Source organism: Isoptericola sp. F-RaC21 (assembly GCF_038593535.1).
Lineage (GTDB): Bacteria > Actinomycetota > Actinomycetes > Actinomycetales > Cellulomonadaceae > Isoptericola.
This window is the reverse complement of sequence record NZ_JBCFYX010000003.1, coordinates 450069-911441: the sequence shown is the minus strand read 5'-3', so window position 1 is coordinate 911441 and position 461373 is coordinate 450069. Positions and strand designations below refer to the sequence as shown.

388 protein-coding genes and 3 tRNA genes (2 of these 391 running past the window's edge) are annotated in these 461373 nt (G+C 74.3%); 152 read left to right on the top strand and 239 right to left on the bottom strand.

Going from position 1 to position 461373, the window contains the following annotated elements:
- The 9 genes from AAG589_RS14555 to AAG589_RS14515 all read left to right on the top strand — a co-directional run.
- A protein-coding gene (locus AAG589_RS14555) for a nitrate reductase subunit alpha (protein ID WP_430567950.1) crosses the window boundary here: on the top strand, positions 1-1898 show its end. Its footprint begins 1924 nt before the window's first position; 1898 of the gene's 3822 nt are visible here — the last part of the coding sequence; its start codon lies off the left edge, out of view; it ends in the stop codon at positions 1896-1898.
- Positions 1895-3574, top strand: a complete 1680-nt coding sequence (gene narH / locus AAG589_RS14550; RefSeq protein ID WP_430567949.1) for a nitrate reductase subunit beta — start codon at positions 1895-1897, stop codon at positions 3572-3574. The genes AAG589_RS14555 and narH overlap by 4 nt, the downstream gene beginning before the upstream one ends.
- On the top strand, positions 3571-4269 hold the full coding sequence (gene narJ / locus AAG589_RS14545; protein WP_430567948.1) for a nitrate reductase molybdenum cofactor assembly chaperone: 699 nt from the start codon (positions 3571-3573) through the stop codon (positions 4267-4269). Before narH ends, narJ begins: the two co-directional genes overlap by 4 nt.
- Positions 4260-5012, top strand: coding sequence for a respiratory nitrate reductase subunit gamma (narI, locus tag AAG589_RS14540; RefSeq protein WP_430567947.1), 753 nt, complete (start codon positions 4260-4262; stop codon positions 5010-5012). The genes narJ and narI overlap by 10 nt, the downstream gene beginning before the upstream one ends.
- A 39-nt stretch (positions 5013-5051) precedes the next feature.
- Entirely contained in the window at positions 5052-6281 is a 1230-nt protein-coding gene (locus AAG589_RS14535; protein ID WP_430567946.1) for an MFS transporter, read from the top strand.
- Between the two features lie 94 nt (positions 6282-6375).
- Positions 6376-7731, top strand: coding sequence for a molybdopterin molybdotransferase MoeA (locus AAG589_RS14530; RefSeq protein ID WP_430567945.1), 1356 nt, complete (start codon positions 6376-6378; stop codon positions 7729-7731).
- 1 nt (position 7732) lies between these two features.
- Entirely contained in the window at positions 7733-8776 is a 1044-nt protein-coding gene (locus AAG589_RS14525; protein WP_430567944.1) for a DUF6457 domain-containing protein, read from the top strand.
- Positions 8777-8780: 4 nt separating this feature from the next.
- Positions 8781-9887: a GTP 3',8-cyclase MoaA gene (gene moaA, locus AAG589_RS14520; RefSeq protein WP_430567943.1), complete on the top strand. Its 1107-nt coding sequence runs from the start codon at positions 8781-8783 to the stop codon at positions 9885-9887.
- Positions 9888-9889: 2 nt separating this feature from the next.
- Positions 9890-10162, top strand: a complete 273-nt coding sequence (locus AAG589_RS14515; RefSeq protein WP_430567942.1) for a MoaD/ThiS family protein — start codon at positions 9890-9892, stop codon at positions 10160-10162.
- A gap of 2 nt (positions 10163-10164) precedes the next feature.
- Here the strand turns inward: AAG589_RS14515 and AAG589_RS14510 are convergent, their stop codons facing one another.
- The 4 genes from AAG589_RS14510 to AAG589_RS14495 all read right to left on the bottom strand — a co-directional run bounded on the left by AAG589_RS14510 (position 10165) and on the right by AAG589_RS14495 (position 13439).
- Positions 10165-10743: a hypothetical protein gene (locus AAG589_RS14510; protein WP_430567941.1), complete on the bottom strand. Its 579-nt coding sequence runs from the start codon at positions 10741-10743 to the stop codon at positions 10165-10167.
- Between the two features lie 35 nt (positions 10744-10778).
- Positions 10779-11795, bottom strand: coding sequence for an electron transfer flavoprotein subunit alpha/FixB family protein (locus AAG589_RS14505; protein WP_430567940.1), 1017 nt, complete (start codon positions 11793-11795; stop codon positions 10779-10781).
- 11 nt (positions 11796-11806) lie between these two features.
- On the bottom strand, positions 11807-12613 hold the full coding sequence (locus AAG589_RS14500; RefSeq protein WP_430567939.1) for an electron transfer flavoprotein subunit beta/FixA family protein: 807 nt from the start codon (positions 12611-12613) through the stop codon (positions 11807-11809).
- 118 nt (positions 12614-12731) lie between these two features.
- Positions 12732-13439: a hypothetical protein gene (locus tag AAG589_RS14495; RefSeq protein WP_430567938.1), complete on the bottom strand. Its 708-nt coding sequence runs from the start codon at positions 13437-13439 to the stop codon at positions 12732-12734.
- Positions 13440-13515: 76 nt separating this feature from the next.
- On the opposite strand from AAG589_RS14495, the gene glgX reads away from it, so the two are divergent.
- The 5 genes from glgX (at position 13516) to AAG589_RS14470 (ending at position 22960) form a co-directional block, all read left to right on the top strand.
- Positions 13516-15744 (top strand): glycogen debranching protein GlgX, encoded by a 2229-nt coding sequence (gene glgX / locus AAG589_RS14490; protein ID WP_430567937.1) that lies wholly within the window; start codon positions 13516-13518, stop codon positions 15742-15744.
- Positions 15745-15798: 54 nt separating this feature from the next.
- Complete coding sequence (locus tag AAG589_RS14485; RefSeq protein ID WP_430567936.1) at positions 15799-17514, top strand: FAD-binding dehydrogenase; 1716 nt, start codon at positions 15799-15801, stop codon at positions 17512-17514.
- A gap of 108 nt (positions 17515-17622) precedes the next feature.
- Positions 17623-19713 (top strand): alpha-1,4-glucan--maltose-1-phosphate maltosyltransferase, encoded by a 2091-nt coding sequence (locus tag AAG589_RS14480; protein WP_430567935.1) that lies wholly within the window; start codon positions 17623-17625, stop codon positions 19711-19713.
- A gap of 38 nt (positions 19714-19751) precedes the next feature.
- Positions 19752-21545 carry a maltose alpha-D-glucosyltransferase gene (treS, locus tag AAG589_RS14475; RefSeq protein ID WP_430567934.1) on the top strand — a complete coding sequence of 598 codons (1794 nt, stop codon included), beginning with the start codon at positions 19752-19754 and terminating at the stop codon, positions 21543-21545.
- The gene (locus tag AAG589_RS14470) at positions 21542-22960 is read left to right on the top strand and encodes a phosphotransferase (protein ID WP_430567933.1); all 1419 of its coding nucleotides are present in this window, start codon (positions 21542-21544) and stop codon (positions 22958-22960) included. The genes treS and AAG589_RS14470 overlap by 4 nt, the downstream gene beginning before the upstream one ends.
- Positions 22961-22976: 16 nt before the next feature.
- Here the strand turns inward: AAG589_RS14470 and AAG589_RS14465 are convergent, their stop codons facing one another.
- From AAG589_RS14465 to AAG589_RS14425, 9 genes are read right to left on the bottom strand one after another with little or no spacing between them, the layout of a single operon-like run.
- Positions 22977-25064 (bottom strand): glycosyl hydrolase, encoded by a 2088-nt coding sequence (locus tag AAG589_RS14465; RefSeq protein WP_430567932.1) that lies wholly within the window; start codon positions 25062-25064, stop codon positions 22977-22979.
- 44 nt (positions 25065-25108) lie between these two features.
- On the bottom strand, positions 25109-27217 hold the full coding sequence (locus AAG589_RS14460; protein WP_430567931.1) for a glycoside hydrolase family 36 protein: 2109 nt from the start codon (positions 27215-27217) through the stop codon (positions 25109-25111).
- Between the two features lie 34 nt (positions 27218-27251).
- The gene (locus AAG589_RS14455) at positions 27252-29798 is read right to left on the bottom strand and encodes a glycoside hydrolase family 2 protein (protein WP_430567930.1); all 2547 of its coding nucleotides are present in this window, start codon (positions 29796-29798) and stop codon (positions 27252-27254) included.
- A gap of 52 nt (positions 29799-29850) precedes the next feature.
- Positions 29851-31878, bottom strand: a complete 2028-nt coding sequence (locus AAG589_RS14450; protein ID WP_430567929.1) for a beta-galactosidase — start codon at positions 31876-31878, stop codon at positions 29851-29853.
- The gene (locus AAG589_RS14445; RefSeq protein WP_430567928.1) at positions 31875-32801 is read right to left on the bottom strand and encodes an ABC transporter ATP-binding protein; all 927 of its coding nucleotides are present in this window, start codon (positions 32799-32801) and stop codon (positions 31875-31877) included. Before AAG589_RS14445 ends, AAG589_RS14450 begins: the two co-directional genes overlap by 4 nt.
- A complete protein-coding gene (locus AAG589_RS14440) occupies positions 32798-33736 on the bottom strand; it encodes an ABC transporter ATP-binding protein (protein ID WP_430567927.1) in 939 nt (312 codons plus the stop codon). Before AAG589_RS14440 ends, AAG589_RS14445 begins: the two co-directional genes overlap by 4 nt.
- Entirely contained in the window at positions 33733-34800 is a 1068-nt protein-coding gene (locus AAG589_RS14435) for an ABC transporter permease (protein ID WP_430567926.1), read from the bottom strand. Before AAG589_RS14435 ends, AAG589_RS14440 begins: the two co-directional genes overlap by 4 nt.
- A gap of 13 nt (positions 34801-34813) precedes the next feature.
- Positions 34814-35803 (bottom strand): ABC transporter permease, encoded by a 990-nt coding sequence (locus tag AAG589_RS14430; protein ID WP_430567925.1) that lies wholly within the window; start codon positions 35801-35803, stop codon positions 34814-34816.
- 39 nt (positions 35804-35842) lie between these two features.
- The gene (locus AAG589_RS14425; protein ID WP_430567924.1) at positions 35843-37537 is read right to left on the bottom strand and encodes an ABC transporter substrate-binding protein; all 1695 of its coding nucleotides are present in this window, start codon (positions 37535-37537) and stop codon (positions 35843-35845) included.
- A 130-nt stretch (positions 37538-37667) separates the two neighbouring features.
- Here AAG589_RS14425 and AAG589_RS14420 point away from each other — a divergent pair, with 130 nt between their 5' ends.
- On the top strand, positions 37668-38966 hold the full coding sequence (locus AAG589_RS14420) for an ROK family protein (RefSeq protein ID WP_430567923.1): 1299 nt from the start codon (positions 37668-37670) through the stop codon (positions 38964-38966).
- Positions 38963-41110 (top strand): alpha-galactosidase, encoded by a 2148-nt coding sequence (locus AAG589_RS14415; RefSeq protein WP_430567922.1) that lies wholly within the window; start codon positions 38963-38965, stop codon positions 41108-41110. The genes AAG589_RS14420 and AAG589_RS14415 overlap by 4 nt, the downstream gene beginning before the upstream one ends.
- Here AAG589_RS14415 and AAG589_RS14410 read toward each other — a convergent pair.
- The gene (locus tag AAG589_RS14410) at positions 41097-42119 is read right to left on the bottom strand and encodes a LacI family DNA-binding transcriptional regulator (RefSeq protein WP_430567921.1); all 1023 of its coding nucleotides are present in this window, start codon (positions 42117-42119) and stop codon (positions 41097-41099) included. The two genes, AAG589_RS14415 and AAG589_RS14410, sit on opposite strands and share 14 nt — an antisense overlap.
- Positions 42120-42230: 111 nt before the next feature.
- Here AAG589_RS14410 and glgB point away from each other — a divergent pair, with 111 nt between their 5' ends.
- On the top strand, positions 42231-44453 hold the full coding sequence (gene glgB / locus AAG589_RS14405; RefSeq protein WP_430567920.1) for a 1,4-alpha-glucan branching protein GlgB: 2223 nt from the start codon (positions 42231-42233) through the stop codon (positions 44451-44453).
- A gap of 44 nt (positions 44454-44497) precedes the next feature.
- Here glgB and AAG589_RS14400 read toward each other — a convergent pair whose 3' ends face one another.
- From AAG589_RS14400 to AAG589_RS14390, 3 genes are read right to left on the bottom strand one after another with little or no spacing between them, the layout of a single operon-like run.
- Positions 44498-45451 carry a tetratricopeptide repeat protein gene (locus tag AAG589_RS14400; protein WP_430567919.1) on the bottom strand — a complete coding sequence of 318 codons (954 nt, stop codon included), beginning with the start codon at positions 45449-45451 and terminating at the stop codon, positions 44498-44500.
- Positions 45452-45475: 24 nt separating this feature from the next.
- Positions 45476-46489, bottom strand: a complete 1014-nt coding sequence (locus AAG589_RS14395; RefSeq protein ID WP_430567918.1) for a hypothetical protein — start codon at positions 46487-46489, stop codon at positions 45476-45478.
- Positions 46486-47940 (bottom strand): hypothetical protein, encoded by a 1455-nt coding sequence (locus AAG589_RS14390; RefSeq protein WP_430567917.1) that lies wholly within the window; start codon positions 47938-47940, stop codon positions 46486-46488. The genes AAG589_RS14395 and AAG589_RS14390 overlap by 4 nt, the downstream gene beginning before the upstream one ends.
- 307 nt (positions 47941-48247) lie before the next feature.
- Here AAG589_RS14390 and AAG589_RS14385 point away from each other — a divergent pair, with 307 nt between their 5' ends.
- Complete coding sequence (locus tag AAG589_RS14385; RefSeq protein ID WP_430567916.1) at positions 48248-49729, top strand: hypothetical protein; 1482 nt, start codon at positions 48248-48250, stop codon at positions 49727-49729.
- 101 nt (positions 49730-49830) lie between these two features.
- Here the strand turns inward: AAG589_RS14385 and AAG589_RS14380 are convergent, their stop codons facing one another.
- The 3 genes from AAG589_RS14380 to AAG589_RS14370 are packed head-to-tail and all read right to left on the bottom strand — an operon-like array spanning position 49831 to position 51848.
- Positions 49831-50676 carry an alpha/beta fold hydrolase gene (locus AAG589_RS14380; protein WP_430567915.1) on the bottom strand — a complete coding sequence of 282 codons (846 nt, stop codon included), beginning with the start codon at positions 50674-50676 and terminating at the stop codon, positions 49831-49833.
- 59 nt (positions 50677-50735) lie between these two features.
- A complete protein-coding gene (locus tag AAG589_RS14375; RefSeq protein WP_430567914.1) occupies positions 50736-51497 on the bottom strand; it encodes an alpha/beta hydrolase in 762 nt (253 codons plus the stop codon).
- A 51-nt stretch (positions 51498-51548) separates the two neighbouring features.
- Entirely contained in the window at positions 51549-51848 is a 300-nt protein-coding gene (locus tag AAG589_RS14370; protein ID WP_430567913.1) for a hypothetical protein, read from the bottom strand.
- Positions 51849-51987: 139 nt separating this feature from the next.
- Here AAG589_RS14370 and AAG589_RS14365 point away from each other — a divergent pair, with 139 nt between their 5' ends.
- On the top strand, positions 51988-52956 hold the full coding sequence (locus AAG589_RS14365; protein ID WP_430567912.1) for an FKBP-type peptidyl-prolyl cis-trans isomerase: 969 nt from the start codon (positions 51988-51990) through the stop codon (positions 52954-52956).
- A gap of 68 nt (positions 52957-53024) precedes the next feature.
- Positions 53025-53546, top strand: coding sequence for a phosphoribosyltransferase (locus AAG589_RS14360; protein ID WP_430567911.1), 522 nt, complete (start codon positions 53025-53027; stop codon positions 53544-53546).
- A gap of 6 nt (positions 53547-53552) precedes the next feature.
- Here AAG589_RS14360 and AAG589_RS14355 read toward each other — a convergent pair whose 3' ends face one another.
- Complete coding sequence (locus tag AAG589_RS14355; RefSeq protein WP_430567910.1) at positions 53553-54482, bottom strand: alpha/beta fold hydrolase; 930 nt, start codon at positions 54480-54482, stop codon at positions 53553-53555.
- Between the two features lie 68 nt (positions 54483-54550).
- On the opposite strand from AAG589_RS14355, the gene AAG589_RS14350 reads away from it, so the two are divergent.
- Positions 54551-55111, top strand: coding sequence for a TetR/AcrR family transcriptional regulator (locus AAG589_RS14350; RefSeq protein WP_430567909.1), 561 nt, complete (start codon positions 54551-54553; stop codon positions 55109-55111).
- Between the two features lie 242 nt (positions 55112-55353).
- Here the strand turns inward: AAG589_RS14350 and AAG589_RS14345 are convergent, their stop codons facing one another.
- Together AAG589_RS14345 and AAG589_RS14340 are read right to left on the bottom strand one after the other, a co-directional pair.
- The gene (locus AAG589_RS14345) at positions 55354-55830 is read right to left on the bottom strand and encodes a carboxymuconolactone decarboxylase family protein (protein ID WP_430567908.1); all 477 of its coding nucleotides are present in this window, start codon (positions 55828-55830) and stop codon (positions 55354-55356) included.
- A gap of 10 nt (positions 55831-55840) precedes the next feature.
- Positions 55841-56683, bottom strand: a complete 843-nt coding sequence (locus tag AAG589_RS14340) for an NmrA/HSCARG family protein (RefSeq protein WP_430567907.1) — start codon at positions 56681-56683, stop codon at positions 55841-55843.
- A 100-nt stretch (positions 56684-56783) separates the two neighbouring features.
- On the opposite strand from AAG589_RS14340, the gene AAG589_RS14335 reads away from it, so the two are divergent.
- Positions 56784-57500 (top strand): TetR/AcrR family transcriptional regulator, encoded by a 717-nt coding sequence (locus tag AAG589_RS14335; RefSeq protein WP_430567906.1) that lies wholly within the window; start codon positions 56784-56786, stop codon positions 57498-57500.
- Between the two features lie 472 nt (positions 57501-57972).
- Here the strand turns inward: AAG589_RS14335 and AAG589_RS14330 are convergent, their stop codons facing one another.
- Entirely contained in the window at positions 57973-58398 is a 426-nt protein-coding gene (locus AAG589_RS14330) for a MerR family transcriptional regulator (protein ID WP_430567905.1), read from the bottom strand.
- Between the two features lie 47 nt (positions 58399-58445).
- On the opposite strand from AAG589_RS14330, the gene AAG589_RS14325 reads away from it, so the two are divergent.
- Together AAG589_RS14325 and AAG589_RS14320 are read left to right on the top strand one after the other, a co-directional pair.
- Positions 58446-59333, top strand: coding sequence for an NAD(P)-dependent oxidoreductase (locus AAG589_RS14325; RefSeq protein ID WP_430567904.1), 888 nt, complete (start codon positions 58446-58448; stop codon positions 59331-59333).
- Positions 59330-59689 (top strand): nuclear transport factor 2 family protein, encoded by a 360-nt coding sequence (locus tag AAG589_RS14320; RefSeq protein WP_430567903.1) that lies wholly within the window; start codon positions 59330-59332, stop codon positions 59687-59689. Before AAG589_RS14325 ends, AAG589_RS14320 begins: the two co-directional genes overlap by 4 nt.
- Positions 59690-60087: 398 nt before the next feature.
- Here the strand turns inward: AAG589_RS14320 and nrdF are convergent, their stop codons facing one another.
- From nrdF to AAG589_RS14265, 11 genes are all read right to left on the bottom strand, one after another.
- Positions 60088-61068, bottom strand: coding sequence for a class 1b ribonucleoside-diphosphate reductase subunit beta (gene nrdF, locus AAG589_RS14315; protein WP_430567902.1), 981 nt, complete (start codon positions 61066-61068; stop codon positions 60088-60090).
- A gap of 19 nt (positions 61069-61087) precedes the next feature.
- The gene (locus tag AAG589_RS14310; RefSeq protein ID WP_430567901.1) at positions 61088-61873 is read right to left on the bottom strand and encodes an NUMOD3 domain-containing DNA-binding protein; all 786 of its coding nucleotides are present in this window, start codon (positions 61871-61873) and stop codon (positions 61088-61090) included.
- 10 nt (positions 61874-61883) lie between these two features.
- A complete protein-coding gene (nrdE, locus tag AAG589_RS14305; RefSeq protein WP_430567900.1) occupies positions 61884-64049 on the bottom strand; it encodes a class 1b ribonucleoside-diphosphate reductase subunit alpha in 2166 nt (721 codons plus the stop codon).
- Positions 64046-64477, bottom strand: a complete 432-nt coding sequence (nrdI, locus tag AAG589_RS14300) for a class Ib ribonucleoside-diphosphate reductase assembly flavoprotein NrdI (protein ID WP_429735151.1) — start codon at positions 64475-64477, stop codon at positions 64046-64048. Before nrdI ends, nrdE begins: the two co-directional genes overlap by 4 nt.
- Before the next feature lie 162 nt (positions 64478-64639).
- Positions 64640-64882, bottom strand: a complete 243-nt coding sequence (gene nrdH, locus AAG589_RS14295) for a glutaredoxin-like protein NrdH (protein ID WP_430567899.1) — start codon at positions 64880-64882, stop codon at positions 64640-64642.
- 579 nt (positions 64883-65461) lie between these two features.
- Entirely contained in the window at positions 65462-66874 is a 1413-nt protein-coding gene (locus AAG589_RS14290; protein WP_430567898.1) for a serine hydrolase domain-containing protein, read from the bottom strand.
- A gap of 98 nt (positions 66875-66972) precedes the next feature.
- Positions 66973-68433, bottom strand: coding sequence for a GH1 family beta-glucosidase (locus AAG589_RS14285; protein WP_430567897.1), 1461 nt, complete (start codon positions 68431-68433; stop codon positions 66973-66975).
- A 182-nt stretch (positions 68434-68615) separates the two neighbouring features.
- Complete coding sequence (yicI, locus tag AAG589_RS14280) at positions 68616-70922, bottom strand: alpha-xylosidase (RefSeq protein WP_430567896.1); 2307 nt, start codon at positions 70920-70922, stop codon at positions 68616-68618.
- Positions 70923-71004: 82 nt separating this feature from the next.
- Positions 71005-71874, bottom strand: a complete 870-nt coding sequence (locus tag AAG589_RS14275; protein ID WP_430567895.1) for a carbohydrate ABC transporter permease — start codon at positions 71872-71874, stop codon at positions 71005-71007.
- The gene (locus AAG589_RS14270) at positions 71874-72761 is read right to left on the bottom strand and encodes a carbohydrate ABC transporter permease (RefSeq protein WP_430568044.1); all 888 of its coding nucleotides are present in this window, start codon (positions 72759-72761) and stop codon (positions 71874-71876) included. The genes AAG589_RS14275 and AAG589_RS14270 overlap by 1 nt, the downstream gene beginning before the upstream one ends.
- 82 nt (positions 72762-72843) lie before the next feature.
- Complete coding sequence (locus AAG589_RS14265; protein WP_430567894.1) at positions 72844-74169, bottom strand: ABC transporter substrate-binding protein; 1326 nt, start codon at positions 74167-74169, stop codon at positions 72844-72846.
- 206 nt (positions 74170-74375) lie between these two features.
- On the opposite strand from AAG589_RS14265, the gene AAG589_RS14260 reads away from it, so the two are divergent.
- Together AAG589_RS14260 and AAG589_RS14255 are read left to right on the top strand one after the other, a co-directional pair.
- Positions 74376-76904, top strand: coding sequence for a glycosyl hydrolase family 95 catalytic domain-containing protein (locus tag AAG589_RS14260; protein WP_430567893.1), 2529 nt, complete (start codon positions 74376-74378; stop codon positions 76902-76904).
- A gap of 2 nt (positions 76905-76906) precedes the next feature.
- On the top strand, positions 76907-77911 hold the full coding sequence (locus AAG589_RS14255) for a LacI family DNA-binding transcriptional regulator (RefSeq protein WP_430567892.1): 1005 nt from the start codon (positions 76907-76909) through the stop codon (positions 77909-77911).
- 19 nt (positions 77912-77930) lie between these two features.
- Here the strand turns inward: AAG589_RS14255 and AAG589_RS14250 are convergent, their stop codons facing one another.
- From AAG589_RS14250 to AAG589_RS14240, 3 genes are read right to left on the bottom strand one after another with little or no spacing between them, the layout of a single operon-like run.
- A complete protein-coding gene (locus AAG589_RS14250; RefSeq protein WP_430568043.1) occupies positions 77931-78881 on the bottom strand; it encodes a carbohydrate ABC transporter permease in 951 nt (316 codons plus the stop codon).
- Positions 78882-78925: 44 nt separating this feature from the next.
- Positions 78926-79948, bottom strand: a complete 1023-nt coding sequence (locus AAG589_RS14245) for an ABC transporter permease (RefSeq protein WP_446719743.1) — start codon at positions 79946-79948, stop codon at positions 78926-78928.
- The gene (locus AAG589_RS14240) at positions 79945-81606 is read right to left on the bottom strand and encodes an extracellular solute-binding protein (protein ID WP_430567891.1); all 1662 of its coding nucleotides are present in this window, start codon (positions 81604-81606) and stop codon (positions 79945-79947) included. Before AAG589_RS14240 ends, AAG589_RS14245 begins: the two co-directional genes overlap by 4 nt.
- 323 nt (positions 81607-81929) lie before the next feature.
- Here AAG589_RS14240 and AAG589_RS14235 point away from each other — a divergent pair, with 323 nt between their 5' ends.
- From AAG589_RS14235 to AAG589_RS14210, 6 genes are all read left to right on the top strand, one after another.
- The gene (locus tag AAG589_RS14235) at positions 81930-84914 is read left to right on the top strand and encodes a glycoside hydrolase family 3 C-terminal domain-containing protein (protein WP_430567890.1); all 2985 of its coding nucleotides are present in this window, start codon (positions 81930-81932) and stop codon (positions 84912-84914) included.
- A gap of 189 nt (positions 84915-85103) precedes the next feature.
- Positions 85104-86678 (top strand): glycoside hydrolase family 43 protein, encoded by a 1575-nt coding sequence (locus AAG589_RS14230; protein ID WP_430567889.1) that lies wholly within the window; start codon positions 85104-85106, stop codon positions 86676-86678.
- Between the two features lie 140 nt (positions 86679-86818).
- Positions 86819-88117, top strand: a complete 1299-nt coding sequence (locus AAG589_RS14225) for an ABC transporter substrate-binding protein (RefSeq protein ID WP_430567888.1) — start codon at positions 86819-86821, stop codon at positions 88115-88117.
- A 48-nt stretch (positions 88118-88165) separates the two neighbouring features.
- On the top strand, positions 88166-89152 hold the full coding sequence (locus AAG589_RS14220; RefSeq protein ID WP_430567887.1) for a carbohydrate ABC transporter permease: 987 nt from the start codon (positions 88166-88168) through the stop codon (positions 89150-89152).
- Positions 89152-90030, top strand: coding sequence for a carbohydrate ABC transporter permease (locus AAG589_RS14215; protein ID WP_430567886.1), 879 nt, complete (start codon positions 89152-89154; stop codon positions 90028-90030). Before AAG589_RS14220 ends, AAG589_RS14215 begins: the two co-directional genes overlap by 1 nt.
- Entirely contained in the window at positions 90027-92039 is a 2013-nt protein-coding gene (locus AAG589_RS14210) for a beta-galactosidase (protein WP_430567885.1), read from the top strand. Before AAG589_RS14215 ends, AAG589_RS14210 begins: the two co-directional genes overlap by 4 nt.
- An 18-nt stretch (positions 92040-92057) precedes the next feature.
- On the opposite strand, the gene AAG589_RS14205 is transcribed toward AAG589_RS14210, so the two are convergent.
- The 23 genes from AAG589_RS14205 to argS form a co-directional block, all read right to left on the bottom strand.
- Positions 92058-93347, bottom strand: coding sequence for an N-acetylglucosamine-6-phosphate deacetylase (locus AAG589_RS14205; RefSeq protein WP_430567884.1), 1290 nt, complete (start codon positions 93345-93347; stop codon positions 92058-92060).
- A 61-nt stretch (positions 93348-93408) separates the two neighbouring features.
- Complete coding sequence (gene nucS, locus AAG589_RS14200; RefSeq protein WP_430567883.1) at positions 93409-94104, bottom strand: endonuclease NucS; 696 nt, start codon at positions 94102-94104, stop codon at positions 93409-93411.
- A gap of 63 nt (positions 94105-94167) precedes the next feature.
- A complete protein-coding gene (locus AAG589_RS14195) occupies positions 94168-94587 on the bottom strand; it encodes a DUF2550 domain-containing protein (RefSeq protein ID WP_430567882.1) in 420 nt (139 codons plus the stop codon).
- A gap of 11 nt (positions 94588-94598) precedes the next feature.
- Positions 94599-94883 (bottom strand): F0F1 ATP synthase subunit epsilon, encoded by a 285-nt coding sequence (locus AAG589_RS14190; protein WP_079569637.1) that lies wholly within the window; start codon positions 94881-94883, stop codon positions 94599-94601.
- Positions 94884-94984: 101 nt separating this feature from the next.
- Positions 94985-96466 carry a F0F1 ATP synthase subunit beta gene (gene atpD / locus AAG589_RS14185; protein ID WP_430567881.1) on the bottom strand — a complete coding sequence of 494 codons (1482 nt, stop codon included), beginning with the start codon at positions 96464-96466 and terminating at the stop codon, positions 94985-94987.
- A gap of 58 nt (positions 96467-96524) precedes the next feature.
- Positions 96525-97424: a F0F1 ATP synthase subunit gamma gene (locus AAG589_RS14180; protein WP_430567880.1), complete on the bottom strand. Its 900-nt coding sequence runs from the start codon at positions 97422-97424 to the stop codon at positions 96525-96527.
- Between the two features lie 2 nt (positions 97425-97426).
- Entirely contained in the window at positions 97427-99055 is a 1629-nt protein-coding gene (atpA, locus tag AAG589_RS14175) for a F0F1 ATP synthase subunit alpha (protein ID WP_430567879.1), read from the bottom strand.
- An 81-nt stretch (positions 99056-99136) separates the two neighbouring features.
- Complete coding sequence (locus AAG589_RS14170) at positions 99137-99952, bottom strand: F0F1 ATP synthase subunit delta (protein WP_430567878.1); 816 nt, start codon at positions 99950-99952, stop codon at positions 99137-99139.
- A complete protein-coding gene (locus AAG589_RS14165; protein WP_430568041.1) occupies positions 99952-100563 on the bottom strand; it encodes a F0F1 ATP synthase subunit B in 612 nt (203 codons plus the stop codon). The genes AAG589_RS14170 and AAG589_RS14165 overlap by 1 nt, the downstream gene beginning before the upstream one ends.
- Positions 100564-100565: 2 nt before the next feature.
- The gene (locus AAG589_RS14160; RefSeq protein WP_430567877.1) at positions 100566-100796 is read right to left on the bottom strand and encodes an ATP synthase F0 subunit C; all 231 of its coding nucleotides are present in this window, start codon (positions 100794-100796) and stop codon (positions 100566-100568) included.
- A gap of 103 nt (positions 100797-100899) precedes the next feature.
- Entirely contained in the window at positions 100900-101769 is an 870-nt protein-coding gene (atpB, locus tag AAG589_RS14155; protein ID WP_430567876.1) for a F0F1 ATP synthase subunit A, read from the bottom strand.
- Positions 101770-101950: 181 nt separating this feature from the next.
- Complete coding sequence (locus AAG589_RS14150) at positions 101951-102442, bottom strand: hypothetical protein (RefSeq protein WP_430567875.1); 492 nt, start codon at positions 102440-102442, stop codon at positions 101951-101953.
- Positions 102439-103683, bottom strand: a complete 1245-nt coding sequence (locus AAG589_RS14145) for a glycosyltransferase family 4 protein (RefSeq protein ID WP_430567874.1) — start codon at positions 103681-103683, stop codon at positions 102439-102441. The genes AAG589_RS14150 and AAG589_RS14145 overlap by 4 nt, the downstream gene beginning before the upstream one ends.
- Entirely contained in the window at positions 103680-104453 is a 774-nt protein-coding gene (locus tag AAG589_RS14140) for an L-threonylcarbamoyladenylate synthase (protein WP_446719742.1), read from the bottom strand. Before AAG589_RS14140 ends, AAG589_RS14145 begins: the two co-directional genes overlap by 4 nt.
- Before the next feature lie 4 nt (positions 104454-104457).
- Positions 104458-105429 carry a peptide chain release factor N(5)-glutamine methyltransferase gene (gene prmC, locus AAG589_RS14135; RefSeq protein WP_430568039.1) on the bottom strand — a complete coding sequence of 324 codons (972 nt, stop codon included), beginning with the start codon at positions 105427-105429 and terminating at the stop codon, positions 104458-104460.
- A 1-nt stretch (position 105430) separates the two neighbouring features.
- Positions 105431-106525 (bottom strand): peptide chain release factor 1, encoded by a 1095-nt coding sequence (gene prfA, locus AAG589_RS14130; RefSeq protein WP_430567873.1) that lies wholly within the window; start codon positions 106523-106525, stop codon positions 105431-105433.
- A gap of 215 nt (positions 106526-106740) precedes the next feature.
- On the bottom strand, positions 106741-106950 hold the full coding sequence (rpmE, locus tag AAG589_RS14125; RefSeq protein WP_430567872.1) for a 50S ribosomal protein L31: 210 nt from the start codon (positions 106948-106950) through the stop codon (positions 106741-106743).
- 121 nt (positions 106951-107071) lie between these two features.
- The gene (gene rho / locus AAG589_RS14120; RefSeq protein ID WP_430567871.1) at positions 107072-109066 is read right to left on the bottom strand and encodes a transcription termination factor Rho; all 1995 of its coding nucleotides are present in this window, start codon (positions 109064-109066) and stop codon (positions 107072-107074) included.
- A 300-nt stretch (positions 109067-109366) separates the two neighbouring features.
- A complete protein-coding gene (gene thrB, locus AAG589_RS14115) occupies positions 109367-110329 on the bottom strand; it encodes a homoserine kinase (RefSeq protein WP_430567870.1) in 963 nt (320 codons plus the stop codon).
- Positions 110330-110379: 50 nt separating this feature from the next.
- Positions 110380-111486 carry a threonine synthase gene (gene thrC / locus AAG589_RS14110; protein ID WP_430567869.1) on the bottom strand — a complete coding sequence of 369 codons (1107 nt, stop codon included), beginning with the start codon at positions 111484-111486 and terminating at the stop codon, positions 110380-110382.
- A gap of 3 nt (positions 111487-111489) precedes the next feature.
- Positions 111490-112788, bottom strand: a complete 1299-nt coding sequence (locus AAG589_RS14105; protein ID WP_430568038.1) for a homoserine dehydrogenase — start codon at positions 112786-112788, stop codon at positions 111490-111492.
- A gap of 215 nt (positions 112789-113003) precedes the next feature.
- The gene (gene lysA, locus AAG589_RS14100) at positions 113004-114398 is read right to left on the bottom strand and encodes a diaminopimelate decarboxylase (RefSeq protein WP_430567868.1); all 1395 of its coding nucleotides are present in this window, start codon (positions 114396-114398) and stop codon (positions 113004-113006) included.
- Positions 114395-116062: an arginine--tRNA ligase gene (gene argS / locus AAG589_RS14095; protein ID WP_430567867.1), complete on the bottom strand. Its 1668-nt coding sequence runs from the start codon at positions 116060-116062 to the stop codon at positions 114395-114397. The genes lysA and argS overlap by 4 nt, the downstream gene beginning before the upstream one ends.
- A gap of 129 nt (positions 116063-116191) precedes the next feature.
- On the opposite strand from argS, the gene AAG589_RS14090 reads away from it, so the two are divergent.
- Positions 116192-116264, top strand: a tRNA-Arg gene (locus AAG589_RS14090).
- Positions 116265-116395: 131 nt separating this feature from the next.
- On the opposite strand, the gene AAG589_RS14085 is transcribed toward AAG589_RS14090, so the two are convergent.
- Positions 116396-117898 (bottom strand): MFS transporter, encoded by a 1503-nt coding sequence (locus tag AAG589_RS14085; RefSeq protein ID WP_430567866.1) that lies wholly within the window; start codon positions 117896-117898, stop codon positions 116396-116398.
- A 388-nt stretch (positions 117899-118286) separates the two neighbouring features.
- Between AAG589_RS14085 and AAG589_RS14080 the strand changes: the two genes are divergently transcribed.
- From AAG589_RS14080 to AAG589_RS14065, 4 genes are read left to right on the top strand one after another with little or no spacing between them, the layout of a single operon-like run.
- A complete protein-coding gene (locus AAG589_RS14080; RefSeq protein WP_430567865.1) occupies positions 118287-119804 on the top strand; it encodes an MmgE/PrpD family protein in 1518 nt (505 codons plus the stop codon).
- Positions 119805-119813: 9 nt separating this feature from the next.
- Positions 119814-120725, top strand: a complete 912-nt coding sequence (gene prpB, locus AAG589_RS14075) for a methylisocitrate lyase (protein WP_430567864.1) — start codon at positions 119814-119816, stop codon at positions 120723-120725.
- 54 nt (positions 120726-120779) lie between these two features.
- Positions 120780-121928 carry a bifunctional 2-methylcitrate synthase/citrate synthase gene (locus AAG589_RS14070; RefSeq protein WP_430567863.1) on the top strand — a complete coding sequence of 383 codons (1149 nt, stop codon included), beginning with the start codon at positions 120780-120782 and terminating at the stop codon, positions 121926-121928.
- Positions 121929-121957: 29 nt separating this feature from the next.
- The gene (locus AAG589_RS14065) at positions 121958-122584 is read left to right on the top strand and encodes a CYTH domain-containing protein (protein WP_430567862.1); all 627 of its coding nucleotides are present in this window, start codon (positions 121958-121960) and stop codon (positions 122582-122584) included.
- 330 nt (positions 122585-122914) lie between these two features.
- Here the strand turns inward: AAG589_RS14065 and AAG589_RS14060 are convergent, their stop codons facing one another.
- From AAG589_RS14060 to AAG589_RS14050, 3 genes are all read right to left on the bottom strand, one after another.
- The gene (locus AAG589_RS14060) at positions 122915-123769 is read right to left on the bottom strand and encodes a M15 family metallopeptidase (RefSeq protein WP_430567861.1); all 855 of its coding nucleotides are present in this window, start codon (positions 123767-123769) and stop codon (positions 122915-122917) included.
- Between the two features lie 224 nt (positions 123770-123993).
- The gene (locus AAG589_RS14055) at positions 123994-125031 is read right to left on the bottom strand and encodes a hemolysin family protein (protein ID WP_430567860.1); all 1038 of its coding nucleotides are present in this window, start codon (positions 125029-125031) and stop codon (positions 123994-123996) included.
- Positions 125028-126374: a hemolysin family protein gene (locus AAG589_RS14050; protein ID WP_446719741.1), complete on the bottom strand. Its 1347-nt coding sequence runs from the start codon at positions 126372-126374 to the stop codon at positions 125028-125030. The genes AAG589_RS14055 and AAG589_RS14050 overlap by 4 nt, the downstream gene beginning before the upstream one ends.
- Positions 126375-126635: 261 nt before the next feature.
- On the opposite strand from AAG589_RS14050, the gene AAG589_RS14045 reads away from it, so the two are divergent.
- The 3 genes from AAG589_RS14045 to AAG589_RS14035 all read left to right on the top strand — a co-directional run bounded on the left by AAG589_RS14045 (position 126636) and on the right by AAG589_RS14035 (position 132665).
- On the top strand, positions 126636-127382 hold the full coding sequence (locus AAG589_RS14045; RefSeq protein ID WP_430567858.1) for a response regulator transcription factor: 747 nt from the start codon (positions 126636-126638) through the stop codon (positions 127380-127382).
- On the top strand, positions 127382-128527 hold the full coding sequence (locus AAG589_RS14040) for a sensor histidine kinase (protein WP_430567857.1): 1146 nt from the start codon (positions 127382-127384) through the stop codon (positions 128525-128527). Before AAG589_RS14045 ends, AAG589_RS14040 begins: the two co-directional genes overlap by 1 nt.
- Before the next feature lie 343 nt (positions 128528-128870).
- Positions 128871-132665 (top strand): multifunctional oxoglutarate decarboxylase/oxoglutarate dehydrogenase thiamine pyrophosphate-binding subunit/dihydrolipoyllysine-residue succinyltransferase subunit, encoded by a 3795-nt coding sequence (locus AAG589_RS14035; RefSeq protein ID WP_430567856.1) that lies wholly within the window; start codon positions 128871-128873, stop codon positions 132663-132665.
- Between the two features lie 126 nt (positions 132666-132791).
- Here AAG589_RS14035 and AAG589_RS14030 read toward each other — a convergent pair whose 3' ends face one another.
- Complete coding sequence (locus AAG589_RS14030) at positions 132792-133787, bottom strand: aldo/keto reductase (RefSeq protein WP_430567855.1); 996 nt, start codon at positions 133785-133787, stop codon at positions 132792-132794.
- Between the two features lie 146 nt (positions 133788-133933).
- On the opposite strand from AAG589_RS14030, the gene AAG589_RS14025 reads away from it, so the two are divergent.
- Entirely contained in the window at positions 133934-134860 is a 927-nt protein-coding gene (locus tag AAG589_RS14025; protein ID WP_430567854.1) for an aldose 1-epimerase family protein, read from the top strand.
- A 141-nt stretch (positions 134861-135001) separates the two neighbouring features.
- Positions 135002-135604, top strand: coding sequence for a GDSL-type esterase/lipase family protein (locus AAG589_RS14020; protein WP_429735060.1), 603 nt, complete (start codon positions 135002-135004; stop codon positions 135602-135604).
- A 15-nt stretch (positions 135605-135619) separates the two neighbouring features.
- On the opposite strand, the gene AAG589_RS14015 is transcribed toward AAG589_RS14020, so the two are convergent.
- Together AAG589_RS14015 and AAG589_RS14010 are read right to left on the bottom strand one after the other, a co-directional pair.
- Positions 135620-136156: a mycothiol transferase gene (locus tag AAG589_RS14015; protein WP_430567853.1), complete on the bottom strand. Its 537-nt coding sequence runs from the start codon at positions 136154-136156 to the stop codon at positions 135620-135622.
- A 37-nt stretch (positions 136157-136193) separates the two neighbouring features.
- Positions 136194-136994, bottom strand: coding sequence for a DUF4097 family beta strand repeat-containing protein (locus tag AAG589_RS14010; RefSeq protein WP_430567852.1), 801 nt, complete (start codon positions 136992-136994; stop codon positions 136194-136196).
- Positions 136995-137150: 156 nt separating this feature from the next.
- Here AAG589_RS14010 and AAG589_RS21260 point away from each other — a divergent pair, with 156 nt between their 5' ends.
- Positions 137151-137225, top strand: a complete 75-nt coding sequence (locus tag AAG589_RS21260; protein ID WP_099052597.1) for a 50S ribosomal protein bL37 — start codon at positions 137151-137153, stop codon at positions 137223-137225.
- Positions 137226-137336: 111 nt separating this feature from the next.
- On the opposite strand, the gene rsrA is transcribed toward AAG589_RS21260, so the two are convergent.
- The 3 genes from rsrA to AAG589_RS13995 are packed head-to-tail and all read right to left on the bottom strand — an operon-like array spanning position 137337 to position 139458.
- On the bottom strand, positions 137337-137618 hold the full coding sequence (gene rsrA / locus AAG589_RS14005) for a mycothiol system anti-sigma-R factor (RefSeq protein WP_430567851.1): 282 nt from the start codon (positions 137616-137618) through the stop codon (positions 137337-137339).
- Complete coding sequence (locus AAG589_RS14000; RefSeq protein ID WP_430567850.1) at positions 137615-138472, bottom strand: sigma-70 family RNA polymerase sigma factor; 858 nt, start codon at positions 138470-138472, stop codon at positions 137615-137617. Before AAG589_RS14000 ends, rsrA begins: the two co-directional genes overlap by 4 nt.
- A gap of 26 nt (positions 138473-138498) precedes the next feature.
- On the bottom strand, positions 138499-139458 hold the full coding sequence (locus tag AAG589_RS13995; RefSeq protein ID WP_430567849.1) for a GlxA family transcriptional regulator: 960 nt from the start codon (positions 139456-139458) through the stop codon (positions 138499-138501).
- Positions 139459-139552: 94 nt separating this feature from the next.
- On the opposite strand from AAG589_RS13995, the gene AAG589_RS13990 reads away from it, so the two are divergent.
- The 8 genes from AAG589_RS13990 to hisN all read left to right on the top strand — a co-directional run bounded on the left by AAG589_RS13990 (position 139553) and on the right by hisN (position 146320).
- The gene (locus AAG589_RS13990; RefSeq protein ID WP_430567848.1) at positions 139553-139696 is read left to right on the top strand and encodes a hypothetical protein; all 144 of its coding nucleotides are present in this window, start codon (positions 139553-139555) and stop codon (positions 139694-139696) included.
- Positions 139697-139763: 67 nt separating this feature from the next.
- Entirely contained in the window at positions 139764-140351 is a 588-nt protein-coding gene (locus AAG589_RS13985) for a DoxX family membrane protein (protein ID WP_430567847.1), read from the top strand.
- Positions 140352-140423: 72 nt separating this feature from the next.
- On the top strand, positions 140424-141788 hold the full coding sequence (aroA, locus tag AAG589_RS13980) for a 3-phosphoshikimate 1-carboxyvinyltransferase (protein WP_430567846.1): 1365 nt from the start codon (positions 140424-140426) through the stop codon (positions 141786-141788).
- The gene (rsgA, locus tag AAG589_RS13975) at positions 141788-142831 is read left to right on the top strand and encodes a ribosome small subunit-dependent GTPase A (RefSeq protein ID WP_430567845.1); all 1044 of its coding nucleotides are present in this window, start codon (positions 141788-141790) and stop codon (positions 142829-142831) included. Before aroA ends, rsgA begins: the two co-directional genes overlap by 1 nt.
- A gap of 120 nt (positions 142832-142951) precedes the next feature.
- Positions 142952-143404 (top strand): MarR family winged helix-turn-helix transcriptional regulator, encoded by a 453-nt coding sequence (locus tag AAG589_RS13970; RefSeq protein ID WP_430567844.1) that lies wholly within the window; start codon positions 142952-142954, stop codon positions 143402-143404.
- Positions 143401-144864: an MFS transporter gene (locus AAG589_RS13965; protein WP_430567843.1), complete on the top strand. Its 1464-nt coding sequence runs from the start codon at positions 143401-143403 to the stop codon at positions 144862-144864. The genes AAG589_RS13970 and AAG589_RS13965 overlap by 4 nt, the downstream gene beginning before the upstream one ends.
- Positions 144861-145433, top strand: a complete 573-nt coding sequence (locus AAG589_RS13960; RefSeq protein ID WP_430567842.1) for a hydrolase — start codon at positions 144861-144863, stop codon at positions 145431-145433. The genes AAG589_RS13965 and AAG589_RS13960 overlap by 4 nt, the downstream gene beginning before the upstream one ends.
- A 65-nt stretch (positions 145434-145498) precedes the next feature.
- Positions 145499-146320 (top strand): histidinol-phosphatase, encoded by an 822-nt coding sequence (gene hisN, locus AAG589_RS13955; RefSeq protein ID WP_430567841.1) that lies wholly within the window; start codon positions 145499-145501, stop codon positions 146318-146320.
- Between the two features lie 79 nt (positions 146321-146399).
- Here hisN and AAG589_RS13950 read toward each other — a convergent pair whose 3' ends face one another.
- From AAG589_RS13950 to AAG589_RS13925, 6 genes are all read right to left on the bottom strand, one after another.
- Complete coding sequence (locus tag AAG589_RS13950) at positions 146400-148334, bottom strand: FtsX-like permease family protein (protein WP_430567840.1); 1935 nt, start codon at positions 148332-148334, stop codon at positions 146400-146402.
- Positions 148331-149038 (bottom strand): ABC transporter ATP-binding protein, encoded by a 708-nt coding sequence (locus tag AAG589_RS13945; protein ID WP_430567839.1) that lies wholly within the window; start codon positions 149036-149038, stop codon positions 148331-148333. Before AAG589_RS13945 ends, AAG589_RS13950 begins: the two co-directional genes overlap by 4 nt.
- Positions 149035-149565 (bottom strand): PadR family transcriptional regulator, encoded by a 531-nt coding sequence (locus AAG589_RS13940; protein ID WP_430567838.1) that lies wholly within the window; start codon positions 149563-149565, stop codon positions 149035-149037. The genes AAG589_RS13945 and AAG589_RS13940 overlap by 4 nt, the downstream gene beginning before the upstream one ends.
- A gap of 118 nt (positions 149566-149683) precedes the next feature.
- Positions 149684-150214 (bottom strand): DUF6912 family protein, encoded by a 531-nt coding sequence (locus AAG589_RS13935; RefSeq protein WP_430567837.1) that lies wholly within the window; start codon positions 150212-150214, stop codon positions 149684-149686.
- Between the two features lie 47 nt (positions 150215-150261).
- Positions 150262-151623 (bottom strand): AAA family ATPase, encoded by a 1362-nt coding sequence (locus AAG589_RS13930; protein WP_430567836.1) that lies wholly within the window; start codon positions 151621-151623, stop codon positions 150262-150264.
- The gene (locus tag AAG589_RS13925) at positions 151623-152276 is read right to left on the bottom strand and encodes a hypothetical protein (protein WP_430567835.1); all 654 of its coding nucleotides are present in this window, start codon (positions 152274-152276) and stop codon (positions 151623-151625) included. The genes AAG589_RS13930 and AAG589_RS13925 overlap by 1 nt, the downstream gene beginning before the upstream one ends.
- A 143-nt stretch (positions 152277-152419) precedes the next feature.
- Between AAG589_RS13925 and AAG589_RS13920 the strand changes: the two genes are divergently transcribed.
- The gene (locus AAG589_RS13920) at positions 152420-152629 is read left to right on the top strand and encodes a helix-turn-helix domain-containing protein (protein ID WP_429735024.1); all 210 of its coding nucleotides are present in this window, start codon (positions 152420-152422) and stop codon (positions 152627-152629) included.
- A gap of 30 nt (positions 152630-152659) precedes the next feature.
- Here AAG589_RS13920 and AAG589_RS13915 read toward each other — a convergent pair whose 3' ends face one another.
- On the bottom strand, positions 152660-153208 hold the full coding sequence (locus AAG589_RS13915; protein WP_430567834.1) for a hypothetical protein: 549 nt from the start codon (positions 153206-153208) through the stop codon (positions 152660-152662).
- 159 nt (positions 153209-153367) lie between these two features.
- Here AAG589_RS13915 and AAG589_RS13910 point away from each other — a divergent pair, with 159 nt between their 5' ends.
- Both AAG589_RS13910 and AAG589_RS13905 read left to right on the top strand, forming a co-directional pair.
- Positions 153368-154243 carry a LysM peptidoglycan-binding domain-containing protein gene (locus AAG589_RS13910; protein ID WP_430567833.1) on the top strand — a complete coding sequence of 292 codons (876 nt, stop codon included), beginning with the start codon at positions 153368-153370 and terminating at the stop codon, positions 154241-154243.
- Positions 154244-154288: 45 nt separating this feature from the next.
- Positions 154289-154987, top strand: a complete 699-nt coding sequence (locus AAG589_RS13905; RefSeq protein WP_430567832.1) for an Rv3235 family protein — start codon at positions 154289-154291, stop codon at positions 154985-154987.
- A gap of 96 nt (positions 154988-155083) precedes the next feature.
- Here AAG589_RS13905 and secA read toward each other — a convergent pair whose 3' ends face one another.
- From secA to mtrA, 8 genes are all read right to left on the bottom strand, one after another.
- Entirely contained in the window at positions 155084-158035 is a 2952-nt protein-coding gene (gene secA, locus AAG589_RS13900; RefSeq protein ID WP_430567831.1) for a preprotein translocase subunit SecA, read from the bottom strand.
- Positions 158036-158268: 233 nt separating this feature from the next.
- On the bottom strand, positions 158269-159873 hold the full coding sequence (locus tag AAG589_RS13895; protein ID WP_430567830.1) for a cation:proton antiporter family protein: 1605 nt from the start codon (positions 159871-159873) through the stop codon (positions 158269-158271).
- 96 nt (positions 159874-159969) lie between these two features.
- Positions 159970-161214: a winged helix-turn-helix domain-containing protein gene (locus AAG589_RS13890; protein ID WP_430567829.1), complete on the bottom strand. Its 1245-nt coding sequence runs from the start codon at positions 161212-161214 to the stop codon at positions 159970-159972.
- 326 nt (positions 161215-161540) lie between these two features.
- Positions 161541-162212: a ribosome hibernation-promoting factor, HPF/YfiA family gene (hpf, locus tag AAG589_RS13885; RefSeq protein ID WP_430567828.1), complete on the bottom strand. Its 672-nt coding sequence runs from the start codon at positions 162210-162212 to the stop codon at positions 161541-161543.
- A 190-nt stretch (positions 162213-162402) separates the two neighbouring features.
- Positions 162403-163266: a ComF family protein gene (locus tag AAG589_RS13880; protein WP_430567827.1), complete on the bottom strand. Its 864-nt coding sequence runs from the start codon at positions 163264-163266 to the stop codon at positions 162403-162405.
- 172 nt (positions 163267-163438) lie between these two features.
- Positions 163439-165184 carry an LpqB family beta-propeller domain-containing protein gene (locus AAG589_RS13875; protein ID WP_430567826.1) on the bottom strand — a complete coding sequence of 582 codons (1746 nt, stop codon included), beginning with the start codon at positions 165182-165184 and terminating at the stop codon, positions 163439-163441.
- Entirely contained in the window at positions 165181-166965 is a 1785-nt protein-coding gene (gene mtrB / locus AAG589_RS13870; RefSeq protein WP_430567825.1) for an MtrAB system histidine kinase MtrB, read from the bottom strand. The genes AAG589_RS13875 and mtrB overlap by 4 nt, the downstream gene beginning before the upstream one ends.
- Positions 166952-167632: an MtrAB system response regulator MtrA gene (gene mtrA, locus AAG589_RS13865; protein ID WP_430567824.1), complete on the bottom strand. Its 681-nt coding sequence runs from the start codon at positions 167630-167632 to the stop codon at positions 166952-166954. Before mtrA ends, mtrB begins: the two co-directional genes overlap by 14 nt.
- Before the next feature lie 216 nt (positions 167633-167848).
- Here mtrA and AAG589_RS13860 point away from each other — a divergent pair, with 216 nt between their 5' ends.
- From AAG589_RS13860 to AAG589_RS13840, 5 genes are read left to right on the top strand one after another with little or no spacing between them, the layout of a single operon-like run.
- Complete coding sequence (locus tag AAG589_RS13860; RefSeq protein WP_430567823.1) at positions 167849-169078, top strand: glycerophosphoryl diester phosphodiesterase membrane domain-containing protein; 1230 nt, start codon at positions 167849-167851, stop codon at positions 169076-169078.
- Complete coding sequence (locus AAG589_RS13855; protein ID WP_430567822.1) at positions 169075-169761, top strand: DUF4129 domain-containing protein; 687 nt, start codon at positions 169075-169077, stop codon at positions 169759-169761. Before AAG589_RS13860 ends, AAG589_RS13855 begins: the two co-directional genes overlap by 4 nt.
- Positions 169758-171044 (top strand): DUF4350 domain-containing protein, encoded by a 1287-nt coding sequence (locus AAG589_RS13850; RefSeq protein WP_430567821.1) that lies wholly within the window; start codon positions 169758-169760, stop codon positions 171042-171044. Before AAG589_RS13855 ends, AAG589_RS13850 begins: the two co-directional genes overlap by 4 nt.
- Complete coding sequence (locus AAG589_RS13845) at positions 171041-172171, top strand: AAA family ATPase (protein WP_430567820.1); 1131 nt, start codon at positions 171041-171043, stop codon at positions 172169-172171. The genes AAG589_RS13850 and AAG589_RS13845 overlap by 4 nt, the downstream gene beginning before the upstream one ends.
- Before the next feature lie 13 nt (positions 172172-172184).
- Positions 172185-173591 (top strand): DUF58 domain-containing protein, encoded by a 1407-nt coding sequence (locus AAG589_RS13840; protein ID WP_430567819.1) that lies wholly within the window; start codon positions 172185-172187, stop codon positions 173589-173591.
- Positions 173592-173727: 136 nt separating this feature from the next.
- Here AAG589_RS13840 and AAG589_RS13835 read toward each other — a convergent pair whose 3' ends face one another.
- Positions 173728-174717: a stage II sporulation protein M gene (locus AAG589_RS13835; protein WP_430567818.1), complete on the bottom strand. Its 990-nt coding sequence runs from the start codon at positions 174715-174717 to the stop codon at positions 173728-173730.
- 42 nt (positions 174718-174759) lie between these two features.
- On the opposite strand from AAG589_RS13835, the gene AAG589_RS13830 reads away from it, so the two are divergent.
- On the top strand, positions 174760-175608 hold the full coding sequence (locus AAG589_RS13830) for an RDD family protein (RefSeq protein ID WP_430567817.1): 849 nt from the start codon (positions 174760-174762) through the stop codon (positions 175606-175608).
- A 69-nt stretch (positions 175609-175677) separates the two neighbouring features.
- Here AAG589_RS13830 and AAG589_RS13825 read toward each other — a convergent pair whose 3' ends face one another.
- The 10 genes from AAG589_RS13825 to AAG589_RS13780 all read right to left on the bottom strand — a co-directional run bounded on the left by AAG589_RS13825 (position 175678) and on the right by AAG589_RS13780 (position 186808).
- Positions 175678-176931 (bottom strand): acyltransferase family protein, encoded by a 1254-nt coding sequence (locus AAG589_RS13825; RefSeq protein ID WP_430567816.1) that lies wholly within the window; start codon positions 176929-176931, stop codon positions 175678-175680.
- A 186-nt stretch (positions 176932-177117) separates the two neighbouring features.
- The gene (locus AAG589_RS13820) at positions 177118-177819 is read right to left on the bottom strand and encodes a response regulator (RefSeq protein ID WP_446719740.1); all 702 of its coding nucleotides are present in this window, start codon (positions 177817-177819) and stop codon (positions 177118-177120) included.
- Complete coding sequence (locus AAG589_RS13815) at positions 177816-179306, bottom strand: sensor histidine kinase (protein ID WP_430567815.1); 1491 nt, start codon at positions 179304-179306, stop codon at positions 177816-177818. Before AAG589_RS13815 ends, AAG589_RS13820 begins: the two co-directional genes overlap by 4 nt.
- A 93-nt stretch (positions 179307-179399) precedes the next feature.
- Complete coding sequence (gene ahcY, locus AAG589_RS13810; RefSeq protein ID WP_430567814.1) at positions 179400-180953, bottom strand: adenosylhomocysteinase; 1554 nt, start codon at positions 180951-180953, stop codon at positions 179400-179402.
- Positions 180954-181141: 188 nt separating this feature from the next.
- On the bottom strand, positions 181142-181759 hold the full coding sequence (locus tag AAG589_RS13805; protein WP_430567813.1) for a sunset domain-containing protein: 618 nt from the start codon (positions 181757-181759) through the stop codon (positions 181142-181144).
- Positions 181760-181920: 161 nt separating this feature from the next.
- On the bottom strand, positions 181921-182670 hold the full coding sequence (locus AAG589_RS13800; protein WP_430567812.1) for a hypothetical protein: 750 nt from the start codon (positions 182668-182670) through the stop codon (positions 181921-181923).
- A 269-nt stretch (positions 182671-182939) separates the two neighbouring features.
- Entirely contained in the window at positions 182940-183533 is a 594-nt protein-coding gene (locus AAG589_RS13795; protein ID WP_430567811.1) for a hypothetical protein, read from the bottom strand.
- A 181-nt stretch (positions 183534-183714) separates the two neighbouring features.
- On the bottom strand, positions 183715-184614 hold the full coding sequence (locus tag AAG589_RS13790) for a glycine betaine ABC transporter substrate-binding protein (RefSeq protein WP_430567810.1): 900 nt from the start codon (positions 184612-184614) through the stop codon (positions 183715-183717).
- A gap of 83 nt (positions 184615-184697) precedes the next feature.
- Positions 184698-185582 (bottom strand): ABC transporter permease, encoded by an 885-nt coding sequence (locus tag AAG589_RS13785; RefSeq protein WP_430567809.1) that lies wholly within the window; start codon positions 185580-185582, stop codon positions 184698-184700.
- The gene (locus tag AAG589_RS13780) at positions 185582-186808 is read right to left on the bottom strand and encodes a quaternary amine ABC transporter ATP-binding protein (protein ID WP_446719747.1); all 1227 of its coding nucleotides are present in this window, start codon (positions 186806-186808) and stop codon (positions 185582-185584) included. The genes AAG589_RS13785 and AAG589_RS13780 overlap by 1 nt, the downstream gene beginning before the upstream one ends.
- 318 nt (positions 186809-187126) lie before the next feature.
- On the opposite strand from AAG589_RS13780, the gene AAG589_RS13775 reads away from it, so the two are divergent.
- Both AAG589_RS13775 and AAG589_RS13770 read left to right on the top strand, forming a co-directional pair.
- Positions 187127-187816 (top strand): YoaK family protein, encoded by a 690-nt coding sequence (locus tag AAG589_RS13775; protein WP_430567807.1) that lies wholly within the window; start codon positions 187127-187129, stop codon positions 187814-187816.
- Positions 187813-189729, top strand: coding sequence for a gamma-glutamyltransferase family protein (locus tag AAG589_RS13770; protein WP_430567806.1), 1917 nt, complete (start codon positions 187813-187815; stop codon positions 189727-189729). Before AAG589_RS13775 ends, AAG589_RS13770 begins: the two co-directional genes overlap by 4 nt.
- A 60-nt stretch (positions 189730-189789) precedes the next feature.
- Here the strand turns inward: AAG589_RS13770 and AAG589_RS13765 are convergent, their stop codons facing one another.
- The 3 genes from AAG589_RS13765 to AAG589_RS13755 all read right to left on the bottom strand — a co-directional run bounded on the left by AAG589_RS13765 (position 189790) and on the right by AAG589_RS13755 (position 196019).
- A complete protein-coding gene (locus AAG589_RS13765) occupies positions 189790-191988 on the bottom strand; it encodes a hypothetical protein (protein WP_430567805.1) in 2199 nt (732 codons plus the stop codon).
- Positions 191989-192256: 268 nt separating this feature from the next.
- A complete protein-coding gene (locus AAG589_RS13760; RefSeq protein ID WP_430567804.1) occupies positions 192257-193768 on the bottom strand; it encodes a S8 family serine peptidase in 1512 nt (503 codons plus the stop codon).
- Between the two features lie 142 nt (positions 193769-193910).
- Complete coding sequence (locus AAG589_RS13755) at positions 193911-196019, bottom strand: acyltransferase family protein (RefSeq protein ID WP_430567803.1); 2109 nt, start codon at positions 196017-196019, stop codon at positions 193911-193913.
- Between the two features lie 136 nt (positions 196020-196155).
- Between AAG589_RS13755 and AAG589_RS13750 the strand changes: the two genes are divergently transcribed.
- Positions 196156-199116 carry a CDP-glycerol glycerophosphotransferase family protein gene (locus AAG589_RS13750; RefSeq protein ID WP_430567802.1) on the top strand — a complete coding sequence of 987 codons (2961 nt, stop codon included), beginning with the start codon at positions 196156-196158 and terminating at the stop codon, positions 199114-199116.
- Positions 199117-199221: 105 nt separating this feature from the next.
- The gene (locus AAG589_RS13745; RefSeq protein ID WP_430567801.1) at positions 199222-200058 is read left to right on the top strand and encodes a class I SAM-dependent methyltransferase; all 837 of its coding nucleotides are present in this window, start codon (positions 199222-199224) and stop codon (positions 200056-200058) included.
- Here the strand turns inward: AAG589_RS13745 and AAG589_RS13740 are convergent.
- The 9 genes from AAG589_RS13740 to AAG589_RS13700 form a co-directional block, all read right to left on the bottom strand.
- Positions 200033-201700 (bottom strand): glycosyltransferase family 61 protein, encoded by a 1668-nt coding sequence (locus tag AAG589_RS13740; RefSeq protein WP_430567800.1) that lies wholly within the window; start codon positions 201698-201700, stop codon positions 200033-200035. The two genes, AAG589_RS13745 and AAG589_RS13740, sit on opposite strands and share 26 nt — an antisense overlap.
- Before the next feature lie 75 nt (positions 201701-201775).
- Positions 201776-203053: a hypothetical protein gene (locus AAG589_RS13735; protein WP_430567799.1), complete on the bottom strand. Its 1278-nt coding sequence runs from the start codon at positions 203051-203053 to the stop codon at positions 201776-201778.
- A 72-nt stretch (positions 203054-203125) separates the two neighbouring features.
- The gene (locus tag AAG589_RS13730) at positions 203126-204391 is read right to left on the bottom strand and encodes a hypothetical protein (RefSeq protein ID WP_430567798.1); all 1266 of its coding nucleotides are present in this window, start codon (positions 204389-204391) and stop codon (positions 203126-203128) included.
- Positions 204384-206777 (bottom strand): polysaccharide pyruvyl transferase family protein, encoded by a 2394-nt coding sequence (locus tag AAG589_RS13725; RefSeq protein ID WP_430567797.1) that lies wholly within the window; start codon positions 206775-206777, stop codon positions 204384-204386. Before AAG589_RS13725 ends, AAG589_RS13730 begins: the two co-directional genes overlap by 8 nt.
- 29 nt (positions 206778-206806) lie before the next feature.
- A complete protein-coding gene (locus tag AAG589_RS13720; protein WP_430567796.1) occupies positions 206807-210292 on the bottom strand; it encodes a bifunctional glycosyltransferase/CDP-glycerol:glycerophosphate glycerophosphotransferase in 3486 nt (1161 codons plus the stop codon).
- A gap of 94 nt (positions 210293-210386) precedes the next feature.
- Positions 210387-211103: a sulfotransferase family 2 domain-containing protein gene (locus tag AAG589_RS13715; protein ID WP_430567795.1), complete on the bottom strand. Its 717-nt coding sequence runs from the start codon at positions 211101-211103 to the stop codon at positions 210387-210389.
- A 14-nt stretch (positions 211104-211117) separates the two neighbouring features.
- Positions 211118-212455 (bottom strand): sulfate adenylyltransferase subunit CysN, encoded by a 1338-nt coding sequence (gene cysN, locus AAG589_RS13710; RefSeq protein ID WP_430567794.1) that lies wholly within the window; start codon positions 212453-212455, stop codon positions 211118-211120.
- Positions 212456-212458: 3 nt separating this feature from the next.
- Positions 212459-213361, bottom strand: a complete 903-nt coding sequence (gene cysD, locus AAG589_RS13705) for a sulfate adenylyltransferase subunit CysD (RefSeq protein ID WP_430567793.1) — start codon at positions 213359-213361, stop codon at positions 212459-212461.
- Positions 213358-214278: an inositol monophosphatase family protein gene (locus AAG589_RS13700; protein ID WP_430567792.1), complete on the bottom strand. Its 921-nt coding sequence runs from the start codon at positions 214276-214278 to the stop codon at positions 213358-213360. The genes cysD and AAG589_RS13700 overlap by 4 nt, the downstream gene beginning before the upstream one ends.
- Positions 214279-214408: 130 nt before the next feature.
- On the opposite strand from AAG589_RS13700, the gene AAG589_RS13695 reads away from it, so the two are divergent.
- A complete protein-coding gene (locus AAG589_RS13695; RefSeq protein ID WP_430567791.1) occupies positions 214409-215389 on the top strand; it encodes a sulfite exporter TauE/SafE family protein in 981 nt (326 codons plus the stop codon).
- The gene (cysC, locus tag AAG589_RS13690; protein ID WP_430567790.1) at positions 215386-216681 is read left to right on the top strand and encodes an adenylyl-sulfate kinase; all 1296 of its coding nucleotides are present in this window, start codon (positions 215386-215388) and stop codon (positions 216679-216681) included. Before AAG589_RS13695 ends, cysC begins: the two co-directional genes overlap by 4 nt.
- Positions 216682-216775: 94 nt before the next feature.
- Here cysC and AAG589_RS13685 read toward each other — a convergent pair whose 3' ends face one another.
- On the bottom strand, positions 216776-217729 hold the full coding sequence (locus AAG589_RS13685) for an ABC transporter ATP-binding protein (protein ID WP_430567789.1): 954 nt from the start codon (positions 217727-217729) through the stop codon (positions 216776-216778).
- The gene (locus tag AAG589_RS13680) at positions 217722-218720 is read right to left on the bottom strand and encodes an ABC transporter permease (protein ID WP_430567788.1); all 999 of its coding nucleotides are present in this window, start codon (positions 218718-218720) and stop codon (positions 217722-217724) included. Before AAG589_RS13680 ends, AAG589_RS13685 begins: the two co-directional genes overlap by 8 nt.
- 163 nt (positions 218721-218883) lie before the next feature.
- Here AAG589_RS13680 and AAG589_RS13675 point away from each other — a divergent pair, with 163 nt between their 5' ends.
- Complete coding sequence (locus tag AAG589_RS13675; protein ID WP_430567787.1) at positions 218884-220158, top strand: CDP-glycerol glycerophosphotransferase family protein; 1275 nt, start codon at positions 218884-218886, stop codon at positions 220156-220158.
- A gap of 69 nt (positions 220159-220227) precedes the next feature.
- Here the strand turns inward: AAG589_RS13675 and AAG589_RS13670 are convergent, their stop codons facing one another.
- Genes AAG589_RS13670 through AAG589_RS13660 form a run of 3 tightly spaced genes read right to left on the bottom strand, consistent with a single transcriptional unit; the run spans position 220228 to position 223738 of the window.
- A complete protein-coding gene (locus tag AAG589_RS13670; protein ID WP_430567786.1) occupies positions 220228-220923 on the bottom strand; it encodes a phosphocholine cytidylyltransferase family protein in 696 nt (231 codons plus the stop codon).
- A 12-nt stretch (positions 220924-220935) separates the two neighbouring features.
- Positions 220936-222231, bottom strand: a complete 1296-nt coding sequence (locus tag AAG589_RS13665; RefSeq protein WP_430567785.1) for a CDP-glycerol glycerophosphotransferase family protein — start codon at positions 222229-222231, stop codon at positions 220936-220938.
- Positions 222232-222265: 34 nt separating this feature from the next.
- Positions 222266-223738: a glycosyltransferase gene (locus AAG589_RS13660; protein WP_430567784.1), complete on the bottom strand. Its 1473-nt coding sequence runs from the start codon at positions 223736-223738 to the stop codon at positions 222266-222268.
- 170 nt (positions 223739-223908) lie between these two features.
- Here AAG589_RS13660 and AAG589_RS13655 point away from each other — a divergent pair, with 170 nt between their 5' ends.
- Positions 223909-226389 (top strand): glycosyltransferase, encoded by a 2481-nt coding sequence (locus tag AAG589_RS13655; protein WP_430567783.1) that lies wholly within the window; start codon positions 223909-223911, stop codon positions 226387-226389.
- 55 nt (positions 226390-226444) lie between these two features.
- Positions 226445-227560 (top strand): acyltransferase family protein, encoded by a 1116-nt coding sequence (locus tag AAG589_RS13650; RefSeq protein ID WP_430567782.1) that lies wholly within the window; start codon positions 226445-226447, stop codon positions 227558-227560.
- Positions 227561-227603: 43 nt separating this feature from the next.
- Here the strand turns inward: AAG589_RS13650 and AAG589_RS13645 are convergent, their stop codons facing one another.
- Entirely contained in the window at positions 227604-229304 is a 1701-nt protein-coding gene (locus AAG589_RS13645) for a CDP-glycerol glycerophosphotransferase family protein (RefSeq protein WP_430567781.1), read from the bottom strand.
- Between the two features lie 569 nt (positions 229305-229873).
- On the opposite strand from AAG589_RS13645, the gene manA (AAG589_RS13640) reads away from it, so the two are divergent.
- From manA (AAG589_RS13640) to AAG589_RS13630, 3 genes are all read left to right on the top strand, one after another.
- Complete coding sequence (gene manA / locus AAG589_RS13640; RefSeq protein ID WP_430567780.1) at positions 229874-231037, top strand: mannose-6-phosphate isomerase, class I; 1164 nt, start codon at positions 229874-229876, stop codon at positions 231035-231037.
- 113 nt (positions 231038-231150) lie between these two features.
- Positions 231151-233262, top strand: a complete 2112-nt coding sequence (locus tag AAG589_RS13635) for an acyltransferase family protein (protein WP_430567779.1) — start codon at positions 231151-231153, stop codon at positions 233260-233262.
- A 559-nt stretch (positions 233263-233821) separates the two neighbouring features.
- The gene (locus tag AAG589_RS13630; RefSeq protein ID WP_430567778.1) at positions 233822-234544 is read left to right on the top strand and encodes a hypothetical protein; all 723 of its coding nucleotides are present in this window, start codon (positions 233822-233824) and stop codon (positions 234542-234544) included.
- Here the strand turns inward: AAG589_RS13630 and glf are convergent.
- The 5 genes from glf to AAG589_RS13605 all read right to left on the bottom strand — a co-directional run bounded on the left by glf (position 234534) and on the right by AAG589_RS13605 (position 242783).
- Positions 234534-235670, bottom strand: a complete 1137-nt coding sequence (glf, locus tag AAG589_RS13625; protein ID WP_430567777.1) for a UDP-galactopyranose mutase — start codon at positions 235668-235670, stop codon at positions 234534-234536. The genes AAG589_RS13630 and glf overlap by 11 nt on opposite strands.
- A 38-nt stretch (positions 235671-235708) precedes the next feature.
- Positions 235709-237568, bottom strand: coding sequence for a glycosyltransferase (locus AAG589_RS13620; protein ID WP_430567776.1), 1860 nt, complete (start codon positions 237566-237568; stop codon positions 235709-235711).
- Between the two features lie 10 nt (positions 237569-237578).
- Positions 237579-239465 (bottom strand): glycosyltransferase, encoded by a 1887-nt coding sequence (locus tag AAG589_RS13615; RefSeq protein ID WP_430567775.1) that lies wholly within the window; start codon positions 239463-239465, stop codon positions 237579-237581.
- 10 nt (positions 239466-239475) lie between these two features.
- Entirely contained in the window at positions 239476-240690 is a 1215-nt protein-coding gene (locus tag AAG589_RS13610; protein ID WP_430567774.1) for a hypothetical protein, read from the bottom strand.
- Between the two features lie 116 nt (positions 240691-240806).
- A complete protein-coding gene (locus AAG589_RS13605) occupies positions 240807-242783 on the bottom strand; it encodes a peptidoglycan recognition protein family protein (RefSeq protein ID WP_430567773.1) in 1977 nt (658 codons plus the stop codon).
- 196 nt (positions 242784-242979) lie between these two features.
- Between AAG589_RS13605 and AAG589_RS13600 the strand changes: the two genes are divergently transcribed.
- Positions 242980-244335 carry a SpoIID/LytB domain-containing protein gene (locus AAG589_RS13600; RefSeq protein WP_430567772.1) on the top strand — a complete coding sequence of 452 codons (1356 nt, stop codon included), beginning with the start codon at positions 242980-242982 and terminating at the stop codon, positions 244333-244335.
- 68 nt (positions 244336-244403) lie between these two features.
- Here AAG589_RS13600 and AAG589_RS13595 read toward each other — a convergent pair whose 3' ends face one another.
- Positions 244404-244598 (bottom strand): Trm112 family protein, encoded by a 195-nt coding sequence (locus AAG589_RS13595; protein WP_430567771.1) that lies wholly within the window; start codon positions 244596-244598, stop codon positions 244404-244406.
- The gene (locus tag AAG589_RS13590) at positions 244595-246079 is read right to left on the bottom strand and encodes a phosphomannomutase/phosphoglucomutase (protein ID WP_430567770.1); all 1485 of its coding nucleotides are present in this window, start codon (positions 246077-246079) and stop codon (positions 244595-244597) included. Before AAG589_RS13590 ends, AAG589_RS13595 begins: the two co-directional genes overlap by 4 nt.
- Before the next feature lie 105 nt (positions 246080-246184).
- Between AAG589_RS13590 and manA (AAG589_RS13585) the strand changes: the two genes are divergently transcribed.
- On the top strand, positions 246185-247393 hold the full coding sequence (gene manA, locus AAG589_RS13585) for a mannose-6-phosphate isomerase, class I (protein ID WP_430567769.1): 1209 nt from the start codon (positions 246185-246187) through the stop codon (positions 247391-247393).
- Between the two features lie 19 nt (positions 247394-247412).
- Here the strand turns inward: manA (AAG589_RS13585) and AAG589_RS13580 are convergent, their stop codons facing one another.
- On the bottom strand, positions 247413-247769 hold the full coding sequence (locus AAG589_RS13580) for a DUF3499 domain-containing protein (protein ID WP_429764601.1): 357 nt from the start codon (positions 247767-247769) through the stop codon (positions 247413-247415).
- A gap of 300 nt (positions 247770-248069) precedes the next feature.
- Here AAG589_RS13580 and AAG589_RS13575 point away from each other — a divergent pair, with 300 nt between their 5' ends.
- Positions 248070-248531 carry a metallopeptidase family protein gene (locus AAG589_RS13575; protein ID WP_430567768.1) on the top strand — a complete coding sequence of 154 codons (462 nt, stop codon included), beginning with the start codon at positions 248070-248072 and terminating at the stop codon, positions 248529-248531.
- 6 nt (positions 248532-248537) lie between these two features.
- Here the strand turns inward: AAG589_RS13575 and AAG589_RS13570 are convergent, their stop codons facing one another.
- The 3 genes from AAG589_RS13570 to AAG589_RS13560 all read right to left on the bottom strand — a co-directional run bounded on the left by AAG589_RS13570 (position 248538) and on the right by AAG589_RS13560 (position 254162).
- Positions 248538-250340 (bottom strand): DUF5719 family protein, encoded by a 1803-nt coding sequence (locus tag AAG589_RS13570; protein WP_430567767.1) that lies wholly within the window; start codon positions 250338-250340, stop codon positions 248538-248540.
- Positions 250337-253735 (bottom strand): glycosyltransferase, encoded by a 3399-nt coding sequence (locus tag AAG589_RS13565; protein ID WP_430567766.1) that lies wholly within the window; start codon positions 253733-253735, stop codon positions 250337-250339. Before AAG589_RS13565 ends, AAG589_RS13570 begins: the two co-directional genes overlap by 4 nt.
- A gap of 91 nt (positions 253736-253826) precedes the next feature.
- Positions 253827-254162 (bottom strand): WhiB family transcriptional regulator, encoded by a 336-nt coding sequence (locus AAG589_RS13560; protein WP_429733639.1) that lies wholly within the window; start codon positions 254160-254162, stop codon positions 253827-253829.
- Positions 254163-254324: 162 nt separating this feature from the next.
- Here AAG589_RS13560 and AAG589_RS13555 point away from each other — a divergent pair, with 162 nt between their 5' ends.
- Entirely contained in the window at positions 254325-255101 is a 777-nt protein-coding gene (locus AAG589_RS13555) for a TIGR03089 family protein (protein WP_430567765.1), read from the top strand.
- Between the two features lie 80 nt (positions 255102-255181).
- On the top strand, positions 255182-256045 hold the full coding sequence (gene rfbA / locus AAG589_RS13550; protein WP_430567764.1) for a glucose-1-phosphate thymidylyltransferase RfbA: 864 nt from the start codon (positions 255182-255184) through the stop codon (positions 256043-256045).
- Between the two features lie 65 nt (positions 256046-256110).
- Here rfbA and AAG589_RS13545 read toward each other — a convergent pair whose 3' ends face one another.
- The gene (locus AAG589_RS13545) at positions 256111-256872 is read right to left on the bottom strand and encodes a class I SAM-dependent methyltransferase (protein ID WP_430567763.1); all 762 of its coding nucleotides are present in this window, start codon (positions 256870-256872) and stop codon (positions 256111-256113) included.
- A 4-nt stretch (positions 256873-256876) separates the two neighbouring features.
- Positions 256877-257722 (bottom strand): dTDP-4-dehydrorhamnose reductase, encoded by an 846-nt coding sequence (rfbD, locus tag AAG589_RS13540; RefSeq protein ID WP_430568036.1) that lies wholly within the window; start codon positions 257720-257722, stop codon positions 256877-256879.
- A gap of 138 nt (positions 257723-257860) precedes the next feature.
- Between rfbD and AAG589_RS13535 the strand changes: the two genes are divergently transcribed.
- Positions 257861-258487: a dTDP-4-dehydrorhamnose 3,5-epimerase family protein gene (locus AAG589_RS13535; protein ID WP_430567762.1), complete on the top strand. Its 627-nt coding sequence runs from the start codon at positions 257861-257863 to the stop codon at positions 258485-258487.
- Positions 258488-258534: 47 nt separating this feature from the next.
- Here the strand turns inward: AAG589_RS13535 and AAG589_RS13530 are convergent, their stop codons facing one another.
- From AAG589_RS13530 to AAG589_RS13515, 4 genes are read right to left on the bottom strand one after another with little or no spacing between them, the layout of a single operon-like run.
- Entirely contained in the window at positions 258535-259524 is a 990-nt protein-coding gene (locus AAG589_RS13530) for a lysylphosphatidylglycerol synthase domain-containing protein (protein WP_430567761.1), read from the bottom strand.
- Entirely contained in the window at positions 259521-260678 is a 1158-nt protein-coding gene (locus AAG589_RS13525; RefSeq protein WP_430567760.1) for a glycosyltransferase, read from the bottom strand. Before AAG589_RS13525 ends, AAG589_RS13530 begins: the two co-directional genes overlap by 4 nt.
- Positions 260675-261745 carry a glycosyltransferase family 2 protein gene (locus AAG589_RS13520; protein WP_430567759.1) on the bottom strand — a complete coding sequence of 357 codons (1071 nt, stop codon included), beginning with the start codon at positions 261743-261745 and terminating at the stop codon, positions 260675-260677. Before AAG589_RS13520 ends, AAG589_RS13525 begins: the two co-directional genes overlap by 4 nt.
- Positions 261742-263433, bottom strand: coding sequence for a DUF2142 domain-containing protein (locus AAG589_RS13515; protein ID WP_430567758.1), 1692 nt, complete (start codon positions 263431-263433; stop codon positions 261742-261744). Before AAG589_RS13515 ends, AAG589_RS13520 begins: the two co-directional genes overlap by 4 nt.
- Positions 263434-263558: 125 nt before the next feature.
- Here AAG589_RS13515 and rfbB point away from each other — a divergent pair, with 125 nt between their 5' ends.
- The 4 genes from rfbB (at position 263559) to AAG589_RS13495 (ending at position 268686) form a co-directional block, all read left to right on the top strand.
- A complete protein-coding gene (gene rfbB / locus AAG589_RS13510; RefSeq protein WP_430567757.1) occupies positions 263559-264554 on the top strand; it encodes a dTDP-glucose 4,6-dehydratase in 996 nt (331 codons plus the stop codon).
- A gap of 127 nt (positions 264555-264681) precedes the next feature.
- Positions 264682-266037 carry an LCP family protein gene (locus AAG589_RS13505; protein ID WP_430567756.1) on the top strand — a complete coding sequence of 452 codons (1356 nt, stop codon included), beginning with the start codon at positions 264682-264684 and terminating at the stop codon, positions 266035-266037.
- Between the two features lie 13 nt (positions 266038-266050).
- The gene (locus tag AAG589_RS13500) at positions 266051-267439 is read left to right on the top strand and encodes an LCP family protein (protein WP_430567755.1); all 1389 of its coding nucleotides are present in this window, start codon (positions 266051-266053) and stop codon (positions 267437-267439) included.
- Between the two features lie 179 nt (positions 267440-267618).
- On the top strand, positions 267619-268686 hold the full coding sequence (locus AAG589_RS13495; protein WP_430567754.1) for a TIGR00341 family protein: 1068 nt from the start codon (positions 267619-267621) through the stop codon (positions 268684-268686).
- A gap of 16 nt (positions 268687-268702) precedes the next feature.
- Here the strand turns inward: AAG589_RS13495 and purE are convergent, their stop codons facing one another.
- From purE to AAG589_RS13475, 4 genes are read right to left on the bottom strand one after another with little or no spacing between them, the layout of a single operon-like run.
- A complete protein-coding gene (purE, locus tag AAG589_RS13490; protein ID WP_430567753.1) occupies positions 268703-269242 on the bottom strand; it encodes a 5-(carboxyamino)imidazole ribonucleotide mutase in 540 nt (179 codons plus the stop codon).
- A complete protein-coding gene (locus AAG589_RS13485; RefSeq protein WP_446719739.1) occupies positions 269239-270498 on the bottom strand; it encodes a 5-(carboxyamino)imidazole ribonucleotide synthase in 1260 nt (419 codons plus the stop codon). The genes purE and AAG589_RS13485 overlap by 4 nt, the downstream gene beginning before the upstream one ends.
- A 25-nt stretch (positions 270499-270523) precedes the next feature.
- Positions 270524-271867 carry an ATP-binding protein gene (locus AAG589_RS13480; protein WP_430567752.1) on the bottom strand — a complete coding sequence of 448 codons (1344 nt, stop codon included), beginning with the start codon at positions 271865-271867 and terminating at the stop codon, positions 270524-270526.
- A gap of 24 nt (positions 271868-271891) precedes the next feature.
- Complete coding sequence (locus AAG589_RS13475; protein ID WP_430567751.1) at positions 271892-272575, bottom strand: response regulator transcription factor; 684 nt, start codon at positions 272573-272575, stop codon at positions 271892-271894.
- Positions 272576-272796: 221 nt separating this feature from the next.
- On the opposite strand from AAG589_RS13475, the gene AAG589_RS13470 reads away from it, so the two are divergent.
- Together AAG589_RS13470 and AAG589_RS13465 are read left to right on the top strand one after the other, a co-directional pair.
- Complete coding sequence (locus AAG589_RS13470) at positions 272797-274188, top strand: sensor histidine kinase (RefSeq protein ID WP_430567750.1); 1392 nt, start codon at positions 272797-272799, stop codon at positions 274186-274188.
- A complete protein-coding gene (locus AAG589_RS13465; RefSeq protein WP_430567749.1) occupies positions 274185-274910 on the top strand; it encodes a response regulator transcription factor in 726 nt (241 codons plus the stop codon). The genes AAG589_RS13470 and AAG589_RS13465 overlap by 4 nt, the downstream gene beginning before the upstream one ends.
- A 114-nt stretch (positions 274911-275024) precedes the next feature.
- On the opposite strand, the gene AAG589_RS13460 is transcribed toward AAG589_RS13465, so the two are convergent.
- Entirely contained in the window at positions 275025-275957 is a 933-nt protein-coding gene (locus AAG589_RS13460) for a hypothetical protein (protein ID WP_430567748.1), read from the bottom strand.
- 405 nt (positions 275958-276362) lie between these two features.
- Here AAG589_RS13460 and AAG589_RS13455 point away from each other — a divergent pair, with 405 nt between their 5' ends.
- The 4 genes from AAG589_RS13455 (at position 276363) to AAG589_RS13440 (ending at position 285037) form a co-directional block, all read left to right on the top strand.
- Positions 276363-277157: an ABC transporter ATP-binding protein gene (locus AAG589_RS13455; protein ID WP_446719738.1), complete on the top strand. Its 795-nt coding sequence runs from the start codon at positions 276363-276365 to the stop codon at positions 277155-277157.
- The gene (locus AAG589_RS13450; RefSeq protein WP_430567747.1) at positions 277154-279790 is read left to right on the top strand and encodes an ABC transporter permease; all 2637 of its coding nucleotides are present in this window, start codon (positions 277154-277156) and stop codon (positions 279788-279790) included. The genes AAG589_RS13455 and AAG589_RS13450 overlap by 4 nt, the downstream gene beginning before the upstream one ends.
- A 57-nt stretch (positions 279791-279847) precedes the next feature.
- Positions 279848-284662 carry an FtsK/SpoIIIE domain-containing protein gene (locus AAG589_RS13445; protein ID WP_430567746.1) on the top strand — a complete coding sequence of 1605 codons (4815 nt, stop codon included), beginning with the start codon at positions 279848-279850 and terminating at the stop codon, positions 284660-284662.
- 126 nt (positions 284663-284788) lie between these two features.
- Complete coding sequence (locus tag AAG589_RS13440; protein WP_166849954.1) at positions 284789-285037, top strand: WhiB family transcriptional regulator; 249 nt, start codon at positions 284789-284791, stop codon at positions 285035-285037.
- A gap of 77 nt (positions 285038-285114) precedes the next feature.
- On the opposite strand, the gene AAG589_RS13435 is transcribed toward AAG589_RS13440, so the two are convergent.
- The gene (locus AAG589_RS13435; RefSeq protein ID WP_430568033.1) at positions 285115-286596 is read right to left on the bottom strand and encodes a sensor histidine kinase; all 1482 of its coding nucleotides are present in this window, start codon (positions 286594-286596) and stop codon (positions 285115-285117) included.
- A 63-nt stretch (positions 286597-286659) separates the two neighbouring features.
- Between AAG589_RS13435 and AAG589_RS13430 the strand changes: the two genes are divergently transcribed.
- The 7 genes from AAG589_RS13430 (at position 286660) to AAG589_RS13400 (ending at position 293668) form a co-directional block, all read left to right on the top strand.
- Positions 286660-287172, top strand: a complete 513-nt coding sequence (locus tag AAG589_RS13430; RefSeq protein WP_430567745.1) for a DUF2505 domain-containing protein — start codon at positions 286660-286662, stop codon at positions 287170-287172.
- Positions 287173-287356: 184 nt separating this feature from the next.
- Entirely contained in the window at positions 287357-288706 is a 1350-nt protein-coding gene (locus AAG589_RS13425; protein ID WP_430567744.1) for an ABC transporter substrate-binding protein, read from the top strand.
- Positions 288707-288847: 141 nt separating this feature from the next.
- Positions 288848-289918: a carbohydrate ABC transporter permease gene (locus AAG589_RS13420; protein WP_430567743.1), complete on the top strand. Its 1071-nt coding sequence runs from the start codon at positions 288848-288850 to the stop codon at positions 289916-289918.
- On the top strand, positions 289915-290832 hold the full coding sequence (locus AAG589_RS13415; RefSeq protein WP_430567742.1) for a carbohydrate ABC transporter permease: 918 nt from the start codon (positions 289915-289917) through the stop codon (positions 290830-290832). Before AAG589_RS13420 ends, AAG589_RS13415 begins: the two co-directional genes overlap by 4 nt.
- A gap of 90 nt (positions 290833-290922) precedes the next feature.
- Positions 290923-292497, top strand: coding sequence for a glycoside hydrolase family 1 protein (locus AAG589_RS13410; protein WP_430567741.1), 1575 nt, complete (start codon positions 290923-290925; stop codon positions 292495-292497).
- 9 nt (positions 292498-292506) lie between these two features.
- Positions 292507-293517 (top strand): LacI family DNA-binding transcriptional regulator, encoded by a 1011-nt coding sequence (locus AAG589_RS13405; RefSeq protein ID WP_430567740.1) that lies wholly within the window; start codon positions 292507-292509, stop codon positions 293515-293517.
- Between the two features lie 19 nt (positions 293518-293536).
- The gene (locus tag AAG589_RS13400) at positions 293537-293668 is read left to right on the top strand and encodes a hypothetical protein (protein WP_430567739.1); all 132 of its coding nucleotides are present in this window, start codon (positions 293537-293539) and stop codon (positions 293666-293668) included.
- Positions 293669-293749: 81 nt separating this feature from the next.
- On the opposite strand, the gene AAG589_RS13395 is transcribed toward AAG589_RS13400, so the two are convergent.
- The 8 genes from AAG589_RS13395 to AAG589_RS13360 all read right to left on the bottom strand — a co-directional run bounded on the left by AAG589_RS13395 (position 293750) and on the right by AAG589_RS13360 (position 304398).
- The gene (locus tag AAG589_RS13395) at positions 293750-295360 is read right to left on the bottom strand and encodes an APC family permease (RefSeq protein ID WP_430567738.1); all 1611 of its coding nucleotides are present in this window, start codon (positions 295358-295360) and stop codon (positions 293750-293752) included.
- A 100-nt stretch (positions 295361-295460) separates the two neighbouring features.
- Positions 295461-296522, bottom strand: coding sequence for a 1-acyl-sn-glycerol-3-phosphate acyltransferase (locus AAG589_RS13390; protein WP_430567737.1), 1062 nt, complete (start codon positions 296520-296522; stop codon positions 295461-295463).
- Positions 296519-297361 (bottom strand): patatin-like phospholipase family protein, encoded by an 843-nt coding sequence (locus AAG589_RS13385; protein ID WP_430567736.1) that lies wholly within the window; start codon positions 297359-297361, stop codon positions 296519-296521. Before AAG589_RS13385 ends, AAG589_RS13390 begins: the two co-directional genes overlap by 4 nt.
- A gap of 48 nt (positions 297362-297409) precedes the next feature.
- On the bottom strand, positions 297410-298426 hold the full coding sequence (locus AAG589_RS13380; RefSeq protein WP_430567735.1) for a hypothetical protein: 1017 nt from the start codon (positions 298424-298426) through the stop codon (positions 297410-297412).
- Positions 298420-299007: a hypothetical protein gene (locus tag AAG589_RS13375; RefSeq protein WP_430567734.1), complete on the bottom strand. Its 588-nt coding sequence runs from the start codon at positions 299005-299007 to the stop codon at positions 298420-298422. The genes AAG589_RS13380 and AAG589_RS13375 overlap by 7 nt, the downstream gene beginning before the upstream one ends.
- 98 nt (positions 299008-299105) lie before the next feature.
- Complete coding sequence (locus AAG589_RS13370; RefSeq protein WP_430567733.1) at positions 299106-300104, bottom strand: hypothetical protein; 999 nt, start codon at positions 300102-300104, stop codon at positions 299106-299108.
- Positions 300098-300685, bottom strand: coding sequence for a hypothetical protein (locus AAG589_RS13365; RefSeq protein WP_430567732.1), 588 nt, complete (start codon positions 300683-300685; stop codon positions 300098-300100). The genes AAG589_RS13370 and AAG589_RS13365 overlap by 7 nt, the downstream gene beginning before the upstream one ends.
- 134 nt (positions 300686-300819) lie before the next feature.
- The gene (locus tag AAG589_RS13360; RefSeq protein ID WP_430567731.1) at positions 300820-304398 is read right to left on the bottom strand and encodes a bifunctional proline dehydrogenase/L-glutamate gamma-semialdehyde dehydrogenase; all 3579 of its coding nucleotides are present in this window, start codon (positions 304396-304398) and stop codon (positions 300820-300822) included.
- A 53-nt stretch (positions 304399-304451) separates the two neighbouring features.
- On the opposite strand from AAG589_RS13360, the gene AAG589_RS13355 reads away from it, so the two are divergent.
- Both AAG589_RS13355 and AAG589_RS13350 read left to right on the top strand, forming a co-directional pair.
- Positions 304452-305288, top strand: coding sequence for a helix-turn-helix domain-containing protein (locus AAG589_RS13355; protein ID WP_430567730.1), 837 nt, complete (start codon positions 304452-304454; stop codon positions 305286-305288).
- Between the two features lie 12 nt (positions 305289-305300).
- On the top strand, positions 305301-305534 hold the full coding sequence (locus tag AAG589_RS13350) for a hypothetical protein (protein ID WP_430567729.1): 234 nt from the start codon (positions 305301-305303) through the stop codon (positions 305532-305534).
- Positions 305535-305541: 7 nt separating this feature from the next.
- Here AAG589_RS13350 and AAG589_RS13345 read toward each other — a convergent pair whose 3' ends face one another.
- Positions 305542-306834 carry an Nramp family divalent metal transporter gene (locus AAG589_RS13345; protein WP_430567728.1) on the bottom strand — a complete coding sequence of 431 codons (1293 nt, stop codon included), beginning with the start codon at positions 306832-306834 and terminating at the stop codon, positions 305542-305544.
- Positions 306835-307042: 208 nt separating this feature from the next.
- On the opposite strand from AAG589_RS13345, the gene AAG589_RS13340 reads away from it, so the two are divergent.
- From AAG589_RS13340 to AAG589_RS13330, 3 genes are all read left to right on the top strand, one after another.
- Positions 307043-307636: a biotin transporter BioY gene (locus tag AAG589_RS13340; RefSeq protein ID WP_430567727.1), complete on the top strand. Its 594-nt coding sequence runs from the start codon at positions 307043-307045 to the stop codon at positions 307634-307636.
- Positions 307637-307883: 247 nt separating this feature from the next.
- Entirely contained in the window at positions 307884-309179 is a 1296-nt protein-coding gene (locus AAG589_RS13335) for a Glu/Leu/Phe/Val family dehydrogenase (protein WP_430567726.1), read from the top strand.
- Positions 309176-310012: a putative protein N(5)-glutamine methyltransferase gene (locus AAG589_RS13330; RefSeq protein ID WP_430568032.1), complete on the top strand. Its 837-nt coding sequence runs from the start codon at positions 309176-309178 to the stop codon at positions 310010-310012. Before AAG589_RS13335 ends, AAG589_RS13330 begins: the two co-directional genes overlap by 4 nt.
- 59 nt (positions 310013-310071) lie before the next feature.
- Here the strand turns inward: AAG589_RS13330 and hemQ are convergent, their stop codons facing one another.
- The 7 genes from hemQ to AAG589_RS13295 form a co-directional block, all read right to left on the bottom strand.
- Positions 310072-310845: a hydrogen peroxide-dependent heme synthase gene (gene hemQ / locus AAG589_RS13325; RefSeq protein ID WP_430567725.1), complete on the bottom strand. Its 774-nt coding sequence runs from the start codon at positions 310843-310845 to the stop codon at positions 310072-310074.
- A complete protein-coding gene (locus AAG589_RS13320; RefSeq protein ID WP_430567724.1) occupies positions 310842-311987 on the bottom strand; it encodes a ferrochelatase in 1146 nt (381 codons plus the stop codon). Before AAG589_RS13320 ends, hemQ begins: the two co-directional genes overlap by 4 nt.
- A 113-nt stretch (positions 311988-312100) precedes the next feature.
- A complete protein-coding gene (locus tag AAG589_RS13315; RefSeq protein WP_430567723.1) occupies positions 312101-312601 on the bottom strand; it encodes a MarR family winged helix-turn-helix transcriptional regulator in 501 nt (166 codons plus the stop codon).
- Between the two features lie 106 nt (positions 312602-312707).
- Positions 312708-313394 (bottom strand): response regulator transcription factor, encoded by a 687-nt coding sequence (locus tag AAG589_RS13310; protein WP_430567722.1) that lies wholly within the window; start codon positions 313392-313394, stop codon positions 312708-312710.
- A complete protein-coding gene (locus AAG589_RS13305; protein ID WP_430567721.1) occupies positions 313391-314563 on the bottom strand; it encodes a sensor histidine kinase in 1173 nt (390 codons plus the stop codon). The genes AAG589_RS13310 and AAG589_RS13305 overlap by 4 nt, the downstream gene beginning before the upstream one ends.
- 27 nt (positions 314564-314590) lie before the next feature.
- Positions 314591-315379: a hypothetical protein gene (locus AAG589_RS13300; protein ID WP_430567720.1), complete on the bottom strand. Its 789-nt coding sequence runs from the start codon at positions 315377-315379 to the stop codon at positions 314591-314593.
- Positions 315380-315526: 147 nt separating this feature from the next.
- The gene (locus tag AAG589_RS13295; RefSeq protein ID WP_430567719.1) at positions 315527-316288 is read right to left on the bottom strand and encodes an isoprenyl transferase; all 762 of its coding nucleotides are present in this window, start codon (positions 316286-316288) and stop codon (positions 315527-315529) included.
- Between the two features lie 265 nt (positions 316289-316553).
- Between AAG589_RS13295 and trhA the strand changes: the two genes are divergently transcribed.
- Entirely contained in the window at positions 316554-317327 is a 774-nt protein-coding gene (gene trhA / locus AAG589_RS13290) for a PAQR family membrane homeostasis protein TrhA (RefSeq protein WP_446719737.1), read from the top strand.
- A 6-nt stretch (positions 317328-317333) separates the two neighbouring features.
- On the opposite strand, the gene AAG589_RS13285 is transcribed toward trhA, so the two are convergent.
- From AAG589_RS13285 to mca, 3 genes are read right to left on the bottom strand one after another with little or no spacing between them, the layout of a single operon-like run.
- Positions 317334-318299 carry a carbon-nitrogen hydrolase family protein gene (locus AAG589_RS13285; RefSeq protein WP_430567718.1) on the bottom strand — a complete coding sequence of 322 codons (966 nt, stop codon included), beginning with the start codon at positions 318297-318299 and terminating at the stop codon, positions 317334-317336.
- Positions 318296-318640: a hypothetical protein gene (locus AAG589_RS13280; RefSeq protein ID WP_430567717.1), complete on the bottom strand. Its 345-nt coding sequence runs from the start codon at positions 318638-318640 to the stop codon at positions 318296-318298. Before AAG589_RS13280 ends, AAG589_RS13285 begins: the two co-directional genes overlap by 4 nt.
- Positions 318637-319512, bottom strand: coding sequence for a mycothiol conjugate amidase Mca (gene mca, locus AAG589_RS13275; RefSeq protein WP_430568030.1), 876 nt, complete (start codon positions 319510-319512; stop codon positions 318637-318639). Before mca ends, AAG589_RS13280 begins: the two co-directional genes overlap by 4 nt.
- A gap of 107 nt (positions 319513-319619) precedes the next feature.
- Here mca and AAG589_RS13270 point away from each other — a divergent pair, with 107 nt between their 5' ends.
- The 5 genes from AAG589_RS13270 (at position 319620) to AAG589_RS13250 (ending at position 323520) form a co-directional block, all read left to right on the top strand.
- Positions 319620-320063, top strand: a complete 444-nt coding sequence (locus AAG589_RS13270; protein ID WP_430567716.1) for a DUF4307 domain-containing protein — start codon at positions 319620-319622, stop codon at positions 320061-320063.
- Between the two features lie 176 nt (positions 320064-320239).
- The gene (greA, locus tag AAG589_RS13265; protein WP_430567715.1) at positions 320240-320722 is read left to right on the top strand and encodes a transcription elongation factor GreA; all 483 of its coding nucleotides are present in this window, start codon (positions 320240-320242) and stop codon (positions 320720-320722) included.
- A 290-nt stretch (positions 320723-321012) separates the two neighbouring features.
- Positions 321013-321630, top strand: coding sequence for a diaminobutyrate acetyltransferase (ectA, locus tag AAG589_RS13260; RefSeq protein ID WP_430567714.1), 618 nt, complete (start codon positions 321013-321015; stop codon positions 321628-321630).
- A 120-nt stretch (positions 321631-321750) separates the two neighbouring features.
- Positions 321751-323061 carry a diaminobutyrate--2-oxoglutarate transaminase gene (gene ectB / locus AAG589_RS13255; protein WP_446719736.1) on the top strand — a complete coding sequence of 437 codons (1311 nt, stop codon included), beginning with the start codon at positions 321751-321753 and terminating at the stop codon, positions 323059-323061.
- Between the two features lie 54 nt (positions 323062-323115).
- Complete coding sequence (locus AAG589_RS13250; RefSeq protein ID WP_430567713.1) at positions 323116-323520, top strand: ectoine synthase; 405 nt, start codon at positions 323116-323118, stop codon at positions 323518-323520.
- A gap of 103 nt (positions 323521-323623) precedes the next feature.
- Here the strand turns inward: AAG589_RS13250 and AAG589_RS13245 are convergent, their stop codons facing one another.
- From AAG589_RS13245 to melA, 7 genes are all read right to left on the bottom strand, one after another.
- The gene (locus tag AAG589_RS13245) at positions 323624-324943 is read right to left on the bottom strand and encodes an RNA polymerase sigma factor (RefSeq protein ID WP_430567712.1); all 1320 of its coding nucleotides are present in this window, start codon (positions 324941-324943) and stop codon (positions 323624-323626) included.
- A complete protein-coding gene (locus AAG589_RS13240; protein ID WP_430568028.1) occupies positions 324940-325284 on the bottom strand; it encodes a YciI family protein in 345 nt (114 codons plus the stop codon). The genes AAG589_RS13245 and AAG589_RS13240 overlap by 4 nt, the downstream gene beginning before the upstream one ends.
- Positions 325284-325661, bottom strand: coding sequence for a YciI family protein (locus AAG589_RS13235; protein WP_430567711.1), 378 nt, complete (start codon positions 325659-325661; stop codon positions 325284-325286). Before AAG589_RS13235 ends, AAG589_RS13240 begins: the two co-directional genes overlap by 1 nt.
- 100 nt (positions 325662-325761) lie before the next feature.
- Positions 325762-326652 (bottom strand): carbohydrate ABC transporter permease, encoded by an 891-nt coding sequence (locus AAG589_RS13230; protein ID WP_430567710.1) that lies wholly within the window; start codon positions 326650-326652, stop codon positions 325762-325764.
- Entirely contained in the window at positions 326649-327623 is a 975-nt protein-coding gene (locus AAG589_RS13225; RefSeq protein WP_430567709.1) for a carbohydrate ABC transporter permease, read from the bottom strand. The genes AAG589_RS13230 and AAG589_RS13225 overlap by 4 nt, the downstream gene beginning before the upstream one ends.
- Positions 327607-328920: an ABC transporter substrate-binding protein gene (locus AAG589_RS13220; protein ID WP_430567708.1), complete on the bottom strand. Its 1314-nt coding sequence runs from the start codon at positions 328918-328920 to the stop codon at positions 327607-327609. Before AAG589_RS13220 ends, AAG589_RS13225 begins: the two co-directional genes overlap by 17 nt.
- 99 nt (positions 328921-329019) lie before the next feature.
- Positions 329020-330417, bottom strand: a complete 1398-nt coding sequence (melA, locus tag AAG589_RS13215; RefSeq protein WP_430567707.1) for an alpha-galactosidase — start codon at positions 330415-330417, stop codon at positions 329020-329022.
- Between the two features lie 90 nt (positions 330418-330507).
- On the opposite strand from melA, the gene AAG589_RS13210 reads away from it, so the two are divergent.
- The gene (locus AAG589_RS13210) at positions 330508-331365 is read left to right on the top strand and encodes a helix-turn-helix domain-containing protein (protein WP_430567706.1); all 858 of its coding nucleotides are present in this window, start codon (positions 330508-330510) and stop codon (positions 331363-331365) included.
- On the opposite strand, the gene AAG589_RS13205 is transcribed toward AAG589_RS13210, so the two are convergent.
- The 4 genes from AAG589_RS13205 to AAG589_RS13190 all read right to left on the bottom strand — a co-directional run bounded on the left by AAG589_RS13205 (position 331344) and on the right by AAG589_RS13190 (position 334951).
- Positions 331344-331751, bottom strand: a complete 408-nt coding sequence (locus tag AAG589_RS13205; protein WP_430567705.1) for a hypothetical protein — start codon at positions 331749-331751, stop codon at positions 331344-331346. The genes AAG589_RS13210 and AAG589_RS13205 overlap by 22 nt on opposite strands.
- Positions 331752-331755: 4 nt before the next feature.
- Positions 331756-332979 (bottom strand): threonine ammonia-lyase, encoded by a 1224-nt coding sequence (ilvA, locus tag AAG589_RS13200; protein ID WP_430567704.1) that lies wholly within the window; start codon positions 332977-332979, stop codon positions 331756-331758.
- Positions 332976-334232 carry an AI-2E family transporter gene (locus AAG589_RS13195; RefSeq protein WP_430567703.1) on the bottom strand — a complete coding sequence of 419 codons (1257 nt, stop codon included), beginning with the start codon at positions 334230-334232 and terminating at the stop codon, positions 332976-332978. The genes ilvA and AAG589_RS13195 overlap by 4 nt, the downstream gene beginning before the upstream one ends.
- 101 nt (positions 334233-334333) lie before the next feature.
- Positions 334334-334951, bottom strand: a complete 618-nt coding sequence (locus AAG589_RS13190; protein ID WP_430567702.1) for a YdeI/OmpD-associated family protein — start codon at positions 334949-334951, stop codon at positions 334334-334336.
- 114 nt (positions 334952-335065) lie between these two features.
- Here AAG589_RS13190 and msrA point away from each other — a divergent pair, with 114 nt between their 5' ends.
- From msrA to AAG589_RS13170, 4 genes are all read left to right on the top strand, one after another.
- Positions 335066-335746: a peptide-methionine (S)-S-oxide reductase MsrA gene (msrA, locus tag AAG589_RS13185; protein WP_430567701.1), complete on the top strand. Its 681-nt coding sequence runs from the start codon at positions 335066-335068 to the stop codon at positions 335744-335746.
- Complete coding sequence (locus AAG589_RS13180) at positions 335743-335943, top strand: DUF1737 domain-containing protein (RefSeq protein ID WP_430567700.1); 201 nt, start codon at positions 335743-335745, stop codon at positions 335941-335943. The genes msrA and AAG589_RS13180 overlap by 4 nt, the downstream gene beginning before the upstream one ends.
- Before the next feature lie 73 nt (positions 335944-336016).
- Entirely contained in the window at positions 336017-336874 is an 858-nt protein-coding gene (locus AAG589_RS13175) for an aldo/keto reductase (protein ID WP_430567699.1), read from the top strand.
- 39 nt (positions 336875-336913) lie between these two features.
- Positions 336914-338470: an ATP-dependent DNA ligase gene (locus AAG589_RS13170; protein WP_430567698.1), complete on the top strand. Its 1557-nt coding sequence runs from the start codon at positions 336914-336916 to the stop codon at positions 338468-338470.
- Between the two features lie 44 nt (positions 338471-338514).
- Here AAG589_RS13170 and AAG589_RS13165 read toward each other — a convergent pair whose 3' ends face one another.
- The gene (locus AAG589_RS13165) at positions 338515-339438 is read right to left on the bottom strand and encodes a LysR family substrate-binding domain-containing protein (RefSeq protein WP_430567697.1); all 924 of its coding nucleotides are present in this window, start codon (positions 339436-339438) and stop codon (positions 338515-338517) included.
- Between the two features lie 54 nt (positions 339439-339492).
- Here AAG589_RS13165 and AAG589_RS13160 point away from each other — a divergent pair, with 54 nt between their 5' ends.
- Entirely contained in the window at positions 339493-339900 is a 408-nt protein-coding gene (locus AAG589_RS13160; RefSeq protein WP_430567696.1) for a DUF5997 family protein, read from the top strand.
- Between the two features lie 82 nt (positions 339901-339982).
- Here AAG589_RS13160 and AAG589_RS13155 read toward each other — a convergent pair whose 3' ends face one another.
- Positions 339983-340321: a SelT/SelW/SelH family protein gene (locus tag AAG589_RS13155; protein WP_430567695.1), complete on the bottom strand. Its 339-nt coding sequence runs from the start codon at positions 340319-340321 to the stop codon at positions 339983-339985.
- Between the two features lie 56 nt (positions 340322-340377).
- On the opposite strand from AAG589_RS13155, the gene AAG589_RS13150 reads away from it, so the two are divergent.
- On the top strand, positions 340378-341658 hold the full coding sequence (locus AAG589_RS13150) for a class I SAM-dependent methyltransferase (protein WP_430567694.1): 1281 nt from the start codon (positions 340378-340380) through the stop codon (positions 341656-341658).
- Positions 341659-341688: 30 nt separating this feature from the next.
- Positions 341689-342051 (top strand): hypothetical protein, encoded by a 363-nt coding sequence (locus AAG589_RS13145; RefSeq protein ID WP_430567693.1) that lies wholly within the window; start codon positions 341689-341691, stop codon positions 342049-342051.
- 69 nt (positions 342052-342120) lie between these two features.
- Here the strand turns inward: AAG589_RS13145 and AAG589_RS13140 are convergent, their stop codons facing one another.
- Together AAG589_RS13140 and AAG589_RS13135 are read right to left on the bottom strand one after the other, a co-directional pair.
- Positions 342121-342522: an FKBP-type peptidyl-prolyl cis-trans isomerase gene (locus tag AAG589_RS13140; RefSeq protein ID WP_430567692.1), complete on the bottom strand. Its 402-nt coding sequence runs from the start codon at positions 342520-342522 to the stop codon at positions 342121-342123.
- Between the two features lie 76 nt (positions 342523-342598).
- Positions 342599-343507, bottom strand: coding sequence for a LysR family transcriptional regulator (locus AAG589_RS13135; protein WP_430567691.1), 909 nt, complete (start codon positions 343505-343507; stop codon positions 342599-342601).
- 84 nt (positions 343508-343591) lie between these two features.
- Between AAG589_RS13135 and AAG589_RS13130 the strand changes: the two genes are divergently transcribed.
- Entirely contained in the window at positions 343592-344536 is a 945-nt protein-coding gene (locus AAG589_RS13130) for a DMT family transporter (RefSeq protein ID WP_430567690.1), read from the top strand.
- A gap of 35 nt (positions 344537-344571) precedes the next feature.
- Here AAG589_RS13130 and AAG589_RS13125 read toward each other — a convergent pair whose 3' ends face one another.
- Together AAG589_RS13125 and AAG589_RS13120 are read right to left on the bottom strand one after the other, a co-directional pair.
- A complete protein-coding gene (locus AAG589_RS13125) occupies positions 344572-345885 on the bottom strand; it encodes an RNA polymerase sigma factor (RefSeq protein ID WP_430567689.1) in 1314 nt (437 codons plus the stop codon).
- Positions 345882-346310 carry a YciI family protein gene (locus AAG589_RS13120; RefSeq protein ID WP_430567688.1) on the bottom strand — a complete coding sequence of 143 codons (429 nt, stop codon included), beginning with the start codon at positions 346308-346310 and terminating at the stop codon, positions 345882-345884. Before AAG589_RS13120 ends, AAG589_RS13125 begins: the two co-directional genes overlap by 4 nt.
- Positions 346311-346458: 148 nt before the next feature.
- Here AAG589_RS13120 and AAG589_RS13115 point away from each other — a divergent pair, with 148 nt between their 5' ends.
- The 3 genes from AAG589_RS13115 to AAG589_RS13105 are packed head-to-tail and all read left to right on the top strand — an operon-like array spanning position 346459 to position 348705.
- On the top strand, positions 346459-347325 hold the full coding sequence (locus tag AAG589_RS13115; RefSeq protein ID WP_430567687.1) for an alpha/beta fold hydrolase: 867 nt from the start codon (positions 346459-346461) through the stop codon (positions 347323-347325).
- The gene (locus tag AAG589_RS13110) at positions 347318-347935 is read left to right on the top strand and encodes a TetR-like C-terminal domain-containing protein (RefSeq protein WP_430567686.1); all 618 of its coding nucleotides are present in this window, start codon (positions 347318-347320) and stop codon (positions 347933-347935) included. The genes AAG589_RS13115 and AAG589_RS13110 overlap by 8 nt, the downstream gene beginning before the upstream one ends.
- Complete coding sequence (locus AAG589_RS13105; protein ID WP_430567685.1) at positions 347932-348705, top strand: hypothetical protein; 774 nt, start codon at positions 347932-347934, stop codon at positions 348703-348705. The genes AAG589_RS13110 and AAG589_RS13105 overlap by 4 nt, the downstream gene beginning before the upstream one ends.
- Before the next feature lie 40 nt (positions 348706-348745).
- On the opposite strand, the gene AAG589_RS13100 is transcribed toward AAG589_RS13105, so the two are convergent.
- Complete coding sequence (locus AAG589_RS13100; RefSeq protein WP_430567684.1) at positions 348746-349600, bottom strand: Bax inhibitor-1/YccA family protein; 855 nt, start codon at positions 349598-349600, stop codon at positions 348746-348748.
- Between the two features lie 157 nt (positions 349601-349757).
- Positions 349758-350582: an inositol monophosphatase family protein gene (locus tag AAG589_RS13095; RefSeq protein WP_430567683.1), complete on the bottom strand. Its 825-nt coding sequence runs from the start codon at positions 350580-350582 to the stop codon at positions 349758-349760.
- Positions 350583-350709: 127 nt separating this feature from the next.
- On the opposite strand from AAG589_RS13095, the gene AAG589_RS13090 reads away from it, so the two are divergent.
- Positions 350710-351657 (top strand): ABC transporter ATP-binding protein, encoded by a 948-nt coding sequence (locus AAG589_RS13090; RefSeq protein WP_430567682.1) that lies wholly within the window; start codon positions 350710-350712, stop codon positions 351655-351657.
- Positions 351654-352523 (top strand): ABC transporter permease subunit, encoded by an 870-nt coding sequence (locus tag AAG589_RS13085; protein ID WP_430567681.1) that lies wholly within the window; start codon positions 351654-351656, stop codon positions 352521-352523. The genes AAG589_RS13090 and AAG589_RS13085 overlap by 4 nt, the downstream gene beginning before the upstream one ends.
- Before the next feature lie 109 nt (positions 352524-352632).
- Here AAG589_RS13085 and AAG589_RS13080 read toward each other — a convergent pair whose 3' ends face one another.
- Together AAG589_RS13080 and AAG589_RS13075 are read right to left on the bottom strand one after the other, a co-directional pair.
- Positions 352633-355992, bottom strand: a complete 3360-nt coding sequence (locus tag AAG589_RS13080; protein WP_430567680.1) for an efflux RND transporter permease subunit — start codon at positions 355990-355992, stop codon at positions 352633-352635.
- Positions 355993-356212: 220 nt separating this feature from the next.
- Positions 356213-357445 (bottom strand): MFS transporter, encoded by a 1233-nt coding sequence (locus AAG589_RS13075; protein ID WP_430567679.1) that lies wholly within the window; start codon positions 357443-357445, stop codon positions 356213-356215.
- 149 nt (positions 357446-357594) lie between these two features.
- On the opposite strand from AAG589_RS13075, the gene AAG589_RS13070 reads away from it, so the two are divergent.
- The 3 genes from AAG589_RS13070 (at position 357595) to AAG589_RS13060 (ending at position 359446) form a co-directional block, all read left to right on the top strand.
- Positions 357595-358113, top strand: a complete 519-nt coding sequence (locus tag AAG589_RS13070) for a MarR family winged helix-turn-helix transcriptional regulator (RefSeq protein WP_430567678.1) — start codon at positions 357595-357597, stop codon at positions 358111-358113.
- Positions 358114-358190: 77 nt separating this feature from the next.
- The gene (locus tag AAG589_RS13065) at positions 358191-358817 is read left to right on the top strand and encodes a ClpP family protease (protein ID WP_430567677.1); all 627 of its coding nucleotides are present in this window, start codon (positions 358191-358193) and stop codon (positions 358815-358817) included.
- Between the two features lie 8 nt (positions 358818-358825).
- Positions 358826-359446 carry a ClpP family protease gene (locus AAG589_RS13060; protein WP_446719746.1) on the top strand — a complete coding sequence of 207 codons (621 nt, stop codon included), beginning with the start codon at positions 358826-358828 and terminating at the stop codon, positions 359444-359446.
- Here AAG589_RS13060 and AAG589_RS13055 read toward each other — a convergent pair.
- Genes AAG589_RS13055 through AAG589_RS13045 form a run of 3 tightly spaced genes read right to left on the bottom strand, consistent with a single transcriptional unit; the run spans position 359443 to position 361380 of the window.
- Positions 359443-360003, bottom strand: a complete 561-nt coding sequence (locus AAG589_RS13055; protein ID WP_430567676.1) for a YciI family protein — start codon at positions 360001-360003, stop codon at positions 359443-359445. The genes AAG589_RS13060 and AAG589_RS13055 overlap by 4 nt on opposite strands.
- Positions 360004-360011: 8 nt before the next feature.
- Positions 360012-360431 (bottom strand): helix-turn-helix domain-containing protein, encoded by a 420-nt coding sequence (locus AAG589_RS13050; RefSeq protein ID WP_430567675.1) that lies wholly within the window; start codon positions 360429-360431, stop codon positions 360012-360014.
- A gap of 10 nt (positions 360432-360441) precedes the next feature.
- Positions 360442-361380, bottom strand: coding sequence for an EamA family transporter (locus tag AAG589_RS13045; protein WP_430567674.1), 939 nt, complete (start codon positions 361378-361380; stop codon positions 360442-360444).
- 71 nt (positions 361381-361451) lie between these two features.
- Between AAG589_RS13045 and AAG589_RS13040 the strand changes: the two genes are divergently transcribed.
- Positions 361452-362360, top strand: a complete 909-nt coding sequence (locus AAG589_RS13040; protein WP_430567673.1) for a LysR family transcriptional regulator — start codon at positions 361452-361454, stop codon at positions 362358-362360.
- 2 nt (positions 362361-362362) lie between these two features.
- On the opposite strand, the gene AAG589_RS13035 is transcribed toward AAG589_RS13040, so the two are convergent.
- The 7 genes from AAG589_RS13035 to AAG589_RS13005 all read right to left on the bottom strand — a co-directional run bounded on the left by AAG589_RS13035 (position 362363) and on the right by AAG589_RS13005 (position 368561).
- Positions 362363-362436, bottom strand: a tRNA-Leu gene (locus AAG589_RS13035).
- A gap of 70 nt (positions 362437-362506) precedes the next feature.
- Entirely contained in the window at positions 362507-363958 is a 1452-nt protein-coding gene (locus AAG589_RS13030; protein WP_430567672.1) for an NAD(P)/FAD-dependent oxidoreductase, read from the bottom strand.
- Positions 363959-364035: 77 nt separating this feature from the next.
- On the bottom strand, positions 364036-365010 hold the full coding sequence (locus tag AAG589_RS13025; RefSeq protein ID WP_430567671.1) for a Ppx/GppA phosphatase family protein: 975 nt from the start codon (positions 365008-365010) through the stop codon (positions 364036-364038).
- A gap of 105 nt (positions 365011-365115) precedes the next feature.
- Positions 365116-365643 (bottom strand): DUF501 domain-containing protein, encoded by a 528-nt coding sequence (locus AAG589_RS13020; RefSeq protein WP_430567670.1) that lies wholly within the window; start codon positions 365641-365643, stop codon positions 365116-365118.
- A 74-nt stretch (positions 365644-365717) separates the two neighbouring features.
- Positions 365718-366866: a galactonate dehydratase gene (gene dgoD, locus AAG589_RS13015; protein ID WP_430567669.1), complete on the bottom strand. Its 1149-nt coding sequence runs from the start codon at positions 366864-366866 to the stop codon at positions 365718-365720.
- 10 nt (positions 366867-366876) lie between these two features.
- A complete protein-coding gene (locus tag AAG589_RS13010) occupies positions 366877-367497 on the bottom strand; it encodes a 2-dehydro-3-deoxy-6-phosphogalactonate aldolase (protein WP_430567668.1) in 621 nt (206 codons plus the stop codon).
- On the bottom strand, positions 367494-368561 hold the full coding sequence (locus AAG589_RS13005) for a 2-dehydro-3-deoxygalactonokinase (RefSeq protein WP_430567667.1): 1068 nt from the start codon (positions 368559-368561) through the stop codon (positions 367494-367496). The genes AAG589_RS13010 and AAG589_RS13005 overlap by 4 nt, the downstream gene beginning before the upstream one ends.
- Before the next feature lie 69 nt (positions 368562-368630).
- Here AAG589_RS13005 and AAG589_RS13000 point away from each other — a divergent pair, with 69 nt between their 5' ends.
- The gene (locus tag AAG589_RS13000; RefSeq protein WP_430567666.1) at positions 368631-369503 is read left to right on the top strand and encodes an IclR family transcriptional regulator; all 873 of its coding nucleotides are present in this window, start codon (positions 368631-368633) and stop codon (positions 369501-369503) included.
- A 27-nt stretch (positions 369504-369530) separates the two neighbouring features.
- Here the strand turns inward: AAG589_RS13000 and AAG589_RS12995 are convergent, their stop codons facing one another.
- Together AAG589_RS12995 and eno are read right to left on the bottom strand one after the other, a co-directional pair.
- Positions 369531-370313, bottom strand: a complete 783-nt coding sequence (locus AAG589_RS12995; protein ID WP_430567665.1) for an FtsB family cell division protein — start codon at positions 370311-370313, stop codon at positions 369531-369533.
- A gap of 289 nt (positions 370314-370602) precedes the next feature.
- On the bottom strand, positions 370603-371886 hold the full coding sequence (gene eno / locus AAG589_RS12990; RefSeq protein ID WP_430567664.1) for a phosphopyruvate hydratase: 1284 nt from the start codon (positions 371884-371886) through the stop codon (positions 370603-370605).
- Between the two features lie 177 nt (positions 371887-372063).
- On the opposite strand from eno, the gene AAG589_RS12985 reads away from it, so the two are divergent.
- A complete protein-coding gene (locus AAG589_RS12985) occupies positions 372064-372810 on the top strand; it encodes a hypothetical protein (protein WP_430567663.1) in 747 nt (248 codons plus the stop codon).
- A gap of 24 nt (positions 372811-372834) precedes the next feature.
- On the opposite strand, the gene AAG589_RS12980 is transcribed toward AAG589_RS12985, so the two are convergent.
- The 3 genes from AAG589_RS12980 to AAG589_RS12970 all read right to left on the bottom strand — a co-directional run bounded on the left by AAG589_RS12980 (position 372835) and on the right by AAG589_RS12970 (position 375966).
- The gene (locus tag AAG589_RS12980; RefSeq protein WP_430567662.1) at positions 372835-373506 is read right to left on the bottom strand and encodes a DNA alkylation repair protein; all 672 of its coding nucleotides are present in this window, start codon (positions 373504-373506) and stop codon (positions 372835-372837) included.
- A gap of 47 nt (positions 373507-373553) precedes the next feature.
- Complete coding sequence (locus tag AAG589_RS12975; protein WP_430567661.1) at positions 373554-374465, bottom strand: aminoglycoside phosphotransferase family protein; 912 nt, start codon at positions 374463-374465, stop codon at positions 373554-373556.
- Positions 374466-374544: 79 nt separating this feature from the next.
- Entirely contained in the window at positions 374545-375966 is a 1422-nt protein-coding gene (locus AAG589_RS12970) for a hypothetical protein (RefSeq protein WP_430567660.1), read from the bottom strand.
- A 165-nt stretch (positions 375967-376131) separates the two neighbouring features.
- Here AAG589_RS12970 and AAG589_RS12965 point away from each other — a divergent pair, with 165 nt between their 5' ends.
- On the top strand, positions 376132-376560 hold the full coding sequence (locus tag AAG589_RS12965) for a PPOX class F420-dependent oxidoreductase (RefSeq protein WP_430567659.1): 429 nt from the start codon (positions 376132-376134) through the stop codon (positions 376558-376560).
- A 28-nt stretch (positions 376561-376588) separates the two neighbouring features.
- Here AAG589_RS12965 and mfd read toward each other — a convergent pair whose 3' ends face one another.
- The 3 genes from mfd to AAG589_RS12950 form a co-directional block, all read right to left on the bottom strand.
- The gene (gene mfd / locus AAG589_RS12960; protein WP_430567658.1) at positions 376589-380203 is read right to left on the bottom strand and encodes a transcription-repair coupling factor; all 3615 of its coding nucleotides are present in this window, start codon (positions 380201-380203) and stop codon (positions 376589-376591) included.
- A 364-nt stretch (positions 380204-380567) separates the two neighbouring features.
- The gene (locus AAG589_RS12955; RefSeq protein ID WP_430567657.1) at positions 380568-381710 is read right to left on the bottom strand and encodes a DUF4190 domain-containing protein; all 1143 of its coding nucleotides are present in this window, start codon (positions 381708-381710) and stop codon (positions 380568-380570) included.
- 161 nt (positions 381711-381871) lie between these two features.
- Positions 381872-382459 (bottom strand): DUF4190 domain-containing protein, encoded by a 588-nt coding sequence (locus AAG589_RS12950; protein ID WP_430567656.1) that lies wholly within the window; start codon positions 382457-382459, stop codon positions 381872-381874.
- Between the two features lie 192 nt (positions 382460-382651).
- Here AAG589_RS12950 and AAG589_RS12945 point away from each other — a divergent pair, with 192 nt between their 5' ends.
- Positions 382652-383356: a phosphatase PAP2 family protein gene (locus AAG589_RS12945; RefSeq protein ID WP_430567655.1), complete on the top strand. Its 705-nt coding sequence runs from the start codon at positions 382652-382654 to the stop codon at positions 383354-383356.
- Positions 383325-384629: an L-2-hydroxyglutarate oxidase gene (gene lhgO / locus AAG589_RS12940; RefSeq protein ID WP_430568026.1), complete on the top strand. Its 1305-nt coding sequence runs from the start codon at positions 383325-383327 to the stop codon at positions 384627-384629. Before AAG589_RS12945 ends, lhgO begins: the two co-directional genes overlap by 32 nt.
- On the opposite strand, the gene AAG589_RS12935 is transcribed toward lhgO, so the two are convergent.
- Positions 384619-385797: a nucleotidyltransferase family protein gene (locus AAG589_RS12935; RefSeq protein ID WP_430567654.1), complete on the bottom strand. Its 1179-nt coding sequence runs from the start codon at positions 385795-385797 to the stop codon at positions 384619-384621. The two genes, lhgO and AAG589_RS12935, sit on opposite strands and share 11 nt — an antisense overlap.
- Positions 385798-385943: 146 nt before the next feature.
- Here AAG589_RS12935 and AAG589_RS12930 point away from each other — a divergent pair, with 146 nt between their 5' ends.
- Positions 385944-387788 (top strand): ABC transporter ATP-binding protein, encoded by a 1845-nt coding sequence (locus AAG589_RS12930; RefSeq protein WP_430567653.1) that lies wholly within the window; start codon positions 385944-385946, stop codon positions 387786-387788.
- On the opposite strand, the gene AAG589_RS12925 is transcribed toward AAG589_RS12930, so the two are convergent.
- The 4 genes from AAG589_RS12925 to AAG589_RS12910 all read right to left on the bottom strand — a co-directional run bounded on the left by AAG589_RS12925 (position 387767) and on the right by AAG589_RS12910 (position 390696).
- Complete coding sequence (locus AAG589_RS12925) at positions 387767-388789, bottom strand: hypothetical protein (RefSeq protein ID WP_430567652.1); 1023 nt, start codon at positions 388787-388789, stop codon at positions 387767-387769. The genes AAG589_RS12930 and AAG589_RS12925 overlap by 22 nt on opposite strands.
- Positions 388786-389244 (bottom strand): lasso peptide biosynthesis B2 protein, encoded by a 459-nt coding sequence (locus AAG589_RS12920; protein WP_430567651.1) that lies wholly within the window; start codon positions 389242-389244, stop codon positions 388786-388788. The genes AAG589_RS12925 and AAG589_RS12920 overlap by 4 nt, the downstream gene beginning before the upstream one ends.
- On the bottom strand, positions 389241-390476 hold the full coding sequence (locus AAG589_RS12915; protein WP_430567650.1) for an asparagine synthase-related protein: 1236 nt from the start codon (positions 390474-390476) through the stop codon (positions 389241-389243). The genes AAG589_RS12920 and AAG589_RS12915 overlap by 4 nt, the downstream gene beginning before the upstream one ends.
- Before the next feature lie 91 nt (positions 390477-390567).
- Positions 390568-390696 carry a lasso RiPP family leader peptide-containing protein gene (locus AAG589_RS12910; protein WP_416344706.1) on the bottom strand — a complete coding sequence of 43 codons (129 nt, stop codon included), beginning with the start codon at positions 390694-390696 and terminating at the stop codon, positions 390568-390570.
- 229 nt (positions 390697-390925) lie between these two features.
- On the opposite strand from AAG589_RS12910, the gene AAG589_RS12905 reads away from it, so the two are divergent.
- Positions 390926-391183, top strand: coding sequence for a PqqD family protein (locus AAG589_RS12905; RefSeq protein WP_430567649.1), 258 nt, complete (start codon positions 390926-390928; stop codon positions 391181-391183).
- On the opposite strand, the gene AAG589_RS12900 is transcribed toward AAG589_RS12905, so the two are convergent.
- Positions 391184-394477: a hypothetical protein gene (locus AAG589_RS12900; RefSeq protein WP_430567648.1), complete on the bottom strand. Its 3294-nt coding sequence runs from the start codon at positions 394475-394477 to the stop codon at positions 391184-391186.
- Between the two features lie 205 nt (positions 394478-394682).
- Between AAG589_RS12900 and AAG589_RS12895 the strand changes: the two genes are divergently transcribed.
- Positions 394683-395390: a phosphatase PAP2 family protein gene (locus AAG589_RS12895; RefSeq protein WP_430567647.1), complete on the top strand. Its 708-nt coding sequence runs from the start codon at positions 394683-394685 to the stop codon at positions 395388-395390.
- Here AAG589_RS12895 and AAG589_RS12890 read toward each other — a convergent pair.
- Both AAG589_RS12890 and AAG589_RS12885 read right to left on the bottom strand, forming a co-directional pair.
- Complete coding sequence (locus tag AAG589_RS12890; protein WP_430567646.1) at positions 395305-396396, bottom strand: glycosyltransferase family 4 protein; 1092 nt, start codon at positions 396394-396396, stop codon at positions 395305-395307. The genes AAG589_RS12895 and AAG589_RS12890 overlap by 86 nt on opposite strands.
- An 8-nt stretch (positions 396397-396404) precedes the next feature.
- On the bottom strand, positions 396405-397532 hold the full coding sequence (locus AAG589_RS12885) for a glycosyltransferase WbsX family protein (RefSeq protein WP_430567645.1): 1128 nt from the start codon (positions 397530-397532) through the stop codon (positions 396405-396407).
- Between the two features lie 158 nt (positions 397533-397690).
- Here AAG589_RS12885 and AAG589_RS12880 point away from each other — a divergent pair, with 158 nt between their 5' ends.
- From AAG589_RS12880 to AAG589_RS12860, 5 genes are read left to right on the top strand one after another with little or no spacing between them, the layout of a single operon-like run.
- Complete coding sequence (locus tag AAG589_RS12880; RefSeq protein WP_430567644.1) at positions 397691-398590, top strand: hypothetical protein; 900 nt, start codon at positions 397691-397693, stop codon at positions 398588-398590.
- Positions 398583-399659, top strand: coding sequence for a glycosyltransferase family 2 protein (locus tag AAG589_RS12875; RefSeq protein WP_430567643.1), 1077 nt, complete (start codon positions 398583-398585; stop codon positions 399657-399659). The genes AAG589_RS12880 and AAG589_RS12875 overlap by 8 nt, the downstream gene beginning before the upstream one ends.
- A gap of 34 nt (positions 399660-399693) precedes the next feature.
- Positions 399694-400917, top strand: coding sequence for an ABC transporter ATP-binding protein (locus AAG589_RS12870; RefSeq protein ID WP_430567642.1), 1224 nt, complete (start codon positions 399694-399696; stop codon positions 400915-400917).
- Between the two features lie 5 nt (positions 400918-400922).
- Positions 400923-401771: an ABC transporter permease gene (locus tag AAG589_RS12865; RefSeq protein WP_430567641.1), complete on the top strand. Its 849-nt coding sequence runs from the start codon at positions 400923-400925 to the stop codon at positions 401769-401771.
- Positions 401771-402682: a glycosyltransferase family 2 protein gene (locus AAG589_RS12860; protein WP_430567640.1), complete on the top strand. Its 912-nt coding sequence runs from the start codon at positions 401771-401773 to the stop codon at positions 402680-402682. The genes AAG589_RS12865 and AAG589_RS12860 overlap by 1 nt, the downstream gene beginning before the upstream one ends.
- A 41-nt stretch (positions 402683-402723) precedes the next feature.
- On the opposite strand, the gene AAG589_RS12855 is transcribed toward AAG589_RS12860, so the two are convergent.
- The 7 genes from AAG589_RS12855 to AAG589_RS12825 are packed head-to-tail and all read right to left on the bottom strand — an operon-like array spanning position 402724 to position 410553.
- Entirely contained in the window at positions 402724-404160 is a 1437-nt protein-coding gene (locus AAG589_RS12855) for an apiosidase-like domain-containing protein (RefSeq protein WP_430567639.1), read from the bottom strand.
- A complete protein-coding gene (locus AAG589_RS12850; RefSeq protein ID WP_430567638.1) occupies positions 404157-405437 on the bottom strand; it encodes a polysaccharide pyruvyl transferase family protein in 1281 nt (426 codons plus the stop codon). The genes AAG589_RS12855 and AAG589_RS12850 overlap by 4 nt, the downstream gene beginning before the upstream one ends.
- Positions 405434-406351 (bottom strand): glycosyltransferase family 2 protein, encoded by a 918-nt coding sequence (locus tag AAG589_RS12845; protein ID WP_430567637.1) that lies wholly within the window; start codon positions 406349-406351, stop codon positions 405434-405436. The genes AAG589_RS12850 and AAG589_RS12845 overlap by 4 nt, the downstream gene beginning before the upstream one ends.
- A complete protein-coding gene (locus AAG589_RS12840; protein WP_430567636.1) occupies positions 406348-407547 on the bottom strand; it encodes a polysaccharide pyruvyl transferase family protein in 1200 nt (399 codons plus the stop codon). Before AAG589_RS12840 ends, AAG589_RS12845 begins: the two co-directional genes overlap by 4 nt.
- Positions 407544-408215, bottom strand: a complete 672-nt coding sequence (locus AAG589_RS12835) for a PIG-L deacetylase family protein (RefSeq protein ID WP_430567635.1) — start codon at positions 408213-408215, stop codon at positions 407544-407546. Before AAG589_RS12835 ends, AAG589_RS12840 begins: the two co-directional genes overlap by 4 nt.
- Complete coding sequence (locus AAG589_RS12830) at positions 408212-409099, bottom strand: glucose-1-phosphate cytidylyltransferase (protein ID WP_430567634.1); 888 nt, start codon at positions 409097-409099, stop codon at positions 408212-408214. Before AAG589_RS12830 ends, AAG589_RS12835 begins: the two co-directional genes overlap by 4 nt.
- Positions 409096-410553 (bottom strand): glutamate-1-semialdehyde 2,1-aminomutase, encoded by a 1458-nt coding sequence (locus AAG589_RS12825; RefSeq protein ID WP_430567633.1) that lies wholly within the window; start codon positions 410551-410553, stop codon positions 409096-409098. The genes AAG589_RS12830 and AAG589_RS12825 overlap by 4 nt, the downstream gene beginning before the upstream one ends.
- A 169-nt stretch (positions 410554-410722) precedes the next feature.
- Between AAG589_RS12825 and rfbC the strand changes: the two genes are divergently transcribed.
- Positions 410723-411271, top strand: a complete 549-nt coding sequence (gene rfbC, locus AAG589_RS12820) for a dTDP-4-dehydrorhamnose 3,5-epimerase (protein WP_430567632.1) — start codon at positions 410723-410725, stop codon at positions 411269-411271.
- A gap of 41 nt (positions 411272-411312) precedes the next feature.
- On the opposite strand, the gene AAG589_RS12815 is transcribed toward rfbC, so the two are convergent.
- On the bottom strand, positions 411313-412485 hold the full coding sequence (locus AAG589_RS12815) for a methyltransferase domain-containing protein (RefSeq protein ID WP_430567631.1): 1173 nt from the start codon (positions 412483-412485) through the stop codon (positions 411313-411315).
- Between the two features lie 24 nt (positions 412486-412509).
- On the bottom strand, positions 412510-413532 hold the full coding sequence (locus AAG589_RS12810) for an NAD-dependent epimerase/dehydratase family protein (protein ID WP_430567630.1): 1023 nt from the start codon (positions 413530-413532) through the stop codon (positions 412510-412512).
- 201 nt (positions 413533-413733) lie between these two features.
- On the opposite strand from AAG589_RS12810, the gene AAG589_RS12805 reads away from it, so the two are divergent.
- From AAG589_RS12805 to AAG589_RS12790, 4 genes are read left to right on the top strand one after another with little or no spacing between them, the layout of a single operon-like run.
- Entirely contained in the window at positions 413734-415791 is a 2058-nt protein-coding gene (locus tag AAG589_RS12805; protein WP_430567629.1) for a glycosyltransferase, read from the top strand.
- Entirely contained in the window at positions 415788-417152 is a 1365-nt protein-coding gene (locus tag AAG589_RS12800; protein ID WP_430567628.1) for an O-antigen ligase family protein, read from the top strand. The genes AAG589_RS12805 and AAG589_RS12800 overlap by 4 nt, the downstream gene beginning before the upstream one ends.
- On the top strand, positions 417149-418288 hold the full coding sequence (locus AAG589_RS12795; protein WP_430567627.1) for a glycosyltransferase family 4 protein: 1140 nt from the start codon (positions 417149-417151) through the stop codon (positions 418286-418288). Before AAG589_RS12800 ends, AAG589_RS12795 begins: the two co-directional genes overlap by 4 nt.
- Positions 418285-419514, top strand: coding sequence for a glycosyltransferase (locus AAG589_RS12790; protein WP_430567626.1), 1230 nt, complete (start codon positions 418285-418287; stop codon positions 419512-419514). Before AAG589_RS12795 ends, AAG589_RS12790 begins: the two co-directional genes overlap by 4 nt.
- On the opposite strand, the gene AAG589_RS12785 is transcribed toward AAG589_RS12790, so the two are convergent.
- From AAG589_RS12785 to AAG589_RS12735, 11 genes are all read right to left on the bottom strand, one after another.
- Positions 419432-420670 carry a glycosyltransferase gene (locus AAG589_RS12785; protein WP_430567625.1) on the bottom strand — a complete coding sequence of 413 codons (1239 nt, stop codon included), beginning with the start codon at positions 420668-420670 and terminating at the stop codon, positions 419432-419434. The genes AAG589_RS12790 and AAG589_RS12785 overlap by 83 nt on opposite strands.
- Entirely contained in the window at positions 420667-422400 is a 1734-nt protein-coding gene (locus AAG589_RS12780) for a CpsD/CapB family tyrosine-protein kinase (protein WP_430567624.1), read from the bottom strand. Before AAG589_RS12780 ends, AAG589_RS12785 begins: the two co-directional genes overlap by 4 nt.
- The gene (locus AAG589_RS12775) at positions 422397-423644 is read right to left on the bottom strand and encodes a glycosyltransferase (protein ID WP_430567623.1); all 1248 of its coding nucleotides are present in this window, start codon (positions 423642-423644) and stop codon (positions 422397-422399) included. Before AAG589_RS12775 ends, AAG589_RS12780 begins: the two co-directional genes overlap by 4 nt.
- 194 nt (positions 423645-423838) lie before the next feature.
- Positions 423839-424441, bottom strand: a complete 603-nt coding sequence (pth, locus tag AAG589_RS12770; protein ID WP_430567622.1) for an aminoacyl-tRNA hydrolase — start codon at positions 424439-424441, stop codon at positions 423839-423841.
- Between the two features lie 112 nt (positions 424442-424553).
- Positions 424554-425168, bottom strand: a complete 615-nt coding sequence (locus AAG589_RS12765) for a 50S ribosomal protein L25/general stress protein Ctc (protein ID WP_430567621.1) — start codon at positions 425166-425168, stop codon at positions 424554-424556.
- A 327-nt stretch (positions 425169-425495) separates the two neighbouring features.
- A complete protein-coding gene (locus AAG589_RS12760; protein WP_430567620.1) occupies positions 425496-426647 on the bottom strand; it encodes a glycosyltransferase family 2 protein in 1152 nt (383 codons plus the stop codon).
- A gap of 68 nt (positions 426648-426715) precedes the next feature.
- Positions 426716-427699, bottom strand: coding sequence for a ribose-phosphate diphosphokinase (locus tag AAG589_RS12755; protein WP_430567619.1), 984 nt, complete (start codon positions 427697-427699; stop codon positions 426716-426718).
- Positions 427696-429333 (bottom strand): bifunctional UDP-N-acetylglucosamine diphosphorylase/glucosamine-1-phosphate N-acetyltransferase GlmU, encoded by a 1638-nt coding sequence (glmU, locus tag AAG589_RS12750; protein WP_446719735.1) that lies wholly within the window; start codon positions 429331-429333, stop codon positions 427696-427698. The genes AAG589_RS12755 and glmU overlap by 4 nt, the downstream gene beginning before the upstream one ends.
- Positions 429334-429480: 147 nt before the next feature.
- Positions 429481-429552 (bottom strand) — tRNA-Gln (locus AAG589_RS12745).
- Between the two features lie 146 nt (positions 429553-429698).
- Positions 429699-430934: a sensor histidine kinase gene (locus AAG589_RS12740; protein WP_430567618.1), complete on the bottom strand. Its 1236-nt coding sequence runs from the start codon at positions 430932-430934 to the stop codon at positions 429699-429701.
- Positions 430931-431629: a response regulator transcription factor gene (locus AAG589_RS12735; RefSeq protein WP_430567617.1), complete on the bottom strand. Its 699-nt coding sequence runs from the start codon at positions 431627-431629 to the stop codon at positions 430931-430933. The genes AAG589_RS12740 and AAG589_RS12735 overlap by 4 nt, the downstream gene beginning before the upstream one ends.
- A gap of 153 nt (positions 431630-431782) precedes the next feature.
- Here AAG589_RS12735 and AAG589_RS12730 point away from each other — a divergent pair, with 153 nt between their 5' ends.
- From AAG589_RS12730 to AAG589_RS12720, 3 genes are read left to right on the top strand one after another with little or no spacing between them, the layout of a single operon-like run.
- Positions 431783-432289: a DM13 domain-containing protein gene (locus AAG589_RS12730; protein WP_430567616.1), complete on the top strand. Its 507-nt coding sequence runs from the start codon at positions 431783-431785 to the stop codon at positions 432287-432289.
- Positions 432290-432345: 56 nt separating this feature from the next.
- A complete protein-coding gene (locus AAG589_RS12725; protein ID WP_430567615.1) occupies positions 432346-432816 on the top strand; it encodes a hypothetical protein in 471 nt (156 codons plus the stop codon).
- Between the two features lie 49 nt (positions 432817-432865).
- Entirely contained in the window at positions 432866-433465 is a 600-nt protein-coding gene (locus tag AAG589_RS12720) for a TetR/AcrR family transcriptional regulator (protein WP_430568024.1), read from the top strand.
- 75 nt (positions 433466-433540) lie between these two features.
- Here the strand turns inward: AAG589_RS12720 and fdhA are convergent, their stop codons facing one another.
- Positions 433541-434764, bottom strand: coding sequence for a formaldehyde dehydrogenase, glutathione-independent (gene fdhA / locus AAG589_RS12715; RefSeq protein ID WP_430567614.1), 1224 nt, complete (start codon positions 434762-434764; stop codon positions 433541-433543).
- Between the two features lie 146 nt (positions 434765-434910).
- Between fdhA and fdhD the strand changes: the two genes are divergently transcribed.
- The 4 genes from fdhD (at position 434911) to AAG589_RS12695 (ending at position 440180) form a co-directional block, all read left to right on the top strand.
- Entirely contained in the window at positions 434911-435840 is a 930-nt protein-coding gene (gene fdhD, locus AAG589_RS12710) for a formate dehydrogenase accessory sulfurtransferase FdhD (protein WP_430567613.1), read from the top strand.
- Positions 435837-438173 (top strand): FdhF/YdeP family oxidoreductase, encoded by a 2337-nt coding sequence (locus AAG589_RS12705; RefSeq protein ID WP_430567612.1) that lies wholly within the window; start codon positions 435837-435839, stop codon positions 438171-438173. The genes fdhD and AAG589_RS12705 overlap by 4 nt, the downstream gene beginning before the upstream one ends.
- Positions 438174-438412: 239 nt before the next feature.
- Entirely contained in the window at positions 438413-438916 is a 504-nt protein-coding gene (locus AAG589_RS12700) for a MarR family winged helix-turn-helix transcriptional regulator (RefSeq protein ID WP_430567611.1), read from the top strand.
- 19 nt (positions 438917-438935) lie between these two features.
- Positions 438936-440180 (top strand): MFS transporter, encoded by a 1245-nt coding sequence (locus AAG589_RS12695; protein WP_430567610.1) that lies wholly within the window; start codon positions 438936-438938, stop codon positions 440178-440180.
- Here AAG589_RS12695 and AAG589_RS12690 read toward each other — a convergent pair.
- From AAG589_RS12690 to AAG589_RS12660, 7 genes are all read right to left on the bottom strand, one after another.
- Positions 440177-440974, bottom strand: a complete 798-nt coding sequence (locus tag AAG589_RS12690; RefSeq protein ID WP_430567609.1) for a serine hydrolase — start codon at positions 440972-440974, stop codon at positions 440177-440179. The two genes, AAG589_RS12695 and AAG589_RS12690, sit on opposite strands and share 4 nt — an antisense overlap.
- A complete protein-coding gene (locus tag AAG589_RS12685; protein ID WP_430567608.1) occupies positions 440974-441801 on the bottom strand; it encodes a type 1 glutamine amidotransferase in 828 nt (275 codons plus the stop codon). The genes AAG589_RS12690 and AAG589_RS12685 overlap by 1 nt, the downstream gene beginning before the upstream one ends.
- 2 nt (positions 441802-441803) lie before the next feature.
- On the bottom strand, positions 441804-443069 hold the full coding sequence (locus AAG589_RS12680; RefSeq protein WP_430567607.1) for an ABC transporter ATP-binding protein: 1266 nt from the start codon (positions 443067-443069) through the stop codon (positions 441804-441806).
- Positions 443062-444114 carry an ABC transporter ATP-binding protein gene (locus AAG589_RS12675; RefSeq protein ID WP_430567606.1) on the bottom strand — a complete coding sequence of 351 codons (1053 nt, stop codon included), beginning with the start codon at positions 444112-444114 and terminating at the stop codon, positions 443062-443064. Before AAG589_RS12675 ends, AAG589_RS12680 begins: the two co-directional genes overlap by 8 nt.
- Before the next feature lie 5 nt (positions 444115-444119).
- The gene (locus AAG589_RS12670) at positions 444120-445067 is read right to left on the bottom strand and encodes an ABC transporter permease (protein WP_430567605.1); all 948 of its coding nucleotides are present in this window, start codon (positions 445065-445067) and stop codon (positions 444120-444122) included.
- Positions 445060-446064, bottom strand: coding sequence for an ABC transporter permease (locus tag AAG589_RS12665; RefSeq protein ID WP_430567604.1), 1005 nt, complete (start codon positions 446062-446064; stop codon positions 445060-445062). Before AAG589_RS12665 ends, AAG589_RS12670 begins: the two co-directional genes overlap by 8 nt.
- Before the next feature lie 127 nt (positions 446065-446191).
- Positions 446192-447850 carry a peptide ABC transporter substrate-binding protein gene (locus tag AAG589_RS12660; RefSeq protein ID WP_430567603.1) on the bottom strand — a complete coding sequence of 553 codons (1659 nt, stop codon included), beginning with the start codon at positions 447848-447850 and terminating at the stop codon, positions 446192-446194.
- A gap of 303 nt (positions 447851-448153) precedes the next feature.
- Between AAG589_RS12660 and AAG589_RS12655 the strand changes: the two genes are divergently transcribed.
- The 3 genes from AAG589_RS12655 (at position 448154) to AAG589_RS12645 (ending at position 452332) form a co-directional block, all read left to right on the top strand.
- The gene (locus AAG589_RS12655; protein ID WP_430567602.1) at positions 448154-448780 is read left to right on the top strand and encodes a PadR family transcriptional regulator; all 627 of its coding nucleotides are present in this window, start codon (positions 448154-448156) and stop codon (positions 448778-448780) included.
- Positions 448777-449508 carry an ABC transporter ATP-binding protein gene (locus tag AAG589_RS12650; protein WP_430567601.1) on the top strand — a complete coding sequence of 244 codons (732 nt, stop codon included), beginning with the start codon at positions 448777-448779 and terminating at the stop codon, positions 449506-449508. Before AAG589_RS12655 ends, AAG589_RS12650 begins: the two co-directional genes overlap by 4 nt.
- An 85-nt stretch (positions 449509-449593) precedes the next feature.
- Positions 449594-452332 carry an ABC transporter permease gene (locus AAG589_RS12645; RefSeq protein WP_430567600.1) on the top strand — a complete coding sequence of 913 codons (2739 nt, stop codon included), beginning with the start codon at positions 449594-449596 and terminating at the stop codon, positions 452330-452332.
- A 118-nt stretch (positions 452333-452450) separates the two neighbouring features.
- Here the strand turns inward: AAG589_RS12645 and AAG589_RS12640 are convergent, their stop codons facing one another.
- The 7 genes from AAG589_RS12640 to AAG589_RS12610 all read right to left on the bottom strand — a co-directional run.
- Positions 452451-453032 carry a hypothetical protein gene (locus tag AAG589_RS12640; RefSeq protein ID WP_430567599.1) on the bottom strand — a complete coding sequence of 194 codons (582 nt, stop codon included), beginning with the start codon at positions 453030-453032 and terminating at the stop codon, positions 452451-452453.
- A gap of 235 nt (positions 453033-453267) precedes the next feature.
- Entirely contained in the window at positions 453268-454626 is a 1359-nt protein-coding gene (gene lat, locus AAG589_RS12635; RefSeq protein WP_430567598.1) for an L-lysine 6-transaminase, read from the bottom strand.
- Between the two features lie 58 nt (positions 454627-454684).
- Positions 454685-455140 (bottom strand): Lrp/AsnC family transcriptional regulator, encoded by a 456-nt coding sequence (locus tag AAG589_RS12630; RefSeq protein ID WP_430567597.1) that lies wholly within the window; start codon positions 455138-455140, stop codon positions 454685-454687.
- Positions 455141-455156: 16 nt separating this feature from the next.
- Positions 455157-457013, bottom strand: coding sequence for an ABC-F family ATP-binding cassette domain-containing protein (locus AAG589_RS12625; protein ID WP_430567596.1), 1857 nt, complete (start codon positions 457011-457013; stop codon positions 455157-455159).
- Between the two features lie 124 nt (positions 457014-457137).
- A complete protein-coding gene (locus AAG589_RS12620) occupies positions 457138-460206 on the bottom strand; it encodes an alpha-mannosidase (RefSeq protein ID WP_430567595.1) in 3069 nt (1022 codons plus the stop codon).
- 56 nt (positions 460207-460262) lie between these two features.
- Complete coding sequence (locus AAG589_RS12615; protein WP_430567594.1) at positions 460263-461177, bottom strand: carbohydrate ABC transporter permease; 915 nt, start codon at positions 461175-461177, stop codon at positions 460263-460265.
- A protein-coding gene (locus AAG589_RS12610) for a carbohydrate ABC transporter permease (RefSeq protein ID WP_430568023.1) crosses the window boundary here: on the bottom strand, positions 461177-461373 show its final stretch. It continues 640 nt past the right edge of the window; the window shows 197 of its 837 coding nt (coding positions 641-837); its start codon lies beyond the right edge, outside the window; the stop codon is at positions 461177-461179. Before AAG589_RS12610 ends, AAG589_RS12615 begins: the two co-directional genes overlap by 1 nt.

Here is a 461373-nt window from a genome sequence, read left to right as displayed (position 1 = left end):
CCGACCAGTGGCGGTACGACGGGATGCCGGCCGACGCGCTCGCCTCCCCGCTCGCGCCCGGCGTCCTGGCGGGCCGCACGACGGCGGACTCCCTCGTGGAGTCGGCGCAGCGCGGCTGGATGCCGAGCTACCCGACGTTCGACCGCAACCCGCTGGACCTCGTGGACGAGGCGCGCGCGGCGGGCCAGGAGCCCGAGGCGTACGTCGTGGACCAGCTGAAGACCGGGTCGCTGAAGTTCGCCTGCGAGGACCCTGACGACCCGGCGAACTTCCCCCGGGTGCTGACGATCTGGCGGGCGAACATCCTCGGTTCGTCCGGCAAGGGCAACGAGTACTTCCTCAAGCACCTGCTCGGCACGGACGCCTCCGTGCTGGCGGACGAAGCGCCGGAGGGCCGCCGCCCGTCCTCGATGGCCTGGCACGACGAGGCGCCGCGCGGCAAGCTCGACCTGCTGGTCACGATGGACTTCCGCATGACGAGCACCACCCTGTTCTCCGACGTCGTGCTCCCCGCGGCCACCTGGTACGAGAAGCACGACCTGTCCAGCACGGACATGCACCCGTTCGTGCACTCGTTCAACCCGGCGATCAGCCCGCCGTGGCAGACGAGGACCGACTTCGACACGTTCCACACGCTGGCGGGGCTGGTCTCGCAGATGTCGGTGGAGCACCTCGGCGTGCGCGACGACCTGGTCGCCACGCCGCTGCTGCACGACTCCCCCGACGAGCTCGCGGTGCCGCACGGCACGCTGACCGACGCGGGCGCGCCGGTGACCGAGCGCGAGCTGGTGCCGGGCGTGACCATGCCGCGCCTGCAGGTGGTGCAGCGCGACTACCCGGCGTTCGCGGCGCGCATGGCCGCGCTCGGGCCGCTGACGGACACCAAGGGCATGGCCACCAAGGGCGTCGCGTTCATGCCCGACGACGAGGTGCGCAAGCTCGGGCAGGTCAACGGGCTCGTCACCTCGGGCCCGGCGGCCGGGCGCCCCAGGCTGGACCGCGACACGCACGCGTGCGAGACGATCCTGGCCCTGTCCGGCACCACCAACGGGCGCCTCGCCGTGCAGGGGTTCGAGCACCTGGAGAAGCGCACCGGGCAGCGGCTGGCGGACCTCGCGGCCGACGACCAGGCCAAGCGCGTCACCTTCCCGGACGTGCAGTCGCGCCCGACGACGGTGATCACCTCGCCCGAGTGGTCCGGGTCGGAGCACGGCGGCCGCCGGTACACGGCGTTCGCGGTGAACGTGGAGCGGCTCAAGCCGTGGCACACGCTCACCGGCCGCCAGCACTTCTACCTCGACCACGACTGGATGATCGAGCTCGGCGAACAGCTCCCGGTGTACCGGCCGCCGCTGGACCTGCACCGCCTGTTCGGCGACTCGCCCACGCCCGGCACGTTCGACGACGGGAGCGCCGACGGCAGCGGCACCGGTCACGCCGCCGTCGCCGTGCGTTACCTGACCCCGCACTCCAAGTGGTCCATCCACTCGGAGTACCAGGACAACCTGTTCATGCTGTCCCTGTCGCGCGGCGGCCCCAACATCTGGATGAGCCCGGCCGACGCGGCGAAGATCGGCGTGGCCGACAACGAGTGGATCGAGGCGGTGAACCGCAACGGCGTCGTCGTCGCGCGGGCCGTCGTCTCCCACCGCATGCCCGAGGGCACCGTGTACATGCACCACGCCACGGACCGCACGGTGGACGTGCCCCTCGCCGAGACGTCGGGGCGCCGCGGCGGCATCCACAACTCGCTGACGCGCATCCTGCTCAAACCCACGCACCTCGCGGGCGGGTACGGGCAGCTCACCTACGCGTTCAACTACCTCGGCCCCACCGGCAACCAGCGCGACGAGGTCACCGTCATCCGACGCCGCTCGCAGGAGGTGCGTTACCAGTGAAGGTCATGGCGCAGATGTCGATGGTGATGAACCTCGACAAGTGCATCGGGTGCCACACCTGCTCGGTGACGTGCAAGCAGGCGTGGACGAACCGCACCGGCACGGAGTACGTGTGGTTCAACAACGTCGAGACCCGCCCCGGGCTGGGCTACCCGCGCACCTACGAGGACCAGGACACCTGGCAGGGCGGCTGGGTGCGCACCAAGCGCGGCAAGCTCAAGCTCCGCGCGGGCGGGCGGGCCAAGAAGCTCGCGTCGATCTTCGCCAACCCGAAGCTGCCGTCCATCCACGACTACTACGAGCCGTGGACGTACGAGTACGACATGCTGCTCAGCGCCCCGCAGGGCGAGCACACGCCCGTGGCCAAGCCCAAGTCGCTGCTCACCGGCGACGACATGTCCATCCAGTGGTCGGCCAACTGGGACGACGACCTCGGCGGGTCGACGGCGACGATGCAGGACGACCCGATCCTGCAGCACATGAGCGAGCACGTCGCCGAGGAGCTCGAGCAGACGTTCATGTTCTACCTGCCGCGCATCTGCGAGCACTGCCTCAACCCGTCGTGCGTCGCCTCCTGCCCGTCGGGCGCGATGTACAAGCGGGTCGAGGACGGCATCGTGCTCGTGGACCAGGACCAGTGCCGCGGCTGGCGCATGTGCGTCACCGGCTGCCCGTACAAGAAGGTCTACTTCAACCACAAGACCGGCAAGGCCGAGAAGTGCACGCTGTGCTACCCGCGCATCGAGGTCGGCCTGCCCACCGTGTGCTCCGAGACGTGCGTCGGCCGGCTGCGCTACCTCGGCCTCGTCCTGTACGACGCGGACAAGGTCGGCGCCGCGGCGGCCACGGAGGACGAGCACGACCTCCTGGCGGCGCAGCGCTCGGTGTTCCTGGACCCGAACGACCCGGAGGTCGTGGCGGCCGCGCGTCGCGAGGGCATCCCGGACGACTGGATCACCGCCGCGCAGCGCTCCCCGATCTGGAAGCTCATCTCCGACTACGAGGTGGCGCTGCCCCTGCACCCGGAGTACCGCACGCTGCCGATGGTCTGGTACATCCCGCCGCTGTCCCCCGTCGTCGACGTCGTGGCCAGCTCGGGGAACGACGGCGAGGACGGGCGCACCCTGTTCGCCGCGATCTCCCAGCTGCGCATCCCGCTGGAGTACCTCGCGGGGCTGTTCACCGCCGGGGACACCGGGCCCGTCGAGCGGGTACTGCGCCGGCTCGCCGCGATGCGGTCGGGCATGCGCGAGGTCAACCTCGGGCGCGAGTTCCCCGAGGAGAACGCCACCGCCGTCGGCATGACCGGCGACCAGGTGCAGGAGATGTACCGGCTGCTTGCCATCGCGAAGTACGAGGAGCGGTACGTCATCCCCACCGCGCACACCGAGGTGGCGCGCGAGCTGGAGGAGATGGCCTGCTCGCTCGACTTCGAGGGCGGGCCGGGCATGGGCGGCGCCGGCCCGTTCGGCTCGTCGTCCGGCCAGCCCACCCCCGTCGCGGTGGAGAACTTCCACGCCCTCGCCGCCCGGCAGACGGCCGACTCCCCCTACGGCCCGTCCACGCCGGGTCGCGTCAACCTGCTCAACTGGGACGGCAACGGCCGCCCGGACGGACTGTTCCCGCCGGGCGAGGACGGCGGCAGCCCCGGCAGCGGCGAGGGGGGCCGGTCATGAGCCTCGCGTTCCTGCCCCGCCCGGGCGTGCGGGCCAGGCGCCTCGACCCGCTCGCACCGGTGCCGCTGCGCGACGGCGAGCGCGCCGTCGCGCACATGGCCGCGTCGGTGCTGCTCGCCTACCCCGACGACGCGACGCTCGCCGCGGCGCCCACCGTGCGCGACGCCGTCGCTGGGCTGCCCGCGCCGGTGCGCGACCGCCTCGCCGGGCTCGCCACGACGCTGCTCGACGGCGACCCCGGCGCGCTGCAGGCCCGGTACGTCGCGACGTTCGACCTCAAGCGCCGCTGCGCCATGTACCTGTCGTACTACGCGGCCGGGGACACCCGGAAGCGCGGCGCCGCCCTGGTGCGGTTCGTCGAGGCGTACCGCGCGGCCGGGTTCGAGACCACCGGCGACGAGCTGCCCGACTACCTGCCCACCGTCCTGGAGCTGTCCGCCCGCGGCGGGCCCGACGGCGCCCGGATCGCCGGGGCGCTGCTGTCGGCCCACCGCGACGGGATCGAGGTGCTGCGCTCGGCCCTCGCCGCGCAGCGCTCGCCCTGGACGCCGGCCGTCGAGGCGGTGTGCCTCACCCTGCCGCCCGTCGACGCCGCCACCGCCGAGCGCGTCGCCGACCTGGTGGCCGCCGGGCCGCCCGCGGAGCTGGTGGGACTGAGCGGGTACGGGAACGAGGAGGCCCTGCCATGGGAGTGAGTGTCGACGGCATCATCCTCTGGGTCGTCGTGCCCTACGTGACGTTCGCCGTCCTGGTCGTGGGATCGATCTGGCGGTACCGGTACGACAAGTTCGGCTGGACCACCCGCTCCAGCGAGCTCTACGAGAAGCGCCTGCTGCGGTGGGGCTCGCCGCTGTTCCACTTCGGGCTGCTGTTCGTGGTGCTCGGGCACTTCCTGGGTCTCGTGATCCCGAAGTCGTGGACCGAGGCGGTGGGGGTCTCGGAGACGCAGTACCACTTCGTCGCGACCTGGATGGGGTCGCTCGCGGCGCTCGTCGCGGTCGCCGGGCTGCTGATCCTCATCTACCGCCGCCGCTCCACCGGCCCCGTCTTCCTCGCCACGACCAAGACGGACAAGCTCATGTACGTCTTCCTCGCCGGGTCGCTGCTGTCCGGCGCGTGGGCGACGGTGCAGACCCAGGTGATCGCCGCCGGGCACGGGTACGACTACCGGGAGACCATCTCCCCCTGGTTCAGGTCCCTGTGGTACCTGCAGCCGGAGCCCGCGCTCATGGCGGGAGTGCCCGCGGCGTTCCAGGTGCACGTCACCGTCGCGATGCTGCTGTTCGCGCTGTGGCCCTTCACCCGGCTGGTGCACGCGTTCTCCGCCCCCGTGCAGTACCCGTTCCGGCCCTACGTGGTCTACCGCTCCCGCGAGGCGTCCGTGACGTCGCGGGCGCCGCGGCCCGGGTGGGACCCGACGACCACGCCGCCCCGCTGACCATCCGCACGACTGCACCCGCACGACTGGAGGAACGCCATGACCTCGGCACCGACCCCCGGACCGACCGACGCCCCGGCCGCCCCGGCCGTGCAGGGCAACGGCACCCAGCTCGCCCTCGCGACGATCGGGTTCGCCATCTGCTTCTGGGCCTGGGCGCTGCTCAGCCCGCTGGGCAAGAGCTACGGCGAGCTGTACGACCTCAGCGACTTCGAGGTGTCCGTGCTGGTCGCGATCCCCGTCATCGTCGGGTCGCTCGGGCGCATCCCGATCGGCGCGCTCACCGACCGCTTCGGCGCCAAGGTGATGTTCCCGCTGTGCTCCGCGCTGACGATCCTGCCGGTGCTGTTCATCGGGTTCGTCGCGAACAGCCTGGTGTGGCTGCTGATCGGCGGGTTCTTCCTCGGCCTCGGCGGCACGACGTTCGCCATCGGCGTCCCCTTCGTGAACAACTGGTACCCGCCGGCCCGCCGCGGCACCGCGATCGGCATCTTCGGCGCCGGCATGGGCGGCACCGCCATCGCGTCGTTCTCCACCGTGCCGATCCGCGACGCGTGGGGCGACGGCGCCCCCTTCGTCATCGTCTCGGTGTTCCTGGCCGTCTTCGCCCTCGCCTCGCGGGCGCTGCTGCAGGACTCCCCCGCCTGGTCGCCCGGCGCCGGCGGCGGCATGTGGGCGCGCACCTGGGCCACGCTGAAGATCCCCGCCACCCTGCAGCTGTCGTGGCTGTACGCGATCGGGTTCGGCGGCTTCGTCGCGTTCTCCGTGTACCTGCCGACGTTCCTGCAGAACGCGTACGACCTGTCGGCCAGCGACGCGTCGTTCCGCACCGCCGGCTTCGTGGTGCTCGCCGTGGTCTGCCGGCCGATCGGCGGCACCCTGTCGGACAAGGTGGGCGGCGTCGCGGTGAACCTGGTGTGCTACGCGGTCGTGACCGTCGGGGCCGCCGTGATCATCTTCCAGCCCGCCCTGATCCCGGTGGCGACGATCGCGTTCCTCGCGATGGCGGCGGCCCTCGGCGGGTCGTCGGGCGCGACCTTCGCCCTCGTGGCGAAGATGGCCCCGCCCGGGACGGTGGGCGCCGTGACCGGCGTCGTCGGCGCCGCGGGCGGCCTGGGCGGCTTCATCCCGCCGCTGATCATGGGCGCCGTGTACGGCGCGCAGGGCGACTACGGCATCGGGTTCGGCCTGCTCGCCCTGACGGCGCTGCTCACCCTGCTGTTCACGCTCGGCCCCGTCCGCAAGCGCGTGCGGGCGAACGCCGGATGACGGCGCTCCCTCGCGGCGTCGCCTCACCGGCGTGCGAGGGCGGCCGTGAGGCGCCCGCCGCACGGGCGTCACGCCGGCGGCCTAGCGTGGCCCCATGAGCACCACGCGGTCGGTGACCGAGCACGTCGCGGCGGTGCTGGCGCGCGTCGCGCCGCTGCCGGCCGAGCAGGTCGGCCTGGACCTCCTGGCCGCCGAGCCGCCCGGCCGTGCGCTCGCCGCCGACGTGCACGCCGTCGCGCTCGTGCCGCCCTTCGACGCCGCCGCGATGGACGGCTACGCCGTGCGCCTGGCCGACCTGCCCGCCGACGGCTCCCCGGCGACGCTGCCCGTCGTCGGCGACCTCCGCCCCGGCTCGCCCCCGGACCGCTGTGAGCGGGAGACACGCCCTCGACACGCCGGTCGAGAGGGCCATTCGCCCGCCCACAACGAGGCCGGGGGCGCGGTGCGGATCATGACGGGCGCGCCGGTGCCGGCGTGGGCGGACGCCGTCGTGCCGGTGGAGCGCACCTCGACCGGCCGGTTCGTCGCGGGCGGACCGACGCCGGAGCGCGAGGTCACGCTCGCCCGCCAGGACCGGGCCCACGTGCGGCACCGCGGCGAGGACGTGCGGCCGGGCGACCTGCTCGGCCGGGCCGGCGACGTCGTCACCCCGGCGCTCGTCGCCGTCGCCGCCTCGGGGGGGCTGGCCGCGCTGCCGATGCGCCGCCGGCCCCGCGTGGCCGTGCTGTCCACGGGGTCGGAGCTCGTCACCGCCGGAGCCGTGGCGGGCGCGGGCCACATCCCCGACTCGAACTCGCTGCTGCTCGCGGCGCTCGCCCGGGCCGCCGGGGCCGACGTCGTGCGGCTCGGCGCCGTCCCGGACGACCCCGACGCGCTCCGCGCCGCCCTCGACTCCGTGGCGAGCGGGGCGGGCGCCGATCTGGTCGTCACGACCGGCGGCGTCTCGGCGGGGGCGTCGGACGTCGTGCGGGCGGTGGTCGACGGCGACGACGCGCGCCTGTCCGACGTCGAGGTCGCGGCGGTGGCCCTGCGGCCGGGCCGTCCGCAGGCGCTGGCCCGCTGGCGGGGCGTGCCCTGGCTGGCGCTGCCCGGCAACCCGGTGAGCGCGTTCGTGTCGTTCGCGCTCTTCGTGCGGCCGGCGGTCGCCGTCCTCGCGGGCCGGGAGCCCGCGCGCGCGGTCCGGCGCGCCGCCGCCGAGGCGTGGCCGAGCCCGCCGGGACGCACGCACGTCGTGCCGGTGCGGACGCTGCCGTCGGGCGCCGTCGTGCGGGCCACGCCGCCCGGCGCCGGCTCCGGACCGGGCTCCGGACACGGCGCCGCCGGGCACGCGACGTCCGCCCTGCTCGGGGCGGACGGGCTCGCCCTCGTGGCGCCCGACGTCGACAAGGTCGAGGTCGGCGACGAGGTCGACGTCCTGCCCCTCGACCTGCCGTTCGGCGCCGGGGCCTGACGTGGGCCCCGGGGCCGCCCCGCGCTTCCGGCACGACGCCGTCGTCCTGGCCGGCGGGCGCGCCACGCGGTTGGGCGGCGTGCCCAAGCCGACCGTCGTGCTCGACGGAGCCACCCTGCTCGACCGCGCGCTGGCCGCGACCCGCGGCGCCGACCGCACGGTCGTCGTCGGCCCTGAGATTGCCGTGCCGTCCGGCCGCGGCGTGCTCGTCGCGCGGGAGGACCCGCCGTTCGGCGGGCCCGTCGCGGGGCTCGACGCCGGGCTGCGGGCCCTCGACGCGTCCGTCGACGGTGATGTCGGCGGCGCGCCCGCGTGGGTGCTCGTGCTCGCCGTGGACGTGCCGCGCGCGGCCGAGGCGGTCGGGCCGCTGCGCGCCGCCGTCGCGCGGCGCGACCGGCCCGACGGCGCCTACCTCGTCCGCGACGGCCGCGCGCAGTGGCTGGTGGGCCTGTACCGCCGCGACGCGCTGCGCCGCGCGCTCGACGCCGTCGCAGCAGCGGACGGCGCCGGGCTCGCCGGGGTCCCGGTGAAGCGCCTGGTCGCGGTCCTGTCGTGCGCCGAGGTGCCCGACGACGGCGACGTCAGCGCGGACATCGACACCTGGGACGATCTGCGACGGCTTACGGTAGGACTTCACGCTGCCCCGACCGACGACGGACCACTGGGGAGGACCCCGATGACGGACCAGACGCCCGACGCCACCCCCCGCGGCGCGGAGCCCGGCTCCAGCGTGCTGGACCGGTGGGTGGACGCGCTCGAGGCCGAGCTCGGGCTGCCGCCGCGCAGCGTGGACGTCGGCGCGGTGCTCGACCTCGCCCGGGACGCCGCGCACCAGGTGGCGCGGCCCGCCGCGCCCGTCACGGCCTACGCCGTGGGGTACGCGGCCGGTCTGGCCGCGGCGCGCGGCGAGGGCACCGACGCGCTCGGTCGTGCGACGTCGGCCGCGCTGTCGTGGCAGGACCCGGGGCCCGGCGCCGCGCCGTCCGGAGCCGCGCCGACCGGAGCCGCGCCGACCGAGGCCTCGCCGACCGGGACGGGGAGCTGATCGGATGACGACCGTCTCGCTCGGGATGCCGCGCCTGCCCGCCGCGGGGGTGCCGGATGTCCGGCTGCCCGAGGACCGGCCCGCCACCGGCGGGCTGGTCGACCGGTTCGGCCGCGTCGCGACCGACCTGCGCGTGTCGCTCACGGACCGCTGCAACCTGCGCTGCACCTACTGCATGCCGGCCGAGGGGCTGCCGACCCTGCCGAAGGACTCGGTGATGACGCGCGAGGAGATCGTGCGGCTCGTCGGCATCGCGACGCGCGACCTGGGCGTGCGGCAGGTGCGGTTCACCGGCGGGGAGCCGCTGCTGCGCCGCGACCTCGTGGAGATCGTGGGCGAGTGCGCCGCCCTGGAGCACCGCCCGGAGCTGAGCCTCACGACCAACGCCGTCGGGCTCGACTCCCGCGCCGCGGCGCTGCGCGAGGCCGGGCTGGACCGCGTCAACGTCTCGCTCGACACGCTCGACCCGGACACGTTCGCCACGCTGGCCCGGCGGCCCTTCCTCGCCCGCACGCTGGCCGGGATCGACGCCGCCGCGCGCGAGTTCGACCTCGTGAAGATCAACGCCGTGCTGGTGCGCGGCGTGAACCTCGACCACGCGGCCGAGCTGCTGGCCTGGTGCCTGGAGCGCGGCTTCGAGCTGCGGTTCATCGAGCAGATGCCGCTGGACGCCGACCACGCCTGGGACCGCGCCGCGATGGTCACCGCGGCGGAGGTGCGCGACCAGCTCGGCACCCGCTTCTCCCTCGAGCCCGACGAGGAGCCGCGCGACGGCGCGCCCGCCGAGCGGTTCGTGGTGCGGGACCAGACCGGGGAGCGCCTCGGCCGCGTCGGCATCATCGCGTCGGTCACCGAGCCGTTCTGCGACGACTGCCGTCGCACCCGCCTCACCGCGGAGGGTGGCGTGCGCGACTGCCTGTTCGCGCACACGGAGACCGACCTGCTCGGCCCGCTGCGCGCGGGCGCAGACGACGCCGTCCTGGCCGACCTGTGGCGCACCGCCATGTGGGCCAAGCAGGCCGGGCACGGGATGGACGACACCGGGTCCGGCACGGACCTCGACGCCGGGTTCGAGCAGCCCGAGCGCACCATGAGCGCCATCGGAGGATGAGGATGACGGACCAGCTCACGGACACGACGCACGCGGTGGACCTGCGCTACTTCGCCGCCGCCCGCGCCGCGCTCGGGCGCTCCGAGGAGACGCTGAGCGTGCCCGCTAGCGCGACCGTGGCCGACGTCGTCGCCCGCCTCGCCGCCGCCACTCCCGCGGCCGAGCCCGTGCTCGCCCGCTGCAGCGTCCTGCTCGACGGCCGCCGGGCTGCGCCGTCCGACGTCGTGCCCGCCGGCGCGAACCTCGACCTGCTGCCGCCGTTCGCGGGCGGCTGAGGTCAGAAGTACGTCGGCTGCTCCGCCCGCGGGTCGGCCCGCACCGCGTCGAGCCGACGATCGCTCACCAGCGCGTCGACGGCGGCGCGGCTCGCGCCGATCCCGGCCCAGTGCGGGTCGACGTCGCAGGCCACGTACCAGGCACGGTCCGCGGGCCACACCATCGCGGGGAGCCGGCGGTCGTGCTCGGCGAGGGCCGAGCCCGCGACCCCCAGCTCGTCCGCGCCACCGACGAACAGGGCGCAGCCGTCGCGCCACGGCAGGTCGAACTCCGGGCCGCTCGGGACGTCGTCCGACATGCCGTCGCCGAGCCAGACGCCGTAGTAGACCTCGTCCGGTGTGGTCGTGAACCCGGCCAGCACCCGCAGCAGGTCCCGACTCTGCGCCGACTCCGTCGGGTAGCCCGGCGGCTCCTCGACGTCGCCCTCCTGCTGGCCCGGGGCCGTCGGGTCGGGGATCAGCCGCAGGCGGGCGGACGCCTCGAACACGTCCGGGCCGAAGGTCAGCAGCTGCCAGACCTCGGTCGAGGACCCCACGACCCAGTCGACGACGGACAGGTCGTCGCACCGGCGCAGCACCATCCGACTCCCCCTGTCGTCCCTCGGCAGCGGCGCCGTCAGCCCTCGCGGTGCTTCCGGATCACGGCGGCGGCCTGCGGCAGCACGTCCGTGAGGTCGCCGACGACGGCGAAGTCGCAGATCTCGAAGATCGGCGCCTCGGGGTCGGAGTTCACGGCCACGATCACCTGCGACGCCTGCATGCCGCCGCGGTGGTGCGGCGCGCCGGAGATGCCGGCGCCCACGTAGAGGCGGGGCGCGATGGTCACACCGGTCTGGCCGATGTAGCGGTCGAACCAGCCCTCGAAGACGGCGTCCCGGGACGCGCCGACCGCGGCGCCGACGGCGTCGGCGAACTCCTCGACGGGGCCGAAGTCGCCGCCGGTGCCGCGCCCGCCGGCGACGACCACGGCCGCCTCCTCGAGGGTCGGGCGGCCGGCGGCGCGCTCCTTGACCTCGCGGGACGTGACGACGACGCCGGAGGTGCCGGCCGCCGCGACGGGCAGCGGGTCGACCTCGGTCGCGACGGGCGCGTCGGCGGGCTCGGGCACGACGGCGTTGGCCCGCACCGTGAGCACGGCGACGTCGGCTCTGACCACGCACCGGGTGTCCCACGCGCCGGCGAAGACGCGCTTGCCGGCCACGACGCGCCCCTCGTCGTCCTCGCCGACCGCGGCGGCGTCGATGACGAGCCCGGCGCCGAGCGCGTGGGCGGTCAGGGCGGCGGCCTCCTTCGCGCCGAACGTGGCGGGGGCCAGGACGACGTCCGCGTCGGTGCGGCGCACGGCGGCGGCGAGCGTCGCGGCGACGACCGGCGGCAGGTGCCGTGCGGCGTCGCCGCCGGCCGCGGCGAGGGCGTCGGTCGGTACCTCGGCCTGGTGCACGGTCTCGACGCCGTACGCGCCGAGCTGGGCGAGCGCCTCGACGGTCGGCGCCTCGAGCGTCACGGCCTCGACGCGGCCCAGGCCGCGCGCGATGGTGAGCAGCTCGAGCGTGCCGGAGCGCACCTCGGAGGCGGGGTCGAGCAGGACGAGGACGGTGCGGTTGCGGGTGGGCACGCGGGTGGGCTCGGTCATCTCGCGTCCTCTCAGACCAGCTCGTTGCGGATGAGGTACTCGGCCAGGGCGGTGCCGCCCTCGCCCTTGTCGACCACCAGCTCGACCTCCGGCCGGGCGGGACGAGGGGCGGCGGAGATCGCCTCGGTGCGGGCGCCCGCGGCGCCGACGGCGGCGGGGTCGAGGCCGAGGTCGGTGGCCGACCATGCCTCGATCTGCTTGGTGCGCGCCGCCATGATCAGCTTGAAGTTCGGCATGCGGGGCGTGTTCGCGGTGTCCGCGACGGACAGCACGGCCGGCAGCGGCGCGGCGAGCGTCTCGGTGGCCTCGTCCGTCTCGCGCGTGACGGTCAGGGTGCCGCCCGCGACGTCGACCTTCTTCGCCAGCGTGAGCGCCGGGCGGCCGAGCTCGGCCGCGACCAGCGCCGGGACCACGGAGCCCAGCCCGTCGAGCGCGGCCATGCCCGTGATCACGAGGTCCACGGGCGCGCCGTCCTCCTCGAGCCGCCGCACCCCGGCCGCGAGCGCCGCGGCGGTGCCGAAGTAGTCCGAGCCGGCCAGCGCGTCGTCCGTGACGCGCACCGCGCGGTCCACGCCCATCTGGAACGACTTGCGCAGCGCCACGTCTCCCTCGGCCGGGGCCACGGTGAGCGCGACGACCTCGCTGGCCTCGCGCTCGTCCTCGGGCAGGGCGTCGAGGATCCGCAGCGCCGCCTCGAGCGCGTTCTCGTCCAGCTCGTTGAGGGTGCCGACGCCCGGGTCGCGGTCCACGCGACAGCCGGTGAAACGTCGGTCCGCGTTGATGTCCGGCACGTACTTCACGGCGACGACGATGCGCACGGGCGCGACCTCCAGCTCACGGTGGTGACGGCGGCCGCACGCGCTGCGGCCGACGTGCCGAGCCTACCCGCGGCGCGGGACCGGGAATCGCGGTGTCCGCGCACCGCGCACCGCGCACTCAGGCTCCGGCGGCGAGCTCGTCGATCCTTGCCACGACGTCGTCCACCAGGGATCGACACCGAGCAACCGCGTCGTCGGGCGCCTGACCCTTCACACCAACGATGCTGCACGAGACCCGGAGGTCCTCGTTGCCGAGCACGACCAGGCCCTGCGACTGCGGCGTGCTCCAGTCGTTCTCGCCCGGAAAGGACGACGTGGAGGTGCTGGACTGGACGTAGCCCGACCACTCGCCGACGGCAGCCTCCTCGACGTTTCCGGTGCCCTTCTCGTCGGGCGTGACTCCGGACTCCGTCTCCTCACCCTCGATCCGGAAGTCCCCGGCTCGTTCCTTCCTGGTGGCCTCGACCGTGACCTCCATGGGCACGTCGACGTCCGTCCTGATCCACACCTGGAGCCCCGGGCGGAAAAACATGCCCTCGTTCTCGCCGAGCATCGCGCTCAAGGACGCCTCCCGGTCCGGGTCGACCCCCGCGCACAGCTCCGCGCCGGCGTCGTCGGAGGCGGCCGGGCAGCGCTCGATCTCGCTGGCGGTGTCCGGCAGGTCGGCGTCGGCGGGCAGCGCAGTCCCGAGCTGGTCGATCGTGAGCGCTCCGACGTCCGGCGACGAGGACGGAGTCGGCTCGACGGGCGCCCCAGCACCGGCGCCGCAGCCGGGGAGCAGCAGGAGGGCGGCCGCAACGACGATCGGACGAAGGAGATGGCGCACCGCGGCATCGTAGTGCCCGGGGGAACCGAGTTCGTGCGCCCGCGCGCCTTGAGGCCGCGCCGGGCAGCATGTCCCCATGGAGTCCCGCCCGAAGGTCACGCCGCTGACCCGCCCGAGCGCCCGGCGCAGCCACGTGCCTCCGCTCGGGGTGCACCCGACGCCGGACGGCGGCGTGGACGTGGCGGTCGCGGCGTCGCACGCGGACGGCGTGGAGCTGTGCCTGATCGACGTCGTCGAGCCGCACCGCGACCCGCACGACCCGGCCCGGTACGCGGAGCGGCGGGTCCCGCTCGACGGGCCGGTGTACGGCGTCTGGCACGGGCACGTGCCGCACGTCCGGCCGGGGCAGCGCTACGGGTTCCGGACCTACGGCCCCTGGGACCCGGAGGCCGGGCAGCGGCACAACCCCGCCAAGCTGCTCGTCGACCCGTACGCCCGCGGCCTGGCCGGCGACCTGTCCTACGGGCCCGAGACGCGCGGGTCCGCCGAGCGCTACGGCGCGCCCGACGACCGCGACTCCCTCGCCTTCGTGCCGCACTCCGTCGTCGTGCCGTCGCACCCGGGGCCGCCGCCGCTGAGCCGCCCGCGCGTGCCGTGGGCGGACACGGTGGTCTACGAGGCGCACGTCCGCGGCCTGACGGCGCAGCACCCGGACGTGCCGCCGGAGCTGCGCGGCACGTACGCGGGCGTCGCGCACCCGGCGACGATCGCGCACCTCACGAGCCTGGGCGTCACGACGCTCGAGCTGCTGCCGATCCACGCGTTCGTCAGCGAGCCGCGCCTCGCGGAGCAGGGGCTCACCAACTACTGGGGCTACCAGACGCTCGGCTTCTTCACGCCGCACGCCGCGTACGCGACGCGGGCCGCGCGCGAGGCGGGCCCGGCGGCCGTGCTCGACGAGGTGCGCGGCATGGTGCACCTGCTGCACGAGGCGGGCATCGAGGTGCTGCTCGACGTCGTGTACAACCACACGTGCGAGGGCGGCGACGACGCGCTGCACGTGAGCTGGCGCGGCCTCGACAACGCCGGCTACTACCTGCACGACGGCGCCTCGCCGGCTGCCCTGGCCGACGTCACGGGCACGGGGAACTCGCTCGACTTCCGCCGCCCGCGGGTGGTGCAGCTCGCGCTGGACTCGCTGCGCTACTGGGCCGAGGTGGTGGGCGTGGACGGGTTCCGCTTCGACCTCGCGGTCACCCTCGGCCGCACGCACCACGGCTTCTCCCCCGACCACCCGTTCCTGGTGGCGCTGCAGACCGACCCGGTGCTCAACAACCTCAAGCTCGTGGCCGAGCCGTGGGACGTCGGGCCGGGCGGCTGGCAGACCGGCAACTTCCCGCCGCCCATGGCGGAGTGGAACGACCGGTTCCGCGACGCCGTGCGCGGGTTCTGGCTCGACGCGCCCCGCGAGGGCTCGCACGGCCGCGCCATGCACGGGCTCCGGGAGCTGACGACGCGGCTGGCCGGCTCGGCCGACCTGTTCGGGCGCTCGGACCCGCCGCTGATCCGCGGGCCGGTGGCGTCGGTCAACTACGTCACCGCGCACGACGGGTTCACGCTGGCCGACCTGGTCGCCTACGACCACAAGCACAACGAGGCCAACGGCGAGGAGAACTGCGACGGGTCGGACCACAACCTCTCGTGGAACCACGGCGTCGAGGGCCACGCGCCGGACGGCGCCGAGGGCGGGGGCGACGACACGGCGACCGAGCCGTGGTCCGCCGTCGTGCCGCTGCGCCGCCGATCCCAGCGCAACCTGTTGGCGATGCTGCTGCTGTCGGCCGGCACCCCGATGCTCACCGCGGGCGACGAGTTGGGCCGCTCGCAGGGCGGCAACAACAACGCCTACGCCCAGGACAACGCGATCTCGTGGGTGTCGTGGGACCTCGACGACGCCGCCCGCGACCTGCTCGACACGACCCGCTTCCTGCTGGGGCTGCGGCACGAGCACGCGGCCCTGCGCGCCGACTCGTTCTTCCTCGGCACCCCGCGCCCCGGCGAGGACGAGCCCGACCTGCTGTGGTTCGACGCCGAGGGCGCGGCGATGGACCACGAGCGGTGGGAGGAGGCCGGGCGGCGGGTCGTGCAGATGCTGCGGCCCGGGCCCGACGACGGCGACGTCGCCGTGCTGCTGGTGCTCAACGGCGGGCTGGACGACGCGGCGGTCACGCTGCCGACCGCGCCCGGCGGCGGCACCTGGGAGCGGGTGTGGAGCTCCGCGTGGGACCGCCCGGAGCCGCCCGACGACGACGCGGAGGACGTCGTGCTCGAGTCGCTCAGCGTCGAGGTCTTCCTCGGGGGGTGAGGCGGCCGCTCGCCGCCCGTTCTCCCCGGGCCGCTCCTCTGCCAGACTGCGCGCATGGATGCTGACGTCGTCGTCATCGGTGGGGGCCTGTCGGGGCTGGTCACGGCCACGGAGCTCACCGCCGCCGGCAAGCGGGTGGTGCTGCTCGACCAGGAGCCGGAGGCGTCGTTCGGGGGCCAGGCGTGGTGGTCGTTCGGCGGGCTGTTCCTCGTCGGCTCCCCGGAGCAGCGGGCGATGGGCGTGCACGACTCCGCCGACCTGGCCTGGTCCGACTGGCTCGGGTCGGCGCAGTTCGCCCCCGGCGCCGACCGCGGCGAGGGCCCCGACCGGCACGGCTACGCGTGGGCCCGGCGCTTCGTGGAGTTCGCGGCCGGCGACCTGCGGTCGTGGCTGCACGGCAAGGGCGTGCGGTGGTTCCCGCTGGTGCAGTGGGCCGAGCGCGGCGGGTACACGGTGGGGCACGGCGACGGTCGGACCGAGCACGGCAACTCCGTGCCCCGCTTCCACGTCACCTGGGGCACCGGGCCCGGCGTCGTCGCGCCGTTCGTCGCCGCGGCGCTGGCCGCGCGCGACGCCGGGCTGCTCGACCTGCGGTTCCGCCGGCGCGTCACGGAGCTGGTCACCACGGACGGCCGCGTCACGGGGGTGCGGGCCGAGGTGCTCGCGGACCAGCCGGTCGAGGGCATGCCGTTCGGCGGCCGCGGAGCGCCGTCGAACCGCGACGTGGAGGGCACCGAGGAGATCGCCGCGGGCGCCGTCGTCGTCGCGACCGGCGGCATCGGCGCCAACCACGACCTGGCCCGCGCGCACTGGGCCCCCGAGGCCGGCACGCTGCCCGAGCGCATGCTGTCCGGCGTCCCCGACTCGACCGACGGGCTCATGCTCGGCATCGCGGCCGACGCCGGCGCGGCGCTGGTGCACGAGGACCGGATGTGGCACTACCCGGAGGGCATCGCCAACCACTCGCCCGTCTGGACGAACCACGGCATCCGCATCCTGCCCGGGCCGTCGTCGCTGTGGCTCGACGCCGACGGCGGCCGCCTGCCGGCCCCCCTGTTCCCCGGTTTCGACGCGCTCGGCGCGCTCCAGCACGTGACGCGGCGCGGCGACGACCACTCCTGGTTCGTGCTCAACAAGGCGATCATGGAGTCCGAGTTCGCCCTGTCCGGGTCGGAGCAGAACCCCGACCTCACCGGCAAGGACGTGAAGCTGTTGGCCCAGCGGGTGCTGCCGCGCGCCGTCGGCCCGGTGGAGAGGTTCGCGAACGAGTCACCCGAGTTCCTCTGGGCCGACAGCACGGACGAGCTCGCCGCGAAGATGAACGCGCTGGTGGAGGCGACGCCGGGTTCGACGGGCCACGTGGACCCGGGCGCGCTGGCCGCCGTCGTCGCCGCCCGCGACGCCCAGGTGGCCTCCGGCCTGGGCAAGGACCCGCAGGTCGTCGCGACGCGCGCCGCCCGCGACTACCGCGTCGACAAGCTCATCCGGGTCGCCAAGCCCCGTCCGCTGACGACGCCGAAGGACGGCCCGCTGCTCGCCGTCCGGCTGTCCGTGCTGACCCGCAAGACCCTCGGCGGCCTGTGGTGCGACCCGTCCGGCCGCGTCCTGCGACCCGACGGCGAGGTGCTCGACGGGCTGTGGGCCGTCGGCGAGGCGGCCGGGTTCGGCGGAGGCGGCGTGCACGGCCACCGCGCCCTCGAGGGCACCTTCCTCGGCGGGTGCCTGCACACCGGCCGCACCACCGGCCGCGCCCTCGCCTCGGACGCCTGACGCCGGTCAGGTGAACTACCTCGCGGAGATCTGAACTACCTCGCGGGAACCTGAACTACCTCGGCGGGCTGGCGGGTCCGCGCGCGCCCGGGGGGACGGCTGACTAGCGTGGAGGCCGTGACGTCTCCGCAGCCCACGCCGCACGTGCCGATCGGACGGATCCCCGTCCTGGAGCTCTCCCCCGTGGTCGAGGGCGGGCGCTGGCCGGCGAAGGCGGCGGTGGGCGAGGTCGTGCCCGTCGAGGCCACGGTGTTCCGGGAGGGGCACGACGCCGTCGGCGCGACCGCCGTCCTGCTCGCGCCCGACGGGACCGTGCACTCCACGGCGCCGATGGTCGACGTCGCGCCGGGCCTGGACCGGTTCCGCGGCTTCCTGCAGCCCGACGCGCCCTCGGACGGGGCCGCCGACTGGTCCTTCCGCGTCGAGGCGTGGTCGGACCCGTACGGCACGTGGGCGCACGACGCGGTGATCAAGTTCGACGCCGGGCAGGACGTCGACCTGGTGCTCGCGGAGGGCCGGCAGCTCTTCGAGCGCATCGTGGCGCCGGAGCTGCAGGCGACCCGCGCCGCCGACGACGCCGCCGTGCTCGACGCGGCGGCCCGCGAGCTGGCGGACACCGCACGCCCGCCCGAGGCCCGCCTCGCGATGGCGACCACGACGGCGGTCAAGGACGCGCTGCGCCGGGCCCCGCTCCGCGACCTCGTCACCGCGAGCGCCACCTACCCGCTGCGCGTGAGCCGCCCGCTGGCGCTGGCCGCGAGCTGGTACGAGATGTTCCCCCGGTCCGAGGGCGCGACACGGGTCAACGGGAGAGCGGGCAAGGACGGCAGCTGGCGCTCCGGCACCTTCGCCACGGCGGCGAAGCGGCTGCCGGCGATCGCGGCGATGGGGTTCGACGTCGTCTACCTCACGCCCGTGCACCCGATCGGCACGACGTTCCGCAAGGGCCGCAACAACACCCTGGACCCGCAGCCGGGCGACCCGGGCAGCCCGTACGCCATCGGCTCGCCGGACGGCGGGCACGACGCGATCCATCCCGACCTCGGCACGGAGCAGGACTTCCGGGACTTCGTCGCGGCGGCCCGCGCCGAGGGCATGGAGGTGGCCCTCGACCTGGCGCTGCAGTGCTCCCCCGACCACCCGTGGGTGACCGAGCACCCGGAGTGGTTCTCCGTCCGCGCGGACGGCACCATCGCGTACGCGGAGAACCCGCCCAAGAAGTACCAGGACATCTACCCGCTGAACTTCGACCGCGACCCGGCGGGCCTGTCGGCGGAGATCCTCCGGATCGTGCGGCTGTGGATCGACCGCGGCGTCACGGCATTCCGCGTCGACAACCCGCACACCAAGCCGCTGGACTTCTGGGAGTGGCTGCTGGCGCAGGTGCACGCGGAGCGCCCGGACGTCATCTTCCTGTCGGAGGCGTTCACGCGCCCCGCGATGATGCAGACGCTCGCGCGGATCGGGTTCCACCAGTCGTACACGTACTTCACGTGGCGCACGACGAAGCCGGAGATCGAGGAGTACCTCCAGGAGGTCTCCGGGCCGCAGGGGTCGGTGCTGCGCCCGAGCTTCTGGCCCACGACGCACGACATCCTGCCCCCGTACCTGCAGCACGGCGGCGTCGCGGGCTTCGCCGTCCGCGCCGTGCTGGCCGCCACGGGCTCCCCGACCTGGGGGATCTACTCCGGCTACGAGCTCGTCGAGAACGTGCCCCGCCCCGGCGTCGAGGAGCAGATCGACAACGAGAAGTACGAGTACAAGCCGCGGGACTGGTCGCAGGCGGACGTCATCGGCGTATCGACGCTGCTGCGCCGGCTCAACGAGGTCCGGCGCGCGCACCCGGCGCTGCGGCAGCTGCGCGACCTGACCGTGCACCCGACGACGAACGACCAGGTCGTCGCGTTCTCGCGCCGGGTGCGGGCCGAGCACCTGGCGGGCGCGGGACGCCCGGGAGCCACGCAGGACGACGTCGTCCTGGTCGTGCTCAACCTGGATCCGTGGGCCACGCAGGAGGCCACGCTGTTCCTCGACCTGGAAGGGCTGGGGCTCACGCGGCCCGACGACGTGGAGGACCAGCCGTTCTTCGTCGCGCACGACGAGCTGTCGGGCGCCACGTACCCGTGGGGCGCCCACCCGTACGTCCGCCTCGACCCGCGCGATCAGGTGGCGCACGTCCTGACGATCGGGCCGGCGTGACGAGGCGCGCATGAGCAGGCCGACATGAGAAGGCCCCGATGACGCCGCCCCAGGTGCCGCGCCCGGTCACGCGCCAGGTGCCGGTGCAGGCGCTGCCGACGCGGCCGCAGCCGACGCCGCCGCCCCTGGACAAGCCGGGCCTGTCCGACGACCCGGAGTGGTACCGCACGGCCGTGTTCTACGAGGTCATCGTGCGGGCGTTCTCGGACACGGGCGGGGCGGGCACGGGCGACCTGCGCGGCATCACGGAGCGGCTCGACTACCTGCAGTGGCTGGGCGTGGACTGCCTGTGGCTGCCGCCGTTCTACCCGTCGCCGCTGCGGGACGGCGGGTACGACGTCGCGGACTACACGTCGATCGCGCCCCAGTTCGGCACGGTCGCGGACTTCACCGAGCTCGTCGAGGCGGCGCACGCGCGCGGCATCCGGGTGGTGGTGGACCTGGTGATGAACCACACCAGCGACCAGCACCCGTGGTTCCAGTCCTCGCGCGCCGACCCCGAGGGCCCGTACGGCGACTTCTACGTGTGGAGCGACGACGACACCCGGTACGAGGACGCGCGCATCATCTTCGTGGACACGGAGACGTCGAACTGGACGTTCGACCCGGTGCGGCGGCAGTACTTCTGGCACCGCTTCTTCAGCCACCAGCCGGACCTCAACTTCGAGAACCCACGGGTCGTGGACGCCATGCTCGACGTCGCGCGGTTCTGGCTCGGCCTCGGCGTGGACGGGTTCCGGCTCGACGCGGTGCCCTACCTGTTCGAGGCGGAGGGCACCAACTGCGAGAACCTGCCCGAGACGCACGCGTTCCTGCGCCGGGTGCGCCGCATGATCGACGACGAGTTCCCGGGCCGGATCATGCTGGCCGAGGCGAACCAGTGGCCGCAGGAGGTGGTGGACTACTTCGGCACCGCGGACGAGCCCGAGTGCCACATGTGCTTCCACTTCCCCGTGATGCCGCGCGTCTACTACGCGATGCGTGACCAGCGCGCCCGCCCGCTGCTCGACATCCTGGCCGACACCCCGGACATCCCCGCGCCCGGCGGCCAGTGGTCCACGTTCCTGCGCAACCACGACGAGCTCACGCTCGAGATGGTCTCGACCGAGGAGCGCGCGGCGATGTACGGGTGGTTCGCGCCCGACCCGCGCATGCGGGCCAACATCGGCATCCGCCGGCGCCTGTCCCCGCTGCTCGACAGCTCGCGCAAGGAGATCGAGCTGGCGCACGCGCTGCTGCTGAGCCTGCCCGGCAGCCCGTGCCTGTACTACGGCGACGAGATCGGCATGGGCGACAACATCTGGCTGCCCGACCGGGACGCGGTGCGCACCCCCATGCAGTGGACGCCGGACCGCAACGCCGGCTTCTCCACCGCCGACCCCGGCCAGCTCTACCTGCCGCTGGTGCAGTCGCTGGTGCACCACTACCAGCACACCAACGTCGAGGCGCAGCTGGCGCAGCCGTCCTCGCTGCTGCACTGGGTGCACGGCATGCTCGGGGTGCGGCGCCTGCACCCGGCGTTCGGCGCCGGCACGTTCACCGCCCTGGAGGCGCAGGACGACGCGGTCTTCGCCTTCCTCCGCACGACGCCGGACGAGACGCTCCTGGTGGCGGCGAACCTGTCCGCCACGGCGCGGTCGTCCCTCGTGCGCGTCCCCGGGCACGCGGGGTGGTCGCTCACCGACCTGTTCGGCGGCGCGCGGTTCCCCGACGTCGGCCCGGACGGCACCGTGTCCATGACCTGGGGCTCGCGCGACTTCTACTGGCTGCTGCTGACCCCGCCGCCCTCGCCGGGGCCTGGCGGCGACGCCCCCGGGGGCGAACCGGCATGACCGCGGTGCGGCCGGCCCTGGGCGTCCCCGACCCGAGCGTCGGCGACCTGCTCGCGGCCTGGCTGCCCGGCCGGCGGTGGTTCCCCGCGGGCGGCGCGAGCGCCGCCGGCGTGCGGGTGGAGCCGTGGCTCGCGGTGACCTTCGACGGCGACTCCCCGGGCGGCGGGCCCGCACGGGCGGGGCCCTCCGGCGCCGACGTCGTCGTGCTGCTCGTCCGCCTCCGCGGCGCCGGCGTGCCCGGCGGCGAGGTGGTCGCGCAGGTGCCGCTGGTGCTCACCGACCCGGCCGACCGTGGGCCGGGGTACGTCGACGACGTCCGGACCGCCGCGGGCGACGTCGCCGTCCACGACGGCGGCGCGCACCCCGCCGGCTGGCTCGCCCTGCTGCGGGCCGCCGGGGTGGGCGACGACGTCCCGGACGCCGAGCTCGTGGCCGGCGGGCACGTGGTGGCGGGCGAGCAGTCGAACACGAGCGTCGTCCTGCCGGGGGTGCCCTCGCCCGACGGCACCGGCGGGATGCTCAAGATCCTGCGGACCGTGACCCCCGGCCCGCACCCGGACGTCGTCGTCCCGCGCGCCCTGACGCGCGCCGGGTGGGAGGGCGTGCCGCGCTTCCTCGGCGCCGTCCAGGTGGCCACCTCCCCGGGCACGAGCACGGCCCTCGCCGTGCTCAGCGAGCTGGTGCCCCAGGCCCGCGACGGGTTCGAGCTGGCGTGCGAGCACGCGGGCCGCGGCGAGTCGTTCGCGCTCCTCGCGGCCGACCTGGGGCGCGTCGTGGCGGAGCTGCACTCGGTGCTGCGCCAGGCGATGCCGCCCGGCCCGCTGCTCGACCCGGCCGCGTTCGTCGCCGGGCTGCGCGACCGGGCCGCGCTCGCGGTCACCGAGGCGCCCGGGCTGGCCCCGCGTGCCCCGGCGATCGACGCCCTGCTCGACGACCTGCAGGGCCGGCTCCCGCGACTGCGGCTGCAGACCGTGCACGGCGACCTGCACCTCGGCCAGGCGCTGCACGGCGCGACCGGCTGGAAGCTGCTCGACTTCGAGGGCGAGCCGCAGCGGCCCGTCGAGCAGCGCACCGCCCCCGACCTCCCGCTGCGCGACGTCGCGGGCATGGTCCGCTCGTTCGCGTACGCCGCGGCCGTGGGCGGCGCCCCCGACCCGGCGTGGGAGGCGGAGGCCGTGCACGCCTTCCTCGGCCGGTACCGCCAGTCGGCGAACGCCTCCGCTGCGGTCAGCGGCCTGGCCACCCGCCGGCCGCCGGAGCTCGACCCGCCGACCGCCGACGCCGTCCTCGCCGCCCTCGTGCTCGACAAGGCGCTCTACGAGGTGGTCTACGAGACCCGCCAGCGGCCCATGTGGGTCGACATCCCGCTGTCGGCGGTCGACCGCGTGCTCGACCGCGCCCGCCACACCCGCTGAGCGGACACGGCGAACGTCAGGGTGCTGCCGGGACCGCCCGCAGCTCGTCGACCGCGACTGCGCCGTCCGTGGAGCCCCCGTCGGCGGCGTTCACGAAGACGCTGAACTGGGTCACCGCGGCCAGGGTCGCGGCGTCGAGGCGGCGGTCCGCGTGGGCCGTGTCCCACGACGCCGGCCGCCAGTCGGCGAACGGGATGCTCGCCAGGTACGGCGCGTCCCCCTCGAGCGACGGGTACGCCTCGAAGGCGACGCCGTCGGCGACGAGCTGGAGCACCAGGGTGTTGCCCGACGCGTCGGGGTCGATCCAGGCCTCGAGGCCCCCGAAGCCCGACCAGTCGGCGTCGAGCCGGCGGCCCACCCCGGTGTAGGTCTGGCTCGCGAACGAGTAGCCCATCCGCAGCGCGGCCGTGCCGCCGCCCACTGCCGCGTCCGGCGCGCGCACGAGCCCGAGCGTGTTCACGGTCTGCGGCACCCACGTGCGCCCCAGCGCGACGTCGTCGCCGTAGCTCTCGAAGTCGTCGACCACGCCGGGCGGGAGCTGCGGCTCCGGGCCGAGGAGCACCGACGACGCGGACGTGACGACCTCCCGGCCACGCGAGAGCACGTGCAGCGTCAGGCCCCGCGTCGTGTTGTCGAGCGCCTCCGCGGGCACGTCCCACTCCCCGGTCCACCACAGCTCACCGGCGCGCGGGGCCCGCAGCTCGATCTCCGCGGGTCCGCCCGGGCCGTCGTCGGTCGTGACGGTAACGCGGTCGGCACGGGTCCCGGTCACGGACGCGAGGATCGGCACCGGACCGGACACGACCCGCGCCCCGTCGGCGGGGCTCGCCAGGTGAGCCGCCGCCGACCGGACCGACCTGGTGCGCACGCGGTCCACGCCCTCCAGGTCGTCGGCGAAGAGTGTCGCGGGGTCGTCGTGGAACGCCAGGAAGTCGGGCAGCAGCTCGCCCTCGACCGGCGTGTACGGCGTGGAGTCGCCGCCGTAGTTGGCCCAGGTGAGCATGTAGGCGGTCCGCGCAGCCGAGGGGTCGGAGCGGATGGCGTCCAGCACGTCGGTGTACCACGTGGTGCTGGCGTTCTCCCCGTCCGGCCGCACGCCGCCGGAGATGCCGAGCTCGGTGAACGCGCTGATCTTGCCCCGCTGCTCGGCCAGGTCGCCGAGCATGCCGAGGTCGGAGACCAGGCCGTCCAGGAACGAGGCGGACGCGCCGGTGTCGTCGTAGGTGTCGTAGCCGAGCACGTCGACGAAGTCGTCGCCGGGGTAGGTGCGCAGGTACGCGTCGGCGTCCCCGCCGAACCCGCCGCCGGGCGAGAAGGCGTACAGCAGGTTGTGCACGCCCTTGACGTCCCGCAGGTACTCGACCGTGAAGCGGTAGAGCTCCGCGTACTCGCCAGGCGTGCCGAACGCCGCGCCCCACCAGAACCACGAGCCGGCGTTCTCGTGCCAGGGCCGGAAGACGATCGGGATGGGCCTGCCGTGGTCGTCCACCGCGTGCCTCGCCGTCGTCGCGAACCGGTCGAGGTAGGCCCGCAGCTCGTCGTGGTGCGAGCCGCCGGGCAGCACCGCCCGCAGCGGGTCGCCCGAGGTGTCGTAGAAGTCCCCGCCCGTGACCAGGTTCTCCAGGTGGACCGACATCGTGCTCACGGCGCCCACGTCGTGCGCCTGGCGGATGTTGCGCGCCAGCTGCAGCGCCTTCTCCTCGCGCTCGGCGAGAGGCATGCCGGCGGTCTCGAGCGTGTCGAACCCGATCATCGCCGGGTGGTCGCCGGTCGCGGTCAGCACGTCGGACGACGTGCCGTCCTGCTCGTCGAACGACTCGCCGAAGTACAGGTCCTCCTGGTGCCCGAACAGCACCCCGTCGCCGTCGAGGTCCCGCAGGAAGGCGAAGAGCGACCGGGTCTCGCGGGTGGCGTCCGGGTCGGCCAGGTCCACCGCGACGGGCTTGCCCGGCGCGGTGTGCGCGGTGTCGCCCCCGGAAGACGTCGGCGCGGCCGTCGCGGTCAGGGCGGTCGTGGCGGTCAGTGCAGTCACAGCGGTGACGGCGGCGAGGGCCGTCGCCGGCCACGCGCGCCGGGGGCGCGCTGCCGGTCGGACAATGCTCATCGTCGAACCTCTCGTGTCGTGCCCACGGGGCGGCCCCGGGGCGGTCAGCTGAGCCGGAAGACGCGCGCGGTCGGTGCCGTAGCCCCGGCCTCGAGGTGCAGGACGCCCTCCTCAGCCCGCCAGCCGGCGCTCCAGGTGCCGGTGCCCGGGGTGTCGGGAGCCGGGAAGAGCTGCTCGCACCGCAGGGGTCGCCCGCGCAGGGCGGGCAGCGGCAGCTCGACGTCGTCCGGGGCGCCGGGCAGTCGCCACGCGGTGACGACGGTGGCCTCGGGCGTGCTCAGGGCGAACGCCTGCCACGGACCGTCGTGCTCCAGCCCCAGCGGCCAGGAGGGCAGCGCCGCCTGGACGAACGGCAGCAGCTCCCGGTGCGCGGCGACGGCGTCCGCCACGAGGCGGAGCTGGTCGTCGTCCATCGTGGCGAGGTGGCCGCTGAGGTAGAGGCGGGCGGTGATCCCCGCCACCAGGGTGAACGCCGAGGTCTCGACGTCCATATCCGGCTGCGCGTACCCCCAGTGGCCCGCCTGCTCGGGCAGCACGGAGGCCGGCGTGGCCGCGGCGATCCGCGGGTACAGGAGCGGATCCTGCTGGTCGGAGGTCGACTGCAGGTGCACCCGGGCGAGCACCGCGTAGTCGGCGCGCATCCCGCCGGACGCACAGTTCTCGATCAGCAGGTCCGGGTGCCGGGCGAGCACGCCGTCGAGCCAGGACAGGTAGGCGCGGTTGTGCTCCAGCAGCCCCGCCCCCGGCGCCAGGCCCCCGACGTCGGTGCCCGGTCCGGGCATGATGTTGTAGTCCAGCTTGAAGAAGCCGACGCCCATCCCCACGAGCCGGTCCACGACGGCGTCCAGGTGCTCGCGCGCCGCGGGGTGCCGCAGGTCGAGGTGGTACCGGCCGTGCTCGACCACGCGCTCGCCGTGCCGCCGGAAGAAGGCGTCGTCGGGCAGCCGGTCGGCCAGCGCGGACCGGACGCCCACCACCTCCGGTTCCAGCCAGATGCCGGCGAACAGGCCGCGGTCGCGGATATGGTCGAGCACCTCCTCGAGCCCGCCGGGGAACCGCGTGGGGCTGGGCAGCCACTCCCCCACGGCGTCCCACCAGCCGCCGGAGTCCTCGTCGTACCAGCCGGCGTCGATGCAGTACCCGTCGGCGCCGACGCGGGCGGCGGCGTCCACCAGGGGCAGCACCTTCGCCGTCGTCGGGTCGCCCATGAGCGTGTTCATGTAGTCGTTGAAGACGATCGGCAGCGGCCGGTCGTGGCGGGCCGTGCCGGTGGCCGCGACCAGGGCGCGCCGGTGCCGCGTGAGCGCCGCGAGCGCCCCCGAGACCGGGTCGAGCCCGCCGCTCGCGACGGCCACGGCGACCGGCACCGAGGTGAACTCCTGCCCGGGGTCGAGCCGCACCGTCCACTGGTGCTCGGCGTCCGTGGGCCCCAGCAGCGCCAGCGAGGCTCCGTCGCGGTCCTCGCCCACCTCCCAGTGCCACGCGCCGTCGTGCTCGATCTGGAACGCGAGCCCGTAGCCGCCGCTGTCGTCACCGTCTCGGCGGGCGATGACGCCGGTCGGCAGGCGTTCGCCGGTGGACCACGAGCTGCGCGTCGTCACCGCCATGCGCGCCCGGTTGAGGTGGTGGTGGACGCCGGGGTCCATCCGCGGCAGGCCGACCTGCCGCAGCGGCGCCCGGTGCCAGCGGGACTCGGCCACCCAGTCGTTGTCGCCCCACAGCACGTCGAGGTCGTCGACGCCCGCGCCGCTGTCGGTGACGAACGTGCCGAGCACGAGGGAGGTGACGGCCTGCACCGTCACCGCCCTCGACCCGGCGCGGAGCACCGTCCAGGAACGCACCGCCCCGTCCGACGGCGCCAGGACGCTGGTCACCCGCAGGTCGGTGACGGCGTCGCGCTGGTGCACGTGCAGGGCGCCGCCGACCTCCTCGTGCCCGGCGTACCGCAGCCGGTCGCCCACGGCCGTGGCCGTGTACCGGTGGCTGCCGGGGAACCGCCCGTGGCCCAGCGCCTGCACCTCCACCAGGGGCGGGGTCGCGGTGGCCGTCGACGGCGCGGCGGCACCGACCGGGCGCAGGGAGCGGACCGTCACCGGTGCGTCGTCGGGCGTGTCCAGGTCGGCGGTCAGGCCGCCCGCGGTCCAGCGGAGCATCGTCGTCGTCCCTTCGCAGGTCGGGGCCGGTCGGTCAGCGCAGGTCGTTCGCGCTGCGGACGGCGGCGGCGAACGCCGCCGGGTCGCCGCCCGCGGGCGAGGTGATCCGCAGCGTGGCGCTCTGTCCGGCGCGGAGCGTGACGAGCCCGGCGTCGACGCGGGCGGCCGGGTCGACGACGTCGGCGTGGCAGAAGACGTCCCGGGCCAGCGACGTGGCGGTCACCCGCAGCTCGCAGCCGCCCTCGACCGCGGACGCCTCGATCCGCAGCGGCTCCGGGTAGAGCCGCTGGTCGACCACCTCGGCGCCGTGCCGCAGGGCCGGCGCGACGCCCGCGTCGGGGTCGTCGGCCGTCGCGACGAGCACCTCGCCGGAGGCGTCGGCGAAGACCGCGACGTCGGCGGGCACCACGACCGTGGCCGCGCCGCGCGCGGGCGCGTCGACCTCGAGCGTCGCCTTCGCGAGCACCGACCCGTCGAGCGCCTCCCGGGTCACGGTCCACGTGCCGGCCAGGCGCTCCGCGGTGTCGTTGACGACCACGAGCGCCAGGGTGTCGAGCTCCGGGTTCACGCCCTCCCAGGCTGCCGCGCGCGCCTCGTCGGACGCGCGCGGCTGGAACGTGGCCAGCCGCGGCGCGTACGCGGCGCGCAGCGCGTGCCACAGGGGCTTGCGGTGCTCGTCGTGGTCCACCGCCGCCCAGGACACCACGGGCCAGTTGTCGTTGAGCTGCCACATGATCGCGCCCGTGTTGTGGGGCGTGAGGGACCGCACGTGCTCGATGCCGAAGCGCACGGCGTGCGCCTGGTTGAGCTGCGTCGTCCAGTGCCAGTCCTCGATCGTGGCGGGGTCGGGCAGGTGCCCCTGCCAGCCGCGCTCGAGCTTGGCGTTGCCCTGGTGCGCCTTCTGGTGCACGAGCATCTGGTGGCCGAACGGGTCGAGCGGCTCGTCGTGCACGACGCGCGTGAGCGTCGACCAGGCGGGCGGGCCCTGGAAGCCGAACTCCGACAGGAACCGCGGCGCGTACCGGGCGTAGACGGCATAGTCCTCGCGGTTCCACACGTCCCAGATGTGCATGGTGCCGTAGCGCTCGTCGTTCGGGTGGCGGTAGTCGCCGAACGAGTAGGGGCTCGCCGGCGAGTAGGGGCGGGTGGGGTCCAGCTCCGCGAGGACGCCGGGGAGCAGCTCGCGGTAGTACAGGTCGCCCCAGGGGCGGCCGCCCAGCCGGCCGGCCCAGCCCCAGTCGACCGAGCCCCAGGTGTTCTCGTTGTTGCCGTTCCAGATCACCAGCGAGGGGTGCGGGCTCAGGCGCGTGACGTTCTCCCGGGCCTCGGCCTCCACCTCGGCGCGCATCGGCTCGTCCTCGCTGTACGCGGCGCAGGCGAACGGGAAGTCCTGCCACATGAGCAGCCCGCGCTCGTCGGCGAGGTCGTACAGGTCGTCGGACTCGTAGATGCCGCCGCCCCACACGCGCAGCAGGTTGACGTTCGCCTCGAGCGCGTCGTCCACGCGGCGGGCGTACCGGTCGCGGTCGATCTCGGTGAGGAACGCGTGGTCGGGGATCCAGTTCGCGCCCCGCACCAGGACCGTCTCGCCGTTGACCTTGAGCACGAACGGCGCCCCCGCCTCGTCGGGCGTCGTGTCGAGCTCGACCGTGCGGAAGCCGACCCGGCCCGCCCAGCGCGCGACGTCGGAGGCGGTGACCTCGACGTCGTACAGCGGCTGGTCGCCGTGACCGACGGGCCACCAGCGGCGCACGCCGGGCACCCGGACCGTCACGACGCCGCCGGCCTGCCCGGCCGGCACGACGCCGGCGGCCTCGTGCTCCTCGCCGCCCGGCCCGGTGACGCGCACGCGCACCGGCACGTCGACGTCCGCCGCCACGCCGTCGCGCTCGATCTCGACGTGCGCGCTGAGCACGCCGTCGTGCGCGCCGCCCTCCCCCGCGACGACGTCGACCAGCGGCCGCACGGACGCGATGCGCACGCCCGACCAGGAGTCGAGGCCGACGGGCTTCCAGATGCCGGCGCCGGCGACGTCGATGCCCCAGTCCCACCCGAACGAGCACGCCATCTTGCGCAGCTGGTTGTACTCGTGGTGGTTGGTCGAGGGCAGCTCGCCGTCCCGCTCCGCGCGGGCCAGCGCCTCGGGCACCGGGGCCGCGAACGTCACGACGAGGGAGTTGCTGCCCGCGCGCAGGGCGTCGCGGGCGTCCCACCGGTAGGACCGGTGCATGTTCTCGGTGCGGCCCAGCTCCACGCCGTTGAGCTGCACGGTCGCGACGGTGTCGAGGCCCAGGGCCACGAGGTCGTGGCGCGCGGCGTCGCCGGGCTGCCAGTCGAACGTCGTCGCGTACCGCCACGACGTGTCGCCGATCCACTGCTGCGCCGCCTCGTTGTCCCCGTCGAAGGGCTCGTCGATCAGGCCCTCGCGGTGCAGGTCGAGGTGCGCCTCGCCCGGCACCACGGCCGGGATCCCCGCCGCGAGCGCCGACGCCACGCCCTCGGGCGCGTCGGCCGCGGGCTCGGCGGCGGTCAGGCTCCACCCCTGGTGCAGGGCGCGGAAGGTCGAGGGCAGGTACGTCATGGGGAGGAGTCCTTCGTGGTTCGCAGGGAGGGCACGGGCGGGTCGGGTCGACTCAGTGTGTCGCCGGGCGGGGCGGTTCGCGCAGCACGCGCACCCCGCCCGGGGCCACCGCGGTCAGGGGCCCGACGTCGGTCCCGGACAGCAGGTCGTGGCCCGCGGCGGCGACCTTCTGCTCGTCGCCGGTGTGGTTGAGGAGGAAGAGGTAGGAGCGGTCGTCGCCGCGGCGGCGCACCGCCTCGAGCCCGGGCGCTGCCTCGAGCACGCGCGGCACGCCGGACTCGGCGACGAGCCGGTCGACGACGCGTCCGACACCCTCGGCGTCGAGCGCCGCGGAGACGTACCAGGCGGCTCCGTCACCGACCGGGCGCCGGGTCACCGCGGGCCCGCCCGCGAGCGAGCTCGAGGCGTACCGGACCACGGCGTCGGCGCCGTCGAGGTGGACGCGCTCGGACCATTCCTTCGCCTCGCCGCCGCCGTCCAGCGCCACGACCTGCCCCTCGGCGAGGGGATAGAACTCATCGCTCCAGGCGCCGAGGACGTCGGCGAACGCGCCGGGGAAGCCGCCGGTGCGCACCTGGCCGTGCGCGTCGCAGACCCCGGACAGGTAGGTCACCAGCAGCGTGCCCCCGCGCGCGGGGACGGCGGACAGGCGTGCCGCGGTGTCGTCGCCCGTGACCATCAGGGTCGGGACCACGACCAGGTCGTAGCCGTCGAGGTCGGCGCCGGGCGGCACGACGTCGCACACGACCTGCCGGTCCCACAGGGCGCGGTGCCACGCCCGCAGCTCGCGCCCGTAGGACAGCTCGCGGTGCGGCATCAGGCCGTGCTGGAGCGCCCAGCCGGCGGGGTCGTCGACGACCAGCGCGGCGCGCGCGGGCTCGACGGCGGTCCCGGCGACCTCGGCCAGGGCGCGCAGGTGGCCGCCGAGCTCGACGACCTCCCGCCACACCCGCGACCGGGTGCCCGAGTGCAGCACCATCGCGGAGTGGAACTGCTCCGCGCCGGCCCGCGACGCGCGCCACTGGAAGAACATCGCGCCGTCCGAGCCCCGGGCCACGTGGCCGAGCGAGTGCCGCACGATCTCCCCCGGGTCCTTGGCACGGTTGCGCCGCTGCCAGCTCGGTCCCCCGGTCGAGCTCTCCATGAGCAGCCATGGGCGGCCCGGGGACATCCCGCGCATCCGGTCGGCCGCGAAGGCGAGGTCGTGCTCGCGGTCGCCCGCGGGCAGGTCACCGACCAGGGTGTAGTGGTCGTTGGCCACGACGGCCGTGTGCGGCGCCCACGACGCGTAGTCGACGACCTGTGCCCCGGCGCCGACCATGAAGTTGGTCGTGACGGGCGCGTCGGAGTGCCGCTCGAGCACCTCCTTCTCCGCCAGGTAGTGCGCCCGCAGCGCGTCGGAGGAGTACCGCTCGAAGTCGAGGTACAGCCCGGGGTTCGGCGCCCCGTGCCGGCCGCGCGGCGGCATGATCTCGTCCCACGCCCCGTACCGGTGCCCCCACTGGGCGGTGCCCCAGGCCGCGTTGACGGCGTCGAGGCCGCCGTGCCGCTCCCGCAGCCAGCGCCGGAACCCGGCCGCCGAGTCGTCGCAGTAGCAGCGGGCGTTGCCGCCGCCCAGCTCGTTGCCCACGTGCCACAGGCGCACCGCGGGGTGGCCGCCGTAGCGGCGGGCCAGGGCCTCGACGTGGCGCAGCGCGTACCGGCGGTAGACGGCCGACTCCGGGCACCAGGCGTTGCGCCCGCCCGCCGGCTCGCGGTAGCCGTCGGCGAGCACGGGCGCGATGCCGGGGTGCGCCGTGAGCAGCCAGCTCGGGGGCGCGGCCGTCGGGGTCGCCAGGTCGACGGCGATCCCGTGGGCGTGCAGCAGCTCGATCGCGTCGTCGAGCCACGACCAGTCGCGCACGTCGTCGGCGACCTCGACGGTCCCCCAGGCGAAGACGCCGAGCGTCACGAGGTTGACCCCGGCCTCCGTCATGAGGCGCACGTCCTCGTCCCACACCTCCCGCGGCCACTGCTCGGGGTTGTAGTCGCCGCCGTACGACAGCCCGGCGGTCGGCCAGCGCAGGGACGCCGCCGTCACGACGCGCTCCGTGCGGCCGCCCCGCCCCGGGCCTGCGCCGCGGGCACGCCGGCCTCCTGCCACTCGCCCACGAAGTGGTCGAAGCACACGCTGTTGTCGATCGCGCCGCGGTCCGTGCCCTCCTGGGTGAGGGTCACCCGGTCCACCCGCTCCGGGTCCGGGGCCGCCATCGCCAGCAGCTTCGTGTAGTCGTGGTGCGGGTCGAGGATGACGGCGTCCGCGGGCCCGCGCTCCACCACCCGGCCCCGGTACAGCACGACGATCTCGTCGGAGAAGTGCCGGGCCGTGGCCAGGTCGTGCGTGATGTACAGGACCGCGAGGCGGTCCTCGCGCTGCAGGCGGCCGAGGAGGTTGAGGACGCCGAGCCGGATCGACACGTCGAGCATGGAGACGGGCTCGTCGGCGATGAGCACCTGCGCCCCCGGTGCCAGGGCGCGGGCGATCGCGACGCGCTGCCGCTGGCCGCCGGACAGCTCGTGCGGCCGGCGCGGAGCGATGGTCCCGGCCGGCGTGAGGTTGACCCGCTCGAGCATCTCGAGCACCCGCTCGTGCGTCTCGTCCGCGCTGTGCGTGCGCTGGTGGATGCGCAGCGGGCGGGCGATGTGGTGCTCGATCGAGTGGAACGGGTTGAGCGACGCGAACGGGTCCTGGAAGACCATCTGCACCTGGCGGCGGTACAGCGAGCCCTGCACCGGGGTGTCGTCGTCGAGGCGCACGTCGACCGTGCCCGACGTCGGCTTCTCCATGCGCGTGAGGATCTTGGCGATCGTCGACTTGCCGGAGCCCGACTCCCCCACCAGGGCGACGGTGCGCCCCGGGATCAGGTCGAGGCTCACGTGGTCGACGGCGCGCAGCCGCGACCGGCGCAGACCGGAGCGGATCGAGTAGTCCTTGACCAGGTCGGACACGTGGACGCGGGTCATGCTCGGTCCTCCTGACCGTTCGGCACGGTGGTGCCTGCGGGCTCGGCGAAGTCGTCGACGCCGCTGCGGATGAAGCCGCCCCGCTCCCCCGAGAGGCTCGGGAACGAGCCGAGGAGCTTGCGGGTGTACGGGTGGCGCGCCTCGCGGTACAGGCGCTGCGCGGTGTCGAGCTCGACGATCTCGCCCTCGAGCATGACCGCGATGCGGTCGCTGATCTCGAGCAGCAGCGGCAGGTCGTGGGTGATGAAGACGACCGCGAAGTCGAGCTCGTCGCGCAGGCGCACGATCTCGCGCAGGATGTCGCGCTGCACGACGACGTCGAGCGCCGTCGTCGGCTCGTCCATGATCATGATCTGCGGCTCCAGCAGCATCGCCATCGCGATCATGACGCGCTGGCGCATGCCGCCGGAGAGCTCGTGCGCGTACGACCCGAGCCGGCGGGGGTCCACCCCGACGCGGGTGAGCACCTCCTCCGAGCGGCGACGCACCTCCGCGCGGGACGTTCGCGGCCGGTGCGCCAGGAGCGTGTCGCGCAGCTGGGCCCGCACCGTGGTCACCGGGTTGAGGGCGTTCATCGCGCCCTGGAACACCATCGACAGCTTGTCCCAGCGGAACGCACGCAGCGCGGAGTCCTCCAGGGCGAGCACGTCGACGTCCGACCCGTCCCGGTCGTGGAACGTGATGCTGCCGGACGCGATGCGCGCCGGGGGCCGGTGCAGCCGGTTGACCGCGTACGCGAGCGTCGTCTTGCCGCAGCCGGACTCGCCCGCGAGGCCGAGGATCTCGCCGCGGTGCAGCGTGAGGCTCGCGTCCTTCACGGCGGTGACCGGCTGCTCCACCTCGTACACCACCGTGAGGTCGGAGACCGTGAGGACCGGCTCCGTCCGGCCGCCGACGGCGGCCGTCCCGCCGTCCTGCACCAGGGTCGTCGTCATCGCGCGGACACCTCCTTCGCGCCGTCCGCCTCGCGGACCGCCTCGGGCTCCTGCGGGCGCGACCGGCGGGACGCGCGGGCCAGCTCGCGCTCCAGGCGGGCGGCTTTGCGGGCCCGCCTGCGGTGCTGGCGCAGGTTCTTGAGCTTGGGGTTGATGATCTCGTCGATCGAGAAGTTGATGAGCGACAGGCCCATGCCGAACAGCGCGATCATCAGGCCCGGCGGCACGAACCACCACCACGCCCCGAGCGAGAGGGCGAACCCGTTCTGCGCGTAGAAGAGCATGGTGCCGAGCGTCGACGAGTTGGACGCCCCGAGGCCGATGAACGACAGCCCGGCCTCGCCGAGGATGGCCGCGATGACCGCGAACACGAACTGGGAGGCGATCACCGGCAGCAGGTTCGGCAGGATCTCCACGACGATGACGCGCCACGGCTTCTCGCCCGACACCTTCGACGCCGCCACGTAGTCGCGGTTGCGCACCGAGAGCGTCTGGGCCCGCAGGACGCGGGCGGACGCGGCCCAGCTCGTCACCGCCAGCACGACCGCGATCGTCCACAGTCCCCGGCTCTCCCGCGGCACGAAACCGGAGATCACGATGACGAGCGGCAGGCCCGGGATCACCAGGAACACGTTCGACAGCAGGGAGAACGCCTCGTCGGCGAAGCCGCCGCGGTAGGCCCCGTAGATGCCGAAGAAGGCCGACAGGGCGGTGGCCAGCACGCCGACCAGGAGGCCGATCTGCAACGACCCGCGCGTCGCGTAGGCGAGCTGCGCGAGCACGTCCTGGCCCGTCTGCGTGGTGCCCAGCAGGAAGTCGCCGGACGGCGACGTCAGGCCGATGTCGCGGATCTGGCGCGGGTCGCCCACCAGGTAGGGGCCGAAGATGCCGAAGAGCGTGATGACCCCCACCAGCACGAGGCCGATGGCCAGCCAGGGCGTCATCGTGGGCAGCAGCATGCGCCAGCCGGAGCGGGGCGCGTCGCCGGCCCGCTCGCGCTCGACCTCCGCGGCCTCGGTCTCGTCCACGAGGGACGGTTCGTTCGCAGGACTCAGGTTCGTCATGACGGGGCCTCCTTCAGGACCGGGCTCGGGTGCGCGGGTCGATCAGGCCGTACAGCAGGTCGACCACGAGGTTCGCGCCGAGCACGGCGAGCGTGATGACGAGGAACAGCCCCTGCATGAGGGCGTAGTCGTTGTTGGTCACGGCGCCCAGGAGCCGGCCGCCGATGCCGGGGTAGGAGAACACCTGCTCGGTGATCACCGAGCCCGAGACGACGAAGCCGAGCGAGATCGCGAAGCCGGCGACCGACGGCAGCACGGCGTTGCGCGAGGCGTACGAGCGCAGCACCTTGCGGGGCGACAGGCCCTTGGCCTCGGCGGTGAGCACGTAGTCCTCGGACAGGGTGGAGACCATCATGTTGCGCATCCCCAGCAGCCAGCCGCCGATGGACGCGAGCACGATCGTCAGGGCCGGCAGAGCCCCGTAGTGGATGGCGGAGCCGATGAACTCGGCGTTCCAGCCGGGGTCCAGGACGACGTCGTAGCCGCCCTGGAGCGGGAACCAGCCGAGCACCCGGGCGAGGAAGTACGCCAGGATCAGCGCCAGCCAGAAGTACGGCACGGCGGCCAGGAGGGTGGTCGCCGGGATCAGCGAGTCGAGCCAGGTGCCGGGCTTCCACCCGACGAACGCCCCGAGCGTCACGCCCAGGACGGCGGCCATCACCGTGGCGATGCCCACGAGCACCACCGTCCAGGGCAGCGACTGGGCGATGACGTCGGTGACCTGGGCCGGGTAGTAGCTGACCGACACGCCCAGGTCGCCGTGGACCAGGTTGTTCAGGTAGTCGACGTACTGGTTCCACAACGGTTGGGAGTCGTCGCCCCCGAGGAGGAGGGCGTACGCCTCCCGGGTCTCGGGCGTCACCGTCCCGCCGCGCTGCTGCAGCTTGGCGAGCAGGATGTCGACCGGGTTGCCCGGGAGGAGCCGGGGGATCGCGAAGTTCAACGTCAGCGCGGCCCACAGCGCCACGACGTAGAAGCCCATCTTGCGTAGGAAGTAGTTCACGGCAGGGTGCTTTCCTCGGGGACGACGTCTCGGGTCATGTCAGCCGGCCGGCTGGATCTTCTTGAAGATCTCGGCGGCGTCCATCGCCGACCAGACGGCCGGGAAGGCGTACAGGTCGTCGTCGGACGGCCAGCCGGTGAACTTCGTCGTGTTCCAGACGCTGGTGGTGCCGCCGGTGAGGATCGGCACGTACGGCATGTCCTCGAAGACGTGCTTCTGGATCGTGTCGAAGTACGGCTGGCGCGCCGCCGCGTCGTCGAGCGGCAGCTTGGCCAGCTCGTCGAGCGCCTTGTCGACCTCGGGGTTGGAGTACCGCGAGTAGTTGTTCCCCGCCGACTTGCCGACCTTCGCCCCGGAGCCGGAGTCGAAGAAGTAGTTGTAGAGGTAGAACGGGTCGGGCGCCGGGCCCTGCCACAGGGAGTCGATGGCGAGCTCGAACTTGCCCGAGCCCTTCTTCTCCGTCCACTCGTTCCACGACGACTGCGCGGTCTGCAGGTCGATGCCGGCCGCCTTGGCCTGGGACGCCATCGTGTCGAGGGCGGTGATGTAGTCCGTCCAGCCCGTCACGACCTCGACGGTCAGCGTGAGCTTCTCGCCGTCCTTGGCGTAGATGCCGTCCGCGCCCTTCTTCCAGCCGGCGGCCTCGAGCACCTGCGCGGCCTTGTCCGGCTCGGCGGTCATCGGGGCGGTCTTCTCGGTCACCGCGTCGGACAGGAACCCGTCCTGGCTGGGCGTCAGCGTGAAGACCGGCGAGATCTCGTTCGCGGTCTCCATGAAGGCCAGCTTGTTCAGCTGGGTGCGGTCCATCGCGTAGTACAGCGCCTTGCGGACGGCGGGGTCCGTCTGCGGCCCCTTGCAGCCCATCTCCTCGCTGGAGCAGGTCGACAGCACCATCTGGTTCTGCCACTGCGTGTACGCGTCGTAGTTCGGGAAGTTCTTGTGGGTGTTCTGGATGTCCGGGATCGGGCCGGTCTGCCAGTCGACGGTGCCGGCCGCGATCGCGTCGGCGCCCGCCTGGTTGCCCGACAGCGACAGGAAGCGGATGTGCTTGAGCTTCGGCTCGCCGCCCCAGTAGTCCGGGTTGGCCTTGTACGTGAACGCCTGCGGCTTGAAGTCGTCGAGCAGGTAGGCGCCCGTGCCCACCGGCTTCTCGATGACGTCCTCGACGGGGTTGACGTCCTTCCACAGGTGCTCGGGCACGATCGGCGTGTTCATCACGTCCGGCCCCTTGACGAACGCCGGCTGGTCGAAGGTGAACGTCACGTGCGTGTCGTCGACCGCCTTCGCCGTGCCGTCGAAGCCGCCGCTGTTGATCGACGGGTTGTCCTTGAGGAGGCCGAACGTGAACGCCACGTCCTTCGCCGTGAACGGCTCGCCGTCGCTCCAGGTGACGCCCTCGCGCAGGGTGACCGACAGCTCGGTGCCGTCGTCGTTCCACGACTGCTCCGTGCCGAGCAGGGGGACCGGGTCGCGCACCTCGGCCTTGTTGTAGAAGAACAGGGGCTCGTAGATCGGGCCCAGGCCGCCGATCTTCGACGGCGAGAACGGGTTGAAGTTGATCTGGTAGTCGCCGGCCTGGCCGGTGTAGGCGACGAGCGTGCTGTCCGCTCCCCCGTTCGAGCCGCCTGAGCTGCCGTTCGAGCCGCCCCCGGAGCACGCCGCGAGGGCGAGACCGAGGGCCGCGACACCGGCGAGCACCGTGGCGCGCCGACGGATTCCTGTCCTGAGGAACATCTGCGGTCCTTTCTCGTGCCGGCACCAGAGCCGGCTCCAGCGGCGCCGTCGTCGGCGCTCGTGTGTATTCTTGCCAGGCTTAACTTAAACGGTCAAGTGCCGTAGGTCACTCTTCGCTGGGAGGCGATGCATGCTGCTGGACGGCGTCACGCAGGTCGTCTCGTCGCGCCGTCTGCTCGACCTCGTGCGGACCCGCGGCACGATCAGCCGCGTCGAGCTCGCCCGGCTCTCGGGGCTCACGTCGCCGACGGTCACCCACGTCGTCCGCGGGCTCCTGGACCTCGGCCTGGTGCACGAGACCGGGGTCCAGCAGCGCGGCCGCGGCCAGCCGCGGCGCCTGCTGAGCGTCACCGCGGACGCCGGGTACGCCGTGGGGATCCAGGTCGACCTGACCACCACGACGGCGGTGGTCGTCGACTTCGCGGGCGCCACGGTCGCGAGCGCGGGGCTGCGGGGCTCCGGACGACGCTCGCCCGACCGCACCGTCGCGGCGCTCGTCGACCACGTGGACGACCTTCTGGCCAGCGCCGGCGTGCCGCGCGAGCGCGTGCTCGGGGTCGGCCTGGTGACGCACGGGCCCCAGGACCGCGAGCGGGGCATGCTCCTGACGGCACAGCCCACGCCCGCCTGGGAGAGGTACCCCCTGACGGCGCGACTGGCGGCCGGGCTGGGCCTGCCCGTGCTGCTGGAGAACGACGCGACCGCGGCGGCCGTCGGCGAGCTGTGGACGCGCGACCTCGACACCCAGACCTTCGGCCTGGTGTACATGGCGTCCGGGATCGGCGGCGCCGTCGTCGTGGACGGCGTCGCCTACCGCGGGCGGGCCTCGAACGCCGTCGAGATCGGGCACGTCCCGCTCCCGGACGCACGCGCGGGCTGCGTCTGCGGCAACCGCGGGTGCACGCAGGCCGAGGCCGGCCCCGCGGCCGTGGTCGCCCAGGCCCTCGCGCGTGCGGACGTCGCCGAGCGCTGGGACGTGCGGGGAGCGCCCGAGGACACGCTGGCCGACTTCGAGCGCGTGGCGCGCGCCGCCCGCGACGGCGACGCCGACGCGTCCCACCTGCTCACCCGCTCCGCCCGCCGGGTCGGCCAGGCGGCTACCGTGCTCGTCAACCTCTTCGACGTGGACACCGTGCTGCTGGCCGGTCCGGCGTTCGCGACGGCGGGGCCCCTGTACCGGCGGGTCGTCGGCGCCGCGCTGACCGAGCACGCGCTCAGCCGCACGCTCAGCCCGCCCCGGGTCGCGCTGTCCGGCCAGGTCGCCACGGTCGCCGCCGTCGGCGGCGCCCTGACCGTGCTCCGCGGCGCGCCCGACGCCACCCCGGCCCGGGGCGGGGCGGACGTAGCAGCCCGACCGCCCACCGACCACGTCCCCGACCGACCCGCCGACCACACCGCCGAGCACACCGCAACGATCGGAGCCCTGTGACCACCGACAACGTCGTCCTGCACCGCGACGGGACCGCCCTCGTCCTCCACGCCCCCGCCCACGCCCTCCCGGCCGTCGTGCACTGGGGAGCGGAGCTCGGCCCGCTCGACGGCGCCGACGCGGACGCCCTCCTCGGCGCGACCAGCCGCCAGACGCCGCCCGGCACGCTCGACGCGGCCTGGCGCCTCCCGCTCCTGCCGCAGGAGTCGGACGGCTGGTCGGGCCGCCCCGGCCTCCTCGTCACGCGCGCCGGCGTCCCCGTCTACCCCCGGTGGGAATCCGTCGTGGACCGCCCGGACGAGGCGACCGCCGTCGTCACCGCCACGGACGCGGCCGGCGGGCTGACCCTGCGCTCCCGCGTGGAGGTCGGAGCCGGCGGGCTCGTCGTGCTCGACCACGAGCTCGTCAACGACGGCGCCGACCCGCTCGAGGTCGCGTGGCTCGAGGCGACGCTCCCCGTGCCGAAGACCGCCGACCACCTCACCACGTTCGGGGGGCGGTGGACGCGCGAGAAGTCGCCGCTCACGACCCCGATGCCGCGCGGGACCACGGTGCGCGAGTCACGCCGGGGCCGCGGCGGCCACGACGCCCCGTGGGTGACGCTCGCCTCCGAGGGCGCCCCGCGCTCCGGGGAGGGCCGCGTGTGGGCCGCCCACCTGGGCTGGAGCGCCGACGTGCGCCACCGCGTCGACCGGGTCACCGAGCACGTGTCGCTGCTCGGGGCCGGCGAGCTCCTCCGGCCCGGCGAGCTCGTCCTCGCCCCCGGCGCGTCGTACCGGGCGCCGTCGACCTACTTCGCCTGGTCGGACGGCGGGCTCGACGGCGTCGCGGCCCGCTTCCACACGTGGCTCCGCGCCCGCCCGCAGCACCCGCGCACGCCGCGCCCGCTGGTGCTCAACACCTGGGAGGCCGTCTACTTCGACCACGACCCCGAGCGGCTGTACGCGCTCGCCCGGCGGGCCGCCGAGATCGGGGTCGAGCGGTTCGTCCTCGACGACGGCTGGTTCCCGGCCCGCCGCGACGACACGAAGGGCCTCGGCGACTGGGTCGTCGACACCACCGTGTGGCCCGACGGCCTCGAGCCGCTCGCCGACCTGGTGCACGGGCTGGGGATGCAGCTCGGCCTGTGGTTCGAGCCGGAGATGGTCAACCTCGACTCCGACCTCGCGCGGGCGCACCCCGAGTGGGTGCTGGGCAACCCCGCCTCCGTGCCCTCCCCCGACGGCCTCTCGTTCCGCACCCAGTACGTGCTCGACCTGGCGGACCCGGACGCGTGGGAGCACGTCCGGTCGCAGATGTCCGCCCTCGTCGCGGGCCTCGGGATCGACTTCATCAAGTGGGACCACAACCGCGACCTGGTCGAGCCGGTCCACCGCACCCCCGACGGCAAGGACGCGCCCGGCACGCACGCCCAGACGCAGGCCGCCTACCGGCTCCTGGACCGGCTCCGGGCCGACCACCCCGGGCTCGAGATCGAGTCGTGCTCCTCCGGTGGCGCGCGCACCGACCTCGGCATCCTCTCCCGCACCGACCGGGTGTGGGCGTCCGACTCGAACGACCCGGTCGAGCGGCAGGACATCCAGCGCTGGACGGAGCTCGTGCTGCCCCCGGAGCTGGTGGGCGCCCACGTCGGGCCGTCACCGGCGCACTCGTCCGGGCGCGCCACCGACCTGTCGTACCGGATCGCCACGTCGCTGCAGGGCTCCGCCGGGTTCGAGTGGGACATCCTCGGCTGCACGCCGGAGGAGACGGCGCGGATCGCCGCGTTCGGGGCGCTCTACAAGGAGCTGCGCGGGCTGCTGCACTCGGGCACCGTGCGGCACCCCGACACGGCCGACCCCGCCCTGCGGGTGCGCACCGTGGTGGCCCAGGACCGGTCGGAGGCCGTCGTCACGGTGGCGACCGTCGCGTCCCCCGAGGAGGCGCTCGCCGAGCGGCTGCGGATCGACGGGCTCGACCCGCAGCGCCGCTACACGGTGCGGCTGCGCGACGAGATCGGGGAGTCACGCTGGGGCTGGGTCACGCCCGGCTGGCTCGGCGACGGGCCGGTCACCCTCCCCGGCCGGGCGCTCGCCGAGGTCGGGCTGCAGCTGCCGACGCTGTGGCCCGTCCAGGCGCTCGTGCTGCACCTCACCGCGGCGTAGCCGGCGGGCCGGTGCTCCCGCGCACCGTGAGGGTGGGCGTCGAGTCGCGGTACGCCCGCGCCTCGGCCCCCGCCATCCGCTCGAAGAGCCGCCGGGCCACGTGCGCCCCGTAGCTCGTCACGTCGTGGCTCAGCGCGGTGAGCTGGGGGTACGCCGCCTGGCACAGGGGCGAGTCGTCCCAGGCCACGAGCGACACGTCCTCGGGCACGCGGGCGCCGAGCTCGTGGGCGACGCCGAGGCCGGCGAACGCCATGACGTCGTTGTCGTAGATCACGGCCGTCACCGGGTCCTCGGTGTCGAGCAGGGCCCGCGTCGCGGCGGCGCCGGAGTCGGGCGTGAAGTCCGCCCGGGCCACCCGGCCGACGACGCCCTCGCGCGCCACCTCGGCGTCGAACGCCTGGTCGCGGATGGTCGTGTGGCCGAAGCCCTCCGTGCCGGAGACGCGGCCGATCGTGCGGTGCCCCAGCCCGGCGAGGTAGCCCACGCACTCGCGCAGCGCCGTCGCGTCGTCGGTGAACACCGACGGCAGGTCGCCCGCGAACTCGGGGTCGCCGACGACGACGGCGGGCAGCGCGTCGCGCCCGGTCAGGGCCGCCAGGCGAGGGTCGTCCTTCCGGGGGTCCACGACGATCACGCCGTCCACCCGTCGGGCGGCGTGCCAGCGCCGGTGTGCCTGGACCTCCGCCTCGATGTCGGGCACCACCTGGAGCAGCAGGCCGTACGACCGCTCCGTGAGGACCTGCTCGATCCCGGCGATGAACTGCATGTAGAAGGACTCGAAGCCCAGCGTCTCCGGCGCGCGGGCCATGACCAGGCCGACGGTCTCCACCCGCGCGCCCGACAGCGCCCGGGCCGCCTGGCTCGGCACCCAGCCGAGCTCCGCGGCGACCCCCAGGATCCGCGCGCGCGTCGCGTCGGAGACCCCCGGCCGGTCGTTGAGGGCGTAGGACACCGCACCCGTGGACACGCCGGCCCGGCGGGCGATGTCCGCGATCGTGATCCGAGCCATCCGCTCTCCTTCCCGTGCAGGATGGTATGCCTCGCGGGCTCCCGCCGGGACGGCGGGCGGGGGCCGCGCGTCGGAACGGCGACGGGGAGACGTCCGTGGAATCGTGTGCGCATGACGCCGTCGCCGCCGCCCGTCGATCCCGAGGTGCTGACCGCCCTCGCGCAGGGCACCCTGCACGACCCGCACGCCGTGCTCGGCCCGCACCTGCTGGACGACGTCGAGCCCGCGGACGGCCGGGCGTGGGCGGTGGTGCGGGCGCTGCGGCCGCTGGCGGACGACGTGGTGGTCGTGACGCAGGACGCCGAGCACCCGGCGCGGCACGTGGCGGCCGGCGTGTGGGAGGCGGTGGTGCCGGCGGGCGTCGACGCCGCGGGCGGGCGCCACGCGCCCGACTACCGCGTCCGCACGCGGTACGACGACGACACGCAGACCGTCGACGACCCCTACCGCTTCCTGCCCACGCTGGGCGAGGTGGACCTGCACCTCATCGCCGAGGGCCGGCACGAGGAGCTGTGGCGGGTGCTCGGCGCCAACCCGCGGCGCTACCCGAGCGCCCTGGGTGACGTCGAGGGCACGGCGTTCGCCGTCTGGGCGCCGAACGCCCGCGGCGTGCGGCTCGTGGGCGACCACAACCGCTGGACCACGGTGCACCCGATGCGCTCGCTCGGCGCGAGCGGGGTCTGGGAGCTCTTCGTGCCCGGCGTGGGCGCGGGCACCCGGTACAAGTTCGAGGTCCTCGGCGCCGACCGCGTGTGGCGGGCCAAGGCCGACCCGCTCGCCAAGGGCACCGAGGTCCCGCCCGCGACGGCGTCCGTCGTCGTCGACTCCGCCTACGGCTGGGCCGACGGGGACTGGATGGCGCGCCGCGCGGCGTCGGACCCGCACGCCGGCCCGGTGAGCGTCTACGAGGTGCACCTCGGCTCCTGGAGGCCGGGGCTCGGGTACCGCGAGCTCGCGGAGGAGCTCACCGCGTACGTCGTCGAGCAGGGCTTCACGCACGTCGAGCTGCTGCCCGTGGCGGAGCACCCGTTCGGCGGGTCGTGGGGCTACCAGGTGACGGGCTACTACGCGCCCACGGCGCGGTTCGGCCACCCCGACGACTTCCGGTACCTCGTGGACCGGCTGCACCAGGCGGGCGTCGGCGTGATCCTCGACTGGGTGCCCGGCCACTTCCCGCGCGACGAGTTCGCCCTGGCCCGGTTCGACGGCGGCCCGCTGTACGAGCACCCCGACCCCCGCCGCGGGGAGCAGCCCGACTGGGGCACGCTCGTCTTCGACTTCGGCCGCCGCGAGGTGCGCAACTTCCTCGTCGCCAACGCGACGTACTGGTTCGAGGAGTTCCACGCCGACGGGCTGCGCGTGGACGCGGTCGCCTCGATGCTCTACCTCGACTACTCGCGCAAGCCCGGCGAGTGGGAGCCCAACTCCCGCGGCGGGCGGGAGAACCTCGAGGCGATCGCCTTCCTCCAGGAGGCGAACGCCACCGCCTACCGCCGCTCCCCCGGCGTCATGATGATCGCCGAGGAGTCCACGGCCTTCCCCGGCGTCACGCGACCCACCGACGCGGGCGGGCTCGGCTTCGGGCTCAAGTGGAACATGGGCTGGATGAACGACGGCCTGCGGTACGTGGCCCACGACCCGATGTACCGGCGCTATCACCACCACGAGCTGACGTTCTCGCTGGTCTACGCGTTCTCGGAGCAGTACGTGCTGCCGGTCAGCCACGACGAGGTGGTGCACGGCAAGGGGTCGCTGCTGCGCCGCATGCCGGGCGACCGGTGGAAGCAGCTCGCCGGGGTCCGCGCGTTCCTCGCCTACCAGTGGGCCCACCCGGGCAAGCAGCTGCTGTTCATGGGCCAGGAGTTCGCGCAGGACGCCGAGTGGGACGAGGGCTCCGGGCTCGACTGGTGGCAGCTCGAGACCCCCGGGCACGCCGGCGTGCAGCGCCTGGTGCGCGACCTCAACGCCCTCTACCGCGCCACGCCCGCCCTCTGGGAGCGGGACTTCGACGCCGCCGGGTTCGAGTGGCTCGACGCCGACGACGCCGACCACGACACGCTCTCGTGGGTGCGCCGGTCCGCCGACGGCGACCCGGTCGTCGTCGTCGTGAACTTCGCCGGCGTCCCGCACGAGGGCTACCGCCTCGCGCTGCCCGACGGCGGCGCGTGGGACGAGGCCCTCAACACGGACGCCGAGATCTACGGCGGCTCGGGCGTGGGCAACCTCGGCCGGGTGCAGGCCCAGGACGTGCCCTGGAAGGGGCGGCGGCACTCCGTCACGCTGCGGGTGCCGCCGCTCGGAGCGCTCGTGCTCCGTCCCGCCCCCGCTGGTTGAGCCTGTCGAGACCCCGGGTCTCGACAGGCTCGACCAGCGGAGAATCAGTAGAGGCTGATCGCCAGGCGCTGCCGGGCCTTGACCACGCGCGGGTCGGTGGGGCCGACGATCTCGAAGTACTCGACGAGCCGCACGCGCAGCGTCTCCTTGGTCTCGGCGTCGGCGCCGGGGAGCAGCTCGAGCAGGCGGGCGAACGCGTCCTCCACCTTGCCCCCGAGCATGTCCATGTCCGCCACGCCGAGCTGGGCGTCGACGTCGGCCGGGGCGTCGGCGGCCGCGGTCCGGGCCGCCTGCAGGTCGGCACCGCGGGTGCGCTGGAGCAGGCGCACCTGCGCGAGCCCGGCCACCGCGAGGGCGTCCTTCGGGTCCTGCTTGATCGCCTTCTCGTACGCGGCGACCGCGGTGTCCAGGTCGTCGCGCTCGATCGCGTCGTACGCCTCCTGGTGCAGCGGCGGCAGCGGCTCCTCGACGGGCTCCTGGTCGGCGGCCTCGGCGGGCTCCTCGCCCTCGCCGCCCTGGGCGGGCGCCCGGCCGGTGACGCCGTTCTGCTCCGCCGCGGCCAGCACCTGGTCGAGCACGCCGCGCACCTGCTCCTCGGGCGCCGCGCCCTGGAACAGCGGCAGCGGCTGGCCCTGCAGCACCGCGACGACGGTCGGCACGCCCTGCACCTGGAAGGCCGCCGCCACCTGCGGGTACGCCTGGGCGTCGAGCCGGCCGAGCAGGAACCGGCCGCCGTACTCCTGGGCGAGCCGGCCGAGCAGCTCACCGAGGTCGGCGTTCGCCTGGTCGGTGGGGATCCACAGCAGCATGACCACCGGGTACGTGGTCGAGTCCTGCACCACCTGCTGGAAGTTCGCGTCCGTGACGTCCAGCACGTAGCCGCCCGCCGACGGCGCGCCGCCGGGCTCCCCCGGGGGCGGCGACTGCGGGCGGTTCAGCGCCGACAGGTCGACGGCGCCACGCGTGCTGAAGGTCGGGTCGGGCGTGGGGTTGGTCATGGGCGTCATCCTATGAGGAGAGCGTCAGTTGGAGGCCGCCGTCGGGACGTGGGAGAAGCCGAGCGGCCGGATCTTCTCGTCGGAGTCCTTGGCCGGCACGTACAGAGCGACCATGTCGGTGTACTCGGTCTTCAGCTCGTTCGTCTCGTCGGCGTCGCCGAGCAGCGCCTTCTGCGACTCCCCGATCGCGGGGACCTTGGCGCCCTCCTCGGCCTTGACCGTGGTCTTGCCGTCGAGCACGCCCATGACGAGCGCCCCGCCGTCGGCGGTGCGGACGGCACGGACGTCGTCCTTGCGCGCCGTGTACTTCTGCGTGTACTTGGTGCCGGACTCCTCGAACCCGTCGACGTCCTTCCAGACCGACGCGTCGGCCTCGACGGCCGCCGTCAGGTCGCCGTCGGGCAGCTTGAACGCCTTCGCGAAGGACGACTTCTTGGCGCCGAGGCTGACGATGTCCGCGTACTGCGCGAGCGCGTCGACCGGGGTCGCGGCCAGGGAGTCGTCGTCCTTCGCGACCGCGGCCGACCCCACGGCGGAGTCGGCGAAGTACGGCATGCTCTGCCCCGGGATGAGCTGCACCCACGACCACATCTTGTAGTCGGCGCGCGGCGACGCCTGCTCGAAGGCGACGAGGCGCGGCGTCTCGAGGTCCTCCGTGCTGGTCGTGATGGAGTAGCTCGTGCGCGGCCACCCCTCGGTGGTCGGGATGATCATCTGCTGGGACTCGCTCGGGATGTCCGTGACGAACTCCGCGTTGTCCCGCTTCTTCGCGACCGACAGCTGGCTCGCGCGGACCTCGTAGGCCGGACCGGTCACGCGAGGCTTGAGCGCGGCACCCTTGAGGGCCTTGTCGGCCTTCGCGACCGTGTCCGCGACGGCGGTGAACACCTGGGTGTCCTGCTCCTCGGTCAGCACCGGCCCGCTGAAGGCCTCGCCGGGCACGGGCTGGGGCAGCTCGTCGGCGCAGCCGGCGAGCAGCGTCGTCGACACGACGACGGCGCTCGCCACGGCGAGTCCGCGGGTGGTACGGCGGTTCATCGGTTCTCCCCGTCGTTCTCGGTCGTCGGGTCGGCGGCCTGCCCGGTGCGGGAGGTGTCGCCGAAGCCCCAGGTCGCGCGCCAGGCGGCGGCGCGCCCGGCGGGCGTGGAGGTGTCGGGGCGGGCGGCGCCCTGGTCGGCCGCCTGCTCGGTCTGCTGCGGGCGCACCGCCGGGATCGAGCCCGTGATGGCGCGCAGCATGCGGGTCATCCCGCCCTGCTCCGCGGCCCGACGGGCCTCCTCCTGGGCGCGCAGCTCGCGCCGCGTCATGCGCAGGGCGCCGGTCGCGGTGGTCGGCTCGGCCGGCACGGGCTCGTGCCCGCTCGGCTCCGCGGGGACCGGCACCGCCGGGGCGGGCACGGGCATGCCCGCCAGCGGGGCGGGCGCCTCCGCGCCGGTGGGCGCCGGGCCGTCCGGCGAACCGGGCAGCGCGTCGGGTGCGGCGTCGGACGGGTCGGACGGCACGTCGGTGGCCTCCGCGCGCTGGCGGCGGCGCGACCGGCGCAGCAGCCGGCCGGCGAGCGGCACCTCGGCGGTGCCGGCGGCGTCGCGCGCGGTGCCATCGTCCTGCGCGCCGTCCTCGCCCGAGGCGTCGCCGGCGGGCTCCTCCGGCGTCGCGGGCGCTGCCGGGGCGTCGCCCTCGTGCGCGGCGTCCACGGCCGGGGACGCCGGGGCCCACGGTGCGGCCTCCGCCGCGCCCGGGCGCACCGGGGCGAAGGGTGCCCCGAGGCCGCTCGGGCCGTCGTCGTGGTGGTCCGCGGACTCGTCGGGCGACCCCGGCGCGGCGGAGTCGGTCGCCTCGGCCAGGTCGGCCCGCCGGGCGCGGGCCCGGCGTCCGCCGACCACGAGCAGCAGCACGCCGCCGAGCACCAGCACCGCGCCCACGCCGACACCGGGCCACAGGTACGGCGTGGTGACGGCGCGCGGCCAGCTCAGCTCCAGGGTCGGCGCCTGCGCGCCCTCGCCGACACCGGCGGCGAGCAGGGTCCAGCGGCCCGGGCGGTCGCTCCAGCGCAGCGTGACGCTGTTCTCGTCGGACGCCTCGGCGACCCACATGTCCGAACCGGCCGGGTCGGGCCCGGACTTCGGCGCCTCGTTCGTCTCGGCGTCGGCGTCGGCGGGCTCGCCCGCCGCGACGGCGAGGTTCTCCCAGTCGCTCAGGCCGGTCACGCGCGAGTACGGGTCGTTGCCGACCCACCCCGCGACGTCGACGTCCCGGCCGACGGCGAGCGTGACCTTCTGGCCCTCGGGGACCGTCGCGCTGACGGTGACGTCTCCCCCGACCAGACCGAGCACACCGGGGTCGGTGACGACGAACGTGCCGTCACCGGTCGGCTTGGCCGTGGCGACCACCGTGTCGGTGTCGCGCCAGACCGTGGCGGAGGCGACACCGAGCGCGGCGGCGGCCAGTCCGATCAGGACCAGGACACCGCCCAGAATGCGTTGCAGCACCGAGCTTTCCCTTCGACGTGGACAGTCCAGCATAGGGACGGCCGGGCGGGCTCCGTCCACGAGACCGCCCTGGCCGGGCGCGGTTCACGAACCCTTCACGACTCGCGTACGCCGGACGCGCCCTGGCTCCTGCGCGTCGTCACGACCCGTGGAACACTGCCGGGGCGGCGCCGTCGCGCCGCGCCGGCCCGGCGTGGGAGGATGTCCGACTCGTCCCCCGAGGGCAAGAATGTCCCGAGTATCGGCGGCCCGGGCCCGCCACTATCCTGGCGACGCCGGGGCACCCACCATGTACGGAGGTCTGCACGTGTCCGACGAGCGCACGCTCTTCCCGATCACCATGCGCGGTTACGACCGCGCCCAGGTGGACGGCCACATCGCCCGACTCGAGCAGGCGCTCGAGGAGGCCCGCCGGAACGTCGAGAGCACCGACGCGCGCGCCATGCAGATCTCCTCGGAGCTCGCGCTCGCGCAGCGGCAGCTGCGGGAGAACGAGAAGCCGTCCTACGCCGGGCTCGGTTCGCGCGTCGAACGGCTCCTGCGGTCCGCCGAGGAGCAGTCCACCGAGGTGCTCACCCAGGCCAACCAGCAGGCCGCCGACATCATGGCCCGGGCCAAGCTGTCCGCGGGCCAGGTGCGCGCCCGGGCGGAGTCCGAGGCCTCCGAGCTGCTGGGCAGCGCGCGCCGCGAGGCCGAGGAGATCCGGTCCACCACGGCCGCCGAGGCCGAGGGCACGCTGCTCGCCGCCCAGCGCCGCGCCGAGGAGCTGGTGGGCTCCGCCGAGCGCGAGGCCGCGCTCATCACGAGCACGCTGTCCGCGGAGGAGAGCGAGCGGCGCGCCACGCTCGAGCGCGAGATCGGCGTCCAGCGCTCCACCGCGGAGCGCGAGACCACGGAGCTGCGCGTCGCCGCCGAGCGCGACACCGCGCAGCAGCGGGCCCAGGCCGCCGCCGAGGCCGCGGCGCTGCGCGAGGAGGCCGACCGCGAGTCGACCGACCTCCTGGAGCGCACCCGGCGCGAGGCCGCCCGCATCATCGCCGAGGCCAAGCACCAGGCCGCCGAGGCGTCGGACGCCGTGACCACCGAGCTCGAGCAGCTGCGCGAGCAGGCCCGCGCGGCGCTCGCCGACGCCGAGCTGGAGATCGCGCAGCGCCGGGAGCAGGTGGAGCACGAGGCCGCCGCGCGGCACGAGACCGCCCGCCAGGAGACGGACCTGCTCGTGCGCGCCGCCGAGGAGCACGCGGCGGAGGCGGAGCAGCGGGTCGCCCTGGCCCTGCAGCAGGCCGAGAAGGTCCGCGCGGAGTCCGACGCGTACGTCAAGGCGCTCGTCGCGGACGCCCGCCGCACCGCGGACGGCATCGTCGCCGAGGCGCGCGAGTTCACCGAGCAGATGGTCAACGACGCGCGCGTCGAGGCGGAGAACCACCGCTCGACCGCCCAGCGTCAGCTCGAGGACCTCACCCGCCGGCACGACTCCATCAACTCCTACCTCGAGGAGCTGCGCGGCCTGCTCGGCGCCGAGAAGCCCGGCACCGAGACGCCGGCGGGTGCCGGCCAGCCCGTCGCCATCGTGCAGACCGCCGTCCCCGCTCCCCCGGCTGCGCCGGCCGAGGCCGACGTCGAGCCCACGGACATCGAGCCCGAGGACGCGGAGCCCGAGACCGAGCAGGCTGACGATCCGGCCGCCGAGCCCGTCGACGAGCGGACCGACGTCGCGAAGCCCCAGGACGCCGACACCACCGCGGAGTCCGACGCCGAGCAGGAGTCCCCGGCCCCGTCCAAGGCCTGAGCCCAAGCGCCGCGCCCGCACGACGAGACGCCGCGGGCCCGCCACCGATCGGTGGCGGGCCCGCGGCGTCTCGTCGTGCGGGGAGCGGTCTCGGGTCCCGGTCAGCTGGTCGGCGTCGGCTTGTACTGCCAGGGCCAGCGGGGCGGGTGGCTCTCCTCGGCCACGCGCCGGTGCAGCAGCCCGATGGCGGCGGCGACGGTGGCCGGGTCCTCGACGGCGCTCATGTGGCCGGCTGCCGGGACCACGGTCAGCGCGCCGTCGCGCGCCGCGTGCACCATGTGCTCGGCCTCGACCAGCGGGGTCACCTGGTCCTCGGCCCCGACCACCACCGAGACGGGCCCGTCGAACGCGCGCAGCACGTCCGTCCGGTCGGGCCGGGCCGCCATCGCGCGCTGCGCCCACGCGACGCCCGAGGGCGACTGCGCGCGGATCCAGGACTCGAGCAGCGGGAAGAGGTGGCGCCGCTTCTCGGCGCTGGTCGCGCCGAGCAGGGTCCCGGGCATGCTGAGCACGGGGTCGAGCGTCTGGCCCTCGGTGACCGCGTCCGCGATCCGCAGCCGGTTGGCGCGCGCCGCGTCGAGGTCCGCCGTCGACTTGGTGTCGACGAGCCCGAGCCCGACCACGAACCCCGGGTGCCGCTCCGCCAGCGCGAGCGCCACGTAGCCGCCCATCGACAGGCCGACCACGACCGCGTTGCCCTCGCCCTCCTCCCGCATGGTGTGGTGCACGGCGTCGGCGACGTCCTCCAGCCGCGGTGGGATGCCGCCGAGGTCGGAGTGGCCCTGGCCGGGCAGGTCCACGCCGATGGCCCGCACCCCCTCGGGCAGGGCCTGGGCCGCGGCCGCCCACATGCGGTGGTCGAGCGGGAAACCGTGCAGCAGCACGACCGGCGTACCCGCCCCGTCGTGCAGCGGGTAGGTCGCCAGGAGCGCAGAGGTCGTGGTCATCGTCGACTCCTCATCTCAGCGGTGTCCGTTCCGTGTCGTCGGCCCTGTCGTCGGCCCTGTCATCGCGGCGCCGTCTCGGCCTGCCGCACCTCGCCGTCGTAGTGCGTGGGCAGCGGGGCGTGGCCGGGCAGCACGTGCCCGACGATCTCGTCGAGGACCCGGCGCACGGCCGGCTCCCCGACCCACAGGTGCTTCGCGCCGTCGACGCCGATCACCTCGGCCTGCGGCACGCGCGCGAACCGGCGCCGTGCCTCGTCGGGGCGCAGGTAGTCGTCGTGCTCCGGGACCAGCACCACCAGAGGGCGGCCGAACTCCGCCCAGCGGTCCAGGTCGGCGTCCGTCGCACGGTGCAGCGGCGGCGACAGCAGGATCGCGCCCTCCACCGCCGGGTCCGCGCCGTGCTTGAGCACCAGCTCGGTGCCGAACGACCAGCCGACGAGCCACGGACGCGGCAGCTCGCGGAACTCCGCGAGCTCGATCGCGGCGGCGACGTCGTACCGCTCCGCCTCGCCGCCGTCGAACGCGCCGCCGGACGTGCCGCGGGGCGACGACGTCCCCCGGGTGTTGAACCGCAGGACGGCGAGATCTGCGAGCGCGGGGAGGCGCCACGCCGCCTTCCGGTACACGTGGGAGTCCATGTAGCCGCCGTGCGTGGGCAGCGGGTGGAACGTGAGGAGGGTCGCGGCCGGTTCCCGGTCGGCCGGGAGCGCGAGCTCGCCGACGAGCGTGAGCCCGTCGGCGGTGTGCAGCTCGACGTCCTCACGGCGGGCGGGGAGCATCGTGAGGGAGCGGATCTGGTGGCCGGTGGCGTCGTCGTTCATCGCCTCCAGCGTAGTTCGGCCGGGCGCTCCTGGCCGGTCCTGCCGCGGCGCTCAGCGCAGCCGCGCGCGCCGCTCCCAGCAGGAGCCGTGCCAGTGCCGGCGGTCCTCGAGCCCGGCGGCCTCTCCTCCGACGACGTCGCGCTGCCACGCGACCACGTGCGGCGTGCCCGCCGGGATCTCCTGCCGGCAGGCGGGGCAGCGGTACGCCTTGTCGCCGCCGCGCAGCCGGCGCACCGTCCACTCGCCGTCCTCGGCGCTCTCGCGCCGCACGCCGCCCAGGGCGCGGTCGAGGTCGAGCGGCGGGGGCGGCGCGCTCCAGGGGCGCTTGCGAGAGGGACGACGCGAGGGCATGGCACCCATTGTCGCGCGGCCGCGGCCGGCCGGTGCTCGACCGCACGGCGCCCGGTCCGGCGGCCAGGACGCTGGACGGCGCGATCAGGTGGGGCCGTTACAGTGGCCCGGTTCGTCCCCGCCGACCGAAGGACTCCCCGTGAAGCTCCGCACGTCCGCCGCCGCTGCCGCGCTGGCGCTGGCCGCGGCCCTGACCCTGACCGCCTGCGCCGACGACTCCTCCGGCGACGGCGCCACGCCGTCGGCCTCCGCGTCGTCGTCGCCGGCCACCGAGGCCCCTGAGCCGACCAAGGAGGACGTCGCCGCGCTCGACTCCGTGAAGGTCGAGGGCAAGGCAGGCGCGGAGCCCAAGGTGACCTTCAAGACGCCGCTCGAGGTCTCCACGCCCACGTCGCGCGTGATCGAGGAGGGCGACGGCGCCGAGCTCGCCGAGGGCATGAAGATCACCATGGACACCGCCGCGTTCCTCGGCACGGACGGCTCCACCCAGGGCTCCTCCTGGGAGCAGAAGGCCCCGCAGAGCTTCATCCTCGGGGACGCGAACTACGGTGTGCTCACCGAGCCGCTGACCGGGCAGAAGGTCGGTACCCGCCTCCTCGTGGCCAATCCCGTGCAGGGCCAGGACGGCTCGACGGCGACGATGGTCAACGTCGTCGAGATCACCGACGCGACGAAGATCCCGACCCGCGCGGAGGGCACGGCCGTCGAGCCCGAGAAGGGCCTGCCGACCGTCACGCTCGACGACTCCGGCAAGCCCTCGGTGAAGATCCCGGACGGCTACAAGGCGCCCAAGGACCTCGTCGCGCAGACGCTGATCAAGGGCGACGGCGCCAAGGTCAAGGAAGGCCAGACCATCACCGCGCACTACACGGGCTGGAAGCTCGACGGCGAGGTCTTCGACTCGTCCTGGGAGCGCGGCACGCCGGCCAGCTTCCCGATCGCGCAGGACCAGGTCATCGACGGGTGGGTGAAGGGCCTCGCCGGCCAGACGGTCGGCAGCCAGGTGCTCCTGGTCATCCCGCCGTCGCTCGCGTACGGCGATCAGGAGGGCCACGAGCTCCAGAAGGAGACGCTGGTCTTCGTCGTGGACATCCTCGACGCGCAGTAACCCTCCTGCCTCCCGACGGCGGGCTCCCGGTCTCCGGGGGCCCGCCGTCGCGCGTAGTCTCGGGTGCCATGAGCGCACAGCCCACCGAGCCCGACGCCGTCGCCCCTGAGCGCGAGGTCCTCACCTGGACGCTGCTGCCCGTCGCGATCCGCGAGCTCGCGCAGCAGGTCGTCGACAGCGGCTTCCTGCCCGACGTCGTGATCGCCGTCGCGCGCGGCGGCCTCGTGCCCGGCGGCGCGATGGCCTACGCGCTGGGCACCAAGGGCGTGGGCACGATGAACGTCGAGTTCTACACCGACATCGGCAAGACGCTCGACGACCCGCGCGTGCTGCCGCCCCTCATGGACACGTCCGAGCTACCCGGGTCCAAGGTGCTCGTGGTGGACGACGTCGCCGACTCCGGCCGCACGCTCGCGCTCGTCATGGACATGCTCGCGAAGCAGGGGGCGGACGCCCGGTCCGTCGTGCTGTACACGAAGCCCCGCACGATCATCCGGCCCGACTACTCCTGGCGGGACACCGATCTGTGGATCACGTTCCCCTGGTCCGCCGACCCGCCGGTGACGGGCGCGCACTCGGCCGACGTCTGAGGGCTCCTAGGCGGCGCGGGCGAACTGCTCCCGGGCGCGGTCGACGACGAGGTCCGGGCGCTCGTCGACCATGAAGTGCGACACCCCGGGGAGCACGTCGACGGTGAGGTCGTCGGCGTGCTCCTCGTGCCCGCCGAGCAGCGCGGGGTTGCTGAGGATGTCGTTCTCGCCGAGCAGCGCGACGGTCGTCGTGGTCAGGTGCTGGTCGCGGTAGGCGCCGCGCAGGACGGCTCGCAGCTCGCGCGTGACGAAGTCGCGGCAGAGCGCCGACCCGGCGCGCGCCCGCGCCGGCTGCCGCAGCGGCGCGACGTACGCCTCGACGTCGGCGTCGGTCATCACCGGCCGGTCGCTGCCGTACACCTGCAGCAGGTGGCGAGGGAGGCGCTGACGCCCGCGCGACAGCGCTCGCGGCCCCGTCAGCCGGGAGGCGATCACCGCCTGGAACCAGGTGTGGCGGAGCATGAGCAGCAGCCGCGGGTCGAACCGCAGCCACAGGTGCGGCACGCCCATGCTCAGCAGCGACGCGGCGCGGTCGGGGTGCTCGAGGCAGAGGTGGAAGCCGACGAGGGCGCCCCAGTCGTGGGCGACGACGTGCACCCGGTCGAGGCCCAGCGCGTCGAGCAGGCCGACGACGTCGGCCAGGAGCCGGTCGCGCGTGTAGCCGTCCGGCGGCGCGTCGGTCCACCCGGACCCGCGCAGGTCGGGGCACACGACGTGGTGGTCGGCGGCGAGCGGGCCGATGACGCCGCGCCACTCCCACCAGTGCTCCGGGAACCCGTGGAGCAGCAGCACCGGGTCGCCGGTCCCCTGCTCGACGACGTGCATCGCGAGCCCGTCGACGTCGACCCGGCGATGGGTGACTCCGGCCAGCTCCGGCATCGGCACCGCGGGCAGCGTCGTGGCGGGCCGCCCTCCGCTCACCGCGTTCTCGTCCATGCCGTCGACGCTACTACGTTCATAGTGAGAAGTCACTACATCCATAGTGGCCGGGTTAGGGTTCCGTCGTGACCACCACCGCCCCGCCCCGGCGACGCGCCCTCGACGCCGCGGTCGACCTGCTCGGCACCGAGGGGCTGCGCGCCCTCACCCACGGCCGCGTCGACGAGCGCGCCGGCCTCCCCCGCGGATCGACGTCGAACTACTTCCGCACCCGCGCCGCTCTGCTGGTCGGCGTGGCGGACGAGCTGGCCGCCCGCGACCTCGCCGCCCTCTCGGCCGCGCCCGAGCCCCGGAACCCGGACGAGCTCGTCGACGTGCTGTGCGCCGCCCTCCGGCAGGCCACGGGACCGGACCGCACCGCCACCGCCGCCCGCCTCGTCCTCTTCCTCGAGGCGAGCCACGACGCCGACCTGCGGGCCCGCGCCTCCCAGGGGCGCGACGCCCTGCTGGACTGGGGCGAGCGGATCGCGTCCCGCCTCGGCGCGCCCGCCCCCCGTGCCGCGATCGTCGCCGTCGCCGCCGCCTACGAGGGGCTGCTGCTCCACGCGATCGCGCGGCACGACCCGACCGAACCGCGCCCCACCCTCGCGCTCGTCGTCGACGCCGCGCTCGGTACCGCGAGATAGAGGTCCCGGTTCTTACCCGAGGACGCCTTTGGGGCGCGAGTCCCCGCGACTTCGCAGTCACGTGCCGCCTGCATGCCACTCACCGTTGATAGGCGCCTCGCCTTCGGACTGGCACATTCCCGCGGCGCAAAATACCTGAGCGGGCGTCGTCGTAGCGCGCCGGGCGACCGGCGTCACACACCGTACCGGCGACTTGACCTCTGGTGCGGTGGGTGGCGCCGAGTTCGCCGACCCGGGCCGGTTCAGCCGAACGGACCGGGTGCGTAGCCGCCCCCCGGGATGGCGGCGATGACACCGAGTCGGTTGCTGGCGTTGATCAGCGCGATCAGGCAGGTCAGGGCGGCCAGTTGATCCTCGTCGTAGTACGTCGCGGCGTTCGCCCACACCTCGTGCGGCACCCCGCCGGCGGTGTCGGCGATCCGGGTGCCCTGCTCGGCGAGGTCCAGGGCAGCCCGCTCCTCGTCTGTGAAGACCGTGGTCTCGCGCCAGGCGGAAACCAGGTTCACCCGGGTCGCGCTCTCCCCGGAGTGCGTCAGGTCCTTGCTGTGAATGTCGGTGCAGTATCCGCACCCGTTGATCTGGCTCGCCCGCAGCAGCACCAGGTCCATCGTGGTCTTGGGCAGCAGGCCGCTGGAGATCACCGCCATGCTCGCCGTGTTGATGCCTCTCATCGCTTTGCCCGCGATCGTGTTGTTCAGAAGGTTCAGGCGTGCAGACATGGGTCTCTCCTCATCGGGTGGCAGGGGCAGGAACGAGCGCGTCGTGCAGGAAGGCGTCGAAGCGCTGGAGCCAGGGGAAGTCGGCACGCAGGGCGGCGATGTCGGCCTGGTAGCCGTCCTCGGCGAACCACTCGTACATCCGCTCCTCGATCGGTGTGGCCACCAGACGGGTGGGGATGCCGGTGACCCGCTGGTAGATCGCCGCGACCTCGTCGAAGCTGACGGCGTCCCCGGCGATCGCCAGTCGGGCGCCGAGGTAGACCTCCGGATCAGCGAATGCCGCGGCGGCGATCCGGCCGATGTCCGCAGCGGCGATCATCTGCATCGGGCGGCCGGGGATCACCGGCAGCTCCAGGACGCGCTGGCCGGCGGCGTCGGCATACCCGAGCAGGTTGTCCATGAAGAACACCGGCCGCAGGATCGTCGCCGACGGGAAGGTGGCGGCGAGGTGCTGCTCGATGCGGGCCTTCGACTCGAAGTGGTCGACGCTGGTGCTGCGTTCGGCGCCGTCGACGGAGCTGTAGACCAGGTGCGCCACTCCTGCGGCCCTGGCGGCGTCCGCCACGGCGATCCCGCGCCGGACCTCGGTGGCCAGCTCCTCCTTGGTGACGGCCAGCGGCTGGACGCTGAACACACCGTCGGCGCCGTCGACCGCCCGTGCCAGCGACTCCGGGTCATCGAGGCTGCCTCGCACCAACGTCGCGCCGGCGCGGGCCAGGGCGTGGGCCGGTGCGACGTCCAGGTCGCGGACCAGTGCGCGCACATGCCAGCCGTCGGCGAGTAGGGCCCGGGCTGCACCGCCGCCCTGGCGGCCGGTGGCTCCGGTGACGAGCACGATCTTGCTCGGTCGCATAGGGGTCCTCGCTTCTCGCTCAAGTGCGGAGCGATTTGCTCCGGACAGTGGGGACACTACTGCGGAGCGATTCACTCCGCAAGGCCGTAGGATGACGGGCATGGGTGTCTCCAAGCAGCAAGAGGCCCGGCAGGCCGAAGTCGCCCGCAACGACGAGGCTCTACTGCGGGCGGCCCGGCGGGTGTTCTCCCGCGACGGGGAGCACGCCTCGGTCAACGCGATCGCCGAGGCGGCCGGGGTCGGCGTGGGCACGCTCTACCGGCGCTACAACGGCAAGGCCGCCCTGTACGAGCGGCTGCTCATCCTGTCGAACCAGCAGTGGATCGCGGCAACGCGCGCCGCCGCCGACCACCCGGACCCGTGGCAGGGCCTGCAGGACCTGATCGTGCAGAGCGTCGAGTACGGCCAGGGCACGCTGGCCCCGCTGCGGAAGCTGACCTCGGTGCCCGCGCAATCGGTGGAGCTGGTGGCTGCGGCGGACCGGGACTTCACGACGCTGGTGGACCGCGCGCACGAGTGCGGCGGGCTTCGGCGTGACGTGACCGCGACCGACATCGTCCTGCTCATCGAGCAGCTGGGCCGGTCACCGCTGGTCGAGCAGATCCAGGAGCTGGGAGACGATGCGCTCGACACGCAAGCGCGAGCCGCCCGTCGCCGCCTGATAGTGATAGCGCTGGACGGCCTCGCCGCCGTGCAGCGCGCCGATCTCCCCGGATCGCCGCCCTCGCCGCGCTTGCTGACGACGCGTTGGAAACGCCTGACCGCCCGGGGCCCCGGCGCCGGTCATGTGCGTGCATCACGTGCTGATGTGCTCTGACAGCACTCGGTCTCCAGGACGACGCGATGAGTGCCGGAGGTGGCGCGGTGACGGCGTATGGGCTGATGCACCGGGCCTGGCATGGTGACTGGTGGGCCCCCGACATCGGCCTGCGTACGCATCACCATGATGGCTGCCTGAGCGGGTCGCGACGGTGAGTCGCTGGCCGACCTGGCTCCTGGTTCTTCTTCCTCGAACGGATCGACCGTCGACGGCCTGGTCCCACCCGCCGCGGCGTCCAGCGACGGCGTGACCGAACCTGACCAGGTCGCCTGGCTGGAGTCCTAGCTGACGGCTCAAGCACGCCGAGCGTTCGTCGAACCGGCCCGGTTGTCCGGGGCCGTCGAGGCGATCCCATGCCGCGCGGTGCTGTGCGCACCCACCGGCGTTTCCGACGCCCCGCCTGCATGCGGCGATGTGGACAGGACCTCGATGACGTCGGACGGGGTCGATGGCGCGTCCGTCGGCCTGCTCAGGTGGGGCTTGGCACGTGCGTGGAACCTCCCACCTGCGTGGTCCCACCGAAGGGACCATAGGTCTCGCCGCCGATTCGTGCGGCTTCGTCGATGTAGTGGGCCAACGCTTGTCGGGAGCGCGTCAACGTGTGTATCTGGTCGTCCAGGTGCTGCAGCCGGGACCGCATCGCGGCCAGCAGGTCCGGGCAACCAGGGAGCTCGGGGGCTTCTCCGGTCGCGCACGGCAGCAGGTAGGCGATGTCCTCGGTCGACAGACCAGCGTCCAGCAGATGCCGGATCTGCTTCACCGTGACGACGTCCTCCCTGTCGTACACCCGGTACCCGGCCCCAGTGCGGTCCGGCTCCAACAGCCCTCGTGCTTCGTAGTACCTCAGCTGATGGGCGTTGACGTCAGTCCGGCGGCTCAACTCTCCAATGTGCACCGTTCCCCCTTGACCTTCACACGGGTATCAACGTTCACCATCCTGCTATGGCTCACCAGACAAATTCTGACGTGACACTCATCGGCCTCGGGCTCATGGGCAGGGCGCTGGCGGGCGCCTTGATCAAGGCGGGTCGCCAGGTCACCGTGTGGAACCGAACAGCCGCCAAGGCAGACTCGCTGCTCGCGCAGGGGGCGCTGACCGCCGACTTGGTCGGCACCGCGGTCGGCGCAAGCCCCGTGACGATCGCATGTGTCTCCGACTACGAATCACTCCAGCAAGCCTTCGCCCCGGTCGCCGGCGAGCTCGACGGGCGGCTCCTGGTCAACCTGACGTCGGGCGACTCGGCGCAGGCACGCGAGATGGCCCGCTGGGCCGAGCGACGAGCCGCCCACTATCTCGACGGCGCGATCATGGCCGTCCCCCCAGCCATCGGCACCGACGAGGCGGTGATCCTGCTGAGCGGCTCGAACACCGCCTTCACGACGAACCGACCCACCCTCGACGCACTCGGAACGGCCACCTACCTCGGGGAGGACCATGGCTTGTCCGCGCTGTACGACGTCGCGGGCCTGAGCATGATGTGGGGCGTCCTGAACGCCTGGCTTCACGGCGTCGCCCTGCTCCGCACCGCCGGCGTGGACGCGTCCACCTACTCGCCTTTCGCGGCGCAGATGGCGCAAGGTACGGCCGGGTGGCTGGCCGGCTATGCCGACCAGGTCGACAGCGGCACCTACCCACCCGACGACGCGACGCTCTCCACGCACGCCGGTGGCATGGCCCACCTCATCGAGGAAAGCGAGCGGCTGGGCATCAACGCGGACCTCCCGAAGCTCTTCAAGGCCCTCGTGGACCAGGCGATCGACGCCGGCCAGGCAGGACAGAGCTACCCCGTCCTGATCGAGCAGTTCACTCAGGGATCGCGAACCTCATGACGGGTGAGAAGCCCGACACTGTCACCGATCTGCTGAGGGCATACATCTCGGTGTGGAACGAGCGGACACCGCACACCAGACAGGCGATCGCCGGCGGCGTCTTCACGTCCGACGCGTACTACGTCGACCCTCACACCTCGGCCCAGGGCAGGTCAGCGATCGACACCTATGTCGCCGGCTGGCAGCAACAGTTTCCCCAATTCCACTTCGATCTCGGTGAGGTCCGCAGCCACCACGATGTCGCGCACTTCGCCTGGAGCTTCGGCCCCGCCGGCGGACCACCGGCGGCCTCGGGTCGGGACGTCGCGGTGATCGAGGAGGGCCGGATCAGCACGATCTACGGCTTCTTCGACTAGGTGCGGAGGACACCACCCAGGGAGACATGGCCACGGCCGCGGATCTGCAAGCCCCGATGGCCTCGTGCCACTGCGTGCCACGGCACGGGGCGGGCTGGTGCTGGCGGCCGGAACCCGTGGAATGTCGCGGATCGCAGGCCGTCGAGCGCCTGCCCTCTGGCACGCTGTGGCACGAACCTGGCGGCTCCGCGAACCGCAGCTCGGCTCGTCGGGCCGCCTCGCTCTCGTCTGGCGGGCGTGCGCGTGCCACCTGCGTGCCGCTGCGAATGGGTTCTCGGGTCCATCGTCGACCTCCGGTGTCCACGGCGAGTGGGCACGCAAAGAGGCCCGGACCTGCGGAACTCCGCGGGTCCGGGCCTCTGATCAGCCGGTTCGGCGACCTGGGTCTGAGACGGGTCTCAGAAGTCCCAGTCGTCGTCCTCCGTCGCCACGGCCTTGCCGATGACGTACGAGGAGCCCGACCCCGAGAAGAAGTCGTGGTTCTCGTCGGCGTTCGGCGACAGCGCCGCGAGGATCGCCGGGTTCACGGCCGTGTCCTCCTTGGGGAACAGCGCCTCGTAGCCCAGGTTCATGAGGGCCTTGTTGGCGTTGTACCGCAGGAACGCCTTGACGTCCTCGGTGAGACCCAGCTCGCCGTACAGCGCGTCGGTGTACTCGACCTCGTTCTCGTACAGCTCGAAGAGCAGCTCGAACGTGTAGGCCTTGAGCTCGTCCTGCTCGGTCTGGCTGACCTGCGCCAGGCCCTTCTGGTACTTGTAGCCGATGTAGTACCCGTGCACGGCCTCGTCGCGGATGATGAGGCGGATGAGGTCGGCCGTGTTCGTCAGCTTGGCGCGGCTGGACCAGTACATCGGCGCGTAGAAGCCGGAGTAGAACAGGAACGACTCGAGCATCGTCGAGGCGACCTTGCGCTTCAGCGGGTCGTCGCCGCGGTAGTAGTCGAGCACGATCTCGGCCTTGCGCTGCAGCTGAAGGCTCGCCTCCGACCAGGCGAACGCCTCGTCGATCTCCCGCGTCGAGATCAGCGTCGAGAAGATCGACGAGTAGCTCTTGGCGTGCACCGACTCCATGAACGCGATGTTGGTGTACACCGCCTCCTCGTGCGGGGTCAGCGCGTCGGGGATGAGCGACACGGCGCCGACCGTGCCCTGGATGGTGTCCAGCAGCGTGAGGCCGGTGAACACCCGGGTCGTCATGAGCCGCTCCGCGTCGCTGAGCGTGTGCCACGACTGGATGTCGTTCGAGACCGGCACCTTCTCCGGCAGCCAGAAGTTGCCGACCAGGCGGTCCCAGACCTCGAGGTCCTTCTCGTCCTGCAGACGGTTCCAGTTGATCGCGGTCACACGATCGATGAGCTTGAGCTTCCCCGTGGGCGACATGGCTCGATCTTCCTCTTCCTCAGGTGCCTTCCGGCGATTTCGCGTCCTCGGTGCAATACCTGCACTCCGGACTGAAGCGCCCTTGGTTGGTGTGGTAACGCGTGTGTGCACTCCGCGCGCTCGACGGCTTGGGTACGCCCTTCTGCGCAGCCGACATCTTCGCTCGGGTCTCTGCGCTCGCCTTCTTGCCGAAGTTGGGGTTGCGTTCACCCTTGCGCATCTCAGACAGCGCAGCCCGCGCCTCCGCTGTCATCGTGTGGCCGAAACTCGGGTGATCCTTGCCGAACTTGCCGTAGTTGGGATTGTCCGGGCCGACGAAAGTACCCTTCCTTTCTTCGGACCACTTCGCACGCTGCTGCACGGTATGACTCCGCCCGTAGAACGGGGCGAGCGGACCCGGACGGCTGACGCCCGTCCGACCGGTCGCTCGCTGCCGCGCCGCCTCGCGCATCTCCTCAGTCCACTCGACACCTGTCGGTCCGAGTCCGCCGTCCGCGAGGTTCAGAAGCCGGTGTCCCTCGTTGCGCAGCGAGGCGATCCAGATGATCTCCGACTCCCCCAGCGATTCAAGGCTCCCCCACTCAGTGTCCAGCTGGTCGACGACGACGTCCTCCGCGTGCTTCCGGAGCCAGTCGTAGAAGGCCGTCTTCCGACCCGAACGCGCGTTGCTCAGGTGACGTCGAAGGCGGACCGCTGGGCGCTTCGTCGTCAGGCCCACGTACCGGTACTCGTCCGACTCTCGCAGGCGCACGCCATAGACGACCCCGAATGCTTCTCGGGTGCTCGACTCCACGGAGATCATCATTCGTCAGTCCTCACAGCATGCAGCTGACGCAGCCCTCCACGGACGTCCCCTCAAGAGCCAGCTGCCGGAGACGGATGTAGTACAGCGTCTTGATCCCCTTGCGCCAGGCGTAGATCTGCGCGCGGTTGACGTCGCGCGTCGTCACCGTGTCGGGGAAGAACAGCGTCAGCGACAGGCCCTGGTCCACGTGCTGCGTCGCGGCGGCGTAGGTGTCGATGATCTTCTCGTAGCCGATCTCGTACGCGTCCTGGTAGTAGTCCAGGTTCTCGTTCGTCATGTACGGCGCCGGGTAGTACACGCGACCGAGCTTGCCCTCCTTGCGGATCTCGATCTTGGCGGGCACCGGGTGGATCGACGACGTCGAGTTGTTGATGTAGCTGATCGACCCGGTGGGCGGCACGGCCTGGAGGTTCTGGTTGTAGATGCCGTGCTCCATGACCGAGGCCTTGAGCGCGCGCCAGTCGTCCTGCGTCGGGATCGTCACGCCGGCCTCGGCGAACAGCCGGGCGACGCGCTCCGTCGCGGGCTTCCACTCGCCGTCGGTGTACTTGTCGAAGTACTCGCCGGTGGCGTACTTGGAGTCCTCGAACCCGCCGAACGCCTTGCCGCGCTCGATCGCGAGGCGGTTCGACGCGGCGATCGCGTGGTAGGCGACCGTGTAGAAGTACAGGTTCGTGAAGTCGACGCCCTCGTCGGAGCCGTAGTAGATCCGCTCGCGGGCGAGGTACCCGTGCAGGTTCATCTGCCCGAGGCCGATGGCGTGCCCGAGGTCGTTCGCGCGCCGGATCGAGGGGACCGACTCGATGCTCGTCTGGTCGGAGACGGCGGTGAGCGCGCGGATCGCGGTGTCGATCGTCTTGGCGAAGTCCGGCGAGTCCATCGTCTTGGCGATGTTGAGCGAGCCGAGGTTGCAGGAGATGTCCCGGCCGATGTGGTCGTAGGACAGGTCCTCGTTGAACGTCGACGGCGTCGAGACCTGGAGGATCTCCGAGCAGAGGTTCGAGTGCGTGATGCGGCCCTTGATCGGGTTCGCCTCGTTCACGGTGTCCTCGAACATCACGTACGGGTAGCCCGACTCGAACTGCAGCTCCGCGATGGTCTGGAAGAAGTCGCGGGCCTTGATCGTCGTCTTCGTGATGCGGTCGTCGGCCACGAGCTCGTCGTACTTCTCCGAGATGGAGATGTCGGCGAACGGCTTGCCGTAGACGCGCTCGACGTCGTACGGGCTGAACAGGTGCATGTCCGCGTTCTGCTTGGCGAGCTCGAACGTCACGTCCGGGATCACGACGCCGAGCGAGAGGGTCTTGATGCGGATCTTCTCGTCCGCGTTCTCCCGCTTGGTGTCGAGGAACCGCATGATGTCCGGGTGGTGCGCGTGCAGGTACACCGCGCCGGCACCCTGGCGGGCGCCGAGCTGGTTGGCGTACGAGAACGAGTCCTCGAGCAGCTTCATCACGGGGATGACGCCGGACGACTGGTTCTGGATGTGCTTGATCGGCGCGCCGTGCTCGCGGATGTTGCTCAGCAGCAGGGCCACGCCGCCGCCGCGCTTGGACAGCTGCAGGGCGGAGTTGATGCTGCGCGCGATGGACTCCATGTTGTCCTCGATGCGCAGCAGGAAGCAGGACACGGGCTCGCCGCGCTGCGCCTTGCCCACGTTGAGGAACGTCGGCGTCGCCGGCTGGAACCGGCCCGACACGACCTCCTCGACGATGTCGCGCGCCACCTGCTCGTCGCCGTCGGCCAGGCCGAGCGCGACCATCGAGACGCGGTCCTCGAAACGCTCGAGGTACTTCTTCCCGTCGAAGGTCTTCAGCGTGTACGACGTGTAGTACTTGAACGCGCCGAGGAACGACTCGAACCGGAAGTCCTTCGAGTACGCGAGCTGGAACAGCTCCTTGACGAAGGCGCGCGAGTACTTCTCGAGGACCGTCGGGTCGTAGTACTTGTTCTCGACGAGGTAGTCGAGCTTCTCGTCGAGCGTGGCGAACTGGATCGTGTTCGGCACCACGTGCTGCTCGAAGTAGGCCGTCGTGGCCTCGCGGTCCTTGTCGAACTGGATCTGGCCGTCCGGTCCGTACAGGTTCAGCATCGCGTTGAGGGCGTGGTAGTCGAGCTGCACGCCCTGCAGCGGCACGGGGGTGGCGCCGGGGACCTCCGGGGTCGTCGCGCTCACGCCGAGATCAGTGACTGTCGTTGCCAAAATCGTCCCAATCCGTCACGGACGCGCCGGGCGTCCTCAGCCGTCCCCAGGAGTTCGAAGGCGTACAGGTAGGGCACCTGGCACTTCGCGGAGATGATGTCGCCGGCGATGCAGTACGCAGCGCCGAAGTTGGTGTTCCCCGCGGCGATGACGCCGCGGACGAGCGACCGGTTGTGCGGGTCGTTGAGGAACTCACGCACGCGCCGTGGCACGGCGCCGCCCTCGTTCCCCCCGCCGTAGGTCGGGACCATGAGCACGTAGGGCTCGGTCACCGTGAGGAATCCGTCCGTCTTCCGCACCGGGATCCGGTGCACGGACATGCCGAGCTCGTCGAGCCCGAGGCGCTGCACGAACCGGTGGGTGTTCTCCGACACGCTGGAGAAGTAGACGAGAGAACCCATGATCAGCCTCCCCCCGGATGCTGCTGCCGACCGGCGTGCTGTCGCGCCGAAGACGCACGGCGCCCCGGGTCGGGATCGAAGCCCGGGGCGCCGGCCGTTCGTGGGGTGCGGGCCGCGACCGGCGGTCCCGCGTGTGTTGTCCTGCCTGTGTCGCGGTCCGCGTCAGGCAGAGACGGACTGCTGCGCCGCGACCGCGGCGATCTGGTCGGGGCGGAAGCCCGACCAGTGGGTGTCGCCGGCGACGACGACGGGGGCCTGCAGGTAGCCGAGCCCACGGACCATCTCGAGCGCCTCGGCGTCCTGGGTGATGTCGACCACCGTGTACTCGACCCCCTTGCGGTCGAGGGCGCGATAGGTCGCGTCGCACTGCACGCAGGCCGGCTTGCTGTAGACCGTGATGCTCATGTGTCTCTCCCTCTCTGCGCTCCCCGCCGGGGGGGCTTCGTCCGACCCGTGCCGATGCCCTGCGAGCGGTCCCTCGACGGGCCTCGAAAGGGCCCGGACCAGGGATGACGCCCGTGGAACTACGCCGGTGTGCTTTGTTCGAAGGGCTGTGCGCCCCGCGTGCTCCAAACACTACACCTAGTGGTCGGGGCGCGCGCGGGACCGACATCTTGTGGTTGACACCCGTGTCATTCGTCGAACACCCCTCGCGCCGCAACCCCACGAACAGCGTCCCACGGGGGTCCGACACGCCCCCGTCCACAGGTTCGGCGAGGCTCCGTCAACATCGTCCGCGGCGCTCTTCCGCGGCAATGTGCGCCTCGCGATCGGATGTCCACAGGCGGTGGGTGCCGGGCGTCCACAGCATGCGCGCGACGGCGGGACCGGCACGGCGGGGATGCCGACCCGCTCGAGCCCCGGCAGCGCGTCCGTCGAGGTCCGGGCAGATCGGACATTCCCGGCCTCGAGACGGCGGAAAAATTCGTCGAGGACATCGGCGTGTCGCGGTCGGTGGTGTGTCGCACACGCGCCGGGCGCGCGTCAGTCGGCGCCGCCCCGGGCCGGGGCCTCCCGCGGCACCGGACGCCAGCCCGCCGGGTCGACGCCGCCCGGCACCGGCGTCGCGGGGTCGTACGGCGTGCGGGTGAAGTGGAAGGTGCCGACGTCGAGCGCCCGTGCGGGCGTGCCCGACCCGGCCGGGCGCAACCGCTCGCCACGCCAGTACCCGCCCTCCGCACCGACCCAGCCGCCGTCGGACGACCGGGCGAACACGGTGTCCCGCCCTCCCGGGGAGCTCAGCTCCAGGCGGCCGTCGGCGCGCGGCGCGAGGGTGTACGGCGTCGGGCCCCAGTACCAGGTGCCGGCCAGGGCGAGGGCGTCGGGGTCCGCAGCACCCCCGGCGGCGGTGACGACGGGGCGCGGCTCGCCCAGGAGGTCGAGCAGGAAGGACACGTCGCCGAACCCGGCCGTCGAGCTGCCGCACACCGCGACGACGTCCCCCGTCGCGGCGTCGGCGCGCAGCGCTGCCGTGAACCCGGGCACGGAACCCCCGTGGCCCACGGTGCGCCGATCACCGCCTCCCGCCGGGTGCTGCACGGAGACCCCGAGCCCCCACGCGGTCGTGAACGGCGCGTCGTCGTCGACCACGGCCCGCGGAGCCGTCATCCGGCGCCGCCAGGCGAGCGGGAGCACGTCGTCCCCGGCCGCGCCGTCGCCGGCGCCGACCAGCCACGACCCGAACCGCACCAGGTCCGTCGGGGTCGACCACACCTCGCCCGCGGGGCCCATCGCGCCGTACGCCGCCACGGGCTCGATGAGGACCGCGGCGTCGAACGGGTGCACCGCGTACCCGACCGCCGCGTCCCCCGACGCCGTGCGCCCGGTGCGGGTCATGCCCAGCGGCGCCCAGACCTCGTCGTGCAGGACGGCGTCCCACGACCGGCCGTGCGCCTCCTCGAGCAGCCGGCCCAGGACGGCGTAGCCGAGGTTGGAGTAGTGGTGCCGCTCCCCCGGCTCCCACAGCGGCTCGACGCCCGACCCGACCAGCTCCTCCCAGGTGCCCGCGCCGTGCCGCTCCCACCACGGCCCCGGCGGCTCGGCCGGCAGGCCGGCGGTGTGCGTGAGCAGCTGCGCCACCGTGGCGTCGGGGGCCGGGGCGTCCGGGAGGTGCCGCCCGACCGGGTCGTTCAGGCCGAGCCGCCCCCCGGCCGCCAGGCGCAGCACGGCCACCGCCGTCATGGGCTTGGTGATCGACCCGATGCGGAACGCCGTGCCCGCGTCGGCCGACGCCCAGCCGGCGGCGCCGGCCCACGCCACCTCGCCGGCACGGCCCACCGCGGCGGACAGCGCCGGCACGCGCCGCTCCCGGCACCGCGCACGCAGCGCGTCGTCGAACCGAGCGGGGAGGCCGTCCGGGACGGGGACGGTCGGCGGAGCGGGGTGCGCGGCGGTCATGCCCCGCACGGTAGTGCCGAACAGGCGGTTGACACCGTGATCGACGGCTCGAGGCCGCGATCACGGTGCCGACCGCCTGGTCGGCGGAGCGCGGTCGGTCAGGGGGCGACGGCGGTGACCGGCGGCACCTCGCCGGAGGTGGCGAGGCGGCGGTACCAGTGCGCGGAGTCCTTCCAGGTGCGCTCGCCGGTCGGGTAGTCGACGTGCAGGATGCCGAAGCGCTTGGAGTAGCCGTAGCCCCACTCGAAGTTGTCCATGAGAGACCACGCGAAGTACCCGCGCACGTCCGCGCCCGCGTCTCGGGCCGCGGCCACGGCGGCGACGTGGTCGTGCAGGTACGCCACGCGGCGGTCGTCGTGCACGCGGCGCTCGCCGTCGTCCACCACGAGCTCGTCGTCGAAGGCGGCACCGTTCTCGGTAACGGCGAGCGGCAGGCCCGGGTACGTGCGGTGCAGGCGCAGCAGCAGGTCGGTGAGGCCGGACGGCTCGATGTTCCAGCCCATCGCCGTGTACGGGCCGGGCTGCTCGGCGAACTCGACGTCGGTGACGCCGATCCACGGGCTGTGGCTCGACGCGCCGTGGCCGTCGTTCTCCGACCGCTCCCCCTCGCCGGCGAACCGACGCACGGTGACCGTGGAGTAGTAGTTGACGCCGAGGACGTCGAGCGGCTGGCGGACCAGCTCGAGGTCGCCGTCCCGCACGAAGGCCCAGTCGGAGACGTGCGCCGTGTCGGCGAGCAGGTCCGCGGGGTACGCGCCGTCCAGGATCGGGCCGAGGAAGGCGCGGTTGGCGAGCGCGTCGATCTTCCGGACGGCGTCCGCGTCGCCCTCGGACGCCCCGTCGGCCGGGCGGATCGCGTGCAGGTTCAGCGTGATCGACACCTGCGCGGCCGGCAGGACCTCGCGGATCGCGCGGGCCGCCAGGCCGTGCGCCAGGTTGAGGTGGTGCACCGCGGCGAGCGCCGTCGCGGGCTCGGTGCGACCCGGGGCGTGCACGCCGGAGCCGTACCCGAGGTACGCCGAGCACCAGGGCTCGTTGAGGGTGGTCCACGCCTCCACCAGGTCGCCGAGCTCGGTCGCCATGTGCCGGGCGTACTCCGCGAAGGCGAACGACGTCTCCCGGTTCCCCCAGCCGCCGGCGTCCTCGAGCTCCTGCGGCAGGTCCCAGTGGTAGAGCGTGACGAACGGGCGGATGCCCCTGTCGCGGAGCGCCTCGAGGAGCGTCCGGTAGAAGCCGACGCCCTCCGGGTTGAGCGGGCCGCTGCCGCCGGGCTGGACCCGCGACCAGGAGATCGACAGGCGGTACGCGCCGACGCCGAGCCGGTCGAGATGGTCCACGTCCTCGGCCCACCGGTGGTAGTGGTCGCACGCGACGTCGCCGGTGTCGCCGTCCTTGGTGCGCCCCGGGGTGTGGGAGTACGTGTCCCAGATCGACGGCCCGCGGCCGCCCTCGGCGGCGGCCCCCTCGATCTGGTACGCCGCGGTCGCGGTGCCCCACAGGAAGTCGGCGGGGAAGGTGCGCGTGGCGGTCGCGTCGGTGACGGTGCTCGTCGTGGTCATGGAATTCGGTCCTCGATCGGGTCTCGGAATGGGTGGAAGCGCTCCCACCGGCTGTTCGGCAGTGTAGCCACCGACGCCCGGGTGCGCTGCTGCCGGGATGCCTTCGAGCATGCGATCCGTCGCGCCGTCGGGCCGGACGGCGCGACGGATCGCATGCTCGAAAGGTTTCAGAGGCGCAGGGTTCAGAGGTGCAGGGTCACGGTGCCGGGGCCGTCGCCGGCGGCGGCGCGGTCCCCCGCCCGGACGGTCCAGGCGCCGGGGGCGTCGTCGGTCGTGACGACGACGTCGTCCCCCGTGCGGCGGACACGGAAGGTCGCCGTCTCGCCCTCGGGCCCGCCCGTCGGCACGGCCGTGACGGCGTCGTAGCCGTCGGGCAGCTCGTAGCAGTGCAGGGTGACGCCGTCGGCCCACGCGTAGTCGGGCCGGTCGGTGCGCGCCCCGACCGGCAGCACCGTGCCCGGGCGCACCAGCACGGGCAGGGAGTCGAAGCCGTGGGTCTCGGTGACCCAGCGCGGGCCGGTCACGGTCTCCGCGTGCCCGCCGTCCGCGCCGTCGAGCAGCCGCGACCACGTGCCCTCGGGCACGTAGTACTCGACCGTGCCGTCGGCCCGGAAGACCGGAGCCACGAGCAGCGAGCCGCCCAGCATGTACTGCATGTCGACGCCGAAGGTGGCGCGGTCGGCGGGGAACTCCAGCACCATCGGCCGCATGATCGGCGTGCCCGCGGCGTGCGCCTCCTCTCCCGCCCGCGCGAGGTACGGCATCAGCGACATCTTCAGGTGCGTGAAGCGGCGCGCCACGTCGACCGCCTCCTCGTCGAAGGCCCACGGCACGCGGTAGGACGACGACCCGTGGAAGCGCGAATGGCTCGACAGCAGGCCGAACGCGAGCCAGCGCTTGAACACCCCGGCGTCGGGCGTGCCCTCGAAGCCGCCGATGTCGTGGCTCCAGTACCCGAAGCCCGACAGCGCGAGCGACAGCCCGCCGCGCAGCGACTCCCCCATGGACGCGTAGGTCGAGTCGCAGTCCCCGCCCCAGTGCACCGGGAACTGCTGCCCGCCCGCCGTCGCCGACCGCGCGAAGACGACGGCGTCACCGGTGCCGCGGCGACGCTCGAGCAGACGGAAGACCGCCTCGTTGTAGAGCTCGGCGTAGTAGTTGTGCATCTTGCGCGGGTCGGAGCCGTCGTGCCAGACCACGCCCTCGGTGGGCACGCGCTCGCCGAAGTCGGTCTTGAAGGCGTCCACGCCCTGGTCCAGCAGGCGTTCCAGGTGCCCGAGGTACCAGTCCGTGGCCTCCGGGTTGGTGAAGTCCACCAGCGCCATGCCCGCCTGCCACAGGTCCCACTGCCACACACCGCCGTCCGTGGTGCGCAGCAGGTAACCCTTCTCGCGGCCCTCGGCGAACAGCGGCGAGCGCTGCCCGATGTACGGGTTGATCCAGACGCTCACCTTCAGGCCGCGCTCGTGCAGGCGGGCGAGCATGCCCTCCGGGTCCGGGAAGACGCGCGGGTCCCACTCGAAGTCGCACCACTGGTACTCGCGCATCCAGAAGCAGTCGAAGTGGAACACGCTCAGCGGCAGGCCACGCTCGGCCATCCCGTCGACGAAGCTCGTGACCGTGGCCTCGTCGTAGTCCGTGGTGAACGACGTCGACAACCAGGTGCCGTACGACCAGGCGGGCACGCGCGCCGGCCGGCCGGTGAGGCCGGTGTACCGGCGCAGCACGTCCTTCGGCGTCGGCCCGGCGATGACGTGGTACTCGAGCGACTGGCCCTCGACGGAGAACTGGACGCGCGTGTTCACCTCGGACGCGACCTCGAGCGACACCCGCTCCGGGTGGGCCACGAAGACGCCGTACCCCTTGCTCGTCAGGTAGAGCGGCACGTTCTTGTACGCCTGCTCGCTGGAGGTGCCGCCGTCCTCGTTCCAGACGTCGACCGACTGCCCGTTCTTGACGAACGGCCCGAACCGCTCGCCGAGGCCGTACACGTGCTCCCCCGGGTCGAGGGTGAGCTGCTCGTGCACCCATGCCCCGCCCTCGAGCGGGCCCGACGTCGCGGTCATCGCGCCGACCGACTTGGGCAGGCTGGAGGTGAGCACGCGGCCGTCCTGCTCGAAGTCCACGTGCCAGCCGTCGCCGCGGTGCACCCGCACCGAGAGCCCGCCGGTCTCGAGCACGCCCTCCGTCTCGTCGACCTTCACGACCGGGAGGAAGCCCGGCTCGGGCGCGACGGCGAACTCCGGCCCGCGGCGCGCGGCGCCCGCGAAGTGCTCCACGCGCACCCGCACGACGCCCGGGGCGGGCGAGGAGTACGTGACCGTGAGCATCGGACGGTTGAGGGTGTCGCCCCGGTGGCGGATCCGGGCCGTCGGGGCGTAGACGGTCATCGTGCCCGCGGCCTCGTCGACGCGGACGTCGTCGACCTCCACCGCGTACAGCGGCTCGATGCCGCGGCGCGTCTGCCAGTAACCGTCGGTGAACTTCATCAGGTGCACCTACTCCGTGCTGTCGGGTCGATGATGGCGGAGTGCCCGGGGGCTCGCCGCGCGAGGGGTCGAGGGGGACGCGCTACTTCACCGCGCCGGCGGTGACGCCGCGGGTGAGGGTGCGCTGGAAGATCAGGAAGAAGACCAGGGCCGGGAGGAGGGACACCAGGGCGCCGGCGTTGGTCGTGGGGGCGTCCATCATCCGGTCGCCCTGCAGCGACGCCAGCGCGATGGGGATCGTCTGCGTGTCGTTGGTGGTGAGCATGACCAGCGGGATGAAGAACTCGTTCCAGGTCCAGATGAAGAAGAAGATCATCAGCACCATCAGCGTGGGACGCACGATGGGGAACACGACCTGCCACAGGATCCGCCAGCGACCCGCGCCGTCGAGCGCCGCGGCCTCGAGCAGCGCCGGCGGGAACGTGCCCAGCACCGACGCCAGCAGGTAGGTGCCGAAGGCCGACTGGATGACCGTGAAGATGATGATCACGGACCACTGCGAGTTCGACAGCCCCACCTGACGGGCCATGTCGAACAGGGGGTAGATCAGCGCCTCCTGCGGCAGCATGTTGGCGAGCAGGAACAGCAGCACCACCCACATGCGGCCCTTGATCCTGCCGATCCCGATCGCATAGGCGTTGAGGAGCGACAGGGCGCACCCCGCCAGCGCCACGACGGCCGAGATGAAGAACGAGTTCCACAGCTTCACCGGGAACTCGGTGCGCTGCCAGAAGTTCACGAGGCCGTCGAGGTACAGCCCCGTCGGGAGGCTGAGCGGCCCGTGCTGCGTGTAGTCGTCGGGCGACTTGAACGCGTTGAGCAGCATCACCAGCAGCGGCGCGACCACGAGCAGCGCGACGACGACGGCGCCCGCCAGCACGAACCAGCGCGCTGCGCCCCGGTGGTGGCGGTTCCCGCTGCGCGCCCGGACCGTCGCCAGGGTCGCGGCCATCAGCGCACCCCCTCCTCGGCCCGCTCGGCGCGCGTCTGCAGCGCGAGGATGACGACGGCGACGACGAGGATCACCACGGTGAGCACCGTCGCGACGGCGGCGCCGTAGCCCACCCGCGACTTGTCGAAGAAGTTGAGGTACGAGTAGTAGCTCGGCACGAGCGTGGAGCTCTCCGGACCGCCGCGGGTCAGCACGTAGATCGGGCCGAACACCTTGAGCGCCGCGACCGTGCAGGTCAGGGTCACGACGAACGTCTCGGGGCGGATCTGCGGGACCGTGATGGCGCGGAACCGCCGCCACCAGCCGGCGCCGTCCAGCTCCGCCGCCTCGTACAGCTCGGGGTCCACCCGCTGCAGCGCCGCCATGAAGATCACCACGGGGTACCCGATCTGCACCCAGATCAGCACGAGCATGACGCTCGGCAGCGCCGTGCTCGGGTCGCCCAGCCAGTTCGGCGGGTCTGAGACGCCCATGGCCCGCAGGACCTCGTTGAGCGCGCCGGTCTGCGCGTTGAGGATCCAGTTCCACAGGACGCCCGCGACCGCGACGGGGAGGATCTGCGGCAGGTAGTACGTGGCCCGCAGGACGGACGCGACCCGGCCCCCGAACCTCCGGCCCAGGTAGTCGAACAGCACGGCCGCGAGGAGCAGGCCGATCACGGTGGGCACGAGCACCATCGCGACGATCATCGCGATCGAGTTCTGGAACGACGTCCAGAAGGCCGCGTCGTGCCAGAGCTCCGCGTAGTTGTCGAGGCCCACCCAGGTCAGCGGGGCGAGCCCGCCGCGCCAGGAGAAGAGACTGATGTAGACGTTGGTCACCAGGGGGTACCCGATGACGAGCACGAAGAGCACCGCGCCGGGCAGCAGGTACACCAGGTAGGGCAGGGTGGCACGCCGCCGGCGTCGGCGCGTCCGGGCACGGGCCCGGGACGCTGTCGCGGGCGGGCTGAGAGTGGCGGTCACGTCGTCACTCGCCCAGCAGGTCGGCCTTGCCGTCCGTGTAGGCCGACTCGAGCCCGTCGAGCACCTGGTCGGGCGTCTTGGAGCGGTTGATCAGGGACTGCAGCTGGCTGACGACGGTGTCGTAGTAGCCCGGCACGGGCCAGTCGGGGTAGAACGCCAGGCCGTCGTCGTCGAGGATCGCCTGGAAGTTCTCGGTGAGCTCGCGCGTCTTGTCGTCGGTGATGGTGGACGCGTCGCCCGCGACCGGCAGGCCGCCCGTCTGCGCCAGCACGTCCTGCACCTCGGGACGCAGCGTGGTGTCGATGAACTCGGTGGCGAGCGACGGCGAGTCCGCGTTGGTCGGGACCACCCACAGGTTGCCGGACGACCCGGTGTGCAGCGCGTTGCCGGGGAAGTTGAACTGGCCCCAGTCGTCCTTCATCTCGGCCGTGACGCGGCCGAACCACCAGGAGCCGGAGACCATCATCGGGTAGTCGCCCTTCATGAACGCGACGCCCATGTCCTCGGCGGTGAGCCCGGCGGAGTCGGCCGCGACGTACCCCTTGTCGATCCAGTCGTCGAGCTGCTCGGTCGCCGCCGTCATCTCCGGGCCGTGGAAGTCGACGTCGCCGTCGAAGAGCTGGTACTGGTCGACGAAGTCCCGGTCGGCGTTCGCCAGCACGAGCTCGTACCAGAGCTGGCCCATCGGGTACTCGGCGCCGGCCTCGGCGAGCGGGGTGACCCCGTCGTCCTTGAAGGCCTTCATCACCTGCTCGAGCTCGTCGAGCGTGGTCGGCACCTCGAGGCCGGCGTCCTCGAACATCGCCTTGTTGTAGTAGACGCCCACGAACTCGCCGTAGTTGGGCACCCCGTACCAGTCGCCGGAGCCCATCAGCCCGTCCTCGTCGTACCGCGCGGTGGTCTGCAGGGAGCCGGAGAGCTTGTCGGCCCAGCCGTTCTTCTCGGCCGCGTCGGTCAGCGGGGCGATCAGGCCCTGCGCGGCGAGCTGGCCCGCCGTCGCGTTGCCCTTGTTGTACTCCATGACGTCGGGCACGTCGTCGCCGGTCAGCACGATCTTCGCGTTCTTCTGGATCTGCTCGAACGTCTGCTTCTCGACCTCGACGGTGACGTCCGGGTGCTCGCTCTCGAAGATGTCGATCGCCTTGGCCCAGGCCTGGCCCATCGCCGAGTCGTCGTTCTCGTAGTGCCAGATCGTGAGGGTCTTGTCGTCGGCGTCCCCGCCGCCGGCGCTCGTGCCTCCCCCTCCGCCGCCGCCCACGCAGGCGGTCAGCGTCAGGGCCGACGCGGCGATCAGGGCGGCCGCGGAGACGGCGCGCGCGCGGTGCAGCATGGGGTCCTCCTCGTCGAGTCCAGCGCCGCGGGGCACCGGGGATCCACCGCGGCCTCGGCGCGTTCGAACCTGTCGAAGCGCTTCGACGGGAGTATTGCCCTCTCCGCCTCGTCGCGTCAACCCCTTCCCGCCGGACCGGCCCGACCGCCGACCCGCGTGGCGAAACTCGCTGTCGAAGCGTTTCGCCGCCCAGTACGCTCCTGTCCATGGGCGACCTTCCAGCGACGACGCACGTCCTGCACACGGACCGCAGCGCGACCCGATGGGTCGAGGCCTACCCGGTGGGCAACGGCCGCCGCGGCGCGATGTCCGCCGGCCGCCCCGGCGTCGAGCACCTGTGGCTCAACGACGGCACCGCCTGGTCCGGGCCGCCCGAGGATCCCCTCGCCGGGGCCCGCGCACGCGGCCCCGAGCACCTGGCGCGCGTGCGCGCCGCCGTCGCGTCGGGCGACGTGCGGGGCGCCGAGGCCCTGCTCGCGGAGATGCAGACCCCGTGGGCGCAGGCCTATCTCCCGCTCGCGGAGGTCGACGTCGCGGTCGAGGCCCACGGCGCGGCCGACGCCGGTCGCGCCGAGCCCGCCGAGCACGACAAGCACGACGAGCACGACGTGCGGCGCGAGCTGGACCTACGCACCGCCGTCGCGACGCACGCGTGGGAGCATCCCGTCGCCGGACGCGTGGTGCAGGAGACGTGGGCGGACGCCCATGGCGGGGCCCTGGTGCACACCGTGCGCGCCGAGCGCCCGGTGCGCCTCACCATCCGGGTCGACAGCCTGCTGCGCGCGTCCGCCGCGGGGCCCGACCTCGGCGACGTGCCCGGCGCCGCCCTCGTGCACGTCGTCGAGCTGCCCGTCGACGTGCCACCGAGCCACCACCCCGAGGGGGAGCTGCGCTACGACACCCACCGCGGCCGCACCGGCGTCGTGGCCGTCGCCGCGCCGGCCGACCCCGGGGCCGCGGCGGCCGACGGTGCGCTGCGCACCGGGACCGCGCGCACCCACGTGCTGCTGCTCGCGACCGCCACCGCCGACCCGCCCGGCGACGCCGCCGGCCCGGTCGCCGAGCGACTCGCGGCCCAGCTCGCCCTCGCCCCCAGCGACGCCTCGCGCGACGGCGGGAACGACGCCGACGCCCTCCGCGAGCGCCTGCACGCCGCGCACGTCGCGGAGCACGCGCGGCGGTACGGGCGCGTGCACCTCGACCTCCCCGCGCCGACCGGGGCGGCCGACCTGCCCACCCCCCGGCGGGTCGCCGCCGCGGCCGACCGTCCCGACCCGGGCCTCGCGGCGCTCGCCTTCCACTACGGCCGCTACCTGCTGCTGTCGTCCTCCCGGCCCGGCGGCCTGCCCGCCACGCTGCAGGGCCTGTGGAACCCCTGGCTGCCGGGTCCCTGGAGCAGCGGGTACACGCTGAACATCAACCTGCAGATGGCGTACTGGGCCGCCGGCACCGCGGCCCTCGCCGAGTGCCAGGAGCCCCTCCTGCGCTACGTCCGCCGGACGGCCGCCGGCCTGGGCGCCGCCGTCGCGCGCGAGCTGTACGGCGCCGCGGGCTGGGTCGCGCACCACAACTCGGACGCGTGGGGGCACGCCGCCCCCGTCGGGAACGGCCGCGGCGAGGCCAAGTGGTCCGCGTGGGCCCTCGGCGGCGTGTGGCTGTCCCAGCACCTCGTGGAGCACCACCGGTTCACGGGCGACGACGCGGAGCTGCGCGCCGCGTGGCCCGCGCTGCGGGGGGCGGCCGAGTTCGCGCTCGACTGGGTGCAGTCCGAGCCGGGCCGGGCGGGCACCGGGCCCGCGCGCGCCTGGACCAGCCCGTCGACGTCGCCGGAGAACCAGTTCGTCGCCCCGGACGGCGCCCCCGCCGCCGTCACCACGAGCGCCACGATGGACGTGGCGCTGCTGCGCGCCCTCGCGGCGGGCTGCCGCGAGGCCGCCGGCACGCTCGGGCTCGACGACGCCGACGAGCCGTGGCTCGTCCGTCTCGAGGCCGTCGTCGCCGCCCTGCCCGACCCGGCGACCGGATCGCGTGGCGAGCTGCTGGAGTGGGGTGAGGAGGTCCCGGAGGCGGAGCCGGAGCACCGGCATCTGTCGCACCTGGTGGGGCTCTACCCGCTCGGCGACCTCGACCCGACGACCACCCCGGACCTGGCGCGCGCCGCCGCCCGCAGCCTGGAGCTGCGGGGCCGCGAGTCCACGGGCTGGTCGCTCGCCTGGCGGATCGCGCTGTGGGCGCGCCTCGGCGCGGGCGACCGCGCCCACGACCAGGTGCTGCTGTCGCTGCGCCCCGCCGACGACGCGGGCGCCCGGCAGCGCGGCGGCCTGTACCCGAACCTGTTCAGCGCGCACCCGCCGTTCCAGATCGACGGGAACCTGGGCCTCACGGCCGGGGTCGCCGAGATGCTGCTGCAGTCGCACCGCCGGGCGGACGGGCGGGTGCGGCTCGACCTCCTGCCCGCCCTGCCCGGCGCCTGGCCCGACGGCGAGGTCACCGGGCTGCGGGCCCGGGGCGGCGCGGAGGTGGACCTCGTCTGGCGCGACGGCGTCCTCGACCGCGTCCGGCTCCGCGCGCCGCTCGACCGGGCGCTCGACGTCGTCGTCCACCACGGCGCCCCGGACGCAGCGGGAGCCCACGGGAGCCCGGTGAAGGTGCCCGCGGGCGCTACCGTGATCCTCCACGTGCCGCGTGACCTCCCGGTCGCGGGCACCGCCGTCCCTCACGCCCCCAGGAGCTAGCCGTGGCCACCATCGAGGACGTCGCGAAGGCGGCGGGAGTCTCGGCGTCGACCGTCTCCTACGTGCTCTCCGGCAAGCGGTCCATCTCGGCGCCCACCCGCCGCCGCGTGGAGCAGGCGATCGCCACGCTGGGCTACCGCCCGCACGCCGGGGCGCGCGCGCTCGCGTCGAGCCGCACCAACGTCATCGGCCTGATGGCTCCCCTGCGCTCGGGGGTGGACGTCTCGGTCGTCATGCAGTTCGTCACCGGGGTGGTGACCCGGGCGCGCGACGTCGACCACGACGTGCTGCTCCTCACCCAGGACGACTCCGGCGGTCTCGAGCGGGTGGCCGCGGGGTCGATGGTCGACGCGATCATCGTCATGGACGTGGAGGCCGACGACCCCCGCCTGCCGGTGCTGCGGTCGCTGCGCCAGCCCACGGTGCTCATCGGGCTCCCGCACGACCCGGCCGGGCTCAGCTGCGTCGACCTCGACTTCGAGGCGGCGGGCCGGCTGGGTGCCGGGCGGCTCGCCCAGGACGGCCACCGGGAGGTGGCGCTGATCGGCTCGCCCCCGGAGGTGATGGACCGGCACACGTCGTACGCCGACCGGGTGGTGCGCGGGTTCCGTCAGGCGTGCGCCGACCAGGGGCTGCGCCACGACGTCGTCCACTGCGTCCCCACGCCCGACGGTGCTCGCGCCGCCGTGGACGCGGTGCTCGACGCGGCACCCGGGACCACCGGGCTGGTGGTGCACAACGAGCGGGCGCTCCCCCACGTGCTCGCCCGCCTGGCCGAGCGCGGGCACGACGTGCCCGCCGAGGTCGCCGTCGTCGCGATCTGCCCGACCGACGTCGCGCTCGCCCAGCGGATCCCGCTGACCAGCATCGACATCCCCGGCGAGCACATCGGCGGCGTCGCGGTCGACATGGTGATGGCACGGCTCGAGGGCGACCGGCCGGCCGAGACCCGGCTGATCGCCCCCGAGCTCACCCCGCGGGCCAGCACCGCCGCCCGCGGGGCCTGAGCCGGCCGCTCCGTGGCGGTCAGCCCTTGATCGCCCCGAAGATGACGCCCTTGGTGAAGTGCCGCTGAACCAGCGGGTACACCAGCAGGATCGGGATGATCGCGAGCACCATGACCGCCATCTTCACCGGCAGCCCGGTGACGGCGCCGGTCGCGACGTCCACCTGGCCGGTGCCGGAGCCCGGCAGCGTCACGCCCTGCAGCACGTAGGACTGCAGGACGAGCTGCAGCGGCCACTTGGCGTTGTCGTTGATGTAGAGCATCGCGTTGAAGAACGCGTTCCAGTACCCGACGCCGTAGAACAGGGCGACGACGGCGATCGCCGCCTTCGACATCGGCGCCACGATGCGGAACAGCACGCGCCAGTCGCCCGCCCCGTCGATCCGCGCGGCGTCCGTGATCGCCGGGTCGATGCCCATGAAGAACGCGCGCAGGATGAGCACGTTGAACGCGGACACCGCCGTCGGCAGGATGAGCGCCCAGTACGAGTTGATCAGGCCAAGGGCCGAGACCAGCAGGTACGTCGGGATCATGCCCGCGGTGAAGAACATCGTCAGCAGCAGCGTGAACAGCAGCGGGCGGTGCCCGAACGACCCCGGCCGGCTCAGGCCGTAGGCCGCCAGCAGCGACACCAGCGTGGAGATCACGGTGCCCACCGCGGTGATCCCGATCGACACCAGCGCGGCCCGGGTGACGATGCCGCCCGACAGGATCTGGTGGTACGCGGCCAGCGTGAGGTTGCCGGGCACGGTCACCAGGCCGCCGGCACGGGTGATGTCGTCCTGGCTGGACACGCTGGTCAGCACGATGGAGTACAGCGGGAACAGCACCGCCAGGCAGATGGCGGCCAGGACGACCACCTTGACGGTGAACCCCGCCGGGCCCGGCGCCTCCTCCCACACGGGGCGGTGCTTGGACCGCCACCGCCGGCGGGGCGCGGCCGCGCCCGGACTCGTGCTCGCCTCGGTCATGCTCGCCCCCGCCGTCGGGTCGCTCGTCGTACGTCTCGTCGTCGTCATGCCTTCTGGTACACCCCCGCCTCACCGAACAGATGCGCGACCTTGTTCGCCACGAGCACGAGGATCACGGCCACGACGCCCTTCACCAGGCCCGCGGCGGCCGCGAACGACCAGTCCCCGTTCACCACGCCCTGGTAGTAGACGAACGTGTCCAGCACCTCGGCCGCGTCGGCGCCGACGGCGCCGCGCTGCAGGATCAGCTGCTCGAAACCGACCGTCAGCGCGTCGCCGAGGCGCAGGATGAGCAGCAGGATGATGGTCGGGCGCAGGGCGGGCAGCGTGACGTGCCACATCCGCCGCCACTTGCTCGCGCCGTCCATCACGGACGCCTCGTAGAGCGCCGGGTCGACGGTCGACAGCGCCGCGAGGAAGATGATCATCCCCCAGCCCGCGTCCTTCCAGATCGCCTGGGAGGTGACGAGCAGCAGGAACGAGTCCGGGTTCGTCATGAGGTCGAACCCGGAGTACCCGTGGTCCGCGAGCCGCTGCGCGAGGAACCCGGCGCCGCCGAACATCTGCTGGAAGACCGTCACGACGATCACCCAGGAGAAGAAGTGCGGCAGGTACACGACCGACTGGATCGCGGTCCGGATGCGCGGCGTCATGACGCTGTTCAGCAGCAGCGCCATGATGATCGGGATCGGGAAGAAGAACACCAGCTGGAACCCGGTGATCAGCAGCGTGTTGCCGACGGCGTGCCAGAAGGCGGCGTCGGCGAACAGCCGCTGGAAGTTCCACCAGCCCACGAACGGGCTGCCGCTGATCCCGACGTACGGCGAGTAGTCCTGCCAGGCGATGACGTTGCCCGCCAGCGGCACGTACGCGAAGACGGCCAGCAGAGCGATCGCCGGCAGCGTCATGATGATCAGCGACCGGTCCCGCGCGAAACGGGTGCGCCAGGAGACCTTGCGGCGGGGCGGGGCGGCCGGCCGCACCCGCTCGGCGGGCGCGGTGGCGCCCGCCGAGCGGGTGACGACCTCGTCGTCCTGCGCGACGGAGGGTGCGGTGTCGCTGCTCACTGCTCGTCCAGGATCCCCTGGTAGAAGTCACGCAGCTCGTCGCCGCCCGAGGACTTCCAGGTCTCGATGGCCTTGTCCAGGTCGGCCATCGTCTTGCGACCGCGGACGATGTCCTTCTGCAGGTCGTCGAACGGCGTGGCGATGCCCGAGAACTGCGAGGGCTCCGTGATCTGCATGCCGAAGAACAGCGGCTCCTCGACGTACTGGGCGGCGTCCGCCATCCAGGTGCAGTACGCCTCGACGAAGCCGGGGTACTGCACGCGGGACTGCACGACGGCCGGGGAGTCCAGGAAGATGTAGGTGGGCTGCACCTCCGTGGCCGCCAGGTCGGTGGGGACGGGCAGGTTGTCCTTGTCGAGGGTGAAGTGCACGCCCTCGACCCCGTTGTTGATCAGCTGGAACTCCTGGGTGCCGAACGGCGCGGCGAGGAAGTCCGCGACCGCGAGCATCTCCTCGATCTTGGCCTTGTCCTCGTTCTTCTTCAGGAACGAGTACATGCCCGTCGGGTCGGCCTTGAAGAGCCGCGGCGTCCCGCCGTCGGCCGCGATGGGGGCGAACGGCTGCTGCTGGAAGTCGGGGTTGCTGGCGAGCTGGCGGCCGAGCGCCTCGGCCCACGCCCCGACGCCGTCGTTGCAGATGAGGGTCTGCCCGGCCTCGAAGCGCTGCTTGGAGTCCTCCACCTTGTCCGCGACGGCGTCGGGGTGGACGACGCCGGCGGCGTAGAGCTTGGTCAGCCACTCGAGCGCCGCCCGGTACTCGTCCGTCTCGACACGGTTGAGCAGCTTGTCGCCGTCCAGCTTCCACTTCGGCGGGACCGCGAACATGTAGGTCGCGCCGGTCCACAGGTCCTCCGCGGCCCACTGCTTCTTGGCGGGGGCCGTGATCTCCTTGGCCAGGTCCAGGAGCTCGTCGGCGCTCTTCGGCTGCGCGTCGATGCCGAGGTCGTCGAGGATGTCCTTGCGGTAGTAGATCGCGTTGGTCTGGAGCTCCGCGGGGAACGGCAGGCCGTAGAGCTTGTCGTTGAAGACGCACAGACGCCACAGGTCGGTGGGGATGTTCGCCAGGTTCTTGTACTTGCTGACCTTGTCCCCGGACAGGTACGGGCCCAGGTCCTCGAAGAGCGCCTCGACCGCCTGGCCGAACTTCGGCGGGATGTTCCACGACGGGATGGTCACCCAGTCGGGCACGTCCTTCTCGGACGCGAGGACCGCGGCGAGCTTGTCGCCGTAGGTGTTCCCGTCGGAGATCTGGAACTTGATCGAGGTGCCCATCGCCTTGTTGACGGCCTCGTAGTACTGGTTGCCCTTGCTCGGCGGGATCGTGCCCCACAGCGGCGTCATCGCCGTGTACGTGCCGCCGGACCCGGGCGGGCTGGAGAACGCCTGCACCAGCGTGTCGGGAATCTTCGCGAAGCCCGCGGTGGAGCCGTTGACGCTCGGGAAGTCGGGCTTCACGTACTCCACGGCCGTGTAGGTGGGCAGGACGCCGGTGCTGACGGTCCCCCCGCCGCCGGTGACGGACGCCGGGGCCCCGCTGCTGCACGACGTGAGCAGCGACGGCACCCCGACGGCCGCGACCCCGAGGCCCGCGAGACCGAGGAACGACCGTCGGTTGAGCCTGGTTGCCGCGATCCCTGACCCGGACGACTGCGTCTTCATGCGATGTCACTCCTTCGTGGACACCGGGCACGTCCACGTGCCGCGGTGGGGTGGCGCACCCCGTAGTCGAAGCGCTTCGACGTGGGAGCGTATCCATGTCACGAAGGTCTGGCAATACCCGACCGCGGATCGATATCCGGCGGTGATCCCAGTCCGCGCCGGGCGTTGTGGGCGCGGCCGGGCCTGTTGACGCCCGACCTCGATGACGTATCGTCACCCCGCAGAGCGCCGCCACTCGAGCGATCGATGTCGAACCGTTTCGAACCCGTGCGGAACCGCCGGACGACGGCGGACGGCTCGTTCCCGACGACGAGAGGAGCCCCGTGAGCCCGCAGCACCCGCCCGTGGCCGCGCCCCGCACGCCCCCCGCCACCGAGCGCGCCGACGCCGCCGTCCCCGCCTTCCGCGACCCTCGCCGGCCGGCGAGCGAGCGCGCCGCGGACCTGCTGTCGCGGCTCACCCGCGACGAGCGGCTGGCGATGCTGCACCAGGCCGCGCCCGCCGTCGACCGCCTCGGCCTGGCGGCCTTCCGCACCGGCACCGAGGGCCTGCACGGCGTGTCCTGGCTCGGCACCGCCACGGTGTTCCCGCAACCCGTCGGCCTGGCCGCCACCTGGGACGCCGATCTGCTGCGCCGCGTGGGCGACGCCGTCGCGACCGAGGTCCGGGCGAAGCACGCGGCCGACCCGACGGTGAGCCTCAACGTCTGGGCACCGGTCGTGAACCCGCTGCGCCACCCGGCGTGGGGCCGCACCGAGGAGGGGTACTCCGAGGACCCGCACCTGACCGGGCTGCTCGGCACCGCGTTCAGCCGCGGGCTGCGCGGCAGCCACCCGCGCGTCTGGAAGACGGTCCCCACGCTCAAGCACTTCCTCGCGTACGGCAACGAGACCGACCGCGCCGTGACGAGCTCGTCGCTGTCCCTGTGCACGCTGCACGAGCTGGAGCTGCCGGCCTACCGGGCCGCGATCGAGTCCGGCGCGGCGGGTGCCGTGATGCCGTCCTACAACCTCGTCAACGGGCGGCCCAACCACGTGGCCCGCGAGCTGCTCGACGAGCTGCGGAGCTGGGCACCGGGCTCCGTGGCCGTCGTCTCCGACGCCGGTGCGCCCACGAACCTCGTGGTCGGCGAGCGGTACTTCGCCGACCACGTCACCTCGCACGCGGCCGCGCTGCGCGCCGGTGTCGACTCGTTCACCGACAACGACGCGGACGCCGGCCCCACCACCGAGCGGTTGAGGGCCGCGCTGGAGCAGGGGCTGCTCACGGACGACGACGTCGACCGCGCCGTCCAGCGCCTGCTCGAGCTGCGGGTCCGCACCGGCGAGCTCGACGGCGACGCCGACCCGTACGGCGCCATCGGGCCGGACGCGATCGACCTGCCGGAGCACCGCGCCCTCGCGCGCGAGGCCTCGGCCCGCTCGGTCGTCCTCCTCGCGAACGACGGGCTACTCCCCCTCGCGCCCCCGCACCGCGTCGCCGTCCTGGGCGCGCTGGCCGACCGCGTGCTCACCGACTGGTACTCCGGCACGCCGCCCTACGCCGTCGGCCTCGCCTCGGCGCTCGCGGAGCGCTACCCGGACGCGCGTATCGACGCCGTGACCGGCGCGGACACCGTGGTCCTCCGCGCGCTGTCGACCGGTGCCTACGTGTCCGCCTCTCCCGACGGCGCGATCGTGGCCGCGACGGCTGCTCGCGGGGACGACCGCGCGTGGTTCGAGGTGACCGACTGGGGCGAGGGCGTGCTCACGCTGCGCTCGGCCGCCAGCGGGCGGCTGCTCACCGGGGCCGGATGGATGCTGCGCGCCGACGCGGACCGGGTGGGCGGCTGGGTGGCGCAGGAGACGTTCCGGCGCCACCACCACGCGGACGGCACGTGGTCGCTGCAGCACCTGGGCAGCGGGAGGTGGGTGCGCGTGCAGCACGGCACGGCGACGCTGGTGGCCGAGGCGCAGCGACCCGAGGACGCCGAGCGCTTCGCGTGGCGCACCGTCCGGTCCGGGCTCGCCGACGCGGCCGCGGCGGCCGGCTCGGCGGACGTCGTGCTCGTCGTGGCCGGCAACGACCCGCACGTCGCGGGGCGCGAGACGGAGGACCGCCCGCACCTGTGCCTGCCCGTCACGACGACGGAGCTGTGGCGCACCGCGCGCGAGGCCTGCGACCGCGCCGCGCTCGTCGTGACGTCGAGCTACCCCTACGTCCTCGGCCCCGAGACGGCCGACGCGGACGCCGTCGTCTGGTCGAGCCACGGCGGGCAGGAGCTCGGCCACGGGCTGGTCGACGTCCTGTCCGGCGACGTCGAGCCGTCCGGCCGCCTCGCCCAGTCCTGGCCGGCCGACGAGGACCAGCCCGGTGAGCTCCTCGACTACGACCAGGCCGCGCATGGCGCCACGTACCGGTACGCGGCCGGCGACGCGGGGTTCGCCTTCGGGCACGGCCTGAGCTACACGACGGTGGCCTACGAGCGCCTGGTCGTCGACCGGCCCACGGTCACGGCGCCGCCACCCACGCACGCGCACCCCGCGCTGGGCGCGCCCGTACCCGGAGCGCCCGGCGCCGTCGCCGCGCGGGTCACCGTCCGGAACACGGGCACGCGCCCGGTCGAGGAGCTCGTGCAGGTGTACGCGCTCGGGTCGGACCTGCCGATCCCGGCCCCGCGGCGGCTCCTGCTCGCGTTCCGACGCGTGTCGCTCGCCCCCGGCGAGGCGGCGGAGGTCGAGCTGTCGTTCGACGTCGCGCGGCTCGCGGTGTGGGACGTCGCCGCGCAGGTCTCGGACGCCCCCGACGACTGGGTGCACGCCGGCGCGCTGCGGGTGCAGCCCGGGGAGTACGTGATCGCGGCCGGGCCGTCGAGCGGCGACCTGCCGCTGCGTGCGGGGCTCGCCGTCACCGGCGACACCCCGTCGCCGCGCCGGGCCGCGGGCGCCCGGCTCCTGGCCGTGGCCACGTCGGCCACCGAGGCGCTGGTGCTCGGCGACCGGACCCCGGAGGCTGGCGCCGTCCTCGAGGTCGCGCCGGGACACCGGCGAGGCCGCGCCGAGTACGCGGGGCTCGACCTCGCGGGGGCGCGCACGATCACGCTCGAGCTCGCCACCACGGGCCCCGTCCGCGGGGACGTCCTCGTCGAGACCCGCGACGGCGCGACGTGGCGGCCGCAGGCCCTCGTGCCCGTGCCGCCGCACGCCGACGGCGGTCGCTACCGCTGGGCGGTGCGAACCGCGGAGCTCGCGCCATCGTCCGGCCCCACCGACCTGCGGGTCAGCCTGCCGGCGGGGGCCCGCCTCGCCTCGCTGTCGTTCGACCGGTGACGACGGTGGCGACAGCGACCGACCGCGTCGTTGCGTGCCCCGGCCCGCCCACCGTACTGTGAGTCGAAGCGCTTCGACGGCTTGGTGGCCGGCTCAGGCGCTGGTCAGTGGCGGGCGGCGGAGCCCGCCCGCGCAGATTGGAGCGACGCCGATGACGACGTTCGACACCCCGGACGGACCCGTGACCCCGTGACCGCGACCCGCTCGCACGTGACGCAGCCGGAGGCGTGGGCCGACGCGACCAACCCCGTGCTGCCCGGCTTCCACCCCGACCCGTCGGTGTGCCGCGTCGGCGACGGCGAGGACGCCTGGTTCTACCTCGTCACCTCGACCTTCGAGTATCTGCCCGGCATCCCGGTCCACCGCTCGCGCGACCTCGTGTCGTGGGAGCTGGTCGGACACGTCATCACCGACCAGCTGGACTACGCCCGCATCGCCGACTCGGACGGGCTCTACGCGCCGACCATCCGGCACGACGGCGAGCGGTTCCTCGTGGCGTGCAAGTTCGTCGGCGACCCGGAGGGGGCGAGCGGGAACTTCGTGGTCACCGCCGTCGACCCCGCCGGGCCGTGGTCGGCACCGGTGTGGTGGCACGACTCGACGGGGGGCGACACCTCGCTGTTCCTCGAGGACGGCAGGATCTGGGCGCACGGCGCGCGTCAGGCCCTCGAACCCCGATGGCACGCGCAGGGCGAGATCTGGGTGCGGGAGGTCGACCCCGTCACCCTCCGGCTGACCGGGCCCGAGACGGTCGTGTTCGAGAGCGCGGTCATCGGGGCGATCTGGACCGAGGGGCCGCACCTGTACCGGAACGGGTCGTCGATGCACCTCGTCGCGGCCGAGGGCGGGACGGGACGGGACCACGCGGTCGTGGCAGGGCGCAGCGCCGGCCCGACGGAGGTCTTCGAGGTCACCGCGAGAAACCCCGTGCTCACCCACCGCCACCTGGGCCCGGACGCCTGCGTCGTCAACGTCGGCCACGCCGACCTCGTCGAGGCGTCCGACGGCTCGTGGTGGGCGCTCGTCCTGGCGTCCCGTCTGGTCGACGGCGTCGACCTCCTCGGGCGCGAGACGTTCCTGACCCCCGTGGTCTGGGTGGACGACAGCCCCGTCCTCGCCCCTGGAGAGGGCACCCTGGTGCCCGAGCCGGGCGGGCCCGCCCGGCCCGACGGCCACGGGACGCAGGGTCCGCCGACGCGAGGTGCGGACGAACCCTGGATCGCCGTCCGCCGCCTCCCGGCCGAGATCGCCGAGCCCGCCGTCGACAGTGCCGGGACGACGGCTGCCCTCCGGCTCACCGCCGGCCGGCCGCTCGACGACCCGCTCCCCGCGTTCGTCGGCCGACGCCTGCTCGCACCGTCCTCCACCGTCACGCTCGACGTGCCCGTCGCGCCCGCCGACGGCGTCGAGGAGGTGGGCCTGGCGCTGCGGCAGTCCGGCCGGCAGTGGTTGACGGCGGGCCTGGCATCCCGGTCGACCGGACCGGAGGGCGGCCACGATCTCGTGGTCACGCGGTGCGTGCACGGCCGGCGCGAGGAGGCGGCCCGCTGCCCGGTCGCGGGGCCGGGGCAGGTGCGTGTCCGCGTGCACGGCCGCACCGCGGAGGTGTCGTGGTCGGCCCGCGACGAGACCACACCGGTCGTGACCGTGGACGTCGCCCATCTGTCCACGACGCACGCGGACGGCTTCGTCGGCGTCGTGGCCGGGCCGTACGCCGTCGGCACCGGTGCGATCGACGTGGGGCCGTTCATGCAGCAGCGGTGACGCGCCCCAGCAGCGCCCGGGCCGGATCCGGCGGCCCAGACATTTGACAGATATCGGTTGGAGCACGCATTCTGACCAGGCTTCGCTGTCGAAGCGTTTCGACCGAATGAAGGTCCTCACCCCTGTCGAAGGAGACGCGGATGCGCAAGGCGTGGCCCCTCGCGGCCGCCACCACCGTCCTGGCGGTCGGGCTCTGCGCCTGCTCGTCGGACGACCCTGCCGCCCCCACGGCGGACGACGGCCCCGTGGTGCTCGACTACTGGGGGTGGGGCACGGCGCAGAAGCCGATGATCGACGCCTGGAACGCGACGCACCCGGACATCCAGGTGCGCCACACCGACGCCGGCGGCGGCACGGACTCGTCCGCGAAGCTCGTGACCGCCACCCGGGCGGACAACGCCCCCGACGTCGCACTGGTCGAGTACAACACCCTGCCGGCGATGATGGTCGCGGGCGTCGTCGCGGACATCACGCAGTACACGGAAGGGCTCGACGACGAGTACGCCCCCGGCGTGTGGAACCAGGTCTCGTTCGAGGGCGCGACGTACGGCGTGCCCCAGGACGCCGGGCCCCAGGCGCTCACCTACAACAAGGCCCGCCTCGACGAGCTGGGCATCGACGTCCCGACGACGTGGGACGAGTTCGCCGACGCCGCGCAGAAGGTCCGCGAGGCGGACCCCGACGCCTACCTCACGACGTTCGCGCCGGCCGAGTTCGGCGGGTTCGCCGGCTACGCGCAGCAGGCAGGCGCGCAGTGGTGGCAGGTGGACGACGCGCGCTGGACCGTCGACTTCGACGACGACGCCTCGGTCGCCGTCGCCGACTACTGGCAGGACCTCATTCACCGCGACCTCGTCCTGGCCGAGCCGCTGCTCACCCCCGAGTGGAACGCGAAGGTCAACCAGGGCGACGTGCTCTCCTGGCCCACCGGGCTGTGGGCTGCCGGGGTCCTGTACGGCGTGGCCGAGGACACCGCCGGGGACTGGGCCATGGCACCCCTCCCCCAGTGGACGGAGGGCGACCCGGCGGTCGGGTTCCAGGGGGGCTCGGCGCTCGTCGTGACGACCTCCAGCGAGCACCCGAAGGAGGCCGCCGAGTTCGCCCGGTGGATGGGCACCGCCGACGAGGCCGCCGCCGCGCAGATCGAGCAGGGCCAGTACCCGGCCTCGTTGGCAGGCCAGGAGCTGACCCTGCACAGCGACCCGCCGCTGCTGATGCCGGAGCAGAAGGACTACTGGAAGATCGCCGCCGAGATCACCCGGACCACGATCCCCGAGATCAGCTGGGGTCCCAACGTCAACGTCGCCTCCAGCGCGTTCCAGGACGCGATGTCGAAGGCCGTCACCCAGGGCACACCGCTGCGGGACGCCCTCACCGAGACCGAGGCTGTGGTGGTCGACGACATGGAGACCACCGGCTTCGACGTCGCCCGGTCCTGACCCCCGGCGTGGCGACCGCCACGCCGCGCCTCCGAGGAGTGCACCACCATGAGCGCTGTCGCCGACACGCAGAGCCACGACCCCGCGGGCGCCGCCACGGCCCCGCGGCCCGACGCCGCACCCCAGCCGTACCGCCGCAGCCGGCGGCGGCTGGCCGCACCGCTGCTGTTCCTGCTCCCCGCGGCCGTCCTGTTCCTCGCCTTCCTGGCGATCCCGATGTGCTACGCCGTGTTCCTCAGCGTGCGCGGCATGCGGGTCACGCCGGGCGGAGGCCCGTTCGGCATCATCCGCGAGACGTGGGTGGGGCTCGACAACTACGCCGCGGGGCTCACCGACCCCGAGTTCCTGGCGGGCTTCGGCCGCCTGTTCGTCTACGGGATCATCGCCGTGCCCGTCACGCTCGGGCTCGCCCTCACGTTCGCGCTGCTGCTCGACCTGCCGCGCGTGCGCGGCACGCGGTTCTCGCGCACGGCGATCTTCGTGCCGTACGCCGTGCCCGGGGTCGTCGCCACGCTGCTGTGGGGGTTCCTCTACCTGCCGTCCACGAGCCCGCTGAACTGGATCCTCGAGCGGGTCGGGCTCAGCGGGATCGAGGTGCTCGAGGGCCCGATGCTGTTCCCTGCCGTCGCGAACATCGCGATCTGGAGCGGCGTCGGCTTCAACATGATCATCCTGTTCACGTCCCTGCGCGGGATCCCCGCCGAGATCTACGAGGCCGCGCGGCTCGACGGGGCCGGCGAGTGGGACATCGCCTATCGGATCAAGGTCCCGCTCGTCGGCCCCGCGCTGGTCCTCACCGGGCTGTTCGCCCTCATCGGCACGCTGCAGGTGTACGGCGAGCCCACCACGCTGCGGCCGATGACGAGCGCCATCTCCCAGACCTGGGTGCCGCTCATGACGATCTACCGCGACGCGTTCACCCGGGACGACCTGTCCCTCGCTGCCGCCTCGTCGGTCGTCCTGGCGCTGGGCACGCTCGTCGTGTCCGTCGTCCTGCTCCGGGTGACCCAGAAGCGATCGTTCGGAGAGAGCTGATGACCACCACCACCGCGTCTCGGGCCGTCCCGACCCGGACGGCCCCGCGCACCCGCGGGCGCGTCGTCCCGACGGTCGCGCTGATCCTCGGGGCCCTGTACTGCCTGGTCCCCGTCGCCTGGGTCGTCGTCGCCTCGACGAAGACCAGCTCCGAGCTCTTCACGAGCTTCACGTTCCTGCCCGGCACGGGGCTCTGGGAGAACCTGCAGGACCTCTTCGCGTACGGCGACGGACAGTACCTGCGATGGGCGCTGAACAGCCTGGTCTTCGCCGGGGTGGGCGCCCTGGCCAGCACCCTCGTCTCGACGATGGCGGGCTACGCCCTGGCGAAGTACGACTTCCCCGGCCGCCAGGTCGCGTTCTACGCCATCCTCGGCGGCGTGCTCCTGCCCGGCATCGTCCTGGCCGTGCCGCAGTACCTGCTCATGGCCAAGATCGGCCTGGCCGGAAGCTACTGGTCGGTGCTGCTGCCCTGCCTGATCTCGCCGTTCGGCATCTTCCTGGCGCGGGTCTTCGCCGCGTCCGCGGTGCCGTCGGACACGATCGAGGCCGCCCGGATCGACGGCGCCCACGACGCCCGGGTCTTCACCTCCATCGCCCTCCCGATGATGGTGCCCGGCATGGTGACCGTCTTCCTGCTGCAGTTCGTGGGCATCTGGAACAACTTCCTCCTGCCGTTCATCATGCTGTCGGACGAGTCGAAGTACCCGCTCACCGTCGGCCTCTACACCCTGCTGTCGAAGGGCTCGGGAACGCCGTCCCTCTACAGCCTCGCGATCGTCGGCGCCGCCGTGGCCATCGTGCCGCTCGTCGCGATGATCCTGTTCCTGCAGCGCTACTGGCGCCTCGATCTCATCAGCGGAGGACTCAAGGGATGACCGCGTTGCTCTACGGCGGGGACTACAACCCCGAGCAGTGGCCCCGGGAGGTGTGGGCCGAGGACATGGAGCTCATGCGCCGGGCGGGCGTGAACACCGTGACGATCGGGGTGTTCTCCTGGGCGCTCCTCGAGCCGCGCGAGGGCGAGTACGACGCGGGCTGGCTCGACGACGTGGTGGCGACGCTCGACGACGCGGGCATCGGCTTCTTCCTCGCGACCCCGACCGCGTCCCCGCCGCCGTGGTTCACCCGTGCGCACCCGGACGCGATGCCGGTCCGGCCCGACGGGACGCGGCTGACGCACGGCTCGCGCGACACGTACGCGATCAGCGCCCCCGCCTACCGCGCGGCCGCGCGGCGCGTCGCCCGGTTCCTCGCCGAGCGCTACGGCCGTCACCCCCGGCTGCGCGGCTGGCACGTGCACAACGAGTACGGGACGGTCGACCACGGGCCGCACGCCGAGGCCGCCTTCCAGCGCTGGCTGCACGACCGGTACGGCACCCTCGACGCGCTCAACGACGCCTGGACCACCGCGTTCTGGTCCCAGCGGTACGACGACTGGGCGGACATCACCCCGCCGCGGGTCACGCAGTACCTGCCCAACCCGGCGCACGTCGTCGCGTTCCGGCGGTTCTGCTCGGACGAGATGCTGGCGGCGTTCACGGAGCAGAAGGAGCAGATCCGGGCGGCCGGCTCCACCGCGCCCGTGACGACGAACTTCATGCTCCCCACGTGGAACCACCTCGACCAGTGGGTGTGGCGCGACGAGCTCGACCTCGTCTCCGTCGACCACTACCTCGACACGCCCGGCCCGGACGGCGAGGCTCACGTGGCCTACGGCGCCGACCTCACCCGCTCCTGGGCGGGCGGCCCGTGGTTGCTCATGGAGCAGAGCGCCAGCGGGATCCGCGAGGGGTCGCGGCTCGCGTTCAAGGAACCGGACCGGATGATCCGCAGCTCCCTCGGCTACGTAGCCCGCGGCTCGCAGGGCGCGCTGTTCTTCCAGTGGCGCGCTTCCGCGGGCGGGGCCGAGACCTGGCACAGCGGCATGGTGCCGCACGCCGGTCCCGACAGCCGGCAGTTCGACGGCGTCGTCGCCCTCGGCGAGCTGCTGGACCGGATCGCCGAGGTGGTCGAGCCGCCGGCCGAGGGGCCCGTCGTCGAGGCCGACGTCGCCGTGCTGTGGGACGCGCACGGCTGGTGGTCGCTCGAGACCCCGCACCTCCCCCACGACGGCCTCGACTACGCCACCGAGGTCCGGGCGACGCACCGCGCCCTGTGGCGCGCCGGCGTGGCCGTCGACTTCGTGGCGCCCGGCGGCGACCTCTCCCGGCACCGCGTGCTGTTCGTGCCGAGCCAGCTCGCCATGGACGACGCGACGGTGGAGTGGCTCACCCGCTACGTCGCCGACGGCGGCCACCTGGTCGTCTCCCGGTTCACCGGCGTCGCCGACGAGCACGAACGCGTGGTGACCGGCGGCTACCCGGGCCGCCTGCGCGACCTCCTCGGCATCCGCGTCGACGAGCTGCGGCCGCTGGCCGACGACGAGCGACTGCGGCTGAGCGACGGGTCCGTCGTCGACCAGTGGACCGAGCGCGTGCACCTGACCGGCGCCGACCCCCTCGCCACCTACGCCGACGGGGACCTCGCCGGGCTCCCGGCGATCACCCGCCGCGCCAGCGGGTCGGGGACCGCGACATACCTCTCGACGCGGCTCGTGCAGCACTCGCTCGACCGGTTCGTCGCCGACCTGCTCGCCGCGCACGACGTGCGCCCCGTGCTGCCCGGCGGCCTCGGCACCGGCATGGAGGCCGTCCGACGACGGGCCGCCGGCGGCACGTACCTGTTCCTGCTCCACCACGGCGACCGGCCGCTGCGCGTCACCGGACCGGGGGTCGACCTCGTCACCGGCACGTCCACGGCGGCGGGGATCGTCGTGCCGCCCGGCGGCGTCGCCGTGGTCCGCGAGGACGGGCCGGGCGCGGAATGGGCCGTGACGGCGTCCTGACCCGCCTCGCCGCGGCGGTCAGACCCGGACGACGTCCACGCCGCCGCGCAGCACGCGCCGCACGCGCAGGTCGCCGTCGGTGACGACGAGGTCCGCGCGGCGCCCGACGACGAGCCCGCCCACGTCGGTGAGTCCAAGCACGCGCGCGGGCACCCACGACGCGGAGCGCACCGCGTCGACGAGCGGGACGCCGGCGGCGACCGTCTCGCGCACGACGTCGAGCAGGTGCGCCGTGCCGCCCGCGATCGCGCCGCCCTCCGGGTCGTCGGTGTCGGTGAGGCGGGCGACGCCGTCGCGCACCGTCACGGCCATCGGGCCCAGCTCGTAGGAGCCGTCGGCCATGCCGGCGGCGGCCATCGCGTCGGTGACGAGCGCCACCCGGTCGGCCCCGACCGTCTCGACGACGGTGCGCACGGTGGCCGGCGCCAGGTGCACGCCGTCGGCCACCAGCTCGACGACCAGCGCGCCGCGGGCCGCGGCCGCGAGACAGGCCGCGACCGGCCCGGGCGAGCGGTGGTGGAGGGGGCGCATGCCGTTGAAGAGGTGCGTGGCGGTCATCTCGCGGGCGGGCGCCTCGCCGGCCTCGGCCGCCCCGGCCAGCGCAGCGGCCACCTGCGCGACGAGCACCTCCGCCTGCTCCGTCGTCGCGTCGGTGTGCCCGAGGGACGGCACGACGCCGGCCCCGACGAGCGCCTCGGCCACGCCCCCGGGCCCGACGACGCCGTCGACCTCCGGAGCCACGGTCATCGTGCGCAGGTGCCCCCGTGCCGCGTCGACGAGGTCCCGGACCAGGCCGGTGTCGCCCGGGAGGAGGTCGTCCGGGCTCTGCGCACCGCGCCGCTCGTGCGACAGGAACGGGCCCTCGGCGTGGATCCCGGCGATCTCGCCGGCGTCGGCGAGGTCGGCCAGCATCGCCGCCCGGGTGAGCAGCGTCTCGCGGTCGGCGGTGACGAGGGAGGCGAGCATCGTCGTCGTGCCGTGCCGCCGGTGCTCGAGCACGGCGACCAGCGCCTCGTCGGTGGTCGTGGCGTCCGGGAAGCCGACCCCGCCGCCGCCGTGGTCGTGCAGGTCCACGAGGCCGGGCAGCAGCGCGGTGCCGGGCTCGGGGGCGGCGGCGCGCGCCACCGCCGCGGCGACGTCCGGGTCGGCGTGCTCCGCCGCGGCCGTGGGCCCCACCCAGCGCACGAGGCCGTCGGCGACGACGACGGCGCCGTCCTCGACGTCGTCCTGCGGCGTCACCACGCGCCCACGCAGCGCGACCAGCGCGCCGGGCTCGGGGACGGGGGCCGTGGGGAGGGCAGCGCTCATGCGCCAATCCTGCCGCACGCCACCGGGATTGCGAAACCCTCCTGACAAACCCATCGAGGGGTCAGAAGAGGCGCGACTCCACGTCGTCCACGCCGCGCATCGCGTCGTAGTCGAGGACCAGGCACTCGATCCCCCGGTCGGTCGCGAGCACGCGCGCCTGCGGCTTGATCTCCTGGGCGGCGAAGACGCCGCGCACCGGCGCCAGCAGCGGGTCGCGGTTGAGCAGCTCCAGGTAGCGGGTCAGCTGCTCGACGCCGTCGATGTCGCCGCGGCGCTTGAGCTCCACCGCGACCGTGGCGCCCGAGGCGTCGCGGGCGAGGATGTCGACCGGGCCGATCGCCGTCATGTACTCGCGGCGCACCAGCGTGTGGCCCGCGCCGAGGCGGTGGATCTGGGCGGCCAGCAGCTCCTGCAGGTGGGCCTCGACGCCGTCCTTGACCAGCCCCGGGTCGACGCCGAGGTCATGGGCGGAGTCGTGCTCCACCTCGTGCAGCTCGATCTCCAGGCGGTCGTCCGACTTCTGGTGCTGCACCGTCCAGACCTGGGTGACGCCACGCTCGCGCGCCTCGTCGTCGGGCTCGCCGACCGACGTCGAGCAGGGCGGGCTCATCCAGTTGAGCGGCTTGTACGAGCCCCCGTCGGAGTGCAGCAGCACGCTGCCGTCGGCCTTGACGACGATGAGCCGCGTGGCGAGCGGCAGGTGGGCGGTGAGCCGGCCGGTGTACCGGGCCGAGCAGCGGGCGACGACGAGACGCACGGTCCCCCTCTTCGTTCGTGGCAGGAGCTGTGGGGTGGGCGCCACGGACGGCGCCACAGGACCCTACAGGACCAGGTCTCGGCGGCCCGGGGGCGCGGACTCGAGCCACGACGCCAGCCCGGCGTACGCGCCGGAGGACATCAGCAGCTCGAAGTCGGTGCCGTCGTATCGGCAGCGGACCAGCACCTGGTCGGGCTGGCCGGCCTGGTCGAGCGGGGCCCGGCCGGTGATCGAGAGCCCGTCGCGCAACCAGACCCGCGCGGGGCGCGGCGCGAGCGACCAGCCGCGCCACCAGTCGATGCGGCCCACCGCGTAGTGGGCGATCCCCACCATCCACGCGGCCTGCGGGTCGTCCGCGGGCCGGGCGTGGCAGGGGAAGGAGCCGACCCTCCGGGAGAGGGTCCGCAGGCGGGAGGCACCGGCGGCGAGCACCAGTCCGAGCGCGACGACGATCCCGATCGCGATCCAGACTGCGTACGCCACCGGCACCTGCCTCAGCGCAGCGCCGGCTCGCGGCCGGACAGCTCCGTGACCTCGTCGACGACGATGGTCACCAGGTTGCCGTCGACCGAGACGAACCCGCCGGTGACGTGCGCCTCGACCGCGGTCTCGTGGGCCGTCGACACCTTGACCGTGCCCGGCCGCAGCACCGCGAGGAGCGGGGCGTGGCCGGCGAGGATGCCGACCTGGCCGTCGACGGACGGGGCGCTGACCTCGCGCGCCGCGCCGGACCAGACCTTGCGGTCGGCCGCGACGAGGTCCACGTTCAGCTCTGCCATCTCCATGTCCTCTTTCCGATCGTGCGGGGTTCCTCAGGCGATCACGTCGCCCCGCCGGGAGGCGGTGCCTCCCGGCGGGGCGACGCGGCGGGACGAGACCGTCAGGCCCCGTACTCCTTCTGGATCCGGGCCCAGTTCTCCTCGAGCATCTCGAGGCCGCCGATGTTGTAGAACGCCTGCTCGGCGATGTGGTCGAACTCGCCCTCGGCGATCTTCTTGAACGCCTCGATGGTCTCGCTCAGCGGCACGGTGGAACCCTCCACGCCGGTGAACTTCTTCGCCATGTAGGTGTTCTGCGAGAGGAACTGCTGGATGCGGCGCGCACGCGCGACGACCGTCTTGTCCTCCTCCGAGAGCTCGTCCACACCGAGGATCGCGATGATGTCCTGCAGCTCCTTGTTGCGCTGCAGGATCGACTTCACCTGGGTGGCCACGTCGTAGTGCTCCTGGCCCACGTACCGCGGGTCGAGGATGCGCGACGTCGAGGTCAGCGGGTCGATCGCCGGGTACAGACCCTTCGACGCGATCTCTCGCGAGAGCTCGGTCGTCGCGTCCAGGTGGGCGAACGTCGTCGCCGGCGCCGGGTCGGTGTAGTCGTCCGCCGGCACGTAGATCGCCTGCAGCGAGGTGATCGAGTGACCGCGGGTCGACGTGATGCGCTCCTGCAGGACGCCCATCTCGTCGGCCAGGTTCGGCTGGTAGCCCACCGCGGACGGCATGCGGCCGAGCAGCGTGGAGACCTCGGAACCGGCCTGCGTGAACCGGAAGATGTTGTCGATGAAGAGCAGCACGTCCTGCTTGCGCACGTCGCGGAAGTACTCCGCCATCGTCAGCGCGGACAGGGCGACGCGCAGACGCGTGCCCGGCGGCTCGTCCATCTGGCCGAAGACCAGGGCGGTCTTGTCGAAGACGCCGGCCTCCTCCATCTCCGCGATGAGGTCGTTGCCCTCACGGGTGCGCTCGCCGACGCCGGCGAACACCGACACACCGCCGTGGTCCTGCGCGACGCGCTGGATCATCTCCTGGATGAGGACCGTCTTGCCGACGCCCGCACCGCCGAAGAGGCCGATCTTGCCACCCTGCACGTACGGCGTGAGGAGGTCGATCGACTTGATGCCGGTCTCGAACATCTGCGTCTTCGACTCGAGCTGGTCGAAGGCCGGGGGCTTGCGGTGGATGGACCACCGCTCGTTGATCTCGATCTTCTCGCCCGGCTCGGCGTTGAGCACGTCGCCGGTCACGTTGAAGACCTTGCCCTTGGTCACGTCGCCGACGGGCACGCTGATCGGCGCGCCGGTGTCGGTCACGACCGAGCCGCGCACCAGACCGTCGGTCGGCTTGAGCGCGATGGCGCGGACCAGCGAGTCACCCAGGTGCTGGGCGACCTCGAGCATGAGGGTGAAGGACTTCTCCCCCTCGCCCTGCGTCGACAGGTCGATCTCGACCGTCAGGGCGTTGTAGATGTCGGGGATCGCGTCCTCGGGGAACTCGATGTCGACGACGGGGCCGATCACGCGCGCGACACGGCCCACGCCGGGTCCGCTCTGGTGCTCGACCGGGGCTTCCACGGTGGTGGCGGTCATTGCTTGCCTCGCTTCGAAGGGGTCGTTCCGGGTGTCAGGGTCGTCCGCGGCATCAGGGTCATGATGCCGCGAGGGCGTCGGCACCCGAGACGATCTCGCTGATCTCCTGGGTGATGTCCGCCTGGCGGGCCTGGTTCGCCAGGCGCGTGTAGGTGCGGATCAGGTCCTCGGCGTTGTCCGTCGCCGTGTGCATCGCCCGCTGGCGCGCGGCCAGCTCGGACGCCGCTGCGTCGAGCATGAAGCTGAAGATCCGGCTGCGCACGTACCGCGGCAGGAGCGCGTCGAGGACGCTCTCCGGCGACGGCTCGAAGTCGTACAGCGGGAACGCCTCGTGCTCGCCGGGCACGGCCACGCCCTCGACGACCTCGAGCGGGAGCATCCGCACGACGCGCGGTCGCTGCGTGACCATGTTGACGAACTGCGTGTACACGACGTGCAGCTCGCCCACGCCGCCCTCGGCCGCGGGGGCGAGGAACGCCCCGAGCAGCGTCTGGGCGATCTCGCCGGCGACGTCCGAGTCCGGGCTGTCCGAGCCGTACGACCACTCCCCCGCGAGCTGGCGCCCGCGGTAGCTGTAGTACGAGACGGCACGGCGGCCGGTCGCGTAGAGGTCGACCTGCTTGCCCTCGGCCTTCAGCTGGGCGACCAGACGCTCGGCCTCGCGGATGATCGACGCCGAGTAGGCGCCGGCCATGCCGCGGTCCGACGCGATCACGAGGACCGCGACGCGGTCGGTGTCGTGCCGCTCGCTCGTCAGCGGGTGCTTGGTCGACGTGTGCGTCGCCACGGCGGACACCGCGCGGGTGATGGCCCGCTCGTACGGCGCCGCCGCGGCGGTGCGCGCCCGCGCCTTGCCGATGCGGGAGGCCGCGATCAGCTCCTGCGCGCGGAACATCTTCTTCAGCGACTGCGTCGACTTGATCCGCTGCTTGTAGATGCGCTGGGCTCCACCGGCCATGCTCAGGCCTTCTTCTGCACGACGAGCTGCTCCTGCTCGACGTCCGCGGCCTCGTCCTCGGCGTCACCGCCGACGAGCGGGGTGCCGTCGGCCTTGAGGAAGCCGTTGCGCACGTCCTCGACGGCCGCGGCCAGCGCGTCCTCGGTGTCCTGCTCGAGCTTGCCGGTCTCCGCGATCGTGGAGAGCACCGAGGTGTTCCGGCGCAGGTGGTCGAGCATCTCGGACTCGAACCGCTTGACGTCCTCGACGGGGACGTCGTCCAGCTTGCCCTTGGTGCCGGCCCACACGGACGCGACCTGGTCCTCGACCGGGTACGGCGTGTACTGCGGCTGCTTGAGCAGCTCCATCAGCACCGCACCGCGCGCCAGCTGGCCCCGCGACGCCGCGTCGAGGTCGGACGCGAACATCGCGAACGCCTCCAGCGAGCGGTACTGCGCCAGCTCGAGCTTCAGCGTGCCGGAGACCTTCTTCATCGCCTTGATCTGCGCGTCACCGCCGACTCGGGAGACGGAGATGCCGACGTCGACGGCCGGGCGCTGGTCGGCGTTGAAGAGGTCCGACTGCAGGAAGATCTGGCCGTCGGTGATCGAGATGACGTTGGTCGGGATGTACGCCGAGACGTCGTTCGCCTTGGTCTCGATGATCGGCAGGCCGGTCATCGAGCCCGCGCCCAGGTCGTCCGAGAGCTTGGCGCAGCGCTCGAGCAGCCGGGAGTGCAGGTAGAAGACGTCGCCGGGGTACGCCTCGCGGCCCGGCGGGCGGCGCAGCAGCAGCGACACGGCACGGTAGGCCTCGGCCTGCTTCGACAGGTCGTCGAAGATGACCAGCACGTGCTTGCCCTGGTACATCCAGTGCTGGCCGATGGCCGAGCCGGTGTACGGGGCGATGTACTTGAAGCCCGCCGGGTCGGAGGCCGGGGCCGCGACGATCGTCGTGTACTCCAGCGCGCCGGCCTCCTCGAGGGCGCCGCGCACGGAGGCGATCGTCGAGCCCTTCTGGCCGACGGCGACGTAGATGCAGCGGACCTGCTTGTTCGGGTCGCCCGACTCCCAGTTGGCCTTCTGGTTGATGATCGTGTCGATCGCGATCGCCGTCTTGCCGGTCTGGCGGTCGCCGATGATCAGCTGGCGCTGACCGCGACCGATCGGGATCATCGAGTCGATCGCCTTCATGCCGGTCTGCAGCGGCTCGTGCACGGACTTGCGCTGCATGACGCCGGGCGCCTGGAGCTCGAGGGCGCGGCGGCCCTCGCTCTCGATGTCGCCCAGACCGTCGATCGGGTTGCCCAGCGGGTCGACCACGCGGCCGAGGTAGCCCTCGCCCACGGGGACGGACAGGACCTCGCCGGTGCGGCGGACCTCCTGCCCCTCCTCGATGCCCGTGAACTCGCCGAGGACGACGACGCCGATCTCCCGGACGTCCAGGTTCAGGGCGAGGCCGAGCGTGCCGTCCTCGAAGCGCAGCAGCTCGTTCGCCATCGCGCCGGGGAGGCCCTCGACGTAGGCGATGCCGTCGGCGGCGACGGTGACGCGGCCGACCTCCTCGCTGACCGCGCCCTCGGGCTCGTACGACTTCACGAAGCTGTCCAGAGCGGCCCGGATCTCCTCCGGCCGGATCGTCAGCTCAGCCATTGCTCTCTCCTGTCGTGGCCGCGACTCGCGCGGCCTCACGTTCTGCGTAGCCGACCAGGGGCCGGCGCTGGGCCTAGGGGTTCAGCCGGCCAGCCGGCGACGGGCGTCGGCCAGGCGGGACAGCACGGTGGAGTCGACGACGTCCGCGCCGACCTGGATGCGCAGGCCACCGATCACGGCCGGGTCGACCGTGACGTTGAGCTGCACCGCGCGCCCGTAGGCGCGCTCGAGCAGCCCGGCGAGCCGGTCCTGCTGGGACTGGCTGAGGACGGCGCCGCTGGTGACCGTGGCCACGAGGCGACGGCGCCGCTCGGCGGCGATCTCCCCGTACCACAGCAGCGTCGCCACGAAGCGGCGGCCGCGGAGGTGCGTCGTGGCCCGGCGGGCGAGCGCCTGCGTGACGCCGTCCACCTTGCCGGTGAGCAGGGCGTCGACGAGCTGGGCCCGGCGCTCGGGGTCGGTCGCACCGTCCGAGAGCACCTGGCGCGCCTCGCGCTGACCGACGAGCGCCCGGGTCAGCCGGAACAGCTCGTCCTCGACGGTCTCGAGGGCGCCCCGCGACTCGGCCGACGCCAGCACGGCGTCCAGCCCGAGGCGCTCGACGGCGTCGGCGAGGTCCGCGTCGCCGGACCAGCGCGACCGCGCCAGCCCCGTGACCAGGTCCACGACCCGCTCGTCGAAGCCGCCGGCCAGCACGCGGCCGGCCAGGGCCGCCCGGTCCTCCGGGTCCCGCGACGGGTCGGCGAGCGACCGACGCAGCGGCCCGGAGGCGTCCAGGGCGGCGACGACGGCGAACAGCTGCTCGCCGAGCGTCTGCCCGTCGGCCCCGGCGGACCGCAGGACCGGCTCGAACCGCTCCTGCGCCGCGGCGAGGGAAGCTCCGCTGGTGCCCCGCATCAGCCCTCCTTGCCGGCCGAGCTGCCGGCCGACGCGGTCTGCGCCGAGCGCGACTCGTCACCCGCAGCCTCGAGCTCGTCGAGGAAGCGGTCGACGACGCGCGACTGACGCGCGGAGTCCTCCAGGGACTCGCCGACGATCTTCGACGCGAGCTCCGTGGCCAGCGTGCCGACCTCGGCGCGCAGGGAGACGGCCGCCGTCTGGCGCTCGGCCTCGATCTGGCGGTGCGCCGTCTCGACGATCCGGGAGGCCTCGTCCTGCGCCTTGCTGCGCAGCTCCGCGACGATGGCCGTGCCCTCGGCACGCGCCTCCTCGCGGGTCTTCGCGGCGTCGGCGCGGGCCTCGGCGAGCTGCTGGTGGTACTCCTTCAGCGCCTCGGCGGCCTCTTCCTGCGCCTTCTCCGCCTTGGCGATGCCGCCCTCGATCTTCGCGGTGCGCTCGTCGAGCACGGCCTGGAACTTCGGCAGGACGTACTTGTAGAACACGATCCCGACGATGACCACGATGACCAGCGACCAGATGATGTCCGGGGGGTGCGGCAGGAGGATGTTCTGCTCGGTCTCCTCGGCAGCGAGGACCGCTGGCGCGGAGACGTTCAGGGGGGAGACCATCATCACGGGACGATGAAGCCGGCCACCAGGCCGAGGAGCGCGAGCACCTCGACGAAGGCGATACCGATGAACATCGTGGTACGGAGCTGGCCGGAGACCTCGGGCTGGCGGGCCATGCCCTCGATCGTCTTGCCGATGAGGATGCCGAGGCCGATGCCCGGGCCGACCGCCGCGAGGCCGTAACCGATGGTGCCGATGTTCCCGCTGACCTCGGCGAGGGTGGTGACGTCCACTGGGTTTCCTTCCGGTTGGCGCCGGGCCTCGGTGGCCCGGCGTCGCTTTCGTGGGGTGCAGTTCTGGAGCTGGTCCGGCCTCAGGCCGGGTACCGCGAGACGGTCAGTGCTCCGCCTCGACGGACATGTTGAGGTAGACGGCGGTGAGGATCGCGAAGACGTACGCCTGGAGCGCCGCGACGAAGATCTCGAAGAAGAAGAACGCCGCGCCCGCCACGAACGTGCCCGCGCTGAACAGCTTCATCGCGCCGGCGGCGTCGAACAGGAAGTACGACGTGGCCGCGAAGCAGATCGCGAGCATCAGGTGACCCGCGACCATGTTGGCCAGGAGTCGGATGACGAGCGTCGCGGGCCGGAGGATGAAGACCTGGAGCGCCTCGATCGGCACGAGCAGCACGTAGAGCGGCTTCGGCACGCCCGGGGGGAACAGCGAGTTCTTGAGGTAGCCGCCCAGGCCGTGCGCCTTGACGCCCGCTCCCAGGTACATCACGTACGTCCAGGCCGCGAGCACGATCGGCAGGCCGATCACGGAGGTGCCCGCGATGTTGAGGAACGGGATCACGGCGGCGATGTTCATCACCAGGACCGTGCAGAAGATCGTCGCGAGCAGCTTGAAGTACTTGCGGCCGTTCTCCTGGCCGAGCACCTCGATCGCGATCGAGTTGCGCACGAAGTCGAGGACCATCTCGACCCCGTTCTGGAACCGGCCCGGCACCAGGCGCGCACGTCGCGCGGCGAGGCAGAAGACCAGCAGCAGGACGGCCGCCATGATGACGCGGACCAGGATGATCCGGTTGAACTCGAAGGGCGTGCCCTCGAAGAAGATGGCCGGCGGGAAGAAGTCCGCGATCGTGGGCGCATGGAACTCGCTGCCACCTTCGGCGGCGAGCAGCAGGGGGATCGCTGGCGTAGACAGGGGGTTCTCCCGGAGGTCGTACGGGCCGGGCGCGCTCCACCGCTGGGGGCACGCCATCGGACCTGGCCGTCATGGATTCGCGGACAGCCTACCGGATGTTCACAGGTGCTCCGTCATCCCGGAGCAGAATTTCCGGCCAGATCCCGCGGCTTGTGAAGAAGGGCACGATGTTGCCCCCGGCGACGGATCGTCGCCCGGCGCAAGCACCCTGGTCAGGCGGCTCGGCCCGACCACCCGGTCACGGCTGCACGTACGGGACGCGGCCGCGGTTGACCGCGCGGTAGTCGAGGAGCGCCGACCCGATCGCGCCGACCGCGAGCACCGCGAGCAGCACCCAGGGGTCGTAGAACGTCCTGCCCTGGAGCAGGGCCAGCACGACGATGAGGACGACGATCTTGGCCACCCAGGCGCCCATGACGAACGCCGCCATGCGCGCCGGGCTCGAGCCGACCGTGCGCATCATCGACCAGATCGTCGTCGCGCAGAAGAAGGCCGCGATCGCGGCGCCTACGAGCGCGCCCCACAGCCCGGGCAGGCCGGCGACCAGGAGTCCGATCCCGCCGCCCAGCACCACCAGCGCCCCGACGAGGAGCAGCGTGTCCCGCAGCGCCGTGCGCAGCACGCGACGCTCGGCGGCGGTCGCGTGCTCCGCCGCGGCGTCGGCGGCCCCGTCGGGCACGGGCCCCGGGGCGCGGTCGGGCGTCGGGCCGGGGGTGTCGGGCGTCGTCATCGCTGGCGTCCTTCGTGCGTGGTCAGGGTGGGAGCGGCCGGGGCGGCCGACGGCGGGGCGGTGCGGGACGTCGCGGGCGCGGGGTGCGCCGGCGCGACGGTGGGGTGGCTCCCCGTGGCGACGTCGTCGTCCAGGAAGCGGCCGCGGGTGCGCAGCGGGCCGAGGGTGAGCAGCAGCGCCACCACGACGGCGACGGCCAGCCCCGCGAGCACGGCCTTCCAGTCCCACAGCACGAGCGCCGCCACGCCGTAGGAGAAGACGGCGGCCCACACGTAGAGGATGAGCACGGCGCGCCGATGGGAGTGGCCGAGGGCCAGCATCCGGTGGTGCAGGTGCATGCGATCGGGGTGGAACGGCGACTTGCCGGCCGCGAGGCGGCGCACCACGGCCATCGCCATGTCGAGCAGCGGCAGCAGCACCACGGCGACCGGCAGCAGCAGCGGGATGAACAGGGGCACGCGCTGCGCCCCGGAGAGCGTGGCGCCCATCGAGACCGGGTCGACGTTCCCCGTGATGGTGATGGCCGAGCCGGCGAAGACCAGCCCGAGCACCATCGAGCCAGAGTCGCCCATGAAGATGTGCGACGGGAAGAAGTTGTGCGGGAGGAAGCCCAGGCACGCCCCGACCAGCACGGCCATCATGAGGGTCGCGAGGTTCGCGTAGTTCTCGGGCGTGGCCTGCTGGGTGAGCCCGTAGGTGTAGAGCAGGAACGCGGAGCCGCCGATCGCGATGAGGCCCGCGGCCAGCCCGTCCAGGCCGTCGACGAAGTTCACCGCGTTCATCGCCACGACGACCACCAGGATCGTCAGGAACAGCGAGATCCGCGACGAGGTGATGAACAGCCAGTCCGGCGTGGGCAGCGACGTCAGCTGCACCTGCTGCAGCGCCATGAACCCCGCCGCGAGCACCTGCCCGGCCAGCTTGGTCATCCAGTCCAGGTCCCACACGTCGTCCGCCCAGCCCAGCAGGCAGACGATCGCGGCGCCCCCGATGATGCCCCACGCCTGCGGCCCGCTCTCGAAGACGCCCGTGAGGAACGGCATCTGCGAGGAGAGCACCACCGCGACGACGATGCCGAGCAGCATGGCCAGGCCGCCGAGCCGCGGCGTCGGCTGCACGTGCACGTCGCGCGCCCGCACCGCGGTGATCGCGTTCGTGCGCCGCGCGACCCAGCGCGCGCCCGGCGTGGCGAGGTACGTGACCGCCGCCGCGACGAGCATCAGGAGCAGATAGGCCCTCACCCGGCGGACTCCTGGCCGGGGGCGGAGCTCTGCTCCTCGTTCGGCGCGTCCGAGGGCGCGCCGGCCGGCTCGTCCGGCGCGTCCGTGGTCTGGTCCCCGGGCTCGCCCGCGGTCTCCTCCGCGGGCTCGTCGACGCCGCGGACGGGCGCGACGTCGTTGAGCGCCTCGAGCGTGATCGCCCCCTGGCGGACGACCCGGAGCTGCGCCCCGGTGGCGTCCACGATGGTCGAGGCGACCCCGCCGGGCGCGTCCCCGCCGTCGAGGTAGACGGTCACCGCGTCGCCGAGCTGCTCCTGCGCGTCGGCGACCTCGAGGGCCGCCGGGTTGCCGGTGGCGTTGGCGCTCGACACCGCGAGCGGGCCGGTGCGGCGCAGCAGCGCCAGCGCGGCCGGGTGGTCGGGCATGCGCAGCGCGACCGTGCCGTGCGTCTCCCCCAGGTCCCACTGCAGCGACGGCTGGGCCTGCAGGATGATCGTGAGCCCGCCCGGCCAGAACGCCTCGGCGAGCTTGCGCGCGTCGTCGGGGACCTGGGTGGCCAGCCCGTCGAGCGTGCGCACGTCCGGGATCAGGACGGGCGGGGGCATCTGGCGCCCGCGGCCCTTGGCCGCGAGCAGGGCCGCGACGGCCTCCGCGTCGAAGGCGTCGGCGCCGATGCCGTAGACGGTGTCGGTCGGCAGCACCAGCAGGCCGCCGCGGGAGACCGTGTTCACCGCCTCGTCGATCGCAGGGCCCCAGGTGTTCGGGTCGGTGACGTCGTGCACGCTGCTCACGGGCTCAGTCTGTCACGGTTCGACCGGCCGCCGGCCGGGCGTCCGGGCCGGATCCCGCGCCGCCGGAGCGCCGCGCCACCACCATCCGCGGCCGACCGGCGAGGTCCTCCGCGGTGCTCGCCGCGTCGAACCCGCCGGCGTCCGCCACCATCGCGCGTGCCGCGGCGTCCTGGACCTCGGCGTGCTCCATGACGTACAGCCCGCCCGGGCGGAGCAGCCGCGCCGCGGCCGCGGTGACGCCGCGCGGCACCTCGAGCCCGTCGTCGCCCAGCCCGTAGAGCGCGACGGCCGGGTCGTGCTCGGCCACCTCCGGGTCGCGCGGCACGGCGCCCGGCGGCACGTACGGCGGGTTCGACACCACGACGTCGACCCTGCCGCCCAGCTCGCGCAGCGCCGTGCGCGCGTCGCCGCGGACCAGGTGGACGACCGCCGCCGGCGTCGCGGCGGCGACCGCCGCGACGTTGCGCCCGGCCCAGCCGTGGGCCGCGGCGTCGAGCTCCACCGCGTGCACCGTCGCGCCCGGCACCTCGGTCGCGACGGCGAGCGCGATGGCACCCGAGCCGGTGCACAGGTCGACCACCACCGCCGCGCCGGCGCGGGCCACCACCCGGGCCGCCTCGTCGATCGCGACCTGCGCCACCTGCTCCGTCTCCGGCCGCGGCACGAAGACGCCCGGCCCGACGGCGAGCTCCAGGTGCCGGAACGGGGCCACGCCGAGCAGGTGCTGCAGCGGCTCGCGCGCGGCGCGGCGCTCCACCAGCGCGACCAGCCGGGCGGCGGCCGCGCCGTCGCCCCCGTCGTCCGTGCGCAGCGGCGCGTCGAGCACCGCGAGCCGGCGCACCTCGCCGCGCTCGACTCCGAGCACGTGCGCGAGCAGCAGCTCGGCGTCCACGCGAGGGCTGGGCACGCCCGCCTCGGCGAGCCGCGCCGTCGCCCACCGCGCGGCCACCCCGGTCGTGGTGAGCGCGAGCTCCACGTCAGGCACCGGGGCCGCCCGCCGCCGCCAGCCGTGCCGCCTCGTCGGCGTCGACGGCCGAGCGCACCACCGGGTCGAGGTCGCCCGCGAGCACGTGGTCGAGGTTGTACGCCTTGTACCCGGTGCGGTGGTCGGCGATGCGGTTCTCGGGGAAGTTGTAGGTGCGGATCCGCTCGCTGCGGTCCACCGTGCGCACCTGGGACCGCCGCACGTCGGCGGCCGCGGCGGCGGCGGCCTCCTGCTGCGCGGCCAGCAGCCGCGCGCGCAGCACGCGCACCGCCTGCTCCTTGTTCTGCAGCTGCGACTTCTCGTTCTGCATGGACACGACGATCCCGGTGGGCACGTGCGTGATGCGCACCGCGGAGTCCGTCGTGTTCACCGACTGGCCGCCCGGGCCGGACGAGCGGTACACGTCGATGCGCAGGTCGTTCGGGTCGATCTCCACCTCGCCGGGGTCGTCCACCTCGGGCAGCACCAGCACCCCGGCGGCCGACGTGTGGATGCGCCCCTGGGACTCCGTGACCGGCACGCGCTGCACCCGGTGCACACCCCCCTCGTACTTGAGGCTCGCCCACACGCCCTCGGCGGGGTCGGAGACGCCGCGCGCCTTGATCGCGACCTGCACGTCCTTGTAGCCGCCGAGCTCGGTCTCCGTCGCGTCGAGCACCTGGGTGGCCCAGCCGCGCCGCTCGGCGTACCGCAGGTACATGCGCAGCAGGTCGCCGGCGAAGAGCGCCGACTCGTCGCCGCCCTCCCCCGCCTTGATCTCGAGGATGACGTCGCGCGCGTCGTCGGGGTCGCGCGGCACCAGCACGCGCCGCAGCCGCTCTGCCGCGGCGTCGGCCGCGGTGCGCAGGGCCGGGAGCTCGGCCGCGAAGGACTCGTCCTCGGCGGCGAGCTCGGCCGCCGCCTCCGCGTCGTCCTGCGCCTGCTCCCAGGCGCGGAAGGCGGCGGCGACCTGGTTCAGCTCCGCGTACCGGCGCCCGAGCGACCGTGCCCGGCCGGCGTCGGCGTGCACGGCCGGGTCGGCCAGAGCACGCTCGATCTCGGCGTGCTCGGCGAGCAGCGGCCGCGCGGCGGCGAACGAGTCGGTCATGGCGTCTCCCAGTCGAGCGCGAGGTAGTTCAGGGCCCCGCGAGGTAGTTCAGGACACCGCGAGGTAGTTCAGGGCTGCCGGGTGCGAACTACCGCGCCGAGGATCGACGACCTCGGCGGGACGCGAGCTCCCTGGGCACAGCAGAAGCGCCGGTGGTCCGTCGTCCGACTGCCCCTGGAGAGGTTGTCGGGCGGACCACCGGCGCTTGCAGGCAGCTACTTCTTCTTGCCGTAGCGAGCCTCGAAGCGGGCGACGCGGCCGCCGGTGTCGAGGATCTTCTGCTTGCCCGTGTAGAACGGGTGGCACGCGCTGCAGACCTCGACGTTGATCTTGCCGGAGGTCGCGGTGCTGCGGGTCGTGAACGTGTTACCGCAGGTGCAGGACACCTCGGTGGTGACGTACTCGGGGTGGATACCGGACTTCATGATGCTCCTTGGTGTGATGCCGCCGGGTCGCCCCGCAGGACAGCGGGCCGTGAACCGGAAGGCCGACGAACCATTGTGCCAGAACGCGGACGCGCCCCGGAAATTCCTCGGTGGCCGAGGATCAGACCGTCTCGCCCGGGTTGTCGTCGGACAGCCCGGCCGGCGTCGTCTTCTGCACGTGCAGCAGGAACTCGACGTTGGTCTTGGTCTTCTTGAGCTGGCCGAGCAGCAGCTCGATCGCCTGCTGCTGGTCGAGCGCACCCATGACGCGGCGCAGCTTGTAGACGATGCCGAGCTCGTCCTTCGCCATGAGGATCTCCTCGCGGCGCGTGCCGGACGCGTTGACGTCCACGGCCGGGAAGATCCGCTTGTCCGCGAGGTTGCGGGACAGGCGCAGCTCCATGTTGCCGGTGCCCTTGAACTCCTCGAAGATCACCTCGTCCATCTTCGAGCCCGTCTCCACGAGCGCCGAGGCGAGGATGGTCAGCGAGCCGCCGTTCTCGATGTTGCGCGCCGCGCCGAAGAACTTCTTCGGCGGGTAGAGCGCCGCGGCGTCCACACCACCGGAGAGGATGCGGCCCGACGCGGGCGCCGCGAGGTTGTAGGCGCGCGAGAGGCGGGTGAGCGAGTCGAGCAGCACGACGACGTCCTGACCCAGCTCGACCAGGCGCTTGGCGCGCTCGATCGCGAGCTCGGCGACGATCGTGTGGTCCGACGCGGGGCGGTCGAACGTCGAGGCGATGACCTCGCCCTTGACCGTCCGCTCCATGTCGGTGACCTCTTCGGGCCGCTCGTCCACGAGCACCACCATGAGGTGGACCTCGGGGTTGTTCGCGGTGATCGCGTTGGCGATCTGCTGCATGATGATCGTCTTGCCGGCCTTCGGGGGCGCGACGATGAGGCCGCGCTGGCCCTTGCCGATGGGGGCGACGATGTCGATCACGCGCGGCGTGAGGCGGGTGGCCTCCGGGTTCTCCAGGCGCAGCCGCTCCTGCGGGTACAGCGGCGTCAGCTTGGTGAACTCGGCGCGCTGCCGCGCCTCCTCCGGCGTCATGCCGTTGACGGAGTCCAGGCGCACCAGGGCGTTGAACTTGCTGCGCACGTTCTTGCCCGACGGCGGCTCCTCGCCCTCGCGGGGCTGGCGGATCGCGCCGACGATGGCGTCGCCACGGCGCAGGCCGGACTTCTTCACCTGGTTCAGCGACACGTAGACGTCGCCCGGGCCCGGCAGGTAGCCGCTCGTGCGCACGAACGCGTAGTTGTCGAGGATGTCCAGCACGCCGGCGACGGGCAGCAGGACGTCGTCCTCGCGCACCTCGACGTCGTCCAGACCGGCGACGTCCGGGGCGCCCGACCGGCCGCCGCGGTTGCGCTTGCGGTCCCGGCCGCGGTCGCGGCCCCGGCGACGGCGCGAACCGCCGCGCTCGTCGTCGTCGTCACGGCGCTGGCGCTCCTCGCGCTGCCCGCCCTGTCCCTGACCGCCCTGCCCCTGGCCACCCTGCGCGCCGGAGCGCTGCTGGCCGGAGCCGTCGTTCGCGCGGGCCTGGCCGGAGCGCTGGCCGTCGCCGTCGCCCTGGTTGCCGTTCTGTCCGTTGCCGGAGCGACGGCCGCCGCGCTCGCGCGGCGCCGCGACGGCCTCCGCGAGCTGGGCGAGCCGCGCCTCACGGTCGGGGTCGTTCTGCTGGCCGCCGCGCTGCTCGCCACCCCGGGCGGGCTGCTGCTCGGCGGGTGCCTCGCTCGCGCGCTGCTGCGGCGCGGCGTCGCCCTCGGCCGAGCCGGCGGAGCGCGTGGCGCGGCGCGAGCGGCGCGGGGCGTCGGCCCCCTCGGCACGCGCGGCGGGCGCGCTCTGCCCGGAGCTCTGCTCGGCCGGCGCCTGGGCCGGGGCGTCGCTGCGGACCGTGGGCGCCACGGCGGTCGCCGCGGCGACCGGGGCACCGGCGGTGCGCGCGCCCTGGCCGCGGGCGGCCCGGATCGCGTCCTGCAGGTCGCTCTTGCGCATCCGGGACGTGCCCTTGACGCCCATGCCGGAGGCCAGCGCCTGGAGCTCGGCCAGACGCATCGAGCTCAGGTTCCCGGATGCGGCGGTGCCGTTCCGGCTGTCGGTGGTGTTCGTCACGAAGGACCCTTCCCCCTCGTATGCGGCCCGCAGATCTCGGGGCCGGGGTGGTTGCCGTCCGGCGCGGGGAGCGCCGTGACGCGTGGAACCTCGCATCAGTGGTACGACGACGTCGGCTGGCGGGGTTGGTGTTTCACCCTCTCGCGGGACTGTCGCGGCGGATCCTGCACCGCATCACGACCACCACGCACCTGGCTCTGACCCGGCACGCGGACGCGCGGCGCGGTCAAGAGGGGCCGTGCGGTGGAGAGGGAGTGTGCCCTCGCGGTCGATCCCGAAGGCTCACCGCATCATATCACCTCACACACCGTCCCAGGCCGACGCGCCGGGCGCCGTGCCGCCTGCCACGCGGCGCGCCACCGCGCCGTCGTGGTCCACCCCCGGCCGCAGCGCGCGCCAGCCCGCCACGTCGTCGACGAGGTCCGCGAGCACGCCGTCGAGCCGGGCCGTGCCGTCGCCCGCGGTGAGCACGAGGACCGTGGGCCCGGCGCCCGAGATCGTGGCGGCGAGCCCCTCGGCGCGCAGCGCGCGCAGGAGCTCGGCCGAGCCCGCCATCACCCCGGCCCGGTAGTCCTGGTGCAGGCGGTCCTCGGTCGCGTCGAGCAGCAGCTCCGGACGCCGCGCGAGCGCCTCGACCAGCAGCCCGGCGCGACCGGCCGTGAACGCGGCGTCGCCGTGCGGCACCTCCGCCGGCAGCACGCCGCGCGCGCGACTCGTGGCCAGGCGCACGTCGGGCACCAGCACGGTGGCCTCGATGCGCTCGTCGACGTCGAGGTCCACCGCGCGCGCCCCGTCCGCGGAGTGCCAGGCGAGCGTCGCACCGCCCCGGATCGCGGGGGCCGCGTTGTCGGGGTGCCCCTCGAACTGGGTCGCGATCCGCAGCACCGCGGTCGCGTCGAGCACGTGCGGGTCCGCGAGCAGCGCGCGCGCCGCGACGACCCCCGCGACCACGGCCGCCGCCGACGACCCGAGGCCCCGGCCGTGCGGGATGCGGTTGAGGCAGCGCAGCCGCAGCCCGGTCCGCGGGGCGCCGGCCAGGTCGAGCGTGTGCCGCAGGGCGCGCACCACGAGGTGCTCCTCGCCGAGCGGCACCTCCCCCGCGCCCTGCCCCTCCACCTCGACCACGACGTCGTCGCTCGCGAGGAGCTCGACCTCCAGGTCGTCGTACAGGGCGAGGGCCAGGCCCATCGCGTCGAACCCCGGGCCCAGGTTGGCGCTGGTCGCGGGAACTCGGACCAGCACGTGGTCGGCGCCGAGCTGCATGCGCTACTCCCTCTCGGGGCTCGGTCGGAACGGTCTCGTGGGGTGCGGGCTCAGTCGAGGCCGAGCGCGTCCGCGATGGACACGACGTCGGCGCTCACGCGGGTCGGGGCCACCTCGCCGCCGTCGGGCGTGCGGAGCGCCCACTGCGGGTCCTTGAGCCCGTGGCCGGTGACGGTGACGACGACGCAGGCGCCGGCGGGGACCAGGCCGCGCTCGGCGCGCGCCAGCAGCCCGGCGACGCCGGACGCGGACGCGGGCTCGACGAACACCCCGACCTCGGCGGACAGGACGCGGTGCGCGGCGAGGATCTGCTCGTCGGTGACCGACTCGATGACGCCGCCCGACGTGTCGCGCGCGGCCTCGGCCTGCTCCCACGACGCCGGGTTGCCGATGCGGATCGCGGTGGCGATCGTCTCGGGCTCGTCGACGGGGTGCCCGAGGACGATCGGCGCGGCGCCGGCCGCCTGGAAGCCCCACATCTGCGGCGTGCGCGTCGCGACCGCGCCGTGGGCGGCACCGTCGTCGAGGCCCGCGTACTCGCGGTAGCCCTTCCAGTACGCGGTGATGTTGCCCGCGTTGCCCACCGGGAGGCAGTGGATGTCGGGGGCGTCGCCCAGGGCGTCGACGACCTCGAACGCCGCCGTCTTCTGGCCCTGGATGCGGTCCGGGTTGACGGAGTTGACCAGCTCGACCGGGTGCACCTCGGCGAGCTTGCGCGCCGCGATCAGGCAGTCGTCGAAGTTGCCGTCCACCTGGAGCAGGCGGGCGCCGTGCGCGATCGCCTGGCTGAGCTTGCCCATCGCGATCTTGCCGTCCGGCACGAGCACGGCGCAGGTCATGCCCGCGCGGGTCGCGTACGCCGCCGCCGAGGCGGACGTGTTGCCGGTCGACGCGCACACGACGGCCTTCGCCCCGCGGCCCGCGGCAGCGGAGATGGCCGTCGTCATGCCCCGGTCCTTGAACGACCCGGTCGGGTTCATGCCCTCGACCTTGACGTAGACGTCGGCGCCGGTACGGTCCGACAGCGCGGGGGCGGCCACGAGCGGGGTGCCGCCCTCGCCCAGCGTCACGATCCGCTCCGCCACGTGGGCGGGCAGCCGGTCGGCGTACTCGGTGATGACACCGCGCCACTGGTGGGCACGCTGGTCGATCGGCATGGGTCAGGCTCCCTCGACTCGCAGGACGGACGTGATCTCGTGCACCGGCTCGAGGCCGCGCACGGCCGCGACCGTCGCCGCGAGCGACGCCTCGCGCGCGGAGTGCGTGGTGAGCAGCAGCGCGGCGGTGCCCTCGGCGACGTCGACGGCGTACGGCTCGTCGGGCGCCTGGCGGACGGTGTCGATGGAGACGCCGTGGTCGGCGAGCACCTGCGCCACCTGGGCGAGCACGCCCGGGCGGTCCGCCACGACGAGGCGGACCTGGTACCGGGTCACGGCGGCGTCGTGCGGCAGCACCGGCAGCGACGCGTAGGCGGACTCGCGCGGGCCGCGACCCCCCACCATCCGGTCACGGGCGGCCGAGACCACGTCACCGAGCACCGCCGACGACGTGGGCCGCCCGCCCGCGCCCTGGCCGTAGAACATCAGCGGGCCGGCGTCGTCCGCCTCGACGAAGACGGCGTTGAACGCGCCGCGGACGGCCGCGAGCGGGTGCGCCGCCGGCACGAGCGCGGGGTGCACGCGCACGGACACGCCCTCGGCGGTCTGCTCGGCGATCGCCAGCAGCTTCACGACGTGCCCGGTCTGCTGCGCGGCGGCGACGTCGGCCGCGGTGACGCGGGTGATGCCCTCGCACGCCACCTGCGCCAGCGAGACCCGGGTGTGGAACGCGAGCGACGCGAGGATCGCGGCCTTCGCCGCGGCGTCGTGGCCCTCGACGTCGGCGGTGGGGTCGGCCTCCGCGTACCCGAGCGTCTGGGCCTCCTTGAGCGCCTCCTCGAGGTCCAGCCCGTGCGTCGCCATCTGGTCGAGCACGTAGTTCGTGGTGCCGTTGACGATGCCGAGCACGCGGCGCACCTGGTCGCCCGCGAGCGACTCGCGCACCGGCCGGACGATCGGGATCGCGCCCGCGACGGCGGCCTCGAAGGACAGGTCGACGCCCGCGGCGTCCGCGGCCTCGAACAGCTCCGGGCCGTGCGCGGCGAGCAGCGCCTTGTTCGCGGTGACGACGCTCGCGCCGCCCGCGATCGCGCGGTGGATCAGCCCGCGGGCCGGCTCGATGCCGCCCATGAGCTCGATGACCAGGTCGGCGCCGTCGACGAGCGACCCGGCGTCCTCGGTGAGCAGGTCGGCGGGCACGACCGTCCCGACGCCGTCGCGCGGGCGGCTCGCGTCGCGCACCGCGATGCCCACCAGCTCCAGGCGCGTGCCCGCGCGGGCGGCGAGGTCGTCCGCGTGCTCGATCAGCGTCCGCGCGACCTGGGAGCCGACGACGCCGCAGCCGAGCAGCGCGACGCGCAGCGTGGCCGTCGGCTCGGTGGCACGGGTCGGGTCGGCGACGGCCCCGGACGGGGGCCCGGGCGGAGGGGCTGCAGGCACGGGAGAACCTTCTGACGGGATGCCGGGACGGGGTCAGGATAGCCGCGGGGCGAGACCGGCCGGTCCGCCGTCCACGGGCTGCGACGGCGGGCCGGACGACCATGCGGCCGACGGGGACGGCGGCGCGGCGAGTGGCGTCAGCCCTGGTCGAGCGCGAGCAGGTCGTCGACCGTCTCGCGGCGCACCAGGACGCGCGACGCGCCGTCGGCGACGGCCACCACGGGCGGGCGGGTCAGGAGGTTGTAGTTCGACGCCATCGAGCGCCCGTAGGCGCCGGTCGCCGCGACGGCGAGCAGGTCCCCGGCGCGCACGTCGCCGGGCAGCCACGTCTCGTGCACGACGATGTCGCCGCTCTCGCAGTGCTTGCCCACGACCCGCGCGAGCACCGGCTGGGCCGCCGACGTCCGGCCGACGAGCTCCGCGTGGTACTGCGCCTCGTACAGCGCGGGGCGGATGTTGTCGCTCATGCCGCCGTCGACCGAGACGTAGGTACGCACCCGGCCGTCGTCGAGCGCGACGGGCTTGACCGTGCCGACCGTGTAGAGCGTCAGGCCCGCGGGGCCGACGATCGCGCGGCCCGGCTCGATGGAGATGCGCGGCAGCGGCGTCCCCAGCTCGGCGCAGACCGCGGCCACGGCGCTCGCGACGTCCTTCGCGATCCGGTCCGGGTCCAGCGGCACCTCCCCCGGCAGGTACGCGATGCCGTACCCGCCGCCGAGGTCCACCTCGTCGACCAGCACGCCCGTGCGCTCGGCCAGCTCCGCGCGCAGCCGCAGCACGACGCGCGCCGCCGCCTCGAAGCCCGCCGGGTCCAGGATCTGCGAACCGATGTGCGAGTGGATGCCCAGCAGGCGCAGCTCCGGGCGCGCGACCGCGGCGAGCAGCGCCCGCATGGCGGGCGGGTCGCCGCCGTCGCGACCCGGGTTCACCGAGAGGCCGAACTTCTGGTCCTCGTGCGCGGTGGAGATGTACTCGTGGCCGCCGGCGTGCACGCCGGTCGTGACGCGCACCATGACCGGCGCGACGACGCCGCGCGACGCGGCGAGGTCGGCGACCCGGTCGATCTCGACGAGCGAGTCGACGATGATGCGGCCGACGCCCGCGTCGAGGGCGGCCAGGACCTCGGCGTCCGACTTGTTGTTGCCGTGCAGGCCGATCTCCGCGCCGGGGACGCCCGCGCGCAGCGCGACGGCGAGCTCGCCGCCCGACGCCGTGTCGACGCGCAGCCCCTCCTCGCGCGCCCAGCGCGCCACGGCGACGGTGAGCAGCGCCTTGCCCGCGTAGTACACGTCGACGCCGGTGCCGACCTCGGCGAACGCCGTCGCGAACGCCGTCCGGTAGCCCCGGGCGCGGGCGCGGAAGTCGGCCTCGTCGAGCACGTACGCCGGGGTGCCGTGCTCGGCGGCGAACGCGTCCACGCCGACCCCGGCCACCTCGACGACGCCGTCCTCGCGCCGGCGCACGCCCGACGACCAGGGCACGCCGAGCACGCCCGTGACGCTGCCGGCCGCACCGGTGCCGGGCGCGGTCACATCCGCTCCGGCGCGGAGACGCCCAGCAGGTCCAGGCCGTTGGCCAGCACCTGGCGGACCGCGTCGTTCAGCCACAGGCGCGTGCGGTGCGTGTCCGTGACCTCCTCGTCCGGGTACGGCGTCACGCGGCACTCCTGGTACCACTTGTGGTAGTCCGCGGCGAGGGACTCGAGGTAGCGGGCGACGCGGTGCGGCTCGCGCAGCTCCGCCGCCTGGGTGACGATCCGCGGGAACTCGGTGAGGGCGCCGACGAGCGCGGCCTCGGTCTCGTGGGTGAGCAGCGCGGGGTCGAAGGCGTCGGAGCCGTCGGCGGCGGTGCGCGCGACGTCGCGGTCGGCCGCGTTCCGGTCGACGGCGCACGTGCGCGAGTGCGCGTACTGCACGTAGTAGACGGGGTTGTCGTTGCTCTGCTTGAGCATCTCCTCGCCCGACAGCGACAGCGGGGAGTCCGCCGGGTAGCGCGCGAGCGAGTAGCGCAGCGGGTCGGAGCCCAGCCACTCGATGAGGTCGTCCATGTACAGCGCGTTGCCGCGGCGCTTGCCCATCCGCTCGCCGCCGATGTTGACGAGCTGGCCGATGAGCACCTCGATGTTCGTCTCCGGGTCGTCGCCCGCGCACGCGGCGATCGCCTTGAGGCGGTTGATGTACCCGTGGTGGTCGGCGCCCAGCAGGTAGATCTTGCCCGGGAACCCGCGGTCCTTCTTGGACAGGTAGTACGCGGCGTCGGCGGCGAAGTACGTGGGCTCGCCGTTCGCGCGGATCATCACGCGGTCCTTGTCGTCGGCGAAGTCCGTGGTGCGCAGCCACACGGCGCCGTCGACGTCGAACACGTGGCCCTGCTCGCGCAGGCGGGCGACCGCCTGGTCCACGGCACCCGAGTCGTGCAGCGTGCGCTCGGAGAACCAGACGTCGAAGTGCACGCCGAACGCGTCGAGGGTGCGGCGGATCGCCTCGAGCTGGGCCTGGTAGCCGAGCTCGCGCGCGGTCGTGAGGGCCTCGTCCGCCGGGAGCGACAGCAGGTCGGGCTGCTGCTCGAGCACCTCGGCGGCGCGCTCGGCGACGTACTCGCCGGGGTAGCCGCCCTCGGGCACCTCCTCGCCCTTGGCGCGGGCCAGGATCGACGCGGCGAACTTGTCCATCTGCGCGCCGGCGTCGTTGATGTAGTACTCGGCCGTCACGTCGGCGCCCGCCGCGCGCATGATCCGCACCAGGGCGTCGCCGAGGGCGGCCCAGCGGGTGTGACCGATGTGCAGCGGGCCCGTCGGGTTGGCCGAGATGAACTCGAGGTTGTGCACCTGGCCCGCGAGCGCGTCGGTGCGGCCGTACGCGTCGCCGGCCGTGACGATCGTGCGGGCCAGCTCGCCGGCGGCGCCCGCCTCCAGCGTGATGTTGAGGAAGCCCGGCCCGGCGACGTCGGCCGCCTTGATCCCCGGCGTCGCCGCGAGGCGGGCCGCCAGGTCCTCCGCGAGCGCCCGCGGCGTCGTCCCGGCCTTCTTGGCGAGCTGCAGCGCCACGTTCGTGGCCCAGTCCCCGTGCTCGCGCTGCCGCGGTCGCTCCACGTGCACCGACGCCGGGACGGCGTCGGCGGGCAGGGCGAGGGTGCCGTCGGCCACGGCCGAGGCGAGGGCAGCGCTGAGTGCTCCGGAGAGCTCGTCGGGGGTCACCGGGCGATTCTACAAAGGCGGCGGGCCCCGGGGCGCTCGCCGTCGTCGTGCGGTCGCCGGCCGTGTGCCACCCGGGGCTCAGGTGCTGGTAGTCTCGTGCACCGTGCCGAACGGTTCCGTTCGGCGCCCGCGCCTGTAGCTCAGTGGATAGAGCGTCTGCCTCCGGAGCAGAAGGTCGGGGGTTCGAATCCCTTCAGGCGCACCGAAGAGAGCGGCCCGTCACCTGCTGAAGGTGGCGGGCCGCTCTCGTGCTGTCCTGCGACCTCTCCGGCGACATAGCGATCGCCCATGGATCCCGGCGGGGAACCATGGGCGATCGCTACGTCGACGCGGTCAGTGCGCGGGGACCAGGCCGGGCATCGCGTCGAGGTCGAGGTCCGGGTTCTTCTCCTGCGTCTTCACGAGCGCCTTGGCCTCGGCGTCGGTGTCGACCGACGGCATCGAACCGGGCAGCGGCTTGCCGGCGCTCTCCTTGACGAAGCCGACGGCGACCGCCCCGACGAGCGCGAAGGCCATGAGGTAGTAGGCCGGGGCCATGCTCGACCCGGTGGCCTGCGTCAGCGACTCCACGATGAGCGGCGTCGTGCCGCCGAAGATCGCGAGCGCCACGTTGTACGCCAGGCCCATCGACCGGTAGCGCACCGCGGTCGGGAACATCGCGGGCAGCGTCGCGGCCTGCACGCCGACCATGCACGCCACCGGGACGGCCATGAGCACGAGGCCCAGCAGCGTGGACCACACGTGGCCCATCGCCAGCAGCAGGAAGGCCGGGGCCGCGACGACCGCGAGCGAGCCGGCGCCGAACCACAGCAGCGGACGGCGGCCGACGCGGTCGCTGATCGGGCCGGCGACGAGGATCATCACCGCGAGCAGCACCAGCACGGGCACTGTCAGCAGGGTGCCGGACGTGGCGTCGTACCCGAGGGTGTCCGTCAGGTAGGTCGGCATGTAGCTGGTCAGGGCGTAGCCGGCGGTGTTCGCGACGGCGACCAGCACCATCGCGACGGCCAGGGGCCGCCACTGCGAGCGCAGGGTCACGTCGGTGGGAGCGGGCGCCGCGGCGCCCTGGTCCTTGGCCGCCTCGGCCGCGACCTGCTGCGCCTGGAACGCCGGCGACTCCTCGATCTTCAGGCGGAACCACACGGCGAACGCGCCGATGGGGCCCGCGACGAGGAACGGGATGCGCCAGCCGCCGTCGAGCATCGCCTGCTCGCCGAGCGTCACCTGCAGCACGGTCACGACGACGGCGCCGAGCGCGAAGCCGAGGTAGCTGCCGAAGTCGAGGAACGACGCCGCCCAGCCGCGTCGGCGGTCGGGGGCGTGCTCGGCGACGAAGGTCGTGACGCCGGCGTACTCGCCGCCGGTGGAGAAGCCCTGCGCGAGCTTGAGCAGCACGAGCAGCAGCGGTGCGGCGACGCCGAGGACGCCGTAGGTGGGCAGCAGGCCGATGAGGAAGGTCGAGCTCGCCATCATCACCAGCGTGAACGCGAGCACCTTCTGGCGGCCGATCCGGTCGCCGATGCGGCCGCAGACGATGCCGCCCAGCGGGCGCGCCACGTACGTGGCGGCGAACACGCCGAGCGAGAAGAGGATCTGCACGCCGGACGACGCCTGCGGCAGGAAGACGGCACCCATCGTCACGGCGAGGTAGCCGTAGACGCCCACGTCGTACCACTCCATGAGGTTGCCGACGGCCGTGCCGCCGATCGTCTTCTTCAGCATGGAGTTGTCGACGACGGTGACGTCGGAGACGCGGAGCCTGCGGCGCGCGGCCCGGGTGGCCGGGGCGTTCGCAGGGGTGGTGCCGGTCGGTTCCTGAGGGAGTACGGCGGTCATGTTTCCTTCCGTGGCCGGCGCGGCGTGCACGCGGTGTGACGCGGCGGCCCGGCCCGTGACAGGGAGCCGGCGACCGCTACGAGAGCGGACGCCGAGCCCGAACATGGGCGGCCACGTTACCGGCCCTTGACCCAGAATCAAGTTCGCCGGGGCAAACATGACCCTGCCGGCCGCCGGTCGCCGCACCTCTGACCTGCGACGACACCATTCCTTGACAGGCCGTTCGTGAAGCCCACCACACGGCTCATCACGCCTCCTCCACGGCGCCCGCAGCGGCCTCCGACCCGTCTCGCTCGCTGGACCGTGCGGACGTCGAGGGTTACGTTCTCGGGGCGGCCCGGGACCACGGGCGGCGACGGTGCCTGCACGAACCGGAGGACTCCCCCGCATGATCGACCACGAGGTCCGCGTCTACCGTTCCGACGAGCCGCTGCCGCGCGAGGGCCAGCTCGCGTGGAAGATCGCGGGGGTCGCCGCGGAGCAGCTCGAGCCGACGCCGGAGGTCACGGACATGGTGATCAACCGCGTCATCGACAACGCCGCGGTGGCGACGGCGTCGCTGGGCCGCGGCCCGATCCTCGCGGCGCGCTCCCAGGCCGAGGCGCACCCGGTCTCCCGCGGTGGCGCCGGGGCCACGGTGTTCGGCTCCCCCGCGCGCACCAGCCCCGAGTGGGCGGCGTGGGCGAACGGCGTCGCCGTGCGCGAGCTCGACTACCACGACACGTTCCTCGCCGCGGAGTACTCGCACCCGGGCGACAACATCCCGCCGCTGCTCGCCGTCGCGCAGCACCTGGGCCGCAGCGGCGCGGAGCTGCTGCGCGGGATCGTCACCGGGTACGAGATCCAGGTGGACCTCGTCAAGGGCATCAGCCTGCACGCGCACAAGATCGACCACGTGGCCCACCTCGGCCCCTCGGCGGCGGCGGGGCTCGGCACCCTGCTCGGCCTGCCCGCGGAGACCGTGTACCAGGCGGTCGGCCAGGCCCTGCACACGACCACCGCCACCCGGCAGTCGCGCAAGGGTGAGATCTCCACCTGGAAGGCGCACGCCCCCGCGTTCGCGGGGAAGATGGCGGTGGAGGCCGTGGACCGTGCGATGCGCGGGCAGACCTCCCCCAGCCCGATCTACGAGGGCGAGGACGGCGTGATCGCCTGGCTGCTCGACGGACCCGACGCCCGCTACACGGTGCCCCTGCCCGCGGCGGGCGAGCCCCGGCGCGCCATCCTCGACACGTACACCAAGGAGCACTCGGCGGAGTACCAGGCGCAGGCGTGGATCGACCTCGCCCGCCGCCTCGGCACCGAGCGCCCGGAGCTGCGCGACCCGGCCCGCGTGACGTCGGTCGTGCTGCACACCAGCCACCACACGCACTACGTCATCGGCTCCGGCTCCGGCGACCCGCAGAAGTACGACCCGACGGCGAGCCGCGAGACGCTGGACCACTCGATCCCCTACATCTTCACGGTCGCGCTGCAGGACGGCGCCTGGGACCACGTCCGCAGCTACGCCCCGGAGCGCGCCGGCCGGCCGGACACCGTGGAGCTGTGGCGCAAGGTCACCACCGCCGAGGACCCCGAGTGGACCCGCCGGTACCACTCGACCGACCCGGAGCTGAAGTCGTTCGGCGGCCGGGTGGAGATCGAGCTCGCCGACGGCTCGCGCGTCGTGGAGGAGATCGCCGTCGCCGACGCGCACCCGCTGGGGGCGCGCCCCTTCGCCCGGGCGCAGTACGTGGCGAAGTTCCGCGCGCTGGCCGCCGGGGTGCTGGCCGACGAGGAGACCGAGCGGTTCCTCGACGTCGCGCAGCGGCTGCCGGAGCTCACCGCCGACGAGCTGTCCGGCCTCACCGTCACGCCGCTCGACGACGCGCTCGTCGCGCACCCCGTCGCGCCCGGCATCTTCTGAGGAGTGCCCGTGCTCTACTCGACCGCCACCCCCGCCGCCAAGCGCGCGGCCTTCCGCGAGCGCCTGCGATCGGGCGAGCTGCTGCAGCTGCCCGGCGCGTTCAACCCGCTCGCGGCGCGGCTGATCCAGGACAGGGGGTTCGACGGCGTCTACGTCTCGGGCGCCGTGGTCGCGGCCGACCTGGGGCTGCCCGACGTCGGGCTGACCACCCTCACCGAGGTCGCGACGCGCGCCGGGCAGGTCGCCCGCATGACGGACCTGCCCACGCTCGTGGACGCCGACACCGGCTTCGGCGAGGCGATGAACGTGGCGCGGACCGTGCAGGCGCTGGAGGACGCGGGCGTCGCGGGCCTGCACGTCGAGGACCAGGTGAATCCCAAGCGCTGCGGGCACCTCGACGGCAAGCAGGTGGTGGACGAGCCGACCGCGCTGCAGCGGGTGCGCGCCGCCGTCGCCGCCCGCCGGGACGAGAACCTGCTGGTGATGGCCCGGACGGACGTGCGGGCCGTCGCCGGCCTCGCGACGGCGATCGACCGCGCCAAGGCGCTCGTCGACGCGGGCGCGGACGCGATCTTCCCGGAGGCCATGCGCGACCTGGCGGAGTTCGAGGCGGTCGCGAGCGCCGTCGACGTCCCCGTGCTGGCCAACATGACCGAGTTCGGCAAGTCCGAGCTGTTCACGACGACGCAGCTCGCCGACGCGGGCGTGGCCCTCGTCATCTACCCGGTCTCGCTGCTGCGGCTCGCGATGGGCGCCGCCGAGCGCGGGCTGGACGCGCTGCGCGCGGAGGGCTCGCTGGCCGGGCAGGTCGGGCACATGCAGACCCGGGCCCGGCTGTACGAGCTCGTGGACTACGCCGGCTACTCGACGTTCGACACGGGCGTCTTCGACTTCACCCTGGACGACAACCACGCGGGCTGACGAGCGCGGCGCCCCGGCGCCACCCGCCCGCCGCATCGCAGCGAAGGAGCATCGATGACACAGCACACCGGGTCCGAGCCGGAGATCCGCCGCGGGCTGGCGGGGGTGGTCGCCGACGAGACGGCCGTCTCCAAGGTGGACCCCGAGACCAACTCCCTGCTGTACCGCGGCTACCCGGTCCAGGACCTGGCGGCTACGCGCCCGTTCGAGGCGGTGGCGTGGCTGCTGTGGCACGGCGAGCTGCCGACCGACGGCGAGCTGGAGACGCTGCGCGCGACCGAGCGGGAGCACCGCTCCCTCGCCGACGACGTGCGCGCGGCGATCGACCTGCTGCCCGTCACCGCGCACCCGATGGACGAGGTGCGCACTGCGGTGAGCGTGATCGGCGCGCGCGAGGCCGCCGGACTCACCGCGCAGGAGGCCGCCGCCGACCGCACCGTGAACCTCGAGCGGAGCGTGCGGCTCTTCGCGGCCCTGCCCGCCGTCGTCGCGTACGGGCAGCGCCGGCGCCAGGGGCTCGAGCCGGTGGCGCCGCGCGACGACCTCGACTTCTCCGCGAACTTCCTGTGGACGACGTTCGAGGTGGAGCCGGACCCGGTCGTGGTCGACGCGTTCAACCGGTCGATGATCCTGTACGCCGAGCACTCGTTCAACGCCTCGACGTTCACGGCGCGGGTCATCACGTCCACGCTGAGCGACCTGCACTCGGCGGTGGTGGGCGCGATCGCGGCGCTCAAGGGCCCACTGCACGGCGGCGCCAACGAGGCCGTCATGGAGACCCTCGCGGAGATCGGCTCGGCCGAGCGCGCCGCGGGGTGGCTCGACGAGGCCCTCGCCGCGAAGCGCAAGATCATGGGCTTCGGGCACCGGGTGTACAAGCACGGCGACTCGCGCGTGCCGACCATGAAGGCCGCACTCGACACGCTCGTCGAGCACTACGACCGACCCGACCTGGCCGCGCTGTACGACGCGCTCGAGTCCGAGTTCGTCAGCCGCAAGGGCATCTACCCGAACCTCGACTACCCCTCGGGTCCGGCCTACCACCTCATGGGCTTCGACACGCCCACGTTCACGCCGCTGTTCGTCGCCGCCCGCGTCACCGGGTGGACCGCCCACATCATGGAGCAGCAGGCCTCCAACGCCCTCATCCGTCCCCTGTCGGCGTACGTGGGCCCGGAGCGGCGCGAGGTGCCGCGGCCGTAGGCGCACGCCCGGGCACTAGGCTCGGGCCCATGTCCGCCGACTACTCCGACTTCGAGTTCGAGCGCCGGTTCTTCGTCCGCGAGCTGCCGGACGCCCTGCGTGACGCGCCCGCCCTGATCGTGCAGTCCTACTTCCTGTCCGACGGCGGCTACGCGCTGCGCGTGCGCGTGCAGGCCACCGGAGTCGAGGCGCGCCTAGGCCCGGACAGCGACGCCCGCGACGTGCTGGAGCTGTACCGCTCCCGCGTCGACTTCGCCGCGGTCACGGTCAAGGGCCCGTCGGTGGGTGGCACCCGGTACGAGGCGGAGCGCCAGCTCGACCCGAAGGTCGGCGCGGAGCTGGTGCGCCGCGGCGGCGCCCAGGTCCTCAAGACGCGCTACGCGGCCTGGCTGGGCGCCGACGGCTGGTCGATCGACGTCTTCGGCGGCGCCAACGCCCCGCTCATCGTCGCCGAGTGCGAGCGCTCGGGCCCGGTCACGGACCTCCAGATCCCCGACTTCTGCGTCACCGAGCTCACCGACGACCGCCGCTTCTCCAACGAGTCCCTCGCCGTCGACCCGTTCCGCGGCTGGTCCGCCGCCTACGCGCAGGAGCTCGCCACCCAGGGCCCCCGCTTCCGCGACGACTTCGGCGGCAACACGACCCTCACCACCTGACGCGGCCCGCTCTCCGCCCCCGGCCTGTCGCGCACTCGGTGGAGGTCGCAGGCTGTGCACGTACGACGTCGGCCGCCTCGACGAGCGCCCGGCTCCGCCGCGCCGGGCGCGTGCAAGGGAGAGATCGAGACGACGCTCAGGGCGAGGGATCAGGAGAGCGGGAGGTGCAGGATCCTTCGCGCGGTCGTATCCCTCCCGAAGTGGAGCGCCCCCTGGGGCGCGTGAACGCGACCGCGCGAAGGATCCTGCACCTCCCGCGGCGGCGACCCGGGTTTCGACAGGCTCAACCGCCGGGTCCGCGAACCAGGTTTCGACAGGCTCAACCAGCGCTCAGTGCCAGGGCGTGATCTCCACGACGCCGGGCTTGTACTCGAAGTGCCAGGGCTCGTAGTTCCCCATGCCGCCCCGCTGCGCCCACGGCGGGTTCTCCCACCCGTACGCGGGCCCGTTCTCCCACAGCCACCCGTAGACGTCGCTGTTGCGGTACTCGTCGCCGCACAGGTCGATCGCGAGCCCCCAGCCGTGCATGGAGGTGCCGGGGGTGGCGGCGAGGTAGCCGCGGCTGGCCTTGACGGCGTACTGCGAGGAGATGGAGCGGTAGCTGTCGACGAGGCAGAGGTCGCGGCCGAAGCGGGCACGGAACGCCTCGTTGAGGCCGCTGAGCGCGACGGCGGCGTCGGCGCGGAGCTTCTCGCCGGGCTGCCAGATGTCGCAGAGGGAGTGGTCGGCCAGGGTGCCGTTGCCGCCGTCGATCGGGGCCCCGGCGTCGCAGCCGGGCAGCGGGCTGCGCTCGGCGGTGCGGCTGGCGGCGGCCGCCTCGACCCGGACGTCCTTGGGGGCGGCGGCGATGCCCTGGGAGGTGCGGGGGGTGTCGACGCCCTGCTCGAGGAGGGCCAGGGTGGACGGGCCCGTGGGCTGGGTGTCGAGGTCGAACGGGGTGCCGCCGTGGGCCTGGTCGTCGGTGACGAGCGGGGCGACGACGGTCGCGGCGGCGAGCGATCCGAGCACGGTCAGCCGGGTGACCCAGGCGTGCCCGGCGGGGGCGGCGTGGCGCCCGGAGGAGCGGTCGGTCCGGGACGACGACGCGCGCTTGCGGGGCTTCTTGCCGGCCCTGGCGAGCTCGGCCTCCCGCATCTCGCGGCGGGAGCGCGGCGCGGCTGCGTCACCCTGCGACGTCGCCTCCACGGCACCTCCGCGCTCGTGCCGGGCGGCCGCCGTGGCCGCCCGGGTTCTCCGGACCCGAACACGGACCGCCCGGCGCCGCGTGCCCTGCACGCGGCCGCACGACGCGATCCGTCACGGAACCATAACGGTGTCGGGCTCCCCCGCCAAGTCCCTGTCCACCGTCGCCCGGGCCGCAGCACGGGCCGCCCGGCGTGGGAGGGTGTCCACCCTGCTCACGGGCCTGCTCACGGGCGGCGCTGCATGGCGTCGCGCACCTCGCCGACGAGCTCCTCGAGGATGTCCTCGAGGAAGACGACGCCGAGCACGCCGTCGGGCCCCTCGACGCGGGCCAGGTGCGCACCGGAGCGCTGCATGGCTCGCAGCGCGTCCTCCACCTCGTCGCCGGGCCGCACGGACGCGAGCGCGCGGACGCGCCAGGCCGGGACGGGGTCGAAGCGGTCGCCGTTCGACGCGTACAGCACGTCCTTGAGGTGGAGGTAGCCGCGCAGGGCGCCGTCGTCGCCCCGCACGGGGAACCGGCTGAAGCCGGTGCGGGCGACCAGGTGCTCGACGTCGTCGGGCGTGGACCTCGGGCCGACGGTGACCAGCTCGTCCACGGCCACCATGACGTCGCCGGCCGTGCGCGACGAGAACTCGATCGCCCCGGCCAGCAGGCCCTGCTCGTCGCGCAGCACGCCCTCGGCCTGCGAGTGCTCGACGATCGACTGCACCTCCTGGGCCGTGAACGCCGAGGCGACCTCGTCCTTGGGCTCCACGCCCCCGAGGCGGACGGCGTGGTTGGCCACCCAGTTGAGCGCCGCGATGACGGGGCGCACGACGCGGCCCAGCAGGACGAGGGGCGGCGCGAACCAGAGGGCGGCCGTCTCCGGCCCGGCGACGGCGAGGTTCTTGGGCACCATCTCGCCGAGCACGACGTGCAGGTACACGACGATCGCCAGCGCGAGCACGAGCGAGACGGGGTGCAGCAGCGCCGCCGGGACGCCCAGCGCCTCGAACGGCACCTCGAGCAGGTGCGCCAGCGCGGGCTCGGCGACGATGCCCAGGCCGGTGGAGCACACGGTGACCCCGAGCTGCGCGCACGCGAGCATGAGGGAGACGTGCTCCATGGCCCACAGGGCGGTGCGCGCGCGCCGGTCGCCGGCCTCGGCCCGGGGCTCGATGGAGCTGCGGCGCGCGGAGATGACGGCGAACTCGGCGCCGACGAAGAAGGCGTTCCCGGCGAGCAGCAGCACGCCGACCAGCAGGGCGGTCCCGGTGGTCATCGGCCCGCCTCCCCGTGCTCGGGCTCGGCCGGGTCGACGGCGAGCACGCGCAGCCGCTCGACGCGCCGGGCGTCCATCGCCTCCACGCGCAGCAGCACGCCGTCGGTCTCGATCTCGTCGCCCACCTCGGGCACCCTCCCCAGCTCGGCCATGACCAGGCCGCCGAGCGTCTCGTAGGCGGGCCCCTCCGGGACCACCAGGCCGGTGCGCTCCTCCAGCTCGTCGGGGCGCAGCACGCCGGGCACGACCCACGACCCGTCGGCGCCGCGCACGACGCCCGCACGGCGCGGGTCGTGCTCGTCCGCGACGTCGCCCACGAGCTCCTCCACGACGTCCTCGAGCGTGACGATGCCCGACGTCCCGCCGTACTCGTCGACGACCACCGCCATCTGCAGCCCGAGGCCGCGCAGCTCGACGAGCAGCGGCCCGAGACGCACCGTCTCCGGCACGCGGGGCGCGTCGACCATGAGGGCGGCCGCCGGCACCTCCCCGCGCCGGTCGTGCGGGACGCCGACGGCGCGGCGCAGGTGCACCAGCCCGACGACGTCGTCCCGGTCCTCGCCGATCACCGGGAACCGCGAGTGGCCGGTACGCCGGGCGAGGGCCACGACCTCGGCGGCCGTGGTGTCGCGCTCGACGACGGCCATCCGCATGCGGTCGGTCATGACGTCGCGCGCGGACAGCTCGTCGAGCTCGAGGGAGTTGGTCAGCAGGGTCGCGACCGACTGGTCGAGCGTGCCCTCCTGGGCCGACCGCCGCACCAGCGACAGCAGCTCCGAGGACGACCGCGCCCCGGACAGCTCCTCGCGGGGCTCGACCCCCACGCGCCGCAGCAGCGCGTTGGCGGAGCCGTTGAGCACCACGATCAGCGGGCGGAACAGCATGGTGAACACGCGCTGCACGGGGACCACCAGGCGTGCGGTCGCGTGCGGGGCCGAGAGCGCGAAGTTCTTCGGGATCAGCTCGCCGAACAGCATTGAGAACGCGTTGACCACGACGAGCGCGAGGACGCCGGCCAGCACCCCCGCGACGCCTCGGCCCATCGCGGTGGCCGCGAACGCGTCGGAGAACAGGGACAGCAACGCGGGCTGCGCGGTGTAGCCGAGCAGGATCGTGGTGATGGTGATGCCGACCTGCGCGGAGCTGAGCTCCGTCGACAGGTGCTTGAGCCCGGCGCGGACGGCGCGGTCCCGTCGGTCCGACGGGCGCCTCCCGCCGGGCGGCGGACTGTCGCCCTCCTCGTCGTCGGCCGCCAGGACGGCCGGGTCGAGGGTGACGAGGGAGAACTCGCTCGCGACGAACACCGCGGTCCCTGCGGTGAGCACGACGCCGAGCACGATCATGAGGACGTCGCCTAGCACGGGCGGCCCCCGGTGGGGCGGCCGCACCGAGCGTGTGGAGCACGGCGGGCGTGGGGTGGCGGCGGGGCGGCCAGGCGGGACGGCGCGGTCGGCCGCGCGCGATATCGACTCTCGTCCATCGTGCTCCGATGCTATCGGCAGGCCGGGCTCCGGCGAGTCGGCGTCCACCGCCCCACCGCGCCGCGAGCGCCCCGGACAGCGTGTGCTCAGCGCTCCCGCAGGGAGCCGGTGCAAGATGGCACCATGACCACCGCGACCCCTCCGGGCACCCCGGGCACCTCGGGCACGTCCGGCCAGCAGAACGCCACCGTGCTCGTCGTCGAGGACGAGCCCGCGATCGCGGCCGCGATCGCGCAGCGCCTGTCCGCCGAGGGCTGGCGTGTCGAGGTGGCGCGCGACGGCCTCGCCGGCGTCGACGCCGCCTCCCGCCTGAACCCGGACGCCATCGTGCTGGACGTCATGCTGCCCGGCATCGACGGGCTCGAGGTCACCCGCCGCATCCAGGCGGAGAACCCGATCCCGATCCTCATGCTCACGGCGCGCGACGACGAGACCGACATGCTCGTCGGCCTCGGCGTCGGCGCCGACGACTACATGACCAAGCCGTTCTCGATGCGCGAGCTGGTGGCCCGCGTCAAGGCGCTGCTGCGGCGCGTGGAGCGCGCGCAGCAGGCGGCGGTGACGACCCCCGCCGACCCGCCGATGGTCATGGGCGACGTGACGATCGACCGGGCGCAGCGCCGCGTGCACCGCGCCGGCGACGAGGTGCACCTGACGCCGACGGAGTTCGAGCTGCTGGTCATGCTCGCGAGCTCGCCCAAGACCGTCCAGACCCGCGAGCGCCTGCTCGCCGAGGTGTGGGACTGGGCCGACGCCAGCGGCACCCGCACGGTCGACTCCCACATCAAGGCGCTGCGCCGCAAGCTCGGGCCGGACCTCATCCGCACCGTGCACGGCGTCGGCTACGCCTTCGAGCCGCCGGAGGCCTGATGGACCACGCCCCCGGCGACGACGACGCCGGGCCGGCAGCGCCGGTCGCACCGCGGCGCAAGGAGCACCACCGGCTGCCCGACGTCCGCCCGCTCGACCCGCTGCGGTCCCTGAAGACCAAGCTCGGCGTGCTGGTCGTGGCGACGGTGACGTTCGCCGTCCTCATCACGTGGATCGGCCTGCAGAACGAGCTCGGCCCCACCCGCACGCTGCCCCTGGCCATCTTCCTGTCCCTGGTGATCGTGCAGCTGCTCGCGCGCGGCATGACGTCGCCGCTGCGGGACATGACGGCGGCCGTGCAGGCGATGGCCGCCGGGGACTACTCCATCCGCGTGCGGGCGACGAGCCGCGACGAGGTGGGCCAGCTGGCCGAGGCGTTCAACGTCATGGCGGCCGACCTCGACGCCTCCGACCGCGTGCGGCGCGAGCTCATCGCCAACGTGTCGCACGAGCTGCGCACCCCGGTCGCGGCGCTGCAGGCCCAGCTCGAGAACATGGTCGACGGCGTCACCGAGCCCACGCCGTCCGCCCTGGAGCTCTCCCTGGAGCAGACGGAGCGGCTCACCCGCCTGGTCACGTACCTGCTCGACCTGTCGCGCGTGGAGGCGGGCGCGTCGGCGCTGGTGCTCAGCGAGTTCTCCGTGGGCGACTTCCTCGAGGAGTCCGCGCAGGCGATGTCGATGGTCGACGCCGCCAAGGGCCTCAGCTACGTCGTCGACGTCACCCCGCCGGACCTGGCGCTCGAGGCCGACGTCGAGCGGCTGCGCCAGGTGGTCACCAACCTGCTGCAGAACGCGATCCGGCACTCGCCGCACGGCGGCACGGTGCGCCTCGACGCCTACCCGGTGGACGACGACATCGTCCTCGAGGTGAGCGACGAGGGGCCCGGCATCGCGCCCGAGGACCGCGGCCGGATCTTCGAGCGGTTCGCGAGCGGGGCGGCGGCTGGCCGGCCGCACGCCGCGCCGCCGTCGGGCATGGCGAGCGGCGGCACCGGCATCGGCCTCGCCATCGTCCGCTGGGCGGTCGACCTGCACGGCGGGCACGTCGAGGTGGCCGACACCGACCGCGGCGCGACGATGCGCGTGACGCTCCCCGCCCAGGCCCGGCCCGCGCCCGGGGTCACGACCGAGCCCTCGGACTGATCCGGCGCCGCGCCGCGGCACGGGTGCCCCGGGTGACGTTGGTCACACTCGTTCGTCACAGGACGGCGCGCGTGGTCCGGACATGACGTCGGAACACGGAGTCATCGGGTCGACCCGAAGAGTCGTTGCCCACCGCATTACCGGACGGTCACGATGCCGCGCCGCGAGCCCGGGAACGGCCGTCTGACGCCGCTCGACCTCCCCGGTGGGACGTCTCGAAGGACGTAGGCTGGACCTGCGCACCGGCGCTGTCGGGCGCATTTCCGGTCGAACGAGTTGCAACTGTGTGAAAGTGGGCGATCCGCGCGTGGTGTCCCCGAAGGACGGGTCAGAGTCGATCAGCGTGGCGAGCGCGTTCGGAGCCAACGAATGGCTCGTCGACGAGCTCTACGAGCAGTACCTGAAGGACAAGAACGCGGTGGACCCCGCGTGGTGGGACTTCTTCGCCGACTACGAGCCGGGTGAGTCCAACGGCGCCGCGGCGGACGCCGCCCCGGCGGCACCGGCCGCCCCTGCGGCTCCCGCGCAGCCCGCGGCCACCGCCCAGCCGGCCGCCGCACCCGCTGCCCCGGCGCAGCCCGCGGCTCCCGCCACCCGGTCGGGCACCGCCGCCGCCGAGGCCGCGAAGTCCGAGCGGAAGGCCGCGAAGCCGGCCCCGGTCCCGGCCGACCCCGAGGTGAGCGCCGTCCGCCCGGTCGCCGAGGCCCTGCCCGCGACCGCCCCCTACGCCGAGGTCGCGAAGTCCTCGCCGAAGGCCACCGAGGACGAGGCCACCGACGACGTGCAGAAGTTGCGCGGCCCCGCCGCGCGCGTCGTCACCAACATGGAGGCCTCGATCGAGGTCCCGACCGCGACGTCGGTGCGCGCCGTGCCCGCCAAGCTCATGGTGGACAACCGGATCGTCATCAACAACCACCTGGCCCGCGGCCGCGGCGGCAAGATCTCGTTCACGCACCTCATCGGGTTCGCCCTCGTCGAGGCGCTGTCCGACATGCCGGTGATGAACGCGCACTACGAGAGCATCGACGGCAAGCCGCACGTCGTGCAGCCGGCCCACGTGGGCTTCGGCCTCGCGATCGACCTCGCCAAGCCGGACGGCTCGCGCCAGCTGCTGGTGCCCAGCGTCAAGAAGGCCGAGGAGCTCGACTTCGCGGGCTTCTGGGCGGCGTACGAGGACCTCGTGCGCAAGGCCCGCGGCGGCAAGCTCGGCATGGACGACTTCGCCGGCACCACGATCTCGCTGACCAACCCGGGCGGCATCGGCACCGTGCACTCGGTGCCGCGCCTCATGGCCGGGCAGGGCACGATCATCGGCGTCGGCGCCATGGACTACCCCGCGGAGTTCGCGGGCGCGTCCGAGGAGCAGCTCGCCCGCATGGGCATCTCGAAGGTCATGACGATCACGTCGACCTACGACCACCGCATCATCCAGGGCGCGCAGTCCGGCGAGTTCCTCAAGGTGCTCGCGAACAAGCTGCTCGGCCTGGACGGCTTCTACGACCGCGTCTTCGCGGCCCTGCGCGTGCCGTACGAGCCCGTGCGCTGGGTGCGCGACAACACGGTCGACGCCGACGTCGAGGCCGCGAAGCCGGCGCGCATCGCCGAGCTGGTGCACTCCTACCGCTCCCGCGGGCACCTCATGGCGGAGACCGACCCGCTCGCCTACCGCCAGCGCAAGCACCCCGACCTGGACATCCAGAACCACGGCCTCACGCTGTGGGACCTGGACCGCACGTTCCCCACGGGCGGCTTCGGCGGCAAGACCAAGGACACGCTGCGCGACATCCTTGGCCTGCTGCGCGACTCGTACTGCCGCACCATCGGCGTCGAGTACATGCACATCGCCGACCCGGCCCAGCGCAAGTGGCTCCAGGAGCGTCTCGAGTCGGGCTACGCCCGCACGCCGCGCGAGGACCAGCTGCGCATCCTGCGCCGCCTGAACTCCGCCGAGGCGTTCGAGACGTTCCTGCAGACCAAGTACGTCGGCCAGAAGCGCTTCTCGCTCGAGGGTGGCGAGTCGGTCATCCCGCTGCTCGACGCGATCCTGTCGCGGGCCGCCGAGGGCGGGCTCGACGAGGTCGGCATCGGCATGGCGCACCGCGGCCGCCTCAACGTGCTGGCGAACATCGCGGGCAAGAGCTACGGCCAGATCTTCAAGGAGTTCGAGGGCCAGCTCGACCCGAAGAGCGTGCAGGGCTCCGGCGACGTCAAGTACCACCTCGGCACCGAGGGCGTGTTCACGGCCGAGTCCGGCGCCACGACCAAGGTGTACCTGGCCGCCAACCCGTCCCACCTCGAGGCGGTCGACCCGGTGCTCGAGGGCATCGTGCGCGCCAAGCAGGACCGCATCGACCTGGGCGGCGACGGCTTCTCCGTGCTGCCGATCCTGCTGCACGGCGACGCCGCGTTCGCGGGCCAGGGCGTCGTGCCCGAGGTGCTCAACCTCGCGCAGCTGCGCGGGTACCGCACCGGCGGCACGATCCACGTGATCATCAACAACCAGGTGGGCTTCACCACCGGGCCGTCGTCGTCGCGCTCCACGACCTACGCGACCGACGTCGCCAAGGGCTACCAGATCCCCGTCTTCCACGTGAACGGGGACGACCCCGAGGCCTGCGTGCGCGTGGCCGAGCTCGCCTTCGCCTACCGCGAGCAGTTCGACCGCGACGTCATCATCGACATGGTCTGCTACCGCCGCCGCGGCCACAACGAGGGCGACGACCCGTCGATGACGCAGCCGCTGATGTACAACCTCATCGAGGCCAAGCAGTCGGTGCGCAAGCTGTACACGAAGAACCTCGTGGCACGCGGCGACATCACGGTCGAGGAGGCCGAGCAGGCGCTGCAGGACTACCAGGCGCAGCTCGAGCGGGTCTTCACCGAGACCAAGTCGGCCGGCAAGGCCACCACGCCCGACGGCGACGACGAGATCCTCGGCCTCGAGCGCCCGGAGGCGCAGCGCGAGGGCGCCGGCGACATGGTCGGCTGGCAGACCGCCGTCCCGCACGCCGTGCTCGAGCGCGTGGGCGCCGTGCAGGTGTCCGCGCCCGAGGGCTTCACGGTGCACCCGAAGCTCGCCCAGATGCTGGCCAAGCGGCAGCTCATGGCGAAGGAGGGCGGCATCGACTGGGGCTTCGGCGAGCTCGTGGCCTTCGGGTCGCTGCTCATGGAGGGCACCCCGGTGCGCCTCGCCGGCCAGGACTCCCGCCGCGGCACCTTCGTCCAGCGCCACGCCGTGCTGCACGACCGCAACACGGGCGCCGAGTGGACGCCGCTGCTGTACCTGTCGGGCGACCAGGCGAAGTTCTGGGTGTACGACTCCTCGCTCAGCGAGTACGCCGCCCTCGGCTTCGAGTACGGCTACTCCGTGGAGCGCCCGGACGCCCTCGTGCTCTGGGAGGCGCAGTTCGGCGACTTCGTCAACGGCGCGCAGACCGTCATCGACGAGTTCATCTCGTCGGCGGAGCAGAAGTGGGGCCAGCACTCGTCGCTGGTCATGCTGCTGCCGCACGGCTACGAGGGCCAGGGGCCGGACCACTCGTCCGCCCGCATCGAGCGCTTCCTGCAGCTCGCGGCCGAGAACAACATGACGGTGGCGCAGCCGTCCACGCCGGCGTCGTACTTCCACCTGCTGCGCCAGCAGGCGTACGCCCGCCCGCGCCGCCCGCTGGTCGTCTTCACGCCGAAGCAGCTGCTGCGCCTCAAGGCCGCCGCCTCGAGCGTGGAGGACTTCACCACGGGCACCTTCGAGCCGGTGCTGGCGGACGCCTCGGTGGACGCGGCGCAGGTCGACCGCGTGCTGCTGTGCACCGGCCGCCTGTACTACGACCTGCTCGCCGAGCGGACCAAGCGCCAGGACACCCGGACCGCCATCCTCCGCCTGGAGCAGCTCTACCCGTTCCCCCAGGAGCAGCTCCGCGCGCAGCTGGCGCAGTACCCGGGCGCCGACGTCGTGTGGGTCCAGGACGAGCCGGAGAACCAGGGCGCCTGGTCCTTCCTGCACCTGGCCCTCCCGGAGGACCTGCCGCGCGTGCGCGTCGCGTCGCGCCCCGCGTCTGCCTCCACCGCCGCCGGCACCGCCAAGCGGCACAAGGAGCAGCAGGAGATCCTGGTGGCGCAGGCCTTCGACCGGGAGTGACCTCGCCGAGGTAGTCCGAAAATCGCCGAGGTAGTTCGAGGGGCGGCCCGCATCTGATGCGGGCCGCCCCTCGAACTACCTCGGCGATTTTCGGACTACCTCGGCGAAAGACGAACTACCTCGGCGTCACCACTTCTCGTGCACGTGCTCCCGGATCGCGTCGTCGTAGATCTCGCGCACGCCGGAGGTGAAGAGCGGGCCGAGCACCCCGGCCTCGCCGGCGGCCGCGTTCAGCCGCGCCTGCTCGGGGCTGCGCGCGCCGGGGATGACGGTGGAGACGCCCGGCTGCTGCCACACCCAGGCGATGGCCGCCTGCGCCGGCGTGAGGTCCTGGTTGAGGGCCGAGCCGGCGAGCTCCGTGAAGCGGGCGGCCGCGTCGACGCCGACGTCGAACGGCACGCCGGAGAACGTCTCGCCGACGTCGAACGCCTTGCCCTCGCGGTTGAACGTGCGGTGGTCGTCCTCGGAGAACGTGGTCTCGTGGGTGTACCGGCCCGACAGCAGCCCGGAGGCGAGCGGCACCCGCGCGATGATGCCCACGCCGGCGTCCGAGGCCGCGGGCAGCACCTGCTCCAGGGGCTTGAGCCGGAACGCGTTGAGGATGATCTGCACGGTCGCGACGCCGGGCCGGGCGATGGCGGTGAGCGCCTCGTCGACCGTCTCCACGGAGACGCCGTACGCGGCCGTCACGCCCTCGGCCACGAGGGTGTCCAGCGCGTCGTACACCTCGTCGTCGGAGTAGACCGACGACGGCGGGCAGTGCAGCTGCACGAGGTCGAGCCTCTCGACGCCGAGGTTGCGGCGCGACCGGTCGGTCCACTCGCGGAAGTTCGACAGGACGTAGTTCTCCGGCACCTGGTCCATCCGGCGGCCCATCTTCGTGGCCACCGTGATCCCCTTGTCGCGGTGGTCGGCGAGGAAGGCCCCGAGGGCCTGCTCGCTCCGCCCGTCGCCGTAGACGTCCGCGGTGTCGAAGAAGGTCACGCCGGACTCGAACGCGGCATCGAGCACCGACCGGGCCTGGTCGTCGTCGACCGTGCCCCAGTCCGCCCCCAGCTGCCAGGTTCCCAGGCCGACGACCGACACCAGCCGACCGGTGCGTCCGAGCACCTGTTTCTCCATCGTTCCCCCGTTCGGTGGCGCCGCGCGTCCCCCTGGACCCGCGACCGCGGAACCCCTCGCGCGCGCGAGGGGACGTCTCGTCAGATATCTGGCTCCCCTACGCTACGTCGCCCGCACCGATCCGGCGTGCCGACTACGGTGTGAGCGTGAACACCGCTGATTCCTCCGCCGTCCCCGCCCCGTCGGGCCGGCAGTTCCGCATCTCCTCCGGCGAGCACCGGGCCACCGTCACCGAGGTCGGGGCGATGGTGCGCGAGTACACCGTCGCCGGCCGCGACGTGTTCGTCCCGTTCGCCGAGGACGAGGCGGCCCCCGTCTTCAACGCCGCCGTCCTCGCCCCCTGGCCGAACCGCCTGCGCGACGGCGCCTACACCGTCGACGGCGTGGTCCACCAGGTCGCCGTGAGCGAGCCCGACCGCGGTACGGCCCTGCACGGCCTCGTGTGCTGGTACCGGTGGACGCCGGTCGAGGTGGCCGACGACGCGGTGACGCTCGAGCTCGCCCTCCCGGCCCAGAAGGGCTGGCCGTTCCAGCTCGTGCTCCGGACGCGCTACGCGGTGTCGGACGCCGGCCTGGAGGTCGTGGTCAGCGCGCGCAACGTCGGCGCCGGGACCGCGCCGTACGGCGTCGGCTTCCACCCGTGGCTGTCCACCGGCGGCGCCGCGCTGGACGACTGCACCGTCAGCCTGGACGCCACGACGCACGTCGCCGTCGACGACCGGCTGCTGCCCACGGGCACCGAGCCCGTCGCCGGCCCGTACGACCTGCGCGCCACCCGGCCCCTCGCCGGCCTGGACCTCGACGACGCCTGGACGGGCGCCACACGCGACGACGCCGGGCTGTCGTGGGCCCGGCTCGGCCGCCCCGACGGGAGCACCGCCGCGATCTGGATGGACGACTCCATGGACTGCTGGCAGGTCTGCTCGGCCGACCACATCACCGGCTACGAGCGGTTCGGGCTCGCGGCCGAGCCGATGAGCTGCGTGGCCGACGCCTTCAACTCCGGCGAGCGCCTCGTCCGCCTCGCGCCCGGCGACGAGCACGTCGTGCGCTGGGGCGCCACCCTGCTCTGAGTTGTAGAACCAGCGCGGTGCATACCCCCCTGTGGCTCTGACAACTCGGGGTGCCGCGCGGCGTGGGATCCTGCGTCGCGGTCGGCGTGCGGCGACAATGGCCGCGCAACTGCGAGACAGGACTTGGACGGTGAAGGCTCAGTGACCCAGACCGAGGTGCGCATCTGCGTCGTGGGCGACGAGCTCAGTGTGGGCGTCGGGGACGCCCGCGCCCTGGGGTGGACGGGCCGCGTCATGGCCCGCACCCGCTTCGGGCGGCCGGCGATGGCGTTCACGCTCGCCGTGCCCGGGGAGACCAGCTCGGCGCTCGGCGCCCGCTGGCAGGCGGAGACGGAGTCGCGCTTCGGCCCGGAGGACACGTGCGAGAACCGTCTCGTCGTGGCGCTCGGCCGGCACGACGTCGACTCGTCGCTCTCGGTGGCACGGTCGCGGCTCAACCTCGCGAACATCCTCGACGTGGCGGAGACGAGCCGGATCCCGGCGTTCGTCGTCGGGCCGCCCCCGGGCCGGCCGGAGGACGGCGGCCGCATCGCGGAGCTCTCGGCCGCGTTCTCCGACGTCGCGAACCGCCGCCGCGTGCCGTACGTCGACACGTACACGCCGCTGGCCCAGCACGAGCAGTGGCTGGCCGACCTCGCGACCAACGGCTCGACCTACCCGGGCCAGGCGGGCTACGGCCTCATGGCCTGGCTCGTGCTGCACACCGGCTGGCACGCGTGGCTGGGGCTGCCCGCCGACGAGTGACCTGCCGGCGTCCCGTCAGACGCCTGCCCGCTCGGCCAGGCCGCGCACGTACGCGGCCTGGCCGACGTGCTGCAGGTCGTCCCCGACGACGCTGACGAGCCGCACGCCGAGCGTGACGGGCGGGTCCCAGCTGGTGTCCACCACCCGCTCCAGGTCCTCGGCCGTGACGGTCGCCAGGTACGCCGTCGTCGCGGCGTGGACGTCGTCGAGGTAGCCGCGCAGCAGGTCGGCGTCGGCACGGACGGCCGCGACCTGCTCGGGCGTGTGGCCGTAGCCCGTGTCCGCGACGTCGAACGGCAGGCCGAACTTGTCGGCCCAGCCGCCGGCCGTCCACCGCTGCTCGGTGCCGGCGACGTCCGCGACGTGGTCGTCCTGCACGCGCGCCAGGTGCCACACCAGCCACGCCACGGTGTTCGCCTCCGGGTCGGGGCGGTACGCCAGTCGTCCGGGCGTGATCCCGCGGAGCACGCGGTGCACCGACCCGGCGATCCGCCCGAAGGCGTCGGTCAGCAGCGCGACGTGAGGTACGGACGGTGTCGGCTGTGCGGTCATCGTGCTCCTCCTCCCCGACGCCCCGGGCGGGCGACGGTCAGCGACGGTCGACGGTGACGTGCGCGGACGTCACCGTCGTGGACAGGTAGGCGGCGCTGCGGCCGTCGGCCGGCGGTTCCGCGTGGTCGACGACGAGCGTCGCGCCGGCGCTCGGCAGCACCGAGCCGTCCAGGACCACCTGGCCCGACGCGCCGCGCACCTTGAGGTTCACCGGGGTGCCGGCCGGGAGGCGCAGGTCGATCGCGCCCGAGACCGTCTTGGCCGTGATCAGCGGGCTCGCCTGCGTCGCGGTGACGGTGGCCGCGCCCGACACCGTCGTGAGCGACACGCGGGCGAGCGCGCCGGCCAGGGCGATCGACCCCGCCGCGCTGTTCGCCGTCACGTCCCCGGTGTGGCCGTCGGCCGCCAGCGCGCCCGAGACGGTCTTGAGCGACATCGGGCCGGTGGTGCCGGTGGTGCGCACGTCGCCCGTCACCGTCTTCACCGCGACCTTGCGGCCCCCGGTGAGCTCGACGTCCGCGCCGAGCGTGCCGACGTCGACCGCCCCGTCCGCCGGGACGACGACGCGCACCACGGCGCGCTCGCTCTGGCGGGGGTTGCGCAGCTTCGCCATCACGGAGTCGAGCACGGAGCTCTCGTAGCCCACGCGCAGCCGGTCGCCGTCGCGCGTCACCTGCAGCGGCTTGGCGCCCACCTCGAGCAGCTCGATCCGCACGCCGGTCGCCGCCGCGTCGGCCACGACGTCGGCGCGCCCGTCCTGCAGGCGCAGCGTCACCCCCGTGGCCTGCTCGACGTCGATGGTCTGCGGGGCGGCGACCGCCCACGACTCCGTGCTCATGAGGCTCCCTGTGGTGCTCGGGTTGTGCTGGGGACGGGGACCACCCTGGCAGAGCCCGTGGACGGGCGGATCGGGGATCCCCCGGATTCCGACCCCGGCCCTCGGGTGTGGGACCATGGGGACCGACCCTCGTCCATCCTTCGTGAGGAGACCACCATGAGCAAGCGCGGTCGCAAGCGCCGTAGCCGCAAGGGCAACGCCGCCAACCACGGCAAGCGTCCCAACGCCTGACGCGCCGAGGTAGTACGACATTCGCCGAGGTAGTTCCGGTGGAGCAGTGGCCACGGGCCACGCCGCCGCCGGAACTACCTCGGCGAATGTCGTACTACCTCGGCGAGAGCGCTACTCGGCCGTGGACATCACCGTCAGCTGCGCGTGGATGCGCACCCGCAGGGTCTCCGGCGCACGCTCCGAGCAGGAGCGGCGGACCAGCTGCTTGACGAGCTCCTCGACACTCAGCTCCGCCAGGCACGGCGAGCAGTGCGCCACGTGGGCGCGCATCCGCTGCTCGTCCTCCGGGGTCATCTCGGAGTCCAGGTACTCGTTCAGGTGCACGAGGGCGTGCTCGCACTCGTTCTCCCCCTCGGCCCGGTCGTGCGGGATGGGGGTGATGGGGTCGGTCATGACGCTCCTCCACGAGCCGGGACCAGGCCACGCTGGGCGGCGTAGTCGGCGAGCAGCTCGCGCAGCTGCCGGCGCCCGCGGTGCAGCCGGGACATCACCGTCCCGATCGGCGTACCCATGATCTCGGCGATCTCCTTGTAGGGGAAGCCCTCGACGTCGGCGTAGTAGACGACCATCCGACGGTCCTCGGGCAGCTCCTGCAGCGCCCGCTTCACGTCCGAGTCCGGGAGCCGGTCGAGCGCCTCGGCCTCGGCCGAGCGCAGCCCCTGCGACGTGTGCGACGCGGCGCGCGCGATCTGCCAGTCCTCGACGTCCTCGGCCTGGGACTGCTGCGGCTCGCGCTGCTTCTTGCGGTAGCTGTTGATGAACGTGTTCGTGAGGATGCGGTACAGCCAGGCCTTGAGGTTGGTGCCCGGCTTGTACTGGTGGAACGCGGCGAACGCCTTGGCGAACGTCTCCTGCACCAGGTCCTCGGCGTCCGCGGGGTTGCGCGTCATGCGCAGCGCCGCCGAGTAGAGCTGGTCCAGGTACTGCAGGGCGTCGCGCTCGAAGCGCGCGGCACGCGCCGCGCTGCTCTCTCCCTCGGGGGCACGCTCGGTGTCCTCGGGGATCTCCTCGCTGTCCTGAGTCATCACCGTCGAGCCTAGTCCAGCCACTGGGTGGGGTCCTCCGATCCACGGGGCGTGCAGGTCTGTCGTGCCGCCGACCGCCGCGCCGTCCGCGCCCGCCGTCAGGGCGTCGGCCGGTACGGCGAACAACCGCACGGGCTTCGGTCCGGCTGCGGGGACGGCGGTCGCCGTCGGCGAGGTGGGGGTGCTCACGTCGGTGTGCAACCGCGAGGCGGGCCCCGACATTCCCGCCGGGGGCCTGCGCGGCCCCCTCAGGAGGCCACGGGCACGGCGAACCGTCGCCGGTACGCGACCGGGCTGGTGCCGAGCTGGCGGGCGAAGTGGTGCCGCAGCACCGGCGCGCTGCCGAAGCCGACCAGGCGCGCGATCTCGTCCACGGGCGCCTCGGTCGACTCGAGCAGCTCCTGCGCCCTCGCGACGCGCTGCCGCGCGAGCCAGGCCGCCGGCGTCGTGCCGGTCTCCTGCCGGAAGCGGCGGGCGAAGGTCCGCTCGGACAGCGCGGCCCGCCGCGCCAGCCGGGGCACGGTGTGCTCCTGCGCGAGGTGCTCGCGCATCCAGGCGAGCAGGCCCGCGAGGGACTCACCCTCCCGGGGCAGCGGGTCGACGACGAATTGCGCCTGCCCGCCCTCCCGCTGCGGCGGCACCACCATGCGCCGCGCGACGGAACGGGCGGCGTCGGCGCCGACCTCCGTCCGGACGAGGTGCAGCGCGGCGTCGATCCCGGCCGCCGTGCCGGCGCTGGTGAGCACGCGGCCGTCCTCGACGTAGAGCGCGTCGGGGTCGACGTCGGCGGTGGGGACCTCCGCCGCCAGCCGATCGGTGTACATCCAGTGCGTCGTGCAGCGCCGGCCGTCCAGCAGCCCGGCACGGGCGAGCGCGAACGCGCCGGAGCAGATGGCGAACAGCCAGGCCCCGCGCTCGTGGGCGCGTCGGAGCCCGTCGAGGTACGCGGGCGGCAGGGCGCCGCCGTCGTCGATGCCGTAGGCGACGGCGACGACGAGGTCGGCGTCGTCCAGCGCCTCGAGGCCGTGCTCCACGACCACCGGGAACCCGCCCTTGGTCATGACCGGTCCGGGCTCGGGCGCGCAGAGGGTGAAGTCGAACGACGGGCCGCCGGTGTCGCTGCGGTCGATGCCGAAGACCTCGTACGCCACGCCGAGCTCGAACGGCGCGACGCCGGGGACGACGACGGCGGCGACCTTGCGGATCATGCGGCCCATGGTGCCACGCGAATGGCGGGATGTCGATGGATGATGGCACTCCTGCCACTCGTGGCAGGAGTGCGACGCGCGAATCATTACTGCCATGAGCCTTTTCCTGCTGACCCTCGCCCTCCTCCTGCTGGCCGTCTACGGCGCGGGCCTCGTCCGCACGGTCCACCGCGACGGCCTCGGCACGCGCCGGCCGCCGCGCTCACACCCCGACTGGTGGGACGGCGCGCCCACCTGAGGCCCGGCCCCCGGGCGCGCCCGCAGGTCGCCGCGCAAGCCGCCGGACGCTCTGCCACAGTGGGCCCATGCTGTTGCGCCGTATCGCCCGCCCCCTCCTGGCCGCTCCGTTCGTCTACGACGGGATCCAGGCCGTGCTGCACCCGGCCGAGCACGTCGACGCCGCCCGCGAGGGCTCGACGCTGGTCACGGACGCCGTCGGCACCCGGCCGCTCAGCGACCGCCAGCTCGGCCTGCTGGTCCGCGCGCACGGCGCCGTGACCGCCGCCGCCGGCGTCCTGCTCGCCGTCGGGCGCACCCCCCGCACCGCGGCCCTCGCGCTGGCCGCGCTCACCGCGCCGCTCGCCGTCGCCCACCAGCCGTTCACCAGCAAGGGCGCCGAGCGCAGCCTGCGCACCGCGGCGTTCGTCAAGGACCTCGGCAAGGTCGGGGCCGCCGTCATCGCCGGCGTCGACCTCGAGGGCCGGCCCGGCGTCACCTATCGCGTGCAGCAGGCGCGCCAGCACGCGGCCCGTCTGGCGGAGGCCAAGGCCGGCACCGTCAAGGCCGCCACGAAGGGCGAGGCGGCCAAGGTCGCGGCCGCGGCGGACGCCGCGAAGGCCGCGACGAAGGCCGAGGCGGCGAAGCTGCGCGCGAAGGTCGCCGAGGCGGTCTGACGCGCCGCCGGGAGGACGTCGGGCCGCGAGACGCGCCGCCCCGCGGACGGCCCGTGAACTAGCCTCGGAGCCATGACCTCAGCCGTCCCGCCGCACTCCGCCCCGCCCGCCCCCGACGTCGTCGACGAGTGGGCGGCGCCGGTCGCGACAGGGCCGCTGGACGCGACGGTCGAGGTGCCCGGCAGCAAGTCGCTGACGAACCGCCTGCTCGTGCTCGCCGCGCTCGCCGACGGCCCGGGCACGCTGCGCGGGGCGCTGCGCTCGCGCGACGCCGACCTCATGATCGGGGCGCTGCGTGCCCTCGGCGCCCGCATCGACGAGGGCGACGACCCGAGCACCCTGCACGTGACCCCGGGCTCGCTGCGCGGCGACGTGGACGTCGCCACGGGCCTGGCGGGCACCGTGATGCGGTTCCTGCCCCCGGTCGCGGCCCTGGCCGACGGACCGGTCCGCTTCGACGGCGACCCCGAGGCCCGCGTCCGGCCCATGCTCCCGGTGCTGGCGGCGCTCGGCAGCCTGGGCGTCCGCGTCACCTCGCCCGACGGCGGCACCCCCACCCACCTGCCCTTCACCGTGCACGGCACAGGCCGGGTGGCGGGCGGCGCGGTCGACGTCGACGCGTCGGCGTCGTCGCAGTTCGTCTCCGCCCTGCTGCTCGCGGGGGCGCGCTTCGAGCGCGGCCTCACCCTGCGGCACATCGGCACGACGCTGCCGAGCCTGCCCCACATCGCGATGACGGTCGCCACGCTGCGCGACGTCGGCGTCGAGGTCGACGACTCACGCGACGGCATCTGGCAGGTCTCCCCCGGCCCGGTCGCCGCGCGCGACGTGCGGGTCGAGCCCGACCTGTCGAACGCGGCCCCGTTCCTGGCCGCGGCGCTGGTGGGCGGCGGCACGGTCCGGGTGCCGGGCTGGCCCGCGGAGACCACCCAGCCGGGCGCGCTGCTCCCCGACCTGTTCGCGCGGCTCGGGGCGGAGTCCCGCCTCGACGGCGGCGTGCTGACCGTCACCGGGACGGGCGAGGTCCGCGGCGCCGACCTGGACCTGCACGCGGCGGGCGAGCTCGCCCCGACCTTCGCCGTCCTCGCCGCGCTCGCCGACTCCCCCAGCCGCCTGCGCGGCATCGCGCACCTGCGGGGCCACGAGACCGACCGGCTCGCCGCGCTCGCCACCGAGATCACCCGGCTCGGCGGGCAGGCGGAGGAGACGCGCGACGGGCTCGTCATCACGCCCCGGCCGCTGCACGGCGGCCTGTTCCGCACGTACGCCGACCACCGCATGGCGACGTCGGCCGCGGTCCTCGGCCTGCGGGTGCCGGGCGTCCGGGTGGAGAACGTCGGCACCACGGCCAAGACCCTGCCCGGCTTCGACCAGATGTGGGAGCGGATGCTCGGCGCCGGTGCCACCACCAGCCCCATCAGCGAGGGCGGGGCCTGATGGCACGGCGCGCCGTCGACGAGCACGCGCAGTACGCGCGCCCCTCGAAGCGCGGCTCGCGCCCCCGCACCAAGCAGCGCCCCGAGCACGCCGACGCCGAGACCGGCATGGTCACCGGCGTCGACCGCGGCCGGTACACGCTCGTGGTCGACGACGGCACCGCCGACGAGCGGACCGTCCACGCGATGAAGGCCCGCGAGCTCACGCGGACGCGCGTCGTCGTGGGCGACCGCGTGGACGTCGTCGGCGACACGTCGGGCGACGAGGGCACCCTGGCGCGGATCGTGCGGATCCAGGACCGGTCGTCGGTGCTGCGGCGCACCGCGGACGACACCGACCCCTACGAGCGCATCGTCGTCGCGAACGCCGACCAGCTCGTGGTCGTGACCGCGCTCGCCCAGCCCGAGCCGCGCACCGGCATGATCGACCGCTGCGTCGTGGCGGCCTACGACGCCGGCATGGACGTGCTGCTGTGCCTCACCAAGGCCGACCTCGCGGACCCGGCGCCCCTGCGCGACCTGTACACGCCGATCGGCGTCGACGTCGTCGTCACGCGGCAGGACGACCCCGCGAGCGTCGAGTCGGTCCGCGAGCGCCTGGCCGGACGGACGTCCGTGCTGGTGGGGCACTCGGGCGTGGGCAAGTCGACGCTCATCAACGCTCTCGTCCCCGCGGCGGGCCGCGCGACCGGGATCGTCAACACCGTGACCGGACGCGGCCGCCACACGTCGACGTCGGCGGTGGCGCTGCGGCTGCCGGCCTCGCCCGAGCAGGGCGCCGCCCAGGACGGCTGGGTGGTCGACACCCCGGGCGTGCGGTCGTTCGGCCTGGCGCACGTCGAGACGGACCACCTGCTGCAGGCGTTCGAGGACCTCGCCGAGGTGGCGGCCGACTGCCCGCGAGGCTGCACGCACCTCGCGGACGCCCCCGACTGCGCCCTGGACGACTGGCTCGCCGCGTCGTCCGACGACGAACGCCCCGCGCGCGAGGCCCGCGTCGCGTCGTTCCGGCGGCTGCTCACCGCACGCCACGCCGCCGACTGACCGCCCCGCCGGCGCGCTCACGGTGACGAGCGCTGTGACGAACGCTGTGACGAGCGCTGTGACGAGCAACTCGTCAGGTGAAACTTGTCAGTCTGAACTGACGAGTTTTACCGTGAAGGGGTGCCCACCTCCCCCGAACCCCTGGCCGCCGAGGCCGCGCGCGAGCTGCGCTCGCTCGTGGGCCGGCTGCGTCGCCGCTTCCTCGAGCTGAGCGACAACCAGGAGCTCACACCGTCGCAGACGGCGCTGCTCTCGCGGCTCGCCAAGCACGGGCCCGCGTCGCCGGGCGCGCTGGCCGCCGCCGAGCGGGTGCGCCCGCAGTCGGTCGGCGCGACGCTGGCGGTCCTCGTCGAGCGCGGCCTCGTGCACCGCGCCGCCGACCCGACCGACGGCCGCCGCCAGGTGATCTCCCTCAGCGACGACGGCCGGGCGTTCCTCGACGGGCGGCGCGAGGCCGGTCACGGCTGGCTGACGCGCACGCTGCACGAGCGCCTCACCGCCGCCGAGCTCGCCGAGGTCACCGCGACCCTGCGGCTTCTCGACAGCACTCTGCTCGAGGACCACCGCCCATGACCCTGCTGCACCGCCACCGCGGCGCCACCGACGACGACACCCGCGAGGCCGCCGCGCCCGAGGGCTACGACACGCGCCTGACCGTCCCGCTGGCGCTGGGGTCGCTGCTCAACCCGATCAACTCGTCGATGATCTCGGTGGCGCTCGTGCCCATCGGGATCGCGTTCGGCGCCCCGGCCGCGCAGACGGTGTGGCTCGTCACCGCGCTCTACCTCGTCACCGCGGTGGCGCAGCCGGTGGTCGGCCGGGTGGTCGACCTCGTCGGGCCCCGCCGTCCGTACCTGGTGGGGACCGCGCTGGTCGGCCTCGCCGGCCTGCTCGGCGCGCTCGCACCCACCCTGGGCGTGCTGGTGCTGGCCCGGGCGCTACTCGGCCTCGGCACCTGTGCCGCCTACCCGGCGGCGATGTTCCTGGTGCGGCGTGCGACCGACCGGTCCGGAGAGGGTCGCAGCACCGCCGCCGTGCTCACCGCGCTGGCCGTGACCAACCAGGTCGTGATGATCGTGGGGCCGACGCTCGGCGGGCTCCTCGTCGGGCTGGGCGGCTGGCGGGCCATCTTCCTCGTCAACGTGCCGCTCGCGGTCGCGTGCCTCGTGCTCGGCGGGCTCCGCCTGCCCCGCGTCCCCGGGATCGCCCTGCGCCTCGGCGACGACGAGCCCCGGCCGTCGGTCGCGACCCGGCTGGACGTCCTCGGCGTCGCCCTCTTCGCCGCGGCGCTCACCGCGTTCATGCTGGTCCTCGTCGGCGCTACCGGAGGGTGGGTGCTCGCCGTGACCGTCGTGTGCGGGGCCTGGTTCGCCCGTCACGAGCTGCGCGCCGCCCACCCGTTCATCGACCTGCGCGTACTCGCGGGCAACCGGCCGCTGCTGCTCACGTACGCGCGGGCGCTGCTCACCGCCGTCGCCACCTACGCGTTCATGTTCGGCTACGTCCAGTGGCTCGAGCAGAGCCGCGGGATGGGCGAGGCCGCCGCCGGGATGCTCATGCTGCCCACGTCCGTCGTCGCGGTCGTGGTCGCGTCGGCCACGGGCCGACGGGCGCCGGTCCGTGCGGCCCTCGTCGTCGGCGCCTCCTGCCTGCTGCTCGGCGGCGCCACCCTCGCCGTCGTCCAGCCGGACAGCTCCACCTGGGTGCTGGTCGTCGCGGGCGTCGGCATCGGCGGGATGCAGGGCCTCGCCGGCCTCGCCAACCAGAAGGCGCTCGCACGGCAGGCGGACGCCGCGTCCGTCGGCGCCGCGTCCGGGCTGCTGCGCACCTTCATGTACATCGGCGCGCTGATCTCCACGGCGGCCATCGCCGCCCTGTACGCCGACGGCCCCACGACGGCGGGTCTGCACGACCTCGCCCTCGCGATGGCGGCCTGCGCCGCCCTCGTCCTCGTCCTCACGCTCGTCGACCGCTCCCTGCGCGGCCGGCGGCCCCTCGTTCCCCGCCCCGCTCCAGGAGAGAACCGCTCATGACCTTCACCGCCCTCGACCCCCGCACCGCGCTCGTCGTCGTCGACCTGCAGGCCGGCATCCTCGCCGCGCCGACCGCGCCGCACGCCGCAGACGCCGTCCTCGCCCGCAGCGTCGAGCTCGCCGACGCCTTCCGCGCCCGCGACCTGCCCGTCGTCCTCGTGCGGGTCACGGCCGCCCCCGACGGCGCCGACGCCGTACCCGGGCGCACCGACGCGCCGCGCGGCGCCGCCCGCCCCGAGGGCTGGGACGTGCTCGCGCCCGAGCTGCGCACCGCCGCCTCCGACATCGTCGTGACCAAGCGGAACTGGGGCGCCTTCTACGGCACCGACCTCGACCTCCAGCTGCGTCGCCGCGGCGTGACGCAGGTCGTGCTGACCGGCATCGCCACCAGCATCGGCGTCGAGTCCACCGCCCGCGCCGCGCACGAGCACGGCTACCACGTCTCCCTCGTCACCGACGCGATGGCCGACCGCGCCGCCGAGGACCACGACCACAGCGTCGGGCGCCTCTTCCCCCGGCTCGGCGAGTGCGGCACCACGGCCGAGCTGCTGACGCTGCTGGGCGCCTGACCTCTCCGTCTCACCCCCGCGCGGCGGGGCCCTGGGGGCGGCGGCGTACCGCTACCGTGTGAGGCGTGTCGTACACCCAGCCGTCTCCCAGCCCGACCAGCGGGCCAGCGCGCACGTACGAGGACGACCTGCGCCTGGCCCATGTGATCGCCGACCAGGTCGACGCGATCACGATGTCCCGCTTCAAGGCGCTCGACCTGCGCGTGGAGACGAAGCCCGACAACACCCCCGTGAGCGACGCCGACCGCTCCGCCGAGGAGTTCATCCGCGCCCAGCTCCACCGGGCGCGGACCCGCGACGCGATCGTCGGCGAGGAGTACGGCTCGGCGGGCAGCGGCGCGCGGCGCTGGATCATCGACCCGATCGACGGCACCAAGAACTTCGTGCGGGGCGTGCCGGTGTGGGCGACGCTCATCGCCCTGGCCGACGGCGAGGAGGTCGTCATGGGCCTCGTCTCGGCGCCGGCGATCGGCCGCCGCTGGTGGGCGGCGAAGGGCTCCGGCGCCTGGACCGGCAAGTCGCTCGCGTCGGCGTCACGCATGTCGGTGTCCGGCGTGGGCACGCTGGCCGACGCGTCGTTCGCCTACTCCTCCCTGTCCGGCTGGGAGGAGCACGGCAAGCTCAACGGCTTCCTCGACCTCACCCGCCAGGTGTGGCGCACCCGCGGGTACGGCGACTTCTGGTCGTACATGCTCGTCGCCGAGGGCGCCGCCGACATCGCCGCCGAGCCCGAGCTCGAGGTCTACGACATGGCCGCCCTCGTGCCCATCGTCACCGAGGCCGGCGGCCGCTTCACCGCGCTCGACGGCGCCCCCGGCCCGTGGCACGGCAACGCGCTGGCCACCAACGGCAAGCTCCACGACGAGACCCTCGTCTACCTCGGCTGAGCGTTGTGGGTGTATTCGTGGCCCCGTTCCACGCGTGAACGGGGCCACGTTCACACCCACAACCCCTCGGGTCGGCCGGCTACTCGCGGCGCAGGAGCTCCGGTGTGATGCGCGTGCGGATCAGCGGCACCGTCGCGAGCGCCACCAGCACCCCGCCCCCGACGACGAGCGCGACGGCGAGCCCCCACCGCCCGGGACCCAGCAGGTCGTCGATCCCGCCCATGCGCGCGTAGGCGCGCGCGAGCACGAGGCCGCAGCCCGCGCCCAGCGCCGCCGAGATCGTCACCGGCACCAGCACCTGGACCAGCTGCCCCGCGCGCAGCACCCCGCCCGGCACGCCGACCATCACCTGCCGCGCCACGGCACGACGGCGTTCCACCGCGCGGTCCGTCGCCGTCAGTGCCAGCACCAGCAGGCCGACTCCCAGCGCCAGCCCGGCCAGCGTGAGGACGGCCGCACGGACGCGGTCGACCTCCTCGACGTCGTCCACCGGGTAGGGCCATGCCGTGTAGCCCTGCGCCTCGGCCCACGCCGCGACCCGCTGCTGCACGTCCACCCCGCCCGCGGCCACGACGTCGGCCCGCGAGAAGGCCTGGAAGGCCTCCGGGGCCTGAGCCACCGGGACGAACGCGATGTCCCCCGATCCGTAGATCCAGCGGTCGGACTGCTCAGCCACGTCGACGACGACCGGCGGCCCGGAGGTCTGGATCGTCGCCTGCGGCGCATCCGGGTCGGCCTCGTCGGTGGTGAGGACGATCGGCGTCGACGGGTCCCGCCCGGCCGCGTAGCCCAGGTCGCCCACGTTCTCCACGTCCGTCCGGTCGGGGACGAGCCAGGCCGCACGCTGGTCCGAGCAACCCGTCTGCGCGGCGACGAGCGCCAGCTCGGCGCAGGTGCCGACGAAGACGCTGCCGCAGGCGCCCGTGTCCACCTCGGGGTCGCACGGCAGGGACGCACCGCGGCTCGGCACGACGCCCAGCACTCCGGGAACCCGCGTCAGGCCACGGAGCGCGCCCGGCTCCAGGGTCGCGTCCGGGTCCTCGTCGAGGTTCGTGGCGTCGAGCCAGATCTTCTGCGGGCCGTCCTCGACGCTCTGCAGCGCGTACCTGTACTGCGGGGTGTTCTCGAACGCCCCGATCACGGCGAGGGCGCCGATCGCGAGGAACGTCGCGGCGCCCAGCCCCGCGACCACCCGCGACGCGCCGGCCGCATCCACCTGCACGGACCTGCCTGCCAGCACCGCGACCACCCCGCGCGAGCGCACGAGGACGCGCGCCACCCATGATGTGACGAGCGGCGTGACCAGGGCGATGCCGACCACCGTGACGGCCGCGCCGCCCAGGAACAGGCCGGTGTCGTAGCCGGTGAGGCTGCCGGGCTCCGCGAGCGCGAGCAGCCCGAGCGACGACAGCCCCAGCGCGAGGACCACCAGACGCCACGGGCGCGGCACGCGGGCGGTGGCCTCCGACCGCGCCCGCCCGGGCAGCTCCCGGTTCCAGGTGGCGCCGGTCCCGACGACGACGGACAGGACGGCGACCGCCGCGACGGTCGCCGCGGCCGCCGGCCAGGAGACGTCGAGCGGCTGGGTCAACCATCCGGGCCCGTCGACGACGGCGCGACTCGCCGCGGGTGCCGCAAGCACCGTCGCGACCGCCCCCACGACAGCCCCCGCGAGCGCGAGCGCACCGTTCTCCACGGCGGCGACGGCACGCACCCGGCCGGGGGCGACGCCGATCATGCGCAGCGCCGCGAGCCGGCGGTCGCGGACCCCGGAGGAGAGTCGACCGACCGTGACGAGCAGGACGACGGCCGGCAGCAGCAGGAACAGGTCGATCCCCGCCAGCTGCACCCGGGCAAAGGCGCGCTCGACGGGGTCCGGGTAGATCGCCGCAGGCAGGGAGACCGCCACCAGCAGAAGCACGACGCCGACGGCGTTGCCGGCGGCGATCGACCACGCCCGCAGCGGCCCGCCCGCACGCACGAGTCGCAGGCCGAGGGCGAGGGTCGCGCTCACGCGCCGACCGCCGTCGTCCCGGCCACGGCTCGGGCGCCGGCGCCGCCGACCACGCGGCCGTCGCGGAGCAGCACGTCGCGGTCCGCCCACGACGCCACCCGCAGCTCGTGCGTCACGAGGAGGACGGCGGTCCCCTGGGCCGCGGCCGCGTCGACCAGAGCCTCCAGCACCAGCTCGCCGGTGGTGGTGTCCAGCGACCCGGTGGGCTCGTCGGCCAGCACCACGGGCGGCCGGTGCACGAGCGCCCGCGCGACCGCGCCCCGCTGGGCCTGGCCACCGGAGACCTCGCTGACGCGCTTGTGCGCGTGGTCCGCGACCCCGAGCCGATCGAGCATGGCGAGCGCCCGCGCCCGGGCCGCCGTCGCGCGCACGCCCGTGAGCCGTAGCGGAAGCTCCACGTTCTCGGCGATCGTCAGCTCGGGCACGAGGTCGCCGAGCTGGAAGACGAACCCCATCCGGCGCAGGCGCAGGTCGGAACGCCGGCGCTCGGACAGCGTGTCGAGCCGCTCCCCCGCGAGCCAGACCTGGCCCCCGTCCGGTCGGAGCAGCCCCGCGAGCAGGTGCAGCAGCGTCGACTTGCCCGAGCCCGACGGGCCGAGCAGCGCCACCACCTCGCCGGGCTCGAGCGCGAGATCCACGTCGTCGAGCACCGGGGTGGCTCCGTAGGCGTGCCGCAGGCCGCGCCCGGAGAGGACGGCGCTCACCGCCCGGACTCCCGCACCTGGTCGGCGATGGTCGCGAGCCGGGCCGACGCGAGCTCGATCCAGCGCAGGTCGGCCTCGAGGTGCGCGATCTCGTAGTCGCCGGCGAGCCTGTCGATCACGTCTCCTCCGCGACGGGCCGCGGTGAGCTCCCGCATCCGGTCGAGGTACACGCGGCGGTGCGCGTCGAGCACCTGGTCGGCGGGCCGGCCCGCGACCAGCGCGAGCACGACGCGGGTGAACAGCTCCGACGGCCGGCCGCCGGGCGGGTTCGGGGCCGCGAGCCACTCGTCGAGCTCGGTGACCCCGGCGGGCGTGATCGCGTAGACCTTCCGGTCCCCGCCCCCGCCTGCCTCCACGCCGACCCCGGACGCGAGCCCGTCGCGCTCGAGCCGCGCAAGGGTCGAGTACACCTGCCCGTACTTGAGCTCCCGGTCGTGGCCGAGCAGCGCGTCGTAACGCCGCTTGAGGTCGAAGCCGTGGGAGGGGCCGTCGTCGAGCAGCGCCAGCAGCGCCATCGGTACCGTCATGAGTCGAACCATACACCCGGTGTATACCCTGAGTGAGTACTCGCCCCCGGCAACGCTGTGAGCGGGCGTTTGGCCCTGTTCAGCGGCTCGAACGGGGCCAAACGTCCGCTCACAACACCTACGGGCGGGGAATCTGGGGGATCTCGGTCGGGTCGTACCAGAGCAGGTCGCGGTCGGTGACGCGCTGCAGCGCGGCGTCCAGCGCCGCCTCGGACGCGGCACCGACGTCGCCGGTGCGCTCGGCGTCGTTCTCCTCGTCCGCCGCGGCGAGCACGGCCCGCACGTCTGCTGCGGCCTCGGGCTCGTCGACGTGGACGGCGACCACCGCCACCCCGGCCAGGCCCGCCACGTCGACGGCGCTGGGCTCGTCGGCGCCGTCGGCCGCGGTGACCTCCCCGTCCGGCACGTCGAGCGAGACGACGACGCGCAGCGGCACGACGTCGCGGCGCGCGGCCACCAGGGCCAGCGAGTCGTCGGCGGCGGCGAGGAAGGCCTCGTACTCGCGACCCTCGTCGTCCTCGTCGGGCAGCTCACGGGCCAGGGCAGGCGTCACCGCGTGCGCGCGGCGGGCGGGAACGTCCCACCGCGCTCCGGCGGCGACGGTGGCGCCCTCGAGCTCGTCCAGCGTGGCGGGAACGTAGATGCGCATGGGCACAGTCTGCCGCGTTCCCGGCGTCGAGCTCGGTTGCGACAGGCTCACCCGGCGGCCGGGACGGGCGCCGGCGCCGAGACGGTCGCGCGCACGCGCCGGGCCAGCTCCTCGAACGCCGCGGTCGCGGGCGACCCGGGCGCGTCCTCCACCAGCGTGCGACCGGCCAGCAGCGCGGCGTCGAGGCCCGCGGCGTCCGACGGCACGAGGTGCACGTCGTCGACCCCGGCATAGCGCGCGAGCGCGTCCCGCACCGCCTGCTCGGGGCGGGAGCCCACGGCCGACGCACGCACCCGGTTCGCGACGACGAGGCGCTCGCCCGCCACGGGGACCGGCGCCTCGCGCAGGTCCTCCAGACCGCGCACCAGGCGCTGGATGCCGATCGGGTCGGCCGCGCCCACCACCACGACGACGTCCGCCGCCTGCAGCGCCGCGAGCGTCGCGCCGTTGCGCTGCGGGGCGTGCGTGTCGTACATCAGCAGCTCGTCGGCCTCCAGGAGCGGCCCGCAGTCCACGACCGTCCAGTCGGCGAGCTCGCGGGCCCGCTCGAGGACCACCTCGATCGCGCTCGCGGGCAGCTCGGGCCACCGCGCGGCGCGGGTGATCCCGGTCAGCACCCGCAGCCGGCCGCCGACCACCGGGCTGTGCCGGGCCAGCGTCGGCAGGTCGAGAGACCCGTGCGCCGCGGACCGCGCGACCGCGGCGAGCCCCGGGGCGTCGTCGAGCAGGCCCAGCCGCGCCGCCACGGACGCGCCGTAGGTGTCGGCGTCCACGACGAGCGCGCTCTCGGCTGCCGTCGACGTCTCGTCGCGCCGCCCGCGGCCGTGCCGGCGCCGCCCACGGGAGAGGCCGCCGAGGACGGCCGCGAGCTCCAGGGCCACGGTCGTGCGACCCGGGGCACCCACCGGGCCCCAGACCGCGACCACCGTCCCGCGGCGGGGCGCGGCGCCGTCCGCGACGACGTCCTCGAGCCCGAGCTCGTCCTGTCCGTCGAGCGGGTCGTCGACCTCCGGCCCGCCGTGGCCCAGCACCAGGTGGTCGGGTCCGCTCGCCGCGGGTCCCGGCGCGGCGTCCCGGACCGCGGCGAGCAGCAGGCCCTCGTCGTACCGCTCGGCGACCTCGTCCACGCCCAGTGCGTGCAGCCGGGCCGCCGGGGCGGCGTCGTCGCCCAGCGCGACCACGCGGACGCCCGCCGCGTGCAGCCGGCCCACCGCCTCCCTGTCCAGGCCGGGCAGGTCGCCGGAGACCAGCGCGACGGCCCCGGCGCCCGCCGCGGCCGCCGCGAGCAGCTCGGCCACGTCGCCGCAGCGCCGGGTGACGGTGGCGCCGGAGCCCGGGGCACCCAGGGCGAGGACGACGTCGGTCTCCGCCGCGCCCCGCACCGCGCACAGGACGGTGACGCTCGCCATCAGACGCCTGCCCCGGCCTGCGGCACCACGGTCACGCTGCCGGGGACCGCCAGCGCCTGGAGGACCACGGGCAGGTCGTCCGCGGGGACGAGCACGTGCAGCGTGGCGCCGTCCGAGACGACGAGCCCCGTGCCCGCCTCGTCGACCTGCTCCACGACGACGCCCTCCACGAGAGGCGCCGGCTCTCCGGCCGCGTCGGCTCCGGCCGGCGCCTCCGGCGTCGACCAGAGGTCGACGGCGGACCCGGGCTTCACCCGCGACGACATGGCCTGGTCGACGGGCACGGAGACGGAGCGCACGTCGACGTCGGCGGCGTCGCCGAGGGCCGACCGGGCGACGAGCTCGCCGTCGTCGACCACCCGCAGCGCGACGACCTCCTCCGGCAGCTCCTGGTCGGCGCGCAGGTAGAGCTCGGTGCCGGCGTCGATCCGGACGTCGACCGTGCGCAGCCGTGAGATGTCCACGGCCTCCCCCGGCGTCAGGGCGCCGTCGGCCGCGTACACCGGCACCGTGCGCCCCGCGGAGGAGACGGCCCACGAGCCGAGGGCCACGGACGCCGCGACGATGACGACGCCGACGACGAGGCGGGGGTCGCGCCAGGTGGGGCGGCGCAGGCGTGCAGCCACGGGTGCCGGCAAGGGGTCGGTGCTCACGGACGTCCTCCGGGGTTGTCTGGGGCGCAGCAACGGCGCAGCGTCGCGCCGGAACCTATCATCAGGCACCCCACGCGTGCTTTCGGCAACCACTGTGGACAACTGCCGTCATCGCTGGTGACCGGTGTGCCAGAATTGCCCGTATGGCCAGCCGGTTCCTCTCCCTCGCGGACGTGCAGGAGATGCTCAACATCTCCAGCACCCAGGCCTACTCGCTCGTGCGCTCGGGCGAGCTGCCCGCCATCCAGGTGGGCCCGAAGAAGGTGTGGCGGGTCGAGGCCAGCAAGCTCGAGGAGTACATCGAGCACCAGTACGCCCGCACGCGCGAGCGGATCGCGTCGGGCGACCTCTGACCGCCCTCGCGTCGAGCTCCCCCGGCGACGTCAGGCCTCGCTGACCCGCAGCACGGCGCCGAACGGCACCGTCCGCACGACCGGTCGCGCCCGCTCCGCCTCCTCGACGTCGAGGTGGTCGGCTCCCACGCGCCCGATCCGCCCGGTGACCGACCCGCCCGCCGTGCGGACCAGCACCCGGGCTCGGTCGCGCTGCAGCCCCCGGAGCACGTGACCCAGCCCGAGCCCGTCGGTCCGCGCCTGCGACGGCGTCGCGAGCCGGCCCAGGCCGACGACGGAGGCGAGCGCGGTCAGCGGCACCAGGTGCTGCACCCGCCCGCGGGCGCCGCGCGAGTCGAGGAGCACCCAGGCGTGCGCGACGCGGGCGAGCCGGCCCTCGATCCCCTCCCCGTCGAGGAGCTCGAGCCGCAGGACGGCGCCGGTCGCGGCCCGCAGCCGGTCCGCGAGCGGGATCGACGCCTGCTCGGCGCGCGTCAGCTCGGCGACCGTCCCTTCCCGCTCGGCGGCCTCCTCGGCGTCGAAGCGCGCCTCGAGGTCCGCGAAGAGCAGCTCCCACCTGGCCGGACCGGCGGCTGTCATGAAGCTCCTCTCGTCGTGGACCGGTGCCCACAGGATGCCCGGGTGGACAGACCCGGCACCAGTCCGCTTCAATATCGCCCATCAGAACACATCAACCGCTATCAACGAGCATCACCATGGATGATCAGAGGCGATGGCGGTAGGGCGAAGGAGACCTGGATGGCCGGCAGCACGGAGCACGAGCGGCTCGCACGACGAGACGGCACGCCAGCCCGCCCGGGCGGGCTCGGCCGGCTCGCCGTCCTCACGGTCGCGGCCGTCGCGGCCGGCACAGCCCTGCTGCTGCGCGCGGCCACCCTCGCCCCGCGGACCGGCGCCGCGGCGTCCGGCCTCACCGTCGACCGGTGGGTCGAGCTCGCCGTGCTCGCCGCCGGCCTCGCCGCCGCCGCCTGGCTGGCGCTGAGCGGGGCGCTCGCCCTCGCCTGCGTCGCCGCGTCGCGGGCCGGCCGCCGGTGGCGCGCGGGCGAGGCCGCCGTCGAGCGGATCGCCCCGGCCGCGGTCCGCCGCCTCGTCCGGTCCACGGTCGGTGTGGGCGTCGGCGCGGGCCTCGCGCTCGCCCCCACCGCGGCACTGGCGGCCGACGTCGCGCCCGCCGAGCCCACGACCGACGGCGCGTCGGTCGTGCTGGACCTCGGGTGGCAGCCCACCGCCGAGTCCCCCGACCAGGCCATGCCCGACCGCACGCCCGACCGCACGCCCGACCGCGGCGCGGGCGACACGGACGCCGCCGCCATCCCGCCCGCCGGCGACGACGTCGATGCCCTGGCGACGGTGGACGACACCCTCGCCGAGGAGGTCGCCGCCACGCCCGTCGTGCGCCGCGCCGCCGACCAGGTGGACGACGACGGCACGACGACGCGCGTGGTGCTCCGCGGCGACACCCTCTGGGACATCGCGGCCGCGTCGCTGGGCGGCTCGGCCACCGACGCGGAGATCCTCCGCGAGGTGACGCGCTGGCACGCCGAGAACCGCGACGTGATCGGCGCGGACCCCGACCGACTCCTGCCCGGCCAGGTCCTGCGCGTCCCGGCCTGACGCCACCGACGACCCCACCACTCCCCGCACCCACCGGAGGGCAGCATGACCGCGACGACGACAGCGCCGAGCGCCCCGGCACCGGACTCCCCGACCCCGGCGCCCACGGGCGGCGCCGCCCCGGCGGCCCCCGTCGCGCCCGACCAGGCGCCCGGGGCCGGCGACGGGGCGGGCCGCGCCCCGGATGCTTCGCCCGACGGCCTGTCGGACGGGACCGCCCCGCCGCCGCGCACGCTCCGGGTGTCCGCCCCGCCGCGGCCGGCCGGACCGGCCGGCTATCCCGCGGCGAGCACCCGGCCGGCGTCCCGCGCGCGGCGCGTGCGCGTCGGCGCACCGGGCGTACGCCGCGCTCCCGCCGAGGACGAGGACCTCTCGGCCCGGCCGGTGCGGGAGCCGGTCCCGGCCCCGCTGCCCGACCCGACGGCGCAGTGCTGCACCGTCGTGCGCGCCGCGGTCGAGGTGCTGCGCGGGGAGCGGCCCGCGTCCCAGCTCGCCCGCTGGGTCACCCCGCAGGTGCGCGACCAGCTGGCCGAGCGCGCCCGGATCGGCCTCGCGCACGACCTCCGGCGAGGCGAGGAGCACCACCGGCCCGTGCAGGTGCGGCGCGTGCGGCTGGTCCGGCTGGGCGAGGACGTGGCCGAGGCCACCGTCGTCCTGGACGACGACGGCCGCGTGCGCGCCGCGGCCGTCCGGCTGGAGGCCCGCCGGGGCGCGTGGCGGGTCGCCGTCCTCGAGGTGGGCTGACCGGCGCGGGCAGAGAACGACGGAGCCCCGGCCCGCACTCGCGGGTCGGGGCTCCGTCGTCGGGAGGCCGCTCAGGGCGCGCCGGTCAGCTCCCGGTCACTCCTCGTTGATCCCGTGGCACACCTTGTACTTCTTGCCCGACCCGCAGGGGCACTGGGCGTTGCGCGGCGTGCCGGGGAACGTCCGGCCGTCGCTGGTGGCCGCGGTGGCCTCCCCGTGCAGCTCGCGGCGCGAGCGTCGCGTGGGGGCGCCCGTCGTCGTGGTCGAGCCGTCCTCGCTGGGCGACGAGTAGGACAGGCGCTGCGGCGCCGGGGCGTCGAGCCCCTTGGCCAGGAGCACCGGCTCCTCCGCCGCGGTCTCCGCGGTCGGGGCGGCCGGGACCGGCTCGGGCTCGGCCGGCGCCGCGGGAGCCTCGGGCTCCGCGACGGGGGCGACGTCGGCGGCCGGGGCCGCGCCCGCCACCACCTGGCCGGCGTCCGACTGCGCGGCGGCCGCCGCGCTGGCCGTGGAGATCACCGGGGCGCCGGGGGCGCCCGGGGCGCCGGGCTGCTGCACCTGGACGTCGAGGTTGAACAGGAACCCGACCGACTCCTCCTTGATGGCCTCGGTCATCGCCTGGAAGAGCTGGAAGCCCTCGCGCTGGTACTCGACCAGGGGGTCGCGCTGCGCCATCGCGCGCAGGCCGATGCCCTCCTTGAGGTAGTCCATCTCGTAGAGGTGCTCGCGCCACTTGCGGTCCAGCACCGAGAGCACGACGCGGCGCTCGAGCTGCCGCATCGCGGGCTCGCCGAGGGACTCCTCGCGCGCCTCGTACGCCACGCGGGCGTCCGAGAGCAGCTCCTCGAGGATCATCTCGTGGCTCAGCCGGCCGACGCCGCCCGCCTCCTCGACCACGTCCTCGGGCGTGATCGAGACCGGGTACACCGACTTCAGCGCCGTCCACAGCGCGTCCAGGTCCCACGCCTCGGGGTTGCCCTGGGCGGTCGCGCCCTCGACGTACGCGGTGACGACGTCGGTGAGGAAGTGCTGCACCTGCTCCTGCAGGTCCTCGCCCTCGAGCACGCGCTTGCGCTCGGCGTAGATCACGGAGCGCTGCCGCGACAGGACGTCGTCGTACTTGAGGACGTTCTTGCGGATCTCGAAGTTGCGCGCCTCGACCTGCGACTGCGCGCTCTGGATGCCGCGCGTGACCATCTTCGACTCGAGCGGCATGTCGTCCGGGAACCCGGCGCGGTCCATCATCGACGACGCGAGGCCGGAGTTGAACAGGCGCATGAGGTCGTCCTGCATGGACAGGTAGAACCGCGACTCGCCGGGGTCGCCCTGACGGCCGGAGCGGCCGCGCAGCTGGTTGTCGATGCGGCGCGACTCGTGGCGCTCCGTGCCGAGCACGTACAGGCCGCCGAGCTCGGTGACCTCCTCGTGCTCCGAGGCGACGGCCTGCTTGGCCTTCTCGAGCACGTCGGGCCAGGCCGCCTCGTAGGCCTCCGGGTCCTCCGCGGCGTCGAGCCCGCGCTCGGCCATCTCCGCGACGGCGAGGAACTCGGCGTTGCCGCCGAGCATGATGTCGGTACCGCGGCCGGCCATGTTGGTCGCGACGGTGACGGCGCCCTTGCGGCCCGCCTGCGCGACGACGGACGCCTCGCGCTCGTGCTCCTTGGCGTTCAGCACGCTGTGCGGCACGCCGGCCCGCTTGAGCAGGCCCGAGAGCAGCTCGGACTTCTCGACGCTCGTGGTGCCGACCAGGACCGGCTGGCCCTTGGCGTGCCGCTCGACGATGTCGTCGACCACCGCGTTGAACTTGCCCTCCTCGTTCTTGTACACGAGGTCGGCCTGGTCCATGCGGATCATCGGCCGGTTGGTGGGGATCGGCACCACGCCCAGCTTGTAGGTGCCCTGGAACTCCGCCGCCTCGGTCTCGGCGGTACCGGTCATGCCGGCGAGCTTGTCGTAGAGGCGGAAGTAGTTCTGCAGCGTGATCGTGGCGAGCGTCTGGTTCTCCGCCTTGATCTGCACGCCCTCCTTGGCCTCGATGGCCTGGTGCATGCCCTCGTTGTAGCGGCGGCCGGCGAGGATACGGCCGGTGTGCTCGTCGACGATCATGACCTCGCCGTTGAGCACGACGTAGTCCTTGTCGCGCTTGAACAGCTCCTTGGCCTTGATGGCGTTGTTGAGGAAGCCGATCAGCGGCGTGTTGAGCGACTCGTACAGGTTGTCGATGCCGAGGTAGTCCTCGATCTTCTCGATGCCCGGCTCGAGCACGCCGACGGTCTTCTTCTTCTCGTCGACCTCGTAGTCCGTGTCGACGTTCAGGCGGCGCACGACCTTGGCGAACTCGGTGTACCAGCGGTTGGCGTCGCCGGACGCCGGCCCGGAGATGATGAGCGGCGTGCGGGCCTCGTCGATGAGGATCGAGTCCACCTCGTCGACGATGGCGAAGTGGTGGCCCCGCTGCACCAGGTCGTCGGGCGACCAGGCCATGTTGTCGCGCAGGTAGTCGAAGCCGAACTCGTTGTTCGTGCCGTACGTGATGTCGGCCGCGTACTGCTTGCGGCGCTCCTCCGGCGTCTGGCCCGACAGGATGACGCCCGTCGTCATGCCGAGGAAGCGGTACACGCGGCCCATGAGGTCGCCCTGGTACTTCGCGAGGAAGTCGTTGGTGGTGATGACGTGCACGCCCTTGCCCTCGAGGGCGTTGAGGTAGGCGGCGGTCGTGGCGACGAGCGTCTTGCCCTCACCGGTCTTCATCTCGGCGATGTTGCCGAGGTGCAGGGCGGCGCCGCCCATGAGCTGCACGTCGAAGTGCCGCTGCCCGAGGGTGCGACGCGCGGCCTCGCGCACCGCGGCGAACGCCTCGGGGAGCAGCTCGTCGAGCGTGGCGCCGTGCTCGAGGCGCTCCTTGAAGCGGTCGGTCTCCTCGTGCAGCTCGGCGTCGCTCAGCTCCTCGAAGCTGGGCTCGAGCCGGTTGACCTGCTGGGCCAGGCTGTTGAGCTTCTTGACAATCCGGCCCTCGCCAAGACGGAGGACCTTCTCGAGGATCGCAGGCACGCAGTACTCCAGGGTCGGTGGCGCCCCGGGGATGGCCGGGACCGTGCGGGGCGACGACGGGCGACGACGGGCGGTCGTCCGCGCCGTCGCCTGGGTCACACCCCCGCCATCCTAGGCCGATCGCCTGGGAGCCCGGCACGGGTTCGCGACGGACGAACGGCTCTGGACCCCGTCCGGACGCTGTGAGCGGGCGTTTGGCCCGGTCTCGCGTCGGGACCGGGCCAAACGCCCGCTCACAGCGTCTCGTGGTCGCGGCCCGCGCCGGGGGCGAGGTCCGCGGCCGCGCGGTCGGCGAGCTCGGCGCCCGCGGCGCCGTAGAGGTGGTAGACGGCGTCCGCGCCGTGGCGCCGCAGCTCCGCCGCGTCCTCGTCGTAGCGGGCGATCGCCGCGACCCGGCCCGCGAATCCCGCGGCGCGCAGCCGCGCCAGCGCGATGAGGTTCGCCTTGTGGAACGGCATCGCGAGCACGGCGAGACGTACCTGGCCGGCCCGCTTGACCCGCGCCCAGAACTCGGTGTCCGTGGCGTCCGCGGGCACGACGGCCACCCCCTCGGCCCGCAGCGTCGCGACCCGGGTGCGGTCGTGCTCGACGCCCATGACCGACAGGCCGTGCACGTCGCGCAGCCGCCGGTACGTCGCGGAGCCGACCCGCCCCAGGCCCAGCACGACGGCGTCGGCGCGGCCGATGTCGACCGGCCGGTCGTCGGGGTGCAGCCGAGCGACGTCCCGGCGCGGCAGGAGGCCGGTGAGGCGGGTCGCGAGCTCCACCCCGCGCCGGTTGACGATCGCGGAGACGACGAAGCTGGCGGCCACCGCCAGGGACACGACGACCGTCCACCCGTCGTCGAGCAGCCCCGCCGTCGCGCCGAACGCGACGACGATGATGCCGAACTCCGAGAAGTTGCCGAGCGCGAGGCCCGCGAGGAACGACGTGCGCCGGCGCAGCCGCATCAGCCACAGCAGCACCGCGTAGCCGGCCACCTGCAGCGGCAGCAGGAGGAGCAGCAGGCCCGCGAGCGCCAGCTCGCCCGGCGCAGGCATCCCGTGCAGCCCGATCTGCAGGAAGAACGCGACGAGCGCGAGGTCCTTGACGGTGAGCAGGGACCGCGACAGCTCGGTGGCCCGGGGGTGCCCGGCGAGCAGGGCGCCCATCACGAGCGCACCCAGGTCGCCCGACAGCCCGACGGACTCGAACAGCCAGAAGCCGGGCACGAGGGCGACGAACGCCCCGAACAGCGCCTGCAGCTCGCCGTGCCCGGCCCGGTCCCAGACCCGGCGCAGCACCCAGGCGCCGGGGACCAGGGCGACGACGGCGAGCGCCCACGGGCTGGGCGGCTCGCCGGTCGAGACCGCGAGGAACGCCACGGCGACGATGTCCTGGACCACGAGCACGCCCACGGCGATGCGTCCGTACAGCGCCGTCGCGTCCGAGCGGTCCTCGAGCACCTTGACCACGAAGACGGTCGAGGAGAACGACAGGGCCAGGCCGACCAGCGCCAGGGAGCCGAACGACTCGTCGGCGAGCAACCGGAGCCCGACGACGGCCAGCAGGCCGAGGAACCCGACGGCCACGGCGACGCTCAGCACCAGGTGGGCCACCGTGGTGAGCCACACCTCGGGGCGCAGCAGCGAGCGGACGTCGAGCTTCAGCCCGATCGCGAAGAGGAGCAGCGCCACGCCCAGCTCGGCGACGACCTCCAGGCCCGGCAGCTCGGGCGCGCCCGCGGCCCCGAGCGCGAACCCCGCGGCGAGGAAGCCGACCAGCGGCGGCAGCCGCAGCAGCGTCGCCGCCAGGCCGCCCGCCAGCGCCGCGGCGAGGTACAGCACGGCCGTGGCCATCGGCGCTCCCGCCCTTCCGGGTCTGACCGGCGCGGGACTCCCCGACACCGTGGCGCCGATCCTACGAGCGCGGCCTCCGCCCGGCGCCCTGTGCCCTCAGACGACCGCGCGCACGACCCCCGCCAGCGCCGGCGCGAGCTCGCCCACCGGCGCGACCGTCGTCGCGCCCAGCCCGAGCCAGCCGGCGAGGACGGAGAGCTCCGCGCCGAGCGCGGCCGCGGTGCCGGGCCCGGCGTGGGCGGTGGGGTGCGCCGCCTGGACGCGCAGCACGCCCGCCTGCCGGTCGGCCTTGAGGTCGACGAACGCCGTGATCGCGTCGCCCTCGAGGAACGGCAGCACGTAGTAGCCGAGCACCCGCTGCGGCGCGGGCACGTAGATCTCGATCCGGTAGAACACGTCGAAGAGCGCCTCGAGGCGGCGCCGCTCCCACACGAGGGGGTCGAACGGGCTGAGCAGGGTGCATCCCTCGGCCCGGCGCGGCACGCGCGCGTCCCGGTGCCGGTACGTGCGCTCGTCCCAGCCGCGCACCTCGACCGGCACCAGGACCCCGTCCTCGACCAGCTCGTCCCGGGCCCGGCGCACCGCCGGCCCGCGCAGGCGGAAGTAGTCCGCGAAGCACCGGATCGTGCCGACGCCGTGCGCCCGCGCGCCGAGCTCCAGCAGGCGCCGCACCGCCTCGTCGTCGGGCACGGGAGCCGCGGACCGCACGGCGGGCGGCAGCACCCGGTCGGGCAGGTCGTAGCAGCGCTCGAACGCGGTGTTGCGCCTCGCCGCCATCACCTCGCCCGTGAAGAACAGGAACTCCAGGCACCGCTTGGCCGTGGTCCAGTTCCAGCCCCACTCCTCGCGCGAGCGGGGCCCGGACCGCCCGGCGGCCACCAGCTCGTCGTGGATCTCGCGCGCGGTCACCGGCCCGCGCTCGGCGACCATCCGGCGCACCAGGTCGACCTCCGTCGCGTGCGCCATCGGCGTGCCGGCGATCGTGCCCCACGCCTCGTCGAGATAGTTGCGCCGCCGCCACTCGAGCAACGGGTACGTCGCGGCGGGCACGAACGACGCCACGTGCGCCCAGGTCTCCACGATCCGGCGCGGCGCCCGCCCCGACGCCCGGTCCAGCAGCCCGACGTCGTACGGCCCGAGCCGCGAGTACAGCGGCATCAGGTGCGCCCGCGCCAGCACGTTCACGGAGTCGATCTGCAGCAGGTTCAGCCGCTCGATCGTCGCCATCGCGCGGCGCATCGTCACGCCGCCGTCGGCGGCACCGGCGACGGGCCGCGGCCGGTGCAGCCCCTGGGCCCCGAGGGCGGCACGGCGGGCCTGCGCGAGCGAGAGGGAGTCCACCCGACGATCGTGCCGGTCGCCACCGACAGGACCCTGCCCCGCGCTGGTCGAGCCTGTCGAAACCCGTCCCCGGGTTTCGACAAGGGGTTCGACAAGGGGTTTCGACAAGAGGTTTCGACAAGCTCGACCGACGGAGACCGCGAGCAGACAGACAAGAGCCGGTCGAGGCCTTCGTCGCGGGGACGTATCCCTCCCGAAGTGGAGGGCGCCCTGGCGCCCGTGAACGCGTCCCCGCGACGAAGGCCTCGACCGGCTCGGACCGCAACCGTGGTTTCGACAGGCTCAACCGGCGAAGGTTTCGACAGGCTCAACCAGCGATCGGCGGATCACGTCAGCTCGGTCACCGGCTCCACGCCACCGACGGTCGAGTCGAGCTCGATGACGCCGTACGTCCAGCCCCGGCGGCGGTACACCGCGGACGGCCGGGCGGTCTCCTTCGAGATGAACAGGAAGAAGTCGTGGCCCACCATCTCCATCTGGTAGACGGCCTCGTCGACGGTCATCGGCTCCGCGTGGTGCAGCTTGCGACGGATCACCACCGGGGAGTCGCCGAGCTGCTCCTCGACGGCGTCGCCGGGCTCGGCGAGCGCGACGGGCGCGGACGGGCGGGCGGCGGCCTGGGCGGCCTCGGCGGCGGCGACCTCGTCGTAGGGGCGGACGTCCACGGACGGGAGGACGCCGTCGGCGCGCCGGCGGTGGTCCTTGCGGCGGTCGCGCGATCGGCGCAACCGCTCGCTGAGCTTGTCCAACGCGATGTCGAGGGCACCGAACCGGTCGTCCGCCGCGGCCTCCGCGCGGATCACGGGTCCCTTGTCGTGCACGGTGAGCTCTACCCGCTCGCGGACCTCGGAGAGGCGCGGGTTGTTCTCGCGCGTCACCTCCACGTCCACCCGGCGCGCGGCCGGTGCGAGCTGGGTGACCTTGCTCAGCTTGTCCTCCACGTGACGGCGGAACCGGTCCGCCACCTCCGTGTGCCTGCCGACGACGACGATCTCCATCGTGTTGCTCCACTTCGTCGTGAGGCCGCCCACTGCTCGAGCGACCCGAGTTGTCTCTCTGGGCACCCCGTGGGGCGCCGCGTGTGGCACCACCTCCCGGGTCGCCGGACGCGTGGTCCGGACCGCTCGTGGGTCGCACGGGCGAGCCTCCCGGACCGAGGTCTCGAGGCGGTTCGCCCGCGTGGGACCCTCAGGCTAACCCGCTCCCGCACACCAGCGATACCGCTGGCGCGAGGAGGTTCCGCGCGTCGTTCGTGACGGCCCCCGGAGGCGGGGTCGCGGCCAGCACGAGGGCCCCGAGGACGTCCGCCCCGGCGTCCTCGAGCGCCCGCTCCGCGGCCGCCAGGGTGGCGCCGGTCGTGAGCACGTCGTCGACGAGGAGGACGGCGGGCCGCGAGCCGCCGGCACGCGCGAGCACCCGGTCCCGGGTCACCACCGACCCGACGAGGTTGCGCCCACGGGCGCGGGCGCCGAGGCCCACCTGGTCGCGCCCGCGGCCCCGTCGGGCCAGCGCCGGGACGACGGCCGCCCGGGCGCCGGCGTCCCGCAGCCCGGCCTCGGCGGCGCGCGCGAGGACCCCCACGTGGTCGCGTCCGCGGGCCCGCCGGGACGACGCGGTGGACGGGGCGCCGACCACGAGCACGGGCCGTCCGGCGGCTGCTCGGCGCGTCGGCCCGGCGACCGCGTGCGCCGCGGAGCGCACGGGAGGGCCGACGAGCCGGTCCAGGTCGGCGCGCCCGCGGTCCTTCCACGCGACGACGAGCTCGCGCACCGGCCCGGTGTAGGCCGCGAGCGCCCACACCGGCAGGGCGGGGACGTCGTCGAGCCGGTCCAGGCGCGGGGCCGACGCCTCGACCCGGCGCGGGGGCCCGTCCAGCAGGGCCCGGCAGCCCGGGCACCAGCGCACGTCGGGGGTGCCGCAGCCGGGGCACGCCACGGGCACGACGAGGCGGGCCAGCTCCCGCGCCCAGCGCACGGGTGGGGCCGTGCTCGGCGGGTCGGGCGGCGGGTCGGGCAGAAGATCGGGCAGAGGATCGGGCGGGGGCGGGCTCATGCACCCAGCGTGGCGGACGGTCCGGCCGCGCGAGCTCGTGGCCCCGTGGCCTGGGGACGAGCGCCGACTGGGGGCAGCGTCCGTGCCGTCGGGCGTCGCGGCACCGTCCCCGGGTTTCGACAAGCTCAACCAGCGGGGACGCGGGGTTCGACAGGCTCGACCAGCGGGGGCGTCAGCCCGGGAAGGCGACGAGGTCCACGTCGTCGGACACCATCGACCACAGCGCGGAGCTCTGCCGCGAGTAGAGGGTGCCCCCGCCGTCGATCGCGAGCATCGCCCCGGTGCCGACCGACCCCGTCACCGACCGCGGGTCCGGGACGCCGGGCTGGGCGCGCGAGAGCCCGCCCTGGCCGGAGAGGCCGCCGACGCCGGAGAGGAACACGGCCTCGTCGCCGTCGGACTCCTGGCCGATCAGCGCCAGCGCCGTCTCGTCCTGCCACACCGCCTGCGTCACCTGGCGCACGGACGCGCCGACCTGCACGGGCGCCGAGAGGCCGGTCGGGACGTTCTCGGCGTCGCGCACGACGCCCGCCACGTGCACCAGCCGGCCGCTCGGGCCCGAGCTGACGATGGCCACGCGCGCGCCCTCCGGGGACACCCGCACCGACTGGATCGTGCGCGAGGAGAGCCAGTCGACGTCCAGCTTCCGCACCGCCCCCGACGGCATCGCCACGAGGAGCTGCGCGCCCTGCGCGCTCCACACGGCGCCGAACCGGTCGACGGACGGCGCGACCAGCTTCGCGCCGGACAGGAGGACGTCGGGCGCGCCGTCGCCCGTGACGCGCACGATGCGGCCCGCGCCGTCGCGGACGACGACCGGCTCGTCGCCGGGGCCCGAGGCGAGGGCGGTCGGGTCGAGCCCGTCGAGGGAGACCGGCTCGTCCGGCTCCCGCAGCTCGCGCCCGACGACCCGCAGGACCTTGCCGCCGGACAGGGCGAGCGCCTCGCCGGTCGTGCGCGGGGCGGAGATCGCGTCGGTGCCGGCCGTCGTGAGGGGCGTGTTCTGGTCGGAGAGCACGACGGTGCGCCCCTCCCCCTCGGCGAGCGACGCCTGCAGCTGCGCGACCGCGAGGGAGCGCTGCTCGGCGGTGGCCTGCGTGATCGTGGACGTGAGGCTCACGTCGATGGTGCCGTCGTCGGCCACCGTCACCGCGTCGATGGCCAGGGACGTGCCCTCCGGGATGACGGTCGTCGTGGAGTCCTGCAGCCACTCCGGGGGGCCGGCCAGGATCTCGCTGGTCGCGTCGGTCCGCCAGGTCTGGCGCGGGAACCAGCGCATGTCCGGCACCCACCAGGTGAGGTCCGGCGTCGGGAAGTAGAGGGTCGTCGGGTGGAACGCCTGGCCGAAGAACGCGGCCGGCAGCATGAGGCCGTCCTCGAGCTGCGAGATCCGCCACTCGCCGCCCGGGCCGCGGGAGAGGCCGAAGGGCACGGTGAACTCGTTGGCCCGGGCCTCCTCGGTGTACACGCCGCGCTCGTCGAGCGTCGCGACCACGCGCACGGTCGCGTCGACCGTCGCCTCCGTGGCGTCCGCGGGGATGTCCGTGACGTCCAGCTCGGGGTCCTCCTCCAGCACGAGCACGCGCGCGTACCGGTCCCAGCCCTCCCACGCCTCGTCCGTGACGTACTCCTGCGCGACGGCGAACGACGAGCTGGACGTGGGGCCGAGCTGCGCCACGCTCAGGAAGCCCTGCACCACCTGGTCCGGGCTGGCGCCGGCCGCCGGGCCGGACGCGATGTACCCGATCTCGCTGATGTTCTCCAGCTCGGTGTCGCCGTTGCGCACCGGCCCGTTCGTGGGGATGCGGGCGCACCCGACGGTCACGGCGAGCACGGCCAGGACCGTCAGCGCGGCGGCGACCGCCGACGCCCCGGGGCGGCGACGACGCTCCTGCTCGGGCGTGCGTGCGGTCGTCATCGGGCCTCCTCGTCGACGTCGGGGCGGACGGGCGGGACGGGCGCGTGGGCGATGTCCACGCCGTCGACGTCCACGACCCCGAGCTCGGGGATGGCGGTGGGCGTGGGCCCGGTCGGCGGGTTCACGACCGGCAGCTGACCGGTGGGCGGGGCCGCCACCCCCGTCGACGGGCCCTCGAGCGGCAGCGGCGACCCCCCGAGCCGGATGCCGGCGCGCCGCGGCAGCGTGAGCCGGAAGCTCGCGCCCTCGCCGAGACGCCCCCAGGCCTCGAGCCGGCCCGCGTGCAGGCGCGCGTCCTCGAGCGAGATCGCGAGGCCCAGCCCGGTGCCGCCGGTCGTGCGGGCGCGGGCCGGGTCCGCGCGCCAGAAGCGGTGGAAGACGCGGTCGATGTCGTCGGGCGCGAGCCCCACGCCGTGGTCGCGCACGACCACCGCGACGGCGTCGGCGTCGACGCCCACGGTCACCTCGACGGGCTTGCCCTCCGCGTGCTCGACGGCGTTGGCCACGAGGTTGCGCACGACGCGCTCGACGCGGCGCGGGTCGACGTCCGCCGTCGCCGGCTCGTCCGGGAGGGTGACGGAGAGGAAGACGTGCTTGGTCTCGGCGAGCGGCATCGACGCGTCGGTCACGGCCGCGACGATGTCGCGCAGGTCCCGCTGCTCGACGTCGAGCACCGCCGCGCCGGCGTCGAAGCGGCTGATCTCCAGCAGGTCGGTGAGCAGGATCTCGAAGCGGTCGAGCTGGGTGTACAGCAGCTCGGCGGAGCGGCGGGCGGCCGGGTCGAGATCGTCGCGGGAGGCGTGGATGACCTCGCCGGCCATCCGGATCGTGGTCAGGGGGGTGCGCAGCTCGTGCGACACGTCGGAGACGAAGCGGCGCTGGGCGGCGGAGAGCTCCTCCATCCGCGCGATCTGGTCCTCGAGGTTGCCCGCCATCTCGTTGAACGTGCGCGTGAGCGTGGCCATCTCGTCCTGCCCCTTGGCGTCCGGCAGGCGCTCGTCGAGGTGCCCGTCGGCCAGGCGCGACGCCACCGTCGCCGCCCGGCGCACGGGCGCGACCGTCTGCCGGGTCACGACCCACGTGAGCACGCCCAGCAGGGCGAGGATCGCCAGCGCGCCGATCGCGAGGGTGCGCTGCACGAACGACAGGGTCTCCTGCTCGGCCTGCAGGGAGTAGATCGCGTACAGCTCGTACGTGCCGATCGACGGCACCTCGACCGTCGACCCGACGACGACGCCCGGCTCCGGCGCCTCGGAGTCGGTGTACTCGGCCGGGATCTGCACCGACTGCAGCACCTGGCCGTCGGAGGCGCGCGTGGCCTCGCGCAGGTCCTCGCTGATGATCTCCTTGATCGCCGGCTGCGTGCCCGTGTCGGCGAGCTTGTCCGGCTGGTCCGGCGCGCTGAGCAGCAGGAAGTCCTGCGCGCTCGACGCGCTCGACGCGAGGGTCTGCACCATCTGCGTGAGCAGGAGCTGCTGGTCGGAGCGCGACGTGGCGGGCGAGATGGAGAACGAGGTGCGGACCTGCTCCGTCATGGACGCGCTCTCGCGCTCGATCCGGTCCACCCGCTGCTCGAAGAGCCCGTCGCGGATGGAGATCGACAGGTACAGGCCGAGCAGCGCGACCGCGACCACGCCCAGCGCGAGCGCCGACGTCACGACCCGCAGCTGCAGGGACGACCGCCACCGCCGGACCAGGTACCGCGACCGCGAGACGGTCCAGGCGCGCCACCGCCGCCACGTCCGCCGGACGCGGCGTGCGGCGGGCTCAGCGCGGGGCACCGGCCTTGTAGCCCACGCCCCGCACGGTCAGCACGACCGTCGGGTTCTCGGGGTCGCGCTCGACCTTGGAGCGCAGGCGCTGCACGTGCACGTTGACGAGGCGGGTGTCGGCGCTGTGCCGGTAGCCCCACACCTTCTCCAGCAGCACCTCGCGGGTGAAGACCTGCCACGGCTTGCGGGCCAGGGCCACGAGCAGGTCGAACTCCAGCGGGGTGAGGCTGATGCGCTCGCCGTCGCGCACCACGTTGTGGCCCGTGACGTCGATCTCGACGTCGCCGATGCGCAGCCGCTCGGGCCCGGGCTCGTCGGTGCGCCGCAGCCTGGTCCGGATGCGCGCGACGAGCTCCTTGGGCTTGAACGGCTTCGTCACGTAGTCGTCGGCGCCGGACTCGAGGCCGAGCACGACGTCGACCGTGTCCGTCTTCGCGGTGAGCATGATGATCGGGACGCCGGACTCGGCGCGGATCTCGCGGGCGACCTCGATGCCGTCCTTGCCGGGCAGCATGAGGTCGAGCAGGACGAGGTCGGGCTGCTCGTCCCGGAAGGCGACGATGGCGCCGTCGCCGTCGGCGCAGAACGTCGGTTCGAAGCCCTCGGACTTCAGGACGATACCGATCATCTCGGACAGCGCAGTGTCGTCGTCGACCACCAGGACACGGGACTTCATGGGGCCATGATGCCAGGCCTGGGCCGTGCTCCTGCGGAATCGGCCGGTGGAAAGCCGGGTGAGGGACCGACCGCGCCGTACTAGGGTCGGGGCGACCGGCGTCACAGCCGGTCCCGTCAGCACTCCACCCAGCACTCCACCGAGCACGACCCGACAGTCCCGTCCGCCGACGACACGTCGGCAAGACCCGACCGCCCTGCAGCCCGGGAGGCCGCGATGAGCACGCCCGACCAGCCCCAGCCGCCGTCCGGCTGGGGGGACGCCCCCGAGCCGCCCCGCTACGGCCAGCGCGCGCCCGAGGGTGCCCCGCAGCCGCCCGGCTACGGGCAGTACGGGCCGCAGTACGGACAGGGGCAGTACGGGCAGCAGTACGGTCAGGGCCAGTACGGCCAGCGCCCCCCGGGCGCGCCGGGGCCGGCGGGGCCGCCCGCGACGAAGCCCGGCGTGGTGCCGCTGCGCCCGCTGTCGCTGGGCGAGATCTACGACGGCGCGTTCACCGCCATCCGGCACAACCCGAAGGTCATGCTCGGCGCCGCCACCCTCGTGATCCTCGTGGCGACCGTCCTCGGCGTGCTGGTCGCGCAGCTCATCGTGCCGGCGCTCTCCTCCTCGTTCACGTCCCTCACCGAGGCCGACCCGGAGCTCGCCGACCTCGGGTTCGACAACCTCATCGCCCAGTCGCTCGCGTCGTCCCTCGGGATGAGCGTGACCCTGCTGCTCGCCCAGCCCGTGGTGGAGGGCATCCTCACGGTGTCGGTGAGCCAGTCGGTCATCGGCCGGAAGCTGAGCCTCGGCGAGGTCTGGGAGCGGCTGCGCGGCCGCGTGGGCCGCCTGATCGGCTGGTCCCTCCTGCGCGCGCTCGCCGGCGCGGTCGGGACGTTCGCCTGGTTCTTCGTCCTGGTCCTGCTCGTCGCCCTGGTGAGCGAGCAGTCCACCGGGGCGGCGGTGGGCCTCGGCCTGCTGCTCGGCGTCGGGTACGTCGTCCTGGTCGTCTGGCTCGGGGTGCGCGTGGGGCTCGTCGCGCCGGCGCTGGCGCTCGAGGGGCAGGGTCTGGGCCGCACGCTCGCGCGCGCCTGGCGGCTCACGCGGGGGTCGTTCTGGCGCCTGTTCGGCATCTACCTGCTCGCCATGATCATCGTCAGCGTGGCGTCGTACATCCTCACGATCCCGATCAGCGTGGTCGCCGGCGTGATCGGCGGCACCGGCGGGAGCACCGAGACGTTCACCACGGCCACGGTCGTCGCGAGCGTGCTGTCGTCGGTCATCTCGGCCGCGATCACCACGATCTTCGTGGCGTCGGTCGTCGCCCTGCTGTACATCGACGTGCGGATGCGCCGCGAGGGCCTGGACGTGCAGCTCGCGGCCGCGGCCCAGGCGCCCGACGCCGGCCGGACCGGCGGCGACCCCGGCGCCAGGCCCGGCCCCCCGCCCGGCATGCTCGCGTGAGCGGCGCGGCGGCGGTGGTGCACGGGTCCCTGTCTGGCCTGTTCGCCGGCGTGCCCGTCGACCCCGACCGGGAGACGGCGCACCGCTGGCTCCTGGAGGAGCTGTCCCGCCCGGAGTACTCCACCGAGCCGTCGCTGCTGGATCGCCTGCTGACCTGGCTCGGCGACCTGTTCGACGGGCTGACGCTCGGCGAGGGGCGGTTCCCGCTGGCGTTCGTGATCGTGGTGGTCGCGGTGCTCGTCGCCGCGATCGCCTGGTGGGTGGCCGGGCCCGTGCGCCTGGCGCGGCGCCGCCGGCGCTCCGTCGTCGTGCTCGACGGCGACGAGCGCACCGCCGCCGAGCTGCGGGCGTCCGCCGACGCCGCCGCCGCCCGCGGCGACTGGTCCGCGGCGGCGCTCGACCGGTTCCGCGCCCTGGTGCGCTCCCTGGAGGAGCGCGTCGTGCTGGACGAGCGCCCGGGACGCACGGCGCAGGAGGCCGCGCACGACGCCGCCGACCGGCTGCCCGCGGTCGACGCCGAGCTGCACGCCGCCGCCCGCCTGTTCGACGACGTCTGCTACGGCACCCTCCCCGCCGGCCCGGACGACGACCGTCGCCTGCGCGACCTCGACGAGCGGGTGCGCGGGCTGCGGCCCGCGCCCCTCGCCGGTGCGGCGGCGGCCGGCGGGGTGGGGGCGCCGTGACGACGAGCACCGGGACCGGCACCGTGGCCAGCACCGGGACCAGCGCCGTGAACACCCCCGCGGCCGCCGGGTCGCCGGACGCCGTGGTGTCGCCGGTCGTGACGGGCGACGGCACCACCGGGCGCGGCCGCGCGGGCCGGCGCTGGCGGCGGGCCCGGTGGACGCTGCTGGTGCTCGGCGTGCTCGCGCTGGTGGTGGCCGTCCTGGCCGTGCAGCGCCCGGTCACGTCCGGCACGCCGTACGCCCCCGACAACGCCCAGCCGAACGGGGCCCGCGCCGTCGCGCAGGTGCTGGGCCGCCAGGGAGTCCAGGTCCGGCACGTCACCCGCGTCGCGGACGCGGTCGCGGCGGCCGGCCCGGGCACGACGCTCGTCGTGACGCCCGGCAGCCTGCTGCTGCCCGAGCAGGTCGACGCCCTGGCCGGCGTCGAGGCGGACCTCGTGCTGCTCGGCGCCGACGACGAGCTCGTGCGCGCGGCCACCGGCGACGCCGTGAGCCGCACGCCCGGGGCCGCCCCGCCCGCGTCCGCCGTCGCGCCCGGGTGCGACCTCCCCCTCGCCGCGCGCGCTGGGGACCTGTCGCTCGTCCCCGGCCTGCAGGCCGAGCCCGGCGCCGCCGACGTGACGCTGTGCTGGCCCGCCGACGGGCCGTCGGCCCTCGCCCGGGTGAAGCTGCCGGGCGCCGACGGCGCGCGGCAGGTGACCGCGGTCGACGACGCGGCCGTCGTCACCAACGGCGCCGTGCTGGACGACGGCAACGCGACGCTCGCGCTGGGCCTGCTCGGCGCGCACGAGACGCTCGTGTGGCTCGTGCCCGACCCGCTGGACACCAGCTCGACCGGCGAGGGCGGCTCCCCGTCCGGCGGCGCCGGGATGCTGCCGCCCTGGGCGGGCGTCGTCGGGCTGTGGGCGCTGCTGGTCGTGCTCGTCGCCGCCGTGTGGCGGGCGCGCCGCCTGGGCCCGCTGGTCGCGGAGGAGCTGCCCGTCGTGGTCCGCGCCGCCGAGACCACCCGCGGCCGCGGCCGCCTCTACCGGCGGGCGGGTTCCCGCGGCCATGCCGCCGCGGGCCTGCGCGCCGCCACCGCCGAGACCGTGGCGCGCCGCCTGGGCGTGCCACGGTCCGCCGACGCCACGGCGCTGACCGACTCCGTCGCCCGCGCCACCGGGCGGCCCGCGCACGACGTGGCCGACCTGCTGTACGGCCCCCCACCCCACGACGACGACGCGCTGGCCGAGCTCGCGCGCCGGCTCGACACCCTGGAGAGCGAGGTCCACCGATCGTGACCACCCCCGACGAGAACCCGCAGGCTGCGCCCCCGGCAGCGCCCGCCGGCCCTCCCGCACCGCCGGCGGCTCCGCCGGCCCAGCCCGCCGAGACGCCGGCTCACCGGGCTCCGACGAGCTCGACCAGCGGTGACGGCGCCTCGACAAGCTCGACCAGCGGTGGCGGCGGCGCCCCGTCGCCCGAGCTGCGCGGCGCGCTCGCCGGCGTGCGCAGCGAGGTGGGCAAGGCGGTCGTGGGCCAGGACTCGGCGGTGACGAGCCTGCTCATCGCGCTGCTGTGCTCGGGCCACGTGCTGCTCGAGGGCGTGCCCGGCGTGGCGAAGACGCTGCTGGTGCGGGCGCTCGGCGCGTCGCTGGACCTGTCCACCAAGCGCGTCCAGTTCACCCCCGACCTCATGCCCGGCGACGTCACCGGGTCCCTGGTGTACGACGCGCGCACGGCCGAGTTCTCGTTCCGCGAGGGCCCGGTCTTCACGAACCTGCTGCTCGCGGACGAGATCAACCGCACGCCCCCGAAGACGCAGGCCTCGCTGCTCGAGGCGATGGAGGAGCGGCAGGTGTCCGTGGACGGCACCCCACGGCCGCTGCCGGACCCGTTCGTCGTCATCGCCACGCAGAACCCCGTGGAGCACGAGGGCACCTACCCGCTGCCGGAGGCCCAGCTCGACCGCTTCCTGCTCAAGGTGGTGCTGCCCGTCCCGGAGCGCGACCAGGAGATCGAGGTGCTGGCCCGGCACGCCGCCGGCTTCGACCCGCGCGACCTGGGCGCCGCGGGCGTCCGCGCGGTCGCCGGCCCCGGGCAGCTCGCGGCCGCGCGCGCGGAGGTGCGACACGTCCAGGTGTCGCCCGAGGTGCTCGGCTACGCCGTCGACCTGTGCCGCGCGACCCGGCGCTCCCCCTCGCTCTCCCTCGGCGTCTCGCCCCGCGGCGCCACCGCGCTGCTGGCGACGTCGCGCGCCTGGGCGTGGCTGTCGGGGCGCACGTACGTGACGCCCGACGACGTGAAGGCGCTCGCGCACCCCACGCTGCGGCACCGCGTCCAGCTGCGGCCGGAGGCGGAGCTCGAGGGCGTCACCGCCGAGAGCGTGCTGACCACCGTGCTCGCGACCGTCCCCGTCCCCCGCTGAGCGGGACGCGGACATGGCGCTGACGTGGCGCGCCGTCGTGCTGGCGGCGCTCGGGGTGGTCCCGGTGGTGCTGTTCCCCGTGCCCGGGACGGTCGTGGTGTGGGCGCTGGTCGTGGCGGCGGTGTGCGCCGTCGACGTCGCCCTCGCCGCGTCCCCGCGCGCCGTGGCGCTCCAGCGCCGGACGCCCCGCTCGGTGCGGCTGGGCACGACCGCCCGGTCGGAGCTCGTCGTCACCAACACGGCGCGGCGCCGGCTGCGGGCCGTCGTCCGCGACGCCTGGCCGCCGTCGCTCGTGCCGGACGCGGCCCTGCGCACGGACGGCGCGGCGGCCGGCGAGCCGCTCGAGGCGCGCTCGGCCCGGCACGACGTCGACCTGCCGCCGGGCGAGTCCGCCCGCGTGCGCACCCCGCTGCGGCCGACCCGGCGCGGCGACCGCGTGGCCGGCCCGGTGACGATCCGGTCCTTCGGGCCCCTGCGCGTCGCCGCCCGCCAGGCATCGGTCGCCGTGCCGGCGCGGCTGCGCGTGCTCCCCGAGTTCGCCAGCCGCCGCCACCTGCCGTCGCGGCTGGCGCGGCTGCGCGAGATGGACGGCCGGGCCGCCGTCCAGGTGCGCGGCGAGGGCACCGAGTTCGACTCGCTGCGCGAGTACGTCGTGGGCGACGACGTCCGCTCCATCGACTGGCGCGCCACGGCCCGCCGCGGCGACGTCGTCGTGCGCACGTGGCGGCCCGAGCGCGACCGGCGCGTGGTCGTCGTGCTCGACACCGGCCGCACCTCCGCGGCGCGGATCGGCACGGGCGCCGCGCCCGACGGGGCGGACGGCAACGGGCAGGACGGCGAGGCGGACTCGTCGCTCGGCGGCACCCGCCTGGAGGCGAGCATCGAGGCGGCGCTGCTGCTGGGGGCGCTCGCCGACCGCGCGGGCGACCGCGTCCAGGTGCTGGCCTACGACCGCGTGCTGCGGGCGCGGGTCGCGGGCGCCTCCGGCCCGCGGCTGCTGCCCGCGCTGGCCGAGTCGCTGGCGAACGTCGAGCCCGCGCTGCTGGAGACGGACTGGCCCGGCCTGGTCGGGCAGGTGCGCCAGCGCGTGTCGCAGCGTTCGCTCGTCGTGCTGCTCACGTCGCTCGACCCGGCGGCCGTCGAGACCGGGCTGCTGCCGGTGGTCGACCGGCTCTCGGGGACCCACCAGGTGGTCGTCGCCGCCGTCGCTGACGCGGACGCGGCCCGGCTGCGCGCCGACCGGTCGTCGGCGTCCGCCGTCTACGACGCGGCCGCGGCGGCCCGCGCCGACCTGGAGCGCGCCGCGGTGCAGGCCGTGCTGCGCCAGCACGGCGCCGAGGTGGTCGAGGCCCTCCCCGACGACCTCGCCCCCCGGCTCGCGGACACCTACCTCGCGCTCAAGGCCGCCGGCCGCCTCTGAGCCCTTCGTCGGTTGAGCGTGTCGAGACCCCATCCGCCGGCTGAGCTTGTCGAGACCCCATCCGCCGGTTGAGCTTGTCGAAACCCGGTGACCCAGCGAGGCGTCCGGGTTTCGACACGCTCAACCAGCGGCGGGATCAACCGACGGTCGGCACGACCTCGCCGGCCCGGTCGGCGTCGAGGTCGCCGGTGAGCCCGGCGGCGGTCGCGCGGCGGCCCAGCACGACGACGTAGGCCCAGAAGCCCGCGAGCGCGACCGCGCCGACGGCGATCTTGAGCCACCACGGCAGTGTGGAGCCCGTGACGAACCCCTCGATCAGCCCGGACACCGCGAGCGCGCCCGCGAGCCCGATCGCGACGGTCACGAGCGCGCGCCCCTCCTGCGCCAGCGCGACGGTGCGCGGCCGCGGACCGGGCGACACCGCCGTCCAGAACAGCTTCAGCCCGGCGGCGCCGGCGACGAACACCGCCGTGAGCTCGAGCAGCCCGTGCGGCGCGATGAGCTGCAGGAACACGTCCAGCTCGTCGTAGGCCGCCATCATGCCGCCCGTGGCGCCCACGCCCACCGCGTTCTGGATCAGCACGTACGCCGGCCAGACGCCGGTGATGCCCAGGCCCACGCACTGCGCGGCGATCCACGCGTTGTTCGTCCACACCATGGCGGCGAACGACGCACCCGGGTCGTAGTACGACGCGAACGCCTCGTTCACGTACGCCTCCCGCTGGGCGGGCGTCCCCATCTGCGCGAGGACGTCCGGGTCCGTCGCGACGCGGTACCCGGCGACGATCGCGAGCGCGAGGCACACCACGACGACCCCGAGCGTCCACCACCGCACCCGGTACAGGGCGGCGGGGACGGTCACCCCGACGAACCGCACGACGTCGGCCCACGCCGGCTCGTGGGTGCCCGCGACGCGCACCCGGGCCCGGCTGAGCAGGTCGGAGAGCCTCGTGACGAGCACCGGGTCGGGCGCGGCGGACCGCACCGTGGACAGGTGCGTGGCCACCGCCTGGTAGAGCCGCACCAGCTCGTCGGCCTCCGCCCCGTCCAGCCGGCGCTTGCGGGTGAGCACGCGGAGCCGCTCCCACTGCGGGCTGTGCACGGCGGTGAAGGCGTCGAGGTCCACGGCCGCTAGCCTTCCACACGGGAGACGTCGCACGAGCGGGGGATGCACATGGCAGGCGGGATCAACGGCGGGATCCACGACGGGATCGTCATCGGCGAGGGCGTGGTGCTCGACGCGCGCCCGGCCTCGTTCGTCAGCCGCGCCCTCGCGGCGCTGCTCGACCTCGCCGCGCTCGCCGTCGTCGGGATCGCGCTGCTCGTCGTGGTGGCCCTGCAGGACGTGTCGATCGACGAGCAGTGGGCCGCGGTGGCGGGCATCGTGGTGGCGGTGCTCGTGATGGTCGTGGTGCCGACGACGGTCGAGACGCTGAGCCGCGGCCGTTCCCTGGGCAAGCTCGTGACGGGGCTGCGCGTGGTGCGCGACGACGGCGGCCCGGTGCGCTTCCGCCACGCCTTCACCCGTGCGCTGGTTGGGGTGGGCGAGCTGTGGCTGACGGTCGGCAGCGTGGCGCTGGTCGCGTCGCTGTCCAACTCGCGCGGCAAGCGGCTCGGGGACCTGCTGGCCGGCACGTACGTCATCCGGGTCCGGGGCGGCCGGGGCCGGACCGTCCCGCTCGGCATGCCGCCCGAGCTGGCCGCCTGGGCCCGCACGGCCGACATCCGGCGCCTGCCGGACGGGCTCGCGCTCGCCGCCCGGCAGTTCCTCGACCGCGCGCCCCGTCTCGCGCCGGCGTCGCGCGCGGGACTGGCCGACGACCTCGCCGGCCGCGTGGAGCCGTTCGTCGCCCCCGGGCCGCCGCCGGGCACGCCGCCCGAGGCGTTCCTGCACGCCGTCCTGCACGAGCGCCGCGACCGCGAGCTCGAACGCGGGCAGGCCGAGCAGCAGCGGGCCGAGGCCCGGGCCGCGACGCTGCACCGCCTCCCCTACGCCGTCCCCGACCCGCCCCGCTGACGCCCCCACCCCCGTTGGTTGAGCTTGTCGAAACCCCGGATCCCTATCGCTCACCGGGTTTCGACAGGCTCAAGCAACGGCGAGGCGGGATCGGCGGCGGCCCTCGAAGCGGCCGAACACGCGCACCAGGCCGAGCAGCACGAGCAGGTACGCCGCGAACCAGACCGGGCGCGACGCCCACCAGTCCGCGCCCCAGGCCGCGGGCAGCTCCTGGCCGAGACCGAGCAGCGCGACGCCGACGACGGCGAACATCGCCGTCAGGTGCCACAGGTAGACCGTCATCGACCGGCGGGCCAGGGCGTCGACCGCCCGCTTCCCCGCGCCGTTCGCGGCACGACGCACCAGCGCGGCGCGGAACAGCAGCACCAGGCACACCTGGGCGACGGCGTGCGCGACGACCGGGGCCGTCGGCGGGCCGAGGTTGGAGATCTCGTCGCCGGGCATCCCGACGAGGCTCAGCGGGTACGGCCCGACCGCCACGAGCACCGCGGTCGCGGCGACGGCGGCCACGGCTCCCGCGGCGAGCAGCCACCGGGCCGTGCGGCCGGCCAGCGGCTCGTCGGCCCGGTCGGTGACCGGCCTCCGCGGGGCGCTGCGCTCGGTGGCGTACGCGATCCCGGCCAGGAACGGCGCGGCCCAGGCGAGCAGCACGTTGGCCCAGGCCAGCGTGCCGGTCAGCTCCCCGGGGAGCCCGAACCGCAGCGCGTCGAGCGCCAGCGGCAGCGCCACGGCGACGGCGAGGGCGCCCCACCGCCAGCGCTGCCAGGCCGCGCGGAGCACGGGGGCGAGCGCCATGAGGACCACCCACACCCCGAGGAACCACAGCAGCTGCGGCGCCATCCGCGCCATCCGCCACACGGCGTCGTCCGGCACGCCGAGCGCGAGGAGCGCGGCGACCGCGAGCGCCCACGCCCCGACGAACGCCCCGACGGGCCGTGCCGTCGCCCGCAGGCGGGCCAGCATCGTCCCGCCCCAGCCACGGCCGCCCGCGACGGTGGCCCCGCGCTGGTACCCGGCGGACGCGCCGGCCGCGAAGAACAGCAGCGCGAGCGGTTGCAGCCAGGTCACGAGCCAGCCGGCGCCGTGCCCGAGCGCGTTGCCCACCAGGAGGGTGTCGCCGTCCCAGGTGGCCTCGGCCATGAGCCAGTGCAGCAGCACCACCCCGAGGGTGCCGAGCGCCCGGACGACGTCGACGAACGGGTCGCGCGCCCGGCGCGGGCGGTCGGCGGGCGCGGTGACCCGCGCTGCTGCCGGGGCGAGGGGTCGCGATCGCGCGACCGGGGCTGCCGGGGCGGGTGGGGCGGGGGCGTCGAGGACGGCCACGATGGCTCCTGAGGCTGGGCGACGAGAACCCCTCCAGCCTCGTGACCTGCCACGTCACCCGGAATGGGCCTGACCTCCGTCGCCGCCCGCCGCCTCCCCCGGACCGCGCGGGGGACATCCCCCGCCGTCGGTCGAGTGTGTCGAGACCACGGCACGGGTTTCGACAGGCTCAACCAGCGGAGGGCCTCAGGCGTCGACGCCGAGGTAGCGCAGGACGGCGCGCACGCGCCGGTGGTCGGCGGAGTCCTGCGGCAGGTCGAGCTTGGTGAAGATGGACGCCACGTTCTTCTCCACCGCCCCGTACGACAGGTAGAGGTGCTCGGCGATGGCGCCGTTGGACCGGCCCTGGGCCATGAGCTCGAGCACCTCGTTCTCGCGCGGCGTCAGGCGGGCCACGCCGTCCTCCTGCGACCGGTGCGCGCCCATGAGCTGGCGCACCACCTCGGGGTCCAGCACGGTCTCCCCCGCCGCGACGCGGCCGAGCGCGGCGACGAAGTCCCCGACGTCGGCGACGCGGTCCTTGAGCAGGTAGCCGACGCCGCGCGGGTCTCCCTCGAGCAGGCGCGACGCGTAGCGCGTCTCCACCCACTGGGAGAACACCAGCACCGGCAGGCCGGGGTGCGCGGCCCGCAGGGCCTCGGCCGCCCGCAGCCCCTCGTCGGTGTGCGACGGGGGCATGCGGATGTCGGCGACGAGCACGTCGGGCAGCGCGTCGACCGCGGCGAGGGCCGTGACCTCGCGGACGAGGGCGTCGCCGTCGGGCACGGCCGCGACGACGTCGTACCCGCGGCGGGACAGCAGCGCGACGAGACCGTCGCGCAGGATGGCGGAGTCCTCGGCGACGACGACGCGCAGGCCGTGCGCGGGGGTCGAGGTGTCGGCCGTCATCGGCGGGACCCGGGGGCGGGCAGCGGGATGGTCACGGAGATCACCGTAGGCCCTCCCGCCGGGCTGACCACCCCGAGCGTCCCGTCCACGCCCGACAGCCGGTCGGTGAGCCCGGCCAGGCCGCTCCCCCGGCCGGACGCGTCGGGCGCGCGCACCGCGGCGCCGCCCACGCCGTCGTCGTGCACGCGCAGCACCAGGGCGCGCACGGCGGCGCCGGTCGCCGCGTCGGCGATCGGCTCGACGCCCGCGACGACGTCCACGCCGGTGGCCCGGGCGTGCTTGGTCGCGTTGGCGACGAGCTCCGCGACGGCGAAGTAGGAGATGGCGGTGACGCTGGGCGGCAGGTCGGCGCCGTCGAGGCCGACGGCGTGCACCCGCACGGGCAGCGCGGCCCGCGCGGCGAGCGTCTCGAGGGCGACGGCGAGGCCGGCGTCCAGCGCCGGCGGGCGGATGCCGCGGGCGAGCTCGCGCAGCTCGGCGAGCGTGTCCTTGGTGCTCGAGTGCGCCGTCTCCAGGACAGCGGCGAGCTCCGCGGTGTCGATGCCGTCCGCGCCGCGGGCGCCGTCGCGCAGCAGCTCGCGGGCCTCGCCGATCTGCATGGCGACGGCGACGAGGTGCGCCTGGGTGCCGTCGTGCAGGTCGCGCTCGATGCGCCGCAGGCGCTCGTCGGCGTCCTCGACGGTCACGGCGCGCGCCCGCTCGGCGTACGCGACGCGCTGGCTGGCGCGCGTCGGGCTGAGCAGGCCGGTCGCGAGCAGGCGGAACAGGCCGACGACCAGGGCCTGCACCTGCGGCCACAGGTACAGCAGGACCACGCCTACGGCGACCATCAGCAGCTGACGGGCCGGGGTGTCGGCGAACCAGTCGGTGCTGCTCGTGGAGATCGAGAAGCCGCGGTGCCACGTGCCGTCGTGCGCCTGCTGCAGCGGCAGCCAGCGCGACCAGAACCAGTGCGTCATCCCGCCGAGCGCCACGGCCAGGAACACGGTGCTCACGACGAACCCCGCGATGGCCAGCGGGAACGTCACCACCATGTACAGCAGCGCGCGCCACGCGGTCGCGTCGCCGAGCATCCCGCCGAGGCGCCGCCAGAACCCCTTGCGGGGCGTGCGCGGCGCGGGCTCCGCGATCTCCACGCCGAGGAACCGGACCGCCATGCGCCGGTACATCGACGCCCAGCCGCGCGCGCCGAGCAGCACGCCGCCCGCCACGAACAGGCCCACCACGGTCACGGCGACGCCCGCCATGAACGACACCGTGAACAGCGCGTAGGCGAGCGCGAACGGCGCCAGCAGCAGCGCGAGCCACAGGAAGCCGTAGGCCCGCCAGGTGCGGCCGTCGAACGGCGCGAGCAGGAAGGGCGGCGCGCCGTCGACCGACGGCCGCGGGGAGGCCGCCGGGCGGCCCGCCGTCCGCGGGGTCGACGACGTCGGCTGCGGGGTCTCGGACGCCGGAACGGTGCCGTCGGTGGACGTCATGGTGGTCATGGTTCCAGGCTGCCGCCCGCGGCGCCGACCCGATATCCGGCGGACCGCCCGCCGGCCCGGGGGACATCCCCCGGGCCGGTGGCGGGCGCGGCGTCAGTACCGGTAGTGCTCCGGCTTGTACGGGCCCTCCACCGGCACGCCGATGTACTCGGCCTGGTCCTTGCTAAGCTCGGTCAGCCGCACGCCGAGCGCGTCGAGGTGCAGGCGCGCGACCTTCTCGTCGAGCACCTTGGGCAGGCGGTACACCTGCCGCTCGTACTGCCGCTCCTCGGCCGGACGGGCCATGTCGGCGAACAGCTCCATCTGGCCGATGACCTGGTTGGCGAACGAGTTCGACATGACGAACGAGGGGTGCCCGGTCGCGTTGCCCAGGTTGAGCAGGCGGCCCTCGGACAGCACGATGATCGACCGCTCGGGCCGCTCCTCCCCGTCCGGCCCGACGCCGGCCGGCAGGGTCCACTCGTGCACCTGCGGCTTGATCTCGGTCTTCACGACGCCCGGCACGGCGGCGAGGCCGGCCATGTCGATCTCGTTGTCGAAGTGCCCGATGTTGCCGACGACGGCCTTGTCCTTGAGCGCGAGCATGTGCCGGGTCCGCACGACGTCCTTGTTGCCCGTCGTGGTGATGACGAAGTCGGCCTCGCCGATGGTCTCGTCGAGCCGGGCGACCTGGAAGCCGTCCATCGCCGCCTGCAGCGCGCAGATCGGGTCCACCTCGGACACGATGACGCGCGCGCCCTGGCCGCGGAACGCCTCGGCGGCGCCCTTGCCGACGTCGCCGTAGCCGCAGACGAACGCGACCTTGCCGCCGATGAGGATGTCGGTGGCACGGTTGATGCCGTCGGGCAGCGAGTGGCGGATGCCGTACTTGTTGTCGAACTTCGACTTGGTGACCGAGTCGTTGACGTTGATCGCCGGGAAGATCAGCTCCCCCGCCTCGGCCAGGTGGTAGAGCCGGTGCACGCCGGTGGTGGTCTCCTCGGTGACGCCGCCGATGCCCTGCGCGATCGTCGTCCAGCGCAGCGGGTCGGACTCCAGCGCGCGCCGGAGCACGCCGCGCACCACGTTCATCTCGTGCGTGTGGTCGGGCTCGCCCGGCAGCGTGTCGGGCGGCACCACGCCGGCGCGCTCGTACTGCAGGCCGAGGTGCACCAGCATCGTGGCGTCGCCGCCGTCGTCGAGGATGAGGTTGGGGCCGCCCTGGCCGTTCTCCGCCCCCGGCCACACGAGGATCTGCTCCGTGCAGTCCCAGTACTCCTCGAGGCTCTCGCCCTTCCACGCGAAGACGGGGACGCCCTGCGGGTCCTCGGGGGTCCCGTGCGGCCCGACGACGATCGCCGCGGCCGCCTCGTCCTGCGTGCTGAAGATGTTGCAGCTGGCCCAGCGCACCTCGGCGCCGAGCGCGACGAGCGTCTCGATGAGCACCGCCGTCTGGACCGTCATGTGCAGGGAGCCGGCGATGCGGGCGCCGGCGAGCGGCTGCGCCTCGCCGTACTCGGCGCGCAGCGCCATGAGGCCGGGCATCTCGTGCTCGGCGAGCCGGATCTGGTGCCGCCCGGCCTCCGCCAGCGCGAGCGAGCGCACCTTGTAGCGGCCGGGTGCCTCGTCGAAACCGGTCGTGCCGGGTGCCTCAGCGGTCGTGGACATGGTCGCCCTCCTGGGGTCTGCGATATGGCCGTGTGCGCTGGGGGCTCCCGTCTGCGCGCGGCCCGCCGTCGTCGGCGCGGGCCAGCACCCAGGGTAGACCGCGGCGCGTCCACGACGCAGCGAGGCCGGCACCCCGTCAGGGTGCCGGCCTCGTGCGGCGACGTCGGCGGTCGGACGACGGCGGCGCCTCAGCCGTTCTTCGACGCGCGGTAGCCCGCCTTGCGCGCGGCGGCCGCGGTCGTGAAGCACACCTCAGGGGTGGTCACCTTGTAGTACCGGCCCCCGGGCACGTGGTAGATCCCCGACTGGTTGCCCTTCACGGGAGCCCAGCTCGGGCAGTTGTACTTGCTCACCGGCGCCGTGCGCGACGGCCTCTTGCCCTGCTTGACGACGAGCTTCTGGGTGAGCTTCTTCGACTTGGTGGCCGACCAGACCTTCTTCTTGGCCGAGGTGAGCCGGTACGTCTTGTAGGTGACCTTCGTGGTCACGGTGTACGTGCCCGCCTTGAGCGCCACGGACTTCTTGTTCTTGGCGACGTACTTGCCGCGCTGCGCGACCGTGAGGGTCTTCGACTTCACCGAGACCTTGCCCTTGGCCGTGACGTTCGGCTTGATCGTCGCCTTCTTGGAGTAGGGCGCGGTCTTGGTGCCGATCTTCTTGACCGTCACGGACGTGGCGGTGGCGGCCGACGCCGACGGCGCAGCCAGGCTCGCGGGGACGACGGCGAGCGGCGCGGCCAGCAGCGTCACGGCGGTGACGAGGGCGACGAGGCGGCCGGGTCGGCGCGCGGGCAGCAAGGACTTCACAGTGCCTCCAGGTGGGTGGCCCCGTTCCCGGGGCGGGGATCCGCGACACGGCCCGCGGACGCGCCCCTCCTGGGCGGTGCGCCGGCGTCGCCGGACAAGTATGTCCAACGGCGCCCGCCGCTCAGCCCCGATCCGGCCCACGAGCGGCGGAATTCACCCGTTCACTGGGTCAGGACCTGCAGCTCCCCCACGGTGATCGTGGTGGTCGACGAGAAGTCGTTGGTGAGCTGCCCGGACTGGTTGCCGCCCGTCCAGTCCGCGACCCAGTAGGTCGTGGCCGTCACCTGGTACTCGCCCTGGCGCGTGTAGGTGTACCCGCAGTCCGGCGAGTCCTTCTTGCCGTAGGAGTCCTGGTACGGCGTGCCGGCGCCGTCGCACGTCACGGTGTTGCCGTCGCCCATGTTCCACACGACGCGGTCCACCCGCGCGTCCAGCGTGACGGTCAGCCCCTGGTCCGACGCCGACGTCTCCCGCGGCCCGATCTGGTTCGCCGTCGGGTTCTGCGCCCACATCCACGTGGGCATCCCCACCAGGCCCACCCGGCCGGGCTCGTCCTCCGGCACGATGCCGATGTCGACCGGCTCGATCGGCAGCGACGCGAACGCTTCGCGCGCCAGCTCCTCCGGGTCCACCGGCTCGACGCCGGGCAAGTTCTCCTGCCAAGAGGGCTGCGACTGGAGGCACGCGGCCGGGCCTGTGCCGTTCGGGATCGCGTACTCCATGCACCACTTCTCGGAGGGCTTGCAGAGAACGATGTAGCCCTCGTTGTTGCCCCTCCACACGTCGTCGCTCTTCGGGGGCTGAGGGTCCACAAGCTGCTCGTAGCAGTGGTCGGCGTCGTTCCAGATGCCGTCCTCGGTCACGCAGTCGACCACGACGTCCGGGAGGGTCCCGTCGGGTGTACCGGGCACCTTGCACACCCGCGGTCCGCTTGGCCCCCCGCCGTCGTCCTGATTCTGGTCGTCCTGATTCTGGTCGACCTGATCCTGCTCGTCCTTGGCACACGAATCGAATCCACCGGTGCCCGACCCACCGCCGGTTCCGCCCGGGCAGCCCGCGGAGAGCATCGACACCGCCGGTACAACCGCGGATGCCGACGCCGTCGGCACCCACAGGGCGGTAGCGACCAGGAGCGCCACCGCGGCCGCGCACACCGCGTACCGCCGCGCGTGACGCACGCTCAGCACGACTCCTCCTGAGGATCGGATTCCGTGACCCGCCATGACTTCCCCTCACCCTGGTGCTCGAGCCGATAGACGTTGACGTATCGGTCGTCGAGGTCGTCCGGGTTAGGGAGCACCTTGCCATCCTTCTCGTGCAGCTTCAGCGAGGACCGGTCGAGGCACGTGGTGAACTCCACCTGCTCGTACCCGGCGTCCTCGGCGACGTAGTCCGTGACCTCAGACGACACCAACTCTGGCTCTCCGGTCGTGAACCGCTTCTTCGCGGACATCTTCTGGAACATGGGAACAACGGCCTGCGCCAGGTCGCTGCCCCAGTACTCGTTCACCAGCCGAGGCCAGCCCGTGAAGCCCGACTGCATGGAGTCGACCTCTGCCTGGCGCATCTCTGCGAGGAAGTCCTCTGCCTCCTCGATGACCTGCTGCTTCTCCTGCTCCTCCGCGCTGAGGCTCGGGCTCGGGCTGGCACTCGCTGAGGCCTGCAGCTCTTCGAGCGACGGGCGCTCCGCCGCGTCGTTGGTGCTGCACGCGGCCAGCCCACCGGCGACCGCCAGGGCGAGCAGGGCGACGCCTGCCGTACGGGTCCTCGTCATCCGTGCGCTCTCCTCGTGAATGGTGCGGCGCGGTTCGCAGGCGAACGGGGTGCAGGTCAACCTAGCGCGACGGCCCCGGCCCGGGGCAAGCGTTCCGGACGCCGAGACGCCCGCCCGGTACGACCGGACGGGCGTCTCGACTCACGGAGCGCTCCGCGGGAAGTGCTCGGCGAGCGGGTGCTCAGCCCTCGAACGCCGGGATGACGTCCGGGTTCTCCTTGAGCCACGCCTCGACACCGGCCTGCGGGTCGTCGGCGTTGTCCTGGGCGACGGCCTTCTCCAGCGAGGAGTACTGCTGGTCGTCGAGCTTGATCTTGCCGAGCCAGTCGGCGACCTCGGGCTGCTCGTCGCCGAACCCGGCGGTGGCCTGGAACTCCAGGTTGTTCTCGATGTCGAACGCGCCCTTGGGGTCCTTGAGCTGCTTCAGCGGGTACACGGCGTTCGGCCAGTACGGCGTCCACATGGTCACGAGGATGTCTTCCTTGCTCTTGACCGCGTCGTCGAGAGCAGCCAGCATCGCCGCGCCGCTCGACGGCTTGAGCGTGTACCCCGCGTCGTCCAGCCCGTAGGCCTTGATGACCTCCCGGGTGTCGTCCATCACGCCGGCGTTCGGCTCGATACCGGTGATGACGCCGTCGAACTTGTCGACGTTGTCGGGCAGGTCCTCGATGGAGTCGACGTCCGTGTACTCCGGCACCCCGAGATACGTCGAGCCGCCCTCGTAGAAGGAGCCGAGGTTCTCGAGCTTGCCCTCGTACTTCTTGTAGTACGACTCGTGGAGCCCCGACCAGGCGGACGGGTAGATGTCGACGTCGCCCTCGGCGACCGCGGTGTACAGCACGCCCACGTCGTTGAGCTCCTCGAGCTCCACGTCGTACCCGGCGGCCGTCAGCTGGTGGTCCAGCAGGTTCGCCATGGTGACGCCGTCGGGCCAGCTGGGCACGTAGCCGAGCGTGACCTCCTTGTCGCCGCCCCCGCTACCGGCGTCGTCGCTGCTGCAGGCGGCCAGGGTGAGGCCGAGCGCGGCGGTGGCCACCACTGCGGCGCCCCGACGGGCGTGGGTGTTCAGACGAATACTCATTGCTCTTCTTTCCTTCCGTGCCGACGCGCACGTCGACGTGTCGAAGCTTGCGGTCCCGTGCCTCGGGACGAAGGGGCCGGCGCTCAGGCCGCGGGGGCCACGCGACGCCGGCGGCGCCGCAGGGCCGCGAGGAGAGACCGGTTCTCGGCCTGCCCGATGGCGCCGGTGAGGCGGTCCAGGTAGATCGCGATGACGACGACCGAGAGCCCGCCCTCGAAGCCGGTCGCGACGTCGAGCTGCGAGATCGCCCCGACGACGACCTGGCCGAGCCCGCCGGCTCCGACCATGCCCGCGACGACCGCCATCGACAGGGCCAGCATGATGACCTGGTTGACGCCGGCCATGATGGTCGGCAGGCCGAGGGGCAGCTGGATGCCGCGGAGGATCTGGCCGCCGGTGCCGCCGAACGACTCGCCGGCCTCGACCGTCTCCCGGTCCACCTGGCGGATCGCGAGCTCGGTGAGCCGGACCCCGGGCGGCAGCGCGAAGACGATCGTCGCGCACACGCCGGGCGCCACGCCGATGCCGAAGAAGATCACCACGGGCACGAGGTACACGAACGCCGGCATGGTCTGCATGAAGTCCATCACCGGCCGGACCACCGCGCTGAACCCGCTGCTGCGGGCGGCGAGGATGCCGAGCGGGACGGCGATGATCAGCGCGATCACGGTGGCGACGACCACCAGCGCGAGGGTCTCCATCGCCGGCTCCCACATCTCCATGCTCACGATGAGGAGCATGCCGACCAGGGTGACGACGGCGAACGACCACGAGCGCACGAGCAGCGCGAGCAGGGCGAAGACGACCACCATCACGAGCGGCAGCGGTGCGAGGAGCAGGTCGGAGATGCCGTCGACGAGGGCCCCGAGGCCGTCGCTGATCCCGTCGAGCAGGGGCTCGAAGGTCGCCTTGATCCAGTCGACGCCGTCCGCGACGTAAGCGCCCAGGTGCAGGTTGGGGATGGTCATCAGTTCGCTCCCGCGGTGTCGAGGACGGTGTCGCTGTCGCCGGCGGGGGTGGCCGCGGGCTCGTTGCCCGCCTCGCCGTTCTCGCTGTCGGGCATCGACAGGGCGCTCAGCAGCGTCACGCGGGGGATCACGCCCAGCAGGCGGTCGTTCTCGTCGAGGACGGCGAGGGGCGCACGGCTGGACGCCGCGTCGCCGAACAGCTCGATGAGCGGGGTGTCGGGGGTCACGCGGACGGCGCCCTCGGCGCTCAGCGGGAGCCGCTCGGCGCCCTGCTTGACCGCACTCGCGACGTCGTCCTCCCAGACCACGCCCACGAGCTTCCGGTTCTTGCCGGTCACCAGCAGCGCGGGCACCTGGTGCTCGCGCATCAGCTTGTGCGCGGCCTTGGGCCCGGACTCCGTCCCGATGACTGCCACGGGGCGCTCCATGACGGCGGACGCCGTGAGCACGCGGCTGCGGTCGACGTCCGCGACGAACTGCGCCACGTAGTCGTTGGCGGGCTCGTTGAGGATCTGCTCGGCCGTGCCGACCTGCTCGATGCGGCCGTCGCGCATCATGGCGATGCGGTCGCCGAGGCGCATGGCCTCGTTGAGGTCGTGGGTGATGAACAGGATGGTCTTGCCCAGGTCGGCCTGGAGCTCCAGCAGCTGGTCCTGCATCTCCTTGCGGATCAACGGGTCCAGGGCGCTGAACGCCTCGTCCATGAGCAGGACGTCGGTGCCCGCGGCGAGCGCGCGGGCGAGGCCGACGCGCTGGCGCATGCCACCCGACAGCTCGGACGGCAGCGAGCCGCCCCAGCCGGCCAGGCCGACCAGGCCGAGGGCCTCCTCGGCGCGCTGCTCGCGCTCGGCCTTGTTCACGCCCCGCAGCTGCAGCGGGTAGGCGGCGTTCTCGCCGACGGTGCGGTGCGGCAGCAGCGCGAAGTGCTGGAACACCATGCTCACCTTGGTGCGGCGGACCTCGCGGAGGCCGGCCTTGGACAGGTGCGTGACGTCCTGCCCGTCGATGCTGATGGATCCCGCGGTGGGCTCGAGGAGCCCGTTCACGGTGCGGATCAGGGTGGACTTGCCGGAGCCCGACAGTCCCATGACGACGAAGATCTCGCCGGGTGCGACGTCGAACGTGGCGTCGATGACCGCGGCGGTGAGGCCTTCCTTGCGCAGCGTGGCGCGATCGGCGCCCTCTTCCAGCAAGCGGACGCCGCGCTGCGGGCGGCGTCCGAAGATCTTCGTCAAACCACTGGCTTGGATGGCTGACACAACTCTCCCGAGGTCGGGGACATGGCCTGCCCGGTGCGACGGCGACGCTCGTCGGCCGGGCGTGGGCGGCGTCCGTACGGGATCAAACCGGCACGACGCGGCCACACACTGTTCACGACGTTAGGCCATCTCCGACACGGTCCTGTACGCGATCCTGGCGAATCGGCGGTGATCTTTATCATGCTGTGACCAACGGGGCAGGTTAGACACGGATCCGTCGCGTCGCCACCTGGATCTGTCCAGCGCCCCGGGCACCCACCTGCGGCCGCTCGATACGGTGGCCCGGTGCCCTCGCTCCTCGGACCGCTCCGGCGTGACCGCGACCGCCTCCACCTCGCGCTGATGCTCGCCCTGACGTTCTCGACGGGGATCGCCGACGCCGTCGGCTATCTCGGCCTGGACCGGGTGTTCACCGGCAACATGACGGGCAACGTCGTCATCCTCGGCATGGCGCTGGCAGGCGGCGACGACCTGCCCGTCGTCGGGCCGCTCCTCGCGCTCGGCACGTTCATGGCCGGGGCGGTGGTCGCGGGCGTGGTGCTGCGCCCCGTGCAGGTCGGGTGGACGACGCGCACCACCGCGATGTTCGCCACCGTCGGGGTGCTCCTCGGCGCGATCACGGTGCTGCTCGTGGTCGCCGACGACGACCTGTCGCACCCCGTGCAGCTCACCGTGACCGGCCTGCTGGCCCTCGCGATGGGCACGCAGGCGGCGACGGCGCGCCATCTGTCGGTCAAGGACGTCACGACGGTCGTCGTCACGTCGACCATCACCGGCCTGGCCGCCGACTCCCGCCTCGCGGGCGGGCACGGCACGAACTCCGGGCGGCGCATCGCCGCGATCGCCCTCATCTGCGCCGGCGCGGCCGCCGGCGCCCTGCTGCTGCAGGCCCACCTGGCGTGGGGCGTGGGCGTGAGCGCCGTGCTCACGCTCCTCGTCGCCGCCCTCGGACACACCACGGAGGACCCCGCATGACGTTCACTCCCCCGGGCCCCCACCCCACGCGCCCGGACCTGCGCGGCACGTTCGGGATGGCCGCCTCGACGCACTGGCTGGCCAGCGCCAGCGCCCAGTCGGTGCTGGAGCGCGGCGGCAACGCCTTCGACGCCGCCGTGGCGGGCGCGTTCGTGCTGCACGTCGTCGAGCCGCACCTCAACGGCCCGGGCGGCGACATGACGGCGGTCCTCGCGACGGCGGACGACCCGGCGCGGCCGCGGGTGCTCGTGGGGCAGGGCCCGGCGCCCGCCGGGGCGACGATCGCGCACTACCGGGACGTCGAGGGGCTGGACCTGGTGCCGGGCTCGGGCGCGCTGGCCGCCGCCGTGCCCGGCGCCGTCGACGCGTGGCTCCTGCTGCTGCGCGACCACGGCACCTGGACCGTGGCCGACGCCCTGGCCCCCGCCGTCGGGTACGCGCGCGACGGGCACCCCGTGCTGGCGGCGGTCGTCCGCACGATCGAGGGCGTCGCGGAGCTGTTCCGCGAGCACTGGCCCACGTCGGCGGAGCGCTGGCTGCCGGGCGGGCGCGCCCCGGAGCCCGGCGAGCTCGTCACGAACCCGGAGCTGGCGGCGATGCTCGAGCGGCTCGTCGCCGCCGAGGCCGACGCCGTCCGGGACGGTGCCGACCGGGCCGGCGCCGTCGACGCCGCCCGCGCCGCCTGGCGGGCCGTCGTCGGCGAGGCGGTCGAGGAGTTCGTGCGCACGCCGCACCGGCACGCCGACGGCCGCGACCACGCCGGCGTGCTCACCGCGGCGGACGTGGCCGGCTTCGAGGCGTCGTTCGAGGACGCCGTGACGGTCGACTTCCGCGGGTACACGGTCGCCAAGACCGGCGCCTGGGGCCAGGGGCCCGCGCTGCTCGAGGCGCTGCGCATCCTCGACGGCCTCGACGACGCCCGGCTCGACCCGTCGACCGAGCTCGGCGCGCACACCGTGCTCGAGGCGCTCAAGCTCGCGCTCGCCGACCGCGACACCTGGTACGGCGACGCCGTCGGAGACGACGGGCCCGACGGCGACGGCGTGCCGCTCGACGTCCTGCTGTCCGAGGAGTACGCCGCCGCCCGCCGCGCGCTGATCGGCGACCGCGCCTCCCACGAGGTGCGCCCGGGCGACGTGCCGGGCCGACGGACCCCGGCGGCCCCGCCCCTGCGCACGACCTACGCCACCGACGTGCCCGCCGCCGCCCTGCCCGGCGCCCCGGCCGGGGGCGCGGCCGCCGGCGTGGGCGAGCCGACCGTCGTCGTCGGGGCGAGCGCGCCCCTGAACGGCGACGGCCTCGAGACCGACGCCACCGGCGCCACGCGCGGCGACACGTGCCACCTGGACGTCGTGGACCGCTGGGGCAACATGATCAGCGCGACGCCGTCCGGCGGGTGGTTGCAGTCCTCCCCCACGGTGCCGGGGCTCGGCTTCGCGCTCGGCACGCGGCTGCAGATGACGTGGCTGGACGATTCCTCGCCGTCGGCGCTGACCCCGGGCCGCCGGCCGCGCACCACGCTCACCCCGACGCTCGTGCTGCGCGACGGCGAGCCGGTGCTCGCGTGCGGGTCACCGGGCGGCGACCAGCAGGACCAGTGGCAGCTCGCGTTCCTGCTGCGCGTGCTGGTGGGCGGGTACACCCCGCAGGAGGCGATCGACGCCCCCGCCCTGCACACCGCGTCGGCGCCCGGCTCGTTCTGGCCCCGCACGTGGACGCCGGGCGGCGCCGTCGTCGAGGACCGGCTCGGCGCCGACGTCCTCGCCGGGCTCGCCGAGCGCGGCCACGTGCTCACGCTCGCCGGGGACTGGGCGCTCGGCCGGCTCAGCGCCGTCACGCGCGACCCCGCCACCGGCATCCTCGGCGCGGCGGCGAACCCGCGCGGCGCGCAGGGCTACGCCGCCGGGCGCTGACGTCCATGGGTCGAGCCTGTCGAGACCCTTGCCGGCTCTCGACAGGCTCGACCAGCAGCGTCAGGCGCCGTCGACCCACTGGACGTAGGTCGGGTACGCCGACGAGTCCGTGAGGCGCCAGGTGCCTCCGCTGACCGCACCGTTCGAGACGACGGCGTACGCCGTGAACGACGTGCAGCCGCCCGCGTAGAGCTCGGTCGTGCCCCAGATGTCGTCGTCGAAGAACTCGTAGTTGTCGTCGTAGACGACGCCGTTGCTGCCCACGTACTCGATGTCGAGATCGAGCCACGGCAGCGCGCTGTCGTCGCCGTAGTAGCAGACAGCCATCGGCGCGGAGACCAGCTTTGTCGAGGTCGTCGAGCTCGTCGAACCGGTCTTGCCGATGACCGCGGACCAGTCCAGCGTCGAGAACGCGACGTTCGGTCGATACGGGTCGCTGCGCGTCGAGTCGACCCAGAGCATGGCCGCCTTGCTGGTGGCCGTGCCGGCGACGTTCTTCACCACGGCACGGACCCGCGACCCGTCACGGGACGCGCGCACCGAGAGCTTCAGGGTCGACGACGTCTTGCCGGACAGATTGCTCCACTTCGTGCCGTCCGGTGAGATCTGCCACTGGTACCGCAGGTGCCCCCCGGTGGCCTTGACCGAGAACGTCGCGGTCTGGCCGGACGTGACCCACTTCTGGGCCGGGTTGCCGGTCACCTTCGGTTTGCTGACCCCTACCGGCCAGGCCACCTTGGCCGTGGCCGAGCTGCTCCGCGACGCCGTCGCGTATCCCGACCGGACGCCCGAGACGGTGACCGTGATCCGCTTGCCGTGCTGGGCGGACGTGAGCTTGAACGACGACCTGGTGGCGCCCTTGATCGCGGTGCCGTTGGCCTTCCACTGGTACCTCCAGGTCTTCGGCGCCGGGCTCCAGGTCCCCTTGCTGCCGACCTTGAGAGTGGAGCCCACGCGGACGGTCCCCGAGATCCTGGGCGCCGACGTCTTCGCGTAGACGCGCAGCACGGTCGTGCTCGAGCTCGTCACGGTGCGCGTCGTGTAGCCGCTGCGGCTGCCCGTCACGGTCACGGTGAGCTTCTTGCCGGCGTACTTCGCCGGGATCGTGTACGTGGAGCGGGTGGCCCCCGGGATCGACCTGCCGCCGACCTTCCACTGGTACCGGTACGCGGTGGCTCCGGGCTTCCAGGTGCCGCGCGTGACGGAAACCGTGCTGCCCGCCTTGACGGTGCCCTTGATCTTCGGCTTCGGCGCGGACAGCACGCCTGCCGCCACCTTCGTGCCGAGGCTCGTCCGCGTGACGGTGGTGTAGCCGGTCTTCTTCCCCGTCACCTTCACGGTGAGGGTCCGCCCCTTCGTCCCCGACGTCGGCGTGTACGTCGACGTCGTCGCCCCCGAGATCTTCGCGCCCGACGCGTACCACTGGTAGTCCAGCGTGGTCCCGGAGGTCCAGGTGCCCGGCTTGGCCGTGACCTTCGACCCCACCCGCACCGTGCCGACGATCGTCGGCGTCCCTGTCGCGAGGCCGGCGGCGGCGACGGCGGACGTCGCCTGCGAGGTCAGCGTCAGGGCGGCGTATCCCTCGGCCGTGCCCGACACCTCGACGGAGATCGCCTTGCCCAGGTCGGCGGCGGTCACGGTGTACGTCGACTTCGTCGCGCCGCTGATCGCGGCGCCTGCCCGCAGCCACCGGTACGTCGGGTTGACGGCCGGCTCCCAGGTCCCGGCGTGCGCCGAGAGCGTCTGCCCGACCTGCGGGGTCCCGCTGATCGTCGGCGCAGTCGCCACGATCTCGCCGTCCGCCACCGTCCCCGATGCGGGGACCAGGACGGAGGCCGAGCGGGCTCCGTCGACGGCGCCCTCGGGCGCCGTCCCCGTGACCTCGACGCTGACCTGCACGCCCGCCGTCTCCGGTGCGAGCGTCAGCGTGGGCTCGGCGCCCTCGGCGATCACGGTGTCGCCGGCGATCCAGCGGTAGGTGAAGGCGAGCTCGACGTCAGCGGGCGCCCACAGCTCGGGCCGGGGGTCGATCGTGACGTCCTCGCCGACCTGCAGCACGCCGTCGACGAGAAGCTGGTCCGCCGCCGGGGCGACGACGTCGGTCGCGGCCGCCGACGGCTCGTCAGCGACCTCCGCCGCCACGGGGGCCGCCGAGGCGTTCGGCGCGACCACGAGCGGCGCGAGGAGCAACGAGAGGGTCGCGACGAGCGACGCCGCACGACCGCGGCGCCGGCGCGACGCCGGGGTGAGAGGTTCCACGGGTCCTCCGAGGATCAGCCGGCCGATGCTGCGGCCGCGGGGCGGAGCACGGCCGGCACGGCCACGACCGCTCAGGGCCGGTCGCCTCGTCGCGGGGGCGCGGTCCGGCGGTGCTGAGCCTCAGTATGGAGACGCGAGGAAGACTCATGACCCGGTATCGACGCAGGTCAGCCCATTTTCACCCGCTGACGTCGGGTGAATCCTGCGTCCAGGACGAAGGACGGCCCGCAGCACGCTGCGGGCCGCCCTCCCCGACCGTCGTTCTGGGTCAGCCCAGCGTCACCGCGTCGAGCGCGTCGACCAGACCGCCGCCGAAGAACGAGTTCTCCTGCGGCGTCCCGACGCACACCGGCCCGGCGGACGTGGTGCCGCAGGGGCGGTCGTCGGCCTGGTCACGGACCGCCTGCTCGAGCTGGGCGGGCGTCCAGTCCGGGTGCGTGGACGCCATGAGCGCGAGCACGCCCGCCACGTGCGGCGACGCCATGGACGTGCCGCTCTTGGTGTCCCACGTGCCGTTCAGCTCGGTCGAGACGATGGCGCTGCCCGGGGCGGCGACGTCGATCTTGCCGAGGCCGCGGTTGGAGAACGAGCTGAGCGCGCCCGTGCTCGTCACGGACGAGACCGTCACCACGCCGTCCGCCTCCGTCGGGATGTCCTCGCAGCCCGAGTTGATGGTGCGGTCCACCGGGGTGGAGTCGTTGGGGCTGGCGGTGTCGCGGGTGTTGGTCGCCAGGTCGGCCGCCGAGTTGCCGGCCGCGGCGGCGTGCACGGCGCCCCGGTCGGTGGAGAAGTCGATCGCGCGGCGCACGGCCTCCTTCACCGCCGCCTGGTCGGGCTGGTCGTCGCACCAGTACTCGAACGGGTCGATGTAGTAGGAGTTGTTCGTGACGTCCACGCCGTGCAGGCCGGCCCAGACGAAGCCGCAGACGGCGTACTCCGGGTAGATGAAGCCGTCGTCGTTGACGACCTTCACGGACGCCATCTTCACGCCCGGCGCGACGCCGACGATGCCGATGCCGTTGTCGGCGGCGGCGATCGTGCCGGCCACGTGCGTGCCGTGGTCGGACGTCGTGGGCAGCCAGCCGGTGGCCGAGGTGTCCGGGCGGCCCGCCGCCGTGCAGTTCACCGACGCGTCCCGGTCCACCTGCGTCGCGAGGTCGGGGTGCGTGACGTCGATGCCGGAGTCCAGGACGCCGACCAGCACGTCGGGCGAGCCCGGGTTGATCTCGATGGCCTGGTCGGCCTTGATCATCGCCATGTCCCACTGGGTGGCCTCGCCCGGGTCCGGGACGGCCGTCGTGCCGGCGTCGCCGTCGGCTCCCGCACCGGGCTTCTTGGTGACCGTGGCCTTCCAGCGGCCGCCCTTGGCCCCCGGCACGTCGTCGGCGGCCGCGGGCGTGCCCTCGCTCACCGGGACGGTGCGGGTGACCCCGACGGACTCGACCGCGTGCCCCTTCGCGAGGCGCACGACGTCGGCGCGGAAGTCCGCGCGCGCCGCGTGCGCGACGACGACGCCGACCTCGGGCCACGACTGGACGACCACGCCGCCCGCGGCCTCGACGGCCCGCTCGGCGAGGCGGGTCTGGCCCGGGTTGGCGTGCTTGGCGTTGACGACGTAGGAGAAGGTCTGGCCGTCGGGTGTGGCGACCGGGACCGGCGTGGACGGCGGCTCCGCCGCGGTGCCGCCGGCGACGGCGGCGCTGCCGGCCCCGGCAACCAGGAGGGCGGTGGCGGCCCCGACGGCGACCAGACGCGCGCGATGGGTGGTGCGCAGGCTCATGGTGTCCCCTTCGTGAGTGCGGCCGCGACGTTGCGGCCGTCACAGGTGAACGTAGGGCTCCCCGACCGATCGGGCGCGTCGAAACTCCGTCCGCCGCCGCTGGTTGAGCTTGTCGAAACCCGGTTCCTCGATTTCGACAGGCTCAATCACCGGGGGTGGCGACGGCGAGCGCGGCGCGGACGCCGTCGGCGACCTCGGGCGCGAGCGTGCGCGCGAACGACGCGGTGAGGTGCCCGTGGTCGAAGTACGCGGCGACGCCCCCGATCACCGGGTGGCAGACCTCGTCGTCGCACATGAGGTCGGTGACCTCGCGGACCGTGACGAGGCCCGACGTGTCGGCCCGGCCGGCCGCCGCGAGCGGGTCCGGCTCGAGCGCCTCGGCCGGCGGGGCGCCGCAGTCGTCCCAGGAGACCGGCCCGGTGGCCAGGCAGTCCGGCACGCTGTCCGGCATCGCGGGGGTGTCGCGCAGCACGAGCACCGGGATGCCGGCGTCGGTGAACGCCCGCAGCGTCTCGGCGTACGCGGCCTGGGCGGCGTCGGCCTGCTCGTCCTCCGGGACGTCCGCCAGGAGCTGGTTGGTGCGCGCCGACATGATCACGACGTCGTAGCCGCCGGAGACGACGGAGTCCACCGCCCAGCGCGTGGTGTCGAGGCAGCCCTGCGCGTCGTCGTCGGCCTCGTACTCGAGCAGCTGCTCGACGGGGTAGCACGACGACTGCAGGTAGGTGTCGACCTGCCAGTCCCCCGCCTCCTCGCCCGCCTCCAGCGCGGGGGTCCAGTGCCCGGCGTGCGAGTTGCCCAGGAGCGCCGCGCGCACCGGGGCGTCGTCGGGGCCGTAGGTGCAGCTGTTGCGGGAGGTGAACGGCGGGTCGTTCCAGCAGCCGTCGGCGTACACGTCGGGCTTGTCCTGCGCCGCCGCCTCGGGCGGGGTCAGCAGGCCGTCCACGTCGCAGGACGGGTCGCGCACGGAGCCCGCCCCGGCGCACTCCCCCGCCTCGGCCACCTTCGCCGGGGCGGACGCGACCGCCTCCCGGGTGCGCTCCTGCGCCGCCGACGCCGCCGTGACGCCCCAGACCGCCGTGACGCCGACGCACACCGCGAGCAGCCCGAACGTCGCCGCCCGGCGCCGCACCAGCACCGGCTGGCGGCGCAGCGGGTCCTCGACCCACCGCTTGGTCGCGGCCGCCAGCAGCAGCGAGGCCACGACGACGGCAACCAGCTCGAGGCCGCCCAGCGCGCGGCCGAGCGCGTACGGCACGACGACGATCAGCGGCCAGTGCCACAGGTAGACGCTGTACGAGACGTCGCCCAGCCACTGCACCGGGCGCAGGGCGAGCAGGCCGCCGGGCCCGCCGCGGGCGCCGTCCGCCGCCGCCGCGATGACCAGCGCCGTGCCCACCGTGGGCAGCGCCGCCGCGACGCCGGGGAACGGCGTCGACCCGTCGAACAGGACCACGGCCGCGACGACGGCCGCCAGCCCCGTCCACGCCGTCGCCGCCCGTGCCGGCGCGGACAGCCGCCACGGACGCGCCGTCACCGCCGCCGCGACGAGCCCGCCCAGCGCGAGCTCCCACAGGCGGGTCGTCGTCACGAAATAGGCGGCCGACGGGTTCGTCGCCGTCAGGTGCACCGACCACGCCAGCGACACGACGACGACCAGCCCCACCACCGCCGTCGGCAGCCACGTCGATAGCCGCGTGCCGCGCCCGCGCAGCCGCACCGCGAGCCACACCGTCAGGCCGACCAGCACCGGCCACAGCACGTAGAACTGCTCCTCCACCGACAGCGACCAGTAGTGCTGCACGGGGGACGCCAGCTCCTCGGCCGCCAGGTAGTCCGTCGCCGACCGTGCCAGGGCCCAGTTCTCCACGTACAGCGCCGCGGCCGCCACCTCCCGCGCCGCCCGCGCGTGCACCGTCGACGGCAGCCACAGCAGCGTCGCGCCCAGCGTCGCCAGCAGCACCACCGTCGCCGCGGGGATCAGACGGCGCACCCGCCGCGCCCAGAAGTCCAGCAGGTCCCGCACGCCGCGCACCGGCCGGCGCAGCAGGTGCGACGTGATGAGGAAGCCCGAGATGACGAAGAAGACGTCCACGCCGACGTAGCCACCCGTCACCGTGTCCGGCAGCAGGTGGTAGATCAGCACCGCGCTCACCGCCAGCGCCCGCAGTCCCTGGACGTCCGTGCGGACGTCGGTGCGCGCAGGCGCGACGGAGTCCGCGCGCTCGGACGTGCCGGCAGGTGCTGACAAGGGAGAGCTCCTCGGGGGTCGCTGGCCGGACCGGCGGGTGATGCTACCCGACACACGCGATGGGTTATGGCGCTTTGTCGTAATGCGGGTGCATGATCGGTCCATTCCTGCTGGCACACCGACCGATGGCGCACACGTGGCACAGATCAAGCGGATACTTCACCGTCTCGCCCCTTCGTCCCTCCTGGCCCGACTCACTCGTCCGCCCAGGCTCATCGCTTTCGAGGGAGACACGGCCGACGCACGGCTTGTCATCGAGTCGAGAGACTCACGACATGCGCTCGAACTCCTGCTCAAAGGCAGGACGAGCGGGCTCGGGGTCCGGCTCCCGCTGCGTGCGGAAGCGCGCGGACTGACCGTCGACGTGAGCGACGACGACCTGACGGTCCTCAACGGCGAGACCATCGACCTCTACACCGTCCATGCGGGAGCGGCGGACCGGTTTCGGCGTCGAGTCGCGTCGAGCGTGGACCTCGCCGCGTACGCCGAGCCTGGTGCACCGCGACGCTGGTACACCACAGTCCAGGGCAACGCCAGCCTCGGACGACGAACACCCGTGGAGATCATCGCCGCGTCCGGGACCTTCGACGTCGAGCACTACCTCGGGCAGCTCTTCGACATCGGGCTGGACGGTCTGCCCGACGGGATGGACCCCATCGAGCACTACGTGGCGAAGGGCGCGTCCCTCGGCCTCGACCCATCCCCGATGTTCCAGACGCGCTATTACCAGCGCATGAACCCGTTGGTGCGCCGCAACCCCCTCGCCCATTACTGCGAGTACGGCTGGCGCGAGCTGCGCAATCCTGCACCGGAGTTCGACACCTGGTGGTACTGGTCGACGCATCTCGACGCGGCCGACGACTGCGTCAACCCGCTCGCGCACTACCGCACGACCGGACGCCGAGAAGGCCTCTCGACCCGTCCCGACCCCTCACCGTCACGTCGTCTTGGCACTGGCCAACGGTTCGTCCCCGGACAGGAAGTGCGGCGCGTCTGCCTGTTCGCCGGATACGACCCGGACGGGCTCGTCGACGACTACGTGGTGGCCTACGTGCGGGAGCTGGCTCGTCACGCCGACGTGTACTACCTGGCCGACGCGGACATCGCCCCCGAGGAGCTCGACAAGCTGGCAGGACACACCAAGGGCGCCTGGGCCGAGCGCCACGGGGAGTACGACTTCGGCTCGTACGCCCGGTTGGCCGACCGTGTCGGCTGGTCGACGCTGGAACAGTACGACGAGATGCTGCTGGTCAACGACAGCGGATACCTGCTGCGACCGCTCGACGACGTCTTCGCCCGGATGGACGGCCGGGCGTGCGACTGGTGGGGGCTCCAGGCCACCAAGGGGATGCATCGCACCCGCAAGGTGCCGGTGAACCAGTTTTACGAGCCGATCCCGATGGAGTCGGTGCGAGGCCCGCTGCTGGACCGATTCGAGCAGGACTACACGTACGACTTTCATGTGGGCTCCTACTTCCTGGCGTACCGCCGACCGGTCATCGAGAACCCCGCGTTCCGCCGGTACCTCGCGTCCGTCACGAAGCAGGAGATCAAACGCTCCGTCGTGCAGAAGTACGAGATCGGGCTGACCCGATGGCTCGTGCACCAGGGGCACCCGTTCGACACCTACGTGTCGCACCTCTATCCGCTTCATCCCCTCTACACTCCCTGGTACTTCCGTCTCCTGGACGAGGGATTCCCCCTCTTCAAGAGGTACTTCCTGACCCGCAACCACTACGAGGTGGCCGGGCTCGCGAACTGGGCCGACCGGCTCCGCCAGAAGGTCCCCGGCGCGGACATCGAGATGTTCGAGCGCAACCTCGCCCGGGTCGCCGACCCGGAGAGCCTGCGGCGCAGCCTCTCGCTCGGCAGCGAGACGGGCGTCGAGGACCCTCCCGTACCCGCGAAGCTCCTCACCCGGCAGCAGTTCGCCGCGGCCGACCGGACGAGCCCCAAGCACGGGAGCTGGTGGGCCTTCCCGGTGTGCGCCTTCACGCACAACTTCACCGGCAACGAGCGGGCGATCTTCGAGCACGTGAAGGACGACCCGTCGATCCGCAAGATCGTCCTCACCCGGGAGAAGGAGATCGAGGTCGACGGTGTCAACGTCGAGGTCCTCCCGTTGCAGAGCCCGGAGGGACAGCACCGACTGCTGCGCTCAGGCACGATCTTCATCAAGCACAGCCGGTCCCGGAACCTCGTGCACCCCGTCTCGAGCTCGCTGCACAACCTCGTCCAGGTCTGGCACGGTATCCCGTTCAAACGGATCGGGTATGCGTCGGCCGACTTCCTTACCAAGCTCGACCGGGTCGAGGAAGATCAGGCCCAGTACCGTGCGGTGATCGCGTCGTCCAAGATCGACTCTCTCGCCATGACGGCCGCGTTCTACCCGTTGACCCTCCACCAGGTGTGGAATACCGGCCTCCCTCGCAACGACTTCATCGTGCGTGACGAGGGCCTTCTGCCTTCACATCTCCGCGGCCAGCTCCAGGCCCTGCGCGACCTCGTGGGGAGCCGTCGACTGCTTCTGTTCCTCCCGACCTTCCGGAACGCTGCGGACGGCGGTGCCTACCACTTCTCGGCGGACGAGCTCACCAAGCTCGACGCGTGGCTCACGGCGAACGGATGTGTGCTGGGGCTCCGTGAACACATGGCCGCACGAGATGGTGGATACGGCGCTCAGCTGGCCGGACTTCCTGTACTCAACCTGTCGGACGATGAGTTCCCCGACGTCGAGATGTTGTACCGCGTCTCGTCGGCGTTGATCACCGACTACTCCAGCGCGTTCATCGACTACATGATGACTGGCAAGCCCGCGGTCAGCTTTGCCTACGACTACGAGGCCTACCAGCTCGAGCGCGGCGGCTTCTACGACCTCGACCATGTCTTCCCCGGACCGATCTGCCAGACGTTCGACGCACTCCACGGCGCACTCGACGGCCTGCTCTCCCCCACAGCCGACGAACAGTACGAGTTTCGACGCCGGCTCTTCTTCGATCATGTGGACGACGGAGCCGCCGCCCGCGTCGTCGCGCGGTTGCGCAATCTCACCGAGGTGCGGGGCATCGGCAAGGCTCCCGCTGAACGCATCGCCTGAACGGAGCCGGTCGATTCCCAGGGAACGACATCCCGTGCCAGGCCCTTCCGGTCCGCGGGGCGCGGCGCCTTCCCTGTCCGCGTCAGGGTGGCCATGATGTGTCTCATGTCACAGAAGGCCCGCACCCCGCAGACCCGCCTCAGTCGGCACGCGCTGCTGACCGGCCTCCACCGACAGCTCCGTCCGCGCACCTACCTGGAGGTGGGCGTCGCCGACGGCTCGAGCCTGCGCCTGTCGTCGGTGCCGAGCGTCGCGATCGACCCGGCGTACGCGATCCGGAAGGAGCTCAGCGCCAAGGTACGGCTCGCGCGCACCACCAGCGACGAGTACTTCGCCACGACCGACCCGAAGAAGTGGCTCGGCGGCCCGATCGAGCTGGCGTTCATCGACGGGCTGCACCTGTTCGAGTACGCGCTGCGCGACTTCATCAACGTCGAGAAGCACTGTCGCTGGTCGAGCGTCGTCGTGCTCGACGACATGCTGCCGCGCAGCGTGGACGAGGCGGCACGCGACCGGCACACGCGCGCGTGGACCGGGGACGTGTTCCGGGTCGCGGACGTGCTGCGGGACTACCGCCCCGACCTGACGGTGCTGCCGGTCGATACCAGCCCGACCGGCGTGGTGGTCGTGCTCGGCCTGGACCCGACCAGCACGGTGCTCAGCGACGCCTACGACCGCATCGTCGAGGAGTACGTGCACGACGACCCGCAGCCGGTGCCGGCGTCGGTCCTCGACCGCACCGACGCGTGGGACGGCACCCGGCTCCTCAATCGCCCCGTGTGGGGGTTGCTGCACCGCGGGGACCGGCCGTGGCGGCGGCGGGACCGGGGCCTGGCGGAGCTCCGCGAGGCCCTCGAGCACCCCAAGGACTACCGGCGTCGTCGTCGGGCCGCGCGCGAGTGGGCGCAGGACAAGGTCAGAGCGATCGCACCAGCGCGTTGAGCTCCCGCTGGTGTCGGGGGAGGTCGAACGTCCAGTCGGACTTGTACGCCTCCTCCGTCCAGCCGCCGGGCGGGTGCGGGATCCGGGGTCGGTTCCAGAAGTAGTGCAGCCGCACGCCGAGCGGCAGCGCGATCAGCACCTCGTTGCGCGCCGTGTAGGCCTCCTGGGTGAGCACGATCATGTGCTCCAGGTTCTCCGCGAACACCGTGTTGAACATGGCCGAGCCGCCGAAGCCGGCGACCACGCGTGCGTGCGCGAAGATCGCCGCCTGCCTGCCCAGCGAGTGCTCCTCGGGGTAGATCACCTCGAACCCCGCCGCCGCGAAGTAGTCCTCCACGTCCGTCCGGTTGAGGCAGCGCCGGTTCCCGTACGTGTCCTTGCGCGACACGAAGACCCGGTCCCAGACGGGTCCGGGATCCGCCGGCAGCCCGTCGCGGATCCGACGCCACACCGCGCGGACGTCCGGATGCACGTAGTACGGCCGGGCGTTGTGGAACATGGGCGTCGCGGCGTACATCGACTCGAGGTACACCGGGTGGTCGACGGTCACGATGTCGTCGGCGTCGATGCCGAAGGCGGTGAGGATCGTGCGCTCGAGACGGGGATCCCGCTCGGCCGCGTGCCGCAGCCGGAAGATCGCCTTGAGCCCCGGGTCGTCCGCCTTGGCGGCGTCCCACCCCCACAGCCGCGAGATCACCTCGGTCATGAGGTGCCCGTAGTGACCCGAGTTCTCCGAGTCCAGCTGGTAGTAGGAGCCCGACAGCTCCTCCGTGGGCTGCACGTGCCGCGGGATCCGCGCGAAGTTCTCGTCGACCTGGATCAGCCGGCGGTTGCGGGAGTTGGACAGGTGGTGCCGGAACGAGTCCGGCAGGATCTCGTGCGACGTGAACGTCAGCGCGTTGCTGACCAGGCCGATCCGCCCGCGGTAGTGGCGCAGGTGGTGCGGCGGGACGGCCACCGTCGTCTCGAGCCCGTGGAGCGGTCGCGAGGAGCCGTGCGAGTCGATCGTCGTCGACGACGCGAACTCCTGCGCCGGGAGCAGCGCCAGCTCGTGCACGGTGGTCGACTCGCGGTTGCGCGTCGACAGCATGCGGTTCGCCCACCGGTCCGACAGCTTGAGGTAGTGCGTCCCGCTCTTACGGATCACGATCTCCTCGCGGTCGAGGCGCAGCTGGGCCACGGCGTGCGACAGCTCCGCGAAGTCGTCGTCGTCCGGCTCCCCGCCCGACATCGCCCGGGCGAAGTGCGCCAAGCGCACCTCGAGGGGGTTGCCCGGCTTGTATCCCGTGAGCGCAGACCGCGGGATCACGTACTCGCCGCCCGGCAGGAGGTGGAACAGCAGCCGCCGCAGCGTCGCCTCGTGCTCCTTCGGCCACCGCTGCCGGATGTCGACGATGCGGTCGACGGGTCCGTGGAGCTTGAGATACCACTGCAGGTTCGACTCCTTGACAAACCTCAGGTACCGCTGGTGCGGTTCGTCGAGCCCCCACTCCTCGTACGGGCTGGGCGCGATGACGAAGAGGTCGTCGTCACGGTAGGGCTCCACCGCGGCGCGCAGCACCGCCGGCACCACGTCGTCCGCGATGACGACGACGCGCCTGCGTGCCTCACCGTTCTGGTCCTGCGACCTGCCAAGTGCCACGACAGTCTCCTGCCTTCGCTCCTCGCGCAGGTCCCAGTATGCGTTCCTACCGGGGCCACGTCACGCGGGCGGCGACTACGCCCGGCGTCGCTCCCGGTCGCGTCCCACGGGACGGCGCGGCTCCGCACCGACGCGGCGTGCGATCCGGCGCGCCGAGTTCCACGCGCGCACCGTCGGCAGGCTCTCCAGGGCGGCGACCTGGGCGTTCGCCTCCTCGAGCTGGGCGCGGAGCCGGGCGACCTCCTGCTGCTCGCCGGACTCGGCGTGCGCCGTGCGCGCCGCCAGGTACGCCTCGACCGAGCCACCCAGGGCGTCGGCGATGTCGTCCCGCCCCTGCGCCCGCGCGAACTCCAGGTTCTCGCGGGCGAACGCGAGGTCGGTCTCGCTGTGCACGCCGAGCCTCCGCACGGCTTCGGGGTCGACCCCCTCGGCGAACGTCGTGAACGTTCCGAGCTGTCCCTCGAGCTCGAGGGCGATCTTGGTGCGCACGCACTTCTTGCACCGGTCGCAGTTGTAGTCGCCGGTCTTCTGGAAGCAGACGCGCAGGTGCTCCTGCGCCACCGGGTCGTGGGCGATGGCGCGGGTCTTCGCGACGCGGGTCGCGCCGGCCCCGTCGTGCCGGACCGTCAGGTACTCGGTCGACCACAACGGGTCGACGAGCGGGTGGCTGCCCCAGGGAAAGAGGTCGTTGTAGGAGTACGACGCCGGGAGGTAGAGCGTCCCGTGGGTGCCGGACAGGAGCAGGACGAAGCTGATGATGGCCGCACCGTGCGACATCGTCGACCACTTCATGTGCGGGTTGAGGAACCGCCGGAGGTTGGTGGCCCCCTCGATCAGCTCCTTGCCCGCCGCCGCGGCAGACGCCTGCAGGTGCTCCGAGGTGACCTTGCGGAACTCCTTGTGCGCCAGCGGGATGTCGAACCCGTGCACGAACAGCAGGCTCGAGATGGCGTCGGAGTTCCGGTGCAGCGTGTAGAACGAGTCGACGCCGCCGGTGAAGGTCGACAGCGCGCGCTCGCCCGTGGGGGGCGCGGAGCCCGTGCGCGGCGCGACCTCCAGCCGGGCCCGGGAGAACGTGCCCGGGTACCACGCGGCGAAGACGTCCTGGATCGTCTCGCTCTGGGCGAGGAGGGCCGGCGAGACCGGTGCGTCGAGCACCAGCTCGTGGTCGGTCGCCATCGCGAGCATCAGACCGATCGGGAAGAGCGCGTCGGCCATCGCCTCGGGGGTCGGCTCATAGGCGACCGGGAAGCGATAGCGGATCGTGCCCGCAGGACGGATGCCGGACAGCTCGGCGGTGACCACGGCGTCGTCGCCGTCGCGCGCCACCTCGGGCGTGCTGATTCGAACCATCCGGGAACACTAGTGCGCCGCCCCGGCGTGTCTGAAATCTGCAGATCGTGCCCGTGACGGGGCGGACCGGCGCTACTTCTTGGCCCCCTCCAGTGCGGCACGTGCCGCCAGGAGGCCCCGGCGCAGGGACGCGGCGCGCAGCGCGACGGGGCCGCGCGCCCGCAGCGCCCCACGGGACGGGGCGACGGCGCGCGCCGTCGTCGTCGCGACCGAGCCGAGGTCCGGCCGCAGCCCCGAGGACAGCACCCCGAGCAGGGAGATCATCGTCGGCAGCAGGTGCTTGAGCGTGCTGAAGTGGTCCGCGGCCCGGGGGGACGACGCCACGAGCACGTTGAGCGCGGTGAGCCGTGCCGCGACGGACGCGTGCTCGACGAGCCCGTCGAAGCAGTTGTCGTCCCCGGGGCTCGTCAGGACGTAGTAGTAGCCGTCCCGGTTCGTGGCCTCGGCCAGCGCACGCGGCACGACGCCGTCGAGCCAGGCGACGGCCTCGTCCGTCCGGGAACCCGCGATCGTCTCGAGGAACGGCTCGGAACGCCCCCGCAGGTAGGTGCCGATCGCGACCTGCGGCACCAGCGACACCACGGTCGCGCCCGGCAGCCGCGCCCCGACGATCAGGGCGGCGGCCCCACCCTTGGACATGCCCGTGAGGATCACCCGTTCGAGACCCACGCCGCGCCTCTCGGCCAGGTCGCGCACGAAGGCGGTCACGGCGCGCGCCACCTGGTCGTCCCGGTTCGTGCCGTAGTAGTAGCAGAACGCCGTGTCGTGGTCGTCGTGCACGAACACGAGCTCGGCGCGGTTGCTCGCGAGGTACTTGCCGTCCGGGCCGTCGAAGTCGAGATCGGTCGCGACGTTCCGGATCGACGTGAAGATCACGACGATCTGGTCGCAGTCCTCCTTGGGTGCGCGGCGCACGTAGTTGACCGAGACGCCGTCGTGCGTCCAGGTCGACTCCTCCACCGCGCCCGAGCGCGCGACCGAGGCGTCGAAGATCGCCCGGTGCGCACGCCGCATCGGACCCAGCAGGCTCTCGGCAGCCCCGTCGCCATCGAGGTCGGCCGTGCCGAGGCGCAGCTTGTGCGTTCCCGGCACCGGCTCGACGAACTCGGCGCAGGCGGCACGGATCGCCTCCCGCGACCGGTCGTCGCGACCCGCCACCGCGACGGTCGCGGTGGAACCGTCGACGGTGATGTCGAACGCGAACGCGGCGCCGTTCGGGCTGCGGTAGTCGGCCGCGAGGATCCGTCCCTTGTAGATCCAGACCTTGCTCAGCCCCTCGGGGATCGCGCCCCCGATGTCCAGCGTCGAACGGAGCCGGGTGAGGACGTCGTCAGTCACGCAGCCTCCACGGCCAGTCGTAGAACGGGTCGGGCGTGCCCCAGCCCTCGCCGTAGCGCTCCGCGAGGAACGCCTCGGGCTGGGCCGGCGCCAGCATCTCCTCGCCCAGGAACGTGATCGTGGACGGCGGCAGCACCACCGAGGTGGGGATCGCCCGGAGCTGCATCTTCTCCATGTGCAGCTGCGTGCTGTCCCCGTCCACCAGGAGCGGGAAGACGTCGATGTGCAGGCGCGTGTCCGGGTCGATCAGGTGGAAGTTCGTGTACGTGTTCGGCCGCGACACCCTCCACCCCTTGGCCCGCAGCTCCTCGTGGAGCCGGGCCAGGATCTCGTCCGCCTGCTCGCGCGTCGCCGCGTCGAGCGGGATCAGCATGTCGATGTCGTCGTCGTGCGCGAGGAAGTTCCCCTCCCGTACGGCGCCGAGCAGCGTGCCGTACGCGAGCATCGCCGAGTAGCCGCACTCCTCCAGCACCCGCGCGGCCTTGCCGATGAGCGCGACGTACTCGTCGGAACGGCGGCGCAGGCCCCCGACGTCGGTGAGCCCGTGCCGCGTGAGCACCGCCCGCGGGGTGCCGATCACCTCGCCGGCGCGGTTCACCTCCGACTCGAGCCGGCTGAGCGTGGCGTGCGAGTCGAGCACCCGGTGGTACGACCTCATCGACGTGCTGGTGGCGGGAAGCCGGTGGCGCTCGGCCGCGAGCAGGTGGCCGAGCAGCGCCCACTCGTCGTCGGTCAGGGTCTCGCCGTCCGCCAGGCGGTGCGTGCGGATGAGCGACGCCAGCAGTCTCTGCTCCTCGCGGTCCGCGGTCAGCAGCCCTTCACCCGCGCGCCGGGCGAGCTCCCCGAGCACCTCGGTGCGGGCCGCCGCGGCGGCCTCCTCCGAGGCGAGGACGGACGGCTCCAGCTCGCGGCCGGTGAGTCGCGACAGGAGCTCGAGGGTGGACGTCACGACGCGGTCCGAGTCCACGGAGCGCACGGTCGAGAACTTCCCGTCCTCGCCGGCGACCGCCACGGTGAGGTGGCGCGAGCGGGCGCCCCAACCGTCGAGCCGGTTGAAGACCCGGATCTCGTCCGCGACGACCGGGGAGTCGAACTCGACGGTCCACCAGGCCCCGACCTCCTTCCGCGACCGGATGCCGCCCAGGAGGAACGGGCTGCGCCCCTTGCCCTGGCGCCGACCGTCCGAGCTCTGGTCCACCGTCGTCTTCGCGTCGTCGACGGTGACCCGCTTGCCGGCCTGGTAGAGCTCGAGGCCGCGCAGGTCGAGCTCCCCCTCGATCTTCGGCAGGAAGAGCCGGATCCGCGAGACAGGGCCGTCGACCGGGACACGGAAGTAGTTCACGGCGTTGCCGCCGAAGTACCCCAGCGACGGCAGCAGCACCCCGCGTCCGGGCTGCCGCTGGAGCCGGGCGGGCTCCCGTGAGGGCAGCGCCTGCTTCTGCTGCGCCTGGGTGGGCCGCTTCCGGGCGCCCTTCTTGCGCCGCAGGAACGGCGACGCGTCGAGCAACGGGCGGTAGTCGTAACGGATCGCCTCGCCGCTGAACGTGAGCCCGTCACGCAGGCGCTCCTGCGTGACCGGGCCGTCCGTGAGGTCGAGGGTCTGCGGGTTGCGGAACTTCTCGACGGACGCGAAGTAGTCGTAGAACTTGTAGACGCCGCCCCGCGGCGAGTCGGAGGCCAGCCACGCGTTCGGGATGCCGTAGGCGTCGGCGACGATCAGCCCGTGCAGCGACGACGTGACGATCCGCTTGCACGAGAGCAGCTCGCGGACCACGGCCTCGACGTCGCTCCGGGCGAAGTCGATCATCTTCACGCCGGGGCCGAACGTGGCCTTCGCCCACTTCCGCTCGCTCCAGCGCACGACGACGCCGTACTCGTGCGTGATCGGCACCTCGGGCATGTAGTACAGGGGCAGCAGCAGCGCCGGGTCGCCGTAGACCTCCGGCACCTTGATGCCGAAGCCCTTGTGCGCACCGAGCTTGGCCCGGGTGAGAGGGCCGCGGACGGCGGTGTAGTGCGCGCGGGGCGAGACCTCGTCCTTGCCCTCCGTGCCGTAGGTGCCGCTGCCCCACACGACCGACTTGCTCGTCGCCTGGTTGATGATCGACCCGATCACCACATAGTGCGGCTTCTTGCGGTCCGCCACGACGACCTCGCGGCCGGTCATCTTCTCCACGAGCCACGGCGACAGCAGGTCGCCGAAGTTGGGCCGGTAGGTGAAGTAGTTCAGCGGGATCTTGCCGTCCACCTCGATGAGCGACGCCACCTCGTAGTCGTCGAGCAGGTGGCGGAAGCGCCGCATCCCGAAGCGGTCCGGGAACCGGCGGCCGAGGCGCGTCTTCGCCTCGCGCGCGAGCCCGTCCCGGGCAGAACGGTAGATCGACATGATGTGTGCTCCGGTGCTGGTGGGGTCGGTCAGGAGGTCAGGCCGGCGGCGTCGAGCACGCGGGCCGACGCGGCGCCGTCGTCGTGCGGTGCGAACTCCGCGACGAACCTATCGTGTGCCGCGCCCCAGCCGGACCAGTGGTCGGCGCCCAGCGCCGCCACCAGCTCGGACGTGTCGGCGCACAGCGGGCCGGGCGCGACGTCGACAAGGTCGCGGTAGAAGCCGCGCGTCGTCGACCCGTACAGCTCCAGGTCGGGCACCAGCAGGTAGATCGGGCGCCGCAGGACGCCGTAGTCGAACATGATCGACGAGTAGTCGGTGACCAGGGCGTCCGACGCGAGCATGAGCTCGTTCACGTCCGGGTGCTGCGTCACGTCGACCACGCCGTCGGGCAGGTCGCTCGTGGACGACGCCGTGTTGGAGTGCCCGCGGTAGAGCACGACGGTGCGCGGCCCGGCCGCCCGGGCGAGCTCGTCGAAGTCGAGGAACGCCACCCGGCCGTACCGGGCGCCTTCCTTGATGTTGTCCCGCCACGTCGGCGCGTAGAGCAGCACGCGGACGTCGTCGTCGAGCCCCAGCCGCTCCCGCACCGCGGCGCGGGTCGCGGCCGCCGTGGTGTCCACGAGGGAGTCGTTGCGCGGGTAGCCCTCGACGAGCACCTTGCCGTCGTAGCCGAACGCGCCCGGGAAGATCTCCGCGGAGTACGCGTTCTGCGCCAGCAGGTAGTCCCACGACTGCGCCTCGCGCTGCATGAGGCGGCGGTAGGTGATGGTGAGGTTCGCGCCCGGCACGTCGTTCCCGATGCGCTTGAGCGGCGTGCCGTGCCACGTCTGCAGGTAGGTCTGGTGCTCGCCCTTGCGGAAGTACCAGGGCCAGTTGTTGTTGTTCACGAGCAGGGTGGCCCGCTCGAGCAGGTCGTACCAGGCCGTCGAGAAGCGCAGCACCGGGGTGGCCCACTCCGGCACGGGCGTCGACAGGCACGCGACCGACCAGTACTGCGGCCGGCCGTCGCCCCGGCGGTGCAGCTCGCGGCTCAGCGCGAGCGGCGAGTCGCCCACGGACCGGCCGCCGAACGACTCGAGGAGCACCGCGTCCAGCGGCTCCTGCTCGGCCCGGTGGTACCGCTGCTGCAGGCGGTGCTGCGCCCGGCGGCTCCGCTCGCGGTCGTCCAGGACGGCCCGGAACCGCAGGCTCACGGACCCCGCCTTCGGGGTGGCCGACGCAGTCAGGGAGACAGCGCCGTTGGTGAGGTCGAGCGGGAGCGCGCGCACCAGGACCGACGCCGCGCGGGGCCGCACGAAGACGTCGCCCGCGGTCAGGGTCAGCACGAAGTTGACGGTCTTGGAGAGCGTGGTGCCGAGCGCGTCAGCCACGGGGACGACGACGTCGAACCCGCCGTCCGCGCCGAGCTCGAGCGGCACCGAACGGCCCGGGGCGACGTCGTGCGCCAGCGCGAGGCGCAGCGGCTCGGCGCGCAGCGCGTCGGAGACCGTGGCCCAGCCGCGCACCCGCAGGCCGTCGGTGCCGAGCTCGAGCCGCTCGACCTCGCCGAGCAGCGGACCGGTCTGGGCGGCCACGTTGCCGAACCGCGTGGAGCCGACCAGGACGCCTGAGCGGGTGGGCGGGTCGAGCGTCCGGCTCGGCTCCACCCAGGAGAACCGCCGCTCGCGCCCGCCCGCGGCGGGGCGGGCGGCGAACGCCCAGGTCCGGGGGCGCTCCCCGACGGACGCCTCCGGCAGCGTGAACGAGACGATCTCCCGACCGTGCGCCTCGCGCCGCACCCCGGGCACCGTGACCGTCCCCGCCCGGGCGACGCAGCCTCGCACCGGCGGCAGGCTCCCGGCCAGCACGAGGTCCACCCGGCGCCCGTCCACGCGGACGTCCGCCACGGGCACGCGGGCCGAGGTCATGCACCGCAGCTCCAGGACGTCGGACCCGGACGGCGCGTCGACGTACCAGCGACCCGTGGCGTCCAGGGCCCCGAACTTCGGCAGCCGCCCGAGCCCGCGCGGGTCCGGCAGCGGCAGGGGCGCGGTGCGCTCGACGCCGCCCACCCGCACGCCGACCTCGAAGCGGTACGGCGGCGAGACCAGCTCACCGAGGTCGAAGCGCGCCCGGTAGCCCGACGCCGCGTGGTCGTTCCACGGGTCGACCGCGCGCATGTCGACCGTCTCGTCGGCGAACCGCTCCACGCGTCCCGCGACGCGATGACCGAGCGGCGAGACCGCCTCCACGATGATCTCGCTCTCCGTGCCGTCGAGGTCGACGAACGACAGGAACGCGCTGCCCTCGATCGTGACCGCGGCGGGCTGGAGCACGACGTCGGCGACGCGCGCGACCACCTCGACGTCGTGCTCCAGGTCGTCGACCACACCGTCGCGCGCCAGCTCGAGGCCCTCGAGGTAGTCGTCCCCCAGGGTCACCCGGCCGTCCCGTGCGACGCCGTGCACCTTCCACGTCAGCGACTCGCGCCGCGCGACCAGCTCCACGACGTCGTCGCGCAGCCCGTGGTACGTCGCCGCGGCGAGCAGCCGGTCCGCGACCGGCACCTCCGCGAGACGCTCGTACCCCGCCATGTCCACGAAGCCACGGACCTCCCGCTGCAGGAAGCCCCAGTAGTCGTCCTCGGTGCGCGGCACCTGCTCGTAGTACGGCCGCATGTCGAAGCCGACGACCTTGGCCTCCCACGCCTGCCGCACCGGCCCCGGGGCGTCCCGCATCACCTCGTGCAGCTCGTCGAGCATCCGCCAGCGGCCCGTGAGGTCGCGCATCGTCGACTTCTGCTGGGTGATGGACGACTCGTCGTCGCGGATCCGCCAGTGGCACACGACGTCCTGGAGCACGTCGAACCGGCCGTGCAGGTACGCCTTGGCCGACGGCACCTGGTCCTCGTACAGCCCGTCGGGGAACGCGCCGACGACGCGCCGGAAGTAGTCCGTGCGGAACAGCTTCGTCCACGCGAAGACGTTCTTGAGCACGTCGGGCTCGTCGGCGATCGTCACGCCGGTCCGGGTGCGGTCGTGCAGCTTCCGCGCCCACGGCGGCATGTGCTTGCCGGCGGACGTGTCACGGACCAGCGAGCCGACGGCGAAGTCCGAGCCGCTGCGCGTCAACGAGGTCAGCATCACCTCGATCGCGTTCGGCGGCACCGTGTCGTCCGAGTCGACGAAGCACAGCATGGTCCCCCGGGCGTTCCGCACCCCGGTGTTGCGCGCGGCGCCCAGGCCGGCGTTCTCCTGCCGCACCACCCGCACGCGGCGGTCGCGCGCGGCGATGGCGTTCACGACGTCGATCGAACGGTCCGGCGAGCCGTCGTCGACGACGACGACCTCGAGGCGGCGGTGCGTCTGCGCGAGGATCGACTCCAGGCACTCCCCCACGTACCGCTCGACGTTGTACACCGGCACGACGACGGTCACGAGGGTCCGCCGGCCGGGCCGGCGCAGCTCGGCGACGCGCGCGCGCCAGGGCTCCGGCAGTCGGCGGTAGGTGGAGCGCAGGTAGTTCGTCAGCACGGAGACATCAACTCGCGTTCGGGCACGGACGGATTCACGGGTGCGCCCCGCCGCGTGGCGGCGGGGCATCAGCCAACTCTACGGGGCGGCTGCGTCAGAGCCGGTCCGCGAGGGTCGCCAGCTCGCGGGACGCCCGCGACGCCACCCGGGCGCCCAGGCTGCGGTGGGGCGGTGGCGGCAGGGGCACGTCCCGGTAGCCGAAGCGGCGGAAGTCGTCGCCGTAGAACTCCTCGAGCCGCCGCTCGAGCGACGCCGACACCTCGACGTCGGCGCTCGAGATGCCGCGCGTCCGCTCGCTCGTGCGCACGCGCGCGACCTCAGGAGGCAGGCCGAGGTCGAAGCGCTCGTCGAGGTCGGCGACCGCCGCGTCGAGGCCGTCCTCCAGGCGGTACACCTGCGCGTGCCGGACCAGGAACTCCACCTGCGGGCGGATGTGGTTGTCGTGCACGTAGGGGTTGGACGCGAACTTCTCGAACCGCTCCTCGGCCCACGCCTCGACGGCGTCCGCGCTGGTGGTGAGCTCCTGCTTGTGCCGCATCACGTACTCCGAGCGGAACCGCGCGACCGGGTCGCGCACGACCGCGAAGATCGCGTCGAAGCGGCGCAGGCGGAAGATCTCCCTCAGCAGCGCGCCGTGCATGTGCTGCGGCGTGCACCGGCGCAGGTAGTTCGGGTACCCCTTCGGCATGCGGCCGTCGTGGTACGACATCTCCCAGCCCGCGGCGACGAAGTGCTTCTCGATCGCCGAGCCGCCGGTCTTGGGCACGTGGATGAACAGGACGTTGCGCTCGCCCCGCGTGAAGACAGGCATGGTGGTCCGGCGCCTCAGGACGCGTGCGGCAGGGTGCCGACCATCCCCGCGGCCACCGTCTTGTTCGTGGCCTCGTCCACCAGGATGAACGCGCCCGTGCGGCGGTTCTGCCGGTACGGGTCGACGAACAGCGGCTGCGTGACGCGCAGCTGGATGCGGCCGATCTCGTTGAGCCGGATCTCGGTCGCCTCCTCGTCGCGGTGCAGCGTGTTGACGTCCACGCGGTAGTTGATGTCCTTGACCATGGCCCGCGCCCAGCGGGTGGTGTGCTTGATGGCGTACTTCTTGCCCTTGACCAGCGGGGCGGACTCGTCCATCCAGCAGATCTGGGCGTCGATGTCCTGCAGCGCCGCCGGCGAGTTGTTCGGGCGGCAGATCATGTCGCCGCGCGAGACGTCGATCTCGTCGGTCAGGCGCACCGTCACCGACATGGGCGGGTACGCCTCGTCCACCGGGCCGTCGGCCGTGTCGATCGACGCGATGGTGGTCTCGAGCCCGGACGGCAGCACGCGGACCGTGTCGCCCTTCTTCAGCACGCCGCCGGCCACGGTGCCCGCGTAGCCGCGGTAGTCGCGGGCCTCGTGCGACTGGGGCCGGATGACGTACTGCACCGGGAACCGCACGTCCTGCAGGTTGCGGTCGCTGGCCACGTGCAGCGACTCCAGGTGGCTGAGCAGCGGGCGCCCGTCGAACCACGGCATGTTCTCGCTGCGGTTCACCACGTTGTCGCCCACCAGCGCGGAGATCGGGATGAACGTCAGGTCCGGCACGCGCAGGCGCGACGCGAACGCCGTGAAGTCCCGGCGGATGTTCTCGAAGACCTCCTCGGAGTAGTCGACGAGGTCCATCTTGTTCACGCAGACCACGATGTGCGGCACGCCCAGCAGGGTGGCGAGGAACGTGTGCCGGCGGCTCTGCTCGATGACGCCCTTGCGCGCGTCCACGAGGATGATCGCGACGTCGGCCGTCGACGCCCCCGTGACCATGTTCCGCGTGTACTGGATGTGGCCGGGGGTGTCCGCGATGATGAACTTGCGCTTCGGCGTGGCGAAGTAGCGGTACGCGACGTCGATCGTGATGCCCTGCTCGCGCTCGGCCCGCAGGCCGTCGGTGAGCAGCGACAGGTCGGTGTAGTCGTTGCCGCGGTCCTTGCTGACCTGCGCCACCGACTCGAGCTGGTCGGCGAAGATCGTCTTGGAGTCGAACAGCAGGCGCCCGATGAGGGTGCTCTTGCCGTCGTCCACGGAGCCGGCGGTCGCGAAGCGCAGCAGGTCGGCCGACGTGTCGATCGCCTGCTGCGTCGCGCCGTCCTCGGTGGAGGTCACGGGGGTCTCGATGCTCTCGGTGCTCATGGCTTAGAAGTAGCCCTCTCGCTTACGGTCCTCCATCGCGGCCTCGCTCACCTTGTCGTCGCCCCGGGTGGCGCCGCGCTCGGTGAGGCGCACGGCGGCGACCTCCTCGACGATCTCGGCACGGGTCGCCGCCGTCGACGCGACGGCGGCGGTGAGGTTCGCGTCCCCCACCGTGCGGTAGCGCACGGACCGCACCTCGGCGGTCTCGCCGTCCTTGAGCGGCGTGAACTCGTTCACGGCGAACAGCATGCCGTTCCGGTCCACCACCTCGCGCTCGGCCGCGAAGTACAGGTCGGGGATGTCGATGTCCTCGGCCTCGATGTACGCCCAGATGTCCAGCTCGGTCCAGTTGGACAGCGGGAACACGCGGATCGACTCGCCCTGGTGGACGCGGCCGTTGTACAGGTCCCAGACCTCGGGGCGCTGGTTCTTGGGGTCCCACTGGCCGAAGTCGTCGCGGAAGGAGAACACGCGCTCCTTGGCGCGCGCCTTCTCCTCGTCGCGGCGCCCGCCGCCGAACAGCGCGTCGAAGCCGTTCTTCTCCGCGGCCTCGAGCAGCACCGGGGTCTGGATGCGGTTGCGCGAGCCGTTGGGCTCCTCCTGCACCAGCCCCCGCTCGATGGCCTCCGGCACGGACGCGACGACGAGCTGGATGCCCAGCCGCTCGACCCACCGGTCGCGCGTGGCGAGCACCGACGGGAAGTTGAGCCCCGTGTCCACGTGCATGATCGGGAACGGGATCCGCGCCGGCGCGAACGCCTTCGCGGCCAGGTGCAGCATGACGATCGAGTCCTTGCCGCCCGAGAAGAGCAGACAGGGACGCTGCATCTCCGCCACCACCTCACGGATGATGTGGATGCTCTCCGCTTCGAGGCTGCGGAGCTGGCTCAGGACGTGAGACGTCACGGCTGGGCACCTTCCTTGATGTCGACCCCGACCGTCGTCAGCGCCGCACGCAGGTGCGCCGCCACGGCCGGGTGGCAGACGAAGAGATCAGGGAGCCAGGGGTCCTGGCGGTTGTACTCGAGCGGCGTGCCGTCGAGGCGGGTGCACTCGAGGCCGGCGGCGAGCGCGACCGCGACCGGAGCCGCCGAGTCCCACTCGTACTGGCCGCCCGCGTGCACGTACGCGTCGACGGTGCCGTCCACCACGGACACGACCTTGACCCCGGCCGAGCCCATGGGCACGAGCTCGACGTCGTCGCGCGCGGCGAGGTCCTGCACGAACTGCGGCGGCCGGCTGCGGCTCGCCGCGATGCGCAGCGGCCGACGGCCGGCGAGGACCTCGTCGACGTCGTCGGCGGGGCGGGCGGGCCGCGAGACGGTGCTGAGGACGGCGTCGCGGGCGGGCAGCCCGACGGCGCCCGCGGTCAGGCCCGACCCGCGCTCCCACAGCGCGACGTGCACGGCGAAGTCGTCGCGCCACGCCCCACCGCTGGTTGAGCCTGTCGAAACCCCGTTGACCATCGGGAACTGGGTTTCGACAAGCTCAACCGACGGCGAGGTCCTTTCTGCGAACTCGCGGGTGCCGTCGAGCGGATCGACGATCCACACGCGGTCGGCCGTCAGCCGGGCCGCGGAGTCCGCGGCCTCCTCGGAGAGCACCGCGTCGCCCGGGCGGGCGTGCGCGAGGGCGGCCGCGAGCCAGGCCTGGCTCGCGGCGTCGCCCGCGTCCTTGAGCTCGCCGGCGACGAACCCGCCTCCGGCGGCGTCGACGTCGGCCCGCAGGCCGCTCAGCACCTCGCCGGCGCCGAGCGCCAGCGCGACGGCGAGGTCGCCGTCGGGCAGGCCCGGGTCCGGGAGGGACGGGGCGGGGCGGGGCATACGACTCCTCGGCGGGTGGCTCTGGACGGGGACCCGGGCGGGCCGCCGCCGACGCTACCATTCCGAATTGGACGATTCACTGAGAGTTCATATCGTTGAATTCTGTTTTTCCGATAGGAATGGTGCCCTTTTGAGCATCGACCTCCCCCTGGTCCTCGGCGGCCTCGTCGTCGGCTTCGTCGTGGGCCTGACGGGCATGGGCGGCGGCGCCCTCATGACGCCCATGCTCATCTTCGTCTTCCGCGTCGACCCGCTCACGGCGGTCTCCTCCGACGTCGTGGCCAGCCTGTTCATGAAGCCCGCGGGCGCGATCGTGCACCTGCGCCGCCGCACCGTGAATCTGCAGCTCGTGCTGTGGCTGTGCATCGGGTCGGTGCCCGCCGCGTTCTCCGGCGCGCTCCTCATCCGCTACCTGCCGTTCGGCGACGGCTTCGACGAGGTGCTCAAGAAGATCCTCGGCGTCGCCCTGCTCATCGCCTCGGCGGGGCTCGTCGTCCGGGCCGTGCTCGGCATGCTCCAGCGCCGTACCGCGCTCGGCGAGGGCCCCGCGGCGCCCAGCAGCCCCGACGTCGTCGTCCGCAAGGTGCCCACCCTGATCCTCGGCGCCGTCGCCGGCCTCATGGTCGGCCTCACGTCCGTCGGCGCCGGCTCCATCATCATCGTGGTGCTGCTGCTCCTCTACCCCGCGCTCAAGGCGTCGCAGCTCGTGGGCACCGACCTCGTGCAGGCCGTGCCGCTGGTGGCCGCCGCCTCGCTGGGCCACATCCTCTACGGTGACTTCGAGCTCGGCCTGACGACGTCGCTGCTCGTCGGCGCCATCCCGGGCGCCTGGTTCGGCGCCCACGTGTCGAGCCGTGCCCCGGGCGGCATCATCCGCCGCGCCCTCGCGATCCTCCTGCTGGCTTCCGGCCTCAAGCTGCTGGGCGCCTCGCTCGGCGTCGTGCTGGCGGCCGCCGTGGGCGCGCTCGTCGTCGGCAACCTGCTGTGGATCGTGGTGCGCGAGCGCATCAAGCGGCTCCCGCCCAGACCGATGCCGCTCGGCACCGTGACCGCCCCGGCACCCGACCCCGACCCCGATCCCGACCAGAAGGACACGACGACGCGATCATGACCGAGCCCACGCAACCCGCCGTGCCCGCCGACCCGAGCCTCCCCGTCGCCACCCACGTCCTGTCCCCCGACGGCCTCGACCTCCTTGAGCTTGCCCTCGGCGGCGGCGCCGACTGGCTCCCGCCCGCCGGGACGCCCGCGGGCCCCGTGACGCTCACGGACGCCGAGAACACGCCGCTCGCCGTCGCCGGCGTCCCCGGCGACGAGTCCCCGCGCGCGGTGCGGCCGTTCGCCCGGGCCGCCGGCCCGCACTGGGACCCCGCCCTGCGCCGCGGCGCCGCCGACGTGCGCGCGGGCCTGCCCGCCGACCCGGGCGGCACGGTCGTCGCCGTGGTCGTCGACGAGGCGCCCACCCGCTCCGAGATCGACGCGCTGCCCGGCATCGTCGGCGACACCGAGCACGTGCTGCTGCTCGTCCCCGCCGCGCGCCGGCACCCCGCCGCCGGGCAGGTCGGAGCACCCGGACTGGTCCGCGTGGCGCGCGACCTCGGGACCTCGCTGGTCGAGCGTGTCGAAACCCCGCCCGCCGCGCGCCGCGCGACCGTCGTCGTCGTGCCGTGGCCGGCCGACGCCCCCGACGGGCTGCGCTGGCCGGACGTCGGCGCGCGCTACGGCGCCGCGCGCACCGAGGTGCTCGCCGCGCACCGCTCCCCCGCCGCCCGCGACGCGGTCGCCCGGCTCGACACGTTGTGGTCCGACGCCGTCGCCGACCTCTACCCCGAGGCGGCGGCCGCCGAGGTCGTGCGCGCCGCGGACACGGCCCGCCCGCGCGGCGCCGTCGTCTTCTTCACCGGGCTCTCCGGCTCCGGGAAGTCGACCGTGGCCCGGGCCCTGGCTGCCGAGCTCGACGACGAGGGCCGGCACACCACGCTGCTCGACGGCGACGAGGTGCGCCACCACCTGTCCAAGGGCCTCGGCTTCGACAAGGCCTCCCGCGAGCTGAACGTGGAGCGCATCGGCTACGTCGCGTCGCTGGTCTCCTCGCACGGCGGCGTCGCGGTGGCCGCGCCCATCGCGCCGTTCGCGTCCGGCCGCGCCCGGGTGCGCGAGCTCGCCGAGGCCGCCGGGGCGTTCCTGCTGGTCCACGTCAGCACGCCGCTGGAGGTGTGCGAGGCCCGCGACCGCAAGGGCCTGTACGCCAAGGCACGGCGCGGTGAGATCCCCGAGTTCACCGGCATCTCCTCGCCGTACGAGGCGCCGACCGACGCCGACGTCGTCGTCGACACGTCGCAGGTGGACGTCGCCGACGCCGTCGCCCAGGTCCGCGCCGCGCTGGACGCCGTCGCCGGTTGAGGTCGCTGGTCGAGCCTGTCGAGACCCGCGGCCCCGCTGGTCGAGCCTGTCGAGACCCGGTGACTGGGTCTCGACAGGCTCGACCGGCGCGAGGTCAGTCCTGCTTCTTCTTGCGCCGCGCGCGCGGGCCGACGCCGCCGGCGCGGGCGGAGGAGTTCGCCGCGCGGTGGGCGCGGACGAACTTGCGGTACTCGCCGAGCACCTCGTCGGTGCTGCCGTCCATGACCAGCTGTCCCTGGTGCACCCACAGCACGCGGGTGCACATCGCCTCGACGGTGCTGATCGAGTGGCTGACGAGGAAGATCGTGCCGGCGTTCTTGCGCACCTCGTCGATGCGGACCTTCGAGCGCGCCTTGAACGCGGCGTCGCCCGTGGCCAGCGCCTCGTCGATCATGAGGATGTCCGGCGTCGCCGCGGACGAGATCGCGAAGCGAAGGCGCGCGCCCATGCCGGAGGAGTACGTCTTCATCGGCATGTAGACGAAGTCGCCGATGTCGGCGAACTCGACCACCTCGTCGAAGCGCTCCTCGACCTGCTTGGGCGTGAGCCCGAGCGCGAGCCCGCCGATCCAGATGTTCCGCTCGCCGGAGAGCTGCGGCATGAGGGCGGCGTTGACGCCTAGCAGCGCCGGCTCGCCCGCCACGTACACGCCGCCGGACTTCGGCGGGATGAGACCGGTGATCGCGCGCAGCAGGGTGCTCTTGCCGGAGCCGTTGATGCCGACGATGCCGATGGACTCGCCGTGCCGGGCGACGAACGAGATGCCGCGCACGGCGTGCACCTCGCTCACCGCGCCGACGTGCTGCGACGTCGAGCTCACCAGGCGGCGCAGGAACGACCGCTTCGGGGCCTGGGCCTCGCGCACGTTGTCGGCGCCCTTGGCGGCGATCTGCTTGGCCTTGCCGCCGAACACGCGGTAGACGACGTGCAGGTCGTCGACGACGAGCACCGGGTCGCCGACCGTCGCGACCGGCTTGGGCCCCTCGAGGTCCTCGGGCTCGAAGTCCTCGTCGAGGTCGACGTCGAGGTGGAGATCCGACTCAGTCACGGCCGTACCGCTCCTCTCCACGCCAGAAGATGATGAACCCGACGACGAACGCCACCACGGCCCAGCCGGCGGCCCACACCCACATCACCGGGTCCTGCGGGAAGCTCGGCTCCTGCGTGAGGATCGAGCGGGCCACGTAGAGGAACACGCCGATCGGCTGGTACTCCAGGATCGCGCCGACGACGCCCTGCACTCCCTCCGGAAGGTTGTCCACGTAGTGCGTCACCGGGAAGATCACGCCCGAGCCGTACATCACCAGGCGCAGGACGAAGCCGATGATGTTGTCCAGGTCTGGGGTGATGGCCACGGCACGGGCGACCATGAACGCCACGCCCGTGTTGAAGATCCACATCAGCGCCACGATGACGGGCAGCAGCAGCCAGCTCCAGGTGATGTGCTCCATCGGGTAGGCCGGCAGAAGACCGCTGAGCAGCACGATCGCGCACATGACCAGCAGCGCGGGGACCAGGGTGGTCAACAGGGACACGACCTGGGCGATGGGCAGCACGGCGCGCGGGAAGTGCAGCGACCGGATGAGGTTCGTCTTCTGCGCGATCGACCGCGACCCGGCGTGCACCGACTGCTCGAAGAAGCGGTAGAGGAACGTGCCGATCACGATGAACGAGATCGCGTTGTCCAGCCCGCGGGTCGTGCCCAGCAGGATGCCGAAGATGAGGATGTAGATGGCCGCGTTGAGGATCGGGTTGAGGACGGCCCACAGCTGACCCAGGTAGTTGTTCTGGTTCTTGGAGTAGGCCGTCGCGGTGCCGAGGACGCGGATGAACGCCCAGCGGGAGGCGACGTCGCGGATGTACCGGCCGAGCGGCGGGCGCACGCCCATCTGCTGCAGCCCGTACTGCTTCGCGATCGCCTGCCGCTCCTGCGAGGTGGTGCCCGGAACGATCGGCTCCGGCGGGCGGAGCGGGTCGCGGTCGGGCCCCGGCTTCCCGCGGTCACCCGATGCGGCGCCCGTGGTGGTGTCGGTGGTCACGTAACTTGCATACCCGTCTTGTGAGGTACGGCCAGCGGCTGACAGGCCCCGTCGATCCTACAGCGGCGGCCCACCCGGACATCGCCCGGTCCCCGAGGAATCGTGGAGGAGCCGTGGAATACTCAGGGCGGCCACGGGGAGCCCGCCCACCAGGAAGGCACGGATGTCGCACGTCAACCCTCAGCAGCCCACGCTCACGGACCGCGCGCGGAAGGTCGCCGCTCGGATTCTGCTGGGGGCGGGATCGCGCGTCAAGCGCCTCGTGACCACGACCATCGCCGGCGAGCCGCCCGAGTACTCCCCGCCGATCGACGAGCTGCCCCGGTACCCCGTCGTCGCCTACTTCGCGGACACCACGAACCAGGCGTACCAGCTGCGCCAGTGGCTGCCCGTGCTGGAGCGCGTCGCCGAGCGGCAGCCGCTCGCGATCGTCACGCGCAACTGGGAGCTCACGGAGCTGCTGCGCGAGGTCACGACGCTGCCCGTGCTGTTCACCCTCCGGCTCGACGGCCTGCGCCGGCTGTACGAGCGGATCGACGTGAAGACGGTGGTCTACGTCAACAACGGGTGGCGCAACTTCCAGTCGCTGATCTACCAGCGCGCCCTGCACGTGCACGTCAACCACGGCGAGTCGGACAAGATCTCCATGGTGTCCAACCAGGCCAAGGCGTACGACCACGTGGTGGTCGCCGGGCAGGCCGCGATCGAGCGGCACCGCCGCGCGCTGATCAACTTCGACCTGGACCGCCTCGTCGTCTGCGGGCGCCCGCAGCTCGACCTCGAGGTCTCCCCCGTCCTGGAGCCGGCCCCCGGCCGCCGCACCGTGCTGTACGCGCCCACGTGGTCCGGCGAGGACGACGCCAACAACTACACGTCGCTGGACCTGTACGGCGTGGCGATCGTCCGCGCGCTGCTGGGCCGCCCCGACGTCCGCGTCGTCTACAAGCCGCACCCCCGCGTGCTGACCGCCGAGGACCCCGCCATCACCGGCGCCCACGCCGAGATCGTGCGGCTGCTCACCGCGGCGCGCGCGGGCGGCGCCCCGCACGAGCTGCCGCTCGACGCCGACATCCTCGGCCTCTTCGAGGACGCCGACCTGCTCGTCACCGACATCTCGTCGGTCGGCCTCGACTTCCTCTACCTGCGTCCCGACGCCCCGATCGTCCTCACCGACCGGCGTACCGACCGCGCCCGGATCGTCGCCGAGGCCCCCATCGCGAGTGCGGTCGACATCGTCGACGGCGACACGGTGGGCGACGTCGCCGGGCTGCTGGGCGCGAACCTCGCCGCCGACCCGCACCACGACGCCCGCGCCGCGGCGCGCGACCACTACTTCGGCTTCGCCCGCGGCGAGAGCAGCCGTCGCTTCCTCGAGTTCGTGGCGGACTGCGTCGCGCGGCGTGACGCGTTGGTCGCCCCCGAGACGCCGGCGGCCTGACGGCCGGCCGACGGGCGACACGACGAAGGGGCGACGACCGTCCGGTCGTCGCCCCTTCGTCGTCGTGGGTCAGAGCTCCTGGTTCGCCCGCTCCAGGTCCTCGGCGAAGTCCACCTCGACCGCGTACAGGTCGGAGATGTCCACCGGCAGCACCTTCACGCCGTCGTGCGCGATGGCGAGCTCGAGGCCGCCCTCGAAGTACTCCTGGTCGTCCACCTCGTCGAGGCGCTGCAGCAGCTTCGCCTTGTCCTGGGCGGCGATGTAGTTGATGCCCACGGCCTCGCCGAGCGCGCCGGCGCCGACCTTCTTCGACAGCTCCTTGATGTGGCCGTCGTCGTCCACCGTGTACTTGACCTCCTCGTCACCGACCGAGGACGTGTTGACGCAGACGAACGACCGGCCCTCGTCGATGAGGGGCTGCACGCGGCGCAGCACGTCCGGGTGGAAGACCACGTCGCCGTTCAGCCAGAGCACGCCGCGGTCCCCGGTGACGCGCAGGGCGCGCAGGAGGCTCTTGGAGGTGTTCGTCTGGTCGTAGACCTCGTTGTAGGTGAACGCCACGTTCGGCGCGGCCTCGAGGATCATCTCCAGCTTGAACCCGACGACGATCAGCACCTCCGCCTCGCGGCCGTAGACCGAGCGCAGGTTGCCGAGCTGCTGGGCCAGGATCGTGCGGCCGTCGCGCAGCTCCGTCAGCGGCTTGGGGTGCGGCCGGCCCAGGCGGGTCCCCATGCCCGCCGCCAGGATCACGGTCTGGATGCTCATCGCGTACCTCTCTTACGGTGATGTCTGCTCGTGCGTCTGTCCGGCCCCTCGCGCGCGTTCGTGCGCGATCCGCTCGACCTCGCGGTCCCGGATCTCCATGAGACGTTCGCAGGCGTCGATGAATCGGCGCGTCGCCGCACCGGGCGTCGTGTCGCCAAGATAGTGGTCCCGCAGCCGCAGGCGCTCGTCGCGCGTCGGGTCGTCGCCCAGCTCCCGGTCGACGAGCGCCACCACGCCGTCGAGATCCTGGGCCGGCAGCGCGGGCGCCAGGTCGAGCAGGGGGCTGGTCGCGATGACGGCGTCCCCGGCCGGGCGCGTGACGACGAGCGGCTCCCCGGTGGCGAGCCAGTCCATCGCGACGCCGGAGACGTCGCAGACCAGCAGGTCGGCGGCCGCGAACGCGGGGCCGACGTCGCGGTGCGTGTCTGTGCGGTGCCCCGGGCCCTCGGACGGCGCGGGCGCCGCGGCCAGGTAGTCGCGGATCGCGGTGTCGGCGTCCCCGTACTCGGGCACCCGGACGCCGGTCAGCGGGTGCGGCCGGTACACGACGCGGTAGCGCCCCGACTCCACCAGCGCGCGCACGATCGCCGGCCCGTGCGTGGCCACCGTCCCGTACTCGGCGGACGGCTGCCCGCCCTCCCAGGTCGGCGCGTACAGCACCGTCGGCACCGGCCCGCGCGGGGTCGCGGAGCGCAGGCTCAGCTGGTCGTCGAGCTGCGGTCGCCCCACGGGCACGCAGCGTGCGTCCGCGTCGTACAGCGTGGCGAAGCGGCCCATCCGGTCGACGGCGGCCTGACCGGCCACGAACGAGAAGTCGTACGCCTTGGTCTGGTTGGACACCGTGACCAGCTTGTCGCTGTCGCCGTGCATGAGGGAGGCGTGCACGAGGTTGCCGAAGCGCAGGCAGCTGAAGTTCTCGGGGTTGTGGTTGACGTACAGCGCGAGCTTGGTGGGCGAGCGGCCCAGCACGTCGTCGAGCGTCGTGTAGTGCGCGACCGTGCGCACGTCCAGCCCGCTGTCGCGGCGGATCGCCCGGGTCGTGCGCGAGTCCTGGGTGACGACGACGACCCGGTGCTCGGCGTCCAGCGCCCGCAGCGTGTCGTACCACTGCTCGATCTGGTAGAGCGCCTCGGGGGTGTCCGCGAAGTACACGAGCACCTCGTACGGCCACGACGTGCCCAGCAGCGCGGCGTCCTCGCCCAGCTTGTCGGGCGTCCCGCCCGGCAGCACCCCCAGCCGGCGGATGACCTTGCCGCCCGCAGACCTGATGCGGCGGCGCAAGGTGGCGCCCCGAGGGGTGGCAGGCACGACATCTCCTGTACGTCGGCAATTCAGGTGGAGTTCACCACCAACGGACGCGTCGCAGCATACCGGCCAGGCGCGCCTGCCACGCCGGGCGGTCCCCTCGACGCCCGGGCCGCGGCCGGCGCACCTGGGGACGTCGCCGCGTCACGTCCTCGAGCACGTCCGCCCAGCGGGCGACGACGGCCGCGTCCGAGTAGCCCTGCGCGGTCGCGACGGCCGCCTCGCGCATGCGCCGCACGGCGTCGTCGTCCAACGTGACGAACCGCTCGATCGCCGCCGCCAGCGCGTCGACGTCGCCGTCCGGCACGAGGAACCCGTCCACCCCGTCCGTGATGATGTCGGCCGGCCCGTAGCGGATGTCGTAGGCGATGGGCACGCACCCGCGCGACATCGCCTCGGCGAACACGAGCGGCAGCCCCTCGGCGCGGCTCGTGAGCAGCAGGAACGAGGCGTCGGCGAGCCGGTCCGCCGCGCCCCGCACGTACCCGTGCAGCGTGACTCCCGGCACCTTCGCGGCCAGCCCCTCGACGCGGGCGCGCTCGGGGCCGTCGCCGTAGACGTCCAGGGTGAGCCCGAGCCCGGTGCGGTCCCGGGCGCGCTCGACCCCGGCGATCGCCTGCCCCACCCGCTTGCGCCCGTGCAGCGACGCCAGCACCGCGCCGCGATACCGCTCCTCGTGCGCGGGCAGCGGTCCCTCGGGCAGGTCGGTGCCGTTGGGCACCACGTAGGCGTGGGCGCGCTCGCCCACCCGGTCGACGACGTCGCGCCGCTGCCCTGCGGTGAGGAAGACCACCGCGTCGAAGTCGTCGAGGTGCTCCACGAGCGGGGTGCGCGCCACCGTGAGCGGCCCGTGCGCGTCGGTCGCCTTCGCGGACAGGTGGGCGCCGTGCACGAGGTGCGCCGTGTAGACGTCCGTGCCCCGCAGCGACGCGAAGAACTTGACCATCGTCTTGCTGTCGACGACGACGTAGGCCGGCCGCTCGGGCAGCACCCGGTCCAGCCAGTAGCGGTACAGCGCCCAGACGGAGCCCCACTGCCGCCCCGCCCGGCCGTCGCGGGTGTACAGCGTGACGCGACGCTCGTCGCCCCGGTCGTCGATCGCGGCGAGCGTGCCGTCCGCGCGGAAGTGCAGCTGGCGGCGCACGTCGCCGTCGGGCCCGGTCTCGGTCCGCACGAGCTCGCCGTCCGCGCCGCGCGGCAGGTCCGTGGCCCGGCTCCGCGTCGCGCCGACGGCGTCGTCGGGCAGGAGCCGCAGGTCCTCCCACACGTGGTGCAGGGTCACCCCGTCGGTCAGCTCGCCCCGCTCCTCGAGCGTGCGGCGCGCGGCCGCGGCGTCCAGGTCCGGGGAGAAGGTGAGGACCCGCACGGGGACGCCGGCCTCGCGCGCGAACGCCCGCGAGCGCCGCAGCAGCGCCGACGTCATGCCGCCGTAGTCCGCGGGGATGGTCCAGGTCGCGGCGGCGTGGCTCCCGGAGGGGAACCGGGTCGTCGGTCCGGGGCTGTGAGGCACCGGCCCATCGTAGGGTGCGGGCGGTTCCCCCGGTCCGTCCGCGCGCCGGCCCGGCACACCTCCGGTCCGCGCGTCGTCCCGGCCGCCGGACGGCGCGAGCCGGCCGCCGGGAATCCGACTCGTCCGATGTAGTATCGCCCGGCCCGTCGACCCCCGAATCGGGAGATCTGATGCCCCGTCGCCCGCTGCACCCCGCCACCTGGCTGCGAGGCGCCCGCCGCCTCGTGCGGTCCACGCTCGGCCCGCGCGCGAGCGCGCCGGGCCGGGACCCGCTCGCGCGCAGCCACCCGACGACGCACGCGGCGCTCGCGCTGCTCGCGGACCGTGACGTCAAGGGCGCGCAGTCGCTGGTCGACGAGGCCCTGGACCGCCCGTCCCCCGCCGCCGACGCCCTCCTGGCGGCCGGGGTGGTCGCGCACCGCCGGCACCTGCACGAGCGGGCGCTGTCCCTCTTCGACCGGGCGGGAGACGACGCCCTGGCCGCGACGCCCGTCCCGTTCATCGAGTCGCTCTTCCGCGTGGACGCTGAGCGCGGGCTCGCCCTCGTCCGCTCGTGGCTCGACGACGGCGCCGTCGCCCCGGACGCCCGCACCTGGCACACGGCGCTGCGCTACGTCTTCGCGCACGGCGACGACGCGCTGCGGCACGCCGTGCACGACCGGTTCGTCGCGGCGTACCGCGGGAACGAGAAGCGGTGGCCGGGCGGCGCGGCCGAGGTCGCGTGGCTCGAGCGGTGGCGCGGGGCCGAGCGGCACACCACCGCCCCCGCCCCCGGCGGCCGCGTGCCCTTCGCCGTCATGGACTACGTGCAGCCCGGCAAGGGGAAGTCGTCGCAGAACATCGGCGACCACGTGCAGACCCTGTCGTCGCTCGGCCACGTCGTGCGCCGCCAGAACCTGCGCTTCCACGGCCGCCCCGACCTGGTGGGCTTCGCGCAGGACATGCAGGAACGGGTGCGCCCCGAGCTGCGGCTCGACGGCGAGCAGACCGACGTCGAGCTCTACCGCGTGGACCGCGACGGGTCGTCGTTCCAGGCGTTCCCGGAGGGCACCTGGCTGCTGGAGTTCGGGTGGCACTCCCACGACCTGGCGGGCACGGGCGTCTGGGACTTCCCGATGCACGAGAACCTGCGGCCGATCTTCGTGTCGTTCCACTGCAACAAGCGCGGCCTGCTGACCCCCGAGGTGCTGGACTACCTGCGGGCGCACGGGCCCGTCGGCTGCCGCGACTGGACGACCGTCGACCTGCTGCTGTCCCTCGACGTGCCGGCGTTCTTCTCCGGCTGCCTCACGACCACCGTCAGCACCGTCTTCCCCGCGCTCGAGGAGCGGCCCGCGCCCGCCACCGTGTACGTGGACGCCGTGCGGGAGCCGGTGCCGGACGGGCACGACAACGTCAAGCAGAGCTACCGCGAGGTGAAGGACCGCACCTTCGTGGAGAACATGCGCGAGGCGGTGCGGCTGCTCGAGTGGTACCGCACCTCCTTCACGCACGTCGTGACGAAGCGGCTGCACTGCTACCTGCCCACGACGTCGCTCGGCCTGGACGTCGACTTCCAGCCCGCCAACTACGCCGACGTGCGGTTCGCCGGCCTGCACCCGCTGGACCACGACGGCTTCGAGGCCATCCGCACCGGCATGATCGCGCGGCTCGAGCCCGTCCTCACCGCCGTCTTCGAGGGGCGCGACGCCGACGAGGTGTACGCCCTGTGGCGGGAGACCGTCGCCCCCGAGGTCGAGGCCGCCCGGGCGCGGCACGTCGCCGCGGCACCGCTGCCCGAGCTGCCGGCCGACCCGGCGACGCTCGCCGCCCCCGCCGCGGTCGGCGCGTCCGCGGCCGACCGCCCCGCCGGCGCCGTCGACGTCGTCCTGCTGCCGAAGCGCGGCGAGCTGCCGCACCTGGGCGACGCGGTGCGTGCGCTCGACGCGGGCTCCACCGTGCCGCTGCGCGTCTGGCTCGTGGGGCCCGGCGTGGGCCGGGTCAGCCTGCCCGAGCTCTCCTCGCGCACCACCGTGCACCGCGTGCCGACCACGCGCCTCGACCTGGCCTCCCTCGGCCTGGTCGCGGCGCAGCGGGCGCACCACGCGCTGCTGCCGCACCTGCTGCCCGGCGTGGACCGGGCCCTCGTGCTGCCCGTGGACGCCGTCGTGCTCGGCGACGTCGCCGAGCTCGCGGCCGTCGACCTCGGCGACACGGCGGTGGCGGCCCGGCGCACGTCGCACGCCGACCCGAGCGGCTTCGGCCTCCTGTACAAGGCCGCCCGCCGCCTGGACGACGCGCCGGCGACGGCGTACGACTTCTACCGCCGCATCCACGCCCGGCACGTGTTCGACTTCAACGCGTTCGACGCCGACGTCATGGTGCTCGACCTCGCGCGGCTGCGGGCGGACGGCTACGCGGCGGAGTCGCTGGTCGCGATGCGGGAGTTCCGCATCGACGCGCGCGAGGCGCTGCACCTGTACGTCGGCCCGCACCGCACCGAGCTCGACCCGGCCTGGGACCACGTGCCGACGCGCGACCTGCCGGGCGCCCCGGCGCGGCTCGTGCACTGGGCCGACGCCGTCAAGCCCTGGCACGACGCGTACACCGCCCGGCAGGACCTCTGGCAGGCAGGGGCGTCGGAGCCGACCGAGACGCAGCCCGTCGGCTGACGCCGGCATCGCCGGTCGTCGCCCGAGGCGACGCCGTTCGGTATCCTCGCCGCCCATGACCTCCCAGCCGACCACGGCCAGCCCGCCCGCCGAGGGCACCGCCGCGGCCCGCGTGCGCCCCCGGCCGCGGCTGCGCGGGCTGGACGGGCTGCGCTTTCTCGCGGCGGCGGCCGTGCTCGGCTTCCACTACACCGGCATCGGCATCCCGCAGTGGGGCGCGCCGCCGCACGACGTGTTCCCGCTGCTGAACCAGGTCACCCGGTACGGGTTCCTCGGCGTCCAGCTGTTCTTCGTGATCAGCGGGTTCGTCATCATGATGACGGCGTACGGGCGGACGATCACCGGCTTCGCCGCCTCCCGCGTGGCGCGGCTGTACCCGGCGTACTGGGCCGCGGTGGCGCTGACCGTCGTGCTGCAGCTCGCGTGGGACGGCGGCCGCAACCCCACGCTGCTCGACTCCCTGGTGAACCTCACCATGCTGCAGGAGGCGTGGGACGTGCCGAACGTCCAGGGCGCCTTCTGGACCCTGTGGTTCGAGATGAAGTTCTACCTGCTCATCGGGGTCTTCATCCTGGTGGGCATCACGCGACGCCGCGTCATCGCGTTCGCGGTGCTCTGGCCGCTGGTCGCGGAGCTCGCGCGCGCCACCGACAGCGGCCTGCTGTCCTCGCTGCTCATCCCGTCGTACGCGCCGTACTTCGCCGTCGGCATGCTGCTCTTCCTCGTCTACCGCGACGGCGGCGACCTGGCCGTGTGGCTCGGGGTCGCGCTCACCACCGTCCTCGCCATGCGGCAGGCGTACCACTACGCCGGGACGGCGGCCGAGCACGTGGGCGCCGACGTCTCCCCCGCCGTCTGCGCCGCGGCGGTCGCGGCGCTCGTGGCGCTGGTGTGGGCGCTCAGCGCCGGGCCGCTACGCCACGTGGACTGGCGCGTGCTGTCCACCCTCGGCGCACTGACCTACCCGCTGTACCTCGTGCACGGCCAGTTCGGCTTCGCCGTCATCGACCTGCTGCACGACGACCTCTCGCGCTGGGTGGTGCTCGCCCTCGCCACGGCGCTGTCCGTCGCGATCGCGGCGATGCTGCACTACCTCGTGGAGAACCGCGTGCACGACCGGCTGCGCGACGGCGTCCGCACCGGCCTCGAGAAGACGCTGCCGGCCCGCTGACCCCGCCGCGCGTCGGACGGAACACGGCCCGGTACGCTCCGCGCTACGCGTCGTCCCGTACCCCCGACCCGTCCTCCACCGACGGACGCGGGTCCGCGAGCCTGCGGGCACGTCGCACGGAGCGGTAGGCCCGCTGCGAGCTCCTGCGGTCGTGGGCCGGGAACACCCGCAGCGCGCGCTCGCGGTACTCGTCCTCCATGACGAGACCGCCGTCATGGCTCTTCTCGACCGCGGCGGCGAGCGCTTCTTCGTCGAAGAGCACGGGCCCGGGCAGGTCGGTGTCCAGGTCGAGGTGGCTCGTGGCCGAGCCGAAGTAGGCGGCGCGATCGAACTGGAAGTAGAAGACCGGGCGTCCCTGGAGCGCGAAGTCGAACGCCACGGAGGAGTAGTCGGTCACGAGCGCGGCGTGCTCACGCAACAGGTCCTGGACGGCACTCTCGCCCTGGTGACGCACGTCCACGCCGGGCGCCTCGAGGCCGTCGGTGAACTTGCGCATGTTGGGATGCATGATGAACGTGACCTGCTCGCCCCGCGCGACGAGCTCGCGGATCACGCGATGGTTCAGGAACGCCTCCCAACGGGCGCGGAACTCGCTCGCCTCGAACTGCTGGCGGGTGCCGATGCGGCTGCGCCAGGTGGGAATCACGAGGATCCCTCGTGGCGGGCACTCCGGGGGCGCGAGGAGCCGGTCGAACCGCGGCAGGCCCGTCACCGGGACCTGGCTCGGCGCGTACCCGAGGTCGTCGACCACGATGGCACGCTCGCGCGGTGAGCTCACGTGAAAGACGTCGGCCGGCTGCGTCCGCCGGCTGCCCCGCCCGTACGTGCTGACCATGTTCTTGGTCCCGAGGACACCGTGCTGCAGCATGACCCGGACCCCGTCGGCCGCGCGGAGCATCCGGGGGTCGGCCGTCGGCAGGAGGTACTCGGTGTGGTGCGAACCCACGAGCCGGGCGGCGCACGCGGCCAGCAGGACGTGCTTGACCGAGCCACGTTCGACGACGTGTCCCAGGTGCTCGACGCGCTCGCGGTCGGGAGAGTCGGGGGCGATGACGTAGTACGCGAGCCGGAGAGGATGCCGCCTGCGCACCCACCGGAAGAAGTGGTACCCGTTGTCCTGCGCCTTGTACGGCACCTCCCCGACGAGCCAGATCCCGAGGGTCTTGCGAGCGACCGTCGTCCACCACGGACGACGCATCACGCGCTCCAACGCTGCATGCGCGGCGACGGTGAACCGGTCAGCGCCGAGATACAGGTTCCCGCCCAGGAACGTGAAGCGCGGCACCACGTGCGCCACCGTCGACCCGAGACGAACGGGCGCCGGGGCCAGCAGGCCGTGCGTCGCCGGCCGCTCGTGCACCTTCGACGTCTGGACCTTCCCTTCGGTGTCGGTCACCACGATCCGGGGGTCCAGAAGCGTGTCCGTGGGCGCCGCCGTCTCGAGGAGATCGCGCACGTCGAGGGAGCCCGAGATCCGGTGGACCACTGCCCCGTGCGCGGCCTCGGAGGCCTGGGACGCCGGTTCGACCGTGAGGAGGCAGGAGACGGTCGTCTCACTCTGGCGCGCCACGAGCCGCAGCTCGACCTGTGCGAGCTGCCGGTCGAACGCCGTCAGCTGCCCGGTGAAGGCAAGCACCCCGTCGGTGAAGTCGAGGCGGGTCGACTCGATCCCGAACGCCCGGGGCGGGACCCCGGCGCCGAGCAGCAGCACGAGGTTGCCGTGCACGTTGACGCGGAGCCTCATCGGGGTCCTGTTCACGGTCACCACCGTGACCGGGTCCTCACGGACCGTCCGGGGAAAGTTGCCGAGGCGGCGCGCCCGGCCGGGCGTTCCGTCCGTCGACCCCGCCACGTCCCGATACCACAGGTCGACCACCGCATCAGCCGGGTAGCGGGCGGCCACCGCCGCAAGGTCGATCTCCACCTCGGCGCCTGCCGCGGCCTGGTGACACCGAAACCACTGGTCGACCTGCTGGCCACGCTGCGCGGTCCCGACCTCCAGGTGCCGAGCGGTGGCTCCTCGTTCCACCCTCAACCTGAGCGCTCGCGGCCCCAGGCTGAGAACCAGTGTTCCACCGCGTCCTGCCCGACCTCGCGCCACCGCACTCCCCCGTCACACCACCGCTGTTCGCGCGCGATGCTATCTGACGGTCACGTCCTGGCAGCGAAGGGCCCTCCCGGGGAACAGTCGCAGAACGCCGGGAGGTCTTCGGGTGAACACTTCTCGACCTCGTCCAGGGACGCCCGGGCGCGCGTCCCTGGTGCATTTTCATAGGAGTGGTCACCAGCAGATTCCCTGGTCGAGGAGGTGGGATGGACGCCCTGGAGGTCCGCCCGTCCCCGTACTCCACCGTCTCCCCAGCGCACCTGCTCGGCACGGAGCCCGACGGCGCGCCGTCGCGCCTGCGCACGCCGGGCGGAGAGGGCGGCCGCCGCCTCGACGACCTGGTCGGCTCCGCACCGTACGACGCGCTCGGCCGTCGCGTCGCCGCCCGGTTCGGCCCTCGGCTCCCCTTCCGGCTCGGGCTGCTCGCGGCGGACCGCGCGTCCGCGCTCCAGGTCCGCCCCCGCCCGCACCTCGCGCGGGCGGGCTACCACCGGGAGGTCCGCGCCGGGCGGCCCGTGGGCCACCCGCGACGGTCGTTCCCGGACGACCGGCACGGGCCCCGGATGATCGTGGCGCTCGGCCGGTTCGAGGCCCTCGCGGGCTTCCGCGACCCGCGCTCGGCGCTCGGCCTGCTGGACGGTCTCGACGCCGTCCTCGTCGACGCCGTGCGCGCCGCGCTGGCCGAGCGACCGTCCGCCGCGGGGGTGCGTGCCGCCGTCGAGGCTCTCCTCGCGGCCCGGACGTCGCCGACGCGCGCCGCGGACGTTGCCGCCGCCGTCGGGGCCGTCGCGAGGCGACACCGTGCCGGGGACGCGGGGACCTCCCGCGCCGACGCCACCGTCCTCGCGCTGGCCGAGCAGCACCCCGGCGACCCCGGCGCGCTGGCTCCCCTGCTGCTCCACCACGTCACCCTGGAGCCCGGCGAGGCGCTCTACGTGCCGGCCGGCGAGCTGCACGCCTCCCTCGGCGGCTCCGGCGTCGAGGTCTCGGCGGCCTCCGGCACCGTGCTCCGCGGCGGGCTCACCACCGCGCACGTGGACGCCGCCGCGCTGCTCGAGTGCTCCTCGTTCGTCCCGCGCCCGCCCGCACGTCCCGCCACCGCCGTCACCGGCCGCCAGAGCGTCGTCGTGACGTACCGCGCCCCCGCCGAGGAGCTCGCGCTGACGTCCGCCCGCGTCGTCCCCGGCGAGCCCGTCGCCCTCGCCGCCGACGGCCCGCGCGTCGTCCGCGCCCTCGACGGCGACGCCCGCCTCCTCACCGCGGCCGGCGAGCTCGCGCTGGGCCGCGGCGAGTCCTGCTTCGTGCCCGACGCCGCCGGACCGCTCGCCGTCGACGGCGCCGCGCACGTCGTCTGCGCCTGGGTGCCCTGACCTCTCGCGCCACGCGGCCGGGTCCGGCTGGCGGGTCGGTTTGCCCGGGGCATCGGGTTCATGGTTAGCCTGACCGGCCCGCCCTGCCCCCGACCCCACGGTGACCCCTGCGCATGACGACGCCCGTCCGCGACCGCCCGGCCCGCACGTCCGCCGCCCCGGGCAGCGAACCCCGCCGCCCGCCGCGCACGTTCCGCCCGGAGATCCAGGCGCTGCGGGCGCTGGCCGTGGCCCTGGTCGTCCTCTACCACTTCTGGCCCGGCCGGCTGCCCGGCGGCTACGTGGGCGTCGACGTCTTCTTCGTCATCTCCGGCTTCCTCATCACCGGTCACCTGCTGCGCGAGGCCGAGTCGACCGGCGGGGTCCGGCTGGCTCGGTTCTGGGCGCGGCGGGCCCGCCGCCTGCTGCCCGCCGCGTACCTCGTCCTCGCCGCGACCCTGGTCGCGACGGTGCTCGTGGCCCCGCAGTCCCTGTGGCAGCAGTGGTTCCGCGAGACCCTCGGCGCCACCGTCTACGTCGAGAACTGGGTGCTCGCCGGCGACGCCGTCGACTACCTGGCCGCCGACGGCGACCCGTCGCCGGTGCAGCACTACTGGTCGCTGTCGACCGAGGAGCAGTTCTACCTCGTCTGGCCGCTGCTCGTCGTGCTCGGCACCGTCGTCGCGGCCCGGCGCGGGACCACGACCCGTCGCACGACGGCGCTGCTGCTCGGCGGCGCCACCGTCGCGTCGTTCGCGTACTCCCTGTGGCTGACGTCCGCGAACCCCGCCCCGGCCTACTTCGCCACGACGACGCGCGCCTGGCAGTTCGGCGCGGGCGCGCTGCTCGCCCTGTGGCTCGCCCGCCCGGGACGTCGCCCGGGCGCGAACGGCGGCCGCGCCGCGCTGGGCTGGGCCGGCCTGGCGACGCTCGCCGCCTGCGCCCTCGCGTACTCCGACGCGACGCCGTTCCCCGGCACGGCGGCGCTGGTGCCGGTGCTCGGCACCGTCGCCGTCATCGCCGCGGGCGCGCCGTCCGGACGCCTCGCCCCGACGCCCCTGTATGCCTGGGCCCCCGTGCAGCGCACGGGCGAGATCTCCTACGCGCTGTACCTGTGGCACTGGCCCGCGATCGTCCTCGCGCCGTTCGTGCTGGGGCACGAAGCCGGCCTGCTCGAGCGGGTGGTGCTGCTGGCCGGCGTCGTCGTCCTGGCCGCGGCCACCAAGCGCTGGGTGGAGGACCCGGCGCGCTTCACGGAGCGCTGGGGCCTGCACCGCACGCGCCGCGCCCTCGGCGTCACGGCGGCCGCGACCGTCGCGCTCTCCCTCGTCGCGGGCGGCGGCCTCGCCGTGGCGCAGCACCGGGTGCAGCAGCAGGAGGCGATCGCCGCCCGCATCGTGGCGGACCCGCCGCCCTGCTTCGGCGCCCAGGAGATGGACCCCGACAAGCCCTGCGACAACCCCGCCCTCGACGACGTCGTCGTCCCCGCGCCCGTCGCCGTCGCCGACGACATCGCCGGGCCCCGGGACTGCTTCGTCGACGTCGACGAGACCGCGCTGGCGGACTGCTCCTTCGGCCCCGTCGACGACCCCGACGTCCCGCACGTCGTGCTGGTGGGCGACTCGCACGCCCGGGCGCTGCTGCCGGCGTTCCGCGAGCTCGCCGCCGAGGGCCGGCTCAGCGTCACCACGCAGCTCAAGAACTCGTGCGCCTGGACGGCCGGGCCGGTCGACGCCGACGGGGAGCGGGCGCGCACCTGCGAGGAGTGGCGGGACCGCCTCGAGCCGTGGCTCGAGCAGCAGGCCGGGTCGGCCGACGCCGTCGTGACCACCGGGTACCTCGACTTCCTCACGGGCAGCCCGGACCGCCAGGCCGCGGACCTCGCCGCCGCGTGGCGGCCCGTGGCCGACCGGGGCGTGCCGGTCGTCGCGCTGTCGGACAACCCGCAGCACGACCAGGAACCTTCGCAGTGCCTCGACCGCGGCCTCGCCGCCGACCCCGACCGCTGCGACCTGCCCGAGCGGCAGGCCTTCCCCGACCCGCAGGTGTACGAGGAGGCCGCCGACGACGTCCCCGGAGCCTCGTTCGTCGACCTCACGTCGCTCTACTGCCGCGGCGGCACCTGCCCCGCCGTCATCGGCGGCGTCAACGTGTACCGCGACACCCACCATCTGACCGCCACCTACGCCAAGACGATGACGCCCTACCTGGAGCGCGAGCTCCGCGACGCCGGCCTCCCCGTCTGAGCCGACCTCCTCGCCGAACATGGGGTTTCTCGCGTTCTCAGCGCTGAGAACGCGAGAAACCCCATGTTCGGGGAGGTTGTCCACAGGGTCTGCCGCGGCTCCCTCGGACATTGCTGGGATGGGAGCGTGCGCCACCCGACCGAGCTGCCAGCCGCCCTCCTCGGCCTCGCCGCTGCTCAAGAGGGTCTCCTGACCACGCAGCAGTGTGCGCGCCACGGCGTGGACCGATCCCGCCAGTTCCGTTGGGTGCGCTCGGGGCGGTGGCAGGCGGTGACCAAGGGAGTCGTGGACACGATCGCCGTCACGCCCCGGCGACGGACCGTCGCCGTCGTCCCGCGCCATGCCCTCCCCCCGTTCGTCCGCCTCGATCGCGATGCCGCGAGCCGACGGTCGAGCCGCGCTACCGCGGCCGTGCACCGCGATCGGTCCAGCAGCGACCCTCCTGTTCGACCACCTCCGACGCCGGTCGGCGTGGATCGGCCTGCTCGCCTACGGGCCGGATGCCATCGCGGTGGGCCAGTGTGCCCTGGCTCTCCTCGGCGTCGAAGGCCTCCCGTCGGTGATCCGGCCGGAGGTCGCGTTGCCGCGGGCGTCGAACCGCCTGGACCGTCCGGGCATCCGTCTGCGGCAGTTCGACGACGGCATGACGACCGTCGCCCACGGCGACCGTCGCACCGGGACGCGGCAGCTCGCGTCCCCGGAGTGGGCGGTCGCCCAGGCCGTGCCCGAGCTGACCATGGAGAACGGGCTTGCCGTCCTGGACTCCGCGCTGCGCCTCGAGCTGCTGACCCCGGCCGGTGCCGCCCGCGCCCACGACCACGCGAGGGGCCGGCGCGGGATCGCCGTGCGGCACGAGCTGTGGGAGTGGACCGACCCGCGAGCCGAGTCCTGGCTCGAGTCGGCCGGGCGGTGGCTGTGCATCGAGGAGGGCGTGCCACCCGACACGCTCCAGCTACCGGTCGTGGGACGCGACGGGAAGGTGATCGGCCGTGCCGACATGGCGTGGCGTCTCGGGGAGCGCGAGTGGCTCGTCGGGGAGTTCGACGGCTACGACTGGCACGAGGGCGAGGCCCGCACGGAACGACGGGACCGCGACCGCGACAACGCCTTCTCCTCGGCACCCGGCATCCACCTGCTGCACTTCGACGCGCGGCACGTCAGCGAGCGGACCGTCGGCCGGCAGGTCCGCGAGTTCCTCGCCCGCACCCGCGCCGAACATGTGGTTTCTCGCGTTCTGAGCGATCAGAACGCGAGAAACCACATGTTCGGCGTCACGGGGTGAGCTTGTTGTCCACCATGGACAGGGCGGAGCCGATGGCCATGTGCATGTCGAGGTACTGGTACGTGCCTAGCCGGCCCCCGAAGTGCACCTGCGGCTCGTCGGCCATGAGCTCGCGGTACCGCTTGAGCCGCTCCCGGTCGGCAGGGGTGTTCACCGGGTAGTACGGCTCGTCACCACGCTCGGCGAACCGCGAGTACTCCCGCACGATGACGGTCTTGTCGCTCGCGTACTCCCGCTCGGGGTGGAAGTGCCGGAACTCCAGGATGCGCGTGTACGGCACCTCCGTGTCCGCGTAGTTCATCACCGGCGTGCCCTGGAAGTCGCCCACCGGCAGCACCTCGCGCTCGAAGTCCAGCGTCCGCCACGACAGCGACCCCTCGGCGTCCTCGAAGTACCGGTCCACCGGCCCCGTGTACACCACCGGCACCTGCCCCACCACGGCCCTCTTGCTCACCGGCTGCGCCTCGTCGAAGAAGTCCGTGGACAGCCGCACCTCGATGTTCGGGTGGTCCGCCATCCGCTCCAACCACGCCGTGTACCCGCCGGTCGGCAGGCCCTCGTGCGTGTCGTTGAAGTACCGGTTGTCGTACGTGTACCGCACCGGCAGCCGCGAGATGATCGACGCCGGCAGCTCCCGCGGGTCCGTCTGCCACTGCTTGGCCGTGTACCCCCGGATGAACGCCTCGTACAACGGCCGCCCGATCAGCGACACGCCCTGCTCGTCCAGGTTCGACGGCCGCCGCCCCTCCAGCTCCGCCGCCTGCTCGCGCACCAGCGCCCGCGCCGCGTCCGGCCCGTGCGCCGACCGGAAGAACTGGTTGATCGTGCCCAGGTTGATCGGCATCGGGAACACCTCGCCCCGATGCGTCGTGTACACCCGATGCACGTACGACGTGAACGCCGTGAACCGGTTGACGTACTCCCACACCCGCTCGTTCGACGTGTGGAACAGGTGCGCCCCGTACCGGTGCACCTCGATCCCCGTGTCCGGGTCCGTCTCCGAGTACGCGTTACCACCCAGATGGTCACGACGATCGATCATCAGCACCTTGCGGCCCTGCGCGGCCATCCGCTCCGCGACGGTCAGGCCGAACAGCCCGGTACCGACGACGACGAGGTCGGTCATGTCAGGTGTCTCCAGTTCGAACGGGGGTCTCGACAGGCTCAGCCGGCGGGGTCGTAGCCGCCGCGCAGGCGGGTGTACGCGCGGTACCCGGCCTTGCGCACCGACTCGGGAACCACGCGGTAGCCGGCGCGCACCACCACGTTGCGCACCATCTGCGGCCCGGTGAGGAAGCCCTCGGCGTGCAGCGTGCGCTGCAGCGCGAGCTCGGACGCCAGCAGGCGGCGGCCGCCACGACGGGCGTACGCCCCGGCACCGACGCGGTACAGCACCAGCGGCGTGGTGACGTTCTCCGCGTCCGCGCCGCCCGCGATCATGCGGGCGAAGAGGAGGTAGTCCTCCATGAGGTCCAGGTGCTCGTACCCGCCCGCGGCGGCGACGGCGGAGCGCCGGTACACGACCGACGGGTGGTTGAACGGGTCGCGGAACCGGGCGGTGGTGGCGATGTCCGCGCCGGTCGGCGGCACGCGCACCATGCCGGGCGCGTGCTCGTCGTCGTCGAACTCCTGGATCGCGGAGCCGACGATGTCGCACCCGGCGGCCACGAGCGGCACCTGCACGGCGAACCGCTCGGGCCGGGAGATGTCGTCGGCGTCGGCGCGCGCCACGATCTCGTGCTTGCACGCCTCCAGCCCCGCCTCGAGGGCGCGGGCGAGGCCCACGTTCCGCTCCAGCGGCACCAGCGTGACGGGCACGTCGGTGAGCTCGTGCAGACGGCCGAGCACCGCGGCGACGTCCTCGCCCACGGGCCCGTCGCGCACGACGACGACCTCGTCCGGCCGCAGCGTCTGGTCGCGCGTGACTGACAGGAAGCCGCGCTCCAGGTGCGCGGCGTCGTCGCCCGCGTACACGGGCAGGAGCACGGAGAACCGGCGGTCGTCGAGGGCGCCGCGGGCGACGGCCGGCGCGGTGGACGCCCTGGCCGCGTCGTCGGACGGTCGAGCGGGGGCGCCGCTTCGCCCCCGCTCGACGCGCGCGACGCTCGTCGCGGCGGGCCCGACGCCGGCGAGCACCTCGCTGTCGGCGCGCGGCCGGCGCACGAGACCGTGCCACAGCCCGCGGCCGCCGGCCTTGAGCAGGGTGCCGCGGTCGGACGAGCGCGCCACGGTGCGGGCCCAGCGCCGCAGGGTGGACCCGCCGTACAGCAGGCGCTCGGACGGCGCGAGGGCGGACGACCGCGTGAACGTCCACACCTTGTTGCGCACCTCGAAGTAGAAGCGCGGGCCCGGGTCGTGGTCGGTGCCGACCAGGCGGGCGGTGCGGTGCTCGACGACGCTGCCCGGCACGTACAGCCCGGTGCCGCGGCGCAGCAGGCGCGTGGAGTACTCGAAGTCGTCGTTCCAGATGAAGAAGTCGCTGACGGGCAGGCCCAGCGCCCTTACGGCGCGCGCGTCGACCAGCATCGACACGAACGACATCGACCGCACCGGCATCGCGCCGGCCGCGCGCGCCCGCGCCAGCTCGGCGGGCGAGGCCCCCGGGCGGCTGCGCGGCGTGTTCATCGGGTGGTCGCTGCCGTCGGTCCACACGACGCGGCTGGCCATCGCGGTGACGTCGCCGGCGTACGCGTCGCGCGCGCCGAGCAGCGCCTCGAGCGCCGTGTCGGTGGGCACGGTGTCGTCGTCCATGAGCCACACGAGGTCGGCGTCGAGGTCCGCGACGGCGGTGGCGAGGCCGACGGCGAAGCCGCCCGCGCCGCCGGTGTTGCGCTGGAGGGCCACGACCTCGGGGCCGCTCGGGTGGGTGCGCGCCACCTCGAGGGCGTCGTCGGTCGACGCGTTGTCGACGACGACCACGCGGTCGACGGGCCGGCTCTGGGCGGCCAGCGCGTCGAGGGCCGCGACGAGCAGCGCGGCCCTGTTGTACGACACGACGACCGCGACGACGGAGGGGGTGGACATCCGGACCATCCTAGTGGGGCGCTCGGGGTGCGAAGGTCGCCCGCCACGTCTCCGGGTCGACGAGCCCGGGGGCCGCGGCGCGCCACCGCGCGGACACCTGGCGCCACCGCAGCGCGAGCCGCAGGTGCGCCCCGACCGACGCCGCGGCCAGCCGCCAGAACTGCCGCGGGTCGCGGCGCAGCCAGACGCCGGAGCCCCCGTCGGCGTCCAGCACGAGCACCGAGTCGTGCCCGGGCACGTCCCACCAGGTGGCCTGCTCGCGGGTGAGGGTGGACCGCGGCACCGCCCCGTCCGGCGCGGGGCGCAGGTGGCGCAGCACGCCGCGCGCCACCAGGCCCGCGAGCGCCGCGGGCGACGTCGGCTTCGGGCGCGGCTCTCCCGCCCGGGGGCGCGGCGCGGCGTCGAAGGCCGCGTCGCCCTCGCGGCGCACGACCGTCTCCGGGTACGCGGCCCCCACGGCCCGGGCCGCGGGCACGACGCGCTCCAGGTCGGCGTGCAGGTCCCCCGGGCCGGCCAGCAGGTCCCGCAGGGCGCGCAGGTGCAGGTCGACGGCGTAGTACCGGTGCCCGAGCAGCAGCTTGAGGTCGTTCGCGAGCAGCAGGGGCAGCAGCAGCCCGGCGCGGGGTCGGCGGGCGTGCAGCAGCGCGGCCGCGACCCGGCCGCGCACGTGCAGGTACGCCTGCCACTCGACGGTGTCGTCCTTGTCGGTCCACGCGACGTGCCACAGCGCGGCGCCCGGGAACGAGACGGTGGCGTGCCCGGCGTCGCGGGCGCGCAGCCCGAACTCGGCGTCGTCCCACTTGAGGAACAGCGGCAGCGACAGCCCGACGTCGCGCAGGACGGCGGTCGGGATGAGGCACATCCACCAGCCGTTGAAGTCGCTCTCGCCCCGGGCGTGCAGCCAGGGCGTGTCGCGCAGCGGGCCGGCGGCCAGGTCGTGCCACTGCTGGTCCGCCTCGGGCGGCCCCCAGTTGAAGGTGCGCTCGTGCACCACCTCGCTGAAGGAGTTGAGCACCGTCGGGCGGTTCAGGTCGAGCATGTGCCCGCCCACGACCACGGGCGTGCCCGCGGCGCGGTGGAACCGGATCGCGCGGAGCAGGGACTCGGGCTCCACCTCGACGTCGTCGTCCAGGATGAGCACCGCGTCGGCGTCCGGGCGGTCCAGGGCCTCCAGCATCCCGCGCGAGAACCCGCCCGACCCGCCGAGGTTGCGCTGCTCGATCACGGTGAGCCGGTCGCCGAGCGCCGCAGCCACCTCGGCGTAGCCCGGGTGGTCGACGACGCGGCGCGAGCCCTGGTCGACCACCAGCACCGTGCCCACCGCCTCGGCGAGCGCCACCGACGCCGCGATCCGGCCCAGCGTGGCGACGCAGAACTCCGGCTTGTCCATCGTGGTGATCGACAGGCACACGTCTCCGGTGCGCCGCGGCGCGACGTCGACGAGCCAGCGCGCGTCGCTGACGACGACGTCCGTGTCACCCGCGTCCACGTCGAACCACAGCCAGCCGCCGTCGGCCATGCCGGACACGTCGACGTCGATCGACACCCTTCCCCCGCCGGTTGAGCTTGTCGAAACCCGGGTCTCGACAGGCTCGACCAGCGGATCTTGGGTCTCGACCGGCTCGACCGACACGGAAGTGGCGTGGCCGCGCGCGTCGGAGCGCACCAGCCGCACGGTGCCGGTGCCGGTGGCGTCGACCTCGAGCCGCGCGGTCGCGACGCCGGCCCAGCGCACCCAGTACGACGCCGGGAACGCGGAGAAATAGGTGGCGAACCCCTGGGAGGTGCCCGCCGGCACCCGCACGCCGCGCTCCTCGACGACGGCAGGCCCGTCCTCCGCGCCCAGGGCGCGGCGGTCGGCCGGGAGCGACAGGATCAGCTGTTGAGCGAGATGCACGCCGGCGAGCCTAGCCGCGCCGCAGCCGGCGCTTGACGCGCGAGCCGAGCGCGCGCACGAGCTCGCGGCCGCTGGCCTCGGACAGGGCGGGCCCCGCCTTGCGCCGGGCCCGCGCGGCCTCCTCGAGCTCCGCGATCTCGTCCCGGGCGGTGGCGAGGCGGTCCTCCTCGCGCCGCCCCTGCCGGATCACGCCGAGGATCGCCTCGACCGCGGCGTCCATCGGCACGACCTCGCTGTGCAGCGCCGGGTTCTCGGCGGACCGGACCTCGGCGCGCAGCAGCCCCAGGTCGCCGACGACCCGCACGCCCGACGCGGCGATCTGCTCGACGTGCTCGGCGGCCCGCGCCTCCGCGACCTGGGCGGCCCACGTCGGCAGCACGAGCTTGGTGTCGTGCTCGCCGGTGCGGCGCCACCGGAGCACCGCGGTGGACGCCGCGTCGCGCAGCCACTTGCAGTACTCGAGCCAGGTGAGCTGCGTGCGCAGCTTCAGGTTGAGCCGGCGCAGGAGCTCGGCCTCCTCGAGCGACATCCCGCGGTTCGACGCCTTGCCGTCCAGCTTCGCCGTCCGCAGGAGCCCCGGCTCCAGCGCGAGCATCGACTCGAACGCGTCGAACAGCAGCTCGGGCGTCGACTTGTCCACGACGACCACGGTGACGTTCTCCGGGCCGAACGCCTCCGCCCACCGCGTGACGACGCGTCCCTGGTCGATGCGGTCCCGGAACGACCGCAGCTCGTGGTCCGGGTCGTCGGAGAGCACGCCCCGCAGCCAGGGCTCGAACTCGGTCCGCTCCCCCTCCTTGGTCATCTGCTGCCACAGGGAGGGCAGGATCGAGCCGTAGTTGCGCAGCGTCACGACGACGTGCGCGCGCTCCCCGAGCTCGGTCCGCCACCGCGCGGCCGTCGCGTCGTCGGCGTTGGCGCCGAACTCGTGCCCGATCCAGATCCGGTGCTCGGTGTCGAGATCGATCTCGGCGCGCAGCCGGCGCCACGCCCCCTCGACCGGCGTGGTGTCCCAGCCCCAGGAGTGGCCCATGAAGTCGTTGACCGCGCTGCGGTGGTTGACCTGCGTGCCCGGGTACCGCACGCCCTGCGCCAGGAGCTGCGGCCGCAGCGCGGCGGCCGCGTTCTGCAGGCTCGTCGTCCCGGTCTTCATCAGTCCGATGTGCAGCAGCACGGATCTTTCGGGCAGCTGCAAGGACGCGGTCGGGGCCGTGCTGGTGGACATCCCATCTCCTCCGGGACCCGTCGTCGGGTCCCCTCGACGCCGGGGGGCTCGTGGCCAGCAGGCTACCGGCCGTCGCTCGGTGCCTGCTGAGAGCGCCCGGCGTCGGGCGTCGCGCGCTACCAGCGCGCGAGGGAGACCTGCGCGATCCTGACCTTCCTCCCGTCGCCGACCTTCCGCAGCGTGACGGTGCCGTCGTTGTGCCCGGACAGGGTGACGCTCATGACGCGGTCCCAGCTCGACGACCGGTTGAAGTCGAGGGTGCCGCGCACCTTGCCCCCGACGAGCACCTGGACCTTGCCGTCCCCCGGCGACGTGGCCCCGCGGACCACCACCCGGTGCACCTGGTCGGCGCTCTTGAAGCTGATCGTCTTTCCGCCCGTGGACGTCTGGTACGCGTAGTCGCCGTACAGCTTGGTGTGGTGGATCCTCTTCCACCCGCTGGAGATCGACCACGACTTGGGCAGGATCGTGGTGCTGGTGCGCACCAGCGTCGTCATCGGCCCGCGGTGGTACTTCGAGCTGATGGCGCGGACCGCGATCTCGCGCGACTTGCCGTGGTCGAGGTTCACGGTCACGGACGTCGCCGTCGTGGCCGACCTGAGCACCCGCCAGTAGTTGGTGCTGGGCATGTCGGAGTTCCAGTGCGCCTCGCGGTAGAGCACCTGGTAGTAGCGCGCGCCGGACACCTTCTTCCACCGGTAGGTGGCCTTCGTGGACCACTGCACCGGGGACTGGGACGACGTCGGCGCGTACCGCGTCGGCGCGCCCACGGCCCACCGGATCGCGCCGTACTTCTTGATCGCGGCGGCCTTGCGGGACGCCGCCCCGCTGCGCAGCGTGCTCATCTTCGCGGCGAGGTAGCGGCCCGGGCAGGCGGTCTCGTTGGTGGTGCGGTGCATGAGCACCGTGGGCACCTTCACCTTCGACCCCGGCTTGGCCCGGGTGCCGCTCCCGGTGGAGCCGCCCGTGACCAGCGTGGTCGTCCCCTTGGGGTTGATGCCGTACTGGTAGGACTTCCAGCCGATGACCTTCGCCATCCCCGTGAGGAGGGCGCTCGTCGGCTTCGCGGTGTCGAAGTTGCCCATGGCGGACACCCCGATCGTGCCCGTGTTGTACCCGCCGGCCTGGGCGCCGATCGGGTTGTCGACGCGCGCGTCCTTGCGGCCCTGGAAGATGTTGCCGTACTTGTCGACCAGGAACTGGTAGCCGATGTCCGGCCACCCGCGCGACTTCGTGTGGTACGCGTAGATGCCGCGCACCAGCGCCGCGGACTGGCTCTCCTTGTAGCCGTTCGTCCCGGCCGTGTGGTGCACGTAGATCGCCTTGAGGGACCTCGACGTCTCGGGCCAGCTCCCCGACAGCGACTCGTCCGCGCCCCACCCGGAGCGTGTGACGATCGACGGGCGGATCTCGAAGCCCGTGCCCGCGCTGGCCGACGACGCCGGGCCGGAGTCCTTCCCCACGGACGCGTCGGCGCGCGACGTGCCCGGGTCGACGACGTCAACCTGGAGCCCGCTCGGCGGCGTCCCGTCCGCCGTGCGCACGCGCGCCTGCACGCCGTCGGCGCCCGTCGACACGATCGGCTCCGTCCCCGCGCGGCCGCCGTCGACGGTGACGCCGTCCAGGCCCAGGGACTGCCAGTCGCTCCAGCGGCCGTCCTCGCGCACGCGCACGGCGACCTCGGTGACCTCGCTGCCCGTCGCCTCGTCCCACGTGACGCCCGCGACGAGGAAGTCCTGCGTCGCCGTGCGCTCGCTCAGCGCCGCGAGGTCGCCCTCGTCCGGCGCCTCCTGCGCCAGCGTCGTGGGGGCCCCGCCGTCGGGCGCGACCTCCGTCGCGAGCTCGGAGCTCGGCAGCTCGGACTTCTCCGTGTGCTCGTGCCCCACCGCCTCGTCGAGCGCCCCCTTCTGGTGGCGGGCGCCGGCGTCGATGCCGCGCACCGGCACGTGCTCCACGTCCGGGGCCACGGCGTGCGCCTCCGGGACGGGCAGCGAGACCGTCGGCAGCACGACCCCCGCGAGGGCCAGCGCCACGACCGTCGACGTCGTGACGGCGGTCCGCGCCGCCCGTCGAGCCATCCGTGTCGTCGTCATGCTCGTCTCCGCTCGTCTCCCGCTCGTCCAGCTCTGGTCGGGCTGAGGTCGATCCGTCGGTCGCGCGTCGTCGCGCCGGGCACCTGACCCGCACGACGATAGGGAGTGCGGGCCGCCTCGGCACGCCGAGCGGCCGGGTCGTTCCGGATGCTGGGCACGCGCGGCCAGGGGACAGTGGGTCCCGGGGGTGGTCACCATGGCCGAGGTCCGCACGCGCTCCGAGGGCGCCCGTTCGAGGTCCGGCGCGCGACGGCGGTGGCGCCGCGTCGTGGCGGCGGCGACGTCCGCGCTGGTCGCGGCGGCCGGCGGCGTGCTCACCGCGACGTCGGCCGAGGCGGCGGTGCCGAGCTCGTTCACGATCGCCGGCTCGGGCTACGGCCACGGGGTCGGGATGCCGCAGTACGGCGCCTACGAGATGGCGCGCCGCGGCAGCGCGAGCTGGGACGTGCTCGCGCACTACTACACGGGCGCGAGGGCGGCCTGGAAGACCACGACCGGGAACAACATCTTGGTCCAGGTGTACGGCAAGGACCCCGCGGGGCGGTCCGGCTACGGGGACACGAAGACGACGACCACGGTGACGGTGCGCGGCGGCGACTGGCGCCTGGCGAACGAGGACGGCACGACGCTGGCCACGGGCTCGGGCACCGAGACCTTCGCCGTCACCGTGACCGCCGGCGGGCGGTCGCGCATCACGGTGAACGGCACGAAGTACTACGACCAGCTGCTGCGCATCACCTGGTCGGGCACCCGGTACTACAAGCCCTCGGGCAAGACGGCGGTGGCGACCGTCGCGGGCGCGCACGGCTCCTACAAGCATGGCCGCCTCACCGCCACCGCCCGCGGCGGCGTCCCCAACCTCACCAACGACGTGCTGCTCAACACCGAGTACCTCTACGGCATCGCGGAGATGCCGTCGTCGTGGGGACTGAACGGCGGGCTGTCGGCCCTGGCCGCCCAGGCGATCACGGCGCGCTCGTACGTGATGACCAAGGCCGTGGACCCCGACTGCCGCTGCAACGTCGTCGACGACGTGCGCGACCAGTACTACTCGGGCTGGGCAAAGGAGTCCGAGGGCACGGGGGCCAAGTACGGCAAGGTCTGGAAGAAGGCGGTCGACGCCACCACCTCCAGCCGCACCCGGGCCCGCGTGCTCACCTACGGCGGCAAGGCCGTCGCCGCGCACTACTTCTCGTCCAGCGGCGGGCGCACGGCGCGTTCGCAGGACGTCTGGTCGTCGACGATCCCGTACGAGCAGTCGGTGTCCGACCCCTACAGCAAGGCCGCCCCCGGCAACTCGTACGCGTCCTGGACCCGCAAGCTCACGCAGGCCCAGGCGCGCGCGCTGTTCGGGCTGGCCGACGTCCAGTCGATCAAGGTCTCGGCCAAGTGGTCGAGCGGTCAGGCCCGCACGCTCACCGCGACGTCGTCGACGGGGAAGACGGCGACCGTGACGGGCAAGGCCGACGCGATCCGCTCGAAGGTCGGCGCGCGCACCACCGCGGGCTCGATGCCGGCGGCGTGGATCACCAAGATCACCGCCGCCGGTTGAGCCAGTCGAGACCCGTCACCGCTGGTTGAGCCTGTCGAAACCCGGTTCCTGGATCTCGACAGGCTCGATCACCGGACGGGGCGGGCGTCGATCTCCAGCAGCACGGGCACGCCGTCACGCACGGGGTACGCCAGCGGCCGCTCGGGGTCGGTCGAGCGCAGCTCGGGCTCGCCGTCCGGGCCGACGGCGTCGACCAGCTCCGCCCCCGTCACCGGGCAGCGCAGGATCGAGCGCACCCACGGGTCGATCGAGATGTCGCTCATGCCTCGTCCTCCTCCTGCCGCACGAGCGACAGGACGTCGTCGCGCACCTTGATCATGATGTCCTCGTCGGCCGCCTCGACGTTGAGCCGCAGCAGCGGCTCCGTGTTCGACGCGCGCAGGTTGAACCACCACTGCGGGTGGCCGTCCCAGTGCGCGACGGTGAGGCCGTCGAGCTCGTCCACGTCCGCCTGCGGGTAGGCGCTCGCGTACGCCTCGCGCACGCGCGCCGTGGCCGCCGCGGCGTCGGCGACGCGCGAGTTGAGCTCCCCCGACGCCACGTACGGCGAGTACATCTCCGCCAGCACCGACAGCGGGTGCGGCTGACCGCCCAGCGCGGCCAGCACGTGCAGCGCGGCGAGCATGCCGGTGTCGGCGAAGAAGAAATCGCGGAAGTAGTAGTGCGCGCTGTGCTCGCCGCCGAACACGGCGTCGTGCTGCGCCATCTGCGCCTTGATGAACGAGTGGCCCACCCGGGTGCGCACCGTCGTCGCGCCGGCCGCCTGCAGCAGGTCGGGCACAGCGCGGGAGGTGATGAGGTTGTGGATCACCGTGGGGGTGCGGCCCGCCTCGAGCTCCTTGGCCACCTCGCGCAGCCCCACCAGCGCCGTCACCGCCGAGGGCGAGACCGGGTCGCCGTGCTCGTCGACGACGAAGCAGCGGTCGGCGTCCCCGTCGAACGCGAGCCCGAGGTCGGCGTCGTGCTCGACGACGGCCGCCTGCAGGTCGCGCAGGTTGGCGGGCTCGAGCGGGTTGGCCTCGTGGTTCGGGAAGCTGCCGTCGAGCTCGAAGTACAGCGGCACGACGTCGAGCGGCAGGGCGGGCAGCCCCGCCGCCGTGCCGAGCACCGCCGGCACGGTGTGCCCGGCCATCCCGTTGCCGGCGTCCACCACGACCTTGAGCGGCCGGATCCCCGACACGTCGACCAGGCCGCGCAGGAACGCGGCGTAGTCGGCCAGGGTGTCCTGGTCGCTGGTCGAGCCGGTCGACGCCGCGCCACCGCTGGTCGAGCCTGTCGAAACCCGGTCCGAGGTTTCGACAGGCTCGACCAGCGGGGTCGTGCCGTCGAGCAGCTCCTGCGCGAGCTCGCGGACGTCCGCCAGGCCGGTGTCCTGCCCGACGGGGCGCGCGCCGGCGCGGCACAGCTTGATGCCGTTGTAGACGGCGGGGTTGTGCGACGCGGTGAACATCGCGCCGGGCGCGTCCAGCGCGCCCGACGCGTGGTACAGCCCGTCCGTGGAGCACAGCCCGATGCGCACGACGTCGACGCCGACCCCGGTGACGCCGGCGGTGAACGCGTCGACCAGCTCCGGGCCGGAGTCGCGCATGTCGTGCCCGACGACGACGCGCGTCGCGCCCTCCGGCACGGCCACCACCCGGGCGAACGCCGCGCCGATCGCGCGGGCCACCTCCGGCGACAGCTGGTCGGGCACGGTGCCGCGCACGTCGTACGCCTTGATGATGTCGGCCAGGTCGATCGTCACGACCCACAGCGTACGTGCCGGGCCGCGCCCGGGGCGGGTGGTTCTCCGGGCGGACTTGGCGCCGGGGCGGCTCCCGGCACGCGTCCGTGTGGAAGGCTGGTCCTCGTGCCCGAGCTCTACCCGCTGGAGAACACCGTCCAGCACGCCGACTGGGGCTCGCGCACGCGGATCCAGGGGCTGCTGGGCGTCGAGCCCGACGGCACCCCGGCCGCCGAGCTCTGGCTGGGCGCCCACCCCAGCGCGCCGTCGCGGGTGAACGGCGACGGGTCCCTGCTGGAGCTCGTCCGCTCGGCGCCCGACGCGATGCTGGGCCGCCGCGTCGCGGACGAGTACGGGCCCCGGCTGCCCTACCTGCTCAAGGTCCTCGCCGCCGAGCGGGCGCTGTCGCTGCAGGTGCACCCCAAGCCGCACGCGGCGCGGGCCGGGTTCAACCGGGAAAACCGCCAGGGCCTGCCACCGGGCGACCCGGGCCGCTCGTTCCACGACGACCAGCACAAGCCGGAGATGGTCGTCGCGCTCACGGAGTTCGAGGGGCTGGCCGGCTTCCGGGCGCCGCGCGCCGTCCTCGACCTGCTCGACGGGCTCGACGGCGACCTCGTGGGCGCGGTCCGCGAGGTCCTCGAGGCGGACCGGTCCCCGGCCGGCGTCAAGGCCGCGTTCTCCCGGCTCGTCGCTGCGCGGCGCGACCCGGGCGCCCCGGCCGACGTCGCCGCCACGGTCGCGTCCGTCGCCGCCCGCCTGGCCGCCGGCTCGCCGTCGTCGCGCGCCGACGCGACCGTGCTGCAGCTCGCCGAGCAGCATCCCGGGGACCCCGCCGCGCTCGCGTCGCTGCTGCTGAACCGGGTCACCCTCGACCCCGGCCAGGGCCTCTTCCTCCCGGCGGGCGAGGTGCACGCGTACCTGTCCGGGCTCGGGGTCGAGATCATGGCGTCGTCGGACAACGTGCTGCGGGCCGGCCTCACCTCGAAGCTGGTCGACGAGGCCGCCCTCGTCGAGTGCGCGTCGTTCGTGCCGCGCCCGCCCCAGCCGCCCCGCACGCGGTCCGCCGGCGGGCGGGGCCAGGTGACCACCTACCGGGCCCCGGTGCGGGAGTTCGCGCTCACGGTGGCCGACGTCGACCCGGCCGAGGACGTCGACCTGCCCGCCGAGGGCCCCCGCATCGTGCTGTGCCTCTCGGGCGACCTCAAGCTCACCGCCGAGGGCTGCCCCGCCCCGGCGACGCTGCACCGCGGCGGCTCCGTGTTCGTGCCGCACGACGCCGGGGAGCTGCGGCTGTCCGGCTCCGGCCACGCGGTGTGCGCGTGGGTGCCCTGACGCCGTCCCCCCGGGAGGGTCAGTCCGCCTCGCGCAGCACGCGCAGGTGGCCGCGGCGCGCGGTCTCGGTGACGGACGACGGCTCGCCCGCCGGCTCCTGCCGCACCCGCCCCGCCTCGCGGACGGCCTCCGCCAGCGCGGACAGGTCGTCGGGCGACGGCGCCGGCTCCTCGAACGCGGGGGTCAGACGCACGACCTCCCACCCGCGGGGCGCCGTCAGCCCCTCGGCGTGCTGGGCGCACAGGTCGTAGCTGTGCGGCTCGGCGTGCTGCGCGAGCGGACCCAGCACGGCCGTGGAGTCCGCGTACACGTACGTGAGCGTCGCGACGGCGGCATGCGTGCATGCCGTGCGCGAGCACTGCCTCACCGATCTCACGCGGGGAGACTACGCCCCCGGCCGGGGCGCGTGCGCGGGGCTCGCCGGTCGGACCCGCTGGTCGCGGCGGTCGGACCCGCTGGTCGAGCCTGTCGGCACGCTGCTCCCGCTGGTCGAGCCTGTCGAAACCACGCCGCCGCTGGTCGAGGCTGTCGAAACCCCGCCGCCGCTGGTCGAGCCTGTCGAAACCCGCTCACTGGATTTCGACGAGCTCAATCACCGGGGCGTGCTGGACGAGCCCGATCACCAGGGCGTGCTGGACGAGCCCGATCACCGGGGCGCGCTGGTTAGGCTCGACGGGTGCACCCCGACCCCAGCCTCACGCCCGACCGGACGCCCGGCTTCTCCGACGGGCCGGTGCGGCGCCGCGACCGCCGCGGGCGCGGGGTGCGCGGCCCGCTCCTGCCGCCGGGGCTGCCGGCGTACCGCACCCGCGCCGAGCAGTTCGACGACCTCGTGCTCGACGTCGTGGAGCTGCTGCAGCGCCGCTGGGGCCCGCAGCTCGCCGGCACGGAGTTCGCCGTCGAGGACGTGCCGCCGTCCGAGCCCGCGCCGTGGGAGTCCGACGGCGTCCCGCTGGGCCGGTGCTTCCCCGCCGAGTCCGGCCGGCCGGCGCGCGTCGTCGTGTACCGCCGCCCGGTCGAGTTCCGGGCCGCCGACGATACCGACCAGGCCGACCTGGTGCGCGACGTGGTCGTCGAGCAGGTGGCCCACCTGCTGGCCCGCACCCCGGAGGAGATCGACCCGGGCTACGACTCCTGATCGGCGTCAGCCGGCGTCGACGTCGCGCACCTCGACGGCGCCGGGGGTGGTGACGGGCGCGGTGGGCGCGACCGAGGCCAGGAGCGTCCCGGTGGCGGCGGTGCCGTCGTCGGCGCGCATCACCACGGCCCACGCGAGGCCCAGCCCGGCGTCGCCGCCGTCCGCGCGGTCCACGCTCACCCCGACGGGCTCGGTGCCCTCGGCCGCGACGGAGGCGAGCGAGAACGACGACGTCGCGCCCGCCGTGAGCTCGACGTCCTCGCTGCCGATCTCCGCGCCCGACGCGTCGTAGAGGCGCACGGTCACGGGCAGGGAGCCCTCGGGGTCCGTGTCGGGGTCGCGGTCCGCGGGCACGGCCGCGAGCGTGATGCCCGTCCGCACGCCCCCGGGGACGCCGAGCTGGCCGGCGGGGCCCGCGCCGTCCGCCCGGGCGACCGGCTGCGCCGCCGACCACGCCACGTCGTACGGGGTGCCGTCGACGACCGAGTCCTCGGGCTGCTGACCCGGCTGGTCCGTCCGCGCGGCGCCGACCACCGCCACGTCGGCGTCGACGACCACCGTGTAGGCGCCCTCGGGCAGCCCGCCGAGCGGGACGTCGGTCACGACGCCGGGCTCCAGCTCCACCTCGTCGGCGCCCCGCAGCACGACCGGCCCCGACGGCCCGTACACCGTGACGTGCGCCGTCCCGCCCTGCTCGCCCGGCGCGAGGAGCCGCAGCCGCGGGGCGTGCGGGTCGTCGACGGCCTCGCCCCGGCTCAGCACGCCGCCCACGGCGAGCGCCTTGCGGGGGGACGCCCCGGACGTCAGCAGGTCCACCCCGGCCGGCAGCAGGCCGTCGATGGCCTGGGTCTGCAGGCTCGCGTCGACCCGCGCCCCGGCGGCGCGCACGTTCACCGCGAGGCGGTCCTGCTCGGGCGCGACCGACTCGAGCCGCGTGGTGACCTGCTCGTGCGGGGCGACGGTGAACGTCCCCTGGCCGCCGAGGGCCACGGGCCCGCCCGGGCCGTACACGTCGAGGGCCACCGTGGCCGGCTGCTCGGACGGGTTCTGCACCGTGAGCGTCGCGGTGGAGCCCACCTCGGTGCTGCCGCCCACGAGCCACTGCGACGTGGACGGGGCGGTGCAGGCGCCCACCCCGAGCCCGCGCAGGTCGCCCTGGGTCGTCACGGAGCCCATCGCCCCGGCCGCGCGGAACGGCTCGTCGGCCACGGGCGTCGCCTGCAGCACGCGGGTGGTGCTCACGGCGCCCTGCCAGGCGGCCGCGGCGTCGCCCGCGGTGAGGTCCAGCGGGTCCTCGCCCCCGAGGGCGCTCGTGCGCGCGCCGTCCTCGGCGCCGCCCAGCACGAGGGCGCCGAGCCCGCTGGTCGTGGGCACGGGGGTGGCGTCGAACTGCTGGTCGCCGACGTCGGCCCCCTCCGGCAGCGCGACCGGCGTGGGGCAGACGAGCGTCGCCTCCGCCGGCTGCACGCCGACGGTGCGCGTCCCGGCCGCCGCGGCCTGCTGCTCCGCACCGGTCCACGACTGCGCCCACTGGTCGCCGAGCACGGCCACGGCGGCCAGCGCGCCGACCGCGGCCACCCCCGTGACCGCCGCCGCCGTCGCCCGCACGCCGCGCCGGACCCGGGTCCGGCGCGCGCCGGCCGCCGCCGCGCCGGTCGGCGCGGTGGTCTGCTCCGTGGTCGGTGGCGTGGTCGGTGGCGTGGTCGGTGGCGTGGTCGGTGGCGTGGCCTGGTCCTTCCGGTGCTTTCGGCCCTTCGGCTCCTTCGCCCGCTCCGTCTGGTCCTTCGACCGCTCCGTGCGTCCCGTCATCGTCCCCTCCGCCGTCCGACCGGCAGCGCCAGGAGCGCGTGCACCAGCAGCACCAGGCCCGCCGCGGCGAGCCACGCGGTGCGGTGCGGCGCCTCGAACGACACCCGCACGTGCCCCGGCTCGGCCCCGACCGCGAACGCCTGCGTGCCGCCCGCGTCCACGGCGGGGAGCCGGCGCCCGTCGAGCGTGGCGTGCCAGCCGGTGTCCGCCGTCTCCGCGAGCCGCAGCGTGCGGCCCTCCCCGCCCTCGGCCAGCCGACCGCCGGCGCCCGTGCCGTCGGACGGCACCGTCCGCACGGCGTCCTGCGGCGCGAAGAACGGGGTGGGCGTGCCGTCCTCGCCGGCGCCGTCGCCCTGGAGCACGGTCGCCCAGCCCGGCGCGGGGCCGTCGGTCGTGACGCGCCAGACCAGCGCGCCCTCCTCGGTCACGCGGGCGAGCCCGGGGACGAGGTCGAGCGTGGTCGCGAGCTCCGCGTCGCCGCCGGCGGGGACCTGCACGGCGCCGATGCCGAGCGCCGCGAGCCGGTCCACGACGTCCGTGGAGCGTCCCGTCGCCACCTCGGCCACGACCTGGTCGAGCAGCGCGGTGTCGGCGCGCTCGGCGCCGCCGACCAGGCCCGCGGCCCGCGCCCGCACCACGGTGGAGGAGTCCTCGAGCCGGGTGCCGTCCGCGTGCAGCAGCGCGTAGTCGACCACCCCGCCGCCCGACGCACCCTCCTCGCCGCCGGGCTGCACCCGGTCGATCTGCAGCACGCGCGCCGAGCGCGGCGGCGCCTGCATCTGGGTGCCGACGGCGGGCACCACGGACGTCTCGGCCGCGCGCAGGTCCCCCACGGCGCCGCCGCCGGTGGAGCCGAGCGCCCACGACGCGACCTGCGCCGCCGGCAGCGCGAGCGCGACGACGCCGACCGCGACCACGCCCGCCCTGATCACGGTCGCGCCGCGCCGCGGGGCGCGGTCCGGCCCGGCCGCCCTGACGACCGGCGCCGCCGTCGGCACCCGCCCCGTCGACGGCAGGGCGCAGATCGCGGCCGAGCCCAGCGCGAGCAGCAGCACCGAGAGCCCGACGCCGGGCCAGCCGGTCACGCTCGCGGCCGTGCCGTCGTCGGAGGCCCCGCTCGCCACGGCCGTCGCGACGGCCAGCACCGCCGTCGTCAGCCCCGCCGCGCCGGCGAGCCAGGCCAGCCGCACCCCGCGCACGGCGCGCGGCCGCACCAGCGCGACGGCGGCCAGCACCAGGACGGCCCCGCCCAGCAGCGCCGGGCCCACCACCGCCGCGCGGCCGAGCACGCCGTCCGCACCGAGCCAGGGCTCGAACCATGCCGTGTCCCCCGGCAGACCGAGGAGCAGCTCCACCGCCGTGGGCGCGCCGGACGCGACCAGCGGGGCGCCGGGCTCGGCCACGAGCAGCCGCCACCCGCCGTCCGACCAGGAGCCCAGCACCTCGCCCCAGAACGGCAGCGGCACCACCACCGCCGGCAGCAGGATCAGCAGCAGCGACCGCCACGCGCGACGCACCAGCAGCGCGCCGACCCCGACGACGACCACGGCGACCGGGAGCAGCACCGGCGCCGCGCAGACCGCGACGGCGAGCAGCAGCCCGGCGGCGCCGGCGGCGCCCAGGGAGCCCCGCCGGCGGCCCGGCGCGAGCGCGCGGTCCCGCGCGTGCGCGCCCACGGTGCGCAGCACGGCGACGAGCAGCCACGGCAGCGTGAGGTGCACGACGACCGCCCCGAGCCGACCCGAGCCGAGCGACGCGAGGAAGCCGGGCGCCGCCGCCCAGGCGAGCGCGGCCACCGCGCGCACCACGACCGACCGGGTCAGCGCGCCGGCGGCGAACCAGCCGCCCAGGGCGGCCAGCGGCAGCGCCACGAGGACCAGCGCGTTCACCGCCGTCTGCAGCCCGCCACCGGCCAGCACGGCGAACGCGCTGAGCGGCAGCAGCAGCGGGTCGGCGGGCGCGCGCACCCCGAGGCCGTCGCGCACCCAGCCCGACGTCGCCGCCTCCCACACGTCGCCCACGGTGCCGGGCGCCGGCAGCAGCCCGCCGCCCACGACCCGGCCGCCGTCGGCCAGCACGCCCTGCCACGGGCCGAACAGCGCGACGTCGAGCGCCACCACCGCGACCATCACGACGGCCAGCACCGTGCGCCGGGTGTGGCCGAGCCGGCGCAGGTCCGCCCTCTCGAGCTCGCTCGGCGCCCACCGGGCACGCTGCGCCTCGGCGCGGGCCAGGCGCGCGTCGCGGCGCTCGCCGGCCACCTGCCGCCAGGTGCCGCGCAGCGGCGCGAGCACGCGGCGCGGCAGACGCCGGCTGCGGGCGGCGCGCCGGCGGGCCCGGTACAGCGGCACCAGCCGCAGGGCGGTGACCACGGCCGCGACCAGCTCGTCCCGGGCGTGGGCCGGCCGCTTGAGCGCCAGCCGGTACATGGCGGCGAACGGGGCCCACAGGAGGGTCGCGAGCCACACGAACGGCAGCAGCGGCAGCGGCGCCTCGACCAGCCGCAGGTAGAGCTGGCTGCGCCGCCGGGCGTAGCGCGACGCCTCGAGGTCGGGCGTCGGGTTCTCGCGCCCGCGCAGGCCGAGCAGCGACGCCTGCGCGTGCTTCACGACGGCGTCGGGCACCACCACGACGCGGTGCCCCGCGAGCCGGGCGCGGCGGCACAGGTCGAGGCCGTCGCCGAACGGGCCGAGCTCAGGGTCGGTGCCGCCCAGCTCGGCCCAGACGTGCGCCCGCACCAGCGCACCCGCCAGGCCCACCGCGAGGACGTCCTCGCGCGCGTCGTGCTGGCCCTGGTCGATCTCGGTGTCGTCGATGCCGGTCATCCGGCGCCCGAGCGGCGACACGGTGCTGCCGACCCCGACCAGCATGCTCGCGTCCGCGGCGGGGGTGCCGTCCGCGGCCACCGGCCAGCGGCGCTGCTTGCAGCCGGCGACGGCCACCGCGCTCGAGTGCTCGACGGCGCGCAGGAGGCGGGACAGGGCGTCGGGCTCGGGCGCGGAGTCGTCGTGCAGGATCCAGAGCCACCCGGTCTCCGGGACGCCCACCACCTCCTGGGCGCGGTCCACCGCCTCCCCGAGGCTGCGGACGCCGGACGCCGCGACGAAACGGGCGCCGCCGAGACGCAGGTCGGGGTGCGCGGTCGACTCGGCCGCACCGACGTCGACCACCACGACCTCGTCGGCGGCGCGGTCCTGGCGCGCGAGCGCGTCGAGCGTGGCGTCGAGGAACCGGGTGCGGCCCCGGGTGACGACCACGGCCGTGACCGTGACGACCAGCGGGACGGCCCCGGTGCCGTCGAGCGAACGATCCCCGGCGGGCGCGACGGCGACGGTCGCGCCCGTGGGGGCGACCTCCCCGCCGGGGCGGGCTGGGATCGGGTGCGGAGCAGTCATCCTGCCCGCCATGATGCGACGGGCCCCGATCCGGTCGTGGGATATCCGGCCCGAGCGTGTCGGGCCGGATATCCCCTCGTCGGAAGACGAATCAGACGGCGCGGCGCTTCAGCTTGCGGCGCTCCCGCTCGGAGAGCCCGCCCCAGATACCGAAACGCTCGTCGTTCGCGAGCGCATAGTCCAGGCACTCGGCCCGGACCTCACAGGACGTGCAGACCTTCTTGGCCTCGCGCGTGGACCCGCCCTTCTCCGGGAAGAAGGCCTCCGGGTCCGTCTGGGCGCACAGGGCTCGTTCCTGCCACCCCAGGAGAGTCTCGTCGTCGGTCGTAGCGTCGCCGAACAGCGGAAGCACCGGCGCCACGCGCTCGGGCTCACGGCCGACGTCTGACGGGAAGACCCCCCGGTCCCCATCGAGCAAGTTCCACATGGCGTGCCCCTCCATGCCGTTCTCTAGGGAAACTGCATACCTGGAATTACACGCGTGTCCTTCGGAGGCGTCAAGTCGAAATGTGCTAGTGATTGCGATCTCCACTGCCCATTCACAAGCGCGGTGTCCTGTGCTAGGTCGGCCCCTCGTAGGCTGACCTGCGTGAATCCCCTCCCCGCCGCCGGCCGCACCCCCACGACGATCTCGCAGGTGATGGATCTCGTCGTGTCGGACCCGGGCCGCCCCCGCCTCACCTGGTACGGCGACGACGGCGAACACGTCGAGCTGTCGGGCGCCGTCCTGCAGAACTGGGTGAGCAAGACCGTGAACCTCCTCGTGGAGGAGTTCGACGCCGCGCCGGGGACGGTCGTGACGCTCGACCTGCCCGCCCACTGGCGCGGCGTCCTGTGGGCGCTGGCCGCGTGGCGCTGCGGCGCCACGGTCACGCTCACGGGCGACGACCCGACGGCGGGCGGCGACGTCGTCGTCACCTCCCGGCCCGCGGCCTGGGGCCCGGTGCTGGCCGGGCCGGGCGCCGCCGACCTGGTGGCCGTCGCGCTGCCCGCCCTCGCGCGGTCGTTCGACGGCGACCTGCCGCCCGGCGCGATCGACGCCGCGGGCGCCGTGATGACCTACGGCGACGTCATCGGCTGGGTCCCCGAGACCGACCCCGCCGCCGTCGCGCTCGACGCCCCGGCCGCCGGGCCGGGCGCCGCCCCCGTGGCCTTCGCCGACCTCGTGCCCGCCACCGGCGAGCCCGGTGCGCGCGTGCTCGTCGACGGCGCACGGCCCCTCGCCGGGCTGCTGCGCGACCTCCTCGCCGCCTGGGCCGCCGACGGCTCCGTGGTGCTCGCGTCCGCCGCCACCGCGGCACAGCTCGCCGCCGACCCGGCGCGCCTCGACCGCCTCCGCGCGTCGGAGCGGATCACCGCCGGCTGAGCCCGTCGAGACCCGGCGGCCCGGGGCACGCACGGAGTTCACCCTGCCCGCAGGACGCGACTGGGCCACAATGAACAGCCATGCGCGGCATCATCCTCGCCGGCGGTAGCGGCACCCGGCTGCACCCGATCACGATCGGCGTGAGCAAGCAGCTCGTGCCCGTCTACGACAAGCCGATGATCTACTACCCGCTGTCCACGCTGATCCTCGCGGGCATCCGGGACATCCTGGTCATCACCACCCCGCACGACGCCGACCAGTTCCGCCGCCTCCTCGGCGACGGCGCCCAGTTCGGCGTGTCGATCGAGTACACCGTGCAGGAGCGGCCGGACGGCCTGGCGCAGGCCTTCGTGCTGGGCGCGGAGTTCGTGGGAGCCGACGAGGTCGCCCTCGTGCTCGGCGACAACATCTTCTACGGCCCCGGCCTCGGCCGGCAGCTCACGCGCTTCCACGACCTGGTCGGCGGCGCCGTCTTCGCCTACCGGGTGGCCGACCCGACGGCCTACGGCGTCGTCGAGTTCGACGACGCCGGGCGGGCGCTCTCGCTCGAGGAGAAGCCCGCCCGCCCCCGGTCGTCGTACGCCGTGCCCGGCCTGTACTTCTACGACAACGACGTGGTGGAGATCGCCCGGTCGCTGGAGCCCTCCGCCCGGGGCGAGTACGAGATCACGGACGTCAACCGGGAGTACCTGCGGCGCGGCACCCTGCAGGTCGAGGTCCTGCCGCGCGGCACCGCCTGGCTCGACACCGGCACGTTCGACTCGCTGCTGGAGGCCTCCGACTACGTCCGGACGATCGAGCGCCGGCAGGGGCTCAAGATCGGCTCCCCGGAGGAGGTCGCGTGGCGCCGCGGCTTCCTGACCGACGACGACCTGCGGGTCCGCGCGGAGAAGCTCGTGAAGTCGGGCTACGGCGCCTACCTGCTGGGTCTCCTTGACTCCTGAGCATCTCCGCTGGTTGAGCCTGTCGAAACCCCTGTCGGCTCGATGCGGCCAGGGTTTCGACAAGCTCAACCAGCGTGGGCGGCGCGCCCCCAGGCGACGAGCCCGGTGCCCGTGCGGGGGAACGCCCGCTGCGCGACGCGGAACGGCCACGTCGCGGCGCCCACGAGCGAGCCCTGCACCGCCGTCGTCGGCTGGAACAGGCGTCCGCTGCGGGCGGTGCGGTCGGCGGTGCTGCCCTCCTCGCGCAGGCCGGGCCGACGGCGGGCGATCTGGTTGCGCGCGGCCTCGAGCGCGTAGCCGAGCGGCACGCCGTACAGGCGCAGCCCCACGTCGGTGAGGCCCGCCGCGGCGAGCAGGTCGCGCAGGGCGCGGGGGTCGTAGCGCCGGAAGTGGCCCACGGCCTCGTCCATGGGGCCGTACCGCCGCTGCCAGGCCGGCGTGGACAGCAGGAGCGTGCCCCCGGGGCGCAGCCGGGCGGCCCACTCGCGCAGCGCGGCGGCGTCGTCGTCGATGTGCTCGATCACCTCGAACGCGCAGACGAGGTCGAAGCGCTCCGCGGCGGGCAGGGAGTCGAGCGGGCCGTGCACGACGGTGCCCGGCACTCCCGCGTCGACGAGGCGCTGCTCGGCGGTGCGGGCGCTGTCGGCGTCGAGCTCGACGCCCGTGTACGCGGCCGCGCGGGCCGCGAGCCGGACGCCCACGGCGCCCTGGCCGCAGCCGACCTCGAGCACGCGGCCGGCGGCGCCGGGCAGCAGCGGTTCCACGACGTCCCACCGCAGGCTGCCGTAGAGGGTGAGCGGGGGCGGGGTGGTGGCGGTCTTCGGCACGGGGTCAGCCTGCCAGCACCTCGGCCGCGGCGGCGTCCCACCGCGCGGCCCAGTCGCCGATCGGGGCGACCCCGACCGCGCGCAGGGCGTCGTGACCGAGCACGGAGAACGCCGGACGCGGGGCGGGGCGCACGAACGCGTCGGACGTCGTGGGCTCCAGCGGCGTCGTCAGCCCCGCGGACGCGAGGATGCGGCGGGTGAACCCGAACCACGACGTCCGCCCCGACGCCGTGCCGTGATAGGTGCCCGCCGGGACCCCCGCCTCCACGAGACGCACGACCAGGTCGGCCAGGTCCCGCGTCCACGTCGGCTGACCGATCTGGTCGTCCACCACCGCGAGCCGCTCCTTCTCGGCTCCGAGGCGCGCCATCGTCCTCGGGAAGCAGTCCCCGTGCGCCCCGTACAGCCACGCCGTGCGCACGATCAGATGGTCCGGCGCCTGGGCCCGCACGGCCCACTCCCCCGCCGCCTTGGTGCGCCCGTACGCAGACACCGGCGCCAGCGGCGCGTCCTCCGCGTACGGCTCGGTCGCCGAGCCGTCGAACACGTAGTCCGTGGACACCTGCACCAGCCGCGCCCCCGCCGCGCTCGCCGCCCGCGCCAGGTGCGCCGCCCCCGTCGCGTTGACGTCGAACGCCCGCGCCTCGTGCGCCTCCGCGTCGTCCACCGCCGTCCACGCCGCGCAGTTCACCACGACGTCGGCGCCGGCCACGGCGGCCGTCGCGGCGTCCGGGTCGGTGACGTCGAGGTCGGCGCGCCGGAGCGGGACGACGTCCGCGCCCGCGGCGCGCAGCGCGGCGAGCAGGTCGTGGCCGAGCATCCCGCCCGCGCCGGTCACCACCCAGCGCAGGGCGGCGGCGGACGACGGGACGGAGGCGGCAGCAGCGATGCTCACGTCTGGGATCCTAGGCACGGGCGGCCGACGGCGGCCGCCCCGTCGGAACCCGACCGCCCCAGGACCCACCTGTCCCCGACCCGAGGAGCACCCGTGCAGATCCGCGAGCTGGCCGTGCCCGGCGCCTACGAGATCACTCCGCAGCAGCACGGCGACCCCCGCGGCGTCTTCCTCGAGTGGTTCAAGGCCGGCCCCTTCGCCGACGCCGTCGGCCACCCGCTCGACCTGCAGCAGGCCAACGCGTCGGTGTCGGCCGCCGGCGTCCTGCGCGGCATCCACTTCGCCGACGTCCCACCCGGCCAGGCCAAGTACGTCACCTGCGCCACCGGCGCCGTCCTCGACGTCGTCGTCGACCTCCGCACCGGCTCGCCCACCTTCGGACAGTGGGACTCCGTGCTGCTCGACGACGTCGACCGCCGCGCCATCTACCTCGGCGAAGGCCTGGGCCACGCATTCATGTCCCTGGAGGACGACTCCACCGTGCTCTACCTGTGCTCCACCGGCTACAACCCCGGCGCAGAGCACGGCATCCACCCCCTCGACCCCGACACCGGCATCCAGTGGCCCACCACCGCCCGCGACGGCTCACCCCTGGTGCCACAGCTGTCCGCCAAGGACACCGCCGCCCCCACCCTCGCCGAAGCCAAGGCCCAGGGCCTCCTGCCCACCCACGACGCGGTCGAGGCGTACCTGCGCACCCTCGCCGGCTTCGCTGGTTGAGCTTGTCGAAACCCTGCGACCTGCGAGGACACGGGGTTTCGACAAGCTCAACCAGCGGCGCGCGGCCGGGCCAGGGCGCCCAGTCCCGCGAGGGCGAGGTCGGCGAGGGTCACGAGCACCCGGCTGACGAGCACCAGCAGGAGCACGGCGGCGTGCGGCAGCGCCCCGGCCAGCACCGCGAGCAGCACCAGCTCGCGCGCCCCGGCGCCGGCGGGCACGACGACGACGAGGAAGCCCACCACCCAGGCCAGCGCGTAGCCGCCGACGGCGAGGGCCACGCCGCGGGCGTCGGCGGACATGCCCAGGCCGACGGCGAGCACCCACACCTGCCCGCCGGCGAGCAGCCATCCGGCCACGGACCAGAGCGTGGCGGCACCGAGGCCGCGCCACCCCAGCGGGCGGTCGAGCGGGGGGCGGCGCGCGACCCGCAGCGCCCATGCGACCAGCCGGTTCAGCACGGGCGGCAGCAGCACGACCGCGACGGCGGGCAGCGCCCACAGGACCGGCCCGGCGGCCCCCAGCGATCCGGTCGCGACGAAGGGCAGCGCGACCAGCCCGACGACCGCCCCGGAGACGACGCCGACCAGCGTCGCGACCGCCGTCGTCGTCACGGAGGTGCGGCGCGCGATGCCGTGGTCGACGCCGAGCTCGGCCGCCGCGACGACGTTCCACACCCCGCCCGGCACGTACTTGCCGAGCTGGCTCAGGCCGAACACCCGCAGCGCGACCCGCAGGGAGGTCGGGGCGCCGAGGTCGGCGAGCACGACCCGCCACGACGCGAAGGTGCACAGCACGAACGCGAGGGAGAGCACCAGCGCGACGGCGAGGCGCTGCCACGAGAGCGCGGCGGCGGCCCGGGCGAGGTCGTCTCCCGCCGCCACGACGGCGTACACGGCGAGGCCGAGGGCGACCACGAGGAAGCCCCAGCGCACCCACGGGGAGCGCAGCACCCCGAGCGCCCGCGTGAGCCGCCCGGGCGACGCGCCGGCCTCGTCCGTCGCCTTTCCCGCGGCCTCCCCCGTCGGCTCGCCCGTCATGGTCGGACCCCGCGCGCGGCGAGCAGCCGGACCAGCGGGGCGACGACGGCGGCGGGCCGCGCGAGGTCGCGACCGGTCGCCGCGCGGGCGCGGGCGGCGGCGAGGGCGGCGGGGTCGCGCAGGGCGAGCAGCCGGTCGGCCAGCGCTGCCGGGTCGGCGGGCGGGACGAGCTCCAGGTGGCCGCCCAGCAGGCGCCGCTGCGGCTCCGTGTCCGAGGTGACGACCACGCCGCCGGCGGCGAGGCCCTGGAAGACCTTGTTCGGCACGACGCGCAGGCCCTTCGGGGTGGCGGAGAAGATCCCGAGGCAGACGTCGTGGGCGGCGACGAGGGCGGGCAGGTCGGCCGGGGCCACCCAGTCGTGCCAGGTGACGCCGGGCGCGCCCCGCAGCCGGTCGCGGACGGCGGGCAGGTCCTGCCCCGAACCGACGAGGGTGACCTCGAGGCCCCGCCCGCCGTGCGCCGCGTCGTCGGCCGCCCGCGGCAGCGCGACGGCGAGCGCGTCCGCCAGCACGTCCGTGCCCTGGAGCGGGGTGAACAGCCCGAAGAAGACCGCGCGCAGGGGGCGGCCGTCGTCGTCCGGCGCGGACGGACCGGCGGGAGCCGGCGCCGCCTCGAACCAGGGCTCCGGTGCCCCGACGGGCACGACGAGCCCGCGGGCGGCACGCGCGGGCACGAGCTGCCCGAGCATCCGCAGGTGCTCGGGGGTGTCCAGCAGCACGACGTCGGCGCACGACGTGGCGACACGGTCCAGGCCGCGCAGCAGGGTCACCCGCGCGCCGCGCGCGCCCCGGTCGGCGGCCGTGTCGCCGGCGAAGACGAGGTGGTCCAGCAGCACGGGCGTGCGGCCGAACAGGAGGCGGGCCAGCACGACGTCGAAGTGGCCGAGGTAGCCGACGAGCACCGCGTCGGGACGGCCGTGCGCCCGCCGGTGCCGGAGCACGTCGCCCACGAGCAGCGCCCAGCAGCGCAGCAGGCGCACCAGCAGGCCGGGCAGGCGCCACGGCTGCCGCAGCATCCGCACGCGGGCGGCGGTGCTCAGGCCGAGCGGCCGGTCCAGCTCGTGCACCGTGTACCCGTGGGCGCGCAGGCCGGCCACGAGCACGCCCACGCGCGGGTGCCGGGCGGCGTCATACGTGCCGAACGCGAGGATCACGCGTGCGCGTCCTCGTCGTCGGGGGCGGCGGCCGCGCTGGGGACGGCGAGGTCGGGGGCGGTCAGGCCGGGGGCAGCCAGGTTGGCGGCGGCGGCCGGGGAGCCGTCGCGGCCGCCGTGGGCGCGCGGCGCGCCGTACTGGAGCTCCTTGACCCGTTCGAGGGTCTCCTCCACCAGCGTGCGGTTGGTGCGCTGCAGGTCGGCGATGACGAGCAGCGCCAGGCACAGCAGGGCGCCGACGAGCATCGCGCCCGCGAAGACCAGGGACTGCACGTGGCCGCCGGCGTCGCCCTGCGCGAGGAAGACGAGGAAGCGCACCGCGGGCACGGCCGCCGCGACGAAGAACACGGCGCCGAGCGTGAGGAACACCAGGTGCGGGCGGAACATGATCCACGAGCGCACGATGGCCCGGCCCGACCGGCCCATGTGCTGCCAGATGTTGGTGAACAGCCGGGACTCGCGCGTCTTCGCGTTGGTGGTGATCGGCAGGCTCGCGATGCGCAGGCGCTTGTTCCCCGCCTGGATGATCGTCTCCATCGTGTAGCTGAACTGGGTCACGACGTTCAGCCGCAGCAGCGCCGCCCGCGAGTACGCGCGGAACCCGCTCGCCGCGTCGGGCAGCGACGTCCCCGCCGCGGCGCTCACGACGCGGCTGCCGAACCGCTGCATCCGCTTCTTGAACGGGGAGAAGTGCTCGATCGTCGCGGTCTGCCGGTCGGCGACGACGATGTCCGCCTCCCCCGCGAGGATCGGCGCGACGAGGTCGCCGATGCGCTCCGAGGGGTACTGGTTGTCGCCGTCGGTGTTGACGACGACGTCGGCCCCGTGGGCGAGCGCGTAGTCGACGCCGTCCCGGAACGACCGGGCCAGGCCCATCGTGCTGCGGTGCCGCACCACGTGCCGCACGCCCAGGCGGCGGGCGACCTCCGCGGTGCCGTCCGTCGACCCGTCGTCGATCACGAGGACCTCGACGCTGTCGAACCCCTCGATCTCGCGCGGGATCGTCGCGAGCACGAGCGGGAGCGTCCCGGCCTCGTCGAGGCACGGGATCTGGACGAAGAGCTTCATCGCGCATCCTTCGGGGCGCCGGGGACCGCCGGCGACGGGGTGCCGGGGGCCGGGTCGATCGACGACGCCGCGAGTCTACGGGGCCAGGCGAGCCCGACGACCAGGCCGGTCAGCAGCACCGCGGCCGCGACCGCGAGCACGCCGAGCAGCGCGGGCTCGGGCAGCGGGCTCCAGGCCAGCCACCGCTCCACGGCGTCGCCGGACGTCTCCCCGGGGCCCCGGTAGAACGCGCCGAACGCCCACCACAGGCCGCCGACGGCGGCCGCGAGGGCGAGCGTCACGACGACGGGCACGCCCCGCGCGAGGCGCCGGTCGGACCGACGAGCGAGCTGCCAGCCGGCGATCGCCACGGCCGTCGCGAGCGCCGCGACGCCGCCGAACACGTACCGGCCCTGGATCGCGACGAGCCGGCCGGTCTCGGCGTGGAAGTCCCACGCGTTGTACGCGACCCCCAGCGCGAGGGCGGCGGGCAGGAGCAGCACGACGACGGCGGTCCGGCGCGCCCCCGGCAGCACGAGGGCCACGAGGCCCGCGGCCGCCAGGGCCACCGTGCCCCACACCACCCACGCGCCGGCGAGGTGCACCTCGAGCCACGACAGGTTGCCGAAGAAGGACTGCGCCAGGCGGCCCGCGATGATCGACGGCACGTCGGCGTCGGGCACGGTCGCGAGGATGGTCAGCTCGCGGGGCCGGCCGACGGGCTGCACGGCGCCGAGCGTCACGACGTTGCGCACCCACCACCACCCGCCGACGACGAGGGTCATGCCGCCGGCGGCGGCGAGGCGGCCGAGCCGGCCCGGCCAGCGGCGGCCCCGCGCCAGCGCGTACGCCGCGACGACCGTGGGCACGGCGAACGCGAGCATGACCTTGGTGAGCATCCCCAGGCCGAGCACGACGCCGATCGCCACGGCCACCCGCCACCGCAGGTCGCCCGTGACCACCCGCACCGCGAGGTAGGTGGCGGCGGCGCACGCGAGGACGACGAGGGCGTCGTTGTTCACGGCGCCCATGACGTGCCCGAGCTGCGGCAGGAGGAGGGGGAACGCCCCGGCCACGAGGCCCGCCGACGGCGACCCGGTGGCGCGGCGCGCCGACTCGGCGGCGAGCGGCACGACGAGCGCGAGGAGCAGCGCGTCCAGCAGCCGCAGCGCGAGCGTGACCTGGTCCCAGCGCGCGTCGGTCAGGCCGGTCGCGTGCAGCACGCCCGCGCCGAGCGCGTAGTAGAGGGGCGGGTGCTGCGTCATCTGGTCCACCTCGGTGCCCGACGACGCGTCCCCGACGGCGTTGCCGGCGTCGACCAGGGTGCGGTCCTCGCGCGGCACGGGGACGACGTCAACGAACTGCCGCGCGTCCTCGCGGTGCCGCCACCGGCCGGGCAGGTCGGCCGGGTAGGCGGCCTCGTCCACCGCGTCGGCGATCACCGGCGCGAAGTACGCGTCTCCCGGGGGCGGCCAGCCGCCGCCGTACGCGATCCGCAGCACGCTGTTGACGTGGTTCTGCTCGTCCGGGGAGCGGAACATCGGCGTGACGACGGCCCACACCACCGTCCACGCCGCGACGACGAGCGTGAGCACCGCGACGGCGCGCCGGTAGCGGCGGCCCGCCGAGGGGCGCGCGGTGGCCGTGCGAGGGAGGGTGGTGCCGGCCGCCGCGGGAACCGGGCGCGCGTGCGGCGTCGTGTCCGTCACGACCACAGTGTCCCCCAGCGCCCGTCCACGGGCCCCGCGGCGCCGGGGCCCGGACGAGGGTTTCGCCCGATCTTCACCTGCCGTCCCCCGCCGGGCCGCCGACGCCCGCCGGTAGGGTGCCGGGCATGCGCGTTCTCGTGACGGGTGGTGCGGGGTTCATCGGGGCGAACTTCGTCCAGCAGACGGTGGCGGAGCGTCCGGATGCCCGGGTGACGGTGCTGGACGCGTTGACGTATGCCGGGGACCGGTCGTCGCTGGCGCCGGTCGCGGACCGGGTGAGCTTCGTGCAGGGGTCGGTCACGGACGCGGACCTGGTCGACGGGCTCGTCGCGGATGCGGACGTGGTGGTGCACTTCGCCGCGGAGTCGCACAACGACAACTCGTTGACGGACCCGTCGCCGTTCGTGCAGACGAACGTGGTGGGCACGTTCACGCTGCTGGAGGCGGTGCGCCGCCACGGGGTGCGGTACCACCACGTCTCCACCGACGAGGTGTACGGCGACCTGCCGCTGGAGGGCGGTGAGAGGTTCACGCCGGCCACGCCGTACAACCCGTCCAGCCCGTACTCGTCGACGAAGGCCGCCTCGGACCTGCTGGTGCGCGCCTGGGTGCGGTCGTTCGGGATCGAGGCCACGATCTCGAACTGCTCGAACAACTACGGCCCGTACCAGCACGTGGAGAAGTTCATCCCTCGGCAGGTCACGAACCTGATCGACGGGGTGCGGCCGCGGGTGTACGGGGCGGGGGCGAACGTGCGCGACTGGATCCACGTGGCCGACCACAACACGGCGGTGTGGGCGATCATCGAGGCGGGCCGGGTCGGGGAGACGTACCTGATCGGCGCGGACGGCGAGACGTCCAACCTCGAGGTGGTGCGGACCCTGAACGAGCTGTTCGGGCGCGACGCGGACGACTTCGACCACGTCGCGGACCGGGCCGGTCACGACCTGCGGTACGCGATCGACGCCACGAAGCTGCGTACCGAGCTCGGCTGGGCGCCGCGGTTCACCGACTTCCGGTCCGGGCTGGCCGCGACGGTCGACTGGTACCGGGCGAACGAGGACTGGTGGCGACCCGCCAAGGCCGCCGTCGAGGCGAGGTACGCCAGGGGCGGCCAGTGATCCGCCGCACGGTCCGGCCGCCGACAGGCCGCGGAGCAGGGACGACGGCAGGCCCACACATTTCCTCTACCGTCCCGGTCCTCGGGCACCGCAGCCGCGTAACACCGACCCTCTATGCTCGCTTCCCGTGACCCGCACCACCCCACGCCACGTCGCCTCGCGCCCCGGCACCACCACGGGGCCCTCGCACGCCCGCGCGCTGCGCCGGCACACGGTCGCGCGCACCCTGGGGATGGTCCTGACCGCGGTCCTGGCGTTCGTCGCCGTCGGGGGCGCGACCGCGGCGGTGAAGCTCACGGGCAACATCACCGCCGTCGACTCCGACAAGCTGCTCGGTGAGGACCGGCCGGACAAGAAGCTGCCGGAGGACCCGAACGCGGACATGCCGCTGAACATCGTGCTCATGGGCTCCGACAGCCGCGGCGGGGACAACGCCGACATCGTCGGCGACGGCACCGAGGGCGCCCGCTCCGACACCACGATGATCATGCACATCTCGTCCGACCGGTCGCGCGTGGAGATGCTGTCCATCCCCCGCGACACGACCGTCGACATCCCGTCGTGCCCGACATCCTCCGGCGGCCAGACGGCGCCCGTGAACGGCTCGAAGTTCAACGCGGCCTTCGCGCAGGGCGTCATGACCGGCGGGGACGTCGAGTCCGGCGCGCTGTGCACCATGAAGACGATCGAAAGCATCACCGACGTGCAGATGGACGGGTTCGTGGTCGTCGACTTCGCCGGCTTCGAGAAGATGGTCGACGCGCTGGGCGGCGTGAAGATCTGCATCCCGGACGACATCGACGCCCCCAAGGCCGACCACCTCGTGCTGTCCGCGGGCATGCAGGAGCTCGACGGCGACACCGCGCTCAAGTACGCCCGGGCCCGCACCGGCAAGGGGCTGGGCGACGGCTCCGACCTCGGCCGCATCGGCCGGCAGCAGGAGCTGCTGGCCGCCGTCGCCCGCCAGGTGATGAGCGCCGGCACCCTGGCCGACCCGACCAAGTCGCTGAAGTTCCTCGGCGCGGTGACCGGCTCCATGACGATGAGCAGCAACTTCGCGTCCATCCAGGGACTCGCCGGGCTCGCGTACAGCGCGCGCAACGTCCGTCCTGACACCATCGCGTTCATGACCGCGCCGTACGCGTACGACCCGAACAACGCGGCGAACGTCCTGCTCACCGACGAGGCGGACGCGGTCTGGAAGAACCTGTACAACGACGAGCCGCTGAGCGACGCGATCGAGTCGGAGTCGTCCGACGGCGCCAAGGACGGCGCCGAGGACACCGGCAAGGACGACACCACGAAGGACGCCGGCACGCAGGACGCCGAGGCCGGCGACGATGTCGACGCCACCCCGGTGGCCGACGACGACACGGCCGAGGACGGTTCGGGCGACGCCGACAAGGACCCGTCGCCCAAGCGGACCCGCGACGCCGGCAAGGAGGCGTTCACGGGCGCCGACGTGACGTCGGTGTGCGGATGAGCGCGGGGGAACCATGAGCAACGACGAGCAGCGCATCCCGCCGAGCTTCACGCCGTCCGGCGGCCGGTCCGACCGGCCCCGCGGCGCGGGCGACGCCATCCCCGTGGGCGGCGGGTCCCGGCCCTCCGCCCCGCCGACCGGCGGCCGCGTGGGCCGGCGTGACGACGCCGCGCCGGTCGAGCCGCGCGTGCGCCGCCAGTCGTCGCGCGAGATCCCGACGACGCCTCCCGAGCGGCGCGGCAGCGCGCAGCAGAAGCCCCGGTCGTACGCGCCGCGCGGTTCCTCGGCGTCGGCCCCGGCGTCCCGCTCGCCGCAGTCCCGCGCGCCCCAGGCGCGTCAGGGGTCCGGCACCCGCGTCATGCCCGCGTCGACGCCCAGCCAGGCGCGCCGCACCCCTCCGCCCGGCGGCGGCGGGGGCGCCGCCGCGGCGACGGCCGGGGGCGGCGGGTTCCGGGTGCGCAAGGGTCGCGTCGCGGGCCTCGTCCTCGTGCTGCTCCTGGTGCTGCTCCTGGCGTGGCCGATCGGGCTCATGATCTGGGCCAACGGCAAGATCCAGCACATCGACGCCCTGTCGGACGCCAAGGGCACGCCCGGCACCACGTACCTGCTCGCCGGCTCGGACGCCCGCGGCTCGGGCAGCGTCGCCGACGACGGCACCGAGGGCGCCCGCACCGACACGATCATGGTGCTGCACAAGCCCCGCAGCGGGCCGGCCTCGCTCATCTCGATCCCGCGCGACACGTACACCGAGATCCCCGGGCACGACCCGAACAAGATCAACGCCGCGTACTCGTTCGGCGGCGCCCCCCTGCTCGTGCAGACCGTGGAGGGCCTGACGGGCCTGACGGTCGACCACTACGCGGAGGTCGGCTTCGGCAGCGTCGAGGAGCTCGTCGACGCGGTCGGCGGCGTGGAGCTCTGCTACGACGACGACGTCGACGACAAGAAGAGCGGGCTGACGTGGGAGGCCGGCTGCCACGTGGCCGACGGCGAGACCGCGCTCGCGTTCTCCCGCATGCGCTACTCCGACCCCAAGGGCGACATCGGCCGGGCCGAGCGGCAGCAGCAGGTCATCGCCGCCGTCGCCGCGAAGGTCGTCAAGCCGAGCGTGCTGCTGAACCCGGTCAACCAGGTCCAGCTCGTCAACGCCGGCACCGACGCGCTCACCGTGGACCAGAAGACGGGCATCGTCGACCTCGGCCGCCTCGGGCTGGCGTTCAAGGCCGCCACCGGGTCCGACGGCGTCACCGGCACGCCGCCGATCGCCGACCCCGGGTACGACCCCGGCACCGGCGTCGGCTCCACCGTGCTGCTCGACGAGGACAAGGCCGACCAGTTCTGGGCCGACGTCCGCGACGGCGACCTCAAGCCCGGCAGCACCGTCGGCGGCATGCCCGGCTGACCGCCGAGGTAGTCCCGGCCCTGCCGAGGTAGTTCCGACCCTGCCGAGGTAGTCCAGGCCGCGCCGAGGTAGTTCCGACCCTGCCGGACCAGACCGAGCGCGGCATACTGTCCTCGCCGCGGTGCACCGTGCCCGGGCTGCCCGGCCGCCAGCCGGGTACGTACCTGCCCGGAGGCGCCATGCCCGCGACCCCGCTCCCCGACGCCGCGCCCGCGGCAGGCGTCGTCCCCGACGCCGCCCGCGTCCGCTTCCTCGGCCTCGTGGTGCCCCCGGCGCAGCGTCGCGAGCTCGCCGAGCTCTCCGAGCGGCTCGACCTGTCCTCGGGCGACGTGCGCGCCAAGCGGTCCGCGTTCTGGGCGATGCTCGTGCTGTCCGGGATCATCGCGATCGCCGGCGTCGTCACCGACTCCACGGCCACCGTGATCGGGGCGATGATCATCGCTCCCCTGTCGACGCCGATCCTCGGCGTCGGCCTCGGGGTCGTCACCGGTCGGGCCCGTCTGGTGGGGCGTTCCGCGCTGTACGTGCTGGGCGGGATGGCCGCGGTGGTGCTGCTCGGCTGGCTCGTGGCCCTCGCGCTGCCGCAGACGTCCGACGTCGTGACGAACTCCCAGGTCACCGGGCGCACCTCCCCCGGCGTGGGCGACCTCGTCGCCGCGTTCGCCACCGGCTTCGCGGGCGCGATCGCCCTGGCCCGCCGCGACCTCGGCGACGTCCTGCCCGGCATCGCGATCGCCATCTCGCTGGTGCCGCCGCTGGGCGTCGTCGGGGTGTGCCTCGGCGCCGGCGAGCCCGCCCTGGCCGCCGGCGCGCTCCTGCTCTTCTGCTCCAACGTCGTCGCGCTCGTGGTGGCGTCCACGGTGGTGTTCACCGGTGCGGGCTACGCCTCCGACGCCGCGCAGGAGCGCGAAGACGCCGGCCGACGCCGACGCCCGCGCCGCGCCGTCGTGCTCGGCGCGGTCGCGGTGGTCGCGGTGGCCGTGCCGATGGTCGCGAACACCGTGCAGGCGGCGCTCGCCGAGGTCTGGGCGGCGCAGGTGCGCGCGGCGGCCGAGGCGTGGCTGGCCGGTACTCCGGCCGCCGTCGTCGAGGACGTCACCTGGCAGGGCACGAGCCTCGTCGTCGACGTCCGCGGGCCGGCGGAGCTGCCCGACGTCGACCCGCTGCAGCGCGCGGTCGACGAGCTGGTCCCGTGGGACCCCGAGGTGACGGTGGTGCACACCGTCGGGGAGCGCGTCGAGGGCTGAGCCCCGCGCGCCGCCGTCAGGCGGAGAAGCCGGTGCGGCGCGCGCCCTCGCGGGCGGCGCGCAGCGTGTCCCCCTTGGCGCGGGCGACGGCGCCGAGCTCGGCCTGGAACGCCACCATCCGCTCGCGCAGGGCGAGCGACTCGGCGTCCGTGCCCGCGGCGAGGATCCGGGCGGCGAGCAGGCCCGCGTTGCGCGCGCCGCCGATGGACACGGTCGCGACGGGCACGCCGGCCGGCATCTGCACGATCGACAGCAGCGAGTCCATGCCGTCCAGGTACCGCAGCGGCACCGGGACCCCGATCACCGGCAGCGGCGTGACGGCGGCGAGCATCCCGGGCAGGTGCGCGGCGCCGCCGGCGCCCGCGACGATCGCGCGCAGCCCGCGCTCCGAGGCGGACCGGCCGTAGTCGATCATCTCGGTGGGCATGCGGTGCGCGGAGACGACGTCGACCTCGACCTCGACGCCGAGCTCGGCGAGGGCGTCCGCGGCGGCCTCCATCACCGGCCAGTCGGAGTCCGACCCCATGACGATCCCGACGGCGGGCTGCGTGCTCATGCGTGCTCCTCGTTCCCGGTGGTTGAGCCCGTCGAATCCCCACGCAGCAGCGCGGCGGCCTCGAGGGCGCGACGGCGGACCTCGTCGAGGTCGGCGCCGCTGACGTTGACGTGCCCGAGCTTGCGGCCGGGCCGGATGCCCTTGCCGTACAGGTTGACGCGCGCCTCGGGGAACCGCGCGAGCACCTCGGGCAGGGCGTCGGTGAGGGAGTCGAGGCTCGAGCCGAGCACGTTCGCCATCACGGTCCAGGGCGCCCGGGCGCCGGTGTCGCCGAGCGGCAGGTCGAGCACCGCCCGCAGGTGCTGCTCGAACTGGCTCGTCACCGCGCCGTCGATCGTCCAGTGGCCCGAGTTGTGCGGGCGCATCGCGAGCTCGTTGACCCACACCGCGGCGGAGCCGTCGGACTCCCGGGTCTCGAACAGCTCGACGGCGAGGACGCCCGTGACGCCGAGCCCCTCCGCGACCTCGACGGCGATCCTGCGCGCCTCCGCGTCGACCGCCGGGTCGAGGTCGGGCGCGGGGGCCACGACCTCCGCGCACACGCCGTCGCGCTGGACCGACTCGACGACCGGCCAGGTGCGCACCTCGCCGGACGGGCGGCGGGCGACCAGCGCCGCGAGCTCGCGCACGAACGGCACCTTCCGCTCCACGAGCAGCGGCGGGGCGCCGTCGGCGGCGGCCTGCAGCCAGTCCGCGACGTCGTCGGGCGACGACACGACACGCACGCCCTTGCCGTCGTAGCCCCCGCGGGAGGTCTTCACCACGGCCTCGTGGCCGGCCTCGTCGGCCAGGAAGGCGGCCAGCTCCTCGCGGGCCGCGGCGGGGTCGGTCGGCAGCGCGGCCCAGCGCGGGCACGGCAGGCCCAGGTCGGTCAGCCGGCGCCGCATGACGATCTTGTCCTGCGCCTGGACCAGGGCGTCGGGGCCGGGGCGCACGGGCGTGCCGTGGTCGATGAGGTCCTGCAGCAGCGCGTTCGGCACGTGCTCGTGCTCGAAGGTGAGCACCGCGGCGGGCGCGCGCCCGTCGTCCGGGGCGATGAGGGCACGGATCGCGGCGTCGTCGCTCGCCACCCCGACCGGTGCGTCGGCGACGACCTGCGCGGCGGAGGACGCCGGGTCCTCGACCAGCACCCGCAGGCTCACCCCCAGCTCGGCGGCGGCGGGAGCCATCATGCGGGCGAGCTGGCCACCCCCCACGACGGCGACGACAGGGGCTGCGCTGGCGGGGCTGGCTGAGGTGGGTCCGGTCACGGGCATCGAGGATACCGGCCGCCGACCCGGCTCAGTCGCCGTGGTGGTGCAGCCAGCCGCGCCGGCGGCCGCGCGACGAGATGGTGGTGCCGGGCGGCAGCACCATGTGCGGGTCGAGGGTGCGCGGGACGCCCGCGAGGAAGAGCGCGAAGACCGGCGGCCGGCGCTGCACGAGGTCGAGCCGCCCGCCGTCGGCGGCCGCCAGGTCCCGCGCCAGCGCGAGGCCCAGCCCCGTGCTGCCGCCCGTCGTCGTGCCCCGCTCGAAGATCCGCGTCGCGACGTCGTCGGCCACGCCCTCGCCCTCGTCCGCGACCTCGATCGCGACCGCCCCCGTCGTGCCCGACGGCCGCGACCGCACCGTCGTCGTGCCGTCGCCGTACTTAAGCGAGTTCTCCAGCAGGGTGGCGATGATCTGCGCCAGGGCGCCCGGCGTCGCGAGCACCTGCATCCCGTCCGGGACCTCGATGACGAGCCGGCGCCCGGCCCGCTCGAACGTCGGCGCCCACTCCTCCTCCTGCTGGTGCACGACGTCGGCCAGCACCACGGCCTCGGTCGTGCCGCCCTGCGACCGGCGCGACGCGGCCAGCAGGTCGTCGACCACGGTGACCAGCCGCTCCACCTGCTCCAGCGAGATGCGGGCCTCCTCGACGACCTCGGGGTCGTCGGAGGCGAGGGTGATCTCCTCGAGGCGCATGGTGAGCGCCGTCAGCGGCGTGCGCAGCTGGTGCGACGCGTCCTGCGTGAACTGCCGCTCGGCCGCCAGCCGCCCGGCGAGCCGGTCGGCGGACCTGGCCAGCTCGGCGGCGACCAGGTCGATCTCCTCCACCCCCGAGGGCTCCAGGCGCGGGCGCACCTGGCCCGACCCCAGCTGCTCCGCGGACGCCGCGAGGTAGACCAGCGGGGCGGACAGCCGGTTCGCCTGCCACACCGCGACCGCGATGCCGGCCGCGATCGCGACGATGCCCGCGATGATGACGAGCACCACGGTCTGCGCGGACTTCACGTACGCGCTGATGGCCGACACCGTCATCGACACGCCCACGTTCTGGTCCGTGAGCTTGGCCTTGTCGATCGTCGGCGGGGAGACCGGCTCGCCGGCCGTGAGCTGGGTGCCGTCCGGCAGCGTCACGACGACGTACGCCGGCAGGTCGCCGTCGCTGCCCTCGGCGGCGCGCTGCACCGTCGCGTCGCCGACGACATCGCCCCGCTCGAGGGAGTTGTCGACGCTCCGCGCGAGGGTGTCCACCCGGTTGGTGACCCGCTGCTCCTCGTTGGCCAGGACGTACCGGGCCCCGAAGATGCCGAGGGGGACGCCGAGCAGGAGCACGGCGACGGCGACCGCGGAGATGGTCGCCAGCAGGACGCGGCGACGCACGAGGTCAGCCCTGGCCCGCCGGCGTCAGCTCGCGCCGAGCTCGAAGCGGAACCCGAGCCCTCGCACGGTGGAGACGTAGCGCGGGGCGTTGGCGTCGTCGCCGAGCTTGCGACGCAGCCACGACACGTGCATGTCGAGCGTCTTGGTGGACCCCACCGGGTCCGAACCCCAGACGTCGCGCATCAGCGTGTCGCGCACCACGACCGACCCAGCGTTCGCGACCAGCACCTTGAGCAGGTCGAACTCCTTGGTGGTCAGGTGCAGCTCGCGGTCGCCCTGGAACGCGCGGTGCGCCGAGACGTCGACCCGCACGTCCTGCGCGCGCAGCTCCTCGTCCTCGCCCGTCTCGCCGTGCGTGCGGCGCAGCAGCGCCCGGACGCGGGCGAGCAGCTCCGCGAGGCGGAACGGCTTCGTGACGTAGTCGTCGGCGCCGGCGTCGAGCCCGACGACCAGGTCCACCTCGTCGGCGCGGGCGGTGAGGACCAGCACCGGCACCGTCAGCCCGGAGCCGCGGATCTCGCGCGCCACGTCCAGGCCGTCCATGTCGGGAAGGCCCAGGTCGAGGACGACGATGTCCGCGGTCCCGGCGTTGTCGACGGCTCCTTGACCAGTTCCTTGCACGATGACGTCGTAACCCTCACGCGTGAGAGCCCGCGCCAAAGGCTCGGCAATAGCCGGGTCGTCCTCGGCCAGCAGTACGTGGGTCATTCCCTCATGCTAGCGGCAACGTCGCTGGTCCTGGACCCCTCCGCACGCCGCGTCGGCACGTGGCGCGTGTGACATCGAGATGACGTGCCGCCGCAACGAGCCAGGCCCGCGGCCGGCCGGCCGGCGTGGTCCCACCGTCGTCCCGCAGGACGACGCCCCCGCAGGCGCCGTCCGACCCCGGGGGGACGCGGCCGCCGGGGCGCCCACCTACCCTGACGGACATGAGCTGGATCGAGAGGATGGCGCGCTGGTTCGAGGCGCACCGCTTCGGCGTCGACCTGACGACGACCGTGCTGCTCGCCGCGTTCATGCTCACGTCGGCCACCGACCTGTACTCGACCGAGCCCTACCTCACGCGCACCGGGTCCATCGCCTGGACCTTCGCCATGCTCGCGCCGCTCCCGTGGCGGCGCACCCGGCCGGTGCCGTCCGCGGTGGCGATCTTCGCCGTCGCGCTCGCGCACATCCTCGCCGGCTTCCCGATGATCATGCCCGGCGACCTGCTGATCCTCGTCGCGCTGTTCTCCGTCACCGTCTACGGCCCCACGTGGGCGCACGTCACCGCGATCTGCTCGACGGCCGTCGGGAGCGTCGTCGTCCTGCCGGTCGCCGTCGGGGTCCGCACGGGCCAGAGCGCGTCCGCCGCCCTCGAGATGGTCCCCGTCGGGATCTTCTGCCTGGTCACGGCCCTGGCCGTGTGGGCCTTCGCGCTCGTGCGGCGGTCCCGCCGCGTCACCATGGACGCGCTGCGCGACCGCGCCCACCGCCTCGAGATCGAGCGCGACCAGCAGGCGCAGATCGCCGCGGCCGCCGAGCGAGCCCGCATCGCCCGCGAGATGCACGACATCGTCGCGCACTCCCTGTCCATCGTCGTCGCGCAGGCCGACGGCGGCCGGTACGCCGCGGCATCGGCCCCCGAGGCCGCCGTGCGCGCCCTGGGCACCATCAGCGAGACCGGCCGCACGGCACTCACCGACATGCGCCGACTGCTCGGCGTGCTGCGCTCGCAGGACGACGAGGACGAGGCGCAGGCCGGCGGGCGCGGCGACGCGCCCGCCGGCGGCGCGCCCGCCCGGGGACTGCCGGCCGCTGCCGCGCCGTCGTCGTCCCGCGACGAGCCGCGCTCCGCCCGCCCCGCGCCCCAGCCGGGCGTCGAGGAGATCGAGGACCTCGTCGCCCAGGCGCGCGACGGCGGGCAGCGCGTGTCGCTGGTGCGCGTCGGCGAGCCGCGCACCCTGCCGGCGGGCATGGGCCTGACGCTGTACCGCGTGTGCCAGGAGTCGCTGACCAACGTGCGCAAGCACGCCGGGCCCGACCCGGCCGTCACCGTCGCCGTGCGCTGGACGCCGTCGACCGTCGAGCTCGAGGTGCTCGACGACGGCCGCGGCGCCGCCGCGACCGAGCACGACCCCGGCTTCGGGCTGCGCGGCATGCGCGAGCGGGCCAACCTGTACGGCGGCACGCTCGAGACCGGGCCCCGCCGCGGCGGCGGCTTCCGCGTGCACCTCGAGCTGCCGCTGCCCGGCGCGCCCGTGCCCGCCGGTCCGCCCGCCCCGTCCAGCAGCCCGCCGACCACCACCGCCTCGCCGACAGCCACCCAGGAGGACGCATGACCCCGCCCGCCGACGTCGCGCCCCCCGCGCCCGGACCCTTGCCCGGCCCCGCGGGCGGCGTCGTGCGCGTCGCGCTGGTCGACGACCAGCAGCTCGTGCGCGCCGGGTTCCGCATGGTCATCGACTCGCAGCCCGACCTGGAGGTCGCGCTCGAGGCCGGGGACGGCGCCCAGGCGCTGCGGCTGCTGGCCGACCACCGCGTCGACGTCGTGCTCATGGACGTGCGCATGCCGCACCTCGACGGACTCACCGCCACGGCCCGCCTCACCGCCGCGCCCGACGCGCCACGCGTCATCGTGCTCACCACGTTCGACCTGGACGAGTACGTGCTCGAGGCGATCCGCAGCGGCGCGTCGGGGTTCCTGCTCAAGGACGCCCCGCCCGAGGAGATGCTCGCCGCCATCCGCACCGTGCACGCCGGGGACGCCGTCATCGCGCCGTCGTCCACCCGTCGTCTGCTGGAGCACCTGGTCACCGCGCTGCCCGCCGACCAGGCGGCGCCCCAGCACGACGCGCTCGCCGGCCTCACCGACCGCGAGCGCGAGGTGCTGGTGCTCATGGCCCGCGGGCGCTCGAACACCGAGATCGCCGCCGACCTGTTCGTCGCCGAGGCCACCGTGAAGACGCACGTCGGGCGCATCCTCGCCAAGCTCGACGCGCGTGACCGCGTGCAGGCCGTCGTGACCGCCTACGAGACCGGCCTCGTCCGCCCGGGCTCCTGACCCGCGACCTGTCAGGACCACACGCACGTTCCTGTGGTCCTGGCCCTGACAACCGCCGGGCGCGCCGAGTTGTCAGGGCCACGCGCGCGTTCTGGTGCTCCTGGCCCTGACACGTCACCAGCCGAGATGGTGGCGCACGACGGCGAGCACCCGCTCCGGCTCGTAGCGCGCGGCCATCGCGGGCAGGCGGACCCGCACGGTGGCGGCGTCGGCGCCGATCTCGGCGTCGCGCAGCAGGTCGTCGTACCAACGGTCGCGCTCCAGGTGCCCGACGCCGTCGATCTCGACGACGAACCGCCGCCCGCCCGGCAACCGCCACTCGACGTCGAGGAAGCGCCGTCGACCGCGTGCGTCGACGCGGACCGCCTGTCTGCTGGGCTCCGGAAGCCCGCCGTCCCGACACAGCCGGGCGAAGTCGATCTCGGCGAGCGAGTCCGCGCCGCCGACGACGTCCGCGAGCGCCAGGCGCATGACCTTGCGGTGCCGCACCTTGCCCACCGCGTCGAGCATGGCGAACAGGTCGTCGGTGGTGGCGAGGCGCTGCTGCACGACGGCGGCCATCAGCCCGGCGGCGGTGCGCCACGAGCGCTGCCACGCCGCGGCGTCGACGGCGGCTCGGGCGACGCCGTGCACCGGTAGCCCGCCGGCATCGACAACGTCCTCGTCGCGCAGCCGCCGTGACTCGTGCACCACGAGCCACGGGTGCCGGTCGGGGTACGCGCCGCGCGGGACGACGAGGTGGATCGGCTCGCGGTGCCACCCCTGCAGCCCGTCGACCTCCAGCGCGCTCCACGAGCCGATCACGCTGCCCCGCGGTGCGCCGAGCACGGCCGCCCAGCGTCGTCCAGCCCGGTGCAGCGGCCCTCGGTGGGTGACGAGCACCTGCTCGCTCAGCGCCCGCCACCGCAGCGCTGCCAGGTGGCAGGCCACCTCGTGGTGCCCGACGCCGAGGGCGCCGAGCTGCGTGCGAGTGACGACGCCGTGCTGTCGACGGATGATCTCCCGCAGCACGGGGACCTTCATGTACACGTCGCGTGATCCGGTCATGGCGGCGAGCGTGGCAAGGGCGGGCGTCGGACGTCGTCCTGTGGGCCGCCCGTTGTGGACGTCGCCCTCCCCGCCCGGTCTGTGTGCAGCCTCTCCCCCGCGAGCTGTCAGGGCCACGACCACCGGAACACGCTCCTGGCCCTGACAGCCGCTCGGGCCGGCGAGCTGTCAGGGCCAGGAGCACCGCAACCCGCGCGTGGTCCTGACAAGTCGCAGGCGCGCAGGTCAGGGACGGTTCAGGGTGCCGGTCAGGGTCGGTGTCATACCTGGGGATGACCTGGGAGCGCGCGAGGACCCACCCTCGGGCCGATGTCGGCGGCCCGGGCGCTCCGTAGCGTCGGTGGTGTCCTGGTCGGAGGCTCCACGGAGCTCCCGGCCACCACCCCGAGACACCGGAGAGCTTCCGTGGACACGACCGTGTACGTCCCGATCCCCGACGAGGGCACCGCCGCCCGTCCGACCGTCACCCCGGCCGTGCGGGCCCGCGCCCTGACCAAGACGTACGGCCGCGGCGAGGCGCAGGTGCGCGCGCTGGACGGCGTCGACGTCGACTTCACGGCCGGCCGCTTCACCGCGATCATGGGCCCGTCCGGCTCGGGCAAGTCGACCCTCATGCACCTGCTCGCCGGCCTCGACAGCGCGACGAGCGGCCAGTCGTTCATCGGCTCCACCGAGGTGACCGGCCTGAACGACAAGGCGCTCACCGCGCTGCGCCGCACCCGCGTCGGCTTCGTGTTTCAGCAGTTCAACCTGCTGCCGATGTTCACCGCCGAGCAGAACATCACGCTGCCCGTGGAGCTCGCGGGCGGCACGGTCGACAAGGAGTGGCTCGGCACCCTCGTCGACACGCTCGGCCTGGGCAAGCGGCTCACGCACCGCCCGAGCGAGCTGTCCGGCGGCCAGCAGCAGCGCGTCGCCATCGCGCGTGCCCTCATCGCCCAGCCCGACGTCGTCTTCGCGGACGAGCCGACCGGCAACCTCGACTCGCGCTCCGGCGCGGAGGTGCTGAGCTTCCTGCGCCGCTCGGTGCGCGAGCTCGGCCGCACGATCATCATGGTCACCCACGACCCGGCGGCCGCCGCGTACGCGGACCGCGTCGTCCTCATCGCCGACGGCAAGATCGCCGGCGACATCACCGACCCGACGCCGGAGTCCGCCCTGGCCGGCCTCGACGCGCTGCGGACGGTGGCCTCGCGATGATCCGCCTCACCCTGTCGCAGATGCGGCGCAGCGCCGGCCGGCTCGCCGCCGCCGGCATCGCGATCGTCATCGGCACCGCGTTCGTCGCGATCACCCTCCTCGCGGGCAACGTCATCACCCGCACCACCTACGACTCGATCGCCGCCCAGTTCACGGGCGCCGACCTCGTGGTCCGCGGCGTCCCCGCGGACGACGCCGCCCTCGACGCCGTGCGCGACGCCGACGGCGTCGCCACCGCCGACCCGCAGCTCGTGTCCTACCAGCAGCTCGAGTCGGGCGGCCGCACCATCTTCCAGGCCGTGCTGGCCGAGCCCACCGACACGAGCGTGCTGCCGCTCGAGGTCGCCGACGGCACCCTGCCGGAGAAGTCGGGCGAGATCGCCCTGCCGGTCGACGTGGCCGAGCGCCTCGACGCGACGCCGGGCGATCAGGTCACCCTCGTGCGCAACGTCCTCGAGGGCGACCAGGAGACCGACGAGGACCCGTGGACCGAGGTCCGCGAGAAGCTCACCGTCTCCGGCACGCTCACCGACCCGTACGGCGCGTACTCGATGCAGGGCGGCGCGGCCGTCGCCCCGGCGGCGGACGTCACCGGCTGGGAGGACGACCTGCGCGCCCCCGGCGAGGAGCCGGTCGACCCGGCCACGGTGCTCGTCACGCTCGACGACCCCGCCGACGTCGAGGCGGCCCGCACGGCCATCACCGGCGCGCTCACGAACGCCGCCGCGGCCGCGGGCACCGACACGTCGGACCTCAAGGTCGTGACCCCGGAGGAGCACGCCGAGTCCGTGGCGAACGAGATGACCGGCGGCGACAACGTCATCTTCACGACGTTCGTGCTGGTCTTCGCCGCCGTCGCGCTGCTGGTCGCCGCGCTCGTCATCGCGAACACCTTCCAGGTGCTGGTCGCCCAGCGCACCCGCACCCTCGCCCTGCTGCGCTGCGTCGGCGCGGACAAGGGCCAGCTGCGCCGGTCGGTGCTGTTCGAGGCCGCCGTGCTCGGCCTGGTCTCGTCCGTGGTCGGCCTCGCGGCCGGCGTCGGACTGGGCCAGCTGGCGCTCGTGATCGGCCGCGGCATGGACCTCGGCGTCCCGCTCCCGGCGACGGTGAGCGTCACCCCGGCGGTCGTGCTCATCCCGCTCGTGGTCGGCACGCTGGTGACGCTCGTCGCGGCGCTCTCCCCCGCCCGGGCCGCGACCCGCGTCGCCCCGCTCGAGGCGCTCCGCCCCGCCGACGCACCGTCGGCCGCCCGCGGCGCCGGCCGCGTGCGCCTGGTCCTGTCGATCCTCGTCTCCGTGATCGGGTTCGCCCTCCTGGGCGGCGGCGTCGCGGTGAGCACGGTCGGCGAGGAGCCCAGCATGGGCCTCCTGGTCGCCGTCGCGGGCGGCGTGCTGTCGTTCCTCGGCGTCCTCGTGGGGGCCGTGTTCTGGCTGCCGCGCGTGGTGGCGCTCGCCGGGCGCCTGGTCGGCATGTCCGGCCCGACGGCGAAGCTCGCCGCGGCGAACACCCTGCGCAACCCGCGGCGCACCGCGGCGACGTCCACGGCGCTGCTCATCGGCGTCACGCTCGTCGGGATGATGTCGACGGGCGCCGCGAGCGCCCGGGTGACGATGGACTCCGAGCTGGACTCCCGCTACCCGGTGGACGTCACCGTCTCGACCGACCTGTCGAGCGACCCCGCGGCGGTCGCGGCGGGCGACGGCTCCGTGCCCGCGGTGCCGGACACGCTGGCCGACACGGTCCGCGACGTCGCCGGCGTGTCGACCGTCCTCGAGTCTCCCGCGACGGCCGCCACGGTGGCCGGGGACGGCGTCGACGACGGGCTCGCGCTCACCGTGCGCGCCCTCGACCCCGCCGACGCCGCGTCGGTGCTGCGCAGCACCGAGACGGTCGAGCCGCTCGCGGCGGGCACCGCCGTCGTGCCGGAGGACGTCGCCGACGTCTGGGGCATCAGCGACGGTCAGGCCCTCACCCTCACCGGCCCCGACGGGACCCTGAAGGTCACGGCGGCGGTCACCGAGCTCGCCGACGGCGGGATGGTCGTGGTCCCGGGCGACCTGGCCGCCCTCGACGCCGACGCCCCCGTGACGAGCCTGTGGGTGGGTCTCGACGACCCGGGCGACGCGGCGGACGTCGTGCCCACGATCCAGGACGCGGTGGCCGACACCGAGGCGCCGGCCGACGTCATGGGCGCGGCGGTGGAGCGCGCCGGCTTCCAGCAGGTGATCGACACCGCGCTGGGGATCGTCGTGGGGCTGCTCGCGGCCGCCGTCGTGATCGCGCTGATCGGCGTGGCGAACACGCTGTCGCTGTCGGTCATCGAGCGGCGCCGGGAGTCCGCGACCCTGCGGGCGATCGGGCTGTCGAAGGGACAGCTGCGCGGCATGCTCGCGGTCGAGGGCCTGCTCATCGCGCTCGTCGGCGCGGTGCTCGGCGTGCTGCTCGGGCTGGTCTACGGCTGGGCCGGCGCGGCGGCGGCGCTCGGCTGGGCGGGCACCCCCGTCATCGTGGTCCCGTGGCGCGACGTGCTGGTGATGCTCGTCGTGGCCGCCGTCGCGGGGCTGGTGGCGTCCGTCGCCCCCGCCCGCGCCGCGGTGAAGACCTCCCCCGTGGAGGCCCTGGCCAGCGAGTAGCGGGAGTTGTCCACAGGCCGTCCCCGACGGCCGCCCCGGGCGGGCACCCTGGAGGTCATGTCGACCTCCTCGGTGCCCGCCCTCGCCGTCTCCGCGCCCGGGGTCGCTCGTGCCTCGGGCGGCGACGTCCGGGTCACCGTGCGCCCCGGCGAGGACGTGCTCCTGCCGGCGGGCCTGCCGTTCGGCGCGTGCCGGGCCGGGCTCGCCGACCTCCTGCGCCGGCCCGAGCTGCGGCACGCCCCGCTGTGCGCCGACGGCGTCGCCCTGTCCGACGACGACGTCGTCGGGGACCGCCCGCTCCTGCGCGGCGCGGTGCTCGGCCTGCGCGACGACCCCCCGCGCGCCGCGCCCGTGCGCCCCGAGGACGCCGTCCTGGACGGGCCGTGGCTCGCCGCCGGTGCCGACAGCGCCCGAGCGGGGACCACCGTCGCGCTCTGGCCCGGCACCCCGGCGACGCTGCCCGACGCCGCGGGCGCGGCGTCGGACGACGGCCTCGTGGTGCGCGTGGACCCGCGCCGCCCGGACCGGGTCACCGTCCGTGCCGCCGGCGTCCGCAGGCGACGGCGCCCGAGGGCGTTGCTCGTGCGCGACGACGGGGCCCGGCGCCGGTCGCGCGCCGTCGGGCGGCTGCCGCGTCGCTGGCACCCGGACCGCCGGCTGGAGGTCCCCGGCCGCACGGGGGCGCGCTCGTGGACCCTGCACCGCTCGGGGACGGTCGCGACCTGGCTCGACGCCGGTCCGGGCCCCGCCGGTGCGGGCGCGCCGTCCGAGGCGTCGGGCCCCGGGGCGGGGATGCTCGCCACCGCCGCCCTGCCCGTCGTCGGCTCGCTCGTGCTGGCGGCGGTGCTGCGGCAGCCGGCGTACGCGTTGTTCTCCCTGCTCGGCGTCGCGACGCTCGTGCCGCAGCTGGTCGCCGCCCGGCGCCGCCGGCGCGCGGGGGCCGGGCCAGCGGCCGCCGGCGAGGCGACCACCGCCGGCCCGGTGCCGCGCAGCACGCCGGCACGCGTGGTGGGCGACTCGCCGGGCCCCCTCCTCGCGCGGCTGGCGGCGGCGCACCGGGCGTCGGACGGGGCGTGGGACGCCGCGTGCGCGCGGGCCGCGGCCCGGGGCCGCACCGCCGGGCGCTCCGCGGGGCTCCCGGCCGCCGGACCGAGCGTCGTGGCCGGCACGGGCGCGGGCTCCGCGGCGGCTCGGGCGGTCGCGGCACTTGTCCCCGACGGCGCGATCGCCGTGGTGGGCTCGCGCGCGGACGTGCTCGCGGCCGCGCGGTCGGTGGTGGTGGACCTCGCGGCGGCCGGGGCGTCCGTCGAGGTCGTCGGGGCGCTCGACGCCTGGTCGTGGTGCCGCTGGCTGCCGGACGAGGGGCCGCCCGTGCTCGTCGTCGACGCGACCGACGCGACCGACCTCGTCACGGCCACGAGCCGACGCGAGGACGTGCTGGCGCGCGCCGGCGCCGTCCTGCTGTGCCTGCCCGAGGGCGCCGCTGTGCCGTCGTGGTGCCGCACCACGTGGCGGCTGCGCGGGGACAAGGTCCGGCGGGCCGCCCCCGACGGCTCCGCGGAGACCGGTCCGCTCGTCGGCGTCGACGCCGGCTGGGCGGAGGGGGCCGCGCGCCTCGTCGCGGGGCTGGCCGGGTTGCGGCGCTCCCTGGGCACGCTCGACCTCGCGGACGCGGCCGCCTCGCCCGGCCCGGGCGGCGCGCCCGACGGTGACGACGACCCGACGGACCCGCGGCTCCCGGCCGCCCTCCCGCTGGTCGACCTGCTCGACGACCCGTCGGACCCCGGCCCGGCGTGGGAGGCCGCCGACGGCTGGGCGGTGCCGCTCGGGCGCGACGCCCGCGGCCGGGCCGTCGTCTTCGACCTGGTGGCGGACGGGCCGCACCTGCTCGTGGCGGGCACCACCGGCGCGGGCAAGTCCGAGCTGCTGCAGTCCCTCGTGCTGGGGCTCGCCGCACGCCGGTCCCCGCGCGACCTCGCGCTCGCGCTCGTCGACTTCAAGGGCGGTGCGTCGTTCGGCGCGTGCGGGGGCCTGCCGCACGTCGTCGGCCAGGTGACCGACCTCGACCCCGGGCTCGCGGGGCGCGCCCTGGCGGGGCTGCGGGCGGAGCTGCGGCGGCGCGAGCACGTCCTCGCCCGGCACGGGGTGGCGGACCTCGCGGCCCTCCCCCCGGGGCTTCCCGACGCCCCGCCCCGGCTCGTCGTGGTCGTGGACGAGTTCCGGGCCCTGGCCGACGACCTGCCGGACTTCCTGCCCGGCCTGCTGCGCGTGGCGGCGCAGGGGCGCTCGCTGGGCGTGCACCTCGTCCTCGCGACGCAGCGGCCCGCGGGGGCGGTGAGCGCCGACGTCCGGGCCAACGTGTCGGCCCGGCTCGCACTGCGGGTCGTGGACGCCGCGGACTCGCTCGACGTGGTCGAGACCGCGGCGGCGGCGCGGATCCCTCCGGGCGCGCCGGGGCGCGCCGTCCTGCGCTGCGGCGCCGCACCCCCGGTGGCGCTCCAGTGCGCGCACGCCGCGGGACGCCCCTCGACGACGGAGGACCGGGTGCGGCGCGCCCCGGCCTGGGGCGTGCCGCCCGCCGTCGCGGGGCCGCTGCCCCGCGCGCACGAGGGCCCGACGGACGGGGGCTCCCTCCCGAGCGTCGTCGACGCGCTCGTCGCCGCCTGCGCGGACGCCGCCACCGAGCGCGGCCTGCGGCCCGGCTCCGCGCCGTGGCTGCCCCCGCTGCCCGAGCGGGTCCACGTCCATGACGTCGACGAGATCGACGGCCTCGGCCCTGCTGACGGATCCCTCGACCTCGCCGCCGGGGACGACGGCGCCGAAGCCCGTCCCGACGACGGGGCGTCGCGGACCCGGCACGACGCGACCGCGCCGGCCGCGAGCCTCCCGCTCGCGCTCGGGGACGACCCCGACCGCCAGCGGCGCGTCGTCGTGGGGTGGGACCCGCGGGCGGGGCACCTGGGCGTCGTGGGTCGAGCCCGCTCCGGCCGGACGACGGCGCTGCTGACGCTGGCGGGCGCGGCGCTGGAGCGCGGCTGGCACGTGCACGTCCTGGCGCCGGCCGCCGCGCTCTCCCGGTTCGCGCCGCTGGAGCGGCACCCCGGTCTGGGCACGGTGGCCGGCCCCGGGTCTCCGAGGCGGGCCGCGCGGCTGCTCCGCCTGCTGGCGGCGGCCCCCGCGCCGGCGCCGACGCTCGTCGTGGTCGACGGCGTCGAGGAGCTGCGGGCGGCGCTCGCCGGTCCGGACCCGTGGGACCCGCTGGTGCGCGCGCTGGCGGCGCCGGGCGTGGCGTTCGCGCTCGCGTCCGACGGGGCGACGCTCGGCGGGCTCGCCGCCCGGGTCGGGCCCCGGCTCGTGCTGCTCGGGCGAGAGGCGCACGCGGACGTGATCCTCGGGTCCCCGTCCGAGCTGGCGGGCCGCGGCGGCCCACCGGGCCGGGCCGCGTGGCTCGCCCAGGAGCAGGTGCTGTGCCAGGTCCTGCTCCCGGGCGGGCCGCCCCGTCCCGGCGCCGGAAGACGTTCCGCGCCGCCCACCGCTCCCCCGGTGACCGTCCGCCCGCTGCCCGAGACCGTCGACGAGCGCGAGCTCGGCGGCTCGCCACGAGGCCGCGCGCGCCATCTCGTCACCGTCTCCGCGGGCGGCGAGACCGCAGGGGGCGACGCCCCGGGCATCGACAGCACCGGCATCGAGAGCGACGGAGCCGACGACGGGCCGCTGCTCGTCCCGGTCGGCATCGGGGGCGACGCGGCGAGGCCGGTCGCGCTCGACGTCGCGGGCGGCGCCCTGGTCACCGGGCCGCGCGCCAGCGGCCGCACCACGGTGCTGCGCCTCGTCGCCCGCCGGCTGGCGGCGGCGGGCCGGCTGGCCGCGGTGGTCTCGCGCGACGCCGCGCTGCGGCAGGAGGCCGGCGACGTGCCGGCGGTGCAGCCCTCGCCGTCGGCCCTGGGCGCGATGCTGTCGGGCCTGTCGTCGCCGTCGGCGGGACCGGTCGCCGATCGCCCCCGGGTGCTCGTCGTGGACGACCTGGACGGCCTGGCCCAGCAGCACCCGCTCGAGGCCGACCGGATCGCGGCGCTCACCGACGAGCCCGACCTCGTGCTCGTGGCGTCGGCGACGTCGACGGGGACGGTGCTGGCGCACCGGGGCGCTCTCGCCGAGCTGCGCGCACGGCGCACCGGGGTGGTGCTGCACCCGGGCGAGCGCGGGGCCGACGACCTGCTGGGCGTGCCCCTGGCGGACGCGGTCGACCCGGGGCCGGCGCGGGAGGGGCGCGGCGCGCTCGTGCAGGACGGGCGCGTGGTGGCGGTGCAGGTGGCGCAGCCCGCGGCGGGCGGCGGCGCGGGCCCGGCCGGCGCGGTGTCAGCCGGAGGTCGACTCGACGACCCGACGCGTCATGACCGCGACGAGCACCGCCGCCGCCACGACCAGCAGGCCGAGTCCGGCGAGCACCGCCCAGGCCACCCCGGCGGTCAGCAGGCTGACGCCGACGAGGCCCTGCATGATCTGCCACACCACGATCGGCGCGCGCCCGCTGCGGCGGCCCGCCCACAGGGCCCGGCAGGACCCCACGAGCAGCCAGGCGAGCCCGAGGAAGAAGAGCACGAGGAAGACGCTCACGGCTACGCTGTTGGAGGCGCCGCGGACAAGCTCGACCCCGACCATCCCGGCCGCGCCCACGAGGAGCACGGCCTCGACCACCACTCCCGCGGCGACGACCGTCAGACCCGGCGGGCGGGACCCCTCCGGACCGTCGTCGGTACCGGACGAGGGGGTGACAGGAGCGCGCATGACACGTCAGAATACGTGCGACCTGCGGTTTCACGACAGTGTGATGAAGCACTCACGCTTCATGCCCGAGAAACTTTCACGTAACCCCTTGTGCGGCGCTTCACGAGGTGTGACGCTGGACGGCAGATCAACCCCCACCCACCGGACCCGGTTTGGCGCGCCCGCGCGCGCCCCTTCGACGGACCAGGTCCCCCTGACCGAGGAGATGACATGGACTGGCGCCACAAGGCCGCCTGCCTCGACGAGGACCCTGAGCTCTTCTTCCCCATCGGCAACACCGGCCCCGCGCTCCTGCAGATCGAGGAGGCCAAGGCCGTCTGCCGTCGCTGCGACGTCGTCGACACGTGCCTCAAGTGGGCCATCGAGTCCGGCCAGGACGCCGGCGTCTGGGGCGGCATGAGCGAGGACGAGCGCCGGGCGCTCAAGCGCCGCACCGCGCGCGCCCGCCGCGCCGGCTGACGCCTCCGCCGCGAGAGAAGGGGACGGTCCGCACCTGGTGCGGACCGTCCCCTTCTCTGTCTGGGCGAGTCGCCCCTCTACTTCGGCACGGACTGGCCGTCGCGCAGCTCCAGCTCGAGCACGACCTGCGTGCCTCCGCCGTCGCGCGCCTCCCAGTCGATGGTGCCGCCCAGCTCGTTCGTCACGAGGGTCTGCACGATCTGCGACCCCAGGCCGCTGCGCGACGCGCGCCCCAGCGTGGCGATGCCCTCCGGCATCCCCACGCCGTCGTCGGCCACGACCACGCGCATCGACGCCCCGTCGCGCTGCACGTCGATCTCGACGTTGCCCGACTCGCGCCCGGGGAAGCCGTGCTCGACGGCGTTCGTCACCAGCTCGGTGAGGACCAGCGCGAGCGGCGTGGCGTCCTGCGCCGGCACCATGCCGAACGACCCGGTCTGCCGGGTGCGCACCTGCGTGCGCGTCGAGGCGACGTCGGCGGCGAGCCGCAGCGCGCGGCTCAGCATGTCGTCGAGCTCGACGTGCTCGTCCAGGGTCTGCGAGAGGGACTCGTGCACCATCGAGATGGTCGCGACCCGCCGCATCGCCTCCTCCAGCGCCGCCCGCGCCTCGGGCACGTCCATCCGGCGCGCCTGCAGGCGCAGCAGCGCGGCCACGGTGGCGAGGTTGTTCTTCACGCGGTGGTGGATCTCGCGGATCGTCGCGTCCTTGGTCATGAGCTCGCGCTCGCGCCGGCGCAGCTCCGACACGTCGCGGCACAGGAGCACGGCGCCGATGCGCTGCCCGTGGTCCGTGAGCGGCAGCGCGCGCAGGGACAGGGCCACCCCCTTGGCCTCGATGTCGGTGCGCCACGGCGCGCGCCCCATGACGACGAGGGGCAGCGACTCGTCGACCGTGTCCTGGTGCTGCACGATGTCGGCGGTCACCTCGACGAGCGACTGCCCGACCAGCGGCCCGATGACGCCGAGCCGGTGGAAGCACGACAGCGCGTTCGGGCTGGCGTACAGCACCTCGCCCTCGGAGTTGAGCCGGATCAGCCCGTCGCCGACGCGCGGGGCGCCGCGGCGGGGCCCGGTGGCGGCGTTGGTGGCGGGGTACTCGCCGCGCGCGATCATCGCGAGGATGTCGTCGGCGGACTCGACGTAGTTCAGCTCGAGGCGGCTGGGCGTGCGCCCGGAGCCGAGGTTGGTCTGGCGGGCGACGACGGCGATCGGACGGCCCTCGTGCACCACGGGCACGGCCTCCTCGCGCACGGCGTAGGCGCCGAACCAGCGCGGCTCGCGGGAGCGCTGCGCCCGTACCTCCGTCATGGCCGCCGCGAGCTGCGGGCGCTGCCCGTCGGGGGCGAACGACCCGACGATGTCGTCGTAGTGCACGGTGGCACCCGTGGACGGCCGGCACTGGGCGAGCGCGACGAAGCCACCGTCGGACGTCGGGAGCCACAGCACCAGGTCGGCGAAGGCGAGGTCTGACACGAGCTGCCAGTCGCCCACGAGGAGGTGCAACCACTCGGCGTCTCCCTCGGAGAGGTCGGTGTTCTGGGCGATGAGGTCACTCATGGCGGACACGCCCACCAGCCTACGGGCGCTTCCGCTCCCGGCCGGCGTCGGTAGGGTGACCTCGTGCACCTGACCGTGGAGCTGACGTACGCGGCGGACGCCGACGCCGTCGTGGCGATGCTCGCCGACGAGGCGTTCATCCGCTGGCGTGCGCTGCGCGGCCCGGGCGGCCGCGTCGAGCAGGCCGACGTGACCGGCAGCCCGGCCGACGGCTTCACCATCGCCGTGCGGCGCACGCTGCCCACCGACCTCATCCCCGCCCAGGTGCGGCCGTTCGTCGGCGACCACCTGGAGGTGCGGCAGGCGGAGGTGTGGGAAGCGCCCTCGGGCGGCCGGCGCACCGGCACCATCGCGGTCGAGATCGCCGGTGCGCCGGTGCGCGTGACCGGGACGGTCCGGCTGGAGCCGACGCCCGACGGCGGCACCCGGCAGGTCTACGACGGCGAGGTCCGCGCCACGGTGCCGCTCTTCGGCGCCGCGGTGGCGGAGGCGGCCGCGCGAGCGGTCCGGTCGACCCTCGAGGCGGAGGGCGCGGCCGGCCAGGAGTGGCTCGCCACACCGGGTGAAGACCGGTAACGATCCGGACACGCGTCTGCGGCTCAGCTCGCTGACCTGCGACGACGCCACCGCATTCATCACGGAACGGCATCGGCGCCCGCGACGGGCTTGACTTTCGTCACCATCGACGGCGAGCATCATGACCTGGCTGTGGGAGCGCTACCACCATGGAGGTGGGAGCGCTACCAACCCTCCATCTCGCATGCCCGACCCAGACAAGGGAGTCACCGTGCTCAGCAGCACTCGACCCACCCGCCGGACCCGCCGCGTCGTCGCGGCGACCGCCGGCGTCGCGACCCTCGCCCTCGCCCTGACCGCCTGCGGCGGCTCGGACGGCGACGACACCGCCTCCGGCGACGAGAAGATCACCCTGACCGTCGCCACGTTCAACCAGTTCGGCTACACCGACGAGCTCCTCGCGAGGTACACCGAGGACCACCCGAACATCACCGTCAAGCAGGTCAAGGCCGCCACCGCCGACGACGCGCTCGCCAACCTGCAGACCAAGCTCGCCGCGGGCGGCGCGGGCCTGGCGGACGTCGAGGCCGTCGACGTCGACTGGTTCCCCAAGATGGTGCTGCAGTACCCCGACCTCTTCGAGGACCTCAGCGACCCGGAGCTCGACGGCCGCTGGCTCGACTGGAAGGTCGAGCAGGCCACGACACCCGACGGCAAGCTCCTCGGCTACGGCACCGACATCGGCCCCTCGGCGATCTGCTACCGCGCCGACCTGTTCGAGAAGGCCGGCCTGCCCAGCGACCCCGACAAGGTCGCCGAGCTGCTCGGCGGCGACGACGCCACCTGGGACGACTACCTCGAGGTGGGCAAGAAGTTCACGGCCAAGTCGGACGCGGCGTGGTACGACAGCTCGCAGCCCTTGTTCCAGTCGATGATCAACCAGCTCGAGGCCCCGTACGAGGACCCCGAGTCGGGTGAGCCGAAGGACCTGAAGTCCAACAAGGAGGTCCGGGACGTCTACGACACGGTCACCCAGGCCTCGGCCGACGGCCTGTCCGCCGGCTTCAAGCAGTGGGAGGAGGACTGGAACGCGAGCTTCCAGAAGGACGCCTTCGCCACCCAGATCTGCCCGCCGTGGATGACCGGCCCGATCGAGGGCAACTCCGGAGGGGTCGACGGCTGGAACGTCGCCGACGTCCTCCCCGGCGGCGGGAGCAACTGGGGCGGCTCGTTCCTCACCGTGCCGGCCTCGGGCGAGCACACCGCGGAGGCCAAGGAGCTCGCGGCCTGGCTGACGAACCCCGAGAACCAGACCGCAGCCTTCGAGGAGGCCGGGACCTTCCCGTCGCAGGTCGACGCGCAGGCCTCTGACGCCGTGCAGTCCTACACCAACTCGTTCTTCAACGACGCTCCGGTCGGCAAGATCTTCACCAAGCGCGCCGAGCAGCTGAAGACGATGCCGTTCAAGGGCACGCACTTCTTCGACTTCCAGGACGCCCTCATGGACGCCACCCTGAACGTCGACCGTGGTGAGGACCCGCAGGCGGCCTGGGACAAGGCCGTCCAGACGGCCAACGCCTCCGCCGGGTCGTGACCCCGCTGACCTGCAGGTGACCAGTTCCGGGGGCGCGGCCGCCGCGCCCCCGGAACCGGTCACGTCCGGCCGGTGCCCCCGCATCGGTCTCCCGCCCCTACCGGTCATCCCCCCGTGCCCGGCGACCTCCAGGAAGAGCTGATGGCAGTCTTGTCACCCCCACAGTCCGCGGCCCGCCACGGCGGGAGACCGCAGCGTCCCCCCCGACGGCTGGGATTCTCCCGGCGCCTGAGCCGGTGGGACGTCAAGCTCTCCCCCTACCTGTACATCTCCCCGTTCTTCGTGATCTTCGCGATCACTGGACTCGTCCCGCTCCTGTACACGGCGTACGTGTCGCTGTACGACTGGAGCCTGCTGGGCGGGCAGGGCGACTTCGTCGGGCTGGCGAACTTCACCACCGTGCTGGGCGAGGAGAACTTCTGGAAGTCGCTCGTCAACACGTTCTCGATCTTCGTCCTCTCGTCCGTGCCGCAGGTGATCCTCGCGATCACCATCGCCGCGCTCCTCGACCAGAACCTGCGGGCCGCGACCTTCTGGCGGATGGGCGTGCTCGTCCCGTACGTCGTCGCTCCCGTCGCGGTGTCGATGATCTTCGGTCGCATGTTCGCCGACCAGTACGGGCTCATCAACACGATGCTGGGATCGCTGGGCATCGACCCGATCGCCTGGCACAGCGACCGGCTCGCCAGCCACGTCGCGATCGCCACGATGGTGAACTTCCGCTGGGTCGGCTATAATGCGCTGATCTTCCTGGCCGCGATGCAGGCCGTCCCGCGTGAGCTCTACGAGGCCGCCGTCCTCGACGGCGCCGGTCGGTTCCGCCAGTTCTTCTCCGTCACCGTCCCGCAGATCCGCGCCACGATCATCTTCGTCGTCATCACCTCCACGATCGGCGGCCTGCAGATCTTCGACGAGGTCCGGATGTTCGACTCCGACGGCCTCGGGGGCCCGAACCGCGACTGGATGACCACCGTCGTCTACCTGTACGACATCGCCTGGGGCAACCAGGGCAGCCTCGGAAAGGCGTCCGCGGTCGCCTGGCTGCTGTTCCTCATCATCGTGTGCATCGGCTTCGTCAACTTCGTCGTCACCCGGCGGATCTCGACCTCGGACGGGCACAAGACCAAGCTCGACCGTCGCGAACGCCGGGCAGCCCTCGCCCGCGCCAAGGCTGCCGGCGCGCGGACCAACACCTCGGGAGTGAACCGATGACCTCCGTCGCCGTCACCGCTCAGACCGCGGGCAAGCGCGCCGCCGTCCAGGCCGCGAGACGCCGGACCCGGCGCAGCGCCGGTGGCCTCCAGCGCCGCCCGGGATGGGTCACCTACACCCTGCTCGGCATCGCGCTGCTGATCTCGATCTTCCCGCTGTACTTCACCCTGCTCCTGGGGTCGTCCGACTCCGTGACGATCTCGAAGAGCGCGATACCGCAGTGGCTGCCCGATGCGAGCATCTTCGAGCGCTTCCGCGACGTCATCGAGTCGACGTCGGTCAACTTCTGGACCGCGCTGGCGAACTCGCTCGTCATCTCGGTCGTGACGTCGCTGTCGGTGGTGCTGTTCTCCACGCTGGCCGGCTACTCCTTCGCCAAGCTGCGCTTCCGGGGCCGCGGCCCGCTGCTGGTGTTCACCATCGCGACGATGGCCGTGCCCACGCAGCTCGGCGTCATCCCGCTGTACATCCTCATGTCGGACATCGGCTGGGTCGGCAAGATCCAGGCCGTGATCCTGCCCGCGATGATCGCGGCGTTCGGCGTCTTCTGGATGACGCAGTACCTCTCCGAGGCGCTGCCCTACGAGCTCATCGAGGCGGCCCGCGTCGACGGGGCGTCGATGATCCGCACCTTCTGGTCGGTCGCGCTGCCCGCCGCACGCCCGGCGGCGTTCATGCTCGGCCTGTTCTGGTTCGTGCAGCAGTGGACGATGTACTTCTGGCCCTCCATCGTCCTGAACAACACCAACCCGACGCTCACCCTGGCCGTGAAGGCGCTGCAGTCCAACTACTTCGTCGACTACTCGCTCGTGATGGGCGGCATCTTCCTCGTGACGCTGCCCCTCCTGCTGCTGTTCGTGGTCGTCGGCAAGCAGCTCGTCGCAGGAATCATGTCCGGCGCCGTCAAGGGCTGAGCGCGAGCCTGCCTCGCACGTCGACACGCCTACGCAGCCGCCTGACCGTGCGGCTGCGAGGCCCGAAACCTGATGGAAAGATCCGAATCCATGACCCTCCCCACCCCCGGCGCGCGCCGGGCGGCCCCCGGCACGGCTGTGCCGTTCACGCCCACCGCACCCCTCACGAGCTCCCCGCACGCCACCGGGGCGGTCACGTTCCCCGACGGCTTCCTCTGGGGCACCGCCACGGCCGCCTTCCAGATCGAGGGCGCGTCGACCGAGGGCGGCCGCGAGGACTCGATCTGGGACGCCTTCTGCCGCATCCCGGGCGCCGTGGTGAACGGCGACGACGGGTCCGTCGCCGACGACCACTACCACCGCTACCGCGAGGACGTGGCGCTCATGCGGCGCCTGAACCTCGACGCGTACCGGTTCTCGACGTCGTGGGCCCGGGTGGTGCCCGACGGCAAGACCGTGAACCAGGAGGGCCTGGACTTCTACTCGCGCCTGGTCGACGAGCTCCTCGCCGCCGACGTGCTGCCCTGGCTGACGCTGTACCACTGGGACCTGCCGCAGGCGCTCGAGGAGCTCGGCGGGTGGCCCAACCGCGACACCGCGGCGCGATTCGTCGACTACGCCGTGACGATGCACGAGGCGCTCGGCGACCGGGTCAAGGTGTGGACCACGCTCAACGAGCCGTGGTGCTCCGCGTTCCTCGGCTACACGGCCGGCGCGCACGCCCCCGGCCGGAAGTCCCCGGCCGACGGGCTCACCGCCGCCCACCACCTCATGCTCGCCCACGGCGAGGCGGTGCGGGCGCTGCGCGATCGGGACCCCGAGGCGGTGCTCGGCCTCACGCTCAACTTCACGGTCTCCGACCCGGTCGACCCGACGGACCCGGCGGACGTCGACGCCGCGCGCCGCGACGACGGCATGTTCAACCGCTTCTTCCTCGACCCGATCCTGCGCGGCGCGTACCCGCAGGACCTGCTCGACGACGTCGCGCACCTCGGGTTCGCCGACGTCGTGCGCGACGGGGACCTCGAGGCCATCTCCACGCCGATCGACGTGCTCGGCGTCAACTACTACAACGGCGGCGCGGTCTCCGCCACGCCGCAGGGCCCGGCCGGAGAGGCGCCCGCGGGCACGGCCGACCCGGGCGGCGAGCGCGCCGACGCCGCCGTGTGGGAGACCCGCTCCCCCAACCCGGTGCCGGACGGCATCCACCACCACAACCGCGGCCTCCCGCTCACGGACATGGGCTGGGAGGTGCAGCCCGAGGGCCTGACCCGCCTGCTGACCCGGCTGCAGCGCGACTACACCGGACCCCGCGGCACGTCGATGTTCGTCACCGAGAACGGCGCCGCGTACCCGGACGTCGTGCAGGCCGACGGCAGCGTCGACGACCCGGACCGTCTCGCGTTCGTCGACGCGCACCTGCGCGCCGTCCGCGACGCGATCGATGCCGGCGCGGACGTGCGCGGCTACTTCGCGTGGTCGCTCATGGACAACTTCGAGTGGGCCCTCGGCTACTCCAAGCGCTTCGGCCTGGTCCGGGTGGACTACGAGACGCAAGCGCGCACCGTGAAGTCCTCCGGCCGCTGGTACGCCGAGGTCGCCCGCACGGGCGTCGTGCCGGCGCGCGGCGCCGGGACCGGCGGCTCGGCCGCGGACGCAGAGTAGTCTCCGCACGTGGTCATCGAGCACGCCAGCCCCACGCTGGACGACGTCGCCCGGGCCGCGGGGGTCTCGCGGTCCACGGCCTCGCGCGCCATCAACGGCGGCGACCGGGTGTCGCCCGAGGCCCAGACCGCGGTGGACGACGCCGTCGCCCGCCTCGGGTACGCGCCGAACCGGGCGGCCCGCTCGCTGGTCACCCGCCGCACCGACTCGATCGCCCTCGTGGTGCCCGAGCCCGACGCCCGCATCCTCACCGACCCGTTCCTCGCGGGCGTGCTGCGCGGCGTGAGCGAGGGGCTGACGGGCACGGAGCTGCAGCTCGTGCTGCTGCTCGCCCGCCCCGGCGAGCCGCCGGGCCACATCGCGCGCTACCTGCGGTCCGGGCACGTGGACGGCGTCATCGTGGCGTCGCACCACAAGGAGGACCAGCTCGAGTCCGAGCTGACCCACTCGCACCTGCCCGCCGTGTTCGTCGGCCGCCCGTTCGACACGGAGTCGCTGCACTTCGTCGACGTGGACAACGCCGCGGGCGGGCGCACGGCCACCCAGCGCCTCGTGGACCGCGGCTGCACCCGCGTCGCCACCATCACCGGCCCGCCCGACATGACCGCGGCCGTCGACCGTCAGGACGCCTGGCGGCACACGCTCGAGGATGCCGGGCTGCCGGCCGTCGCCGTGGAGAACGGCGACTTCACGGTGGCCGGCGGGGCCGACGCGATGGCACGCATCCTCGCGCGGCACCCCGACGTCGACGGCGTCTTCGCGGCGTCGGACCTCATGGCCACGGGCGCGCTGCAGGTGCTGCGCGAGTCCGGCCGGCGGGTGCCCGACGACGTCGCGGTGGTCGGCTTCGACGCCCTCGGCGCGGAGCGGACGACGCCGCGGCTGACGACCGTGCTGCAGCCCGTCGTCGAGATGGTCACGGCCGCGACGGCGACGCTGCTCGACGTCCTCGCCGGCGACGACGTGCCCGTCAGGCCGCAGATCTTCGTGCCACGGCTCGTCGAGGGCGAGTCGGCCTGACGCTCGCTACGGTCGCCCCATGAGCGAGGCGCCCACGGTCCAGACCTTCACCACGACCCTGCTCGCGACCGGCGGCAACAACGTCGGCCTGCCCGTGCCGGACGACGTCGTCGCGGCGTTCGGGCGCGGCCGGCGGGTTCCCGTCGGCTGACCGCCGTCCCGCCCCGGGACGCGCGACGGCGGCCCGTCAGAGTGTCCTGACGGGCCGCCGTGGCGTGTCGGGCGTGCGCGGTCAGTCGCGACGCGGGGTGTCGTCGTCGACGCCGACGGCCGTCTGCAGGGCCTCGCGGTAGTCGACGGCGAGCTGGTCGGGGTTCTTGCCCAGCTGCGAGTTGCGGTAGCTGTAGCCGAAGTAGATCGCGAACCCGAGCGCGAGCCACACGAGGAACCGCAGCCAGGTCTCGACGTCCAGCTGGAGCATCAGCCACAGGCACAGGACGCCCGAGACGATCGGCAGCACGGGCGACCACGGCACCTTGAAGTGGTCGGCGCTGGCCTCGCCGCCGCCGGCCTTGAGCTGACGACGGCGCAGGATCGGGACGCCGAAGCTCACCAGCACGAACGCCGACAGGGTGCCGATGTTCACCATGTTGCCGAGCACGTCGACGGAGAAGAAGCAGGTCACGATCACGAGCAGCACGGCGGTGCCGACCTGGATCGTCACCGGGGTGCCGCGCTTCTCGGACGTCTTGGACATGCCGCGCGGCAGCAGGCCGTCACGGCTCATCGCGAACACGATGCGGGTCAGGCCGAGCATGAGCACCATGACCACGGTGGTCAGGCCCACGAGGATGCCGACCGTGATCACCTGGGTGGCCCACGCCGGGGCGTTCGGCTGCAGCTGGAACGCGGTGATGATCGTCGCGGACGCGCCGCCGTCGGGCGTGGCGTCGCGCAGCTGCTGCGGGGTGGCCATGCCAGACAGCGCGATCGAGACGGCGATGTAGAGGCCGGTGCAGATCGCGAGGCCGCCCAGGATGCCGCGCGGCACGTTCCGGCGGGGGTTCTTGGTCTCCTCCGCCGCGGTGGCGACGACGTCGAACCCGATGAAGGCGAAGAACACCGTGCCGGCGCCCGCGAGGATGCCCATGACGCCGCCCACGGAGAGCTCGGCGCCGGCCATCCACGAGAAGAGGGTCTGGGTCATCGTGGTGCCGTGCGTCGTGGACTCGCCGAACGACTCCGGGCTCGGCACGAACGGGCTCAGGTTCGACGCGCTGAAGAACGCGAAGCCCACCACGATGATGAGCAGCACGATGGCGACCTTGATGGCCGTGAGGACGCCCGTGACGCGGGTCGAGAGCTTGGTGCCGACCGCGAGGAGGGTGGCGAGCACGGCGATGAGGATCGCGGTGCCCCAGTCGAAGGAGACGCCCCCGAGGTGCACGGTGTTGTGGATGCCGGACGCGACGCCCTCGGCGTCCACGCCGCCCAGACCGAACACGTTGAGGAAGTTGTCGAAGTACAGCCCCCACGCCTTCGCGACGACGGACGCGGCGAAGAACATCTCGAGGATGAGGTCCCAGCCGATGATCCAGGCGAGCAGCTCGCCCATCGACGCGTACGAGAACGTGTACGCGGAGCCGGCCACCGGCATGTACGAGGCGAACTCGGCGTAGCACAGCGCCGCCAGCGCGCAGACGACGCCGGCGATGACGAACGAGATCACGACGGACGGCCCCGTCTGGGTCGCCGAGACCTGGGCGGCCTTGGAGAAGATGCCGGCGCCGATGACGACGGAGATGCCCAGGACCACGAGGTCCCAGGCTCCGAGGGTGCGCTTGAGCTGGCGCTGGGGCTCGTCGGACACCGCGATCGTCGCTTCGATCGAGCGTCTCCGCATGAGCTGCATCGTTGAGGCTCCTTACTGGAGTGGTCTGTACCACCGGGTCTCGGCGGCTGGGAGACCCTACACGACGCTACGACATCGGTGAACGGGGCGTTCAGCGGGGCCGATCCGAGCGGGACCGCACCGCCGGTCGGTCCGCGTCGTGCGCCGAGATCCAGGCGTCCACGCGCTCCCACTGGTCGAAGAGCCACAGCTCGCGCCCCTCGACGTCCGGGGGCAGGTCCGCGACCCGCGTGAGTTCCCCGCCCAGGACGATCTCCTTGTCCATGGGCAGCTCGCGCCAGATGTCCCGCACGGTGACGAGCCGGTCCAGCCCGGTGTGCGCGACGACCAGCACCGCGGCATCGGCCGGCACGGCGCCGAGCGCGGACAGGAACCCGCCGGCGTGCGGCACCATGACGTGCGGCATCCGTTCGGCGCGGGCCGCCAGCGCGTCCTTGCCGCGGGCCCGCAGCGTCGCGATCCGGTGCGCGCGGCGCTTCGGCGTCACGTTGCCGCCCTCGGGGAACAACACGAGCGCCCCGTCGGGGCCCAGGTCGGCGGAGATCCGCGCGATGGTCTCGGCCGCACCGGGCTGACCCGGCCGCCGCCGCGACAGCGGGGTGACGAACGCCGCGGGCAGCCGGTTCAGGAGGACGTCGACCGCCGGGTCCCACTGCAGGGTGTCCTTGAGGACGATGGCGGGCGTACGGCGCGCGCGGCCGAGCAGGGTGTCGACCAGGATGAACGAGTCCCCCGGCCCGGCGTGCCGGCTGAGCACGAGGACGGGCGCGTCGGGCAGCGTCGCGCCGGTCGGGACGTCCACGACGATCCGCAGCCGCAGCGTCCAGCGCACCTGCCAGAACAGGACCGCCAGCGCCCACCGCGCGACGGCGACGTGCGACCGCTGCACCCACGGCCGGTCCATCGCCAGCCCGAACCCGGACGCCACCCAGAGCGCGAACAGCACCACCAGGGCGGCCGCGTCCCACAGCACGTAGAACGACGCCATCCACAGCAGGCGCAGCACCCGCAGCCGCCCCGGCAGCAGCCAGGTCAGCGCGGCCCCGACGACCAGGGCGAGCATGATCGACGTGGGCACCAGCAGCACCGCCGCCAGCACCACGAGGGGCGCCAGCACGACCCGCCGGACCCACCGCGGCGGGGGCGCGATCACGGCCGTCCCGCCTCGTGGGGCGGCAGGGCGGCGAGGTAGTCCCGCGCGGCGGTGTACGACTGCTCGATGCGTGCCGCGGTGGAGTCCATGCGCCGGAACGCGCCGAGCTTCTCGTCCCCCGGCAGCGCGCCGCCGGAGGGCAGCACGTGCACGGTCGCGACCTGGCGCGCCTCCTCCAGCTCCCGGAAGTAGCGGTGCCGCCGGGCGATCTCGAAGCTCACGCGCGCGACGTCGGACGGCTTGGCGGGCACCGCGAGCGGCTCCTCGACCCGGCCCACCTGCAGCACGTACACGGTGGTCGCGCCGCGGCGGACGGCCTCGCCGAGCGGGATGGAGTTCACCATGCCGCCGTCCACGAAGTGCTCGCCCCCGATCTCGGTCGGCGGCAGCGCGCCCGGCACCGACGCCGAGGCGAGCACCGCCTCGACCAGCGGCCCGGAGTCGAACCAGTGCTCCGACGCCCGCTCGATGCTCGCCGCGACGACGACGAGGGGCACCTCGAGGTCCTCGAAGGTGGTGTGCTCGCCCAGCGTGCCGGCGATGAGCCGCCGCAGCGCGGCGGGGTCGTACAGGTGCGTGCGCGAGCGGGCGAGCCGCGTGAGCTGGCGGTACCACGGCTCGCCGTAGACCTCGTCCGCCGTCGACGACGCCCAGGCCGCGCCCAGCGTGTCGACGACGGCGATGCTCGGGTCCGCGGCCACCGCCGCGCCGTTGATCGCCCCGATCGACGTCCCGACCACGAGGTCGGGCGTGACGCCCGACTCGAACAGCGCCTGCAGCATGCCCACCTCGACCGCGCCGCGCACACCGCCGCCGCCGAGCACGAACGCCACCGTCATGGCCGCGATCGTGCCACGCCGGCGTACGGGCGGCACGGCGACACCGGGCTACTGCACGAGGACCTGAGCCTCACCGATCGCGAGCGTCGACTCACGCGTCTGCGGCGGCACGTCGATGGTGCCGTTCTCCCCGCCGCCTTCCCACTCCACCGTCCAGTACGCCGTGCCCGTCACCGTGATGTTCCCGGCACGACGGTTCTCCGCCCCGTCGAACCCGCAGGTCGGGGACGGGCTGGCGTCGTCGCTGACGGCCTCCGACCACGGGGTCCCCGGCGCACGGTCGCCCGCGCACGTCGTCGTGGCGTACACCTTGCCCGTGTCGTCATCGGTCAGGGACCACTCGATCCGGTCGACCGTCGCCGTGGCCGTCACCGCCAGGCCGCCGTCCGACTCCGACCGTGTGATCGGCCCGGTCGTGCTTTCCCCCGGGTTCGACACCCACAGCCAGACGGGCATCCCCACGATCCCGATCGCGTCACCGTCCACCTCCGTCGACGGCGGCGTCGAGCCGATCTCCCCCATCGACATCTGCATGCGCGCCACCGCGCGCTCCGCCAGCTCCAGCGCCGACGGCCCTGTCACGCCGGGCGGTCGGAGCGACCAGTACGACTGCACCTGGCAGCGCCACTCGCCCACGCCGCCGGTCTCAGGGCAGTTCCAGTAGAGGACGCAGCTGATGATGTACCCCTCGTCGTGCCCCTCCCAGATGGGCGAGCCCTTCGGCGGCGGGTCCTCGTTCACGCTCGCGTAGCACTGCCGCCCCTGGTCCCACCGGCCCTTATCGGTCGAGCACGGGATGACCTTGCCGCTGTCCAGCGTGCACTCGGGCGAGGCGCCGCCCGAGGTGTCGCCGGAGGTGTCATCGTCCGGGTCGCGCGGCGGGGGACCCCCCGGGTCCACGGGCCTCTGACAGTCGACGACATAGGTGGTGCCGTCGGGCATCTGCTGCGTGACCGGCACCTCGCCCGCCCGGCACGTGACCTCGGCCGCCGCCCCGGGGGCAGCCACCGCGGTGGCAAGGACCGCCAGCGCCAGCACGAGCAGCGCCCGAACCTTGCTCAGCACGACCGGTCCGTCCCTTCGAACTCCGCGATGAGCCAGGCCTCGTCCGGGCCCTGATGCTGCATCGTGTAGTGCGCGACGAACCGCGGCGGTGCGTCACCCCGGGGCACCGGCGAGCCGTCGGCGTCCAATGGCGTCGACCCGGAGGCGTCCACGCACAGGTCGACCACCATGCGCTCGTACCCCGGCTCCCCGTCCCCGGCCTCGTACGACGCGACGGTCATCCCGTCCACGAGGGTCGTCCCCTCGGTGGACAGGCCGTCCTTCTCGGATCCCTGGTAGGCGACGCTGAGCGACTCCCACTGGTCGCTGCTCCAGAACTGCCGCAGCTCCTCCCAGCCGTCGTAGCCGTCGTTCGCGACCTGCGACGCGAGCGCGTAGTACTCGTCGAGCGCCGTGCGCACGTCCTGGACGTTCTGCTGCTCGAGCTGCTCGGACTCGGACAGGCTGGGCGACGGGCTCGGAGCGGGCTCCGACGACGCCGGCGGCGGGCCGGCAGCGGCACCCTCACCGCAGCCGGCGACCGCGCCGACGAGCGCTAGGCCGAACGTCGCTGCGGCCAGAGCACGAGGGGGCGTGGTCATCGGCGGTCGCTCCTCATCGTCGGGGCGGGGACCTCAAGGTGCCGGAGGCTAACGTCCCTGCCGCGGAACGCGCCACCGCGTCCCACCAGACGGGCGCCTCACTGCACGAGGACCTGGGCCTCACCGATCGCGAGGGACGCCTCGCGCGTCTGGGGCGGCACGTCGATGGTGCCGTCCACTCCGCCGCCTTCCCACTCCACCGTCCAGTACGCCGTGCCCGTCACCGTGATGTTCCCGGCGCGGCGGTTCTCCGCCCCGTCGAACCCGCACGTCGGCGACGGGCGGGCGTCGTTGCTGACCGCCTCCGACCACGGGGTCCCCGGCGCACGCGAGCCTGCGCACGTCGTGGTGGCGTACACGGCTCCCGTGTCGTCGTCGGTCAGCGTCCACACGATCCGGTCCAGCGTCCCGTCGACGGTCACGGTGAGCCCGCCGTCCGTCTCGGACTCCGTGATCGGTCCGGTCGTGTTGTCCGCCGGGTTGGACACCCACAGCCAGACGGGCATCCCCACGATCCCGATGGCGTTCCCGTCCACCTCCGACGTCGGCGGGGTCGAGCCGATCTCGCCCATCGTCAGCTGCATCCGCGCCACCGCGCGGTCCGCCAGCTCCGCGGGTGACGGGCCCACCTCTGTGGGCGGCGGCTCCGGCTGCCAGATCGGCCCACCCCTGCACACGTACATGTGTTCCGTCGGCATGTCGTCGGTGCACTGCTCGTAGGGCGGTACGCACGAGACGATGTACCCCTCGTCCTTGCCGTGCCAAATGCCCTCGTCCTTGGGCGGCTGCGGGTCCATCAGCTTGCGGTAGCAGCCGTCGACGAAGACCCCCTGGTCGGTCTTGCAGGGGATCTCTTCGCCGTCGTACTCGCATACCCGAGACCCGCCACCGGGTCCGGAGCTCTCGCCATGCGAGCCGTCGTCGCCGTCCTCCCCCGGGCAGGTCACATCGCCGCTGACGTTGCCGTCGTTGTCGGCGCCGCCCTGGCCGGTGCAGGGTCCGGCCACGGCGGGCGCCGGGGTCGCGACCGACGGCGCGACGGCCACCCCGGTGAACAGCATCAGCACGGCCACGACACGCGCGACCCGCCTCAGCACGCCTGCTCCGTGTCGGCCTCGCGGCTGTCGATGCCCCATCGGCCCTCGTCGCGCGCGCTCATCGTGTAGACGACGATGAACCGTTCCGGCACGCCCTCGGCCCGGGGAACCTTCGCGCCCTCCTTGTCGAGGGTCGTGACGCCGGAGGCGTCGTTGCACACCTCGAGGGTCACCCGCTCGTCCCCGGGCTCCTCGTCGCCGGTATCGACGTCGGTGGCCTTCACGTCCGTGAAGGTGGCGGCGCCCTCGGTCGTCCACCCGTCCGCGACGCGCTGCTCGTAGGTGGCCCGCTGGGCCTGCCACTGCTCGTCGTCGGTCCAGAAGCCCTGCATGACCTGCCAGTTGGCGAAGCCGGAGTTGCTGACCTTCGCGCCCAGCTCGTAGAAGTCCTGCAGCGTCTGCTCGGCGGCCTCCACGCTCTCGCGCTCGACCGCGTCCACGGTGGGCGACGGCGAAGGGCTCGGGCTGGCGGGCGGCGCGGCAGCGGGATCGTCCGCGCCGGCCGAGCAGGCCGCGAGTGCCCCGACGGCCGCGACGAGCGCGCCGGCCATCAGGGCAGGGCGCGTCCGGGTCTGGTGCATGAGGGTCCTCTGCGTCGGGTGCCGCTCGATGCACGCGGGCACGTCATGGGGTCGGATCGGGGCCAAGGATACCGGGCGCGCCCCGCCGCAGGGCCGTGAGGGCCGTCCCGCGGCGGGGCGTGCGGCGGGTGCCGTCAGGCGTGCACGTGCCCGTACCGGTGCCGGGTGCGGCTGACGGCCTGCTCCCGCACGACGGCGAGCAGCTCGCGGCGGCCGCTGGCGACCACCGGGGCGTCGAGCACCGTCACCGTGCCCAGGCGCGTCGCCGCGGCCTCGCGCAGGCCCGGCGCGGCGCCGATCACGCGGACGCGGCCGGTGACCCGGCCCGCGGCGACGGCGGCGGCGAAGTCCGCGTGGGACACGGGCGCCTCGTGGGGCACGCCCCACCCGCTGTCGGTGTCCGGGACGACGACGGCGGGCACGCCGGCCCGCTTCGCCGCCGCGAGCACGCGCCGCACCTCGATCGGCAGCGCGCCGTCGCCGACGCGCACCGTGAGGCGGTCGATCGGCCGGTAGCGGAAGGTGTTCTCCTCCACCGTCAGGCCCGACTTGTCGTGCCCGACGCCGATCTCGGCGGCCCAGGCCGCGTCGTCCGACGCCTGCGCCGCGGCGAGCCAGCCCTCGGGGTCGTTCGTGCGCGACGGCACGCCGTCGGCGTCCGCCCACGCGCCCAGCTCGGCGACGTAGTTGGGGCCGCCGGCCTTCGCGCCCGGGCCCACGGCCGAGGCCTTCCAGCCGCCGAACGACTGCCGCTGCACGATGGCGCCCGTGATGTGCCGGTTGACGTACACGTTGCCGGCCTCGACGCGGTCGAGCCAGGTGGCGATCTCGTCGTCGTCGAGGGAGTGGATGCCCGCGGTGAGGCCGAAGTCCACCTGGTTCTGGAGGCGGATCGCCTCGTCCAGGTCCTTGGCGGTCATGATGCCGAGCACGGGGCCGAACACCTCGGTGAGGTGGAAGAACGACCCGGGGGCGACACCGTCGCGCAGGCCCGGCGACCAGAGCCGGTCCGCCTCGATCCCGGCCGCCGCCGCCGCGTCGTCCAGTCGGCGCGGGCGCACCAGCCACGACTCCCCCGGCTCGAGCGTCGTGAGGGCGCGCAGCAGCTTGCCCTGCGCGGGCTCGGTGAGCGGGCCCATGACGGTGGACAGCTCGGTGGGCGAGCCGACCGCGAGCGACTGCACCGCGTCGACGAGCTGGCGGCGGAACCGCTTGCCCGTCTCGGTGGACGGGTCGCCCACGGAGCCGACCAGGATGACCAGCGACGCGGCCGAGCACTTCTGCCCCGCGTGGCCGAAGGCGCTCTTGACCAGGTCGGACACGGCGAGGTCGAGGTCCGCCGAGGGCGTCACGACCAGCGCGTTCTTGCCCGACGTCTCCGCGAGGACGGGGCGCTCCGGCCGCCAGGAGGCGAACAGCTCCGCCGTCTCGATGGAGCCGGTGAGGATCACGCGGGCCACGTCCGGGTGCGTCACGAGGTGCTGGCCGAGGTCGCCGTCGGGCACCCGCAGGAACTGCACGACGTCTCGCGCCACGCTCGGGTCGAGCCCGATCTCCGGAGCGACCTCGTCGAGACCGGCGTGGACGGCCTCGATCGCCAGCTCGTAGCAGCGCGGCGTCGTCGGCGCCGGCTTGGCGAGCACGGTCGACCCGGCCGCGAGCGCCGCGAGCGCGCCGCCCGTGGGGATGGCGACGGGGAAGTTCCACGGCGGCGTGACCAGGGTGACGCCGTCCGGCGTGAAGGTGGCGCCGTCCACCTGCTCCAGGGCCTCGGCCATCGCGGCGTAGTAGTTGGCGAAGTCGATCGCCTCGCTGACCTCCGGGTCGGCCTCGGCGACGGTCTTGCCCGGCTCGTGCACCATCGCGGCCACGAGGTCCGTGCGGCGGGCCTCGAGCTCGCGGGCGGCGGCACGCAGCACGCGGGCGCGGTCGGCGGGCGCCACGGAACCCCAGGCGCGCTGGGCGGCGACGGCGCGCGCGACGGCGTCGTCGATCGCCGCGGTCGAGGTGACCTCGGGGGCCTGGACGGGCACGAACCCGGAGTCCGGCCCGACGACGCTGCGCGCCCACGCACGGTGGGCGGCCACGGCCGGGTCGGTGTCGACGGCGTTGCGGAACTCCCCCTCACCGTTGGTCGAGCGTGTCGAATCCGCCCCGGTGGTTGAGCCTGTCGAAACCCGGGTTTCGACAGGCTCAACCAGCGACGTGGGCGCGAACCGGTCGCGGCGCCGGGGCGCGACGTCTACCGGCTGGTAGTGCACGCCGTGCGTCACGGACGCGCGGAAGGCGAGCTCCTGGCGCTCCATCGGGGTGGCCTCGACCCCGCCCGTCCCGGACGCGGGCGCGAACGCGGCGTGCAGGAAGTTCTGCTCGGCGGCGTTCTCCTCGAGCCGGCGCACGAGGTAGGAGATGGCGACGTCGAAGTCCTCGTCGCGCACCACCGGCGTGTACAGCACGACGTGGCCGCCGTCCTTGGCGACCTCGTCGCGCACGAGGCGCGCCTCGATGGGCGCCATGCCCTGCAGCATCTCGATGTCGAGGCCCTCGGAGACCCCGCGAGCCCGCCCGAGCAGGATCGCGAGCGCCACGTGGAACAGGTTGTGCGACGCGACGCCCAGCCGGACGGCGGCGGTGCGGTCGGCGCGCAGGTGATGGTCGAGGATGCGCACGTAGTTGGCGTCCACGTCCGGCTTGGTGGGGTACGGCGCCTGCGCCCAGTCGTGCAGCTCGGCCTCGACGTGCTCCATCGCCAGGTTGGCGCCCTTGACGAGGCGCACCTTGATGCGGGCGCCGCCGTCGGCCACGCGCTTCTGCGCGAACTCGGTGAGCTCGTCGAGCGCGCCCATCGCGTCGGGCAGGTAGGCCTGCAGCACGATGCCGGCCTCGAGGTCGCGGAGCTCGTCGCGGTCGAGCACCTGCCGGAAGACGGCGGTGGTCAGCGCGAGGTCCTTGTACTCCTCCATGTCGAGGTTGAGGAAGACGCCGTGGTCGCGGGCGGCCCGGTACAGGGGCAGCAGGTGCTCGACGACGCGCTCGCGCGAGCCGTCCAGGTCCCAGGCGACGAGCTGCGCCGCCACGGAGGACACCTTGACGGAGACGTAGTCGACGTCGGGCCGGCGCACCAGGTCGATGGTGCGCTGCAGGCGGGCGGCGGCCTCGTCGTCGCCGAGCACCGCCTCGCCGAGCAGGTTGACGTTGAGCGTGTAGCCCTCGGCCCGGGTGCGGGCGAGGTGCGCGGTGAGGCCCTTGCCGGCGTCGGCGACGAGGTGGCCGACGAGCTGGCGCAGGCGCACGCGCGCGGCCGGTACCACCACGGACGGCAGTACCGGCGCGACGGCGGCGCCGACCTTGAACAGGGTGCGGTCGACCGGGCCGAGGAACGTGGCCGAGCCGGCGTCCTGGCCGAGGCGAGCGAGCGCGGTGGCGGCGACGCCGACGTCCTGGGGGCGCGCGACGTCGTCGACGAACCCGACGGCGAGCTCCAGGCCGGCCGGGTCGGAGACGAGCGAGCCGAGCCGCTCCGCGGTGGCCCGGGTCTTCCGGTCGGCACGGGTGGTCGACCCGGCCCGCCCGGACGAGCCGGAGGCGACGGCGATCCAGTGGTGGGCGAGGGCGACGGCGTCCTCGACCAGGGCTTCGGCGCCCGCGTCGGTGGGGGCGCTCTGCACGGCGGAAGGGGTGGCGCCGCCGCGCGCCGGAACGGAGGTACTCATGCCCCCAGGGTGCGCCCTCGGCCCGGGGCCCGTCTTGTACGATCGGGCGCGCGATGGGCGCAGATTCCGACAACACCACCGGCACGCCGGGAGACGTCGCGGGCGAGCCCGCGCAGGCGTCCGCGGGCGTGCCCGGCACCGCCGCCCTCATGGCCGCGCTGTCGCCCGTGATGGTGGACCTGATGGACGAGCTGTCCGACGTCATGTTCTGCGCGAAGGACGCCGACGGCCGCTACCTCGCGGTCAACCAGGTGTTCGTGCGCCGCACCAACGAGCGCTCCCGCCGCCAGGTGCTGGGGCGCCGCGCCGTCGACCTCTTCGTGCCCGAGCTGGCCGAGCGCTACGAGGCGCAGGACGCCGAGGTGCTGCGCACGGGCCGTCCGCTGCGCAACGAGCTCGAGCTGATCCGCCGCGTGGGCGGCACGCCCGGCTGGTTCCTCACCGCCAAGCTGCCCGTGCGCGACGCCGCCGGCCGCGTCGTCGGGCTGGTCTCGGTGTCCCAGGACCTGCGCTCGGGCGACGCCGACGACGCGACGATGGACGCGATGGCCCGCCTGGTCGCCGCCGTCGAGCGGCACCTCGACACCTCCCCCGGCCGGCCGCTGTCCGTGGCCGACCTCGCGCGGCTGTCGGGCAGCACCCCGGCGGTGCTGGACCGGCGGGTGCGCAAGGTGTTCGGGCTCTCGCCGCGCCAGCTCGTCCTGCGCACCCGCGTGGACCGCGCGGCGCACCTGCTGACATCCACGACGACGCCGCTCGCCGACGTCGCCGCGGCCGCCGGGTTCTACGACCAGCCGTCGTTCACCCGCACCTTCGCCCGCCTCACGGGCGAGACGCCGTCGTCGTTCCGCCGCCGCGCCCGCACCGCGGCGGGCCCGCGGCCCGACTGAAAGGAGCAGTGCGTGCAGTTCCTCAAGAGGCTCGCGACGAGTGCGCCCGGGGTGGTCCTCGTTGCGGCGCTGGCCCTCAGCGGTGCGGGGCTCGTCGTGTCGATCCCCGTCCTGTTCGAGCCGCACGGGCAGCGCCACGAGCTCACCACCCTGCTGCTCGCCGCCCTCGTCCTCGTGCTGGCGGTCGTCGCGCTGCGGACGAGGCGGAACGGCACCTGGCCCGGGCGCCGGGCCGGAGACGACTGACGGCGGCTCAGCCCAGCACCGGCGCCAGCGCCTCGACGAGCTGCTGCACGCCGAGCACCACGAACATCAGCGCCACGAGGGCCAGGATCACGTTGGTGAGCGGCTTGTTGCGCCACCGCTGCGGCACGCGCGAGGAGTTCATGAGGATGAGCAGCGTGATCGCCAGGAACGGCATGAACAGCGAGCCGAGCGCGCCGTACGCGACCACGAGGGCGATCGGCTTGTCGAGCAGGAGCAACAGCATCGGCGGGAAGGTGAGCCACAGGATGTACGCCCTGTAGTAGCTGCCGCCGGACCTGCGCCGCGGGTCGTCCTCGGCCAGGCCCCGGACGGTCGCGACGAAGTCGGCGAACATCAGCGACACGCCGTTCCACACGCCGAGCACGGACGAGAACGACGACGCCCAGAACCCGATCAGGAACAGCGGCGCCATGAACGACCCGTACCGCTCGGCGAGCACGTCGGCCAGGTCGACCAGGCCGCCCTCGCCGTCGGCGACGGTGATGCCGGAGGAGTACAGGAGCTCGGCGCCCACGATGAGCATCGAGATGACGAAGACGCCGGAGATCACGTAGGCCATGGCGTTGTCGATCCGCATGACCTTCATCCAGCGGGGCGTGTGCCAGCCCTTCTCCTTGAGCCAGTACCCGTACGCCGCCAGCGTGATGGTGCCGCCGACGCCGCCCGCGAGGCTGAGGGTGTAGAGGATGGAGCCTTCGGGGATGCGCGGCACGAGGCCGCCGACGATCTCGCCCAGGTTCGGCACGGTGAGCACCGCGGAGCCCACGATCGTCACGAACATGACGCCCACGAGCACGGCGATGACGTACTCGAACATCTTGTACTTCCCGAGCCAGACGATCGCCGCCCCGATGAGCCCCATGGCGATCGCGAACCAGATCAGGTCGACCTGCGGGAACAGCGCGACCAGCGGCAGCGCCGAGCTCGACATCGCCGCCGCGCCGTAGCTGAAGCCCCACACCACGATGTAGACGCCGAAGTAGATGCTGGCCCACGCCCCGAGCGACTTCCAGCCGTCGAAGATCGTGCGGTTCGTGGCGAGCGACCAGCGGCCCGCGCCCTCCACCAGCACGATCTTGATGATCACGCCGAGCACGGCCGCCCACAGCAGCTCGTAGCCGAACTTGCTGCCCGCGACGAGCGTGGCGACCAGGTCCCCGGCGCCGATGCCGGTCGCCGCGACGACGAGCCCGGGCCCCACCAGGCGCCAGCGGGGCCGTTCCACGTCGGAGCCGTGGTCGAGGTCGCGGTCGAGTGATGTGACGTCCTTGTCAGCCATGTCGCCGGAGGCTACCGGTTCATCGCTGCTCCCCAACTGCGACATGCCGGACAAGCCGCCGCGCCCGGCCTGCACGATTCCCACAACTTCCGGACCCGTGCACACCGCGATCGACCCGCCATGTGTACGACCTGCACAAACGTGGCGCCCGGACTCGGGAGGCCGCCGCCCGTGACCCGCCGCGGCGGCCCGCCCTAGCGTCGTCGTCATGACCGCAGCCGCCCTCCCTCTCTCCCCTGCCCGCCCGCGCCGCGTCCTCGCGGACCTCCTGCCCGGGGCCCTGGCCCGCGACGCCGTGCTCGTCGTCGCCGTGGCCGCCCTCACCGCGCTGGCGGCCCAGGTCGTCGTGCCGGTGCCCGGGCTGCCGGTGCCGCTCACCGGCCAGACGTTCGTCGTCCTGCTTGGCGCCGCCGCGCTCGGTCCGTGGCGCGGCGCCTCCGCCCAGGTCGTGTACCTCGCCGCGGGGATCGCGGGGCTGCCCGTGTTCGCCGGCGCGACGTCGGGCTGGGAGTCCGTCGCCGGCGCGTCGGGCGGCTACCTCGTCGGGTTCCTCCTGGCGGGCGTGGTCGTGGGGGCGCTCGCGCGCCGCGGCGCCGACCGCCGCGTGCTGTCCACCGTCGGCACGTACGCCCTCGGCACCCTCGCCGTGTACGCCGTCGGCGTGCCGTGGCTCGCGGTGAGCACCGGGATGCCCGCCGGCGCGGCGCTGCTCGGCGGCGCGGTCGTCTTCCTGCCCGGCGACGCGCTCAAGGCCGCGCTCGCCGCCGCCGTGCTGCCGACCGTCTGGCGGTTCGTGCGCTGACCCCGGCGGGGTTGCGACAGGCTCGACCACCGGGATCGTGGTCTCGGCGGGCTCGACCGACGACCATGGTCCGGTCAACGGTCGGGAACGGCTCCGCAACCCCGCGAGTTTCGCCCGCCGGGGTGGCCGCGGGAGGGGCTACCGTGGGCGCCGAGGCCCACCATCCCGGGCCGCGCCACCCCTGCCGGGCCCTCACCCGGGGTCACCGGCACCGTGTCCTGGAGGACCCGTGACGACGACGACGTCGATGACCTCGACACCCCTGTCCGACACCCCGGCGGCAGCCGCTCCCGCTCCGCGGTCGAGCTCTCCGCTCACCACCGCGCACAGCCAGCTCGCCAGCGCCGTGGCCGTGCTCGGCTACGACGAGGGCCAGCACCAGATGCTCGCCACCCCCCGCCGCGAGATCCACGTGGCCGTGCCCCTGCGGCGCGACGACGGCGAGAGCGTCCTGTTCCACGGCTTCCGCGTGCAGCACAACATCTCCCGCGGCCCCGGCAAGGGCGGCCTGCGGTACGCGCCCGGCGTCGACATCGACGAGGTGCGCGCGCTGGCCATGTGGATGACGTGGAAGTGCGGCATCGTCGACCTGCCCTACGGCGGCGCCAAGGGCGGCATCGCCATCGACCCGCGCGACCACTCGACCGCCGAGCTCGAGCGCGTCACCCGCCGGTACACGTCCGAGATCATGCCGATGATCGGCCCGGACACCGACGTCATGGCCCCCGACATGGGCACGGACGAGCAGACCATGGCCTGGGTGATGGACACCTACTCGGTGAACCGCGGCTACACGATCCCCGCTGTCGTGACCGGCAAGCCGCTCGCCGTGGGCGGGTCCCGCGGCCGCGGCACCGCCACCAGCGCGGGCATCGTGCACGTCACGGCGGCCGCCCTCGCCGAGGAGGGCGTCCCGCTGAGCGACGTCACCGTCGCCGTGCAGGGCTTCGGCAAGGTGGGCTCGCACGCCGCCGCGATCTTCGCGGCGCGCGGCGCGACCGTCGTCGCCGTCAGCGACCAGTACGGCGGCCTGCGCAACGACGCGGGCCTGGACGTGCCCCGCCTCCTCGCGCACGTCGCCGCCACGGGCTCGGTCGTCGGCTTCGACGGCGCCGACCCCCTGTCGAACGCCGAGCTGCTGGGCCTCGACGTCGACGTCCTGGTGCCCGCCGCGGTCGAGGGCGTGCTCACGGGCGGCACCGCCGCCACCGTGCGGGCGCGCTGGGTGGTGGAGGGCGCCAACGGGCCGACCACCACCGAGGGCGACCGGGTGCTCGCGCAGCGCGGCGTCACCGTGGTGCCCGACGTGCTCGCCAACGCCGGCGGCGTCGTCGTCTCCTACTTCGAGTGGGTGCAGGCCAACCAGACGTACTGGTGGTCGGAGCAGGAGATCGCGGACCGGCTGGAGCACCGCATGACGTCCGCGTACGGCGACGTCTCCGCGCTGGCGAGGCGCGAGGGCCTGTCCCTGCGCGACGCGGCGCTCGTCATCGGCGTCCAGCGCACGGCCGAGGCGCACCGCATCCGAGGGCTGTACCCCTGAGCACGACCGACGCCCCGAGCCCGCGGCCCGCGGCCGACGACCTCCTGGTCGCGCGGCTGCGGGCCGCGGGCTGCGTGTTCGCGGAGGAGGAGGCCGCGCTGCTCACGGAGGCCGCTGCGTCCGACGCCGTCCGCCTCGAGGAGCTGGTCGCGCGGCGCGTGGCCGGCGAGCCGCTGGAGCACCTGCTCGGCTGGGTGGAGTTCGCCGGCCGACGCTGGTCGGTGGGGCCCGGCGTCTTCGTCCCGCGGCGCCGCACGGAGCTGATGGTCGCCGCCGCGCTCGCGCTGCCTGCGCCGTCGACCGTCCTCGACCTGTGCTGCGGCTGCGGCGCGGTGGGCGGCGCCGTGCTGCTCGGCCTGCGGGCCGCGGGCGCCGCGCCCGTGCTGCACGCGAGCGACGTCGAGCCCGCCGCCGTCCGGCACGCCCGCCGCAACCTGGAGCCGCTCGGCGCCGCCGTGCACGAGGGGGACCTGCTGGCCGTCGTCCCCGCCGTCCTGCGCGGCCGCGTCGACCTGCTGCTGTGCAACGCGCCCTACGTCCCCACCGACGCGATCGCGACCATGCCGCCGGAGGCGCGCGACCACGAGCCGGCGGTCGCGCTCGACGGCGGCGCCGACGGGCTCGGCGTCCTGCGCCGCGTCGTGGAGGCCGCCCCGGGCTGGCTCGCACCCGGCGGGTCGCTGCTCTTCGAGGTCGGCACCGACCAGGTGCCCGGCGCGACGGCGCTGGTCGAGGCGCACGGCCTGCGCCCGACCGTCGTCACCGACGACGACCCCGACGCGGACGACGCCACCGGCGGCACCGTCGTCGTGGCCACCCTGAAGGTGTTGTGAGCGGGCGTTTGGCCCACTTTCGAGTCTGAAAGTGGGCCAAACGCCCGCTCACAACACGTTCAGGCGCGGGGCTGCTTGTCCGCCCAGTCGGCGAGCGTCACGCGCGGGCCGGTGAAGAACGGCACCTCCTCGCGCACGTGGCGGCGGGCCTCGGTGGCGCGCAGGTCGCGCATGAGGTCGACGATGCGGTGCAGCTCGTCGGCCTCGAACGCCAGCAGCCACTCGTAGTCGCTCAGCGCGAACGTGCTCATCGTGTTGGCGCGCACGTCCTTGTAGCCCGCCGCGGCCATGCCGTGGTCGCGCAGCATCGTGCGGCGCTCGTCGTCGGGCAGCAGGTACCAGTCGTAGGAGCGCACGAACGGGTACACCGACAGGTAGTCGCGCGGGCGCTCGCCGGCGAGGAACGCGGGCACGTGGCCCTTGTTGAACTCGGCGGCGCGGTGCAGCGCCACGACCGACCACTCCGGCGCGAGGGCCGAGCCCAGGCGCGACGCGCGCAGCCGCTGGTAGGCGCCCTGCACCGCCTCGACGGACGGCCCGTGCACCCACACCATGAGGTCGGCGTCGGCGCGCAGGCCGGCGACGTCGTACACGCCGCGCACGACGACGTCGCCGTCGGCGCGGGCGGGGTCGCGGGCGTCGTCGGGCTGGCCGTCCCACAGCGCGGCCTCGGCCTCCGCGGCGATCTCCGCGCGCTCGGCGGCGCCCGCGGGCAGCGGCTCCGCGGTGGAGAAGACCGCGATCATGGCGTACCGGATGGACTCGTTGATCGCCGCGGCGTCGACGGCCTCGCCGGTGTCGCCGTGCACGTGGGACTGGCTGTGCTCGCTCATCGGTGCATGTCCTCGCTGCAGAGTGCCGGGATGCCGCTGGGCTCCTCGTGGCGCCGCAGGCAGCAGTCGTCCGGCGTGACGGACGGGAACGCGGGCAGGGAGCCCACGGTGGCCTGCTCGACGTCCTCGCCACGGGCCAGGGCGGCGCGCTCGAGGAGGAGGTCGACCAGGCCGGAGACGAACACGGGCCGCGTGCCGACCGTGCCGGCGCGCACCGCGGTCATGCCCAGCTCCGCGGCGGTGGCCATGGCCTCGGTGTCGAGGTCGTAGGCCACCTCCATGTGGTCGGAGACGAAGCCGATCGGCGACAGGACCACGTTCTTCAGGCCCTCGCCCGCCCGCTCGGTGAGCAGGTCGTTGACGTCCGGCTCGAGCCACGGCTGGCTCGGCGGGCCGGAGCGCGAGCAGTACGCGAGCTCCCACTCGACGGCGTGCCCGCGCACCTCGGAGACGACGGCCGCGACGACGGCGGCGACGTCGAGGTGCTGCGCGGAGTAGGTGGCGTGCCCGACGCCGGACGCCTCCTCCATCGTGGTGGGGATGGAGTGGGTCACGAAGACGACCTTGGCGGCGGCCGGGTCGCCGCCCTTGGCCTCGAGCGCCTCGAACGCCTCGAGCACGGCCTCGGCGTTGGCCGCCACGAAGCCCGGGTGGTTGAAGTAGGAGCGGATCTTGTCGAACTGCACGCCGGTGGAGCCGTCGGGGCCGAGCTGGCCGCGCTTCTCCAGCGTCACGGCGAGGTCCTCGCGGTACTGGCGGCAGCCGGAGTACGACGAGTACGCGGACGTCACCAGCGCGACGGCGCGCTTCGCGCCCAGACGCTCCAGCTCGTCGATCGCGTCGGTGGTGTACGGCTCCCAGTTGCGGTTGCCCCACACGACGGGCAGGTCGATCCCGCGCTCGGCGAGCTCGGCCTCGAGCGCCGCCTTCAGCGCGAGGTTCTGCTCGTTGATGGGGCTCTTGCCGCCGAAGCCGTAGTAGTGCTCGCCGACCTCCTCGAGCCGCTCGTCGGGGATCCCCTTGCCGGCGGTCACGTTGCGGAGGAACGGCACCACGTCCTCCGGCTTGTTCGGGCCACCGAAGGAGTACAGGAGCAGGGCGTCGTACGGGCCGGCATCGGCCGACTGGGGGGTCAGCGACATGACTGCCATCATGGCATCGGCTCGGGGCCCGGCCCGCCGAGAACGCCCGCTGCCGGACGTGACGTTGAAGGCACGCGTTGTCATCTCGCCGCCGAGACTTCGCCGCCGTGCGGTCAGCCCGACGCCGGGCGGTCGGGGATGTCGGCCTGAGCCAGCCGTAGCCGGTCCAGCACGTCGCGCAGCGCCTCGAGCTCGTCCGGCGGCAGCGCCTGGCCGACGTACTCGGCGATGGTGCGCACGTGGGCGAGCCCCGTCTCGCGCTGGAGCCGCGCCCCCTCGGCGGTGAGCCGCACCAGGGTGCCGCGGGCGTCGTCGGCCGGCACCGACCGCGCCACGAGGCCACGCCCCTCGAGCCTCTCGACCATCCGCGACAGCGACGACTGGGCGATCAGCATCCCCTCGTTGAGGTCCCGCAGCCGCAGCTCGCCCCGCGGCGCGCGCGACAGCGTGAACAGCACGTCGTACTCCCGCATCGACACCTCGTGCCAGATGGGGTCGGCCTGGAACCGGCGCATCAGCGTGACCTGCGCCCGGAACAGCGACTCCCAGGTCTCCGCGGCCAGGCGGACGTCGGTCGTGATGCGGGGCTCGGGCGGCGGGCTGGGCGGGCTCACCGTCGCAGTGTGCCGCACCCGCCCCCGGACCCGCTGGTCGAGCCTGTGGAAACCCGGCCCCCGCCGGTCGATCCCGTCGAAACCCGGTGACCGGACTTCGACGGGCTCAATCACCGGTTCCACGGCTCGCGACGACGCCGGTCTCGTAGGCCACGATGACGAGCTGCGCACGGTCCCGCGCGTGAAGCTTGGCGAGCAGGTGGCCGACGTGGGTCTTGACGGTGGCGAGGCTCACGCGGAGGTGCTCGGCGATCTCCACGTTCGACAGCCCCCGCGCGACCAGGCCCAGCACCTCGATCTCCCGGTCGGTGACGCCGTCGAGGACCCGCGAGGGTGGCCTGCCGGGTTCGGGACGTCGGGCGAACTCCGCGACGAGCCGTGCGGTCACCGACGGGGCGAGGAGAGCCTGCCCCGCGGCCACGACGTCGATGGCCGCCAGGACGTCCGCCGGGCGCGCGTCCTTGAGGAGGAAGCCGGCCGCCCCCGCACGCAGCGCCGCGTACACGTACTCGTCCAGGTCGAAGGTCGTGAGGATCAGCACACGGACACCGTCCAGGTCGGGGTCGGCGGTGATGCGGCGCGTCGCCTCGATGCCGTCGAGCTCCGGCATCCGCACGTCCATGAGGACGACGTCGGGCCGCTCGCGCCGCGCGAGGTCGACGGCCTCCGCCCCGGTCGCGGCTTCCCCGACCGCCGTCGTCCCGGGCGCGTGCGAGACGAGGAGGCGGAAGCTCCCCCGCACCATCGCCTGGTCGTCCGCCACCAGCACCCGGACCTGCGCAGCGCCGGTCATGCGAGCCGCCCCTCGCCGACCGGCCACCGGGCGGAGAGCGCGAAGCCTCCGCCGGGTCGCGGCCCCGCGGCGAAGGTCCCGCCGAGGAGCCCGACCCGCTCCTCGACGCCGACCAGCCCGTGCCCTCCCGGCAGCGCCCGGCGGCCGGGTCGTCGCCCGAGGGGTGGGCCGTCGTCGACGACGTCCACGCGCACCTCCGCGGTGCCGGCGTCGGTCGCGGCGACCGTGACCGCGCAGCGCGTCGGGGCGGCGTGCCGCACCACGTTCGTGAGCGCCTCCTGGACGATCCGGTGCACGGTGGCCTGCACCCCCGCCGGGAGCCGGGACGCACCGTCGGTCGAGAGGACGACGTCGACCCCCGCGCGCCGCGCGTCGGCCGCCAGCGCGTCCAGGCCGCCGAGGCTCGGGGCGGGGCGGCGCGCGTCCCCGTCACCGCGCAGCACCCCGAGCGTGCGGCGCATCTCGTCGAGCGCGCTCCTGCTGGTCTCCTCGATGTCGTGCAGGGCCGCGCGCGCCTCGGCGGGCTCCTCGTCCGCGACGTGGCCGGCCACACCCGCCCGGACCGCGATGAGGCTCAGGTGGTGGGAGACGATGTCGTGCAGCTCGCGGGCGATCGTCAGCCGCTCTTCCTCGAGGGCCCGCTCGGACTCGTCCCGGCGTCGCCGCTCGGCCTCGGCGCGTCTGCCGCGCACCACGAAGCCCGCCGTCCAGGCTCCGCCGAGCACCAGCACCACCAGCCCGACCAGGCCGAACGCCCCCTGCGGGTCCTCGGTCGGGGTGACGACGGCCCCGCCGACGTAGACGGCGGCCCCCGCCGCCGGGAGGACGACTGCGAGGGCCGCCGTCGAGCGCCGCGTCGGTTCGGCGAGCGCGACCAGATAGGCGGCCAGTCCCGCCGCGGCATAGGGCTCGCGGACGATGTCGAGCATCGTCGCGACCACCAGGGCGGCGACGACCGTCGCCAGGACGGGGATCGGCCACAGCCGGCGGGCCGCGACGGGCAGCCCGGCCGCCGCGGCGACCAGGTAGCCCAGCCAGAGCGGACCTGCGTAGCTGGCCTGGCCGTCGTCCGGGCCCATCCGGACGAACACGACGTAGACCGCGGTCAGCGCGAGCGCCGCGACGACATCGGCCAGCAGGAGGGAGCGGCTGCCCGCGTCGGGCCTCATGGGACGACCGTAGCCGGGCGTGTCCACTCAGCCGGCCTGTCCGAGCAGCGTCAGGGCGCCGACGACCAGCGCCGTGACGGCGATCCACCGCAGCGCGGTCGCGGGCCGGGGACGAGGCCGGGATCGCAGGAGGGACAGGCCCAGGGGGACCAGCGCCGCGCACAGCCCGACCAGGGCCACCACGGACAGCGGCGTGGTGCCCTTCAGCACGCCCAGGGGCAGCGCGGCCGCCAGCCCGAGCGCGACCGCCCGCCAGGGGCGTAGCACCCCGGCCCGCCAGGCCCCGACGGCGAGCACCGTCCACCCCGCGAGGATCGCGAGGTTCAGGACGGAGAACACGTGGAAGGCGCCGTAACCGGACGAGACGATCGCCGTCGCGGCGTCTGCCCCCTCGGCGTGCACGACCTGGAAGGCCAGGTGGTCCACCCCGGCGTGGAAGGCTCGGGCGAACAACCCGAAGACGGCGAGCACCCCGCCCCAGAGGGCCCACCCCGGGCGCCGCTCACCGATGCGCGACGCGAGGGTCACGACGGCCGGCCACAGCAGAACGTTCCCCGCGGCGAACAGGCCGTACGCGGTGGACATCAGCACCGGGCGTTCCTGGACCGCCGCGAGCTGGTCGGGGTAGAAGAAGTGGACGCGGGCCCGCAGCAACGCCCCGGCGAGCATCAGGACCGGGCCGAGAACCATGGCGGCGCCTCCCACCCAGCGGCCGGGGAACCCGAGCGCGCCCCACCGCTCGGCGGGAAGGAGGGAGCGCAGGCGGGCGCCGAGCGACGTGGTCGGCTCGCCCGAGGGAGCTGTCTGTGCGGTCATGCCACGACCTTGGCCCGTGGCGCGCCCCCGGACATCGGACCAGGGCACGGTTCTCGGCGTCATCCCCAGGGATGAGCCCCGGCCCCGCTGGTCGAGCCTGTCGACGCCCGGTGACTGGACCTCGACGAGCCCAGTCACCGCATCCGCTCAGCGGCCGAGCCGCCGCTCCCGGCGGGAGAAGTCGCGCAGGGCGCGCAGGAAGTCCACGCGGCGGAAGTCGGGCCAGTACGCCTCGCAGAAGTACAGCTCGGAGTGCGCGCTCTGCCACATGAGGAATCCGCCCACGCGCAGCTCGCCCGACGTGCGGATGACGAGCTCCGGGTCCGGCTGGCCCTTGGTGTACAGGTGGGCGGCGATGTCGTCGACGTCGATCCGCTCGGCGAGCTCCTCCAGCGACGCCCCGCTGGCCGACTCCTGCTTGAGGTAGGACCGGACGGCGTCGGCGATCTCGTGCCGGCCGCCGTAGCCGACGGCGACGTTGACCTGCAGCCCCTGCACGTCCTTCGTGGCCTCCGCCGCCGAGCGCACCGCGCCCGCGAGCCCGTCGGGCAGCAGGTCGAGGCGGCCCACGACGCGCAGCCGCCAGCGGCCGGACTCCGCCAGGTCCTGGACGGCGTCGCGGATGATGTCGAGCAGGTCGGCGAGCTCGGACGCGGGGCGCGCGAGGTTGTCGGTGGACAGCATCCAGAGGGTGACGACCTCGACGCCGAGCTCCTCCGCCCAGCCCAGGAACTCCGCGATCTTGTCGGCCCCGCGCCGGTGCCCCGTGGCCGCGGTCTCGCCGAACGACCGGGCCCACCGCCGGTTCCCGTCGAGGATGACGCCGACGTGCCGGGGCGTCTGCGCCGTCGGCAGCGAGGCGGCCAGGCGCCGCTCGTACAGGCCGTAGAGCAGGTGGGGCATGCGCACGCGGGACCTCGGAGGTTCGGGCCGGCCGCGGGCGCGCGACGGCGCGGGCACCCGGCGGGCGGGGACGGACGGAGAGCGGGACAACGGTACCGCTCCCGCGACCCCGCAGGTCCCGGCCGCGGGCGGCCCCCACGGGACGCCTCGCAACCCCTGCGCACGATCTTCACCGGGATTCACCGAGAGGGAGTCGCCGCGCCCGCCCCGCGTCCCCTACGCTGGCGTAACCTACGGAACCGTAGGTGATGCCTCGAGCAAGGAGTCCTCCGTGGCAGCAGCCGCCCAGCCGAACGGCCGCCCGCGCGACCGGCTCGACGTGCCCGACGTCAAGGGCGCCGCCCGCGGAGCGAAGGACGCCGTGGGCGACGTCGTGCAGACGGTCTCCGCCGCGGCCGCCGAGACGGCGGCCCGCATCAAGCCCCACCTGCGCGGCTGGATCCACGCCGTCACCACGCCGCTGGCCCTCGCGGCCGCGATCGTCCTCGTCGTGCTGGCCGAGACCCCGGCCGACAAGGTCGCCTGCGCGATCTTCGGCGTCACCGCCGTGATGCTCTTCGGCACCAGCGCGGTCTACCACCTCGGCACCGGCCGCTGGTCGCCCCGCACGGCCGCCGTCCTGCGGCGCCTGGACCACGCGAACATCTTCCTCATCATCGCCGGCACGTACACGCCCCTGGCCGTGATGCTGCTGCCGCGCGGCACCGCCACCGTGCTGCTCTCCGTCGTCTGGGGCGGCGCGATCCTCGGCCTGGTCGGGCGCGTGCTGTGGATGAGCGCGCCCCGCTGGCTCTACGTCCCCGTGTACGTGGCCCTGGGCTGCGTCGCCGTCGGCTACATCCCGCAGTTCGCCGCCGCGGGCGGCGCGGCCGTCGCGTGGCTGGTCGCGTCCGGCGGCATCGCGTACATCCTCGGCGCCGTCGTCTACGGCACCAAGTTCCCGAACCCGTCGCCCCGCTGGTTCGGCTTCCACGAGATCTTCCACGCGCTCACGGTGGTCGGCTTCACCTGCCACACCGTGGCGATCTACCTCGCGGCGCTGTAGCCCACCTCAACCAGCGGGCACCACCAGGTAGCGCCGGTTCGCCAGCGACGGGTTCTGCCGGCGCACCTGCGCCAGCGGCTCCGGGTCGAGGTCCACCGTGCGGACCTGCGGGGTCTCGTCCAGCTCGAGCCCGACGACGCCGTCCGGCCCGGCCAGGAGCGAGCGGCCCACCAGCCCGGGGCCGGACATCCCGACGCCGATCACCACCGCCGTGTTCTCGATCGCCCGCGCGCGCAGCAGCGTGCGCCAGTGGTCCGCCTTGAGCGGGCCGTCCACCCACGCCGCCGGGACGACAATGACGTCCGCGCCCGCGTCCACGAGGCGGCGCGCCGACTCCGGGAAGCGCAGGTCGTAGCAGGTGACGACGCCGAACGTGAGGTCTCCCAGCCGGAGCACCAGCGGCGGCACGCCCGCCGGCCCCGGCTCGAGCCGGTCGGACTCGCGGGTGCCGAAGGCGTCGTAGAGGTGCACCTTGCGGTACGCGCCGACGACCGCCCCCGTCGCGTCGACCGCGACGACCGTGTTGAACGCGCGCGTCGGCGGCTCGGGCGCCGAGCCCACCGTCGGCGTCGTGCCCGTGATCGCGGGCAGCGACCCGGTGACCGCCGGGAACGAACCGGTCACGGCCGGGAACGCGCCGCTGACGGCGGGGAACGTGCCGCTCACCGCGGGGTGCTGGCCGGTGGTCGTCGACGGCGCGCCGTACGCGGGCAGCGTCGTGCCGGCCACCACCGCGATGCGGTACCGCGCGGCGTGCTGCCGCAGGGCCGTGACGAACGGGCCGTCGAGCGGCTCGGCGTGCTCGACGCCGACGCCGTGCGGGTCGTAGCCCGAGGAGTACTCCGGCAGCACCAGCAGGTCCGCGCCGACGCGGCCGGCGGCGAGGAACGCCTCGGCGACCGCCTCGCGGTTGGCGTCGTGGTCGGCCGTGATCGCGAGCTGGCCGACCGTGACGCGCACGCTCGTGCTCATCGGCCGGGCTCGCCGTCCGTCTCGTCGCCGGCACCGTCGCCCGCGCCGCCGTCGCGCGGCGCGTCGCCGTCGGGGGCGTCGGGCCCGGCGGCGCGGCCCGGACCGTTCAGCCCGAAGTGCTTGGGCTCCTCGAGCGGGATCCCCTGGTCCTCGGCGTTGCGCTGCGCCCGGCGCAGGTGCCGGGTGAGGGACAGGAAGAGCAGCACGCAGGCCACGGCCACCGCGAAGGTCGCCACGAAGCCCGCCAGCCCCGGCGTCACCTGGAGCTCGGTCGGCCCCTGGCTGGGGCTGGGGCTCGGGCTGGGCGCGGCGGCGAGCACGGCCGCCCACGCGGCGCTCATCGGTCGCCCTCCCGCACCCCGGCGAACAGGTCGTCCTCGGGCAGCGACGTCGGAACCCGCGAGTCCGCGAGCTCGTACTCCTCGGTGGGCCAGACGTCGGCCTCGATGTCGCGCGGGACGGCGAAGAAGAACCCGTCCGGGTCGATCTGCGAGGCGTGCGCCACCAGGGCGGCGTCCCGCTGCGGGAAGTAGTCCGCCACCGCGACGTGGGTGGTGGCCTCGCGCTCGGGGATCTCGCGCGCCGCGCGCGACTCGATCCAGTCGCCGAACGGCGACTCCAGGCCCGCGCCCTGCATCGCCTCGTGCACGGCGCGCATCCGCGCCATCGAGAAGCCGTGGTTGTAGTAGAGCTTGAGCGGCTCCCAGGGCTCGGCGCCGCCCTCGACGACGTACCGGGTGCCGTCGCCCGCGGCCTGGTAGGCCTCGAACGCCACCTCGTGGCACTTGATGTGGTCGGGGTGCGGGTATCCGCCGGACGGGTCGTAGGTCGTCATGACGTGCGGCCGGAACTCGCGCACGAGCTCGACCAGCGGCGCGGCGGCCTCGTCGAGCGGCAGGAGGCCGAACGAGCCCTCGGGCAGCGGCGGGAGCGGGTCGCCCTCCGGCAGGCCGGAGTCGACGAACCCGAGCCACGTCTGGCGCACCCCGAGCGCCTCGGCCGCGGCCGCCATCTCCAGGCGGCGCACCGCCCGCCGGCCCTCGATCGTGTCGAACTCGTGGCCCGCGGGGACCTCGAAGCTCGGGTTGAGCACGTCGCCCCGCTCGCCACCGGTGCAGGTCACGACGAGCACCTCCACCCCCTCGGCGGCGTACCGCGCGGTGGTCGCGGCCCCCTTGCTGGACTCGTCGTCCGGGTGCGCGTGCACCGCCATGAGACGGAGGGGCTCGGGCCGCGTCGTGGGCGGCACGGAGGAGGCGGAGGACAAGGTCCCTCCCGGGGTGACGGGTCGGCTGCAGGGGTCAGGGACAATGGTGCACCATGAGCGACCCCGTCAGCCCCACGCCCCCCGCCGACCGGTACGGCACGCGCCCTGGTCGCGGGGAGGGCCGACCGGACGGTCGACGCGGTCTCGGCACGGGGGCCAAGGTGGCGATCGGCGTCGTCCTCGCGGCCGCCGTCGGCGTCGCCGCCTGGTTCTCCGTCGAGCAGAACCGTCGGGACCCGGTCACGGTGGACGTGGTCGGCTTCGACGTGCGCGACGCCGAGCAGGTGGAGGTCACCTTCCAGGTGCACATGCCGCCCGGCACGACGGCCGTGTGCGACGTCGAGGCGCTCGCGCAGAGCTACGCCCAGGTGGGCACGCTCGAGGTGCCGGTGGGCCCCAGCACGACGCAGACCTCCACCTACACGGTGACGGTCCGGACGTCCGAGGAGGCCACGACAGCAGTGGTCGAGTCCTGCGACGTGCCCGACCCCTCCTGACGCCCGCGCACGACATCACCCGTTCGCCCAGGGCGCAGGCCTGGGATCTGGCGCCTCCCCGGGCTATCCTGAGGGATTCACACGCAGTCCTGCCCAGCCGACGCGCGTGCCGACGCCCGTCGGTCGCCCGCGCACGGCCGAAACAGGCCATCGAGCATCACGAAAGGAGAGCCCTCGTGACCGAGAGCACTGTCACCTGGCTCACCCAGGAGGCTCACGACCGGCTGCAGGCCGAGCTGGAGCACCTCTCCGGCCCCGCCCGCACCGAGATCGCCGAGCGCATCGCCGCCGCCCGCGACGAGGGCGACCTCAAGGAGAACGGCGGCTACCACGCCGCCCGCGAGGAGCAGGCGAAGAACGAGGCCCGCATCCGCGAGCTCACCGAGAAGCTGCGGCACGTGCAGATCGGCACGCCCGCGGACGACGGCGTCGTGGAGGCCGGCATGGTCGTCACCGCGGTCGTCGCCGGGGACGAGATGACGTTCCTGCTCGGCTCCCGCGAGATCGCCGACACCACCGACCTCGACGTGTACTCGCCGACGTCGCCGCTCGGCGCCGCGATCGACGGGCACCGCATCGGCGAGAAGGTGGCTTACACCGCGCCGAACGGGCGCGAGATCCCCGTCGAGATCCTCAAGGCGACGCCCTTCGCGGGCTGACCTCCCCCGGGCGAGGCCCGGAACCGACGCACGCCATGGGCGTGCCCGTCCCGACGGGCACGCCCATCGTCGTCCCCGGACCCCCTGCCCCCGGTCGACGATTCACCCCGCCCGTCTCAGAGTTCGAGACAAATGGCGATCCATAGAACCGTCGATGATCCGTCGATGGTCATCGGGACCTTTCGCTGTCCTACCAACGATCGTCGGCCCGTCCGGGGGGCCCGCCGGTCGCGGAATGGTCATGACAGAGGTGAACTTTCCCCCGTGATGCGTCTATGGTCGATGGCGGTATGGACACGACGGACACCGCAACGACCAACCATTCGACCGACGACAGCTCGACCGACAGCCTGGACGACGACATGGCGTCCCGCGCCGCGGAGCCCCTCCCGGGCCTCACGGTGCGCCCTCCGACGACCGAGGACGGCGCCGCGATGTGGCGCCTGGCCCGCGACTCGGGCTCGCTCGACCTCAACTCCTCCTACGCCTACCTGCTGCTCGCGGACCACTTCGCCGCGACCTGCCGCGTCGCGTTCCTCGCGGAACCCGGCACCGACGGCGAGGGCGGGCCCGTGGGCTTCGTCTCGGCGTACCGGCTGCCGGCCGACCCCGCCACGTTGTTCGTGTGGCAGGTGGCCGTCGACCCCGCCGCACGCGGACGACGGGTCGCGGGCCGGCTCCTGGACGCCGTCGTCGACGCGACGGCGGAGGGCGACGGCCCCGCCGTCTCCCGCCTGCACACGACCGTGACCACGGACAACGCGTCGTCGCGGCGCGTGTTCGCACGCTGGGCCGCCGAGCGCGGCGCGACGCTGCGCGAGACGTCGGGCTACGAGGCCGCGCACTTCCCGGACGGCCACGAGGCCGAGCCGCTGCTGGTGATCGAGGGCATCCGCCCTCCCCGTTGACCGTCTCCACCACTCAGGTCCTCAGACCTCGGGCTGCGCCGGTTCGGCGCGCAGGTGACGACGCAGCCCCCTTCATCACAAACACCGCACCGGCGCGCACCACCTCAAGGAGTGTCCTTCGTGACAACCCCGACCGTCCCCACCACCGAAGCGTCCGCCGCCGACGACCCGCTGGGCTTCACCGCCCTCGAGTCGGAGGTCCGCAGCTACTCGCGCTCCTGGCCCGTCGTGTTCGACCGGGCCTCCGGGGCGACGGTGCACGCCGAGGACGGCACCGAGTACCTGGACTTCTTCGCGGGCGCCGGCACGCTCAACTACGGGCACAACAACCCGCTGCTCAAGCAGGTGCTGCTGGACTACCTCACCGACGACCGCATGGTGCACACGCTCGACATGTTCACCTCGGCGCGCCGCGAGTTCCTCGAGACCTTCAACGAGGTGATCCTCGAGCCGCGCGGGCTGGACCACAAGGTCGTGTTCCCCGGCCCGGGCGGCGCCAACGCCGTGGAGGCCGCGCTGAAGCTGGCGCGCAAGGTGACGGGCCGCGAGTCGGTCATCAACTTCACCAACGCGTTCCACGGCATGACGCTCGGCGCGCTCTCGGTGACCGGCAACTCGATGAAGCGCGGCGGCGCCGGCATCCCCCTGGTGCACGCCACCCCGATGCCGTACGACGACTACTTCGACGGCGACGTGCCGGACTTCGTCTACCTGGAGCGTCTGCTCGAGGACAGCGGCTCGGGCCTCAACGCGCCGGCCGCCGTCATCGTCGAGACGGTGCAGGGCGAGGGCGGGATCAACGCCGCGCGCGCCGAGTGGCTGCGCGGCCTGGCCGACCTGTGCAAGCGCCACGACATCCTGCTGATCCTCGACGACATCCAGATGGGCTGCGGCCGCACCGGCAAGTTCTTCTCGTTCGAGGAGGCCGGCATCGTGCCGGACATCATCTGCCTGTCGAAGTCGATCTCCGGCTACGGACTGCCGATGGCGCTCACCCTCGTGCGCCCGGAGCTGGACATCTGGGAGCCGGGCGAGCACAACGGCACGTTCCGCGGCTTCGCGCCGGCCTTCGCGACGGCGGCGGAGGCGCTGCGCACCTACTGGTCGGACGACACGCTCGAGAACTCCACGATCGACAAGGGCGCGCTCGTCGAGGCGCACTTCAACTCCCTGGTCGCCCGGTACGGCGACGACGTGCTGGTGGCCAAGGGCCGCGGCCTCGCGCGCGGCCTGCAGACGCCGGACGGCGAGACCGCGAGCCGGATCTGCGACGAGGCGTTCTCGCGCGGGCTGCTCATGGAGACCTCCGGCCCCGACGGCGAGGTCGTCAAGCTGCTGCCGCCGCTGACGATCACGTACGACGAGCTGCAGCGCGGCCTGCGGATCATCAGCGAGTCCGTCGCCGCCGTCCTGCCCGCGCCGACGGCCTGACCGGCCGCTCCCGACCAGTCCCGACCACCACACCCGAACTCCGGAGGTACCCCCATGCTCGTCCGCACCCTCGACGAGGTCACCGACACCGACGCCGACGTCAAGTCCGAGAACTGGCGCTCGAAGCGGATCATCCTGGCCAAGGAGGGCGTCGGCTTCTCCGTGCACGAGACCACGCTGTACGCCGGCACCGAGAGCTTCTTCTGGTACGCCAACCACATCGAGGCCGTCTTCATCACGTCCGGCGAGGGCGAGATCGAGGACCTCGCCACCGGCGAGGTGCACCAGCTGAAGCCCGGCTCGCTGTACCTGCTCAACGACCACGACAAGCACAAGGTGCGCCCCCGCACCGAGATCACGTGCGTCTGCGTGTTCAACCCGCCGGTCACCGGCCGCGAGGTGCACGACGAGAACGGCGTCTACCCGCTCGTCACCGAGCCGGAGACCGCCGCCGTCTGATCCTGTCCTCGCCGAGGTAGTCCGAAAATTGCCGAGGTAGTCCGAGGTCCGCGAGGTGGTCCGCCACCTCAGCCGGTCTCGGACTACCTCGGCAATTTTCGGACTACCTCGGCGTGAGGGCGGCCAGGCGGGCGCGCAGGAGGCGGCGGTCGCCCTCGCGGTCGACCTGGTCGAGCGCGCGGCGCAGCTCGACGACGGCGTCGGCGGGGCGGCCGGAGCGGGTCAGCAGGTCGGCGCGCAGGGCCGGCAGCAGGTGGTAGCCCGCCAGCGCGGGATCCTGCGCGACGGCGTCGACGGCGACCAGCCCGGCGTCGACGCCCTGCGCCTCCGCCACCGCGACGGCGCGGTTGAGCGCGACGACGGGCGTGGGCGTCATCTCGAGCAGCACGTCGTAGAGGGCCAGCACCTCCGCCCAGTCCGTCTCCCCCGCGGTCGCAGCCCGGCAGTGCAGCGCCGCGATCGCCGCCTGCACCTGGTACGGCCCCGGCCGGCGGGCGGCCAGCGCGTCGTCGAGCACGGCCAGCCCCTCGTCGAGCTCGTCGCGGTGCCAGCGCGCGCGGTCCTGGTCCGCGAGCGTGCGCACGACGCCGTCCGCCCCCGTCCGCGCGTCGCGGCGCGCGTGCTGCAGCAGCAGGAGCGCGAGCAGGCCGCGGGCCTCGGGCTCGTCCGGCAGGAGCCGGACGGCGAGCCGCGCCAGGCGCACCGCGTCGGCGGCCAGCGCCCTCCGCTCCGCGCAGCCCTCGACGTCGTCGGCGGGCTCCGCCCAGGCGTCGTACCCCTCGGTGAACAGCACGTACAGGACCGCCAGCACGGACGACGTGCGCTCGGCCAGCAGCCCCGGCGGCGGCACCCGGAACGCGATGCCCGTCGCCCGGATGCGGCGCTTGGCGCGCACCAGGCGCTGCGACATCGTCGCCTCCGGGACGAGGAAGGCCCGCGCCACCTGGGCGGTCGTCATGCCGGTCAGCGCCCGCAGCGTGAGCGCGACGCGCCCCTCGAGCGGCAGCGCCGGGTGGCAGCACGTGAACAGCAGGCGCAGCAGGTCGCCGTCGGGGTCGTCGGGCGCCCAGCCTTCCTCGTCCAGGCCGCGCTCGACCGCGTCGTGCACGCCGTCGCGCGAGGCGTCGGCCGCCCGGCCCGGCCCGTCGACGCGGTCGCCCCGCCGCGCGGCGGTCTCGCTCTTCTCCGCCTCCACCCGCCGTCGGCGCAGCACGTCCAGGGCGTGCCGCCGCGCCGTCGTCGTGAGCCACGCCCCCGGCCGGTCGGGGACGCCGTCGCGCGACCAGGTGCGCAGCGCCTGCACGAACGCCTCCTGCGCGGACTCCTCCGCGAGGTCGAGGTCGCCGGTGGCGCGTGCCACCGCGCCGAGGACGCGCCCCCACTCGCTGCGGAACGCGTCCTCGACGGCGGAGGTGGTGGTCACGCCGGCTCGGAGCCGTCGGTCGGCCAGAACGGGTGCACCTCGACCGTGCCGCCGTCCCGGCTGCCCGGGTGCTCGGCCGCGATCGCGAGCGCGGCCTCGAGGTCGGGCGCCTCGACGATGTCGAACCCGCCGATCACGTCCTTGGTCTCGGTGAACGGCCCGTCGGTCACCAGGGGGCGGCCGTCGGTCACCCGCACGCGCCGCACGTCGGCGGCCGGCCGCAGCCGCTCGCCGAGGATCCGGGAGCCGTCGGCGTCGTGCCGGCGCACCCAGTCCTCGATGGCGTCGTCGGGGCCGCGGTCGGGCACGTCGGGCTCGATGACCAGCATGAGGTACCGCATCACGCGCCCCCGTCCGTCGCGCCGGCGCCCTCGAGGTCCAGCGGCCAGAAGGGCCGCAGCTCGATGGCGCCCTCGTGGGCCATGGGGTGCTCTCCGGCGATCGTGATCGCCGTGTCGAGGTCCGGCGCGTCGATGACGTCGAACCCGCCGATCGCCTCCTTCGTCTCGGAGAACGGGCCGTCGGTGACGAGCGTGCGCCCGCCCCGCACCCGCACCCCGACGGCGTCGGCCGGCGGACGCAGCCGGTCGCCGAGCACGGCCGCCCCGCTCCCGTAGTGCTTCTCGACCCACCCCTCGATGGGCGGCGCGCCCGCGGCGTCCTCCGGCCGCAGCTCCGGGTCCTCGGGGGTGGACAGCACCAGCATCAGATAGCGCACGACGGTCTCCTTCGGGTCGGTCCTCATCCTGCACGGCCGCGGTGGCCGTGTACATGAGCACGACGAACGGGAACCCTCGGGACAGACACCTCGCCGACGACTACTTGATCCCCGTGCTCGCGATGCCCTGGACGAAGGTGCGCTGGAAGACGAGGAACACCACCAGCAGCGGCACGACGGCCACGGTCGCGACAGCCATGACGGCGCCCCACGGCGAGGCGAACGCCGGGTTGCTGGTCAGCGTGGACAGCCCGACCGGCACGGTGAGGCTCTCGTTGCCCTGCAGCACCACGAGCGGCCACAGGAAGTCGTTCCACCGGTTCATGAACCCGAGGATCACGAGCACCCCGACCAGCGGGCCGCACGACGGCAGCACCACGCGGAAGAAGGTGCGCAGCTCCCCCGCGCCGTCGAGCCGCGCGGCCTCGATGAGCGCGTCGGGCACGCCCAGCATGAACTGGCGGGCGATGAAGATCCCGACGACGTCGAACAGGGTCGGCAGGATCACCGCCCACGGCGAGTCGACGAGGCCGAGCCGCGCGACCACCAGGAACGCGGGGACGAGCGTCACCTGGATCGGGATCATGATCGTCACGAGGAACAGCGCGTACAGCAGGCCACGGCCGCGGAACCGGTACTTCGCGAGCGCGTACCCGGCGCCGAGCGAGACGCACACGGACAGCGCGGTGCCGACGCTCGCGACGAGGAGCGAGTTGCCGAGCCAGCGCCAGACCGGCTGCGTGGCGAAGACCTCGGTGAAGTTCCCGACGGTCGGCGCGTCCGGCCACAGGTAGAACTCGCTGCTCTGCGACTGCCCGCCCGGGGTGAGGGCCGAGACCACCATCCAGTACAGCGGGAAGACGACGAGGATCGCGACGGCGGTGAGGCCGGCGGTGAGCAGCCAGCGGCGGCGGTGGGAGCGCCGCTCGCGGGACGAGCGGCCGGGCCGCGGGAGCGTGACGGGCGCGGGGCGCACGGCGGTGGCGGTCACAGGAGCTCCTCGGCTTTCTTCGTCGCGCGCTGCCGCAGCAGCGTGAAGACCAGCAGGATCAGCACGAGCAGCAGCCCGAGCGCCGCCGCGTACCCCATGCGGGCGTCGGCGAACGCGGACCGGAACACGTACTGGATGAGGACGGTCGTGGAGAAGCCCGGCCCGCCGCCCGTCATCACGTAGATGACGTCGAAGGCCTGCAGCGAGAACACGACGTTGAGGATGAGCAGGATCGAGGTCGTCGGGGCGAGCATCGGCACGGTCAGCCGGCGGAACCGCTGCCAGCGGCTCGCGCCGTCGATCGCGGCGGCCTCGCGCAGCTCGGACGGGATCGACTGCAGGGCGCCGAGGTAGATCACCATGCAGAAGCCGATGCGCGTCCACACGACGACGAGCACCAGCGTGAGCATCGCCGTTCGGGGCGACGTCAGCCACGGCAGCCCCTCGAGCCCGACGGCCCGGAGCGCGTTGTTCGCGACGCCGTAGTCGGGGTTGAAGATCCACGACATGATCACGCCGACCACGACGCCGGCCGCGACCATCGGCACGAAGAACAGCGCCCGCAGCAGGCCTCGCCCGGGCAGCGGGCGGTTGAGCGCGACGGCGAGCGCGAGCCCGATCGCCATCGCCGTCGGCACCGTGCCGACGGTGAAGACCAGGGTGTTGAGCAGGGCCGTGCGCAGCAGCGGGTCGGACAGCATGGTGCGGTAGTTGTCCGCGCCCACCCAGCTGCCCTCGCCCAGGGTGGCGGTGTCCTGGAACGACAGCGCGACCGCGATGACGATCGGCACCAGCGAGAACGCGAGGAACAGCAGGCCCGCGGGGCCGACGAAGAGGTAGGGCGCCCACCGCGCGCGCCGGCGCCGCGTCGTCGCGCCCGCGGACGCCGGCCCGGCGACGGACGCGGAGCCCGCCGCCGTCGCGACCGCCGGGGTGCCGGGCACCGTGAGGGTCTCACCGTGTGGTGACACTGCGCATCGCCTCCGTCATCTGGGTGCCGCACTCGGCCGGGCTGAGCTCGCCGAGGAAGCACAGGTCGAGGTAGTCCGCGAAGACCGAGTTGAGCGAGCTGAAGTACGGCCCGGACTGGGCGCGCACCATGGACAGCGGGATGGTCGTGGCCTGGTCGATGAACTGCTGCATCGTGGCCTCGTGCCGCTCGTAGCCGATGTCGGCGGCGTCGAGCGAGGACCGGGCGGGCAGCCAGTTGCCGCGCCGGCAGAACTCCGCGACGTTGGCGCGGCTGGTGAGGAACGCGACCAGCTCGGCCGCGAGCTCGGGATGCTTGCTGGACCGGGTGACGGCGAGCGCGTTGCCGCCGAGGTCCGACGCCTCGCCCTCGTTGCGGATCATGTAGGTGGTGCCCCACTCGTCGGGGCGCGCCTCGTCGAGGGCCGCGATCGCCTCGGGGTTGTCGAGCAGCAGCCCGGTCTGGCCGGTGGCGAAGAGGTCGCGCCCGACGGCGCCGCCGCCGGACTTGCTCATGTTCGCCGGCGACACCAGCCCGTCCGCGTACCAGCGGCGGCCGAAGTCCAGCGCCCCGACGGCGGCGTCGGTGTCCATGCTCGGCGTCTCGCCGTCCTCGCCGAGGAACGCGCCGCCGTTCTGGTAGACGAGCGGCATCCAGCGGTACGCCGTCTCGGGGCCGCCCCAGCCGTAGCCGAAGCCGTACCGGCCGGTGATCCGCTGCGCCTCGCGCGCGATCTCGAGGAACTCGTCCCAGCGCCACGCCTCGTCGAGGCTCTGCGGCACGTCCACGCCGATCTGCTCGATCACCCGCCTGTCGTAGTAGGTGATGAAGTTGTCGGTGTGCTGGAAGACGCCGAACAGGCCGTCGGCCTTGGCGCCGATCGCCCAGAACGGCTTCGACCAGTCGTCCTGGTACTCCGGCGGCACCGCGCCCGTGAGGTCCACGAGGCTGCCGTTGGCGGCGTAGCGCCCGATCTGCTGCGGGGTGATGCGGATGATGTCGGGCGCGAGGTCCGCCGCCAGCCGCGTGATGAACCACTGGTGGAACTGCCCGGTCGTGACCTCCACCGCGACGCTGGTGCCGGGGTGGGCCGCCACGAACTCGTCGGCGAGCGCCTGGTACGACTCCAGGTCCAGCGGGATGTTCCACGAGGACAGCCGCAGGTGCTTCGTGCCCGTCGGGGCGCCGGAGCAGGCCGCGAGCGCCCCCGCCACGCTGATCCCGGCCACCGCCAGGAAGCTGCGCCGGGACAGCCGCCGCGCGGCCGTGCCCCTGCCGGGCACCGCATGGGTCGGCATGTCGTCTCCTCTTCGTCGAGGGATCGTCGAGGGTCGTCGGGGTCCGCTGGTTGAGCCTGTCGAAACCCGGTCGGGGTTTCGACAGGCTCAACCACCGGCTCACCCGGCGAGCAGGGCGGACGCGGCCGGGCGCAACGCCGCCGGCAGCAGGGCGGCGTGCGCCTCGAGCAGCTCGTCGGTCATCGCCCGGACCTGCTCGAGCGTGCAGTGCGCCGACGTCAGCGGGTCCAGGGCGACGGCGTGGTGGACGTGCTCGACGTCGCCGGTGAGGGCGGCGCGGACGGCGAGGGTCTGCACGTTGACGTTGGTGCGGTTGATCGCCGCGAGCTGCGGCGGGAGCTCCCCGAACGACGTCGGCTGCACGCCGTTCGCGTCCACCAGGCAGGCGACCTCGACGCACGCGTCGTCGGGCAGGTTCGTGATCACCCGGCCCGCGTTCGGCACGTTGCCGTAGACGACGGCGGGCACCCCGGTCACGACCGCGTTGACGATCGACGCTCCGTACTCGACCGACGGGCTGAGGTCGGCCTTGAGCCGCTCGAGCTGCTCGTCCACGTCGCCCTGCTCGTCGTGCGCGGAGCAGATCTCGTAGTAGTCCCAGCGCTCCGGGATGTACTCGAGGACCGTGTCGGCGTCCTTGCGGAACCACGGCACGTACTCCGACGCGTGGTGGCTCGACTCCGTCTCGAAGTAGCCGAAGTGGTTCATCAGCGCGGTGCGCACCTGCTCGTTGCCGCCCTCGTACGTGCTGGCCGCGAGCGCCGCGTCGGAGTGGTCGCCGTCGTCGGTGAGCAGGTCGGCGGCCGCGCGCCCGGGCACGTGGCGCTCGCGCATGACCTCCCGCAGGCGCGGGTACAGGTCCTCGGTGCCGCGGCGGAACTCGAGGATCCACGCCTGGTGGTTGATGCCCGCGCAGCGGTAGGAGACCTCGTCGTACGGGACGCCGAGCGTGCGGGCGAGCATCCGCGTGGTGCCCTGCACGCTGTGGCACAGGCCCACGGTCCGCAGGCCGAGGGCGTTGAGGTACGCGGTGGCCATCGCCATCGGGTTCGCGTAGTTGATGAACTGGGCGTCCGGGCAGACCTCCAGCGCGTCGGCCGCGATGTCCTGGTACGCCCGCACCGAGCGCAGGAAGCGGAACACGCCGCCCGGGCCGACGGTGTCGCCCACGGTCTGGTCGACGCCGTACCGGCGCGGGATCTCGACGTCGTGCCGGTAGGACTCCACGCCGCCCACCTGGAACGTGATGATGACGAAGTCGGCCCCGTCGAGGGCGGCGCGGCGGTCGGTGGTCTGCTCGACGACGGTGGGCAGGCCGTGGTGGTCCACGAGCTCGCGCGCGGCGGTCGCCACCCGGTCCAGCCGGCCGGCGTCGAGGTCCATGAGGCTGAGCGTGGCCCCGCGCAGCGCGGGGAAGCTGAGCAGGTCGCCGATGAGGCGGAACGGGAACACGAAGCCGCCGGCGCCGATGATGGTGATCTTCGGGGAATGAGCCATGCAGCGACGCTAGGCCCGAGGATGGCGGTCGATCCTCCGGATCGGTCGCCCCGCTTTCCGGGATCCTTCGATCGCCCTAGGCTCCCCGGCATGACGCTGACGGTCGACGACGTCCGCCTGGAGGAGGCCGCCCTGTGGGTGCGCCACGGCGCGCCCCCGGTGATGGAGCACCCGCACCGGCACGACGACCTCGAGCTCAACCTCGTGCACTCGGGCCGGCTCGAGTACCTGTTCGGCGGGTCGACGCTGCGGGTCGAGGCGGGCCAGGTCGCGCTCTTCTGGGGCGGCACGCCGCACCAGCTGGTCGACCCCGAGGCGGTGGAGTCCGCCGTGTCGTGGGTGCACGTGCCGCTCACCGAGGTGCTGGGCTGGGCGCTGCCGACCGAGCAGATCGCGGTGCTGCTGCGCGCCCGGCCCGTGGTGGTGCCCGCCGTCGCGCTCGCCCGCGACGTCGACGCCCTCTTCGCCACGTGGCACCGCGACGTCGTCGCGGGCGGCGACAGCACGGTCGTCATGCTCGAGGCGCAGGCCTTCGTGCGCCGGGCGCTCGCGGCCGCCGAGGCCCCGGCGACGGCCGGCGGGCCCAGCGGCACGACGGACGGCGCGACGGCGCCGGGCCCCTCCGGCGCGACGGCGCGCGCCACCGCGATGGCCCAGTTCGTCGCGGAGCACTACCGCTCCCCCATCGCGCCGTCGGACGTCGCGCGCGCCGTGCACCTCAGCCCCAGCCACGCGATGACGCTGTTCAAGCGGGTGGTGGGCACCACCCTCGGCACCTACATCGCCCGGTGCCGGGTGGCGGAGGCGCAGCGGCTGCTCATCACCACGGACGCCACCACGGTCGAGGTGGGGCACGCGGCGGGGTTCACGTCGCAGAGCAGCTTCTACGACACGTTCCGGCACATCTGCGGGTGCGCGCCCGGCGACTACCGCCGCGCGCTGCGCTGAGCCGGGCGCCGCAGCGCCACCTGGGCGAGCGCCACCGCCGTGAGGGCCCCGCCGACCCAGAGCAGCACGCCCCGGTGCCCGGACATCAGCGCCCCGAGCGAGACGCCGAGCAGGCCGACGCCCACGACCAGCCACGTGGGCCCGCCGGGCCTCGCCACCGTGCCGCTCCGCCGCGTCTCGGCCGCCACCTGCCGCGCGACGACGCGGTGCGCCCACGGCCCGGCGACGAGCGCGCCGACCACTCCGACGCCGACGGCGATCAGCCGGCCGCGCGTCGCGCCGTCGTCGAGCAGCAGCGCGCCGCCGTACCCGGCGGAGAAGCCCAGCGCGAGGACCAGCAGCGGGGCGTCGATCCAGCGGACGCCCGACCCGACGGTCGAGATCATGCGGTCACGCGACGGCGAACCCCGCGGCGCGCAGCCGCTCCACGACCACCTCGCAGTGCTCGTGCCCCTTGGTCTCGAGCTGCAGGTTCACGAGCACCTGCGCCACGGTGAGCGAGGTGTCGGTGCGGGTGTGCTCCACCTGCGCGATGCTCGCGCCCGCGTGCGCGACGACGTCGAGCACCTCGGCGAGCGAGCCGGGCTTGTCGTCGATGCACACGCGCAGCTGCAGGTACCGGCCGGCGGCCACCAGGCCGTGCTGCACGACGCGCAGCAGCAGCAGCGGGTCGATGTTGCCACCGGTGAGCACGGGGACGACGGTGCCCGGCAGCGAGCCCGGCTCGGCGGCGAGCACGGCCGCCACGCCGGCGGCGCCGGACGGCTCGACGATCAGCTTGCCCCGCTCGGCCACGAGCAGCAGCGCGCGCGACATCTCCTCCTCGGAGACCGTGCGCACCTCGACGCCGAGCCGCGCCAGCACCTCGAACGGCACGTCGCCGGGGGTGCCGATCGCGATGCCGTCCGCCATCGTCGCGCCCAGCGGGCGCGGCACCGGGCGGCCCGCGGCGAGCGACTCCGGGTACGCGGCGGCGGTCTCGGCCTGCACGCCGACGACCTTGACGTGCGGGGCCGCCTCGGCGAGCACGGTCGCGATGCCGGCGACCAGGCCGCCGCCGCCGAGCGGCACGACGACCGTGCCCACGTCGGGCACCTGCTCCAGGATCTCGAGGGCCACCGTGCCCTGCCCCGTCACGACGTCCAGGTGGTCGAACGGGTGGATGAGCGTGCGCCCGGAGCGGGCCGCCTCCGCGCGGGCGGCGACGAGCGACTCGTCGACGCTCGCGCCCACCTGGCGCACCTCGGCCCCGTAGCCGCGGGTCGCGGCCAGCTTGGGCACGGACGCGTCCACCGGCATGTAGACGATGGCGTGGATGCCGAGCATCTGGGCGGCGAGCGCCACGCCCTGCGCGTGGTTGCCCGCGCTGGCGGCGACCACGCCGCGCGCCTTCTCCTCGGCCGACATCCGGCTCAGGCGGGTGTACGCCCCGCGGATCTTGAACGACCCGGCGCGCTGCAGGTTCTCGCACTTGAGGACGACGGGCGCGCCCGCGGCCTCCGACATGGCGCGGAACGCCTGCACCGGGGTGCGGGTGATGACGCCGTCGAGGAGCTGCGCCGCGGCGCGGACGTCGTCGAGGGTGACGCGTTCGATCGGGGGGTGTGCTGTCACTGACCTGTCTCTCGGTGCGGACTCGTGTCCGGACCCGGGTCGGGCGAGGCAGGGCCGTCGGTCGTGGTGCCCGTGGTCCCGCCCGTCGTCGTCTGCGACGACCCGCGTCCCGACCAGAGCAGGGTACCGGGCAGCTGAGGTCGTCGGCGCAGCAGCGGGAGATGGTCCTCGGTGCCGAGCTCGGGGAACTTGTCGTGCCCGTGGAAGTACAGCAGCACCGTGTTGAGCACGGCCGCGAGCGGCACGGCGAACAGGGCGCCGACGATGCCGGCGGCGAGGCTGCCGGCCGCCACCACGAGCACCACGGCCACCGGGTGCAGGGACACGGCGTGCCCCATGAGGAACGGCTGGAGGATGTGGCTCTCGGCCTGCTGCACCAGCAGCACGATGCCGAGCATGATGAGGGCGGCGATCCACCCGTTGGCCACGAGCACGACGGCGGTGGCGATGGCTCCCGTGACGATCGCACCGATGATCGGCACGAACGAGCCGATGAACACCAGGATGCCGATCGGCAGCGCGAGGGCGGGCACGAAGAACGCCGACCCGATGCCGATGCCCACCGCGTCGACGAACGCCACGAGAATCTGGGTGCGCACGTAGGCCGACAGCGTGACGAGCCCGCGGCGGCCGGCCTGGTGGACGGGCTCGCGGGCCCGCATCGGCAGCAGGTTGACCAGCCAGGTCCAGATGGTGCGGCCGTCGAGCAGGAAGAAGATCGTGCAGAACAGGGCGATCAGCGCGCCGACGAAGACGTGCCCCACGGTGGTGGCCGCGCCGAGCGCGCCCGAGACCAGCCCCGAGCTCTCCACGACCGTGTCCTGCAGCTGCTGCCCGTACTCGGACAGCTGCTTCGAGTCGAGGCTCAGCGGGCCGTCGGCGAGCCAGGTCGTGAACTGCTTGAAGCCCGCGACGGCCTGGTCGGCCAGGTCCTGGAAGCCCGCGACGATCGAGCGGCCGGCCAGCGTGACCAGCGCGCCGACCAGGACGATCAGGCCGATGATCGACAGCGCGGTCGCGAGGCCGCGGCGCACGTGCCAGCGCTCGAGGGTGCGGCGCACGGGCGCCAGCAGGATCGTCACCAGCAGCGCGATCGCGACGGGCACGACGATCGTCTTGAGGGCCGCCAGCAGCCACAGCAGGCCGGCGACGGCCGCGGCGATCAGCAGGAGGCGCCACGACCACGAGGCCGCGGCGCGGATGCTCAGCGGGACGGCGTCCGCGCCGGAGGGGGAGGTTCGGTCCGAGCTCACGGGCAAAACCCTATGCGGAGGGTGGTCCCGACGCGCGAGGCCACGCCCTGTGCCGCCCGCTGGTTGAGCCTGTCGAAACCCGGTGCGCGGTCTCGACAGGCTCAACCAGCGGCCGGGCGCCGCTTCTGCGGGTACGGCGTCTCGCCACGCTCCAGCATCGCGACGAACTTCGCCACGTTGCGCTCGCGCGCCGCCGCCGACTTGACGGCGCCGATGCGGTGCAGGATCGCGAACCGGTTCTGCGACGTGAGGACGTCGAACATCGCCGACGCCGCGGGGCTGGCCGCGAGCGCCGACGCCAGGTCCGGCGGCACCTGCGCCCGCGCCGGCCCTTCGTAGGCGTCCTCCCAGCGGCCGTCCGCCTTGGCCGCGTCGATCTCCGCCTGCCCCCGGGGGCGCATCCGCCCCTCCGCGGTCAGCCGCGCCACGATCTCCTGGTTGCGCACCGACCACCGGCTGCGCGGCCGGCGCGGGCAGAACCGCTGCAGCATCGAGTCCGCGCCCAGGGAGCGCATCTGCGCGTCGATCCACCCGCTGCACAACGCCTCCTCGAGCGCCGTCGCGTGCGTGAGCGTCGTCGGCGCCGGCCGGCCCTTCTTCGCGAGCACCAGCCACGCGCCGTCGGGCGTGTCCGCCTCGTGCTCGTCGAGCCACGCGCGCCACGCCGCGGGGTCGGGGAGCACGAGCTGGTCGGGCAGGTCAGGACGGTCGTCGGCCATGACGGGACCGTAGCGCCACCCCGCCGGCGCGGCGCGGGAACACGTGCCGGCGCGGTGTCGTTGCCGCTACCGGGACGGTTGCGTCCCGGCCATGAAGGCAATGGAGGTAACGCGATGAACTCGATCTTCGACCAGCTGCTCGGCCGCTCCGGCAAGCAGGCGATGGTCGCGCCGGAGGACGCGCTGCCCGGGCGCGAGTCGCCGGTGCTGCCGGCCGCCCGGCCCCACACGGTGCTCGGCACGTCGATCGTAGGGCCCTGGCCCGAGGGCACTCGGGTGCTGTACCTGGCGATGGGCTGCTTCTGGGGCGCCGAGGAGATCTACTGGCAGGTGCCGGGCGTCGTGAGCACCGCCGTCGGCTACATGGGCGGCACGACGCCGAACCCGACGTACGAGGAGGTGTGCACGGCGCGCACCGGGCACACCGAGACCGCGCTGGTGGCCTACGACCCGGCGCAGGTCTCCGAGGCCGAGCTGCTCAAGATCTTCTGGGAGCGGCACGACCCGACGCAGGGGTTCCGGCAGGGCAACGACGTCGGCACCCAGTACCGGTCCGCCGTCTACTGGACCACGCCGGAGCAGGAGCAGGCGGTGCGCGAGACCGCGGAGACGTACTCCGGGGTGCTCGCGGCGAAGGGCTACGACCCCATCACCACCGAGCTGCGCCCGGCCGCGGAGGCTGGCCCGTTCTTCTACGCCGAGGACTACCACCAGCAGTACCTGTCCGACGCGAAGAACCCGCACGGCTACCGCTGCCACGCGACCACGGGGGTCCCGTACCCCGACGCCGCATGACGGACGCCGGCCGGACGCCGGGCCCACCGCCCGACGGCCTCCCGGTGTACCGCGTGCTCACCGGGCCCGACGACGCCACGTTCTGCCACCGCGTGAGCGAGGCCCTGGGCCTGGGGTATCGCCTGCACGAGGGCCCGGCCGTGACGTTCGACGGCGAGCGCGTCGTCGTCGCCCAGGCGGTGGTCTGGCCGGGCTGACCACCCCGTGCCAGCTCGCCGGTCCGGCGGCGAGGATGGCGGCGGGGACGGCGGCGGGTGTGGGATGGAGGGCATGAGCGACCAGAACGCCACCCCCGACGTCCCCACCCGCACCGCCGCCGACGGCACCGCGATCCCCGCCGTCGGCTTCGGCACGTACAAGCTCAAGGGCTCCGGCGGCGCCGACGCGATCGCCCGGGCGATCGACGCCGGCTACCGGCTGATCGACTCCGCCTTCAGCTACGAGAACGAGGGCACCGTCGGACGCGCCGTCCGCGCGTCGTCCGTGCCGCGCGAGGAGCTGCTGATCACGTCGAAGCTGCCCGGCCGCCGCCAGGCCTACGACGACGCGGTCGCGACCGTCGAGGAGTCCGTCTACCGCAGCGGGCTCGACCACCTCGACCTGTACCTCATCCACTGGCCGAACCCGCGGATCGGCAGGTACGTCGAGGCGTACCAGGCCCTGGTCGACTGCCGCGAGCGCGGCCTGATCCGCCACGTCGGCGTCTCCAACTTCCTGCCCGAGCACCTCGACGCCGTCATCGAGGCCACGGGCGTGACGCCGGTCGTCAACCAGGTCGAGCTGCACCCGTACTTCCCGCAGGCCGACCAGCGCGCCGCCGACGCCGAGCGCGGCATCGTCACCGAGGCGTGGAGCCCCATCGGCCGCGCCAACGCGATGCTGACCGACCCGGTGGTGGCCGAGGTCGCGGCCGCGCACGGCGTCTCCCCCGCCCGCGCCATCCTGCGCTGGCACGTGCAGCTCGGCGTGGTGCCGATCCCCAAGGCGTCCAGCCCCGAGCGGCAGGCCGACAACCTCGACCTGTTCTCCTTCGAGCTCAGCGACGACGAGATGGCCCGCATCACCGGCCTCGGCCGCCCCGACGGGCGCACCGCCGACCAGGACCCGGCGGTCTACGAGGAGCTCTGACACCGGGCCGGCGTCGGAGGCTGGTGCGACGATCGACGGGTGCTGCTCACGGAGCTGGTCACCACGCACGCCGCCGTCGCCGCGACGCGCTCGCGGCTGCGCAAGCGGGAGCTGCTCGCGGACGCGCTGCGCTCCGCGGAACCGGGCGACGAGGTCGAGGTCGTCGCGGCGTTCCTCTCGGGCAGGCCGCGGCAGCGTCGCACCGGCCTCGGCTGGCGCACCCTCGGCAGCCTGCCGGAGCCGGCCGCCGAGCCGACGTTGAGCCCGGCCGACGTCGACGCCGCCCTCGGCCGGTTCGAGCGGCTCGCGGGCGCGGGGTCGCAGGCCGCCCGGCGCGCCGCCGTCCACGAACTGTTCGGGCGCGCCACCGCCGACGAGCAGGACTTCGTGCGGCGCCTCGTGCTGGGCGAGCTGCGGCAGGGCGCGTTGGACTCCCTGCTGCTCGACGCGATCGCGGCAGCGGCCGACGTCCCGCTGCCGGTCGTGCGCCGGGCGGCGATGTTCAGCGCGCTCACCGGCCCCATCGCGCGGGCCGCGCTCGACGGCGGCGCGCCCGCGCTGGAGGCGTTCCGGCTCGAGCCCGGACGGCCGGTGCGGCCCATGCTCGCGGCGTCGGCCCCCGACGTCGCGGCCGCGATGGAGCGCTTCGAGGGCGCCGCCGTCGCCGCCGACACCAAGCTCGACGGCATCCGCGTGCAGGTGCACCGCCGCGGCGACGACGTCGTGGTCTTCACCCGCTCGCTCGACGACGTCACGGAGCGGCTGCCCGAGGTGGTGGCCGTGGCGCGCTCGCTCGACGTGCGATCGGTGGTGCTCGACGGCGAGGCGATCGCCCTCGACGACGCCGGCCGCCCGCGCCCCTTCCAGGAGACCGCGGCCCGCACGGGCAGCCACGACGCGGAGGCGGGCAGCGCCACGGTGCCGCTCAGCGTCCGGTTCTTCGACGTGCTGCACCACGACGGCGCCGACCTCATCGACGCGCCCGCCGCCGAGCGCCTCCAGGTGCTGGACCGCGTGCTGCCGCCCGAGGTCGTCGTGCCGCGGCTCGTCTCCGCCGAGGCCGCCGAGGTGGAGCGGTTCTTCGCCGACACCGTCGCCGCCGGGCAGGAGGGCCTGGTCCTCAAGGCCCTCGACGCGCCGTACGCGGCCGGCCGCCGGGGCGCCGGCTGGGTCAAGGTCAAGCCCCGGCACACCCTCGACCTCGTGGTGCTCGCCGTCGAGTGGGGCTCGGGCCGCCGCCAGGGCTGGCTGTCCAACATCCACCTCGGCGCGCGCGATCCCGACACCGGCGGCTTCGTCATGCTGGGCAAGACGTTCAAGGGCATGACCGACCAGATGCTCGCCTGGCAGACCGAGCGCTTCACCGAGCTGGCGACGTCGCCCGCCGACGGGTCGTCGTACGTCGTGCAGGTGCGCCCCGAGCAGGTGGTCGAGATCGCGTTCGACGGCGTGCAGCGCTCCACCCGCTATCCCGGCGGGATGGCGCTGCGGTTCGCACGGGTGGTGCGCTATCGGGACGACAAGACCGCCGCCGAGGCCGACACGGTCGACACCGTGCGGACCCTCGCGGCGGGCTCCGGGAGCTTCTCCGGCTGAACCGGCCTGGTCGTCAGCTCGTGCCGCCGACGGGTCCGATCGCGTCAGCGGCGCCCGCGCCCGCCACGGGGCCGGCCACGGCCCGGCTTGCCGCCGCCGCCGCGCGGCCGCGGCGCCCTCCCCTCGGCCCGGCCAGCGTCCCGCCGTCCGGATCCGCGCCTCCCGTCGGCCGCCCCGCGCGCGGGCTCTGCCGCCTCGGCGCGCTCGCGCCCGGCGCGCCCGCGAGAGCTGTTCACGGTGCGGCCGCGCACGATGCCGATCATCTCCTCCACCAGCTCGCGGACGTCGTCGGGCAGCCCGTCGACGAGCCACGCGAGGCCCACCGGCGCCCCGGGCCCGCCGTCCAGCACCCGGTAGGTGACGTCCTTGCGGTGGTGCAGCCGCGCCAGCGACATCGGGACGATCGTGACCCCGACACCCGTCGCCACCAGCGCGATCGCGTCGGCCGCCGTGACCGGGCGTTCCGGCTCGACGACGCCGCCCGCGCCGTCGTCGTACGCCTCGGGCGCTCGTCCGGGCACGGGCTCGCCCGCCGGGTAGAGGACGTCGTCCGCGGGCAGCCACACGACGTCGTCCGCGACGTCGGCGGCGGTGACGACCTCCTCGTCGGTGGTCGCGGCGAGCAGGTGGTCCCGGGAGACCGCCACGACCGGCAGCTCCGTGTACAGCGGGATGGCGTGCAGGACGTCGCCGTCCACGGGCAGTCGCAGGATCGCAGCGTCCACGCGCCGGTCGGCCAGCGCGGCGGGCGCGTCGGCGGCGTCGACCTGCACCAGGTCGAGCCGGACGTCCGGGAGCCGCTCGCGCCACGTGCGCGCCCACCGACCCGGGGTCGCGCCCGGCACGTACCCGAGCCGGAAGGTGGGACGCCCGTCGTCGACGGTCGCGCCGGGGGCCTCGTCGAAGGTGTCGTCGAGGTCGCCGCCGTCAACGGTGTCGTCGCGGGCCTCGCCCGGCTGGTCGGTCACGGCACCAGGCTACGTGGGCGCGCCGCTCCGCCTGCCGCGACTACCCTGGTGCCCATGGCCGGAACCCCCTTCTCCCAGCAGGTCCTCAAGCCGACGAACGCGGCGAAGAAGCTCGGGGTGTACCTGCCCGCCACCCCGCCCGAGTTCCAGGAGCACGGCGTCACGCGCGCCGAGCTGGAGCAGCTCGAGACCAACCCGCCCGAGTGGCTCGCGGAGCTGCGCCGCAACGGCCCGCACCCGCGGCCCGTGGTCGCCGGCCGCCTCGGCATCTCCATCGCCGGGCTGGCGCGCGGCGGCATCACCGAGCCCCTCACCACCGAGCAGATCGACGAGCTGCGGCAGGACCCGCCCGCGTGGCTCGTCACCGAGCGGGAGACCGCCGCCAAGGTGCGCGAGGAGGAGGACCGCGTCAAGGCCAAGGCCGCGGAGCAGGCGGCCCGCCAGGCGCGCCGCTCCCGCTGAGCCACAGCACCGCCTGAGATCGGTCATGCGGTTCGAGATCGGTCCGTACGTCGACCGATCTCGAACCGGATGACCGATCTCGTCACTCGCGGGCGGCGGCCCGGTCCGTGTGACCCAGCGAGAGGTCGGGCGCGACGGCGTCCCGGATCGCCTTCTTGAGCGGCGGGATCTCCGGGAACCCGCCCTCGGCGCTGCGGTCCCACAACAGCACGACGGGGCGGCCGTCACCGGGATCGAGCTCGACGCGGAAGACGCCGCCCGTGCCCGGCACCAGCGCCACCTCGCCGAGCCGGGTGCGGAACGTCTGCAGCAGCTCCTGCGCCACCCAGGCGGCGCGCATCAACCACCGGCACTGCGTGCAGTAGGTGATCGACACGCGTGCGGTGGATGCGGGCTCCGGCGCGGCGGGGGCTTCGCTCATGGCGCCAGGGTAGGGCGCGGTCGGGCAGGACCGTCCGCGTCGGGGAGACTGGTCGGGTGCACCTCTCCCCCGAGCCCGACGCCACGCCCGATCCCGCGGCTCCCGACGACCCGGCCGCCCGGCTGGCGGCCGTCCTCGCCGAGCTGACCCCCTGGCCCGAGGACGGCTCCCGCGCGGACGGACCCGTCGCCGTCGACGCCACCGACCGGCTGCTGCTCGACGAGGCCGCTCCCCTGCTGGCCGGCGCCGGCCCGGACGACGTCGTGGTGCTGGGCGACCGCTTCGGCGCCCTCACGCTCGGCGCGCTGACGCTCGGCCCCGCGCGCGTGCGCACCTTCACCGACGCCACCACCGCCGAGGCGGCCCTCGACCACCATCTCGCCGCGGACGTCATGGACCTCGTCCGCGGGGGCCGGCGCGTCGACATCGTCGGCGCGGACCTGTACACGGAGGCGTCCCAGCTGCTCGCGGGCGCCCGTCTGGTGCTGCTGCAGCTGCCGCCGTCGCTCGCGGAGCTCACCGAGATCGCGGAGGCGATCGCGCGGCACGCCGCGGACGACGTCACGGTCCTCGCGGGCGGCCGCGTCAAGCACATGACGCGCTCGATGAACGAGGGGCTGGCCGCGTCGTTCACCGACGTGCGCGCCAGCCTGGCGCGGCAGAAGTCACGGGTGCTGATCGCGCGCGGCGTCCGGCCGGAGGCGCGCGAGGCCGCGCCGTCCTTCCCCGCGCGCGCCGTCCTGCGCGACGCCGAGCTGCTGACCGCCGCGGCCGCCGCGGGCGGGCCGGCGCCGGAGGGCGTCGCCGTCGTCGCGCACGGCGGTACCTTCGCCGGCCCGGCCCTGGACCTCGGCACGCGCTTCCTGCTCACCACCGCGGCCAAGTGGCCCGACGCCGAGCGCGTGCACGACGCGCTGGACCTCGGCAGCGGCACCGGCCTGCTCGCCGCCGTCCTCGCGCTGCGCTACCCGGACGCCCGGGTGATCGGCACGGACCGGTCGGCCGCGGCCGTCGCCTCGACCCGCGCGACGGCGGAGGCGAACGGCGTCGGCGAGCGCGTCGCCGTCCTGCGCGACGACGCCGGCGAGGGCCTCGAGCCGCAGAGCGTGGACCTGATCCTGCTCAACCCGCCGTTCCACGACCGCGCCGCCGTGCGCACCGACGCCGCGCACCGCATGTTCGCCGCGGCGGGCCGCGCGCTGCGGCAGGGCGGCGAGCTGTGGTGCGTGTTCAACACGGCCCTGCACTACAAGCAGGCGCTCACCCGCTCGGTCGGGCCCACCGTGCACATCGAGCAGAACCCGAAGTTCACGGTCACGCGGTCCCGCCGCCGCTGAGCCCCGGCGGCGCGCCCCTAGGGTGTGGCCATGCCGCGCACCGTCGCCCTCAACTACCCCGCCCCGATCCCCGTCGGGCACACCGTCGAGATCACGGAGTTCGCCGACACCCGGCCCGAGAAGAAGCGCAAGGGGTCGGACCGGTTCGAGGCGTTCCGGCTGCCGGTCGTCGTCGACCTGGACACGGGCATCCGGTACATGAACCACGTGCACGCGTCGGCCGGCGGTAACGGCGGCAACAGCTTCACGCCGAACCGCTACCCCCTGGAGCCGCGCCCGGACCTGGAGGTCGCGGCGACCTGGCGGGGACGGGTCACCGGCTGCACGGTCGTCATGATCGAGGGCCTGGAGAACCAGCACACGACCCTGGCCGTCGAGCCCCTCGAGGGCTGAACGACGGCTGAAACGACGCGGGGCCGGCACCCGTCGGGTGCCGGCCCCGCGTCACGCCCGGGCGTCGGTTCAGCGCACGCCGACGACGTCGACGACGAAGACGAGCGTCGCGCCACCGGGGATGCCGGCCTGCGGCACGCCGCGCTGGCCGTAGCCGTGCTCGGACGGGATGGACAGCAGCACGCGGTCGCCGACGTTGCGGCCGACCAGACCCTTGTCCCAGCCGCCGATGACGGCGCCGACGCCGATCGGGAAGTCGATCGTCTGGCCGCGGTCGTACGAGTTGTCGAACACACCGCCGCCCCACGTCTGGCCGAGGTAGTTGACGACGATGGTGCGGCCGGCGTCGACCACCGGGCCGGTGCCCTCCTCGAGCACCTGCACCTGCAGGCCGCCGGGGGCGTCGCCGTCCGGGAACGTGATCTCGGGCTTGTCGCCGAAGCCGCCGGTGGCGGTGGGGAGCGTGGTCACAGGGGTACCTCGTCTTCGTCGTCGTCATCCAGGGGAACCGCCGGGCAGCAGCCCGGGCGGAGATGCGCCGTCCAGCCTACGCGGCGACCCCGGCCCGTGACCTGGCGACGTCGCGCAGCGCGCCGAGCGCGGCCCGCACCGGCGGGGTGTCGGCGACGGCGTCGCGCACCACGGCATGGATGGACCGGACGGGGGTGGGCCGGACGGCGGGCACGGCGACGGTGCCGGGCGGCAGGTGGGCGGCGCCGAGCGTCGGGAGCACGGTGATGCCGATGCCCGCGCCGACGAACGCGAGCGCGGTCGGGTAGTCGTGCGCCTCGACCGCGAAGGCCGGGCTGAACCCCGCGGCGCGGCAGGCCTCCAGGAGGTTGCGGCGGCACCACCCGCGGGAGAAGTCGTTGTCGATCCACCGGTCGCCGGCCAGCTCGGCGAGCTCGATCTCGTCGCGCCCGGCCAGCGAGTGGTCGTGCGGGACGACGGCCACGTACGGGTCGTCGAGCAGGTGGTGGGCGCTGAACCCCGCGGCGCCGGGCGTGTCGCCCCACTGCGCGACGACGAGCTGCAGGTCGGCGCGCTCCGCGGCGTCGCTCGGGACGTCCTCGCGCAGCTCGAGGTCCAGCCGGACCCCGGGGAACTGGGTCGTCAGCGTGTGCACCACGGCCGGCATCCAGGCCGCTCCGACCGACGCGAAGTAGGCGAGCTGCACGGCGCCGGTGCGGCCGGCGCGCAGGTCGGCGACGAACGTCTCCGCCTCCCCCAGCCGGGCGAGCACGCCGTCGGCCTGCGCCGCGAGCGCCAGCCCGGCCGCCGTCGGCCGGACGCCCCGGCCGTGCCGGTCGAGCAGCCGCAGCCCGGTCTCACGCTGGAGCGCCGCCACGTGCTGGCTGACCGCGGACGGCGTGTAGCCGAGGTTGGCGGCCGCCGCGGCGACGGACCCGCTCGCGACGACGGAGCGGAAGACCCGAAGGCGGTGGACGTCGAGCATGCTGGCGACGATACAGCGTGGCTGAAGTGTTCGGTAGATATCTGAACTGGTGCTGACGGGACGCGCGGGGGCACGATCGTGCCCATGACGACTCCGACCCGTGCCGCCGCCCCTCCCGCCGCCGCGGCCCCGACCGGTCGCGGCGCGCTCACCGTGGCCGCGATGGCGGTCACCGCGGTGCTGTGGGCGTCGGCGTTCGTGGGAGTCCGCGCCGTCGGGCACGATCTGGACGCCGGGGCCCTCACCCTGGGCCGCGTCGCCGTCGGCACCGCGGCCCTGTCCGTGATCCTGCTGGTCGCGCGGCTGCGCCGCGGCACCCCGGTGCGGCTGCCGCGAGGCCGGACACTCCTGCTCGTGCTCGTCTGGGGCGTGGCCTGGTTCGGCGCCTACAACCTCACCCTCAACGCCGCGGAGCAGCACCTCGACGCCGGCACGACGGCGCTGCTCGTCAACATCGCGCCGATGCTGGTGGCAGTCCTCGCCGGGTTCCTGCTGGGCGAGGGGTTCCCCCGGCGCCTGCTGGTCGGGATCGCGATCGCGTTCACCGGCGTCGTCGTGATCGCGGTCGCCACGACGACGGGCCGGTTCGACGCCGTCGGCGTCCTCCTCGGCCTGGTCACCGCGGTGCTGTACGCGGGGGCCGCGACGCTGCAGAAGCGGCTCCTGCCCCACGTCGACGCGCTCACCATGACGTGGCTCGGCTGCCTGGCCGGCACCGTCGCGGCGCTGCCGTTCCTGCCTGCGCTCGTGACGCAGGCCGCCGCCGCGCCGCCGTCGTCCCTGCTCGGCGTCGTCTATCTCGGCGTCTTCCCGACCGCGATCGCGTTCAGCACCTGGGCCTACGTGCTGCGCCGCGTGAGCGCCGGCCGCGCGGCCGCGTCGACCTACTCGGTGCCCGCGCTCGTGGTGCTCATGTCCTGGCTGCTCCTCGACGAGGTCCCGGCGCCCGTCGTCCTGGTCGGCGGCGTGCTGGCCCTGGCCGGCGTCGCCGTCGCCACCCTCCCCCGCCGGCCTGTCAGAACCAGGTAGGGGTATGGCCCGCCCTGGCTCTGACAAGTCGCGGGTCAGAGGGCGGCGGCCTTCGCCTCCAGCACGCCGCGCTCGCGGGCGTTGCCGCACAGGCGGGCGGCGAGCCGGAGCTCCCCGCGCGCCTCGTCGTTCCGCCCCAGCCGGGCCAGCAGCTCGCCACGCACCGACGGCATCAGGTACGACCCGGACAGCACCTCGCGCGCGACGAGGTCGTCCACCAGCGCGAGCCCCGCGGCCGGCCCGGACGCCATCGCCACCGCGACGGCGCGGTTGAGCTCGACGACGGGCGACGGCGCCACGCGGCCCAGCGCCTCGTACAGCACGACGATCCGCTCCCAGTCGGTCCCGGCGACCGACGGCGCGACGTCGTGCTGCTCGGCGATGGCGGCCTGCAGCCCGTACGGGCCGAGGCCCCGCCCGACGGCGACCGCGCGGGCGAGGGCCTCGCGGCCCCGCCGGATCGCGGACCGGTCCCAGCGCCGCCGGTCCTGGTCCTCCAGCAGCACGGGCTCGCCGTCCGGCCCGGTGCGGGCGGGGAAGCGGGCCGCGGTGAGCTCGAGCAGCGCGAGCAGGCCGAACGTCTCCGGCTCCGGCGCGAGCCGGGTCAGCACGCGGGCGAGGCGGACCGCCTCGTACGCCAGGTCGGGGCGCATCCAGTCGTCACCGCCCGACGCCGTCGACCCCTCCGAGAAGATGAGGTAGACGACGTTCAGCACGGAGCCGAGCCGCTCGGCCCGGTCGTCGGCGGCCGGCACCTCGAACGGCACCCGCGCGGCCGTCAGCGTCTTCTTCGCCCGCGTGATGCGCGCCTGCACCGTGGGCACGGGCACGAGGAACGCCCGCGCGATCTCCTCGCTGCTCAGGCCGGCCACGACGCGCAGGGTGAGCGCGACCCGCGCCTCCTTCGCCAGCACGGGGTGGCACGCCACGAACAGCAGCGCGAGCCGGTCGTCCTCGATCTTGTCCGGGTCCCACAGCAGGTCGTCGCCCGTCTCGGGCACGGAGCCCGGCCCGCCCGTCACGGCGCCGCCCTCGCCGAGGTCGCGGGCCAGCGCCGCGTACCGTTCGTCGCGCCCGGCACGGCGCCGGAACGCGTCGATCGCGCGACGCCGCCCGGTCGCGAGCAGCCACGCCACCGGGTCGCGCGGGACGCCGTCGCGCGGCCAGGTGACGAGGGCCTCCGCCAGCGCCTCGGACGCGACGTCCTCCGCGAGCGCGAAGTCGTTCGTGTACCGCGCGAGCGCGCCGACGATGCGGCTCGACTCGATGCGCCACACCGCCTCGACGACGCGACGCGAGGCCGCGCCGTCGTCGGCGCGGCCTCCGTCGTGGAGCACGGCGTCGGTCACTGGGCCCGCTGGGCCTGCTCCTCGCGCCACCCCTGCTCCTTCTGCACCCACTCGTTGTCCTGCGGGAAGTCCTCCGGCCCGGTCACCCGGCGCACCTCGAGCTTGTTCCCGGGGCCGGCCAGAGGCGCGCGCTTCGCCCACTCGATGGCCTCCTCCTTCGAGGCCACGTCGACGATCCAGAAGCCGTTGAACAGCTCCTTGGTCTCGCCGTAGGGACCGTCGGTGACGACGGGCGTGTCGGTGGAGAAGTCGACGACGGCGCCCTCGGACGCGTCGGACAGCCCCTCGCCCGCGGCGAGGACGCCGGCGTTCATCATCGACTCGTTGTACCGCCCCATCGCGGCGATGACCTCGGTGAAGTCCATCTCCTCGTAGGTGGCCGTGCCCTCGTCGGTCCCCCGCATGATCAGCATGTACTTGGCCATCGTCCTGCTCCTTGTCGTGATCCGGGTCACCCTCGTGGCGACCTTCTCATCCCGAGGTCGAACGGGGAACCGCGGGATCGACATCGCGCCCGAACTTTTTTCTGAGCACCTCTTGCGAGCACTGGCTAATAGGTTTAGCTTTATGGCTATGGACACCACACGGACGCAGCTCCGGTACCTCGCCCGCCCCGAGGGGCGCCTCGCCTACACCGACGAGGGCACCGGTCCGCTCGTCGTCGCGGTCCCCGGCATGGGCGACCTGCGCTCCACTTACGACGACGTCGTCCCCGCGCTCGTCGCCGCCGGCCACCGCGTCGTCGTCGCCGACCTGCGCGGTCACGGCGACTCCGACACCACGTTCACCACCCACGGCGACGTCGCCACCGGCACCGACCTGGTGGCGCTGGTCGAGCACCTCGACGCCGGACCCGCCGTGCTGGTCGGCAGCTCGATGGGCGGGTCCGCGGCCGTGTGGGCCGCCGCGGAGCGCCCCGACCTGGTGCGCGGGCTCGTGCTGCTCGCGCCCCACCTGCGAGAGCTCGGCTCTCCCACCCAGCTGCGCGTCAACCGCCTGCTGTACCGCGCGCTGTTCGTCCGCCCGTGGGGCGCGGCGGCGTGGGCCTCGCTCTACACCTCGATGTTCGCCAAGGGGCGCAAGTCCCCCCGGCACGCGGAGCACGTCGCGCGGATCCGGCGCAGCATGGCCGACCCGGCGCACCTGCGGTCGTTCAAGGACCTGGCGGTCGCCCTCGACCACTCGGTGATCGAGCCGCTCGTCGCGAAGGTGCAGGCGCCGTCGCTCGTCGTCGTCGGCGAGCTCGACCCCGACTACCAGGACGCCGGCGCGGAGCTGGCCCGGATGCGCGGCGCGCTCGGCGGCGAGGAGCTCCTGGTGCCCGGCGTCGGCCACTACCCGCAGCACCAGGCACCCGACGCCCTCGTCCCGGCCGCCCTCGACTTCCTCGCGGGTCTCGAGCGGCTCGACCAGCGAGGCGAGCGGGGCGCCCGTGCCTAGGGCCGGGCTGTCGCGGGACGCCGTGGTCCGCCTCGCCCTCGAGCAGGTGGACGCCGGTGGGCCCACGGGCCTCGCCGACCTCACCCTCGCCAAGGTGGCCGCGGCCGCCGGGGTCGCCACGCCCAGCCTCTACAAGCACGTCGGATCGCTGGCGGCGCTGCGTCGCGAGGTCGCGCTGGTCGCCCTCGACGAGCTGACGACGGCGAGCGCGGCGGCGACCGTCGGGCGCGCCGGCCCCGACGCCCTGCGCGCCCTCGCCCACGCGTGGCGGGCCTACGCCCTGGTGCACCCTGGCCGGTACGCGGCCGTCCAGCTCGCCCCCGACCCCGAGGCTCCCGACGAGGCCGACCACCGCGCCGCCGGCGCCCGCGTCGTCGCCCTGGTCGCGGCGGTGCTGCGCGGCTTCGGCCTCCCCGATGACCGCACGGTCGACGCCGTGCGCGTGGTGCGGGCGGGCGTGCACGGGTTCGTCGCCCTCGAGCTCGGCGGCGGGTTCCGCCTGCCGGAGGACCTCGACCGCAGCTTCGACGCCCTCGTCGACATGCTCGTCGCGGGCGTCCTCGCCCTGGCCGACGCGCCGGTGTCGCCCGACTCCCAGGAGCAGCCATGACCCGCACGACCCCCTCCCCCGCAGCCCGCCCGACGACGCCGCCCACGGCTCCTGCCCCGGCACCCGGCACGACGCACGCCCCCGCACGGGCCACCGTGGCCTGGACCGCCACCGCTGCCGTCGCGGCAGGCATGCTCCTGCTGCTCTTCCCCGTGCTGCGGCCGTGGCCGGACGAGTCCGTGCCGAGCCTGGCGCTCGCCCAGGCATTCGCGTCGGACCGCTGGGTGCTGGCGCACCTGTGCGGGATCGCCGGGCTCGGCCTGCTCGCGCCGACGTTCCTCGGCCTGCGGTCGGTGCTGCACCGCACGCCGCCGGCCGCCGGCGGTCCGGGCTCCCGCGCCGCCACCGCCGCCGTCGTGACGTCGTGGTCGGGTGCGGGCCTGTGCGCCCTGTACTTCGGCGCCGAGATCTTCGGCATCCGCACGATCGCGCAGGCCGCGCTCCGCGACGGCGACCCGGCGCTCCTCGCCGACGTCGACGTGCTGCGGGAGCAGCCCGCCGCGATGGCCCTGTTCGGTCTGGGCCTCGCCCTCGTCGCGGCGGCCGGCATCCTCGCGGCCGTCGCGGCATGGCGCGGCGGGCTCCGCCCGCGGTGGTCCGTGGTGCCGCTGGCCGCCGGCCTGCTGCTCTACCTGCCGCAGTTCTTCGGCACCCCGGCGCTGCGCGTCGGGCACGGCGTGCTCGTCGCCGTCGGGCTGCTGCTGGTCGCCTGGGCGGTGCGACGCGCACCCGCTCCGGGAACGACGACGGCCGGCCACCCCGTGGGGTGACCGGCCGCCGGGCCGTGCGTAGCGGGGACGAGCCGGAGCGTCAGTCGCCGCTCTGGAAGATCGCCAGCAGGCGCAGGAACTCCAGGTACAGCCAGATCAGCGTGACCAGCAGGCCGAACGCCGCCGACCAGGCGAACTTGGCCGGGACGCCCTGCTCCACGCCGCGCTTGATCGAGTCGAAGTCGACGATGAGCGAGGCCGCGGCCAGGCCGACCGCGACGAGGCCGATGATGATGCCGAGCGTGCCGCCGCGCATGCCCCAGCCGTCGAGCACGTTCGTCCACACGAGGACGACGTTGACGAGCGAGAAGACCAGGTAGCCCACCATGGCGATGAGCAGCCAGCGGGTGAACTTCGGGGTCACGCGGACCTTGCCGGAGCGGAAGAGCAGCAGCGCCGCGCCGAAGGTGCAGATCGTGGCGAGCACCGCCTGGCCGACCACGCCGTCGTAGAACGACTCGTAGTACTTCGAGATGCCGCCGAGGAAGACGCCCTGCGCCACCGTGTACAGCATGATCAGGACGGGGCTGGGGTTGCGCTTGAACGCGTTCACCAGGCCCAGCACGAGCCCGACGACCATGCCGACCGGCCAGATGCCCGGCGCCATCGTCCACGTGGCGGCCGCCACGACGACGAGCAGCGCGAGCAGCCCGCCCGTCTTGATGACGACGTCGTCGTAGGTGAGGCGCTTGGTGTCGGCGGTGGTGGCCGACGGCGCCTGGTACATGGCGTCGAGGCTCGCGGCGTCCGCGGCCTGCACGCCCGTGGTCCCGGCGCCGTACGCACCGTACTGCGGCTGCGCCGTCGCGGTGCCGCCGGGGCGGCCCGCCTGGCGCGCGCCGGTACGGCGGGGCTCGCCGAAGACGTCGCTGTTCGAGAAGACGGGGTTGCTCATGAACTCCTCCTGGTCGCGGCTGCCGGGTGCCCGACGACGGGTCGTCGCGCGCGCAGTGCCGGGTCGCTGGCCGTGCGATCCATCGTAGGGAACGCATCGCGGCCCCGAGAGGTTCCCGGCGCACGATGGGGCGATCGAGACGCAGCCGTGACCCGCCCTACGCCTCGGGCCGGGGCGCGAGCGCCGCACGGGCCCGCTCCGCCGTGCGCGCGTCGCAGGCGAACACCCCGGTGCCCGTCACGGGGTGCGGCCGCCCGTCGTCCCCGCCGAACACACCGCCCGCCTCGGCGACGATCAGCGCCAGCGGCGCGTAGTCCCACACCTTGCCGCCCACCTGGACGGCGAGGTCGAGCTCGCCGGCGGCGACGAGCAGGGCGCCGTGCACGCGCCAGTCGGCCACGTCGGCCGCCCCGACGAGCCGGTCCACCTCCGCCCGGTACCGCCCGGGCACCATGGCCACCGGCGGCAGCACCGCCGTCCGGGCAGCCCGGAGAGACTCCGGCGGGCCGCCGACCCGCAGCCGCCGGGCACCGGTCACGCACCCCTCCACGACGTCCGCGACGAACGCGCCCCGCCCGCGCGCGGCGTACCAGACCTGACCCTGCGCGGGCACGATCGCGACGCCGACCGTCACCGCGCCGTCCTCCTCGAGCGCAATCAGCGTCTGCCACCGGTCGTCGCCCTCGACGAAGACGAGCGTCCCGTCGATGCCGTCGATGCCGTCGAGGATCCACCGGCGTCGGCCCGCGCCCAGCTCCCCGGTCTCCTCGCCGAGGAACGCGTCGTCGGGGCGCGCGGCGCGCAGCACGGCGCGCACCTGCTCCTCGACCGCGAGGTCGGCCGCGGTCACGACGGAGCCGTCGAGCTTGTGCTCGCGCGCGAGCTCCTGCACGCGGTGGAAGTACCGCAGGCCCAGCTCGGCGCCGGAGAGCGCCGCCGCCAGGGCGAGGTCGAGGTCGTGGTGCCGGTCACCGGTGCGCATGAGGGCAGCATGCCCGGTCGGCGTAGATCACCCGGTCCCTGCCCATGACGCGGCGTCGTCGCACACGTAGGCTCGGAACGACCCGTGCTCCCGCGACGACGGCACCCGAGATGACGCCAGGGGCGACATGATCGAAGCACACGGACTCACCAAGCGATACGGACCGCAGCTCGCGGTGGACGACGTGACGTTCACCGTGCGGCCCGGCACGGTCACGGGCTTCCTCGGCCCGAACGGCGCCGGCAAGTCCACCACGATGCGCATGATCATGGGCCTCGACCGCCCGACGGCCGGGGACGTCACGGTCAACGGCCGGCCCTACGCCCAGCACGCCCGGCCGCTGGCCGAGGTGGGCGCGCTGCTGGAGGCGAAGGCGGTGCACCCCGGGCGTACGGCGCGCCAGCACCTGCTGGCCCTGGCCGCGACCCACGGGATCGCGCCGACGCGGGTGGACGAGGTCGTCGAGCTCACCGGGCTGGCGGCCGTGGCGCGCAAGCGGGTGGGCGGGTTCTCCCTCGGCATGGGTCAGCGGCTCGGCATCGCCGTCGCGCTGCTGGGCGACCCGCGCACCCTCATCCTCGACGAACCCGTCAACGGCCTCGACCCCGAGGGCGTGCTGTGGGTGCGCAACCTGGCGCGCTACCTGGCGGCCGAGGGCCGCACCGTCTTCCTGTCCAGCCACCTGATGAGCGAGGTGGCGCTCACCGCCGACCATGTCATCGTCATCGGGCGCGGCCGCATCCTCGCGGACATGCCGGTGCAGCAGCTCGTCGACGGCGCCTCGCGCCACGTCGTGCGGGTGCGCTCACCGCAGGCCGCGGACCTCGCCGACGCGCTGCGGCGCGAGGGCGGCACCGTCGCGCCGGGCGACGACGGCGCCCTCGAGGTCACCGGCGTCGACGCGGCCCGGGTGGGCGAGCTCGCCGCCGCGGGCGGCGTCGTCCTGCACGAGCTGACCCCCGTCGCCTCGACGCTCGAGGAGGCCTACCTCGAGCTCACGGCCGACGCGGTGGAGTACCAGGCCGAGGCGCTCGACGACGCCGCCGGCCCGACCCCGGACGGAGCGCCCCGATGACCACGACCGCACCCGCCCGCGGCGCCACGCAGGCCGTCGCCGTCCAGCGCGTCACGTTCGGCCGCGTGCTGCGCGGCGAGTGGATCAAGTTCCGCACGCTGCGCTCCACCGTGTGGACGGTGGCGATCACCGCCGTCGTCATGGTGGGCCTGGCGCTCATGATGGCCGCGATCATGCAGGTGGCCGCCGACACCCCGGAGATGTCCGAGGGCATGTCGCAGGACCCGGGGCTGCAGGCGATCGGCCTCACCGGCACCACGATCGTGACCTTCGGCTACTCGTTCGGCGCGCTCGCCGTGGGCGTGCTGGCCACGCTGATCGTCACCAGCGAGTACTCGACGGGCACCGTGCGGTCCACGTTCGCCGCCGTGCCTCGGCGACTCCCCGTGCTGTGGGCCAAGCTCGTCGTCATCGTGCTCACCACCGCGGTGGTGGTCGCCGTCGCGCTCGCCATCGCCTACGTCGCGACGGCGCCGCTGCTCGACCGGGCCGGCCTGAGCGTCGACCTCTCCGACGCCGAGCAGGTGCGCGCCCTGGCCGGCTGCGTGCTCTACCTCGCGACCGTGGCGGCGTTCGCCCTGGCCGTGGGCACCCTGATGCGGCACAGCGCGGGCGCGATCTTCACGGTCGTCGCGATCTTCTTCGTCGTGCCGCTCATCTTCAGCATCGTCGTCCAGGCGACGGACGCCGCGTGGACCGACTGGGTCAACAAGCTGCTGCCCAGCGTGGCCGGCGAGCGCGTCATCTCGCGCGGCGCCGAGACCGACGCCCTGCTCGACCCGTGGGTCGGCTACGCCGTCCTCGCCGGGTACACGGTGGTGCTGCTCGTCGTCGCGGCCGTCACCCTGAGGCGCCGCGACGCCTGACGCACCGCCACCCCGAGCGTTGTGGGTGGGCTCGTGGCCCTGTTTCGCGACGAAACGGGGCCACGAGCCCACCCACAACGCTCGGGCGGTGACGCTCAGGGAGTGACGCTCACGCGGGGTCGGTGCCCGACGCCCGGCGGGCGACGGCGGCGGCCTCCTCGGCCTTCTCGGCCTTGGCCGCGGCGCGGGCCGCGGCACGCTCCGCCTTCTCCGCCCGACGCTGCGCACGGATGTCCCGGCCACCGCGGCGACGCTCCTTGCGGCGCTCGATGAGCTCGTAGAGCACGGGAACCACGAACAGCGTGAGCAGCGTCGAGGAGATGAGGCCGCCGATGACGACCAGCGCCAGCGGCTGGCTGATGAACGACCCGCCCCCGGTGAGGCCGATCGCCATCGGCGTCAGCGCGAAGATCGTCGCCAGCGCCGTCATGACGATGGGGCGCAGCCGCTTCCGGGCACCCTCGCGCACCGCCTCGTCCAGCCCGCGTCCCCGCTCGCGGTACTGGTTGATGAGGTCGATGAGCACGATGGCGTTCGACACCACGATGCCCACCAGCATCAGGACGCCGATCAGCGCCGGGACGCCCAGCGGGGTGTCCGTGGCGAGCAGCGCCAGCAGCGCGCCGGTGGCCGAGAACGGCACGGACACCAGCAGGATCAGCGGCTGCACCAGCGACCCGAAGGTCGCCACCATCACCAGGTAGACGATGGCGACCGCGGCCACGAGCGCCAGCCCGAGGTCGGAGAACGCGTCCGCCTGGTCGGCCGCGACGCCGCCGATCTCCACCGTGGCGCCGGCGGGCAGGTCGAGGTCGTCGGTCGCGGTGGTGATGTCGGCGCTCAGCGTGCCGACGTCCTGCGTCTCGGGCGTCACCGAGACCGTGGCGGAGCGCGCGCCGTCGGTGCGGGAGATCGACGTGGGCACGTCGACCTTCTCGACGGTCGCGACGTCGGTGAGCGGGACCGCGCCCGCGGCGGTGGGCACCTCGAGGTCCTCGATATCGGCCTGCGTCGCCGGGGCGTCGCCGGTCTTCACGACGACGTCGATCGGCCCGTCGCCGAGGTCCACCTCGCCGGCGGTCTGCTCCGGGTCCATCGCGCCCGACACGATGCCGGACACCTGCGTCTCGGTCAGCCCCGCCTCGGCGGCCTTCTCGCGGTCGACGGTCACCTGCACCACCTGCTGGGCGGCGGAGAGGTCGTTGGTCACCTCGGCCACGCCGTCCAGGTCGGACACCGCGTCGGTGACCTGCTGGGCCGCGGTCTCGAGGTCGTCGCTGTCGTTGGCCTGCACGACGAGGTCCACGGTGCTGGAGCCGAAGCCGGAGTCCCCGCCGGAGACGCTGACCTCGGACGTCACGCCGGTGTCGGCCAGCGGCTCGACGGCGTCGCGGATGTCCCCCTGCGCGGCGACGCCGTCGGCGTCGGGGTCGAGGGTGATCGCGAAGGTGGCCTGCGGCGCGGAGCCGCCGCCCATGAACGCGGCCGTCGCGGCGTCGCCGGAGCCGACCGTGGTCTGCACGCTCTCGACCGCGTCCACGCCGGCCAGGGCGTCCTCGACGTCGGCGGCCGCGGCGTCCTGCGCTTCGAGGGACGCGCCGGTCTCGAAGGTCTGCGTCACGGTGACGGTGTCCTGGCCGGAGTCCCCGATGAAGTTCGTCTCCAGGCGCGGCACGAGCGCGAGGGTGCCGCCGAGGACGGCGACCGCGACGACGAGCGTGACCCACGGGTGGCGCAGCGCGGCGCCGAGGCTCGGCACGTAGGCGCGCTGCCACAGGCCGCGGCGCTCCTTGGCCTCGGCGGCCTCGCGGACGCGCTCCGCCTCGGCCGGGTCCAGGGCCGTGGTGGGCGCCTTGACGAACCAGTACGCGAGCACCGGCACGATGGTGAGGGCCACGACCAGCGACGCGAGCATCGCGATCGCCACGGTCATCGCGAACGGCCGGAACAGCTCGCCTACCATGCCGCCGACCAGCGCGATCGGTAGGAAGACGGCGACCGTGCTGATGGTCGACGCCGTGATGGCGCCGCCCACCTCGCGCACGGCGGTGAGGATGGCGGCCTTCTTGTCCTCGCCGTACGACAGGTGTCTCTTGATGTTCTCGATGACCACGATGGCGTCGTCGACGACGCGGCCGATCGAGATCGTGAGGGCCCCGAGCGTGAGGATGTTCAGCGTGTACCCGGTGGCGTTCATGACCACGAAGGTCACGGCCAGCGAGAGCGGGATCGACACCGCCGACACGAGGGTCGAGCGCAGCGACACGAGGAACACGAGGATGACGATCACGGCGAACAGCAGGCCGAGCCCGCCCTCGGTGGCGAGGCCCTCGATCGACTGCTCGATGAACGGCGCCTGGTCGAACACGACCGCGGTGGTGACGCCGGCGTCGTCCAGCTCGGGCTTCAGGTCGTCCATCGCGTCCTGGACGGCGTGGGAGACGTCGACGGTGTTGCCGTCGGGGGTCTTGGTGATGGCGACGCCCAGCGAGGACTCGCCGTCGAGCCGGGAGTGCGACGTCGCCTCGACCGGCACGACCTTGACGGAGGCCACGTCGGAGAGCGTCACGGGCTCGGGGGCGGCCGGGGTCTGCGGGGTGGTGCCCTGCGCGGAGCCGTCGGCGGGCGGAGCGCCCGTGCCGTCGCCGATCTGGCCGGTGGTGCCGCCGGTGGCGTCGCCCGCGCCCGTGGTCGCGCCCGCGCCCGCGGCGGGGTCCGGGACGATCGGGAGGGCCTTGAGCTCCTTGACGCTGTCGATGCTGGAGCCGGCCTGGACGGAGTAGGTGACGTCGTCGTCCGTAACGGTGCCGGCGGGCAGCACGACGCCGTTGTCCTTGAGCACGTCGGCCACGTCCTGCGTGGTGAGGCCGGCCGCGGCGAGCTTCTTCGCGTTGACGTCGACCAGCACCTGGTCGGTCTCGCCGCCCGTGACGGCGACGGAGCGCACGCCGTCGAGGTCCTCGAGCGCGGGCACGACGACGGTGTCGACGGTGTCGGCGAGCGCCGCGGCGTCGACGTCCTCGCCCGAGTCGGCCGCGGCCGCCGCGAGCTGGATGACGGGCAGGTCGTCGAGCGACCCGGTGACGACCTGCGGCTCGACGTCCTCGGGGAGCTGGGACTGGGTGCGCGTGACGGCGGTCTGGAGCCGCTGCGTGGCCGCGTCCATGTCGGTGCCGTACTCGAACTGCACGGTGGTGACCGAGCTGCCGGTGGACGCCGTCGACCCGATCGACTCGATGCCCTCCACCGACTGGGCGGCGGCCTCGAGCGGCTCCGTGACGCGCTGCTCCACCACCTCCGGGGACGCGCCCGGGTAGGTCGCGACGACCGCGCCCGCCGGAAGCTCCAGCGACGGGATGAGCTCCTGCTTGAGGGAGCCCAGGCTCATCGCCCCGAAGACGAAGATCGCGATCGTCGCCAGGGCGACGACGGCGCGGTTCGCCAGGGACAGGCGGGCAAGTCGGAACACGCTCACTCCATACGGACGGTCGGCAGGACGGGCACGACTCCGCTGTCGTGACGCAAGGGCGCAACGGACGATACGCCCCCGGAGTTCCCCGGCACATCGTCCGAAGGACTGACGGACGCGGCCGCGGGCCGCCCCGGTGCAGGCACGCAGACGGACGGGCGCCGGGCGGTGTCCCGCCCGGCGCCCGTCGCGGTGCCGCGCCCCGTGGGCACGACGCGGGTCACAGCTCGGACATGGCCTCCTCGGGCGTGCCTTCCACGGCGCGCGCGGCGCGGTTCCAACGCGACCACAGGACCTTCTCGCCCAGCTGGCCGGCCATCCTGTGCGCGGTCAGGAGGAAGACGATCACGCCGACGGCGAGCACGCCGACGCCCACCCAGTACGGGGCGGAGGCGCCCACCGGGTGCAGCAGGCCCGCGATGACCGGGGCGGGGGCGGCGAAGCCCCAGCGCACCAGGTTGAACGCGCCGGTCGTGACGCGACGGTCGGGGTCGCCGAGCGCCAGCGACAGGTCGGTGAGGATCGCGTTGGCGATGCCCATGAACACACCGGCGACGACGAGCACGACGATCGAGGCCGGCGTCGGCAGGCCGAGGGCGAGCAGCAGCGTCATGACGAGCACGCCGGCGACGGCGACGCCGAGGGTCTGCACGGCGCCGATCGTGTGCGCCAGCTTGTGGCCGACGACGAGGATGCCGAACGCGAGGCCGAGGCCCCAGGCGGTGAAGACGAGGCCCAGCGGGACGACGTCGAGCCCCAGGAAGATCGGCGTGTAGCCGAGGATGATGAAGAAGACGAAGTTGTACGTGGCGGTCACGACGGCGAGCGCCAGGAACGCCGGCTTGCGGAACAGCGAGAACACCTGGCCCACGCGCAGCGGGGACGGCTTCTCGGCCGGGTCCTTGAGCTTGGTGATCGACATCGCGAGCGCGATGATCATGAAGAGGCCGCAGGCGAAGAACGGCACGCGCCAGCTGAAGCTGCCGAGCAGGCCGCCGATGAGCGGGCCGACGGCGAACCCGAGGCCGACGCAGGTCTCGAAGATGCCGACCACCCACTCACGGTCGTTGGCGAGCGAGACGAGCAGCACCATGGCGGTGGCGAAGAACATCGCGTTGCCGAGGCCCCACAGGCCGCGCAGGGCGGCGAGCTGGCCGATGGAGGTGCTCAGCGCCGCGAGGATCGCGGCGATCGCGACGACGGTGACGCCCGTCCCGAGGATCTTCTTGTAGCCGAACTTCCCCGTCGCGAGCACCGCCGGGATCATGCCCACCGCCATGACGGCGATGTACGCGGTGAACAGCAGCTCGATCTGCCAGGTGGTCGCGCCGATCTCCTCGCCGATGATCGGCAGGATCGGGTCGACGACGGCGATGCCGGCGATCGCGAAGAACGCCGTCAGCGCGGTGGCGTAGATGGCTGTCTTGTTCGGTTCGTTGCGTGTGCCTGCCACGGACTCCTCACTCCTGCCCCACGGGTCACCGCGGGCTTCGTCTGCTGCTGGTCTGCTGATGCGTTCGCGCCGTCGTCGTCGCCGGCCACGGGCCGGTCGGGGCGCCGAGATGCCTGCATCGTGCAGGTAATTACCTGTAGGATACACCTATGACCGCTTCCCGGGGAAACAGTGTGCAGAACGACCGTCCCGACCAGGACGCCGAGGCGTCCGCGGCAACCCCGGAGGTCATCGCCCGCGTCGAGCTCGGGCTCGCCCAGCTGCTGCGTCGCGCCGAGCGCACCACCGCGGCGACCACCGCCCGCACCGGCGGGCACGACCTCGACCGCTCCGGCTACCTGCTGCTGCACGCCCTGCGCGACGACGGGCCGCAGCGCGTGCAGGCGCTCGCCGACCGGCTCGGGATCGACGCCTCGACCGTGACGCGCCAGGTCGTCGCCCTCGAGCGCGCCGGCCACGTGCAGCGGTCCCGCGACCCGCTCGACGGCCGCGCCGTGCTCGTCTCCGCCACGGCCGAGGGCCGGGAGGCACTGGGCGCGCAGCGGGCCCGCCGCGCCACCACGTACTCCACGGTGCTCGCCGACTGGAGCGACGAGGACCGCACCCTCCTGGCCGAGCTCGTCGAGCGCCTCAACGCCGACCTCGACGCCTACAAGCGATCGACGTAGGCGCCGTCTGCCGTGGGCAGATGCGCTGCGGGCAGAGAAGCCTCCCGAAGGAGCCGCCGGCGGCGGACGGTGGGGTCATGAGCACACCCACCCTGAGCGCACCGACCCTGCCCACCCCACCCGCCTTCGACGACCAGCTCACCGCGCGGCTGCTGCACCAGCGCATCGTGGTCATCGGCACCGAGATCGACGACGCGGTCGCGAACCGCGTCGTCGCGCAGCTGCTGCTCCTGTCGGCCGAGGACCCGCGGTCCGACGTCGCCCTGTACGTCAACTCCCCCGGCGGTTCCGTCACCGCGGGGCTCGGCATCTACGACACGATGCGGCTGCTGCCGAACGACGTCGTGACGGTCGGGTTCGGCTTCGCCGCGAGCATGGGGCAGTTTCTCCTCACCACCGGCACGAAGGGCAAGCGCTACGTGCTGCCGCACACGCGGGTGATGATGCACCAGCCGTCGGCCGGCATCGGCGGCACCGCCGTCGACATCGCCATCCAGGCGGAGAACCTGGAGCACACCAAGCGCGTGATGCACGAGCTCATCGCGCAGCACACCGGCCGCACCGTGGAGCAGATCGCCACGGACAGCGACCGCGACCGCTGGTTCACCGCCACCGAGGCGGTGGAGTACGGCATGGTCGACCGGATCGTCGAGAGCGTCGAGGACGTGCGGCCGTCGGCCGCCGGCCGGAAGGCGGGGCTGTGATAACCGTGATGGACGAGCGGATGAGCTACACGATCCCGAACGTCGTCGAGCGCACCCCGCTGGGCGAGCGCTACTCCGACGTCTTCTCCCGCCTGCTGCGCGACCGCATCATCTTCCTCGGCACCGAGATCGACGACGGCGTGGCGAACGTCGTGATGGCGCAGCTGCTGCACCTGGAGTCGGAGGCGCCGGAGCAGGAGATCGGGCTGTACATCAACTCCCCCGGCGGCTCGGCCACGGCCATGACCGCCATCTACGACACGATGCAGTACGTGCGCAGCGACGTCGCGACCACCTGCATGGGCCAGGCCGCGTCGGCCGCCGCGGTGCTGCTCGCCGCGGGAACGCCGGGCAAGCGCACGGTGCTGGAGCACTCCCGCGTGCTGCTGCACCAGCCGTCCACCCAGGGGCAGGGCACCGTCTCGGACCTCGCCATCCAGGCGCGCGAGGTGCTGCGCCTGCGAGCCGAGACCGAGCAGCTCCTGGCGCGGCACACGGGGCAGACCGTGGAACGGCTGCGGACCGACACCGACCGCGACCTCATCCTGTCGGCGCAGGACGCGGTCGACTACGGGGTGGCGGACGCGGTCGTCTCCTCGCGCAAGCTGTCCGACCGCGCGGCGGCCTAGGAGCCCGCCGGCCGCCCGCCGACGTGCCAGTCGTGGACCTCGACGTCCGCGTAGTCGTCCGCGACCAGCACCCGGCGGGCGTCCGCGGCGCCGGGGGCCTCGACCAGCACGGCGGCGCCGAGGACGGCGGCGCCGTCGTCGGACAGGAGCGGCCCCGCCGCGACGAGGCCGACGCCTGCGCCCGCGGCGACGAGCGGCTCGCCGCTCCCCCGCCACCCGAGCCCGAGGACGAGGTACCGGGGGCCTCCGTCGGGCCCGGCGGGGTAGTCCCACATCGTGCGCCCGAGGGTGTTGCGCCACCGGCGCAGCAGCACGTCGCGGTACGCGCCGGCCTGGTAGTTGGGCTCGTCGAACGCGAACGCGCGGGCTGCCTCGGGCCCGGGCAGGTCGAGGACGTGCACGCTGCCGGTCAGCGTCTCGCCGCCGTCCGTCGTCGTCGGACCGCGCGCGATCATCCCGTCCGCGAATCGGTCCATGTACGCAAGGTGCTCGTCGTTGAGCGCCTCGCGCAGCGGTCGCGAGCCGGCGCGGTCACGGTGGTAGCAGAAGAACTCCATGCCCCGGCTCAGGCCGCGAGGGCGACGACGTCCGACGTCGTCGTCGAGCGCACGTGCCGCGCGGACGACGAGGCGCGGTCGCGCACCGAGGTGAGCACCCGGACGCGCTGCTGCTGCTCGACGCTCGCCGCCAGCGCGTCGTGGGCCTGGGCCACGAGGTCGACGAGGCGGATCCCGAGGGCCGCGCACACGGCGGCCAGCACCTCCGACGACGCCTCCTTGCGGCCGCGCTCCACCTCGGACAGGTAGGCGGTGGACATGCGCGCGGCGCCCGCCACCTCCTGCAGCGTGCGCCGCTGGCGCAGCCGGGCACGGCGCAGGATGGCGCCGACCAGGTGCCGCAGCAGCGGCTCGCGCACGTGCTCCGTCTCGGCCGCACCGCCGATCGCGCCGTGGACCATGGTGTCGACCCGTGTGTCCGCTGTCATGCCGACGACGCTACCCGCGACCGGCGCCCGACGGCTCCGCCAGCGCCTGCGCGGGCGGCCGTTCTGCTGACGGCAGAAGGCGGCGCGCGGCCCGGCTGCTCCCGTAGAGCACGCCGCCGACGACGAAGACGGCGCCCACGCCCTCGAGGGCGGTCACCCGCTCGCCGAGCAGCACCCACGCCGCCGACATCCCGACCACCGGCACGAGCATGGAGAACGGCGCCACCACGCCCGCCGGGTGGCGGGCCATGAGCCACGTCCACACCCCGGAACCCACCACGGTGGCGACCACCACGGTGTAGAGCAGGCCCACGACGGCGGGCACGGCGTCCGGGTCTCCCCACGACGTGAGCGAGCGGCCGATCTCGCCGGGCCCCTCGACCAGCAGCGACAGCGCGAGCATGGGCAGCGGCGGCACCACCGACATCCACAGGGTGAGGCGCAACGGGCTCTGCGGCTTCGCCTGCCGGTTGCAGACGTTGCCGATCGCCCAGCCGAACGCGCCGGCGAGGGTGAGCAGGAACGGCACGACGGTGGCGGTCGCGGCCTGCTGCCACGCCACCAGGGTGAGCCCGCCGACGGCCACGAGGATGCCGAGCACCTGCCGCCCGCTCACCCGCTCGCGCAGGAACGTGGCGCCCAGCAGCACGGTGAACGGCCCGGACATCTGCAGCACCAGCGACGCGAGCCCGGCGGGCATCCCGGCCGCCATCCCCCAGTACAGGAAGAGGAACTGCAGGGCGCCGAAGCCGAGCCCGTAGCCCACCACCCAGCGCACCGGGACGTCCGGCCAGGGCACCAGGAACACGGTGGGCAGCGCGATGAGCGCGAACCGCAGCGCGACGAGGAACATCGGCGGGAAGTGCTGCAGGGACGCGTCGATGGCGATGAAGTTCAGCCCCCACATCAGGGCGACGAGGACGGCGAGCAGGCGGTGGCGGGCGGGCATGCGCCCAGCCTCGCCGGGACAACCGTGAAGGACAAGCGAATCCTGCTTCATCTGATCTGTAGGCTGCCTTCATGGACGTCCGGCACCTCGAGCTCCTGCGCGAGCTCGCCGACCGCGGCAGCGTCACCGCCGTCGCCCGCGCCACCCACCGCACGCCGTCGGCCGTGTCCCAGCAGCTGCGCACCGCCCAGCGCGAGCTGCGCACCCCGCTGGTCGAGCCCTCCGGCCGCGGGCTGCGGCTCACGGACGCCGGACGTCTGCTCGCCGAGGGCGGGGCCTCCGTCGCGGCCGCCCTCGCGCAGGTGCAGGCGCGGTGGGACGCGTTCACCGGCGAGCCGTCGGGCACGGTCACCGTCGCGGCGCTGGCCAGCGCCGCCACGTTCCTGCTCCCCCGCGTCATGGCCGACCTCGCCGACACGGCGATCAGCCTGCGTTGCGCCGACGTCGACATCGCCGAGGCCGAGTACGGCCCGCTCACGGCCGACCACGACGTCGTCGTCGCGCACTCGCTGACCAGCGTGCGCCCCGCCGGCGCCGAGGGCCTCACGGTCGTGCCGCTCGCCCGCGAGCCCCTCGACGTCGCGATGGCCGCCGACCACCCGCTCGCCCGCCTGCCGCGGGTGCGGCCGGCGGACCTGGTCGACGTCGAGTGGATCGGCGTCCCCCTCGGCTACCCCTTCGACTCCGTCCGCCTCGCCGTCGAGCAGGCCACCGGGGCCGAGCTGCGCGTCACGCAGCGGCTGCGCGACAACCGCCTCATCGAGGCGCTCGTCGCCGCCGGCGACGAGGTCGCCGTCCTACCGCGCTTCACCACGCCCACCGGCGACCGGCTCGTGCTGCGCGAGCTGGCCGACGTCGCGTCGGCGCGGCACGTCTCCGCCGTCCTGCGCCCCGACCGCGCCGAGCGGCTCGCCGTGCGCCGCGTCGTCGACGCCTTCCGGCGGGCGGGCGCCGACGTCGCGGCCGAGATGACGCGCTGAGGTGCCCCCGCCCGGGTTCGAACCGGGACTGGGCCGGGTTTAAGCCGGCTGCCTCTGCCAGTTGGGCTACGGGGGCGGAACGACGGAGCGGGCGCCCGGCCGACCACGAAGGTCGGCCCGGCGCCCGCTCACGGTACCGGGGAAGGTCAGCCCTTCTCGGCGCGCGCGGCCGACGACTCGGCCTTCTGCTCCACCTTCTGGCCGGGCTGCTTCGGCGGCACGGACGCCTTGCGGAACTCGTCGCGCGGGTCGTGCAGCGAGCCGAGGGACACGATCTCGCGGCCCATGAGGAACTGGCCGATCCAGCCGATGAGGATGCGCACCTTGCGGTTGCCGGTCGGCATCGCCATGACGTGGTAGCCGCGGTGCGCGAGCCACGCGAGCGGGCCGCGCAGCTTGAGGAAGCCGAACAGCTCCGCGACGCCCTTGTACAGGCCGAGGGACGCGACGACGCCGACGCTCTTGTGGCTGTAGTCCTCGGGCTGCTCGCCCTTGAGGACGGCGACCATGTTGTCGGCCAGCTTGGTGGCCTCGCGGATCGCGTGCTGCGCGTTCGGCGGGCAGAACTGGCCTGGGTTGAGCACGTCCGGCACGGCGGCGCAGTCGCCCGCGGCCCAGGCGTCGGGGACGATCTCGCCGTCCTCCGTCGCGACCTGCAGCGTCGGCTTGACGATGACGCGGCCGAGCTTGTCGAACGGGAGGTCCGACTCCTCCTTGATGACCGGGTTCGCCTTGACGCCCGCGGTCCACACGATGGTCTCGGTGTCGAACTCGACGCCGGTCGAGGTCACCACGTGGCCGTCCACGCAGGACGACAGGAACGTGTTGAGGTGGAACTCGATGCCGCGCTTCTTCATCTCGTCGAGCGCCCACAGGCCCATGGGCTCGGAGACCTCGGGGAGGATGCGGCCGGCGCCCTCGATCATCACGAAGCGCAGGTCCTCGGCGTCGATCGTCGGGTAGTTGCGCGTGGCGTACCGCGCCATGTCCTCGATCTCGGCCAGCGCCTCGATGCCGGCGAAGCCGCCGCCGACGAACGTGAACGTCAGCATGCGCTTGCGCGCCTCGGCGTCCCACGTGGACGAGGCGACGTCCATGCGGTTGAGCACGTGGTTGCGGACCGCGATGGCCTCCTCCACGTTCTTGAAGCCGATCGCGTTCTCGGCGAGGCCCGGGATGGGCAGCGTGCGGGAGACCGACCCGAGGCCGATGACGAGCTGGTCGTAGGAGACCTCGTAGTCCGGCCCCTCCTCGGGGTGGATCGTGATCTTGTGCCCGGCGTGGTCGATGTGGTTGACCTTGCCCTGCAGCACGTCGATGCCCTTGAGCGCCTTGCGGTGCGGGGCGACGACGTCGCGGGCGTCGATCGAGCCCGCGCCGGCCTCGGGCAGGAACGGCGCGTACGTCATGTACGGCCGGGGGTCGACGACGACGATCGCCGCGTCCTGCTTGCCGAGCTTGCGGCGCAGGCGGCGCGCCGCGTAGAGGCCGACGGAACCACCGCCGAGGACGACGATGCGAGGCACCTTGCGGGGCCGCGGGGCCGCTGCGGGCGCGTCCTGGACAGAGGTGTCCGACGACAGAACGTTCTGAGGCATGGTGCCCATTCTACGACCGCCCGGGACCCCCGCAGTCGGGGCGTCCACGGTGCGACCCTCCCGCGCCGGCGCGGGGGTCACGCCAGGGAGAGCGCGATGCCGTCGAGGATGTCGCTCTCGCTGGTCACGACGTCGGCGAGCGTGCCGCCCGCCGCGGCGACGTCGTCCCGCACGCGGCGCACGACCTCCGCCCAGACGAGGGCGCCCGCGCCGATGACGTCCGCGCGGCCGGGGTGCATGAACCCCAGGGCGAGCCGCTGCTCGCGGCTGCGGTGCAGCAGGTCGTCGCACGCGGCGAGGACCCGGTCCATGTCGAGGACCGCGCCGTGCACGGCGTCGCGCCGGTACTCGGTCAGCCCGAGGGCGTGGGCGGTCACCGACGTCACCGAGCCGGCGAGCCCGACGAGCGTCGCGGCCCGCCCGAACGGGACGGTCCGGGAGGCCTCGTCGAGCGCGGCGCGCACGTCCGCGCGCGCGGCCTCCACCTCGGCCGGCGCCGGCGGGTCGGAGTGCAGGTGCCGCTCGGTCAGGCGCACCGAGCCGACGTCGAGGGACAGGGCCGCCTCCGGCGTGGTGGTGCCGAGCACCAGCTCGGTCGAGCCGCCGCCGAGGTCCACCACGAGGTACGGCGCCGTGTGCTGGGCGGCGACGCCCGCCGTCGCGCCGCGGAACGACAGCTCCGCCTCCTCGCGGCCGGAGACCACCTCGGGGTCGACGCCCACGGCCGCGCGGACGCCGTCGGCGAACTCCTGCCGGTTGCGGGCGTCGCGCGTGGCCGACGTCGCGACGAACCGCACGCGCGTGGCCCCCGCCTCCGCGATCACCTTCGCGTAGTCGCGCGACGCCTCGAGCGTGCGCGCCAGGGCCTCCGGGGCGAGCTCGCCCGTGCGGTCCACGCCCTGCCCGAGCCGCACGATGCGCAGCTGGCGGTCGACCTCGGTGAGCGTGCCGTCGGGGCCGACGTCGGCGACCAGGAGGCGGATGGAGTTGGTGCCGCAGTCGATCGCCGCGACGCGGGTACCGGCGGTGGAGGGGGTGGGGCGTTCGGTCACGGGCGACACCTTCTCATTCACCTCCGACGTTCCGCTGGTCGAGCTTGTCGAGACCCGTGCGAGATCTCGGCGGGCTTGGTTTCGACAGGCTCAACCAGCGGTGGGTCAGCAGGAGCAGCGGTCGGGCCGCCACTGGTCGCGCACCAGCGCGAGTGCCTCGTCGCCGAGCGGGTTGACCCCGGGCCCGGCGGCCAGGGCGTGCCCCATGAGCACGTGGAGGCACTTGACGCGCGTGGGCATCCCGCCGGCGGAGATGCCGTCGATCTCCTCGACCTGCCCGAGCTCCGCGCGCCGGGCGAGGTAGTGCTCGTGCGCCCGGCGGTAGGCGGCCGCGAGCTCCTCGTCCTCGCCGAGCCGCGCCGTCATCTCCTTCATCACGCCGTCCGCCTCCAGCCGCGACGCCGCGGCGACGGCGCCCGGGTGCGTGAGGTAGTAGGTCGTGGGGAACGGCGTGCCGTCCGGCAGCCGCGGCGCCGTGCGCACCACGAGCGGGCGGCCGCACACGCAGCGCGCGGCGATGCCGACGACGCCGCGCGGCTCGCGACCGAGCTGCTCGGCGAGCACCTCGAGGTCGCGGTCGGTGACGGCGGCGGGGTCGGCGCCGTCGACGGGGGCGGAGGTCTGGTCGGTCACGGAGTGGTCCTCGGGAGGTCGCGGGCGGGGCAGCCCTCATTCTCCCCCGGACCGGCGGGTGCCGCGGCGCTCCCTCACCACTCGGCGAAGGAACCGTCCGCGTGCCGCCAGACGGGGTTGCGCCACCGGTGCCCGACGGCGGCCCGCTCGCGGACGTAGTCCTCGTCCACCTCGATCCCGAGCCCGGGTCCGCGCGGGATGTCGACCATCCCGGCACAGTAGGCGAACACGCCAGGGTCGACGACGTAGTCGAGCAGGTCGTTCGCGGTGTTGTAGTGGATGCCGAGGCTCTGCTCCTGGATCACCGCGTTGTACGCGACGGCGTCGAGCTGCAGGCAGGCGGCCAGCGCGATCGGCCCCAGCGGGCAGTGCGGCGCGACCGCGACGTCGTACGCCTCCGCCATCGCGGCGACCTTGCGCACCTCGGTGATGCCGCCCGCGTGCGAGAGGTCGGGCTGGATCACGTCGACGACGCCGGACTCGAGGACGTGCCGGAAGTCCCAGCGCGAGTACAGCCGCTCCCCCAGCGCGATCGGCGTGCTCGAGGCGCGCAGGACGTCGGCGATGCCGTCGACGTGCTCGGACAGCACCGGCTCCTCGACGAACATCAGGTGGTACGGCTCGAGCGCGTCGAGCAGCACCCGCGCCATGGGGCGGTGCACGCGGCCGTGGAAGTCGACGCCGATGCCGACGTCGGGCCCGACCGCGTCGCGGACGGCGGCGACGTTCGCGACGACCTTCTCCACCTTGTCGCGCGTGTCCAGGTACTGCAGCTCCTCCGGGCCGTTCATCTTCACGGCGGTGAAGCCGCGGGCGACGGCCTCCCGCGCGGCGGCCGCGGTCTCCGCCGGGCGGTCGCCGCCGATCCACGAGTACACCTTGATGCGGTCGCGGACGCGCCCGCCGAGCAGGTCGTGCACGGGCGCGCCGAGCGCCTTGCCCTTGATGTCCCAGAGCGCCTGGTCGATGCCGGCGAGCGCGCTCATGTGGACCCCGCCGCCCCGGTAGAACCCCGACCGGTACAGCACGGTCCAGTGGTCCTCGATCTGCCGGGGGTCCTTGCCCACCAGGTAGTCGGCCAGCTCCTCGACGGCGGCCGCCACGGTGGCGGCGCGCCCTTCCAGGACGGGCTCGCCCCAGCCGACGATGCCCGCGTCGGTCTCGATCTTGAGGAACAGCCAGCGGGGCGGGACGACGAACGTCGTCAGCGACGTGATCTTCACGAGGGTCCTCTCAGGGTCGTGTCTCAGGGGCTGCCCAGGCCCGCGCGAGGGCGGCGGCGCGCGCCCGGACGTCGGCGGCGGCGTCCCCGGGGCGGTAGAGCGACGTGCCGAGCCCCGCGCCGTCCGCGCCCGCGCGCGCCCACTCGCCGAGGGTGGACGCGTCGACGCCGCCCACGGGGACGAGGCGCGTGCCGGCGGGCAGCACGCTCGCCCACGCCCGCATCCCGGCGACCCCGATGGTCGAGGCGGGGAAGAGCTTCACCGCCGTCGCCCCGGCGTCCAGGGCGGCGAACGCCTCCGTGGGCGTCGCGGCCCCCGGGTAGCTCTCGAGCCCGAGCCGCACCGTCTCCGCGACGACGTCGGGCCGCGTGTTCGGGGAGACGACGAGCGAGGCGCCGGCGTCGGCGGCCCGGCGCACGTCGTCGGGGGTCAGCACGGTGCCCGCGCCCACCCGCGCGTCCGGGCCGAGGGCCGCGCGGATCCGGCGCACCGACTCCAGGGGGTCCGGCGAGTTGAGCGGGACCTCGACGGCGTCGAGGCCGCCGTCGAGCGCGGCGGTCGCGACGGCGACGCCGTCCGCGGGCGTGACGCCGCGCAGGATGGCGACGAGCCCCGTGGCGTGCTGGTTCATGGGCGGTCCTCCGGTGGCTGGCGGGTCGTCTGGCGGGGTGCCGGTCGGGATCTCGACGGGGCGGCCACGAGCCCGGCGTCGGCCGCGACGCGCCACAGGCCGCGGGCGGCGACGTCCTCGGCGACGGTGCGGACCGTCGCCCCGCGGCGCTCGAGCGCGAGGCGGTAGCGGGGGGTCGTCGTGCCCGAGCCGCAGACCGCGACCGGGCCCGCCGGGACGGAGCGCAGCGCGTGCCGCACGTCGGAGCCCACGAGCAGCCCGGAGGCGTAGTCGGCGACCTCCTCGGGGGCCAGCCGCCCGGCCAGCACGAGCGTGCGCGCGGTGAACAGCAGCGCCAGGACGCCCCGCTCCTCGCCGTGCTCGGCGTCGACGTCGAGGCCGCGGACGAACGCGGTCGACGGCTCCGCCGCCGGGACGCCGTCCGCGAGCCGCGCCAGGATGCTGTCGCGCAGCAGCAGGTCGTAGACCTCGCCCGTCATGGCGGTGGAGAACCCCGTGACCCGCGCGCCGTCGAGCCGCACCCACTTCGTGTGCGTGCCCGGCAGCACGACGGCGGCGGGCGGGCCGGCGGCATCGTCCGAGGCGTCGTCGGGGGTGCCGTCGAGGGAGCCCTCGAGCGCACCGCGCAGCTGCACCTCCTCGCCGCGCATGACGTCCGGCAGGTCGCCCGGCGCGCGCAGCCCGGGGACGAGCCGCACGTCCCGCCCGGCCACGCCGCCGGGCACCGTCGTGAGGTGCCGGGCGAGGTCCTCCAGCCCGACGGGGACGTCGAGGTAGCCGGCCTCGGCCCAGCCGAGCTGGGAGCCGGCCATCCCCGCGCACAGCACCGTCGCCGCCGGGTGGGCGGCCAGCCAGGCGCCGCACACCCGCGCGACGGTGCGCTCGAAGGCGGCCGCCCGCTCGCCCGCCGTCCCCGTCCCGGCCGACGTGCGCAGCGTGCCGTCGTCCGTGCGCACGCGGTCCAGCTCGCGGCCGTCGGCGTCGAGGAGCCAGCCGCGGAAGGTCGTGGTGCCCCAGTCGAGGGCGACCAGCGCCGCCTCGCGGCCGGGTGCGTCGTCGGGCATGGACGGGAACCTAGGCAGGCGGTCCCGATAGCGAGAACAGCGTCCCGATTATCGGGATACCGTTCGAGCGTGAGCATCACCCCTGCGGGGCCGCCCGAGACACCTCCCGAGGCACCTCAGAGCATGGACGGCACCGCGGCCCGCGCCACCACGAACCCCCGGCCGGAACCGCCGCCCGGCACGCAGACGCTGGCGCGCGGGATCGCCGTCGTCGACGCCGTCGCCCGCGGGCACGCGCGCCTGCGGGACATCGCCGCCGAGACGGGCGTCGGCCGCAGCACCACCCACCGCCTGCTGCAGCTGCTGCTCGCGACGGGGTACGTCCGCCGGCTCGACGACGGCCGGTACGCGCTCGGCCCGGCGCTCATCGAGCTCGGCTACCAGGCGCTGCAGGAGAACCCCGTGGCCGACGTCGCGGCCCGGCCGCTCCGGGCGCTCGCCGCCCGCGTCGCGGACACCGTGCACCTCGCCATCGAGGACCGCGGCCAGGTGCTGTACCTCGACAAGATCCCCGGCACGCGCGGCGCCGAGATGCGCTCACGGGTCGGGCACCGGATGCCGCTCACGCGCACGGGGGTGGGCAAGGCCCTGCTGCTCGACCACCCGGAGCGGTGGCGCGAGCAGTTCGTCGCCGAACGCCGCGTCGGCGGGGACGCCCCCGACGGCCCCGCGGCCGACGTGCTCACGCCGGACGAGTTCGTCGCCGTCATGGAGGCGTCGGCCCGTCGCGGGGTCGCGTTCGACCTCGAGGAGAACGAGCCCGGCATCCTCTGCGTCGCCGCCCCCGTGCGCGACGCGTCCGGCGCGATCGCCGCCGCCGTGAGCGTGTCGGCGACCCGCCCGTACATGCCGCCCGCGCGGGTGGAGGCGCTCGTGCCCGTCGTGCTCGACGCCGCCGCGGACATCGCCGCGGGGCTCGGCCACCGCCCGGGCGGGCGCTGAGGGCGCGCCAGGATCAGACGGCCAGGGTCAGTCGTCCGGCGTCGGGCTGGGCGACCCGCCGGGCTCCGTGACGTCGTCGGACGCACCGTCGGCATCGTCGTCGTCCGCTGCGGCGGGGCCGTCCGCGACCTGCACCGACTCCCAGACCGACTGGTACCAGGGCACGCTCGGGCCCGTGGACGTGCCGACCGGGCCGGCGCCGACCGCCTCGCCGGTCACGGGGTCGACGTCGTCGTCCCCCGCCGCACCCGGGTCGACCACCCGCCACACCTTGTCTTCCGGCATGACGAAGCTGAGGCGCGACCGCGCCTGCTCCTCGACGTACGACCGGTCCTCCCAGCGCCCGAGCTCCACCTCCAGGCGGTCGCGCTCCGCCTGGTTCTGCGCCAGCTCGGTCCGCAGCCGGTCCAGCTCGTGCGACTGCTGGACGGCGCCGCGCACCGTGGGCAGCAGCAGCACCACCGCCAGCAGCACCACCACGGACAGCACGATGAGCCGGACGGTGAGCACCTCCGGCAGCACCAGGCCGTAGCGGCTGCGACGCCGCTCCTCGCGCGCCGGCCCCGCCGGGCGCCGCGACCCGCGGCGCGTGCTCGCCGCACCCTTGCCCTTGGTGGTGCCCTTGGTCGTGCCCTTCGCGGTGCCGGAGCCCTTGCCCGTGCTCTTGCTCGGGCCCTTCGCGGGGGCCTTGGGCTTCGTGCCCACCGACCCGTTCGCCGTCGTCGTGGGCCGCGCGGAGCCGCCGCGCGCCCCCGAGGGCCGCGACGCCGGGCGGCGGGCGGCGGGCGAGGTCGGGCGACGAGCAGGCACGCCCCGATTCTGCCGAGCCGCACCGCCCGCGCCGGGGACCGTCGTCGGCGCGCCCGCCAGGACACCCCGCGAGGTAGTTCAGATCTCCGCGAGGTAGTTCAGGAGTCCGCGAGGTAGTTCACATCTCCGCGAGGTAGTTCGAACTACCTCGCGGAGATCTGAACTACCTCGGCAGGCTTCGAACTACCTCGCGGGACGACGACGGCCGGCCGCCCCCGGAGGGAGCGACCGGCCGTCGGTGCGCCGGCGAGCCGTCGAGGGTTTCGACACGCTCATCCAGCGGTGGGACTCAGCCCTGGAAGCGCGGGAACGCGGAACGACCGGCGTAGCGGCCGGCGTCGTCCAGCGCCTCCTCGATGCGCAGGAGCTGGTTGTACTTGTTGATGCGCTCGCCGCGGGCGGTCGCACCGGTCTTGATCTGGCCGGCGTTGGTCGCGACGGACAGGTCGGCGATCGTGGTGTCCTCGGTCTCGCCGGAGCGGTGCGAGGTCATCGTGGTGAAGCCGTTGCGCTGCGCGAGCGTGACGGCGTCGAGCGTCTCGGTGAGCGTGCCGATCTGGTTGAGCTTGACCAGCAGCGAGTTGGCGGACTTGAGCTCGATGCCCTTGGCGAGGCGCTCGGGGTTGGTGACGAACAGGTCGTCGCCGACGACCTGGACCTTGTCGCCGACCTCGGAGACGAACTGCGACCAGGCGCCCCACTCGTCCTCGGACAGCGGGTCCTCGATGGAGACGATCGGGTAGCTCGAGATCAGGCCCTCGTAGAGCTTGATCATGTCCTCGGTCGAGTGCACCTCGCCGTTCTTGAAGTGGTACGCCCCGTCCTTGAAGAACTCGGTCGCGGCGACGTCCATCGCGATCGCGACGTCGGAGCCCGGCGTGAAGCCCGCCTTCTCGATCGCCTCGACGATGAGGTCCAGGGCGGCGGCGTTCGACGGCAGGTCGGGGGCGAAGCCGCCCTCGTCGCCGAGGCCCGTGGAGAAGCCCTTGCCCTTCAGCACGCTCTTGAGGGCGTGGTAGACCTCGGTGCCCGTGCGCAGGGCCTCCTTGAACGTGGGCGCGCCGATCGGCGCGATCATGAACTCCTGGAAGTCCACCGTCGAGTCGGCGTGCGACCCGCCGTTGATGATGTTCATCATCGGCACGGGCAGCACGTGCGCGTTCGGGCCGCCGACGTAGCGGAACAGGTCGAGGCCGGCCGACTTCGCGGCGGCCTTCGCGACGGCGAGCGAGACGCCCAGGATCGCGTTGGCGCCCAGCTTGCCCTTGTTCGGGGTGCCGTCCAGCTCGATGAGGGTCTGGTCGATGATGCGCTGCTCCTCGGCGTCGTAGCCGATGAGCTCGGGGGCGATGTCGTCGATGACGGCGTTGACCGCGCCCTCGACGCCCTTGCCCAGGTAGCGCCCCTTGTCGCCGTCACGACGCTCGACGGCCTCGAACGCGCCGGTCGAGGCGCCCGACGGGACCGCCGCGCGGGCGAACGTGCCGTCGTCCAGCGCGATCTCCACCTCGACGGTGGGGTTGCCGCGCGAGTCGAGGATCTCGCGTGCTCCAACGGCTTCGATGCTTGCCACGGGTGCTCCTTCAGACGGGGAACCGCGGGCGACCGCACGGCAAGGCCCAGGCGAAGGTGCCCGGGGCCGCTGACGCCCGCGACGGTGCTGGGTTGACGCCCCCAGCCTAGACCGGCGCCTCCGGCTGGGCGCCCGCGACCACCCAGCGGTCACGCCCGCGCCGATAGCGTGGACCCCGTGGACAGCGTCTGGGACTTCCTCGGCTCGTACTGGTGGCTGATCTTCTTCGTCGGCCCCGCGATCGGGGGCGCGGCCCGGAGCATCTCGAGCTGGGACCGCCAGCGGCGCCAGGACAAGCTCGAGATGTACCGCATCAAGCACGGCGCCGAGCAGCCCGCCACCTCGTCCGCGACGTCGGCCGCGAAGGCCGACGACGAGGCCCTGACCAGCGAGATCGAGCGCACCGTGGCCGCGCACGACGAGACCCAGCGGCGCTGGCTCGCCTACGAGCTGGACGCGGTGAAGTCGCTCGAGTACCCGCTGATGTCGGACATGCGCGAGCAGGTGACGGTCGACTTCCACCGCGCCCGCCGGGCGGCCGAGGAGCTGCGCCCCGACGACCTCGACGAGCTGCGCGACCGCCGCCGTCTCGACCGCTACCGCGACGCGGTGCGCGAGATGCAGGTGCGGTTCGACGTCGCCGAGCGGGAGGCAAAGCGCCGTCGCGCGTCGGACTTCTCCCCCACCGAGCGGCAGGCCCTCGACCGGGCGAAGAAGCTGCTGGCGATGGCCGACGACGAGGGTTCGTCGCACGCGGAGCGGCAGTCCGCGTACCGCCGGGCCCTCAAGGAGCTCGAGGGGATCGTCGCGCTGCCGGACGGCGCCGCCGACGCGCTGGAGCAGCGCATCGCCGGCCTGCTGGGGCCGGTGGGCCGGGACGGTGCCCCGGACGACGACGGCACCGGGCGGCGGCCTGGCGCCTGACCACGACGACGGCCGCCGAGCGGGTCAGGGCTCGACCGGCAGCTTCTGCCGCGCCTCCCGCCGGAGCGGCGCTGCGAGCGTGTCGCCCATCCGGTCCAGGAACCCGCGCACGGCCGCGGGGTCGGCGCCTCCCGCATGCTTGAGGGCGATGCCGACGGGCTTGCGGACCACCGGATTGGGGTCGGCGTGCAGCAGCTCGACGAGGCGCAGCAGGTCGGCGATCCCCGCCGCGTGCGGCGGGCGGGTGTACGCCAGCGGCGCGGTGAGGGCCGTGCGCCGGCGCAGCGGGTCGTCCGACCTGGCCAGCTCGAACAGCGGCTCGCGCGAACGATCGCGCAGGTACCGCCCCACGACGCGCGGCGCCGCCCGGTCCACCATGTCCCACGTGTCGATGCGGTCGTGCCGGTCGAGGTACGTGCGGTACCGCGCCTCCCGCTCGGCCTCCGTGACCCGGGGCCCGCGGACCCCGAAGTCCAGCACGCAGAACGCGGCGAGCCGCGGCTCGTAGGCGGGCTCGTCGAGCAGGCGGTGCACCTCGTCCAGCGGCATCGCGGCGTACCGCTTCGCGACGTCGAACAGCGTGCCCATCCGCACCCCGAGCACCTCGCCCGACCCGGCGTAGTGCCGGTTCGGGTGGGCCGCCGGGTCCGCGACCGCGCGCAGGTCCGCCACCAGGGCGTCTGCGGTGAGCTCCACGGGACCACGGTAGGGACCTGGGCCGGCACCCGCCCGGCGCACGCCGCTCAGGGGGCCGTGGCCACCAGACGCTCGAGCGTCGCGCGGGCGGGCGGGCCCCACGAGGACTTCCCGCCCGGTCGGCCGTGGTCGCCGGCGTCGCCGACGAGCAGCCCGCCGATTGCGGTGGCCGCCGCCCAGCCCCGGGCGCGGCGGCGGGTGGCGTCGTCCGCACCCGGCCGGTAGCCGGCGTAGAAGCGGTCGACGGCGCCGTCGGGCAGCAGCCGCCACGCGCCGGCGAGGTCGTAGGCCGGGTCGCCCGCGCACAGGTCGCCGAAGTCGATGACGCCGCTCAGGGCGCCGTCGGCGGTGACGACGTTGGCCGGGTGCAGGTCGGCGTGCAGCCACAGGGGCGGGCCGTCCCAGGCCGGGGCGGCGACGGCGTCGTGCCAGACGGCGCGCACGGCGTCGGGGTCCGGGACGAGCCCGCGCTCGACCACCTCGGCGAGGCCGTGCTCGAAGCCCTCCGTGTGGTCGGCGAGCGGGCCGCCGCGGCCGCGGCCGGCGGGCGCGGCGTCCGGGGCCGCGCGGTGCAGGGCGGACAGGAACGCCGCGAGGACGTCGGCCGACCCCGGCCGCGTGACGGGCGCGCGGTCGGCGGGCTCGCCGGGCACCCAGGTGGTGACGATCCACGGCCGCCCGAACAGCGCGCCGGGCTCACCCAGCCGCTGCGGCACGGGCACCGGCAGCGGCAGGCGCGGTGCGAGCCCGGGGAGCCAGGCGTGCTCCTTGCGCAGCAGCGCGTCGGCGGACTCGGTGGCCCACGGCAGCCGCACGGCGAGGTCGTCGCCGAGCCGCCAGAGCTGGTTGTCCCAGCCGCGCGCGCCGAGGCGCAGCGGCAGGTGCGCGAGGTCCGGGTGCTGCTCGCGCAGCAGGTCTCGGACGAGGTCGGCGGTGATCTCGACGTCGGTGGTGGTCACGACGCGCCACCGTAGCCTTCGACCAAGCGATCTCTCGCGCCATCGACCCGGATGGCGCGAGAGATCGCGTGCTCGAAGGTCAGGGGATGGGGGCGGTGCCCTCGGGGAGGTCGGGTGGACCGGGCGCCGCGGCGACGTCGTCGGGCCGGGGCGGACGGGCCGCGATCTCCAGCAGCACGATGAGGACGCCGGCCACGAGCGCGGTACCGATGACGAGCCCCGCCGTCGGGCTGCCCGCCAGCAGCAGCACCAGGGCGGCGACGGCGATGATCGCCACGCGGACGACCGTGCGGTAGCGGCCCAGCCACTCGCCGACCGGGCCGGTGGAGACGCCGCGCCGGTCGCCGTACTCGCGCAGCCAGGTGAACCCGCGTCCCGCGCCCGCGCGCAGGGAGCGTGCGGACGCGCTGCCGCCGCCCAGGTACGCGACGAGCGCGACGACCAGCCCGAGCACGCCGACCGTGCGCAGCGTGACGCGCAGGAACGACACGGTCTGGTCGAACAGCACCTCGGCCGCGTCGAGCCGCAGCACCACGTCCCGCAGCGCGTCGAGGTAGACGCCGCGCCCGATCGCCAGCCCGACGGCGAGCAGCACCATCCCCGCCGCGAGCGCCAGGCCCGCGACCACGAGCGCCCGCGACCGGTGCCGCGCCACCAGCACCCCGGCGGCGAGCAGGCCGAGCGAGATCCACGGCAGCCACGTCCCCAGCGCCACGACCTGCGCGTACCGGTTCTGCACCTGCACCAGCTGCGACGTCTGCATCAGGGTGAACGTGGCGTTCACCTCCGGGATCCGCGCCGCGACCCCGAGGCCCCGGTCGACGAGCCGCTGCTTGACCAGGTCGATGATGCCGGAGAGCTGGATGGTGAGCTGGCCGTCCTTGCCGATCTGCAGCAGCTCGCCGCCCTCGCCCCGCATCGTCGCGACGAGCTGCTCGTGCGCCACCCGGTTGGCCTGCACCCAGGCGTCGTGGAACGCGTCGCTGCCGACCACGTCGTCCGCGGTCCGGCGCACGAAGGACTCGACCCCACTGGACAGGGGGCCGGACAGCTGGGTGAGGGCGTCGGTGGCGCGCGGCCCGACACCCCGCTGCTCCAGCCCGTCGACCACGGTGCCGAGGATCGCGTCCACGTCGATCTGCTCCATCACGACGTCGGTGAGCCGGCCGGCGACGGCCCCCTGGACCGCGGGGTCGGCGGCAAGCGGCCCGACCGTGGCGACGTACCGGTCCGTGTCGGTGAGCGTCCGCTCCGCCCAGGCCGAGACCGCCGCGAGCGGAGCCAGCAGCGCCCCCAGCACGATGAGCACGACGGCGGCCGCGGCCCGCCCGCGGTGTCGCTCCCGGGGCGCGGCAGACGCCGGGGCCACGGCCCGCTGTCCCTCGCCCGCCGCGAGCCGTGCGCGCAGCTCGGCGTTCTCGCGCTCCAGCGCGGCCAGGCGTGCCGTCGCATCGTCCGGCAGGCCCGCGCCGTCCGACCCGCCGCCGTTCGTGCCGCTCATCGCACCCTCCGTCGTCGCGCGCCGCGAGCCACGCCGACGGACGGCGCGGCCGGTCCCGTCGGGGGCCGTCCCCGGCCATGCTAGGGACGCCCGACCGTCCCCACCTGCCGAGACGGGGATTTCCCCCGGCCGCTCAGTCCGGGCGGGAGGCGGAGTCCTCCCTGCATGACCTCTGCACCGGCCCCCGCACCGAGCCCCGGGCCCGACCACCTGCCCGAGCTGGCCCGCACCCTCGTCGCGGAGCCCCACGTGGCCCACCTGGCAACGCTGCTGCCCGACGGCTCACCGCACAGCGTGCCGGTGTGGGTGGCGTGGGAGGGCGACCTGCTCGCCTTCCTCACGGGCCCGCGCTCGCAGAAGGCGCGCAACGTCGACCGCGACCCCCGCGTCGCGATCTCCGTGACGCACACGGAGCGGCCGTGGGAGATGGCGCTGCTGCGCGGGCGCGTGGACCGCGTGCTCCTGGGCGACGCCGGCTGGGCCGTCGTCGACCGGATCGCCCACGTCTACACGGGCGCCGACTACCCGCGCGGCGAGGACCGCATCGCGTTCCTCGTCGACGTCGAGCACGCGACGGCGCAGTCCTTCGGCTGACGGTCGGCTGACGTCGGCGCCGTGGCGGTCAGCGACCGCCGGTACCGACGCTCGCCGCGGCGGAGACCTCCCCGAGCACGACCGCGTCGATGAGCTGGCGCGCCCAGGCGAGCACCTCGGCGCCCCGCAGCGGGCGGCCGCCGATGCGCGCCGTCGTCGGGAAGGGCACGAGGAACGCCCGGATGGCGGGCTTGAGGATCGTGCCCGGGTACAGCCGCTTGAGCCGCAACTGCGCCGACTCCGCCAGGTCCACGGGCGCGAACCGGACGAACTTGCCCTGTGCCGTGACGTCGGTGAGGCCGGCGCGGCGGGCGTGGTTGCGGAAGTCCGCGACGTCGAACAGCGCGGACGCGACGTCGGGCAGCGTGCCGTAGCGGTCCACCAGCTCGGCACGCACCTCCGCGAGCTCGGTCGCGTCCTGGGCGGCGGCGATCTTCTTGTACGCCTCGAGGCGCAGCCGCTCGGTGGCGATGTACGACTCCGGCAGGTGCGCGTCGACGGGCAGCTCGATGGTGACCTCGGGCTGCTCCTCCTCGCGCTCGCCGCGGAACGTCGCCACGGCCTCGCCCACCATGCGCACGTACAGGTCGAAGCCGACGCCCGCGATGTGGCCGGACTGCTCGCCGCCGAGCAGGTTGCCCGCGCCGCGGATCTCGAGGTCCTTCATCGCGATCTGCATGCCGGCGCCGAGGTCGGTGTGCGCGGCCATCGTCGCGAGGCGGTCGTGCGCGGTGTCGGTGAGCGGCCGCTCCGGCGGGTACAGGAAGTACGCGTACGCGCGCTCCCGGCCGCGGCCGACGCGGCCGCGCAGCTGGTGCAGCTGCGACAGGCCCAGCACGTCCGCGCGCTCCAGGATCAGGGTGTTGGCGTTGGAGATGTCCAGGCCGGTCTCGATGATCGTGGTGCAGACCAGCACGTCCAGCTCCTTCTCCCAGAAGGCGCGGATCACCTGGTCCAGCTGGTGCTCGCTCATCTTGCCGTGGGCCACGCCGATGCGGGCCTCGGGGACGAGCTCCGCGAGGCGCGACGCCGTCTTCTGGATCGTCTCCACCTTGTTGTGCACGTAGAAGACCTGGCCCTCGCGCAGCAGCTCGCGCCGCAGGGCCGCGGCGATCTGCTTCTCCTCGTACGCGCCGACGTACGTGAGCACGGGGTGGCGCTCCTCAGGCGGGGTGGCGAGGGTGGACATCTCGCGGATGCCGGTGACGGCCATCTCGAGCGTGCGCGGGATCGGCGTCGCGGACATGGCCAGCACGTCCACGTTGGTGCGCAGCTGCTTGAGCGTCTCCTTGTGCTCGACGCCGAACCGCTGCTCCTCGTCCACGATCACCAGGCCGAGGTCCTTGAACCGCACCGACCCGGTGAGCAGGCGGTGCGTGCCGATGACGATGTCGACGGTGCCCTTCGCGAGTCCCTCGACCGTCTCGGCCGACTCCTTCTCCGACTGGAACCGGGACAGGGCGCGGACCGTCACGGGGAAGCCCGCGTACCGCTCGGAGAACGTGTCGAAGTGCTGCTGCACCAGCAGCGTCGTCGGGACCAGGACGGCCACCTGCTTGCCGTCCTGCACCGCCTTGAACGCGGCACGGATGGCGATCTCCGTCTTGCCGTAGCCGACGTCGCCGCACACCAGGCGGTCCATCGGCACGGCCTTCTCCATGTCGGCCTTGACCTCGTCGATCGTCACGAGCTGGTCGGGCGTCTCGACGTACGCGAACGCGTCCTCCAGCTCGCGCTGCCACGGGGTGTCCGGGCCGAACGCGTGCCCCTGCGTCGCCATGCGCGCCGAGTACAGGCGGATCAGCTCGCCCGCGATCTCCTTGACGTGCTTGCGGGCGCGCGCCTTCGTGTTCTTCCAGTCCGCGCCGCCCATCTTCGACAGCGACGGCGCCTCGCCGCCCGTGTACTTCGTGACCTGGTCGAGCTGATCCATCGGCACGAACAGCCGGTCGCCCGGCTGGCCGCGCTTCGACGACGCGTACTCGATCACCAGGTACTCGCGCGTCGCGGCGTTCGCGCCCGCGCCGAGCGTGCGCTGCACCATCTCGACGAACCGGCCCACGCCGTGCTGCTCGTGCACCACGTAGTCGCCGCCGCGCAGCTGCAGCGGGTCGACGACGTTGCGCCGGCGGCTCGGCATCTTGCGCATGTCGCGGGTCGTGGAGCCCTGGCGGCCCGTGAGGTCGGACTCGCTGAACACCGCGAGCCTCAGGTCCGGGGCGACGAAGCCCTTGCCCACCAGCGCGGGGGCGACCAGCACCACGCCGCCCTCGGGCTCCTCCCCCAGCTCGGCGACGAGGCGGGCCGCGGTGTCCGCGGCGCCCAGCTGCTCGACCATGCGCTTGGCGGGGCCGTGCCCCTCGGTGGTGAGCACCAGCCGCCAGCCGGCCTTCTGCAGCGTCTGCACGTCGTCCAACGCGCGCTGCACGTCGCCGCGGTACGACTCGACGTCGCGCGCGCCCACGGTGAACGTCGTGACGCCGTCCGCCTCGGACGTCGGCGCGATCGCCGCCTCGTCGTCGCCCTCCGCCGGGGCGTCGAGGGCGAAGGAGGACAGCGTCCACCAGCCCAGGCCGCGGCGGGCGGCGACGTCGCGCACCTCGGCGAACGTCTCGAACGACGCCGCGGACAGGTCGATCGGGGCCGCGCCGCCGGCGACGGCGCCCGTCCAGGCCGCGGCGAGGAACTCCTCGGTCGTGGCGACCAGGTCGTGCGCGCGGCGGCGCACGCGCTCGGGCTCGTCGATGACGAGCAGCGCGTCGTCGGGCACGAGCTCCAGCACCGGCACCATACGGTCCACGAGGACGGGGGCGAGCGACTCCATGCCCTCGACGGCGACGCCCGCGGCGAGCCTGTCGAGCATCTCGATCGCGCCCAGGAGCCGCTCGACCAGGCCCGCGGCGCGCTGCCGCACCGCGTCGGTGAGCAGGATCTCGCGGCACGGCGGCGCCCACAGCCCGTGCTCGGCGATCTCCAGCGAACGCTGGTCGGCGACGGCGAACCAGCGGATCTCCGTGACCTCGTCGCCCCAGAACTCGATGCGCAGCGGGTGGTCCTCGGTGGGCGGGAAGACGTCGAGGATGCCGCCGCGGACGGCGAACTCGCCGCGGCGCTCCACCATGTCCACGCGCGTGTACGCGGCGGCGACCAGGCGGTCGGCCACGTCGGTGAGGTCCGCCGTCGTGCCGGTGTGCAGCTCGACCGGCACCAGCTCGCCCAGGCCGTCGACCACCGGCTGCAGCAGCGCGCGGGCCGGCATGACGAGCAGCCGGACCGGGCCCGTCTGGCCCGGCTCGGGATCCGGGTGCGCGAGCCGGCGGAACACCGCGAGCCGCTTCGCCACCGTGTCGGCGCGCGGCGACAGCCGCTCGTGGGGCAGCGTCTCCCACGCGGGCAGCACGGCGACGTCGTCGGCCCGGTCGTCGGGCAGGTACGCGCGCACGGACGCGGCGAGCTCGTCGGCCTCGCGGCCCGTCGCGGTCACGACGACGAGCGGGCGCCGCTGGGCCGCGGCCGCCAGCAGCGGGGCGCGCACGCCGACGGGCCCGACGACGTCGGCGAACCCGCGGGCCGGGACGTGCTCGAGCGCGGCGGCGGCGCCGGGGTCGGCGAGGAGGGCGGGGACGATGCCGGTGAGGTTCATGCGGGTCCTTCGGGCGGGTCTGCGGCGCGGTGCGATCGGGTCGGGACGCGGGTGCGGGCACGACGACAGGCCCAGCTCTCCCCGGGACGCACCGGGCTCCGTGGGCCGCGACGTCGTGCTGACGTCGTGCTGCGTCGTGACCGGGAGCCGTGCGACCGGCGGAGTGCCGGGCGTGCCGCACCAGACTACGCCGACCCTCCGACGTCGCCCCGCGAGGTAGTCCCACCCCTGCCGAGGTAGTTCAAGACTCCGCGAGGTAGTTCACGACTCCGCGAGGTAGTTCAAGGTCTGAACTACCTCGGCACGGTCTGGACTACCTCGCGGAGATTCGAACTACCTCGCGGAGATGTGGACTACCTCGGCGTCAGCCGGCGGCGGGGATCCGGTCGCGCAGGTCCTCGGGGAGCTGGTCGCGGATGCCGTCCGGGAGGCGGTCCAGGAGGTCCTCGCAGGAGACCGGGTCGCCCGCCTGGCACTGGCCGCCGAGCTCCTGGAGCTGGTCGGCGTCGCCCAGCGTGCCGGCGAGGTCCTGCAGGTCGCCGAAGGAGAGGTCGCCCGTGAGGCCGCCGAGCAGCAGGTCCGGCACGGACAGGTCGGTCTGGGTGAGCTGCTCCGCCTCGTCCAGGGCCTGCTGGATGTCGTCGCCGTAGGAGTTCCAGAGCCACAGCCCGGCGATGACGACGATGGCCGTGAAGACGACCTGGATCGACCCGAACGCGATGCCGGTCTTGGCCATGCCGCGTCCGCCCGACCGGCGCCGGCGCGTCCGGTCCAGGCCGATGCCGCCCAGGATGATCGCGAGCACGCCCAGCAGCGGCACGACGAACCCGAGGATGCCGGTGATCAGCGCCGCCACCGCCGTCGGCTCCGTGCCGCGACGCGCGGGCTCCGGCGCGGCCCGGCCCGGGCCCGCCGGGCCGCCGTGCGCGGGGGCCGCCGCGGGCGCGGTTCCCCACGGCGACGGCGCCGGCTGGGGCGCCGGCCGAGGTGTCGGCTGCGGCGCGGGCCGCGGCGCCGACGTCGCCGCCGGAGCCCCGGAGCGGGCGGCCGGGGCGTGCGGGGCGGGCGTCGCGGCCGGCGCCGACAGCGACGCGACCGGCCGCGAGGACGTGCGCCGCGGCGGGGCGGCGTTCGGCAGCACCGCCGTGCCGTCGTCGTACGCGCCGCCCGCCTGCGCCGACGGCAGCACCTGGGTGCCGTCGGCGTACCCGCCCAGCGCCTGCGTCGGCGGCAGCGCCGCCGTGCCGTCGACGTACCCGCCGAACTCCTGCGCGGACGGCAGCACCGTCGTGCTCTCCTCGTAGCCCGCGCCGGCCTGCGGCGACAGCACGGCCGTGCCGTCGTCGTACCCGCCGCGCCCCTGCGCGGCCGGCAGCACCGTCGTGCTCTCCCCGCCGCGCGGCGGGACCGCCTGGGTCGGGGGCAGCACGGTGGTGCCGTCCTCCCGCGGCGGGATCGCCTGGGTGGGCGGCGCGTCGTGGGGGTCGTACCCGCGCGGGTGGCTCATGGTCCTCCTGGTCGTGGTCGGCCTCGGCGTCTCGGACGGTCCGGCGCTCCGTCCGAGCCGCGATGCTACCCACCTGCCGCGACGCGACGACCCTCCTCACCGGCGTCTTCGCCGGACCCCCACACGACCGGCAGCGGGCGACCGCACCCGGGGTGCGCGGGTCAGCGCGCGAGGAGCAGCGCCGCCGAGGAGTCGAACGTGGTCTCGAAGTCGCTCGGGTCGAGCTGCGACACCAGCGCCACGGCGAAGATGAAGAACACGACCCACGCCACGACGCCGACCGCGCCCAGGACGATGCCGGCGATCGCCATGCCCTTGCCCTGCTGGCCCGTGCGGTTGATCCGTGACAGGCCGATGATCCCGAGCACGATCGGCACGACGGCCAGGCCGAGGATCCCCGTGACCAGCGCGGCGATCGACCAGCCGTCGGTGCCCGCCGACGGGGCGTAGGGCTGCGCGTACTGCGGGGCGTACTGGCCCTGCGGGTACGGCTGGGGGTAGGGCTGCTGAGGGTAGGGCTGCTCGGGGTACGGCTGCTGCGGGTACCCCGGCGGCTGCTGCGCCTGCTGCCCCGGGTCGCCGGGCTGCGGGGCGCCGGGCGGGTACCCGGGCTCCTGGTAGGGGCCCGGGGGCGGCGGCTCCGGCGCGCCCGGCGGCGTCTCCGGCGTGCTCGGTCCCGGCACGTCGGGGCGCGGGACGTCGGGACGCGGCTCGTCCGGGTTCGGCTGCGTGCCGTCGTCGTGACTCATGGCCGTTCCTCCTCGTCGGCAGGCGCGACGGCCGGGCCGGCCGCTCCGCCCCTTCCACTATGCCGGAGGACGCCGCGCCGGGCGGGCCACGGCGCGTCCCGCGGGCCCCCCGGGCGCGGCTCCGCAGGATTTCACCCCGCGAGGACGCCGGTGTGCCGCGCCGGCGCGGCCCCGCGGAGTCACGATCGGACGATGAGGATCGACCGGTGGTGGGACGCCGTGCGCCGGTACGACGCGGGGACGCTCATGGTGACGTCCGTGGTGCTCGCCCTCGCCCTGCTGGCCGACTACGCGCTCGCCGTGCGCACGGCCTCGGGCCAGCGGCTGGACGTCGCGGCGTCCGGCGACGCGAGCCTGCTGCGCGACCTCGTCGGCGCCCCGGCAGCCCTGCTGCGGGACGCCGCTCCCCCGCTGCTCGCCGTCGTCGTCGCCGTCCTCGGCGGGCTCGCGGTGCTGCGCGGGCGGTGGCGGCCAGCCCTCGCCGCCGCGCTCGCCGCCGCGGGCGCCGCGGCGCTCGCCACCGTGCTGCGCGACGTCGTCCTGGACCGCCCGATGCTCGGCGGGCACGGGGACGTGCAGAACACCCTGCCCAGCGGGCACGTCGCGGTGGTCACCGCGCTCCTCGCCGCGCTGCTGCTCCTGTGGCCGGCGGCCCGGGCCGTGCCGCCGCGGTGGGCGGTGCTGGCCGCGTGCGGGTGCGCCGTGGTGGTCGGGGTCGCCGCCGTCGTCGCCGACGCGCACCGGCCGAGCGACGTCGTCGCGGGCCTCCTGGTCGGGCTCCTCGCCTCGACGCTGGCGTGCTGGCTCGTGCGACCGAGCCTCGCGGCGCCGCGCGTTCTCACCCGGCCGTTCACCCCCGGCCCCCCTGCCCGCCAGGGTCGTCCTGCGGCATCCTGAGGACGGCGCACCGGGCCGGCCGACCCGCACCCGCGCCCGCGAGCTTCGGGAGGCAACCGTGCGCGTCATCGTGGTCGGAGGCGGCATCATCGGGCTCGCCACGGCGGCACGCCTCGCGCGCCGCGGGGACGACGTCACCGTGCTGGAGAAGGAGCACGAGCTCGCCCGCCACCAGACGGGTCGCAACTCCGGCGTCATCCACTCCGGCCTCTACTACGCGCCCGGCAGCCTCAAGGCCCGGCTCGGCACCGCGGGGGCCGCGTCCATGACGCGGTTCGCCGCCGAGCACGGCGTGCCCGTCGCCACCACCGGCAAGCTCGTCGTGGCCACCGACGCCGGCGAGCGCGACCGGCTGCGCACGCTCGCCGAGCGCGGCGCCGCCAACGGGGTGCCCGTGCGCGAGCTCGGCCCCGTCGAGGCGCGCGAGCACGAGCCGGAGATCGCCTGCGTGGCCGCGCTCCGCGTGGAGACCACCGGGGTCGTCGACTACCGCGGCGTGTGCGCGGTCCTCGCCCGGCAGGTGCGCGACGCCGGCGGGACGGTGCTGCTCGGCCGCACGCTGCGCGCCGCGCGCGTCGTCGGGACGGAGGTCCGGGTCTCGACGCGCTCGTTCAGCGAGGGGGACCACCAGCTCGCCGCCGACGCCCTGGTCGTGTGCGGCGGGCTGCACGCCGACCGGCTGGCGCTGGCGTGCGGCGTCGACCCCGGCGCGCGGATCGTGCCGTTCCGGGGCGAGTACTTCGACCTCGCGCCCCGCGCCGCCGACCGCGTGCGCGGCCTGGTCTACCCCGTGCCCGACCCGCGGTTCCCCTTCCTCGGCGTGCACCTGACGCGCGGCGTGCACGGCGAGGTGCACGCCGGGCCCAACGCCGTCCTGGCCCTCGCCCGCGAGGGCTACCGGCGGCGCGACGTCGCCTGGCGCGACGTCGTCGACGCCGCGTCGTGGCCCGGCCTGTGGCGGCTGGCCGGCCGCAACCTGGTCCCCGGGGCGGAGGAGGTGGTGCGCTCGCTCTCCCGCACCCTGTTCGCCGCGTCCGTGTCGCGGCTGCTGCCCGGCACCACCGCCGACGACCTGCACCCCGCCCCCGCCGGCGTGCGCGCGCAGGCCCTGCACCGCGACGGGTCGCTCGTCGACGACTTCCTGATCCGCACCGCGCCGCGCCAGGTGCACGTCATCAACGCGCCGTCGCCCGCCGCCACCGCGTCGCTGGAGATCGCGCGGCACGTCGAGGCGGAGCTGGACGCCGCGATGGGGTCCGCCGTCACGCGCTGACGCTGCGCCGCAGGTACTCGCTCTTGGCGGCGGCGTCCGGCACGTCGCGGCGCAGCTCCTTCTGCGCGGCCTCGGGCGTCCGCCGGACCCGGCGCTCCACGGCCCGCGTCCGCACGACGTTCGCGACCAGGACGCCCGCCGTGGTCGCGAGCCGCGGCCGCGCCGCCGCGTAGAGGGCCCCGCCCTGGTGCGGGTCGCCGGGCAGGCCCGGGAAGGGCACCCGCGCCTCGCGCGCCTCGGCCGCGCGACCGAGCAGGCCGGCGCTGCGCAGCAGGGGCGACAGCCGCGCGACGGTGTCCGCGGGCAGCCCCAGCACCCGCGCGACGCGGGCGATCACCATGGCGACCGGCCGCCCGACGCGGCACGCGGACGCGCGCACGACGAGCTCCTCGAGGCCGCCCGGGACGTCGTGCAGCGCGGCGAGCGCGAACCGGACGTCCGCGAGCCAGACGAGCCGGTTGGCGCCGGCCTGGGCCGCGTGGAACGCGAGCAGGAGCACCGTGTCGACGGGGTCCGGGCCCCACAGGGCGCGCCCGCCCCCGACGTCCACCCGCTGCCGGCGCGCGATCATGCCGTCCATGTCGGTGCGGAACCTCCGCCGCAGGGCGGGAGGCACCGCGTAGTCCCAGTGCAGGTCGACGGCGGTGCCCTGCGGGGCGCGGACCGCGTACTCCGCGCACATCTCGGCGAGCATCAGCGGCCAGTTGCGGTCCACGGCCACGCAGCCCGCCCCCTCGAGCGCCGCGACGGCGTCGGCGAAGCACGCCCGCGGGACGTACAGGTCGAGGTCGTAGTACTGCCGCAGGTCCGGCGCCGGCCACAGGAGCGCCGCGGCGACCGGCCCCTTGGCGACCAGCCACGGCACGCCGGCGGCGTCCAGCACGCCGCCCAGGTCCGCCGCCTCGGCGACGACGCCGAGGTGCCGCACGGCCTGCTCCTGCCGGGCCCGGCGCAGCGCGGGGCGCCAGGCGTCCGGGGTGGCCTCGACGCCGCCGAGCAGCCGCGCCAGCGCCGGGAGCACCCGGTGGTCGTGCGCGGCCCGCGCCACGAAGTCGACGTCGACGGCCCCGACCAGTCGGGCGGTCGCGTCCCCGTCCGGGCGCGTCGCGGGGGCGACCGCCTCCACGAGGAGCCGTGCCGCGGGGCGCAGCCGCTCGGGTCGTCCCATGCCGCCGATGCTAGGCAGCGGGGCGGGACCGGGCCGAGCCGGCCGCCGGGTGAAACCGTGCCGCGGAGGCGAGATCACCCTGCCCTGCGGCACCGGCCCGGTGGCACGATGAACGCGGTGACGGAGGCCGGCGTCAGGAGGACCGGGTGGCCGAAGATTTCGTCGACCCGCTCGACCTGCGCGTCGAGGCACGAGCCGCGCGCCGGTCGCCCCGCCGGCTCCTCGCGCTGTGCCGCCGCTCGACCCGCCTCGTCCGCGAGGCGGCCCCGCGCTCGTTCACCGCCTCGGTCGTGCTCCAGGTGGCGGCGGCCCTGCTCCTGGCCGGCCAGGTCTGGTCGGTCAAGCTGCTGCTCGACGCGATCCTCGCCGCCTCCGACGGCGGGGCGTCGGTGCCGTCCCTGGTCTGGCCCGTGGCGCTGCTCGCCGCGCTCACGGCGCTCACCGCGCTGACCGGCTCCGTGCAGTCGTACCTCTCGCGGTACCTCGGCGAGCGGGTCGCCCGGTCGATGTGGCGACGTGTGCTCGGGGCCGCGACCGCGGTCCCGCTGCGCAGCTTCGAGTCCTCCGCGTTCTACGACCGGCTCCGCCGCGTCCAGACGAACGCGCTCAGCCGCCCGTACCAGGTGACGCGCGGCATCCTCACCACCCTCGGGGCGGCGGTGTCCGCGGTGGCGGTCGGCGCGACCCTCGTCGGGATCGCCCCCGTCCTGCTCCCGCTGCTCCTGCTCGGCGGGGTCCCGCTGCTGCTCACGAGCCGGCGGGAGAGCCACCTCGAGTTCGAGTTCGACGTCGCGCAGACGCCGAACCAGCGCCTGCGCGCCTACCTGACCCACGTGCTGACCGACCGGGACGCCGCCAAGGAGATCCGGGCGTTCGAGCTCGGGGAGCCGCTGGGCCGGCGCATGGACGACGCGTACGGGACGTTCCTGCACGACCTGGGCCGGCACCTGCGCCGCCGCACGCTGCTGTCGTCGGCCGGCACGCTCGGCACCGCCCTCGTGCTCGCCGCCACCCTCGGCGCGCTGGTGGTCCTCATCTCGCGGGGCGAGCTCGGCGTGGCCGACGCCGGCGCGGCCGTGGTCGCGGTGCGGATGCTCCAGGGCCAGATCCAGGGCATGTTCGGCGGGGTCCAGGCCGTCTTCGAGTCCGGCCTGTTCCTGGACGACGTCGAGACGTTCCTGGCCACGGGGGCCGCGGCGGGCGTGGAGGCCCAGGGCTTCCCGGCGCCGGAGCGCTTCGACCGGCTCGACGTGGACGACGTCTCCTTCACCTACCCCGGCGCGACGACGCCCGCCCTCGACGGCGTCTCCCTGGCGATGGCCGCCGGCGAGGTCGTCGCGATCGTCGGGGAGAACGGGTCGGGCAAGACCACGCTCGCCAAGGTGCTCGCCGGCCTGTACGAGCCGGACGAGGGCGTCGTGCGGTGGGACGGCGTCGACCAGGCGGGCATGGACCGGCGCAGCCTGCGCTCGCGGGTCGCCGTGATCTTCCAGGACTTCGTGCGGTACGCGCTCCCCGCGTCGGAGAACATCTCGGCGGGCAGCGCTCACGACGACGCCCGCGTGCGGGCGGCGGCGCGCGCTACCGGCGCCGACCGCGCCCTGGAGGGGCTGCCCCAGGGTTACGCGACCGTCCTGTCGCGCCTCTTCCGCGGCGGGCGCGAGCTCTCCGGCGGCCAGTGGCAGCGGGTCGCGCTGGCCCGCGCCTACTACCGCGACGCGCCGCTGGTGATCCTCGACGAGCCGACGTCGGCGCTCGACCCCCGCGCCGAGCACGACCTGTTCGCCTCGCTGCGCGACGTGCTGGCCGGCCGGACGGCGGTGTTCATCTCGCACCGCTTCTCGACCGTGCGCTCCGCGGACCGCATCGTCGTGATGGACGCCGGCCGCGTGGTCGAGTCGGGCGACCACGACACCCTGATGGCGCTCGGCGGGCTGTACGCCGAGCTGTTCACGATCCAGGCCGCGGCCTACTCCGAGCCGACGGCCTGAGCGCCCGCCGGCACCAGCCGCTCGGCGCCGGGGAGGTCGCCCGTCAGGACCGTCCGGACCAGGTCCTCGACGACGTCGTGCCGGAACGGCGGCCCCCAGGGGACGCGCGCGAGCAGCACCGGAACCCGCGCGGTGAGCGCGACGAGGTCCGCGAAGTGCCGGACCGTGACGGCGTGGTCCTGCCACTCGGACAGCCGCGGGACGCGCATCAGGGTGATCGCGGCCTCCCGCGGGGTCAGCCGCTGCACCCGCAGCGCGTCGTGCGACCGGTCGGGGAACGGGATGACGAGGGCCGCGAGCGGCGCCGGGGACCTGCCCGTCGCGGGCCCGGCGGCGAGGTGCAGGGCGCGCCGGGCGTCCCCGCTGGTGCGCACCGGCGCACCGTTCTCCGCGAGCTCGTCGGCGAGGGCCGCGGCGCCCGGGCGCAGCCGCACCTCGGCGGCGCCGCGCCGCGGGACGACGCCGTCCCCGTGCCGGTCCAGCACGAGGACGTCGTCGGTCACGAGGGCGCCCCCGGCGCGGCACAGCAGGGTCGCCATCGTCGACTTGCCCATCCCGGACCGGCCGACGAACCCGATGCCCGCCGCCCGGTCGCCACGGACGAGGTCGACCGCGCTGCCGTGCAGCACCAGGTCGCCCCGCCAGGTGAGGACGAACGCGAGGAACGCCCCCGCGAGGAGCACGACGGCCACGCCCTCGTCGCCGCCGGGCGCGGGCCGCCACACGGCGTGCCGCCCGTCGGTCGCGAGCTCGACGTCGGCCACCGCGTCGAACCGCAGGACCACGCGGCCGTCCGCGAGCTCCACGGCCCGGTACCAGCAGCGCCCGTCGCGGACGTGCTCGAGCACCGTGCGTCCGGCGAGCGGGCCCTGCTCCCGGGCCCCGGGCGCACGCCGCAGGACCAGGTCGGCGGGCCGGGCGTCGTCGTCGACGGCACGGTCGAGGTGCAGGTCGACGTCGCTGTCCACGAGCAGCCCGTAGACGTCGTAGCGGTGGGTCATGCGGTCACGGCTCCTTCGCCGAGGGACAGGGGCAGGAAGTCCACGGAGCCGTCGGGGTCGAGGTTGACCCCGTCGACCACGAGCCAGGCGTGCGCCGAGACGACGCCGTCGCGCTTGGCGACGCCGACGACGAGGCGCGGGCCGCGGCGGCGCAGCGCCTGCCCGGCGCACAGGGCGCGGCGCAGGCAGGTCGAGCCGAACGGGGACCGTCGCAGCACGCGGCCCACGGCGCGCAGCCGGCGCGCCTCCGCCGCGGTGAGGGCGAGGGGCCCGGCGACGGCGGACGCCGCCTCGTCGCGGCTCGCCAGGGGCGCCCCCATGACCCGCGCCATGGTGGGCAGGCCGGTGGTGCGCAGCAGGGCCTCGGCCGCCAGCACGCGACCGACGGCGCCCAGCGCCACGGGGACCCGGCCGAGCCGGCGCGCGACGCCCCGGGCACCCGCCCCGCGGCTCATCGCGTCCCCTCCCCGGGACGCGCCCGTGCCAGCCAGGCCTGGTGCAGCAGCGGTCCCGTGGACCCGGCGGGGCGGTCGCCGAGCCAGTGCCGGCGCAGGGCCACCACGTCGACGAGGCGGTCGTCGACGCCGCTCCCGTCCCAGCCCGCGGCGAAGTCGCGCTCGTCGGCGCCGAAGCGGCTGCCGTTGAACGACGCCTTCGAGCGGCGGGCCAGCACCGGGTCGGGCAGCAGGTCGGAGAACAGGAACCGCATGGTGTCGGTGCGGCCGCGGAACCCCCAGGCCCCGCCGTCCCGGGCCAGGGCGCGTACGAAGCGCGGGTCCTGGAGCGGGTGGTGCCAGCGCACGCCGCGGCCGTCGGCGAGCGCCTGCAGGTTCCGGGCCAGCACGCCCGGCACCCGCCACCTCGTCATCGCCGCGGTGGCCCGGTCGTAGCGCCACGGCGTGCGCGCCCGGGCGGCGACGTCGCGCCGCAGGGCGGCCCGCGCCGGTCCGCGCAGCCACGCCGGCGCGCCGATCCAGGGGTTGCGGGCGGTCAGGGGGCCGAGCGGGAGCGCGGCGCCGCCCACGGTGCCCGCCAGCTCGCGCAGGTGCCGCACGCCGTGCGGACGGCCGTCCGCGCGCGCGACGGCCCAGGGCGTCACCCGACGGACGCCCAGCACCTCGTCGCCGCCCTCCCCGGTGAGCAGCCGGGCGCCCGGGGGGACGGCGTCCACGAGCGCGTCGGCGTGCGCCGCGGCCGGCCACACGAGCCCGTGGCGGGCGAGCGACGCGCGCGCCGCGCCGCCCAGCAGCCGTTCCTGGTCCGTCACCGTCACGGTGACGAGGCGGTCGGTCAGGCCGAGGTGCTCGAGGACCGCGCGCTGCCAGCCGGACTCGTCCGCGTGCGGGAGGCCCGGGTAGACGAGGGCGGTGGGCACGGGCAGGGGCAGGCCCTCCCGGCGTGCCACGTGCGCCGCGACGGCCAGCACCGCCGACGAGTCGCGCCCGCCGGAGAACGAGACGACGACGGGCCCCGCGCGCAGCGCCCGCGCCGTCAGCTCCTCGAGGACGGCGCGCGCGCCGCCCGCCGGCGCGCCCGGCGCGGGCGGCCCGCCGGGGACGGCGGGGGCGCCCCCGAGACCCAGCGGCATGCCGACGGCGACCTCCGTCGGGGTGAGGCGCTCGACGGTCGCGGCGCGCCCCGTGGGCGCGCGGTCGGCTCCCGCGCCGCGGTCGGCCGTGGTGGTCACCGGAGCCCGCCCTTCTCGTTCCGTCCCCTGCCCGCCGGGCGACGAGGGGGTGCCGCGGCGCGACTCTGCGCCCCGGCACCCCCTCGCGCCGTCAGGACGTCTCGTCCGGCTTGTCGCCCCAGGTGAAGAACAGGAACCGGTCGTCGTTGCCGTCCAGTCCCTGCGCCAGCGTGAGGTCGCGGACGCTGCCGGCCTCGGTGATGCGTGGTGCCTCGTACATGGAGGTCCCCTTTTCGTGAGTTTCCTGCAGGACAGACACCACGACACGCGGTGTCCCGGCGCCGGTCAACCGTGCCGCCCGGTTCTCACCCGAGGCCCAGCCGGCTTTCACCCGGCGCGGGGTGAAACCTCGCCGCCGACGGCGTCAGACGGGCGGAACCGCCCTATCCTCGGTGCGTCCGCGCGGCGTCAGGCCGTGGCGACGAGAGGCACCGACGAGAGGCACGACGATGAGGCTTCGCGAGAACGGCGTCACCTGGCAGGAGATCGACGGCGAGCTGGTCATCCTCGACCTCGTGTCGTCGACGTACCTCACGACGAACGGCAGCGGCGCCTTCGTCGCCCAGCTGCTCCAGACGGACCGGGCGGCCGCGGACCTGGCGGCGGCGCTCGTCACCGAGTACGGGGTCGATCCTGCGGTCGCCGCCCGCGACACGGAGGCGTTCCTCGCGGAGCTGCGCCGGCGCGAGCTCCTGGTCGAGGCCTGATCAGCCCGCCGGCCCCCAGGCCCGCACGGCGCTCACGGCGACCAGCCAGTCGCTCTCGGTCACCAGCGGCATGAACGGCGTGGGCGGACCGCCCAGGACGCCGGAGTAGTTGACGTCGAGCACCCGCGTGCCGCGGATCTCGGTCCACGGCACCGTGACGCGCACGGCGGTGATCTCCACCGGGTCGATCGCGACGAGCGCCACCCGGTCCCACAGCTGGTCGGTGCGGGTGGCCACGGTGCGCCACCCGCCGTCCGCGAGCCGCACCGCCACCGTGTAGTCGCGCAGGCCGGCCGTGCAGCACCGGATGCCCGCCGTGGCCACGGCGATCCGGTCGACCGTCACCGGGCCGCCCGTGGTGACCTCCACCGTCGGCGCCGGGTCCACCGAGCCGTCCGCGAGCCGGCCGGAGCGCCACGGCTCCCGCACGTCGAAGGTGCCCGACGTGATCGTGCCGGCCTCGCCCGCGTCCGGGTGGGTCGACGACGCGGACACCGGGCGGCCCTCGAGCACGTCGTCGCCGAACGGCTCGGTGGCACGCACCCGCAGCGCCGCGCCCGCCGGGGCGCGCAGCAGGACCGGGCTGCCGGTCACGGGGACCTCGGTGCCCCCGGCCGCGACCCTCAGGCCGTCCTCGGCCCCGTAGACGTCGCGGCGGGTGACGTCGACGTCGCGCCCGCCGCGCGGCGTCACCACGACCGACGTCGACAGCTCCTCGGACCACAGCGCCAGGACCGTCGCGCCGCCGTCCGCCCGGCCGCGCATCGCGTGCACGCCGGGCGTCCCGGTGTCCACGGCGACGACGTCGTCCAGCCCGGCGACGACGGGGGCCGTCGCCGCCATCGCCGCCCCCGCCGGCTTCACGTAGGCGCCGTACTGCAGCAGCGACCACGAGTTGCCCGACTCGCCGAAGCCGCCCTCGCTGAAGAAGTACGTCCACTCCTCGACGTCCTCGAGCGCGTACCACCACAGCTTGCGCGCCACGTCCCCGCCGGTCGCCCAGAAGTTCACGACGCCGTCGGACCACCAGCCCGACTCCGTGTCCCACACCGGCCGGTCGCCGCACGGGCGGAGGATCTCCCGCAGCCGGTCCAGCTCGGCGCCGTCGGCCGAGAACCCCTCCTCCTCCCACGACCGGTTGAGCCCCGTGTACGGGTGGACGCCCACGACGTCCAGCGACGCGCAGCCGCCCGCCGCGACGAGGCCGGACCACCAGTCGAGGGCCACGCCGAGCGTGTTGCCCCCGACGACGACGGCGCGCGGGTCGGCCGCCCGGACGCCGCGGGCGAAGGGCGCGCCGACCTCGCGCTGGTACCGGGCGGCGTCGTCGTAGCCCGTGCCGTTCGGCTCGTTCCACGGCGCCCAGTACACGATCCCGGGGGCGCGCTCCCCCAGGCCGGCGACGAGCTGCCGCACCCAGCCCTCCCAGGTCCCCGCCTCCGCGGCGGCACGCTCGGCGTCGCCGCCCTGGCCGACCTGCACGACGAGCCGCACCCCGGTGCGCTCCGCCTCCCGCGCCGCGGCGGCGAGGTCCGCGAACGGGTCCGTCGGCTCCTCCGTGTCGCCGCCGGCTTCGCCGACGGTCGCACCGGGCAGCGCGTCCCACGCGACCCCGGCGGGCCCCGGCTCGGCCGTGGGGTCCGCGACGAGCGCGGCGAAGTCGAGCTGCACGCGGTGCGACCCGACGCCGAGCTGGTCGGCGAGCTGCACGCCGCGCCGCGGCTGGGCGCCGCCCCAGTCCGCGCCGTCCGCGAGCGACGCCGGGTCGAGCGCGCTGCCCTCCGGGGTCACCGTGTAGCGCAGGCAGGCCCCGGAGACGGCGGACCCGTCGTCGTCCACCAGCGCCGCGTCCACCTCGTAGACGCCGGGCCGCGACGGCGGCAGGTCGAGCTCGACCTCGCCGCCCGCCGGCGGCAGGTCGGCCAGGTGCTCCGCGCCGACGACCGGGTCCGGCACCCGCGGGTCGCCGCGCACCTGGTAGCGCAACCGGTACCGGTCGGCCCGCGGGCCCCAGGCCTCGTCGAACCCGGCCACGACCCGCGGCTCCTCGCCGGCGGCGAACACCCCGTACGGCCGGTCGACGAGGAGGCCGGCGCCGAGGCCCATGGCGGCGACCAGGCTCTCGCTGTCGGCCGTGAGCGTGACCGGCGCGCGCAGCCCCTCGGCCACCCGGTCCGCGGAGATCGCCGTGAGCGACAGCGCGCCGTCCGCACCGTCGGTGAGCACGTAGTAGGTGTCGCCGTCCTGGAGCACCGGGGTGCGGTCGGCCAGGGTGAACGGCTGCTCGTCGTCCATGCCGGCGTCCGGCCAGGTCCCGAGCAGGACGCCGTCGGTGCCGTACCGGCGCAGCCCGGTGCCGGGCTCGGCGAGCAGCAGCCCGCCACCGGGGGCCGCGGCCGCACCGGTCGCGGTCGTCCACGGCAGCGACGGCACGCCGAGGACCGGCTCCGCCGGCGCCGACGACCCCAGCCGGGTCGGCACCCCGCCGTCCGGCTCCACCACCGACAGCCCCAGGTCGGTCCGGTCGCCGCCCGCGGCCGGCCGTGCGGACGACAGGACGGCGGCCCCGCCGTCGAGCTGCCCGAGCACCGCCCCGTCGACCGTCAAGGGGTCGAGCAGGGTGCCGTCGGCGCCCACCCGGTGCAGCACCGTCCCGGCGTCGACCACGCCCACGACCTCGCCGCGGCCACCCTCGTCCCACGCGACGGTCCCGTCCAGGTCGAGGACGGCCCCCGTGGTCTGCGGCCCGTCGGGCAGCGTCGTGCGCCACGCCTCGGCGCCGTCCGGCGCCACCTTGACCAGGTCGCGGCGGCCCATCAGCGTGTCGAGCAGGTAGACCGAGCCCTCCGCGCCCACCTCGAAGGAGCTCGTGCCGAAGGTCTCGCTCGCCCCGTCCCAGTCGAGCCCGACGACCGTCTCGCCCTCGGGCCCCCCGCCGTCGAGCGCGAACCTCGCCACCGTGTACGTGGCGTCGACCCGGGACGCGACGTACGCCGTCCCGCCGGAGACCCGGACGCCGACCAGCTCCCCCGCCCCGGGCACGACGTCGTCCACCACCGTGCGGACCCCGGCCGACAGGTCCTGGTCGAGGCCGTCGTCGACCACCCGCGCCAGGTCGGGCACCCCGCAGACGGGGACGTCGCCGGTGACCGGCGCGACCGGGGATGCCGTCCCGGTCGGGGCGGCGCCTCCCCCGCCGTCGTCCCGGAGCAGCGCCGGGGCGAGGACGAGCGCGCCGACGACAACGCCGCACACCACGACCGCGGACGCCGCCACCGCCACTCGTCGCGTCACTGGACCTCCCGGGAGCGGGTGCGTCCAGCCAGGCTAGGCAGCCCCGTCCCCGGCGGAGGGGGCGGCGCCGGCAGTTCACCCGTGGCGGGGAGGGTTTCACCCGGGGCGCCCGGAGACAGGTGTCGCCGCGTGCCGAAGCATGGTTCGAGACGCCGGCCGGACGACGTCGGCCGGGGGCGCGACCGGCGAGACCGAGGAGGCGACGATGCCCGACGACGCGAGCCGGGACGGGCGCTCGGCCGAGCCCGGCACGCGCGACGGGCCGGCCGCTCCCCCCGGCCGGGGCGTGGGCGCGCCCCTCCTCGTGGGCGCCGGGCTGGCGCTCGGCTTCGTCGCGCTGTACCTGCTCGCGGTCCGCACGGAGGTGGGCCAGCAGCTGGACGACGATGCGCTCGCCGCGACGGCGACCCTGTGGGACGCCACCGTCCCGCTGACCCGCCTCGTGCGGGCCGCCCTTCCGTTGCTGCTGGCCGCGGTGGTGCTCGTGCCGCTGGCGCGCGCCGTCGGAGCGCGGGCATGGCGGCGGCTCGCGGCGGCGGCGCTGGTCGTGGGCGTCTCGGTCCTCGGGTCGCAGCTCCTCAAGCACGTGCTGCTCGACCGGCCCGACCTGGGCCACCAGAGCATCCCCGAGAACTCCTACCCCAGCGGGCACATGGCGGCGGTGACGGCGCTGTGCGTCGCCGTCGTGCTGCTGTGGCCGGGAGGGGCGTCGCGGGCCGTCGTCGCCGGCTGGTCCCTGGTCGCGCTCGTCGCCGTCGCGGTGAACGTCGTGTCGTTCGCGCACCGCCCGTCGGACGTGCTGGGCTCGCTGCTGCTCGTCGGCGCGGTCACCGCCGCGACGTGGTGGGGGCTGCGCCTCGGCGAGGCCGCACCGGTCCCCGCGCGCGGACGGGGGCGGGCGCGGGCTCGGTAGGGCGGTACAGCTCCTCGTACCGGTCGACGACGCGCCCCAGGGAGAAGTCCCGCGAGCGCGCCAGGCCGGCGGCGGCCAGCGCGGCGCGCCGGTCGCCGTCGTCGAGCAGGTCGGCGAGCGCGGCGCCCACGCCCGGCAGCGGCACGAGGGCGCCGGCGCGGCCCTCGTCCGTGACGTAGCGGGCGCCCAGGTTCGGGGTCGACACGACCGGCAGGCCGCTCGCCATCGCCTCGACGTACGGGATGCCGAAGCCCTCGTAGTCCGACGGCAGGCAGAACGCCCACGCCCGCCGGTAGGCGTCCGCGAGGGCGGCGTCGTCGAGCGCACCGAGGGCGCGCACGCCGGGGCCGGCGTCGTCGGGCACGTCGCGCGAGACCATCCACAGCTCCGCGTCCGGGTGCCGGGGCCGCACGTCGCGGACGAACTGGCGGGCGAGCTCGGCCCCGTTCTTGCGGCCGTGCCACGCGCCGACGAACAGCACCACCGGGTGGCCGGCGCGGCCGTCCGGGTCGCCGGGGGCGAAGCGGGACGTGTCGACCCCGTTCGGCACGACGTCGTGCACCCACGGGTACCAGCGCCGCGTGGCCGGCGAGACGACGGCGGTGTGGTCTGCGACGACGCTCGCGAGCAGCTCGGAGCACCCGAGGAGGACCATCCGCAGGCGCTCCTTCGCCCCCCGGATGCGCCGTGCCTCCTCGAAGCACGAGCCGTGCAGGGTGCGCACGTGCCGCGGCACGCGGCGGCGCCAGAGCCAGTAGTCGTCGCCGTGCGCGTGCAGCACGTCGTAGCCGGACAGGTCGAGGCGACGCACCGCGGTCGCGAACCGGAACGTGCGCAGCGCGCCGGACAGCTCCACGTGCCGGTGCCCGTAGACGGCGCCGGGCACGGGCGGGCACTCGCTGATCACGTCGACGTGGTGGCCGCGCCGCACCAGCTCCGTGGCCAGCTCGTGCACCTGGTAGCCGATGCCCTGCTTGCTCTCGCTGGGCAGGTAGTAGGAGACCATCGCGATCCTCACGGCGTGCCCCCGTCCGGCCGGTCGTCACGCAGGCCGTCGCGCAGCGCCTCGAGCCAGCCGTGGCCGAACCGCCGGTCGGGCTCGAGGTGGTTGCCCTCCGCCCACTCGTTCCACGACTTGACCCACAGCAGGCGCTCGTCGGCGGGCCGGTGCGCGACCGACGCGACCGCCTGGCGGACGTTCTCGCGGAATCCGTCGGGGGTCGCCCCGTGCAGCACGATGCCGCGCCGGCCGGAGCGGGGCGTGTTGTCCCAGTTCGGGTACACGCACGGCTGGACCAGGTCGCCGGTGCGGTTCTGCTCGGCCCACGACGTCGTGTACGGGTGGATCTCCGGCCCGCCCGTCAGCTTCCGGTAGGCGCGCATCCGCAGCAGGTCCGCCCGCGACGTCCCGGCCGGCATCCGCATGTACACCCCGGCGTCGAACCCGTCCTCCTTGACCCGGTCGTACCGCACGCCGCGGCCCACGAGGTCGCTCATCTCGGCCACCAGGTAGAGCCCCTCGAGCCCGGCGCGGCGGGCCAGCGACTGCCACAGGTCGACGAAGGCGCCGGCGTCCGGCAGCTCCTCGGGCCGGAAGACGTAGAACACCGGCCGCCCGCCGACCCGCAGGTAGCGCGGGTCGCGGAAGGCGGGCAGCACCGCCTCGAAGTGCGCCACGTGGTCCGCCCGGCCGGGGTAGCGCTGCTCCATCAGCACCCGGTCGGCGTCGCCGTGCCAGATGCCGCTCCACGTCTGGTTGGCCCACGCGAGGCAGAACGAGATGCCGGGCTCGCCCGAGGCGAGCACCTCCGTGAACGGGCGCTCGAGGAGGCGGCGCCCGTCGCCGAACCAGTAGTGCCAGTACGCGAACGCCTCCACCCCGTGCTCCTGCGCCAGCGCGGCCTGCGCGGCCCGCGACTCGGCCAGCCGCAGGTCGTAGAAGCCCAGGTCGGCGGGCAGGTCGGGCTGGGCGTGCCCGGGGTACAGGCGGCGCGCCCGCGCCACGTTGGTCCACTCCGTGAACCCCGGCCCCCACCAGGCGTCGTTCTCGGGCACGGGGTGGAACTGCGGCAGGTAGAACGCCACCGCGCGAGCCGCCGTCGTCGCCGGGGTCCTGCCACCGTCTGCCACCGTCGTCGTCACGTCCCGAGTGTGTGCAGCGATCCGGGCCGTCTCAACGACGGCGGCCGCATTTCACCCCGGCGACGGGCACCGAGGGCGCAACTTCACCCCGGCGGCCCGCCGGGCCGCGCCTAGCCTCGCCGTATGAGGCCGCGGACCGGGGACATCGGGGGCATCGAGTGAGCGCGACGAGGCTCGGCGCCTACGTCCTGCCGGGGGACCTGACCTGGCTCGAGGCCACCCTGCGCGCGTACTACCCGCACGTGGACGAGCTGGTCGTGCCCTGCCCGGTCGACGGGCTCGGGTGGAGCGGGCAGCCCGTGCCCTCCGCGGCGTGCGTCGACGTGGTGCGCGCGGTGGACACGCGCGGGATCGTGCGCCTGGTGCCCGGCACGTGGCGGGACGTCGACGACCCGCTGCGCGGCGAGACGGCGCAGCGGCAGGCGGCCCTCGACGCGTTCGGGCCGGACGTCGGCTGGGTGCTGCAGCTCGACGGCGACGAGCTGCTCCCCCGGCCCGCGGCCCTGCTCGCGGCGCTGCGGCTCGCCGACGTGCACGGGTGCGACACCGTCGAGTGGCCCATGCGCGTGCTGTACCGGCGCACCCGGCGCGGCTACCTGGAGGTCACGACCGCCGCCGGCACGCCCGCCCACGAGTACCCCGGCCCCGTCGCCGTGCGCCGCGGGGCGCGCCTGGCCACCGCGCGCCGCGCCCCCGGCCGCCGGCTGCGCGTGCTGGTGACGGGCGACGTCGCGTCGCCCGCGGTGCGTCGGCCCGCGGAGCCGGGCGAGGTGCGGGTGGTCGCCGCGGACGCCGCCGACGCCATCGTGCACAACTCGTGGGCGCGCGACCTCGCGCAGGTGCGCGCGAAGGTGCGCGGGTGGGGGCACGCGCGGGACTTCTCCGCCGGGCGGTACCTGTGGCTCGTGTGGTGGCCGTCGCGCGTCGTCTGGCGCCTGCAGCGGGACCTGCACCCGCTGTACGGCGCGGTCTGGCCGCGCCTGCGCCCGGTGCCCGGGCCCGACCTCGGGCCCGCCGCGTCGGGCGCCCCGGCCCGGGCGGAGGTGGCCCGTGGCTGAGCGCGCCCACCTCGTCGTCGTCCTGAGCTGGCACGGCCGCCGAGACACCCTCGCCTGCGTCGCGTCGCTGGTCGACGGCGCCCCGGGCACGGACGTGCTCGTCGTCGACAACGGCTCCGAGGACGGCGTGCTGGAGGCCGTCCGCGACCGCTGGCCGCACGTCGTGACGCTGCAGACGGGCGACAACCTCGGCTTCGCCGGCGGGATGAACCGCGGCCTAGCCTGGGGCCTCGAGCGCGGCTACGCGCTGCTCACGGTGCTCAACAACGACACCGTCGTGGCCCCCGGGGCCCTCGACCTGCTGGCGGCCTCCGCGGCCGGGCGCGTCGCCGTGAGCCCGCGCATCGTGCGCCTCGCCCCCGGCGCGGACGGCGGACCAGACGGCGCCGCGGGCGACGCGGGCGACGCGGCGCTCTGGTTCGCCGGCGGGTCGCTCGACGCCCTCGACGGGCTCCCCCGGCACCGGACGGCGGCGGAGGCCGCGGCCGACGTCGCCGCCGGGCGCCCGTTCACGACCGACCTGCTCACCGGCTGCTGCGTGTGCGCGAGCGCCGGCACCTGGCGCGAGGTGGGGCCGTTCGACCCGCGGTTCTTCCTCAACTTCGAGGACTCGGACTGGAGCCTGCGGGCCCGGCGGGCGGGCGTGCGGCTCGTGGTCGTGCCGCGCGCGGTCGTGCGGCACCGGGTCTCGGCGTCGTTCGTCGGCCCGGCGTCCTACCTCGGCACCTTCTACTACGCGCGCAACGCGCTGCTGTTCGCCCGGCGGTGGCGCGGCGCCGGCGTGAGCCGCCGGGGCCTGCTGCGCCACCGGGTGCTCCCCCGGCCGGTGCGCGCCTGGCGCGACCTCGGGCCCCGGGAGGGCGTGCGCACCGCCGTCGTGGTCGCCGCCGCCCTCGTCGCCCACGTCGCGCGCGCGTCCGGCCGCGCCCCGCGCGCCCTCGAGGCGCTCGCCGCCGCCTGGGCGGCGCGAGGCCGGGCCCCGGCCCCGGCCGGCGACCGGGTGGAATCCGCCGCCGACCGGGGTGAAAAGGCCCCCGTCCCCCTCGGCCCGCACCCCCCACGCGGTTAGCGTGACCGCACTCCTACCGTCGCGAGGGACCCGCATGAACAGCACCGCCGACAGCCCCCCGGGGGACGCGATCTCGACCCGCGGACTGGCGAAGTCGTACCGCATCGCCACGTCCGGGCGCTCGCACGACCGCCTGTCCGAGGCCCTCGTCGCGCGGGTGAGGCACCCGTTCCACCGGCGCGAGTTCGAGACGTTCGAGGCGCTGCACGACATCTCGTTCGACGTCCCGTGGGGCGAGGCCGTGGGCATCGTGGGCCGCAACGGCGCGGGCAAGAGCACCCTGCTGAAGATCCTCACGCGGATCACCGCGCCGAGCGCCGGCCGGATCGAGCTGGGCGGCCGGGTGGGCAGCCTGCTCGAGGTCGGCACCGGGTTCCACCCCGAGCTCACCGGCCGCGAGAACATCTACCTCAACGGCTCGCTCCTGGGCATGGGCCGCAGCGAGATCCGGCGCCGGTTCGACGACATCGTGCGGTTCTCCGGCATCGAGAAGTTCCTCGACACCCCGGTCAAGCGCTACTCCTCCGGCATGTACGTGCGGCTGGCGTTCTCCGTGGCCGCCCACCTCGAGACGGAGATCCTCGCGATCGACGAGGTGCTGGCCGTGGGCGACGCCGAGTTCCAGCGCCGCTCGCTGGACAAGATGCGCGACGTCGCGAAGGACGGCAGGGCGGTGCTCTACGTGAGCCACCAGATGCAGACGGTGACGACGCTGTGCACGTCCGCGATGTTCCTCGACCGCGGCCGGCTGGTGCACCACGGGACCGTCGACGAGGTCATGACGGCGTACCGCGAGAGCTTCGCCGGCCTCCGCGAGAGCCAGGAGGACGTCCGCCGGCGTCCCGGCACCGGCCTGATCCGGTTCGCCACGGTCACGACGCCCGAGATCCGCGAACCCGTCGACGACACGGTGATCGCGTTCGAGGTGGGCGCCAACCCGGAGATCGTCGGGAAGTACTTCGTCTCCTGCCACGTCCGCGACCACCACGGCGTCATCGTCACGCAGTGCGACTCCCGGCTCGTGGGCCAGTGGTTCGACCCCTCGGAGCCGCACGGCGGCGAGGTGCGGATCAAGGACCTCTGGCTGCAGCCCGGCCTCTACACCGTCGACATGTACCTGTGCCAGGCCGGCGTCTTCGACGAGTGGCAGGCGGCCGCCACGTTCGAGGTGCTCCCCCACCTGCCGTACCCGGAGGTCGTCATCGAGGACGGCATCTTCGGCGCGGTCCTGTGCGACTTCGACTACGAGGCGTGGTGACCGTCGTGAGCGCCCCCAGGACAGCGACCAGGACCGCGACCAGGATCGTCATCACCCCGCCGGGGCGGCTCAACGTGCCGCGGTGGCGGGAGCTGTGGGAGGCGCGGGAGATCTTCTACCGCTTCGGCGTCCGCGACATCGTGCTGCGCTACCGGCAGACCGCGATCGGCGTCGCCTGGGTGGTGCTGCAGCCGCTCGTCACCGCGGCGATCTTCGCGGTCGTCTTCGGCCGGGTGGCGGGGCTGCCCACGGGGGGCGTCCCCTACTTCCTGTTCGCCTTCGCCGGCACGGCGGCGTGGACCGCGTTCTCCGGCGTGCTCACCCGGGCGGCGCCGTCGCTGGTGGCCAACCAGGCGCTGGTGTCCAAGGTGTTCTTCCCCCGCGTCGTGGTGCCGCTGTCGACCATGCTGTCCGTGCTGCTCGACTTCGCCGTGTCGCTCGTGCTCTTCGCGGTGCTGCTCGTGGTCAACGACGTCAACCCCGGCTGGGCCGTGCTCGGGCTACCGCTGTGGACGCTCTGCGCGCTCGCGCTCGGCTCCGGCCTCGGCCTCGCCGCGTCCGCGATCATGGTCAAGTTCCGCGACGTCCAGTACGTGCTCCCGTGGCTGGTGCAGGTGCTCATGTACGCGACGCCGGTGGCGTACTCGCTGGACGCCGTCCCCGCGGGCCTGACGTGGTGGTTCGAGGCGAACCCCCTGACCTGGCTCATGGAGTGCTTCCGCTGGTCGATGCTCGGCACCCCCGCGCCGCCCGCGTGGCAGGTCGCGGGGCTGCTCGTGACGTCGGCGGCGGCCGTGGTGGGCGGCCTGCTGGTGTTCCAGCGGCGCGAGCGCGAGTTCGCGGACGTGATCTGATGGCCGCCCGCCTGACCGTCGTCATGTCGACCAACCGCGTCTCGCCGTACCTCGCCGAGGCGCTGCAGAGCGTCAAGGACCAGTCGTTCACCGACTGGCGGCTGGTCGTCCTGGACAACGGGTCGCCCGACCCCGACGGCGTGCGGGCGGCGGCGTCCGCCGTGCCCGGAGCCGTCGTGGTCGGCGAGGCGGGGCACGGGGTGTCGATCCCCCTCAACCACGGCGTGGCGCTCGCGCGGGGCGAGTACGTGACGTTCCTCGACGACGACGACGTCTGGCTCCCCGACCGGCTCCGGGTGCTGGTCGGCGCGCTCGACGCCGACCCCGGCGCTGGCGCCGCCTACTCGTCCATCGACGCCATCGACGCCGACGGCGGGCACCGCGGGCACCACTTCGTCGCGCGGGACGAGACGGCGCGCGACCTGCTCTCGGGCCGCTGCCCGTTCCCGAACCTCGTCTCCTTCGTCTACCGGCGCACCGAGCTGCTGCGCGTGGGCGGGTTCAACCCCGCCCTCGCCTACGCCGAGGACACCGACCTCACCTTCCGCCTGCTGCAGTACTCGCGCCTCGTGAGCGTCCCCGAGGTCCTGACGCTGTACCGCCGGCACGGCGCCAACACGACCCACGGCAACCTGGCCGAGGTGCACGACTGGGCCCGGCGCATGATCGGGATGCAGCTGTGGGGCGCCGCGCACCACCCCGACCCGCGGGTGCTCGCCGACGTGCGGGCGAACCTCGCCGCCCTCGACGCCCAGGACGCCCGCGACTCCGTGGGCGAGGGCCTCGACCGGCTGCGCCACGGGCACGTCCCCGGGGCCGCCCGGATGCTCGGGCGCGCCGTGCGGCTCGACGCCCGGGCCGCGGCCCACGAGGCCAGCCGCCGGGTGCGGCACCGGCTCGGCCGTTCCTGACGACCTGACGGGTCTCGACGGGCTCGACCGGCGGGGTCGGCTCAGTCCACCGGGTGCGTGCCCAGCACGAGCAGCCAGTCGTGGTCGCCCGCGGCGTTCGCGCCCGGCGTCGTCATCGAGGTCCCGAGCCGTGCCGCCACGGGCTCGCCCGTCGTCGGGTCCACCCACCAGGCCCGCGACCCCTCCGCGAGCCGGCCGACGTCGAGCGTGACGGTGCGCGCGGTGGGGACGTAGACGAGGGCGAGGTCGCCGTCGGGGCTCGCCGCGGCGGTGGCGAGGTCGGTCTCGAGCTGGTCGGAGGCGTCCGGGTTCCCGCCCGCGCCGCCGGTGAGCAGCGCCCCGTCGTCGGGCACCAGGGTCCACCACGGGAGCGCCGCGACGACGTCGCGCAGCCGCGCCACCTGCTCGGCGCCCGCGGAGTGCAGCCGGCCCTGCCAGCCGGGGAGGAACTCCCAGTCGTCGGTGCCGTACACCTCCCCCGGAGAGCCGGACGTGATCGCCCACAGCACCTGGCGCCGCAGGGTCTCGGTGGTGGTGGGCTCGTCGCCCAGGTTGTTCTCGCCCTCGTAGTTCGACTCGCCGAGCAGCGCCGGGCGGACGGGACCCGTGTCGTACGCCTCACGCACGGCCTCGTAGACGGGCTGGTAGCTGTACACGAAGTCCCAGTCGACGAGCGGGTCCCAGTGCGGGTCCTGGCCGGCGAACCGCACCGTGATGAGCTGCGCCGAGAACGGACGGGTGTCGCCGGTCGACCGGATCCCCTCCTGCACCGCGTCGAGGCACGCGTCGTCGGCGGGCTCGGGCGTGTAGTCGCCGCCGGCCATCCAGAGGACGTGGGGCAGGTCCGCGGCCCACTCGCCCACCTTCGCCCCGTACTCGTGGCAGACCTCGGCCCCCGGCGAGCCGAACGGCTCGTCGATCGTCCAGCTGTCCACCGGGTAGAGCAGCACCGTGAGGCCGAGGTCCGCCGCGCGCGCCAGGGTGGCGTGCGCCCGGTCCCAGTACGCCGCGTCCCAGCGCGTGACGTCGCCGCCGACGAACGGGAGCAGCCCGTCCACCGTGGCGCCGTCCGCCGACGGGCCGCCGTTGGTCGGGTTGCCCAGCAGGGACACGACGAGGGTGTTGAAGCCCTGCCGGGAGCGGGTCGTCAGGTAGGTCTCGGCCTCGGCCGGGCTCAGGTCCACCAGCAACGACCACGGCGAGTCGCCCCGCACGAGCACCGGGTCGCCCGCCTGGTCCACGAAGTACCGGCGGTCGGCCGAGATCTCGGTGACGAACCGCGGCGAGCCGTCGGTGGGCGGCTCTGCCGTCGGGGCGTCGGAGGCCGAGGGGGGCGGGCCGGAGGTCAAGGGCTCGCGCGGCGCCCCGGGCCCGGCCCCCTCCTGCCGGAGCACCTGGCACCCGCCGACGCCGACCAGCACGACGACGGACAGCGCCGCCAGGACAGCGGCGGCCCGCACGGCGAGCCGCCGGCTCACGGCGCCGCCGGCTCCCTGACGTGGATGCCGAGGAGGTGCCGCACGCGGTCCTCCTGCGCGCGGACGGCAGCCCGGTCCGCGTCCGCGACCGCCCGTACGTGGGCCGCCTCGGCGGAGTGGTCGGCCAGGATCTCGCGGACCTGGGCGACGACCGTCGCCGTGTCGTAGGAGTCCCGGTCATGGGCCCTGCGGTGCGAGGTGTCGTGCACCCTGCCCTCGGGCTCCGGTGGTCGACCGGGCGGGCCGTGAGGGCCAGGCGGGCGGTGCGAGGCGTGGCGGCCGTGCCGGCCGTACGGGCTGTACGCCGCGACCAGAGCGGCCTGCTTGGGCCCGTACCCGGTGGCGACGACGGGCACACCCTCGCTCACCGCCGCGACCAGGTTGTGGTACCGCGCGGCGACGAGGGCATGGCACCCGCCGAGCGCCTGCGCGACGTCGTCCACGGTGCGGGCCTCGCTCAGCTCGACGGCCGCGCCGGGGTCGGCCTCGCGGACGCGGCGGACCACCTCGCGGGCGACGCGCAGGTCCAGGTCCTCGCCGGCCACGACCCGCACGCCCGCCCCCGCGGCGAGCAGCGCCCGCACGAGGCCGACGCTCCGCCCCGTGTACCGCTCGCGGTCGGCGTCGCGCTCGGCGCCGCCCCAGTCCATGACGCCGACCCCGACGATCGGGTGGGTCCGCGCGGTGCCGGGCGCCGGGGGCGTGGCGGTAGGGGCGCGGCGCAGCACGACGTCGGGCACGACGGCCACCTCGCGACGCACCCCCAGCCCGGCGACCGCCCGGGCGGACCCCTCGTCGCGCACGGTCACGACGTCCGCCCACGCCAGCGCCCGCGCGAAGAACCGGCGCACGCCCGGCGACGCCTCGTCGTCGACCCCGACGCTGAGCAGCAGGAGCGGGCGACGCAGCAGGCGCGACCAGGCGGCCAGGCAGAACAGCGAGAACGGGATGCCGCGGGGGCGCTGGCCCTGCCCCTCGAAGATGCCCGTGCCCGGTACGACGACGGCGTCCACCGACCGCACGGTCCGGCCCAGGTGCACGACGTCTGCCGCGCGGCCCAGCAGCCCCTTGATCCCGCGGCGCGGCGCGCTCGGGTGCCGGATGCCGACCGCTTCCACGCCGTGGGCGGCCTCGACGACCTCGGGCAGCTGCGCCACGGCCAGCGCCCGCGCCCCGGTGCCGTCGAGCAGCCGCAGCCCGGCGGCCAGCGAGGCCTCGTTCCCGAAGTTGCCCGTGCCCGTCTCGCCGAAGAACGCAACCCGCCGCGCCGGTCTCACGCGACCCCCCGGCTTGCCCCCACGAGCCCGGCGTCCCGAGGCAGGCGGGCGAGGTCCCCGACGATGCTGCGCCACCCGGGAGCGGTCCAGCGCCCGAGCACCGTGGCGGCGCACCGCGCGCGCTCGGCGCGGTCGAGCGGCGCCGCCCCCACCGCCTGCAGCAGGAGGATCGTGGAGCGCGAGTACGGGAAGACGGTGCGGGGACGGCTCGGGTCCACCCAGGCCGCCTCGGAGTCGCGGTCGCCGCCGTGCCGCCCGTCGTGCGCGCGGATGCGCAGCAGCCCGCGCTCGGGCACCACCTCGAGGCGACCCGCCAGCGCGAGCGCGGCCGGCAGCACCATCTCCCCCGCGGTCGAGACCCGGATGCCACCCGCGGCCCGCGCCGCCGCCGTGCGCATCAGGCCGAACCCGACCTGGCCGACCATCCGCCGCAGCACCGTCCCCATCCGCACGTGCGGCGACGGGCCCGCGAGTCCGTCGGCGAGGGCGGCGTCGCCGTCGTGGTGCTCACCGACCTCCCGCCCCTCGGTGTCGACGAGCACCACGCGCGGGACGGCGCACACGGCGCCCGGGCCCGCGTCGTCCAGCACCTCGACGCTGCGGCGCAGCCACGCCGGCTCGCGCAGGTCGTCGTGGTACGCCCAGGCGAACAGCGGCGAGCGGGCGTGGTCGAGCAGCCACTCCGCGTTGCGGCCGCCGCCGATGTTCGCGTCGTGCCGCACGTACGTGACCCGCGGGTCGCGGGCGGCGGCCTCGCGCGCGATCTCCTGGGTGCCGTCGGTGGACGCGTTGTCCGCCACGATCACGGCGAGGTCCGCGAACTCCTGAGCCTGCAGGGCCGCGAGCGCCTGCGGGAGGTAGCGCTCGCCGTCGTGCACGGGCACCCCGATCGTCACCGGTGGAACAGCTGTCACGACGCCTCCCGCAGCGCACGGATCCTGGACATGACCTCGTCGTAGCCGCGCAGCGTCCGGTCCCGCGCGCGCAGGGCCCACGCGTCGACGTCCCGCGACAGCGCGTCGCGCTTGCCGGTCAGGGCGTCGAACGCCTCGACGAGCTCGTCGGCCCCGAAGCTGTGGGCGTCGACGCGATAGGCGCCCACCCCCGCGTCCTCCGCCAGCACCCGCACCTTGTCCGCGTGCACGACGGTGACGAACGGCACCCGGTCGAGCGCCGCGCCGACGAGGATGTGGAAGCGGCTGCCGATGACGGCACGGACCCCGGCGAGCTCCCGCAGCAGCTCGTCGAAGTCGCGCGGCGTGCGGATCTCGACGCTCCCGGGCGCCCGCCCCCCTGCGACGTCCCCGACGACCTGCCTCGCCACCGCCACGTCGGCGGCGTCGGACACCACGACGCGCACCCGCTCGCCGCGTCCGACGAGCGTCGCGACGACGCGGCCGATCTCCCGGCGGTAGCGCTCGCGCTCGGTGTCCGTGGCCCAGGCGGCGCCGACGGCGGAGGGCACGTCGATGACGCTCACGACGACGACGCCGCGGTTCTCCTCGGGCGCCGGGATCGGCACGTCCGACCGCGCGGTCACGACGTCCCCCATCAGCACGTCGCGCGCGGTGTCGACGCCGGTCGAGGCGACCGACTCGCGCGTGAGCGGGTCGCGGTACGAGCGGACGTCCGCCGTCGCCGCGGCCGCGCGCACCACCCATCGCGTGAGCCTGCGCGAGTACCGGCTGCCTCCGACGCCGAGCCACCCGTACGGCGTGGCACGGCACCGGGCCGCGACCCCGACCAGCAGGAGCGACAGGAGCGTGCCGCGCGGCGGCCCGCCCTGCCCCGCCTCCAGCGCGCCGGTGCCGGGGACGACGACGGCGTCGAACCGGCCCGCGAGCCGCACCAGGTGCACGAGGTCCAGGGCGAGCCGGACCCCCTTGGCCGCGCCCGAGGCGTGGCCGGGACCGGAGTAGGACCACCGCGCCCGGGCGCTCGTGGCCGGGCGGCCGAGGGCCCGCCGGGCGCCGGCGGGCTCGCGGCTGACGACGGTCACCTCGACGTCGCCGGGGCCGGCCTCCAGCAGCCGGATCACCTGCGCGGCCGACGCGTCGTTGCCGATGCTGCTCACGCCCAGCTCCGCGAAGAGCGCCACCCGGGTCGTCATGACGCCGTGCCGATCAGCGTGCCGGCCAGGTCGAGCCGCTGCTTGCGCACGGTGAAGCCCTCGGCGTACGACGACCGGCACTCCATCCCCCGCAGGCGCATCAGCCCGAGGAACGTCTCGTCGTCCCACCAGTCGCGCGCGGTCTGGGACGGGTAGTGCTTGGACAGCAGCTCGACCTTGCGGCGCGCGTCGTCGCGGCCGACCGGCACGTACGTCGTGACGCGGCGCAGGTCGCCGTCCCACTTGGGGATCTCGTACTCGAGCACGAGGGCGTCGCGCCAGACGGTCGGCACGAGCTCCCCGACGAGCCGGTGGTCCTGGTGCGCGTCCTGCGGGCTCGGCGCGAGCACCAGGTCGACCCCGCCGGCGGGCGACAGCTCGCCGGCCAGGTCCTCGAGGGCGCCCTTGACCGCGCCCCAGTGCTCGGGCAGGCGGCCGTCGGGCAGCGACCAGAACCGGCTGGTGGCGCCCGGGCTGAACGCCTGGGCCGCGGCCTCGGCCTCGGCCTGCCGCTCGGGGCTGCCGGTCAGCGTCGCGACGACGACCTGCACCCCGCCGCGCGCCGCGAGCGCCAGGAGCGTGCCGCCGCAGGCGATCTCGACGTCGTCGGGGTGCGCCGCGACGCACAGCACCCGCAGGCGCCCCGCCGCCGGGACGAGCCCGATCATCGGGTCGCGCCCAGCACGCTCAGCGCCGGCGCGAGGTCGGGGTCCGCCGACGGGTGGTCCGCCGACGGCGCGGCAGGCACGGCGGGGCGGGGGCGCAGCGTGCCCGGGGCGTGCTCCCAGACGGCCCACGGCCGGCGGCCCTGCCGGTCCATCTCCTCGAGCATGTGGCGTTCCTTCAGGGTGTCCATCGGCGCCCAGAAGCCCTCGTAGCCCACGGCACGGAACCGGCCGTCGCGGGCCGCGCGCACGCAGCCGTTCATGACGAGGTCGTCGCCCTCGTCCAGGTAGTCGAAGATGCCCTGGCGCAGCACGAAGTAGCCGCCGTTGATGCACATGGTCATGCCGGCCACGGGCTCCAGGTCGCGCATCGTGCCGTCGTCGTCGTAGCGCACCACGTGGAAGGAGTCCTGCGGGGGGACGGCCAGGAGCGACCCGACCGCGTCGGTGGCGACGAGCTCGTCGACGATCTCGTCCATCGGGGCGTCGGTGAGCACGTCGCCGTAGTTCGCGAGGAAGACGTCGTCGCCCTCCAGGTACGGGCGCACGCGCCGCAGCCGCTCGCCGATCGGGGTGTCGATCCCGGTGTCGACGAAGGTGATGCGCCACTCGCTGATGTCGCTCGAGAGCAGCTCGACCTGGTCCCCGCCCCGGCTGAGGACGAAGTCGTTCGAGTGGGCCTCGGAGTAGTTCAGGAAGTAGTCCTTGACGACCGTCGCGCCGTACCCGAGGCACAGGATGAACTCCGTGTGCCCGAAGTGCGCGTAGTACTTCATGATGTGCCACAGGACCGGGCGCGACCCGATCGACATCATCGGCTTGGGCAGCGACTCCGGGCCGGAGCGCATGCGCATCCCCAGCCCGCCGCAGAACAGCACGACCTTCATGACCCGACCTCCGTCGTTGCTCGACCGGCGACGCTGCCGGCCCCGTCGACCTCGACGCCTCCGGCGTCCGGCAGCCGCCGCGGGGCGGCCCGCTCCCGCATGGCCGGCGCCACGGGGCGGCCCCGCAGCAGGCCGTCGGTGGTGCCGGCGTCGACGGCCTGCCCGTAGGCGACGAGCGCGCCGCGCACGGCCTCCACGGTGTGGTCGACGTCGGCGTCGGTGTGGGCCGCCGAGATCACGAACGACTGGGCCAGCACACCGCGCTCCAGCAGCTCCTGCAGGAACAGGGTGCGGAACGCCTGCGACGGGTTGCCCTCGTGGTCGCGCGTGCCGAAGACGAGGCACGACGCCCGGCCCATGACCGTCACGTGGTCGGCGAGCCCCGCCTCGGCGACCGCCCGCTCGACGCCGCGGCGCAGACGCTCGCCCTGGGCCTCCATGACCCCGACGACGTCGCGCTCGGCGTACGCCTCGGCCACGGCGAGGTACGCGGCCAGGCCCGTCGTCTCGGCCCCGTGCGTGGTGGACAGCAGGAAGGCCCGGGAGGCGTCGGTGTTGAGCCCGCCCACCTCCATGAGGTCCGCGCGGCCCGCGAGGGCGGAGACGGAGAAGCCGTTGCCGAGCGCCTTGCCCCAGGTCGACAGGTCGGGCACCACGCCGTACACCGACTGCGCGCCGCCCGCGGCCCAGCGCATGCCGGTGATCATCTCGTCGAAGACCAGCACGAACCCGTCGCGGTCGGCCAGCTCCCGCAGGCCCTCGAGGAAGCCCGGCGCCGGCTCGGCCGTCGCCGTCGCCTGCTCGAGGATCAGCGCCGCCACCTGCCCCGGGTGCGCGTCCAGCATCGTGCGCACCGAGTCGAGGTCGTTGTACCGGAACCCGACGGTGAGGTCGCGGTGCGCCTGCGGGATCCCCGCCGACATGGCGGTGGTCGAGACGAACCAGTCGTCGGTGGAGAAGAACGGCTGGGTGGAGCAGACCGCCACCAGGTCGCGACCGGTCGCCACGCGGGCGAGCTTGATCGCCGCCGTCGTGACGTCCGAGCCGTTCTTGGCGAACTTCACCATCTCGGCGCCCGGCACCTGCGCGCAGAAGCGTTCCGCGGCCTGCAGCTCCCAGACCGACGGGCGGGAGAAGTTCACGCCCTCGGACGCGGCGCGGGCCACCGCGCCGACGACCGCCTCGTACCCGTGCCCGAGCGTCACCGCCCGCAGGCCCATGCCGTACTCGACGAACCAGTTGCCGTCGAGGTCCTGCACGCGGGCGCCGTGGCCCCGCACCAGCACGGGCGCCATGCCCTCCGGGTACTGGTCCGAGCCGCGGGCGTACGTGTGGGCCCCGCCGGGGACCAGCTGGTGCAGCCGACGCTGCGCCGCGGCCGACCGGGCGAAGCGGGACGGGGCGGGCGCGCTCGCCGTGCCGTCGCTGCCTGAGGTGCCTGCGGTCTGGGTCATCTGAGGCTCCCTGGGGTCGGACCTGCTGGCCGTCGCCAGTCTGTGCACCGGGCCGCGGCGCGCGGAAGACGCTCCCCGCCAGTTCACCCGGCCAGCGGCGGGATACGGCCGTTTTTCATCCGCCCCGGGCAGTCCCCCGGGCGGCCTGGGCGACCTAGCGTGAGGACGCATGAAGGTCATCGAGACATCCATCCCCGGGCTCCTCGTGTTCGAGCCGACACCCCATCGCGACGAGCGGGGCTACTTCTCCCGCACGTACGACGTCGCCGTCATGGCCGAGGCGGGCATCGACCCGGCCGGCTTCAAGCAGGAGAACCAGTCCCGCTCCTACCAGGGCGTCGTCCGCGGCCTGCACGGCCGGTCGAACGCCGGCGAGGCCAAGCTGGTGCGCTGCGCCCACGGAGCCGTCCTCGACATCGCGATCGACGCGCGGCCGGACTCCCCCACCTTCGGGCAGATGGAGACGTTCCTGCTCGACGACCAGGTCTGCCGGCAGGTCTACATCCCGCGCGGGTTCCTGCACGGGTACCAGGCCCTGACGTCGGTGACGGACTTCGTGTACCGCATCGACGACTTCTACGGCCCCGACGAGGACGTCACCGTCAGCTTCGACGACCCCGACCTCGCCGTCCCGTGGCCCGCCCCGATCACGATCGTCTCCGAGCGCGACCGGCACGGCCTCACGTGGGCCGAGTACCGGGCGAGCCTCGGCCGCTGATCCCGCGGCACCCCGGCGCCGAACAGGCGCCGGGGTGTCCGTCAGACCTCGCGGGGCATCGGGTCGAGCACCACCCACCGGCCGCCGTGCTCCTCGACCTCCGGCAGCGCGCGGCGCACCTCGTCCAGCAGGTCCGGGACGAAGAGCAGCACGCGGTCGGGTCGCAGCGCGACCATGTCCGCCGGCGAGACGATCGGGATGCGGTTGCCGGGCATCGTGCGGCCGTGCTTGGCGGTGGAGGCGTCGGCGACGGCGACGACCTGCGACGCGTCGATGTCCGAGGCGCGCAGCAGCGCGGACGTGCGGGACGCCGCGCCGTAGCCCGTCACGCGCAGCCCGCGCGACGTCGCGTCGTGCAGGTAGGCGCCGATGGCGGCCACGGACTCGCGCAGCGCGGTGCCGAGCATCGCGACGGACGCCGGGTCGAGCACGCCCTCGGCGGTCTCGCGCTCGACCATCGCCGTGACGTCGGCGGACTGCCCGCCCCACCGCGAGCCGTCCTTGGCGAAGGCCAGCATGATCGTGCCGCCGTACAGCGGGTACTCCCAGGCGCCGACGGCGGTGAGCCCCGCCTCGGCGCCCATGCGGACCAGGGCGGGCGTCGAGTAGTAGGCGAAGTGCCCGTGCCGCAGCGCGTTCCAGATGCCGCCCCGCACGATCGCCGCGAGCGTGTGGTACTGCATGAGCAGCACGCCGTCGTCCGCGAGCCGGTCGCGCCGCTCGAGCAGCGCGGCGCGCTGGTCGGCGTCGTGCATCATCCCGAAGATGTCGACGATCAGCTCGGCGGGCCCCTCGGTCACCTCGACCATGTCGCGGCGCGCGAGCTGGTCCACCCAGGTGCCGCCGTGCGGGCTCGGGTACTCCAGCACGCGGGCGCCGCGGCGCACGAACCCGGCGGCCTCCGCCTGGTCGACGGCGGCCTCGGCCTGGGCGACCAGGGCCGCGGGCTCCACGCCGCGCGGCTCCTCCGGCGACGTCGGGTCCGACTCGATCTGCGCCAGCCCGGTCGACGCGCCGAGGACCATGCGCAGCGGGTGCTCCGGGTCGGGGGTGGGGTCGGACGGGTCGGGGAACAGGTCCGCGGGCGGCTGCATCCCCAGGTCGAGGACGACGGCGCCCTCGGCCGACCCGTCCCAGCGGTCGCGCCAGGCGGGGTCGAGGGGTTCCGTCCGCGGGTCGCGGCGGTGCGAGGCGTGCGTGGTGGTGTCGGTCATGACGTCCTCCGTGGAAGGGTCGGCTCAGTGCAGCCGGAGCGTGGCGATGTCGAGGCGGCCGTCGGCGGCGAGCCGGTTGATCCGCGCGAGGCGCACGAAGCGCTCGCCCTCGAACTGCTCGGCGGTGAGGTTGCGGTCCGCGGCGTCCTTCCAGATCTCGCGGATGCCGTCGGGGATGGTCCAGGCCGGCGCGGCGGCGGGCAGCGTCGAGCGGATCTTCGTGAAGTCGACCCGGTAGTTGCGGGAGTCGGCGCCCGCGCCCTCGGCGAACGTCACCGGCGCTCCGGTGATCTCGCTGACCTGCTCGGCGATGGTGCGGATCTGCACGACGTCCTCGTCCCGCCCCACGTTGAACGCCTGGTCGTGCACGACCTCCCGCGGCGCCTCGAGGCCCGCGAGGAAGGCGCGGGCGATGTCCTCGACGTGCACGAGCGGCCGCCAGGGGCTGCCGTCGGACTGGAGCCGCACCTGCCCGCGCGTGTAGGCGGTGCCGGTGAGGTTGTTGACGACGATGTCGGCACGCAGCCGCGGGGAGGACCCGTACGCGGTGGCGTTGCGCAGGAACGTGGGCGAGAAGTCGTCGTCCGCCAGCGCCGAGATCCCCCGCTCGGCCTGGACCTTCGACTCCCCGTAGGGGGTGACGGGGTTGAACGCGGAGTCCTCGTGGACGGGCTCGTCGCCCGCCGCGCCGTACAGCGAGCACGACGAGGAGAACAGGAACCGCGGCACCCCGGCGGCCCGGGCCGCGCGCGCCATGCGCACCGCGCCGTCCGTGTTCACGGAGAACGTGGCCTGCGGGTTCAGGTGGCCCAGCGGGTCGTTCGAGATCGCCGCGAGGTGGACCACCGCGTCGAACCCGACGAGGTCCTCCGGCTGCGCGTCGCGGACGTCGCCCGTGCGCTGCTCGTACCCGGTCACTGGCGGGCCGAAGTCGCACCCGTCGTACCAGCCGACGTCGAGCCCCACCACCTCGTGGCCGGCGTCCTGCAGGAACGGCACCAGCACCGCCCCGACGTACCCTCGGTCCCCATCGACGAGCACTCGCATCGTCCGTCCCCCGTCATCGTCGTCCGGCCGGTCGTGAGGGCCTGGTGCGGCCGCGGACCGGTGGCTGCGAAGCCGCTTCGACGCTAACCAGGGCGCGCCGCGGACCGTGAGGGTTGCCCGGGGTGAAAACCCCCGGGACCCCGGGTGATTGTGTCCCCGCGTCGTTCCCCGCTCCGGCGGCGACGGCGAGGATCGGGAGGCATGAGAGTCCTGCGCTTCTCGCACAGTGCCGTCGTCGACGCGTGGCGGGAACGGGAGCGCGAGCTGCGGCTGCGCGGCGTCGACGTCGCCCTGTTCGCGGCGCGGGCCTGGGACGAGGGCGGGCGCCGCGTGCCGCTCGTGGCGCGGGACGGCGAGGACGTCGCCGGGCTGCGCACCTGGGGCACCCACCCCGCCCTGTTCGTGTACGACCCGCGCGACCTCTGGCACGCGCTGGACTCGCCGCACGACGTGCTCGACGTGCACGAGGAGCCCTTCGCGCTGGCCACGGCCGAGGTGCTGGCGCTCGCCTGGCTGAGCGCCCGCCTGCGGGGACGGGCCCCCGCACCGTTCGTCGTGTACTCGGCGCAGAACCTCGCCAAGCGGTACCCGCTCCCCTTCCGGGCGGTGGAGCGGTGGGTGCTGCGGCACGCCGCCGCCGTGAGCGTGTGCAGCGACCAGGCCGGCGAGGTCGTCCGGGCCAAGGGCGCGCGGGGCCTGGTCCGCACCGTCCCCCTCGGCGTCGACCTGGGGCACTTCCGGCCAGACCGCGCCCCCGGCGAGGACGACGGCCCGACGCCCGGCGTGGTCCGGGTCGGGTACGCCGGGCGGCTCGCGCCCCACAAGGGCGTCGACACCCTGCTCGCGGCCGTGCGCGACGAGCCGCGCCTGCGCCTCGACGTCGCGGGCGACGGCCCGGACGCCGCCGCGCTGCGGGCCGCCGCGCGACCGCTGGGCGACCGGGTCCGCTTCCGCGGCGCGCTCGACGACGCGCGCCTCCCGGAGTTCTACCGGTCCCTCGACGTCCTGGCGGTGCCGTCGCGGCGCACGCCGGGCTGGGTGGAGCAGTTCGGCCGCGTGGCGGTCGAGGCGATGGCGTGCGGCGTGCCGGTCGTGGCGACCTCGACGGGCGCCCTGCCGGACGTGGTCGGCCCGGCCGGGCTGCTGGTGCCGCCGGACCACCCGGGGGCGCTCCGCGAGGCGCTGCTCGCCGCCGGCACGGACCCGGCCCTCGCCCAGCGGCTGCGCGCCGCCGGGCGGGCCCAGGCCGCGCGGTGCGCGTGGCCCGCGGTCGCCGCCGCCTACCAGGACCTGTACGAGCACGCGTGCGCCGGATCGCAGGTCCGCCGGAGGGTCCTCCCCGCCGCGCCCGAGCCGCCGGAGGTCGTCGTCGTCGCCTACGGGACGCCCGACCGGCTGCGCGCCGCGCTCGCCCCGCTGGTGGGGCGGCTGCCGCTGACCGTGGTGGACAACTCGTCGCTGCCCGAGATCAAGGAGATCGTCGGGATCGCGGGCGGGCGCTACCTCGACCCGGGGACCAACGGCGGCTTCGCCGCGGGTGTCGACCACGCGCTCGCCCACCGGCAGCTGCCGGGCCGGGACGTGCTGCTGCTGAACCCCGACGCCGTCATCGGGGCCGGGGAGATCCTCGCGCTGCAGCGCCGCCTGCACGACCACCCGCGGACGGCGAGCGCCGGGCCGGCCCAGGTGGACGACGACGGGCGGCCCGCCCGCGTGGCCTGGCCGTTCCCGTCGCCCGCGCGCACCTGGCTGGAGGCCGTGGGCCTCGGCCGCGTGCACGACCGCACGGCCCGCGACGGCTACGTGATCGGCGCGGTGCTGATGCTGCGCGCGGACGCGCTCGCCGACGTCGGCCCCCTGGACGACCGCTTCTTCCTGTACGCGGAGGAGACCGACTGGGCACGCCGGGCCAGCGCGCGCGGGTGGCGCCACGTGCTGGCGGACGACGTGGTCGCGCGCCACGCGGGCGGGGCCACGAGCAGCGACCCGTCGCGCCGCGAGACGCACTTCCACGCGTCGCAGGAGCGGTACCTGCGCAAGCATCACGGCGCACTGGGCTGGCAGGTCGCGCGCGTCGGCGCCGCCGCCGGGTCGGCCGCGCGCGCCGTCGTGCTGCCCGACGCCGACGCGCGTCGCGCCGCCCGCCGCCGGCTCGGGCTCTACCTGGCCGGCCCCCTCCGCGCGGAGCGGCGGCTCGTCGCGGCCGGGCCCGGCGGCCCCGCGGCCGGCGTCCGGGCGAGCTCACCGGCGGCGCCGTGACGCGCTCGCGGTTCGCCGCCGTGGTCCGGACCGACCGGCGCACCGAGCAGGTCGTGGTGGCGGCGGCCGGGGCGGCGGCGCTCGGGGTCGTGGCCGCGGCGACGGCCTTCGACCCGACGTGGGGGCTGGGCGCGGCCGCGCTCGTGCTGACGCTCGGCCTCGTCGCCTGCTCCCCGTCGGCCACGATCGCGTTCGTGATGCCCGCCCTGACCCTCGTCCCCCGGGTGGGCGCCGCCGGGGTGGACCTGTCGATCAGCGACTTCGCGCTGGCGGCCGCGTTCGGCATCGCGCTCGTGCTGGGCCGTCGCCCCTTCAGCCGTCCGGTGCGCTCGATCCTGTGGCTCACCGCCGTCTATCAGGCGGCCACCCTGTTCACGGTGGTCGCGAACCCGTACGCCGCCAACACGGTCGAGTGGTTCCACGCGTGGCTGCTGGTGGGCGGCGCCGTGGTCGTCGGCTGGGCGGCCGCGCGCGACGGGCACGGGCGGCTCGCGACGAACCTGCTCGTCGCGCCGATGGTCGTCGTGGCGGTCGCGGCGATCGTGAAGGGCGCGCCCGGGATGCTCGCGGGCGCCCCCAGCCCCGTCTACCTCGACGCGCCGTTCAGCCTGCACAAGAACGCGCTCGGCGACATCCTCGCGTTCGGCGCGACCATCGCCTACGCGCGCCCGCGCTGGCTGGGCTGGAACCGCCCGGTCGCGATCGGCCTCTTCCTGCTCTTCGCCGCGGGCATCGCGGCGGCCCAGTCGCGGCAGGCGATGGTCGGGCTCGCCGTGGCGGTCCTCGTGCTGATCCTGCGCCCGGAGCCGGGCCGGCACCGCAGCCGGCTCCCGCTCCTCGGCATCCCCGTCGCGGTCTGGTACGTGTGGCAGACCGTCGCGGAGCAGCTCGCGTCGGGGAACACCTTCAACTCCACGTACCAGCGGCTCACCTGGTTCGAGCAGTCGCTCGCGGTGTGGAACTCCAACGAGTGGTTCGGGGTGGGGCTGCGCTGGTGGACGGCGGGCCGCACGGAGTTCGAGTTCCAGCCGCCCAACGCCGAGCTCGAGGTGCTCAGCTCGGCCGGCACGGTGGGCCTCCTCGGCTTCCTCGTGATGATGATCGGCGTGCTCGTCGTCGCCTGGCGGGTCGACCCGCGCTACGGGACGCTCGCCGTGGCCGTGGTCGCGAACCGGATGGTGCAGGGCCAGCTCGACCTGTTCTGGGTCGCGGTCCAGACCTCGCTGCCGTTCGTGATCGTGGGCCTGTGCCTCGGCGCGCAGGCGCACGACGCCGAGCGCCTGCGGCCCGCGCTGCCCGCGGCAGTCCTCGCCGGGGCGGGGCCGGGGAGCGGCACGACCGACGGCCGGGGGCCGCGGTGACCGGCGCACCGGGCGGGCCGCTCACCGTGGTCCACGTCGTCGTCTCGGGCGCGTTCGCGGGCGTGGAGGCGCACGTCGCCCGGCTCGCCCGCGCGCAGGCGGAGCACGGCGACCGGGTCGCCGTCGTCGGCGGCGACGTCGGCCGGGTGGGCGAGGCGGCCGGCCCCGGGGTCCGGGTCCTCGCGGGCCGCTCCCCGCGCGAGGCGTGGGCGTCGCTGTCGGCGGTGCGCGCCCGGGCCGACGTCCTGCACGCGCACATGACGACGGCGGAGCTCCTGGCGGTCGTCGCGGCGCACGCGACGACCGGGCACCGGGTTCCCGTGGTGGCCACGCGGCACTTCGCGCAGGTCCGCGGCCGCAGCCTGCCCGGGCGCGCCGCGGCGCGCGTGATCGGGCCCCGGCTGGCGGCGCAGATCGCGATCAGCGGGTACGTCGCGGCCGCGGTCGACGGGCCCAGCGTCGTCGTCCCGCCCGGGGTGCCCGGGCCCGTCGGCGGGTCAGGCGGACCGCGCGCCGCGGACCGTGAGCCGGTCGTGCTGATGGTGCAGCGGCTCGAGCCCGAGAAGCGCACGGACCTCGGCGTCCGGGCCTTCGCCGCCTCCGGCCTGGCCGCGCGGGGATGGCGGCTCGACGTGGCGGGCGGCGGCTCCCTCCGGGACGACCTGGAGCGGCTGGTGCGTGCCGGCGGGCTGACCGGGAGCGTCCGGCTGCTCGGGGAGCGTCGCGACGTCGCCGACCGCATGGCCCGGGCGTCGCTGCTGCTCGCCCCGTGCCCGGCGGAGGGCCTCGGGCTGAGCGTGCTGGAGGCGATGGCCGCGGGCCTGCCGGTGGTGGCCGCGGCCGCCGGCGGCCACGTCGAGACGCTCGGCGGGCTCGACCCCGCGGCGCTCTGGCGGCCGGGCGACGCGCTCGACGGCGGGCGGTGCCTGGCCGTGCTCGCCGGGTCGCCCACGCGTCGCGACGCGCTCGCCGACGCCGCGCGCGACCGCCAGCGCCGCGACCACACCCCGGCCGCGCAGGCGGCCGCCACGGACGCCGTCTACCGCGACGCGCTGCGCCGCGCGCCGGGACCGCGCGCGGCGGGATGGCGCGCCGGCCGCGGGGACGCCGTGCTCGGCTCCGGGCGGCCGTCGTGACCGGCCGCGGCGTCCGGGACGTCGTGCTGGTGTCGCTGGAGCCGTGGGACGACGTGTGGCGCCGCAACCAGCACCTCGCCGCGGGCCTGCTGCGCCGGTTCCCGCGGGCGCGGCTGCTCGTGGTGGAGCCGCCGCGCGACCCGGCCCACGACGCCCTGCGCCGCACCCGGCCCCGCACCGGGCTGGGGCTGCGCGCCGGGCCGCCGCTGGACGGCGTGGCCGCGGGCCGGCTGTGGCTGCTGCAGCAGACCAAGTGGCTGCCGCGCCGCGCCGACCCCGGGGGCGACCGGCGCCGGGCCGTCGGGGTGCGGCGCGCGGCGGCCCGCGCGGGGCTACGACGGCCGGTGCTGTGGGCCAACGACCCGGGCGCCGCCGACGTCCTCGCGGTCACGGGCTGGCGCACGGTGTACGACGTCACGGACGACTGGACGAGCGCGCGCCGGCCCCCCGCCGAGCACGCGCGCCTCGTCGCGGCGGAGGCGGCGCTGCTCACGGGTGCCCGGGAGGTCACCGTCTGCTCGCCGGCGCTCGCCGAGCGCAAGGGCGGCGCCCGGACCCGCGGGCCGGTCACCCTCGTCACCAACGGCGTGGACCTCGCCGCGTACCGCCGCCCGCGCCCGCGCCCGCGCGACCTGCCCGCCGGACCGTGCGCGGTGTACGTGGGCACGCTGCACCGCGACCGGCTCGACGTCGACCTGTGCGTGCGGACCCAGGCCGCGCTCGCGGGGGCGGGGACCCTCGTGCTCGTGGGGCCGGTCGCGCTCGACCGTGACGACGCGGCCCTGCTGCGGGGCGCCGGCGTCGTGCTGACGGGCGCCCGGCCGTTCGACGCCGTGCCCGCCTACCTCCAGCACGCGGCGGCGCTCGTGGTCCCGCACGTGGTGGACGGCTTCACCGACAGCCTCGACCCGCTCAAGCTGTACGAGTACCGGGCGGTGGGGCGGCCGGTCGTGACCACGCCCGTCGCGGGGTTCCGCGACGAGGGCGGGGCCGGCGACGCGACCGGGGACGGGGACGGGAGCCCGAGCGGCCCCGCCGTCACCGTCGTGGACGCACCGGGGTTCCCGGCCGCGGTCCGCGGCCGGCTGACGCACCCGCGGCCGTCGGCGCCGGCCGACGACGTGCCCACCTGGGAGGGCCAGGTCACGCGGTTCGCGGCGGCGCTGGAACGGGCCGCCGCCGCCGGGCCGGTGCGGGACGGGCGGCCCGTCTCCACACCGCGCTGACGGTCCGGGCCGTCTCCGCCACGGAGAACCGCGCCAGCGCGACGGCGTGCGCCCGCGCCGCGACGTCGTGCGCGGCGCGGGGGTCGTCGAGGACGGCGACGATCGCGTCGGCGAGCGCCTGCGGGTCCCCCGGGGGCACGAGGCGGCCGAGCGGCGGGTCCGCGGCGCGCAGGATCTCGGGGACCCCGCCGGCGTCGGTGGCGACCACGGGCACGCCCCGCACCATGGCCTCGACCACCACCTGCCCGAACGGCTCGGGGACGGGGGACGCGTGCACGCACAGCGCGAGCGAGTCGAGGACGGCGGCGGGGTCGGCGGCGAAGCCCGCGAGCTCGACCCGCCCCTCGAGGCCCAGCCGCCGGACCTCCGCCTCCACCTCGCGCGCGTAGCCCTCCGCCCCGAACGCCGGGGCGCCGACCAACCGGACGACGACGTCGGGGTGGTGCGCCAGCACGGCGGGCGTCGCGCGGACCAGCTCGAGCTGGCCCTTCGTCGGCGAGAGGCGGCCGAGCAGCCCCACGACGCGCGGGCGCCCGGACGGCGGGCCGGGCGGCGCCGGCCGGGCCTGCTCGGGCGCGAAGCCCGGGTACGCCACGGTCAGGTCGCGGACCCCCGGCAGGGTCGCCGCCGTCGCGCGCGAGTTGGCGACCACCGCCCGCGGCCCGCGCCGGGCCACGGCCCGCAGCACGCGGACGACGGCGGGCGGCAGGTAGTCGGGCGCGACCCGGTCGTGCACGTGCCACACCACGGGCACGCGGCAGGTCCACGCCGCGACGAGCCCCAGCACGTCGGCCTTGAGGGTGGTGGTGTGCACGACGTCCGGTCGGGCGGCCCGGACGACGCGGCGCAGCGCGACGACGGTGCGGGCGGCGGCGGCGACGCGGCGCAGGGCGCCCGCGGAGGGCGTCGTGAGCGTGCCGCGGGCCGCGGTCACGAGCGCGGGGTCGGCCGCCACCACCCGCACGGGGGTCCCGGCGTCCTCGAGGAGCGCGACCAGCGGCCCGTCCGCGAGCAGGGCCGCGCGGACGTCGACGCCGGCGGCGTCCTGGCGCAGCGCCGCGCAGAGGCGGACCAGCGCGAGCTCCGCCCCGCCGAGCTCGGCGGTGTGCCCGACGACGAGCACCCGCAGCGGTCCCGGCGGGCGCGGGCCCCTCACCGCTCCGGGTTCCCGCGCTCGCGCGGGCGAGGCTCCGCCTGCTCGGGGCCGAGCGCGACGGTGTCGCTCGACCGCGACGTGGACGTGACCCGGGGCCAGTGCGGCCCGCGGGCCGGTGCGGCCGCCCGGGCCGCGACCACCGTCGGCAGCCGGACCGTCGCGGTCCCCACCGGGTCACCGCCGTGGTCACCGTCACCGTCGCCGTCCTCGTCGCTCTGGTCGCCGGGCCCGCCGGCCGTCGCGGCGGGCGCCGGCGCGTGCTCCTCCGGAGGCCCGCCGGCCGCGTCGTACACCGACGCGTACAGGGTGCGGCGGTCGCCCTTGACCCCCGAGAGCGCGACTCCCGCGAGCGGCACGTTGTTGCCGCGCAGGCGGTCCGCGGACTCGCTGAGCACCACCCGGTCCGTCCTGCCGACGGTGGCGATCAGCACCGCGCTGTCGGCGTACCCGCCGAGGATGGTCGCGTCGGCGGCCGCGAGCACGGGCGGTGCGTCGATCACGACGATCTCCGCCCGCTCGCGCAGGCCGTCGACGAGCGCGCGGGCGTCGTCGGTCGCGAGGTAGTCCGCCGGGTCCATGGCGACGTGCGGCACGGGCACCACCTCGAGCTGCGGCACGCGGGTGGGGCGCGGCGCCTGCGGGTCCCCGTCCCAACCGGCGGGCGGCGGCAGGAGCGCGTCGAGCTCCGGGCGGCGCATGTCGGCCTGCAGGATCGCCGTGCGGCGCCCGCTGAGGGCCCACGACGCCGCGAGGTTGGCCGCGATGAACGACCGGGGAGCCGCCGGGTCGGTCGCCGTGACGAGCACGATCGCGTTCTCGCCCTCCGGCAGCGCCACGTGCAGGGCGGTGCGCAGCTCGCGGATCGACTCGGTGAACGGCGACGCCGTGCGGCTGGAGATCGGCAGGGTCCCGGTCGCGCGGGCGTCCTTGAGCGAGCTCTTCACGCCGGAGAGCTCGGCGAGCACGGGCAGGCCGGTGAGCTCACCGGCCTGGGTCGCGCCGCGGACCCGGAAGTCCAGGCCCCGGCGGGCGAACGCGACCCCGATCCCGGCCAGCAGCCCGGCGAGCACGCCGAGGGCGAGGACCGTCGCGGGCGGGATCCCGAGGGACACGGCCGTGTCCGCCGGCGTGGCCACCACGGCCACCGCCTCGGACGCGCGGATCGAGTCGAGCATCTGCTGCTCGCCCACGAGCACCTGGTACTGCCCCTCGATGGTCGTGAGCTCGGTCTGCGCCAGGGCGTCGGACCTGCTGCTGCGGTCCTTCACCGTGCGGTACTGGTCGCGCATCCGGCCGAGCCGGGAGTCGATCTCCTCGAGCTGCGCGTCGAGCACGGCGGGCAGGTGCGCGACGTACGCCGCCGCGACCGTGTTCGCGACGGCGACCGCCTCCTCGGCGCTGCCGCCGCGCGCGGTGACCGTCACGTTGCTGGGCTCCGAGCCCGTGGCGGCCGTCACCGTCAGCGACCCCGCGTCGGTGCCGAGCTCGGCCGCCGCCGCCCGCTCCACCTCCGGGCCGGTGGCGAGGTCCGGGTCGTCGTCGACCGTCATGACGACCGCCTCGGAGTCCGGCGCGGCGTCGGCCTCCCGCAGCTGCACGGTCGCCGTCGCCTCGTAGACCTCCTCCTGGCGGTCGAGGTACACGAACGCGGCGACGAGCACGACGACGAGGGTCACCGCGACGAGGTACTTGCCGTCCCACACGGTACGGAAGAACTCCCGCACGGTCATCGGACGGCCACCTTCCCCGCGGTGCGGGTCGCGCCGGCCATGCCGACGACGGCGGGCACGGCCGGCACGGCCTGCACCGCCGGGCCGGGCACGAGGGGCCGCTGGTCGAGCACGACCTGGCGCAGGCGGTCGAGGAACCGGGGCACCCCCAGCCGCTGGACGTGCGCGTCGATCGCGCCGTCGTCCCACCGGGTCGCGCGGGCCTCGTCGATCGCGCGGGCCACCGACGCGGGCGTCACCGCGTCGAAGTACACGCCGTTGACGCCGGGGACCACGGTGTCGAGGTAGCCGCCGGCGCGGAGCGCGGCGACCGGGACGCCGAACGCTCCCGCCTCGAGCGGCGTCAGCCCGTAGTCCTCGTACGACGCGGCGACGAGCAGCGCGGCGCGGCGGTAGAGCCAGCGCAGCTCGGCGTCGTCCACCCGGCCCGCAAGCACCACCTGGCCGGGCCGACCCCGGGCGGCGATCCCGGCGAGCCGGGCGCGGTCGGGGCCGTCGCCGACGACCACGAGGCGGTGCCCGGTCTCGAGCGCGGCCCGCACCACGACGTCCACGTTCTTGTACGGCAGCAGCCTCGCCACGCACAGCAGGTAGCCGCCCGGCTCCCCGCCGTCGGCGGCGGGCAGGGCGCGCGGCCGCCGCTCCGGACCGTCGGGCGCGAGCGCCGGCGGCGGAGGCAGCACCTCGGCGTCGATGCCGTAGGCGGCGACCACCGCGTCCCGCGTGACCGTCGAGTTGGCGAGGTACACGTCGGCGCGGCGGGCCGCCCGCCGGTCCCAGTCGCGCAGGCGGGGGGCGAGCGCCCCGAGCGCCGCCCGCGCCGCCGCGGCGCGGAGCCGGTCCGCCGCCCCGCCGGCGGGGGCGTGCGCACCCAGGTAGCGCTCCGCCTGGTAGAGCCACCGCGCCGGGGCGTGGCAGTAGACGACGGTGCGGCGCGCGCCGCGGTACCCGTGCGCCCAGCCCGTCGAGCTGGCGAGCAGCACGTCCCCCTCGACGCGCTGCCGGTCGACGGCGGCCGCCAGGGCGGGCAGCGCCAGCCGGTGGTGACGCCGCAGCGCGCGCACGCGGTCGAGCGGGCCGGGGCGCAGCGGGACGTCCGCGAACTCGGGGAACGTGCCGCCCGCGTCGTACAGCGTCGTGTACATCGGCGAGCCGGGGAACGCCTGCGCCAGGAGCAGGGCGACACGTTCCGCCCCGCCTCGCTGCGTCGCGTAGTCGTGGGCGAGCACCACACCGTCGGTCATCGGGCCTCCCCTGCGGTCGCCGCCGTAGGGCGCGGCGGCTCCGTCAGGTTATGGCGCCAGGACCTCGATCCGGCCCGGTTCCGGGGGTACCTCACCCGGGTGAATCGCCCCGGGCACGGGCCGCCCGAGGCCGACGTCGGCGCCGGGTCGGGGCCCTCTCACACCTGGTCTCACACCTGGTCTCACACCTGGTCTCACACCTTGGTGTGGAACTTCCCCTGCGCGGCGAGGAGCCCCTCGACGAGCACCATCTCGACGGCGTCGGCGGCGTCGTCGACGAGGATGGGCAGGTCCTTGCGCTCGGTGGCGGAGAAGTCCTTGAGCACGTGGTCGGCGGTGTCCATCCGGCCGGGCGGGCGCCCGACGCCGACGCGGACGCGGACGTAGTCCTTGGTGCCGAGGGCCTTGGTGATGTCGCGCAGGCCGTTGTGCCCGCCCTCGCCGCCGCCGGACTTGAGCTTGATGGTGTCGAACGGGATGTCGACCTCGTCGTGCACGACGACGACCTGCGCCGGGTCCACGCCGTAGTACTTCGCGAGCCCGGCGACGGGGCCGCCCGAGGTGTTCATGTACGTGGTGGGCTTGGCCAGCACCACGCGCGGACCGGGGCGCCCGCCGGGCAGGACGCCGAGCCGCGTCTCCGCGACGACCGCCTGCGCGCGGGCGTGCCGCGAGAACCGTGCGCCGGTGCGCTCGGCGAGCAGGTCGAGCACCATCTGCCCGACGTTGTGCCGGTTGCCCGCGTACTTCGGGCCGGGGTTGCCCAGGCCCACGACGAGCCACGGGGTGTCGGTCACGGGCGGTTCCTCTCGACGTCGCCACCAGAGAACGCTGTGAGCGCGATCTCGGGGACTATCCACGGGTGGACAGTCCCCGAAATCGCGCTCACAGCGCCAGGGATCGTGCTGGTCAGCCCTCGGTGGACTCGGCGGCCTCGGCGGACTCCTCGGCGGCCTCGCCCTCCTCGGCCTCGTCCTCGGCGACCTCGCCGCGCGGCTCGGAGACGGCGACGACGGCCGCGTCCGGGTCGGTCAGCAGCGTGGCGCCCTCGGGCAGGGCGACGTCACCGGCGGTGACGTGCTGGCCGGCCTCGAGGCCCTCGATCGACACGTCGACCGACTCGGGCAGGTTGGTGGCGAGGGCCTCGACCGACAGGGTCTGCGCCTCGACGAAGTGGATCGTGCCGGGGGCCGACTCGCCCACGATGTTCACGGTGACGTCGACGGCGATCTTCTCGCCGCGGCGGACGATCAGGAAGTCGATGTGCTCGATGGTGCTGTTCACCGGCGTGCGCTGCACGTCCTTGGCGACGACGAGCTCGGTCTTGCCGTCCAGCTCGATGGAGAACAGGGCGTTCGAGTGACGCATGGCGAGCATGGTCTCGTGGCCCGGCAGCGTGACGTGCACCGGGTCGGTGCCGTGCCCGTACAGGACGGCGGGGATCTTGTTCTCGCGACGGATGCGGCGGGCGGCGCCCTTGCCGAACTCGGTGCGGGCCTCGGCGGCGAGCTTGATGTCGGACACGTGGATCACTCCTGGGATGTCTGTGCGTGCCGACGACCAGAGGGAGCCGTCGGCCGTCCACGAGGTGGGTGGTCCCCGCGAACTTGCGGTTGCGTCGGCGTGGGACACGTGACGGACGCGATCGGAGCGCGCCGTAGGGCACCCGCGAGTGGACGCGGTGCACCGACAGCCGCCCAGTCGATCACGGAAATCCGACGGATCCAGCTCTGATGGTGTCGCTGGCCCGGGCAGGATGACCCTGCTCGACCTGCGCCCGTCAGACGTCCCTCGCCGAGGCAACCGGACGAGTATAGCCCCCTCGCGGCGGGGCGTGTCAGGCCGGTGGCGTCAGGGCTGTGCGCGCTCGCCGGGGCGCTCCCCCGAGCGGGCCCGCGCCGCACCGCGCGGGCGGTAGACGACCTGCGCCTGGAAGACGAACCGCACGACGAACGCGACGAGGATGAGCACCGCCTGCACCAGCTCCGGGTGCGGCACCGCGCGCTCGACGATCCACCACAGCAGCAGCGTGCGCACCGCGGCCTCGGTGCCGTTGAAGGCGAACGACCGCACGAAGCGGCCCCAGAACCCGTGCGCGCCCTCGCGCAGGTCGGCGAAGACGAACCGCTCCTGCAGCAGGAAGTTGAGGACGATCGTCACGACGTTCGCCCAGATCACCGCGGGCAGGTAGTGCACGCCGGCCGCCTGGAGCCCCGCGAGGATGGCGAGGTTGAGCACCGCGCCGAGCGCGCCGATGATCGCGAACGGGGACAGCCGCCCGAACCGCAGCAGCGTGAGCTGCTGCACGTACCGCAGGCCGTTGGCGACGGTGGCCTTGGACCGCCCGGCGAAGCGCTCCCCGAACACGAACGGCTCCTCGACGACCGCGAGCCGCTGCCGGGCGAGGATCTCCAGCAGGATCTTGAACCCGCGCGGGCGCAGCGCGGCGAGGTCGACGGCGTCCGGCCGCACCACGAAGAACCCGGTCATGGGGTCGGAGACGGCGCGGAGCTTGACGGGGAACATCGACCGGGCGAGCAGCCCGGACGCCTTGGAGACCCAGCGCCGGTAGCGGCCGTCGAGGCCGCCGGCGTCGCCCCGGCCGGTGTACCGGGAGGCGACGACGACGTCGGCGCCGGTCTCGCGGGCCGTGGCGAGCAGCACGGGCACCATCTCGGGCGGGTGCTGCAGGTCGCCGTCCATCACGACGACACGCTCCCCGGCGGCCGCCTTCAGCCCGGCGACGACGGCGCCGGAGAGCCCGCCGTCGGGCACCTCGCGGTGGATCATGCGCACGGGCAGCGGCGCCGCGGCGGCGACCCGCTCGATGACCTGCGGGGTGTCGTCCCGCGAGTCGTCGACGAACAGCACCTCGGCCCCGCCGGGCGCGACGTCGGGCCCCTCGCCGTCGGGGCCCAGCGCGGCGGCGAGACGGCGGACCAGCTCCGCGACGTTGGGCCCCTCGTTGTAGGTGGGGACCACCACGGTCACGTCGATCGTCATGTCACCGCGCCTCCCCTCGGGGGACGCCGCGGCCCGGGGCGGCGTGCGCCCCGGGCCGTCGGCGTCGCTCAGGCGTTGCCGTCGAACAGGCTCGTCACGGAGCCGTCGTCGAAGACCTCGCGGATGGCGCGGGCGACGAGCGGGGCGATGGACAGCACGGTGAGCTTGTCGAACCGCTTGTCCGCAGTGATCGGCAGCGTGTCGGTGACGACGACCTCGGCGGCGCCGCACTCCTGCAGCCGCTGCGCGGCCGGGTCGGACAGCACGCCGTGCGTGGCGGCCACGGTGACGGAGCGAGCGCCGGCGTCCATGACCACCTTGACGGCCTCGGCGATGGTGCCGCCGGTGTCGATGAGGTCGTCGACGAGCACGCAGTCACGGCCCTCGACCTCGCCGACGACGCGGTTGGCGACGGCCTGGTTGGGGCGGGTGACGTCGCGCGTCTTGTGCACGAACGCGAGCGGGCAGCCGCCCAGCTTGGCGGCCCACTGCTCGGCCACGCGGATGCGGCCGGCGTCGGGCGAGACGACGGCCACGTTGGACAGGTCCACCCGGGTGCGCACGTAGTCGACCAGCACGGGCATCGCCCACAGGTGGTCCACGGGGCCGTCGAAGAAGCCCTGGATCTGCGGGGTGTGCAGGTCCACGCTGAGGACGCGGTCGGCTCCCGCGGTCTTCAGCATGTCGGCCACGAGGCGGGCCGAGATCGGCTCGCGGCCGCGGCTCTTCTTGTCCTGGCGCGCGTACGCGTAGAACGGGGCCACCGCCGTGATCGAGCGCGCCGAGCCGCGCTTGGCGGCGTCGACCATGAGCAGCTGCTCCATGAGCCACTGGTTCACGGGCGCGGTGTGGCTCTGCAGCAGGAAGATGTCCGAGCCGCGCACCGACTCGCTGAACCGCACGTACGTCTCGCTGTTCGCGAAGTCGTACGCCGAGACGGGCAGCAGCTCGATGCCGAGCTCCTTCGCCACGGCCTCCGCGAGCTCCGGGTGGGCCCGACCGGTGGCGAGGACGAGCGTGCGCTCGCCGGTTCCGGGGATGAAGTTGTTCATCGCTGCGTGCTTCCTTCGGTCGGGTCGGAACTGTCGGCGGGGTCGGTCGAGGCGGCGGAACCCTGGTCGGCGGGAGGCACGACCGGGATGGCGCCGGTGAGGGCATTGTGCGCGGCGAGCTGCTGCTGCGCCTGCGCGCCGAGCTGCTGGTCCGAGCCCTCGGCGCGGGCACGGCCGGCCGCCTCGGCCGCCGGCGTCCCGGGCCAGCGGCGCTCCACCCAGCCCTCGACGTTGCGCTGCTGGGCGCGGGCGACGCCGAGCGCCCCGGCCGGCACGTCCTTGACGATGACGGACCCGGCGCCCGTGTAGGCACCGTCGCCCACGGTCACCGGCGCGACGAACATGGTGTCGGCGCCCGTCTTCGCGTACGAGCCGATCACCGTGCGGTGCTTCGTCTGCCCGTCGTAGTTCACGGTGACCGCCGCGGCGCCGATGTTGGTGTGCTCGCCGATCGTCGTGTCCCCGATGTAGGACAGGTGCGGCACCTTGGAGCCCTCGCCGATCTGCGAGTTCTTGACCTCGACGAAGGTGCCGATCTTGCCCTTCGTCCCCAGCTCGGTGCCCGGCCGCAGGTAGGCGAACGGGCCCACGCTGGCGTCCGGCCCGATCACGGACAGCGAGCCGTGCGTGCGCACCACGGTCGCGCCCGGGCCCACCTCGACGTCGGTGAGCGTGGTGTCCGGGCCGATCGTCGCGCCCGAGTCGACCTTGGTGGCACCGTGCAGCTGCGTGCCCGGCAGCAGGGTGACGTCGGGCGCGAGCTCGACGTCGACGTCCACCCAGGTGGTCGCCGGGTCGACGACGGTCACGCCGGCCCGCATCCACTCGGTCAGCACGCGGCGGTTGAGCTCGGCGCCGAGGGTGGCCAGCGCCACGCGGTCGTTGACGCCCTCGACGAGCATCGGGTCGTCGCTGAGCACGGCGCGCACGGCGCCGCCCTCGGCCCGCGCGGACGCGACGACGTCGGTGAGGTAGACCTCGCCCTGCGCGTTGTCCGTGCCCAGGCCCGCCAGGCCGCGGCGCAGCACCGCGGCGTCGAAGACGTAGACCGAGCTGTTGATCTCGCGGATCTCCCGCTGGGTGGGCGTCGCGTCCTTGTGCTCCACGATCGCCTGCACGTCGCCCGTGCCCGCCTCGCGCACGATGCGGCCGTAGCCGGTGGCGTCGGCGACCTCGGTGGTGAGGATCGTGACGGCGTTGCCGTCCGCGTGGTGCGCGGCCAGCAGCTGGCCGAGCGTCGCGCCGTCGAGCAGGGGGATGTCGCCCGCCAGGACGACGACGGCGCCGTCCAGGCCGTCGCCCAGCGGGTGGTCCCCGCCGTTGGCGTGGTCGGCGTGCAGCTCGTCGTCGACGGCGTCGTCGTGCACGAGCTGGGCGGCCCGCCCGGCGTGCGCGCGGGCGTCGAGCGCGTCGAGCGCGCACTGCACCGCGCGGCCGGTGCCGGGGATCTCGTCCTGATCGACGACGAGGGCCGCCGGGTCGATCTCGGCCGCGGCCGCCGCGACGAGCTCGCGCTCGTGCCGCACGACGACGGCCACCTGGAGCGGGTCCAGCTCGCGCGCCGCCGCCATCGCGTGGCCGAGCATGGTGCGGCCGGCCAGGGCGTGCAGCACCTTCGGCGTCGCGGACCTCATCCGCGTCCCCTGCCCCGCCGCGAGGACGACGACGGCCGCCGGTCTCGCGTCGGTCGAGCTGGTCGACACGTCTGCTGCGGCGTCCGGTCCTGTCGAGACCACGGGTGCTCCGTCTCTTCTCGGGTGTGCTGGGTCGATGGTGCCGAGCTCCGCCCCCAGGACTCGAACCTGGACCAAAGGCACCAAAAACCTCTGTGCTGCCGATTACACCAAGGCGGATCGGGCCCCCGGGCCGGGTTCGCGCCCCAGCAGGCGCGGCACCGTCGGGCGTCCGTCCTCAGTCTGCCAGGTCGGAGCGACCGCCCCGGCACGCGTCCCGGCCCTCGACACCCGCGGGCGCCGTGGCGCGCGCCACACTCGGGCGGTCAGGGGCGGGCCCCCGCGGGGGTCTCGCCGCGCGGCAGCGTGACCGCGAGCTCGAAGCCGTCGGGCACGTGCGCGGCGGTGACCTGGCCGCCGTGGGCCTCGACGATCCCGCGCACGATCGCGAGGCCGAGACCGGCGCCGTGCCCGGTGCCCGGCCCACCGCCCGGCCCATCGCCCGGCCCATCGCCCGGCCCACCGTCCGGCCCACCGTCCGGCCCGGTGCTGCGGGCCTGGCTCGCCCGCCAGCCGACGTCGAAGAGGTGGCCGAGGTCGGCGGCGTCCACACCGCTGCCGTGGTCGAGCACGCTGACCACGAGGTGGTCGTCGTCGCGGGTGTGCGCGGAGACGAGGATCTCGGAGCCGGCCGGGGCGTGCCGGACGGCGTTGGCGAGCAGGTTGCCGATCGCCCGGGTCAGCTCGCGGGGGTCGGCCCACAGCAGGTGGCCCTCGACGCCGGACTGCACGATGCGCACGCCGCGGCGGGCGGCCGCGGCCTGGACGTCGACGACGGCGTCGGAGACCAGGTCGAGCAGGACGACGAGCTCGCGCTGCAGGCGCAGCGTGCCGCTCTGCAGGGTGGACAGCTCGAAGAGGTCGTCGACCATGGCGGTGACGGTGTCGACCTTGGCGCGGACGGTCCGCACGTAGGCGTCCCGGTCGGGCGCGACGTCGTCGTCGAGCGCCTCGGTCATGGCGCGGATCCCGGCCAGCGGGGTGCGCAGGTCGTGGGAGATCCAGGCGAAGAACTGGCGGCGCGCGGCGTCAAGCTTGTCGATCTCCGCGCGCGCCGCGGCGAGCCGCTCGGACGTCTCGACGAGCCGGGCGTGCAGGTCGTCGAACTCCTTCCAGCCGGCCGCCGCCGGGGCCACGACGCCGCCGTCGGCGATGCGCTGCGCGGACCGGGTCAGGGTGCCCACCGAGCGGCGCACGGCGCGGGTCGTGGTGAACCAGGCCGCGGCCAGGCTCAGCACGGTGGACACGACGATCACGGTGCTGAGCACGACCAGGTCGTGGGTGGAGATGAACATCTCGACCATCACGGCCACGACCGACGCGACGATCGAGGCCACCGCGGCGGCCACGACGACGGCGAGCTGGGACGCGACCGGCCCGCGCCGGTTCCAGCGCAGCACCAGCAGCGCGAGCGCCGTCACGACCGCGGTGCAGACCGCGGTCGTGAGGACGATCAGCCCGACGTCCGCCGGGCCGAGCATGCCGTCGAACATCCCGGTCATCGGACGTCACCTCGCGGGGTGAAGCGGTAGCCCACGCCCCACTGGGTGCGCAGGTACACGGGGTAGCGGGGCTCCGGCTCGATCTTCTCCCGCAGCCGGCGCACGTGGACGGTCACGGTGGACGCGTCGCCGAAGCTCCACCCCCACACCTCGCCCAGCAGGTCGTCGCGGGCCAGGACCTGGTCGGGGTGCTGCACGCAGTACAGCAGCAGCTCGTACTCGCGGGTGGTCAGCGCGATCTCCTCGCCGTGCCGCCACGCCCGACGGTGGCCGGGGTCGATGCGGAAGTCCCCGACGGTGAACGCGTCCCCCGGGGCGGCCGGCGCGCGCCGCCGCAGCTGGGCGTCGACCCGCAGGCGCAGCTCCTTGAGCGCGAACGGCTTGGTGACGTAGTCGTCCGCGCCGCGCTCCAGGCCCCGGATGCGTTCCTCGACGGCGCCCAGCGCGGTGAGCATGATGACCGGCAGGTCGGAGGTCCGGCGCACCTCGCGGCACAGGTCGTCGCCGGTGACGCCGGGCAGCATGCGGTCCACGACCAGCACGTCCGGCAGGTCGGCGCGCAGCGCGTCGCGCGCGCTGCGGCCCTCGCTGTACAGGGCGATGTCGTAGCCCGCCGCCCGCAGGTAGTCGCCGACCACCGTGCGCACCGCCGCGTCGTCCTCCACGACCATCACCCGCGCCCGTCCGCTGCCCATGCACCGCACAGTACGCAGGCGCCGCGGGCACGCCCCCCGGACCTTACGAGGCTGAAAGAACGCCCCCGGCCCCCGCCGCGCGGTGCTTGCCTCGTGCTCGTCGCAACCATCGGGCCGCCCTGCGGGGACCGGCCCCGGACAGAAGGACACCTCATGCGTGCGAAGGCACTCACCACCGCCGGCCTCGTGGCCCTGGCCCTGACCCTCACCGCCTGCGGCGCCGACGACGGCGCCGACGCGGGCTCCGGCGACGACATGACGCCGACCGCCACGGAGTCGATGCCGTCCGACGACATGCAGAGCGACGACATGCAGAGCGACGACATGGCCAGCGACGGCATGCAGGGCGCGGACGCGATGGCCCGGCACGGCTCGTTCGCCGGGCTGAACGACAAGTCCGTCGAGGGCACGGTCGCCGTCGACGGCGACACCCTCACCCTGGAGGGCTTCTCCTCCGACGAGGGCCCCGACCTGCACCTCTACCTCGCGAACGGCACCGACGAGGCCGCGGTGTCCGCCGGCACCGAGCTGGGCGACGTCGCGTGGGACGAGGCCTCGCAGACGTTCACGCTCGACGGCGTCGACGCGAGCGGGTTCACCGACGTCGTCGTGCACTGCGACAAGGCCAAGGCCGTGTTCGGCGCGGCCACCCTGATGTGACGGCTGATGTGACGGCTGATGTGACGGCTGATGTGACGGCTGACGTGACAGACGCCGTGAGCACCGCCCGCGCGCGGATCGCCCCGGCCCTCGCCGGGGCGGCCCGCGTGACCCTCGGCCTGCTGTGGCTGCACGAGGGGATCCTCAAGTACCGCGCCGGGTTCGGCGCCGCCGACGTCGGGTTCGTCGTCGACGGCGCGGCGAGCAACCCGCGGGTGCCCGGGTTCTTCCAGGCGTTCGTGGACGCGAGCCTCGCCGCGGCCCCCGGCCTGTTCGGCGCGCTGCTGCCGCTGCTGGAGACGGCGCTCGGCGTCGCGCTCGTCCTCGGCGTGCTCACCGCGCCCGCCGCGGCCGTGTCCGTCGTCGTGCTGGCGTCGTACTGGCTCGCCGACCTGCTGGTGTGGCAGTACCCGGCGATGGTGCTGCTGTCCGTCGTCGTACTGGCGTCCCGGGCCGCGGCCGGCGCCTGGTCGGTGACGTCGCTGGTCGCCGTCCTCGCGTCCCGGCGGCGCGCCCGGGCACAATGACCTCATGCCCTCCGACTCCCGAGCGCCCAAGCGTCCGCCGCGCGCCCGGATGACGGCGAGCCAGCGGCGCGAGCAGCTGCTCGCGGTCAGCCGCGGCCTGTTCGCCGAGAAGGGCTTCGACGGCACCAGCGTCGAGGAGATCGCCGCGCGGGCCGAGGTGTCCAAGCCGGTGGTCTACGAGCACTTCGGCGGCAAGGAGGGCGTCTACGCCGTCGTCGTGGACCGCGAGGTGCGCGCGCTGACCGCCGCGCTGTCCGGCGCGCTCGAGCAGGGGGGCCACCCCAAGGTGCTGGTGGAGCGCACGGCGCTGGCCCTGCTCGGGTACATCGAGGCGTCGGAGGACGGCTTCCGCATCCTCGTGCGCGACTCCCCCGTCGCCCAGGCGACCGGCACGTTCTCCAGCCTCATCGGCGACGTCGCCACGCAGGTCGAGCACATCCTGGGCGACCAGTTCAAGGCGAACGGCCTGGACCGCAAGGCGGCGCCGCTCTACGCGCAGATGCTCGTCGGCATGGTCGCGCTCACCGGGCAGTACTGGCTCGACGCCCGCAGCCCGGACAAGGCCGAGGTGGCGGCGCACCTGACCAACCTCGCCTGGAACGGGCTGTCCGGGATGGTCAAGAAGCCGGAGCTCACGAAGCTCCGCTGACCCGGGCAGGAACCTTCTGTCGGTCGAGCCTGTCGAGACCCGGTGGTCTCGACAGGCTCGACCGGCGCTGGCTGCTCACCGGCCGTCGAGGTACCCGTTCGCGTTGATGACGTACTTCGTCGCGGCGCCGGCGTCGAACTCGGCGTACCCCTGCGGGGCCTGGTCGAGGGTGATCGCCTTCGCGTTGACGTTCTTCGCGATCTGCACGCGGTCGTGCAGGATCGCCTGCATCAGCCCGCGGTGGTACTTCATCACCGGGCACTGGCCGGTGGTGAACGCCAGCGACTTGGCCCACCCGGTGCCGAGGCTGAGCGACAGCGACCCCTTCTTCGCGGCCTCGTCGATGCCGCCCGGGTCCCCGGTGACGTACAGCCCCGGGATGCCCAGCGCGCCGCCCGCCGCCGTGATGTCCATCAGCGAGTTGAGCACGGTGGCCGGCGCCTCGTGGCCGGAGTCCGCCCCGTGCCCCTTCGCCTCGAAGCCGACGGCGTCGATGGCGCAGTCGACCTCGGGCACGCCCAGGAGCTGCTCGATCTGCTCCCCCGGGTCGCCCTTCGTGAGGTCCACCGTCTCGCAGCCGAACGTGCGGGCCTGCGCCAGCCGGTCTGCGTTCATGTCCCCGACGATGACGACGGCCGCCCCGAGCAGCAGCGCCCCGGTCGCGGCGGCGAGCCCCACCGGCCCCGCCCCGGCGACGTACACGGTGGAGCCGACGCCGACCCCGGCGGTCACGGCGCCGTGGAACCCCGTGGGGAAGATGTCGGACAGCATCGTGAGGTCCATGATCTTCTCGAGCGCCTGGTCCTTGTCGGGGAACCGCAGGAGGTTCCAGTCGGCGTACGGCACCAGCACGTAGTTGGCCTGCCCGCCGACCCATCCGCCCATGTCGACGTACCCGTACGCGCTGCCCGGCCGGTCCGGGTTCACGTTCAGGCAGATGCCGGTCTTGCGCTCCTTGCAGTTCTTGCAGCGGCCGCACGCGATGTTGAACGGCACGGAGACGAGGTCGCCCACCTTGACGAACTCGACGTCCCGGCCCACCTCGACGACCTCGCCGGTGATCTCGTGGCCGAGCACGAGGTCCTGGGGCGCCGTCGTGCGCCCGCGGACCATGTGCTGGTCGGACCCGCAGATGTTGGTCGCGACCGTCCTGAGGATCACGCCGTGCGGTACCTGCCGGCCGACGTTCGCCGGGTTCACGCCGGGCCCGTCCTTGAGCTCGAACGTCGGGTAGTCGATGTCGATGACCTCGACCTCGCCCGGACCCTTGTACGCGACCGCGCGGTTGGTGTCTGCCATGGTGCTCCTCCTCGAACACGCCCGGCCCGGTCTGAGCCGGTCTCCCGACCGTAGGCGCGCCGCGCGGCGCAGGCAGGTCGGGCGCGGGTGAGGTTTCCCCGGGGGCTGCCGTTGTGCCCGGCGCGGGGGTCTGCTAGGCCTGCGGTATGACCCGCGTCACCGTCCGACGCCGCGTCAGGCGCGTCACGATCGGCGGCCGCACCGCGCGCCGCGACGACCTGCTCGCGGGCGAGGAACCGCTGGAGATCCGCGTGGGAGGACGCTCGTACGCGGTGACGATGCGGACGCCCGGGTACGACGTCGAGCTCGCCACCGGCTTCCTCGTCTCGGAGGGCGTGGTGACCGACGGCGCGCAGGTCGCGGGCGCGCGCTACTGCGCCGGCTCCCCCGGCGGCCGGGGCACCGAGAACACGTTCAACGTGCTCGACGTCGCCCTCGCCGCGGGCGTGCGGCCGCCGGACCCGGCGCTCGCCCGGGAGTTCTTCACCTCCAGCGCGTGCGGCCTGTGCGGCAAGGCGTCGATCGACGCGGTGTTCACCCGCAGCGCGTTCGACGTCGCCGGCGACCGGGTCCGGGTGGACGCCGCGCTGCTCGCGTCCCTCCCCGACCGGCTGCGCGCGGCGCAGGACGTGTTCGCCCGCACGGGCGGCCTGCACGCGGCGGGGCTGTTCGACGCCGCGACGGGCGAGCCGCTCGTGGTGCGGGAGGACGTGGGTCGGCACAACGCCGTCGACAAGGTGGTCGGCTGGGCCGCCGCGGCCGGGCTGCTGCCCCTGCGCGGCACGGTGCTCGTGGTGTCCGGGCGGGCCAGCTTCGAGCTCACGCAGAAGGCCGTCATGGCGGGGGTGCCCGTGCTCGCCGCCGTGTCCGCGCCCTCGTCCCTGGCGGCCGAGCTCGCGGACGACGCCGGCCTGACGCTCGTCGGCTTCGTGCGCGACCCGACGCTCGTCGTCTACGCCGGCGACCACCGCGTCGTCGAGGCCGCCGGCACCGGGCACGCCCACGAGGCCGATGACGCGCACGACGACGGGCACGACCGGCACGTGCGCCGGGACCGGAGAGGGGACGCCGCATGACCACCGAGCAGCCGGAGGACGTCCGGGACGCGGGCGAGCCGCTGGAGCCGCAGCCCGACGAGGTCCGCCCGCCGAAGGACTGGGCGGCGGGCGTGCCCGGCATCGTGCACGCGCTGGTCCCGGCGCTGCGCGACATGGGGCCGTCGCGCACCGCACGCCTGCTGCTGTCGATGAACCACCGCGACGGCTTCGACTGCATGAGCTGCGCCTGGCCGGACCCGGACCGGCGCAAGCCCGCCGAGTTCTGCGAGAACGGCGCGAAGGCCGTGACGTGGGAGGCGACGCCGCTCGTCGTCGAGCCGGCGTTCTGGGCCGAGCACCCCGTCTCGGACCTGCTCACCCGCACCGAGCACTGGCTGGGGCAGCAGGGGCGGCTCGTCGAGCCGGTGCACAAGGCCGCCGGGTCCGACCACTACGTCCCCGTCTCGTGGGACGAGGCGTTCGCGATCGTCGCCGACCGGCTGAACGCCCTCGACTCCCCCGACGAGGCCTCGTTCTACACGAGCGGGCGCACGTCCAACGAGGCCGCGTTCGTCTACCAGCTGTTCGTGCGCGCCTTCGGCACCAACAACCTGCCCGACTGCTCCAACATGTGCCACGAGTCCACGGGGGCCGCGCTGGGCGAGACGATCGGCGTCGGCAAGGCGACGATCACCTACGACGACTTCGCCCTGGCCGACCTGATCGTGATCATGGGCCAGAACCCGGGCACCAACCACCCGCGCATGCTCACCGCGCTCGAGGAGGCCAAGCAGAACGGGGCGAGCATCGTCGCCGTCAACCCGCTGCCCGAGGCCGGCCTGAAGCGGTACAAGAACCCGCAGACCGTGCGCGGGCTCGCGGGCCGCGGCACCGGGCTCGCCGACCAGTTCCTGCAGATCCGGCTCGGCGGCGACATGGCCCTGCTGCAGGCGGTGTCGAAGCGGGTGCTCGACGCCGAGGCCGCCGCGCCCGGCACCGTCCTCGACCACGAGTTCCTCGCCGAGCACACGTCGGGGCTCGAGGCGCTCACCGCCCACCTGGCCGACCTCGACGAGGACGCCGTGCTCGCGGCGACGGGTCTCACGAGCGCCGTGATCGACGAGCTCGCTGACCGCTATGTGCGCGCCGAGCGCGTCATCGTCACCTGGGCGATGGGCCTGACCCAGCACGCCAAGGCCGTCCCCACGATCAAGGAGATCGTCAACCTGCTGCTGCTGCGCGGGAACATCGGCCGTCCCGGCGCGGGCGCGTCGCCGATCCGCGGCCACTCCAACGTGCAGGGCGACCGCACCATGGGCATCTGGGAGCAGATGCCGGACAGCTTCCTCGACGCGCTCGACGCCGAGTTCGGCATCACCTCGCCCCGTGCGCACGGCCTCGACGCCGTCGGCACCGTGGAGGCGATGGCGGCCGGGCGCGTGAAGGCGCTCGTGGCCCTCGGCGGCAACCTGGTCGGCGCGATCTCCGACACCGGCGCCGCGGAGGAGGCGGTGCGCCGCGCCGACCTCACCGTGCAGATCTCGACGAAGCTCAACCGGTCGCACGCCGTCGTCGGCAAGGAGGCGCTCATCCTGCCCACGCTGGGGCGCACCGACATCGACCGGCAGGCCTCGGGCGAGCAGATGGTCTCCGTCGAGGACACCGTCTGTGCGGTGCACGCGTCGCACGGCAAGGTCGAACCGGTGGCGCCCGGCCTGCTCTCGGAGGTCTCGATCGTCACGCGGCTGGCGCGCGCCGTGCTCGGCGCCCGGCCCGGCGGACAGGGCTCGACGGACCGCCCCGTGGACTGGGCCGCGATGGAGCGCGACTACGACGTGATCCGCGACCACATCGCCCGCGTCGTGCCGGGCTGCGAGAACTACAACGCCCAGCTTCGCCGGCCGAACGGCTTCCGACTGCCGCACGGGCCGCGCGACTCGCGCACCTTCCCCACCGACGACGGCCGCGCCCACCTCACCGTCAACGAGCTCGCCCCGGTCGAGTGCCCGCCCGGCCGCCTGCTGCTGCAGACCATCCGCTCCCACGACCAGTTCAACACCACGATCTACCGCCGCGACGACCGCTACCGCGGCATCAAGGGCGGCCGCGCCGTCGTGCTCGTCAACCCCGACGACCTCGCGGACCTGGGGATCGCGGACGGCTCCACCGTCGACGTGCACGGCGAGTACCACGACGGCGTCGACCGCGTGCTGCGCGGCCAGCGCGTCGTCGCCTACCCCACGGCGCGCGGCTGCGCGGCGGCCTACTTCCCCGAGGCGAACGTCCTCGTCCCCCTCGGCGCGACCGCCGAGACCAGCCGCACGCCCGTCTCCAAGGCCGTCGTCGTCCGCCTCGAGCCCTCCGCGAGGTAGTCCGGCTCGCCGCGAGGTAGTCCAGATCCTGCCGAGGTAGTTCGAGAGGCCGCGAGGTAGTCCGGCTCCCCGCGAGGTAGTTCGAGAAGCCGCAAGGTAGTTCGAACCCTCGCGAGGTAGTTCGGATCCAGCCGAGGTAGTCCAGATCGCGCCGAGGTAGTGGTCCGGTCGACGACCTCGGCACGAGATCACACCCGTCAAGATTCTTGACGTCGAGAGACCGGGAGTACTCTCGCCGCATGGATGTGGAGGCACGGTCCGACGAGGTCGACCGGATCGTCGACGCGTGGCGGCGCGAGCGGCCGGACCTGGACGTCGAGCCGCTGACGGTGTTCTCGCGCGTCAGCCGGCTCGCGCGGCACCTGGACCGCGCGCGCCGCGGCGCGTTCGCCCGGCACGACCTGGAGACGTGGGAGTTCGACGTGCTGTCGGCGCTCCGCCGCGCCGGCGAGCCGTACCGCCTGTCCCCCGGCGTCCTCGTGGCGCAGACGCTCGTCACGAGCGGCACCATGACCAACCGCATCGACCGGCTCGAGGACCGCGGCCTGGTGGAGCGCCACCGCGCGCCGTCCGACCGCCGCGGCGTGCTCGTGCAGCTCACCGCGGCCGGCCGGCAGCGCGTCGACGCGGCGATGAGCGACCTGCTCGACGTCGAGGCCCGCGTGCTCGACGCGCTGCCCGCGGCCGTGCGCCCCCAGCTCGCCGCGCTGCTGCGCACCGTCGTCGCGCAGTTCGACGAATGATCTCGGAGATACCCCCAGCGTGACGTCCTACCCCTCCCCCTCCGCCCGCGACGACGGCGCCCGCGCCGGCCTGCTGCTGGCGGCGCTGCTGCTCGTCGCGCTCAACCTGCGTGCCCCGATCACGTCGCTCCCACCCGTGGTGGACGACGTCGCCGCCGCGCTCGGCCTCACGTCCGCGGGCGCCGGCCTCCTCACCTCGGTCCCTGTGCTGTGCTTCGCGCTGTGCACCCCGCTCGCGTCGGTGCTGGTGGCGCGCGCGGGCCCGGAGCTCGCGCTGGGCGCGTCGATGGCGGGGATCCTCGCGGGGACGCTGCTGCGCTCCGGGGGCTCCGTGCCGGCCGCGCTCGTCGGCAGCGCCGTGCTGGGCATCGCGATCACGATCGGCAACGTCGCGGTGCCGGTGGTCATCACGCGCGACTTCCGGCGTCGGGCCGCGGCGGTGACCGGCGCGTACAGCGCGACGATGAACCTCGGGTCGACGTTCACCACCATGCTCACCGTGCCGCTCGCGACCGCGTTCGGCTGGCAGTGGGCGCTGGCCGGCTGGGGCGTGCTCGCGGTGGTCGCGCTGGCGGCGTGGGTCCCGGCGGGGCGGCGGCTCGCGGCCCGCGGGCGCGCCGCGGCCCCGCGCGACGGCGGCGCCCGCGTGCGGCCTCCGTCGGCCCGGGCGGAGCTGGACGCCCTCGAGCCGCCGGCCCGGTCGGCCGTGCGGCGCCTGGTCGTGCTGCTGTCGGTGGCGTTCGCCGGGCAGGCCTTCGGGTACTACGCGGTGACGGCGTGGCTGCCGGAGATCCTGCACGACCGGCTCGGCATGAGCGCCGCCGGCGCCGGCAGCGCGGCGGCCCCGTTCCAGCTGTGCGCGGTGGTGGGGTCGTTCCTCGTGCCGGCCGCGTTCTCGCGCGGCCTGTCGGCGCGCACCGTCGCCGTGGCCATGGCGGCGATGTGGATCTCCCTGCCGCTCGGGCTGCTCCTGGCCCCCGGGCTCTGGTGGCTGTGGGTGGGCCTGGCGGGCGCCGCCCAGGGCGGCAACTTCACCGTGATCTTCACGCTCGTGGCCCAGCGCAGCCCGGGAGTGGCGGTGGCGCGGCGGTCGTCGGCGGTGGTGCAGACGGCCGGCTACGGGTGCGCGGTGCTCGCGCCCACGGTGATGGGGGCCGTGCACGAGGCCTCCCACGGGTGGACGGCGCCCCTGGCGCTCGTGGCCGGGGTGCTCGCCACGATGGCCGCGGCGATGTGGGTCGCGTCGGCCCGTCCCGCCTCCTAGCGGATGCCCGCCAGAGTCACCGCGAGAGAACCCAGCGCCCGCAGCGCCTCCTCGGCGTGCGACTCGTCGTAGCCGCGCGTGCACACCGCGACGACGAGGGCTTCCGGGCCGGGCGTGCCGACGAACGCGACGTCGTGCCGGATGCCGTCCACCCAGCCCGACTTGGAGCCGTACGGCACGCCGTCCGGCACGGCCGCGGTGAGCTGCCGGTCGGTCTGGCGCGCGAGCAGGTCGATCATCCAGAGCGTGCGCTCCGGCCCCGCGACCTGCCCGGTGACGACCGCGGACATCAGCGCCGCCAGGTCGGCGGGCGTGGTGCGATGGGAGTCGCCGCGCTCCTCGGCGGCCAGGTCGCTGTACTTGCGCCCGACGACGCTGGCGCCCGCGCCGACGTCGGCCAGCACCCGGTTGCAGGCGTCGAGGCCGACGAGGTCGATCACCATGTTGGTGGCCTCGTTGGAGGACACGACGATCATCCGCTCGATCACCAGGCCCACCGGCATGAACGTGCCCGGCGGGGGCATGCCCGGGTCGAGGTCGTCGGGCTCGATGCGGTAGTCCGGGGCGCCCGGCACCTGCGAGGTGAACGTGTCGGCGCTGGCCACCTCCTCGTCGAGCGTCAGCTCCCCGGTGTCCAGCGCGCGGGCCGCAGCCGCCAGCACGGCGAGCTTGACCGTCGACGCCGCGTAGAACGGAGCGTCCCCGTCGCGCTCGGCGAGCACCTCGCCGCCCGCCCGGCGCACCTGGTACGCGACGGCGGGGACGCCGTCGGAGTGCGTGCCCGTGGCCGGCATCAGCGCACTCCCGAGACGTTGTGAGCGGAATTCTGGCCCCGATCTTCGGCGTGTCGAGGGCGTGTCTCCCGCTCACAGCGGTGGACGACGGCGGCGAACGCGGCCGCGAGCGCGCGGGCCTGCGTGTCGTTCTCGGGGGCCCGCTCGAGTGCGGCGGCCAGCAGCTCGTCGCGGTCGAAGCCCAGCGCGGCGAGCTCGTCGGCGTCCCAGGTGCCGATGCGCTCCGGCGCCGCCTCGGGGTGGAACTGCAGCCCCCACGCGACCTCCCCGACGCGGAACGCCTGGACGCCGCACGCGTCGCTCGTCGCGAGGTGCACGGCCTGCGGCGGCAGCCCCGTGATCGAGTCGACGTGGCTCTCGACCATCCGCACCTCGCCGCCGACGGCGAGCTGCCCGAGCGGGCCCAGCAGGGCGTCGTCGGCCGCGTCGTCGAGCAGGCGCACGGGGCACAGCCCCTTCTCCGTCTCGCCGGACCGACCCGTCACCGTGCCGCCCGTGACGTGCGCGAGCACCTGCCCGCCCAGGCAGATGCCCAGCACCGGGACGCCGGCGTCCAGGGCCTCGGCGACCAGGGCGCGCTCGTGCGGCAGCCACGGGGCCCGCTCGTCCTCGTCGGGCAGCAGGCCGCCGCCCAGCAGCACGAGACCCGCCACCCCGTCGGGCGCCGCGGCACCTCCGTCGGCGAGCGAGGGGACCTGCTCCACGAGGTCCGCACCCTGCACGACGACGGCGGACGCGCCGTCCGCCTCCAGCCAGTCCGGCAGGCGGCCGGGTCCGCTGTGCGGCGAGTTCTGGACGAGGACGACGGTCGGTCGGCGGTCGGTCACGGTCAGCGCTCCCTGCTCTCGAGGACGGGGCTGTCGGGGACGGTCTCGGGCACGGACCCTTCGCCGTCGGGCTCGTGGTCACGGGGAGGTGCGCCCTCGTGCTCGCCGGCGAGGTCCGCCGTCGCGGGGGCCGCCGGCCGGCCGCCGAGCGCCGCCGCCTGCTCGGCGAAGTGGCACGCGGCGGCGTGCGGCACGGCCACGCCGGCCCCGCCGTCGTCGTCGCCGCGACGGCCGAGCGGCACGAGCACCGGGTCCTCGGTGCGGCACCGCGCGGGCACGGCGTCAGGGCCGTCGCCGCTGATCCCCTCGTCTGCTGCGAGCCGACGCGCGAGCCAGCAGCGGGTGTGGAAGCGGCAGCCGGACGGCGGGTCGGCGGGCGACGGCGGGTCGCCCTCGAGCAGCAGCTCGTCGTCGCGCCGGGCGGCGGGGTCGGGCACCGGCACGGCGGACAGCAGCGCCCGGGTGTACGGGTGGTGCGCGGCCCCGTAGACGGACGGCCGGTCGCCCTCCTCGACGACCCGGCCCAGGTACATCACCGCGACCTCGTCGGCGATGTGCTGCACCACGGCCAGGTCGTGCGCGATGAACAGGTACGACAGCCCCAGCTCGTCCTGCAGGTCCTCCAGCAGGTTGATGACCTGGCCCTGCACGGACACGTCGAGGGCGGAGACGGGCTCGTCGCACACGAGCACCCGCGGCTTGACCGCGAGCGCCCGCGCGATCCCGACGCGCTGCCGCTGGCCGCCGGAGAACTGGTGCGGGTAGCGGTGCGCGTGGTCGGGGTCGAGGCCGACCAGCTCGAGCAGCTCGGCCACCGCCCGCCGCCGGCCGCCGGCCGGCACGGCGCCGGGGTGGATCCGGAACGGCTCGGCGACGATCTCCCCCACCGGCATGCGCGGGTTCAGCGACGTGTACGGGTCCTGGAACACCATCTGGACGTTGCGGCGCAGCTCGCGGCGGGCGGCGCGCGACATCGTCGAGACGTCCTCGCCGTCGACGAGCACCTGCCCGCGCGTCGGCTTCTCGATCCCCACGAGCACGCGGGCGAGCGTGGACTTGCCGGACCCGGACTCCCCCACGAGGCCGAGGGTGCGCCCCCGGCGGAGCGTCAGCGAGACGCCGTCGACGGCCTGGACCTGGCCCACGGTGCGCCGGATCACTGCGCCGTGGCGCACGGGGTACGACTTGGCGAGGTCGCGCACCTCGAGGACGACGTCGTCGGGGGGCGACGGCCGTCCTGCGGCGGGTGTCGTGACAGTCTCAGGCACGGGCGCCTCCCAGGAGCTCGGCGGCGAAGTGGCAGGCCGACGACCGCCCGGGGGCGACGCCGTCCAGCGGCGGCTCGTCGGTGCGGCACACGTCGCGGGCCATGTCGCACCGGGGGTGGAACGAGCAGCCCGGCGGGACGCGGCCCGGCGCGGGCGGCCGGCCCGGCACGACGGGCAGCCGGCCCCCGGCCCGGTCGTCGGCGGCGCCCACGGCGTCGAGGCGCGGCACCGAGCGCAGCAGGGCCCGCGTGTAGGGGTGCGCGGGCGCCGCGTACAGGTCGCGCACGGGCGCGTGCTCGACCGCGCGGCCGGCGTACATCACGGTGACGTCGTCGGCGACACCCGCGACGACGCCCAGGTCGTGGGTGATGAGCACCAGCCCCATCTGCCGCTCCGCCTGGATCTCCGCGAGCAGCCGCAGCACCTGCGCCTGCACCGTGACGTCGAGCGCGGTCGTCGGCTCGTCGGCGATGAGCACGTCCGGGTCGAGGGCGAGCGCGGACGCGATCATCACGCGCTGGCGCATGCCGCCGGAGAACTGGTGCGGGTACTCGTCCACCCGCTGCGCCGCGTTCGGCACCTTCACCAGGTCCAGCAGCTCGACGGCGCGACGCCGGGCCTCCCGCCGCGACGTCCCGGTGCGCGACCGCAGCGACTCCGTGAGCTGGTAGCCCACCGTGTGCACGGGGTTGAGCGCGGCCAGCGCGTCCTGGAAGACCATCGCGACGTGCGTGCCGCAGTGCGCACGGTGCTTCGTCGGGGACAGGGCGAGCAGGTCGGTGCCGCGGTACCGCGCGGTGCCCCGCACGACGCGCGCCGTCGGGGGCAGCAGCCCCATCACCGCCAGGGAGCTCACCGACTTGCCGCAGCCGGACTCGCCCACGAGGGCCAGCGTGCGGCCCGCCTCCACCCGGTAGCCGAGGCCGTCGACGGCCCGCACCGCGCCGTCGTCCGACCGGAACTCGACCGCGAGGTCCTCGACCTCGAGCAGCACGTCGCCGGCGGTCCGCTCCGCGCCGGTGGGCGTGATCAGGGTGTCCGTCATGTCGATCACCGGAGCCTCGGGTCGAGGGCGTCGCGCAGGGCGTCGCCGAGGGCGACGAGCGCCAGGACCGTGAGGACCAGGCACCCGAGCGGGTACAGGAGCAGGTACGCGTAGCCGCCGGTCACCCAGTCCGCGCCGTTCGTGATCATGATGCCCCAGCTGATCGCCGGCGGCCGCACCCCGATGCCGAGGAACGCCAGCACGGCCTCCGTGCTGATCACGCCCGCGATCGCCGTCGGCACGAGCGCCGTGACCGGGCCGATCGCGTTGGGCAGCACGTGCCGCACCATGACGCGCAGGTCGGAGGCGCCCAGCGCGCGGGCGGCCGTCACGTAGTCGAGGTTCTTGGCCTCGAGCGTGGCCGCGCGGACGTAGCGGGCGTACGCCATCCAGCCGAACAGGGTGAGCACCACCGCCGGTAGCAGGATGACGTCGAACGTGCCGCCGCCCACGCTCACCTTGCGGAACAGCGTGAGGAGCAGCAGCGCGGCGAGCAGCAGCGGGATGACGAGGAACACCTCGATGGTGCGGGACACCACCGTGTCCACCCATCCGAGGTAGTACCCCGCCAGCAGGCCGAGCGTGACGCCGATGACGAGGGACGCACCCACCACCACGAACGCCAGCGTCAGCGAGGGGCGGGCGCCGTGCACCAGCTGGGCGAGCAGGTCGCACCCGTGCACGTCCGTGCCGAGCGGGTGCTCGGCCCCGAGGCCCTGCGGCCGGATCTTCGAGTCCCCGATGCGGCAGCTCTGCGGGTTCGTGCTGGTGAACAGCGTCGGGAAGGCCGCCATCACGGCGAAGAAGACCACGACGACGGACGCGGCGATCACGTCGGGCCGGCGGCGCAGCCGGCGCCAGGCGTCCCCGCCGAGCGAGGTCGACGCGTCGACGGCCGGGGCGTCGGGCGTGGTGGCGGCCGCCGTGGGCGGGGGTGCGGTGCGGTCAGGCATAGCGGATCCTCGGGTCCAGGGCGGCGTAGGCGATGTCGACGACGAGCATCACGGCCACCGTCACGGCGGCGAGGATCGTCACGATGCCGAGGATGAGGGCCACGTCCGCGGCGCGGACCGCCTCCCAGAGCACCCCGCCCATGCCGTAGATGTTCATCATCCCCTCGGTGACGACGGCGCCGGCGAGCGCCTCGGTGAACGTCAGGCCCACGGCGGTCACCACCGGCACCGCGGAGTTGCGGATCACGTGGTGCGCCACGACGTGCCGCTCGTTCAGGCCCCGCGAGCGGGCGGTGCGCACGTGGTCGCCCGCGTACGACTCGAGCTGGCTCGCCCGCACGAGGCGGATGAACGCCGCCGAGCCGGCCAGGCCCAGCAGGATGCCGGGCACGAGCAGCGTCGCCCACGGGTGGTCGTCGTCGAACGACGGTCTGAACCACAGGGCGGGCAGGCTGCCCGCCCCGAAGGTGTCCTCGGCCCAGCCGCTCAGCGGCACCGCGAAGACGTAGCGGTACACCAGCAGCAGCACGAAGATCGGGAACGCGTCGATGAGCACCGACGTCAGCCGGATGCCGTGGTCCGCGGACCGGTCGCGCCGCCGGGCCGCCATCGTGCCGAGCCCCATGCCGAGCACGAACCACACGATCGTGACGATCAGGAACAGCTTGAGCGTGTTCGGCGCGGCCGTGGCGACGATGTCCGTCACCTCGCGCCCGCGCAGGTTGGTGCCGAAGTCGCCCTGGGCGTACTGGCCGAGCCGCTCGACGAACGGTCCCAGGCACGGGTTGCCGGTCTGGTCGTAGCAGGGGTCGTCGAGGCCGTAGCGCGCCTCGACCGCGGCGAGCTGGGACGCCGTCGGGACCTTGTCGCCAAAGAACGCCAGGGCGGGGTTGCCGTTGAGCTGGATCGCGAACGTCGTGAGCAGGTGCAGCACGAACATCACGAGCAGCAGGGTGCCGACCCCCAGGACGGAGCGGCGGAGGATGTAGCGGCCCATTCACAGACTTTCTGGTGGTGCGGGGAGGGACGCCGGTCGAGCCCGTCCCCGGTGGTCGAGCCTGTCGAAACCTGGTTTCGACAGGCTCGACCACCGGGGCCTGCAGGCTCGACCCACGACGTCGTGGCTAGCCGTTCGTGACCTCGAGGAGGCGCAGCTTGGGCTCGCCGCTGAACGGGTCGAGGACGACGTTCGACACGTTCTCGCTGTAGTAGTCGGTGTTCTGCGCCACGAACAGGGGCACCGTCGGGAAGTCGGCGGCAAGGATCTTCTCCGCCTCCTGGTACTGCGAGACCGCGTCGTCGAGGGTCGCGGCCTCGTCGCCGGCCTTGACGGCCGCCTCGAAGTCCTCGCTGTAGTAGCCGAACTCCACGTTGCCGTTCTTCGCGTCGCCGCTGGCGTACACGGGGGCGAGGTAGTTCTCGTTCAGCGGGTAGTCCGGGAACCAGTTGGCGCGGAACGGGCCGGAGAAGTCGCGGGCGGCGCGGCGGGCGAAGTAGTCCGGCGTCGCGTCCAGCTCGTAGGGGATGCCGAGCGTCTCCTGGATCGAGTCGCCGACCGCCTTGAACAGCTCCTGCTCGACGGCGTCCTGGCCGAGGTGGATGGTCAGCTTCTCGCCCTCGGGCCAGCCGCCGGCCTTCTCCAGCGCCGCCTTGGCGGCCTCGGGGTCGAACGTGCACCACTCGCACGTGCCCCCGGTGCCGCCGGGGACGACGTCGGCCGGCACCCAGCTGTCGGCGGGCACGCGCTGGCCGGGCAGCAGGGCGTCGATGATCCCCTGACGGTCGACGGCCAGCGAGATCGCCTTGCGGAACTCGACGTCCTTCCAGGGTCCGTCCTTGTACAGCGGGAACGCGAGGTAGGTGAGCGCGGCGCCCGGGCCCTCGACGTACCGCTCCTGCAGGTCGGGGTCGTTCGCGGCGGCCTGCTGCTCGGCGGGCGGCGGGACCGCGAAGTCGAGGTTGCCGGCCTGGAAGTCCGGCCAGTTGTCCTCGCCGGTGTACTCGGTCCACTCGATGGCGCCGTAGCCGGGCGTCTCCTTCAGCGTGTAGTCCTCCCACCGCTTGGCGGTGAGGTTCACGCCCTGGTCCCACTTCTCGACCTCGAACGGGCCGTTGCCGATCGGCTGCACGGCGCACGCGTCGATGTCGTCGAGGCACTCCTGCGCGATCGGGAAGAAGCCGGTGTAGCCGAGCATCGTGCCGAACCCGGCGAACGGGCCCGTGAGCGTGACCTCGAGCGTCTGCGGGTCCACGACCTTCAGGCCCGACAGCGTGTCCGCCTCGGGCTTCTTGGTGACGTTGCCGTCGTCGTCGGTCTCGCCCTGCATCTCGTCGTAGCCGGCGATGCGCTCGAAGAAGTAGTTGTTCGCCATGGCGTTCGGGCCGTAGGCCGCGTAGTTCCAGGCGCGGGCGAACGCGTCGGCGTCCACCGGCTCGCCGTTCTGGAACGTCAGGTCCGGCTTGATCTTGATCGTCCAGACCGTGTTGTCGTCGGTCTCGATGCTGTCGGCCACGTAGTTGTACGGCTCGGTGGTCTTCGGGTCGTACCGGACCAGCCCGTCGTACACGACGTCGAGCACGGAGATGTTGTCCCCGACGTTCGAGTCCATCGGCAGCAGCGTCTCGACGTCCTGCGACAGCGCCAGGTGCAGCGTCGCGTCCGGGTCGCTCCCGCCGCCGTCCGTAGCCTCACCGTCGCCGCCGTCGTTCCCGCCGCCCGAACAGCTTGCCAGCACCAGCGTCACCGCTGTCGCCGCGGCCGCCAGCGCGGCCCTTCGCCCCATCGTCACCGGCTTCTCCCCACGTCGTGGTCGCTCCAGGCGTCCTTGCCTTGCCGTGTTCACGTCGTCGTGCACGTCGTCCGCGGCCCGCTGCTGCGGCGCACGACGACGTTGCCGTGGAACATATCGCCATCATGGCCTGCCGTGGTGAAAATCACTGTTAAGGATGGGTAACGATCGACCGCGTGTCGCGGCGCCGGCCGCGAAGACTCGCGGCGGGCACGGTCGGCGCGCTTGACTCCGGGTAGTTACTCGGCAAGTATCCTCACACGCACCGATGCTTACCCGGTAACCATGGAGGTCAGGGTGTCCGTCAGACAGGGATTCCTCGCGCTGCTGTCCGAGCGCCCTATGCACGGCTATCAGCTCCGCCAGGAGTTCGAGGCGCGGACGGGCGGCACCTGGCCGCTCAACATCGGCCAGGCCTACACCACCCTGCAACGGCTGCAGCGCGACGGCCTCGTCGAGCCGGCGTCGGACGACGACGAGGGACCGGAGCGGTTCCGCCTCACCGACGCCGGTCGCGCCGAGGCGGACGCCTGGTGGCTGCGGCCCGTGGAGCGCAAGGCACCCGCCCGCGACGAGCTCGCGATCAAGCTCGCGCTCGCCGTGACGGTGCACCCGGACGGCCACGGCGTCGACGTCGCGGCCGTCATCCAGCGCCAGCGGACCGAGTCGCTGCGCGCGTTGCGCGACTACACGCTGCTCAAGCGCGACGCCGCCGACGACCCCGACGGCCTCGCCTGGTCCCTGGTGCTCGACTCGCTGGTCTTCGCCGCCGAGGCGGAGGTGCGGTGGCTGGACCACGTCGAGTCCACCGTCGCCCGGGCGGCAGCACGCCCGGCGGCCCAGCCCGTCGAGACCTCGCCTGCCGAGAAGCCCGACGGCCTCGACAGGCTCGGCCGGCCGCGGGCGAAGGGCGGCGCGCGATGAGCTCCCCGGTGATGCTGCGGATGACGGCGGTGACGCGCGTGCACGGGCACGGCGCCGCCGAGGTGCACGCGCTGCGCGGCGTCGACCTCGAGGTGCGCATGGGCGAGCTCGTGGCGGTCATGGGTCCGTCGGGTTCCGGCAAGTCGACGCTGCTGAACCTCGCGGGCGGCCTCGACACCCCGACGTCGGGCACCGTCACGGTGGGGCGCGACGACGTCGGCGCCCTCGACGCGAAAGCCCGCGCCCGGCTGCGGCGCAAGCATGTGGGCTACGTCTTCCAGGACCTCAACCTCGTGCCCGCGCTCACCGCGCTCGAGAACGTCACGCTCCCCCTCGAGCTGGACGGCCTGTCCGCCCGTCGGGCCCGCGCCAAGGCCACCGCCGCCCTGGCGACCGTCGGGCTCGACGACCTCGCCGACCGCTTCCCCGACGACATGTCCGGCGGCCAGGCGCAGCGGGTCGCCATCGCCCGCGCGCTCGTCGGGCCGCGCCGTCTCGTCCTCGCCGACGAGCCCACCGGCGCGCTCGACTCCGTGACCGGCGAGGCGGTGATGCGCGTGCTGCGCGAGCGCGTCGACGCCGGGGCCGCCGGCCTCCTGGTCACCCACGACGCGCGGCACGCCGCCTGGGCGGACCGCATCGTCTTCCTGCGCGACGGCGTCGTCGTCGACTCCACCGGAGCCGCCGCCGGGCCGGAGTCGCTGCTGCACCGCGCGGTGCACGCGTGAACGCGAGGAGCCCCCGTCCAGGGGCGCCGAGGCACGATGTGCACCGGAGCGAGGCACCGCGGCGATCGGGCAAGGAGAGGACGGCGTGAGCGGCCCGGTCGCGCGGTGGCGCGGGCGCTGGCGCGTCGCGCTGCGGTACGGGTGGCGGGACGCCCGCCGGAACAAGGGCCGGACGACGCTGGTCGCCGTGATGGTGGCGCTGCCCGTCGCGATCGGGTCGTTCGCGACGACCGCGCTGTGGTCGGCGCAGGAGACCCCGGAGACGATGGCGCAGCGTGCGCTCGGCCCCGACCTCCAGGCGGCGGTGACGCTGACCGAGATGCCGATCGACCAGACGCCCGACGGAAGCGGCTTCGGCAGCACCGGTCAGGGGGACGACGACCCGTTCGAGCCGCGCCCCGCGGCGGCGGTCGAGGCGGACCTCACCGCCGCCCTCCCGCGCGACGACCGGCTGGTCCCCGTCGTGCGCGCCCTCGACGGCGGGTTCGACGTGCACGGCAAGGACGGGCAGCTCACCGCGTACGGCATCCTCCAGGGCGACCTGACGGACCCGGACCTCGCCGGAGCGTTCCCGCTCGACGACGGCGCGCTGCCCTCCGACGGGGAGGTCGCCCTCGCGGCGTCGACCGCGGACCAGCTCGGGCTCGCCGTCGGCGACCCGGTGACGCTGACGCGCGGCGGGAGCGATGTTGAGATTGTCGCCACCGTGTCCGGGCTGCTCGCCCACGACGCCGCACAGAGCACCACGCTCCTGTTTCCCGCCTCCGGCCCGCTGACCGCCCCCGCCGAGCTGCCGAGCGACGACGGCGAGGGCGACGGGGACTGGACGCAGTGGTTCGTCGCCGGCGACGAACCCGTCACCTGGGACGACGTGCTGGAGCTCAACCGGCTCGGGGTCGTCGTCACGAGCCGCGACGTGCTGTTCGACCCGCCGCCGGACGAGGCGGTGCCGTACTACGGCGGCATGCCGGCCACGAGCACGGCCGACCAGATCGACCAGTGGGCGCCCTTCGCCGCCGTCGCCGCGGTGGCGCTGCTCGAGGTGGTGCTGCTCATCGGCCCGTCGTTCGCGGTGGGCGCACGCCGCTCCGCGCGGTCGTTGGCGGTGATCGCGGCGGCGGGCGGAACCCGGCGCACGCTGCGCGCCGTCGTGCTGGGCACCGGCGTCGTCATCGGCGTCGGTGCGTCCGCCGTCGGGGCCGTCGTAGGGGTCGGTGCGGCCGCGCTGGTCGTCACCCTGCTGACCGAGGCCGCGCTCGCGATCCTGTGGCCGCCGGTGGTGGCGATCGTCGCCGTCGGCGTCCTGCTGGCCGCGGGAGCCGCCTGGCTGCCGGCGCGGCGCGCGTCCCGCGCGGACGTGGTGGCCGTCCTGGCCGGGCGCCGCGGCGAGACGTCGTACCGGCGCTGGCCGGTCGTCGCCGGGACCGCCGTGGGTGCCGCGGGGTTCGCGGCCGCGGTCGCCGCCGGTCTCGCGGGCCAGGCGCTCGGCGTCGCCGGCGGCGCGGTGGTCGGCGAGCTCGGCCTGGTGCTCGCGTGCGGCGGCGTCGTCGGGGCCCTCGGCCGCCTCGCGGGCCGCCTGCCGCTGTCCTGGCGGTTCGCGCTGCGCGACGCCGCCCGGAACCGTGGCCGTACCGCGCCGGCTCTGGCCGCCGTGCTGGTCGCCGTGGCCGGCGCGAGCGCCGGGCTCGTCTACTCCGTCGCCCAGACGGCGCACAACGCGAGATCCCAGGCACTCGTCGCCGCGCCCGGGGTCCTCGTGCTCGGTGCCTCAGACCTCGGCACGGATTCGCAGCTCACCCCCGAGCAGGGCGAGCGGGTCCGGTCGATCGTGCACGACGTCCTGCCGGACGCCGGGGAGCTGCTCCCCGTCACCGTGCTGCGCGGGCCGCACGACGACGCGACGTCCACGACCGTCGGCGCACCGCCGACCGCCGCCGCCGAGGCAGGCTACAGCCAGGCCCAGCAAGGGATCCTCGGACCGATCGTCGACGACGGCTCGCTCGCGCCGCTGCTCGGGCTGCCCTCCCCCGACACGGCGGCCGCCGCCCTGTCCGCCGGCCGCGCCGTCGTGCAGACGGGCACGGCGGACGACGACGGCACCGTGCGGCTCGACGTCCGCACCTGGGACGACGAGGGGCAGCGGGAGACCGGGAAGCGGTCGGTGCAGCTGCCCGCGACCGGCGTCGGCGACCCGCTCGGGCCGTCGAACGCCAACTTCCCCGTCGTGCCGCCGTCCGCCGTCGACGCGATCGGCGTCGGCACCGCCCTCGGCGGGTTCGTCGCCCGGCCCGACGTCCCGCTCGACGACGTCCAGCAGCAGACGCTGCAGGCCGCGCTGAACGACGCGTTCCCGGGTTCGGACGAGTGGGACTGCACCGTGTGCGTGTCCACGGGGCAGGGAGTGCAGCAGTACGGCTCCCCGCAGTGGCTGAGCTCGCTGCTCATCGTGGGCGGCGCGGGCATCCTGGCGCTCGCCGCGGCGTGGATCGTCGCGGCGCTGGCGGCGACGGAGTCGCGCCCGGACCTCGCGACGCTCGCCGCCGTCGGCGCAGCCCCGACCACCCGCAAGCGGATCGTCGCCGCGCAGGCGGGCACGGTCGCCGTCGTCGGCAGCGTGCTGGGCGGGCTGTCGGGGATCGTGCTGGGCGCGGCATTCGTGCTGTTCGAGCGGTTCCGGTACGACGTGCCCGACCCGCGGTGGACGGTCGAGGTGCCGTGGGCGGTGCTGGGCGCGACGGTCGTCGTGCTGCCCCTGCTGGCGGTGTCCGCCGCGTGGCTGGTCACCCGGTCGCGCCTGATCCTCACCCGCCGCCTCGCGAGCTGACGCACCGCCGGTCGAGCCTGTCGAAATCCCGGTCCTCCACCTCGGTGATTGAGCTTGTCGAAATCCGGTTCCTCGTCGGGTTTCGACAGGCTCAACCAGCGGCAGGGTTCGGACAAGCTCAACCAGCGTGCCGGCGGGCCAGGTCGACGACGGCGGCCGTCACGTCGTCGAGCGCCCGCGCCGTGCGCGCCGGGTCGTCGTCGACCTCCAGGGAGTGGTCGCCGCCGTCCACCTCGAGCACGCGCACGCCGGACGACGCCGCGAGCTCGGAGTCCCACAACGGGTCGGCCGTCCCACCCGCCAGCAGCGCCGGCGTGCCGGCAGCACCCAGGCGAGCGGCGGCGGCCCGCACCTCCGGCGCCCGGTCCGTCGCCAACAGCGGCGTCAGCCACGCGCCGGCCAGCCCCAGCTCGACGGCGACGGGCAGCGCCAGCGTGCCGAGCGACTTCGCCAGCACCAGGTGCACCGCGTCCGCCGCGACGGCCACGCCGTCCCGCAGGACGTCGGCGTACACCCGCCGTGCGACGTCGAAGTCCGGCCGCCCGTCCCACACCACGGTCCGCGTCGACCAACCGGCAGCACGCAAGGCAGCAGCGGGCCGTGCCAGCACCGGCCCTTCCGCCGTGTACCCGACGCCCGGCAGCACAGTCAGCACCCGCTCGGCCTCGCCGTCGTCCACCACCACGCGATGTTCAGCCACCGGTCGAGCGTGTCACAGCCCGATCCACCACGACCAGAGGACGACAGAAGGCCGGGCGGGGGATCGCGCGCACGGTCGTAGAAGTCCCGAAGTGGAGGGCGCCCTGGCGCCCGTGAACGCGACCGTGCGCGCGATCCCCCGACCGGCCGTCAACCGTCACCGGGTTTCGACAGGCTCAACCAGCGGCGCCGGGGTTTCGACAGGCTCAACCAGCGGCGCCGGGGTTTCGACAGGCTCAACCAGCGGCGACGACGCGATCGAGCGCCGCGACCGCTGCATCCAGCACGGTCTCGTCGACGGTCAGCGCCGGCCGGAACCGCACGGACCGCTCCCCGCACCCGAGGATCATGAACCCCCCGTCGTGCAGCCCGGCCAGGACGGCGTCGCGCACGTCGCGCGACGGCAGCGACACCGCGCACATGAGCCCTCGGCCGCGGGGGTCGGTGACGACGCCGGGGTGCGCGGCCGCGAGCGACTCGAGGCGCGCCAGCAGCCCGGCGCCGACGCGCGCGGCACGCTCGAGCAGCCCCTCGGCCTCGATCACCTCGAGGATGCGGCGGGAGCGGACCATGTCGGTGAGGTTGCCGCCCCAGGTGGAGTTGATGCGGGACGAGACGGCGAACACGTTGTCGGGCACGTCGTCGACGCGGCCGCCGGCCATGACGCCGCACACCTGCGCCTTCTTGCCGAAGGCGACGACGTCGGGCTGGACGCCGAGCTGCTGGTAGGCCCAGGCGGTGCCGGTCATGCCGACGCCGGTCTGCACCTCGTCGAGGACGAACAGGGCGTCGTGCTCGTGGCACAGGGCCTGCATGGCCTGGAGGAACTCGGGTCGCAGGTGGTGGTCGCCGCCCTCGCCCTGGATCGGCTCGGCGACGAAGCAGGCGATGTCGTGCGGGTGCGCCTCGAACGCGGCGCGGGCCTCGGCGAGGGCCCGGGCCTCGAGCGCCTCGACGTCGCGGGGCGCGCCGGCGGCGTCGTGCCCGGGGTACGGGGAGGTGATGCGCGGCCAGTCGAACTTGGGGAACCGGGCGACCTTGCCGGGCTCGGTGTTGGTGAGCGACATGGTGTAGCCGGAGCGGCCGTGGAACGCGTGCTCGAGGTGCAGCACCCGGGTCCCGAGCTCGGGCGGGCGGCCGTGCGCCTCGTTGTGCCGCGACTTCCAGTCGAAGGCGACCTTGAGGGCGTTCTCGACGGCCAGAGCACCGCCGTCGACGAAGAACAGGTGCGGCAGGGCGGGGTCGCCGAGCACGCGGGCGAAGGCGTCGACGAAGCGGGCGAGCTCGACGGTGTAGACGTCGGAGTTGGACGGCTTGTTGATCGCGGCCCGGGTGAGCTCCTCGCGGAACACCGGGTCGCGGGACAGGGCGGGGTGGTTCATGCCCAGCGGGTTGGAGGCGAAGAACGTGAACAGGTCGGTCCACTCGCGGCCGTCGCGGGCGTCGACGAGGGTCGAGCCGTGCGAGCGGTCGAGGTCGAGCACGAGGTCGAAGCCGTCGACGAGCAGGTGCTCGCGCAGCGACTCGAGGACGGCGGTGGCCTCGATCGAGCCGCCGACGCTGGAGGCTGTGCGCGGAGAGATTGTCTCGGTCATACCCCGACGGTAGAGGAGAACTTCCTGTCCAACCAGAGCGTGACCGCAAAAAATCTCGTCAGTGGGCCAGCGGTCGCCCCTCGAAGTAGGTCCGCAGCACCACGGTGGACCGCGTCGACACGCTCGCCTCCCGCCGGATGACACCCAGCAGGTCCTCCAGCGCCGACGGCGAGGACACCCGCACCAGCAGCAGGTAGTTCGCGTTGCCCGCCACGGACCAGCACGCCTCGATGCCCGGCACGTCGCGCAGCCGCTCGGGGGCGTCGTCGGCCTGCGACTGGTCCAGCGGGGTGATCTCCACGTACGCCGCGATGGGCAGCCCCACCGCCTCGGGGTCGACGACGGCGCGGTAGCCCGTGATGACCCGGCGCGCCTCCAGCTTGCGCACCCGCGCCTGCACGGCGGACTGCGACAGCCCCGTCACCCCGGCGAGCGTGGCCAGGGTCGCGCGACCGTCCTCGCGCAGCGCGTGCACGAGCGCCCGGTCGACGTCGTCCAGCACGGTGTCGGTCATGTGTCGGCCATCTCGCTCATCCCGCCACCTCGGCGGACTCCAACCACGCCATCTCGAGCTCCTCCTTCTCGGCGGCGAGCTCCCGGAGGCGCTCGTCGAGGGCCGCCACGGCGGTGTAGTCCGTCGGGTCGGCGGCGATCTGCTCGTGCAGAGTGTTCTCCTCGTCCGCGATCCGAGCCAAACGCCGCTCAATCCGTGAGATTTCCTTCTTGGCGGCCCGCACCTCCGCGGCGGTCGCCCCCGCCGTCGGTCGGGCCTCGGCGGCCCCGCCGCCGCCCTCGGCGGGTGCGACCGGCGGCGCGCCGCCGGCGCCCGCCCGCCGCAGCTCGAGGTACTGCTCCACGCCGCCCGGCAGGTCGCGCAGCGCGCCGTCGCCCAGCAGCGCCCACTGCCGGTCGCAGACGCGTTCCAGCAGGTAGCGGTCGTGCGAGACGACGATCAGCGTGCCCGGCCACCCGTCGAGCAGGTCCTCGACGGCGGCGAGCGTGTCGGTGTCCAGGTCGTTGGTCGGCTCGTCGAGCAGCAGCACGTTGGGCTCCGAGACGAGCAGCCGCAGCAGCTGGAGGCGGCGCCGCTCGCCGCCGGACAGATCGCGCACGATCGTGTGCGCGCGCTCGCGGGTGAAGCCGAGGCGCTCGGTGAGCTGACCGGCGGTGAGCTCCTTGCCGTCGACGACGACGGTGCGCTTCTCGCGGTCGACGACCTGGACGGCGGTGAGGTGCCCGACCTCGTCGAGCTCGCCGACGTCCTGCGTGAGCTCCGCGACGTGCACGGTCTTGCCCCGGCGCACGCGCCCCGCGTCCGGCTCGCGGCGCCCGGCCAGCAGCGACAGCAGCGTCGTCTTGCCCGCGCCGTTCACCCCGACCACGCCGTACCGGTCGCCCGGCCCGAGCCGCCAGGTGACGTCGTCCAGCAGCACCCGCCGCCCCGCCGCGTCGCGCGGGCCCGCCTCGTGCCCGTCCCGCGCCGGCACCGTGACGGTGACGTCCTCGAGGTCCAGCACGTCCTTGCCCAGGCGGCGCGTGGCCATCTGCGTGAGCTCGAGGCTGTCGCGCGGCGGCGGCTCGTCGTCGATGAGCGCGGCGGCGGCGTCGAGCCGGAACTTCGGCTTGGACGTACGCGCCGGGGCGCCCCGCTTGAGCCACGCGAGCTCCTTGCGCAGCAGGTTGTTCCGCTTCTCCGCCGCGGTGGCGGCCTGCCGGGCACGCTCCGCCCGCGCGAGGATGTAGGCGGCATACCCGCCGTCGTACCCGTCGACAGCGCCGGAGCCGTCGCCGCGCACCTCCCAGGTCCGCGAGCACACCGCGTCGAGGAACCAGCGGTCGTGCGTGACGACGACGAGCGCGCCGGTGGCGCCGGGCCGCCCGTAACGCGCCGCCAGGTGCTCGGCCAGCCACGCCACGCCCTCGACGTCGAGATGGTTGGTGGGCTCGTCGAGCAGCAGCACGTCCGGGTCCTCGACGAGCAGCGCCGCGAGCGCGACCCGGCGTCGCTGCCCGCCGGAGAGGGTGGTCGCCGGCTGGTCGAGGTCGAGGTCGGCCAGCAGCCCCGCGTGCACGTTGCGGATGCGGGCGTCCGACGCCCACTCGTGCGTCGCGTCGTCGCCGTGCACGAGGTCGCGGATCGTCGCCCCGTCGTCGTCCACGTCGCGCTGCACGAGCATGCCGAGGCGCGAGCCGCCCACCCGGGTGACGCGCCCGGCGTCGGGAGCCTGCGTGCCCGCGAGCAGGCGCAGCAGGGTCGACTTGCCGGCGCCGTTGGGCCCGACGACGCCGATGCGGTCGCCGTCGTCGAGCCCGAGCGAGACGCCGGAGAGGAGCGTGCGGGTGCCGATGGTCAGCGCGATGCCGTCTGCGCCGAGGAGATGTGCCACCCGACGAGGGTAGTCGCCCGGTTTCGGTGATCGGGCTTGTCGAAAGCCGGCGACCGGGCCCTCCGATGATTGAGCCTGTCGAAATCCAGCGACCGGATTTCGACAGGCTCCACCAGCGGCGGGGTCAGCGGCGCACGCGCAGCGTGACCACCTGGAACGGCGTCAGCTCCAGCAGCACGGCGTCGCCGTCGCGCGCGGGCTCGCCCGCCGCGCCGGCGAACGGGCGCTCGAGCAGGTCGGTCACCTCCACGCCCGTGTGCGCGAACCCCGGCACGACCCGCGCCCGGGCGCGCCCTCCGCGGCTCTCGTACAGCCGCACGACGACGTTGCCGCTGCCGTCCTCGGCGAGCTTGACCGCCTCGACCACCACCGCGTCGTCGTCGACGGTGACCAGCGGCTCGACGCCGTGGTCGCCGGCGACGACGCGCTCGGGCAGGTTGAGCGCGTAGCCGTGGCGGACGGCGTCGTCGATGCCGGCGCCGACGACGAGCTCGCAGGTCAGCTCGTGCTCGCCCTGGTCCGCGTCGGGGTCGGGGAACCTCGGCGCACGCAGCAGCGAGAGCCGCACCGTGGTGCCGCGGGCCCCCTGCGCGTCGGTCGCGTCGTCGGCGCGGGTGCGGGTGATGTCGTGCCCGTAGGTCGAGTCGTTGGCGACGGCCACGCCGAAGCCCGGCTCCCCCACGTGCACCCACCGGTGCGCGACGGTCTCGAACCGCGCGTGGTCCCACGACGTGTTGACGTGCGTGGGCCGGTGCACGTGCCCGAACTGGATCTCCGACGTCGCCCGCTCGGCGCGCACGTCGAGCGGGAACGCGAGCTTGAGCAGCTTCTGCCGCTCGTGCCAGTCGACGCGCGTCGTGATGCGCAGCCCGCGGCCGTCGGCCGCGAGCGCCAGGTCCTGCTCGACCCGCGACGCGCCGAGCTCGCGCAGCACGCGCAGCGCCGGCCCGGACGCGCCGTCGACGACCTCGACCTTGGCGGCGTCGACCAGGTCGGTGGTGCTCCGCCGGTAGTGCTCGTCGATGTCCCACGCCTCCCACTCGTTGGGGACGTCGCGGTGCAGCTGCAGCAGGTTGGCGCGGGCACCCGGCAGGATCGCCTCCCGCCCGCTGGCGCGGTCGACGGCGGAGGTGACGTGGCCGTCGGCGGTCACGACCACGCGCACCAGGGCGTTCTCCAGCACCCAGCCGCCGTCGGGCCCGGGGGTGGGCGCCACCGTGCGCACCCCGCGCGCCGCGTCCAGGACCGTGGCACCGAGCGCCGCGACGCCGTCGCGCGCGAACGGCCCGGCGTTGACGGCCACCGGGCGGTCGCCGTCCCCGACCAGCACCCGCAGCGCGCCGTCGACGATCTCCTCGAGCTCCCGCGCCACCGCGGCGTAGTTCCGCTCCGCCTCGCGGTGCACCCAGGCGATGGACGACCCGGGCAGGATGTCGTGGAACTGCTGCAGCAGCACCGTGCGCCACAGCCGCTGCAGGCGCTCGGCCGGGTACTCGGCGCCGGCCCGCACCGCCGCCGTCGCGGCCCACAGCTCGGCCTCGCGCAGCAGGTGCTCGCTGCGCCGGTTGCCGCGCTTGGTGCGGGCCTGCGAGGTGTAGGTGCCGCGGTGGTACTCGAGGTACATCTCCCCCGTCCACGTGGGCGGGGCGGCGTACTCCGCCCGCGCCGCGTCGAAGAACGACTGCGGGTCGGACAGCTCGACGCGCGGCGAGCCCTCGAGGTCGCGGGTGCGGCGCGCGGCCGCGACCATCTCCCGGGTGGGGCCGCCACCGCCGTCGCCGAAGCCGAACGGGACCAGCGACGTGTTGGCGCGGCCCTTCTCGGCGTACTGCCGCTCGGCCCGGGCCAGCTCCTGCGCCGTCAGCTCCGCGTTGTACGTGTCCACGGGCGGGAAGTGCGTGAACACCCGCGACCCGTCGATGCCCTCCCACCAGAAGGTGTGGTGCGGCATCGTGTTGGTGTCGTTCCACGAGATCTTCTGCGTGAGGAAGTTGTCGCTGCCCGCCAGCCGCGCGAGCTGCGGCAGGGCCGCCGTGTACCCGAAGGAGTCCGGCAGCCACACCTCCTTGGGCTCCACGCCCAGCTCCTCGATGAAGAAGCGCTTGCCGGCCACGAGCTGGCGGGCCAGGGCCTCGCCGCCCGGCATGTTCGTGTCCGACTCGACCCACATGCCGCCCACCGGGACGAACCGCCCCTCGCGCACCCGCTCGCGGATCCGCTCGAACAGCTCCGGGTAGTGCTCCTGCACCCACGCGTACTGCTGGGCCGAGGAGCAGGCGAACGTCACGTCCGGGTCGGAGTCCATGAGGGCCAGCACGTTGGAGAACGTGCGGGCGCACTTGCGGACCGTCTCGCGCGTCGGCCACAGCCAGGCGGAGTCGATGTGCGCGTGGCCGACGGCGTGCACGCGGTGCGCGGACGCCGTGGCCGGGGCGGCCAGCACGGTCGCGAGCGCCGCGCGCCCCGCGGCGGCGGTGCCGGCCACCTCGTCCTGGTCGACGGCGTCGAGCATGTCCTCCAGTGCGCGCAGCACCTCGGCGGCGCGCGGGGTGGTTCCGGGCAGCACGCGCACCAGCCCGTGCAGGGCGCGCACGTCCTGCAGCAGCTCCCAGACCGTCTCGTCGACGAGGGCCACGTGCATGGTGCGCAGGGCGTAGATCGGGGCCTCCCCCGCGGTGTCCCACGCGCCCATCGGGGTCGGGCGCGTCCAGGCGCCGCCCGGCACGTCGGGGTTGGCGGCCGCCTCGACGTAGAGGTCGACGCGGCCGGCGGCGTCGAGCGCCTGCCCGGCGACCAGCGGCACGTGCTGGTTGCGCGGCTCGACGGCCTTGACGATGCGACCGTCGGGGGTCCAGGCGGTGCCCTCGGCCTGGAAGCCAGGGCCGGCACCGGTGAAGCCCAGGTCGACGACGAGCTCGACGCGCGTGCCCTCGGGCGCCGCGTCGCCCGACCACCCGGCCGGGACGTCGCCGGTCACGTGGAACCACGTCGTGTCCCACGGCCGCCCCCACGCGGAGCCGAGCGTGAACGGGGCATACGTGGCGCGCACGGCCTCGGCGAACGGCACCGGCTCCCCGCCGACGGTCCATGCCTCGACGTCGAGCGGCCGGGTCTCGCGCAGGACGGCGGGCTCCAGCCAGTCCTTCACGAAGCGCTCGAGGCGCATGGTGGTGCGGGTGGTGGTGTCGTGCATGGATCAGGCTCCTGGTGACGAGGACGTGGGTCGGGAGGGATCGGAGGTGTGCGTCGTCAGCCCTTGACCGCGCCGGCGAGCGCGAACGAGCCGCCGGAGAGTCGCGAGACGAGCACGTAGAGGCCGACGGCGGGCAGGGCGTAGAGCATCGAGTAGGCCGCGAGCTGGCCGTACGCGACCGAGCCGTACTGGCCGAAGAACGCGAAGATGCTCACGGCGGCCGGCTGCTTCTCCGGCGTCAGCAGCAGCACGAAGGGGACGAAGAAGTTCCCCCACGCCTGGATGAACACGAAGATGAACACGACGGCGATCCCGGGCCGCATGAGCGGCAGCACGATGGTGCGCAGCGTGGTCATGGCCGACGCGCCGTCGGTCCATGCCGCCTCCTCGAGGGAGATCGGCACGGAGTCCATGAAGTTCTTCGTCATCCAGATGGCCATGGGGAGCGAGGTGGCGGCCATGAAGAACGTGGTGCCGGCCAGCGAGTCGAGCAGGTTGAGCCGCACGAACAGCGAGTAGACCGGCACCATCATGGCCGTGATCGGCAGGCAGGTGCCGAACAGCACCGCGTACAGGAACGGCTTGTTGAACCGCATCCGGTACCGCGACAGCGGGTACGCCGCGAGGACGGACGCCATCACGGTGATGACGCCGGTGCCCGCGGACAGCAGGAAGGCGTTGCCGAGGGGCACCCACGTCTGCTCCGGCGTCATGACGGCCGTGAAGTTCTCCAGCGTGAACGTCTCCGGCAGTCCGACGGCGAGCGTGGCGCTGGGGTCCACCGACGCCAGCACGATCCAGCCGAGGGGCAGCAGGAAGCACAGCCCCACGACGACGAGCACGACGTTCGACAGGACGCGCGCGGCGCGAGGGCCGGGCGCGGCGACCGACGGCGAGGGACGGCGCCGGGAGGGCGGCGCGGCCACGACGTCGGGCACGGGCGAGGAGGCATGGGCGGCGGTCTGGGTCATCAGTCGACCTCCGGCTTCAGGCTGCGGATGTACACGACGGAGAAGACGGCGCCGATGACGAGCATCACGGTGGCGATCGCCGTGCCGTAGCCCACCTGGGCAAACTTGAACGCCTCCTGGTAGGCGAGGATCGGCAGCGTCGAGCTGTCGGTGCCGGGGCCGCCGCCCGTCATCACGTAGATGAGGGTGAACACGG

Excerpts from the sequence above, each read along its gene's own strand:
- AAG589_RS13440 (WP_166849954.1), top strand. The coding sequence starts at position 284,789 with ATGGACTGGCGCCACAAGGCCGCCTGCCTCGACGAGGACCCTGAGCTC.
- AAG589_RS12650 (WP_430567601.1), top strand. The coding sequence starts at position 448,777 with ATGAGCTCCCCGGTGATGCTGCGGATGACGGCGGTGACGCGCGTGCAC.
- AAG589_RS14240 (WP_430567891.1), bottom strand. The coding sequence starts at position 81,606 with ATGAAGACGCAGTCGTCCGGGTCAGGGATCGCGGCAACCAGGCTCAAC.
- AAG589_RS14395 (WP_430567918.1), bottom strand. The coding sequence starts at position 46,489 with ATGAACCGCCGTACCACCCGCGGACTCGCCGTGGCGAGCGCCGTCGTC.
- AAG589_RS12775 (WP_430567623.1), bottom strand. The coding sequence starts at position 423,644 with ATGACCGACGGTGTGGTGCTCGCCCACGACTACGCGACGCAGCGAGGC.
- lat (WP_430567598.1), bottom strand. The coding sequence starts at position 454,626 with ATGACCGAGACAATCTCTCCGCGCACAGCCTCCAGCGTCGGCGGCTCG.
- AAG589_RS13470 (WP_430567750.1), top strand. The coding sequence starts at position 272,797 with ATGAGCTGGATCGAGAGGATGGCGCGCTGGTTCGAGGCGCACCGCTTC.
- AAG589_RS13395 (WP_430567738.1), bottom strand. The coding sequence starts at position 295,360 with ATGCGGAGACGCTCGATCGAAGCGACGATCGCGGTGTCCGACGAGCCC.
- yicI (WP_430567896.1), bottom strand. The coding sequence starts at position 70,922 with ATGAAGTTCACCGACGGTTACTGGCAGACGCGCCGCGGCATCGAGCCG.
- AAG589_RS14285 (WP_430567897.1), bottom strand. The coding sequence starts at position 68,433 with ATGACCACGACGAGCACCGTCACCGACGCGACCGCCACGCGCACCTTC.
- AAG589_RS13425 (WP_430567744.1), top strand. The coding sequence starts at position 287,357 with ATGCCCGACCCAGACAAGGGAGTCACCGTGCTCAGCAGCACTCGACCC.
- AAG589_RS13645 (WP_430567781.1), bottom strand. The coding sequence starts at position 229,304 with ATGAGGCTCCGCGTCAACGTGCACGGCAACCTCGTGCTGCTGCTCGGC.
- AAG589_RS12780 (WP_430567624.1), bottom strand. The coding sequence starts at position 422,400 with ATGACCGTGCGGGAGTTCTTCCGTACCGTGTGGGACGGCAAGTACCTC.
- AAG589_RS14445 (WP_430567928.1), bottom strand. The coding sequence starts at position 32,801 with ATGACCCGCGTCCACGTGTCCGACCTGGTCAAGGACTACTCGATCCGC.
- AAG589_RS14205 (WP_430567884.1), bottom strand. The coding sequence starts at position 93,347 with ATGAGCGCTGCCCTCCCCACGGCCCCCGTCCCCGAGCCCGGCGCGCTG.
- AAG589_RS14460 (WP_430567931.1), bottom strand. The coding sequence starts at position 27,217 with ATGCTCCGCTGGACCGCGGGCGGCCTGACCGCCGACCTGGACACGCCC.
- narJ (WP_430567948.1), top strand. The coding sequence starts at position 3,571 with ATGAGCCTCGCGTTCCTGCCCCGCCCGGGCGTGCGGGCCAGGCGCCTC.
- AAG589_RS13345 (WP_430567728.1), bottom strand. The coding sequence starts at position 306,834 with ATGGCTGACAAGGACGTCACATCACTCGACCGCGACCTCGACCACGGC.
- AAG589_RS13240 (WP_430568028.1), bottom strand. The coding sequence starts at position 325,284 with ATGCGGTACCTCATGCTGGTCATCGAGCCCGACGTGCCCGACCGCGGC.
- AAG589_RS14455 (WP_430567930.1), bottom strand. The coding sequence starts at position 29,798 with ATGACGTACCTGCCCTCGACCTTCCGCGCCCTGCACCAGGGGTGGAGC.
- AAG589_RS12720 (WP_430568024.1), top strand. The coding sequence starts at position 432,866 with ATGACGGCGAGCCAGCGGCGCGAGCAGCTGCTCGCGGTCAGCCGCGGC.
- AAG589_RS12835 (WP_430567635.1), bottom strand. The coding sequence starts at position 408,215 with ATGATCGGGCTCGTCCCGGCGGCGGGGCGCCTGCGGGTGCTGTGCGTC.
- AAG589_RS12805 (WP_430567629.1), top strand. The coding sequence starts at position 413,734 with ATGAGAGTCCTGCGCTTCTCGCACAGTGCCGTCGTCGACGCGTGGCGG.
- AAG589_RS12895 (WP_430567647.1), top strand. The coding sequence starts at position 394,683 with ATGCCCGACGACGCGAGCCGGGACGGGCGCTCGGCCGAGCCCGGCACG.
- AAG589_RS13985 (WP_430567847.1), top strand. The coding sequence starts at position 139,764 with ATGCTGTTGCGCCGTATCGCCCGCCCCCTCCTGGCCGCTCCGTTCGTC.
- AAG589_RS13450 (WP_430567747.1), top strand. The coding sequence starts at position 277,154 with ATGATCCGCCTCACCCTGTCGCAGATGCGGCGCAGCGCCGGCCGGCTC.
- AAG589_RS14055 (WP_430567860.1), bottom strand. The coding sequence starts at position 125,031 with ATGACCACCGGGACCGCCCTGCTGGTCGGCGTGCTGCTGCTCGCCGGG.
- AAG589_RS13355 (WP_430567730.1), top strand. The coding sequence starts at position 304,452 with ATGGGCGCAGATTCCGACAACACCACCGGCACGCCGGGAGACGTCGCG.
- AAG589_RS14170 (WP_430567878.1), bottom strand. The coding sequence starts at position 99,952 with ATGCGGGGCACCAGCGGAGCTTCCCTCGCCGCGGCGCAGGAGCGGTTC.
- AAG589_RS14370 (WP_430567913.1), bottom strand. The coding sequence starts at position 51,848 with ATGCCCTCGCGTCGTCCCTCTCGCAAGCGCCCCTGGAGCGCGCCGCCC.
- AAG589_RS14290 (WP_430567898.1), bottom strand. The coding sequence starts at position 66,874 with ATGACCGCCGCGCACCCCGCTCCGCCGACCGTCCCCGTCCCGGACGGC.
- ahcY (WP_430567814.1), bottom strand. The coding sequence starts at position 180,953 with ATGTCCACGACCGCTGAGGCACCCGGCACGACCGGTTTCGACGAGGCA.
- AAG589_RS13060 (WP_446719746.1), top strand. The coding sequence starts at position 358,826 with ATGGACGAGCGGATGAGCTACACGATCCCGAACGTCGTCGAGCGCACC.
- AAG589_RS13085 (WP_430567681.1), top strand. The coding sequence starts at position 351,654 with ATGACCACGACCGCACCCGCCCGCGGCGCCACGCAGGCCGTCGCCGTC.
- glf (WP_430567777.1), bottom strand. The coding sequence starts at position 235,670 with ATGACCGACCTCGTCGTCGTCGGTACCGGGCTGTTCGGCCTGACCGTC.
- AAG589_RS13735 (WP_430567799.1), bottom strand. The coding sequence starts at position 203,053 with ATGGTTCGAATCAGCACGCCCGAGGTGGCGCGCGACGGCGACGACGCC.
- AAG589_RS12630 (WP_430567597.1), bottom strand. The coding sequence starts at position 455,140 with ATGACCGACACCGTGCTGGACGACGTCGACCGGGCGCTCGTGCACGCG.
- treS (WP_430567934.1), top strand. The coding sequence starts at position 19,752 with ATGACGCCGCCCCAGGTGCCGCGCCCGGTCACGCGCCAGGTGCCGGTG.
- AAG589_RS12950 (WP_430567656.1), bottom strand. The coding sequence starts at position 382,459 with ATGAGTCACGACGACGGCACGCAGCCGAACCCGGACGAGCCGCGTCCC.
- AAG589_RS13445 (WP_430567746.1), top strand. The coding sequence starts at position 279,848 with ATGTCGACCTCCTCGGTGCCCGCCCTCGCCGTCTCCGCGCCCGGGGTC.
- AAG589_RS13905 (WP_430567832.1), top strand. The coding sequence starts at position 154,289 with ATGACCGCGACGACGACAGCGCCGAGCGCCCCGGCACCGGACTCCCCG.
- ectA (WP_430567714.1), top strand. The coding sequence starts at position 321,013 with ATGGACACGACGGACACCGCAACGACCAACCATTCGACCGACGACAGC.
- AAG589_RS13675 (WP_430567787.1), top strand. The coding sequence starts at position 218,884 with ATGTCGCACGTCAACCCTCAGCAGCCCACGCTCACGGACCGCGCGCGG.
- AAG589_RS13250 (WP_430567713.1), top strand. The coding sequence starts at position 323,116 with ATGCTCGTCCGCACCCTCGACGAGGTCACCGACACCGACGCCGACGTC.
- AAG589_RS13145 (WP_430567693.1), top strand. The coding sequence starts at position 341,689 with ATGCCGCGCACCGTCGCCCTCAACTACCCCGCCCCGATCCCCGTCGGG.
- AAG589_RS13280 (WP_430567717.1), bottom strand. The coding sequence starts at position 318,640 with ATGAGCGCCGCGTGGGCGGCCGTGCTCGCCGCCGCGCCCAGCCCGAGC.
- thrC (WP_430567869.1), bottom strand. The coding sequence starts at position 111,486 with ATGCCGATCGACCAGCGTGCCCACCAGTGGCGCGGTGTCATCACCGAG.
- AAG589_RS13105 (WP_430567685.1), top strand. The coding sequence starts at position 347,932 with ATGACCCGCACGACCCCCTCCCCCGCAGCCCGCCCGACGACGCCGCCC.
- AAG589_RS14530 (WP_430567945.1), top strand. The coding sequence starts at position 6,376 with ATGAGCACCACGCGGTCGGTGACCGAGCACGTCGCGGCGGTGCTGGCG.
- rfbB (WP_430567757.1), top strand. The coding sequence starts at position 263,559 with ATGCGCGTTCTCGTGACGGGTGGTGCGGGGTTCATCGGGGCGAACTTC.
- AAG589_RS13745 (WP_430567801.1), top strand. The coding sequence starts at position 199,222 with ATGTCACAGAAGGCCCGCACCCCGCAGACCCGCCTCAGTCGGCACGCG.
- AAG589_RS14220 (WP_430567887.1), top strand. The coding sequence starts at position 88,166 with ATGAGCGCTGTCGCCGACACGCAGAGCCACGACCCCGCGGGCGCCGCC.
- AAG589_RS13700 (WP_430567792.1), bottom strand. The coding sequence starts at position 214,278 with ATGCCCCGCCCCGCCCCGTCCCTCCCGGACCCGGGCCTGCCCGACGGC.
- AAG589_RS14150 (WP_430567875.1), bottom strand. The coding sequence starts at position 102,442 with ATGACGACGCCCGACACCCCCGGCCCGACGCCCGACCGCGCCCCGGGG.
- AAG589_RS14165 (WP_430568041.1), bottom strand. The coding sequence starts at position 100,563 with ATGGTCTCCCCCCTGAACGTCTCCGCGCCAGCGGTCCTCGCTGCCGAG.
- melA (WP_430567707.1), bottom strand. The coding sequence starts at position 330,417 with ATGGCTCATTCCCCGAAGATCACCATCATCGGCGCCGGCGGCTTCGTG.
- AAG589_RS14210 (WP_430567885.1), top strand. The coding sequence starts at position 90,027 with ATGACCGCGTTGCTCTACGGCGGGGACTACAACCCCGAGCAGTGGCCC.
- hemQ (WP_430567725.1), bottom strand. The coding sequence starts at position 310,845 with ATGAGCGAGCACAGCCAGTCCCACGTGCACGGCGACACCGGCGAGGCC.
- AAG589_RS13830 (WP_430567817.1), top strand. The coding sequence starts at position 174,760 with ATGCACATGGCAGGCGGGATCAACGGCGGGATCCACGACGGGATCGTC.
- AAG589_RS13485 (WP_446719739.1), bottom strand. The coding sequence starts at position 270,498 with ATGCCCGTGACCGGACCCACCTCAGCCAGCCCCGCCAGCGCAGCCCCT.
- AAG589_RS13570 (WP_430567767.1), bottom strand. The coding sequence starts at position 250,340 with ATGACGGGACGCACGGAGCGGTCGAAGGACCAGACGGAGCGGGCGAAG.
- AAG589_RS14085 (WP_430567866.1), bottom strand. The coding sequence starts at position 117,898 with ATGACCGCCGTACTCCCTCAGGAACCGACCGGCACCACCCCTGCGAAC.
- AAG589_RS13920 (WP_429735024.1), top strand. The coding sequence starts at position 152,420 with ATGGCCAGCCGGTTCCTCTCCCTCGCGGACGTGCAGGAGATGCTCAAC.
- AAG589_RS13300 (WP_430567720.1), bottom strand. The coding sequence starts at position 315,379 with ATGACCGCACAGACAGCTCCCTCGGGCGAGCCGACCACGTCGCTCGGC.
- AAG589_RS12825 (WP_430567633.1), bottom strand. The coding sequence starts at position 410,553 with ATGACCCAGACCGCAGGCACCTCAGGCAGCGACGGCACGGCGAGCGCG.
- nrdI (WP_429735151.1), bottom strand. The coding sequence starts at position 64,477 with ATGGGTTCTCTCGTCTACTTCTCCAGCGTGTCGGAGAACACCCACCGG.
- AAG589_RS14485 (WP_430567936.1), top strand. The coding sequence starts at position 15,799 with ATGGATGCTGACGTCGTCGTCATCGGTGGGGGCCTGTCGGGGCTGGTC.
- AAG589_RS13045 (WP_430567674.1), bottom strand. The coding sequence starts at position 361,380 with ATGCCCGCCCGCCACCGCCTGCTCGCCGTCCTCGTCGCCCTGATGTGG.
- AAG589_RS12955 (WP_430567657.1), bottom strand. The coding sequence starts at position 381,710 with ATGAGCCACCCGCGCGGGTACGACCCCCACGACGCGCCGCCCACCCAG.
- AAG589_RS13965 (WP_430567843.1), top strand. The coding sequence starts at position 143,401 with ATGACCCTGCTGCACCGCCACCGCGGCGCCACCGACGACGACACCCGC.
- AAG589_RS13565 (WP_430567766.1), bottom strand. The coding sequence starts at position 253,735 with ATGACTGCTCCGCACCCGATCCCAGCCCGCCCCGGCGGGGAGGTCGCC.
- AAG589_RS13530 (WP_430567761.1), bottom strand. The coding sequence starts at position 259,524 with ATGACGGGCGAGCCGACGGGGGAGGCCGCGGGAAAGGCGACGGACGAG.
- AAG589_RS13475 (WP_430567751.1), bottom strand. The coding sequence starts at position 272,575 with ATGACCCACGTACTGCTGGCCGAGGACGACCCGGCTATTGCCGAGCCT.
- AAG589_RS13100 (WP_430567684.1), bottom strand. The coding sequence starts at position 349,600 with ATGAGCAACCCCGTCTTCTCGAACAGCGACGTCTTCGGCGAGCCCCGC.
- AAG589_RS14470 (WP_430567933.1), top strand. The coding sequence starts at position 21,542 with ATGACCGCGGTGCGGCCGGCCCTGGGCGTCCCCGACCCGAGCGTCGGC.
- AAG589_RS13760 (WP_430567804.1), bottom strand. The coding sequence starts at position 193,768 with ATGAGCCTGCGCACCACCCATCGCGCGCGTCTGGTCGCCGTCGGGGCC.
- AAG589_RS13910 (WP_430567833.1), top strand. The coding sequence starts at position 153,368 with ATGGCCGGCAGCACGGAGCACGAGCGGCTCGCACGACGAGACGGCACG.
- AAG589_RS13495 (WP_430567754.1), top strand. The coding sequence starts at position 267,619 with ATGCCCGCGACCCCGCTCCCCGACGCCGCGCCCGCGGCAGGCGTCGTC.
- AAG589_RS13610 (WP_430567774.1), bottom strand. The coding sequence starts at position 240,690 with ATGTCCACCAGCACGGCCCCGACCGCGTCCTTGCAGCTGCCCGAAAGA.
- AAG589_RS14070 (WP_430567863.1), top strand. The coding sequence starts at position 120,780 with ATGACACAGCACACCGGGTCCGAGCCGGAGATCCGCCGCGGGCTGGCG.
- AAG589_RS13895 (WP_430567830.1), bottom strand. The coding sequence starts at position 159,873 with ATGGCCACGGCCGTGCTGTACCTCGCCGCGGCGCTGGCGGGCGGCCTG.
- AAG589_RS14050 (WP_446719741.1), bottom strand. The coding sequence starts at position 126,374 with ATGATCGTGCTCGGCGTCGTGCTCACCGCAGGGACCGCGGTGTTCGTC.
- AAG589_RS14080 (WP_430567865.1), top strand. The coding sequence starts at position 118,287 with ATGATCGACCACGAGGTCCGCGTCTACCGTTCCGACGAGCCGCTGCCG.
- AAG589_RS12665 (WP_430567604.1), bottom strand. The coding sequence starts at position 446,064 with ATGGGCCGCTACATCCTCCGCCGCTCCGTCCTGGGGGTCGGCACCCTG.
- AAG589_RS12890 (WP_430567646.1), bottom strand. The coding sequence starts at position 396,396 with ATGGTCTCCTACTACCTGCCCAGCGAGAGCAAGCAGGGCATCGGCTAC.
- mfd (WP_430567658.1), bottom strand. The coding sequence starts at position 380,203 with ATGAACCTCACCGGCATCGTCCCCGCCCTCCTCGCCGACCCCGGCGCC.
- AAG589_RS14425 (WP_430567924.1), bottom strand. The coding sequence starts at position 37,537 with ATGTTCCTCAGGACAGGAATCCGTCGGCGCGCCACGGTGCTCGCCGGT.
- AAG589_RS13270 (WP_430567716.1), top strand. The coding sequence starts at position 319,620 with ATGAGCGACCCCGTCAGCCCCACGCCCCCCGCCGACCGGTACGGCACG.
- AAG589_RS12620 (WP_430567595.1), bottom strand. The coding sequence starts at position 460,206 with ATGCACGACACCACCACCCGCACCACCATGCGCCTCGAGCGCTTCGTG.
- AAG589_RS13815 (WP_430567815.1), bottom strand. The coding sequence starts at position 179,306 with ATGACCACCATGACGTCCACCGACGGCACCGTTCCGGCGTCCGAGACC.
- AAG589_RS13320 (WP_430567724.1), bottom strand. The coding sequence starts at position 311,987 with ATGTCGCTGACCCCCCAGTCGGCCGATGCCGGCCCGTACGACGCCCTG.
- AAG589_RS14510 (WP_430567941.1), bottom strand. The coding sequence starts at position 10,743 with ATGGTGCTGCGCCGGTGCGACGACCTGTCCGTCGTCGACTGGGTCGTG.
- AAG589_RS12830 (WP_430567634.1), bottom strand. The coding sequence starts at position 409,099 with ATGAAGGTCGTGCTGTTCTGCGGCGGGCTGGGGATGCGCATGCGCTCC.
- AAG589_RS13385 (WP_430567736.1), bottom strand. The coding sequence starts at position 297,361 with ATGACGGTGGCGTTCGTGCTCGGCGGCGGCGGTGTGCGCGGCGCGGTC.
- AAG589_RS14265 (WP_430567894.1), bottom strand. The coding sequence starts at position 74,169 with ATGCTGCACCGCGCGCGCGCCGTCTCCGCGGCCGCCCTGATCGCCGCG.
- AAG589_RS14015 (WP_430567853.1), bottom strand. The coding sequence starts at position 136,156 with ATGACCGCACAGCCGACACCGTCCGTACCTCACGTCGCGCTGCTGACC.
- purE (WP_430567753.1), bottom strand. The coding sequence starts at position 269,242 with ATGAGCACGCAGCCCGCCGTCGGGATCGTCATGGGGTCGGACTCCGAC.
- AAG589_RS14260 (WP_430567893.1), top strand. The coding sequence starts at position 74,376 with ATGGGCGACCTTCCAGCGACGACGCACGTCCTGCACACGGACCGCAGC.
- prfA (WP_430567873.1), bottom strand. The coding sequence starts at position 106,525 with ATGACCGACTCGTTCGCCGCCGCGCGGCCGCTGCTCGCCGAGCACGCC.
- AAG589_RS12815 (WP_430567631.1), bottom strand. The coding sequence starts at position 412,485 with ATGACCGACACCACCACGCACGCCTCGCACCGCCGCGACCCGCGGACG.
- AAG589_RS12660 (WP_430567603.1), bottom strand. The coding sequence starts at position 447,850 with ATGGGGCGAAGGGCCGCGCTGGCGGCCGCGGCGACAGCGGTGACGCTG.
- msrA (WP_430567701.1), top strand. The coding sequence starts at position 335,066 with ATGAACTCGATCTTCGACCAGCTGCTCGGCCGCTCCGGCAAGCAGGCG.
- AAG589_RS13785 (WP_430567809.1), bottom strand. The coding sequence starts at position 185,582 with ATGACCATCCCCAACCTGCACCTGGGCGCTTACGTCGCGGACGGCGTC.
- AAG589_RS13840 (WP_430567819.1), top strand. The coding sequence starts at position 172,185 with ATGGCGCTGACGTGGCGCGCCGTCGTGCTGGCGGCGCTCGGGGTGGTC.
- AAG589_RS13115 (WP_430567687.1), top strand. The coding sequence starts at position 346,459 with ATGGACACCACACGGACGCAGCTCCGGTACCTCGCCCGCCCCGAGGGG.
- cysN (WP_430567794.1), bottom strand. The coding sequence starts at position 212,455 with ATGAGCACCGAGAGCATCGAGACCCCCGTGACCTCCACCGAGGACGGC.
- AAG589_RS13010 (WP_430567668.1), bottom strand. The coding sequence starts at position 367,497 with ATGAACCAGCACGCCACGGGGCTCGTCGCCATCCTGCGCGGCGTCACG.
- glgX (WP_430567937.1), top strand. The coding sequence starts at position 13,516 with ATGGAGTCCCGCCCGAAGGTCACGCCGCTGACCCGCCCGAGCGCCCGG.
- AAG589_RS14320 (WP_430567903.1), top strand. The coding sequence starts at position 59,330 with ATGACGGGTGAGAAGCCCGACACTGTCACCGATCTGCTGAGGGCATAC.
- AAG589_RS13620 (WP_430567776.1), bottom strand. The coding sequence starts at position 237,568 with ATGTCCACCCCCTCCGTCGTCGCGGTCGTCGTGTCGTACAACAGGGCC.
- AAG589_RS13050 (WP_430567675.1), bottom strand. The coding sequence starts at position 360,431 with ATGACAGCGGACACACGGGTCGACACCATGGTCCACGGCGCGATCGGC.
- rsgA (WP_430567845.1), top strand. The coding sequence starts at position 141,788 with ATGGCACGGCGCGCCGTCGACGAGCACGCGCAGTACGCGCGCCCCTCG.
- AAG589_RS14030 (WP_430567855.1), bottom strand. The coding sequence starts at position 133,787 with ATGGAGAAACAGGTGCTCGGACGCACCGGTCGGCTGGTGTCGGTCGTC.
- AAG589_RS12740 (WP_430567618.1), bottom strand. The coding sequence starts at position 430,934 with ATGACCGGGATGTTCGACGGCATGCTCGGCCCGGCGGACGTCGGGCTG.
- fdhD (WP_430567613.1), top strand. The coding sequence starts at position 434,911 with ATGACCCGCGTCACCGTCCGACGCCGCGTCAGGCGCGTCACGATCGGC.
- AAG589_RS12870 (WP_430567642.1), top strand. The coding sequence starts at position 399,694 with ATGAACAGCACCGCCGACAGCCCCCCGGGGGACGCGATCTCGACCCGC.
- AAG589_RS13175 (WP_430567699.1), top strand. The coding sequence starts at position 336,017 with ATGAGCGACCAGAACGCCACCCCCGACGTCCCCACCCGCACCGCCGCC.
- AAG589_RS13595 (WP_430567771.1), bottom strand. The coding sequence starts at position 244,598 with ATGAGCGACATCTCGATCGACCCGTGGGTGCGCTCGATCCTGCGCTGC.
- AAG589_RS14225 (WP_430567888.1), top strand. The coding sequence starts at position 86,819 with ATGCGCAAGGCGTGGCCCCTCGCGGCCGCCACCACCGTCCTGGCGGTC.
- AAG589_RS13820 (WP_446719740.1), bottom strand. The coding sequence starts at position 177,819 with ATGACGGCCGACACCTCGACCCCCGCGCACGGCCTGCGCGTCGTCGTC.
- rsrA (WP_430567851.1), bottom strand. The coding sequence starts at position 137,618 with ATGACCGACCCCATCACCCCCATCCCGCACGACCGGGCCGAGGGGGAG.
- AAG589_RS13670 (WP_430567786.1), bottom strand. The coding sequence starts at position 220,923 with ATGAGCATCCAGACCGTGATCCTGGCGGCGGGCATGGGGACCCGCCTG.
- AAG589_RS12705 (WP_430567612.1), top strand. The coding sequence starts at position 435,837 with ATGACCACCGAGCAGCCGGAGGACGTCCGGGACGCGGGCGAGCCGCTG.
- AAG589_RS14010 (WP_430567852.1), bottom strand. The coding sequence starts at position 136,994 with ATGAGCACGGAGTCGTGGGCGGTCGCCGCCCCGCAGACCATCGACGTC.
- AAG589_RS13365 (WP_430567732.1), bottom strand. The coding sequence starts at position 300,685 with ATGCACCAGACCCGGACGCGCCCTGCCCTGATGGCCGGCGCGCTCGTC.
- AAG589_RS13120 (WP_430567688.1), bottom strand. The coding sequence starts at position 346,310 with ATGGCCAAGTACATGCTGATCATGCGGGGGACCGACGAGGGCACGGCC.
- atpD (WP_430567881.1), bottom strand. The coding sequence starts at position 96,466 with ATGACCGCCACCACCGTGGAAGCCCCGGTCGAGCACCAGAGCGGACCC.
- AAG589_RS14375 (WP_430567914.1), bottom strand. The coding sequence starts at position 51,497 with ATGAACGACGACGCCACCGGCCACCAGATCCGCTCCCTCACGATGCTC.
- AAG589_RS13500 (WP_430567755.1), top strand. The coding sequence starts at position 266,051 with ATGAGCAACGACGAGCAGCGCATCCCGCCGAGCTTCACGCCGTCCGGC.
- AAG589_RS13285 (WP_430567718.1), bottom strand. The coding sequence starts at position 318,299 with ATGAGCACGAGCGTGCGCGTCACGGTCGGCCAGCTCGCGATCACGGCC.
- AAG589_RS12615 (WP_430567594.1), bottom strand. The coding sequence starts at position 461,177 with ATGACCCAGACCGCCGCCCATGCCTCCTCGCCCGTGCCCGACGTCGTG.
- AAG589_RS12755 (WP_430567619.1), bottom strand. The coding sequence starts at position 427,699 with ATGAACAACTTCATCCCCGGAACCGGCGAGCGCACGCTCGTCCTCGCC.
- AAG589_RS14275 (WP_430567895.1), bottom strand. The coding sequence starts at position 71,874 with ATGGCCGCGACCCTGGCGACGGTCCGGGCGCGCAGCGGGAACCGCCAC.
- AAG589_RS14505 (WP_430567940.1), bottom strand. The coding sequence starts at position 11,795 with ATGACCGAGCCCACCCGCGTGCCCACCCGCAACCGCACCGTCCTCGTC.
- AAG589_RS13940 (WP_430567838.1), bottom strand. The coding sequence starts at position 149,565 with ATGACGGTACCGATGGCGCTGCTGGCGCTGCTCGACGACGGCCCCTCC.
- AAG589_RS14420 (WP_430567923.1), top strand. The coding sequence starts at position 37,668 with ATGCTGCTGGACGGCGTCACGCAGGTCGTCTCGTCGCGCCGTCTGCTC.
- AAG589_RS12965 (WP_430567659.1), top strand. The coding sequence starts at position 376,132 with ATGACCTCTGCACCGGCCCCCGCACCGAGCCCCGGGCCCGACCACCTG.
- AAG589_RS14355 (WP_430567910.1), bottom strand. The coding sequence starts at position 54,482 with ATGGACGAGAACGCGGTGAGCGGAGGGCGGCCCGCCACGACGCTGCCC.
- AAG589_RS13655 (WP_430567783.1), top strand. The coding sequence starts at position 223,909 with ATGCCCCGTCGCCCGCTGCACCCCGCCACCTGGCTGCGAGGCGCCCGC.
- AAG589_RS14045 (WP_430567858.1), top strand. The coding sequence starts at position 126,636 with ATGACCACCGCGACCCCTCCGGGCACCCCGGGCACCTCGGGCACGTCC.
- AAG589_RS13650 (WP_430567782.1), top strand. The coding sequence starts at position 226,445 with ATGACCTCCCAGCCGACCACGGCCAGCCCGCCCGCCGAGGGCACCGCC.
- AAG589_RS12760 (WP_430567620.1), bottom strand. The coding sequence starts at position 426,647 with ATGACGATCGACGTGACCGTGGTGGTCCCCACCTACAACGAGGGGCCC.
- rfbA (WP_430567764.1), top strand. The coding sequence starts at position 255,182 with ATGCGCGGCATCATCCTCGCCGGCGGTAGCGGCACCCGGCTGCACCCG.
- manA (WP_430567780.1), top strand. The coding sequence starts at position 229,874 with ATGGACGCCCTGGAGGTCCGCCCGTCCCCGTACTCCACCGTCTCCCCA.
- AAG589_RS13875 (WP_430567826.1), bottom strand. The coding sequence starts at position 165,184 with ATGACGACCGCACGCACGCCCGAGCAGGAGCGTCGTCGCCGCCCCGGG.
- AAG589_RS12670 (WP_430567605.1), bottom strand. The coding sequence starts at position 445,067 with ATGCCTGACCGCACCGCACCCCCGCCCACGGCGGCCGCCACCACGCCC.
- AAG589_RS13520 (WP_430567759.1), bottom strand. The coding sequence starts at position 261,745 with ATGAAGCTCTTCGTCCAGATCCCGTGCCTCGACGAGGCCGGGACGCTC.
- rfbC (WP_430567632.1), top strand. The coding sequence starts at position 410,723 with ATGAAGGTCATCGAGACATCCATCCCCGGGCTCCTCGTGTTCGAGCCG.
- AAG589_RS13420 (WP_430567743.1), top strand. The coding sequence starts at position 288,848 with ATGGCAGTCTTGTCACCCCCACAGTCCGCGGCCCGCCACGGCGGGAGA.
- AAG589_RS13435 (WP_430568033.1), bottom strand. The coding sequence starts at position 286,596 with ATGAGTGACCTCATCGCCCAGAACACCGACCTCTCCGAGGGAGACGCC.
- glmU (WP_446719735.1), bottom strand. The coding sequence starts at position 429,333 with ATGAGGTCCGCGACGCCGAAGGTGCTGCACGCCCTGGCCGGCCGCACC.
- AAG589_RS13600 (WP_430567772.1), top strand. The coding sequence starts at position 242,980 with ATGGCCGAGGTCCGCACGCGCTCCGAGGGCGCCCGTTCGAGGTCCGGC.
- fdhA (WP_430567614.1), bottom strand. The coding sequence starts at position 434,764 with ATGGCAGACACCAACCGCGCGGTCGCGTACAAGGGTCCGGGCGAGGTC.
- AAG589_RS14215 (WP_430567886.1), top strand. The coding sequence starts at position 89,152 with ATGACCACCACCACCGCGTCTCGGGCCGTCCCGACCCGGACGGCCCCG.
- nrdH (WP_430567899.1), bottom strand. The coding sequence starts at position 64,882 with ATGAGCATCACGGTCTACAGCAAGCCGGCCTGCGTGCAGTGCGACGCG.
- AAG589_RS13210 (WP_430567706.1), top strand. The coding sequence starts at position 330,508 with ATGACGCTGACGGTCGACGACGTCCGCCTGGAGGAGGCCGCCCTGTGG.
- AAG589_RS13030 (WP_430567672.1), bottom strand. The coding sequence starts at position 363,958 with ATGCCTCAGAACGTTCTGTCGTCGGACACCTCTGTCCAGGACGCGCCC.
- thrB (WP_430567870.1), bottom strand. The coding sequence starts at position 110,329 with ATGCAGCTCGGCGCCGACCACGTGCTGGTCCGAGTTCCCGCGACCAGC.
- AAG589_RS12935 (WP_430567654.1), bottom strand. The coding sequence starts at position 385,797 with ATGGGACGACCCGAGCGGCTGCGCCCCGCGGCACGGCTCCTCGTGGAG.
- AAG589_RS13560 (WP_429733639.1), bottom strand. The coding sequence starts at position 254,162 with ATGTGGAACTTGCTCGATGGGGACCGGGGGGTCTTCCCGTCAGACGTC.
- AAG589_RS13160 (WP_430567696.1), top strand. The coding sequence starts at position 339,493 with ATGGCCGGAACCCCCTTCTCCCAGCAGGTCCTCAAGCCGACGAACGCG.
- AAG589_RS13065 (WP_430567677.1), top strand. The coding sequence starts at position 358,191 with ATGAGCACACCCACCCTGAGCGCACCGACCCTGCCCACCCCACCCGCC.
- AAG589_RS13310 (WP_430567722.1), bottom strand. The coding sequence starts at position 313,394 with ATGACCGGCGCTGCGCAGGTCCGGGTGCTGGTGGCGGACGACCAGGCG.
- AAG589_RS14250 (WP_430568043.1), bottom strand. The coding sequence starts at position 78,881 with ATGACCGAGGCGAGCACGAGTCCGGGCGCGGCCGCGCCCCGCCGGCGG.
- AAG589_RS14065 (WP_430567862.1), top strand. The coding sequence starts at position 121,958 with ATGTCCGCCGACTACTCCGACTTCGAGTTCGAGCGCCGGTTCTTCGTC.
- AAG589_RS12860 (WP_430567640.1), top strand. The coding sequence starts at position 401,771 with ATGGCCGCCCGCCTGACCGTCGTCATGTCGACCAACCGCGTCTCGCCG.
- AAG589_RS14380 (WP_430567915.1), bottom strand. The coding sequence starts at position 50,676 with ATGACCACGACCTCTGCGCTCCTGGCGACCTACCCGCTGCACGACGGG.
- AAG589_RS13205 (WP_430567705.1), bottom strand. The coding sequence starts at position 331,751 with ATGATCTCGACCGTCGGGTCGGGCGTCCGCTGGATCGACGCCCCGCTG.
- AAG589_RS13915 (WP_430567834.1), bottom strand. The coding sequence starts at position 153,208 with ATGACAGCCGCCGGTCCGGCCAGGTGGGAGCTGCTCTTCGCGGACCTC.
- AAG589_RS13935 (WP_430567837.1), bottom strand. The coding sequence starts at position 150,214 with ATGCGCATCTACGTTCCCGCCACGCTGGACGAGCTCGAGGGCGCCACC.
- hpf (WP_430567828.1), bottom strand. The coding sequence starts at position 162,212 with ATGGAGATCGTCGTCGTCGGCAGGCACACGGAGGTGGCGGACCGGTTC.
- AAG589_RS13605 (WP_430567773.1), bottom strand. The coding sequence starts at position 242,783 with ATGACGACGACACGGATGGCTCGACGGGCGGCGCGGACCGCCGTCACG.
- AAG589_RS13880 (WP_430567827.1), bottom strand. The coding sequence starts at position 163,266 with ATGAGCCCGCCCCCGCCCGATCCTCTGCCCGATCTTCTGCCCGACCCG.
- AAG589_RS12945 (WP_430567655.1), top strand. The coding sequence starts at position 382,652 with ATGAGGATCGACCGGTGGTGGGACGCCGTGCGCCGGTACGACGCGGGG.
- AAG589_RS13005 (WP_430567667.1), bottom strand. The coding sequence starts at position 368,561 with ATGCCCGACGACGCACCCGGCCGCGAGGCGGCGCTGGTCGCCCTCGAC.
- AAG589_RS13155 (WP_430567695.1), bottom strand. The coding sequence starts at position 340,321 with ATGAGCGAAGCCCCCGCCGCGCCGGAGCCCGCATCCACCGCACGCGTG.
- atpB (WP_430567876.1), bottom strand. The coding sequence starts at position 101,769 with ATGGCGTGCCCCCAGCGGTGGAGCGCGCCCGGCCCGTACGACCTCCGG.
- AAG589_RS13725 (WP_430567797.1), bottom strand. The coding sequence starts at position 206,777 with ATGTCGATCTACCGTTCTGCCCGGGACGGGCTCGCGCGCGAGGCGAAG.
- AAG589_RS13415 (WP_430567742.1), top strand. The coding sequence starts at position 289,915 with ATGACCTCCGTCGCCGTCACCGCTCAGACCGCGGGCAAGCGCGCCGCC.
- narI (WP_430567947.1), top strand. The coding sequence starts at position 4,260 with ATGGGAGTGAGTGTCGACGGCATCATCCTCTGGGTCGTCGTGCCCTAC.
- AAG589_RS12840 (WP_430567636.1), bottom strand. The coding sequence starts at position 407,547 with ATGACGACCCGGGTGGCGCTCTTCGCGGAGCTGGGCGTGAGCAGCATC.
- AAG589_RS12700 (WP_430567611.1), top strand. The coding sequence starts at position 438,413 with ATGGATGTGGAGGCACGGTCCGACGAGGTCGACCGGATCGTCGACGCG.
- aroA (WP_430567846.1), top strand. The coding sequence starts at position 140,424 with ATGACCTCAGCCGTCCCGCCGCACTCCGCCCCGCCCGCCCCCGACGTC.
- AAG589_RS14515 (WP_430567942.1), top strand. The coding sequence starts at position 9,890 with ATGACGGACCAGCTCACGGACACGACGCACGCGGTGGACCTGCGCTAC.
- AAG589_RS13180 (WP_430567700.1), top strand. The coding sequence starts at position 335,743 with ATGACGGACGCCGGCCGGACGCCGGGCCCACCGCCCGACGGCCTCCCG.
- AAG589_RS14325 (WP_430567904.1), top strand. The coding sequence starts at position 58,446 with ATGGCTCACCAGACAAATTCTGACGTGACACTCATCGGCCTCGGGCTC.
- AAG589_RS12690 (WP_430567609.1), bottom strand. The coding sequence starts at position 440,974 with ATGCCGGCCACGGGCACGCACTCCGACGGCGTCCCCGCCGTCGCGTAC.
- AAG589_RS13400 (WP_430567739.1), top strand. The coding sequence starts at position 293,537 with ATGAGCGAGGCGCCCACGGTCCAGACCTTCACCACGACCCTGCTCGCG.
- AAG589_RS14410 (WP_430567921.1), bottom strand. The coding sequence starts at position 42,119 with ATGGCTCGGATCACGATCGCGGACATCGCCCGCCGGGCCGGCGTGTCC.
- AAG589_RS14310 (WP_430567901.1), bottom strand. The coding sequence starts at position 61,873 with ATGATGATCTCCGTGGAGTCGAGCACCCGAGAAGCATTCGGGGTCGTC.
- AAG589_RS13465 (WP_430567749.1), top strand. The coding sequence starts at position 274,185 with ATGACCCCGCCCGCCGACGTCGCGCCCCCCGCGCCCGGACCCTTGCCC.
- AAG589_RS12920 (WP_430567651.1), bottom strand. The coding sequence starts at position 389,244 with ATGAGCCGCGGGGCGGGTGCCCGGGGCGTCGCGCGCCGGCTCGGCCGG.
- nrdF (WP_430567902.1), bottom strand. The coding sequence starts at position 61,068 with ATGTCGCCCACGGGGAAGCTCAAGCTCATCGATCGTGTGACCGCGATC.
- AAG589_RS14000 (WP_430567850.1), bottom strand. The coding sequence starts at position 138,472 with ATGTCGGGGCCCGCCTCGCGGTTGCACACCGACGTGAGCACCCCCACC.
- AAG589_RS13095 (WP_430567683.1), bottom strand. The coding sequence starts at position 350,582 with ATGCGCACCGGTGACCGGCACCACGACCTCGACCTCGCCCTGGCGGCG.
- AAG589_RS13635 (WP_430567779.1), top strand. The coding sequence starts at position 231,151 with ATGACGACGCCCGTCCGCGACCGCCCGGCCCGCACGTCCGCCGCCCCG.
- AAG589_RS14340 (WP_430567907.1), bottom strand. The coding sequence starts at position 56,683 with ATGCGACCGAGCAAGATCGTGCTCGTCACCGGAGCCACCGGCCGCCAG.
- mca (WP_430568030.1), bottom strand. The coding sequence starts at position 319,512 with ATGGCGGTGCACGCGCACCCGGACGACGAGTCCAGCAAGGGGGCCGCG.
- AAG589_RS12905 (WP_430567649.1), top strand. The coding sequence starts at position 390,926 with ATGAGGCTTCGCGAGAACGGCGTCACCTGGCAGGAGATCGACGGCGAG.
- AAG589_RS13460 (WP_430567748.1), bottom strand. The coding sequence starts at position 275,957 with ATGACCGGATCACGCGACGTGTACATGAAGGTCCCCGTGCTGCGGGAG.
- atpA (WP_430567879.1), bottom strand. The coding sequence starts at position 99,055 with ATGGCTGAGCTGACGATCCGGCCGGAGGAGATCCGGGCCGCTCTGGAC.
- AAG589_RS13070 (WP_430567678.1), top strand. The coding sequence starts at position 357,595 with ATGACCGCTTCCCGGGGAAACAGTGTGCAGAACGACCGTCCCGACCAG.
- AAG589_RS13790 (WP_430567810.1), bottom strand. The coding sequence starts at position 184,614 with ATGAGTATTCGTCTGAACACCCACGCCCGTCGGGGCGCCGCAGTGGTG.
- AAG589_RS13860 (WP_430567823.1), top strand. The coding sequence starts at position 167,849 with ATGAGCACGCCCGACCAGCCCCAGCCGCCGTCCGGCTGGGGGGACGCC.
- moaA (WP_430567943.1), top strand. The coding sequence starts at position 8,781 with ATGACGACCGTCTCGCTCGGGATGCCGCGCCTGCCCGCCGCGGGGGTG.
- glgB (WP_430567920.1), top strand. The coding sequence starts at position 42,231 with ATGACGCCGTCGCCGCCGCCCGTCGATCCCGAGGTGCTGACCGCCCTC.
- AAG589_RS13715 (WP_430567795.1), bottom strand. The coding sequence starts at position 211,103 with ATGCCTGTCTTCACGCGGGGCGAGCGCAACGTCCTGTTCATCCACGTG.
- AAG589_RS13040 (WP_430567673.1), top strand. The coding sequence starts at position 361,452 with ATGGACGTCCGGCACCTCGAGCTCCTGCGCGAGCTCGCCGACCGCGGC.
- AAG589_RS12735 (WP_430567617.1), bottom strand. The coding sequence starts at position 431,629 with ATGGGCAGCGGACGGGCGCGGGTGATGGTCGTGGAGGACGACGCGGCG.
- AAG589_RS13930 (WP_430567836.1), bottom strand. The coding sequence starts at position 151,623 with ATGGCGAGCGTCACCGTCCTGTGCGCGGTGCGGGGCGCGGCGGAGACC.
- AAG589_RS13375 (WP_430567734.1), bottom strand. The coding sequence starts at position 299,007 with ATGACCACGCCCCCTCGTGCTCTGGCCGCAGCGACGTTCGGCCTAGCG.
- AAG589_RS13770 (WP_430567806.1), top strand. The coding sequence starts at position 187,813 with ATGACGTTCACTCCCCCGGGCCCCCACCCCACGCGCCCGGACCTGCGC.
- rpmE (WP_430567872.1), bottom strand. The coding sequence starts at position 106,950 with ATGAAGTCCGGTATCCACCCCGAGTACGTCACCACCGAGGTGTCCTGC.
- AAG589_RS13130 (WP_430567690.1), top strand. The coding sequence starts at position 343,592 with ATGACGACTCCGACCCGTGCCGCCGCCCCTCCCGCCGCCGCGGCCCCG.
- AAG589_RS14400 (WP_430567919.1), bottom strand. The coding sequence starts at position 45,451 with ATGACCAACCCCACGCCCGACCCGACCTTCAGCACGCGTGGCGCCGTC.
- AAG589_RS13305 (WP_430567721.1), bottom strand. The coding sequence starts at position 314,563 with ATGAGGCCCGACGCGGGCAGCCGCTCCCTCCTGCTGGCCGATGTCGTC.
- AAG589_RS13135 (WP_430567691.1), bottom strand. The coding sequence starts at position 343,507 with ATGCTCGACGTCCACCGCCTTCGGGTCTTCCGCTCCGTCGTCGCGAGC.
- AAG589_RS12730 (WP_430567616.1), top strand. The coding sequence starts at position 431,783 with ATGCGTGCGAAGGCACTCACCACCGCCGGCCTCGTGGCCCTGGCCCTG.
- AAG589_RS14345 (WP_430567908.1), bottom strand. The coding sequence starts at position 55,830 with ATGTCTGCACGCCTGAACCTTCTGAACAACACGATCGCGGGCAAAGCG.
- AAG589_RS14440 (WP_430567927.1), bottom strand. The coding sequence starts at position 33,736 with ATGACGACGACCCTGGTGCAGGACGGCGGGACGGCCGCCGTCGGCGGC.
- cysC (WP_430567790.1), top strand. The coding sequence starts at position 215,386 with ATGACCGAGCCCACGCAACCCGCCGTGCCCGCCGACCCGAGCCTCCCC.
- AAG589_RS14040 (WP_430567857.1), top strand. The coding sequence starts at position 127,382 with ATGGACCACGCCCCCGGCGACGACGACGCCGGGCCGGCAGCGCCGGTC.
- AAG589_RS12910 (WP_416344706.1), bottom strand. The coding sequence starts at position 390,696 with ATGTACGAGGCACCACGCATCACCGAGGCCGGCAGCGTCCGCGACCTC.
- AAG589_RS13090 (WP_430567682.1), top strand. The coding sequence starts at position 350,710 with ATGATCGAAGCACACGGACTCACCAAGCGATACGGACCGCAGCTCGCG.
- AAG589_RS14360 (WP_430567911.1), top strand. The coding sequence starts at position 53,025 with ATGAGCGCACAGCCCACCGAGCCCGACGCCGTCGCCCCTGAGCGCGAG.
- AAG589_RS14190 (WP_079569637.1), bottom strand. The coding sequence starts at position 94,883 with ATGGCAGAGCTGAACGTGGACCTCGTCGCGGCCGACCGCAAGGTCTGG.
- AAG589_RS13990 (WP_430567848.1), top strand. The coding sequence starts at position 139,553 with ATGAGCCTTTTCCTGCTGACCCTCGCCCTCCTCCTGCTGGCCGTCTAC.
- mtrA (WP_430567824.1), bottom strand. The coding sequence starts at position 167,632 with ATGAAGTCCCGTGTCCTGGTGGTCGACGACGACACTGCGCTGTCCGAG.
- AAG589_RS13410 (WP_430567741.1), top strand. The coding sequence starts at position 290,923 with ATGACCCTCCCCACCCCCGGCGCGCGCCGGGCGGCCCCCGGCACGGCT.
- AAG589_RS12810 (WP_430567630.1), bottom strand. The coding sequence starts at position 413,532 with ATGCGAGTGCTCGTCGATGGGGACCGAGGGTACGTCGGGGCGGTGCTG.
- AAG589_RS13190 (WP_430567702.1), bottom strand. The coding sequence starts at position 334,951 with ATGGCCGACGACCGTCCTGACCTGCCCGACCAGCTCGTGCTCCCCGAC.
- AAG589_RS13335 (WP_430567726.1), top strand. The coding sequence starts at position 307,884 with ATGACCTCGACACCCCTGTCCGACACCCCGGCGGCAGCCGCTCCCGCT.
- AAG589_RS13360 (WP_430567731.1), bottom strand. The coding sequence starts at position 304,398 with ATGAGTACCTCCGTTCCGGCGCGCGGCGGCGCCACCCCTTCCGCCGTG.
- AAG589_RS13055 (WP_430567676.1), bottom strand. The coding sequence starts at position 360,003 with ATGGAGTTCTTCTGCTACCACCGTGACCGCGCCGGCTCGCGACCGCTG.
- AAG589_RS14180 (WP_430567880.1), bottom strand. The coding sequence starts at position 97,424 with ATGGCCGGTGGAGCCCAGCGCATCTACAAGCAGCGGATCAAGTCGACG.
- AAG589_RS14465 (WP_430567932.1), bottom strand. The coding sequence starts at position 25,064 with ATGAGCATTGTCCGACCGGCAGCGCGCCCCCGGCGCGCGTGGCCGGCG.
- AAG589_RS13995 (WP_430567849.1), bottom strand. The coding sequence starts at position 139,458 with ATGATCCGCAAGGTCGCCGCCGTCGTCGTCCCCGGCGTCGCGCCGTTC.
- AAG589_RS13220 (WP_430567708.1), bottom strand. The coding sequence starts at position 328,920 with ATGCCGACCCATGCGGTGCCCGGCAGGGGCACGGCCGCGCGGCGGCTG.
- AAG589_RS14535 (WP_430567946.1), top strand. The coding sequence starts at position 5,052 with ATGACCTCGGCACCGACCCCCGGACCGACCGACGCCCCGGCCGCCCCG.
- AAG589_RS12675 (WP_430567606.1), bottom strand. The coding sequence starts at position 444,114 with ATGACGGACACCCTGATCACGCCCACCGGCGCGGAGCGGACCGCCGGC.
- AAG589_RS13795 (WP_430567811.1), bottom strand. The coding sequence starts at position 183,533 with ATGACGAGGACCCGTACGGCAGGCGTCGCCCTGCTCGCCCTGGCGGTC.
- AAG589_RS13960 (WP_430567842.1), top strand. The coding sequence starts at position 144,861 with ATGACCTTCACCGCCCTCGACCCCCGCACCGCGCTCGTCGTCGTCGAC.
- AAG589_RS12925 (WP_430567652.1), bottom strand. The coding sequence starts at position 388,789 with ATGACCCACCGCTACGACGTCTACGGGCTGCTCGTGGACAGCGACGTC.
- AAG589_RS12970 (WP_430567660.1), bottom strand. The coding sequence starts at position 375,966 with ATGAGCGGCACGAACGGCGGCGGGTCGGACGGCGCGGGCCTGCCGGAC.
- AAG589_RS14335 (WP_430567906.1), top strand. The coding sequence starts at position 56,784 with ATGGGTGTCTCCAAGCAGCAAGAGGCCCGGCAGGCCGAAGTCGCCCGC.
- AAG589_RS14435 (WP_430567926.1), bottom strand. The coding sequence starts at position 34,800 with ATGACGAACCTGAGTCCTGCGAACGAACCGTCCCTCGTGGACGAGACC.
- AAG589_RS13340 (WP_430567727.1), top strand. The coding sequence starts at position 307,043 with ATGACCGCAGCCGCCCTCCCTCTCTCCCCTGCCCGCCCGCGCCGCGTC.